Below are 457,414 nucleotides of genomic sequence, written 5' to 3'. Positions count from 1 at the left end.
CGCGGTTGTGCGAGGTGGCCTTGGTCCAGCCGCCGGCCTTGTGCGCCGCTTCCACCGCATTGCGGATGTCCTTGCGATTGCCCTCGCCCACTTCGGCGATGAAGGCACCGTCGGCGCCATGCACGGCGCGGCTGTAGGCGCCGTCAGGGCGGGCTTGCTTGCCGCCGATGTACAGCTTGGCGGTACGGTCGATGGCGAACGAACCACCGGCTGCAGGCGCAGCAGCTTTAGCCTTGGCTTTAGGCTCCACCACCGGCGCCGCAGGACGCGCATCTTCCGACAGCGCGGTCATGTACTCGTACATGCCTTCACGGCCGCCTTCACGGCCGTAGCCGGATTCGCGGTAGCCGCCGAAGCCGCAAGCGGCGTCGAACTGGTTGGCGGTGTTAATCCACACCACGCCGGCCTTGATCTGCGGCGCGACATCCAGCGCCAGCGAGATGTTCTCGGTCCACACGCATGCGGCCAGGCCATACACGGTGTTGTTCGCCAGCTGTACCGCTTCAGGCGGGGTGCGGAAGCTCATCGCCACCAGCACCGGTCCAAAGATTTCAGCCTGCGCCACGGCGGCTGCGGTCGAAGCGCCGGTGATCAGGGTCGGTGGGAACCACGAGCCGTCGGCCGGCAGTTCGCAGGCCGGCTGGTACACGGTGCAACCTTCGTCGCGTGCCGATTGCACCAGGCCTTCGATGCGCTGCTTCTGCACCGGATCGACCAGCGCGCCGATGTCCATCGACTTGTCCAGCGGTGAACCGAGGGTCAGTTTGTCCATACGGGCGCGCAGCTTGGCCAGGAATTTTTCCTGCACCGACTCCTGCACCAGCAGGCGCGAACCCGCGCAGCACACCTGGCCCTGGTTGAACCAGATCGAATCGACCAGGCCTTCGACGGCGGCGTCCAGGTCCGCATCTTCGAACACCACGAACGGCGATTTGCCGCCCAGTTCCAGCGACAGCTTCTTGCCGCTGCCTGCGGTGGCCTGGCGGATCAAGCGGCCTACTTCGGTCGAACCGGTGAAGGCGATCTTGTCGATGCCTTCGTGCTTGACGATGGCTTCGCCCACGCGGCCGTCGCCGGTGATGATGTTGACCACGCCGGCCGGCACGCCGGCCTGCACGCAGATGTCGGCGAACAGCAGCGCGGTCAGCGAGGTGAATTCGGCCGGCTTGAACACCACGGTGTTACCGGCGGCCAGCGCCGGTGCGATTTTCCACGCCAGCATCAGCAGCGGGAAGTTCCACGGCACGATCTGGCCCACCACGCCCACGGCGCGGTAGTCGGCGAATTCTTCGGCCTGCAGTTGCGCCCAGCCTGCGTGGTAGTAGAAGTGACGCGCCACCAGCGGCAGATCGACGTCGCGCGTTTCGCGGATGGTCTTGCCGTTGTCCAGCGTTTCCAGCACGGCGAACAGGCGCGCGTGCTTTTGCATCAGGCGCGCGATCGAGTACATGATCTTGGCGCGGCCATGGCCGCCCAGTGCCTGCCAGCCCGGCTGCGCGGCGCGCGCGGCGGCGACCGCGCGGTCGACGTCGGCGGCGGTGCCCTGGGTCAGGTTGGCCAGCTTGGCGCCGTCGGCCGGATTGGTCGAAGCGAACAGCTCACCGGCTTCGCTCCATTCATTGTTGATGAACAGGCCGAATTGGCGGCTACGCTGTTCCAGCCACGCTTGCGCTTCTTTGGTGCTTTCCGGTGCTGGGCCGTATTCCATGGTGTTCAGGATCTCTTTGATGGTTGGCATGACGTGTCCGTAATTAAGGTTGCGCGTGGCGATGTGCGGCCGAGTAGTTGCCGGTCACATAGTGCTCCAGCTGGCGTTCGATGTCGGTCAGCAGGCTCGATGCGCCGATGCGGAACAGGTGCGGCTCCAGCCACTCGTTGCCCAGTTCTTCCTTCATCAGGGTCAGGTACTGCAGCGCGGCCTTGGCCGTGCCGACGCCGCCCGCAGGCTTGTAGCCGATCTTGAAGCCGGTCTGCTCGTGGTACTCGCGGATCGCGCGCACCATCGTCAGCGATACCGGGATCGTGGCGTTCACCGGCTCTTTGCCGGTCGAGGTCTTGATGAAGTCCGCGCCGGCCATCATGCACACCCACGATGCCTTGGCCACGTTTTCCAGCGTGACCAGTTCACCGGTCGCCAGAATCGCTTTCACGTGCGCTTCGCCGCAGGCTTTGCGGTAAGCCAGCATTTCGTCGTACAGCGCTTGCCAGTTGCCCGTCAAAACGTGCTGGCGGGTGATGACGATGTCGATCTCGGAAGCACCGGCGGCGACCGATAGTTCGATCTCGCGCACCTTGGTTTCCATGCTGGTCAAGCCGGCCGGGAAGCCGGTCGACACCGCAGCGATAGGCAGGCGGCCTCGCAGCACTTCCACCGCCGGCTTGATCATCTCGTGGTACACGCAGACGGCGCCGGTGGCCAGGTTCATGTCCTGCAGGCCCAGTGCTTCCACCAGGTCGGTGCGCAGCGGGCGGATCGCCTTGCGGCACAGGCGCTCGACGCGGCCCGGCGTATCGTCGCCCGACAGCGTGGTCAGGTCGATCAGGCCGATGGCCTTGACCAGCCAGGCGGCCTGGTATTCCTTCTTCACCGTGCGGCGGTTCGCCAGGCTGGCGGCGCGGCGGTCGGCGGCGCTCTTGTTCACGTGGATGTGGTTGATCCAGCCCAGGTCCAAGGGGACGGCTTCGTTGCGCTTAAATTCGCTCATAACAGATTGGTTCCGTTCGAAAGTGGTTTGACGCCGAGGTGATGGGCCAGCGTCTGGCCGATGTCGGAGAAGGTTTCGGAAATGCCCAGCGACTGCGCTTTCACGCCCGGACCGAAGAAGATCATCGGAATGTGTTCACGGGTGTGGTCGGAGCCCGGCCAGGTCGGGTCGCAGCCATGGTCGGCGGTGATCACCACCAGGTCGTCCGGTTGCAGCTTGGCGATGAACTCCGGCAGGCGCGCATCCATTTCGTGCAGCGCATTGGAGTAGCCCTTGACGTCGCGGCGGTGGCCGAAGGCCTGGTCGAAGTCGACGAAGTTGACGAAGGTCAGCGACTTGTCGCCCGCTTCGTCGGCCACTTTCAGCAGCGCGTCGAACAGCGCCATATTGTCCTTGCCCTTCACCACGCGCGATACGCCTTGCGTCGCGAAGATGTCGCTGATCTTACCCAGCGCGATGACTTCGCCGCCATCGTTCTTCACGTGGTCGAGCAGCGTCGGCGCCGGTGGCGCCACGGCGTAGTCGTGACGGTTGCTGGTGCGGGTGTAGTCGCCGTTGGCACCGGTGAACGGACGCGCGATCACGCGGCCGATGTTGTACGGCTCCACCAGTTTGAAGGCGATCTCGCACACTTCATACAGGCGCTCAAGGCCGAACGATTCTTCGTGCGCGGCGATCTGCAGCACCGAGTCGGCCGAGGTGTAGATGATAGGCTTGCCGGTGGCGACATGCTCGTCACCGTGCTTGTTGATGATCTCCGTGCCCGATGCGTGGCAGTCGCCCAGGAAGCCCGGCACGCCGGTCAGCTCCTGCAGCTTGGCGGTCAGCTCGGCCGGGAACGACGGCACGGTTTTCGGGAAGTAGCCCCAGTCGAATTCCACCGGCACGCCGGCGATTTCCCAGTGGCCGGACTGCGTGTCCTTGCCGGTCGAACGCTCGCGCGCCGCGCCGTAGGCGGCGGTGAAGCCTTCGCGCTGGGTGAAGCCGGTGGCCCACTCGCCGCTGGCCAGATGAGCGGCGGCGGTCAGGCCCAGTTTTTCCATGGTCGGCAGCGACATCGGCGCGCCGCTTTTGGCGACGGTGGCGGCAATGTGGCCGAAGGTGTTGGCGCCGACGTCGTTGTACTTCGCCGCGTCGGGCGTGGCGCCCAGACCGAACGAATCGAGCAGCAGGATAAATGCGCGTTTCATAACGTACTCCTAAAATGCAAAAGGGGCGGACCAGCCGCCCCTTGGGTATCTTACGCCTGCGGCGTTTTAGCCACGTTGGCCAGGAAGCCCAGGATGACTTCGATCAGCGAAGTCGCTGCGATGGCGGCGTACTTCAAGGTCTGGTCATGCGACAGCGGGAACGGCGACAGGCCTTCTGCCAGGTTGGTGATGGCCGACACGCCCACCACTTTCAAACCGCAGTGACGCGCCGACACCACTTCCGGCACCACCGACATACCCACCACGTCCGCGCCCAAGGTCTTGAACGCGCGGATTTCCGCAGGCGTTTCAAAGTTAGGACCGGCGTAGGCGATGTACACGCCTTCGTGCAGGGGCACGTTTTTCTCTTTGGCCGACGCATGCAGCAGTGCGCGCAGGTCGGCATCGTAGGCGTTGGCCATGCTGAAGAAGCGCGGACCGAAACGCTCATCGTTCGGGCCCATCATCGGGGTGCCCGGCAGGTAGTTGATATGATCGGTCAGCGCCACCAGCGCGCCGGCGTCGACTTCGGTGCGCAGCGAACCGGCCGCGTTGGTCACGAACAGCATTTCGCAGCCCAGCAGCTTCATGGTGCGCACGGCGCTGGTCATCACGCCCAGGCCGTAACCTTCGTAGACGTGGCCGCGGCCCTTCATGCACACCACCTGCACGCCCGACAGGGTGCCGATCACCAGTTCGCCGGCGTGGCCGTGCACGGTGGAGATCGGGAAGCCCGGCAGTTGGTCGTAGCCGATGGTGACGGCGTCAGTCATTTGTTCCGCCAGCACGCCCAGGCCCGAACCGAGGATCATCGCCACGCGCGGCTTGAAGCCTTCTGGAAGACGGGCGCGAATGATGTCAGCTGCCTGGAATGGGGAATTGTTAGACATGGAAATCCTCTGTTTTTTTGATGTGGCTGGGGAAGCTGACACTATGCATCATCGTCCATATGTATGGCAAATACCATTTTTCTTAGCCATTTATATAAAAGTGATATAAATGAAGGGTATTATAAATCGAGGCAAACTTAGCCGCCGCCGTGTCGTTGACTTGATTCGGACAAAAGTTTATCATGCAGGACAATTGTTTATGAGGTCACTACCGTGTCCGATTCGTCCAAAAAAGAACAGCTCTACCAGCTGATCCGCGCCAACCCCTTCATCTCCCAGCAGGATCTGGCGGTCGAGCTGCGCCTGTCGCGCTCCGCCGTGGCCGGCCACATCGCCGGCCTGATCCGTGAACGCCGCCTGCTGGGCCGCGCCTACGTGCTGCCGGACAAGCGCCCAGTGCTGTGCATCGGCGCCGCCAACCTGGACCGCAAGCTGCGCACTATCGCGCCGATGGCGCTCGGCACCTCCAATCCCGCCACCGCCGAGGAAGTCTACGGCGGCGTGGCGCGCAACATCGCCGAGAACCTGGCCCGCCTGAACCTGCCCACCGCCCTGCTCACCGCCGTCGGCGACGACGCCGCCGGCCGCAGCCTGCAGGACCACGCCGAAGCGGCCGGCATCGACACGCGCGGCAGCCTCAAACTGCAGGACGCGGCCACCGGCACCTATACCGCCATCCTCGACGACAAGGGCGAACTGGTGGTGGCGCTGGCCGACATGGCGCTGTACGACCGCATCACGCCGGAATTCCTGGCCAGCCGCCAGCCGCAGCGCGCGGCCGCCGCCATGACCGTGGCCGACCTCAACCTGCCGGCCGCCAGCATCGCCATCTTGCTGGAGAGCGCGCGCAGCGACAATCTGCCTTTGGTGATCGTGGCGGTCTCGCAACCGAAGATGGCGCGCCTGCCGCAAGACCTGAGCGGCCTGCGCCTGCTGATCCTGAATCGCGGCGAGCTGGAAACCCGCGCCGGCCGCGCCCTGCCGACCGAAGCCGACGTGCGCGCCGCCTGCCGCGAGGTGCAGGCCCAAGGCGCCCAGGACCTCATCGTCACCTGCGGCAGCCAGGGCGTGTACCACACGCGTGACGGCGAACTGGCCTGGCTGGCCGCGCATCAGGTGGACGTGGTGGACGTCACCGGCGCCGGCGACGCCTTTTCAGCCGCCGTCTGCTGGTCGCTCTACCAGGGCAGCGCCGACCTGACGCTGGCCTGCCGCCGCGGCCTGAAGGTGGCCGCGATGACGCTGGAAAGCCAGGAGACCGTCTCGCCGGTGCTGGCCGCCGACATCCTCGACGAAATACACGACTTTGATATGAACGCTCCGCTGTTCCCGAATAAAGGATAAAACCATGCACCAATACCTATTGTTCTCGCCGGAAGTGGCCGCCGCCCGCGCCGCCGGCAAAGCCATCGTCGCGCTGGAATCAACCATCATCTCGCACGGCATGCCGTATCCGCAGAACGTGCAGATGGCGCGAGAAGTGGAACAGATCATCCGCGACGGCGGCGCCGTGCCGGCCACCATCGCCATCATCGGCGGCAAGATCTGCATCGGCCTGTCGGACGAGCAGCTGGAACTGCTGGGCACTTCGCCGGACGCCATGAAGGTCAGCCGCCGCGACCTGCCGTTCGTGCTGTCGCAGAACAAGCTGGGCGCGACCACCGTGGCCGCCACCATGATCTGCGCCGAGCTGGCCGGCATCCAGGTGTTTGTCACCGGCGGCATCGGCGGCGTGCATCGCGGCGCCGAAACCAGCTTCGACATCTCGGCCGACTTGCAGGAACTGGCGCACACCTCGGTGGCGGTGGTCTGCGCCGGCGTCAAATCCATCCTCGACATCGGCCTGACGCTGGAATACCTGGAAACCTACGGCGTGCCGGTGGTGAGCGTGGGCCAGCGCGGCTTCCCGGCCTTCTTCACCACGGAAAGCGGTTTCGACGCCGACTTCCAGCTCGATACCCCGGCCGAGCAGGCCGCCTTCATCCACACCAAGTGGCAGCTGGGCCTGAAGGGCGGCGTGGTGGTCAGCAACCCGGTGCCGGCCGCCGAGGCCATGCCGAAGGACGAGATCGACCGCATCACCGCGCAGGCCTTGCAGGAAGCCGATGCGCAGGACATCACCGGCAAGCGCGTCACGCCTTTCCTGCTCGGCCGCATCAAGGCGCTGACCGAGGGCCGCAGCCTGGCGACCAATATCGCGCTGGTGAAGAACAACGCCCGCTGCGGCGCCGCGCTGGCGGTGGCCATGCAGACCACGCACTAACCAACCACAGCCGCCGCCATGTCCATCGATCTGAAACAACTGAAGTACTTCCTCGCCGTGGCTGAAGAAAAAAGTTTCAGCCGCGCCGCCGAACGGCTGCACATCTCGCAGCCGCCGCTGAGCCAGCAGATCATGAAACTCGAAAGCGAGCTGGGCGTTAAACTGTTCGCCCGCACCACCCGCACCTTCGAGCTGACCGTGGCCGGCAAGGCGCTGATGGCGGAAGCCTCCGAGCTGCTGGCAAAAATGCGCATGACCATCGACACCATCCGCCAGATCGATCGCGGCGAGGTGGGCCGGCTGCGCGTGGGCATCGTCGGTTCCGCCATGTGGGGACCGATACCCAGCCTGCTGGAGGAATTCCAGACCAAGTTCCCGCGCGTGACCTGGACCCTGCACGAGCTCGGCCCGACGCTGCAATACGAAGCGCTGCGCGCCAAGCAGATCGACGTCGGCTTCTGGCGCGAGCCCAGGCTGGACGAGGACGACCTGAAGAACGACAACCTGCGCCAGGAATTGTGCTTCCGCGAAGACGTGTGCGTGGCGCTCAACGAGCACCACCCGCTGGCCAAGCAGGAAGCCATCGAGCTGATCGACATCGCCGACGAACCGATGCTGACGCTGGCGCTCGACAAGTCCTCGTTCCCGCGCTACCTGATCCAGTGCTGCGTGAAGGCCGGCTTCCAGCCGACGATTTTCCAGGAAGCGTCCGAACCGCAGACCCTGCTGGCCATGGTCGGCGCCGGACTGGGCGTGACCCTGATCCCGGAAACCACCAGCCGCATCGGCTGGCCCGGCGTGGTGTTCGTACCGATCCGCACCAACCCGCCCTCGGCCAATCTGTACATCACCTACACCACCACCGACGATGCGCCGGTGGTGCGGGCATTCCTCAACATCCTGAACCCGCCGGCGCGCAGCGACTAGCAAGAGTGTAGCCTTATTTACAATTTCCTTGGTGCAATTTATCATGAGGTGGGTTAATATCTTCCAAAGATGTTAACTTTTCCGATTTAATAACCGCACCCAGGAGCCCACATGCCTATCCCCAGCACGCCGACGCTCGCCCTGTCGCCGGATTCCGACACCGGCCTGTCCAATTCGGACCAGGTGACCAAGCTTTCGCACCTGAGCTTCGACGGCACCGGCGAGCCCGGCTCCACCATCTACGTCAAGGACGGCAAATATGTGCTGGGCCAGACGCAGGTCGGCGAGGATGGCAACTGGTCGCTCACCAGCGACCTGCTCGACAAGGGCGCGCTGCACATGGTGTATGCCTATGCGCTCAAGGATGGCGAGTATTCGGCCACCTCCGACCCGCTCGGCATCGTCTACGACACCAAGGTCGCCACGCCGGACAAGCCGGGCAACGGCATGTACACGGCGGAGCGCAACGGCGTGCTGTTGATTAACGACGGCTACATCTGGTTTACCGGCGAGGCCGAGCAGAACTCCACCATCACCCTGTACGACGGCGACCACGCCGTGGCCAGCATCGTAAGCGAACTGGGCAACTGGCAAATCGAGGTCAACCTCGACGGCGAAGGCATGCACAACCTGACCCTGGTGGTCACCGACGCTGCCGGCAACGTTTCGCCGCATTCGGCGGTGCAGCAGGTGGAGGTCGTCAGCCATATCGACACGCCGGTGATCGGCCTGCCGGCGCACACCGACACCGGCGTCGTCGGCGACGGCATCGTCAACATGGCGCGCCCGCAACTGAGCGGCACGGCCACGCCCGGCGCCCTGGTCAGCCTGTTTGTCGACGGCGTCAAGGATACGACCTGGGCCTGGGCCGGCGACGACGGCGCCTGGCTCATCAATCCCATGTTCCCGCTGAGCGACGGCGCGCACAGCTTCGTGGTGCAGATCGAAGACCGCTACGGCAATATCTCGGCGCCGTCCGCTGCGGTGGTACTGACCATCGACACCGTCAAGCCGGACCAGCCGGCGGCGCCGCAACTGGCGGCCGAGAGCGACAACGGCGTGCGCGGCGACGCCCTGCTGACCAGCGACGCCACGCCCGCCTTCAGCGGCACCAGCGAAGCCGGCGCCATCATCGAGCTGTGGACCTACGACCCGTTCTACGCGAATAAACTGCTGGGTACGGCGGTGGCCGACGCCGACGGCCACTGGACCGTGACCACCCGCGAACTCAACGACGGTAACTACCAGGTCTACCTGCATATCGCCGACGTGGCCGGCAACACCAACAACTCGCCGGTGCAGGCCTTCATCGTCGATACCGGTGCGCCGCGCCTGGCCAGCGACTCCTGGATCCGGGACGACCAGATCACCAACATCGCCACGCCCACCATCATCGGCAACGCCGCAGCCGGCGCCAGCGTGGTGCTGTACGACGGCGCCACCGTCATCGGCACGGCCGTGGCCGATAAGCTGGGCAACTGGCACGTGGACGCCGGCAAACTGGGCGACGGCATCCACAAGATCACCAGCGTCGTCACCGACGCCAAGGGCAATCCGCTGCCGGCCTCCGGCACGCTGACCATCACCATCGACACCGTCGCCGCCGCCGCGCCCGCGCCGCAGCTGCTGGCCTACAGCGACACGGGCCGCTCGGACAACGACGGCATCACCGGCCAGAACGAAAACCTGCACTTCTACGGCAAGGCCGAGGCCTACGCCACCATCAGCGTGACCATCGACGGCGTGCTGCAGGACACCCAGGCCCAGACCGACGCCAACGGCATGTGGGACTACGGCATCGTGCGCACCTACGCCGACGGCAAGCACAGCGTGACGGTGGCGGTCACCGACGTGGCCGGAAACGTCTCGACCGCCTCGCCGGCCCTGAGCTTCACCGTCGACACCAAGGCGCCCGCCGTCGCCAGCGGCCTGGCTCTGGCCGCCGGCTCCGACAGCGGCAGCTCGGCCACCGACCGCGTGACCAGCGTCACCACGCCCACCATCACCGGCAAAACCGAGGCCGGCGCCAGCGTCACCCTGTACGACGGCGAGCTGGCCGTCGGCAGCGCCATCGCCGACGCCAAGGGTGCCTGGAGCATCACGACCAGCAAGCTGGCCGACGGCGTCCACGCCTTGACGGCGGTGGCGACCGATGTGGCCGGCAACACGGCGGCCGCCTCCGGCGCGCTGGACGTGACGGTGCGCACCGTCAGCGACAGCGCCGCGCCGACCGCGCTGACGCTGTATTCCGATTCCGGCGCGCCGTTCGACAACCTGACCAACAAAACCACGCCGGTCATCAACGGCAAGGCCGCCGCCGGCGCCACCGTGATCCTGTACGACGGCGAGGTCCAGGTCGGCAAGGGCGTGGCCAATGTCAGCGGCGCCTGGTCGATCACCAGCAGCAAGCTGGCCGAAGGCGCCCACTACCTGACCGCCGTCACCACCGATGCCGCCGGCAATCCGTCGGCCCCGTCCAGCGGCCTGGTGCTGACCATCGACACCGAGGCGCTGCCGGCGCCGGCAGCGCCGGTGCTGCAGGCCGCCGTGGACAGCGGCGCCTCCGATGGCGACCACGTCACCAACATTGCCCAACTGAGCTTCAGCGGCAAGGCGCTCGGCGCGTGGGAGCTGTCGGTCTACGACGCCGGCGTCTACCTCGGCACCGTCTACCCGGACGAGCACAGCGACTGGAGCTTCACCACGTCCAAGCTGAGCCACGGCGTGCACACGCTGACCGTGGTGGCGCAGGACCAGGCCGGCAACAGGTCACCGGTGTCGGCGCCGTTGACGGTGACGGTGGACTTGAACGCGGCGCCGGCGCCAACCGGCCTGGACCTGCTGGCGGCCGCCGACAACGGCGCGTCGGCCACCGACAACATCACGTCCAACACCCATCCGGTCGTCGGCGGCAAGGCGGAGGCAGGCGCCACCGTCGAACTGTATGACGGCGGCGCGCTGCTGGGCACGGCCGTCGCCGACAGCAAGGGCGCATGGCAAATCACCGCCGGCGCGGCGCTGGCCGACGGCGTGCACGCGCTGACCGCCCGCGCCACCGACCTGGCCGGCAATGTGTCGGCCGCATCGGCCGCGCTGAGCGTGACCATCGCCACCACGGCGGCCGCACCCAGCGCGCTGGATCTGGCGGCCGCCTCCGACAAGGGCGGCTCCGCCAGCGACGACCTGACCAACCTGGCCACACCGGTCATCAGCGGCAAGGCGGCGGCCGGCGCCAGCGTGATCCTGTACGACGGCGCAACCGAGATCGGCAAGGCCGTGGCCAATGCCGCCGGCGTGTGGAGCATCACCAGCAGCAAGCTGGCCGACGGCGTGCACCAGTTGAGCGCCATCGCCGCCGACCTGGCGGGCAATGTCTCGCCGGCTTCGGCCGCGCTGGCGGTCACCGTCGACACCGGCGCGCCGGTGGCGGCGGCGCCGCTACTCGCCGCCGGGTCGGACAGCGGTGACTCCAGCAGCGACAATATCACCAACATCGTCACCCCCACCGTGGGCGGCGCCACCGAAGCCGGCGCCACCGTTGCGCTGTACGATGGCACGGCGCTGGTCGGCAGCACCGTGGCCGACGGCAAGGGCGACTGGAGCATCACCAGCAAGGCCCTGTCGGCCGCCGCGCACAAGCTGACCATCAAGGTGACGGACCTGGCGGGCAACGTCTCGGCATCCTCGGCCGCGCTGGCGCTGACCATCGACAACAAAGGACCGAACGCCCCCACCGCGCTCGACCTGCCGGCCGGCAGCGACAGCGGCGTCAAAACGGACAACCTCACCAATGCCAACCAGCCCGTCATCGCCGGCAAGGCCGAGGCCAACGCCAGCGTGACGCTGTATGACGGCGCGACCGCACTCGGCACGGTCAAGGCCGACGCCGGCGGCAACTGGCAGATCACCGCCGGCGCGACGCTGGCGGACGGCGTACACAGCCTGACCGCCAAGGCCACCGACGCGGCGGGCAATGTCTCGCTGGCGGCGGCCGCGCTCAAGATCACCATCGACACCACGGTGGCGGCGCAGACCACGCTGGACCTCGCGGCGGCATCCGACAAGGGCGCGTCCGCGAGCGACAACATCACCAACGCGACGACGCCGGTCGTCACGGGCAAGGCCGAAGCCGGCGCCACGGTCACGCTGTACGAAGGCGCTACCGTGCTCGGCAAAGCCACCGCCAACAACAGCGGCGTGTGGAGCATCACCAGCAGCAAGCTGGCCGATGCCGAGCACCACCTGAGCGCCAAGGCCACCGATGCGGCCGGCAATGTCTCGTCGGCGTCGGATGAACTGGTGCTCACCATCGACACCAAGGCGGTGCTGGTGGCGAGCGCGCCGTTGCTGGACGCGCAGTCCGACAGCGGCCGCTCGGCAAGCGACGGTGTCACCAACATCACCACGCCGAAAGTGAGCGGCGTGACCGAAGCCGGCGCCGGCGTGGCGCTGTACGACGGCGCCACCCTGGTCGGCCGCGCCACGGCCGACAACGACGGCAACTGGAGCATCACCTCCACCGCCTTGTCGGCGGCCGCGCACAAGCTGACGGTGAAGGTGACCGATATCGCCGGCAATGTCTCCAACGCATCGCCGGCCCTGGCGCTGACGGTCGACAACAAGGCGCCAGGCGCGCCCACCGCGCTCGACCTGCTGGCCATTTACGATAGCGGCGCCGTCAACACCGACAACAAGACCGCCATCACCACGCCGACCATCAGCGGCAAGGCCGAAGCCAACGCCGGCGTTGCGCTGTACGACGGCGCTACGCTGCTCGGCAGCGCCATCGCCGACAGCAGCGGCGCGTGGAAGATTGCATCGACGATATCACTGGGCAGCGGCACGCACAGCCTGACGGCCAAGGCCACCGATGTGGCGGGCAATCTGTCGGCCGCTTCGAGCGTGCTGAGCCTGACCATCGATCCGGCCGCCACCGGCCTGGCGCTGGCCGGCACCGGCGCGGCCGACAGTTTTGTGCTGAACAGCCAGGCGGGCGCCATCAAGGTGAGCGGTTTCTCGGTGAGCGGAGGCGACCACCTGCTGCTTGCGCACGACTACAACGGCCTGGCGCTGAACAGCGCAGCCGACGTGCTGGCGCTGGGCCATGTGGATGGGAAAAACTTCGTGATCGATCTTGGCGCCGGCCACGAAGTGACGCTGGTTGGCGTCACCACGCTGGCCGAGGCGGCGATTACCTTGCTGTAATCAGTGGGTGAGCCCGCCCGCTTCGCGCATATCGACGGTATGCGCGAGCGTGGTGCGCAGCGCGATGCGCAAGCCTTCCACCACGTCCTCCAGCTTCATGCTGGCGGTGCCGGGATGGGCCGCCGCCTGTTCCGGCAGATACGGAATGTGAATGAAGCCGGCGCGCATGGTGGTGCCCCACTCGTGCGCCTGGTGCATCAGGCCGTAGAACACATGGTTGCACACGAAGGTGCCGGCCGTTTGCGACACCGACGCCGGCAAGCCCGCTTCGCGCAACTCGTGCACGATGGCCTTGATCGGCAAGGTGGAGAAGTACGCCGCCGGGCCGCCGTTCACAATCGGCTGATCCACCAGCTGGCGTTGCTGGTTGTCCGGTATCGGCGCATCGTCGATGTTGATGGCGATGCGCTCGACCGACATGTCCACGCGGCCGCCCGCCTGGCCCACCGCGATCACAATACTCGGCTGCAGTTCCTCCACCGCCTGGTGCATGACCTTGAGCGCGTGACCGAACACGCAAGGCAGCTGGCGCGCGTGCACTACGAATTCGCCCTCGTGCCAGCCGTCCAGCTGGCGTACCGCTTCCCACGAGGGATTGACCGTCTCCTTGTTAAACGGTTCGAAGCCCGTTAACAATATTATCTTTTTCATCTTGCCTTACTCCGTGATGCTGTGCTAGCAAAGCGAGAGCGTCTCACATATTCATCAAAAAATAAAGCAAAGCAATATTTGCTAACAATATCGGCAACGCCGTGGGCACCTGAATTTTCACCACGGCGTTCTTGTCGGGCAGTTCGAGTAGTGCCGCCGGAACAATGTTGAAGTTGGCCGCCATCGGCGTCATCAAGGTGCCGCAGTAGGCGCTGAACATGCCGATCGCCGCCATCACCGCCGGGTTGGCGTGGTACACACCGACCAGCACCGGAATGCCGACGCCGCCGGCCATCACCGGGAATGCCGCAAAGCCGTTGCCCATGATGATGGTGAACAGCGCCATGCCGACGCAGTACACCGCCACCGCCACCAGCCGGATATCCATATTGATGTACGAGGTCACCACGTGCGCCACCGCCTTGCCCATGCCGGCCTCGGTGAACAACAGGCCCAGCACCGCCAGCATGTGCGGCAGCACCACCGCCCAGCCCAGATGGTCGATCAGGCGGCGCGATTCGCGCATGGCTTGCACCGGCGTCGAGCGCGTCAGCCAGCAGGCCGTGGCGACGGCGAACAGCGAGCCGATGCCCAGGCTCACCAGCGTCAGATTTTTCGGGTCGAGCAGGAACAGGCCGTCCCATTTGACGTCCTTGAACAGCGTGGAGCCGATCACGGTGGTGAGGGGAATCAGCAGCGCCGGGATAAGCAGTTTATTGCCGAGCCGCTGCGCGCTGCTGCGGCGCTCCTGCTCGCTGCGGTCGCCGTAGCGGCCCAGCGCCACGCCGCCGAAGCCGGCGATCAGCGCCATCACCACCATCAGCACGCCGGCCGCCACCGGCGGCAACTGCTCGCCGGCCAGGTAGATCACGGCGTACAGGCCCCAGAACAAGGCGCTGCTGTAGCGCTTGGGATTGTGCTGGTCGCGCAGCGCCATGTAAGCGACCACCAGCAGCATCGCCCCCAGCACATAGTAGAAATAATCGAGCGTGACGATCATGCCGCGCTCCGGGCAATCTGTGCGTCGAGCCGGTACAGCCGCCACGAGTGGATGACGAAGGCGCAGATGGCCGTCGGTATGCCCCACAGCGCCATGTGCAGCGGATCGACATCGATGCCCTCGCCGTGCAGGATGGTTTGCATCAGCACGATGGCGCCGAAGGCGACGAAGATATCTTCGCCGAAGAACAGGCCGACGTTGTCGGTGGCGGCGGCCATGGCGCGGATGCGGTGGCGCATCTCCAGCGGCACATTCGGATAGCGCACCTCGGCCGCGCCTTCGGCCATCGGTGCGATCAGCGGCCGCACCATGCTGGCGTGGCCGCCGATGCTGGTCAGCCCGAAGGCGGCGCTGAGCTCACGGATCGCCAGGTAGACGATCAACAGGCGGCCGGTGGTGGCGGAACGGATGCGCGCGATGGACGCCTGCGCATGCTCCTTCAGGCCGTGACGCTCCAGCAAGCCGATGGCGGCGATCGGCAGCAGCAGGATCAGCGGCAGGTTGCGGGTCTTGATGAAGGCTGTGCCCAGCGTGGCCAGCAACTGCTCCATCGGCATGGCGGCAGTGATGCCGGTGACCACGCAGGCGGCAATCACCACCAGCACCGGGTGCGCGCGCAGCGCGAAGCCAAGAATGATAACGGCCACGCCCAGCAGCGGCCACAGGTTGACGACGGTGTGTTCCAAATCCGGCTCCCCAATAAAAAAATCCCCGCCCACCTTGCGGCGTGCGGGGATTCTAAAGCAAAGTCCGGATTAGAAGTTGACCTTGAAGGTTGCGCCGTAGGTGCGTGGCTCGTTCAGCATGCCGGTCATGTTGTTGAAATCGATCGCGCTCAGCAGAACGATTTCGTTGGTGATGTTGCGGCCGAAGGCTGCCACTTCATACTTGCCGTTGCCCCACTTGTAGCCGACGCGCACGCCGCCTTCGGTCAGCGGCTTGGCGGTGTACTCGGTGGCGGTGTACAGGAAGAAGTTGTACTTGCTGCGGTAGCTCCAGTCGGTCAGCGCGTACAGTTCGCCGTTGGCCACTTCGGTGCTGTACTTCAGCGTGAAGTTGGCCTGGTGACGCGGTGCGCGCGGCAGGTCGTTGCCATCGATCAGCGAGTAGCCAGGGTAGCCGACCGCCGGCGCGCCGGTCGGCGTGCAGCCCAGGCCGGCGTTGTTGGCGATGTTGCCGCAGTAGGCGATACGGACATTCTTGTCCTTGATCTCGGTATCGTTGAAGCTGTAACCGACGCTGCCGCTGAAGCCGGAGCCGAGGTTGGCCTGCAGGTCCAGTTCGATACCTTGGCCGGTGACCTTGTCGGCATTCAGCAGCTTGTTCAGGTTGATCGTGCCGCTACCGGCGGTCAACTGCTTGTCCTTGACGCGGTACTGGAACACTGCCGCGCTCAGGCGCGCGCGGCGGTCGAACAGATCCTGCTTGACGCCGGCTTCAAACGACAAGGCCCGTTCCGCACCGGCCTGCGACGGCAGGTTGTCCAGGCTGTCCAGGCGGCCCTGCATCGACGGCGCGCGGTAACCGGTCGCCGCGCGGGCGAACAGGTTGGTGGCCTTGCTCAGCTCATAGGTGCCGCTGGCATCCCAGCTGACGTTGGTCGATTTGCTGTTCAGGGAGTGCGGCAGAGTGACCAGCACGTTGCTGGCGTTGAAGTCGGTGCGCGCAGCCAGGAAGTCCTTCTTGTCGTCGGTGTAACGGATGCCGCCGCGCAGCTTCAGCTTGTCGGACACGGCATAGTTCACCGAGCCGAACGCCGCCCAGGATTTCGATTTCTGGTATTGCTGGGCGTACGGTATTTTTTGCGGATTGCCCGGCGCCAGCGAGTCGAACTGGATACTGTCGATCTGGATCGCTTCATTGAAGTAGTACAGGCCGCCGATCCATTGCAGCGGGCCGCTGTAGTTCGACTCGGCGCGGAACTCCTGCGAGAACTGCTTGTGGTTCGGCAGCAGGTCGGCGGTCTCCAGCGAGAACGGAATCCGGCCCGGACCATACGGCGGCGCGTACACGGCGCCATAGCCGCCGTCGACGTCGGCGCGGCTGTTGAACTTCAGTTTTTCGTAGCCGGTGATCGAGTGCAGCGTGATGTCGGCCAGGTTGTACTTCAGGCGGACGCTGCCGCCCTGGGTCTTGAGCTTCTGGTAGTTGATGCCGTCGCTGGCGTAGGAGTCGTAGTCGAAACCATCGGCCAGGCCGTTGCTGCCAGGCTTCATGATATTGGCGCGGAACAGCGTGGCGCTGCCGTGGTAGTTGCGCTGGTGGTAGTTGAACAGCGCGTCGAAGTCCTTGTTCGGCTTGACCAGCGCCTGCAGGCGGAAGGCGTTGTCGCCGTAGCCTTCGAAGTCCTGGGTGCCCTTGTTCGGGGTCGGATTGGTGTTGTGCACGCGGTTGTCGCGGTGCTGGCTGGTGCCGGCGAAGCGCAGCGCCACGGTGTCGCTGACCGGGATGTTGAACGCGCCTTCCGCCGTCTTGGCCGAGTAGTTGCCCACGCCCAGTTGCAGATAGCCTTCCTGCTTGAAGACCGGCTTGGCCGAGTCGAACTTGATCACGCCGGCCGGCGAGTTGCGGCCGAACAGCGTGCCCTGCGGGCCGCGCAGCACCTCGACCTGGTCGACGTCGAACACGGGGAAGCCCTTGAGCATGGCGTTTTCCATGACGATGTCGTCCATCACGTAGCCGACCGGCTGCGAGGCGTTCAGGTCGAAGTCGGTGTTGCCCAGGCCGCGAATGTAGAAGCGCGGGAAGGCACGGCCGTAGTCGGATTCGATGTTCAGCGACGGCGAACGGCCGGACAGCACGCGGATGTCGCCGGCGCCGGAAGTCAGCGCGTCCAGCTTGTCGCCCTTGATGGTGGCGATCGACATCGGCACGTCCTTGATGTTTTCCGCGCGGCGCTGCGCCGTCACGATCACGGTTTCCAGCTGGTCTTTGCCAGTGGTTTCGGTGTCCTGCGCGTATGCCAGCGGCAAAGTGCTGGCGACAGCCAGTGCGATCAGCGACCGCACTGCGAAACTGCGTTGCTTGCTCATATGTCCTGCTCCCGTCATTGTGTAGTTGGATTTTTCTTGTTAAATGTGTATCGAAACTGAACGATAAAGCATATCGATATACAAATTATCAACCATGCTAGCACGGAAAAAATGACTGCAAACCCAGCTTTGGAAGGATCTTGATTCATATCTATTTTGAATAAATAGCCAAGAAAAAACGAATTTGTCCTACATATCGGCGCTAGGGCATAGTAGTGGACTGCCCTGAACCCTAGGGCGGAAGCCACTTTCCCTATGGGAGAGGGCACAAGCAGCGGCCCGCCACTGCGTGTATTTTTTTCCAAACGGACAAAAAAGCAACAAGATAAAAAAATTTAATTCGGCGGGCCGTGTTGTTGCAGTGCGACATACATTCTTGGAACGGTAGATGAACAACATGCTCGAACACAGCCGGCTGCAGGCAGTCGGCGCCCTGGGACAACAAATCTGGCTCGACAACATGAGCCGCGACCTGTTCGCCTCCGGCCGGCTGGCCGCGCTGATCGCCAACGACGGCATCCAGGGCCTGACGTCCAACCCGGCCATCTTTTACCAGGCGATCCAGCACGATGCCGCCTACCGAGCCGCCCTGCCGCTGCTGCGCACCGCGCACGCCACGCCGGAAGCGCGCTTCGAAGCGCTGGTGATTCCCGACGTCCAGCGCGCCTGCGACCTGTTCGCGCCGCTGTACGATCACAGCGACGGCCGCGCCGGCTTTGTCAGCTTTGAGGTGTCGCCGCGCCCGGCGCATGACGTCAGCGCCACCGTGACCGAGGCCCGCCGCCTGTGGAAGCTGATCGCCCGCCCCAACGCCATGATCAAGATTCCGGCCACGCCGGCCGGCATCGCCGCGCTGGAGGAAGTGACCTACGCCGGCATCAACGTCAACATGACCCTGATTTTCAGCGCCAGCCAGGTGCAGGCGGTGCGCGCCGCCCACCGCCGGGGCCTGGCACGCCGCTTGCAAGACACTTTGTCGGTGCAGCGCATCGCCAGCGTCGCCAGCGTGTTCATCAGCCGCATCGACGTCGCCGTGGACGCCCTGCTGGCGCCGGCCGATCCGCTGCGCGGCCAGGCCGCCATCGCCGCCGCCCGCATCGCCTATGCGGACTGGAAGAACGACAGCGGCTTCGGCGTGTTCGCCGCCTTCGGCGCCACGCCGCAGTGGCTGCTGTGGGCCAGCACCGCCACCAAGACCGCCGCCGAGCGCGATGTGCGCTACGTCGAGGGCCTGATCGGGTCGGACACCATCAACACGGTGCCGGACGCCACCCTGGCCGCCTTCCGCGACCACGGCGTGGCCGAGGTCGCGCTCGGCACGAATGTGGACGCCGAACGCGCCGTGCTGGCGCAACTGGCGCACCAAGGTATCGATCTGGAAACAATCGGGCAGCAATTGCTGGCCGCCGGCCTGCAGCAATTCGAGCAAGCTTTTAGCAAGTTGCTAGCACTTACCGAGTGAAATCAGGGATTTAGAGGAATTAAACGAGGCGGGATTATATGTTTCGGCCAATAAAAATATACAATATCGATCTTCCAGGAGCCTATTCATGAAACTTTCACAACTTAGTTTGACGGTTGCAGCACTGTTTATCGCTGCCAGCGCGTCCGCGGCTGACCCAAAGCTGGGCATCGTGTATGACGCAGGCGGCAAGTTCGACAAGTCGTTCAACCAGTCCGCTTTTGAAGGCGCCACGCGCTTCAAGAAGGAAACCAATATCAGTTTCATCGAGGTGCAAGCCTCCAGCGACACCCAGGCTGAACAGGTGATGCGCGGCCTCGCCCGCAAAAACCTCGACCTGATCGCCGCCATCGGCTTTGCCCAGCAGGCCGCCGTGCAAAAGGTCGCCAAGGAATTCCCGAAAGTCCATTTCGTGCTGATCGACGGCGTGGCGCAAGGCGCCAACGTCAACTCCATCACCTTCAAGGAAGAAGAAGGCTCCTACCTGGCCGGCGTGGCTGCGGCCATGGCCTCCAAGTCCAAGAAGCTGGGCTTCATCGGCGGCGTCGACATTCCGCTGATCCGCACCTTCGCCTGCGGCTACACCCAGGGCGCCAAGGCCGTCAACCCGAAGGTGGAAGTGACCTCGAACATGGTCGGCACCTCCTCGGATTCGTGGAACAACCCGGCCAAGGGCGGCGAACTGGCGCGCTCGCAGTTCGATCGCGGCGTCGACGTGGTGTTTGCCGTGGCCGGTGGTTCGGGCCTGGGCACGCTGCAGACCGCCAAGGAAAAAGGCAAGCTGGCCATCGGCGTGGATTCCAACCAAAACCACCTGTACCCGGGCAGCATCCTGACCTCGATGGTCAAGCGCGTCGACAACGCCGTCTACGACTCCTTCATGCAAATGAAGAACGGCACCTGGAAGGCCGGCGTCACCGCCAAGGGCCTGAAGGAAGGCGGCGTGGACTGGGTGCTGGACGAGCACAACCGCAAGCTGATCACGCCTGAAATCGAGAAGCGCGTGCTGGGCGCACGCAAAGACATTATCGACGGCACGGTCAAGGTCATCGATATTCGTTCGGGCGCAGCCTGCCCGGTCTAAAACCTGTTTGAACACGAAGCGCGCCGCCGGGGATAGCCCCGCGCGGCGCGTTTTACTTAAATAAAAAACGATCCTATGCAGCCAGCAGTAGAATTTCGCGGCATCTCCAAGCATTTCGGAGCTGTAAAAGCGAACACGGACGTCAACTTCACCATCGCCAAGGGGTCCATCCACGGCCTGGTGGGCGAGAACGGCGCCGGCAAATCGACCCTGATGAGCATCCTGTACGGATACTACCGCGCCGACGGCGGGGAGATCCTGCTCGATGGCCAGGCGCGTCGCATCCACAACAGCCAGGAGGCGATCGCCCTCGGCATCGGCATGGTGCACCAGCACTTCATGCTGGTCGAGAACATGACCGTGCTCGACAACGTGATGCTGGGCAGCGAAGGCGGCTTCAAGCTCAAGTCCAAACGCGCCAAGGTGGAAGCGGAGTTGCGCGAGATCTGCACCCGCTACCGCCTCGACGTCGATCCGCTGGCCACCATCCACGATTTGTCGGTGGGCGCGCAGCAGCGCGTGGAGATCCTCAAGCAGATCTACCGCAGCGCCAACATCCTGATCCTGGACGAGCCGACCGCCGTGCTGACCGCACAGGAGACCGAGTCGCTGTTCGAAATCCTGCGCCTGTTCAAGGAACAGGGCAAGACCATCATCCTGATCACGCACAAGCTGCAGGAGATCCTCGACATCACCGACACCGTGACGGTGATGCGCGGCGGTCGCGTGATCGGCGCCGTGCCGACCGCCGGCACCACCAAGGAAGACCTGGCCAACATGATGGTCGGCCGTCCGATCGAAAACAACCTGCCGCGCGCGCCCTACAACCCGGGCGCGCCGGTGCTGCACGTCGAGCAGCTGCAGCTGCTCGACGACCAGGGCGTCAAGCTGCTGGCCGACATCGGCTTCACGCTGCGCGCCGGCGAGATCGTGGCGATTGCCGGCGTCTCCGGCAACGGCCAGAGCGAGTTGATGGAAATCCTGTCGGGCATGCGCCTGCCGTCGTCCGGCAAGCTCGAATTCCTCGGCAAGGAACTGCCGTTCAAGAACCGCTCGGATGCCGACGGCCTGCCGCGCACCTTCCGCGACCTGGGCATCGCCCATATCCCGGAAGACCGCCTGCGCGACGGCGTGGTGAAGGCCTTCTCGGTCATGCACAACACCATCCTCGGCTACCAGGACAAGCTGAAAGGCCGCTGGGGCCTGTTCGACTTCAAGGCCATCGCCGCGCGCTGCGACGCGTTGATGAAGAGCTTCGACGTCCGTCCCAACAACCACGACCTGCGTATCGGCCTGCTCTCGGGCGGCAACCAGCAGAAGGTGGTGATCGCGCGCGAAGTGCTGGCGCAGCCGAAGCTGATGCTGGTCGGCCAGCCGACGCGCGGCGTCGACATCGGCACCATCGAGAGCATCCACACCCAGCTGCTCAAGCTGCGCGACGAAGGCGTGGCCATCCTGCTGGTCTCCGTGGAGCTGGAAGAAGTGCGCGCGCTGGCGGACCGTATCCTGGTCATGTGCGGCGGCCGTATCACCGGCGAACTGAAAATTGAGGAATTCGACACCACCCGTATCGGCTTGCTGATGGGGGGCATGCATAAATCATGAACAACCAAGACCTGCCACGCTGGGCTACAGCGTTTGTAATGCCCATCCTGAACCTGCTGTCGGCGCTGCTGGTGACCGCGCTGGTGATCCACCTGCTGGGCGAAAGCCCGATCGAATCGCTGCAGATCCTGGTCAACAGCGCCGTGATCAATCCGGAAGGCCTGAGCTACACGCTGTTCTACGCCTCGACCTTCATCTTCACCGGCCTGGCGGTATCGATCGCCATGCAGGCGGGCCTGTTCAACATCGGCGCCGAAGGCCAGATGTACTTCGCCGGTTTGGGCCTGACCTTGGCCATGCTAACCTTCGACAGCACGCTGCCGTTCTGGCTCCTGATCCCGCTCGCCATGCTGGGCGCGGCCCTGTTCGGCGCGCTATGGGCCTTCCTGCCCGGCTACCTGCAGGCGAAGCGCGGCAGCCACGTGGTGGTGACCACCATCATGTTCAACTACATCGCCGGTTCGCTGATGAACACCGTGATCGTGAAATACCTGGTGCCGCCGGGCGAGCAAAATCCGGCCAGCCGCGTGTTCTCGGCCGCCGCTGAAATGCCGCGCCTGAACCAGTGGTTCCCGATCCTGGGCGAGACGCCGCTCAACGTCAGCTTCTTCCTGGCGATCCTCGCGCTGGCGATTTACGGCGTGGTGGTGGCGCGTTCCTCGTGGGGCTTCAAGCTGCGCGCCACGGGCTTGAACAAGCATGCCGCGCACTATGCCGGCATCCGCATCAGCAAGATGATCATCACCGTGATGCTGATCTCGGGCGCGCTGGCCGGCCTGGGTTCGGTCAACTCGATCATGGGTTCGACCCACTACCTGTCGCTGAACTTCGTCGGCGGCGCGGGCTTCATCGGTATCGCGATTGCGCTGATGGGCCGCCAGCATCCGGTCGGCATCTTCCTGTCGGCGGTGCTGTTCGGCGCGCTGACGCAAGGTGGCTTCGACCTGTCGCTGGAAAAGCAGAACATCCCGCCGGAGATGGTGGTACTGGTGCAGGGTGTGATCATCCTGTTCTGCGGCGCGATGGAAAACCTGTACGGCCCGGCGATCGCCAAGCTGCTCAAATTGAAGAAGTGAGGACGATATGACTTTTGACGACCTGCATATCGGCAGTATCCTGGTGTCCACCGTGCGCAATGCGCCGGTGCTGATTTTCGCCGGCATGGCCGGCCTGTTCGCCGAACGTTCGGGCGTGATCGACATCGGCCTGGAAGGCAAGATCCTGGCCTCGGCGTTCGTCTCGGCCGCCGTTGCGTTCACCACGCAGAACCCGTGGTACGGCGTGATGGCCGGCATTCTGGTATCGGTGCTGCTGGCGACCCTGCAAGCCTACGTGGCGATCACCCAGAAGGGCAACCAGCTGGTGGCCGGCATCGCCATCAACATCGCCATGAGCGGCCTGACCTTCGTGGTGGCGCAGTACATCTTCCAGCAGGGCGGCCGCACGCCTGACCTGGGCGCGGCGCGCCTGTTCGACGTGGTGCTGCCCGGCTCCGCCGCGCTGGAAGGCATTCCCTTCATCGGCTGGGTGTATGCGCACCTGATCGGCGGCCACTCGGTGCTGGTGTACCTGGCGTTCGCGCTGGTGCCGCTGGTGCACTGGGTGGTCTACCACAGCCGCTTCGGCCTGCGCCTGCGCGCCTGCGGCGAGAATCCGCACGCGGCCGATGCGGCCGGTATCAGCGTCGAGCGCCAGCGCTACATGGCGATGCTGATCGCCGGCGTACTGTGCTCGTTCTCGGGCGCCTACCTGGCGATCGTGCAGAGCGGCTTCTTCCTGCGCGACATGTCGGCCGGCGCCGGCTACCTGGCGCTGACCGCCATGGTGTTCGGTAACTGGCGTCCGCTGCACACCTTCCTCGGTTGCCTGATGTTCGGCTTCTTCGCGGCGGTGCAGATCCAGATCGAAGGCGTCGAACTGCCGGTGGTGGGCCGCCTGCCTGGTTCGCTGATCCAGATGGTGCCGTACGTGCTGACGGTGATCGTGCTGGCCGGCCTGATGGCCAAATCGGTGGCGCCGAAAGCACTCGGCACGCCGTTCGTGAAGTCCCGTTAAAAAGTCTTCAAATAGGACAGCAGGTCGGCGACCTGCTGTTCATCCTTGATCCCCCAGAACCGCATGCTCGTCCCCGGCACCACGTCGTGCGGCGCGCGCAGATAAGCGGCCAGCGTCTTCTCATCCCACGTCAGTCCCGACTTCCTCATCGCCTCGGAATATTTAAAGTCCCTGGTGACCGCCGCGCGCCGCCCGAGGATGCCGTTCAACTGCGGCCCATAACCGGCGCTGGCATACGGCCCCACCGCATGGCAGGAAGCGCAGCGCTGGAACAGCACCGCACCCCGCTTGGCATCGCCGGCCGCACCGGCCTGCCCCGCCACCAACAATGCGAGCAGCATCCATCGTCTACAGTTCTTCATCACGCGCAGAAAAATATCTCCGGAAAAGTTCAGTCAGTTGAATTCGGTCGATGGATGGCCTGTATACACTGCGCCAGCCGCGCAATTCCGCTCCGCTAGTTGACCCACCCGCCATGATATATCCATCTTCCGCTTTTCAAGCCGCCGACGCCAGGCCTTTCCCGCCCTGGGCTGGCGCCACCGCGCTGGTGGTCGAGGACAGCCTGACGCAGCGCGCCCACCTGGCCTCGCTGCTGCAACAGCTGGGCTTTGGCCTGGTGCTGGGCGCGCGCGACGGCTACGAGGCGCTGCGCTTGCTGGAGCAGCCGGAACACGATGTGTTCCTGGTGGTGAGCGACCTGGCGATGCCGGGCATGGACGGCATCGAACTGAGTTGCCAGTTGATCGACCGCCAGCTGGTGCCCAAGCTGGTGGTGGTCAGCGCGCAAGACACGCGCCTTCTGGATCTGGTTGAAAACATGCGCCGCACCGATGCCGGCGGCGTCCTGCTCGGCGCGCTGTCCAAGCCGGTGCAACTGGCGCCACTGGAAGCGCTGCTGAAACAGCGCCCCGCCCCGCCCGGCGTGCTGGCGCCGCCCGACATCCCGCAGGTGACGGAGGCGGAACTGGGCGCGGCCCTGAAGCAAGGACAGTTTGTACCGTGGTTCCATCCCAGGATCGGCATGCGCGACGGCGAACTGAAAGGCGTGGAGGCGTTGGCGCGCTGGCGGCACCCGACGCGCGGCCTGCTGGAACCGCAGCACTTCATCGCGGCGCTGGAAGGCTCGTCGCTGCTGGCCGAGTTTACCCTGGCCATCGTCCGCCAGGTGCTGGTGCAGCTGGCCCAGTGGCAGCGGACGGTGCTGCCCGGCTTGACGGCGTCGATCAACCTGCCGGCCGGCATCCTGGGCGAACGCCGCTTCGTCGATCGCCTGGCTGCGCTGACGGCGTCCACCGGCATCGCCCCCGCCACGCTGGTGTGGGAGGTGTCGGAAACCATGGTGATGCGCCAGCCGCTGCCCACGCTCATCAACTTGGGACGCCTGCGATTGATGGGTTTCGGGCTGGCGATGGACGATTTCGGCATCGGCTATTCGTCGGTGCGGCAACTGGCCCGCTGCCCGTTTACGGAATTGAAAATCGACCGCGTTTTCGTCGACGGCGCCACGCGCTGGCCGCACCGGCGCGCGGTGCTGTGCTCGGCCATCGAACTGGGACAGCGCTTCAAAGCCACCACCGTGGCCGAAGGCGTGGAGACCGAGTCGGACTGGCTGCTGCTGCGCCAGCTCGGCTGCGAACAGGCGCAGGGCTATCTGCTGGCGCTGCCGATGCCGCCGGAAGAACTGATCGACTGGCAGCAGGACGCACGCGAACGCCTGCACGCGCTGGCCGCCATGACATAGCATCGGATTGCGCTTGGGAGTGGAGGTAGTCAAAGCGTAGCCCCCATGCGTCGGGGTCGCGGAGGAAAGCGTGCGGGCAGACGGCTCGCCTGCCTCGACGAGCCGCTGGAACGCTTGCTTTACCCCGCACGGCCAAGCGGGGTCTGACCCGCAGGGTCAGACTCCAATACGCTTGGGGGTCAAGGCCAGATCGCCTTCAGCACAGCCGCCAGCTGATAGCCGCCCTGAATCAGCTGCGACCTGGCCGCCGCCGACGATGGCACGGGATAACTGTCCGGCACCATCAGCGTCCAGGTGTTGTACACCTCACCCGTGGTCTTGCTGGTCTGCTGCGACATCGCACCCGGCGTGACGTCGGTGTAGGCCAGCTTGGCCACCACCAGCGTCTTGTCGGCCCACTGATACGGCCACGTCACCGGATCGCCGCTGTTCGGCGCCACCATAGGATTTTCCGCAATGACCATCTGCGCGAACTGCTCCGGCGAGCGCGCGCCGATACGGCGGAAGGCGTAGTTCACCACCGTGGTATCCCAGTACGAGTGGAACGCGCGCGTGGCCTGCGGCGTGCGCGGCGGCGTGGCCGGCTTTTCCTCCACCGGCGCCGCCGGAATCAGCTGCGTGCTATTGGCCGTCAGCTTGATGTCGTCCAGCTGCAGATTATTCCCGCCCGAAGTACCAAACGCTTCCTTGTCATCCAGCTGCTTCTGCGTCGCCACCACGAAGCCGCCGTTCTTGCCGACATAGCCTTCACCCACATGCAGCGGCTGCGCAATGTCACCACTCAGGTGCGTCAAAATCAGCAGCGCCTGGCGCGGCGTGAAGTTGTGCGGGTTGGTGGTGGCATCGCCCTTCCCCTGCAACACCGCGATGCACTGCTTCGAAGTCTGCACGATGTCGTGGCCGTGCGTGCCGACGCCGTTGTCTTCATAGTGCGACAGCTGGAACGGCACGTCGGTGTAGTGGTACTCGCTATGCTTCGGATTGGCGGCGGTGTAAGCCACCATCTCCTCCGTTTGCGGGCCGCAGTATGTGCCCTTCACGCAGTCCGCCCAGGAGGCGACTTTCGCCAGGCTTTCGCCCGGCAGCAGCAAGGCCTGCACCTGCTTCTCGGCGTTGCTGCCCTTGATCAGCTGATCGGCGATCGCACCGACCGCGCGGTGGCCGTCGTTACCCCATGCATGGGCGTTAAAGGAGACAAACGCGCTGCTCAGCGCGAGGATGCATGCAAGCTTTTTCATTCAGGGCTGCCTTTCGATGGCTTGGGATATTGTTTGTTGATGTCCAGCGCTTGTGCGTAGGACGAGTTCCAGATCTGTTCCTGCATGGCCGTCAGCCGCTGCGCCATTTTCTCGTTGCGCATCACCACTTCCAGATTACGCGACAGGTCGAAGTAACCGCCGGACCAGTTGCTGGTGCCTACCCAAGCCACCTGGCCGTCGATCACCATGGTCTTGCTGTGGATGACGCGCGCGAACGGAATGAAACCGGTCGACGCCACCGGCAGCGTCACCACGCGGATCTCCACATTGGGCAACATGGCCAGGCTTTTCAGATACGCCTGCGCCGGTTGTTCCAGGTTCCAGTTGGAGACCATCAGCTTGATCTTGACGCCACGCGTGGCGGCCGCGCGCACCGCGTTGTCGACCACCGCGTAATACGGGCGCGTGCCTTTCGGGCCATAGCTCAGCGGTGCGTAGTCCAGCAGCTGGACGCGCACTTCGCTCTTCGCTTCCGCCAGCAGCGCCGGCAGGCCGGTCTCGGAATCACCCACGCCCGCCGGGTTGTACTGGTTGGGACTAGCCAGAAGGAAGGCGCCCTGGCGGGTATCGGCCATCGCCGTGCGCACGTTCAGCACCGGCGCGATCTGGCCGGCCGAAGTCAGCGCCTGCGCGCGCCAGTCCTGGTTGAAGATGGCCAGCACCTGCGCCACCACTTTCGGATCGCTGATGCGCAAGCCGGTTTCGTGGATGTGCTCAAACGAGCGCCAATCGAAGTTCTGGCTGCCGATGAAGGCGGTCGCGCCGTCCACCACCAGGTACTTGGCGTGGATGATGCCGTTGCCGGTCAGCTTGTTGAAATCCAGGACGCGGAAGTCCAGGTTGGGAATCGCCTTCAGGCGATCGATGGTCGGCTGCTCGGACAGGCCGACGCCTTTCTGGTCGAGCAGGAAGCGGATCTTCACACCGCGCTTGCCGGCCGCCTCCAGCCGCTCCACCACTTTCTCGAACGCGCTGCCCGGCTTGACCACTGCGTAGAACTGGCCGATGACGATTTCGCTTTTGGCGTTGTCGAACAATTCGCTCCACACCTGCACGGCGCTGCGCAGGTCGTCGCTGTGCAGCGAGGTTTCCACCGGTGCGGTCTGCACCAGCTCGTAGCCGGGAATGGAAAATTCGGCCCGCGCCGGCGCCGCCAGAACGGCAGCCGACACCAGCACGGAAAGTAGTATGCGACGCATGATCACTCCTGTAATTCGCTTGTTTGGTCGATTATTTATTGCGCGCTCTTGTAGCGCACGGCCGGCGCGGCGGCGCCGGCGGGTTTCTTATCCTGCTCGCGCTTGATCAGATAGCTGGTCAGCGCGTCGATGTCGCGGATGCTGGTCGGCGCGCGGTTGCTGCCCTTGGTGAAGCCCGGGAAGCCGTCGCCGCCTTCGGCCAGGAAGTTGTTGGTCACCACGCGGTAGCTGCTGTCCATCTGCAGCGGCACGCCGTTCAGCTTCACGCTGCCCGGCAGCACCCGGCTGCCCTCCGGCAGCGCCGGGTCCCACTCGTACCAGAATCCTTCCGACACCTGCAGCAGGCCGCGCTTGGCCTCGCGGCCGCCGATCCACTGCTGCTCCAGCAAATCGACGATCTGCGCGCCGCGCAAATTCATCGCCACCATGGTGTTCCCGAACGGCAGGACCGCCATCGCGTGGCCGAGCGTAACACGGTTGCCTTCCGCCGTTTCCAGATCCTGGCGGATGCCGCCCGGGTTCTGCAGCGCGATCTGCGCGCCGAACGGCCGCCCCGCGTGCAGCATGGAATCGGCCACCAGATCGCCCAGCGCCGATTCGCGCGCGCTTTCCTTTTCGCGCTTCACGCTAGCCACGGCCAGCGTGGCGATCGGCTGCGCCAGCGCGGTGGTGCTGCGTTCGCGGCTTTTCTTCAGGTAGGCTGTCAGCGCGGGATCGGCCGGCCAGGTGCCCGGCACCATCACCTCCTGCGCGGCGCTGAGGTCACGCACCGTGTTGGTCTCGGTGTCCACCGTCAGCTTGATGCGCGACAGGACGTGGCCGCCCATGTCGGCCTGCGTCACCAGGCGGCCATCCACCTTGCACAGATAGCCCTGGTGCGAGTGGCCGTTGATCACCAGGCGGATCGCCGGGTCCAGGCGCTTGACCACGTTGGTGATCGGGCCTGTGAGATTGGCGCATTCCTGCTGGTCGAATTTGTCGGTGGTGCGGCCGCCTTGATGCAGCAGCACGACGAACACGCCCACGCCCTGCTTGCGCAGTTCCGGCAGTTGGCGGTTGATGGCGTCCGCTTCGTCGACGAACTCCAGGCCGGCGATACCGGAGGCCAGCGCCGATTCGGCCGCCTCGCGCAGCACGGTGCCGATGAAGCCGACCTTCACACCGTGCGCGGTCTCGATTTTGTAGGCCGGCAGCACCGGCTTGCGCGTCACCATGTCGATGACGTTGGCGGCCAGGTACTGGAACTGCGCGCCTTGATAAGTGCCTTCGAATTTGCAGGCCCTGTCGGCGCGCGGCGATACGCAGCCGCCCTTCTGCTGACGCAGCAACTCGATGCGGCCCTGGTCGAATTCGTGATTGCCGACCGAGGTCGCGCGCAAGCCCAATAAGTTCATGGCGCCGATGGTCGGTTCGTCCGCCCACATCGAGGAGATGGCGGGACTGGCGCCGATCAAGTCGCCGGCGCCGACCAGCAGCAGCTCGGGATCTTGTTTGCGCCACGCCTGCAGCGCCGCGCCCAGCGTGTCGATGCCGCCGGCCTGGATCACGCGCTCACCGCCGCCGGCGGCGCTGTCCCAGGTGTACTTGCTCGCTTCGAGATTGCCGTGGAAATCGTTCAGCGTCACCAGCTGGATCTCGGTCAGATTCGAATTTTGCGGCAGCGGCTGGCGCCATGCGCAGCCCGCCAATACAGTCGCCAACGAAGCGGCCAGCGCGATGCCGGCAACTGAACTCGGATGTTTAATCATTGCGGTAGTGCCTGTGTTGAATCGGCCATTGTAACGTCCAAACCGCCGCTCGCAGCGCGGTAAATAGTACGTTACAAAAGGCGCTTTCCATGAAAAACACCCTATAAGCCTTGCAACTTATAGGGTGTGTTACGTCCATCCATGAACGGGCCGTCAGGCCCGTCCGGGAAGGTCGATTAGATGTCTACCGACAGGGTCACCGACGCGAAGCGTGGTGCGCCCAGGTAGTAGCGGGTGGCGCCGGAAGCGGCCACGCCCTGGTACGGCAGCGAGTTGACCACGGTGGTCGACGACGGGTTGCGGTACTGCTTGTCGGTCAGGTTGCTGACGTTGACGGTCAGCTTAGGACGCTTCAGCCAGCCGAAGTTGGCGAAGGTGTAGCCGCCGTCCAGACCGTAGGTGGTGTAGCCAGGCGCGACTTCGTCGTTCAGCAGCGAAGCGTACTGCTTGCTGGTTGCACGGGCCTTCACGCGGACCCAGAATGGACCATCCTGGTATTCCACCGACAGACCGGCCTTGCGGGCTGGTGCGTTTGGTGCTTCCTTGCCGGCGGTCGGCAGGATCACGGTGGCGCTGCCACGCAGGTTGTCTTTCAGTTCCGACTTCAGGAAGCCCAGCGAACCGTAGAATGCCCAGCCGTTGATCGGGGTGTTACCCAGTTCGATCTCCAGACCGCTATGCTTCTCACGGCCGATGTTGCGGTAGAAGCTGCGACCGGTGTCAGGATCGAACGCGGTGGCTTGCTTGTTCTTGAAGTCCGTGTAGAACGCGGTCACGGTGGCGATGAACTTGTTGTCCTGGTGACGGTAGCCCAGGTCGCTGCTCCACGAGGTTTCCGGGGTCACGTCAACGAAGGTCGTCGGATTCAGGGTGGCAGGATCCACGACCACGCTGGTGCCGATATTGCCGAACACGAAGTTAGGCGGCGCCTTCATGTTCTTGGCCACCGAGGTGAAGACCTGGTCGTCGTTGGTGATGCGGTAGCGCGCGCCGAACTGCGGCAGCACTTCGCTGTAGTTCAGCTTGTAGCTGTAAGGCTTGACGTTGTTGGCTTCGTCGCCGAAGTTGGTGAAGTCACGCTCGATGTGCGGAGTGCGCACGCCGACGTTGATCTTTACTTTGTCGTCCATCAGGCTGATGGTGTCTTGCAGGAAGGCCTGGTAGGCGGTCGAGATCGAGATCCAGTCGCGGCTGTTGGCGGCATGGCCGTCCGGACGCAGGATTTGGCCGTCTTGCAGCCAAACGTCGGCGCGGTTACCGTCGTTGCCCAGGGCCAGCATCGGACCGGTCTGCTCGTGACGAGCGCGTTCCCACCATACGCCGGTCTTGATTTCGTGGTTTTCCAGGTTGTAGATGAACGCCAGGTTGGCGCCAGGACGCACGGTGCGGGTCACGCTGGCGTTGGCTACCAAGACCGTGTCCAGGGTGTCGCCGTCGCCGTTCAGGTCGACAGCCTGGTCACGCTTGCCGGTGGCCGGGTTGTAGAAACCTTTTTCCGACTGGGCGCGCTGCTGCACGCCGCCGTTGCCGAAGCCGTACCACATGTATGGGGTGAAGGCCACGTCCAGGTTCTCGGTCAGGCGGAACTTGCTGACTGCCGAAGCGACGATGTTCTTGAACGGGTTAACGCCCAGGCCGTAGTACGCCGGCGACTGGGTGGTTTCCACTTGCGCGGTGCCCTTGACCGGGGTCAGGTGACCCTTGAAGGTGTCGGCGTAGTCGAAGTAGTAACCGTTGGCGTTGATCTCGGCCAGGGTCAGGTTGTTGATGTTGTTGTTGACGGCCTTGTTGTACAGGATGGTCGCGTGGATGTAGTTGAAGCGGTCCCAGTCGTAGTTCGCACCGAAGTCGATGTGGTTACGATTGGCTTCGCCCTTGCCCTTCCACTTGTCGGCTTCAGCGTGCGAAGCGGAGATGAAGGCCGTGAATTTGCCGTCCAGGATCGCGCCGGTGTCGTAGCGCAGGAAGGTCTTGTTCATGTTCAACTGACCGAAGGTCTGCATGGCGCGCACGCGCTGGATCTTCTCCGGTGCACAGGTGCTGATGCCGAAGTTACCGCCGGTGGCGCCAACTTGCGGCGAGTCGACGTCGGTCGAACCCTGGGTCACGAACTGCGAGCAGGTGTTTTCCTGGTCAACGTATTCTTGTGGGTAGATGGCGAAGTTACCCGAGTCATTCACTGGCACGCCGTTGATGGTGGCGCCGATCTGGTCGGAGTTGAAGCCGCGCAGGGTCATGCCGCCGCCGAACAGGCCGGTCGCATCGTAGTTGTAGCTGTTGACCGCTGGCAGCATCTCCAGGGCTTCATAAGCATTGCCGGTTGGACGCTGCTTTTCCAATTCTTCCGAGGTGATGGTCGAACGTGCTTTTGGCGCGTCTTCCGTCACCATCAGGCCCATACCGAGTTTTTTACCGGTAATGACCACTTCGGACTTGGCTGGCGCTGCGGCCGGTGCTTCGGCCTCTTGTGCAAAAGCGGAACCGGCCGCCAGAGCAGTCAGATGGGCCGCCACGGCGATTACGCTCAAGCGCAAGACCGGAGATTGTTTGGATTGCATTGAAAACCCCTTAAGAGTGTTATGTGAAAACTGTGAATAACTAACGAAATCTGATGTGAAGAGCTGTTTTACCTCTGCACCAACGTGAGAGTTTATCTGAGCTAAATGACCGCAGTATGACAATAAAAGTTGTCAATTTACTCTAACTGACTATAACTATTGCATGGTCATACACCCGCGACAAATACGTTTTTACTAAGCAATTAAGTGGAAAAAGATATAAATGAACGTGGAATGCTGACTATTTAACAAGTTCAGACAACAGCAGAGGCGAGAATGGGCGGAATTATAAAAGCTTACGCGGTCAATGAATTTTGTTCATGACAACATTTAGAATGATTTCTCAGAAATGTAGTAAAACCGCGACAGAAAAAGCAACACAACTTTATCAAAAAGAAAAGCCGGCGGGGGAAAGCGCCGGCTTTGCTGAAGGTGAGATAAAGATTAACGTTTGTTCTGGACCGGCGCGCCAGCGATATCCGCCTCAAATTTGGCGAATTTTCCATCCAGGGCTTTTAAAAGTCGTTGTTTATCCACATCAGCCAGGAAAGAATAACGAATACTGTCGTACGACAGCTTCTTCACTTCCGCGTAGTCGGGCTGATAACGCGCGGCGTACAGCACGTACTCGCCCGACAGGTTATTGCGCGACACGCCGGCATCGTCGGTCGACAACACATACGGCACGCCGTATTTGCGGAACAAGGTGACCGGGTGCGCCTGGTCCTTGATGCCCAGGATGAAGTCGTTGCTGCTCAGGTTCACCTCGACCGCGATCTTCTGATCACGCATTTTTTTCATGATGGCCAGCGGATTGCTCTCATGGGCGATATCCATGCCGTGGCCGATGCGGCTGGCGCCGGCGACGTCGATCGCATCCTTGATATGGAAGGTCAGGCCTTCCGGCGGCACCATGCCCAGCGCCAGCTCGCCGGCGTGCAGCGCCAGTTTCACCTGTGGGTATTTGGACTTGAGGTATTTAAACATCTGCATGTGCAGCGCGTAGTCGCGCATCGACACGTTGACGCTTTCCTGGCCGACGATGTTGACGCCGACGATCTGCGGGCTGCTGGTGGCCAGCTTGAAGCTGGACACGATCTGCGAGTACACCTGAGACGGCGACAGGAAGCGCAGCGCGAACGGCTGGTAGCGCAGCGTGAAGTTGGCGTCGTCGATGCCGGCGCCGGCGGTTTTCACGTTTTGCAGGTAGGCGCCGATCCAGCCCTGGAAGGCCTGGTCGTGATCCAGCTTGGCGCTCAAGGCGGCGAAGTCGGCTTCGGTCACGCCGCCGCTGCTGGCTTTCTTGTCGAAGTCCAGGTCCTGGCCGATCGGCGCGATCTCGAAGATGGTTTCGATGTAGCTCAGGTTTTCCTGGATGGCGCGCTGCTTCAGGCGTTGCAGGCCGTCGGCGGTATTGGTCGACGACACCGGGCCGAAATAGGCGAAGGTGTCGAAGAACTGACGGTCCGGCGGCGACTGGATGGCGCTGTGGTTGTAGAAGTCCTTGTCCGACCAGCGCTGCAGAAGGTTGGCCAGCAGGGTATTGTCGTTCATGACGTCCTGGCCGGACACACAGGTGCCGGCCGGCTTGGCCTTCTCGATGGTGTAGCTGCCCTTGTTGACGCAGTAGCCTTCCTTGTCCACCCATTCCAGGTACTGCTCGGCGTAGATCGCGCCGGAGTAGTGATGATGGAGATCGCCGCCCTTGGGCATCAGCGTGAAGAACATCGTCAGCTCGGCCAGTTTCGGATCTTTGCCCGGCGCCAGCAGCGCGGCGAGGTGGCGCTTGGTGGCCTCCTCGTTGGCGTTGGCGGCCTGCGCGTGCGGCATGGCGCAGAACACGGCGGCGGCCAGGGCAACGGCTTTGATGTTGTTCTTCATCTAAGTGATTCCTTAATTAAGTCGTTTCACGCGCATGTACCTGCTTGCCGGCGGCATAGGTGGCGGCGATGGCGCGGTCGTCGCCCAGCAGCGCCAGTGCGAACAGCAGTTCTTCCAGGCTGCCGCTGCGCGAGGTCCGGCGCTGCAGCAGCGGCGTGGCCTGCGGATCGATGACGATAAAATCCGCCTCCGCACCCTGGCTGAAATTGCCGATCGTGCCTTCCAGCTGCATGCTGCGCGCGGCGCCCAGCGTGGCCAGGTAAAACATGCGCAAGGCCGGCAGGTAACTGCCCTTCAAGCGCGCTACTTTATAGGCTTCATTCATCGTTTGCAACATGGAGAAGGAAGTGCCGCCGCCGACGTCGGTCGCCAGCGAGAGTAGCACGCCCGCTTGGTCGGCGCGCTCGAAGTCGAACAGGCCGCTGCCGAGGAACAGGTTGGAGGTCGGGCAGATGGCGGCGGCGGACTGCGTTTCGGCCATGCGCTGGCGGTCGCGTTCATTGAGCCAGATGCAGTGGCCGTACATGGCGCGCGGACGCATCATGCCGTAGCTGTCGTAGACGTCGATGTAGCTGCGCGAGTTGGGGAACAGCTCACGCACCCACGAACATTCGGCTTCGTTCTCCGACACGTGGGTCTGGATGAAGGTGTCCGGATAAGCGCGCGCCAGTTCGCCGGCCAGGTGCAGCTGTTCTTCCGTGGACGTGGGCGCGAAGCGCGGCGTGATGGCGTACAGCGAGCGGCCGCGCTTGTGCCAGCGCTGGATCAGGGCTTCGGTGTCGCGCGCGCTCGATTCGGCGGTGTCGCGCAGGAAGTCGGGGCAGTTCCGGTCCATCATCACCTTGCCAGCGACCATGCGCAGGCCGCGCTGTTCGCTGGCGGCGAAGAAGGCGTCCACCGATTGCGGGTGCACGGTGCAGTAGACCATGGCGGTGGTGGTGCCGCAACGTAGCAGCTCGTCGAGGAAGAAGTCCGCCACCTCGGCAGCGTGCCGGCCGTCCTCGAACTGGCGCTCGGAGGGGAAGGTGTAGGTCTCCAGCCAAGGCAGCAGGCCTTCCGACGGCGAGGCGATGATGTCGGTCTGAGGGTAGTGGATGTGGGTGTCGACAAAGCCGGGCATCAGCAGCTTGCCGCTGTAGTCGTGCACCACGGTCCCCGGCGGCAGCGTGGCGTGCAGCGCGGCGTAGTCGCCTGCGGCGCGTACTTTGCCATCTTCGACGATCAGCAGGCCGTCTTCATGCCAGTCGTGGGATTGGTCGCTGAAGGCCGGATCGGCGAGGAAGTGCAGCAAGCTGCCACGGTAGGCTTGCAGGTTGGAGGTCATAAGGTCTTTCTTAAGCTTGAATTCGAATATTAGCGGACGGCGACCAGCCGCTCAGGTGCGGCTGCGGCATCGACGCTAAGCGCGGCGATCTGCTGCGCTTCCCACACCATCAGCAGTTGCGCGCACACGGAGGCGGCGATGGCGGCGGGCAGTTTACTGGAGATGCCCGGCAGGCCGATGGGGCAGACCATGTTGTCGATGCGGTCCTGCGGCAGGCCGCGCGTGGCCATGCGGCGTTCGAACTGCACGCGCTTGGTGTGGGAGCCGATCAGGCCAAACCAGCCAGCGTCCTCACGGGCGAGGATGGCTTCGCACAGTCGCTGATCGAGGGCGTGGCTGTGGGTCATGACGAGGTAGCTGGCGCCGGCGGGTGCGTCGGCCACTGCGGCTTCCGGCATGTCGGTGGCTTCCATGGTGACGTTGGCCGGGAGGCTGGCAGGGAACATGTCTTCACGCTCATCGACCCAGGTGACGGTGCACGGCAGCTCGCCCAACATGCGCACGATGGCCGCGCCCACGTGGCCGGCGCCAAACAGCACCAGATGCGCACGCGGCGCCAGGCAAGGATCGACAAGCCAGCGACGGCCAGCCGTGTCGCGCAGGATGTGCGTGCCGCGCGCGCGGTCCACCTGTGGGAATGCCGGGCCGAAAGCATCGCCGACGCTGCGCGCGCCATTGCGCGCACAGCCTGCGTTAGCGACGGCCACGCCATGCCCGGAGCCAGCGACCACCGCGCCGCATGCGTCCAGCAGCAACGATATCGGCTCGCCATCGATGGCGCTGAGCCGCCAACTGTCGTCACGGCGGCGCGCGCGGAGGCTCACCAGCACGGCGGCCAGCGCCGCGTCGACTACTTCGAACGCCAGGTGCACAACGCCGCCGCAACACTGCCCCAGCGTCGGCCCGAGCGCGTATCGCTCCAGCCGGGCGCGCGTAACGCCGATCGCAGGCGCGGCGTCCGCAGCCACGCGCTCGCTGGCCGCGCTCTCCAGCATTTCGCGCGCCAGGTCGATGGCGCACATTTCCAGATGTCCGCCACCGATCGTATCGTGCTGGCCGCGCGCCGTCACCAGCATCCTGGCGCCGGGCTCGCGCGGGCCGGAGCCCTCCACGATCGCCACGGTCACAAGCACCGCCGGTTCCGACACCTGCGCTGTCAGCCACTCATTCATCACGCCGCCATTTCCACTGCGGACACCGCCCGCAAAATCTCTTCACTGGTGGCCGGCGCATTCAACGGCGGATTCACACGATGCCCGCCCACCGCCGAAATCGCATCGCGAATCGCAAAGAACACCGAGAACGGCAACAGCAACGGCGGCTCGCCCACAGCCTTGGAACGATGAATGCTGTCCTCCACATTGCCGTTGTCGAACAGCTGCACGCGGAAGTCCTCGGGACAATCCGAGATCCCCGGAATCTTGTAAGTGGACGGCGCATGCGTCATCAACTTGCCCGCCGCATTCCACCACAACTGCTCCGTCGTCAACCAGCCCATGCCCTGGATGAAAGCGCCCTCCACCTGACCAATATCGATGGCAGGATTCAGCGAACGCCCCGCGTCATACAAGGCATCCGCGCGCAACAGCTTCCACTCGCCGGTCAAGGTATCGACCACCACCTCGGACACCGCCGCGCCATAGGCATAGTAGGAGAACGGATGACCATTCATGGTCTTCGGATCCCAATGCAAGCCCGGCGTGGCATAGAAACCGTCGGACCACAACTGCACCCGCGCCAGATAAGCCTTCTGCACCAGCTCCGGGAACGCCACCTTGTGGCCGTTGACGTGCACATGGTTGTCGAAGAAGCGCACCGGCTGGCCATCCTCATCGCCGTACAGCTTGACCGCATACGCAGCGAGACGCTCGCGTATCTGCCGCGCCGCATCCTGTGCCGCCTTGCCGTTCAAGTCCGCGCCGGTGGATGCTGCCGTCGCCGAGGTATTCGACACCTTGCTGGTATCGGTCGCTGTCGCGCGCACATGGGTCATGTCCACGCCCAGTTCATGCGCCACCACCTGCATCACCTTGGTGTTGATGCCCTGCCCCATCTCCGTGCCGCCGTGATTGACCAGCACCGAACCATCCACATACACATGCACCAGCGCGCCCGCCTGGTTCAAGTGCGTCACATTGAAGGCGATGCCAAACTTCAGCGGCGTCAGCGCCAGGCCTTTCTTCAACACCGGGCTGGATGCGTTATACGCAGCGATAGCAGAGCGGCGCGCACGGTATTCGCTGGTCTGCTCCAGCTCCGCCGTCAACGCCTCAATCACATTGTCGACCACCTCTTGACCGTAAGGCGTGACATTGCGCTCCGTGGTGCCATAGAAATTCAGACGACGGATATCCAGCGCATCACGCCCCAGATTGCGCGCGATCTCATCGATCACGTACTCGATCGCAATCGCCCCCTGCGGGCCGCCGAAGCCACGGAAAGCCGTATTCGACTGCGTATTGGTCTTGCCGCAGCTGGCGCGGATATCCACGTCCGACAGATAGTAGGTATTATCGAAGTGGCACACCGCGCGCGTCGCCACGGGACCGGACAAATCCGCCGAATAGCCGGCGCGCAAAGTCATGTCGACCTTGGCCGCAAGGATCTTGCCGTTGTCGTCGTAACCGACTTCATACTCATAGAAGAAGCAGTGACGCTTGCCGGTGACCAGCATGTCGTCATCGCGATCAGCGCGCAGCTTGACCGGACGGCGCAACTTGGCCGCAGCAATACCCGCCGCCGCCGCCCACAAGGCCGACTGCGACTCCTTGCCGCCGAAGCCACCACCCATGCGGCGGCACTCCACCTGCACCTTGTGCGAATGCACCCCGATGGCATGCGCCACCACGTGCTGCATCTCGCTCGGGTGCTGCGTTGAGCACTGCACCAGCATGCCGTTGTCTTCCTTCGGAATCGCGCAGGCGATCTGGCCTTCAAGGTAGAACTGCTCCTGGCCGCCGACAAACAGCTGGCCCTTCACCACGCGCGGCGCCATGTCGAAGGCTGCCTGGTAATCGCCGCGCTTCAGCTGCATTGGCGGCAGCACGTAGGAATTGGCGGCCTTGGCTTCCTGCGGCGTGAAGATGGCAGGCAGCTCCTCATACGTCACCGCCGCCTTGCGCGCGGCGCGGCGTGCATTGTCATGCGTATCCGCCACCACGATGAAGACCGGCTGGCCGACATACATCACCTCACCCTCGCACAGGATAGGATCATCGTGGATGATCGGGCCGCAGTCATTGGTGCCGACGATATCGGCGGCGGTGTACACCGCCACCACGCCCGGCGCGCTGCGCACTTCTTCCAGATCCATCGCGGTGATGCGCGCATGCGCTTTCGACGACAGGCCCAGCGCCGCATGCAGCGTGCCTTGCAGTTCGGGGATATCGTCGGTGTAAGTGGCCTGGCCCAGCACATGCAGCTCGGCCGATTCATGCGGACGCGCGACGCCGACGGCTTTCCACGCCGATTCCGCAATCGCGGTGGGAGCAACGGGTTGATTCATGATGCCTCCTTTCAAGCGCGGCAAGCGAAAGCGTTGACGGCATCGGCCGCAAGCGGCGCATCGGCGCGCGTCTCCAGCCAGAAGCGGCGCAACAGGTTCTGCGCCGTCTGCATGCGGTAAGTGCTCGACGCGCGCATGTCCGACAACGGTGCAAAGTCCTGCGCCAGCAAGTCCATCGCCACGCGCAGATTGGTTTCGTTCCAGCCCAAGCCGGTCAACACCGCTTCGGCGCGTGGCGCGCGGCGCGGCGTCGCCGCCATGCCACCGAACGCGATGCGTGCATCGACCACCTTGTCGCCATCCAGCGTGAAGGCGAACGCCGCGCACACGGCCGAGATGTCCTGGTCAAAGCGCTTGGCCAGTTTATAGGTACGGAACTGCACGTCCGCGCGCGGCAGCGGCACGCGCACGGCGGCCACGAATTCATCGGCCTGCAGATCCTTTTTCTGATAATCGAGATAGAAGGCCTCCAGCGCCAGCACGCGCTGACCGGACGGGGCTTGCAGCACCACTTCGCTGCCCAGCGCGATCATCCACGGCATCGAATCGCCAATCGGCGAACCGTTGGCGACGTTGCCGCCCAGCGTGCCGGCGTTACGGATCGGCAGCGAAGCAAACCGCTGCCACATCTCGCCCAGCTGCGCCGGATACAGCTCGCACAGCGCGGCGTACGCATCGTTCAGCGATACGCCTGCGCCGATTTCCAGCATGCCGCCCTTCTGCTGCACGGACTGCAGCGCGGTGACGTGGCCGAGGTAGATGATGTCGCCCAGCTCGCGCATCTGCTTGGTGACCCACAGGCCGATGTCGGTGGAGCCGGCCAACAGCGTCGCCTGCGGATGGGCTGCGCGCAGCGCCACCAATTCATCCAGCGTGCGCGGCGCGTGGAAGGAGCGGCCGCGCGCCGTGTAGGTTGCGCCGGCATCACGCTGCAAGGCTTGCAGCTGGCGCGTGAGTTCCTCGCGGTCGAAGTCTACTTTCGGCAGTTCGGTCATGCGGTGAGCCGCATCGATGATCGGGCGGTAGCCGGTGCAGCGACACAGGTTACCGGACAGGCAGTCGTCGATCTCCTTGCGCTGCGCCGGCTTGCCGTCTTTATCCAGATACATGCCCCACAGGGACATCACGAAACCGGGCGTGCAGAAACCGCATTGCGAACCGTGGCATTCCACCATCGCCTGCTGCACCGGATGCAGCGCGCCGTCCGGCTGCTGCATGTCCTCGACCGTGAACAGCGCCTTGCCGTCCAGCGTGGGCGCGAACTGGATACAGGAGTTCACCGCCTTCATCTCCAGCTGGCCGCTGGCATTCAGGCTGCCCACCACCACCGTGCAGGCGCCGCAATCGCCTTCGGCGCAGCCTTCCTTGGTGCCGGTGCAATGCAGATCCTCGCGCAGGTGCTGGAGCACGGTGCGGGTAGGTGCGGCGTCGTGGATCTCTTGTACCGCGCCACGGAAGTAAAAACGAATCGGTTCGGACATCACAATCTCAATCTGCAAATGGGTGAACTTTGCGCCAGTGTTCGGCGATATCGATGCGGCGCGTGATCCAGACGTTGTCGTGCTGCTGCACGTAGTCGAGGAAGCGCGCCAGCGACGCCGCGCGCGCCGGACGGCCGACGATGCGGCAGTGCAGGCCGATGTTCAGCATCTTCGGCTGGTTCAAGCCGTTCGGATCGCCCTCGGCATACAGCGTGTCGAAGGCATCCTTCAGGTAATCGAAGAACTGCGTGCCGGAGTTGAAGCCCTGGGCGGCGGCGAAACGCATGTCGTTGGTATCCAGCGTGTACGGCAGGATCAGTTGCGGCGCGCTGGTGGCGCGGCCTTCCTTGTCCGTGTAATCGACCTTCTGCCAGAACGGCAGGTCGTCGCCGTAGTGATCGGAGTCGTAACGGAAGCCGCCGTGTTCCATCACCAGCTTGCGGGTCTGCGGCGAATCGCGGCCGGTGTACCAGCCTTGCGGCGCGCTGCCGGTCAGCTCGCGGATGATGTCGACCGCCTCCTTCATGTGGGCGCGCTCGGTGGCTTCGTCCATGTTTTGATAGGTGATCCAGCGCAGGCCGTGGCAGGCGATTTCGTGACCCAGATCCTTGAATGCGGCCACCGCCTCCGGATGCCGCTTCAGCGCCATCGACACGCCAAAGATGGTCAGCGGCAGCTTGCGCTCCTCGAACATGCGCAGCAAACGCCATAAACCGGCGCGCGAACCATATTCGTACAGCGACTCCATGCTCATGTGGCGGTTGCTGAACGAGGCCGCGCCGATGATCTCGGACAGGAAGGTCTCGGAACCGGCGTCGCCGTGCAGCACGTTGTTTTCGCCACCCTCTTCGTAATTCAGCACGAATTGCAGGGCTATGCGGGCCTGGTTGGGCCACTGGGCGTGCGGCGGCTTCGGGCCGTAGCCGATCATGTCGCGCGGATAATTGTCGTAAGTGGTCATGGCGCTGGCAAGTCTATGGGGAATATATCTCTAATCATATATGCCTGCGTGCGTGGCAGTATATGATTTAGACAATAGATACCTGTTACAAGCAAATATAGGACCAATCATGGGCAAACTCAGTACGCACGTTCTCGACATCACGCAGGGCAAGCCGGGCGCCGGCGTCAAAGTGGCTCTCTATGCGGTGCACGCGCAGGGCCGGCAACTGCTGAAGAGCGACGTCACCAACGCCGACGGCCGCTGCTCCACGCCGCTGCTGGAGGGCGACGCACTGAAACAGGGCAAATATGAACTGGTGTTCAGCGCCGGCGAATATTTCGCCGCCCAGGGCGTGGCACTGCCGGAACCGCGCTTTATCGATGAGGTAACGCTGGCCTTTGGCGTCGCCCATGCGGACCAGAATTACCACGTGCCGCTGGTGGTGTCGCCCTGGGCCTACTCCACTTATCGGGGTAGTTGATCTGATAAGATGCGGGCACTATGACTGAATCCTTGGCCGCATCCTTACTTCAACAAGCCGTCGGACTGCATCAGCAAGGACGGCTGGAACCGGCGCAGGCGCTGTACCGGCAGGTTCTGGAACTAGACCCGCATCGATTCGACGCGCTGCACCTGCTGGGCGTGATCGCGCGCCAGCAGGGTGACGCGGCCGGCGCCATCGGCCTGATTTCGCGCGCGCTGGCGGTCGACAGCACGCAGGCGCCGCCCCACTGCAACCTCGGCGTGGCCCTGCTCGACGCCGGCCGCGCCGAAGAGGCGCTGGCCAGCCATGAACGCGCGCTGGCGATTAACCCTTCTTATGCGCTGGCCTGGAGCAATCGCGGCAACGCCCTGCGTCGGCTGGCGCGGCTGGATGAAGCGCTGGACAGCTACCAGCGCGCGCTGCAGATCCAGCCGCAATATGCCGAAGCCCACTGCAACCGCGCCATCGTCCTGCAGGACATGGGCCGCTATCTGGACGCGCTGGGAGCGGCCGAGGATGCGCTCCATCTCAAGGACCGCTACGCCGACGCCTGGCTGGCGCGCGGCAACGCCCTGCATTGTCTGCGCTATCTGCCGGAAGCGGTGGAGAGCTTCGACCGAGCCATCCACTTGCGTCCCGACTGGGCCGAGGCTTATGTCGCGCAAGGCATGGCGCTGCACCGACTGGGCGAGTTTGGCGCGGCCGTGGACAGCTATAATCAGGCGCTGAAGCACCGGCCCGACTACGCGCTGGCCCACTACCATCGCGGCAACGCCCTGCGTTCGCTGGACTTGCGCGAGGAAGCCATCGCCGCCTACCGCGCCGCGCTGGCGCATGGCGACAATCCGGAAACCATCGCCTTCGCACTGGCCTCGGTGGGCGAAGGCGAAACACCGGCCGCGCTGCCGAACGACTACGTGCGCTCGCTGTTCGACCAATACGCCAACCACTTCGACCAGCATCTGACCGAAGTGCTGGGCTACAGAACGCCGGCCGTGCTGGACGCGCTGATCCGCCACGTGGCGCCATCAAGCGAGCTGGCGACGGTGGACCTGGGCTGCGGCACCGGCTTGTGCGGTCCCTATTTGCGCGCCTACTCGCAACGGCTGCACGGCGTCGACCTGTCGCAGCAGATGCTGGACAAGGCGGCCGAGCGCGCCGTGTACGACAGCCTGGCCTGCGCCGATTTGCTCACCTATCTGAACCAACGTCCGACGGCATGGGACTTGGCGGTAGCCGCCGACGTCTTCGTCTACATCGGCGACCTCGCACCGGTATTCAGCGCAGTGCACTCTGCGCTGCGTCCGGGCGGCCGCTTCTGCTTCTCGGTCGAAGCGGGCGATGGCGCCGACTACGTGCTGCGCCCCACCAACCGCTACGCCCACTCGCTGGAGTACCTGCGACGGCTGGCCGCCGACCACGGCTTCCGGATCCTCGCCACGCAAGCGATGGAAGCGAGGCAGGAAAACGGTGCCCCGATCGCGGCGCACGCGCTGCTGCTATGCAAATAGACCACATCCCATGCAAGGCCCGATCAAAAATTTTATTGCAGACGCAGCCCTGCAGCGCGATGAAATCGGCGAATCGCCGTGCGAAGTGCACAGCTTCCGGCGCGCGAACGAACTTTATTTTTTGAAAACGTCGCCGGCGATCTACGCCGACACAACCTACAGCGTGTTGCGCGAAGCAAGCGTGGTGCAATGGCTCTCCGGCAAGCTGCGCGTGCCCGAGTTGATCCTCACCGCGCAGGACGAGGAACGCGAATACATGATCACGCGCGCCGTACCCGGCGTGCCGCTGTCCACGTTAGTCGAAGCCAAGCGCCCAGTCCTGGAACTCTGCCGCGAAGCGCTACGGCAAATACAGTCGGTCTCCATCGCCGACTGCCCATTCGACTCCGGCGCCGCCGTCCGCCTGCGCGAGCTGGAATACCTGGTCAGCCACGGCCTGATCGACGAAGACTACGACTTCGACGAATGGCCAGGCCTGAGCACACCGCAAGACCTGCTGGCCCGCCTGCACGCCACCATTCCGCCAGAAGACCTGGTCTTCTCGCACGGCGACCTCGGCGACAGCAACATCTTCGTCGATGCCAAAGACGAACTCCACTTCATCGACCTCGGCCGCGCCGGCAAAGCCGACCGCTGGCTGGACATCGCCTTCCTCCACCGCAACCTGCGCGAAGACATCTCCACCAAAGCCGCTAACGCTTTCCTGGCCAACCTGGACCGACAAGACGATTCCGCCAAGCGCACCTTTTTCGAGCAACTGGACGAACTGTTCTAGCAGCAATTCAGGGTCAGCTCTGTCATTTGGACATTTGGGAACTTTTTGCTGAAGCCTCAATACAATCAAATGCACACACAGACAAAGGCGTAAAAACAGGCGTATTGATTTATCTCAAAGGAGAGTGCTGCGTGTCCAAATGACAGAGCTGACCCCGACTTAAGGTAGGGCAACACCGCTAAACTTGCGTGCAACTCATCATTGCCTTAGAATTCAAAGCTGTTGCCCCAACATCTATCCCCATGCAAGTTTCTTTACGGTGACCCTTGGATACCGTGCCCTTTTGGGTGCAATTTCTTGCACTCTTTATCCTGATCCTCTGCTCGGCCTTCTTCGCGATGGCGGAAACCGCTTTGATGGCGGCCAATCGCTATCGCCTGCGCCATGAAGCCAAACGCGGCAACCGCCGCGCGATCACTACCCTGTGGCTGCTCGAACGCACCGATAAATTGCTGTCGCTGGTGCTGATCGCCAATACCCTGTTCAACGCCGCCGCCACCGCCCTGGTGACCTCGATCGCCATCCAGGCCTTCGGCCACGACGATAACGTGATTACCTTGTCCACCGGCGGCGTCGCCTTCCTGCTGATCGTGTTCGCCGAAATTTCGCCCAAGGTGATCGGCGCCACCTTCCCCGAGAAAATCGCCAAGCCGACCAGCATGGTGCTCAAGCCACTGATGTCGCTGGCCAAGCCGATCATCTGGTTCGTCAACTTGTTCGTGTCGTTGCTGCTCAAGGTGTTTGGCATCACGGCCGGCTCGCACGCCCACGATCCGCGCGTGTCGCCGGAAGAGCTGCGCTCCATCGTGCTAGAAGGCGGCAACTTCATTCCGCAGAAGCACAAGACCATCCTGCTCAACCTGCTGGACCTGGAAACCATTTCGGTCGAAGACATCATGACGCCGCGCTCCCAGATCGAGGCGCTGAACCTGGAAACGCCAGTCGAGGAAATCAAGCGCGAGCTGACCACCTGCTACCACAACAAGCTGCCCGTCTACGAGGGCGAGATCAACCGCATCGTCGGCATCCTGCACGTGCGCAAGGCGGTGGCGCTGCTGAACCAGGAAGAGGAACTGACCACAGAGCACTTCCGCGCGCTCCTGACCGAGCCCTATTTCATCCCGCAGGAAACCCGCCTGTTCACCCAGCTCCAGTACTTCCAGGAGAACAAGGAACGCCTGGGCATCATCGTCGACGAATACGGCGAAGTGCAGGGCCTGGTCACGCTGGACGACATCATCGAAGAGATGATCGGTGAGTTCACCACCTCCACCCCCGGCGCCTCCAAGGCCGAAAGCTTCGGCTGGGACACCCACGGCGAATGCATCCTCGACGGCACCACGCCCCTGCGCGACGTCAACAAGCGCCTCGGCCTGAACTTCCCGCTCGACGGTCCCAAAACCCTGAACGGCATGTTGCTGGAATTGTTGCAAGAAATTCCAGACGCACCGATCAGCCTCAAGGTCGACCAGTGCATCATCGAAGTGGTCCAGGTCCACGACCAGGCGATTAAAGTTGTCAAACTGCGTCGCCCGAGCGGCAGCCAGGCCTGAATCGCGTGGGCGCACGCAACAGAGCGGAGTACAATCGTTTCTTGTCGGCGACAAAGGCTTTACAAAAGTAATGCCTGAGAGCATCATTCCCTGATCGCCCTCCTCCAACCTGACAGACGCGACTATGGCAGCAGTCCTTCCTAACGCAGCGCCAGGCGCCCCAATGCCGGGGTTGGCGAGGGCATTGATGCAAGCCGGACGCCTGTCCGCCACGCAGGCCGAGAGCCTGCAAAAAAAATCCGTCGCCGAGAAGCTGGCTTTCATCGACGTGTTGCTGTCGAGCGGCGTAATCGAATCGAAAGCCCTGGCCGTCTTCTGCGCCGAAACCTTCGCCTATCCCCTGATCGATGTCAGCGCCCTCAGCATTGAAGCGCTGCCGGCCAAGATCATCGACAACAAGCTGATGCAGGCGCAGCGCGTGATCGCCTTGGCCAAGCGCGGCAACAAGATGTCGGTGGCCATTTCCGACCCCACCAATATCCAGGCGCTGGACCAGATCAAGTTCCAGACCGAATCCACCGTCGAACCGGTGATCGTGGCGCACGACGCGCTGCTGCAACTGCTGGCCCGCCTCAACAAGAGCAGCGAACAGAGCATCGCCGACCTGGCCGGCGACGAGGCCGACATCCAGTTCGCCGAGGACGAAGAACCGTCCGCCGCCAGCGCGGCCGCCGCCGATGCCGCCGCCAACGAAGTCGAAGACGCGCCGGTGGTGCGCTTCCTCAACAAGATGCTGATGGACGCCGTCAACATGGGCGCCTCGGACTTGCACTTCGAACCGTTTGAAAAGTTCTACCGCATCCGCTTCCGCGTCGACGGCGTGCTGATCGAGCATGCCCAGCCGCCCATCTCGATCAAGGAAAAACTGGTCTCGCGCATCAAGGTGCTGGCCAAGCTGGACATCTCGGAAAAGCGCGTGCCGCAGGACGGCCGCATGCGCCTGATCGTTTCGCCGACCAAGACCATCGACCTGCGCATCTCGACCCTGCCCACCCTGTTCGGCGAGAAGACGGTGATGCGGATTCTCGACGCCACCCAGGCACAGATGGGCATCGACAGCCTCGGCTACGATCCCGACCAGAAGGAAATGCTGCTCGACGCCATTCAGCGCCCCTACGGCATGGTGCTGGTGACCGGCCCGACCGGTTCCGGCAAGACGGTCTCGCTGTACACCTGCCTCAACATTCTGAACAAGCCCGGCATCAACATCTCCACCGCCGAAGACCCGGCCGAGATCAACCTGCCGGGCGTGAACCAGGTCAACGTCAACGACCGCGCCGGCCTGACCTTCCCGGTGGCGCTGAAGTCCTTCCTGCGCCAGGACCCGGACATCATCATGGTCGGCGAGATCCGCGACCTGGAAACGGCCGACATCGCCATCAAGGCGGCGCAAACCGGCCACATGGTGTTCTCCACGCTGCACACCAACGATGCGCCGTCCACGCTGACGCGCCTGATGAACATGGGCGTGGCGCCGTTCAACATCGCCTCGTCGGTGATCCTGATTACCGCCCAGCGCCTGGCACGCCGCCTGTGCAGCTGCAAGCAGCCGGTCGAGATCGCTCCCGAACTTTTGATCAAGGCCGGCTATAAGCCCGAGGAACTGGACGGCAGCTGGAAACCCTACGGCCCGGTCGGCTGTGAGCGCTGCAACGGCGGCGGCTACAAGGGCCGGGTCGGCATCTACCAGATCATGCCGATCACGCCCGCCATCGAGTCCCTGATCCTGGCCCACGGCAACGCCATGGATATCGCCGCCAAGTCGGAGGAAGAAGGCGTGAAGTCGCTGCGCCAGTCCGGCCTGGTCAAGGTCAAGGCCGGCATGACCAGCCTGGAAGAAGTGCTCGGCTGTACCAACGAATAGGATAACGATCATGGCAACATCGGGCAATCAGGTCAAGGAATCGGTCTTCGCCTGGGAAGGCAAGGATAAAACCGGCAAGACCGTGCGCGGCGAGCTGCGCGCCGGCGGCGAGGCGGTGGTCAACGTCACCCTGCGCCGCCAGGGCATCATGGTCACCAAGGTCAAGAAGAAAGCCTACCGCTCGGGCAAGAAGGTGTCCGACAAGGACATCACCCTGTTCACCCGCCAGCTGGCCACCATGATGAAGGCCGGCGTGCCGCTGCTGCAATCGTTCGACATCGTCGGCAAGGGCCACGCCAATCCCTCCGTCTCCAAGCTGGTGATGGACCTGCGCGCCGATATCGAGACCGGCACCAGCCTGAACCAGGCGTTCCGCAAGTTCCCGCTCTATTTCGATCCGCTGTTCTGCAACCTGGTCGGCGCCGGCGAACAGGCCGGTATCCTGGAAGACCTGCTGACCCGGCTGGCGATCTACAAAGAGAAAACGCTGGCCATGAAGGCCAAGATCAAGTCGGCGCTGATGTATCCGGTGTCGATCCTGGCGGTGGCCTTCATCGTCACGGCCGTGATCATGATCTGGGTGGTGCCGGCCTTCAAGGAAGTGTTCACCAGCTTCGGCGCCAACCTGCCGGCGCCCACCCTGTTCGTGATGGCGGTGTCGGAATTCTTCGTGACTTGGTGGTGGCTGATTTTCGGCGGCCTGTTCGCGGCCATCTACTTCTTCTTCCGCGCCTGGCAGCGCTCCTTGCAGATGCAGCGCTTCATGGACAAGCTGCTGCTGCGCTTGCCGATCTTCGGCGACGTGATCCGCAAAGCCACGGTGGCGCGCTGGACCCGCACGCTGTCGACCATGTTCGCGGCCGGCGTGCCGCTGGTGGAGTCGCTCGACTCGGTGGGCGGCGCCGCCGGCAACGCCGTCTATCTCGATGCCACGCGCAAGATCCAGACCGAAGTCAGCACCGGCACCAGCCTGACGGTGGCGATGCAGAACGCCGACGTGTTCCCCAACATGGTCACGCAGATGGTCTCCATCGGCGAGGAATCCGGCTCGCTCGACGCCATGCTGGCCAAGGTGGCCGACTTCTATGAAGAGGAAGTCGACGACGCCGTGGCCTCGCTGTCGAGCCTGATGGAACCGGCCATCATGGTCATCCTGGGCGTGCTGATCGGCGGGCTGGTGGTGGCCATGTACCTGCCGATCTTCAAGCTGGGCTCTGTCGTCTAGGCGCGTTCCAGCACCGCGCGCTGGTTCGACAAATAAATGTTGTCGCGCGCCGCCGGCTTGCCGGTGGCGAGGCTGGCGATCCATTCGTCGGTGCTGATCACGGCCGCGAACGACGACTCCAGGACGATGCATTCGACGCGGTGGATTTCCGCCGCCGTCGCCATGCCCATGCGGTTGCGGTACGGCAGTGAGCCGGCCGCGTCGTGCAGGAACTCCACCGCGTAGCCCTCGTGCATGGCCTGGCGTATGGTCGAGTCGTTGCAGTTGTGCGTCATGTAGCCGACGATCACCACGGTATCGATATGCTTTTCCTTGAGCCACTGGCCGAAGTCGGTGCCGGCGAAGGTCGATGGCAAGTCCTTGGTGATCAGCTTGTCGTACGGCCGTTCGCCCACCACCGGGTGCAGGGCCACGCCGAAGCCGCCCTTGGCGAAGATCGGCGCGTCGGGCGGCAGCACGTGCTGCACCATGGCGATCGGGATGTCGTGGGCGCGCGCCGCGTCCATCGCCTTGCCGATCTGCGCCAGCGACGATTGCGGGTCTGGATATTCAATCTTGAAGTTGCCGCTGATGTATTCGTTCTGCACATCGATAACGACCAGGGCGCGGCGGGGAGCGGAGGTGGACATGGACTTTCCTTTGCGGTGGGAGGAGCGAACCCGCAGCTTAATAGCCAGCTTCCCACCTGCCATCCCTGTACGATGGTAATTGCCTATACCCCCACGGAGTTATAGCAAAAGCGCCCCTGCTGTGGCACTGTAATGCTTTCCATTCCACCGCAACGCTACCTTATGGAGCAGGCCCCGATCACCGTCATGACGGCGGACGACCACCCGGTGTTCCGCCAGGGCATCGCCAGCGTGTTGGCCAGCGATCCCGCGTTCCGGCTGGTGGCCGAGGCCCCCGGCGGACGCGAGGCCGTGTCGCTGTACCGCAGCCTGCGGCCACAGCTGGTGCTGATGGATATCCAGATGCCGGACCTGGACGGCGTGGAAGCCACCCAGATCATCCGCAACGAATTCCCGCACGCCGCCATCATCGTGCTGACCACCTACGAAGGCGATGCGCTGGTGATGCGCGCGATCAAGGCCGGCGCCGCCGGCTACCTGCTGAAGAGCGCGGCGCGGCTGGAAATGCTCGACACCATGCGCGCCGTCCACGCCGGCCGCCGCCACGTGCCGCCGCTGCTGGTGCAGGCGGTGGCACGCCAACAGCCCGGCGATACGCTGACGCCACGCGAGATTCAGGTGCTGGAGCTGGCCTCGCTGGGCAAGAGCAACCGCCTGATCGGCCGCCAGCTGTGCATCGCCGAGGAAACCGTGAAAGTCCACATGAAGAACCTGATGGCCAAACTACGGGCCAACGACCGCACCCACGCCGTGCTGATCGCGCTCGGTCGCGGCATCATCGGCGTGCGCAGCCGGTCGCGGCCGCTGGCCAGCTAGCCCTGGGTTTCGGTGCGGCCCAGCCAGGCCAGCAGCCGGTGCCGCAGGCTCGGCCTGCACGGCGCCTGGTAACAGATCTGGCCCGGCACCTTGAGGATCACTTCCGTGCCCTGCTCCGGCAGACTCAGCACATCCACCGTGCCGGCCAGCCGCCCGGCGCGCTCGCGCATGCCGGCCAAGCCGCGCGGCGGCTGCTCCATGCCCTTGCCGTCGTCGCGCACATAGACCACGAAAAACTCGCAGCCATACGCCAGCTCCAGCTCGACGTTGCCGGCCTGGGCGTGCTGGAAGGCGTTGTACAGCGCCTCGCGCACGATGGCGTAAATCTCTTCGCCCCGATCGCCTTTGATGGCGGCCTGCTCGCCGCTCACCACCATGCGAAAGCGGGTGTCGAAGTTTTCCTGCAGCGACTGCCCGATGGCGGCCAGCGCCTGGCTCAGGTTGTCGCCGTAGACCACCGGCATGCGCAGCGCCAGGATCTGGTGACGGCCCTCGGCCAGCACCTCGTCGGCCTGGTCCAGAATGTGCTCGATGGTGGCGCGCTCCGGGCTGTCGGCCGCCAGCCGGTGGCTCACACCCTGGAAGCGCAGGATCATGCCCTGCATGCTTTGCAGCAGGGTGTCGTGCAGGCCGGTGGCCACTCGCTCGCGCTCGGCCAGCAGCCGCAGCCGGGCGCCATAGGCGCGCCGCACGCGGCGCAGGCACAGCACAAACGTGGCCGTCAGTGCCACGCATGCCAGGCATGCCAGCAACAGCCCGAGCATCAACAACAACGGTGTCTGGGGAAACGACGACAAGGACGGGCTCCGGGCAAGATTTCGAGTACTCACCTTGCCATTGTCATCACGCTTTTGCTATCCCCCCGACGGGATAGTGCAATTGGAAAAAGCAGCCGCGATGTTGCTGTAATGCTTTAATATGAGTCCGTGACTATTTAAGATTATCGACGCCCATGCTGCAATCGACCCTGTTGTTCGCCCCCGCCGGCGACCTCGCCATCAGCCTGATCGCCGGATTGTTCGGCCTGCTGTTCGGCAGTTTCCTGAACGTGGTGATCCACCGCCTGCCCATCATGATGCAGCGCGAGTCGGACAACTACGTGGCCGCCGAAAGCGGCAAGCCGGAGCCGCACACGGAGCGCTACAACCTGGTGGTGCCGCGCTCGGCCTGTCCGCATTGCCAGCACCAGATCACGGCGGCGGAAAACATCCCGGTGGTCAGCTGGCTGGTATTGCGCGGCAAGTGCAGCAACTGCAAGGCGCCGATCTCGCCGCGCTATCCGGCGGTGGAGCTGCTGACCGGCGTGCTGTCGGCGCTGGTGGTGTGGAAACTGGGCAGCGGCTACGCCGGACTGGCCGGGCTGTTCTTCCTGTACTCCCTGGTCGCCATGACCTTCATCGACGCCGATACCCAATTGCTGCCCGACGACCTGACCTTCCCCCTGCTGTGGGCCGGCCTGCTGCTGAACGTGAACGGCACCTTCGTGCCGCTGCAGGATGCGGTGATCGGCGCCGCCGCCGGCTACCTGGTGCTGTGGGCGGTCTACTGGCTGTTCAAGCTGGCCACCGGCAAGGAAGGCATGGGCTACGGCGACTTCAAGCTGCTGGCGGCGCTGGGCGCGTGGATGGGCTGGGCCATGCTGCCGACCATCATTCTGCTGTCCTCGGTGGTGGGCGCGGTGGTCGGCATTTGCCTGATTGTGTTCGCCAAGCGCGGCCGCAACAACCCGATTCCTTTCGGCCCCTACCTGGCGGCGGCCGGCCTGATCGCCCTGCTGTACGGCGGCCCGTTGTCCTCCTTCACCAACAGCATCATGCATCCATGACCGCAGCCGGCAAGCAGCCCTTTGCCATCGGCCTGACCGGCGGTATCGGCAGCGGCAAGAGCACCGTGGCCGACATGTTTGCCGCGCGCGGCGCCAGCATCATCGATACCGACGTGATCGCCCACGGCATGACGGCGCCGCACGGTCCCGCCATGCCGGCCATCGTGGCCGAATTCGGCCCCGAGTTCGCAGACGCCAGCGGCGCCATGGACCGCGCGCGCATGCGCCAGCTGGTGTTCAGCGACGCCGGCGCCAAGGCCAGGCTGGAAGCCATCCTACATCCGCGCATCCGCGACGCCGCGCTTGCCGCCGGGGCGGCCGCCACCGGCAGCTACGTCATCTATGCCGTGCCGCTGCTGATCGAATCGGGCACCTGGCGTGCACGCGTGGCGCGCCTGTTGGCAGTAGACTGTCCAGAAGACGTGCAAATCGCCCGCGTGATGGCGCGCAGCCATCTGCCCGAGGCCCAGGTGCGCGCCATCATGGCGACCCAGGTCAGCCGGGCCGAGCGTCTGGCGGCGGCCGATGACGTCATTGTCAATAATGCAGGAATCGATGCGCTGGAAGCCCAAGTGGATCGATTGCACGCCATTTATCTGCAAATTCGCTGGTAATTTGGCGTAGAAAGGCAATAATGCCTTCGCAACGTTTGTAATTTTGCTTCGCTTGCTTCAAAATCACGAGAATTCTTTGCAAGTCCATCTATAGAGGGATGTTATTTTGATCGTCTACGAATATCCTTTCAACGAGCGCATCCGCACGTTGCTGCGCCTGGAGGATTTGTACGAGAAATTCAAGTTCTTTGTGCATCAAGAACATTCGATGCAACACCACGTTGCGCTGGCCACTATTTTCGACATGCTCGAAGTTGCCGGCCGCGCCGACTTAAAATCCGATCTGCTGCAAGAACTGGAGCGCCAGCGCCAAACGCTACTGGGCTACCGCATGAATCCCAACGTCCAGGCCGAAACGCTGGACGCCATCCTCAATGAGTTGGACGGCGTCAGCGGCGCGCTGGTCGCGGCCCAGGGCAAGACCGGCCAGAACGTGCGCGACAACGAATGGCTGATGAGCATACGCGGCCGCACCATCATTCCGGGCGGCGCCTGCGAATTCGACCTGCCGTCCTACTACGCCTGGCAGCAGCGTCCCGCCGAGCAGCGCTTCAACGACATCGTCACCTGGTTCGCGCCGCTGGCGCCGCTGTTCGACGCGCTGGCCCTGGTGCTGCGCCTGCTGCGCGATTCGGGCGGCCCGGTCAAGATGATCGCCGTGGCCGGCAGCTATCAGCAGATGTTGCAGGGGAAGGTGTATCAGATGCTGCGCCTGACGCTGGATGAATCGATGGGCGCGATCCCCGAGATTTCGGCCAACAAGTACATGCTGTGGGTGCGTTTCACCTCGCAGGGCGGCGACCTGAAACCCAAGCCTTTGGAAGATGATGTACCATTCGAGCTCACGCTTTGTAACTTCTGACCAATCATCATGACCACTGTAGTTGAATGCCCTACCTGCTCCGCCAAAGTCGAGTGGAAGCCGGAAAACAAGTTTCGCCCGTTCTGCTCGGATCGCTGCAAGAAGATCGACCTCGGCGCCTGGGCCGAGGAAAAGTATGTGATTCCGGTCGCTCCGCCGAAAGATCCTCTCGACGAGGAATAATCCGCCTTACATCACCTTCACGGCCTTGCCGATGTACAGCACCGGCCCGGTCGGCTTGCCGGTTGGCGAGCCGGTTGCCGGTTCCAGCGTGATTTCGAACAGCTGATCCTCTTCCACCGGCGGCAAGGTATCCAGCGCCAGCTTGAGCGAGCGGTTGGATTCCACCAGTCCCAGCGATACCGGCCCGCTCCATCCTGGCGCCTTGGTCCAGAACTGCAATGCCTTGCGGTCGGGCACCACCGTGCCGCGCAGCGGCGTCAATGTCAGTTGGCGATTCATGCTGGCTTGCACCACCCAGCCGGCGCCGCGATCCTGCGGCGCGGCCAGCACCACCATATACGCCGCCTGCGGTGCGGGCGGCCGCATCAGCAAAGTCACGCCCAGCGCCAGGCTGGCAGCAACCGCGCCACCGGCCAGCCCGCGCCACAGACGCAGATCGTCCCACCAGCGACGCCAGCCTGCCGCAAGCATGGACGTCGGGGCTGCGGGGGCGGCTGCAGCACTCACGCTGCCGGCGATGCGCGGCCACAGGCGTGCTGACGGCTCCACTTCCGGCGCCAGCGCCGTCAGCGGCAGCAGGCGACTTTCCCACGCATCGACCTCTGCACGCAACTGCGGCTCGCGCACCAGCCGCTGCTCGACCTCGCGCCGCGCGCTGGCCGGCAGCGTGCCGAGCACGTACTCGCCGGCCAACTGCTGTAATTGTTCGGGCGTTTCGTTCATCCCATGCACTCCCGCAATGCGACCAGGCCCCGCTTGAGCCAGGCCTTGACCGAGCCCAGTGGCGCGTTCAGGCGCGCCGCGATTTCGCTGTGGCTGCAGCCGTCGACATACGCGCAGACGATGCTGTTGCGCTTGGCGCTATCGAGATGTTCGAGGCAATCCTGCAAGCGTCCCATGCTGGCCTGCAGTTCGAATTGTTCCATCACCGGATCGGCGTGCTCCTCCTGCAAGGCATCCAGCATGTCGGCATCGGCCTGCACCTCGCGCTCGCTGCCGCGCAAGGCGTTCAGCGCCTGATGCCGCACCACGCTGTAGATCCAGCCACGGCCGGCGCCGCGCGCCGAGTCGAAGCTTGCGGCCTTGTGCCAGATGCTGACGAACGCATCGTGCAGCACATCCTCCGCCACATCGCGCCGGCGCACGATGCGCAGCGCCACGCCGAGCAGATGTCGCCCGTCCTGTTGATACAGGCGGTGCAAGGCCTGCTGGTCGCCCAAGGCACAGGCGGCCAGCACAGCGTTGTAGTCGAACAGCTCGGGCGCGTTGGGCATCGGCCGATTATAGCGACAGTTATGCTGCCTTCCAGAAAATATAATCAGCCTGGTACTGTACCTTCTGCTTGCTGCCGGCATTGGCTGCGGCGCACGGTGCGGCCGGCGCCACGCCGCCCTTGGTGGCGACGCGCTGAATGTGGCTGATGCCGAACATCTCGCCGCTGCCCACCGACGGATTGGCTTTCACCAGTTGATACGGAATATTGCCGGCGCCAGCAGGCGCAACGGCCAACTGGGTGGCGGTCAGCTTGGAGCCGTCGTTGCTCTGCCAGGTGGCCGGTGGACCGAAGTATTTGCCGACGGCCTTGCCGCTGCGGTCGCTCAGCACGGCATCCGGGCCGATGAAGGTCCACTCGAACTGGTCGGCAACATCCTTCTTGGCTTTGCATTCATAGGTGATGTCGCCGGCGCCAACGGTTTCCATGGCAACGCGATGGCCGGTCGGCACCTGCACGGCGGCAGGCAAGCCTTGCTGGTCGAACTTCGACATGCCGGCGCAAGCGGACAGCATCAGCGCGGTGGCAATGGCTGCGGCAACAACAGTGGTTTGGGATGTTTGCATGACGGACTCCTGGTCGGGTGTAAGGGATCAGCACGCGACATCGCGGCTGATACCTGTACTACCCGCCAGCGCGCCGTTTGGATGCAGCGCGATGCAAATATTTTTTCAGGCCTGGTAACGCACCTGTTCCAGCCATTCCAGTAGGGGAATGGTGGCCGGCAGCAGCGGCTCGACGCCGACCGTGCCCTGCCAGGCGAAGGCCTGCCCTTCCAGGCTCTGCGGCTCGCCCGACCAGTCGCGGCTGATGTAGAAATGCAGCCGCACATGCGCGTGTGGATAAACGTACTCCACGCCGCACCACTCCTCGGCGCTATGGATGGTCAGGCCCAGCTCCTCGACAAACTCGCGCTTCAAGGCTTGCAGGATGGTCTCGCCCGGATCGACTTTGCCACCGGGGAATTCCCAGTAGCCGTCATACGGTTTGCCTGCTGGACGTTGGCCCAGCAACACATCCCCATTCGGCTTAACCAGGATGCCTACTGCTACATCGACAGGCTTGGTCATGCCAGCTTCCCTGCGTAGTCCTTGGCGAACTGCCACGCCACGCGGCCCGAACGCGAGCCGCGCTGCAAGGCCCAGCGCAAGGCGTCGGCGCGCGCCGCCTCGATCTGCGTTTCGGTGCAGCCGAGCGAAGACAGCCAGTGGCCGACGATGGCCAGGTAGTCGTCCTGCTTGAACGGATAGAAGGTCAGCCACAGGCCGAAGCGCTCCGACAGCGAGATCTTCTCTTCCACCGTTTCGCCCGGATGCAGGTCGCCGTCTTCGTCATGCTTGTAGCTCATGTTGTCGGACATGCGTTCCGGCAGCAGGTGGCGGCGGTTGGAGGTGGCGTAGATCAGCACATTGTCCGACTGCGCCGAGATGCTGCCGTCCAGCGCCACCTTCAGCGCCTTGTAGCCGCTCTCGCCTTCCTCGAACGACAGGTCGTCGCAGAAGATGATGAAGCGCTCGGGCCGGCCGGCCACGATGTCGACGATGTCCGGCAGCTCGGCCAGGTCGGCCTTGTCCACCTCGATCAGGCGCAGGCCGTCCTTGCCGAACTGGTTCAGGCAAGCCTTGATCAGCGAAGACTTGCCGGTGCCGCGCGCGCCGGTCAGCAGCACGTTGTTGGCCGGCTTGCCCTGCACGAACTGGCGCGTGTTCTGCTCGATCTGCTCCTTCTGCGGGCCGATGTGCTGCAAGTCGTCCAGCGCGATCTGCGACACGTGCGTCACCGCCTGCAAATAGCTCGCGCCATTGCTGCGTTGACGCCAGCGGAAGGCGAAGCCCAGTTTCCAGTCCGGTTCGCGCGGGGCTTGCGGCAGCACCGCCTCCACGCGCGCCAGCAAGGCCTCGGCGCGCACCAGGAATTGTTCAAGAGGCGTCGCCATCTTACGAACGGTAGTCGGCGTTGATCGAAACGTAGTCGTGCGACAGGTCGCAGGTGTACACGGTAGCCGCCGCCGCGCCGCGCGCCAGCTTCACGCGCACGGTGATCTCGCTCTGCTTCATCACGCGCTGGCCGTCTTCTTCCTTGTAGTCGGGATTGCGGCCGCCGTTCTTGGCTACCCACACGTCGTCCAGGTACAGGTTCAGCTTCGACACGTCGAGGTCGTCCACGTCGGCATAACCGATCGCTGCCAGGATGCGGCCCAGGTTAGGGTCGGAAGCGAAGAAGGCGGTCTTCACCAGCGGCGAGTGGCCGATCGAGTAAGCGATCTTGCGGCACTCATCCACGTTGGCGCCCTCTTCCACGATGATGCTCATGAACTTGGTGGCGCCTTCGCCGTCGCGCACGATGGCTTGTGCCAGGAACAGCGACAGTTCGGTCACGGCGTCGCGCAGGGCGGCGTATTCAGGCTGGTCGACCGAGGTGATCTCCAACGAACCGGCGCCGGTGGCGATCAGCATGAAGGAATCGTTGGTCGAGGTGTCGCCGTCGATGGTGATGCAGTTGAACGACTGGTTGGCGGCGTGCTTGACCAGCTGGTCCAGCACCGGTTGCGCCACCTTGGCGTCCAGCGCCAGGTAGCCCAGCATGGTGGCCATGTTCGGCTTGATCATGCCGGCACCCTTGGAGATGCCGGTCATGGTGACCGTGTGGCCGCCGATGGTCACCGTGCGCGAGCCGGCTTTCGGCTGCGTGTCGGTGGTCATGATGGCTTCGGCCGCGTTGTACCAGTTGTCGGCTTTCAGGCCGGCGATGGCTTGCGGCAGGCCGGCGATGACTTTGGCGGCCGGCAGCGGCTCCAGGATCACGCCGGTCGAGAACGGCAAAATCTGCGCCGCATCCACGCCCAGCTGCGCGGCCAGCGCGGCGCAGGTTTCATTCGCCAGCGACAGGCCCAGCTCGCCGGTGCCGGCGTTGGCGTTGCCGGTGTTGACCAGCAGCGCGGCGATCGGCTTGCCGCTGGTTTGCGCGGCGGCCAGGTGCGCCTTGGCGATTTGCACCGGCGCGGCGCAGAAGCGGTTGAGCGTGAACACGCCGGACACGGTGGCGGTCGGCGCCAGTTTCATCACCAGCACATCCTTGCGGTTCGGCTTCTTGACGCCGGCTTCGGCAAAGCCGATTTCGACGCCGGAGACCGGCTTCAGTTCGGAGGCAATGGGCAGGGGGGAATTGACGGCCATATTCGTGATCTCGTGGGTGGAAAGAGGAGCCGCTATTGTAATCCCTGATACCGCCGGTTGCAGCCATGACAGAACAGTAAATTTATTAAAAATTCACTGGAGGGATATCGTACAACCCCCTGTTTATGCACGGTTTTTTGCATAAAAACCACAATAATTAGCACTACCGTACGGTTTAACGTTTTTCTATTTCATGCTCTGGGGAAATTCGTCTATGTTAATAAATGAATGCCCCATCCCTGCATTGCAAGAGCCGCAAAGACGGCAAAACTTCAGACAAACGATAACTCCCCTAGGACTGAACACATGAAAAAGCAACTTTTAGTAGCTGCCGTACTGGCTGCGACCGCGTCCCTGCAGGCGCAAGCCGGCGCCATGGACGACGGCAACCTGAGCATCAGCGGCTTCGGCACGCTGGGCGCGGCCAAGAGCAACCTCGACGAAGGCCAGTTCGCGCGCTACAACCAGGCCGAAGGCGTGGGCGACAAGGCCCGCATCGGCCTCGATAGCAACCTCGGTTTGCAAGCAACGTACAAAATCAACGACTGGCTGTCCGGCACCGCGCAGGTGCTGACCCGCAAGAACACCAGCCCGACCTTCACCACCGACCTGACCTGGGCCTTCCTGAAAGCCCGCATCAACGACGAGACCAGCGTGCGCGTCGGCCGCGTCGTCATGCCGATCTTCCTGATCTCGGACTACCAGAACGTCGGCTACGCCAACACCATGATGCGTCCGCCGATCGAGATGTACGCCCAGGCTCCGATTGAAAACGTCGACGGCGCCGACATCAACTACCAGCACGCCTTCGGCGATTTCAACTTCACCACCCAGGCCTTCATCGGCACTAGCCGCGGCAAGCTGTTCGTGGCCAACGGCAACACCGTCGCCACCTATCGCGCGCCGGCCGCCGGCATCAGCTTCAGCGGCGAATACGGCCCGTTCACGGCCCGCATCAGCCATGCCCGCGCCGACCTCAAGACCAACGACCTGACGCCGATCAACAACCTGACCAACACCCTGCGCGGCATCGGCTTCACGCAACTGGCCAGCGACATCAGCCTGGTGCAGGGCAAGAAGATCGCCTTCACCTCGTTCGGCGCCACCATGGACTGGCACAACATCGTGGTGCAGGCCGAGTACGCCCAGCGCCGCGCCAAGGAAGCCGTCTACATCCCGGACACCAACGCCTGGTACGCCATGGCCGGCTACCGCATCGGCAAAGTGCTGCCGTACTACTCGCACGCCGCCTACAGCGATGCCGGCCACTCGGTCGCGCTGCCGGCCACCTTCCCGAAAGCCGGCGTACTGGCGGCCACCGTCAACAACGTGCTGGCTTCGGCCGAGCAGAAGTCGGACCTGATCGGCGTGCGCTGGGACTTCGCCAAGTCGATGGCGCTGAAAGTGCAGGTCGACCGCATCAAGCCGGGCACCAAATCGGGTGCGCTGATCTTCGCGCCGGCCGCCGGCATCAAGAAAAATGTCACCGTCGTCGGCGCTGCGCTCGACTTCGTATTCTGATTAGGGAGGCGCTATGAAAAATCTGATGTCCACCCTGCTGCTGGCCGCGTTTGCTGTTGCCGCCCTGCCCGCTTCGGCGGCCGAAATCGTCGTCATCGTCAGCCAGAAGAATCCAGCGACCCGCATGTTCTCGGAACAGGCTTCGCAATTCTTCCTCGGTAAATCGAACCTGTTCACGCCGGTCGACCAGGCCGACGGCTCGGCCATCCGCAACGAGTTCTATCACAAGGTAGCGGACAAGGACGCGGCCCAGGTCAAAGCGCTGTGGTCCAAGCTGGTGTTCACCGGCAAAGCCACGCCGCCGAAAGAGTACGCCAGCAGCGCCGAGGTGAAGAAAGCAGTTGCTGCCGATCCGAAAGCAATCGGGTATATTGACAAGTCGGCAGTTGACGATACCGTCAAAGTAATCTTGACCCTGCCTTAATCCAGGTCGTCCTGCCAGCCTGCCGCGCCAGCCGCGCGGCAGGCGCGTGTGCTCCTGGCTTCGCCAACAAGGAGTGAACGTTTTGAGTCTTTCGTTACGCGCGCAGTTCCTGCTGCTCAGCGCCATTATTCAAGCGCTGGTGGTCGGCCTGCTGGTCTGGAACAGCCTGCGCCTGATGAACCACGCCGTCGGCACCAACGCCGAGCGGGTGGCGCAAGAATACGCGGTCACGCTCAATCTCTCCCTCAGTCCCTACGCCACACGCGGCCGCCTGCCCGAGCTGAACAGCTACCTGGCCGAAATGCTGTCCGACCCAGACGACAGCTTCCTGCGCTACCTCACCATTCTCGACGAAAACGACCAGCCCATCATCGCCGTGGGCAAGCGCGACATGGCGCTGCCGGCCCTCCTCAAGCAAGGCGGCGGCACCAGCTTCAAGGGCGTGCGCACCATCATCAGCGACGCCACCCTGCACGCGCGCTCGCCGCTGCTGCTGGCCGACAACCGCATCGGCAGCATCAACTTCGGCCTCACCACCACCGACCTGAAGCGCGCGCGCGACGAAGTGCTGCTGCAGGCCGGCATCATCTCGCTGATCGGCTTCGGCGCCGCCATGGCCATGTTCTACGTCTTCACGCGCGGCATCGGCCGCCGGCTGGAGGCGCTCACCGAAGAATCCGAGCAGATCGCGCTAGGCGACTACAGCAAGGCGCTGCCGGTGCACGGCGACGACGAACTGGCGGTCTTCACGCGCGCGCTCAACGCCATGAGCGCGGCGCTGCGCGAACGCATCGCCGCGCTGGAGCAATCGCAGCAGCGCCTGTCGGAATCGGAGGCGCGCTTCAAGACCCTGTTCGACATGGCGCCGTTGCCGCTGACGGTATCGGACCGCGACGGCCGCATCGTCGCCGCCAACCGCGCGCTGACGCACACCTTCGGTCAGGGCGCCGACCGCCTGATCGGCAAGCGCAGCGACGAAGTGCCGTTCTGGGCCAGCACCCAGGAGCGCGAGCGCATCTGGGCCATCTACCGCGACGAGGGCGCGGTGCACGGCGCCATCGCCGGCGTGCTGCTGCCGGACGGCAGCGTCGGCAGCGTGGCGATCTGGTCGTCCTCGCTGACGTTGGACGGCAACGGCGCCATCATCTGGGCCCTGCTCGACCTGACCGAAGAACTGAACGCCAAGCGCGAACTGAAAGACCTCAACGTCTCGCTGGAAAGCCGGGTGCGTGAACGCTCGGCGGCGCTGGAGCGCGCCAACGCCGACCTCAGCACGGCGCTGCAAACGCTGCAGCACACCCAGGATGAATTGCTGGCATCGGAGAAAATGGCCTCGCTTGGATCGCTGGTGGCCGGCATCGCGCACGAACTGAACACGCCGATCGGCAACAGCCTGCTGGCCTCGACCGCGCTGCGCGACCGCGTGCAGGAGTTCGACCGTCATGTGGTCGCCGGCGCGCTGCGCCGCTCCGAGCTGACGGCGCACCTGGAGGAAGTACGCATGGCCAGCGAACTGATCTCCGGATCGCTGCACAAGGCGGCCGAGCTGATCTCCTCGTTCAAGCAGATCGCGGTGGACCAGACCAACGACCAGCGGCGCGTGTTCAACCTGCTGTCGGCGGTGCACGACACCATCGCCACCTACATGCCGCGCCTGCGCCGCGTGCCATGCGAAGTGGTGCTGCAGATCCCGGCCGAGATGAGCCTGGACTCGTATCCGGGCGGCCTGTACCAGGTGCTCAACAACCTCATCAACAACACCCTGAGCCACGCCTTCGAACAGCAGGCCGGCGGCGCCATCACGGTGCGCGCGGACGCGGTGGACGGCGACACCATCGAGCTGGTCTTCAGCGACGACGGCTGCGGCATGAGCGAGGATGTGCTCAAGCGCGTATTCGATCCCTTCTTCACCACCAAGATGGGCCAGGGCGGCACCGGGCTGGGGATGAACATCGTCTACAACATCGTCACCGGCATCATGGGCGGCCGCATCACCATCGACTCCACGCCCGGCGCCGGCGCCACGGTGCGCATGCTGCTGCCGCGCACCGCGCCCCAACGTTAGCTTTTCTTCTTCAGGTAGCCGTGCATGTCGAGCCAGCGGGCGTAGGCGTCGAACCAACCGGTGCTGGTGGTGGTCTTGGGATACATACCGAAGCCGTGCCCGCCCTGCTCGTACAGGTGGAACTCCACCGGCCGCTTGGCCTTGCGCCAGCTGTCGACCAGGCCGTATTCGATGTTGCCGAACAGCGGATCGTCGGCGGCCAGCGCCACGAACAGCGGCGGCGCATCGGCCTCCACCTTGACCGGCGCCAGCGGGCCGTAGATGTTGGCGATGAAGGCAGGCCTGGCGTCCTGCCCGTGCAGCGCGGTCGCCATGGTCAGCATGGCGCCGGCGGAAAAGCCGATCATGCCGACGCGGTCGCTGTCCACCTTCCATTCAGCGGCACGCGCACGCACCAACGCGAAGGCGGCACGGGCGTCGGCGATCTGCGGCGCGAACGTCACCGCCGGGCTTTCCTTCGACGGCTCGCGCGCGGCGCGCGCACCGCCGGAAAACATCTCGGCCATGGCGCGGTTGAAGGCGTCCATGTCCTTCGGCGTCTGCACCAGGCGGTACTTGAGCACGAAGGCGGCCACGCCACGGTCGGCCAGCGCCTTGGCGACATCCCAGCCTTCGTTGTTCATCGACAGTGTGCGGAAGCCGCCGCCCGGCGCCACGATCACCGCCGCGCCGGTGGCCTTGGCCGGATCGGGCAGGAACGGCGTCAGCGTGGCCTCCGTGACGTTGCGCGCGAACACGCTGCCGTATTGGCTGTGCCAGCTTTCCTGCACCGTGGCGCCGGGCAGCGCGCCGGTGTTCAGCTTGATGGCGTTGGGCTGGGCCGGCGCCACGATCGGCGTCATCTTGTCGTTCTGCGCCATGGCGGGCGTGCCGATCAGGGCACACACTGCCAGCGCGATGGCTAGTTTATTTTGCATGGTCTCCTCCTGTTATTGTTCAAGCGCCACACTACGATTGAGCACCAGCACGGCGTCCTGCCCTGCCACGCCCGCACCCGGTTGACCCGAGCCCACGCTCAGCTTGTACTGCCCGGGGATCAGTTGCCGAGCGCCGTCGCGGGTGACAAAGCTCAGGTCGCGCGGCAGCAGACGGAAGCTGATCTGCCGACGTTCGCCAGGCTTGAGCGACACGCGCTGGAAGCCGCGCAGCGCCAGCCTTGGCGCACCTTCAAAGCCGGGCGGCGTCAGGTAGAGCTGGGCCACTTCGTCGCCGGCGCGCTTGCCGGTGTTGCTGATCTCGGTGGTGACCACCACGCCGTTTTCGGCCGCGCCATCCACCGGCGCCACCTGCAGCGGCGCGTAGCTGAAGGTCGTGTAGCTGAGGCCGGCGCCGAAGGCGTACACCGGCGTGCCGCTGTAGTAGCGGTAGGTGCGGCCCTTCATCGTGTAATCGTCGAACGGCGGCAGGTCGTCCAGGCTGCGGTAGAAGGTCAGCGGCAGGCGGCCGCCGGGATCGGCGCGGCCGGTCAGCACATTGGCCACCGCCAGCCCGCCGGACTGGCCCGGATACCACGCTTCCACGATGGCCGAGGCGTTGTTCTTGGCCCACGACAGGTCGAGCGCGCTGCCGTTCATCAGCACCACCACCAGCGGCTTGCCCAGCGCCTTGGCGCGCTCCAGCAGGCGGCGCTGGTCGGCCGGCAGGTCGAGCGAGGTCTTGTCGCCGCCGGAAAAGCCTTCCACCTTGATCGCCATTTCCTCGCCTTCAAGCTCGGAGGTCAGGCCCACCACGGCGACGATCACATCGGCATCGGCGGCGCCTGCCTTCAGGTCGGCTTCCTCATTGGTGGACACACGCTTCCAGAACAGGCCCGGCACGCCGGTGCCGCCGGTTTCCACATAAAACTCCAGCGGATAACGCTGGCCTTTCTCCAGCCGCACGTCACTCAACTGCAGCGGCTCGGCCCATTGCGAATAGTTGAGTGCCTCCACCACCGGCTTGCCGCCCACGGACAGCTTGCCTTTGACACCCGATACGCCGAGCCGGTACATGCCGCTCTCCGGCGCCATCAGGTAACCGCTCCAGACGACCTTGTGCTTGTCCTCCACCGCCTTCAGCTCAAGCGCATGCGACTCCAGGCCACGCTCGATGCTGGTGACCACTGGCTTGCTGTCGTACTTGCCATCCTTGCTGTTGAAGTATTCGGTGCGCAGGCCGGGCTTGCCGTCCGGCGTGCGCAGGGCTGTGGCGGGCACCGGGTCGCCGTCGGTGATCGACGGCGCCGCCGCCACCAGCCGCACCTGCGCCTGCGGCAGCACGCGGCGCAGGCCATCCACTACCGACACCGGCGGCGCCGATTGCGTCGATGAGTAATTGCCGCGCAGGACGCGGGTGGCGTCGGCCAGCGGGCCGATCACCGCCAGCTTCAGGCCCGGCTTGAGCGGCAGCACGCCGTCGTTCTTCAGCAGCACCAGGCTCTTGATGGCCGCCTCCAGCGCCAACTCCTGGTGCTTGGCGTTGCCGATGGCGCTGACCGGCACCGGCTTGCCGTCACGTTGCGGCAAACCGGCCAGGTCGCCGTTGCGGTAGCGCGCCGAGAATAGCCGAACCAGCGCCTGGTCGATATCGCCCATGCCGATCAGGCCGCGCTGCCACGCTTCGCGATAGCGCGCGCTCAGGTTGGGCACGTCGCCCAGGGTCTTGGTGTTGCACTCGTTGTCGGTGCCGGCCTTGAGCGCGACGGCCACGGCGGCGGCCGGATCGGGCGCGTACTTGTGCTGTTCCGAGATGTCGGTGACGGCGTCGCAGTCGGATACCACGTAGCCCTTGAAGCCCCAGGCGCCGCGCAGGTACTGCTTCATCAGCAGCTCGCTGCCGCAGGCCGGCTGGCCGTTGATGCGGTTGTAGGCGCACATGATGGAACCGGCCTTGGCGTCGACGATGGCGGCGCGGAAGGCCGGCAGATAAGTGTCTTCCAGGTCATGCGGGGTGACGAACACGTCGGCATAGTGCCGCGTCGATTCCGGGCCGCTGTGCACGGCGAAGTGCTTGGGTGTTGCCACCACGTGCGGCAGGTCGGGATTCGGCCCCTGCATGCCCTGGATGAAGGCCACGCCCAGCGCGGCCGTCAGTTTCGGATCTTCACCGTAGGTTTCCTGGCCGCGTCCCCAGCGCGGGTCGCGGAAGATGTTGATATTCGGCGACCAGGTGTTGAGACCGGTGCCGATCTTGCCCAGATGCCCGGTGGCGCGGCCCAGCGTATGCAGCGCGCGCACCTCGACGCCGATGGCCGAGGCCACCTGCTGCACCAGCGGCGCGTCGAAGCTGGCGGCCAGGCCTATCGGTTCCGGGAAATTGGTGGTCGGCACCGGCCCGAGCGCGCCGTGCAGCGATTCGGTCCACCAGTTGTAGGCCGGAATGCCGAGACGCGGCACGGCCGGCGCCACGTTGAGCAACTGCTCGATTTTTTCGTCGAACGTCAGCTTGCCCACCAGCGCCCGGGCCTCGGTTTCGGCCTGCTGCGGCGCCTCGGCGGCGCCGGCAGAAACCGGCAAAACCGCCGCCAGCATCAACGCGCAATATTTTCCAGCACGACCTGTCCGGCCGGTCTTTTCATCTCGCATGTTAGTCTCCATGTTATAGCGGCTAAAAATGTTTGCGATAACATTTAGCCAGTGCAGAGACTGTAGTGCGGTAATTAGCTAGAAACCAATAACTTTTTCAGCTTCATCGATATCGAAAAGGATATCAGCGCGCCAGCGCGCGGCGTTCGATGAAGTCGCCGGTGCGGGCGCGGTAGCTAAAGGTGGTGGCGCTGTCGGACGACACCACTTCCAGCATGCCGCCGTGGGAGATGGCGATTTCGGAAGCGATGTACAGCCCCAGCCCCAAACCCTGGCCGCCGCTGCTGTCCGAACGCCAGAACGGCTTGAACAGCTGGGCCTGGACCTCGTCCGGAATCGGCTGCCCGGTATTGGTGACGGACAGTTCGACAATGCCGTTCGACACGCTCAGCTTGACGACCACGGGCGACGACGCACTGCCGTGCACGATGGCGTTCTTGAGCAGGTTGGACAGCAACTGCACCATGCGCGGCGCATCGCACAGCAGCGCCACGCCGGTCGGCATGTCGGCGATGATCTCGCGCTGCGGGTGCACGTTGCGCAGCTCATCGATGGCCTGCTGCAGCGGCCGTTCGAGACGGTTTTCATGACGCAGGTCGAGCGCGATGCCGCCGCCCATGCGGCCGCGCGTGAAGTCGGTGACATCGTCGATCAGCGCGGCGATGCGCTGGCTGCTGCGCTGCATGGTGTCGAGCAGCGGCGTGAGCGATGCCGGCGCGTGGTGGCGCAGGATCTGGGTGCCGTTCATGAGCGTGCTCAGCGGCGTTCGGATATCGTGGCCCAGCACGGCGATGAATTGCTCGCGCATCCTGGACGTCCTCATCTCATCGCTGAGCGCCGCCTGGGCTTCATCCAGCACCACCTCCCTCGCCAACTGGCGGCTGATGAGTTCCGCGAACAGCACCAGCGTGTTGCTCGTGGCCGAACGCGTCAGTTCGGCCTTTTCCGGATCGAGTCCGCACAGCGTGCCGAAGTACTCGCCGCCGGGACGGTGCAAGGGAATCGAGAAATAACTTTGAAAGCCGTAGATCCTCGGCGTGTGATGGTCGCGATAGCGTTCGCTGTCGCACACCGAATCGATGATGATGGCGGCGTCCGTGTCGCGCACCTCCTCGCACAGCGTGGTGGTCACATCGAGCGCGTCGCCGATCTTCAGCCCGAAGCCGAGCTTGTCGAGCACGGCGCAGGTATGCCAGGTGTCGGCCGTCACCCGCGCGATGCAGACAAAGCGCAGCCCGGTCAGTTCGGACACCGCCTGCAATATCGTCGGCACCGCGCTGATCTGTTCTATCGTCGCAATGTCCACATCCAACGTCTGTAGCATAGTCGCTCCCGCTCCACCATAAAAAACCCCGCAAGGCCTACATCTTACGGGTTTTCATCTGCCGACATCGCGACTTACGCCAAGCGGCATTTTTTATGGCAAAAAATCGAGGAGCAGGACCACCCGACGCGCCGGAGTGCGGTTCCAGGCTGCGTGTTCGAGCCGGTCGTCGAACACCAGCGCGCGGCCGGCATCCCAGGCGCGGATTTCGCCGCCCACCGTCAGGGCGCAATCGCCGTCCGGCACTTCGAGTCCAAGGTGGCAGCGCAAGAACTGTCCCGGCGCACCGGTGTGCGGCTTAATCACCGTGCCGGGCTGTAATACGGAAAACGCCACCGCACCATGCGAAGGAATCAGTGATTCAATCAAGGCATAGGTGAAGGGGCAGCGACTCTGCATACCTTGCAGCGGCTCGCGGTGCGGCAGGTTCCACAGCCCGAACACTTGCCAACCCTCATCGTAAAGCTTGCGCTCGACATAGTCGCTCAGCTGGTGCTCAACCGCCAGGAATTCCGCGTAGATGCGCTCCCAATGGTGCTCCAGCGCGGCCGTGAAGGCAAATTCTCCAGGGGAATAAAAAGCGGTAGTGGACATGGCCGGTGCTCAGGCGCCACTGCGGGCAGACCACGCGTCGTAGATCGCATCGGCCATCGAACTGCCTCCCGTCTTGGCGGCGACATCGAGCAGGGCAAATGCTTGTTTGACACGCAGCGCAAGCTGGGCCAAGCCGACCGCATCGTGCAGCAGCCGCACGGCCGTGTCGCGGTAGTCCGCATGACTGGTGGTGCACAACTCCGCCAGGCCCGCCGTTTCCAGCAGCAACGGATCGACCAGCGCCGACAGGTCGCGGCCCTTGTAGCAAAGCAGGGGCACGCCGAGACTCAAGGCATCCATGGCGGTGTTGGTGCCGCCAAACGGAAAGCTCTGCAACACCAGGCTGCACTCGCCCAGCTCGCGCATATAGTCGGCGTAGCTCGTCGTTTCGAACACCAGCGCATCGGGGAACTTTTGCTTCAGGCGCGATTCGAACGCAACTTTCGCGCCGCCACGCAGATTGGGGAAGAAGCGCAGCGTCGTGCCCGCCGGTGCGGCCGCTTGGATCTGCCCAACCATGTCGAGGAAATCCGCATTCAGCTTCATGAAGGCGGCATTGACGCCAATCACGGGCGCCGTGCCCACGTCCTGTGCATCCTGCACGCGGCTGCCGGCAGGCGGCACCGGCAGCGGCTGGCGGCCATAGGTGATCAGCGTACCGTAACCTTCCGATGGATCGGGCAATAGTTTGTCGAACACCACGGTGCCGTCGATGGTGTCGCTGCAGACTGGCGATGGATGTCCGACCGAGGCCAGTTGCAACGGCGCCAGCCGCAACAGCGACAGCGAGAACGTCCACAAGCACATGCCCACACTCGGGTAGAGGATGACGTCCGGACGCGACGCCTGCACCAGCTGCGCCAGCACGGCGACGTCGCGCTCTTCGGGCGGGAAATAGCTGACTTCATCGGCAATCGTCGCATGTTCCGGGCACCTGGTAGGCAGGTCGGCCAACAGGGTTACGTGGAAGCGCGTTTGCAGCTCGGCGATCGCTTCCGCATAGCAGCGGTACATCGCATGCTGCGGAAAGAATAATTCGGATACCACGGTCAGGCGTGGTTTGACGGCAGCGGGCACGATGGCCGCCGGCCGTGGGACAATCTGGCGCAGCATGTGCGAGGCCTGCGCCACGATCGCACGCTTGGCGCGGTGCTTGGCGTCCGTGTTCAGATAGCTGACGGCGAACGCCGACATTTGCAGCTGCTGCAACATGCCTGGAAAGAAATCGACTGGGGGCAAGTGGACGACCCACTCCGCCAGATGGTTCAGGCTGGCGGCGCGCTCGGCCTCCATCGGCTCGTCATCCAGCGCGACGATGCCAAACAGCGCGGCCGTTTGCATGTCCTTGTCGGCCCACTGTTGCAACGCTGCCGGCGTGACGCAGGTAGCATCGGCCAGCAAAGCCAGCTTGCGCTGTTTCCAGTAAGGTAAAGCCGTGACCGATGTGTAAGGCGCCGGCCCGGCGAGCTTGAGCGCGCCGGCGATAAATACTACCGGGTCGCAATGCAGGCAACTGGCAATGGAGCGGATGGCGCGGCGAACCGCGAGCAAGCGCAATTGACTGAGAGGGTCGCTGATCGATGCTTGCGCAACCCAGTTGCGCAATTGAAGAAGGAGCTCTGCGGACTCGGCCTCGGAGAGGCGCGGCGCATCCCGCAACCACCTACCGCTGATCAGGCCCTCAAAAACGAAACGGTGAAAGCGATCGCTGCTGCTGCGACTCGCCTCCACAATGGCCCGCACATCATCACTTGTCACGCTTGCTCCCCTGCACGCCAAGGACCAGTGCCAGCCTTGGCATGGTCCACTGGAACATCACGCCGACTTGCGGCGGCGTGCAACGTAGCCGAGCATCCCGAGCCCGCCCAGCATCATCAGCAGGCTATCGGGTTCAGGCACCGACGATACCGGGGTGACGTCGAGTTCCAATTGCGCCGAGTTCAACAGCAGATCTCCCCCTACGTTCAGCGAAAAGCCGAGTGCGCCGGAGCCGGTCAATTGCTGCAGCAAGTCTGCATCGGTGATCATGCCCGACACCACGAACGAGCCATTGGAATGAACGACCGTGGTAGTAATGTTGTCGAAGTTGTTTGCGTAATACGTTTGTTCGTAGGCGGGTTGGTAGCCGGTACAGCGATTGCCGCAGCTATAGTAATAGCCTGAGGTAACATAATGACTGTCCAGGCTTTGGCCTTTGTTGATTTCAGTGCTGACGTAACTTGTGGAGGCCGACGTCGAACCTTGTCCGCCAGCAGCATTGTTTGCACCGAGCGTCACCTGAACGCTTTCGCCAGCCTCTACCATCTGTTGAGTGTAATACTGATGAACCGTGCGCTCGTACACATACGCAGTGCCACCAATGCTGCTGTTGTAAGAAGACGAGACAAAGTTATAAGCTGAACTATCACCGCCGACATTCAAATAAGACTGCTGGACCAAGCCGTCCACATCGTCGCTGAAGGAGAACGAGAAACTGGCGCTGTTGATCTGAAATTGTGCCGGCAACACGGAACTGCCATTGAACTGGCCGCTATACACGCCATCTGCCAGATAGCTGCTGGACAAGCCGGTAGCGTTCAAGGACACGGTATTGGCATTTGCACTGGCGCAAGTGCCGAGGGCAAGAGCGGCAGCCAGGACCGACAAACGGAATTTCGTAGTTTTCACAGTAGTCTTTCAGGGGAGATAAAAGTTGCCTTGATGAAATAATTAAGGCCGATTTAATAATTCTACAGTGAGATTACATTTTTGAAAATAAAAATGTTCTATATTCACATTAGCCGATGCCATGAGCCAACATTATCCAACCGTGGCTATCCCAGAATTTGCAAGCTGTCGCGCGCCGCCGCAGCGTGACGCACATAAGCCGGCACCCGGCGCACGACGTCGCGCGGCGTGCGAAAACACGCCTCGTGCGGCTTGTCGGATTCCCCTTCCACCAAGCCCATGCCACGGTTGAGGCGCAACGCCCGTGCGTGGCTTCGGTTCGCATACGTTACCAGCACCTTGCCACCAAACACCTCCAGCGCAAGATAAGCCGCCCCCACGCAAGCCAGCGCCGGAACGATGGTTCGTTGCTGAAGGTCGATAAATATGACGCCCACCTCGATTTCGCCTGCCGCAGGCAGGTTTTTCAGCACGATAAAACCGAGCGGCTGCTGCTGCCGACGGACGATAAACAGCAAAGTCTCGCCCCCGACCAGATTGGCGTCGGCCCACGCAAGGTGACGCTCCAGATCGAGCGGACTGGGGTCCGGCATGAAAGTGCGGACACTGGGATGGTTGCGCACGGCAAACAGATCCAGTCCATCGCCTTTGGCGTATTGGGTGAACTCCACGCCTCCCATCGAAAAACGCAGGCGGCGCCCGCCGGCAAGCCAGGCATGCAAGCCGGCTTCCAGTCGCATCGATTCACCCATGTCCGGTCAACTCCTGTTCCAGCACTGCGGCCAGCACACTGCAGGCGCGATCCAGATTGGCAGTATCTATCGTCATTGCCGGCAGCAAGCGTAAAAAACGGCCATAGTAACCAATGCAAACACCGCGCTGATAGCTTTGGCGCACGATTTCAGCCGCCATGCCGGCGTCGGGAAGTTCGACAAACCATAAGGCGCCACATCCACGCAGCACCACGTCGCGGCGTCCGCGCAGCCAGCCCAGATGGGCCTCGAAGCGTTCCGCGATGGCGGCCACCATCGCCTTGCAGTCCAGGGTGCCAAGCACGCCGAGCGTGCTTTCCACGGCGACACAGGCAAGCGGGTTGCCGGAGAAGGTGCTTCCCTGCAGCATCTTGGGGGTGATGGCGATATCGGTCCGGACGAACAGTCCGGCGACCGGAAAACCATTGCCGCAGGCTTTACCAAACAGCACAATATCTGGCACCAAGCCATGCGCTTCGAAGCGGAAACAAGGGCCGGTTCTGTAGAACCCGGTCAGGATTTCGTCGCAGATCAGCAAGGCCCCATACCGTTGCACCAACAATGCGAGGCCGGCGTAGAAAGCACTGGAAGCTTCCCAACCGCCATTTGATCCTTGCAACACCTCCAGGTAGACCGCTCCGACCGTGCCATCCCGCAGCCGTTGTTCCACCTCGGCCAGAATCGCATCCTCGGCATGGGTGTCGACGAACGGCAAGCGATGCAGGTGAGGCAGCACCAGGCCATCCGCGTTATCCCAGCTCAAGCCGGCAGTGGCGGTGGACTTGCCATGCATGCTGCGCGCAAAACCGATCAGGCCGTTGCGGCCGGTGTGCGCACGGGCGATCCGCATCGCGAACTCGGCCACTTCCATGCCGGTCGAATACAGGCCGGCGCTGCGTAGATGCGGTGCGCAGAAAGGCTGCAATGCGGCTTCGGCACTTGCGCCGGCCGCGTGACGCAAACCGCCAAGCGACCACGGCTCGGTCACACGAGCGCTCATGGCGGCCACCACTTCGGGCCGGCAATGCCCCAGCCAGTTGGTGCCGTAGGCGGAAAAGAGATCGATCAGCTCATGGCCGCTGTCTGTCCAGAGCAGATCGTTGCGCGCGCGCGTTATCAGAGGAATAGTCATATCGCTAGTTCCGACATAAAAAAACGGAGCCGAGGCTCCGTTCTTGTTTTACGCCAGCTTGCCGTGGCAAGCCTTGTATTTCTTGCCGCTGCCGCATGGGCATGGATCGTTGCGGCCGACTTTCAGGCCCAGTTCCATCAGCTGCTCGCCGCTCAGGTTCTGCAGCTCCGGTGGCAGGCCGCCGAACTGCGATGGCGCCAGCAGTTCTTCCGGCGCCGCGTTCGGGTTGAAGTCGGCGTGCTGGTAGCTGACGTTTTCCACGTGCGACTTCTGCATCTCCGCTTCCGCCGCGTCGATTTCTTCACGCGACTGGATGCGCACGGTCATGATCAGCTTGACGACTTCGTTCTTGATCATGTCCAGCATCTGGCCGAACAGTTCGAACGCTTCGCGCTTGTATTCCTGCTTCGGATTCTTCTGGGCGTAGCCGCGCAGGTGGATACCCTGACGCAGGTGGTCCAGCGCCGCCAGGTGTTCGCGCCAGTGGCTGTCCACGCTTTGCAGCATGACATTGCGCTCGAAACCAGCGAACGATTCCTTGCCGACGATCTCCACTTTCGACTGATACAGCGCATCGGCCGCAGCCAGCACGCGCTCGACGATTTCTTCATCGTTCAGGTCCGGCTCTTTCTCGATCATGGCCGCCAGCGGCAGGTCGATCTGCCATTCGGCGGCCAGCGCCGCTTCCAGGCCTTTGATGTTCCACTGCTCTTCCACCGATTCGGCCGGCACGTATTCACGCACCAGGTCGGTGAAGGCGCCGTGGCGCAGCGACTGGATCAGTTCCGAAATGTCGGTCGCTTCCAGCAGCTCGTTACGCTGCTGGTAGATGACTTTACGCTGGTCGTTGGCGACGTCGTCGTATTCCAGCAATTGCTTGCGGATGTCGAAGTTGCGCGCCTCAACCTTGCGCTGGGCCGATTCGATCGAGCGCGAAACGATGCCCGCCTCGATCGGTTCGCCTTCCGGCATTTTCAGGCGGTCCATCACGGCGCGCACGCGGTCGCCGGCGAAGATGCGCAGCAACGGGTCGTCCAGCGACAGGAAGAAGCGCGACATGCCCGGGTCACCCTGGCGCGCGGCACGGCCACGCAGCTGGTTGTCGACGCGGCGCGATTCGTGGCGTTCGGTGCCGACGATGTGCAAGCCGCCAGCGGCCACCACTTGTTCGTGCAGCGCTTGCCAGCCGTCGCGCAGGGCCTTGGCTTGGGCGGCCTTGTCGGCGTCGCTCAGGTCAGGGTTGGCTTCGACGAACTGGATCTGCTTTTCAACGTTACCGCCCAACACGATGTCGGTACCGCGACCGGCCATGTTGGTGGCGATGGTGATGGCTTTCGGCGAACCGGCCTGGGCGATGATCTCCGCTTCACGGGCGTGCTGTTTCGCGTTCAGCACGTTGTGCGGCAGGTTGCCCTTGGTCAGGATGCCCGACAGCAGCTCGGAGTTTTCAATCGAGGTGGTGCCGACCAGCACTGGTTGGCCGCGGTCGTAGCATTCGCGGATTTCCAGCATCATGGCGTTGTATTTCTCGATCGCCGATTTGTACACCTGGTCCTGGCGGTCTTTACGCGCCGACGGACGGTTCGGCGGAATCACCACGGTTTCGAGGCCGTAGATTTCCTGGAATTCGTAGGCTTCGGTATCGGCCGTGCCGGTCATGCCGGACAGCTTGGCGTACATGCGGAAGTAGTTCTGGAAGGTGATCGAGGCCAGGGTCTGGTTCTCGTTCTGGATCTTCACGCCCTCTTTCGCTTCCACCGCCTGGTGCAGGCCGTCGGACCAGCGGCGACCCGTCATCAGGCGGCCGGTGAATTCATCGACGATCACTACTTCATTGTTCTGCACCACGTAGTGCTGATCCTTGAAGTACAGCGCGTGCGCGCGCAGCGCCGCGTACAGGTGGTGCACCAGCGTGATGTTGGCCGAGTCGTACAGCGAGGCGCCTTCCGGCAGCAGGCCCATCTTGGTCAGGATGGCTTCGGCTTTTTCGTGGCCGGCTTCGGTCAGCAACACCTGGTGCGATTTCTCGTCCTTGGTGTAGTCGCCCGGCACTTCGATCTTGCCCTTGCCGTCCGAGGTTTCCTCGCCGATTTGCAGGGTCAGCAGGCCCGGCACTTCATTGATCTTGTAGTACAGGTCGGTGTGGTTCTCGGCCTGGCCGGAAATGATCAGCGGGGTGCGGGCTTCGTCGATCAGGATCGAGTCGACTTCATCGACGATGCCGAAGTTCAGCACGCGCTGCACGCGGTCCTTGGCGTCGAACACCATGTTGTCGCGCAGGTAGTCGAAACCGAATTCGTTGTTGGTGCCGTAGGTGATGTCCGAGGCGTAGGCCGACTGCTTGGCCGAGTGCTCCATCTGCGACAGGTTGATACCGGTGCTCAGGCCCAGCCAGCCGTACAGCTTGGCCATGGTTTCCGCATCGCGCTGCGCCAGGTAATCATTGACGGTGACGATGTGCACGCCCTTGCCCGACAAGGCATTCAGATAGGCCGGCAGGGTCGCGGTCAGGGTCTTGCCCTCGCCCGTGCCCATTTCGGCGATCTTGCCGTAGTGCAGAACCATGCCGCCGATCAGCTGGACGTCGAAGTGACGCATCTTGAACACGCGTTTGGACGCTTCGCGGCAAACGGCGAAGGCTTCAGGCAACAGGGCGTCCAGCGATTCGCCATTGGCGATACGTTCTTTAAAGGCGAGCGTCTTGGCTTGCAGCTCGGCGTCGGACAGTTTTTCCATCGCCGGCTCGAGCGCATTGATCTCGCGTACCGTTTTTTGGTATTGCTTGAGCAGTCGCTGGTTGCGGCTGCCGAAAATCTTGGTCAGTAAAGACATGCTTGAATTCTTGAAAAAACGCCGTTAAAAAAAGCCTGTTTAGGGGAAAAACGCCTTACTGCACGGAATTCGACTATGGCAAAAGACGGTGATTTTATCACGCGTCCGGAGCTACATTGGGTTATTGGCCTATATAACAATAGCCCGACTGTGAACAATGTCACAAAATCAAGCAATTTTAACCGGTGGTGACGATTTTTGGGTGCTGTGATAAGGTTCGCCGCATGCGATTCAACTCCTCCAACCTCTCGCTCAAGCGCCCCACAGCGGTGGAAGCCACCGATTTCCTGCGCCGCAATGACAAAATGGCCACGCTTTTGCCGGCCATTCAGCGCATGGCGCGCCTACAAAAGGACTGCGCGGCGATTTTGCCGCCCATGTTCAAGTTTTGCGAGATTTTGGCGTTTGAGGAGGGTCAACTGACCTTGTCGCTGCCGAACACCTCGCTGGCGGCCAAGCTCAAGCAGCAAATCCCCAAGCTGCAGGAGACGTTGGCCGTGCGCGGCTGGCAAGTGCAGCACGTCAAGCTGAAGGTGCAGATGACCAAACCGGCCGAGATCAAGGAGAAGATGCGTTCGCTGGAGCTGCCGCCGGCCGCCGTCGAGGCCTTCGACCAGCTCAGCGCCTCGCTGGAGGACAGCAAGCAGAACAGCGCGCTGATCGACGCGGTGAAGGCCATGGTGGCCCGCCGCCGCGCCGGTGGCGGCTAGATCAAGTTAGCGCCCACTCGCGCGCCATCTGGCGCACGTACGATTGCGGCGCCGCATCGAGGCTGTCGAAGGTGACGATTTCATAGGCGTCCGGATGCTTGAGCAGTTCCAGCAGCAGCTGGTTGTTCAGCGCATGGCCGGATTTGTGGGCTTCGTACGAAGCCAGCAGAGGGTGGCCGACCAGGTACAGGTCGCCGATCGCGTCGAGGATCTTATGGCGCACGAATTCATCGTCGTAACGCAGGCCGTCCGAATTCAGGATGCGGTATTCATCCATCACGATGGCGTTTTCCAGCGAGCCGCCACGCGCCAAGCCGATACCGCGCAACATTTCCACATCCTGCATGAAGCCGAAGGTACGGGCGCGCGCGACGTCGTGCACGTAGGAGACGTCGCCGAAATCCACGTGAGCGCGCTGTTGCGTGCCATCCACCGCCGGGTGGTTGAATTCAATGAAGAAGTCGAGCTTGAAGCCGTCGTGCGGCAGCAGGCGAGCCCATTTTTCCTTGTCGCCCTTGCCTTCGCGGATCTCGACCGGCTTCAGCACGCGGATGAACTTCTTGGCCGCCGGCTGCTCCTGCACGCCCGACTGCTGCAGCAGGAACACGAACGACGAGGCCGAGCCATCCATGATCGGGATTTCCTCGGCGCTGACTTCGATATACAGATTATCAATGCCGAGGCCGGCGCAGGCCGACATCAGGTGCTCGACGGTGGAGACGCGCGCGCCATCCTTGACCAGCACCGACGCCATGCGGGTGTCGCCCACCGCCATGGCGCTGGACGGGAACTCCACCATCGGCGACAGGTCGACGCGGCGGAACACGATGCCGGTGTCCGGCGGGGCCGGGCGCAAAGTCAGCTCGACCTTGGTGCCGGAGTGCAAGCCGACACCTGTGGTGCGGACCAGTTCTTTGATAGTGCGTTGTTTTAACATCCGTCGATTATAACGAACTGTGGTTAAGGATGCTCGGCTTCCACATGGACCGCCTCGCGCCGCACCAGATAGATGCCGCTGGCGATGATGATGCCGGCCCCCAGCAGCGTATAGCCGTCCGGCAGGGTTTGCCACAGCAGCCAGTCGATCGCCACGCCCCAGGCCAGCGCCGTGTACTCGAACGGCGCCACGATCGACGCCTTGCCGGTGCTGAAGGCCTTGGTGATGGCCAACTGGCCGAAGAAACCGGACAGCGCCAGCGCCACCAATATCCAGCCGTGTTCGGCCCGCACCGGCACCCAGATATGCCAGGACAGCGTCACCGCGCCGGCTGCCATCATGGTCAGCAGCCAGAACATCATCGATTCGGTGCTGTCGGTGCGCGCCAGGATGCGTGCGCTGATGGCCGACACCGCGTAGCAGGCGGCAGCGGCCAGGATGGCCAGCCCGCCCAGCGACAGGAAGCCCGTGCCTTCGGGACGCAACACCACCAGCACGCCCAGCAGGCCGACCGCGATCGCCACCCACTGCCCGGCCACCACGTGTTCCTTCAGCAGCCACACGGACAGTGCCGTGATCAGCGCCGGCGCGATGAAGAAGATCGAATACGCCTCGGCCAGCGAAAGCGACTTCAGGCCGAAGGCAAAGGTGGTCAGCATGGTGATGCCGAGCACGGCGCGGAAAATCTGCATGCCCCAGCGCACCCGCAGCACGCCCTTGAACGCGCCGCGATACAGCATGTAGCCGCACAGCAGCGGCAACGAACTGAGCGAGCGCATGGCGGTCACCTGCATCGCCGGATAATGGGCGGACAGCAGCTTCATGGTGGTGTCCATGAAGGAGAACATGGCGACGGCGGTCAGCATCGCGTAGATGCTGTGCAGGTTTTCGGTGCGGGAAGAGAGGGAGGGCATCGCTGCGATTATAGCAAGCCGGAAGTACCGGTGAAATTGGCGATAGATTACAATACTGCAATTAAATATTTTTCAGGATTTAACGATGCGTAAAATTACCCTGGCAGCAATGCTCACCGTTAGTGCCGCCCTGCTGGCCGGCTGCGGCAAGGAACAAGCCCCTGTAGAAAAACCGGCGGCCTCCGCACCGGCCCCTGCGCCGAAACCGGACACCACCAACCTGACCCTGCCTGAAGCGCGCGAAAACTACACCGTAGAGAAAACCGCTGACGGTTACGCCATCAAGAACACCAAGACCGGCGTGGTCACCAAAGGCGCGGCCGATCTCAAGCGCGTGCACTTCACCGACCAGTCGCTGGCACTGGATATCGAATCGTCGGGCCGCATCTACCGCCTGTACCAGGCAACCTTCAACCGCACACCTGATCTGGCCGGCCTCGGCTTCTGGCTGCACTCGGTGGAACGCGGCGCACCGCTGGAAGAAGTCGCCACCCAGTTCATGCAAAGCAAGGAATTCCAGGACCTGTACGGCAAGAATCCGTCGGACAAGGAATTCATGACCAAGCTGTACAAGAACGTGCTGCACCGCGCACCGGACAAGGCCGGCCTGGACTACTGGCTCAAGGCCCTGAAAGAAGGCACCTCGCGCGCGCAAGCCATCGTCAACATGTCCGAAGGCGCGGAGAACGTGGCCCAGGTCGCACCGACCATCGCCAACGGCATTCCTTACGCCAAGCAGTAATCGCCCGGCAACAGCATCACCAGCTTGAGGTCGTGCCGCTGAGCCAGGTGCAGAGTCACCTGGTTGAAGCCGAGCTCGCCCATGCTGGGATGCTGGAACAGGCGCAGGCCGCCTTCCCTGCTGACCACGTCCTGCAGGGTCCATAGCGCGCGGAACTCGGCGCTGGTACGCGACAGTTCATCGATCAGCCCGGCCAGCGGCTGCTGGGCGGCGTGCTTGCCAACATCGGCGCGGAACTCCGCCACCAGGCGGCGCGCGCGGTTTTCCCAATCGACGATCAGGCCGCGCGCAGCGGCGCTGCGGAACATGAAGCGCAGCAGGTTGGGCCGCACCGGCGCCGCCTCCTCCACATCGAGCCAACCGCCGAACAAGGCCAGCGCGTGGTCGTTCCACGCCACCGCGTCCCATTGCCGGTCCAGCATATAGGCCGGCGCATTGATGGCGTCGACCATCGCTTGCAGCGCTTCGCCGCCGCCTTCCTCTTCCACCCCGTGCTGCGGGTCGAGCCGTTCGGCCAGGCTGAACAGATAGGCACGCTCGGCCACCGTCAAGTGCAGCACTTCGGCCATGCGCGCCAGCAGTTTGCCGGAGGCCGACACGTCCCTGCCCTGCTCCAGCCAGGTTAGCCAGGTCGGGCTGACGTCGCACAGCTGCGCCAATTCCTCGCGCCGCAGGCCGGGCGTGCGGCGCCGTCCGGCGGCGGGCAAGCCGAGACTGGCCGGCGTGGTGCGCTCGCGATGGGCGCGGATGAATTCTCCGAGTTTGCTGTGCATGGTAGTTCCCGATACCAGGATAAATCCTTGTCTTGTTACAGGATAAAAACACGCCTATTCTGCCCTGACTGATCCCACTTTTGGAGAAAACATCATGCAACAGCAAGCCGTCGTCGCCCAGCAATTCGGCAATACCGCCAGCGCCTACCTCACCAGCAGTGTCCACGCGCAGGGCGCGGACCTGGCCATGCTGCGCGAGATGGCCGCCGCGCTGCCCAAGCGGCCGGTAGTGCTGGACCTGGGCTGCGGCGCCGGTCACGCCGGGTTCGCGGTGGCGCCGGTGGCGGAATCGGTGACGGCCTATGATTTGTCGCCCGAGATGCTGGCGGTGGTGGCGGGCGCGGCGCGCGAGCGCGGACTGGACAATCTCGTTACGCGGCAAGGGGACGTAGCCGAGCTGCCGTTCGCGGACGCCTCGTTCTGCATGGTGGTCACGCGCTTCTCGGCGCACCACTGGCTCGACGTGCCGGCCGCGCTGCGCGAAATCAAGCGCGTGCTGAAGCCGCGCGGCGTGGTGGTCATCATCGACATCACGGCGCCGGAAACGCCGCTGCACGACACTACCTTGCAAGCAGTGGAACTGCTGCGCGACGGCTCACACGTGCGCGACTACCGGCCGTCGGAATGGCTGCGCATGCTGGACGATGCGGGCTTGAAGGCCGAGCGCGTCAACGACTGGAAACTGCAAATGAAATTCGACGAATGGACCGCACGCATGCGCACGCCGGCCGAGCGCGTGACCGCCATCCGCAGCCTGCTGCACAGCGCCCCGCAAGAAACGCGCGACTACTTCGCCGTGCAGTCCGACGACTCGCTCACCATCGACTCGACCCTGTTCAAAGCCAAGCACGACTTCGGCGACATCTACTGATGCGCGCTGCAGCCGACCATTAGGCCTGAAAGTGAAGGCGCATTCGTCTAGCGTCACCCCACATGAGATTTAGGTCGATGGCCGACGGAAAACCAACGTTGATAGCATCTCTAAAAATATCTATTTGGAAACAAATGCAGTATCATGTTTTCAATTAAATAAGAGACCATGCTATGCGCCATCGAGCAATCAACCTACTTGCCATCATACTTTTCGCGGCTATCAGCGGCTGCGGCGGGGGCGATCAGCTTGAATCATCCAATCGCATTGCGTCTGGATCCAGGATTCAGGGAGGCGCCCCCATCGCAGAGGAAGATGATGACCTCGCATTGCCGAATGACCGCGCTCAGTACTTAATAACTAGTACCGAAGGCGGATATATCATCACCGCAATTCCGAATGATGGTAACAGCCGTAATGTAAAGGTTCTTAGACGAATTCAATTCGCAGACACATCACTCGCACTAGACCTGGAACACAGCGGCAAGATATATCGCTTATACCAAGCGGCCTTCGACAGAAAACCCGATCTGGCAGGCTTGGGCTACTGGTTGGAAGTAATGGATGGGCAAGTAGAGCTCGAAACAATCGCAGAAAATTTTGTCGCCAGTACTGAATTTCAACAGCTTTATGGAGTGAATCCCAGCGACACGCAGTTTCTTACCAAGCTGTACAACAATGTTCTCCACCGCGCACCAGATTCTGCTGGACTGGCTTATTGGTTAAATGCGATGCAGCAGGGGCTCTCAAAGGCACGCGCGCTCATTGAGTTTTCGGAAAGCACAGAAAATAAAACTGCACTGGCTCCAGCCATAGAAAACGGCATCGCCTATGCACAAAATGGTGTCAACTATAGGCCAGTTGCTAGTGCTGGAACCGACATCCAAACAACTACAAAATTAACGATAACATTAGATGGCGGCGCAAGCAAAGATGCAAATGGCGATTTGCTGAATTTTTCCTGGCAGCTAAGTGAAAAGCCGAGCACAAGCAGTGCCTCACTTTCATCAGCATCGACCAGTAGACCTTACTTCGTGCCTGACGTCGCGGGAACATATAAGCTCTCACTTGAGGTAAAAGACAGGCTGCTGACCAGTCGCCCTTCAACAGTCACCGTGACTGTATCAGCAGCGCAGGTAGTGCCAATTCCCGACACAGGGATCTATAAATGTTCCTTGCTATCTAAATCCCAAGCCGAAGCTCTCTATCTTTCCGGTCATACCTATCTAGATCGTGATCGTGACGGCAAGCCATGTGAGGCAAACGATATTGTCCTAGAAACGCCAATTGTCATTCCGCCCGTAGTCGTAAAGCAATGCTGGGTCAATGGGTATACCCGAAAAAATGGCACCTACGTTAAAGGGTACTGGCGGCGATGCTAACGATCGCCGAATGAAGGAAAAACGGCGGTCGTCAAGGATAGTTGCGACTGGTGTGAACGACATTTAAGGCGGTGACTGTCGTCGCATTCTCAAGGAAAATCACAATGTAGTGCTTATGCTCTATAAGTTCATACGTGTCCTTAACGCGTCCGGGCCGGCGGGGAAAATTTGGATCGGCGAGTTGGCTGACTTGGTCATCAATGCGCTCAAAAAGACTCGCAGCGGCCAGCGGATTGCTGCGAGCGATGTAGCGTTCTATATCGTCCAGATCAGCGAGATATCCCGCGCTCCGGACCACTCGTTTCATGGGATAGTGTGGCTGGCTTTTTTGGCGGCGCGGATTGCCATCCACTCTTCCTCTGAAAATACGCGGTTCGAGCCGTCCTGCAGTCCGGCCATCGACGCCTCGACTTTTCGAGTCAGCCATTCGTCGCGCGTTGGCGATTTCAGATTCGGATGCCATGCTCCAGTATCGACATTGACTTCCGTAATCCCAGCCTCGCTCAGCACGAGCAGTGCTTCACCTGGATCGCGAAAACCAGCTGCCACTCCCTGCTCCAACGCGAGTCGAAGCATACCTTTCGCAGTGACGATTCGAATCTCAAATATATCAACGTCAGCAAATAGCGTGACGGACGAAATTTCACCCAACGCATAGGCTGCCCGCAGCTCGGCGATATTTAAAAATTTCATGACGTCTCCAAATTCACTTTCGCTATTCGCATGCTAATGCTGTGCCAGACCTCCATATTACGCCTGCCACAATCCTTAGCGGATGTGCTTTTCGAAGAACTGCCAGATGACTTCATTGGCGTCCATGTCGCGGGTGGTTTTGCCGATGGGAAGGCCGACGTTGAAGGCGTCGGCGCCGGGCCAGGTGTGGCCGCCTTCGCGCACCGTTGCCAGCGCCACGGTTTGTTGGCCGTTGCTTTGTTCGATCCAGCTTACGTCCGTGCCGTCGCCGGTGTCCGGGTTGATGGTGCGGCGGCTGGCGGCCACGCTGATGTCGTTGCGCTTCAGCCAGTAGGCGTAGCTGTCCTGTGCCGACAGGTAGCCGCCCTGCTTGCCGTCGTAAGTCACGACCTTGTCCGCCGTGCCGTGGATGAGGAGCACGCCAACCTTGCCGGGCTTGGCGTGGTGCTGCACCACCGGCTCCGGCATCGGCCCGCCGACCGACGCCACCGCCGCGAACAGTTGCGGCAATTCGGCGGCGATGCGCAGCGTGAAGAAGCCGCCGCGCGACAGTCCGGTGGCATACACCCGCTGGCCGTCTACGCGATAGTCCTGTTTGAGCTTGGCGAGCAGCGCTTCGGTGAAGCCGATGTCGTCGCTGCCTTCGAGGTAGGACATGCCGAAGCCGACGTTCCAATCATTCTTGATGCCCAGCGGGTAGACGACGATGAACTGGTGGCGGTCCGCCGCGCGGTTCATCTGCGTGTACAGCATTTGCTCGGCCATGGTCATGCCGCTGCCGTGAAAGTTGAAGACGACCGGGAAGGCCTTCTGCGGCTGGCTGTCGTAAGACGGCGGCGTGTACACCAGATAGCGCCGCTTTTCTTCCTTGTGAACCAGGGACTTCACCTGCGCGAACGCCGGCAAGGAAGTGCATGCCAACAGGATGAGAGTGATCAGGATTTTCATAACGCGTACCGTTCAAAGTTGAAGAGTACACAGCATAGAAAACCGCCGGTGAAATCCAGGTGAAATCCGTCGTCTTTCAGCGCGGGCGCAGCGGCACGATGTCGACGCGATAGGTCACCGCGCCGGCATGGAAGCTGATCTTCCATTGCATGGCATCGGCGATGCGCAACAAAAGGTGCTGGCCGTGCTGGAAGCCCTGCATGGCTCCCGCGTGATCGGGGTCGACGGAGTTGCCGACGACAAGCACACCATCCGCGAACGTCAATCGCAGCCGCGCGACCGGCCCGCCATGGAACACCGCATTGGCCACGCAGTTATTGATCAGCAGCGTGCACAGATGGCGGTTGCCCGTCACCTCCAGCCGCTCCGGCAATTGCAGCAGCAGCCGGTCCTCGCCGGCGCTTTCCTCGTCCAAGTGACGCAGCAGGCTGTCCTCGATGCAGCCGCGCAGGTCGAACGTTTCGGCGGCGATGTGCTCAGCACGTGCAAGCGCGAACAGCAGATCAACCGTGTTGCCCATCTCCGCCAAGCCTGCCTGCAGCTGCGCCACTTCCTGAGCATCCAAAGGACGTGATGCGGCTTGCCGCAGCGTGTTATTCATCACCGTCAGCGGCGTGCGCAGCTCATGGCCGACATCGCGCGTGAAGGCATGCTCGCGGTTCAACGCCGCGTGGAGTTCGGTGAGCGTGGCGCCTAACTTCTGCGCGAGATAGCCGATTTCGTCCTGCCGCGCCATGGCGCTGAACGCGACCGGGCCGGGGGATGCATTGCGGCGCACTTCGTCCGCCAGCACCTGCAACGGCGACACCAGGCGCCGCGACAGCAAGTAAGCCAGCAACAGTGCCAACGCGATCAGTCCCAACGCAACGGCGGTCAGGAATCCGCCGACCTCCTGGAACAGTTTGGACACCACCAGCAGCGGACGCACATCGGCCAGCAGGTAGATGCTCTGTGGACCGGGCAAGTCCAGCGCACGCAAGTGATAGTGCGGCCCCGTGTCGGTGGAGATCTCGGCGCGTTCGCGGCCGGCGGCCGCCTGCTCTCTCGCCGGCGCAGGCAGCGCGTCCACACTGCGGTAGATGCGGATCAGTTCATCGCGCGGCGCCGGCACCTCGCCATGCCGGCTAAAGTGTGCACTGACGGCGGCCGCTTCCCGCTCCAGCAGCCGGTCCACCAGCATGTCTTCCGTCACATAGGAAATGACCAATGCAAGCGCGGTATAGCCGAGACAAATCAGCACCGTGAATCCTGCCAGTGCGGCAAACAGGCCATGCCGGATCGATTTAAACATCGAGCGCCAGCCGGTAGCCCAGTTGCGGAATGGTGACGATCATCTTCAGCGCGCCAACCTGCTCCAGCTGCTTGCGCAGCGCATAGACATGCGACTTGAGCGCATCACTGTCCGGCGGCTCCGCGCCCCACAAGGCATGCAACAACGCCGAGCGCGACACCGCCTGCGGATACGCGCCGCACATGGCCAGCAGGATCTTGAAGCCGGCCTGCGTCAACGCCACCGGCACATCGTTGTAGACGGCGCGCTTTTCGCGCAACAGCAGCGTCAAAGGACCGATGCGCATTTCCTGGTCCAGGTGCAGCTGCCCGCGCCGCGCCAGTGCTTCACAGCGCAGCGCCAGTTCGCGCAGGTCGAAAGGCTTGGTCAGGTAATCATCCGCACCCTCGCTGAAGCCGCGCGCCTTGTCTTCGAAGGCATCGCGCGCGGTAAGCATCAGCACCGGCAGATTGCGCGGGGCGCGCGCCTTGATGGCGCGACATACTTCCAGCCCATCCATATCGGGCAGGTTCAGGTCCAGCAGCACCACGTCGTAGACCTCGCGCGTGGCCAGTTCGATCGCCAGCGCGCCGTTGGCCGCATGGTCGGCCTGCCAATTGAGCCCATCGAAGAACTCGACGATCTGACGGGCGATCGTCGCATGGTCTTCCACCACCAGTATGGACAGGGAGCTGCGGTTCATAGTGCGCGCAAAAAGAAACGGCGCCGAAGCGCCGTTAATGTATTACAGCTGGCCCAGCAGGGTTTCAGCATTGGAGACTTCGAACTTGCCGCCCTGCTCGATGTTCAGCTGGGTGACCACGCCGTTGTCGACCAGCAGCGAGTAGCGCTGCGAGCGGGTGCCCATGCCGAACTTGCTGAAGTCGGCGTCCAGGCCCAGTGCTTTCGAGTAAGCAGCGTTACCGTCGGCCATCATGCGCACGATGCCGGTGGCTTTCTGGTCGCGGCCCCACGCGCCCATCACGAAGGCGTCGTTGACCGAGATGCACCAGATCTCATCCACGCCCTTGGCTTTCAGCTCATCGGCGTGCTTGACGTAACCCGGCACGTGCTGCGCCGAGCAGGTTGGGGTGTAGGCGCCCGGCAGGCCGAAGATGGCGATCTTCTTGCCCTTGACCAGATCCTGCACGTTGAACGTGTTAGGGCCCAGCGAGCAGCCTTCGGTTTCGGTTTCGATGAATTCAGACAGGGTGCCTTCTGGCAGTTGGTCGCCGATTTTGATGGTCATGGATGACTCCTAATAAAAATAAATAAAAAGCCGCGCCCCAAGGCGCGGCTTTTGCCCGGATAGAACCGGCAGTATGCCTTAATCGGCTTGCTTGCGCAGGAAAGCAGGAATGTCGTAGGTTTCCATGCCGTTCTTCTCCATCGCACGCACCTGCTCCGAGGCCGACTCGCGACGCCATACCGCCGGCGCCTTCATGCCGTCGAAGGCTGGCGATGCGCCGCCGCCCATGCCGCCGGCAGCGCCCATCGACAAACCTTGCGTAGCAGCCGCGCCGCCCATGGCAGCCGATGGCATCATCGGGCTGTTGTGGGTGCCGGTGCGCAGCATCTGCTGCGGCACCAATTGCACGTGCTTCTTGGCTTTACCCAGGCCGGTGGCAACCACGGTCACGCGGATGTTGTCGCCCATGTCGTCGTCGTAGGCGATACCTTGAGCGATCGAAGCGTCCGGCGCCGCGAAGGCGCGCACGGCGGCCATGACTTCCTTGATCTCTTTACCTTTCAGGCCGCGCGACGCGGTGACGTTCACCAGCACGCCGCGTGCACCCGACAGGTCCACGCCGTCCAGCAGCGGCGAAGCCACGGCTTGTTCGGCGGCGATGCGCGCACGGTCCACGCCCGAAGCGGTGGCGGTGCCCATCATGGCCTTGCCCTGCTCGCCCATGATGGTCTTCACGTCGTTGAAGTCGACGTTGATGTGGCCCGGCACGTTGATGATCTCGGCGATACCGGCAACGGCGTTGTTCAGCACATCGTCGGCGTGTTGCAGCCATTCGATCAGCGATTCGTCTTCGTAGATCTCTTCCAGCTTCTCGTTCAGGATCACGATCAGCGAGTCGACGTTGGCCGACAACTGTTCCAGGCCTTCATCGGCGATGTCCATGCACTTCTGGCCTTCGTGCGAGAACGGCTTCGATACCACGGCCACGGTCAGCGCGCCCAGCGACTTCGCCACTTCAGCGACGATCGGTGCGGCGCCGGTGCCGGTGCCGCCGCCCATGCCGGCGGCGATGAAGACCATGTGCGCGCCGCGCAGCGAGTCTTCGATGCGCTGGCGCGATTCTTCGGCCAGCTTGCGGCCGACGTCAGGCTTCATGCCCGCACCCAGGCCGGTCTCGCCGATCTGGATGACGTTGTGCGCCTTGGAAGTGGACAGTGCCTGGGCATCGGTATTGGCGGCGATGAACTCGACGCCCGACATGCCTTTATTGATCATGTGTTGTACCGCGTTGCCACCCGCACCGCCGACGCCGACGACCTTGATGACGGTACCCAAAGCTGCGTTATCGACCATATCGAACTCCATGATGTAACTCCCTATCAGAATGCGGTTTTCAAGCGCCAGTCCTCATAATTGTAGGAGAACTGGGGATTGAAAACTGCGGTTTAATATAAAAAAATTTGTACCTGCCCTGCCTCAGAAATTCCCGAGGAACCATTCCTTCATGCGCTGCCAAACTGCCTTAACCGATCCATCCTGCCGCGTGACGATGTGGCCACGCAGGTACTGCTTTTTCGCTTCCAACAACAGGCCAAGCACGGTCGCGTAGCGCGGGCTGCGCACCACGTCGGCCAACTGGCCACGGTAATCCGGCGTGCCCAGACGCGCCGGCTTGAGGAATATGTCTTCCGCCATTTCGACCATGCCCGGCATGATCGCGGTGCCGCCGGTGAGCACGATGCCCGACGACAGCACGCCTTCGTAGCCCGACTCGCGCACCACCTGGTGCACCATCGCGAACAGCTCTTCCACGCGCGGCTCGATCACGGCGGCCAGCGCCTGGCGCGACAGATTGCGCGGACCACGATCGCCCAGTCCCGGCACTTCCAGCGATTCGCCCGGATCGGCCAGCACCTGCTTGGCCACGCCGTAGCGGATCTTGATCTCTTCCGCTTCGGTGGTCGGCGTGCGCAAGGCCATGGCGATGTCGTTGGTGATCTGGTCGCCGGCGATCGGGATCACGGCGGTGTGGCGGATCGCGCCGTCCGAGAACACGGCAACGTCGGTGGTGCCGCCGCCGATGTCGATCAGGACCACGCCGAGTTCTTTTTCATCCACCGTCAGCACCGCGTCGGCGGAAGCCATCGGCTGCAGGATCAGGTCCGATACTTCCAGGCCGCAGCGGCGCACGCACTTGACGATGTTCTGCACCGCCGACACCGCGCCGGTCACGATGTGCACTTTCACTTCGAGGCGGATGCCGCTCATGCCGATCGGCTCGCGCACATCTTCCTGGCTGTCGACGATGAATTCCTGCGGTACCGTATGCAGCAATTGCTGGTCGGTCGGAATGTTAACCGCCTTTGCCGTTTCGATGACGCGCGCCACGTCGGTGGCCGTCACTTCCTTGTCCTTGATGGCCACCATGCCGCTCGAATTGAAGCTGCGGATATGGCTGCCCGCGATGCCGGCGTAGACATTGCGGATCTTGCAGTCGGCCATCAGCTCCGCTTCTTCCAGCGCGCGCTGGATCGATTCCACGGTCGCTTCGATGTTGACCACCACGCCCTTCTTCAAGCCTCGCGACTCATGCTGGCCCAGGCCGATCACTTCGTGGCGTCCATCGCCCATCACCTCGGCCACCACGGCCACCACCTTGGAGGTGCCGATATCGAGGCCGACGATCAGGTTTTTCGCGTCTTTTGTCATTTCTTCTCTGCCTGCTAGTTATGCTTTGGGGCCGTTTTCTTTGCCGTTGGTTTTGGTTTCGCGCCTTCCGCCGGAATCTTCAATCCCGATGCGCTCAACGCCAAACCGTTCTGGTACCGCATGTCTATCGTCTCTATATTCGGCAGGTGTTCCACCAGTTGCGGATAAATCCCCACCAACCGGTCCACCCGCTCCTTCAACGTGGTGCTGGTCTGTTCCCGCCCCAGCGCCACGCTCGTTCCGTTATCCAGCTTCACCGTCCACGCGTAGCGGCTGGACAGCGACAACGCCTGCGGCGCCAGCTTGAGCGGCGCAAACCATGTGCGCAGCTCGGCGTAACGCGACAACACTTCCTTCTCGCTGCCGTCCGGCCCGTCGAACTCCGGCAGCGCGTGATCCTCTTCCGCCTCGGCCAGGTTGGCGGTGAACACATCGCCCTTGGTCGATAGCAGCCTGCCGTCCTCGCCCCACGTGCCCAGCGCCTCGTGTTCTTCCAGCGCCACGATCAGCTGGTCCGGCCATTCGCGCCGCACCGTTGCGCGGCGTACCCAGGGCACCGATTCAAACGCCAGCCTGACCGCATCCAGGTTGGTGGTGAAGAAGTTGCCCTTGATCCGGCCCAGCGCATTGTTCCGCAGCGTCAGATGGTTCACATGCTTCAGGTCTTCGTCAGCGATATTCTCGATTCGGATCGTGCGCAGGTTGAACATCGGCCGTTGCGACACCCACCACACCCCGGAAGCTATGCATGCCAACAACGTCAGCGCAAACAGCCCGCTGGCGGTTGCATTCAAAGCCTTCGCGTCATGCCACATCTACCACTCAGCCCTTCATCTTCAAGCGCGCGGTGCGCAGGATTTCCACGCACAACGCTTCATAACTGATGCCTTCCGCGCGCGCCGCCATCGGCACCAGCGAGTGGCTGGTCATGCCCGGCGAGGTGTTCACTTCCAGCAGGAAGGGCTTCTGGTCGCGTTCGCGCAGCAGCACGTCGACGCGTCCCCAGCCCTCGCAACCGAGTGCGCGGTAGGCTTCCACGGCGATGCGCTGCATTTCCGCCGCCAGTGCATCAGGCAGCACGGCCGGGCAGAAGTACTTGGTGTCGTCCGTGAAGTACTTGTTCTGATAATCGTAATTGCCTTCCGGTGCCACGATCTCCACGATAGGCAACGCGCGCGTAGTGGCGCCGCCGCCCAGGATGGCGACCGTGAACTCGCGGCCGGTGACAAATTCTTCCGCCAGCACCGAGTCGTCCAGCGCGGCGGCGGTGTCGTAGGCGGCCTGGAAGGCGCCCGCTTCGCTCACCTTGGTGATGCCGATGGTCGAGCCTTCGTGCGGCGGCTTGACGATCAGCGGCAGGCCCAGATCGGCGGCGGTCGCCGCCAGATCGGACTGCGCATTCAGCACAGCATAGCGCGGGGTCGGCAGGCCGGCATTCAACCAGACGATCTTGGTGGTGATCTTGTCCATGCCGACCGAGCTGGCCATCACGCCGCTGCCGGTGTATGGAATGCCCAGCAGTTCCAGCGCGCCCTGCAGGCTGCCGTCTTCGCCGAAGCGGCCGTGCAGCGCAATGAACACGCGGTCGAATTTTTCCGCCGCCAGTTCTGCCAGCGAGCGCATGCCCGGATCGAACGGATGGGCGTCGATGCCTTGGCTTTGCAGCGCGGCCAGCACGCCGGCGCCGGACATATTGGACACTTCACGTTCCGCCGAACGGCCGCCGAACAGCACGCCGACCTTGCCGAACGCCTTGGCGTCTTGTGCGTTTTGTGGATGAATGATGGTACTCACGATTCAGACCTTTGGATAATTAGTCAGTTTGGCCGGGACGCCGCTGATCGAGCCTGCGCCCATGGTCATGACGACATCGCCGTCACGCACCACGCCCATGATGGTTTCCGGCATATCGCCGATTGCCTCAACAAAAATCGGTTCCGTCTTGCCGCGTGCGCGCAGCGCGTGCGACAGCGCGCGGCCGTCGGCCGCCACGATCGGCGCTTCGCCTGCGGCATACACTTCGCCCAACACCAGCACGTCAGGTGCGCCCAGCACCTTGACGAAATCTTCAAACAGATCGCGCGTGCGGCTGTAACGGTGCGGCTGGAAGGCCAGCACCAGACGGCGGCCCGGGTAGGCGGCGCGCGCTGCGGCCATGGTCACGTCCATTTCCAGCGGATGGTGGCCGAAGTCGTCCACCAGCGTGAACGTGCCGCCGCCAGGAATGGCGACGTCGCCATACTTGGTGAAGCGGCGGCCCACGCCGGCAAAGCCAGCCAGGCCGGCTTGCGTTGCGCTGTCTTCGATGCCAATCTCGCGGGCGATGGCCACGGCGGAGCAGGCGTTCTGCACGTTGTGCAGGCCCGGTTGGTTCAGCACCACGTCCAGGTCGGGATAGCCTTCCTGCTGGACGGTGAAGTGCATTTCCACGCCGACGGCGCGCGCGTTCACGGCGCGCACTTCGGCGTCTTCGGCAAAGCCGTAGGTGGTGACCGGCTTGGTCACCTGCGGGATGATCGAGCGCACGTGCGGATCGTCGATGCACAGCATGGCGCGGCCGTAGAACGGCAGGCGGTGCGTGAAGTGGACGAAGGCCTGCTTGAGCTTTTCGAAATCGTGCTCGTAGGTTTCCATGTGGTCGGCGTCGATGTTCGTAATGACTTCGATCATCGGCGTCAGGTTCAGGAACGATGCATCCGATTCATCGGCTTCGGCCACCAGGTATTCGCCGGTGCCCAGCTTGGCGTTGGCGCCGGCGGCGGTCAGGCGGCCGCCGATGACGAAGGTCGGATCGAGGCCGCCCTGCGCCAGCACGGACGCCACCAGGCTGGTGGTGGTGGTCTTGCCGTGGGTGCCGGCGATGGCGATGCCGCGCTTCAGGCGCATCAACTCACCCAGCATCACCGCGCGCGGGACGATAGGGATCTTGCGGCTGCGCGCCGCCACGACTTCAGGATTGTCCTGCTGTACAGCGGTCGAGGTCACGACCGCATCGGCCTTGCCGATGTGGATTTCCGCGTGGCCCTGGTACACGGTCGCGCCCATGTCGACCAGGCGCTGGGTGACGGCGTTGCTGCCCAGGTCCGAGCCGGACACGTTGTAGCCCAGCGTCAGCAGCACTTCCGCGATGCCGCTCATGCCGCTGCCGCCGATGCCGACGAAGTGTATGTTCTGTACTTTATGTTTCACGGCTTATCCAATGCTAATGCTTCCAATACCTGCGCGATCGCGTCGTTCGCGTCGCGTTTTCCTACTTCGCGCGCCGCGCCGGCCATGGCCAGGCAAGCCGCGCGGGTCAGCGTTTCCAGCAGCGTCGCCACACTCTGCGCGCTCAATTCCGATTGCGGCATGTGGATCGCCGCCTTCTGCTTCGCCATCCACTGGGCGTTGTCGCGCTGATGGCTGGTGGTCGAGGCCACGAACGGCACCAGCACGCTGGCCACGCCCGCCGCCGTCAGTTCTGACACGGTGATGGCGCCGGCGCGGCAAATCACCACGTCCGCCACGCTGTAGGCGCTGGCCATGTCGTCGATGAAGTCGACCACATTGGCGGATACGCCGGCTTGCTGATACGCCGCGCGCAACGCATCGATGTTCTTCTTGCCCGACTGGTGGGTCACCAATGGACGCTGTGCTTCCGGGATCAGCGCCAGCGCTGCCGGCAGCGCGTCGTTCAGCGCTTTGGCGCCCAGGCTGCCGCCCACCACCAGGATGCGCAGCGGCCCCTCGCGGCCGGCGAAACGCTGGGCCGGCGACGCCATGTCCAAAATCTCCTTGCGCACCGGGTTACCGGTGACCACGGCCTTGTCTGCGGCTTTGCCGAAATCGGCCGGGAAACCGAAGCACACGCGGTCGGCGAACGGCACCAGCGTTTTATTCGACAGCAGCAGCGCGGCGTCGGCGTTCACCAGCACCAACGGCGTGCCGCGCATGCGCGCCATCAGGCCGCCCGGCACGGTCACGTAGCCGCCCATGCCCATCACCACGTCCGGCTTGCGGCTGCCGATAAAGCCGAAGCAATCCTTGAATGCCTTGACCATCTTCAGGGCGCCGTCCAGCGAGTGCTTCAAGCCCTTGCCGCGCATGCCGGTGAAATTGATGCTGTCCATCGCGATGCCGCTCTTCGGCACCAGGTCCTGCTCCATGCCGGTGGAAGTGCCCAGCCAGCTCACTTCCCAGCCGCGTGCGCGCATGGTTTGCGCGATCGCCAGGCCGGGGAAGATATGACCGCCCGTACCGGCCGCCATAATCATTAGTCGTTTCATAGTCTGCCACCACGCATCAGAACCCGGTTCTCGTAATCGATCCGGAGCAGGATCGCGAGTCCGATGCAGTTAATTACAACGCCCGTGCCGCCATAGCTCATCAGCGGCAGGGTCAAGCCCTTGGTAGGCAGCAAGCCAAGGTTTACGCCCATATTGATAAAGGTCTGCACGCCGATCCAGATGCCGATGCCTTTGGCGGTGAGGCCGGCGAAGGTCTGGTCGATGGCGATGGCCTGGCGGCCGATATCGAAGGCGCGCTTGATGATCCAGTAGAACAGCGCGATCACCACCAGCACGCCGGCCAGGCCCAGTTCTTCGCCGATCACGGCCAGCAGGAAGTCGGTGTGCGCTTCCGGCAGGTAGTGCAGCTTTTCCACGCTGCCGCCCAGGCCCACGCCGAAGATCTCGCCGCGACCGAAAGCGATCAGCGAGTGGGTCAGCTGGTAAGCCTTGTTCAGCGCGTTGTCCTCTTCCCACGGATTGAGGTAGGCGAAGTAACGCTCGCGGCGGAATTTGGACAAAGCGATGATGGTGCCGAAGATCGCCACCAGCACCACGCCGATACCGCCGAACCAGATGGCGTTGATCCCGCCCAGGAACAGGATGCCCATGGCGATGCAGACGATCACGCCGAAGGCGCCGAGGTCCGGCTCCAGCAGCAGCAACAGGCCGACGAAGCCGACCGCCGCCGCCATCGGCATGAAGCCCTTGGTCAGCTTGTGCATGTATTCCTGCTTGCGCACGGTGTAGTCGGCGGCGTACAGCACGGCCACCACCTTCATCAGTTCCGACGGCTGGATGTTGAATACCTTGAGCGACAGCCAGCGGCGGCCGCCGTTGACCACCACGCCGACGCCGGGAATCAGCACCAGCACCAGCAGCACCAGCGTGCCGATGAACAGATACGGCGCGGCCTTTTGCAGGTCGGCGATGCGGGTGCGGAACACGAACAGGCCGGCGACCAGCGAAACGATGATGAACATCGCCTGGCGCTGCAGGAAGTAGGTGTTCTGCCAGCGCACGTAGTTGGCGAATTTCGGCGAGTCCGGCAGCGAGATCGAGGCCGAGTAAACCATCACCATCCCGAGCAGCATCAGCAACAGCGTGACCCAGACGAGCGGCTGGTCGTATTCCATCATCTTCGACTGCCGCGCGCGACTTTCCATCGGCGTTTCAACCGAGTTGGAACCAAAGCGGAACGGCAGCTGGAGCGGCATCAGATCTCCTGTCCGGCGTCGAGGGCGATTTCGCGCACGGTGTCGATGAACACCTGGGCGCGATGCGCGTAGTTCTTGAACATGTCCATGCTGGCGCAGGCCGGCGAGAGCAGCACGGCGTCGCCGGCTTGCGCCAGTTCGCTGGCGCGCTTGACCGCTTGTGGCAGGTCGGTGCCGCAGTCTTCCAGCGTGATTCCTGTCGCGGACAATGCGGCGCGGATCTGCGGCGCGTCGCGGCCGATCAGCAGCACGGCGCGCGCGTAGCGGCCGGTTGGCTCGGCCAGCGGTGCGAAGTCCTGGCCTTTGCCGTCACCGCCCATGATGACCAGCAGGCGCTGGTTGGCGCCGGTGAAAGCTTTGCCCAGGCCATTCAGTGCGGCCACGGTGGCGCCGACGTTGGTGCCTTTGCTGTCGTCGTAGTATTCGACTTCGTTGATGGCGCTGACCAGTTCCACGCGGTGCGGCTGGCCGCGATAGTCGCGCAGGCCGTGCAGCAACGGTGCCAGCGGCAGGTCGATGGCGCGGCACAGCGCCAGCGCGGCCAGCGCGTTGGCGGCGTTGTGCACGCCACGGATTTGCAGGGCGTCAGCGGGCATCAGATTCTTGACCATGCATTCGACCGGCGGTGGCGGCGGATCGTTCTTCTTGCGTTTCTTCGGCTCGCCCTCTTCTTCGGCCGGGACGGAGGTGGCCAGCCACAGCACGCCGCGTTCGTTGTTCAGGCCAAGGTCGTCGCGCAGGGTTGGCGCGTCGGTGCCGAAGGTGACGTTGTGGCCGGTGGCGCTGGCCATGCGCATGGTGGTGGCGTCGTCGCGGTTCAGGACGCGCACGGTGTTGGCGGCGAAGATGCGGTGCTTGGCGGCGGCGTAGGATGGCATGTCGCCGTGCCAGTCCAGGTGGTCTTGCGTCACGTTCAATACAGTGGCGGCGTCGGCTTCCAGCGTAAAGGTGGTCTGCAGTTGGAAGGACGAGAGTTCGAGTACCCAGACTTCCGGCAGCGATGCGGCTGGCGCGGCGGCGGCGGGCGCTTCGGCGGCGGGCGCGATGGCCGGGGCGGCGTCGAGCACTTCGCGCAGGACGTCCAGCGCGGCTGGGCTGATGTTGCCGGCCACGCGCATGGTCTTGCCGGCGCGTTCGCACAGCTGGCCGACTAGCGTGGTCACCGTCGTCTTGCCGTTGGTGCCGGTGATGGCGATGATCTTCGGATGGTAATCTCGCTCGGTCTTCAACGACTCCAGCGCCTGCGCGAACAACTCGATCTCGCCCCACACCTCGATGCCGGCGGCAGCGGCGGCCGGCGCAATCTCGGCCAGCTCGCGGTTCGGCGCCAGACCAGGGCTGACGGCCACAAAGTCCACGCCCCCCAGCAACGATGCGCCAAACGCACCAGCGACAAACTCCGCATCCGGCACGGCCGCGCGCAATGCCGGCAAACGCTCCGGCGACTCACGCGTATCGGCAACGCGCACGCGCGCGCCGCTGCGGGCGAGCCACAGCGCCATCGCCAGGCCGGATTCTCCCAGCCCCAATACCAGTGCGTTTTTGCCTTCGTAAATCATCAGCGCAGCTTCAACGTCGAAAGTCCAACCAGTACCAGAATCATCGTGATAATCCAGAAGCGCACGACGACCTGGGTCTCTTTCCAGCCTTTTTGTTCAAAATGGTGGTGCAGCGGCGCCATCAAGAACACGCGACGGCCGGTGCCGTAGCGCTTCTTGGTGTACTTGAACCAGCTCACCTGAATCATCACCGACACCGTCTCCGCAACGAAGATGCCGCCCATGATGAACAACACAATCTCCTGACGCACGATCACGGCAATGGTGCCCAACGCGCCGCCCAAGGCCAACGCGCCCACGTCGCCCATGAACACCTGAGCCGGATGCGTGTTAAACCACAGGAAGGCCAGGCCCGCGCCAGCCAGCGCGCCGCAGAAGATGATCAACTCGCCCGCGCCAGGAATATGCGGAATGAACAGATACTTCGAATACGTGGCGCTACCGGTGAGGTAAGCGAACAGGCCAAGCGCCGAGCCGACCATAATCGTCGGCATGATCGCCAGGCCATCCAGACCATCCGTGAAGTTAACGGCGTTGGACGATCCCACGATGACACAGTAGGTCAAAGCAATGAAGCCCCACACGCCCAGCGGATAGCTAATGGTCTTGAAGAACGGGACTATCAAGTCGGCCTTCGGCGGCAGATCCATCTCGAAGCCCGAACGCACCCAGGCGAAGAACAGCTCAAACACCTGGCCGGTGCTCGGCGCCGACACCGAGAACGCCAGATACAGCGCGGCGGCGATGCCGACCAGCGACTGCCAGAAATACTTCTCGCGCGAGCGCATGCCTTCCGGGTCCTGGTACACCACCTTGCGGTAGTCATCCACCCAGCCCACCGCGCCGAAGCCCAGCGTCACGATCAGCACCGGCCAGATCAGGCGGTTCGACAGGTCGCACCACAGCAGCGTGGAAATCGCGATCGACAGCAGAATCAGCACGCCGCCCATGGTTGGCGTGCCGTGTTTTTTCAGGTGGGTCTGCGGACCGTCGGTGCGCACGGCCTGGCCGTACTTCATGGCGGTCAGCTTGCGGATCACGAACGGGCCGGCGGCCAGGCCGATGAACAACGCCGTCGCGGTGGCGAACACCGCGCGGAAGGTGATGAAGTTGAAGACCCGGAGTATCCCGACGTCCTGTTGAAAAAATTGTGCGAGCCAGAGCAGCATGATTAGTGACCTTCCTTGTTAGCTTGTTGCGACCCAATCAAATGCTGCACGACCCGCTCCATCTTCATGAAACGGGAGCCCTTGATTAATACAGTTGCATCAGGCGATACCGCCGCTTCGACAGCAGACAGCAAATCGCCAAAGTTTTCAAAATGACGAACGTTCGCACCTTGGATATGCGCAGCCAGTTCGCCCGTTACCAGCACCGTATCGATGCCCTTGTTTTGCGCATACGCGCCTATCTCTTCATGGAACTCGCGGCCCTGGGTGCCGACTTCGCCCATATCGCCGAGCACCAGCACGCGCGGTGCGGCGGCTTTCGCCAGCACGTCGATGGCGGCGCGCACCGAATCCGGATTGGCGTTGTAGGTATCGTCGATGACGACCGCGCCATTGACCGCCTGCTTCTTCTGCAAACGGCCGCTGACCGGCGCAAACGTGTCCAGGCCCAGCTTGATCTGGTCCAGCGCGATACCGGCGGCGTAGGTGCATGCCACCGCAGCCAGCGCATTGCGCACATTGTGTTCACCGGCCGCCTGCAGGCGCACGAAGAACTGCTGCGTATCGGCCTCGCTCTCGCAGATGGTGATGAACATCTCGCTTTCGAAATCGCTGGCGCGGTAGGTGCAGCTCACTTCCGCATCCTTGGTCAGGCCGAAGCGCAGCTTGCGGCGGCCTGCCGACAGTTCTTCCCATACCGGCGTGAACTCGTCGCCATGCGGGAACACGGCCACGCCGTTGGTCGGCAGCGCCGACAACACGGAGCCGTTCTCGCGCGCCACCGCTTCCACGGTGTGCATGAATTCCTGGTGCTCGCGCTGGGCGTTGTTGACCATGGCGATATCGGCAGCGGCGATCAACGCCAGGCGGCCGATTTCTCCCGGATGGTTCATGCCCATCTCGATCACGGCCGCTTGCTGCTTGTCTTCCATGCGGAACAGCGTCAGCGGCACGCCGATCTCGTTATTCAGATTGCCGCGCGTGGCCAGGCGGCCTTCTTCGCCGTGGGCCGCCACCAGGATCGCGGAGATCATCTCTTTGACAGTGGTCTTGCCGTTACTGCCGGTGACGCCAATCACCGGCATGGTGAACTGCTTGCGCCACCAGTTGGCGATCTGGCCCAGGGCCACCAGCGTGTCCGGTACAACGATGGCCGGCAGCGTAAAGCCGGCCGGCAGTTCTTCAACAACGACAGCGGCAACGCCCTTCTCCGCCACTTGCGGCAGGAAGTTGTGGGCGTCGAACACCTCGCCGCGCAAGGCGACGAACAAGGCGCCTGCGGCTACGCTACGGCTGTCGGTCGACACGCCGTCAAATACGACATCGCCGGCGTTCACTAAGCGTGCGCCGGTCAGGGAAGGCAGAATTTGTGCGACAGCTGCACGCATTAATTCGTCCTCATCATGGTTAAACGTGCCGACAGCGCCAGTTGCGCGTGATCGGCGTCCGAGAATGGCAGTTTCTTACCTTTGATTTCCTGGTACGGCTCATGGCCTTTGCCGGCCAGCAGAATCACGTCCGGCTTGGCGGCGTGCTTCACCGCCGACAAGATGGCGGCGGCGCGGTCGTCCAGCGCCTGCACCGTCGATGCCGGATTGTTCTGGTCCATGCCGGCCAAAATCTGCTCGATGATCGAATGCGGATCTTCGCTGCGCGGATTGTCGCTGGTGACCAGCACATGGTCGGCCACCTGCGCCAGCTTGCCCATTTGCGGACGCTTGCCCGGATCGCGGTCGCCGCCGCAGCCGAACACGCACCACAGCTGGCCGCCACGGTCGCTGGCCACCGGACGCAGCGCGGCCAGGGTTTTTTCCAGCGCGTCCGGCGTGTGCGCGTAATCGATCACGATCAGCGGTGCGTCGTGGCCGCCCACTTGCTGCATGCGGCCCGGTGCGGACTCCAGCGCCTCCACCGCGTCGATGGCGGCGCGCAGACCCAGGCCCTTGGCCAGCATCGCGCCCATCACGCCCAGCGCGTTGCTGATATTGAAGCCGCCCACCAGGTGCGTTTTCACCAGCGCCACGCCCAGCGGGCAATCGAGATGGAATTCGGTGCCGCCGCTGCGGCCGGCGCGCAACTGGCTGGCGCGCAGCATCAGCACGCCGGCGATGTCCGGTTGCGCAGCGGAGTCGCGCAGCGTGTAGCCGATCAGCGGGATGTTGCCGGCCAGTGGCGCCTTCGCCTGCAGATGCGCGATCAGGCGCAAGCCTGCCGGATCGTCCAGGTTGACGACCGCCGTTTTCAGGCCCGGCCAGTTGAACAGCTTGACCTTGGCCGCCTCGTAGGCTTCCATGGTGCCGTGATAGTCCAGATGGTCGCGCGTCAGGTTGGTGAACAGCGCCACGTCGAAATGCATGCCCGACACGCGGCCCTGCGCCAGGCCGATGGACGACACTTCGATCGCCAGCGAGGCCACGCCTTTGTCGCGCAGTTCGGCCAGCGAGCGTGCCAGCAGCACCGCATCCGGCGTGGTGTAGCCGGTGACGTCGTATTCCACTTCGCCGCGCGGACGGAACACGCCCACGCCCAGCGTGCCGATCACCGCCGCCGGTTCGCCGGCGCGCGACAGCGCGTGGCCCAGCCACACGGCGCTGGAGGTCTTGCCGTTGGTGCCGGTGACGCCGACGGTGAACATGGCGGCATCCGGCTGCTGATAGAAGGCATGCGCGATGGCGCCGGCGTTCTGCTTCAGCTGATCAACCGTCAGGTAAGGCACGGCCCACTTGTCGTTCCAGGTAAAGCCGGCGGGATCGAGCACCACCAGCGCCGCGCCCTGCTCGATGGCGCCATCGATAAAGCTGCGTCCATCGGCCGCATTGCCTGCATCCGGAGCGAAAGCAAAGAACACATCGCCCAGCTTGATGCGGCGCGAGTCCGAAGCCAGGTTCGCCGTAGGCGCCAGCTTGCGGATCGCGTCGGCGACAGCCGATGGGTCGAAAGTAGAAGTCGTCACATGTTCCCCTGTGCTGCAGATTCAGGAATGATGATATGGGTCAGGTCCGAGTCCGGCGCCACGTTCTTGGCGCGCAGCGCCTGCGCCGCCAGGGCCGAGAACACAGGGCCGGCCACGTCGCCGCCGTATTTCAGCGGGCCGCCCGGTTCGTCGATCATGACGGCGATGATGAAGCGCGGGTCCGACATCGGCGCCATGCCGACGAAGTTGCCGATATATTTGGTGTGCGAGTAGCGGCCGCCGATGAACTTCTGCGCGGTGCCGGTCTTGCCGCCGACGCGATAGCCCGGTACCTGCGCCTTGACGGCGGAACCGCCCGGCAGCGTGACCATTTCCAGCATCTCGCGCATTTCGGCGGCGGTCTTGGCGCTGATGACCTGGGTGCCGTGCGGCGCTTCGTGCACCTTCTGGAACGACAGTGGAATGATGTCGCCGCCGCGCGCCAGCACCATGTAGGCGCGCGCCAGCTGGATCAGCGATACCGAGATACCCTGGCCGAAGCTCATGTTGGCGTGTTCCACCGGACGCCACGATTTATACGGACGCACGCGGCCGGCCACGGCGCCGGGGAAGCCCCACTTGGGCTGCTGGCCGAAACCGAGCTTGGTGAACATCTCCCACAGATCCTGCGCCGGCATGCCCATGGCGATCTTGGTGGTGCCGATGTTGGACGATTTCTGGATGATGCCCTGCACGTCGATCATGAAGTGCGGATGCGTATCGTGGATCACGCGGTCGCCGATGACCATCGAACCGTTGCCGGTGTCGAACATGGTGTGCGGCGTGATCTTCTTGGCGTCCAGCGCCATCGCGACAGGGAACGGCTTCATCGTCGATCCCGGCTCGAAGGTGTCGGTCATGACGCGGTTGCGCAGCTGTTCGCCGGTCAGCTTGGAGCGGTCGTTCGGGTTGTAGGTCGGCCAGTTGGCCAGCGCCAGCACTTCGCCGGTGTGTACGTCCAGCACCACGGCGGCGCCGGCCTTGGCCTGGAATTTCTCGACCGCGTCCTTCACCTGCGTGAAGGCGATGTACTGGATCTTGCTGTCGATCGACAGGGTCAGGTCCTTGCCGTCGTGCGGCTCGCGCACCGACTCGATATCTTCAACGATGTGGCCCAGGCGGTCCTTGATCACGCGGCGGCTGCCGGTGATGCCCTGCAGCGTCTTCTGCTGCGCCAGTTCCATCGACTCCTGGCCCATGTCTTCGACGTTGGTGAAACCGACGACGTGGGTCGTCACTTCGCCCTGCGGGTAGAAGCGCTTGTATTCCTTGCGGGTCTGGATGCCTTCGATGCCAAGCTTGGTGATCTGGTCGGACACGTCCTGCTCCACCTGGCGTTTAAGGTAGACGAAGCTGCGGTCGGAATCGAGTTTCTTTTGCAGCTCGGCGTCGCTCATGTCGAGCAGTTTGGCCAGCTGTTTCAGCTTGGCCGGCGGCGCTTCCTGCACATCGTCCGGGATCGCCCAGATGGCTTTCACCGGCACCGAGGAGGCCAACACCTGGCCGTCACGGTCGGTGATCTTGCCGCGCGTGGCCGGCAGTTCCAGCGTGCGCGCGTAGCGGATCTCGCCCTGCTTCTGCAGGAACTGGGTCGACAGGCCTTGCAGCCACAGGGCGCGCGCGGCCAACGCCGCGAAGGCGGCAAACAATACGAACAGCACCACGCGCGAGCGCCAGGTTGGCAGACGCACCGCCAATACTGGGCTCTTGGAGAAGGCCACGCCTTTGGCGGCGGCCACGCGAGAGGTGTTCACATTGCTGCCGCGGCTCATTTTGTCGGCTCCGGCGTCAGGTACTGCGTGCGCGCTGCGGTCAGCGGCGTCATGTTCAGGTCACGGCGCGCGATGTCCTCGATGCGGGCGTGCTTGCCCAGCGTCGATTGGTCCAGCTGCAGCTGCGCCCATTCGATATCGAGCTGGCGCGCCTGCGACTGCGTGCGTTCCAGTTCGATGAACAGGTGGCGCGCCTGGTACTGGGCGTTAACCAGCGACAGGCCGCAAGCGACCAGCAACATCGTCAGGAACGCGTTGATCTTACCGCTCATGCATCCTCCGGCGTTGCGGGGATGGGCAGGCGGCGCGCCACGCGCATCACCGCCGAGCGGGAACGCGGGTTCTCATCGACTTCGCGGTCGGATGGCTTCATCTTGGACAGCAGCTTGATCTCCGGCTGCGGCAAGTCGATCGCGCGGATCGGCAGGCGGCGGTCCGGCTGCTCGACGTTGGCCTTGGACGCGAAGAAGCGCTTCACCATGCGGTCTTCCAGCGAGTGGAAGCTGATGATGGCGATGATCGCGCCCGGCGCCAGGCTGGCGTAGGCCTGCGTCAGACCGACTTCAAGGTCTTCAAGCTCTTTATTGATGAAAATCCGGATAGCCTGAAAGGTGCGGGTGGCCGGATCCTTGCCCTTTTCCCGAGTCTTGACCGCGCCTGCCACGAGGCTGGCAAGCTGTCGTGTGGTTGAAATTGGCTCGACTGCCCGGCGAGCAACAATCGCCTTTGCAATCTGAAAAGCAAACCGTTCTTCCCCATATTCCTTTATCACCTTTTCCAGTGTCTGTTCGGTTTCAGTGGCGAGCCACTGCGCCGCCGACATGCCGCGCGTGGTGTCCATGCGCATGTCGAGCGGGCCGTCGTTACGGAAGCTGAAGCCGCGCGCGGCGTCGTCCACCTGTGGCGACGAGATGCCCAGGTCGAGCAGGATGCCGTCGACCTGGTCGACGCCGTTGGCCGCCAGCGCCTCGCGCATGGTGGCGAAGCTGTCGTGCACGATGGTGAAGCGCGGGTCGTCGATTTGTTCGGCGGTGGCGATGGCTTGCGGGTCCTTGTCGAACGCGATCAGGCGGGCCTTCGGACCCAGCTTGGACAGGATCAGACGCGAGTGGCCGCCGCGGCCGAAGGTGCCGTCGACGTAGACGCCGTTGGCGCGCGCGCCGTCCAGCGCCAGCGCATCGACCGCTTCGTCTAGCAGCACCGTACGATGCTGGAATTCAGGCACCGCTGTTGTTGTCATGGCGGAACCTTAGAAGGAGAAATTGGCGAGTACATCGGGGGTGCCGGCTTCCAAAGCCTGCTGCTCTTTTTCCGCCATCTTGGCGGCGTCCCAGATCTCGAAGTGGGAACCCATGCCCATCATCATCACCTCTTTGTCCAGGCCGACGGCGGCGCGGAGTTCGGGCGAAATGAGGATGCGGCCGGCGGTGTCCATTTCCACGTCGGTGGCGTAACCGAGGAAAATGCGTTGCCAGGCGCGCGCTTGCATGGGCCAGGCGGAGATCTGTTGACGGTGTTGTTCCCACACAGGACGGGGGAACAGCATGACGCAGCCGTCGGGATGGCGCGTCAGGGTGAGGCGGCCTTCGCATTGGATCGAAAGCGCGTCACGGTGCTTGGCAGGGATGGACATCCTGCCTTTGGCATCGAGATTGATTGCGGACGCGCCTTGAAACACGTGATTACCTTTTTACCTCAGTATGGTTAGCGGAGCATGAAGCCATGGCGATTCGTTTTTCATCTCCCCTGTCCGCTAAGTCAGGCAAAACTTCCCACAAAAAGACACTTTTTCACACAGATGCCCACTTTAGAGGATGCAAGATTGGTGGTCAAGCGGTTTCAGCCAATCGAAACAGGGATTTTAGTAATGAAATTAAGGACTTAGCGCGATTCCTTGAAGCCAGCTAGAAATAAAATAACTCAATAAATTAAGTACTTATGAAAGGTTGTGAAGGTGTCACCTCACTTGTACCCATGTGTTTAATACTGAAAATGCTTATATAAAAAAATTGAAATAAAAGCATAAAGTTGCAAGGAGCCAACATTGCGGTATCAAATGGACAACAGGAAAATGGGGATAAAAAACGAGGTAATCAGGAGGAAAACGCCGGCATAGCGCATCAGAAGCGCGCTCAAGCGGAATGAGGAACCTTCACAAAGCAATCACAACGAACTTCAATATTACTTCAAAGCAAGCAAGTCAAGCCAACTTGTCTATACAAATTAAACGGTGCATCGACGCCATTATACGCCCTCCCACGCTTTCGAACGCTCTACGGCACGGGCCCATTTGGCCAATAATTCGGTGCGGCGGTCGGTGGACATGGTGGGTTCGAAGCGGCGTTCGCAGGTCCATTGGGCGGCGATTTCTTCCTGCGTCTCCCAGAAGCCGACCGCCAGGCCGGCCAGGTAGGCGGCGCCCAGGGCGGTGGTTTCGGTGACCTTGGGACGGACCACCGGCACGCCCAGCAAGTCGGCCTGGAATTGCATCAGCAGGTCGTTGCGGGCGGCGCCGCCGTCGGCGCGCACTTCGATCAGCGGCGTCGACGCATCCTTCTGCATGGCCGCCATCAGCTCGGCGCTCTGGTAGGCGATGGCCTCCAGCGCGGCGCGGGCGATGTGGGCGCGGTTGCTGCCCCGGCTCAGGCCGAACAGCGAGCCGCGCGCGTAGGCGTCCCAGTGCGGCGCACCGAGGCCGACGAAGGCCGGCACCATGAACACGCCGTCGCTGTCGGGCACGCTAGCCGCCAGCGCTTCCACTTCGGCCGAGGATTGGATGATGCCCAGCCCGTCCCGCAGCCACTGCACGGTGGCGCCGCCCATGAAGACGCTGCCCTCCAGCAGATAGTCGGTCTCGCCGTCGATACGCCAGCCCACGGTGGTCAGCAGCCGGTTGTGCGAGGCCACCGGGTGGCGCCCGAGATGCATCAGCATGAAACAGCCGGTGCCGTAGGTATTCTTGACCATGCCGGGCTGGTGGCAAGCCTGGCCGAAAGTGGCTGCCTGCTGGTCGCCGGCGATGCCGGCCACCGGAATGGCCGCGCCGAACAGGCTGTGGTGCGTGGCGCCCACCTCCTCGCTCGACGACACGATCTGCGGCAGCACCGCCTCCGGTATGCCGAACAGGTGCAGCAGGTCGTAGTCCCAGCGCATCAGGTGGATATTGAACAGCATGGTGCGCGACGCGTTGCTGACGTCGGTCACGTGCTGCCCGGTCAACTTATAGACCAGCCAGCTGTCGACGGTGCCAAACGCCAGCCCGCCCTGCTCGGCCTTCGCGCGTGCGCCGGGCACGTTATCGAGCAGCCATTTGAGCTTGGTGGCGGAAAAATAGGCGTCCAGTTCCAGACCGGAGATGTCGGTGATTTTCTTGGCCTTGCCGTCGGCGCGCAGGGCGTCGCACAGGTCGGCGGTGCGGCGGTCCTGCCAGACGATCGCCGGGGCGATCGGCTCGCCGGTCTTGCGGTCCCACACCACGGTGGTCTCGCGCTGGTTGGTCACGCCGATGGCCAGGATCTGCTGCGGATCGATGTGATGATCGGCCAGCACCTTGCGGGCGACGTTGAGCTGGCTGTGCCAGATGTCCATCGGGTCGTGCTCGACCCAGCCGGGATGGGGGAAATGCTGAGGGAATTCCTGCGCCGCGCAGCCGCAGATCTGGCCTTGATGATCGAACAGGATGGCGCGCGAACTGGTCGTGCCCTGGTCCAGGGACAGTATGTATTTTTTCATCGCGTCCGCAGCGAAAAAACGGTTGTTAGTTGAAGCAAGCCGATAGGCCGGATTTTGTTACGGCACAGGCGAACCTGCGCTATGACAGCCATTCCTCTAGGCGCTGGATTACTCCAGCGCTCAAGCTTCCTACCCGCACGCTCCGCGAGCAGCATCATCGCGTGCCTATTTGGAATTGCACCAGGTGGAGGTTACCGCGTTTCACCGTAACTTAATACGCTCGTCTCTGTGGCCCTATTCCTCGCCTTATACCCCGAAAGGCTTTCGGCGGACGGCCGTTAACCGTCACCCCGCTCTATGGAGTCCGGACCTTCCTCCCGTCAGGCATTACGCGCTGACCAGCGGCTGTCTGGCTTGCTTCAGGCGGTATTGTACCAGTCCATGCCGACAAATCTGAAATTTGGTGTCGCCATTCCAAAAGCCGCCCTCCCGCCGCCGCCGTAGAATACCGGGATACCGACACCGTATAAGGCTCACAACAATGACGCATCCATCCCGCACCGGCGGCCAGATCCTGGTCGACGCCCTGAAGATCCACGGCGTAGACACCGCTTTCGGCGTACCCGGCGAAAGCTACCTGGACGTACTCGACGCCCTGCACGATTCCGATATCCGCTTCATCATCAACCGCCAGGAAGGCGGCGCCGCCTTCATGGCCGACGCCTACGGCAAGATGACGGGCAAGCCGGGCATCTGCTTCGTCACGCGCGGCCCGGGCGCCACCAATGCGTCGATCGGCGTACACACGGCCTTCCAGGATTCGACCCCGATGATCCTGTTCATCGGCCAGGTCGGCAGCGACTTCATCGACCGCGAAGCGTTCCAGGAAATCGACTACCGCCGCATGTACGGCCAGATGGCCAAGTGGGTCACCCAGATCGACCGCGCCGACCGCATTCCGGAATACATCGCGCGCGCCTTCCAGATCGCCACCAGCGGCCGTCCCGGCCCGGTGGTGCTGGCGCTGCCCGAGGATATGCTGATCACCAAGGCCGCCGTGGCCGACACCCGCAGCTACCAGCCGGTGCAGGCCGCACCGTCGGCCGCGCAGATCGACACCGTGCGCGCCATGCTGGCGTCGGCGAAAAAGCCGCTGGTCCTGATCGGCGGCGGCGGATGGAACGAGCAAGCCTGCGCCGATGTGCAGCGCTTCGCCGAAGCCAACCAGCTGCCGGTGTCGTGCGCCTTCCGCTTCCAGGATCTGCTCGACAACGAACACCCGAACTACGTCGGCGACGTCGGCATCGGCATCAACCCCAAGCTGGCGGCGCGCGTGCGCGAGGCCGACGTCATCCTGGCCATCGGTCCGCGCCTGGGCGAGATGACCACCAGCGGCTACGCCATCATCGCCGCGCCGGTGCCGGCGCAGCGCCTGATCCACGTCCATGCCGATACCGAGGAACTGGGCAGCGTCTATCAGGCCGAGTTGATGATCAATAGCGGCATGCCGCAAGTGGCGGCCATGCTGGCGGCCATGGAGCCGGTCGATGCCTCGGCCTGGCAAAGCACGGCGGCCGAAGCGCGCGCGGACTACGCGGCGTGGAAGGAACAGCCGGCCATCTTCAAGGACGGCAAGGCCCCGCTCGACCTGTGGCAGGTGGTGCAGCAGATTGAAAAGCTGGCGCCGCACGACACCATCATCACCAACGGCGCCGGCAACTACGCCACCTGGGCGCACCGCTTCCACAGCTACGGCGCCATGCGCACCCAGTTGGCGCCGACCAGCGGCGCCATGGGCTACAGCGTGCCGGCCGGCGTGGCCGCCAAGATCATCGATCCCGAGCGCACCGTGATCACCTTCGCCGGCGACGGCGAATTCATGATGAACGGCCAGGAACTGGCGACCGCCGTGCAGTACCAGGCCGGCGTGGTCATCATCGTGTTCAACAACGCCATGTTCGGCACCATCCGCATGCACCAGGAGCGCGAGTATCCGGGCCGCGTGTCCGGCACCACCTTGCACAATCCTGATTTCGCCGCGCTGTCGGCGGCCTATGGCGGCATCGGTGAAGTGGTGACGCGCACCGAGGAATTCGCGCCGGCGCTGGAACGCGCGCTGGCCCACACGCGCGAGAAAAACCTGCCGGCCCTGATCGAACTGCGCTACGACGGCAACCTGATCACGCCGGGCGCCACGCTGGAAACCATCCGCGCCACGGCGGCGGCGGCCAAGGCCGCCAAGTAGGCAACGTAAAAAGCGAGGAAGAGCCGGCCTACAGGCCGGCGGTGCGCGAGGAGCCGGTGTCGATCACCGGCTCTTCTTCTTTCTCAGGCTTGGTTTTCGGCGGCGGACAGGCGCGGCAGACGCCGGCCTTGCGGCTGAAATCGGTCACCAGCGGCAACCGCATCGGCACCGACTGGTCTTCGCAATAGCCGCCTTCAAGCACCAGCGTCTTGCCGTTGTCGGCCAGCTTGCCGTTGATGATGCGCTCTTCTTCATCGGGCGGACGCACCGTGAAGTAAAACTGTTGGCCGCGCGGATCGACGGTCACGTCGCTGGCCACCACCGGCCAGCTCAAGCCGCCGGCCGTGTATTCGTACAGCACGGTATCGACTTCATCGAAGCGCTGCAGCGTGATGCGCTGGCCGCCGAATTCGCCGCTGCCGGGATGGATGCATAAATCGGAAAACACCAGCATGCCGTGGCGCGGCAACGCGCCCGGCTTCTTGCCGCCCTTGGGCGCGGCCAGCACGGCGCAGGAGGCCAGCAGGATGGCGCCGGCAAACAGCGCGCGTCGTGTCGTCGTCATACTCAATACGCTTTCAGAAAAGAACAACGGCTGCACCAGGCAGCCGTTGTGGATTCTAAACCTGAATAATCAGATTAGAACGAGTGCTTCAGGCCCAGGTTGAAGGCTTTGTCGCCCGAACCAGCTTCGGTGTTGTTACCAACGGTGTAGCCTGCGCCGTTTTTGTTTTTGATTTTAGCGTAAGCGATGTAGGTGCTGGTGCGCTTCGACAGAGCGTAGCTGTAGCCGATTGCCCACTGATCTGCATCACGGTCAGCCGATTGCTTGTCGTTTTTGCGGATGAACGAAGCCATCACGGTGCCGGCGGTCGATACTGGCGCTTGCAGGCCGATCAGTGCATCGCTGCTGTCTTGCGAAGCAGCGAAGGTTGGGCCGTAGGCGGTTGCCGAACCGTTCAGAGGCGCGCTGTTCAGGCCTTTGTCTTGCGAGTAAGCAGCGAACACTTTAACTACTTTGAAGTCGTAGTTGGCAGCGATCAGACCGTTGTGGCCGATGCCGGCGGTCTTCAGGGTTGCGGTGTCGTTGTTCTTGTGGTTGTAAGCAACAGCAACGTTCAGAGGACCGTTGTTGTAACCCAGCGATGCGCCGATCTGACGAGCAGCCGATGCGTCGCCTGCGGTTTCGCCCAGGCTGTACGATACAGCAGCGGTCACGCCCGACAGGTTAGGCGATTTGTAGACCACGGCGTTCGAGTTGCGGGTCATGAAGCTGGCAACTGGGAACAGGTTTTTAGCGGTACCAGCGTAGCCCATTGCGAACGGGTCACCTACGTCACGCAGGGTTTCGTAGTAAGGGGTGTACTGACGACCCAGGGTCAGGGTACCAGCGGTCTTCGAAGAAACGCCAACATAGGCTTCGCGGTTGAACAGGGTGCTGGTGGTGTTGTCCAGGGTGCCGTCATCGACGCGCACGCCGGTTTCCAGCTTGAAGATTGCGCTCAGACCGCCACCCAGATCTTCGGTGCCTTTGAAGCCGATGCGCGATGCCGAAGCTGCGCCGCTGGTGACTTTGCTGACGTTGCCAGCTGCGCCGCCGCGTTCCGCGACGATACCTGCGTCCACGATACCGTAGATGGTGACGCTCGATTGGGCGAATGCTGCGGAGCTGGTTGCTGCCAGTACGGCGATAGCGATAAGGGATTTTTTCATTACGTGTTTCCTTCAGTTGTGTTGCTGTAAAAATGAGCCAGTAGTACGACGGCGTGTTCGGTGCTTCTCGGCTGAACCATTTGTGCGTGAGGGCAAACTCCCCAGCTGCCACTGTGCATCCCTGGGGATGCGTTCACTATGTTGCGGCCGATAAATCGACGCCGGCTTTGTCGCAGCGCTCTCATGGAGCGCCGGAGGCGGCACTATACTGATGCCAAGAAACTTCAACAAGTGTAAAACCATTCATAGTGAACAGTCTGCATGCTTGTGATTTTCTAAAGCACCGGCATTTTACCGCATCGCAATATTTCCTGCCGATCAAGCGAACCGGGCCGGGTTTCCGCACGAGGAACACGGTTGATGTACCACTGCTCTTCGGACCAAGTAAAAATAGCCAGATTGCTATTTCTGACGCTATTTTATACTGAACCCTCCACGCGACCACCTCTACCAAATGGTAATAAGCTAACAACCCCAGACTTTGTTCGGCAGTTTTATCCAGCAAAATAGCCCGTAAACCAACTTTGCACCCCGTATTACAGCTTTAGTTGTGTAGTAAATTTTGTCAAAAGAGCAGTCGCTTGCATGCCGTTACCGATTTGTAAGAAATTGCTACCTGTTGCATTTACGAGACAAAATAGTGCATTTTCTTGCACAAGCGCACTGGTTTAGTGCAGCTAATGCACGGGCGCGATCGCCTGATCGTATGAAATTGTTTCAATCAGGCACCACGAAACCCCGCAGCATGCGCGATCATTCGCCCAGGGGAGCGCGCCACAGCAAGGCGGCGGCCAGCAATTTAAGGGCGCAAGGTAGCAAGGCGTAGGCCAACGACAGCGCCGCCAGCCCCTGCTGCATGCCGGGCCGGTAGCCCAGCCACTCCAGCGCCGGCAGCGCCACGCCGGCGGCCAGGGCCAGCGTCATCTGCACGCCCCAGTTCCAGGCGCCGACATAGGCCGCTTCGCGCTTGCCGCTGTCGCCGGCATAGGCGATGGTGGCCGCCAGCAGCGCCGGCGGCAGTGCCAGGTCGGCACCCAGCGCCAAGCCGGACAAGGCGCAGATCACACCGTAGGAAACGACGTCGCCCGCGCCCAGGCCGTAGGCCCAGATGAAGACGGCGGCCGTCAGCAACATGCTGCCCATCCAGGCGCGCGCCTCGCCCACACGCGCGGCGATGGCCGGCCAGGCCGCCATGGAGGCGGCGGCGCTGGCGAAGTACAGCAGCAGAAACAAGCCGGCATTGGCGCCCAGCCGCAGGCGGTCTTCGGCAAAGAACAGGAACAGCGTGGCCGGTATCGACGCCGCGACGCCGTTCACCAGCAGCACCGCGAACAGCCAGCGGAAGCGCCGCTGGCGGAATGGCGCGAGCATCTCGGACAGGCCCGGCGCAACCGGCATCGCGGTGGACGTGGTGACGGCGATGGTTACCGCCTTATTGGCGGCGTTGGCGGCTGCGGCCGTGCTGGCGACGCCGCCGGCGCCGGCGATGGCGCTTGCCGGGCGAGGCGCCTTGAATAGCAGGATGGCGGCGGCGATTAGCAGGATGGCGGCAAAAGTGATGCTCAGCGCGTTGTAGCCGGCCAGGGCCGGCACGGCGGCGGCGGTCATCACGCCGAGCAGGCCGCAGCCCTCGCGCACCGCCGCCAGCCGCGCCCGCTCGCCCGGCCGCTGCGTCAGCGCCGCGCCCCAGCTCTGGTGGGCGATGGTGGCCATGCCGAAGCCCAGATACACCAGCATCAACGCGCCTAGAAACCACGCCAGTTCGGCAGCTTCAGCCAGCGCCGGCGGATGGAACAGCGCGCCATAACCGAGCAGCAGCAACGGCAGCGCCATTGCCACGAAGCGCGGATAAGCACCGCCCGAGCGCGTAATCCACCAGCCGAGCAAGGGATCGACAAACGCCGCCGCAGTGCGCGCCGCCAACAGCGCGGCGCCGATCAGCGCTAGCGTCAGGCCGCCGCGCTGCGCATAAAACTGCGGCACGTATACATAGATGGGCAAGGCCAGCATCGCCAGCGGCATGCCGAACAGGCCGTATGCCGTCATGGCCGCCAGCGGCAGCGGCAGCGGCGCGACTGCGGCCGAGGGGACGGACCGGCCGGGAGAGGCGGAATCGCCCGTCACGGCCGCGCCGCTGCGTCGCGCAACAAGGCCTCGCGCAGCTTGGGCGCGCTGGTGGCCGGGTCGAGCCAGATACCGAAGAAAGCCCGCGCGAAGGCTGGATCGGGCACCGTCGCCAGCAACTGGCCGTCGCGATAAAACCGCATGCCCTGCCCCGGCAGCAACACGCCGGCCAGCCGCGTGCCATCCTGCACATCCGGGAAAATCGCCTTCATCTGCGCCAACCAGGCGCTGCGCTGCGCCGGACTGCCGGCGCCGATATGCGCCATCTGCTCCACGCTGGCGTCCGCGATCCTGGCACCGTTCAGCGCGCGCGCGTAACGCAGCTCCAGCACCAGCGGCACGCCGTCGGCCGCATAGCCCTGCGGGCCGAGCCACAACTCAGCCGCGTAGATCTTCAGGCCGAACCAGGTATAGTTGCCCTGCCCGCTCAAGCGCGCCGCGCCCAGCTCCTGGCCGACATATGTCGGCGCAACAGGTGCAGCAACTAGCGGCCCGCACAACAAGCATAAAGCGATCAACCAGGCGCGCATGCCATTCCATCCTTTAATTACCGCTGCCAAATGACTAATATGTCCTTACAACACTATTTTTGCAACCAAATGAAATAATTTTGTCCTGGACAATCATAGATCAAAACCAATATTTAGTTAATTAGTTCCGGATGTCAACTGTGTGTCGTGGACAAGCTGTTTTCGTTAAGTTAGCGCCGCTGAACGAGAGTTCAGTCGCTGTGTGTTCACGCGGAAAACGAAGGTAGAATGCAGGTCGCGCTTGCCCAAACCCGCAATCGCCGAAGACTCCAGATGACAAATACAGCGCTCTCACAACCCGTTTCCAGCACGATCAGCGACGTCGAACGCGATACTGGCGTGGCCAAGGAAACCCTGCGTGTGTGGGAGCGACGGTACGCCTTCCCCCAGCCTATGCGCGATCCGAACGGCGAACGCGTCTATCCCGTCGAACAGGTGCACAAGCTGCGCCTGGTGAAGCGGCTGATCGACCTCGGCTTCCGTCCCGGCAAAGTGATCCAGTACAGCACCGACGAACTGCAAGCCCTGACCAGCACGGCCAGCGGCCGTGGCAGCCGCGTCGGCGCGCCGGGACCGGAACTGCAAAGCTATCTGGATTTGTGCACCAGCCATCAGATGGAGGCGCTGCGCCGCAAGCTGTCGCAGGCGCTGATGATGATGGGCCTGAAAAGCTTCGTGATCGATCTGGTGGCGCCGCTGACCACGCTCATCGGCGAAGCCTGGGCCAGCGGCCAGCTGGCGACCTTTGAAGAACATCTATATACCGAATCGCTCACCGTGATGATGCGCGGCGCCATCTTCGGCATGCCGCAGGCCAGCGCCAGCAACATCGGCGCACCGCGCATCCTGCTGACCACCCTGCCGCAGGAGCGCCACGGCCTGGGCCTGCTGATGGCCGAAGCCATGTGCGTGGCCGAAGGCGCGCAATGCATCTCGCTGGGCGTGCAGACGCCGTTGCCCGATATCGTCGAGGCGGCGCGCGTGCAGCATGTCGACATCATCGCCCTGTCGTTCTCGGTGGCGATGAATCCGCGCCAAGCAGTCGACGGCCTGGCGGAACTGCACACCCGCCTCAACGGCGCCGCCGAACTGTGGGCCGGCGGCAGCAACGCCGCCCTGAAACGCCGGCGGCCGTCGTATGTGCGGGTGTTTGAACTGGCCGAGATTACGGCCGCCATCGCCGCCTGGCGCGCGCGCCATGCCGGGGCTCGCGCGGCCGGCTAAGCACCCCGCACGTCGGTCCGCCGCGGGGTCTGACCCTTGGGTCAGACCCCGCGTTCGTAGTGCGGGGTAGCGCTCTGGTAAAATAGGCAAACTTTGTGCTGGCCAGCACCCCAACTACATACCCATGTTCAGTTTCTTCAAGAAAAAACCTGTCGCTCCCGAAGCGCCTGCGGCGTCTGTCGTCGCCCCTGCTCCCGTCGCCCCCGTCACGCCCGATCTTCCCGACTTGCCCGACCTGCTGCCGATCGAAGAGCCGGCGCAGAAGCAATCGTGGATGACGCGCCTGAAGGCCGGCCTGTCGAAAACCTCGTCCAACCTGTCGGTGCTGTTCGTCGGCGCCAAGATCGACGACGACCTCTATGAAGAGCTGGAATCGGCCCTGCTGATGGCCGACGCCGGCGTCGACGCCACCACCTACCTGCTCGACGCCCTCAAGCGCAAGGTCAAGGACGACAAGCTGCTGGACGCGGCCGCCGTCAAGGCCGCGCTGAAACAGCTGCTGCTCGACCTGCTGTCGCCGCTGGAGCGTCCGTTCGAACTGGGCCGCCACACCCCGACCGTAATGATGATCGCCGGCGTCAACGGCGCCGGCAAGACCACCACCATCGGCAAGCTGGCCAAGCACATGCAGACCCACGGCCAGTCGGTGCTGCTGGCCGCCGGCGACACCTTCCGCGCCGCCGCCCGCGAGCAGCTGATGGTCTGGGGCCAGCGCAACAACATCACCGTGGTTTCGCAAGCCTCGGGCGACCCGGCCGCCGTCTCGTTTGACGCCGTGCAGTCGGGCAAGGCCAAAGGCATGGACGTGGTCATGATCGACACCGCCGGGCGCCTGCCGACCCAGCTGCACCTGATGGAAGAGCTGAAAAAGATCCAGCGCGTGCTCGGCAAGGGCCTGGAGGGCGCACCGCACGAAACGCTGCTGGTTATCGACGGCAATACCGGGCAAAATGCGCTGGCGCAGGTGAAAGCCTTCGACGACGCCCTCAAGCTGACCGGCCTGGTGATCACCAAGCTGGACGGCACGGCCAAGGGCGGCGTGCTGGCGGCCATCGCGCGCGCGCGTCCGGTGCCGGTGTACTTCATCGGCGTTGGTGAAAAAATTGAAGACCTGCAGCCCTTCGTGGCTGCCGAGTTTGTCGAAGCACTGCTAGGCTAATCAGACCTCTATGATCGAATTCCGGAACGTCTCCAAACAATATTCTTCCGATGTGATGGCGCTGCGCGACATCTCCCTGACCGTAGAAAAAGGCGAACTGGTCTTTCTGGCCGGCCCATCCGGCGCCGGCAAATCCACCCTGATGAAAATGATCGCGGCCATGGAGCGCCCCAGCGCCGGGCAGGTGATCGTCAACGGCCAGGACATCGCCCGCATCAAACCGTCGGCCGTGCCCTTCCTGCGGCGCAACCTCGGCCTGATCTTCCAGCAGCAACGCCTGTTGACCGACCGCACGGTGCTGGCCAACGTCATGCTGCCGCTGCTGGTGACCGGCGCCTCGCATCAACAAGCAGAGCAACGCGCCCGCGCCGCGCTCGACAAGGTCGGCCTGGGCGACCGCGCCAATGCCCAGCCGCTGGCCCTGTCCGGCGGCGAGCAGCAGCGCGTCTCGATCGCGCGCGCCATCGTCAACCGGCCGCAGGTGATCCTGGCCGACGAACCGACCGCCAACCTGGACCGCGCCAGCGCCAACAAGGTGCTGGACGCCCTGAAAGCGTTCAACTCCGTCGGCGTGACCTGTTTGATTTCCAGCCACGACGAGCAGATGCTCGATTCGGCCGCGCGCGTCATCCATCTCAACCAAGGCCAGGTGGAGGTGCCGGAATGACTTACTGGTTGCGTCAACACCGTTACGCCCTGGCCGCCGCGCTGGTGCACCTGCGCCGCTCGCCGGGCGGTTTCCTGTTCAATATATTAGTGGTAGCGATCGCGCTGGCCCTGCCCTTCATGGGCGTGACCCTGCTCGACAACGTGCGGCCGATGTCGGAAACCCTGTCGGTCGATCCGGAAATCAGCATTTTCCTGAAACAGGACACGCCGCGCGAGCAGGCCGAAGGGCTGGCCGTGCTGCTGCGCCAGACCGTGCACGACAAGCAAGCCAAGATCATCTTCACGCCGCGCGAAAAGGCGCTGGACAACCTGAAAGACAAGAACGGCCTGGCCGACGTGCTGGCCACACTGGGCGACAACCCGCTGCCCGACAGCTACGTGCTCAAGCTGGACGCCTTCCGCAACGCCCAGGCCGGCGGCGACGTCGACGCCTTGGCCGAGCAGATCCGCGCGCTGCCGGGCGTAGACACGGTGCAGGTCGATTCGGCCTGGGTCAAGCGCCTGGCCGCGCTGCTGAACGTGCTGCGACTGGCCCTGCTGCTGCTCGCGGCCACGCTGGGCACGGTGGTGGTGGCGGTCATCTTCAACACTATCCGCCTGCAGGTGCTGACGCAGCGGGAGGAAATCCTGGTTTCCAAGCTGATCGGCGCCACCGACAGCTTCATCCACCGTCCCTTCTATTACACGGGCGCGGTGCTGGGCCTGTGCGCGGGCGGCGTCGCCCTGGGCGCGGTCACGCTGGCGCTGAATCCGCTCAACACCGCGATTGCCGAATTCGCAAGACTGTACGCCTCGGAATTCCAGCTGGCTCCGCTGGCGCCGCCGGCCATGGCCAGCCTGCTGGCCCTCTCGGCCGGCCTCGGCCTAATCGGCGCCCGCCTCTCAGTCAAGCGCCACACCGCCCGCCTCAACTGACCCCGATGTTGGGACTCTGCCGTTCCGTGCGTCCGCGCACGGAACGCGCTTCCGCACAGGCCTAGCATCTTTTGATAGTTAAGCCCTCCCTAAGATCCATCAAGCATTCTAAATACAACGGAAGTCCTGATAGCGATTTGCTATCAGGCCCATAAAATTTGGAAGATTGGCACTCATCGACAGAGAGTGCTAATATATGTTCCAAAGGGTACACAAGTGCTCAAAAGCAATCTCAAGCGAAGGAAACGAAAATGACGACGATGTCCGTGATACCTGCAAAAAACAGTGCTCTGGAACTCGGGTTTACTGGCACCCTGGGTAACCTGGATGCCTACATTTCGGCCGTCAATCGCCTGCCGATGCTGACGCACGACGAAGAAATCTCGCTGGCCAAGCGCCTCAAGGAACAAAGCGACCTGGGCGCCGCCCAGCAACTCGTGATGTCGCACCTGCGCCTGGTGGTGTCGATCGCGCGCGGCTATCTGGGCTACGGCCTGCCGCACGGCGACCTGATCCAGGAAGGCAATATCGGCCTGATGAAGGCGGTCAAGCGCTTCGACCCCGATCAAGGCGTGCGCCTGGTGTCCTATGCCATGCACTGGATCAAGGCCGAGATGCACGAATACATCCTGAAGAACTGGCGCCTGGTCAAAGTGGCCACCACCAAGGCCCAGCGCAAGCTGTTCTTCAACCTGCGCAGCCACAAGACCGGCCTGGACGCCATGACCCCGGCCCAGATCGACCAACTGGCGAAAACGCTGGACGTGAAGCGCGAAGAAGTGATCGAGATGGAAACGCGCCTGAGCGGCCGCGACATCGCCCTGGAATCGCCGACCGATGACGAAGACGACAAGTTCGCGCCTATCGCCTACCTGTCGTCCGAAGCCAGCGAGCCGACCCGCGTGCTGGAAGCCGAACAGGTGACCCGCATGCAGTCCGAAGGCCTGGAAGAAGCCCTCGGCAAGCTGGACGCCCGCTCGCGCCGCATCATCGAATCGCGCTGGCTGGCCAACGACGACGGCTCCGGCGCCACGCTGCACACGCTGGCCGCAGAGTTCGGCGTGTCGGCCGAGCGCATCCGTCAGATCGAGGTTGCCGCACTGAAGAAAATGAAGGGTGCGTTGGCCGCTTACGTGTAAGCCGTCACCGCCCTTCCCGAAATGCCGCGCGGCGTCCACGCCGCGCGGCATTTTTTTTCGTCCCTCCTTTGACGTGGCGCTGACTGCGTGCCGTTCGTGCGCCACTATCGTGGTCTTTTTGTTAAGCTTGCCGACAAAAGATGCAGGAGAGTCCGATGAAAACAACAATATTGCGCCAGCTCATAGTGTTGCCATTGCTGGCCGCCATCATGGCCGGGCTATACGCCTGCGGCAACATCAACCATTCCAACGGTGCGCAGCGCGCGGCCGCGCCGGCGCCGTTCTCCAACACCTATGTGCTGCGCCAAGGCGGCAGCGCGGTCATCACCCCGGCCGCCACCATGGCCATGGCTGCGGCGGGCACGGCCGCGACCGCGCCGGTGGTGCGCCTCGAACGCGTCAACGACAGCCGCTGCCGCGCCGGCGCCGTGTGCGTCTGGGCCGGCTACATCAGCTTCAGCTTCGCGCTGCGCCACCCAGACGGCACAGCCACCAGCTTCGTCCTCTCGGACAATATGCCCAACGGCACGCCAAGCGTGACGCGCAACGGCCTGAACTTTACGCTGGCCGGATTCGAGCCCCAGCAGTTGCCGGCAAAAGATGAAACCGCACCCGATTATCAGGTAAGCTTAAAGGTGAGCAACATTAACTCACCTTGAAGCTTGCCCACATGACCATCGTCCTCCGCTCTTCCCCCATCCGCACCGTTCTCGTTTCCTCCATCATCCTCACCCTGGCCCTGCCGGCCGCCGCCAAGACTCCGGTCGCCACCGGCTCCGGCGGCGCCGTGGCCACCATCAGCGAGCCGGCTTCACAAGCGGCGATCACCATCCTCAACCAGGGCGGCAACGCCATCGACGCGGCCGTCGCCGCAGCGGCAACGCTGGGCGTGACCGATCCGTTCAGCTGCGGCATCGGCGGCGGCGGGCTGATGGTGATTTACCTGGCCAAGGACAAGCGCGTCATCACGCTCGACCACCGCGAAACGGCGCCCGCCAGTTTCACGCCGACCGTGTTCCAGAAGGATGGCAAGGAGCTTGATTTTGAAACAGTGGTCGCCAGCGGCCGCTCGGTCGGCGTGCCCGGCACGGTGCGCGGATGGCATGAAGCGCTGGACCGCTATGGTTCGATGTCGTTCAAGCAGGTGCTGGCGCCAGCCATTGGCTTGGCCACGCAGGGCTTCAAGGTCAACGAAAACTTCTCGCACCTGGTGCGCGAGAACGAAGGCAAGTTCGCGAAATTCCCCGCCACCGCCGCGCTGTACCTGAAGAACGGCAAGGCCATCGCGGCCGGTGCCACGCTGCGCAATCCCGATCTGGCCAGGGCCTACCGAGAACTCGGAGCGGGTGGCGTCAAGGCGTTCTACAGTGGGAAAATGGCGCGCGCGCTGGTCGACGAGACCAACAAGCAAGGCGGCAGCATGACCCTGGCCGACCTGGCCAACTACGAGGCGCGCCTGCGCCAGCCGGTGCGCAGCACCTATCGCGGCTATGAGTTGTACGGCATGCCGCTGCCGAGCAGCGGCGGCGTGGCGGTGGCCGAGGCGCTCAACATCCTGGAGGGCTACGACCTCAAATCCATGCCGCGCGCCAAAGCCGAACACCTGTATCTGGAAGCAAGCCGCCTGGCCTTCGCCGACCGCAACGCCTACCTGGCCGATCCGGAATTCGTCGAAGCGCCGGTGGCCGGCCTGCTGAGCAAGGACTACGCCGCGCGCCGTCGTGAGCTGATCAATCCCGAGCAAGCCAGCGTCCACGCTGCGGCCGGCGATCCGTACCCGTTCCAGAACGACCAGAGCGTGCCGCTGCGCCCCAACGCCAACAAGCTGATTGCCGAAGGTGCGCACACCACCCACCTCACCGTGTCGGACAAGGACGGCAACATCGTCTCCTACACCTACACCATCGAGTCATGGGGCGGCAGCGGCATCGTGGTGCCGGGCTACGGCTTCCTGCTGAATAACGAGATGACCGACTTCGACTTCTCCGGCCCTGCACCAAACGTGCCGGAAGCGGGCAAGCGGCCACGCAGCAGCATGTCGCCCACGATCGTGTTCAAGGACGGCAAGCCGGCGTTCACCATCGGTAGTCCGGGCGGCGCCACCATCATCACCACGGTGTTGCAAACCATCTTCAATCACGTCGATCTCGGTATGCCGATGCCGGACGCGCTGAACGCGCCGCGCCTGTCCGAACGCAACGGCATGGCGACCGATGTGGAGCCGGGCTTCACCGGCAGCGCGCAGGCGCTGGCGTTGGAAAAAACCGGCCAGCACTGGAGCAAGACGCCGGAGGAAATCGGCGCGGCCAATGCGCTGGTGTTCAATCCCGACGGCACGGTGACGGCCGTCAGCGAAGGCCAGCGCCACGGCGTCGGCAGCGCGATGGTACAGAAGCGCGGGCACTAGATTGATTACGGGATGCGCAGGCGGGACGCTGCGCGGCAGCTGACGGCGCTCAGCATGCCGCGCACGGCGCCAACCGCCAGGGCGCAGGCCAGCGCATGGTGCGAACATGCGCTGGCCTCGCAATCGCACGTGATCAGGCTGCGCCCATTCCGCAGTGGAGGATCGCATCGGATGACGGCGCACATCAAGGTCTCGATATCGTCCTTGCCGCTACGTGCCTCTTCCGGCTCACGCGATAGCGCCAGCAGCGTATTGGCGATCAAGCCCACCGCTTCCTCGCAGACCAGCGCCGACAGGTGCGCCGCGCCGGCGGCGGCCAGCGCCAGCTCCGGCACACACTTCATCCAACGCTCCAGCTGATCGCCGCGCCACAGGCGGCGGCCAATGCGCTCAGCACAATCGCGCGCCGTACACGCATCAACTCCAGGTGCGGCAAGGGGTACAAGCGGGAACGGCAGATCGTTGAGTTTCATGATCGCTCCGGCAGCTAAGCCATGATTAAGAATCTGGAAACAATAATACTGCTCGCCACACGGCCCCGCCATCAACCACTTGGGAGAAGACATGAAGAACTGGATGCGCGCCAACAAAGGATTCCTGATGTTCCTGATGCTGTTCGGGATCTTCCGTACCGCCGTCGCCGACTGGAATCCGATCCCCTCGGCCTCCATGCACCCCAACCTGCTGGAAGGCGACGTGGTGTTCGTCAACCGCCTGGCCTACAACGTCAAGGTGCCGCTGACCGACATCGTCATCCATCCCACCGGCGAACCGCAGCGCGGCGACATCGTCACCTTCTCTTCGCCGGTGAACGGCACGCGCCTCATCAAGCGCGTGATCGCCCTGCCCGGCGACCGCGTCGAGATGCGCAATGAACAGCTCATCATCAACGGCCAGCCGGCCGGCTATGGGCCCATCAGCCACGGCGTGGAAAACATCCACGGTGTCGGCGACCTGGCCTCGGTGCGCGTCGACGAATCGCTCGGCCCGCGCAGCCACGCCATCCAGTTTCTCCCGCAGATAAAGGCGCGCCGCGATTTTTCCACGGTCGTGGTGCCGGCCGGCCAGTACATGATGCTGGGCGATAACCGCGACAACAGCGAAGATTCGCGCTACATCGGCCTGGTGCCGCGCGCGCTGCTGATCGGCCGCGCCGAGCGCGTGCTGGCCTCGGCCGACATCACCGGCAACTGGATGCCGCGCACCGAACGCTTCGGCATGAGCCTCTATCCAAAGGAATAAACAAAGGGTGAAGGCAGGCGCCGGCGGTGATATGATCGCGTAGTAAATTCATAACATTGCCGGTGCCTTCATGATCGAGTTTCAAAGCCTTTCCAAAGTCTACGGCGACTTCAACGCCGTCAAGCCGCTCACGCTGACCGTGCGGCGCGGCGAAGTGTTCGGCTTCCTCGGCCCCAACGGCGCCGGCAAGACCACCACCATCCGCATGATGATGGGCATCCTGGTACCCAGCGGCGGCAAGGTCATCATCGATGGCTTCGACTGCCACAGCGACTCGGCCGAAGTGAAGCGCCGCGTCGGCTACCTGCCCGACACACCGATCTTCTACGACTACCTGCGCGGCCGCGAGATCCTGCAATTCGTCGGCGAGATGCACGGCTACGCGCGCGCCGAAGCGGCCGAGCGCAGCGCGCGCCTGCTGACGGAATTCGGCCTGCAGGAAGCGGGCGAAGACTACGCCGTCAACTATTCGCTCGGCATGAAGAAGCGCCTCGGCCTGGCCTGCGCGCTGATCCACGATCCGGCGGTGCTGATCCTTGATGAACCGATCAACGGCCTCGATCCGCGCGCCTCGCGCGATGTGCAGGAACGCCTGCTGGCGGCGGCCGCGCGCGGCGTCACCATCTTCGTCTCCACCCACCTGCTGGACATGGCGGAAAAGCTGTGTGACCGCGTCGGCATCATCCATCGCGGCGAGCTGGTTGCCACCGGCACGCTCGATGAAATCCGCGCCGAGTCCTCGGCCAGCGGCTCGCTGGAAGACGTGTTCCTGAAGATCACCGACGAAGCGGCGGAAGAGACGGCGCAATGACCGAGCTGCAAACCATCTGGCTGATGACCAGGATGCGCCTGACGCGCCAGCGCAATATGCTGTTCAATAACCTGTTCCGCCGCAAAAAGAAAAAGCCGCGCGATGGCATCGCCACGAAGCGCAGCAACCTGTGGATCCTGACCACGCTGATGGTGTTGCTGATGTCCTTCTCGTTTACCAGCATGTCGCACAATGTGCTGGTCAACATGCAGTGCCACCTCGACCCGGCCAGCGCCTGCCGCTACGTCGACAAGGAAGGCGATGCCCACGTCAACCAGCAAATGGCGGTCGAGGAACTGGCGACAGCGCCGTTCTCGGCACCGCTGGTGCGCGGGCTGACGACGGAGCTCGCGGTCTTGTTCACGATCGCCGTGCTGATGCCGCTGGGGACCAAGGAATTGGCGCAGCCGGACTGGGACCTGGAGTGGCTGGTCACCATGCCAGTCAAGCGCAGCACGCTGCTGTGGGGGCGCGTGCTGGAACGCAGCGCCAGCAATTTCGCCGGCTGGTTTGCGTTTGTACCGGTGTACGGCGTGATCGCCTGGCATTCCGGCCATGCCTGGACGGCGCTGCCGATCGCGCTGCTGGCCGCACTGGTGCTGCTGCCGCTGGCATCGATGCTGCACACGCTGGCCGACACAGGCCTGCGCATGTGGCTCCCGGCTTCCCAACTGCGCAACCTGCAGGCGGTGACGGGCTTATTCAGCCTGCCGCTGATCTACTTCGTCATGGCGCTCGGCATGCCGCAGGCCAGCGGCTTCGCCATGGACTGGGCGCGTAATTTCCCTGCCTGGGTAAGCTGGACTCCGCCCGCCCTGGTGATGCAAGCGATACAGGCGCGCGAGTTCACGCAGTTCGTCGCGCACGCCGCGCTGCTGCTGGCGGAAATCGCGCTGCTGATGTGGGCCGGCATGGCGCTGCTGCGCCACCAGCTGCGCCATGGCGTGGTCAATTCCGGCTCGCGTGAAAGCGTGCGACGTGCGCCTGCCGCTGTTTCAACACCAACCGGCGGCCTGGCCGGCTGGCTGTCGCCCATCAAGCGCCGCGAACTGCGCCTGCTGAGCCGCGACCGAAATTTCCTGTTCCAGACCTTGCTGCTGCCGATCATCATCATCGGCAGCCAGATGGTCTTCAACGGCAAACTGAATAGCATGGCGGAGCTGGGCGAACACCACACGCTGGCCGCCGCCATCGCCTTCGGCCTTGGCGTCTACGTGCTGATGCTATCCGCCTTCCAGACACTGAACAACGAAGGCCAGGTCCTGTGGCTGTTGTACACGGTGCCGCGCTCGATCGAAAGCGTGTTGAAGGAAAAGGCGCAGCTATGGGGCATGCTGACCATGGCCTATCCCGTCGTGGTGCTGAGCCTCACCGCTTACTACACCACGCAGTTCGACTGGAACACGCTGGTGCTGGCGCTGACCGTAGTGGCCGGCATTCCGATCTATTCCATGATCGCTGTGTCGCTGGGTGTATTCGCCTGTGATCCGCAAGCGGTGGACGTTCGCACCCGCGTGCGGCCGACCTACGTCTACCTGTACATGCTGCTCGCCAGCTTCTACACCTGGTCGATTTACAGCAGCGTGTGGTCACAAAAGCTGGTGGTGCTGGTGCTCACCGCCTCGCTGGCGTTGGCCTTGTGGCAAAAGGCGCGCGACTCGCTGCCCTACCTGCTCGACCCGGCCGCCGCGCCGCCGGCGCGCGTCTCCACGTCCGACGGCCTGATCGCCGCCACCGCCTTCTTCATCCTGCAAGGCATCGCGCTGCTGTTTTTCGAGAAGGTGAACATGCAGGCCATCACCATCGCCTTCGGCATCGCGGGACTGACCGTGTATTGCCTGATGCGGCTAGTGTACTGGCGCAGCAAGGCGGCCGGCGTGCCGGCCATCCTGCGCGGTGCTAACTTCGGCGTCTCGCTGCGCAGCGCTGCCATCGCCGCCGTCGTTGCATGCGCGGTGGGATTAGTCTACACGATGGCCATCCAGCACACGGCGGCGTGGATGGAGATACAGAAAGCGGCAGCGGCGACGATCCGTTCACGCGGCTGGATACTGGCGCTGACCGTGGTGGCCGCACCGCTGTGCGAGGAATTCATTTTCCGTGGCTTGATCTACGGCGGCTTGCGCCGCTCGATGAAAGCCATGCCGGCCATGGTGATGAGCGCTGCGGTATTCGCGGTGGTGCACCCGCCGCTGTCGATGCTGCCGGTGTTCGTGCTGGGCCTGTGCACCGCGTGGGCCTATGAGCGCAGCAAAACCCTGCTGGCGCCGATGCTGGTCCACGCGGCCTACAACGCCGCTATTCTGGGTTTCCAGTTTTCGCAATCACCTTGATCTCGAAGTCGAAACCATAGAGCCAGGTGACGCCGACGGCGGTCACGGTGGGATGTGGCGCACCGCCCCAGAACTCGCCAACCACGGACCAGATCCGCTCGAACCTGCTGGCCGGATCGACGATGAAGACGGTAACGTCGATCACGTCGTCAAAGCTGCTGCCCGCTGCGGCGAGAATGGCGTTCAGGTTCTGGAACGCCAGCCGCACTTGCGCTTCCAGTTCCGGCTCCGGCGAACCGTCCGGCAGGCTGCCGACCTGGCCCGAAACGAACAGGAAGCCGTTGGAACGGATGGCGGGCGAATAGCGGTTGCGCTCATACAGCTCCTGGCGGCCGGCGGGAAAGACTACGTCGCGTACTGACATGACAAACTCCTACAGTGATGGAAGTAGACACTGTAGAAAAATCCGGGCCGGCGATAAACAGGCAAGACGTACAATGACTGTTTGGCGATCACAAACAATCAACGCCCATGGACAGATTCGATACGCTACAAGCCTTTGCCCGCGTGGTGGAAGCCGGCAGCTTCACCAAGGCGGCGCAAACGCTCAACATGAGCAAGACCACGGTGTCGCAACTGGTGCAGCAGTTGGAAGCGCGCCTGCGCGTCAAGCTGCTGAACCGCACCACCCGGCAGGTGAAGGTAACGCCCGAAGGCGCTGCCTACTATGAGCGCGTGGTGCGCCTGCTGGCGGATCTGGAAGATGCCGACAATGTGCTGGCCGACGACCTGGCCGCGCCGCGCGGACGCCTGCGCATCGATGTCCCCAGCCCGTTCGCGCGCCTGGTGCTGATGCCGGCGCTGCCGGACTTCCACCGCCGCTATCCGGACATACAAGTCATCATGGGTGTGAGCGACCGCCACGTGGACGTCATCGGCGAGAACGTCGACTGCGTGCTGCGCGGTGGCGAGATCACCGTGCCGTCGCTGGTCGCGCGCCGCGTCGCCGACTTGCGCCTTGGCGCCTACGCGGCGCCGGCCTACCTGCACGGCACGGGCACGCCGGCGCATCCGCGCGAGCTGGATGAAGCGCCCTATCACATCGTAGGCTTCCTGCGCTCAAGCAGCGGCAGCATCGCTTCGATACCCATGCGGCGCGGTGCTGAATCGGTGGAATTGAAAGGCCGCTACGTCGTCGCGGCGGACGACGGCAACGCCTACCTGGCGGCAGGCCTGGCCGGCATGGGCGTGTTGTGGCTGCCCACTTACATGGCCGAACCGCATGTCGCAGCCGGCGAGCTGACACGCCTGTTTGAAGACTGGCAGCTCGCTCCCATGCCTTTATACCTCGCCTATCCGCAGAACCGTCACCTCAGCGCCAAGCTGCGGGTGTTCATCGCGTGGATAGACGAGTTGGTGGCTGCAACTCAGTCCTTGTAGCGGATCTCGGCCAACGCGAAGCCGCCGCCGTGGTAGGTGACGGAGGCATTGCGGTCAGGGTATTCGCCGCTGTCCGGGAACTTGCCGTCGAACTGGCTGGAGCTGTCCTTCGGCTTGTAGCCCAGGTGCGAGGCCTTGCTGTTGTCCCACCAAGCCACGTCGTTGTTCGACATGCCGAACAGGATGGTGAAGCCCACGCGCGTGGCGAACAACGAACGGTGCAGCGCTTCCACCAGATCGTCGTAACTCAGCCACGTCACCATCATGCGACGGTCCACCGGTTCCGGGAACGAGGAGCCGATGCGCAGGCACACCGTCTCCAGGCCGACGCGGTCGTAGTAGTAGCTAGCCAGCTGCTCGCCGAAGCATTTGCTCACGCCGTAGAACGAATCGGGACGGGTCGGCGCGGTGGCGTCGATGTAGTCGGTGTTGCGGTAGAAGCCCACCGTGTGGTTGGAACTGGCGAAGATGATGCGCTTGACGCCCTTCTTGTGCGCGGCCTCGTACAAATTGGCCGTGCCCAGGATATTCGCCTGCATGATGTTCTCGAAGGTGTTCTCGGTGGAGATGCCGCCGAAGTGCAGCACCGCCTCCACGCCTTCCATCAGCTTCATCACCGCAGCCTTGTCGGCCAGGTCGCATTGCACGATCTCTTCGCCCTCGCCGGCTTCGCCCATGTCGGCGATGTCGGACAGGACCACCACATCGGCCCACGGCTTGATGCGCTCGCGCAGAATTTTACCCAGGCCGCCGGCGGCGCCGGTCAGCAGCAATCGTTTGAATGGTTTTGCCATGTTTGTCTCACTTATTTATTTTCAGGTCACCGGGGCCGGGTTGAACAGCACCAGTGCGTTATGCAGTTTCCATTTTTCGGCGTAGGTCTGCTTGCCGCTGGCGACATCCAGCAGCATCTGGAACATCTCCCAGCCGACATCGGCGATGGTGGCTTCGCCGCTGGCGATGCGCCCGGCGTTGATGTCCATCAGATCGTGCCAGCGCCGCGCCAGGTCGTTGCGCGTGGCGACTTTAATCACCGGTACTTCGGCCAGGCCGTAAGGCGTACCGCGACCGGTGGTGAAGATGTGCAGGTTCATGCCGGCCGCCACCTGCAGCGTGCCGCAAATGAAATCGCTGGCCGGCGTGGCGGCGTAGATCAGGCCTTTCTGCGTCAGCTTTTCGCCCGGCGACAGCACGCCCGAAATCGGCGAGCTGCCCGACTTGACGATCGAGCCCATGGCCTTTTCCACGATGTTGGACAGGCCGCCCTTCTTGTTGCCCGGCGTGGTGTTGGCGCTGCGGTCTACGCCGCCGCGCGTCAGGTAGGCGTCGTACCAGGCCATCTCGCGGATCATGGCTTCCGCCACTTCCGGCGTGGTGGCGCGCGAGGTCAGTTGATCGATGCCGTCGCGGACTTCGGTCACTTCCGAGAACATCACGGTGGCGCCGGCGCGCACCAGCAGGTCGGTGGCGAAGCCCACGGCCGGATTGGCGGTCACGCCGGAGAAGGCATCGCTGCCGCCGCACTGCACGCCGACCACCAGCTCCGAGGCCGGCACGGTTTCGCGCTGGCGCTTGTTCAGTTCCGCCAGATTGGTCTCGGCCTGTTTCATGATCGAATCGATCATCGACATAAAGCCGACGTGCTGCGCATCCTGCAGACACACCAGGCCCGGATCGGCGCCGCCGGCGTTCTGGATCGGGATCGAGCCTTTCGGGAACAGGCGCGTAGGTTGCAGCTTCTCGCAACCGAGGCTGACCACCATGGCCTGCCCGCCGAAATTCGGATTGAGCGCGATATTGCGGATGGTGCGGATCGGGATATTGGCGCCCGGCGCATCGATCGCCACGCCGCAGCCGTAGGTGTGCTCCAGCCCCACCACGTCGTCGACGTTGGGGTATTTCGGCAGCAGTTCCTGCTTGATGCGCTCCACCGCAAACTCCACCACGCCCGATACGCACTGCACAGTGGTGGTGATGGCCAGGATGTTGCGCGTGCCGACGCTGCCGTCGGGATTGCGGTAGCCCTGGAAGGTGTAGCCCTCCAGCGGCTCCATCGGCGGCGGCTTGACGGTGGCGATCGGCAGGCCTTCGAGCTCGCGCGCGGCCGGCATCTCCACGTTGTGCTCCGCCAGCCAGCTGCCGGCTTTCAGGTCCGACACCGCGAAGCCGATGGTGACGTTGTAGCGGATCACGCGGTCGCCCTTGGCCAGGTCGCGCAGCGCCACCTTGTGGCCTTGCGGGACCGCTTCCAGCAGCGTTAAGCCATTCGGGAAAACGGCGCCTGCCGGCAGGCCGCCGTCGTTGACGACAATCGCGACGTTATCGTTGTCGTGCATGAGGATGTAGCGCGGGGTATTTGCGCTCGGCGGTGTGGTCATCTGGCGTTCCTACGTTGTTTTTTGGTCTCGTGAAGTGGCCTGACCACTTCTGTTGTCGGCCGGCCAGTGCTGCATTGTGGCCTGCGCGCCACAGTCTGAAAACCGCATGTTTCCTAGGGAAGAGCCCTTGTAAACATAGGGTGCAGACGGCTGCTCAATGAATTCAGTATGCCATTTAAAAATTAATTTGGCTAGTCCACATTGCGCATTTGGTCTGACCACCTTAGAATGGCCTGACCAGATGGCAATAAAATAAGCCACACGAAATACTGACGAGACACCAATGCTGAAAAAGACCACCACTCCTGCCGACAGCAACGCCCACGAACCGCGCCTCTACCGCGTCGTGGCCGACCGCATCCAGGAACTGATCCGCAGCGAAAACATCGGCGCCGGCGAACGCCTGCCGTCCGAGCGCGACCTGGCCACCAAGTTGAGCGTCAGCCGCGCCTCGCTGCGTGAAGCGCTGATCGCCCTGGAACTGGGCGGCGTGATCGAAGTGCGCGGCGGCTCCGGCGTTTATGTGAGCGAACTGCCGGAACCGGCCGAAGCCGACCTGCCGGAAGTCGGTCCAGGCCCGTTCGAAGTGCTGTCCGCGCGCCGCCTGATCGAATCCGAGATCGCCGCCATCGCCGCACGTGTCGCCACCGACGGCGCGATCGACGCCATCCTGCAGGCGGTGATCGAGATGGAAAAGAACCACGCCAATTATTCAAGCAACGAGCAGGCCGACCGCAACTTCCACCTGGCCATCGCGCGCGCCACCGGCAACAGCGCCCTGGTGGGATCGCTGAACTACCTGTGGGACCAGCGCGGACGTCTGTGGCACAAGCTCAAGGAACACTTCCAGACCGAGGAACTGCGCCAGGAAACGCTGAAGGACCATCGCCGCATCCTGGAGGCGATCGCCGCCCACGATCCGGCGGCGGCGCGCAAAGCCATGCGCGCCCACCTGGAACGCGTGACCCGCACCTTCTCGCGCGGATGAAGCAAGGCAGTACCCGATTTCAGTAGCACCGCAGGACCGGCCTCGAAGCCGGCCGCGAAAATAAAGTAATCAAGTTATTGACCGTCTCGACCTCGGCCGCCCTCTGCACCATGCACGGCGTGCGGCCCTCGTCCCAGCGGCACGGAGTACGCGAGGTGCTCCACTCACGCAGGCGCTTTCCAGCGTTGCGTATAACTTTATTCAAGAGACGAAGGAGACAACACCATGAAGTCCGAGCACCCGGTCCAGAAACGTTCCGCACAACCCCGCCTGCTGCTGTCCGCCATCAGCCTGGCCGTGCTGACGCTGACCAACCAGGCATACGCCCAAAGCGACGATGCCACCATGACCCGCGTCGAAGTGACCGGTTCGAGCATCAAGCGCGTCGCCAACGAAGCATCGCTGCCTGTCACCACCGTGAAGGCGGAAGACCTGGTCAAGCAGGGCATGACCACCCTGGCCGACTTCATGATGGCGCTGCCGCAATCGGCGTCGCTGGCGCCGTCGAACGCCGGCTCCGGCACCAACATCAATCTGCGCGGCCTGGGCGTGAACCGCACCCTGGTGCTGCTGAACGGCCGCCGCCTGGCCAACGAGGCGATCGCCGACGGCTACGCCAACCTGGACACCATTCCAATGAGCGCCGTGGCGCGCGTTGAAGTGCTGCGCGATGGCGCCTCCTCGATCTACGGCTCCGACGCCATCGGCGGCGTGGTCAACTTCATCACCAAGACCCAGTTCGAAGGCACCCAGCTGACCGCGCAAGCCGTGCAGCCGGAAGCCAACGGCGGCGGCGACGAACAGCGCCTGACCGCCACCTGGGGCAAGGGCAACCTGGAACGCGACGGCTGGAGCTTCTACGCCACCGTCGACGCGCACCAGCGCACCCGTCTGTCGTCGCGCGACCGCGCCTATCTGAGCAGCGCCGACAAGCTGACCGAGCTCGGTCGTCCTCCTACGCTGGGCACCGGCGGCAACGCCACCCCGGCCAACTTCACCACGCCGACCAACAAGAACGCGCAGAACCCGTACGCCGCCAGCGGCTGCCTGGCCCCCTACTCCATCGTCGGCCAGAAGGGCACCTGCGTACTGGACGCCAATGAATACGGCACCGCGCTGCACGCCAACCAGCAGGTCACCTTCTACGCCCGTGGCGCCATGAAGCTGAGCGAAGACCACGTGGTCAACATCGACTACGCACGCGGCGAGGAATTCATCAAGGGCGCACGCAACCCGACCAACGCGCTGGCAGTCAAAGGCGTGCCGGTCACCCTGCCGTCGACCAGCAAGTGGTATCCGGGCGGTAGCGGCGGCGTGCCTGCCGTGGCGGGCCTGAACAACGCACCGTTGACCCTGACCTGGGCCGTGGCCGATCTGGGCCTGGCCGTCACCAAGGACGTGCAGGTCAACCAGCGCCTGGCCATCAGCGATGAAGGCACGATGGCGGGCTGGGACTACAAGGCCGGCCTGGTGGTCGGCATCTCGGAACGCGACAACTACTACGACCAGGGCTACGCCACCGGCCAGGGCCTGCTCGACGGCCTGAAAAACGGCAAGCTCAATCCGTTCGGCCTGCAGGACGCCGACGGCAAGGCCTACCTGGCCTCGATCAGCGTGGACGGCGCCAAGAACCGCACGTCGAAGTCGACCTACACCGGCATCGACGTTACCGCCAGCCGCGCGCTGATGGAACTGCCGGGCGGCTCGTTGGCCGTCGCCCTTGGCGCCGACCTGCACCGCGACACCACCGAAGACACCAAGCTGGCCATCGTCAGCGATGTCACCTACGCCAACACCAGCCCATCGCACGGCGAAGGTGGCCGCAACGTCGCCGCGCTGTTCGCCGAGGTGAACGCACCGGTCACCAAGACCCTGGAACTGAACGGCGCCGTTCGCGCCGACCGTTTCAGCGACTTCGGCACCACCATCAATCCGAAGATCAGCTTCCGCTGGGAGCCTAGCAAGCAGTTGATGTTCCGCGGTTCGGCCAACACCGGCTTCCGCGCACCGACCCTGTTCGACGCCTACGGCTACCGCCTGCCAGGCGCCACCGGCCTGACCGCCGCCAAGTGGGACGATCCGGTACTGTGCCCTGGCGGCACGCCAGGCGTGGCCGGCACCGGCACCGCGCTGCCAGGCTTCGTCGCATCGACCGTCTGCAACACCACCCTGCCGAAGCAGACCGGCTCCAACGCCGGCCTGAAACCGGAAAAGTCGAAGGGCTACACCCTGGGCGTGGTGATGGAACCAGTCAAGAACGGCATGATCTCGTTCGACTACTGGAACATCCGCATGACCGACATGCTGGCCAACCTGCCGGAGCAGGTGTACTTCCTGGACCCGGTCGGCTACGCATCGTACTTCGTGCGTAATCCTGACCGTACCATCAACTACATCGTCAACACCACGATGAATCTGGGTGGACAGAAAGCGGCCGGTATCGACGTCTCGGGTTCGTATGCCTTCCCGAAAACCAGCTACGGCGATTTCAAAGTCTCGCTGGACGGCACCTACCTGACCCAGTTCGACAACCAGCTGTATGACGGCAGCCCGTTCGTGTCGAACATCGGCCGCTTCGGCCTGGCCAGCAACGGCACCACGTCGAGCTTCCCGATCATCACCTATCGCTGGAAGCACACGCTGCGCCTGAACTGGGCATCGGGTAACTGGAACAGCACGCTGACCCAGAACTACAACTCGAAGTACACCGACCAGAACCTGGTGGCGTCGCAATACTGGCGCGACATCAACTCGATGAAGATGTGGAACCTGACCACCACCTACAGTGGTTTCAAGAACATCCAGGTCACCGCCGGCATCACCAATCTGTTCAACGCCGAACCGCCGGCAACCAACAGCAGCCTGTATAGCTTTGGTTACCTGAGCAGCGCAGCCAGCCCGATCGGCCGCGCCTACAACGTACGTGCTACCTACACCTTCTAAATGAAGGCTTGAGTATGGGGCGCCGGACCGACACCTCGGCCGGCGCCCTTTTTTTGCCCGGAACTCGCCATGAAACACCTGATTACCTGCATCGCCGCCGCAACGATCTTGCTGGCCGGCGGCGCTCACGCGGCCGAAGCGTCACCTCCTCCACCTGCAAAGCCGATCCGCTTCATCCTGGTCGGCGACTCCACCATGGCCAATACCAGCGGCTATGGCGACGCCTTCTGCGCGCGCGTCAATCGCGCCAACACCTGCATCAACCTGGCCAAGGGCGGCCGCAGCTCCGGCAGCTTCCGCGCCGAAGGCCGTTGGGATGAAGTGGAAGGCCTGCTGCGCGGCGCCGCCGCTTATCGCGCCACCTATGTGCTGATCCAGTTCGGCCACAACGACCAGCCGGGCAAGCCTGGCCGCTCCACCGATTTGAAAACCGAATTCCCCGTCAACATGGCGCGCTATGCGCAGCAGGTGAAAGCGCTGGGCGGCGTGCCCGTGCTGCTGACGCCACTCACGCGCCGCACTTTCAAGGACGGCGTCCTTGAGAACAACCTGGCGCCGTGGGCGGACGTGATCCGCGCCACCGCCGCCGCGCAACAGGCGCCGCTGCTGGACCTGAACGCCGAGAGCTACGCAGCCGTGCAAGCCATGGGCCAGGACGAAGCCGACACGCTAGCCATGGTGCCGCGTCCGGCCGATTTCGGCGCCGCGCCGGCGGCCGGCAAGGTGGAGGTGGCGGGCGCCGCGAAGTCCGCCTTCGACCGCACCCACGTTGGCGCCAAAGGAGCGGCCTACTTCTCACGCATGGTGATGGACGAAATCAAGCGCGCCATTCCGGATCTGGCCGGCCAGTTCAAGCCGGAGAGCGAGCAGTGACGGCGCCGCGCACTCCGCGCGCCGCCGCACCGGGCACGCCGCCGATTGCCGCGCGGGGTGCATCGGCCGCATCGGTCGCGTTGTTCACGCTGGTCGCGCTGGCGACCGCCGGCGGCGTACAGGCACAGGACACGCGCAAGGTCACCGAGCCGGCGCCACCGCCCTCGTGCACCGTGCTGACTGCAGGTGCAGCCAACACCTCCTCTGCCAGCAGCGATGACAGCGCGCGCATCCAGGCCGCCATCGACCAATGCCCTGCCGGCCGCGCCGTGCGCCTGACGGCGGGCGTGGACAAGCAGCGCTTCGTCTCCGGCCCACTCAAGCTGCGCAGCGGCGTCAGCCTGCTGATCGACCAAGGCGCCACGCTGGCCGCCAGCAGCAATCCAAAACTGTATGATCGCGGCGCAGGCACCTGCGGCAGCATCGACAGCCAGGGGCGCGGCTGCAAGCCCTTCATCACCATCGACAACGCCAAAGCCAGCGGCATCTACGGCGAAGGCGTGATCGACGGCCAGGGCGGCCGCGTCATCGACGGCGGCACGGAATCGTGGTGGCAGCTGGCACGCCGCGCGCAGAAGGAAGACGCACGCCAGAACGTGCCGCGCCTGATCGAGATCACCAATGCGCAGAACATCACGCTGCACAAGATCACGCTGCGCAACTCGCCCAACTTCCACGTCACGCTGAACAGGGTGGACGGCTTCACCGCCTGGGGCGTCAACATCGACACGCCGGCCACCGCGCGCAACACGGACGGCATCGATCCCATCTCCTCGCGCAACGTCACCATCGCCTACAGCCATATCCGCACCGGCGACGACAACGTCGCCATCAAAGCCGGCAACAACGGCATCACCGAAAACATCTCCATCCTGCACAACCGCTTCTACAGCGGCCATGGCATGTCCATCGGCAGCGAGACCAATGGCGGCGTGCGCCGCGTGCTGGTGGAAGACTTGAGCATCGACGGCGCCACCTCGGGCCTGCGCATCAAGAGCGACGTCTCGCGCGGCGGCGCAGTGGACCAGGTGCGCTACCGGAACGTCTGCCTGCGCAACGTGAAAACGCCGATCGACATCGGTGCCCGCTACGACAGCCGCGCCGAAGGCACGCAGGTGCCGGTCTACACCAACATCGCCTTCGAGGATGTGCACAGCGTCACGCCGGCGCGCGTGATCATCCAGGGCTACGACGAACAGCGTCCGGCGCAGGTCGGCCTGCAAGACGTCAGCATCGCCGGCAAGCCCGATCGCAAGATCGAATTCGCCCGCTTGTCCGGCGACGCCATCTCCCGCAAGGACAACAGCACCTGCGCCATCCGCTTCGCGCCCTTCCCCGCCATCGCTGGCAGCAGCGCGCGACCGCAGCTCACGCTGGAACAGGCCAAACAGTTTTCGTACAGCGAAGTGCTGAAGTACGTCGGCGAGGCTGGCAATGAAAAAGTCGATCCGTGGGACCCGCTGGCCGATCCGCTGGCAAAGGGCGCAGCTTTCACGCCCGACTACATCGTCGACAAGACCATCAAGGCCGACGGCGCCCGCACCTTCAACACGGTGCAGGAAGCCGTCAGCCGCGCCACGCTCGATAGCGCCGCGCGGCCGGCCAAACGCCTGTACATGCTGGTCAAACCTGGCGTGTACCAGGAACTCGTCTACATCCCCGCCAGCGCCGCACCGATCACCCTGTACAGCGACGGCAAGGACGCAACGGCCACGCGCATCACGGCCCGGTTGGACGCATCCGTCAGCGGCGCCGCCTACGACGCGCAATACGGCTCGCAATTCGCCAGGGCCGCGCTGGCGGTGCAAGCCATGTACGCCACCATCAAGGACCGCGCGCAGATCGGCACCTTCGGCACGCAAACCGTCTGGGCGCAGAACAACGGCTTCCAGGCCCGCAACCTGACCTTTGAAAACGGCTACAACAAGGACACCGGCAACGCCCGCGCCGAGGAACTCCCCAACGTCAATAACGTCCACCACCAGGCGATCGCGCTCAGCGTGGACAGCGCAGACAAGGCGCAGTTCGAGAACATCCGCCTGATCGGCTTCCAGGACACGCTGTACCTCAAGTCGCCGCAGCCCGGCAGCACGGTGCGCAGCTTCTTCAACAAGTCCTACATCGAAGGCGATGTCGATTTCATCTTCGGCGACAGCACCGCCTACTTCCACCAGACCGAAATCCGCACGCTGGGCGACCGTGGCGTGTCCTACGTCGCCGCACCGGACACGCACGTCAAAACCAGATACGGCTTCGTCTTCGACAACGCCCGCTTCACGCATGAAGGCGCGAAGACCGGCAGCTTCCATCTGCTGCGCCAATGGTTCCACAGCTCGCGCTGCACGCCGTACGCGCCGCTGGCGATCGAGGGCTACAGCTGCACCTACGGCCCGCTCAACGGCTACAAGGCGCCCACCGGCACCGTGGCGCGTGTGTCGCTGGAAGCGGTCGGCAAGATGGTGGTGCTCAATTCGCGCATCGGTGCGCACATCAACCAGCAGCAACCGTGGATGGACTGGAACAAGAAGGGCACCATCTCTTATCGCCCGGTGCAATACAACTCGGACGACCACTGGAACAACCTGCTCAAAGCCGGCATCGATCCCGTCAAGGATCTCGGCTACGCCCAGGCACCATCGCCGGCCGATATTTTTATCGGCGAGTTCAACAATTCAGATGAATAGGGACACCAGCATGACCATCAATACCCACCGCCGCACCCTGATGAAAGCCCTGCCAGCCGCCGGCCTGTCGATCGGCCTGCCGGCCGCCGCCGCCACAGCACCGGATCCATGGCTGCAGGCGCAGGCCATCGTCGATCATGTGTCCAAGCCACTGAAGTTCCGCAAGCAGGACTTCAACATCACCGCCTACGGCGCCAAGACCTGCAAGCTGACCAAGGTGAAGGCCTGGGTCTCGCACGAGGGCATGGAGGAACTGGGCACGCCGGCGCCTCGCGCGCACGACTGCTACGCCGCCATCAAGGCCGCCATCAAAGCCTGCAACGCTGCCGGCGGTGGCCGTGTGCTGATCCCGGCCGGCGACTGGTTCGTGGCCGGCCCCATCGTGCTGCTATCGAACGTGAACGTCCACCTGAGCAAAGGCGCGCACGTCTACTTCAGCCACAACCCGGCGGACTACGCCAAGTACGGCGACATTGACTGCGGCAAGCACGGCAAGCTGACCATCTCACGCTGGCAGAGCAACGACTGCCTGAACTACTCGCCGATGGTGTACGCCTACGGCCAGGACAACATCGCCCTCACCGGTGACGACTGGACCGCGATCCTGGACGGCCAGGGCGGCGTGCCGTTCAACGACGCCGGCGATTGCTGGTGGACCTGGAAAGGCAAGCAGAAAACCATCAACTCCATCGGCCAGGGCACCACACCCAACTTCAAGGCCGGCACCATGTCGGAGAACACCGTCAATCCGCTCAACGCGCAGTCGCTGGCCACCGTGGCGCCGGCCCTGACGGAAGCGGAACGCCTGCTGATCCAGGGCGAAGGCGACAAGTGGCGCTGGGATGCGCAATACCTGCCGGCACTGTCGGAAGCCGGCGTGCCGCTGTCCAAGCGCATCTTCGGCATCGGCCACTACCTGCGCGCGCCGATGATCCAGATCATCGGCTGCACCAACGTGCTGCTGCAGGGTTACCGCGTGCAGAACACGCCGTTCTGGCAGCACCACCCGGTCCATTGCCGCAACCTGGTGATCCGTGGTGTCGAGATGCACAGCCACGGCCCGAACAGCGACGGCTTCGATCCTGAAGCCTGCGACCACGTGCTGGTGGAGAACTGCACCTTCGACACCGGCGACGACTGCATCGCCATCAAGGCCGGCAAGGACCAGGACACGCAATATGGCCCATCGCAGAACATCGTCATCCAGAACTGCATCATGCACAGCGGCCATGGCGGCGTGACGCTGGGCAGCGAGATGGCCGGCGGCATCCAGAACGTGTTTGCGCAAAAGCTGGTGTTTGAAAACGCCAACTGGAAAACCAATCCGCTCAACACGGCCATCCGCATGAAGACCAACCTGAATCGCGGCGGCTTCCTGCGCAATTTCTACGTGCGCGATTGCACGGTGCCGAACGGCGTGCAGATCTCGCCGTCGTTCTACGCCTCGCTGCCAGGTTCGCCGATCCAGTCGAAGACCGTGGCCACGGCGGCCGGCGCCATCGTCACCTTCGACTGCGACTACGCGCCGATCAGCGACAACGTGCGCATTCGTCCGCCGATCGTGGAGAACATCCACATCTCCAACGTCAAGGCCAGCAACGTCAACAAAGACGGCAAGACCGCATCGTGCTTCCAGGCGATCGTGATCCTCGGCCCGGTGGCATCGGACTACAACGGCCCGGGCCCGATGCCGCCGGTGTTCCCGGTCACGGGCGTGACCATCACCGACTGCGATTTCGGCACGCCAGTCAACGCCGAAGCACCATGGTATCTGTACAACGTCAAGGGGCTGACGCTGAAGAACGTCACCATTGGCGACAAGGTGCACAACACCACGCTGTCGGCCTGATGGCGTAGTATCGGCGCAACCGCATGGCGTGGGCCTTGGCATATACTGGCCGGACTTTCATACGGAGATACGCCATGCGCCCACTGCCGATGCTGTTGCTGTTGTCCTCCGTCTTCACTGGCGCCGTCGTGCAGGCGGCGCCCGCCGAGGCACTCAAGCCGATGGCGTTCCTGGCGGGGCACTGCTGGAAAGGCGAGTTCCCGGGCGGGAAGCAGACCGACGAGCATTGCTTCCAATGGACGCTGGACGGCCACGCGCTGCGCGACGTCCACACCGTGCGCACGCCGGGCAAGCCGGACTACGTGGGCGAGACCATCTACTACTACGACGCGGCGGCCAAGCTGGTGTCCTACCTATACGTGGAAAACAGCGGCGGATTCAGTCGCGGCACCATGAAGCCCACCGCCAACGGCCTGGAGTTCCCCGAGACGCAATACATCAACGGCAACATGGTCCTGCCCTACCGCGTGCAATGGACCGTGAACGCCGACTCCTACGAAGCCTTCAGCGAAATGTACGTCAAAGACAAATGGGTCACGCAATTCAAGATGATTTTGAAGAAGCAGTAGTCACTTCTTCGTGCCGCTGGTGAAATAGAACGAGATCACCAGCGTTGCCATCGGCAGCATGCCGATTTTGATAATTTCAATCAACGCCGCAAGCGCGCGATTCTCGGGGTAGCAGGCATACCCGGCCATGATTGCCGAACTGATAAGCGCCAGCCCGAGCGTGACCTGCTTGGCAAAGATTAGACGATCCCGCTCGTTGACCGAAGGGTCTGGACTACGCGGAAAGGCGTCATCCAAAAGATCGACGCCATGATCCTTGGGCTCACTCATCGTATTCCTGTCACCACACCTACCGCACGCAAGGAGTTATCTGGCATACGCTGAACCAGACCTAGCGATGAGCCATCGCCTTTTTGTTTCTGATCGTATGCGATTTTCAGAAGGCTCAACGCGCCTTTTAGCGCACGTCCCCTGCTGACTCCCTGCGAGTAAGCAAAAGCCGTTAGAAAGTCATCTATTTCCGCGGGTAAGCTCAAAGTCATCGTTCTCATGGCACACCTCCGCATGGTGAATAACCATTGTACTGCGCGGATTCAGTGCATTCCCTTGATATTAGCCAAACGGATCAAGGGGTAACGCGGAAGTAGTCGATGTCGGCGTGGCCTGCATTGCCGGCGCTGAAGAGGCCCATTTGCGCGCCTACCCAGCGCCCCATCTTGGCGGTGAACTGGGCGCCGATGGGCGTGTATTTCGCGCCATCGAGGCTGTACGAGAATTGCGTCACGCCGCCGGCCAGCACCTGCATGCGCAGCCATATTTGCGGCGACGGCAAATCGACGCCGGCCTCCTGCTGCTCGTGGCATTTCACGTCGGCTTTGTAGCAGCTCACCAGCGCCAGCCTGGTCACGCCGTCGCTGCGGCGCGTGCCTAGCCAGGCGTAGTCGGAGCCGTACATCACCAGGCCTGCAACGCCGGCTTCCGCAAGGCCTGCGGCGTCCACCTTGGCGGTGACGGTGAAGGTTTCCGCCGGCAGTTTTTGCAGCAGCAACGACGGCACGTCCCACAGATTGCTGTCGCGCGGCTGGCCGAACAGGCGCAGCTTGCCGTCGCCCAGCGCGTACCACGACGGCTGCCAATTGGCGTTCCATTGCCATTGCAGGCCGAGTGCGGCGCCATTGAATTCATCGCTGGTCGGTGGTGCTGCGGTGGCCTTGCCGACCACCGGCATGCGGTAGCTCGCCACGGGCTGGCCGGCCGCGCCGCCGACATCCTCGCCGATCAAAGGCCAGCCGTCGCGCCACTTCATCGGCTGCAAGTGCACCACGCGGCCGTAGGCCCGCTTGTCCTGGAAGTGGATGAACCAGTCCTCGCCTTGCGGCGTCTGCACCCATCCGCCTTGATGCGGACCGTTCACCGCAGAACCGCCCTGCGCCATGACGATGCGCTCTTCGTACGGCCCGCCGATACTGCGCGAGCGGAACACCGACTGCCAGCCGTATTCCACACCGCCGGCCGGCGCAAACACATAGTAGTAGCCATCGCGCTTGTAAAGCTTCGGACCTTCCAGCGTGGTGTACTTGGGCAGCTTGTTCCCGTCGATGACGATCTTGCCCGCGTCGTCCAGCAGGCGGCTGGCGTCCGGCGCCATGCGGCGCAAGGTCAGCACATTGTTGAAACCGGCGCGGCTCTTGGCCCATGCGTGCAGCAGCCAGGCCTGGCCGTCGTCGTCCCACAGCGGGGTGGGATCGATCAGGCCTTTGCCCGCAGCCAGCCGGCGCGGCGCGCTCCATGGCCCGGCGAAGTCCTTGGCGGTGATGACGTAGATGCCGAAGTCCGGGTCTGGATAGAAGATCCAGAATTTTCCGTCGTGGTAGCGCAGGCACGGCGCCCACACGCCCTTGCCGTGCTGCGGCTTGGCGAAGACATCGAGCGGCACCTGCTGCGGCAAGGCGTGGCCGACCAGCGTCCAGTTGACCAGGTCGGGCGACTGCAGCAGCGGCAATCCCGGCGCGCTGTTGAAACTTGAGGAAACCAGGTAATAGGTCTCGCCGACGCGGATCACATCGGGGTCCGAATAGTCGGCATGAAGAATCGGGTTCTGGTACTGCGCAACAGGCGCGGTGCCACACGCGGCGAGCCAGGCCGCAAACAAAAAAGGCAGACACCGCAAAAGTATCCGCCTCATCGTCACGCTCCGAACGGGGTTTCAGCCACGCCCTTGACACCGGGCCGCAGCATGATCACGGAACCGCCCCACTCCGCATCTTCCGGCTTGCCGGAGACGATGGAAGTGACCAGCAGCGTATCCAGATCCTTGCCGCCGAAGGCGCACATGGATGGCTTGAGCATCGGCACCTCGACCCGGCGATCCACCTTGCCGTCCGGCGTATAGCGCAGCAGGTAGCCGCCGTCGTTACCGCAGATCCAGTAGCAGCCGTCGGCATCGACCGCAGCGCCGTCGGGACGGCCGGCCTGGCCCGTCATGTCGGCGAACACGCGGCGATTGCTCGGCACACCATCGGCGATGTCGTAGTCGTACGCCCACACCATGCGCCGCTGCGGATGCGAATCCGACAGGTACATGATGCGGCCGTCCGGCGAAAACGCCGTGCCGTTCTGCGTCAGCAGCTCGGACACCAGCGGCGCCGAAATGCCGCGCGCCGCATCGTAGCGATACAGCTGCCCAACCGCCTTGGCGGCGCCCATGTCCATGAACATAGTGCCGGCCAGGAAGCGCCCCTGACGGTCGCAGCGACCGTCGTTGAAGCGCATGCCCTCGCCCAGTCCGGAAGCCGGCGTCGCCAGCTTGAGCGCCGACGCGGTTTGACCCGCGCCCAGCTCCAGGCTGAAGATACCGGTCTCCATGCCGGCGATCAGGCCACCGCCGGCCTTGGCCGCCACGCAGGCGACCATCTCGGCGTTGTCCCAATAGCGGCTGGTGCCGCTGGCGGCGTCCAGGCGCCAAACGCGCTTGGCCGGGATATCCACCCAGTACCAGGCGCCTTCGGCCGCGCTCCACGTTGGGCTTTCGCCCACCGTGCAGCTCACATCATTTACGCGTTCCATACCAGATCGCCATTCACTACGCGCGGGATCTTCTGTGGATTGGCATCGGCCAGCGACTCAGGCAGCAGGTACGCAGGCACGTCCTGGTACGACACTGGACGCAGGAAGCGGTCGATCGCCGACGCGCCTACCGAAGTCGAACGGCTGTCCGACGTCGATGGGTACGGGCCGCCGTGAACCATGGCGTGCGCCACTTCAACGCCGGTGCCGAAGCCGTTGAACAGGATGCGGCCAACCTTGCGTTCCAGGATAGGCAGCAGCTTGGTGGCCAGCGCCTTGTCGTCGGCGGTGGCGTGCACGGCGCCGGTCAGCTGGCCTTCCAGGTGCTCGGCCACGGCCAGCAGCTCTTCTTCGGTTTCAGCGACGACCAGCAGCGAGGTTGGGCCAAAGATTTCGCCTTCCAGCGCGGTGTCGGTCAGGAAGCGCTTGGCGTCGACCTGGTACAGGAACGCTTGCGCCGCGCATGGCAGATCGTTGGTCTGGCCAACGGCAACCTGCTGCACGCCGTCCACGCCAGCCAGGCCTTTGACGCCGCTGTTGTAGGCTTTGTGGATGCCTGGGGTCAGCATGGTCAGCGCAGGCTTGGCGCCGATGGTGCCGGCGGCGGCGTCGACGAAGGCTTGCAGCTTGTCCGACTTCAGTGCGATCAGCAGGCCAGGGTTGGTGCAGAACTGGCCTGCGCCCAGGGTCAGCGAATCGGCAAACGCTTGCGGCAGCTTAGGATTGTCCAGCGCGCCCGGCAGCAGGAACACCGGATTGATCGAGCTCATTTCGGCGTACACAGGAATTGGCTCTTTACGGGCAGCGGCGGTGTGCATCAGCGCCACGCCACCAGCGCGCGAGCCGGTGAAGCCGACGGCCTTGATGAACGGATGCGCCACCAGGTTCTGACCGATGGTCTGGCCCGAGCCGATCAGCATCGAGAACACGCCTTCAGGCATGTTGCACTCTTCAGCGGCTTTGGCGACAGCCTTGCCGACCAGTTCCGAGGTACCCAGGTGAGCCGAGTGGGCTTTCACGATGACCGGGCAACCAGCTGCCAGCGCCGAGGCGGTATCGCCACCAGCCACCGAGAACGCCAGCGGGAAGTTCGAAGCGCCGAACACGGCAACCGGGCCCAGGCCGATTTTGCGCAGGCGCAGGTCAGGACGTGGCGCAGGTGCGCGGTCCGGCAGCGCGCTGTCCAGGGTGGCGGATTGGAAGCGGCCATCGCGCACCACTTTCGCGAACAGGCGCAGCTGGCCGACGGTACGACCGCGCTCGCCTTCCAGGCGTGCTTGCGGCAGGCCGGTTTCCTGCATGGCGCGTTCGATCAGGGTCGGGCCCAGGTCCAGGATGCGGTCAGCGATGGTTTCCAGGAACTTGGCGCGCACTTCCAGGCTGGTTTCGCGGTACACGTCGAAGGCCGCGTTGGCCAGTTCGACGGCGCGTTGCAGGTCGGCGGCGCCGGCCAGGCCGAATGCCGGCTCGATTTCAGCGTTGCGGGATGGGTCGATGGCCTTGATAACGCCTTCTTTGCCCAGGACAGCGCTGCGGCCGATGATCATTTCTCCAACTACTTGCATTTTATGGCTCCGATGTGTGAAAAGCGCGGACAAAGCCGCGCTTGGTTTTATGTTAGCGGTAGCTTAACGCATTACTGCGCGCCTTGCTTGAGCATGAGTTTGTGCAGCATGTCCATTTCTTCCGCGTTCAGGTCGGTCAGCGGTGCGCGCACCGGACCGGCGTCGTAGCCGGCCAGCTTGGCGCCTGCCTTGACGATCGACACGGCGTAACCGGCCTTGCGGTTGCGGATGTCCAGGTATGGCAGGAAGAACTCGTCGATCATGCGGTTCTGTTCGGCGTGGTTGTCGGCGGCCACGGCGTGGTAGAAGTCCATCGCCAGTTTCGGCATGAAGTTGAACACGGCCGACGAGTACACCGGGGTGCCCAGCGCCTTGTAGGCGGCGGCGTAGACTTCAGCGGTCGGCAGGCCGCCCAGGTAGCTGAAGCGGTCGCCCATCTTGCGCCAGATCGAGACCATCAGTTCGATGTCGCCGATGCCGTCCTTGAAGCCGATCAGGTTAGGGCAACGGTCGGCCAGGATCGCCAGCGAGTTCGGGCTCAGGCGGCAGTTGGCGCGGTTGTAGACCACGACGCCCAAGTTGGTGGCTTTGCAGACTTCGGCCACGTGTTCGATCAGGCCGTCTTGCGACGCTTCGGTCAGGTAGTGCGGCAGCAGCAGCAGGCCTTGCGCGCCGGCCTTCTCGGCTTCCTTGGCGTAGGCTGCGGCAACGCGGGTCGGACCACCGACGCCGGCCAGAATCGGCACCTGGCCACGGCAGGTGTCGACGGCGGTCTTGATGATCTCTGGATATTCCTGCGGGGTCAGCGAGAAGAACTCGCCTGTGCCGCCAGCGGCGAACAGCGCGGTCGCGCCGTAAGGAGCCAGCCATTCCAGACGCTGGATGTAGGTCGACTTGCGGAAATTGCCTTCCGCATCGAAGTCGGTGATAGGGAACGACAGCAGGCCGGAGGAAAGGATTTTTTTCAGGTCATTCGGATGCATTACAGTCTCCAATATTAACGTCTGTGGGGTGAGGGATGACGCCCTGGCGCCGTGTTGTATGACATCGTACAACTAGATCTGTTTGGACGCAAGCGATTTAACGCAAAGCGTCAAATCGCCGTCCTAGGCGTTGCTTATTTGGTCACCTATTGGCTCACCTCTTGCTGCGCGCGGCGCAGGCGCTCGCGGCTGTTGCTCAGGTGGGTGCGCATGGCGGCGCGCGCCGCTTCCGCATCCTTGCGCAGGATGGCGTTGTAAATATCGTCGTGCTCGCGGTTGACGCGTTCCTGGTAGGCCACCGGATCGTCGTGGGCCAGTTGCTCGGCGTCGAGGCGCGCGCGCGGAATGATGGTGTTGCCGAGATCGCTCAGGATATCGACGAAATAGCGGTTGCCGGTGGACTGCGCGATCAGCAGGTGGAAAGCCTTGTCCGACTCCACCGCGCCGGAGCGGTTCTGCGAGGCGACGATGCGCTTGAGCGACGCGTCCATCAGGGCCACCTGCTCTTCCGTGCGGCGGGTGGCGGCCAGCCAGGCAGCCTCGGTCTCCAGGCTGATGCGCAGCTCCAGGATGGCCAGCACATCGCCGATGGTGCGGATGGTGTCGGATGAAAAGATATTGGCCGGCTGCGGCTCCAGCACGAAGGTGCCGATGCCGTGGCGCGTCTGCACCAGCCCGGCCGCCTGCAGGTGCGAAATCGCTTCGCGCACCACCGTGCGGCTGACGCCGTGCATTTCCATGATGACGGACTCGGTCGGCAGCTTTTCGCCCGGCTTCAGCGTGCCTGCCTGGATACTGGTGGTGAAGCCCTCCACCACGCCCTGGGCGAGGTTGCGGTGCTTTTTCTTGGGCGCAGGCGCCGATACGGTCTGATTCATGGTTTTGGACTGTTGTATGACGACGTCAGGATACACGCATAGACAAAATCACACCAGCAGGGCGGCGCTCATCGATGCGGCTTCGTCGGCGGATTCGAGCAGGATCTGGTCCAGCAGGGCGTTGTCGTCGATGAAGCCGGCCAGCGAGGGGCTGTCCTGCCCTGCCGCCAGCGGCGAGCGCACCGGCGCCAGGCGCTTGGCGATCAGCAGCGTGTCGCGCAGGCCCAACGGCGGCGGCGTCAGCGTGGCGCCGGGCAGCGAGACGATGGCTTGGCTCACCGGCTCGGGAATGCACATCTTCTTCATCAACTCGCGCGAGATGATTTCCTGCGCCGGGCCCATCAGCCCGCCCACATCTTCCAGCAGCCCCGGCATGTCGTCGGCGCGCGACAACAGGTAGAAACCGGCGGCCTCGTGCACGATGCCGGCGAATAGCGCGGTATCGGGATCGGTGGAGGTCAGCTTGCGGCCGACCACGTGGGCCAGCGCCGCCACGTGCGCGGTGTGGCGCCACAGCTGGTCGGCCTGGCGGCGCAGGCGCTCATCGCGGATGCGGGCGCCGAACTGGCGCACCACCATGGCGGCGGCCATGCTGTACAAATTGCGGTAACCCACGCGCTGCACCGCCGCGCGCACGCTGGTGACCGGCACGCCGCTGCGGTTGAACACGGCCGCGTTGGCCAGCGCCACGGTGCGCGCCGCCAGCAACGGCTCGCCCAGCACCTTGCGGATCACATCGTCCATCTCGCAGTCGGGATCGGCCAGCGCCAGTTGCAGGCGCAAGGCCGCGTTCACGCTGGTGGGGAACACCAGTTCGCCACGGCTGGCCTGCGCGACGATCTCCGAGAGGTCTCTTAGTTTTTCCATAGAAACATTATAGCCTTACTGGGCCGCGCCCCTTGCAACTTGCTCGCCAGCTTTGCTGTCAAGACGCAACGCATCGGCCAATCCGAGCAGGCTGACCAGGGCCACCAGCAGGAAGGCCAACCGGTAGTCGATGGCCGCCCAGTGCGAGATGCCCAGCTGCTGCGCGCCCCACTGCCCCAGCCGCACGCCGCTCGCGCCCAGCGCCACGCCGAGGCCGAGCGCCACCTGGAAGGCGGTGCTGAACAAGGTGTTGGCCGCCGCCATGCGCTGCTGCGGCACGTCGGCAAAGGCGATGGTGTTGAGCGCGCTGAACTGCATGGAGCGCGTCAGGCCGCCGACGAACAGCACGGCCGCGATCAGCCACACCGGCGTGGCCGGCGTCAGCAGCGCGCAGGCGGCCAGCGCCGCCACGTTGGCGATGCCGTTCACCAGGATCACCGGCTTGAAGCCGAAGCGGCGCAGGATGGGCGTGGTGGCCGGCTTCATCATCAGGTTGCCGGCGAATACGGCGATCACCAGCAGCCCGGAATGGAAGGCGTCCAGCCCGAAGCCGAGCTGGAACATCAGCGGCAGCAGGAAGGGCACGGCGCCGATGGCCATGCGGAACAGCGAACCGCCGACGATGGTGATGGCAAACGTTGGAATGGCAAACGACGACAGGTCGATCAGCGGCGCCGCCGCGCGCCGCAAATGCCGGCGCAGCGCCACCAGCAGCAAGGCGCCGGCGACCAGGCAGGCGCCCGCCTCACGCCAGTCGGGCTGCGCACCGCCGATGGTTTCCGCGCCCCAGGTCAGCAGGAACACGGCGCTGCCGCTCAGCAGGAAGCCGGGCCAGTCGAAGCGGCGCGGCGTGGCGGCGCGCTGGTCGGGCACCAGCCACCAGGCCAGCGCCAGCGCGATCACGCCCAGCGGCAGGTTCAGATAGAAGATCCAGCGCCACGAGGCATGGCTGGCGATGAAGCCGCCCACCGGCGGTCCCAGCACCGGCGCCACCAGCGCCGGCCAGGTCAGCGTGGCGATCACCGCGATCAGCTTTTCCTTGGGCGTGTTGTTCAGCACCAGCAGGCGGCCGACCGGCACCATCATGGCGCCACCCGCGCCCTGCAGCACGCGCAGCCCGACGAACTCGGCCACGCTGTCGGCCATCCCGCACAGCACCGAGGCCAGCGTGAAGATCGCCAGCGCCGCCGCAAACACGCGGCGCGTGCCGTAACGCTCGGCCACCCAGCCGCTGATCGGAATGAACACGCCCAGCGTCAGCAGATAGGCGCTGACGCCGATGTTCAGCGCCAGCGGCGCCACGCCGAACGAGTGAGCGATGTCCGGCAGCGCCGTGGTGATCACCGTGCCGTCCAGGTTCTCCATGAAAAAAGCGCCCGCCACCAGCAGGGCGAGCCACTTGCTGTTGACCGGCGACTGTGCGCTGCCCTGCATACATCATCCTTGCCGCGTTGAACTGTCGCGCCATTCTGCCCCAAGGGCCGGATTTCCGCACGCTGACTATTTATTCGCGTGCGTTGCTGCAAGATTGCAAGTGTGTATTTCCTGCCACGGAATATGCGAACACTCGTGCCAATTTCTTCACTCTGCTATAGAGTCGTACTAGAAATTAAAAACTACAACAACCACAACATTAACGGAGACACCAATATGAAGAGAACTGCCGCCTACGCAGCCTGCCTGTCCGCGCTCGCCATGCTTTCGGGCCACGCCGCCGCCCAATCCTCGGTCACCATTTACGGCACCCTGGACGTCGGCGTCGACCGCGTCGATAAAAGCGAGGGCAATGTGCAAGGCACCGTGTTCGGCGTCAGTGGTGCTACTCCGGTGCCGAACCGCTTGGCCGCGCCGGCGACCGTGACCACCCGCCTCAGCCCTTCGCACACCCGCCAGAGCAATATCGGCTTCCGTGGCGTGGAAGACCTGGGCGGCGGCTATCGCGGCCTGTTCGTGCTGGAAGGCGGCATCACTCTCGACAACGGCGGCCTCGCCAACGACGGCCGCCTGTTCGGCCGCCAGGCTTACGTCGGCCTGACCACGCCGGTGGGCGAAGTCAAACTGGGCCGTCAAGCCAGCCCGATGCTGATCTCCTACTACCTGGTGACGCCGGAAGCCCTGGGCAGCACCGACCTGTTCGGCGCCGGCCTGGTGGTCAACACCGTGCAAACCTGGCAGGACAACCAGATCAGCTACGCCATCAAGCAAGGTCCATGGACCGCGATCGCGTCCTACGCCACCAACTCCGGCATCGGCAGCGGCATCAGCGCGGCGCGCTCGGTGGCCACCTCGTCGACCCCGGTGGCGACCGGCAGCACCGGCCAGATCGTCGGCGGCCTGACCGCCGGCGCCGAAACCGCCAGCGGCCGCGGCAAGACCACCGGCGCCATGGTTGCCTACCGCACCGATTCGCTGGTCGCGCTGGCGTCCTACCACCGCAACAACTTCGACAACGTGCCGATCGGCGTGGTGTCTGGCACCACCCTGGTGCCACTGTTCTTCGGCGAGCGCTTCACCTCCTTCATGGCGGCGGTCAAGTACACCATCCCAGGCGTCGGCACTTCGCTGGCGGTGGCCGGCCACAACGCCCAGTTCTCGCTGCGCGGCAATACCGATCCTGAAGTGCGCACCTGGACCGCGACCCTCAAGCATCCGATCGGCGCCGTCGACCTGACCGCAGTGTTTCTCAACACCCGCTTCACCAACTACACGCGCGGCAAGGACAATGGCCTGATGCTGGGCCTGGACTACAACTTCTCCAAGCGCACCGCGTTCTACACGCGCTTCGGCGGCATCAAGGACAAGCGCGGCAACGTCGTCGTCAGCAGCGCCACCCCGCTGCCGCTGGCTGGCGGTCCTGGCGCCATCCTGATCCCGCTGGGTACGCAGGAAGTGCCGCTGTTCTCGGGCGCAGGCCAGAACATCGACGCCCGCACCACCATGTTCAGCCTCGGTCTGCGTCACGCCTTCTGACCAAAAAAAGCGGAGCACTGCCGGTACAGTGCTCCGCTAAAAGACTACAGCTAAAAAATATTACAGGTGCGTGGCGATCTGCGGCAGCAGGTCGTCGAAGGTACGGCCATTGCCGTTCTCGCCGATCGCATGCATCTTCCACTCGCCGTTATGGCGATACAGCTTGGCCATGATCTGCGCCGAGTGCGGGCCTTGAACCGACAGGTTGAAACGCGCCACTTCCTTGCCATTGCTGGCGTCCAGCAAACGGCAATACGCATTCTCCACCTGCGCGAAAGTCTGGCCGGTGAAGCTGTTCACCGTGAACACCAAACTCTTGATAGTCGACGGCACGGCGTTCAGATCGACGTTGATCTGTTCATCGTCGCCATCGCCGGCGCCGGTGCGGTTGTCGCCGCTGTGGACCACGCTGCCGTCCTTGCTTTTCAGCTGACGGAAGAAGATCACGTCCACCGGACGGTGGCCTTCGTCGAACATCACGCACGAGGCGTCCAGGTCGACCGCTTCCGACTTGGAACCGAAGCCGAGGAAGCCCTTGCTCTTGATGGCGTCCCAACCGAGGCCCATGGTCACGCGCCCAAGCGCGCCGCCGGCTTCCTTCTCCAGAGAGATCTTCTGGCCCTTGCTTAAATTGACTGACATAGTTGCTCCTAAAATTTATTGTGCGGGCTGACGCATCAGCCACGATTGCAGCGAGGCGCTGTTGCGCGAGCAGATCAAAATCTTGCCCTTGCCCGAAAAGCGCAGCACCATGCCCTCGCCGCTGGTCTGGCTGTTCACCAGATTGCTGAGGAACCCGCCGCTGCCGCCCGTGGTGACCGAGATTTCATAGCGCAAACCGCTATCCCAAGCCACCACGTGCGCGTTGTCGATAATGACGTCGCGGCCCGGCTCCACCTCCAGTTCATGGACTCCGCCGAAGCCGGAGACCGCGACCTGGCCCACACCGTTGGTTTCGGTGATGAAGAAGCCGCCGCTCTGGGCGAACAGCGCATTGCCGACGCTCTGCGTGCGCACCTTGAGCTCGACGCCGGACGTGGCGGCCACGAAGCAGCCGTCGCTCAGCATGTACTGGCGCTGGCCGACGTCGAGGATCTGCAGCGCACCGGGCAGGGTTGGCGCCAGCAGGCAATCGCCGTCGCCGCGCACCGCCTCGATGTGCTGCTGGAACAAGGACTCGCCGTTGGCAAAGCGCCGCATCAGCGCCGCGCCGATGCCGCCGGTCATCTTGCCCTTGAGGTCGAGCGCCGCTTCCATCATCACCATCGCGTTCGATTCGCAGTAGATTTTTTCACCCTGCCGCATCGAGACATGCAGGAATGGGTCGAAGTCACCGGTGATCGTAAATACAGGCATGATGTCGAGTCCTTTCCGTGTGAATTAAACGCCTACGCCGAACGAGCCGGCCAGTGGACCGAGGCCGCCCTTGAAGCCCTGGCCGACGGCCTTGAACTTCCAATCGCCGCCGTTGCGATACACCTCGCCGAAGATCATGGCCGACTCGGTCGAGCTGTCTTCCGACAGGTCGTAGCGGGCGATCTCGGTGTTGCTGCCGGCGTTGACGGTGCGGATGTAAGCCTTCTGCACCATGCCGAAGTTCTGGCGGCGGGCGTCGCCCTCGTGGATGGTGGCGCAGATGGCGATGCGCTCGACATCGGCCGGCACCTTGGTCAGGTCGATGGTGACGGTTTCGTCGTCGCCGGCGCCGTCGCCGGTGCGGTTGTCACCCGAGTGGACCACCGACTGGTCGGTCGATTTCAGGTTGTTGTAGAAGATGAAGTCGCTGTCGTTGCGCACTTTGCCGTCCACTTTCAACAGGAAGCCGGAGCCGTCCAGATCGAACGGGGTGCCGTCGGTGGTGCGGGCGTCCCAGCCCAGGCCGACCACGATCTTGGTCAGGCCGGGTGCTTCTTTGCTCAGGTTGACGTTGCCGCCTTTTTGCAGACTGATTGCCATTTTGATGCTCCTTAAATGAAAACCGGACTTGGGGTACTACCAGGCGGCGGGCCGTGTCCGTATAAAACGGCCCGCCGAATTCTTGAAACCTTTATGCAGGCACGGCCAGTGCTGCCTGCTGGCGGCGGTGCCGCACCGAGGACCACACCGAGGCGCCGATGAAGGCCACGCCGATCAGGCCGGTGAAGATCTCGGGCACATGGAACTTCATGCTCGCCAACATGATCGCGGCCAGGATACCGATCGCGTAGTGGGCGCCGTGCTCCAGGTACAGGAACTGATCCAGCGTGCCTTTCTTCACCAGGTAAATCGTCATCGAACGCACGAACATCGCGCCGATCGCCAGGCCCAGCATGATGATCACGACGTCGGTGGTGATCGCGAACGCGCCGATCACGCCGTCGAAGCTGAACGAAGCGTCGAGCACTTCCAGGTACAGGAAACCGCCGATACCGCCCTTCTTGACCATGTCGCCGACGTTGCCGCCGCCTTCTTCTTCCTTCTCCAGCAGGCTGCTGATGCCGTCGACACCGACGTAGATCAGGATGCCCCACAGGCCGGAAATCAGCACCACCAGCTTCTGGCCTTCTTGCACCAGGCCCATACAGCCGAGCAACACGGCGATCGAAATCATCACCGAGACCGAGGACATCTTGCCCAGCGAGCCCAGTTTCTTCTCGAAGTTACCGAGCCAGTGCGTTTCCTTCTCCGCATCCAGCAGGAAGTTCAGGAACACCAGCAGCAGGAACATGCCGCCGAATGCCGCCACTTCCGCGTGGTGGTTGGTCAGGTGGGTCGAATACGTCTTCGGATCGTTCAGCGCCAGCGTCCACACCTCGGCGATGCTCAGATCGGCGGCCACGGCCACGATCACCAGCGGGAACACCAGGCGCATGCCGAACACCGCGATGATGATGCCGACGCCGAGGAACAGCTTCTGCCAGTACTCGTCCCAGGTCTTCAGCACGGAGGCGTTCACCACCGCGTTATCGAAGGACAGCGACACTTCCATGGCGGCCAGAATCAGCGCCACACCAAAGGCCGACAGCGCGCCGCCCCATCCCCCCAACTCGTATCCCCACCAGCCTGCCAAGCCCAGGCAGATAAAACTGATGAGGAATGAAATCCTGAAGTGTTTCATTTTTTTCTCTCGTGGTTATCAATCGATGGAACGCAGTGTAAAGAATTTCGACACTTTGAAAAATAGAAGATAATTGAAGTATTACTTCGATAAAACAGAACAATGAAAAACAGCGGATTGAATTTCAGGCACTTGTATTTCTTCTGGATGGTGGCCAAGGAAGGCGGCGTCACGCGCGCGGCCGAGCGTCTCGGCCTGGCGGTGCAGACCATCAGCATGCAGCTGGCGTCGCTGGAACAATCGATCGGCAAGCAGCTGCTGGAGCCGCAGGGACGGCGCCTGGTGCCGACCGAAGCGGGCAAGTTGGCGCTCAGCTATTGCGAGCAGATCTTCCTGCTGGGCGACCAGTTGCAGGACGCGCTGGAGGAAGCGGAGACCGACAAGATGCGCCTGGCGGTCGGCATTTCGGACTCGCTGCCCAAGCTGATCGCGTTCCGACTGCTGCAGGCGACGCAGCAGATGGCAACGCGGGTGCGACTGGTCTGCATGGAGGACGAATTTGAAAACCTGTTGGCCGACTTGGCGCTGGGCAAGCTGGACGTGGTGCTGACCGACCGCACGGTGCGCGCCGGTGGCAGCCTCAAGGTATTCAGCCACCTGCTGGGTGAAAGCGACATGAAACTGTTCGGCGTGCCGCGCCTGGCGCGCAAATACAAGCGCAACTTCCCGCAAAGCCTGCACGGCGCCCCCCTGCTGGTGCCCACCCGCAACAATGCCCTACGCGGCCGCATCGACGCCTGGCTGGTGCAACACAAGGTGCGGCCGGAGATCGTCGGCGAATTCGAGGACAACGCCATGCTCAACACCTTCGGCCGCAACGGGCTGGGACTGTTTTTCGCGCCATCCGCGCTGGAACAGGACATCCACGATCAACTAAGCGCCGTCCTGGTGGGCCATGCGCCCGAGCTGCGCGAGCAATTCTATGCGATTTCGAACGAGCGAAAAATCAGGCACCCGGCAATTGAAGCCATCTTCGCAGCCGTCCACAGCGGCCCCTTCTCCGCGACAACGCACGATTAATCGCCGCTTACTCTGCGCTAGCGCAACGCCAGGAGAAACAGCTCGCCTAGAATGAACTTACCTTGCTTTAAGTTCAATTATCTCCTGCGAGACTCCCTTGAAAGCAGCGCACACCCAGCCTACTGCGGGACGTCAGCCCGCACGGTTCGCCCTCAAGTTCTTGACGGTGGCCGTGTGCACCGCGTTCATAGGTGCTTGCGCCACCGACCCGCGCAGCGGCCAGCCCTCGTTCAAGCAAACGTTCGCCAGCCAAGATCCGTGCTCCGACAACGCCCGCAACATCGGCATCGTTACCGGCGCGATCGCCGGCGCCATCCTGGCCAATCAAGTCAAGCATTCGGACCGCGCCCGCATTGTGGGGGCAATGGCGGGCGCCACCATCGGCGGACTGATCGGCAAAGACATGGACGACCGCCGCTGCGCCTTGTGGAAGATCGCCAGGCAATACGATCTGCATTTACAAACCTCGACAGTCAGCGCGACCGGCGAAGTGATTGCCGACAGCAGCTTGAAAAATAACCCGAAGGCTGTCGAGATCCAGAAAACCGCAGTAGGCATGGTGGTGGAAATTCGCGACCGGCCCGGACGCGGCGGCCATTTCGAAAGCAATTCGGATCGATTGACAGAACAGGCTCAGCACTATTTCGCCGCAATTGCCGATTCGTACAATTCGCGAGTCCAGGCGAACAATATCAATGATGCCAAAGCCAAGGCCGAATACATTGCCCAGATCAGCAAACGCAAAATCCTCCTGATTGGTCATACCGACGACACCGGCCCTTCCCGCTTCAATGCCGACCTGGCGGAACGCCGTGCCCGTGCTGTTGCCGACTACATGAAAAACCGCGGCATCCCGCAAGAGTCCCTTTATTTCCAGGGCGCAGGCGAGGCTTATCCGATCGCGGACAACAGCACTGAAGAAGGCCGCACGCAGAATCGTCGGGTGGAAATTGTCGAAGTGGCCAATGCCGATGCCTTCAACCGGTTCCTGGCCGACCGCAAGCCTCGCTACGAGTTCTATCGTCCCGGCGAAGCGCAGGCGCCCACTCCCAGGCCATCGGCGCCGGCAAGCGCCCCGTCCCCGGCGAACGGCATCGACTTCGGCGGCAGTCCCCTGCTTGTCGCAGGCACTGCCGATATCGGTCCACTGGTGGCGAAGAAGCGCTCTGTCTTCTCTCTGATCAACAGCGCGTATGCCGACGAGCCGCCGATCGTCGCCGATTGTTCGCGCGACCGTCCGCGCGCGGCACATGGGGTCAAGGCGCTGGCGGACGGCAAAACCTACCGCACTAGCGAACACCTGCCCGGCCTGTACGGCAAGACCTGGGCCGACCAGGTCAACGGCCACCTGGTCGTGCTCAACAAGGTCGCGGTACTGGCCGGCGAAGGCGCCGCCGCCAACCTCCCGGAATTCAAGGTCTACACCAGCTACGACCCGGCGCGCGGCGCCACCGCCATGCCGGCGCTGTCCGTCACGCCGGAAGTCAACACCTACCTCGGCAACAAAGGCTTGCTGTACCGCTTGTTCCTGAACGGCAGAGGCGGCCTGTCCTGCGTCGATGTGGTGTTCAGTACCGATGGCGGCACTGTCGCCAAGAAAGGCAGCCTGGTGTACTGGCGCAACGCGCGGCTGATGTCGGCCGACTTCAAACCCGGCATCCATCAAAAATAACGAGGTGTGCACATGAAGGAATTCATTTCCACTTCTCCGGCGCTGGCCTGGAGTATCGTCAGCGTCATGCTTGCGCTGCTCGTTGTTGCGGCCTTGTGGCAACAACTGAAGTGGTGGTGGTTCAACACCTGGGTCAACTTCCCGCTGATCGGGCGCATCGCCAGCCTGTCGCGCGACGCCAGCGAAGATATCGCCCATCCCGGCTGGTTCAACGGCGAGCGCACCCTATGCCAGGAATACAAGAACTTCGTCCACCTTCAGGACGAGCATGACTTCAACGAAAAGATCACCTACCTGACCAAAGCCGGCGACAATGGCCGCCGCAACACGCCGGGCTGGATCTGGCTGCTGACGGTGTCGATGGTGTTTGTCGAGGCGCTGGGCTTTTCCTATGTGCTGGCGGGCTACACGATTCCCGGCGCCAGCGAAAATCTGCAACAGATGGGCGCCTACGGCATCGCCTTCCTGATTTCGGTGATCCTGGTTGCGTTCACCCATTTTGCCGGCCATGAGCTGTACAAGTCCGGCCGCATCAGGAACGCGCGCCGCGAATGGATCCCCGAAAAACACGAGCACAAGCTAACTACCGGTACCATCCCGCTGGCGCGTCCGCAGAACAGCGACGATGGCGAGCGGCCTTACACCCAGCTGTGCAATCGCGTCGGCGCGCATGCGACCTATGTGGTGTCGATTTCCACCCTGATTATCGTGCTACTGATCGCCGGCGCCGCAACGTATGTGCGCGGCCAGGTGCTGGAAAAAGAACTGGTGGCGCGCGTGACACTGGCCAGTCAGCAGATCGACAGCGGCAGCCGGAACGCCGCCGACAGCATGGACATGAGCAAGCCCAGCCTGCGCCTGCCCGATGCCGATGTGGCCTCGGACCACAGCGCCGACAAAAAAGTTCTGGCCGACGAGGCGGATATCGACCGTCACGGCGGCTGGGCTACCTTCATTATCCTTGCCTTCGTTTTCGTCGTCCTGCAGTTGCTGGGCGTGATCTTCGGCTACCGTTGGGGCTTTGCCGGCGAGAACAGCGCGGAAGCCTACCGCGACATCGGTAGCGGCCGCTATTCCAGCTACGCCGCCGTGCGCGAAGCCTATCGGCGGGTGGCCGATACGGCGCAATCGCGGCTGGCCGTGCTCCAGCAGCGCATCATGCAGAACAACAGCAACGTTGGCACCGCCGGCAAGCACCTGAGCAAAACATTCCGCGACTATGTGCAGGAGACCCGCATTGCCGACCTGGCCGAACGCCAGCAGGAACGCCAGCACGCCGCCGCCATCATGGCGCAACTGCGGGCCATGGGAGACGACAGGCAGGCCAAGCTGGAGGACTCGCTGTGAAGTGGAGTCCCCTGCTGCTGCAACTATGTTGCGCCTGCACTGCGCTGGCAGCCAATACGGCGGCCGTCACCGGCTGCCAGGACAAGCAACTGCCGGCGTTCCAACCGACAGCGCGCGAACTGCTGATCATCATCGACCAGACCACTCCGCTTAACCCCGCGCTCCAACAGGCGGTGGCCAACAACATCAAACCATTCCTGGTGGCCGGCAACCGCTTCAATATCGCCGTGTTCTCCGCTTACACACAGGGGCACTACACCGATATTCTTTCCTCCGGAAAACTTGATGCACGATTGCCCGACGAACTGCGCAACGATATCGCCAAGCCTGTGCTGGCCAAGCTGGACTTGTGCCAGAAGCGCCAGCCGCAGCAAGCCGCGCAAGCGGCCGACCAAGCACTGCGCGCAGCCTATCAAGGCACCAGCAGCCATATCGCCAAGTCTGACATCTATGCCAGCCTGAAAGCGGTTTCCAGCATTATCAGACAGTCGGCGGCGCCCGATAAAGTGGTGCTGGTGGTGTCGGACATGCTGGAGAATTCTTCAGTAGCAAATTTTTACGCCCAGCAAGGCAGGACCGTACGCAACATCTCAGCGGCCAGAGAACTGCGCGTTGTCCAAGACAATCACCTGCTGGCCGATTTCGGCGGCGCGCGTGTCTATGTCATCGGCGCCGGCCTGCTGCCGAATGAAAGCAAAGGCAACAACTATCGCGATCCTAAAACGATGCAGTCGCTTCAGGCGTTCTGGGCCGAATATTTCCATCAATCCAATGCGCGACTGGTGGAATTCGGCCAGCCGGCACTCCTCAATCCAATGCGCTGATTCGGCGCATAAACGCCCCTGGGGCGAGACACATAACGCTGCCGTTTCGACACATTTGCAGTGCAGCAGCGCCGACTCGTTTAAGATGGAGGTTTCAACTACGTAAATTGCCGCTCGGCCCCTATGCAAAACTTCCTGCTTGTCGTGCTCGCCCTGTTCCTGGTCGCGCTTAACGGTTTCTTCGTGGCGGCCGAATTCGGCATCGTCACACTGCGAAAAACGCGGGTCCGCGCAATCGCCAAGACGCAGGGACTCAAGGGCCGCATCCTCGGCAAAGTGCACGGCGAACTCGACGCTTATCTGTCGGCTTGCCAATTAGGCATCACCCTCGCCTCGCTCGGTTTGGGCTGGGTCGGCGAGCCGGCTTTCGCCAGCCTGCTGGAACCGGTGCTGACCTTCGTCGGCATCACCTCGCCCGAACTGGTGCACGGCATCGCCTTCGTGTTCGCCTTCGGCGTGATTTCTTTCCTGCACATCGTGGTCGGCGAGCTGGCGCCGAAGTCGCTGGCGATCCGCATGCCCGAGGCCGTCGGCCTGTGGGCGGCCCTGCCCCTGTATGGCTTTTACTGGGCCATGTTCCCCTTCATCTATGTGCTCAACGCCAGCGCCAACATGGTGCTGGGCCTGGCGGGCTTGACCGGCAAAGGCGGCCACGACAGCCACTATTCGGTCGATGAACTGAAGCTGATCCTGCGCACCAGCCAGCCCGGCGAGAAATTCAACGAGGACGAGCGCAACATCCTGGCCCACTCGCTGGATTTCAGCGACCTGTCGGTGTCGGACCTGATGCGCCCGATCAACGAAGTGATCAGCCTGCACGCGGCGCGCTCGCTCAGCGACAACCTCGACACCATGCTGCGCAACCGCTTCAGCCGCTATCCGTATTACGACAAGGACGGCGAAACCGTGCTCGGCGTGGTGCACCTGAAGGATTTGTTCTTCGCCATGCAATCCGGCAAGCCGATCAACGACCTGGCGCCCTTCCTGCGCCCGGTGGAGACGATTTCCTCGCGCACCGCCGCGCTGGACCAGTTCCGCCGCTTCCGCGACGGCGCCCCGCACTTCGCGCTGATCGGCGAAAAAGGCAAGCGTCCGGTCGGCTTCATCACGCTCGACAACCTGCTCGGCGCCATGGTCGGCGAAATCCACGACGAATTCCGCCTCAACGAGAACGACTGGCTCAAGCAGCCGGACGGCACCCTGATCGGCAAGGCCAGCCTGCCCATCTTCTCGCTCGAACGCACGCTGGGCATCGATATAGAAAACGAAGAACTCGGCCTGGAAGAGGTAGAATCGGTAGGCGGCCTGATTATGCTGAAACTCGGCGATATCCCGAAACAGGGACAACGCATCAGTTTCCGCGGATTCGATATCGTCGCCAAGAAAATGAACGGTCCGCGCATCCTGCTGGTCAAGGTGATCCCGAGGGACGACACCGAGGACAACGCCGACCAGGACTGACCGGCGCCAGCGCGCCAGGGGGGAGACATGTTAGCCCGGCTTATCGTGTGCGGCGTCCTGCTCGGCCTGAACGGCCTGGCAGTCGCCCAACCCCAGCGCGCCTGCGGCCACCTGCGCAGCGCCTTCTATGAATACGGCGCACTTTACTACAAGGCCGCCGACGGCAGCTGGACCGGCATCGACAAGGACGTGGTGGACGAGGTGGCGCGCCGCCTCGGCTGCACCATCGAAGCCATCACCGATTCGCGCGTGCGCATCTGGGCCGGCCTGCATGGCGGCACCGTCGACATGTCGGTCTCGTCCCTGTCGACGCCGGAGCGCGAGAAGTTCGCCCGCATGGTGCCCTACCTTGCCGAGCGCAATTATGTGTTGCTGCACAAGGACGTCAGCACCAGCATCCGCAGCATGGACGACTTCCTGGCCGATCCCAACATCAAGATCGGCGTCATCAAATCCTTCCGCCACGGCAAAGCCTACGACGTCTGGCTCGATCGCCTGCGCGCCCAGGGCCGCGTCTACGAGGCGCCCGACTACGAAGCCATGCTGCGCTTGTTCAAGGTGGGACGGGTGCAGGCCGTGATGGCCATCAGTAGCGGCTGGTATCCGCTGCTCAAGCAGGACCAGATGAGCGGCAACTACCGCATCATGGACTGGGCGCCGCCCAAGGACGTGCTGGTGGGCGGCCTGATCCTGTCGCGCCAGCGCGTCGATGAAGCGCTGGCGACGCGCATCAGCCACACCATCCGCGCCATGCGCGAGGATGGCACGCTGCGGCGCATCTTCGAGCGCCACCTGGACGCCGAACTGGCCTCACGGCTGCTGCATTTCTAAACCTTGTCGGCGGTCCAGTTGCGCAACAGGCCCAGAGCCACCGCCAGCAGGGTCGGGCCGATGAACAGGCCGACGAAGCCGAACGCCAGCACGCCGCCCATCACGCCGAGCAGCACCAGGATGAACGGCAGGCTGCTGCCGCGCGAGATCAGCATCGGCTTGACCACGTTGTCGACGCCGCTGATCACCAGCAGTCCCCAGATCAGCATGAAGACGGCCCAGCCGGTGCTGCCCTGGTTGAACAGCCAGATGGTGGCGCCGCCCCAGATCAGGGGCGGGCCGACCGGAATCAGCGAGAACAGGAAGGTGGCCACCGACAACAGCGCCACGGCCGGCACGCCGGCGATCAGGAAACCGACCGCCGCCACCACCGCCTGCGCCAGCGCGGTGCCGAGGATGCCGTACATCACGCCGCGCACGGTGCGGCTAACGGTGTCGGCCACGCTCACGCTTTGTTCACCGATCAGCTTGTCCATGCCGTTGGCGAGCGCCTGCAGCATGGTCTGGCCGTCGCGGTACAGGAAGAAGCTGACAAACACGGCCAGGCTGACCTGCGCCACGCCGCTGCCCAGCACCAGGCCGCCGCCGAGCAGGACGCGGCGGGCCGGTTCCAGCAGGTTGCGGGCGGCGAGCAGCAGTTCCTCGCGGCTGTGCAGCAGATTGCCGAGATAGGTGTAGACGGCGTCGCCCACCAGCGGCAGGTCCTTCAACCACAGCGGCGGATCGAGCGTGCCGCTGCCGAGGCCGGCCTTGATCTGGTCATAGAAATCGGAGGCGTTGTCGGCGATGTTCCAGGTCACCAGCGTCAGCGGCACGATGATGAGCAGCGTCAGGCCGATGCTCATCACCAGCGCGGCGATGGTGCGGCGCTGTTTCAAGCGCGCCAGCAGGCGCAGGTACAGAGGCCAGCTGGAAATGGTGATGGCTGCCGCGAACAGGATGGCGGCCACGAACGGCCGCAGCACGACCAGGCAGCCGATCACCAGCAGGATGATGGCGGCGAGGCGGGTAAAAGGCTGGAAGCGCTGCTGCATGGCGCCCCCGCTCACGACAACAACAGTTTGATGTCATGCACGGCGGCGGCGGCCGGCTGGCCGGAGCGGATCAGCAGGCGCAGTTTGCCCTGCTTGTCGAACACATAGCTGGCGGCGGTGTGGTCCATGGTGTAGCTGCCCTTGGTGCTGCCCGGCACCTTGGCGAACATCACCTTGAACTCCTTGCCGACGGCGGCGGTCTGCTCGGACGTGCCGTACAGGCCGATGAAGCGCTTGTCGAAGGCCGGCACGTACTCGGCCAGCAATTGCTGCGTATCGCGCTCGGGATCGACGGTGACGAACAGCACCTGCACCTGATCGGCCTGCGGGCCGAGCTGCTTGAGCACCTCGGTCATTTCCGCCATGGTGGTCGGGCAGACGTCGGGGCATTGGGTATAGCCGAAGAACATCACCACCACCTTGCCCTTGAAATCGGCCATGGTGCGCGGCTTGCCGGTATGGTCGGTCAGCGCGAAGTCCTTGGCGAACGAGGCGCCGGTCAGATCGGTATTCTGGAACGCCGCCTTGGGCGCCTCCACCGCCGGCTTCTCGCCGCAGCCGGCCAACAAGGAAACAGCGATCATTGCAAAGGCGAGAACTTTTTTCATCAGCGTTGGTCTTTCGGTTGAACTTGTTTGAGCTAAAACGGGTCTAAGCAGCATGATACCGCTCAGGAGGCAATCGTGAACGAAAGCGACGTGAAAGAAAAAATCCGTGCCGCGATCCGCGAATCCAGCGACGTATGGCGCACGGTGCGAGGCATCTCAGCTGACACCGGGATAGCAGAAGAAGCCGTTTTGCAAATTCTCGACACGGCGGATGGCTTTCTGCGCGCATACAGACCGAATCCAACGGGCGAAAGACTCTACACAACAGCAGAAAAATATCGCACCGACGCGCCCTGGACACAGAAATTGCTCGATGCAGTCACCAATAAAGTCGGAGTTTAGTATGACTTCTCTCGAACCCGTCACAACCATGCAACTCGTCATGATTGCTGGCGCGGGAGGTTTCGTCTTGGATATGATGAATCTATGGGAAGACAGTAAAAAGCCAAAGACCGATCGCACGCAGAAGAATTTTGCATTCTGGGCTTTCTTCATCTTCTGGCCGCTGGCAGGAGCTGGCTTAGCCTGGCTATATATCGTAGACGGATCTACGCTACGCCCACTTTTGGCTTTCTCAATTGGCCTCAGCGCCCCAACAACGTTACAGGCGATGATCTCAAAGTCAGCTACCGTCCCAAGTCCGCAACCCAAGTCGATGTCAGAATGAGTCGCCTGTTACGACATGAGGTGCGTTAAGGCGATGTAAGGCGGATAGGACTTAATATCAGGATAGGCGTCGCGGTAGTAGCACGACCAGTAGCTTCTGATCCTGCGCTCCGTCGTGGCGATATAGCTAGCGTTCTCTGCGATGAAGCGCTGATAGGGTGCCTGATCCAAAAGCGGCAGCGCGTCGTTGATGACTTGGGCAATTTCAACCACGTACTCGCCCAGTAGTTGCACAATGTACGGGATGGCCCAGTCGTCGCTCCGCTGCAGCAGTTGCATCACACATTCTTGTCGAACAAACCCATCATGATGGCGGGTGCCGAGACACAGCAGCATGGTGTCATCGCACCACGGCGTCCGCAAAATCACCTTAGGAAAATATAATCTGACCGGTATTTCCAGCGTTTCACCATTGAGCAGTACGTCGTAACCCCGCAAGCGATGTGAATGATCTGGAACTAACTTCGCGATGCTGGCAGCTTGCGACGACAAGGCAGAGGGAAAGGCTTTCGGGACGTACCCTCCAGCGGAGGAGCCGATCTCATAAGAAAGCATGCCGGTCCACTCCGCAAATTAGAGTTTGATGTAGTGGTCCACCAGCAGGGCCAGGAATAGCAGGCCGAGGTAAATGATCGACCAGGTGAAGGCTTTGCGGGCGATCAGGTCGGTGTAGTGACGGTAGATCTTCCAGGCGTGGCGCAGGAAGACGGCGTTCAGGATGATGGCGCTGAGGAGGTAGATCAGGCCGCTCATCTGCACCGCGAACGGCAGCAGCGTCGTGGCCGCCAGCGCGATCGAGTACAGCCAGACGTGGAATTGGGTGAACTTCATGCCGTGCGTGACCGGCAGCATCGGCAGGCCGGAACGGGCGTAGTCGTCGCGGCGGTACAGCGCCAGCGCCCAGAAATGCGGCGGCGTCCAGACAAAGATGATCAGCACCAGCAGCCATGCCTCCATCGGCACGTCGTTGGCCACGGCGGCCCAGCCCAGCGCCGGCGGCATCGCGCCCGACAGCCCGCCGATGACGATGTTTTGGGGCGTCGACGGCTTCAGAATCATGGTGTAGATGATGGCGTAGCCGAGGAAGGTGACAAAGGTCAGCCACATGGTCAGCGGATTGACCAGGGTGTACAGCACCCACATGCCGGCGCCGCCGATCACCAGCGCGAACACCACCGTTTCCGGCACCGAAATGTCGCCCAGCGCCATCGGACGGCGCGCGGTGCGCGCCATGCGCGCGTCGATCTCGCGCTCGGCCAGGCAGTTGACGGCAAACGCCGCGCCCGTCAGCAGCCAGATGCCCACGGTCGCATACAGCACCAGCCGCCAGTCCGGCAGCCCGTAAGGGACGGCCAGGAACATGCCGATGATGGCACAAAACACCGCCAGCATGGTGACGCGCGGTTTGGTCAGCGCCCAGAATTGCGAGGCGCGGCTTGAGGATTTGCTGCTTGCGGTTTGCGTGGTCATGAGAGGTACTTAATCAATGCCGTACCGTCGACGTCGGGGGATGCGAAGCGCTATATGCTGCTTTCTTTGCAATGTCGTACTGGTACTTAGCCTTGTAGTTTAACATGGTCAGCAAAAGGACCAGCAGTGCCGCGCCGGCGTTGTGCAGCACGGCGATGGTCAGCGGGAAGCTCAGATAGATGGTGGCCACCCCGGTGAGGATCTGCGCCGCCAAGGTCAACGCGATGCCGCGCGCGGTTTTGTGCAGCACGTCGTGGCCCCATGCGCGCCACGCCACGTAGCCGGCCGCCAGCGCCACGATGAAGCCGAAATTGCGGTGTACCCAGTGGATCGCCGTCAGCGCCGCGAACGGCAGGTAGTGGCCGGCGGCGGTCTTGCCCAGCTCGCGCCACAGCGTGTAGCCGTGTTCGAAATCCATCTCCGGCACCAGCTTGCCGCCGCACAGCGGGAAATCGGTGCAGGCCAGGGTCGCGTAGTTGGTGCTGACCCAGCCGCCCAGCGCCAGCTGCACCAGCAACAGCCCGGCCGCCAGCGCCGCCAGGATGCGGATGTTGCGCATGGCCGGCGGCGAGGCGCTGACCAGCGTGCGCGGCGCGCTCAAATGATTCTGGCGGCCGCCGTACCACACCAGCAGCGCCAGCAGGCCCATGCCCAGCAGCAGGTGGATGGTGACGATCACCGGCTGCAGCTTGAGCGTCACGGTCCACGCGCCGAACGCGCCCTGCAGGCAGACGAAGAAGAACAGCGCCGTCGGCAGCCACGGCCGGTACTCGGGCCGCGTGCCTTTCGACTTGCGCCATTGATACCAGGACTGCGCCAGCATCGCCGTGATCAGCACGCCGATGCACATGGCCAGGTAGCGGTGGATCATTTCGATCCAGGCCTTGACCACGGTCACCGGCCCGGTCGGCATCAGCGTTTCGGCGGCAACGATCTGCTCGTGCGCCAGGAAGGGATTGGCGGCGCCGTAGCAGCCCGGCCAGTCCGGGCAGCCGAGGCCGGAATCGGTCAGGCGCGTGAAGGCGCCGAACACGATCAGGTCGAACGTGAGGAACACACTGACCCACACCAGCTTGCGGTATTTATTGGCGTCCGACGAGGTCCAGACGATGGCGGCCGGCAGCAGCGCGATCAACAGCGCCGTGATGGCCATTTGCGCGAGTGTGAGATGCATGACTACCCTATCGCCGAAGCTTTCAACAATTTTGCGATGTCCTTATTGACCCGCTTGACCTTCTCGATGTCGCTCGACACCGCGCCTTTCGGGAAGCGCATCATCAGGTTGCCCAGCGGGTCGATCAAATAGACGTGGTCGGAGGCGCGGTCGGGCGCGCCGGCTTCCAGCGGCAGCCACTTCTCCACCACCGCCGCCGGCGCGCGCAGCATGTGGGTGCCGTCGTTCACCCGCAGCAGCATGGTATCGAGCGGCTGGTCGTCGGTAATCATCCACACCCGCTCGACCCGCTCCATGCCCTTGCCCTGCATGGTGCGCAGCTGGCGCATGGCGAACAGCTGGTCCTGGCATTCCTGCGCGCAGTCGGACGGGCCGACCTTGAGCATGATCCACTTGCCCTTGTAATCCTCCAGCTTGGCCGGCTTGCCGTCCAGCGTGGTGCTGGCCATGGCCGGAATCGGATGCAGGCGCGGATCGATCAGCGTGCCGTAATTGGTTACACCGCCCTTGGGCTTGACCACGTAATAGGTGAAGTATGACGCAATCAGCGGCGCGGCGCACACGGCCAGCACGGCGATCAGCTTCCAGCGGCCGCGCCCTGGGTTATTTGGTTTTTCCACGTCTGAATCCGTTCACTACAAAAAAGATAACCGCCATGGCCGACAGTGCATACCACTGGAAGGCATAGCCCTGATGTTTTTCCACGCCCAGCGCCGGCGCCGGCCAGTCGCGCACCAGCTGCGTATCGTCGCCGGGGGCCGGCGCGGCCTGCTCCAGCACGAAAGGCTGCATGGTCAGGCCGCTGTCCTTGGCCAGTTGCAGCGGATCGGCGTTCTGCACGATGGCGTTGGGCGCCAGCGGCGCCGCCGTCCCCAGCTGCATCACATGGCCCGCGTTCAGCCGCGCCACGCCCTGCAGCGTCACCGTGCCCTCGGGCGTGGCGTAGGCCGGCAGGCGCTCGCGCACCGCCGGGTCGCGCGGCAGCCAGCCGCGCGCCACCAGCACGTGCATGTTCGAACCCGATATTTTAAACGGCATCAGCAGATAGAAGCCGGCCCGCCCCTGATACGGGCGGTTGTCGAGATACACCGGCCAGTTGCGCACGAATTCGCCGCTGACAGTGACGCGGCGCCATGCCACGGCGTCCGCCGCGAGAGGAGCGCCATCGAGCGCCACGGGGACGGCCTGGGCGCCCTGCGCCAGCTTCTCCTGCACGGCGATTTTCTGCTCGGCGCGGCGCGTCTGCCAGTTCCCCAGTTGGATGCCCAAGGCCACCACCAGCACCGTGGCCACGAAAGGAATCAATTTAAAGCGGAACGCCATTACAATGGAACCTCGATCAAATCGCCACTCCTCAATGCCATGAAAATTGCCGTCGCCATCGCGTTCATCCTGATCATCGGCAGCCTCGGTGCGGCATTTTTCTTCCTGATGCGCGACAAGGGCCGCAGCAACAACACCGTGCATGCGCTGGCGCTGCGCGTGGCCCTGTCGATCACCCTGTTCCTGCTGATCCTGCTGGCCTACCGGCTCGGCTACATCCACCCTACCGGCATCCGCGCGGGATAAAAAAAAGCCGCACCGGAGTGCGGCTTTGGTGTCTCTGGATATTATAACCAGTAGACCACGATGTACAGGCCCAGCCAAACCACGTCGACGAAGTGCCAGTACCAGGCCGCGCCCTCGAAGGCGAAGTGGTTCTCCGCCGTGAAGTGCCCGCGCAACACGCGGTACAGCACCACCGACAGCATGATCGCGCCCATCGTCACGTGGAAGCCGTGGAAGCCGGTCAGCATGAAGAAGGTGGAACCGTAGATGCCCGAGGTCAGCTTCAGGTTCAGTTCGGTGTACGCATGGATGTACTCATACGCCTGGAAGCCCATGAACACGGCGCCCAGCAGGATGGTCGCGAACAGCCAGATGGCCGTCTGCGCGCGGTGGCCGGCGCGCAATGCGTGGTGCGACAGGGTCAAGGTCACGCCCGAGGTCAGCAGCAGCGCGGTGTTGATGGTCGGGATAGGGAACGGGCCCATGGTGCGGAACTCTTCCACCGTGCCGGCCGGGCTGGCGCCGCCCCAATGCGCGGCGAAGTCCGGCCAGATGAATTTGTGGTCCAGGTCGCCCAGCCACGGCATCGAGATGGTGCGCGCGTAGAACAGCGCGCCGAAGAAGGCGCCGAAGAACATCACCTCCGAGAAGATGAACCAGCCCATCGACCAGCGGTAGGAGTGATCGATGCGCTGGCTGTACAAGCCGCCTTCCGATTCCTTGATGGCCTGGCCGAACCAGAAGTACAGCACCACCAGCGTGGCGACGATGCCGGCCAGGTTGGCGACCGGGCCCCACGGCGCGTCGTTGACCCAGCCCGATGCACCGGCCATGGTCACCAGCATCGACATGCCAGCCAGCAATGGCCAGCGCGAAGGCCCCGGCACGAAGTAGTACGGCGCTGCGGCATTATGTGAACTCATCTTCATCTCCCTAACTTTAATCAACTTTTATTGAGCTACCACGAGCTTGACGATCGATATCAGTATTGCAATGAACACGGCCACCGCCAACACAGCCGCGATGATGATGTGGAACGGGTTCAAACCCTCCTGGTCCTCATCGAAATCGCGCTTGCGGCGCAGGCCTACAAACGACCACAGCACGGCCTTCACGGTGTACAGAAAGCCGCGTTTCTTATTCATGCTTGGCCACCAGGCCGCCGCCGACTTCAAAGAAGGTGTACGACAGCGTAATGGTCTTCACTTCGCGCGGCAGCTTGGGGTCGATGTAGAACACCACCGGCATCTGCCGCGCCTCGTTGGCCTTCAAGGTCTGCTGCTTGAAACAGAAGCATTCCACTTTCAGGAAATACGGCGTCGCGCTTTGCGGCGCGTAGCTTGGTATCGCCTGCGCATTCATCTCGCGCTTTTGCGTGTTGACCACTTCATACATCACCGTGGTCAGCTCGCCCGGATGCACGGTCACGCTGCTGGTCGTCGGCCGGAAGCGCCATGGACCCTGGGCGTTGCCGTCCAGCTCCACGGTGATGCTGCGGCTGGCGTCGACCTGCGTGTTCTTGTCGTACTCGACCGTGCCATCCTTCTGCGTCAGCACGTTCAAGCCGAGCGCCTCGCAGATCTGGCGGTAGAACGGGTTGAGCGCATACGCAAAGCCGAACATCACCACCGCGATGATGAGCAGCTTGCGCAGCAGGACGCGGTTGCTGCCCATCTCAGCTCAACCAGATGCGTTTGACGAACACCGAGGCGAAAAAGAACAGCACCAGCCCGCCCAGGATCAGGGCGGTGCGCAGGTTGTTCGGCTTGTTCTGTCCGGCCATGATTACTTGAACTGCGGTGGCGTTTCGAAGGTGTGGAACGGCGCCGGCGACGGCACGGTCCACTCCAGGCCTTCCGCACCGTCCCATGGCTTGGCAGGCGCCTGCTTGCCGCCACGGATGGTCGGGATGATCACGCCGAACAGGAAGAACACCTGCGACAGGCCGAAACCGAAGGCGCCGATGGTGGCGATCATGTTGAAGTCCGTGAACTGCGCCGAGTAGTCGGCGTAGCGGCGCGGCATGCCGGCCAGGCCCAGGAAGTGCATCGGGAAGAAGGTGATGTTAAACGTGATCAGCGAGGCCCAGAAGTGGGTCTTGCCCATGAACTCGTTGTACATGTGGCCGGTCCATTTCGGCGACCAGTAGTAGAAACCGGCGAACAGGGCGAACAGCGAACCGGCCACCAGCACGTAGTGGAAGTGCGCCACCACGTAGTAGGTGTCCTGCAGCTGGATGTCGATCGGGGTGACCGCCAGGATCAGACCGGTGAAGCCGCCGATGGTGAACACGAAGATGAAGCCGACCGCGAACAGCATCGGGGTTTCAAACGTCATCGAACCGCGCCACATGGTGGCGATCCAGTTAAACACTTTCACGCCGGTCGGCACCGCGATCAGCATCGTGGCGTACATGAAGAACAGCTGCGAGGTCACCGGCATGCCGGTGGTGAACATGTGGTGGGCCCAGACGATGAACGACAGGATCGCGATCGACGCGGTGGCGTACACCATCGAGGCGTAGCCGAACAGCTGCTTGCGGGCGAAGGCCGGCAGGATCTGCGAGACGATGCCGAACGCCGGCAGAATCATGATGTACACCTCCGGGTGGCCGAAGAACCAGAAGATGTGCTGGTACATGACCGGGTCGCCGCCGGCGGCCGCGTTGAAGAAGGTGGTGCCGAAGTGGCGGTCGGTCAGCGTCATGGTGATGGCGCCGGCCAGAACCGGCATCACGGCGATCAGCAGGTAGGCGGTGATCAGCCAAGTCCAGCAGAACATCGGCATTTTCATCAAGGTCATGCCAGGGGCGCGCATGTTGAGGATGGTGACGATGATGTTGATCGAACCCATGATCGACGAAGCGCCCATCAAGTGCATGGCGAAGATACCCATGTCCATGCCGGCGCCCATCTGGGTCGACAGCGGCGCGTACAGGGTCCAGCCGGCGGCGGTGGCGCCGCCCGGTACCAGGAACGAGGTCGCCAGCAGCAGCGCCGCAGGCGGCAGCAGCCAGAACGAGAAGTTGTTCATGCGGGCGAACGCCATGTCCGAGGCGCCGATCTGCAGCGGGATCATCCAGTTGGCGAAGCCGACGAAGGCCGGCATGATGGCGCCGAACACCATCACCAGGCCGTGCATAGTGGTCAGCTGGTTGAAGAACTCAGGCTGGAAGAACTGCAGGCCGGGCTGGAACAGCTCGGTGCGGATGCCCAGCGCCAGCACGCCGCCGGACAGCAGCATGACGAAGGAGAACCACAGGTACAGCGTGCCGATATCCTTGTGGTTGGTAGCGAACAGCCAGCGCGACAGGCCATGCGGATGGTCGTGCGCATGGTCGTGGTCGTGTGCGTGATCCAAAGTGCTTGTGCTCATGTTGTAACGCTCCTGATTACTTGCGTGCAGCCAGGACTTCGGCTGGTTGAACGATGTTTTCGGCGGCCTTGTTCGACCAGCTGTTGCGGGTGTAGGTAATCACAGCCGCGATATCCGTGTCCGACAGTTGCTTCCAGGCTGGCATCTCGGCAGGATATTTCCCGCTCTTCTTACCGTGCAGCAGCACGTTGATCTGTTCCGCTTTCGGACCATTCACCACTTCCGAGCCGTCCAGCGGGGCGAACGCGCCCGGCGTGCCCTTGCCGTTGGCCTGGTGGCAGACCACGCAGTTGGTGTTGTAGACTTTTTCGCCCTTGGTCTTCAGCTCGTCGATGGTCCAGGTCTTGGTCGGATCATCGGCCAGCGCGGCCATTTCCTTCTTCTTGCCGCCCACCCAGGCCGAGTACTCGGCGTCGGTGACCACGCGCACCACGATCGGCATGAAGGCGTGCTCCTTGCCGCACAGTTCCGAGCAGTAGCCGCGGAAGGTGCCGGTGTGCTCGGCCTTGAACCAGGCGTCGCGCACGAAGCCGGGAATCGCATCCTGCTTGACGGCGAAGGCCGGGATCGACCACGAGTGGATCACGTCGTTGGCGGTGGTGATCATGCGGATCTTGCGGTGCACCGGCACCACGACTTCATTGTCGACTTCCATCAGGTAGTTGTCGCCGCGCTTTTCGGTCGGTTCGAAGCCCGGTGCGCCCACTTGGGCGCGCGGGGTGGACAGGTTGGACAGGAAGGAAATCCCCTCGCCCTCGCCTTTCAGGTAATCGTAGCCCCACTTCCACTGCATGCCGGTGACCTTGATGGTGATGTCGGCGTTGGAAGTGTCCTTCATGCCGACCACGGTGCGGGTGGCTGGCAGCGCCATGCCGATGACGATCAGGAACGGCACGATGGTCCAGGCGATTTCGACGGCGGTGGATTCGTGGAAGGTGGCCGGTTTGTGGCCGAGTGACTTGCGGTGTTTAAAGATGGAGTAGAACATCACGCCGAAGACTGCGACGAAGATGACCAGGCAGACGCCCATCATCCAGTTGTGCAGGCTGTAGACTTCGGCAGCGATCTGGGTGGCGGGTGGTTGCAGATTCAATTCCCCGGCGATCGGTCCGCCGGTGCCGCCAGTCGCGGCGGTGTAGGTCCCGACTGCGGTACCTGCCGCTGTGCCTGCTGCGGTCTCAGCTGCCCACGCTGGCATACCGGCTGCCAGCATCGACAGTCCGAGCATCAACGCTTGAAGTCGCTTCACATGTTTCATGTTTTCCCCAACTGCCCAAGAAATTAAAATATTTTTTTAACGTCTGACCGGCTGATCGGTGAAAAGAACCGGCGACGCTCCTTAAACAACTGACGCCAGCATGACCCCGCAACCTGCCGCGAAACAACGCCGACGCTCGATTCTGCTTAATTCAACTGCTCGATCGTGCTCGTATTAACCTGCTTTTGCCTTGGGTCGCTGATTTATAGCTGGCGACGTGACTGGCTGGCAAAATTAGTGAATGATTATATAGAACAAAATCCGGCAGCATCAAGAAATAATCGATTTCACAACTATGCTGTGCCACAGGGCGACACGCCGCATGGCAACATGGACGCCGCCCCTAGCGTGGCTTGCGCGGCGGATCGAAGCGGATAATGGCTTCGCCCTTGGAAGTGACCTTGGGTGCAGGGCGGAAGGCGTGACCGTAGATAACTTCAAAGGTCAGGCCGAGTTTCCCGTCGGAACGACGACCGCGTTCGAGGGTGTCGAGCATGCGTTGCCATGCCTGCTTGCCCATCATGCTGCGGCGCAACGTTGTGAGCGGATTCCCGCCCAAAGCGCGCACGTCGGACAACAACGCTTGTGTCGTTTCGTAGGTCACGGTGATGGTTTCCATGTCCAGCACGGGGGTGGAAAAGCCCGCTTCGACCAGCTGATCGCCGAAATCGTGCATGTCGACGAAGGGTAAAACGTGCGGCGCCAGGTCGGCTTCGGCGAAGGCGGTGCGCAGTTCGCGCAGCGAATCGGGGCCGAAGGTGGAAAACATCAGCAGGCTGTTCACGCGCAGCACGCGGCGCCACTCGGCAAACACGCGGTCCGGCTGCGGATGCCAGTGCAGGGCCAGGTTGGACCAGACCAGATCCAGGGTGTTCGGTCCCAGCGGCAGCTCGGCGAAATCGCCGCACAGCAGGTCGACGCCGCTCTTGGACGGCAGCAGCTTGCTCAGCAGCTGGTTCAGCGACGAGGACTTGGCGCCCGGCGCCTGGGCCGAGCGCAGCATGGCGTCGGCGGCATCGATGCCGAGGATCTGGGCAGCGGGATATGATTTTTGCAACAAAGGCAGATCGGCGCCGGCGCCGCAACCGGCGTCCAAAACGCGCTGCGGTGCAATTTTGATCAATTCCAGCCGGTCGAACATGCGCGAAGATACTTCACGACGCAGGAAATCGGCGGTCGCGATGCGTTCAGGGCGGGAAAACAGTTTGCGGACGCGCTCCAGGTCGATCGGGGCGCTGAGTTTGGGTGGATTAGCAGGGACTTGCATGGTGATGAGTCGATGTAATGCGATAATGTCGGCAGTGTACATGGTTGCACGCCATCGCGACGACGACCGGGCAGGTTTTCAGCGCGGGAGCGTGGCATGAATGGCAAGATAGAACAGACGACAACGCCGAAGCGGCGCGACGCGGCCGGAGCTTCGCCGGAACGCAGCGCGGCGGCCGGCACCCCGCCGCTGGGCGCGCTGTTGCAGCGCTGGGGTAGCGCGCTGCTGCGGCACCTGCTGCCCAACGCCTGCGCCCTGTGCGGCGGCGACAGCGACGCCGCGCTCTGTCGCGGCTGCGCGGCCCAGTTCTTCGGCCCGTCCGCCGCCATCGCCCGTTGCCACTGCTGCGCCAACCCGGTGTCGGCGGCCGGCCTGCTGTGCGGCGCCTGCCTGACGCACCGGCCGGCCTTCGACCACACCTTGGTCGCTGCCGACTACGCCTTGCCGGTCGACCAGCTGGTGCTGCAACTGAAATTCGGCCACCGCCTGGCGCTGGCCCCGCTGTGCGCCGGCCTGCTGCGCGACGCCGTGCGGTCGCAAGCGGAATACCAGCGGCCCGCCCTGCTCTGCGCGGTGCCCCTGGGACCGCGCCGCCTGGCAGGACGTGGCTACAACCAGGCGCTGGAAATCGCCCGGCCGCTGGCGCGCGGCCTCGGCATCGCGCTGGAAGCGCAGCTGCTCGTCCGCGTCCACGACACCGCCGCCCAGAGCAGCGTCGCGCCAGAGCAGCGCCGGCAAAACATCGCCGGTGCCTTCGCGGTGCCGGACGCCGCCCTGGTGGCAGGCCGCCACATCGGCGTCGTCGACGACGTCATGACCAGCGGCTGCACCCTGAACGAAGTGGCGGCCACATTGAAGCGCCACGGCGCCGCGCGCGTGAGCAACCTGGTGTTTGCCCGCACGCCGCCACACTAATTAGAAAAGGAAAAAAACGCATGTTCCACGTCGTCCTGGTCCACCCGGAAATCCCGCCCAACACGGGCAACGTCATCCGCCTGTGCGCCAACACCGGTGCGCAGCTGCACCTGATCGAACCGCTGGGCTTCCCGCTGGAAGACTCCAAGCTCAAGCGCGCCGGCCTCGACTACCACGAATACGCGCGCATGAAAGTGCACAAGGACTGGGACGCCTTCCTGGCCGACACCCAGCCGGACCCGGCGCGCATGTACGCCATGACCACGCACGGCAGCTCGCCGTTCGCGCAAGCCAGCTTCCAGCCGGGCGACGTCTTCGTATTCGGCTCCGAAACGGCCGGCCTGCCACCGGCGCTGCGCGAAACCTTCCCGCCGGCCCAGCGCATCCGCCTGCCGATGCGTCCCGACAACCGCAGCATGAACCTGTCGAACACGGTCGCCGTAGTCGTCTTCGAAGCCTGGCGCCAAAACGGCTACGCCGGCGGCGCCTGAAATCCGGGGTCAGGTCCTCCATTGCTACACGGGCTCTGCCCTAGCGATCGCTAGGGCAGAGCCCGTGTAGCAATGGAGGACCTGACCCCGGATTTGGGGATGGCATGCAGCCACACCGAGCCGGCCACGCCGGCGATCAGCAGGGCAATGGCGACGATCTCCAGCGGGCGTGGTGCCTGGTGCTGGTGGATGAAGCCGTACAGCAGGCCGAACAAGGTTTCGAACAGCAGCAGTTGCCCCGACAAGGTGACCGGCACGCGCCGGCTGGCGATGTTCCATAACTGGTTGCCGATCACCGAGGCGCCCAGCGCCACCATCGAGATCACGCTCCAGAAATACAGCCAGTCGCGCAGCGCGCCGTCCTGACCCGCGCTACCGGCCCAGCCGCCGCCATAGGCGACCACGCCCATCACCAGCGCCACCACGCCGGTGCTCAGTCCATACAGCCCCGACCACTCCGCACCGCTGTACTGTGGATTACGCTTGAGGAAGCGCGCGTTGTCCACCGCGTACCAGGTCCAGCACAGCAGCGCACCAAACGCGCACAGCATGCCCAGCGCCACCGCGCCCCACGCCTGCCGCCGCGCCGCCGCGTGCTGGAATACATCGACGTTGATGCAGACGATGCCGGCCACCACCGCCGCCAGCGGCCACGCCAGCTGCGCCAACGGCAGCGCACCGTCGTCGCGCCGGCCCAGCAAAGTCACGCTCAGCGGCAGCAGGCCGATGATCAGCGAGGCCGCCGCCACCCCGGCCAGTTGCACGCCCGTCGACAACAGCAGGTAGTAGACAATATTGCCGGCCAGCGCATGCCGCAGCAGCACCCGGCAATCGCTGCGCGTCAGGCGGCGCAGCAGTCCGCTCAAGCGCGGCAGCAATAGCAGCAAGGTGATCAGTCCATACGCCAGGTAGCGCCCCAACGCCAGCTCCACCGGCGAGAACGCCGCCAGCCAGCGCGGCATTACGAATATCATGCCCCAGAAGGCTCCGGCCGCCAGGCCGCACATCACTCCATACCACATAGCACTCTCCTTTTGAGCGACAGTGTGGCGGCGCGCGCGGCGCAAGGATTGTGTGGGACTAGCGGATTTTTGTCTGGTTCTGCTTACGATACGCCAGCGGCGTGATGTCCATGGCGCGGCGCATGGCGTGGGTCAGCGCGCTCTGGTCGGCGTAGCCGGCCAGCGTGGCCAGCTGCGCGATCGGCAGCGAGGACTGCGCCAGTTGACGGCAGACGAAACGCAGGCGCATGGCGTTCAGCCAGGCCCGCGGCGTGGTGTCGAGCTCCTCGCGGAACACGCGGTGCAGCCGGCTCACGCTCAGGCAGGCCGACTTGGCCATGCTGGTGGTATCCCATGGCTGGCCGGGCGCTGCCTCGAACTGCGTCAAGGCCGCCTGCAGGCGCGAGGCGGGACGCACCGGCTGGCGCGTGAGCGACTCCAGCAGCAGCGGCGTCCAGTTGGCCAGCACGCCCGCGCTGGCCGCGCCCTGTTCCTGCATCATGCCCATGAAGTCGATCAGCTTGGCGGTGGCCGCGCCCACCGGCGCGAACGGACGCTCGGCCAGCAGGACGGCGGTTTCCGGCGCCACGGCTGCGAGGTCGAAGTCGAGAATCAGCGATTGATTCGGTTCGTGGGAAAACTGCGTGTGCACCAAGCCCGGTGCGATGAAGGCGGCGCGCAGCGGATGCAGCAACGCGCCGCTGCCATTGATGTCCAGCGTCAGCCGGCCCTTGAGCGGCAGCACCATCTGGGCGTGATCATGCGTGTCCGAGAACGGAGCGTCGTAGCTGCGCAGGTCGATTTCGGTTGAGCCCATGCCAGCCAGTGTAATCGATCAGCGCCGCGCCGCCCACACCGCGAGCAGCGCCAGCAGGCCCGAACCCAGCAGGCCGACCAGGAGGGTGGTGCCGGCCATGATGGCGGCCGGATTGCGCCAGCCGGAGAATTCGGCCGCGAAGGCCAGCGTGACCGCCGCCACCAGCTGCGCCGGTAGCACGAAGCGTAAATTGCGGAAGGCCCACGGATTCCCGCGCAGCCAGTATTTGCGCGCCACCATCAGCGGCGGCCCCCACAGCGCCAGCAGAAACGCCAGCACCGCCACCAGGATCAGGATGATCCTCATTTGAAGGATCGCACCTTGGCCAGCAGCTTGCTGGTCGACCGGTCGTGCTCGAAGTCGATCGCCACCGCTTCGCCACCGTAGGCGATCACCGCCTTGCCTTCGGGGATGGCGTCCATCTGGTAGTCGCCGCCCTTGGCGTAGATTTCCGGACGCGCTTCCTGCACCACTTCCAGCGCCGTGGCCTCGTCGAAGTCGACCACCAGGCTGACCGACTCCAGCGCCGCCAGCACCGCCATGCGGTCGCCGCAATTATTCAGGGGGCGGTCGTCGCCCTTGCCCAGGCGCTTGACCGAGGCGTCGGTGTTGGCCGCCACCACCAGCGAGGCGCCCAGCGCGCGCGCCTGCGCCAGGTAGGTCACGTGGCCGCGATGCAGGATGTCGAATACGCCGTTGGTCAGCACTACCGGTTTCGGCAATGCGGCCACGCGTGCGGCCAGTTGTGCGCGGGTGCAGATCTTGTCTTCAAATTGCGGCATGCGATGTTTTCTCGATTCTTTCTAGGTTTTCGGTTCGTCGTCTTCGGGTGTTTCTTCTTCGATGCTCAGCGCGCCGAACGCGCCGCCGCCCTCGCCCGGCTCCGGCCGGCCGCCGTGCAGCTTGATCTGCAGGCGCAGGCCGTTGGCCGAGTCGGCGTTGCGCAGCGCCTCTTCGTAGGCGATGTAGCCCTTATTATAAAGTTCGTACAGCGCCTGGTCGAAGGTGCACATGCCCAGCTCGCGCGACTTGTGCATGATTTCCTTGATCGCCTGGAAGTTCCCCTTGAAGATCATCTCGGCGATGGTCGGCGTATTCAGCAGGATTTCGATGGCAGCCTTGCGTCCCTTGCCGTCTTCGGTGCGGATCAGCCGCTGCGAGACGATGGCGCGCAGGTTGGACGACAGATCCATCAGCAACTGGTTGCGGCGCTCCTCCGGAAAGAAGTTGATGATGCGGTCCATGGTCTGGTTGGCGTTGTTCGCGTGCAGCGTACCCAGGCACAGGTGGCCGGTCTCGGCGAACGCGATCGCGTGCTCCATGGTTTCGGTGTCGCGGATCTCGCCGATCAAAATCACGTCCGGCGCCTGGCGCAGCGTGTTCTTCAGCGCGTTGTGCCAGGAGCGCGTGTCCACGCCCACTTCGCGGTGCGTAATCAGGCAGCCCTTGTTCTTGTGCACGTACTCGACCGGGTCTTCCACCGTGATGATGTGGCCGGCCGTGTTGGCGTTGCGGTAGTCGATCATCGCCGCCAGCGTGGTCGACTTGCCCGAGCCGGTGCCGCCCACCACCAGCACCAGCCCACGCTTGGTCATGATGATGTCCTTGAGTACCTCCGGCAGCTCCAGTTTTTCCAGCGTTGGAATCTCGGAGGCGATGGTGCGGATCACCATCGCCACGTTCTGCTGCTGCACGAAGACGTTGACGCGGAAGCGGCACACGTCCGGTAGCGAAATGGCAAAGTTGCATTCCAGCTCGGCCTCGAACTCGGCCTGCTGCTTCTCGTTCATGATCGACAGCGCCAGCGCGCGCGTCACGCCGCCGGTCAGCTTCTGCTGGCTCAGCGGCTTCATCGCACCTTGCGACTTCATGCTTGGAGGGAAGTCGGCCGAGATGAACAAGTCGGAGCCGCCGGTGTGATGCATCACCTTGAGCAACTTGTGCAGATAGGCCTGCGCTTCTTCCGGGCCAAATGTGGAGGACATACATCTCCTTTCGAGATTACGCTGCATTATATCGACACCATTCCGCTACAATAGCGCAACTTGGCCTTCCTTATTGCATCCCAGCATCGCCTGTGTTCAAATACATTTATGACACTGACCGAACTGAAATACATCGTGGCCGTCGCCCGCGCAAAGCACTTCGGACATGCGGCCGAGGCGTGCTACGTCGCCCAGCCGACGCTGTCGGTCGCCATCAAGAAACTGGAAGATGAATTGGGCGTGGTCCTGTTCGAACGGGGCGGCGCCGAGATTTCGGTCACCCCGCTGGGTGCGCAGATCGTCGCCCAGGCCGAGCGCGTGCTGGAACAAACCGCCGCCATCAAGGAACTCGCCAAACAGAACAAGGACCCGCTGGCCGGTCCGCTGCGCTTGGGCGTGATCTACACCATCGGCCCTTACCTGCTGCCGCCGCTGGTCAAAGGCATGATCGACAAGGTGCCGCAGATGCCCTTGATCCTGCAGGAGAACTTCACCGTCAAGCTGCTGGAGATGCTGCGCCAGGGCGAACTCGACGCCGCCATCATGGCGCTGCCGCTGCCCGAGCACGGCATGGCCATGCAGGTGCTGTACGACGAACCGTTCGTGGTCGCCATGCCGTCCCAGCATCCGTGGAACAAGCGCAAGTCGATTCCGTCCGAAGACCTCAAGACCGAGAACATGCTCCTGCTCGGCAACGGCCACTGCTTCCGCGACCAGGTGCTGGAAGTCTGTCCCGAGATGGCGCGCTTCTCCACGCCGGGCAATGGCATGCAACGGACTTTCGAGGGCTCATCGCTGGAAACCATCCGCCACATGGTGGCCAGCGGCATCGGCCTGACCGTGCTGCCGCGCGCCTCGGTGCCGGACATGGACACCAAGGAAGGCATGCTGCAATACCGTCCCTTCGACGAGCCGGCGCCGTCGCGCCGCGTGGTCATCGTGTGGCGTAAAAGCTTCACCCGCAAGGCCGCCATCGACGCCGTGTGCGAAGTGGTTTCCGCCTGCAACCTGCCCGGCATCACCACCCTCTGCGACGCTGCCTGACAGACGCCTGAGTGCCTTCCCGCCCGGGATTTGCGATAATCACCGCTTTCCCGTTACCCGAAGTCGCATATGTCGCACATGACGAACAAGCTGGCGCTCTACTTCCGCCTGATCAGGCTCGACAAACCCATCGGCACCGTGCTGCTGCTGTGGCCCACGCTGTACGCGATGTGGCTGGCGGCCGACGGCGTGCCGGACTGGCGCCTGCTGCTCATCTTCACGCTCGGAACCTTCCTGATGCGCTCAGCCGGCTGCGCAATCAACGACTACGCCGATCAGGACATTGACAAGCACGTCAAGCGCACCGCGCAGCGCCCGCTCACCAGCGGCCGCATCAGCGGCAAGGAAGCGCTGGCGATCGCCGCCATCCTGGCCATCATCGCCTTCTGCCTGATCCTGCCGCTCAACGCGCTGACCAAGCAGCTGTCGGTGGCGGCCGTCATCATTGCCGGCACCTATCCCTACTTCAAGCGCTTCTTCGCCATTCCGCAAGCCTACCTCGGCATTGCCTTCGGCTTCGGCATTCCGATGGCCTTCGCGGCGATCCAGAACCAGGTGCCGCCGTTGGCCTGGCTGCTGTTGATCGGCAACGTGTTCTGGACCCTGGCCTACGACACCGAATACGCCATGGTCGACCGCGACGACGACCTAAAGATCGGCATCAAGACCTCGGCCATCACCTTCGGCCGCTACGACGTTGCCATCATCATGCTGTGCTACGCGCTGCACTTGGCCATCCTGCTGGTGTGCGGCTGGCAGCAGGGACTGCGCTTCTGGTTCGTGGCCGGACTGGCCGTCGCGGCCGGCATCGCCTGCTACCACTACACCCTGATCCGCCACCGCGAGCGCGACGCCTGCTTCTACGCCTTCCGCCACAACAACTGGCTGGGCGGCGTGATTTTCGCTGGCGTGGCGCTCGACTACGCGCTGCGATAATGGCCGCACACAATTGAGCAGACGCAAGATGGCGACTTCGCCGATACTTACACTGGCATTCTTTCCCCTATCCAGATAAGCGAGGTCACCATGGAATCAACTCCGGCAAATGGCAACAGCCCCATCGCCGACGCCAAGGCCGCCAGCGGCAAGGTGCGCGAGCGGCTGATGGACGACATGCAGCACGTCATCGATGAAGCGGAGCAGTGGCTGGCCGACAGCGTCGGCGACGAACCCGGCATCAGCAGCGAAGCGCGCGCCCGCTTCGACGACAGCCTGCGCACCGCCAAGAGCGACCTGCACAAGCTCGAAGACAGCTTCCTGGCCTACAGCCGCGACACCGCCGCCAGCGTCGACACCTATGTGCGCGACAATCCATGGCGCGCGGCCAGCATCGGCGCCGCCGTGGGCGTGCTGCTCGGCGTGCTGATCGCGCGGAAATAAGCGGCGGCGCTGTTCCAGCGCATTGCCAATATGCTATCCTCGTCCGCACCACCACGACGAGGATGTTCGCATGCAATCGATACAAGGCCGGATGAAATACCTGCGCACGGCCGAGGCCTTCTGCGCGTTTTTCCTGCCCCTGATCTTCTGGCTGGACTGGCGCAAAACCGAAGGCCCGGTGGCGTGGGACCTGCGCATCGCCACCACCGCGATGATGAGCTTCATCCTGCTGCAAGGCGCACTGTACTGGCATCTGAAGCTGCGCAGCTTCACGCTGCACCAGCCTTTGCCCGACTACTTCCGACATCTTTACAACGCTTTCAAGTACATCAACGTGATGCTCATCGCCGCGCTGATGCTGCTGGTCGCCACCCGCTACGCGGCCGTCACCACGGAAGATTTGTGGTGGTCGGGCTGCGTTCTCGCTCTGGTGGTGGCCGAGCAGATCAACTATTTCCACTACCAGCTAATGTATGACACGCGCGGCGCCTTCAGCTACCTGCGCCGCCACCGCCGCCTGCGCGAAGCGGCCCTCGCGCTCGACCTCAAACGCAGCCGGATGAACACCATGTAGTTGAAGAATTCAGAGAAAACATGCTGCTATACTAAATCGTACAATGTGTACTATAAAAATATCCTTATAAAACAAAAATCGGGAGACAGCAGATGAACAGAGCGTTACGGGTCATTGCATTGTGCGGTTCCATGGGCGTGCTGTTGAACGCCTGCACCAAGACCGACGGTCCGGCGCCGTCGGCGGAGAAAGTCAGCTCCGACGCCGCCTTCCAGAAGAAGCTGCAGGAGCAGCTGCTGGACGCCAAGCCCGGCAGCGTGATCGAGATTCCCGCCGGCACCTACCACCTCACCTCCGGCCTGACCCTGCGCGGCGACGGCGTTACCGTGCGCGGCGCGGGCATGGAAAAAACCATCCTCTCCTTCAAGAGCCAGGTCACCGGACCGGAAGGCATGCTGGTCTACGGCAACGGCTTCACCATCGAAAACCTCACCATCGAAGATTCCAAGGGCGACGGCCTGAAGATAAACGACGGCGACACCATCACCGTGCGCAAGGTCAAGGTGCAGTGGACCGGCGGCCCGAAAGTGACCAACGGCGCCTACGGCATCTACCCGGTTAAAACCAAGAACGTGCTGATCGAGGACAGCGTGGCGATCGGCGCTTCCGACGCCGGCATCTACGTCGGCCAGTCCAATGGCGTGATCGTGCGCCGCTCGCGCGCCGAAGGCAATGTGGCCGGCATCGAGATCGAGAACACCGTCAACGCCGACGTCTACGACAACGTCGCCACCAACAACACCGGCGGCATCCTGGTGTTCAACATGCCCAACTTGTCGCAGCCCGGCCACAGCACCCGCGTGTACAAGAACAAGGTCGAGAAGAACAACCTGGGCAACTTCGCCGCCAAGGGCACGGCCGTGGCCAGCGTGCCGGCCGGCTCCGGCATCGTCATCAACTCCAACTCCAAGGTGGAGATCTTCGACAACGACGTGAGCGACAACCAGACCGCCAACGTCATCATCTCCAGCTACCACTCGACCGGCTACTTCACGGAAAAAGGCGTGGCCGCCGGCTACGATCCCTACCCGAAAGCCATCTACGTCTACGGCAACCGCTTCAAGGGCGGCGGCGATTCGCCGGACGGCTTCGACCTGAAAGCACTGAAGATCGCCATGTACGGCCTGACCGGCCACTTGCCGGACGTGCTGTGGGACGGCTACGTCGACACCAAGCTGATGGTCAAGGGCGTGCTGCCGCCTGAGCACCGCATCTGCATCCAGAAGGATGCGGCCGTGCTCAACGCCGACGGTCCGAACAAGTACAAGAACCCGAGCAAGGAAGACGCACCGTTCCGCTGCGAACTGGCCAAACTGCCACCTGTCACCATCGCCCAACTCGCCGCCCAGTCATGATGCTTAAACTCGCAACTCGTCCGCTGCTGGCGGCGGCGTGCGCGCTCGTCCTCGCGGCGTGCACGCAAAATCAGCCGCCGGTCAGCTTTATCGCCGAAGGCAACCCGGAAAAACTCAGCGACTGGCATTTGATGGCGGTCGCTGGCGGCAAGCTCAACCTCAACAAGGACGTGGTGCCGTACGACCTGAACACGCCGCTGTTCACCGACTACGCTCACAAGCTGCGCACGGTGTGGATGCCGAAAGGCCAAAGCGCGGCCTACAAGGCCGACACCACCTTCGACTTCCCGGTCGGCACCATCATCAGCAAGACCTTCTACTATCCCAAGGGCGGCGACGGCAAGACCGTGCTGGCCACCACGGGCAACGGAAATAACATTGACGGCGGCGCCAAGGACGGCGACCGCCTCGACCTGGCCAGCATGCGCCTGATCGAAACGCGCTTGCTGGTGAAGCGCGCCGGCGGCTGGATCGCCCTGCCCTATGTGTGGAACGCCGACCAGACCGAAGCCGTGCTGTCGCGCACCGGCGACCAGATTCCGCTGGACGTGGTGCACGAAGACAAGAGCAGCAGCAAGCTGACCTACGTGGTGCCCAATGTGAACCAGTGCGCGTCGTGCCACGTGGCCGACGTCAAGTCGCGCCAGTTCGAGCCCATCGGCCCGAAAGCGCGCCACCTGAACCGCGACTACACGTATGAAGGCGTCAGTACCAACCAGCTGGAACACCTGGCGAAGATAGGCTACTTGAGCGGCCTGCCGGCCAACGCCGCCACGGCCGCGCCGCGCAACGCCGACTGGAGCGACAGCAAGCTGGCGATCGATGCGCGGGCGCGCGCCTACCTCGACATCAACTGCGCCCACTGCCACAACGACAAGGGCGCGGCCAACACCACGGCACTGCACCTGAACATGGGCGCACCGGCCAATCTGCACCTGGGTCTGTGCAAGCCGCCAGTGGCGGCGGGCGCCGGCACCGGCGGGCGCAACTACGACATCGCCCCCGGCAAGCCGGACGACTCCATCATGCTGTACCGCCTGGCCTCGGCCGAAACCGGCATCATGATGCCGGAACTGGGTCGCGGCTCGGCCCACAAGGAAGGCGTGGCCCTGATCCGCGAATGGATCGCCGCTATGAAGGAAGGCTGCGACACCAAGTGATACGCCGTTACGGCAAGCGCTTGTCCTTGAAGAAGGACCAGCTCTCGTCGGCGAATTCGAGGTCGGCGTTTTGTTTGCCCAGCAGCGCGCGCAGCCACCACGGCAGTGTGTGGCTGATGCTGGGCTGGACGTGGCCGGCGTTTTCCATCTTCAGGAATTCGACCTGCACCTGCTTCGGATCGCCGCCCCAGACGTAGCGCACCAGCGAGGTCGGGGCCGACGGGTCGCGTTGCGGCACCTTGCTCATCACCGGCGCGGCGGGCAGCTTCGCCAGTTCGCGCCAGAACTTCACCGTGTCGTCCGCGCTCAGCACCGAGCCGCGTCCCTTCAGCAGCCAGCCGCCGACTTCACCGCCGGCATACGGCACGATCTTGTCGGCCGTGCCCTGCGCCACCAGCATCGGCAACGCGCGCTTCGGCGCGGTGCAGATGGAGCGCACCGGCATCAACATGCTGGTGACCGCCACCGCCGCCAGGCGCGGCCCCAACTCGACCGCCGCGCGGTAGGCCATGCCGCCGCCGTTGGACATGCCGGAAACATAAATACGGGAAGGATCGGCGTCGTAGCGCGCCACCGCCTGGTCGATCACGGCGGCGAGAAAGCCGATATCGTCGGTCTTGGGACTGGTGGACGCATCGGCGCGGCAATCGTTCCAGCCTTGCTTGTCGTCGCTGCCCTTCCAGCCATCCGGGGCGATGACCAGCAGTCCCTCGCGGTCGGCAACGTCCAGCCAGGCGGAAGCCGGATCGTCAATCTTGCCGCGTCCCAGCGTCAGCTCGGCGGACGATGAATGGCCGTGCAGCAGAATCACCAGCGGCCGCTTGCCGGCCGTTGCCTGCGCAGGCTTGGCCAGCAGATAGTGGCGCATGCCTTCGGGGCGCTGCAGCGTTTCGTCGACGATGGCCACAGCACCGGCCTGGGAAACGGCGAAGGCTGCAATCAAGGGTAAGTATCGGGTTACCGGCATCATGCAGCCTTTCGGTCTATCTAGTTGGTGGCGCCCAGTTCGTCGCCCAGTTCCTTGCCGCGCGCGGCGGCCGCTTTCAAGGCGGTCACGATGGAGGCCTTGACGCCGCTGCTTTCCATGCTCGTCAGCGCGGCGTAGGTGGTGCCGCCCTTGGACGTGACGCGCTCGCGCAGCAGCGACACCGGCTCCGACGAACGATTGGCCAACTGCGCTGCGCCGGCGAAGGTAGCCAGCGCCAGCTGCGTGCCCTGCTCCGTGCTCAGTCCCATTTCCAACGCCGCCTGCTGCATCGCCTCGATGAAGTAGAACACATAGGCCGGCCCGCTGCCGGAAACCGCCGTCACCGCATCGATCTTGCTCTCGTCGTCCAGCCACACGGTCGGGCCGACCGCGCGCAGGATATCGTCGGCCGCCTTGATGTGCTGCGGGCTCACGCCCCGCATCGCCACCATGCCGGTGATGCCCATGCCGATCAGTGCCGGCGTGTTCGGCATGCAGCGCACGATGGCGCCGTAGCCGCCCAGCCAGCGCGACAGGTCGACGCTACGAATGCCGGCGGCGATCGACACCACCAACGGCTGCCGCGCCGGGTCGATAAACGGCAGCAGCTGCGCCGCCACCTCGCGCATATTCTGCGGCTTCACCGCCAGCACGATCACGTCGGCCGCCGACAGCGCCGCGTCGCTGGTCGGCGCCGTGGTCACGCCGTACAGCTGGTGCAGGCGCGCGAGCGGCTCCGCGTTGGGATCAATGACGTGGATGTTGGCGCCGGCGGTCAGCTTGTTGGCCAATCCGGCGATCAGGGCTGCAGCCATATTGCCGCCGCCGATAAATGCGATTTTCATGTATTAAGCCTTGGTGTAGTTGCGTGCGCCAAAAATGGCGCTGCCGACGCGGACGATGGTTGCGCCTTCGAAGATCGCCGCCCGCATGTCGGCCGACATGCCCATCGACAGCGTATCGAGCGCCAGCCCATCGGCCCGCAGTTGTTCATACAATACGCGCAGGCGGGCGAAGGCCGCGCGCTGCTGCTCGAATTCCACGGCCGGCTCGGGGATCGCCATCAGGCCGCGCAAGCTCAGATTGGGCAGCGCCGCGACCTTGTGGGCCAGCGCCGCCAGTTCTTCCGGGGCGACGCCGCTCTTGCTGGCCTCGCCGCTGATATTCACCTGCAGGCAGATCTGCAGCGGCGGCAACCCGGCCGGACGCTGCTCGGACAGCCGCTGCGCGATCTTCTCGCGCTCGACCGTGTGCACCCAGGCGAAGTTTTCCGCGATCGGACGCGTCTTGTTGCTCTGGATCGGGCCGATGAAATGCCATTCCAGCGCCGGCGCGCCCGCCGCTTGTACCGCCTGGATCTTGTCCAGTCCCTCCTGCAGATAGTTCTCGCCGAAGGCGCGCTGGCCGGCCTCCACCGCCTCCAGCACCGCCTCCGGGCCGAAGGTCTTGGACACGGCCAACAACCGCGCGGCGTCCGCCGGCCGCCCGGATTCTTGGGCCGAGGCAACAATTGTCGCGGTGATTGCTTGCAAGTTCTGGCGGATCAGGGACATAATCATCTAGTAATAGGGCGTTAAAACCGGCCATAGCGAACACTAAGGCAACATTCAGCAGGGATTATAAATGGACATCTCCGAACTACTCGCATTCTCTGTCAAGAACAAGGCCTCGGACCTGCACCTCTCGGCCGGCCTGCCGCCGATGATCCGGGTGCACGGCGACGTGCGGCGCATCAACCTGCCGCCGCTGGAGCACAAGGACGTGCACGGCATGATCTATGACATCATGAACGACGGCCAGCGCAAGGCCTACGAAGAGATGCTGGAGGTCGACTTCTCATTTGCCATCCCCGGCCTGGCGCGCTTCCGCGTCAACGCCTACAACCAGGAGCGCGGCGCCTCGGCGGTGCTGCGGACGATTCCGTCCAAGATCCTGTCGCTGGAAGACCTGAACGCGCCCAAGATCTTCGCCGACTTCGCACTCAAGCCGCGCGGGCTGGTGCTGGTGACGGGCCCGACCGGCTCCGGCAAATCGACCACGCTGGCGGCCATGGTCAACCACCTCAACGAAAACGAATACGGCCACATCCTGACAATTGAAGACCCGATCGAATTCGTGCACGAATCCAAGAAATGCCTGATCAACCAGCGCGAAGTGGGACCGCACACGCTGTCGTTCAACAACGCGCTGCGTTCGGCGTTGCGCGAAGACCCGGACTGCATCCTGGTCGGCGAGCTGCGCGACCTGGAAACCATCCGCCTGGCGCTGTCGGCGGCGGAGACCGGCCACCTGGTGTTCGGCACGCTGCACACCTCGTCGGCGGCCAAGACCATCGACCGCATCGTCGACGTCTTCCCGGCCGATGAAAAGGAAATGGTCCGCGCCATGCTGTCGGAATCGCTGCAGGCGGTCATCTCGCAAACGCTGCTGAAGACCAAGGACGGCGCCGGCCGCGTGGCCGCGCACGAAATCATGGTCGCCACCCCTGCGATCCGCAACCTGATCCGCGAAGCCAAGATCGCCCAGATGTACTCGGCGATCCAGACCGGCAGCGGCGTCGGCATGCAGACGCTGGACCAGAACCTGACGGACCTGGTCCGCCGCAACATCATCAGCAGCGCCGCCGCCCGCAACGCCGCCAAAACCCCCGAAAACTTTCCGGGCTAAAACCAGGGTCAGCTCTGTCAAATGGACAAAATGTCCATTTGACAGAGCTGACCCTGAATTCAAGGATTCATTATGGAACGCGATCAGGCCTCTAAATTCATGTTCGACCTGCTGCGCCTGATGTTGGCCAAGAAGGGCTCGGATTTGTTCATCACCGCCGGCTTCCCGCCTGCCGTCAAGATCGACGGCAAGATGACGCCGGTGTCCTCGCAGATGCTGACCTCCGCCCATACGCTCGACCTGGCCCGTTCCATCATGAACGATAAGCAGGCCGCCAACTTCGAGCTGACCAAGGAGGCCAACTTCGCCATCAGCCCTGGTGATATCGGCCGCTTCCGCGTCTCTGCCTTTGTGCAGATGAGCTCGGTCGGCATGGTGCTGCGGACCATCACCTCCGAGATCCCCAAGCTGGAAGACCTCGGCCTGCCCGAAGTGCTCAAGGATGTCGTGATGTCCAAGCGCGGCCTGGTGATCATGGTCGGCGCCACCGGCTCCGGCAAGTCGACCACGCTGGCCGCCATGCTCGGCTACCGCAACGAGAACAGCTACGGCCACATCATCACCATCGAAGATCCGGTCGAGTACGTCCACCCGCACAAGAACTGCATCGTCACCCAGCGCGAGGTCGGCGTCGATACCGACGACTGGGAAGTAGCGCTGAAGAACACCCTGCGCCAGGCGCCCGACGTGATCCAGATCGGCGAGATCCGCGACCGCGAAACCATGGACCACGCCATCGCCTTCGCCGAAACCGGCCACCTGTGCCTGGCCACGCTGCACGCCAACAGCGCCAACCAGGCGCTGGACCGCATCATCAACTTCTTCCCGGAAGAGCGCCGCCAGCAGTTGCTGATGGATTTGTCGCTCAACCTGAAAGGCATGATTTCACAGCGCCTGATTCCAAAGAAGGAATCCAAGGGCCGCGCGGTGGCGATCGAGATCATGCTCAATTCGCCGCTGATTTCCGACCTGATCTTCAAGGGCCAGGTGCACGAAATCAAGGAGCTGATGAAGAAATCGCGCGAGCTCGGCATGCAGACCTTCGACCAGTCGCTGTTCGAATTGCATGAAGCCGACTTGATCACCTACGAAGACGCCCTGCGCAACGCCGACTCCGTCAACGACCTGCGCCTGGCCATCAAGCTGGAAGGCAAGGCCGCCAAGAACCGCGATTTGTCGGCCGGCACCGAACATTTGGGAATCATCTGATGAGCACTATTTTCGACCTCTCCGCCGACAGCCTGTCCGGCCAGCCCGTCAACCTGGCCCAGTACCAGGGCAAGGTTCTATTGATCGTCAACACCGCCAGCAAATGCGGCTTCACGCCGCAGTACAAGGGGCTGGAGGCGGTCTACCAGCAGTTCAAGGACAAGGGCGTGGAAGTGCTGGGCTTCCCCTGCAACCAGTTCGGTGCGCAGGAACCCGGCCAGGCCGAGGAAATCGGCGCCTTCTGCGAAAAGAACTACGGCGTGACCTTCCCGCTGTTCGCCAAGATCGACGTCAACGGCGACCATGCCCACCCGCTGTTCCAGAAGCTGAAGAAGGACGCACCGGGCATCCTGGGCACCGAGAGCATCAAATGGAACTTCACCAAATTCCTGATCCGCAAAGACGGTACCGTCTTCAACCGCTACGCTCCGGCCACCAAGCCGGAAGAGCTGATCGCGGACATTGAAAAGCTGCTGGCCGAATAAGTGATGCCGTTGCTGGGAAAACTACTCTCGCCGTGGCTGCGCATGGGGACCTACTCGCGGTTGTTCCTGCCGATCTTCGTGATCATCGCGCTGGTGGTCGGCGTGCGCTATCACCTGATGCTGAAGTCGGAAACCAGCTATGCCCAGACCCGCTACGAGAAAGACGCCGGCGAGCTGGCGGCTTACGTGCTCAAGGCCTTGCGGCCGGCATTGGCCCTGCCCGACCGCGGCAGCCTGGATGCGGCGCTGTCCTCCGCCCTGCTGCTCAACGCCGACCTGATGGCCGCGCGGCTGGACTATCCGGGCGGCCACCTGGAAGCCCTGCGCAGCAACCGCGCGGAATCGGCCTATCCGGACTGGTTCCCGCGCCTGAATCCCATTGCGCCGATCGACCAGAACATCGTCGTCGGCGACGCCACGCTGTCGCTCAGCTTTGAACCGACGGCGCCGCTCACGCAGGTCTGGCGCAGCGTCAAGCAGCAGGCCGTGATTTCGCTGGTGAACATCGTCGTCATCTACACGCTGCTGGCGATGCTCATCTTCGCCAACAAGCGCATGCTGCACCGCCTGAACGATGCGACCAACCGTTTCCAGAACGGTGAGCACGATGCGCGCCTGCCGGTCAGGGGCACGCTGGAAGCGCGCATGCTGGCGTCCACCTTCAACAACATGGCGCAGCGCGTGCAGGCGCTGGTGCACAAGCTGCAGCAAAGCCAGAACGACCTGAGCGCCCAACTGGCGCGCACCCTGCTGGCGCAGCAGCAGCTGCAGGTGGAGAAGGATCGCATCGAGGTGACGCTGGCGTCCATCGGCGACGCCGTCATCACCACCGACCTGACCGGACGCATCGAAACCATCAACGAAGTGGCACAGCAGCTCACCGGCTGGTCCGAGTCGCGCGCGCGTGGCATGGAGCTGCATCAGGTGTTCATCCTGGCGAATAATTTCGGCCAGCATTCGCTGCTTAAATCAATGAAGGCCATTTATGCCGGCGGCGAAGTGGTCAAGGTCGGCAACCAGAGCCTGCGCAATCGCCTGGGCGAAACCTGCACCGTGGAGTACACGGCCAACGCCATCCGCACCCGGCGCGGCACGGTGCAAGGCTCGGTGCTGGTGTTCCGCGACGTGACCGAACGCCGTCAGCTGATGCAGCAGATCTCGTGGCAGAGCCATCACGATCTCCTCACCGGCCTGCCCAACCGCAGCGCGCTGGCGCAGCGCTTCGAGCAGGAGGTGACGCGCGCGCGTGAGCACAATCACTTGCTGGCCGTTTGCCTGTTCGATCTCGATCACTTCCAGCACGTGAACCAGTCGCTGGGCCAGGCCGTGGGCGACGAGATCCTGAAGCAGGCCGCCAGCCGCCTGCACGATTTCGCCGGACAGCGCCACTACGTCGCGCGCCTGGGCGGCGATGAATTCGTACTGCTGCTGCCGGAACTGAACGACCGCGCCGCCATCGACGATGCCATGGGCAAGCTGATGGCGGCCCTGTCGCGCGACTATATTTGCGATGGCGATGCGGTGAGCATGTCGGCCAGCGCCGGCATCGCGGTCTACACCGGCACCGACATCAGCGCCGACAGCCTGCTGCGCCATGCGGACCAGGCGCTGTACCAGGCCAAGATCATGGGCCGCAACCGCTATCATTTCTTCGACGCCGATCTGGATGAGCAGGTGCGCACGCATCACAACCGCCGCACCGAAGTGCGCGCGGCGGTGCGCGCCAATGAGCTGGTGCTGTACTACCAGCCCAAGCTCGACATGCGCAACGGCCGCATCGTCGGCATGGAGGCGCTGGTGCGCTGGGAGCATCCACTGCGCGGCATCATCGGGCCGGGAGATTTCCTGCCCATCGTGGAGCATAGCGATGTGATCATCGATATCGGCGAGTGGGTGCTGCGCGAGGCCTTGCGCCAGTTGCAGACCTGGCGCGCGTTCGATGCCAATTGGGTCATCAGTGTGAACATCGCGGCACGGCATTTCCAGCGCCACGATTTCGTCGAGCGGCTGAAGGCGATCCTGGCCGAGTTCCCCGATGTTCCGCCACATATGCTGGAGCTGGAGATACTGGAGTCGTCGGCGTTGAGCGATATCGCGCATGTGCGCGGCATCATGCTGGACTGCCAGGCGCTGGGCATCAGCTTCGCGCTTGATGATTTCGGCACCGGCTATTCGTCCATGTCCTATTTGAAGCGGTTGCCGGCGGATATCCTCAAGATCGACCAGAGCTTTGTGCGCAATATGCTGGTGGACCGGGACGACCTTCACCTGGTGAGCGCGGTGATCGGACTGGCGCGCTCGTTCGGCCTGGGCGTGATTGCGGAAGGCGTGGAGACCATCGAGCATGGCGCCATGCTGATGCGGCTTGGTTGCGATCTGGTGCAGGGCTATGGCATCGCGCGGCCGATGCCGGCCGACGATGTGCTGTCGTGGGTCGCCAGCTTCGATACGGCCTCGGTGTGGCAGGCCGCCGCCAGCCTGCCGTTGATCGTCAACCTGCACAGCGAGCCGGCTGCCGGCACGGCGCAGATGGCTTTACTTTAAGGCTTTGTCGATCAGTTCTATCCAGTGCATGACCGGCGTTTGCGTTCCGGATTGCAGATGGGCGCTGCAGCCGACATTGGCCGATACGATGGTCGTTGCGCCGGTGTCTTCCAGGTTGGCGAGTTTGCGGTCACGCAGTTGCAGCGACAGTTCCGGTTGCAGCAGGGAGTAGCTGCCGGCCGATCCGCAGCACAAGTGGCTGTCGGCGCACAACACCACGTCCACGCCGACCGCGCGCAACACACCTTCGACCTTGCCGCGTATCTGCTGGCCGTGTTGCAGCGTGCAGGGAGGATGGTAGGCGACGCGGCCCGTCGCCGGCGCGCCAGCACGTACCAGTTGCGCAAGCTGCACCTCGAATTGCGGCATGATTTCACTCAGGTCGCGCGTCAACTCAGAGATGCGTCGCGCCTTTTCCGCATAGGCGCTGTCGTGCGCCAGCAGGTGGCCGTATTCCTTCACCGTGACTCCGCAGCCCGACGCAGTCATGACGATAGCCTCGACGGCGCCGCCCGGCTGCACGTATGGCCACCACGCATCGATATTGCGGCGCATATCATCCAGCGCCGCCTCCTGCTCGTTCATATGGTGGCGCAGCGCACCGCAGCAGCCAGCCTTCGGCGCGACGATCAGTTGCACGCCCAACGCATCGAGCACGCGCGCCGTGGCGGTGTTGATGTTGGGCGCCATGCCCGGCTGCGCGCAGCCCTCCAGCACCAGCATCTTGCGCGCATGTTCGCGCGCAGGCCACACGCCGGCACGCTGCCGCTGCGGCACCTTGTCCTGCAAAGCCGGCGACAGCAACGGACGGAATAACTGGCCCGCCCGCAGCGCCGTCTTGAACACCATTGGACGCGTCAGCCCTTCCACCAGCAGCTTGCGCTTGATACGCTCCCCCAGCGGCCGCTCCACGCGCTGTTCCACCACCTGCCGGCCGATATCGACCAGCCGTCCATACTTCACACCGGACGGACAGGTGGTCTCGCAATTGCGGCAGGTGAGACAGCGATCCAGATGCGTCTGAGTCTTGGTGGTCACCGGCGCACCTTCCAGCACCTGCTTAATCAGATAAATGCGGCCACGCGGCCCATCCAGCTCATCGCCCAGCAGTTGATAGGTGGGACAGGTGGCGGTGCAAAAACCGCAATGCACGCAGGCGCGCAGGATCGCCTCGGCCTCGTCGCCTTCGCGCGTGTTCTTGATGAAATCAGCGAGATTGGTTTGCATGGTTCAGTACATCCGCCCAGGGTTGAAGATCCCGGCGGGATCGAAAGACTGCTTGAGACGCTCATGAATCTTCGCCACGGCCGGCGCCAGCGGATGAAACACGCCCACGCTCTTGTCCCCGCCGCGATACAGCGTAGCGTGACCGCCGGCCGCCGCCACAGTGCGCCGGATGCTGTCCGCCTGCGCAGCGGAATCCACCTTGAGCCAGCGCTGCGCGCCGCCCCACTCGATCAACTGCTCGCCGCGCAAAATAATCGCACTGGCATGCGACGGCACCGACATGCGCCACAAGCTGTCGGCGTTGAAGTAGTCATGCGTCTGATCGCGCAAGGACGTCCAGAACGCATCGGTTTCGCCCTCTTCCAACACCTGCCCGCCCAAGCGCTGCTGGGCCGCCATCACCGCCGCGCCGGCGCCGGACAAACGCAAGGTCAGCACGCCGCTATGCCAGCAGCTGGCCGAAATCGGCAACGGCTGCCCGGCCCACTCGTTCAGGCGCGTGAGCGCATCGATCTCGCTCAACTCGAACCGCAGACTGGCAGTGCGTAACGGCACCGGCAGCACCTTGAGCGACACCTCAAGTATCAATCCAAGCGTCCCCAGCGAGCCCGCCAGCAAACGCGACACATCGTAGCCGGCCACATTCTTCATCACCTGCCCGCCGAAGCGAAGCTGCTCGCCACGACCATCCATCAGCACCGCGCCAAGCACGAAGTCGCGCACCGCACCGGCACTGGCGCGACGAGGACCGGACAATGCGCTGGCGACCACGCCGCCGATAGTCGAAACAGCACCGAAGCGCGGCGGCTCGAACGCCAGCATCTGCCCATGCTGCGCCAGCAGCGCCTCAATCTCCGCCAGCGGCGTGCCGCAACGCGCGGTAATCACCAGCTCCGTCGGCTCATAGGCAATAACGCCGCTGTTGACGCGCGTGTCCAGCAGCTCGCCATCGAACGCCCGGCCGTACCAGTCCTTGGTGCCGCCGCCGCGTATGCGTAACGGCGTGCTGTTTGCGCTGGCGGCGCGGATGCGGGCGGCGAAATCGTCGTAGACAGTCATCTTTAAAACCGCGGAAGGTTGGAGAACGGCAGCACGCCGCCGCTGACGCGCATCTTGCCGAATTCGGCGCAGCGGTTCAGCGTGGGAATGGCCTTGTCGGGATTGAGCAGGCCGGCCGGATCGAAGCTGCGCTTGACCGAGAAGAAGGCCTCCAGCTCGGCGGGCTTGAACTGCACGCACATGGAATCGATCTTCTCGATGCCCACGCCATGCTCGCCGGTGATGGTGCCGCCGACTTCCACGCACAGCGCCAGGATCTCCGCGCCAAAGGCTTCGGCGCGGTGGAACTCGTCCGGGATATTGGCGTTGAACAGGATCAGCGGATGCAGATTGCCGTCGCCGGCATGGAACACATTGGCGCAGCGCAGGCCGTACTTGACCTCCATCGCCGCGATGCCGGACAAGACCTCGCCCAAACGCTTGCGCGGAATGGTGCCGTCCATGCAGTAGTAGTCCGGCGAAATGCGGCCGGCGGCCGGAAACGCGTTCTTGCGGCCGGACCAGAACTTCAGGCGCTCGGCCTCGGTCTGCGACACGGCTATCGCGATCGCGCCGGCCGTGTTCAGCACCGCCGACATGCGTGCGATCTCCTCTTCCACCTCTTCGATGGTGCCGTCGGCCTCGCACAGCAGGATGGCGGCGGCATCGATGTCGTAGCCGGCCTTCACGAACGGCTCCACCATGCGCGAAGACGTCTGGTCCATCATCTCCAGTCCCGCCGGAATGATGCCCGCCGCGATCAGCGCCGCCACGGCGTGACAACCCTTCACCACCTCATCGAACGACGCCATGATGACGCGCGCGATGGCAGGCTTGGGCACCAGCTTGACCGTCACTTCCGTCACGATGCCCAGCATGCCTTCCGAACCAATAAATACCGACAGCAGATCGAGCCCCGGAGCATCGAGCGCCTCGCCGCCCAGCTCCACCAGATCGCCATCGATGGTCACCATGCGCACGCGCAGCACGTTGTGCACGGTCAGGCCGTATTTCAGGCAATGCACGCCGCCCGAATTCTCGGCCACGTTGCCGCCGATGGTGCAGGCGATCTGCGACGACGGATCGGGCGCATAGTACAAGCCATACTGCGCCGCCGCTTCCGAGATGGCGAGATTGCGCACACCGGGCTGCACGACCGCCGTGCGCGAATACGCATCCATGCGCACGATGCGGTTGAGGCGCGCGGTCGACAGCACCACGCCATCGGCGATCGGCATCGCGCCGCCGGACAGGCCGGTGCCGGCGCCGCGCGGCACCACCGGCACGACCAGCTCGCGGCACACCTTCAGCACGGCCACCACCTGCGCCTCGCTATCGGGCAGCACCACGATCATCGGCAACTGGCGGTACGCGGCCAGGCCGTCGCATTCATATGGACGCGTGTCCTCCACGGCAGAAAGCACTGCCCGCGCCGGCAGTACCTGCTGCAAAGCAGCAGCAACCTGCGCCCGGCGGGCGTTAAGATCGGTGACAGTGTTCATGGGTTAAGCGCCTGAAAACACAGATTGAGCCACGATTGTAAGCACAAACGTCGATTTGTTGTATTCTTTCGGGCGCAGCTACTACAACTACTGGAATAGAGTATGGAACACAATTTCGAACAAACTTGGCTCCTGGCGCTGGAAGAACGGTTCGGCGTGCAGGCCAGGATCGGTCAGGTGGCGCTGGATAACCGTCCGCGCATGCTGATCTACTATTTTGAGAACTTCCCGGCAGAGGGCATGCTCACCGCAGTGACGGCCGGCCTGTCCAACGCCAACCATCCGAACTGGGTCCACGGCAAGCCGGAACTGAGCTTCACGCTGCACACCAAGGACACCGGCTGGGGCAGCGCCGCCGCCTACATCGCGCAGTCCTTCTTTAACGACAGCTCATTCCACTACCAGGCCTCGTTCAAGATCGACCAGCCGATGTCCAAGGACAGCGCCATGAACGCCTGCTTCGTCTATCGTCCGCAATACATGAACGAAGAGCAGATCAAGTTCGAACTGCCCGACCGCACCATATTCCTGGCCGGCCTGTTCCCGATGTACGACGAAGAAGTGCCGCTGTACGAATCCAAGGGCCTGCAGGAATTCTGGAACACGCCCGGCTTCGATCCCTACAATCCGCGCCGCGCCAGCATCGCCACCAAGGGCTGAACATCATGGGCAACCGACTCTCTAAAATCGCCACCCGCACCGGCGACGGCGGCACCACCGGCCTCGGTGACGGCAGCCGCACCGACAAGGATAGCGTGCGCATCGATTCCATCGGCGAGGTGGACGAACTGAATTCGCATATCGGCCTGCTGCTGTGCGAAGACATGCCGACCGATCTGCGCGAGGAACTGATCACCATCCAGCACGACTTGTTCGACCTGGGCGGCGAGTTGTGCATCCCCGGCTACCAGATGATCAAGGAAGCGCACGTCGAGCGCCTGGATCAGCTGCTGGCCAAATACAACGCCACCCTGCCGCCGCTGACGGAATTCATCCTGCCGGCCGGCTCGCGCGCGGCGTCGCAAGCGCACGTCTGCCGCACCGTGTGCCGCCGCGCCGAACGCGCCATCGTCACGCTGGGCAAGGCGGAAACCATCCACGAGCATCCACGCCAGTATGTAAATCGTTTGTCGGATTTGCTGTTTGTGCTGTCGCGCGTGTTGAACCGCTACGCCGGCGGCAGCGACGTGCTGTGGCAGCACGAGCGCAAGCGCGGCTAAGCGGGACTTAATCGTCGAACAAGCGCGCCATGCCCTTGGCCATGCTGAGGCGCGACGCGGTGGCGGGATAGGCGCTGGAGATCAGCGCCACCTGTTCGCCATCCGCCAGCTTGCGGTAGAACCCCACCATATCGGCCGCCGCCCATCCGGCGCGGTGCGCCAGCAACATCCCCAACTGATCGGCCTCGGATTCCTGCAGGCTCGATAACTTCGACAAGCGGATTTGCAGCGACAGGTCGCTGTCCAGCCGCGCCATCACCACGTCGAGCGGCACGGCGGGCAGGCGATTCAGCAGCAAAGCTTCGGAAAAGGTTTCGCGCGCATGTTCGGCGACGACGTGCGCCACCTCGTGCGCCAGCAGCACGGCCAGTTCACCGTCCGTCAACGACAGCCGGCGCACGAAGGCGCTGCCGACCAGGATCTTCCCGCCGGCCATGCAGATGGCGTCCACTTCCGGATCGCTGGTGGTGTGGACTTCCCACGACCATTGCGCCGCCTCGGGCCTGAGCTCGACGGCGACACGCACCAGTTCCTCGCTGATGTAACGCAGCCGCGTCAGCAGACGGCGATCCTCATCGAGCTTGCCGACCGCCGCCAGATCCACCGTGCGGTCGATATAGCGGTCGGCCATGCTGGCATCCACCTCCTCGGCGCTGAAGCGAAGCTCCTGCGTCCGGCCGGACTCCGGCACCTGCGCCGTGGCGCTTGCCGCCAGGACCAACATGATCAGACTTGCAATCAGCTTCATCTCGGCCTCTGATATAAACTGTTTATATCAATATAGGCCAACCAGCGGCAGAGGCAAGGAAAATCAGGCGGCGTTGTATCCCGGCAGCAGCGGTATTTGCTGCGATAGGTAATCCAGTAACAGGCGTGCGCGCACCGGCTGGTAGCGGCGCGATGGCGACAACAGGTGCAGAGGTTGCGGCTGGCCGTGCCAGCGTGACAACACCCGCACCAATTCGCCACTGTCGAGCAAATCCTGCACCAGCCACAAGGGGCAAAGGCCGATGCCGCCGCCTGCCGCCAGGCTTTCGCGGATCGCCAGCGCATTGTTGACGCGATAGCGGCCTTGGGTCTGCACGGTTTCAGTGTGCTCGCCGTTATGCAGCGTCAGCAGATCGCCGTCGGCCAGCCAGGCGAAGCGGATGTAGTCGAAGCGCGCCAGATCCTGTGGCTGTTTCGGCTTGCCATGCGCGCGCAGGTAGTCCGGAGCCGCCACCAGTTGACGCGGCGACACGCCGGCCAGTCGCGCCACGGCATCCGGAGGCAGCTCGCGGCCCTGGCGCAGGGCGATGTCGACGCCTTCCTTCACCAGGTCGACCATGCGGTCGTCGAGTATCAGTTCGATATCCACTTGCGGGTGTAGCACGAGGAATGGCGCCAGCAAGGCGTTCAGACGGAACTGGCCGAAGGCGGCGGGCGCGTTCAGGCGGATCAGTCCAGCCGGCGTTTCGGTCTGGCCGCGCGCCTCGGCGACGGCCTCCTGATACTCGGCCAGCACGCCAAGCGCACGTTGATAGAAGCGGCTGCCCTGAGGCGTCGGCTGCAGGCTGGTGGTGCTGCGTTCCAGCAGCCGCACGCCGAGTTCGTGCTCCAGCGCCGCCATCAATTTACTGACCGTAGGTTGTGTTGTGCCCTCTTCGCGCGCGACGGCGGACAGGCTGCCCAATTCCACAGCGCGCACGAAACAGCGTAAAGATCGGATAGTGTCCATCTGTCCTTCATTCCATATTCGAATTAAGTATAGTCAATTCAGGCTACTTCCGCGCACCGAACGAATAACTTATCGTGGGCTTTTCTGAGCAAGGAGAGCATCATGAAACGTTATATTGCAGCTGCCGCATTGGCAGCCATCGTCGCCACGCCGCTAAAGGCGGCGGACAACTGGGTAGCGACCTGGCAGGCCAGCCCGCACGCGGCTTGGGCGGCACAGGAGTTTGCGTTGCCGACCGGCGTGCCGGCAGCACTGGAACGCCAGACCGTGCGCGAGACGGCGCGCATCAGCGTCGGCGGGCGACGCGTGCGCGTAGTGCTGTCGAACCGCTACGGCACGCAACCGATGCAGATCGGCGAGGCCAGCGTGGCTCGCAACGGCGGCGCGCCGCTCATGTTGACATTTGGCGGCCAGCGCAGCGTTGCCATTCCACCCGGCGCGCCAATGGTGAGCGACGCCATCGACATGCCCGTGGCGGCGCTTGAAAAGCTGGCGGTCAGTATCTACCTGCCGCAGCACACACCACTGGCGACTTTCCACTGGGGCGCGCAGCAAACCGGCACCATCGCCAGCGGCAATGTCACCGCCTCGGCCGCGCTGCCCAACACACAGCGGCTCCACGGCCGCGCCCTGCTGAGCGGAATCTGGGTCGACGCGACCGCGCCCACGCCGGCGGTGGTTGCGTTTGGCGATTCCATCACCGACGGCAATGGCTCCACGCCGGATACCGATCGGCGCTGGCCGGACTATCTGGCGGCGCGGCTGGCGGCCAGTGGCGTGGCGGTGGTCAACGCCGGCATCTCCGGCGCGCGTCTGCTGGGCGACCGCATGGGCGCCAACGCCGCCGCGCGCTTCGAACAAGACGTGCTGGCGCAACCGGGCGTGCACACGGCCATCGTGCTGATGGGGATAAACGATATCGGCTGGCCGCAATCCATCTTCGCACCGCAGGAAGCGCCGATGACGGCCGAACGCATGATCGCCGTCTACCGCCAGCTGATAGCGCAAGCACACGCGCGCAAGGTGCGCATCATCGGCGCGACGCTGCTGCCGTTCGAAGGCGCCGGCATCGAAGGCTACTACACGCCGGCCAAGGACGCGGTGCGCAGGCAGGTCAACCAATGGATCAGGGAAAGCGGAGAGTTCGACGCAGTGGCCGATACGGAAGCGCTGCTGCGCGACCCGGCGAGGCCGGCGCGCATGCAGCCGCGCTACGACAGCGGCGACCATCTGCATCCCGGCGATGCCGGATACGAAGCGATGGCCGCCGGACTGGCGGGCCTGATCAGCCGTTATTAACGACCAGGCGCGGTTCGTCGCTTAGGTAGCGTTGTTTGATGGAGGCGGTGATGCCGGCGGCGTCCAGGCCGACGCTGGCCAGCAGCTTGGCCGGGTCGCCGTGGTCGATGAATTTGTCCGGCAGGCCAAGCATCAGCATCGGCTTGGACAAGCCCGCCGCCGCCAGCGCTTCCGCTACCGCCGCACCGGCGCCGCCCATAATGCAGCCCTCTTCCACCGTCACGAAGTAATCGTGATCGGCGGCCAGCTGCTTCACTAGTTCCACATCCAGCGGTTTGACGAAGCGCATATTGGCCACCGTGGCGTTCAGCGTTTCGCCGGCCGCCAGCGACGGCGCCACCATCGAGCCGAAGGCCAGGATGGCGATCTTCTGGCCCGCGCGCTTGATCTCGCCCTTGCCGATCTCGATCGAGGTCAGCTCCGGCTTGATGACGGCACCGATGCCGGCGCCGCGCGGATAGCGGATCGCCGCCGGACCGTTGTACTGGTAGCCGGTGGTCAGCATCTGGCGGCATTCGTTTTCGTCCGATGCCGCCATCACCACCATGTTCGGGATGCAGCGCAGGTAGGCCAGGTCATAATTACCGGCGTGGGTAGCGCCGTCGGCGCCGACCAGGCCTGCGCGGTCCAGCGCAAACGTCACGTCCAGGTTTTGCAGCGCCACGTCGTGGATCAGTTGATCGTAGCCGCGCTGCAGGAAGGTCGAATAGATCGCCACCACCGGCTTCAGACCTTCGCACGCCAGGCCGGCGCCGAAGGTCACCGAGTGCTGCTCGGCGATGCCGACGTCGAAGTAACGATCAGGATATTCCTGGTCGAAGCGCACCATGCCCGAGCCTTCGCGCATGGCTGGCGTGATGCCGACCAGCTTCTTGTCGGCGGCGGCCATGTCGCACAGCCAGTCGCCGAACACTTCGGTGTAGGTCTTCTTCGACGGCGCGACGGACGGCTTGATGCCTTCGGCCGGATCGAATTTCGGCGTGCCGTGGTACAGCACAGGTTCCGCCTCGGCCAGCTTGTAGCCCTGGCCCTTCTTGGTCACCACGTGCAGAAACTGCGGGCCCTTGAGCTGCTTGATGTTCTGCAGCGTCGGAATCAGCGAGTCCAGGTCATGGCCGTCGATCGGGCCAATGTAGTTGAAGCCGAATTCCTCGAACATGGTGGCCGGAACCACCATGCCTTTCGCATGTTCTTCCAGGCGCTTGGCCAGTTCCAGCACGGGACCAGGCAGCACCGACTTGCCGACATTCTTGGCGGCCGCGTAGAACTGGCCCGACATCAAACGCGCCAGGTAGCGGTTCAACGCGCCCACCGGCGGCGAGATCGACATGTCGTTGTCGTTCAGGATCACCAGCAGGTTGACGTCTTCCTGCACGCCGGCGTTGTTCAGCGCCTCGAACGCCATACCGGCCGTCATCGAGCCGTCGCCGATCACGGCGATCGCGTGGCGATGCTCGCCCTTGATCTTGGCCGCCTGCGCCATGCCCAGCGCCGCCGAAATGGAGGTCGACGAGTGCGCGGTGCCGAAGGTGTCGTATTCGCTTTCATCGCGCTTAGGGAAGCCCGAGATGCCGTTCAGCTGACGCAGCGTGTGCATGCGATCGCGGCGACCGGTGAGGATCTTGTGCGAGTAGGTCTGATGGCCGACGTCCCAGACGATGCGGTCGTGCGGCGTGTTGAACACGTAGTGCAGCGCCACCGTCAGTTCGACCGTACCGAGATTCGACGACAAATGGCCGCCCGTCTTGGAGACGGAATCGAGCAGGTAGGCACGCAGTTCGTGCGCCAGCGGCGTCAGTTGGGTGTACGCCAGTTTGCGCACATCGGCCGGGGATTGTATTTTTTCGAGCAAGTTCATTTAAGCCTTCCGCTGCACGATCAGATCCGCGAGTTCGCGTAATCGCAGAGCTTTTTCTCCAAACGGTGCGAGCGCTGCGTGCGCATCGAGCCGCAATTTTTCCGCCAGCGCGCGCGACGGCGCAAGACCCAGTATTGATACATAGGTCGGCTTGTTGTCGGCGGCGTCCTTGCCGGCGGTCTTGCCCAGCGTGGCCGAATCGGCCGTCGCGTCGAGCACATCGTCCACCACCTGGAACGCCAGGCCGATGGCGCGCGCATACACATTCAGCGCGTTCAATTCATTCTCGTCCAGATCCTTGCCGGCCAATGCGCCCAGCACCACGGACGCGCGCAGCAAGGCGCCGGTTTTCAGCTGGTGCATCTGCTCCAGCTGTTCCAGCGTCAGGCTGATGCCGACGCTATCGAGATCGATGGCCTGGCCGCCGCACATGCCGGCCGAGCCGGAGGCGTGCGCCAGCAAACGCAGCATCGCCACCTGGCGCGCCGGCGGTATCGTGGTCGCTTCCGACAGCACCAGGAAAGCCTGCGATTGCAGCGCGTCGCCGACCAGCAGCGCGGTCGCTTCGTCGTAGGCCACGTGGACGGTCGGTTTGCCGCGACGCAGTGCATCGTCGTCCATGCACGGCATATCGTCGTGCACCAGCGAGTAAGCGTGGATCATTTCCACCGCCGCCGCCGCGCGGCTCAGGGTGGCCGCGTCGGCCCCGAACAGCGCGCCGGCCGCATACACCAGCAGCGGGCGCACGCGCTTGCCGCCGCCCAGCAGCGCGTAGCGCATGGCGGCGTGCAGCTTGGTCGGGATCGCGTCTGCCGACGGCAGGAAACCGGATAAATCGTTTTCCGATCCGGCCTGCACGGTTTTCATCCAATCGTCGAAGGCGGCGCTCATTGCTCCGCCTCGCCGGATTCCACGAACGGCTTGAGCATCTCGCCTTCCAGCACCTTGACTTGGGATTCGACTTTTTCCAGCTGGGCGGCGCAGAACTTCACCAGCTCCGAGCCGCGCGCATAGGCGGCCACCGAAGCTTCCAGCGGCAGTTGGCCTGCCTCCATTTGCGCAACCAGTTGCGCCAGTTCGGCCATCGCTTCTTCAAATGAAGCGGGAGCGGGAACAGCGTCGGTCGCGTCGGCAGTTAATTTCTTAGGCATAGTCATTCAGTTTTCAAGGCAAAGCTCGTGCCAGCGCAGTGTAGCCCGTTATTTTAGAACAAACCACCTTATCCCGTGGGACATTAGCGGCGGACCATGGATTTTATCGCAATCGCCCCCATTTGCCGTACAACCATGCATGAAACGCAAGTTTTTGCACGAAAAACGAGCACAGCAGGCTGTCGGTCGAGCATAAAAGACGGTATAATCGCCGGTTCTGTCCTAAATACCACCTCAACGCATAAGAATGCGGGTCGTCTTTACGGATTCTGTCTCTTCTTGGTTTGAATCATTGATTAAGGGGGGTTTGGATGTCCGATCTGGGTACCCACGCCAAGCTAGCGCGACCAACTGCGCAACTTCCGGTTAACGTCTATTTTGACGAAGCGCTGTTACAGCGCGAAATGCAGCAATTATTTAAGGCCGGTCCGCGTTATGTCGGACACGAGCTGATGGTGCCGAACGTCGGCGATTACGCAACCCTCGCCGCCGAGAACGAAGGCCGCATGTTGGTGCGTAACGCCAATGGGCTGGAGCTGTTGTCCAACGTCTGCCGTCACCGCCAGGCGCTGATGTTCAATGGCCGTGGCAATGCGAATAACATTGTCTGTCCGCTGCACCGCTGGACCTATGACCTCAAGGGTGAGTTGCTCGGTGCGCCGCACTTCCCCGAAACGCCATGCCTAAACCTGCCGAAGACCCAGCTGCAAAGCTGGAACGGCCTGCTGTTCGAGCAAAACGGCTACAACGTCATGGAAACGCTGAACCAGCTGTCGGTGACCAAGGACCTCGATTTCAGCGGCTACATGCTGGACCACGTGGAAGTGCACCATTGCGACTACAACTGGAAGACCTTCATCGAGGTCTATCTGGAGGATTATCACGTCGAGCCCTTCCACCCCGGCCTGGGCAGCTTTGTCGCCTGCGACGACCTGCGATGGGAATTCGGCCGCGACTACAGCGTGCAGACCGTGGGCGTGCACAAGGGCCTGCAGAAATCCGGCTCGGAAGTCTACAAGCACTGGCAGGAGCAGGTGCTCAAGTTCCGTGGCGGCGAACCGCCGCCGTACGGCGCGATCTGGCTGACGCTCTACCCGAACATCATGGTCGAGTGGTATCCGCACGTGCTGGTGGTGTCGACCCTGTGGCCGGAAGGCCCGCAGCGCACCAAGAACGTGGTGGAGTTCTACTATCCCGAGGAAATCGTGCTGTTCGAGCGCGAATTCGTCGAAGCCGAACGCGCCGCCTATATGGAAACCTGTGTCGAGGACGACGAGATCGCCCTGCGCATGGACGCCGGCCGCAAGGTGCTGATGCAACGCGGCGAGACCGACGGCGGACCATATCAGTCACCGATGGAAGACGGCATGCAGCACTTCCACGAGTGGTACAGTCGCAAGATGGCTTTATAAGGTTTAACGATGCAGTCACTGTGGATGTTGTTTGCGAGTTTTATGTTTGCCGTGATGGGTGTCTGCGTCAAGCTGGCCTCGGTGGAATTCTCGACATCCGAACTGGTGCTGTATCGCGGGGTGGTCGGCGTGATTACGCTGGCCACCCTGATCAAAATGCAGGGCGGCAGCTTCCGCACCAGCATGCCGGGCGCCCACCTGTGGCGCGGCGTCATCGGCGTGATCTCCCTCTGGCTGTGGTACTACTCCATCGGCGAACTGCCGCTGGCCACCGCCATGACCCTCAACTACATGTCGCCGATCTGGATCGCCGCCTGGCTGTTCGCCATGGGTTGGTGGCACGCCAAGGGCGACGTCAAGTGGCCGCTGATACTGGCCGTCGGCTGCAGCTTCATCGGCGTCACCCTGCTGTTGCGCCCCGCCTTCGACGCCAACCTGCTGACGCCGGCGCTGATCGCGCTCGGTTCCAGCATGATCACCGCCATGGCGTATATGCAGGTGCGCAAGCTGGGCCTGGCCGGCGAGCCCGAAAACCGCGTGGTGTTCTACTTCACCGTGATGAATCTGCTGGCCGGCATCGTCGGCGTGTTCCTCACCGGCGGCAGCGACGGCCCGGCGTGGCATCCGATCACCAACTGGCGCAGCGGCCTGCTGTTGCTGGCCATCGGCGTGTGCGCCACCAGCGCGCAGATCGCCATGACGCGCGCCTACCGCCTGGGCAATACGCTGGTGGTGGCCAACCTGCAGTACACCGGCATCGTGTTCTCCAGCGTGTGGGGCGTGCTGGTGTTCGGCGACGTGTTCGATTGGCACAGCTGGGCCGGCATCGCCATCATTCTTGCGTCGGGCATGGCCGCGACGTTCTACAATACGCGCAATACCGAACGCGGTAAGGCCATCGCCAATACCGATCCCATCGCCAGCGAAGTATAAGGAGCATCATGCACACCACCCTGATCGACGCCGCCACCCTGTCCCAGCATCTGCAAGACCCGAACTGGGTCATCCTCGATTGCCGTCATGACTTGATGAATCCGAACGCGGGCCGTGACGGCTTCGCCATCGGCCACATCGCCGGCGCGCAGTTCGCCAATGTGGATACGGACCTGTCGGGCGCCAAGATGGGTGCGGACGGCGCGTTTCGCGGCCGTCACCCGCTGCCGGAACGGGCGGCCTTGATCGCCACCCTGCGCAGCTGGGGCATCAACGACGACACGCAAGTGGTGGCTTACGATGCGCACGGTGGCATGTTCGCGGCGCGTCTGTGGTGGCTGCTGCGCTGGGTGGGACATCCAACGGTGGCCGTGCTTGATGGCGGCCTGGCCGCGTGGCAGTCGGCCGGACTGGCCATGGTGACGTCGAACGAAGCACGCGCGCCGGGGGCGATCGGCGACCAGCCATCGCTGGTGGCGACGGTATCGGTGGACGAAGTGGTCGCCAACCTGTCGACGCAGGCGCGCACCGTGGTCGACGCCCGCGCGGCCGACCGCTATCGCGGCGAAAACGAAACCATCGATCCGGTGGGCGGCCATATCCCCGGCGCCAAAAACCGCTTCTTCAAGGACAACCTGACGGCCGAAGGCCGCTTCAAGGACGCCGCGCAGCTGAAGGCCGACTTCGCGCCGCTGTTCGACAGCGCGCCGCAAGCCATCATGCAATGCGGCTCCGGCGTCACCGCCTGCCACAACCTGCTGGCCCTGGAAATCGCCGGCCTGCCCGGCGCCGCCCTGTATCCGGGCTCGTGGAGCGAATGGTGCGCCGACACCGCCCGCCCCGTCGCTACCGGCCCCAACTAAAATCCCCATGCGAGAGCCCATCATGCGATGGGACTCCCGCTGCAAGATCACGCGCGCAGTTGACGGCGGCGGGTGGCGCCGAGTAGCGCCAGCCCGCCCAGCAGCATGACGTAGGTGGATGGTTCCGGCACCGGCGTCACGCCGTCCCACACGGCGGAATAGCCTTCGCTCATCGCATAGGCCTGCAGCCAGACATCGGTTGCAGTCGATCCGAAATTGTAGAACGTCACCGACATGGTGCCGGACCAGCTGTCGCTGACGCCGGACACGGTGTTGTCGTCATTGACGTAATACTGGGCGATGACGCTGCGCTCCTGAAAATCGAACTGATCCATGCCATTCACCTTGCCGCCCACATTCAGCAGCGTGCGCGCATAGGCGAACTCGTCCATGTCGCCGTCGAGGTTATAGCCCATGCTGGTGAAGGCCTTCAGATCCGCCGTCACGCTGAAGGTGATACTGGTGTTGGCCGACAGCAGGAAGTTGGTGCCGCCGCCGCCGTTCGCGACGATGTTGAAATACTTGCCGAACTCATCCAGCCCACTGTCCGCCCTGCCCTGCGACGACATCGCGGTGTAGCCGGCGGCGTTGGCGGCGGTGGTCAGGCTGCCTTCGGCGCTCGACCACTCGGTCGCGCGCAGGCGCGACAACACGCCATCCTGTTTCGCCGAAGCCACGTAGTCGTCGGTGGTGTAGTGCTCATACTCATCGCCCCAACCTTTTACTTCGTTATGCACGGTGGCCGGGTTGCTCGGCGTGAACGACAGCCACGGCGTAGCGCTATCGGTCGGATTCAAGTCGCCCAAGGTGATGGTCATATTGCCGATGAGCGCACTGCTGGTGGCGGTGGCAAACGCCGGGCCGACCGCAGCGGCCAGACAGGCGGCGGCCAGCGCCTTGCGGCGACGGCGCGCTACAGCACCCAGCAGCCCCAGGCCGCCGAGCAGCATGCCATAGGTCGACGGCTCCGGCACTGCCGAGATCAGCGAGGCGCCCTCGATCGTGCCGCCGGCCCAGAAGCCGCCCTCGGCCGATACACTACCGAGATTGCTGAAACTGGACGAGAGTATGCCGCTCCAGCTGTCGGAACTGCCGCTCGGGAGCGCATCACCGGGATAGCCGACGCTCAAAATGTGCTGCTGCTGGTCTACCAGTGGAGTGAAGCCATCGACATCCAGCCCCATCACCAGCAACGACGCCCGTGCAAACGCCATTTCGTTGCGCAGCTCACCGGAAACGGCTGTAAAACCAGTACTGACACTCATGGTCGTATCGACCGAAAACACCACCTGTGTATTGGCCGTCAAACTGAAATAGCGTAAATCGCTGCCCGGCACACCAAAGTCACCGTTGAAATAACTGAGATGACCCGCCGAGGCCTGCGCCGTCCCCGCCAGGTTGGCGGCATTGAAGCCACGGCCATCCGCAGCCGCCTTCACGCTGGCGGACATCGTTGCCAACGCAGTATTCGCGCTCCCGCTGATGTTAGCGCTACCTCTAGCGGCCGTCTTTTCCATCTTTTCGTCATGCAGGTCGTCGTATCCGCCGGGTTGGGTCCAAGTTTCCGCTTCGCCCCTGACATACGCGCCGTCGTAGTACTTTCGCGGATCCGGCATGAACGTGATGCCGGCGGAGATGCCGTCATTTAGGTCAAGATCGATGATGGTTATCTTCAGATTGCCGAACGTTGCGGTGCTGTGGGCATCCGCGAAAACCGGGCCGGCGGCCACCGCCAGACAAGCGGCAGCCAATGCTGTGCGTACGAGTTTCATTGTTCCTCCCTTGGGTTAACAAGTAGCCAAGTATGCACAGCCCGACTGGGGTCGTCTATACAGTCAAAATTTTTTTAATTTTGACAAGTGGTAAAAAATTCGCCATTTCAAACCCTGCGACGAAGCATACTTTCCCTATGAAACTCGCCAATTCTCACGCGTATTTTGTTGACTTAAATATATTGTTCATCCGTTGTATTAATGTGACTACGTAATGACTTTAATTAAATTTATGATCACACAGTTGACGACGTTGCTATAGTTTAAACCTCTACTATTTTTAAAAAGTCACATCCACCTCTTCCCCGGGAGCGTTCCATGGCATCGAACTCAGCACGGCAGTATCGACTTACTCCACTTGTGTTAGCGATAACATTTGCATTCACCGCCCACGCGCACGCCGACGATGGCCGCCGGTCCTACATCGTTCAGTTGACCGACCAGCCGCTGGCCGCCTATGCCGGCAATGTCAGCGGCATGCGCGCCACCAAGGCCGCTCCCGGCCAGCGTTTCGATCCCAACAGCGCCGCCGCGCGCTCCTACCGCAGCTACCTCGAAACCCGGCAAGCACAAGCCAAAGCGCTGCTGCCGGCCGCCAACGTCACCCACCAGTACCAGCTGGTGCTCAACGGCTTTGCCGCACGCCTCAGCGAAACCGAAGTGCGCCTGCTCAAGTCCAGCGGCAAAGTCGCCAGCATCACGCCGGACGAACGCCACGAAGTGGTCACCAACTACACCCCGACCTTCCTCGGCCTGGATCAGCCGGGCGGCCTGTGGGAACAACTGGGCGGCAAGGACAAGGCCGGCGAAGACATCATCGTCGGCGTGATCGACACCGGCGTGTGGCCGGAAAACCTGTCCTATGGCGACCGCGTCAACGGCGACGATCAGCCGACCTTCGACAGCAGCGGCACCCTCGCCTACGGCGCCCCGCCGGCACGCTGGAAAGGCGTGTGCCAGGCCGGCGAAGGCTTCAACGCCGATGACTGCAACAACAAGCTGATCGGCGCGCGCTACTTCGACCAGGGCTTCCGTTCCAGCGGTTTGCCGATCCACTGGAGCGAATTCCGCTCGCCGCGCGATTCGCTGAGCTGGCCGGCCGGCGAAGGCGGCCACGGCACGCACACCTCCAGCACCGCTGTCGGCAACGCCAAAGTGCCGGCGGTGGGCGGCAATGGCGACAAGCTCGGCGTGCGCACCGGTATGGCGCCGCGCGCGCGGCTGGCCGTCTACAAGGTGTGCTGGAGCTTCAATCCGGGCGACAACGGCGTCAAGAACACCTGCTTCAACAGCGACAGCGTGGCCGCCATCGAAGCTGCCGTGGCGGACGGCGTCGATGTCCTGAACTTCTCGATCAGCGGCGGCGAAAGCCCGCTGGAACCGGTCGAACTGGCCTTCCGCCACGCGGTGGAAGCGGGCGTGTTCGTGGCTGCCGCCGGCGGCAACGACGGCCCGTCCAACCAGGTCAACCACATCGCACCCTGGCTGACCACGGTAGCCGCAGCAGCCCACGACAAGACTCAGCGCGCCACCGTCACACTGGGCAACGGCCAGAATTACAGCGGCATTTCGATCAACTCGAAACCGCTGCCGGCCAGCGCCCTGATCTACGGCGGCGCGGCAGTGACGGCGGGTGGTAGCACCGGTTTCGCCGAACTATGCCTGAGCAAGGCCTACTCCGGCACCACCCATCTCGACCCGGCCAAGGTCGCCGGCAAGATCGTCGCCTGCCAGCGCGGCAACAACCCGCGCGCCGACAAGGCCGACGCCGTCAAGGCCGCCGGCGGCATCGGCATGATCATGCTGGACGACGGCAACGGCCCGCTGATCGACATGTACAGCGTGCCGACCATCCACGTCGACCAGGCCGATGGCCAGGCCATCCTCGCCTATGCCACCAACAGCGGCGCCACCGCCGCCCTGTCGGCCAGCGAACAAGTGCCGACCTACGGCCCGACCCTGGCGGCGTTCTCGTCGCGCGGCCCGAACCGCTTCGATCCGGGCGTGCTCAAGCCGGACATGGCGGCGCCCGGCGTCGACATCCTGGCCGGCATTGCGCCGAGCCTGAGCGCGGCCCAGCGCAGCGCCGTAATCGCCGGCAGCGCCCCGGCCTACAGCCAGTCCGCCTATATGTCGGGCACCTCGATGGCGACGCCGCACGTGGCCGGCCTGGCCGCGCTGCTCAAGCAGCGCCATCCAGGCTGGTCGCCGGCCGCCATCAAATCGGCGCTGATGACCGCCACCCGCAGCGTGCTGCCGACCGACCTCAGCGGCGACCAGGACGGCACCCTACCGTGGGGCCAGGGCGCAGGACTGGTACTGCCCAACGGCGCCGCCGATCCCGGCCTGGTGTACGACATGACGGGCGCCGACTATCAGAAATACCTGTGCGGCGTGACCAACGACACCAGCTTCTGCGGACAAGGCGCGCTCAATGGCTATGCGCTGAACCTGGCCTCGATCACTGTGCCGGGCGTGGTGGGCGTCAAGACCGTCAGCCGCAGCGTCACCAACGTCGGCGACAAGCCGGCCATCTACACGGCCAGCAGCCGCATCGACGGTTTCGATATCGCCGTCACGCCTTCCACCCTGCAACTGGCGCCGGGTGAAACGCAAAGCTACAGCGTCAGCCTGACCCGCACCAGCGCCATGCCGGGCATCTGGCAAATGGGCGAAGTGGTGTGGAATGACAGCGAGCACAATGTGCGCAGCCCATTGCAGGCGCGCTACAACAACGGCGTGGAAGGACCGGAGGTGGTTTCCGCCACCAGCACCAGCGGCACCCGCCAGTTCGAGGTGCAGACCGGCTTCGACGGCACGCTGGCGGTCGACCGTGGCGGCTTGCGCGAGTACACCCGCCTGGCGCAGACCGTGACGCAAGCGGCCAAGGGTTCGGTGGACGCGACGGAAGATGTGGTGAACGCCTGCATCGCGCGCGGTCCCGGCGTCAAGGCGACCACGCTGGCCATCCCCAACAAGACCGTGGTGGCGCGCTTTGAACTGACCAACCACGAAACCTCGGGCGGCGCCGACGACGACCTGGACCTGATCCTGCTCGACCAATGGAACCGCCTGCTGGCCGCCAGCGCGCACACCGACTCGAACGAAAGCGTGACCCTGATCTCGCCGCCGATGGGCGTGATCAAGGCCTGCGTGGTGGGCTACAAGCTGAAGAACGGCGCCAGCGCCAACTTCACGCTGTCGTACGCCACCGCGATTCCCAACGACACCAAGGGCAATGTAAAACTGTCCCTGCCGTCGACGGTGAAGGTCGGCGGCACCTCGACGGTGGGCGTCACCTGGAGCGGCCTGGAGCAAGGCAAGCACTACCTGGGCGGCGTGAAGCTGGCCAATCCGGAAGGCGGCATGACGTCGGTCACCGAGATCAACATCGACACGCGTGACGTCACGCCTGCCACCGGCGTCGCCTACGCCAAACGCATCAACACGGAGAAGTAAGCAGCTTAGTGATTGTGCTCGCCGCCGGTGAGGAACAGTACGATCGCCACGCCGGCGGCGATCAGCAGGACTTGGGGAATCGACTCGCGCAGGGTGGCCCGGCGCTGCATCTGCGGCATCAGGTCGCTCACGGCGATGTAGATGAAGCCGGATGAGGCGAACACCAGCACATACGGAATCAGGCTGCTGGCGCGGTCCAGCGTGTAATAACCGAGCAGGCCGCCGGCAATCGCCAGCAGGCTGCACAGCAGGTTGTAGACATAGGCGCGGGTGCGCGAGAAGCCGGCGTTGAGCAGCACGATGAAGTCGCCGATTTCCTGCGGAATTTCGTGGGCGATGATGGCCAGGCCGGTGATCAGGCCCAGTTGCGGATCGGCCATGAATGCGGCTGCGATCAAAATGCCGTCGGTGAAATTGTGCATGCCGTCGCCGACCAGGATCATCCAGCCGGCCTTGCCCGCCTCGCGCTTGTCGTGGCCGTGGTGATGGTGGTGACCGTCATGCTCGTGATGGTGCGAATGGCGCAGGATGGCCAATTTCTCAAGCAGGAAGAACGCCAGCAGGCCGCCCAGCAGGGTGGCGAACAGGCTGCGCGCGCTGGCCGACGATTCGAAGGCTTCCGGCAAGGCGTGCAGGAGCGAGGTCGACAACATGATGCCGACCGACAGGCTGACCATGCGCTCGACCAGCTTGGACAGCAGCGTAAACGAGAACACGGCCGCCGCAGTGATGCTCACTACGCCAGCTAGTGTTGTTGCCAGTATGATTGAAACGAGTACGGGATCGATGTTATAGCCTCTGGTACCTGGAGCCGCGCGCGCTGCCGCGCACGCCGGGGCGTTATTTTACTCCCCGGCATGCTTTTCTGCTTAAAAACCGCTCAAATCACGCCGTTTTGCTTGAACCAGGCCAGCGTGCGGCCCCAGCCGTCCTTGGCGTCGGCCTCGTTGTAGCTCGGGCGATAGTCGGCGTGGAAGGCGTGGCCGGAGTTCGGATAGATCACGAAAGTGGACTTGTTCGGCCCCTGCGCCAGCGATGCCTTCATGATGTCCACCGTTTCCAGCGGGATGCCGGTGTCCTTGGCGCCGTACAGGCCGAGGACGGGCACGGTCAGAGTGCCAGCAACATCGATTGGGTGCCTGGGAAAGTTGGCGTTCAGGTCCCCCTTCAAGCGCCCATACCAGGCCACGCCGGCTTTGATGGAAGGATTGTGCGCGGCGTACAGCCAGGTGATGCGGCCGCCCCAGCAGAAGCCGGTGATGGCCAGCTTGTCGCCATTGCCGTTGTTGGCCTTGGCCCAGGCCACCACGGCGTCCAGGTCGGTGAACACTTGCGCGTCCGGGGTTTTGGCGATGATGTCGCGCTGCAGGTCGGCGATCGAGGCCACCTTGGTCGGGTCGCCCTGGCGGATAAACAGGTCCGGCGCCAACGCCAGGTAGCCTTGCTTGGCGAAGCGGCGCGCGACGTCGGCGATGTGCTCGTGCACGCCGAAGATTTCCGAGATCACCAGCACCACCGGCAGGTTGGTCTTGCCTTCCGGCTGGGCGCGGTACACCGGCACGTTCTGGCCGGCGACGTTGATGGTGATGGTGCCGGCGGTGAGGCCGGCGGTGTCGGTCTTGATGACGTTCTGCGCCGACACCGGCAGGGTGGCGGCGGCGAAGCCGGTGCCCAGCGCCACCTTCAGGAAGTCGCGGCGGTCGACGCCGTCCGACAAACTCGTTTTGCCCAGCAAACTCTCTGCGTCCCGCGTCAAATCATCCATCCATATCCTCCGTCAGAAGAACCGTCATTGCCGCGCACGCGGCAATCCATGCTCAGCATGGATCCCCGCTTGCGCGGGGACGACGGGGGGTTAATGTGCCTGATCCCAGTTATTACCGACGCCGACTTCGGCAATCAACGGCACTTTCAGTTGCGCCACGCCGGCCATCAGTTCCGGCAGCTTGCGCTTGATCAGCTCCAGCTCGGCGTCCGGCACTTCCAGCACCAGTTCATCGTGCACTTGCATGATCATGCGCGTGCCCAGCTTTTCCGCTTCCAGCCAGTCCTGCACCGCCACCATGGCCAGCTTGATCAGGTCGGCGGCCGTGCCCTGCATCGGCGCATTGATCGCCGCGCGTTCCGCACCCTGGCGGCGCGGGCCGTTCGGCGAATTGATCTCCGGCAGCCACAGGCGGCGGCCGAACACCGTTTCCACGTAGCCGCGCGCCTTGGCCTGCAGGCGCGTGTCGTCCATGTACTGCTTCACGCCCGAGAAGCGCGCGAAGTAGCGCTCGATATAGCTTTGCGCCGCGCCGCGCTCGATGCCCAGGTTGACGGCCAGGCCGAAGGCGCTCATGCCGTAGATCAGACCGAAGTTGATGACCTTGGCGTAACGGCGTTGCTCGTTCTCGACCGACTCCGGCGCCACGCCGAAGATCTCGGCGGCGGTGGCGCGGTGGATGTCGACGCCTTCGGCAAACGCGCGCAGCATGTTCGCGTCTTCCGAAATGTGCGCCATGATGCGCAGTTCGATCTGCGAATAGTCGGCCGACACGATGTGCGAACCGGCCGGCGCCACGAAGGCTTCGCGGATGCGGCGGCCTTCCTTGGTGCGGATCGGAATGTTCTGCAGATTGGGGTCGTTGGACGCCAGACGGCCCGTCACCGCCACCGCCTGCGCGTAGTTGGTGTGCACGCGGCCGGTCTGCTTGTTGATACCTTTCGGCAGCTTGTCGGTGTAGGTCGACTTCAGCTTGGACAGGCTGCGGTACTCCAGCAGCACTTTCGGCAGCGGATAGTCTTCGGCCAGCTTTTGCAGCACTTCCTCATCGGTCGATGGCGCACCGCTCGGCGTTTTCTTCACCACCGGCAGCTTCAGCTTCTCAAAGAAGATTTCGCCGATCTGCTTCGGCGAACCGAGGTTGAACGGCTGCTCGGCCAGCTCGTGCGCCTTGGCTTCCAGCTCCACGATGCGCGCGCCCAGCTCGGACGATTGCTGCTCCAGCAGCGCGGCGTCGATCTGCACGCCGTTGCGCTCGATCTTCTGCAGCACCACGGCGGTCGGCAGCTCGATATTGCGGTAGATGAAGTTGAGCTTCTCGTCCTTCTCCACTTCGCCGATCATGTTCTGGTGCAGGCGCAGCGTGATGTCGGCGTCTTCCGCCGCGTAATTGGTGGCGCACTGGATTTCCACCTTGTCGAAGGTGATCATGCTGGCGCCCTTGCCGCACACGTCCGAGAATGGAATCGTGGTGTGGTTCAGGTGGCGCAGCGCCAGGCTGTCCATGTCGTGGGTGCGGTGCGATTCAAACACATACGATTCCAGCAGCGTGTCGTGATGAATGCCCTGCAGCGACACGCCGTGGTTGGCGAAGATGTGGCTGTCGTATTTCAGGTTCTGGCCGACCTTGAGCTTGGTGGCGTCTTCCAGCCACGGCTTGAGCTTGGCCAGCACGTGCTCGCGCTCCAGCTGCTGCGGCACGCCCTGGTAGGAGTGCGCGACCGGGATGTAGCAGGCCTCGCCCGCCTTCACCGCCAGCGAAATGCCGACCAGCTGCGCCGTCATCGGCTCCAGCGAAGTGGTTTCGGTATCGACGGCGGTCAGTTCGGCGGCGTCGATCAGCGCGATCCACTTGTCCAGCTGTTCGTCGGTGAACACGGTTTCGTAGTTGGTGGCGACCGCTTCGGCGAACAGGTCGCCGTTGGCGGAGGCAGCGCCGCCCACCGGCGCGTCCATCGACGGCTTGGCTACGGCGGCAGGCGCGGAACCGGCAACGCTCAAATCGCGCAGCAGGGTCTTGAAGCCGTACTTGGCAAAGAAGGCCAGCAGCGCTTCCTTGTCCTCTTCACGCGCGGTCAGCGATTCGTTGATCGACACCATGTGGGCGGACAGGTCGCAGTCCAATTTGACGGTAATCAGCTCCCGGCCCCTCGGCAGCCATTCCAGCGCATCGCGCAGGTTCTGGCCGACGGCGCCGCTGATATTGGCGGCATTGGCGATCACGCCGTCCAGCGAGTCGTAGGCGCTCAGCCACTTGAGCGCGGTCTTCGGGCCGCACTTGGACACGCCCGGCACGTTGTCGACGGTGTCGCCGATCAGGGTCAGGTAATCGATGATGCGGTTCGGCGGCACGCCGAACTTGGCCAGCACGCCGGCCTCGTCCATCTTTTCGTTGGTCATGGTGTTGATCAGCATGACCTTGTCGTTGACCAGCTGCGCCAGATCCTTGTCGCCGGTGGACACCACCACGTTCATGCCGGCCTTGGCTGCGTCCAGCGACAGCGTACCGATCACGTCGTCAGCCTCGACGCCTTCAACCATCAGGATCGGCCAGCCCATGGCCTTGACCGCCTCGTGAATAGGCTCGATCTGCAAACGCAGGTCGTCCGGCATCGAAGCGCGGGTGGCCTTGTATTCCGGATACATGTCATCACGGAAAGTTTTCCCCTTGGCGTCGAACACGCAGGCGATGTAAGCGGCAGGGTAATCCGCGCGCAGGCGGCGCAGCATGTTGACCATGCCGTGCATGGCGCCGGTCGGATGGCCGTCCGGGCTGCGCAGGTCGGGCAGCGCGTGGAAGGCGCGGTAAAGATAGCTGGAGCCGTCTACTAACAACAGGGTATTTTGCATAGGTACGAAGATGGAGGCGCATGGCGACGAATGCAACATTATCGCAGGTTTTGGCGACGGCCCAACCGCAATACAGGGCGGAAAGCACAGGAAGCGTGTCGGTTTGTTACAATGGATCATACATAAAAATTCTGCGGCTTTTACACTGCTATAGGCGATCCATCATGAAGCGCATTTCCCTCCTCCTCCTGACGTTGCTCGCCCACACGGCATTTGCGCAGTCGACGCCTAGCCAGGCGCCGCCCAAACTGGAAAAAATCGAGGAAATCGCCGAAGACCCGATCACGGTCACCGCCAAGCCGAGCACAGAAGGCAAGATTACCGAAAAACGCGACAACAGCGGCAATGTCACCGAGGCGACCGTCAAAAGCGGTCCAAGCACCTACACCCTGCGTCCCAACCACCCGGTCGGCACCGCCCAGCCGGGCGACGCAATGAGCGGCAACAATCGCGGCCCGCAGTGGACAGTGCTGGAGTTCGACATTGGTAAGAAGAAAAAGAAAACCACGGACGAGGAAGCAGCGCAGGACAACACCCCGCCGCCACCTCCGCCCGCCGTTAAATAACCAGACACCCCTGCCGGCCCGCCGGCAGCGTCACCGAACTCATCTAACTTCTCATGGCAGTCTTTACCCCGGTATCGCTGGAAGATGTCACCCAGTGGATCACCCAATTCCCGCTCGGCAAAGTGCTTGAGCTCAAAGGCATCAGTTCCGGCATCGAGAACAGCAACTTCTTCCTGACGACCGAGCGCGGCGAGTACGTGCTCACCATCTTCGAGAACCTGTCGTTTGAACAACTGCCGTTTTACCTCAACCTGATGCGCCACCTGGCCGACCGTGGCGTGCTGGTGCCGGCGCCGGTGGCCAACGACCAGGGCGGCCTGATCACCGCGCTGCACGGCAAGCCGGCCTCGATCGTCACCAAACTCGAAGGCCGCTCGCAGATGGAACCGCAGCCCGTGCATTGCGCCCAGGTGGGCGGCATGCTGGCGCAAATGCACCTGGCCGGTCTCGATTACGAACTGAAGCAGCCGAACCTGCGCGGTCTGGAATGGTGGCATGAAACCACGCCGCTGGTGCTGCCCTACATTCCCGAAGACAAGGCACATTTGCTCAAGTCCGAGGTGCACTACCAGGAAACCTTTGCCGCCTGCGATCACTACAAGCAGTTGCAGGTGGGGCCGGTGCACGCCGACCTGTTCCGCAACAACGTGATGTTCAAGGGCGAGCAAGTCACCGGCTTCTTCGACTTCTACTTCGCCGGCTGCGACACCTGGCTGTTCGACGTGGCGGTCACCGTCAACGACTGGTGCATCGACCTGGAAACGGGCGTGCTGGACGAAGCGCGCGTGCGCGCCATGCTGGACGCCTACCACGCCGTGCGCCCGTTCACGGAAGCCGAAACGCACGCTTGGCAAACCATGCTGCGCGCCGGCGCCCTGCGCTTCTGGCTGTCGCGCCTATATGATTACTACTGCCCGCGCGAGGCGGAGATGTTGACGCCTCACGACCCCACCCACTTTGAGCGCATTCTGCGCGAACGCATCGCCACGCCGGCGCCTGGACTGTACTGATGGAAAAATTACCCGCACGCGTAGGTTGGCATTGGATCAAGCAAGGCTGGACGCTGTTCCGCAAACAGCCCGGCGGCATGATGGCGCTCCTGTTCGTCTGCATGTTCGCCTCGTTGATCATCATGCTGCTGCCCGTGCTGGGGCAAATCCTGTGGGCCTTGCTGATGCCGATGTTCACCATCGCCCTGCTGCAAGGCTGCGCCGAAATCGACCAGGGCCGTCGCGCCCTGCCGCAATTCCTGCTGGCCGGCGTCCAGTCGCCGATGCGCAAGCATCTGCTGGGCATGGGCCTGCTGAACCTGCTGCTGATGTTGCTGGCCATGTTGGCCATCTACGGCATCTCGGGCGAGGCCATGGAAGGCTTGCGCACGGCGCAGGCGCGCGGCAGCCTCAAGCCGGAGGACGTGGAAGGCCTGTTCGGCGGCATGCTGACGGGTTCGGCCATCTACATGGTGGGCTGGCTGCTGACGTCGATGACGGCGCCGTTGATTTTCTGGCAGAAAATGGCGTTCAGCAAGGCGCTGTTCTTCAGCGTGGTGTCGGTGCTGCGGGCCATCCGGCCGCTGGTCAGCGCGGTGCTGATCCTGCACCTGTTCTACTTCTTCGGCATCCAGATCATTGTGCTGGTGCTGGGCGTGTCGCAGCTGAGCGTGGCCGGCATCTTCACGCTGTTCCTGATTTCGCTGGTGCTGGTGCATTGCATGCTGTACGCGGCCTACGCGCAAATCTTCGGCCCGCCGCAAACGCCGCCTTCGGCGCCTGCTACGGTCGATCTCGACAAGCCTTAAATCTTCTCCAGCTTGGCGATACTCAAGTCGAGCACCTTCATGCCGGCGCTGCCGAAGTTGATCTGGGCGCGGGCATTGTTGCCGCTGCCCTCGATGTTGACGATCACGCCTTCGCCGAACTTGGCGTGCACCACCGACTGCCCCAAACGCCAGCCTGAACCGGCTTCGATCGACTTGCTGGCCATCTTCTGCGCCAGCGCCTTGTCCGAGCCGACCAGCGGCGCCTCATCCCAGGCCGACTTCTTGGCCGCGAACCAGCCGCCGCCCTGCACCTTGGGCGTCAGCCACTTCAGTGCGTCTTCCGGCAACTCTTCGAAGAAACGCGACTTCAGGTTGTAGCGGGTCTGGCCGTGCAGCATGCGGGTCTGGGCAAAGCTCAGGTACAGGCGTTCGCGCGCGCGGGTGATCGCCACGTACATCAGGCGCCGTTCCTCTTCCACGCCGTCGTGTTCGCGCGAGCTGCTCTCATGCGGGAACAAGCCCTCTTCCAGCCCGGTGATGAAGACGTTGTTGAACTCCAGGCCCTTGGCCGAGTGCACCGTCATCATCTGCACCGCTTGCTGGCCGACGGTGGCCTGGTTGTCGCCGGCCTCCAGCGAGGCATGCGACAAGAAGGCCGACAGCGGCGACATCACGGTCGACAGCGGCGCATCGGCGTCGAGGATCTCGAAGCCATCCTGGTTCACCACCGCCGCGCCGGACTGCGCCTGCGACTGCGGGCCGAGATGCGCGGGCGCGCCCTGGCCGTAGCCCTCTTCCGACACGAACTGGGTGGCCGCGCTGACCATCTGCTCCAAGTTCTCGATGCGGTCGGCGCCTTCTTTTTCGGTGGCGTAGTGATTCAGCAGGGTCGATTGCTCCAGCACCACGCGCACCAGTTCCGGCAACGCCATCTGCTGCGTTTCAAAACGCGTACCCTCGATCAGCTTGACGAAGCCGGACAGCAGGGTGCCGGCCTTGCCGGTCACATACGGCACGGCCGCGTACAGCGAAATGCCGTACTGGTCGGCGGCCGCCTGCAGGGTCTCGATCGACCGCACGCCGATGCCGCGCGCCGGGAAATTGACCACGCGCAGGAAGGCGGAATCGTTGTGCGGATTGTCCATCAGTTGCAAATAGGCGATGGCATGCTTGACCTCGGCGCGCTGGAAGTAGCGCAGGCCGCCGTACACGTGGTACGGAATGCCGGCCGAGAACAGCGCATGCTCGATCACGCGCGACTGCGCGTTGGAGCGGTACAGCACGGCGATCTCGCTGCGCGAGGCGCCGTCGTGGATCAGGTTCTTGGTTTCCTCGATAATCCACGACGCTTCGGACAGGTCCGAGTTGGCTTCGTAGACGCGCACCTGTTCGCCATGGCCGGCATCGGTGCGCAGATTCTTGCCCAGGCGCTTGCTGTTATTGGCGATCAGCACGTTGGCGGCGTCCAGGATGTGACCGTGCGAGCGGTAGTTCTGCTCCAGCTTGATCAGATTCTTGACGTGGTATTCGCGCTCGAAGGCGCTCATATTGCCGACGTTGGCGCCACGGAAGGCATAAATACTCTGGTCATCGTCGCCAACGGCGAACAGCGCGCCGCCCTGCTGGGTGCCGTGGCCGGACATCAGCTTCAGCCATTTGTATTGCAGGTCATTGGTGTCCTGGAACTCGTCGACCAGGATGTGCTGGAAGCGCTGCTGGTAATGCTCGCGCAGCGGCTGGTTGCGGCTCAGCAGCTCGTAGGTGCGCAGCAGCAGCTCGGCGAAATCGACCACGCCTTCGCGCTGGCACTGGTCGTCGTAAAGCTGGTACAGCTCGACCTTTTTGCGCTCATCGGCGTTGTACGGGTCGATCTTGTCGGCGCGCAGGCCCTGGTCCTTGGCGCCGTTGATGAAGTACATGATGTCCTTGGGCGGGAACTTCTCGTCGTCGACGTTGTTCGCCTTCAGCAGGCGCTTGATGGCCGACAGCTGATCCTGGGAATCGAGAATCTGGAACGTCTGCGGCAGCGCGGCGTCGCGGTGATGGGTGCGCAGCAGGCGGTTGCACAGGCCGTGGAAGGTACCGATCCACATGCCGCGCGTATTAATCGGCAACATGGCGGAGAGGCGGGTCAGCATCTCCTTGGCGGCCTTGTTGGTAAAGGTCACGGCCAGGATGCCGGAAGGCGACACCTGGCCGGTTTGCACCAGCCAGGCGATACGGGTAGTCAGAACGCGGGTTTTACCAGAACCGGCCCCCGCCAGAATCAGTGCGCTCTGCGCGGGCAAGGTAACAGCGGCAAGCTGTTCGTCGTTGAGGTTATGGAGAAGATTTTGCATCCCGTGATTATACCGGCTCATACTCCGGGGTCAGGTCCTCCATTGCTACACGGGCTGTACCGTAGCGATCGCTACGGTACAGCCCGTGTAGCAATGGAGGACCTGACCCCGGATTTTAGACGGATGGTGCAGGGACGGCTTTGCCGTTCTGTAAGCTTTCTTGCATCAGCGATTTGATCACGCGCTCGGCTTCACGCACGGCCTCGCTGTGTTTCAGGTTGAGTTCGCCCATGCGCACGTTCAGGTCGCCCATCGGACGGCTGGCTTCCGCCATTTTCTGTTGCAACGCTTTCATCGGCGCATTCTGCTCGTGCAGCTTGGCGAGCTTGGGCGCCAGTTCGCGCTGGTACTCGGCCATCTGTTTTTGCAGCGGCGCCATTTCGGCTTGCAGGCCGCTCATCTTTTCCTGGAATGCGCGCACTTTTTCCTGGCTGTTGTCCTGCTGCAGTTCACGCGCAGCCAGGTCCATGCGGCGGGCGACTTTTTCCTGGGCGCGCGCCACCAGTTCCATCTGGCGTTGTTGCACATCCATGTCGCGCTCGATCTGACGGCCGTAGTCGTGGCCCACGGTGTTCATCTGTTCGCCGATGGCGTTCATGATCTTGCCCTGCGCTTCCATCTTCTTGCCTTGGGCTTCCATCTGGCCGCCGATGCTGTCGACCGGCGCCCAAGCGCTGTCGATACGGGCGATGACCGCCGGGTCTTGCACCAGGTAGGTCTTGTCGCCGTCGCGGAACCAGAGGAAGTCACCCTTCACAGCGCCACGCAGTTCGGAAACCTTGCGGATGTCCTTGGTGGAGGCAGAGACCGTGATCGCTTCTTTGTTGCCGTGGACGATGGCATAGGCGCTGCGCTGGTTCGGGCCTTCGTTGACGGTCATGTGGTCGAACTTGACGCGGGCCGGCTGCGCCGGCATGGCCGGCGTGGCTGGCACAGCTTGCACGGCTGGAATGGCTGGCACCGCAGGCAAGGCTGGCACCGGGGCTGGAGCCTTCGGCGCAACGGGAGCGGCAGGAGCAATTGGTGCGATCGGCGCCACCGGCGCGGCTTGCGCAACGCGCGCCGGCGCTGCCGGTATCGCCGGCGGCGGCACCGGCTCGGCCGGTTCGATCAGGGCCGGTGGTTCCGGCGGTGCGGGCGGTTCGGGCAGCTGCGGCGCAGCGTGGGCATACAAGACCGCGCCGGCCGCCAGCAGGCCGGCCAGCGGCACCGCCATCTTCCAGCTGACAGGTTCAACATCGGGACGCAGCAGGCGTTTGATACGAGACATGAGATTTCCTCCGTGAGCCGCATGGGCTAGTTGTGTAGTGTCGAACTGAAAGCGATCCAGTTGCGACAGGGCTTGCGCCAGCTTTTGTGGCTGGCCGAGCATACCCACTGCCAGGTCGTCGGCGATTTGTTCCCGCTCGATCCGTATCCTGCGCGATATAGCCCAAACACTAGGGTGATAGAACAGCACGATCTCGATCGCGCTTTGTATGAGGTTGACCAGATAGTCGTTGCGCTTGATGTGCGCCAGTTCGTGCGCCAGCAGCGCTTCCAGCAAATCGGCCGGCATGCCGGTGACCAGCGCGGCCGGCACCAGCACGATCGGCTTCCAGCAGCCGGCGGTGATCGGACTATCGAGTTTGTCGGCCACGCCGAGACGCACATGCATCTCGATGCCGAAACGGCGCGCCAGCTCGGACAAGCGGCGCTGCCAGTAAGGATTGCTGGTGTATTCGTCCGCCCGCGTGTGGTCCGCCACCCATTTCAGGCCGATCGCCAGCCGCAGCGCCATCAGCGCGGCGCCCAGCAGCCACAGGCCGACGATCCACGGCAGTTGCCGGCGCAGCAGGTCGCGCAGCGCGGTCAGGTTGGGGTTTTCGGTGCGGCTTTCGGTGAGAACGGAGGTCCAGGTGGCGCCATCGCCGACGCTGAACACGTTGATGATCGGGCCGGCAACAATGCGCGACTCGGCCAGCTGCAGCAGGATGCCCGACAGCGGCAACACCGCGCACAACAGCAAGCCGCCGCAAGCGACCGCATAACGCGTTTGCGGACGCGCCTTGCGCAGCAGATACATCGCCAAGGTCACCGCCCAGCCGACCAGCAGACCTTGCCAGACGAAGTGCAGCAGCGCCCAACCGATGGCGGGCACCAGTGCCGACAACATAGTAGTAAGTTGTGATTCCATTGCCGCGCTCCCGATTGTTGGATGTAGAATAAATTATCTAGATCGCCATGTCTAGAACTTTTTTTCTACATCCAACGGGGCAGGCTTTTAGTACAGCACGACCGAGCGGATCGATTCGCCGCTCTTCATCAGGTCGAAGCCCTGATTGATGTCTTCCAGCTTGAGGCGGTGGGTGATCAGGTCATCGATGTTGAGCTTGCCATCCATGTACCAGTCGACGATCTTCGGCACGTCGGTGCGGCCGCGTGCGCCGCCGAAGGCCGAACCCTTCCACTCGCGTCCCGTCACCAGCTGGAACGGACGGGTGGAGATCTCCTGCCCCGCCGCCGCCACGCCGATGATGATCGACTTGCCCCAACCCTTGTGGCAGCACTCCAGCGCCTGGCGCATCAGGGTGGTGTTGCCGACGCACTCGAAGCTGTAGTCGGCGCCGCCGTCAGTCAGCTGGATGATGTGGTCAACCACATTTTCCACCTCGTTCGGATTGACGAAGTGCGTCATGCCGAACTTGCGCGCCATCGCTTCACGGCCCGGATTGATGTCGACGCCAATGATCTTGTCCGCGCCAACCATCTTGGCCGCCTGGATCACGTTCAGGCCGATGCCGCCCAGGCCGAACACCACCACGTTGGCGCCCGCTTCCACCTTGGCGGTGAACAGCACGGCGCCCACGCCGGTGGTGACGCCGCAACCGATGTAGCAAACTTTATCGAACGGCGCGTCTTCGCGGATTTTGGCCAGCGCAATCTCCGGCACCACGATGTAGTTGGAGAAGGTGGACGTGCCCATGTAGTGGTAGATCGGCTTGCCGTCGATGGAGAAACGGCTGGTCGCATCCGGCATCAGGCCACGGCCCTGGGTCGAGCGGATCGACTGGCACAGATTGGTCTTTTGGGACAGGCAGAATTTGCACTGGCGGCATTCCGGCGTGTACAGCGGAATGACGTGGTCGTCCTTCTTCAGCGATTTGACGCCGGGGCCGACATCGACCACGATGCCTGCGCCTTCGTGGCCCAGGATGGCCGGGAAAATCCCTTCCGGATCGGCGCCGGACAGGGTGTAGTAATCGGTGTGGCAGATGCCGGTGGCCTTGATTTCGACCAGCACTTCGCCTTCGCGCGGGCCGCCCAATTCGACTTCTTCAATCGTCAGGGGCTTGCCCGCTTGCCAGGCAACGGCTGCTTTGGTTTTCATGATGTTCCTTTCGCGTTGGAACATCATGATAACAAAATCAATCGTGGAACGCGTCCACCACTTTACGTTTCCCCAGCATGAAAGCATCGGCCACATGGCGCAGCGGCGCCACGTCGACGTCGGACTTGCCGGCGCGGACGATCTCGGCGAAACGCTGGTACAGCGACGGGTACTCGGCCTCTTTCTCCAGCGCCTGCTCGGCGCCGTCGATCCACAGGCGCGCGCCGCCATCGGCCAGGCGCAGCTCGCCCTTGGCGGTGGTGACGATGATGTCCCAGCTTTGCTTGCCGGTCTGGCGCCAGTCGAATTCCGCGTGCACCTTGACGCCGTCGGCGTTCTGGAAATGCAGGTCGGCGCCGATCGGCGCGTCGCGGTTTTCAGGGAACTCCAGCGCGGCCTGGGTCAGGAACACCGCCGACGGCAGGATCTCGGTGACGATCGACAGCGCGTTGATGCCCGGATCGAACACGCCCAGGCCGCCGGCCTGCCAGATCCAGTCCTGGTTCGGGTGCCACTGGCGCACGTCTTCCTTCCAGATCACGTGCATCGCGGTCGGCGCGTTGGCGGCCAGGTGGGCCTTGGCCGGCTGCACGCCCGGCGCATAGCGCGAGTGCCAGCTGGCGAACAGGCTCACGCCCTGTTCGGCGGCGTAGGATTCCAGGTCGGCCACTTCCGACAGGGTGGCGCCGGGCGGCTTTTCCATGAACACGTGCTTGCCGGCGGCCAGCGCCTTGCGCGCGGCGGCGTAGCGGTACTGCGGCGGCATGCACAGCGAAACGGCTTCGATGGACGGATCGGCCGCCAGCATCGCCTCGATGGTCGGGAAGCTGGGGACGTTGTCGATGGTGTTGTTGCGGCTGGCCGTGGCGACCAGCGCGTAATCGGCATTGGCGCGGATCGCCGGCAAGTGTTGGTCGTAAACGATTTTGCCCACGCCGACGATGGCGAGTTTGATAGGTGACGTCATTCCGTTCTTTCCTGATTGAGTTGATTCTGGCGAATCATGCAGCCTATCACCTCAGCCAAGCGCGCAACAAGCGCGGACCGGCGTCACCGAGTATTTATTATCAATATTGCGATTATTGGGGTTCAACCGGCATCGCAGTACCGACGCCCAGCAGGTCCGACACCGTGCGCCACAGCTGGCGCGGCGAAGTCCACGGCTTGGGCAGAAAGGCGTTGCCGGCCTGGTGGTGTTCCGGATGGCGGGCCGAGTACATCAGCACGCGCGCGTCGGCTTGCTCGCGGCGCAGCTCGGCCAGCAGGTCGAGGCCATCGCCGTCCGGCAGATCCGGGTCCAGCACCACCAGCGCGAATTTCTCTTTTTGCAGCAGCTCCTGCGCTGCGGCCAAGGTCGGCACATGGGTCACCTGGGTTTCCGGCACCAGCAGCGCCGCCAGCACCAGCGCCGCATCGTGGTCGCTATCGACATGCAGCACGCGCGGGGCGGATGCAAAAATCGAAAAGCCGATGGCGCCACCGCTGTCTTCGGTGAATGGACGATAGGTACTGGTAGGCAAATCATTGGTCATATCGGTCTCCGCTGGAAGCTAAGTGCAAGCTCGGCGGAGTTGGGCCGAAATGTAGGGCGTGGCGCAGGGTGCAGGCGGCCAATGACGCGGCAGATGCAGTTTTAGGTCCTGCCGCTGGTGAGGCGGACGGATAAGCTTTATCCGCCGCTCAGACGATAGTGTATATCAGAAATGATTTAGAGCAAGGAAAATTGCCCCTTCCGTTTACTTTTTCAGACGGTTGCTGAACGCGGTATGCAAGCTGTTCAATGTTTCCTCGGCGGCCAGCAACTGGTCGGCCACCTCGTTGACCTTGCGCCGGTTCGAGCGGGCGTGGTCGCGCAGCACCTCGAAGGCGGTGTTGCGGTCGGTCTGGAATTTGCACATTAGCAAGCCCACGGCCAGGCTGGTTTCGCGACCGGCGGCCAGGGCCGCGTTCAAATTCAGCTCGGTGCGGCGCAGCTGACGGATTTCATCGGCGCGCGCCAGACCGGCGGCAAACGCCGGCATCAGGTGTTTTTCATCGACCGGCTTGACCAGGAAGCCGACCGCGCCGTAGGAGGCGGCCTGCTTGCCGGCGTCGGCGTCGCCACGGCCGGACAGGAACATGAACGGCACCGAACTGGTGGCGTGCAGTTGCTTGGCCAGCTCCAGGCCGTTCATGCCGGGCATGTGGATGTCCAGCAGGGCCAGGTCCGGCTCGCGCTGGGCGATGGCTTGCAGGGCTTGTTCGGCGGAAGACGCCTTGACGACTTCGTAACCGGCATGGCCCAGCACTTCCCCGAGGAAGTCGAGCAGCAGAGGATCGTCGTCGACGATGAGAATCGAGCGCTTCGGAGTGGGAGTAGATGCAGTCATGAGCGGAAACCTTAGGCTAATACTAACGCCTCATTATATGACCGAAATCCCCCCACACTCCAAGCGATTTTATTGCTGTGCGAAAAGCGATTGGAATTCCCCCACCGCCTGGGCCACACTTTCAGCTTGGTAGACGCTGCTGATGGCCGCCACCATGCTGGCGCCGCGCGCCACCAGCGGTGCGGCGTTTTCCGGCGTCATGCCGCCGATCACCACGGTCGGCACGCGGATCACGTCGCGCGCCTGGTCGAGGATGGCCGGCTGCGTGGTGACCGCGTACTTTTTCACGCGCGACGGGTAGAAACCGCCGAAGGCGACGTAGCTGGCGCCGGCCTCCTGCGCGCTCAGCGCGCGCGGCATGTCGCCGTAGCAGGAGGCGCCGATGATCTTGTTCTTGCCGAGGCGGGCGCGCACCTGCGCCACTTCGGCGTCGGTGCCGCCGAGATGGACGCCGTCGGCATCGAGCTCAATGCACAGGTCGACGTGGTCGTTTACGATGAAGGGCACGCGGTGGCGGCGGCACAGGGCCAGCAGCGCGGTGGCCTGCTCACGGCGCAGCACCGGGCCGACTTCCTTGTGGCGGTATTGCAGCAGCGCGATGGGCGCGGCCAGCATGGCCTGTTCGCTCAATTGCAGCAGGCGGCTGGTGTCGTCCCAGTTGGGGGTGACGAGGTAGAGTCCTTGCATGATTTTTCCTTGGTTAGCGCAGCGGAATGCGCTGGCCGGCGGCGATGGCGTAAGCATCGCGCAGCGCGTGATAGGTGTATTGCTGGGCGTGCTCCAGCGCGACGGCGGTCGGCAGGCCCAGCGCCAGTTGGCCGGCGATGGCGGAAGCCAGCGTGCAACCGCTGCCATGAAACTCGCCCGCCAGCCGCGTCCAGCGCCAGGCGCGCGACGGCTGCTCCGCGCCCGGGCCGTACCAGCGGTTGACGACTTCATCGCCGTCGCCGTGGCCGCCCGTGATGAGAACATGGCGGCCGCCGCGCGCGCGCAGCAGCTGCGCTTGCGCGTTCGGCAGCGTGGCGTCGGTCAGCGACTGCGCCTCTGGGCCGTTGGGCGTGATGACGGTCGCCAGCGGCAGCAACGGCGCCAGCGCCTGCACCGCGTCATCGCGCGACAACAGGTCGCCATGACCGCTGGCCAGTACCGGATCAAGCACCACCGGCAGCTCCGGCTGACGCTCGCGCAGGCACGCAATGACCTGCGCAATCGCCAGCGCATTGGCAGCACTGCCGGTGATCCCGATCTTCACCGCGCTGATGGCGATCTTGTCGATCAAGGCCTGCGCCTGACGCAGCACCAACTCCGCCTCCGCCGGCTGCACGCCGTAGACGCGGTCGTTGTCCTGCACCGTCAGCGCCGTGCAGACCGTGAGCGCATGCACGCCCTGCCCTGCCAGCGCCTGCAGATCGGCCGACAGCCCGGCGCCGCCGGACGGATCGAGTCCGGCGAACACCAGTACGCATGGCCGCGTGCTGCCGGCTGTGGCCAAGCCACCCCTCATGCCAGCCGGCCCGCCATCGGCGACGACGGCGACGCCGCGAACTTGCGCGGAATGCGCCCGGCCAGATAAGCCTCACGCCCAGCCTGCACGCCCAGCTTCATGGCGCGCGCCATGCGCACCGGATCCTGCGCACCGGCGATGGCGGTGTTCATCAGCACACCGTCGCAACCAAGCTCCATGGCGATGGCCGCATCGGACGCCGTACCCACGCCGGCATCGACCAGCACCGGCACCTTGGCCTGCTCGATAATCAGCGACAGGTTCCAGGGATTCAGGATACCCATGCCGGAGCCGATCAGGGAAGCCAGCGGCATCACCGCCACACAACCGATATCCTCCAGCATGCGTGCCTGGATCGGATCGTCGCTGCAGTAGACCATCACATCGAAACCATCCTTGACCAGTTCACGGGCCGCGACCAGCGTCTCCGGCATATTCGGGAACAAGGTCTTCTCATCGCCCAGCACCTCCAGCTTCACCAGCTTGTGGCCATTGAGCAGCTCGCGCGCCATCTGCAAAGTGTAGACCGCATCCTTCGCCGTATAGCAGCCGGCGGTATTCGGCAGTATCGTGTACTGCGAAGGCGGCAACACATCGAGCAAACTGGGCGCCTTCGGATCCTGGCCGATATTCACGCGGCGGATCGCCACCGTAATAATCTCCGCCTCCGCTGCATCGGTCGCTTCGCGCGTCTGCTGCAGATCTTTATACTTCCCACTACCGACCAGCAGGCGCGAACGATATTCCTTGCCTGCGATTTTTAATACATCACTCATTTCCGTCTCCGATTTAACCGCCGCCGATGGCGCGCACGATATCCACTTTGTCCTGCGCCTGCAGGACGTGCTCCCGCCACTGCTGGCGCGGCACCACATTGCGGTTGACCGCCAGCGCCAGCGCCTGCCCGGTCAACTCCAGCGCATCGATCAACTGATCCAGCGTCTGCTGCGACGGCACCTGGCGCCGCGCCCCATTCAACTCAATCTCGATCATGATCGATCACGCCTTGGAATACAGCTCGGCGCCGTTCTTCATGAACTCCACCGCCTTCACCTGCATGCCGTTCTCAGCATACGCGCGCACCTCCTGCGTAATCTTCATCGAACAGAAATGCGGCCCGCACATGGAGCAGAAATGCGCCACCTTGGCCGAATCCTTGGGCAGGGTCTCGTCGTGGAACTCGCGCGCCTTGTCCGGATCCAGGCCGATATTGAACTGGTCATCCCAACGGAACTCAAAGCGCGCCTTGGACAGCGCGTTGTCGCGGATCTGTGCACCTGGATGGCCCTTCGCCAGATCGGCCGCATGCGCCGCGATCTTGTACGTGATGATGCCGTCCTTGACGTCGTTCTTGTCCGGCAAGCCCAGATGTTCCTTCGGCGTCACATAGCACAGCATCGCCGTGCCATACCAGCCTATCTGCGCCGCGCCGATGCCGGAGGTGATGTGGTCATAGCCCGGCGCGATATCGGTGGTCAGTGGTCCCAGCGTGTAGAACGGCGCCTCATGGCACTGCTCCAGCTGCAGATCCATATTCTCCTTGATCAGCTGCATCGGCACGTGGCCCGGGCCTTCGATCATCACCTGCACGTCGTGCTTCCAGGCGATCTGCGTCAGCTCGCCCAGCGTTTTCAGTTCTCCCAGCTGTGCCTCATCGTTGGCGTCATAAATCGAGCCTGGACGCAAACCGTCGCCCAGCGAGAACGACACGTCATACGCCTTCATGATCTGGCAGATCTCCTCGAAGTGCGTGTACAGGAACGACTCCTTGTGATGCGCCAGGCACCACTTGGCCATGATCGAACCGCCGCGCGAAACGATGCCGGTCAGGCGCTTGGCCGTCAGCGGCACATAGCGCAGCAGCACACCGGCATGGATGGTGAAGTAATCGACACCCTGCTCCGCCTGTTCGATCAGCGTATCGCGATAAATCTCCCAGGTCAGATCTTCGGCCTTGCCGTTGACCTTCTCCAGCGCCTGGTAAATCGGCACGGTGCCGATAGGTACGGGGCTGTTACGGATGATCCACTCGCGCGTTTCGTGTATATGCTTGCCGGTGGAGAGATCCATGACGTTGTCGCCGCCCCAGCGGATGGCCCAGGTCATCTTCTCGACTTCCTCGCCGATGGACGACGTCACCGCCGAGTTGCCGATGTTGGCGTTGATCTTGACCAGGAAATTGCGGCCGATGATCATCGGCTCGATTTCCGGGTGATTGATATTGGCCGGAATGATGGCGCGTCCACGGGCGATTTCCTCGCGCACGAATTCCGGCGTGATCTCGGCCGGGATGCTGGCGCCGAACGATTGTCCCGGATGCTGGCGGCCCATCAAATCGGCCAGGCGCTGACCCATCGGCCCAGAATTCTTCAGGTTTTCCAGATACTCCCGGCGGCGCAGGTTCTCGCGGATGGCGACGAACTCCATCTCCGGCGTGATGATGCCCTGCCGCGCGTAGTGCATCTGCGTCACGTTGCGGCCTTCGCGCGCGCGGCGCGGTTTGCGGTGCAGGTTGAAGCGCAGTTCGGCCAGTTGCGGATCGGCCAGACGCTGCTGGCCATACTCGGAGGTCGGGCCGTCCAGCTCCTCGGTATCGCCGCGCTCCAGTATCCACGGCAGGCGCGGCGTCGCGGCCAGGCCGGAGCGGATATCGATCGCTGCTTCCGGATCGGTGTACGGGCCGGAGGTGTCGTAGACGTAGATCGGCGGATTGGCTTCGAAGCCGAACGATGCGGGCGTGTCGGACTGGGTGATCTCGCGCATCGGCACGCGAATGTCGGGGCGGCTGCCCTGGACGTAGACTTTGCGTGAATTGGGTAAAGGCTTGATGGCTGCCTCGTCCACCGTGGCGGTGGCGGAGAGGAATTTGGCGTTGGCGTTCATTTGGCTCCTTTGTTCGGCTACAGGAGCCAGCAAAGGAGGTTGGACGACAGCCCGCGTACATGAATCAGGAGTAGCGGCGGCATCCTAAGCTTCCCTTCGCTGGCATTATCCAGATCAGGTTCGGAGGGTATTTCTCACCCGCGCCGCAGAATGCGACGCAGGACCCCTAGCGTGTGCCACCTTGCGGCAGCGGATGGAATTATAGGCCCAACCTTTCAATTTCACCAACCGGTTTCGTAGTACCCTAGCCGGAAATCCGCACAGGGGACAAATCATGTCGGCTCATCGCATTTTCACGACCGCGTTTGCGAAGGTATATCCGCTGTACGTACAGAAGGCCGAGCGCAAGGGACGCACGCAGGCAGAAGTCGATCAGATCATCTGCTGGTTGACGGGCTACGACGATGCCGGGCTGCGCCGGCAAATCGAACTGGGGATTGATTTTCAGGCTTTCTTCGACGAGGCGCCGGCCATGCATCCAAACAGTGCGCTCATCACAGGCCTGGTCTGCGGCGTCCGCGTCGAAGATGTTGAAGATCCGCTCATGCACAAGATCCGCCAACTGGACAAGCTAATCGACGAACTCGCCAAAGGAAAGGCGATGGAAAAAATCCTGCGCCATTAGCGCCCCGTGCCCCCGTGCATGCGCTAGTCCTTGAACTGCGGGGTGGATTTGCTCATGCCGGCCATCATGGCCGCTTGCAGGTCGGCCGACATCAGCATGGCGGCGTTCCAGGTGGCGACGTAGTTCAGGCCATCGGCCACGGAATGATCGCGGGCGTAGGTGATCATCTCCTTCACGCCGCGCACCGACAGTGGCGACTTGGCGGCGATCTGCGCGGCGATCTCGCGCACGCCGGCGCGCAAGGCTTCCAGCGATTCGAACACGCGGTTCACCAGGCGCATGTCTTTCGCCTCGGCGGCATCGAACTTGCGGGCGGTGTAGGCCAGTTCGCGCGCCATGCCTTCGCCGATCAGGCGCGGCAGGCGTTGCAGCGTGCCCACGTCCGCCACCATGCCGATATCGATTTCCTTGATGGTGAACCACGCGTCGGACGAGCAGTAGCGCATGTCGGCGCAAGCGATCAGGTCTATGCCGCCGCCGACGCAAGCGCCGTGCACTGCGGCCAGCACCGGCTTGCGGCAGCGTTCCAGGCTGGTCAGCGTATCCTGCAGATCGAGAATCACCCGGCGCAAGTTTTCGCGCGTGCGGCCGTCGCAATCATCGCGCACCTGGGCGCCGACGCCCAACATCATCTGCAGATCGATGCCGGCGGTGAAAGCCTTACCCTCGCCTTCCAGAACCGCCACCCGTATCTCCGGCGTCTCATCGACATAGCGAAACGCGCTGCGAATCTCATTCCACATCGCCGCATTCATCGCATTCAACTTCTCCGGCCGGTTCAGCCGCACCGTCGCGATGTGGTCTTCGACACTCACAGTCAAGGTCTCAAAATCGGGCATGCAGGTCTCCATATTATTAACGATGCTCTTTGGTGTGCCAGATACGTAGAACATCGATGGTTGAGTTTTTAATTTCGTAGCGTATTTCATAGCGGCGCACAAGTATCCTGCGCACATCGCGCGGCAAGAACTGGCCTAGCGGCTCGCCTATTCTGGGATTGGCCAGCAATACCTCGGGCGCTTCAATCAGGGCGCGAATCGTCCTGGCAGCCGCGTTCGCATCTCCGCGTTCCAAAAATTCGTGCAGGCGTTGCAGGTCGGAGAGCGCTTTTTTGCTCCAATGCAGTTTCATTTTTTTGCCGGCACCGGCAAGGGAAGCGGTGACGCGGTCCCGAGGCTCTCTGCCCACACCTTGACATCCTGATGGTCAACAAAATGACCGTTATCGATATCATCCATAGCTTCGAGCGTCAGCAAGTCTCGCAAGTCGGATGCCGTATCAGCAACTTCCCGTAGCAAGGACTGCAGCACCTGCCTTTTCTCCTGCAGACTTAGCAATTTAATACCAGCCTCTATCTCCGACAAGGTCATGGCCATAGCATTCTCCTCTCAGTTGATGCCCTATTCTAGCTGCCACAATAATGCGCAGCAGGGGCCGCGTCATCTATAATGGCTGTTTCCGCAAACGCATTTATAGAATACTCAACCAAATCATGGAATTAGCCAAGTCTTTCGAGCCTGCCGACATTGAACAGTTCTGGCGCAACGAGTGGGAATCGCGCGGTTACTACACCGCCTCCATCGACGCCGGTAAGCCTTCTTTCAGCATCCAGCTGCCGCCGCCGAACGTCACCGGCACCCTGCACATGGGCCATGCCTTCAACCAGACCATCATGGATGGCCTGACCCGCTACCATCGCATGCTGGGCCACAACACCGCCTGGATTCCGGGCACCGACCACGCCGGCATCGCCACCCAGATCGTGGTGGAGCGCCAGCTCGACGCGCAGAAAATCTCGCGCCACGACCTCGGCCGCGAAGAATTCATCAAGAAGGTGTGGGAGTGGAAAGAGAAATCCGGCTCCATCATCACCGGCCAGATGCGCCGCCTGGGCGCCTCGCCGGACTGGAAACGCGAATACTTCACCATGGACGAGCCGCGCTCGAAAGTGGTGACCGACGTCTTCGTGCGCCTGCACGAGCAAGGCCTGATCTACCGCGGCAAGCGCCTGGTCAACTGGGACCCGGTGCTGGGCACCGCCGTCTCCGACCTGGAAGTGGTGTCGGAAGAGGAAGACGGCTCGATGTGGTACATCAAGTACCCGCTGGCCGATGGCAGCGGCTTCCTGACTGTGGCCACCACCCGGCCTGAAACCATGCTGGGCGACGTCGCCGTGGCCGTGGACCCGACCGACGAACGCTACACCGCCCTGGTCGGCAAGATGCTGACACTGCCGCTGGTCGGCCGCGAAATCCCGATCATCGCCGACGAATACGTCGACAAAGCTTTCGGCACCGGCTGCGTGAAGATCACCCCTGCGCACGACCTGAACGACTACGCCGTCGGCCAGCGCCACAAGCTTCCGCTGCTAACCATCATGACGCTGGAAGCGAAGATCATCGACGACGCACCGGAAGCCTATCGCGGCCTGGACCGCTTCGTGGCCCGCAAACAAATCGTCGCCGACCTGGAAGCGCAAGGCCTGCTGGAACAGGTCAAGCCGCACAAGCTGATGGTGCCGCGCGGCGACCGTACCGGCGTCATCATCGAGCCGATGCTGACCGACCAATGGTTCGTCGCCATGAGCAAGCCGGCACCGGAAGGCACTTTCTTCCCAGGCAAATCGATCGCCGAAACCGCGCTGGAAAAAGTCGCCAACGGCGAAATCAAGTTCGTGCCGGAAAACTGGACCACCACCTACAACCAGTGGCTGAACAACATCCAGGACTGGTGCATTTCGCGTCAACTGTGGTGGGGCCACCAGATCCCGGCATGGTACGACGACGCCGGCAACATCTTCGTCGCCAAAACCGAAGCCGAAGCCGTCGCGCAAGCGGCCGCCAAGGGCATCACCACGCCGCTGCGCCGCGACAACGACGTGCTCGACACCTGGTTCTCGTCCGCGCTGGTGCCGTTCTCGACCCTGGGCTGGCCGGAAGAAACGCCGGACATCAAGGCCTTCCTGCCATCGTCGGTGCTGGTGACCGGCTTCGACATCATCTTCTTCTGGGTGGCGCGCATGGTCATGATGACCGCGCACTTCACCGGCAAGGTGCCGTTCGAAACCGTGTACGTGCACGGCCTGGTGCGCGACTCGCAGGGCCAGAAGATGTCCAAGTCCAAGGGCAACACGCTGGACCCGATCGACCTGATCGACGGCATCGGCATCGATGCGCTGGTGGAGAAACGCACCACCGGCCTGATGAACCCGAAAGCGGCCGAGAAGATCGCCAAGGCCACCCGCAAGGAATTCCCGGAAGGCATCGCCGCCTACGGCACCGACGCCGTGCGCTTCACCATGGCGTCGTACGCCTCGCTGGGCCGCAACATCAACTTCGACCTGGGCCGCGCCGAAGGCTACCGCAACTTCTGCAACAAGCTGTGGAACGCCACCCGTTTCGTGATGATGAACACGGAAGAGAAGGACTGCTCCGCTTCCGAAGCCGACCTGTCGAACGCCGACAAGTGGATCATCTCGCTGCTGCAAAAAGCCGAGCTGGACGTGGCCAAGGGCTTCGAAGACTTCCGCTTCGACAACATCGCCTCGACCATCTACAAATTCGTATGGGATGAGTATTGCGACTGGTATCTGGAAGTCGCCAAGGTGCAGGTCCAGCACGGCACCGAAGGCCAGCAACGCGCCACCCGTCACACGCTGCTGCGCGTACTGGAAGTGGTGCTGCGCCTGGCGCATCCAGTGATTCCGTTCGTGACCGAAGCGCTGTGGCAAGCGATTGCCCCGCTGGCCGGCAAGACTGGTGATTCGATCATGATGCAGCCGTACCCGATCGCCAACACCGCCAACATCGATGAAGCGGCCGAAGCCTGGATGCAGCAGCTGAAGGCGCTGACCGATGCGACGCGTAACCTGCGCGGTGAGATGCAACTGGCGCCATCGCTGCGCGTGCCGCTGATCGTCGAGCCGGGCAATGCGGCCGAGAAGGCAGCAATGGAAGGCTTCGCAGCCTACGTGCAGTCGCTGGGCAAGCTGTCGGAAGTGCAGATTGTGGATGCGTTGCCGGAATCGCCGGCGGCCGTGTCCATCGTTGGCACCACCAAGCTGATGCTGAAGGTCGAGATCGACGTCAAGGCCGAGCGCGAGCGTTTGTCGAAAGAGATCACCCGCCTGGAAGGCGAGATCAACAAGGCCAATGGCAAGCTGTCGAACGAAAGCTTCGTGGCGCGCGCGCCGGCTGAGGTGGTGGCGCAGGAGAAGGAACGCGTTGCCAACTTCAGTGCGACGCTGGACAAGATGCGCGAGCAATTCACCAAGCTGCCAGCCGCCTGATAGCATCAGTCGTCAATCAAAAAGCCGCCCGGTGCAAACCGCGCGGCTTTTTTCACTTCTGGACACCCGGCGCACCGCACGAACTACTGCACATGGATTGCCCTGACAGAGATTGTTTCCACACCAGCCGAAAACGACTGCGACACCATAAACTCATCATAGTCGGGATGGGCATATTCAAACGTCACTTCGCCGGCTTCGCGCGTGATGGCAATCGGCTTGCGCGACAAAATCGCTCCGGCTTCACTTCCGTATGGCTTAGGCCAACCCACAAGGGCGAGACGCTTGGCCACCGCCAAAATGACATCGCGCGATGAAGGCTGTGCGACGCTTCGCTCGGAGATGGTCTGCAGTAGAAAATGCTCACATCCGCCAACGGTGACTGAGATTTTGCCGAGGTCCTTGGAATGCCAGCGGACCGCGAGCTCCTCGCTGAGGTATTCGGCGCCGGCATGACGACTTGCCAGGGCCTTGGCCTCACGCTCAAAATGTTCTGGGTCAAGCAGGCACTCTGCAAACGCCGAGTGAGCATGCAGGACGATGAGAGAGAGAAAACAGATGCGCAAGCGATTCATGAGCTCCTCGATTGAATTAGGTTGCGGGTCTCAGGCCAGCAATTCGGCGTAGCGGGGAATGTCGATATTTCCCCCGCTGATGATGATGCCTACACGCTTGCCTTGCAGTTGGGTTTTCATCGCCCGCGCAGCCGCCAGGCCCAGGCAGCCCGTGGGTTCCACCACCATCTTCATGCGCTCCGCAAAGAACCGCATTTCGGCGCGCAATTGTTCGTCGCTGGCGGTGAGGATGTCGTCCACATCGCGCTGGATAATCGGGAAGGTCAGATTGCCCAGATGCTGGGTTTGCGCACCGTCCGCAATCGTCTTCGGCGTCTCGATATGCACGATGCTGCCGCTGCGGAACGATTGCTGGCCGTCGTTGCCCGCTTCCGGCTCCACGCCGTACAGCTTGGCGCTAGGCGACAAGGCACGCGTCGCCAGCGCCGTGCCGCTCAGCAGCCCGCCGCCGCCCAAGGGGGCGAATACATAGTCCAGCAATCCCACCTCTTCGAACAACTCCTTGGCCGCCGTGCCCTGTCCTGCGATCACATCTTCATGGTCGTATGGCGGAATCAGGGTCAGGCCGTGCTTGGCTGCCAGGTCGCGGCCGATCTGTTCGCGGTCTTCCTTGTAGCGGTCGTAGATCACCACCTGCGCGCCGTAGCCGCGCGTGGCCGCCACCTTGGCCGCCGGCGCATCGTGCGGCATGACGATGGTGGCCGGAATGCCCAGCAGCTTGGCCGACAAGGCGATGCCCTGCGCGTGGTTCCCTGACGAAAACGCCACCACGCCCGCCTTGCGCTGCGCCGGCGAAAACTTCATCAGCGCGTTGTAGCTGCCACGGAACTTGAACGCGCCCATGCGCTGGAAGTTCTCACACTTGAAATACACTTCCGCACCCAGCTCCGCATTGGCGGTGCTGGACGTCAGCACCGGCGCGCGATGCGCTACGCCGGCAATGCGCTCCGACGCGGCAACCACGTCGGCAAAGGTAGGGAGTTTCAGTTCGCTCATGATGATTCCTGTAGTGGATTAGCGCGCGTCGTTGTAGACGGTGGCGCGGGAGACGTTGAGATAGGCGGCGACGATGTCCATGGCCCGGCGCACATCGCTCAGGCCGGCTTCCTTCAGCTCGCGCATCAAGGCCTTGCGCTCGTCGGCCTTCAGCGCGCGCGGCGTGCTGCCCAAGCGGGCGGCGAATTGATCGATGCGCAGGCGGATGGCATCGGCGCCGGCCGGCGCCATGGTTTCGCTGACGGCGGCGGCCGTGTCCACGCTGCCGAACTGGGTCAGCATGGTATTCAGGCTGCGGAACACGGTCAGGTCCACGTTCATGCACAGCGCCGCCACATAACGGCCCTCGCTGTCCTTGATGCCGATGGACGTGCTCTTGGCCAGACGGCCGTCGGGGAAGGTGTTGGGATAGTTGGCGATCACCTGCTCGAACGCCGGATCGGCCGCGCGCGCCAGCCCCAGCTCGGTGGCCGGGGCGCCGACGCTGCGGCCGGACAGGTTGTTGTGGATCGCCAGGATGGCGTGCTCCGGCTCGGTCAGGTCGTGCAGCACCACTTCGCAAAACGGCGCCAACGTCCTGCCGAGACCTTCGGCCACTTGCTGCATCTGTGCAAGCAAGTTGTGGTGTTCAGATGTTTTTTCCATCTGAACATATTATCTTATTTTAGAATTTTTGTGTAATCAGCCCGGTTTTGACTTGCTGTCGACGGGATTTTGCACGCGTGAGCCCTGGCGTTGCCGGGATTCATCCTTTTGCGGTTCGCCCTTGCCCTTGTCCACGCCGGCGCCGCTGGTGGCCCCTTCCGTGCCGGAGCGGGTGCCGGCGATACCGTCCACGGTGCCGGGGCCGCCGATCGATTGGTCATGTTGTGTCATGATGTTTCTCCTTGATGAGCCACCATGCTAGCGATCTCCGGCCCCGGCCGCCATCAGCGCCAAGCGCGCGCCCGTGTAGGAATTTTGGACGATAGCCTCTAATTTGCGGTGCGCATGATATGCGATCATCGCTGCACTAAAACAAAGGAGACGCATATGAAATTCCTCGCATTGATCGCAGCCGTCGCGCTGTCCATCGCCCCGGCCTTCGCCGACACCACCTCGCCGACCGGCCTGTGGAAAAACATCGACGACGAGACCGGCAAGCCGAAAGCGCTGATCCGCATCACCGAGAGCAACGGCGTGCTGACCGGCCAGATCGAGAAGATCTTCCGCGACGCCAATGAAGACCAGAATCCCAAGTGCGACAAGTGCGAAGGCGCGCGCAAGGACCAGCCTATCATTGGCATGACCATCCTGTCCGGCCTGAAGAAGGACGGCGAGGAATACGCCGGCGGCGAGATCCTCGATCCGAACAACGGCAAGGTCTACAAGAGCAAGCTGCGCCTGGCCGACGGCGGCAAGAAGCTCAACGTGCGCGGCTACATCGGCGTACCGATGCTGGGCCGCTCGCAGACCTGGGTGCGCCAGGACTAAGCCGCTATCGCGGCGTCTGACGTTTAATCTCCACAAAGTTTCCTAGTTTCAATGTGCTGTGCGCGCTGGCGCACATACCGGCCCGCCTGGGCGTGACATGGTGATCTGCTGGCTTGCGCAAAAATGCGCGAGCCACTAGAAGTTCCACCGGTTTGAGCACAAAGGAAACACCATGAATGCTTTGCAGAGATATACCAAGACGTTGTCTTGTTCCATCGGCTTCCTCGCCGCCACCTTGCTGGCCGGCTGCGGCGGCGGCGACCAGGGCCGCGATGCCATTCTTGGCGTGCCAGCCGCGACGCTCGTGGCGTTGGCGGTCACACCGGCCACAGCCAGCGTCGCTGCGGGCACCACCCAACAGTTCACCGCGACCGCCACTTATAGCGACAATTCCACTCAAACGGTGGCCGCCGCCTGGACTTCGGCCACGCCGGCCGTCGCCACCGTTGCTTCGGCCACCGGCCTGGCCAGCGGCGTCAGCGTCGGCAATAGCGTGATCAGCGCAGCCTACAACGGCAAGACCGCCTCGGCCACGCTGACCGTCACCCCGGCCGTGCTGCTGTCGATTGCCGTCACGCCGCAAGCGCCCACCGTACTGATCGCCGCCACGCGCCAGCTCGCCGTGATCGGCACCTACTCGGACGCGACCACCCAGGACCTGACGGCCAGCTCGACCTTCGTGTCGGCCACCCCGGCCAGCGCCATCGTCAACAGCGACGGCCTGGTCACCGGCATGGCACTGGGCACCTCCGTGGTCACGGCCAGCAACGGCGGCAAGAACGCCAGCACCACTGTCACGGTGCCAGCCGCAACGCTGAGCAGCATCAGCGTCACGCCATCCACCTCGACGGTGTTGATCGACGGCCAGCAGCAATACATCGCCACCGCTACCTATTCGGATAACACCACCGCGTTTGTCACCAACACCGCTGTGTGGAGCTCCACCAGCCCGACCATCGGCACCGTGGCCGCCACCGGCCTCGCGACCGGCCGTGCCGCAGGCAGCACCACCATCAGCGCCACGGTCGGCGCCCGATCGGGCAGCGCCGCGCTCACCGTTGTCGCCGTCGAGCCACCAACCACCACGCCAACGCCGACGCCACCGCAGCTGCAGCCGGTGCCACTGGGCAGCGCCGCCAACTTCGCGGTACTGGCCGGCACCGCGCTGACCAACAATGCCGGCGGCACTACGCTGATCCGGGGCGATGTCGGTTCGCCATCGCAAACCACCGATCCGACGCTGGCCGCCGGCTTCACCAACTATAAATCCGGCGCCATCCTGGCCGGCGCGCTGGCCGACCTGCAAACCGCCATCAGCAACGCCAACGGCCGCAGCTGCGACGTCAGCTTTGCCGGCGATATCGACCTCGGCGGCCAGACCCTGGCGCCGGGCGTGTATTGCTACGCCGGAGCGATCAGCATCACCGGCACCCTGAAGCTGAGCGGCCCAGGCGTGTACATCTTCCGCACCGCGCTCACGCTCAACTCGGCGGCCAACTCGATCGTCGCGCTGACCAATGGCGCCACTGCGGCCAACGTCAGCTGGCTGCCGGTCGGTCCGACCACGCTCGGCGCCAACAGCGTCTTCAAGGGCAGCATCCTCGGCCAATCGGCCGCGATCACGGTGGGCGACAACACGACGCTGTTGAACGGCCGCGTGCTGACTGCTGCGGCGGTCACGCTGCGCAACAACCAGATCACCAAATAAACGCTCACCTTTCAAGGACCAGATCATGACTATCGCCAAGACACTCGGAACACTGAGCGCGCTCACCTGCGCCATGCTCGCCATACAACTGGCGCACGCGGAAGAACCCTTCATCAATCCGGACTGGGCCAACAGCGCCTGGTACGTCGGCGCCGGCGTCGGCCGCGCGCGCGCCACCATCGACGAGCAGCGCCTGCGCAGCAGCCTGAGCGCCAACGGCGCCACCGTCAGCGCCTTCGGCAAGGACGAACGCGACACCGGCTACAAGCTGTTCGTCGGCAAACAACTGAACCGCTATCTGGCGCTGGAGTTCGGCTACTTCGACCTCGGCAAATTCAATTTCAACGCCACCACCTCGGGCAACGGCGCCTTCAACGGCGAGGCCGGTTTCCGTGGGGCCAACCTCGACCTGCTGGCGCAGTTGCCACTGAGCGAGCGGCTGTCGGTATTGGGCCGGGTAGGCGCCAACTACGCCAAGGCCAGCACCCATTTCAGCGGCAATCGCCTGCTGGCGGTGACCGGTCCCAACCATAGCGAGCGGAAGCTCAACGCCAAGGCCGGCCTGGGGCTGGAATACAAACTGACCGAAGCCCTGGCGCTGCGCGGCGAGGTCGAGCGCTATCGCGTCAACGACGCCATCGGCAATCGCGGCGACGTCGATCTGCTGTCGGTCGGCCTGGTGTATAAACTTGGTCGACCTGCCCACAGCGCACCGGTCTATGTGCCGCCGCCGGTGGCGCAGCCCGCACCGCCGCCGGTAGCGGCGCCGATGCCACCGCCACCGCCGCCGAAAGCGCCGGAGCCGACTTCGGAAAAGATCTCGTTCGCCGCTGAAACGCTGTTCGATTTCGACAAGTCGGCCGTCAAGCCGGATGGCAAGGCGGCGCTGGATGAGCTGCTGCTCAAACTGCAAGGCATGAACACCGAGGTGATGGTGACGGTCGGCCATACCGACTCGGTCGGCTCCAACGACTACAACCAGAAACTGTCGCTGCGCCGTGCCGAAGCGGTCAAGGCCTATCTGGTGAGCAAAGGGGTGGACACCTCGCGCGTCTACACCGAAGGCAAGGGTGAGACCCAGCCGTTGGCCGACAACACCACAGCCGAGGGCCGCGCCAGGAATCGCCGCGTGACCGTCGAAGTGGTCGGCACACGCGACGTCCGGAAATAAGCCGCTACTGTTTCATGCCTTTGCCGGTGGCAGTCCAGTAGATGCCACCCATCAAATGCGCCATGTACTGCGGGTCCTTGTACATATTCCCATCGTGACCGAGAGCCGTAACGAATACGCGGCCCTTCTCCACGTAGTGATACCAGCTCACCGGATGCTCCTTGCCCATGCCGTAAGACACCTGCCCCGGCCAGATCTTGGTCGGGTCGTAGCTGCTCTCATCGACGTTCAGCACCGGGTTGATCTTGATCTTGTACGGATCGTCGAACACATACCATTCATCGCTCCAGATCCAGTGGTCAGGCAAGCCGAACGTGGCCGGGTGTTTTTTGTCGACCACGTCGGCCACGCCCGTTTGCAGCATGGGATGGACGCCGGTGTGGCGGCCGATCAGCTTTTCATACCAGACCCACGTGTTGGCCGGAATAATCAGCGAGCGGTGCACCAGCATGGCGTTGCCGCCGCCCTTCATGTAGTCCTCGAACTTCTTGCGGCGCGCTTCGTTCAGCTCCTCTGGCGGCGTGTTCAGGAACATCACGGCGGCGTACTGCTTGAGGTCGCCGTCGAACACTTCCGGCTTGTTGGTGTACGTCATCTCGAACGCGTGCAGCTTGCCCAGACGCTCGAAGCTTTCGCGCGCAATCGGAATGTATTCGTAGTGGTATTTGCTCGGCATGGCCAGCACCAGGATCTTGTACTGCGTATCGGCCCAGGCGTTGGACGCCATCACTAAGCCGGCCACGGCGGCCAGCATGATTTTTTTCATTGTCTCCTCCATTTAAGTTAGCGCTAACATTTCGTCATAGTCTAACCCAAGGTGATACGATTTGGCTAAATGAAAATAATTCTCAACTTCATCGGTTTGCTGTCGGTATTCCTGGGCGTGCTGGGCATCTTTTTGCCGTTGCTGCCGACCACGCCGTTCCTGCTGCTGGCCTCGGCCTGCTTTGCCCGCGCCTCGCCGCGCCTGCACAATATGCTGCGCACCAACCGTGTGTTCGGCAAATACCTGCGCGACTACGAAAACGGCAGCGGCATCCCGCTGCGCGGCAAGGTGTGGATTCTGATCTTCATGTGGGGTTCGATGAGCTATTCGATCTGGCGCACCGACCACCTGTGGGCGCGCCTGCTGATCGTGACGGTCGGCTGCTGCGTCACCATTTACCTGACGCGCTTCGTTCCCACGATGCCTATCCAGCCGAAATCGCTACCGAAGCCGGGCGAGTGACTGCTGGGTGCGGATGATGTTCATCAGCGTGCGCAACGCGGGATGATTGTGGCGCCGGCTGCTGTAGTACATGTGGAAGGGCTCGCCCTTGGCGGCGTACTCCGGCAGCACGATGCGCAGGCTACCCTCCTCCAATTCGGCGGCAATGCGCTGCTCCAGCAGATACGCCAGCCCCATGCCGGCCTTGGCGGCGGCAATCGTGGTGGCGGTGTCGTTGATGGTGATGGCGCCGGGCACGCGGATGCGCGTTTTCGCCCGGCCACGGCCCAGCTCCCATTTGTAGCTTGAATTATCCCCGAGCAGCAACTGCAAACAAGTGTGACTGGCCAAGTCGTCCGTATGCGTGAGCGGCGGATGCTGCTTCAGGTAGGAAGGCGCGGCGGCGATCACCCAGCGCAGCGCGCCGCTCAGCGGCACGGCGATCATGTCTTCCGGCACGTAGTGGCCGTAGCGGATGCCGGCATCGTAGCCCTCGGCCACGATGTCGATCGGCCGGTCCTCGACCACCACCGTCAGCCGCACCTCCGGGCACGCGCGCGCGAACTCCGGCATGGCCGGCGCGATCAGCAGGTGGGCCGCATCGGAAAACACATTGATGCGCAGTTCGCCGTAGCGGCCGCTGCCCGGCGCATCAAGTTCGGCCAGGGCGTCGCCGATCTTGTCAAAGCCGAGCTCCAGGCGCTGCGCCAGGTCGCGGCCGACATCGGTCGCCGAGACGGCCCGGCTGGAACGGTTCAACAGCTTGACGGCAAGCCGCTCCTCCAGCCGGCGCATGGCATGGCTTACCGCCGACGGCGTCAAACCGAGCTGGATCGCCGCGCCCTTGAAACTGCCGGTACGCATGATGGTGAGGAACACCCGCAAGTCGGTCAGGTCGACCCGGTCGAATATGGACATGATGAATGCGACTCAATCTAACGATGAATATGAATCATCTTTAAATCCTACCACGCGCGCGCGAAGCTTGTTATAACTGCTGACTTTATACACACGCAAGGCGAGACTAAGATGAAGCAGAGAACATTCGGCCGCACCGGCAAAACCGTATCGGAAATCGGCTTCGGTGCCTGGGCCATCGGCGGCGCCTGGGGCGACGTCTCCAAGGACGACGCCAAGGCCGCGCTGCACGCGTCGCTGGACGCTGGCACCACCTTCATCGATACCGCCGATGTCTACGGCGACGGCCGCTCGGAACAGTTGATCGCCGAGGTGCTGAAGGAACGCGGCGGCGAGAAGCCCTACGTTGCAACCAAGCTGGGCCGCCGCGTGTCGCCACACGTGGCCGAAGGCTTCACCCGCGAGACCCTGACGGCTTTCGTCGAACGCTCGCTGGTCAACCTTCAGACCGACTGCCTGGACCTGATTCAATTGCACTGCCCGCCGCCGGCCGTCTACTACCAGCAGGAAGTGTTCGGCTTCATGGACGACCTGGTCACCGCCGGCAAGATCCGTCACTACGGCGTGTCGGTTGAAAAAGTCGAGGAAGCGCTGAAGGCCATCGAATTCCCCAACGTGCAGTCGATCCAGATCATCTACAACATCTTCCGCCAGCGTCCTGCCGACCTGTTTTTCGCGGAGGCGAAAAAGCGCCAGGTCGGCGTCATCGCGCGCGTGCCGCTGGCGTCGGGCCTGCTGACCGGGAAGATGAATGCCGGCACCGCCTTCGCGGCCGACGACCACCGCGCCTTCAACCGCAACGGCGAAGCGTTCGACAAGGGCGAGACCTTCTCCGGCGTGCCATACGACGTGGCGCTGGAAGTGGTGGAGGAAATCCGTCGCCTGGTGCCGGAACAGCAGTCCATGGCCGAATTCGCGCTGCGCTGGATTTTGATGGAAGACGCCGTCAGCACCGTGATTCCCGGCGCGCGCAACGCCCAGCAGGCCCAGTCCAACAGCCGCGCCAGCGATGCACCGGCGCTGTCGGAAGAGACCATGGCCGCACTGCGCGATATCTACGCCAAGCGCATCGCGCAGTACGTCCATCACAGCTGGTGATTAGCTAGCCTGCTTGGTCGGCATCACCACCACCTGCTGCAGGTTCACGTGCTTGGGCTGGTCGGCCAGGAAGCCGACCACTTCGGCCACGTCCTGCGGCTGCAGGAACTCCATGCTCTGGGCCGCGCCGGCGATCCACTCCTTGGCGCCCTGGAAGGTCCAGTGGCCTTGCAGCTCGGTCTCGGTGATGCCCGGTTCGATCAGTGACACGCGGATGTTCTTCGGGCCCAGCTCGGCGCGCAGGTGGCGGCTCAGGTGGCTGACGTAAGCCTTGGTGCCGCTGTAGACCGCGAAGTAGGGATAAATATTCTGCGCGGCGATCGACGAGGTATTGATCAAGTCCACCGTATCGCCCTGCTCCGCGCGCTTGACCAGCTGCGGCACGAAGGCCGAAATCACGCGCATCACGCCGGTGACGTTGAGGTCGATCTGGTGTTCCCAGGCGGCGGTCTCGCGCGCTTCGATGGCGCCCGGCAGCATCACGCCGGCGTTGTTGAAGACCAGATTGGCCGGGCCGTAGGCCGCTTCCACCGCAGCGGCGGCCGCATCGACCGAGGCTTGGTCGGTCACATCCACTTCCAGCGCCAAGGCTTCGCCGCCGGCAGCGCGGATTTCTTCCACGGCCCGGTCCAGCACCTCTTTACGACGCGCCAGCAGCGCGACTTTGGCGCCACGTGCAGCCAGCAGTTTTGCAGTGGAAAGGCCGATGCCGCTCGAAGCACCGGTAATAACAGCAACGCGATTGTTCATGGTAGTTCTCCTGTTTGGTTAATGCCGGAAGTGCCGGCGACAGGTGAACTATAGGCTCGCAACCACAACCAAAGTAGTGGCAATAAGCCGTTACAGTGACAACTTAAAGTTGATACAGAACTCCTCGCTATCGAGCAGGCGCTCGACGATGAAGTCGATGAAGTGCCGCACGCGCCCCGGCATGTCGGTCCGCTGCGGGAAGTACAGGTAAAAGCCCATGCGCTCGCTGACGTAATCGGTCAGCAGCGGTTTCAGCAGCCCGGCACGGATGGCGGCGGTGGCGTTGATGCTGTCGATCTGGCCGATGCCGATACCGGCCAGCACGGCGTGCATCTCCGTATCCGGATCGTTGCTGAGCAGGACAGGCGTGACGTGGTGGAACACGGTGTCGCCATCGATCTCGAATTCCCACGCCATCGGCCGCCCGCTGCCGGGCTGGCGATAGGCGGTGCAGCGGTGCAACTGCAGATCCTGTAAGGTGAGCGGCGCACCGTGGCGTTCCAGGTAGGACGGCGCGGCGCAAACGATCTGCTGCACCGGGAACAAGCGGCGGCTGACGATCTGCGCGTCGGGCGCGTTACCGCCCCGGAAGCCGACGTCGATGCGGTCATGCACCAGGTCGCTGAAGCCGTCTTCCTGGATCAGGTCGATCTGGATGTTGGGATATTTCAGCTGGAACTCGGCCAACAAAGGCATCAGGATGCGGCGGCCCATGGAGCCTGAGGCGGCGACGCGTATCGTGCCCTCATCTTCGCGCGCGGCGCTGCGGGCGCGGGCCAGTGCACCGATCACGCCGTCCATGCTGGGCTTGATGGACTCCAGCAGGCGCTGGCCTTCCTCGGTCAGCGAGCTGTTGCGTGTGGTGCGGTGGAACAGGCGCACGCCGAGGTGTTGTTCAAACTGGCGGATGGTCTTGCTGACGGCTTGCGGTGTAGTGCCCTGCGCCTCCGCGACCTTGTTGAAGCTGCCTAGTTCGGCGGCCTTGATAAAGGTCGAGATGGCGCGCAGTTCATCCATTGTTGGCGCGTTTGTGCTTGGCCAGATGCCGGTCCAGGCTGTTGGCGAAGCTCTGGCGGTCGGACTGGCTGAAGGCGGCCGGGCCGCCGGTGTCGACGCCGCTGCCGCGCAGCTCGTCCATGAAGGCGCGCATGGTCAGCATTTGCGCGATGTTATCGTTGGTGTAGAACTCGCCGCGCGGGTTGAGGGCGAAGCCGCCCTTCTTCAACACGTCGGAGGCCAGCGGAATGTCGCCGGTGATCACCAGATCGCCCGGCTCCAGCAGGCGCACGATTTCCTGGTCCGCCACGTCGGCGCCGGACGGCACTTGCACCGAGCGTATAAAGCGCGACGGCGGCACGCGCAGCAGCTGGTTGGCCACCAGCGTCACCTGCATCTGCACACGGTCCGCCACGCGGTAGAGGATTTCTTTAACGACCGCAGGACAAGCGTCGGCATCGACCCAGATCTGCATCACAGATCCCACAGTTCGCCGTTGGGATTGGTGCGCGGCGGCGTCACGCCGAAGTGCTTGTACGCGGCCGGCGTAGCGACGCGGCCACGCGGCGTGCGTTGCAGGAAGCCTTGCTGGATAAGGTACGGTTCCAGCACGTCTTCAATGGTGTCGGCCGCTTCGCCGATGGCCGCCGCCAAATTGCCGATGCCGACCGGGCCGCCGCCGAATTTGTACAGCACCGCTTCCAGCAGCTTGCGGTCCATGACGTCGAAGCCCACGGTGTCGACGTCCAGCATGACCAGCGCCGCATCGGCCGTGGCCTTGGTGATTTCGCCGTTGCTCTTCACTTCGGCGTAATCGCGCACGCGGCGCAGCAGGCGGTTGGCGATACGCGGCGTGCCGCGCGCTCGGCGGGCGATTTCGTGTGCGCCTTCCGGATCGATGACGGCTTTCAGCAGCGCAGCGCTGCGGGTGACGATCTGCGTCAACTCGGAGGTATTGTAGAACTCCAGGCGGGCGACAATGCCGAAGCGGTCGCGCAGCGGATTGGTCAACATGCCGGCGCGGGTGGTGGCGCCGACCAGCGTGAATGGTTGCAGGTCCAGTTTGACCGAGCGCGCGGCCGGACCTTCACCGATCATGATGTCGATCTGGTAATCCTCCAGCGCCGGGTACAAAATCTCTTCCACGACTGGAGACAGGCGATGGATTTCGTCGATGAACAGGACGTCGTTGGCTTCCAGGTTGGTCAGGATGGCGGCCAGGTCGCCCGGACGCTCCAGCACCGGGCCGGAAGTTTGGCGCAGGTTGACGCCCATTTCGCGCGCGATGATGTTGGCCAGCGTGGTTTTACCGAGACCGGGAGGACCGAACAGCAAGGTATGATCCAGCGCTTCCTTGCGGTTGCGGGCGGCGGCAATGAAGATTTCCAGCTGGTCGCGGATCTTGGACTGCCCGACATATTCATCGAGATGCTTGGGGCGCAAGGCGCGCTCGATCGCCTCTTCATTCGGAGAGGACGGCGCGGCATCGATGATGCGTTGTTCGGTAAAGTTGTCGGTCTGGATGCTCATAGCGCCATTTTACCCTGCCTGACCCGCCCCGTCGCTCCCGCGCACGCGGGAGCCCATGCGGAGCAGGAGCCGCCAACTCAGTATGGATGCCCGCCTGCGCGGGCACGACGCGCTATTGCATGATAGCGCGCAGATCGCTCATGAAAGCCTCGATGATGTCGCTGCGGCGGCTGGCGCGGCGCGTGCAGGTGTGGATGGTCACGCGGTAGGACAGCTCCTCCTCATTCAACGCCTGCAACAGCCCTTGCCGCACATACGGCTCGGCAAAGTGCGACGGCAGGAAGCCGCAATAGCGCCCGGACATCAGCAGGATGGCCACAGCCTCCATATTGTCCGCCCGCGCGCCATAGTTCTTCTGCCCGAAGCGCGACTCAAACTCCGGCACCGGATAGCTGCGCCCTATCCACTCGTAGTTGCCCACATCGGGCGCGCTGATCTGGTCGGCCGTGCCGAACAGCGAGTGGCCCTGGCCGCAATACGCAATCTGCTTCTCCACATACAGCGGCACATACTCCAACTCCGGCAGTTGATGCCAGAAATAGCCGATGCCCAGATCCAGCTCGCCGGCCAGCATCTGCTCTTCCAGCTCGTTCGGTGCGCGGTTGAAGATATGGAAGCGCACCGCCTCGTCACGCTTGCGGAAAGCGGAAATCGCCTGTCCCAGCTTGGCGTTCTGTTCCGGGTCGGTATGGCCGATCAAGCCGACGCGCAGCGAGCCGCTGAGCTTTTTCTCGATATTGCGCGCTTCCTCGCAAAAGTCATTGACCACGTCCAGCATACGCCGCGCCGCCTGGGCGAAGCGTTCGCCCTTGGGCGTGAGACGGAAGCCGCTGCGTCCCCGCTCGCACAACCGGAAGCCCAGCCGGGCCTCCAGGGTGGAGAGCTGGGTGCTGATGGTGGACTGGTTCACATTCAGCACCGCCTGCGCCAGCGACAGGCCGCCCGCGTCCACCACGGCGAGGAACACACGGATCAACCTGAGGTCGAGATCGGATAGATTGGTCAGCATGGACTGCATTGTCATTCAGCGGCGTCGCGGGCGTCAATTCTTATGCTTAGAAGGTTGCAACTAATGACGTCGCAAACAACGAATTGCCTTTCCGATACTGGTCGGTGTCCGGTTTCAGGAACACGTTCTGGTTCGCGCGGTCATAGCGGGCTTCGAACTTGAACACCACGTTCTCGTTCCAGGCGTAGTTGCCGCCCAGCGTCAGCGCCGAGCGGTTGGCGCCGCGCAGCGTGTCCGCCGCCGCCAAGGCTTCCGGCGATGGACCCAGGCCGTTGCGGTAATCGCCCGCATCCTCGCTGAACACGGTGGCAATGGTGCCGCCGCCGTTCTTGTCGTTCTTCAGATAATCGCCGCGCGCCACCAGTTCAAGACGCGGCGTGACTTTGTATGCCGATTGCAGCGACACACCGGCCCAGCGCGCATCGCCGCCGTTGAAAGCCATATTGCGCCACTGGCCGACGTTGACCTGGCCGTTCAGCGACCAGGCGCCGCGCGTGTAGTAAGCGTCGCTCGACAGCATGCTCAGGCGCTGGCCGAAGTACTTGCCGAACTGGCCGGTGATGCCGAAGCCGCTGAATTCCGAATTCAGGTAGTCCGTGCGGAACACCAGCATCGGATCGTGCGCGCGGTCGGCATGGCTGGATTTGTTCATATTCGCCACCAGCACCTTGGTGGTCCAGGCATCGACCACCGTTTCCACGCCGGCGCCCACGTAGTAGCTCGGCTGCGTGAAGTCGAACAGCAGGTTGTGCGTCACTAGCTTGGTCTGGTGCGACAGGAAGTACTCATAGCCGGTGAAGTCGGCAAACTGGCCGGCCAGCACACGCACATTCTTGTCTTCCAATGGAATGGTGACCGTCGCTTCGTGAATGATGGAGTTCAGGTTCATGGCCGAACTGGCGCTCTTGTGCGGCACCAGTTGCAGCTTGAACTTGGTGCCGTTCTCCATCTCCTTGTCGAACTGCAGCAGCGCCATGCCGAAGAAGGAATTGTCGAAGGCGTAGGTCGAATCCTGCCCGGCCGCGCTGCGGTCGGCGCCATCGAAATTATTCAGGAAATTGAAACCGGCGCTGCGGCGGTTGCCGCTGGCGATGAAGGTCGGATCGATCATGCCGCTGATCTTCAGGCCCGAGAAACCGGAGTCGGTGTGCGCCGTTTCCATGGCGTCCAGCTTCACTTGCAGACGGGCGATGTCGGCGCGCAGTTGTTCGACGTCGCTCTTGTCCTGAGCCGCGGCCAGCAACGGCAGTGCGCAGACGATGGCCATAGCCAGATGATTGCGTTTCATGACTCCTCCTTGATGGTATGTTTTTGTTCGACAGATGGGGTAATTGGTTTGACGGGCGGCTTGATGGCCTCCGCCGCAGGCTGCACATCACGCTGGCGCGATTCGCGCAGGCGGCGACGGCGCAGCCGTGCTTCGTAAAAGGCGGACAGGATCACGCAGGCAGTCACCACGAAGATGGTGGCGGCTGCGGCGGCGTTGACGTTCGGATTCAGGCCGAACTTGGCGCGCGAGAAAATCACCACCGGCAAAGTGGTCGCACCGGGACCGGCCAGGAAGGCGGAAATCACCACATCGTCAAACGACAGCGTAAAGGTCAGCAGGAAGGCCGAAATCAGCGACGGCACGATCAGCGGCAAGGTCACATGCCAGAACACCGCCAGCGGACGCGCGCCCAGATCCTGCGCTGCCTCTTCCAGCGAGATGTCCAGCTCGCGCAGCCGCGACATGATCACCACCGCCGCATACGCCATACCCAACTGGGTATGACCGAGCAGGATGGTCTTCATGTCGCGCCCGCCCAGGCCGGTCAGATCTTGCACCATCACCAGCAGCAGCATCACGGACAGCGCCATGATTACTTCCGGCATCACCAACGGCATGTTCAACATGCTCTCGAACAGCATGCGGCCACGGAACTTCTTGTAGCGCACCACCACCATCGCCGCCATCGTGCCCAACACCACCGACGACAGCGCGCACAGGAAGGCGATGCGCAGCGACAGCAGCAGGCCGTCGATCAGCTCCTGGTCGTGCACCAGCGCCTGATACCACTTGAACGAGAACTGCGACCACACCGTCACCAGCGTGGATTCGTTAAAGGAAAACACCACCAGTGACACGATGGGCAGGTAGAGGAAGATGTAGACCGCGCTCATCCAGCCACGGGAAAACCATTTCGTCATCATTTCGCCCTCTGGTATTTATTGAAGATCGCCATTGGGCCAAGGATCAGCAGGATCATCACGGCGGCAACGGCCGAGGCCATGGCCCAGTCGTTATTACCGAAAAATTCATCCCACAGCACGCGGCCGATCATCAGCGTTTCCGGGCCACCCAGCAGCTCGGGAATCACGTACTCGCCGATCGATGGAATGAACACCAGCATCGAACCGGCCACAATGCCGTTGACCGACAACGGCACGGTGATGCGCCAGAACGCTTGCCACGGCGTGGCGCCGAGGTCGAGCGCCGCTTCCAGCAAACGGCCATCCAGCTTGGCCAGCGTGGTGTACAGCGGCAGAATCATGAACGGCAAATAGGTGTAGACCATGCCCAGCGTCAGCGAGAACGGCGTGTTCAGCAGATGCAGCGGTTCATGAATCACGCCCACACTGATCAAGACATTGTTGAACACGCCGTTGGCGGCCAGCAGCCCTTTCCAGGAATAGATGCGCACCAGGAAGGACGTCCAGAACGGCAGCATCACCGCCATCAACAGCGACGGCCGCACCGATTCCGGCGAGCGCGCCATGAAGTAGGCGAAGGGATAGGCGATGCCCAGGCACAGCACCGTGTTGAGCAGCGCGTACTTGAGCGAAGACAGATAGGCGGCGATGTACAGCGAATCGGTGAACAAGAACAAATACTTGTTCAGGTCGATGCGGATATTCAGCACGCCCTCCACCATCGACCATGGCCGCGTCAGCGTGGCCACATCGAGCTGCGAAATGCTGAACTGCAGGATGATCAGGGCCGGAATGGCCGTCATCAGCAGCAGCCAGGAATACGGCACGCCGAGCACCAGCCGGCGGCCGGCCTCGCTTCGGAGGCGTTGCAAACGTTGAGTGAGCATAGAGCCTCCTTAGCGCGTCACGACGACCATGGCGTCGTCGCTCCAGTGCAGATACACCTGGTCACCCGCGTTGAAGCCGAGGTCGTCATGGCGGTAATGGTTCAGGTGTGTGACCTTGATGCGCTGGCCGTCGTTCAGGCGCACATGGAACACGGTCAGGTTGCCGTAGTAGGACAGCTCCTCGACCGCGCCGGCCATGGTGTTGTAGTCCTTGGCGACCGGCTGGCGCGAGATGGAAATCTTCTCGGGCCGCAGCGCCACGCCGGCTTGCGTGCCGCGCGGCGCCGCCACGCCGCGACCGACGTAGATCGGGCCGCTCTGGGTATCGATCACCGTGTGGTCGGCATGGTCTTCCACCACCGTGCCTTCCAGCAGGTTGACGCTGCCGATGAAGTCGGCCACGAAACGGCAGTTCGGCGATTCGTAGATGTCTTCCGGCGTGCCCACTTGCAGGAACTGGCCTTCGCTCATGATGGCGATGCGCGAGGCCATGGTCATGGCTTCTTCCTGGTCGTGGGTGACCATCACACAGGTGACGCCGACGCGCTGGATGATGTTCACCAGTTCCAGTTGGGTTTGCTCCCGCAGCTTCTTGTCGAGCGCACCGAGCGGTTCGTCCAGCAACAGCAGTTGAGGACGCTTGGCCAGCGAACGGGCCAGCGCCACGCGCTGCTGCTGGCCGCCGGACAATTGGTGCGGCTTGCGGGTGGCGAATTTTTCCAGCTGCACCAGACGCAAGTTCTGCTCGACCAGCTCGGCGATCTGCTTGGCCGGCATGCCGTCGCGGCGCAGGCCGAAGGCCACGTTGTCCCACACCGTCATGTGCGGGAACAGCGCGTAGGACTGGAACATCATGTTGATCGGCCGCTCGTACGGCGGCAGCGCGGTGATGTCCTTGCCGGCCAGGCGGATGCTGCCGGAGCTTGGCGATTCGAAGCCGGCCAACATGCGCAGCAAGGTCGACTTGCCGCAGCCGGAGCTGCCCAGCAGGGCGAAGATCTCGCCCTTTTTTACCTTCAGGCTGATGTTGTTCACCGCCGTCGTGCCGTTGTCGAAGACCTTGGAAATGCCTTTGATCGACAGGAATTGTTCATCGTTGGGCAAAGCACTGCCCTGGCTTATTGCAGCCATAAAAATTCTCCTCATGGATCCCCGCTTGCGCGGGGACGACGGTGGCGTTTAAATGCCGGTCTTGAACTTGGTGTACAGGCGGGTGACGGTGCGACGAACGTCGGCGCCGACGGCGTCGGGCGCGATCATGCGTTTGGTGTCTTCAGCATCGAGGAACACGGTCTTGTTCTGCACCAGCTGCGGCTTGACGAACTTCAGCGATTCCTTGTTGGCGTTGGCGTACAACACCTTGTTGGTGATGGCCGCATGCACTTCCGGACGCAGGATGTAGTTCATCCACAAGTGGGCATTTTGTGGATGCGGCGCGTCGGCCGGAATCGCCATCGATTCGAAGGTCAGGATGCCGCCGTTGCGCGGGATCAGTGCTTCGATGCGCTGGCCGGTCTTGTTGTCGATGGCGCGTTGGCGGGCTACGTTGAAGTCGCCGGACCACCCCACCGCCACGCAGATCGAACCGTTGGCCATGTCGTTGATGTAGCCGGTGGTGGAGAACAGCGTCACGTAAGGACGGATCTGTTGCAGGTGGGTGTAGGCTTCCTGATAGTCGGCCGGACTTTTGCTGTAAGGATTCTTGCCCATGGCATGCAGGGCGGCGGGGAACAGTTCGGAAGCGGAATCGAGAATCGAGACACCGCAGGATTTCAGCTTGGATACATACTCCGGCTTGAACACCAGATCCCAAGCATTCTCCGGCATCGGCGTATTGCCCAGCGCAGCCTTGACCTTGTCGACGTTGATGCCAACCGTGGTGAAGCCCCACAGCCAGCTCACCAGGTAGTTGTTACCCGGATCGACCTGCGCCATCTGCGCCTGGATCACCGGGTCCAGGTTCTTCAGGTTGGGCAGCAGGCCCTTCTCGACCTTCTGCATCAGGCCGCCGGCGATCTGCATCTTGGCCCAGGTGGAGGACGGCACCACGATGTCATAACCGGTCTTGCCGCCGACCAGCTTGGCGTGCAGTACTTCGTTGGTATCGAAGATGTCGTAACGCACCTTGATACCGGTTTCCTTCTCGAAGTTGGTGATGACTTCCGGCGCGATGTACTCGGCCCAGTTGTAGATATTGAGGACTTTTTCTTCATCCGCCCGCGCAACGCCGGTCAGCGCCAGCGCCGTCGTTGCGGCCAGCATGACGGTGCGCCATGCGTTACGTCGGGGGGTGTTCGATTGCTTCGCTTCCATTGGGTGTCTCCTGGTGGGTATTTCGAGCAAACAGCGTTAGGCGACGGCGTTATTCCAGCGTCACGTAGAACTTCTTCGCTTCCGACAGCGTGATCCAGCGGCCGGCGAAACCCTTGGGCAAGATGTAGCCCTGGCCGGCGCCGAATTCCTTGCGGCCGCCCTGCTCGTCGATCAATGCCACCTGGCCTTCGATGATCCAGCATGCCTCGTCATACGGCATGGCCGGAAATTCCACTTCGCCCGGTTTGCCTTCCCACAGGCCGACGCCGTAGGCGCTGTTGCTGCCGCTGCTGGCGCGCCAGTCGGCTTCGTCCATGCCGTAGTCCAGTTTCTGGAATTGTGCGATGCCGCCGTTGATGGCGATGATGTCTGCTACCGTTTTAGTCATGATGCTCTCCCGATTTGTTTAGGCGTTTTTTAAAATTTGTTTCATTTCTTGGTAGGCGCGCACACCGGCGACGCCCAGCTCGCGGCCGATGCCGCTGCGCTTGAATCCTCCCCAGGACGTGCCGGGGAAAATGATTTGCGGCGTGTTGATCCACACCAGTCCCGTTTGCAGCGCGTCCGACATGGCGGCGGCCGCCGCGCTGTCTTCGGTCACCACGGTGGCGACCAGGCCGTACTCGCTCTGGTTGGCGATTTGCACGGCCTGTTCGTTGGTGCTGAAGCGGCGCACGCACGCCACCGGGCCGAAGATTTCCTCGTTCCATAGCGGATGGCTGAGCGGCACGTCGGCATACAGGTGCGGCGCCACGAAGTAGCCGTGGCTGGCGTCATCCGGCAGGCTGCCGACGGCGGCAGGCTTCAAGCCATCCTCGCGCGCTTGTTGGATGAAGGACTGCACCTTCTCCTGCTGGCGCGCGCTGATGATCGGTCCCATGTTGGCGCCGGCATGCTGCGGGCCGCCGACCTTGATGGCCGCCACCGCTTCCTGCATGCGCTGCATGAAGGCCGCGTACACGCTGTCGTGCACCAGAATGCGCGAGGTGGCGGAGCACATCTGGCCGGCGTTGCAGAACGCGCCGCCGATGGCCAGGTCCACCGCCAGTTGCAAATTGGCGTCGGAACACACGATCAACGCCGACTTGCCGCCCAGCTCCAGACTGACGCGAGCAATGCGCTGGGCGCAGTCGCGCATCACGGCGCTGCCGGTTTCGGTGCTGCCGGTGAACGACACTTTCGCCACGCCCGGATGTTGCACCAGCGCGCGGCCGGTGTCGGCGGCGCCGAACACCAGGTTCAGCACGCCCGGCGGCAAGCCGGCTTCGTGGATCAGGCTGGCCAGCGCCAGCTCCGCCACCGGCGTCAGCTCGCTCGGCTTGAGCACGATGGTGCAGCCGGCCGCCAATGCCGCCGCCACTTTCCAGGCAGTGGTAACCATGGGGAAGTTCCACGGCACGATCAGGCCGGCCACGCCGCAGGCTTCGTAATGCATTTGCGCGCTGTAGCTGGTGACGCCGATGTCCAGTTCGTCCGCTTGCAGGTTCTTCATGGTGGCGCACAGGTCGCCGTAGTAACGGAAGGTGTTGATCACGTCCAGCACATCGAGATCCGCCTCGCCGGACGGCTTGCCGTTGTTGACCACTTGCAGCGCGGCCAGCGTGTCGTGCGCTTCCTCGATACGGTCGGCGATGGCGCGCAGCACGCGGGCGCGCTCCAGGCGGTTGCGCGTCTTCCAGCCCGGCAGCGCTTGATGCGCGGCCTGCACGGCGCGTTCTACCTGCGTGGTGGTGGCGGCATTGAACTCGCAGATCGCGCCGCCGGTGGCCGGGTTCAGGACGATGTGTTGCTCGCCACGGCCGGACTCGAACGAGCCGGCGATCAGCGCGCCGGGCAGCACCAGCGCGGCGCCGCTGGCCAGTGCGGCGGCCAAGTCGGCGGGCGCGGTTGGGTAGTCGTAGGTTTTCATCGGTATTTCACTCCAGGCAGCACGCACAGCATTTCGAACGCCAGGTTGGCCGCCAGCAACGATGTCACGCCGGCGTTGTCGTAGGGCGGCGCCACTTCCACCACATCGGCGCCGACGACGTTCAGGCCGCGCAGGCCGCGTATCAGTTCCAGGCCCTGCGACACGCTCAGGCCGCCGATTTCCGGCGTGCCGGTGCCCGGTGCGAAGGCCGGATCGATGCCATCGACGTCGAAGGTCAGGTAGACCGGACGGTCACCCACGCGCGCCGCGATCTGCTCCGCCAGCGGCGCCAGCGAGCGGTTCCAACATTCCTCAACCTGCACCACGTGGAAGCCCTGCTCGCGGCACCAGTCGAAGTCCTCGGCCGCGTAGCCGGTGCCGCGCAGGCCGATCTGGGTCACGTATTCGCATTGCAGCAGGCCCTCTTCCACCGCGCGGCGGAACGGCGTGCCGTGAGCGATCTTTTCGCCGAACATGGTGTCGTTGACGTCGGCGTGCGCATCGACGTGCACCAGCGCCACCGGGCCGTGCTTCTTGGCGATGGCGCGCAGGATCGGCAAGGTGATCGTGTGGTCGCCGCCCAGCGAGATCGGGATGCAATCGTGTTCGAGTATGGCGTCATAGGCCTGCTCGATGCGGACTATGGAATCGGCCAGGTTGTACGGATTGATGGCGACGTCGCCGATGTCCGCCACTTGCAGCGAATCGAACGGCGCGGCGCGGGTCGCCATGTTGTACGGACGCAGCAGCGACGATTCGCTGCGCACCTGGCGCGGGCCGAAGCGCGCGCCGCTGCGGTTGGAAGTGCCCAGATCGAACGGCACGCCGACGAAACAAACGTCCAGTCCTTTGGCCGTTTCCGCGTGCGGCAGGCGCATCATGGTGGCGATACCGCCGCTGCGGGGCATGACGTTGCCACCCAACGGCTGATTGTTGGTGAATTGTTCTTGCATGTCTCTACTTTCTAATTGGTTACATCGGGAAGCCGAGCTTCTTGATGCCGTTGATCCAGGCGCGTTTCCAGCCGCCCTGATCGTCCGCGCCGTCGAAAGCGTGGAAGGTGATCTTGGCGCCGGCCCAGCGCAGCGGCTCGGGAGGAATCCAGTTGGGGCCTTGCGTGGAGATGTCGAGCTTGCGCTCAGGCGTGTTGCGGTCGAACAGGATGTTCAGGCCCATCAGCGCGCCGAAACGGCTGCCCGCCACGCCGAAGCCGGTGTAGCCGGCCACGTACACCACTTTCTCGTTGAAGTAGCGACGTGCGAACACGGCGCCGCGCGAGCAGTAGTCGATCGGACCGCCCCAGGCGTGTGAGAAGCCGACGTCGCGCAGTTGCGGGAAGGTTTTGTAGAACACCTCGCCCAGCTTGTAGTAGGTGGCTTCGTCGTGGTCGGCGGCGGGGTTGTTGTCGCCCTTGAAGTGATAGCTGACCAGGCCGCCGAAGATGATGCGGTTGTCCTTGGTAAGGCGGTAGTAATTGAGCTGGGTGCGCGTGTCGTAGATGCCCTGGCGGTTCTTCCAGCCGATGCGGGCCAGTTGTTCGTCGGTCAGCGGCTGCGTGGCCAGCACGTGGTCGCGCACCTGCATCACGCGGCGGTTGATGTCGGGGATGCCGACAGAGGCGGTGCCGGTGCCCAGCAGCACGCGCGGCGTGGTGATGCGGCCGGCTTGCGTGTGCACGATCATGTGGTCGCCGCAGTCTTCCCATTTGGTGAGCGGCGTCATTTCGTACAGGCGCACGCCGAGCTTGAGCGCGGCGGCCTTCAGGCCCCAGGCCATCTTGGCCGGATGGACGATGCCGCTGCGGTCGCGCGACCACATGGCGCCGGCGTACAACGGCGAGCCCAGTTGTTCCTGCGCCTGTTCATGGGTGAGCATCACCACGTTGTGGCCGTGCTGCTTGTGCAGCTCGAAGTCTTCCTGCAGGTGCGGCACATGGCGGTCTTCCACGGCCACCGTCATTTCGCCGTTCCATTCGAGATCGGCGTCGATGCCGTAGCGCGCCACGGTTGCCTTGAAGCCGTCCAGGTTCTCGTGGCCGAATTGTTCCAGGACGTCCAGGTCTTTCGGGAATACGCGGGTGGCGTTCGGCAGGCCGTGCATGACCGAGGTGGAGATGATGCCGCCGGCGCGGCCGGAAGCGCCGTAGGCCACCTTGCCGGCTTCGATCACGACCACATCGAGGTGAGGCATCAATTCCTTGGCCTGCACCGCAGCCCACAGGCCGGTGAAGCCGCCGCCGACGATCAGCAGGTCGGCAGTGGTGGAACCGATCAGTTCGCGTTCCACTGCGGGGGCGGCTGCGTTGTCCAGCCAGTAGGGAAACAGTTTTACGTCTTTAAAACTTTTTTTAATATGATCCGACATCACGGCGTCCTTCTTTGTCTCCAGTGAATCCAGTCTATCCGGGCCGCCACCAGCGAAAAATAACGCCGTGACTATCTAAACATTGATGGCGGCCAAGGTATTACTGGATGCCGAGACAGATGTACTTCACCACCAGGTAATCTTCGATGCCGTACTTCGATCCTTCTCGTCCCAGGCCGGACTGCTTGACCCCGCCAAACGGCGCCACTTCATTCGAGATAATGCCGGTATTGACGCCTACCATGCCACATTCCAGCGCCTCGGCAACGCGCCACACGCGGCCGATATCACGCGAGTAGAAGTAGCTGGCCAGGCCGAATTCGGTGGCGTTGGCATGCTGAATAACTTCAGCCTCGGTGTGGAAACGGAACAACGGTGCCAGCGGGCCGAAGGTTTCTTCGCTTGCCACCTGCATCTCCTGCGTCACATCGGCCAGCACGGTCGGCTGGAAGAAGGAGCCGCCCAGCGCGTGACGCGCGCCGCCGGTGACCAGGCGCGCGCCCTTGGCCAGCGCGTCGGCCACGTGCTCTTCCACCTTGCGCACGGCCTTCTGATCGATCAGCGGTCCCTGCGTAACGTCCTTCTCCATGCCATTGCCGACCTTGAGCGCTTCCACGGCGGCCGCCAGCTTGGCGGCGAACGCATCGTACACGCCGTCCTGCACGTATAGGCGGTTGGCGCAGACGCAGGTCTGGCCGGCGTTGCGGAACTTGGAGGCCAGCGCGCCCTGCACCGCCGCGTCCAGATCGGCATCGTCGAACACGATGAAAGGCGCGTTGCCGCCCAGTTCGAGTGAAACTTTCTTGACTGTGGGCGCGCACTGCTGCATCAGCAGCTTGCCGACGGCGGTGGAGCCGGTGAAGCTCAGCTTGCGCACCAGCGGATTGGCGCACAGCTCGCCGCCGATGGCGCGGGCGTCGCCGGTGACGATGTTCAGCAAACCTTGCGGCAGGCCGGCGCGCTGCGCCAATTCCGCCAGCGCCAGCGCGGTGAACGGCGTCGCTTCCGACGGCTTGACCACGATCGGGCAGCCGGCCGCCAGCGCCGGGCCGACTTTGCGAGTGATCATCGCCGCCGGGAAGTTCCACGGCGTGATGGCGGCGCACACGCCGATCGCTTCCTTGGTCACCACGATGCGGCGGTCTTCCCATGGCGACGGCAAGGTGTCGCCGGACACGCGCTTGGCTTCTTCCGCAAACCATTCGATGAACGATGCGGCGTAAGCGATTTCGCCGGTGGCTTCGGCCAGCGGCTTGCCCTGCTCGGCCGTCATGATCGCGGCCAGGTCGTCGGTGTTGGCCATGATCAGGTTGTACCAGGTGCGCAGCAGATTGGCGCGCTGCTTGGCGGTCTTGGCTTTCCAGCCGGCCCAGGCGCGGTCGGCGGCGGCGATGGCGCGCTGGGTATCGGCCACACCCATCTTCGGCACCGTGCCGAGGAATTCGCCGGTGGCGGGATTGTGCACTTCCACAATGGCGCCGTCCTGCGCATCGCAAAAGGCGCCGTCGATAAAGGCTTGCTGCTTGAGCAGGCTGCTGTCTTTCAGTTGTAGCATGGTGAACTCCTTGAGGTTATGCGCGCAGGGCGGCGTCCAGGATCGCCAGCGCTTCGGTCATGACGTTGTCTTCAATGGTGAGCGGGAACAGGACGCGCACCACGTTGCCGTGCACGCCGCAGGTCAGCAGCAGCAGGCCTTTTTCCAGCGCCACGCGCTGGACCTTCTTGGTGAAGTCCTGGTCCGGCTTGCCGGTGGACGGATCGTTGAATTCAACTGCGACCATCGAGCCGAGGCCGCGCACGTCGGCGATGTGCGGCACGCTGGTTTTCATCTCGCCCAGCATGGCTTGCAGCTGGTCGCCGAGACGGTTGGAGCGCTCCAGCAACTTCTCGTCGTGAATCACATCCAACACGGCGTGCGCCGAGGCCACCGCCAGCGGATTGCCGGCATAAGTGCCGCCCAGGCCGCCCGGCGCCGGCGCATCCATCACCTCTGCGCGGCCGCAGACGGCTGCCAGCGGCATGCCGCCGGCCAGGCTCTTGGCCATGGTGGTCAAGTCCGGCGCCACGTCGTAGTGCTGCATGGCGAACATCTTGCCGGTGCGGGCGAAGCCGGTTTGCACTTCGTCCGCGATCAGCAGGATGCCGTGCTCGTCGCAGATCTTGCGCAGCGCGCGCATCAGCTCCGGCGGCGCGATGTAGAAACCGCCCTCGCCTTGCACCGGCTCGATGATGATGGCGGCGACGCGCTTGGGATCGATATCGGCGCGGAACAGCTGGGCGATGCCGTCCAGCGCATCCTGCACGGTCACGCCGTGCGCTTCGATCGGGAACGGCACGTGGTAGGTCTCACCAGGGAAGGGACCGAAGCCGACTTTATACGGGACCACCTTGCCGGTCAGCGCCATGCCCATCATGGTGCGGCCGTGGAAGCCGCCGCTGAAAGCGATCACGCCGCTGCGGCCGGTGTGGGCGCGGGCGATCTTGATGGCGTTTTCCACCGCTTCGGCGCCGGTCGAGAACAGCGCGGTTTTCTTGGCGAAGTCGCCGGCCGCCAGCGCGTTGATACGCTCGGCCAGGCTGACATAGCTTTCGTACGGCACGATCTGGTAGGCGGTGTGGGTGAAGTGCTGCAATTGCTCCTGGATGGCGGCGACCAGGCGCGGATGGCAGTGGCCGGTGTTCAGCACGGCGATGCCGCTGCCGAAATCGATGAAGCGGCGGCCTTCGACGTCCCACAGCTCGGCGTTTTTGGCGCGCTGGGCGTAAAAGTCGCACATCACTCCCACGCCGCGTGGGGTAGCGGCGTTTTTACGGACTTGCAGGTCGGCGTTCTTCATTTGGGTCTCCCGTAGGTGTTTTGAGTGTGACCACTGTAAAATACGGCGGACTCATGACATAGATCCATTCCCGTTTATTTGATAGAGCCAATTCCATGAGCGAAGTCTCGATTTCCGACTATCTGCAAACCCACCTGGAGCGCGGCGGCGCCGTGCCGATGAACCGTCAGCTCTACAGCCTGCTGCGCGACGGCATCCTGGGCGGAGCGATTTTGCCGGGCTTGCAGGTGCCGCCATCGCGCGCACTGGCGGCGGATCTGGCGGTGTCGCGCAATACCGTGACGTACGCCTACGATCAGCTTATCGCGGAAGGCTATCTGGAGGCGCGCACTGGAGACGGCACCTATGTGGCCGACACCGAGCCGGACATGGCGCGCCTGGCCGCCGCGCCGCCAGTCGTTGCCGCCGCTGCGGCCGGCGCGGCCTCGCCGCTGAGCGGACGCGGCGAACGGCTACTATCGGGCACCGGCGCCAGTTCGGCGCAATGGGGCGCGTTCATGCCGGGCATTCCAGACATCACGCTGTTTCCAAACGCGGTGTGGAGCAAATTGCAGGCGCGGCACTGGCGGCGCGTGGCGCCTGGGTTGCTGACCTATGGCGACGGCGCCGGCTACCAGCCGCTGCGCGAAGCCATCGCCAGCCATCTGCGCACGGCGCGTGCGGTCAACTGTACGGCCGAGCAGGTGATCGTGACATCGGGCACGCACCAGTCGATTCAACTGGCTTCGACCTTGCTGGGCGAGATGGGCGACACGGCATGGGTGGAAGATCCGTGCTACTGGGGCACGCGCAACGTGATCCGCTCCAGCGGCCTGACGCCGCTGCCGTTGCCGGTGGACGAGGAAGGGATGCAGATGCCGGAGGAAGCGCTACGCACGCCGCCGCGTTTCATCTTCGTCACGCCCTCGCACCAGTACCCGCTGGGGCCGGTGATGAGCCTGGCGCGCCGGCGCCTCCTGCTGGAATACGCGGCGCGGCACAATGTGTGGGTGGTGGAGGATGATTACGACTCCGAGTTCCGCTACAGCGGTCCGCCGCTGGCGTCGCTGCAGGGCTTGGATAACCACCAGCGCGTGATCTACCTGGGCACATTCAGCAAGACTTTATTTCCTGGCTTGCGCATCGGCTTCATGGTGGTGCCGCCGGCGCTGGCCTCCCGCTTCGCGCGCGCCAACGCAGAACTGTTCCGCGACGGCCAGAGCTTCCTGCATGCGGTGCTGGCGGACTTCATGAACGAAGGCCACTTCTCCTCGCACGTGCGCAAGATGCGGCAGTTGTACGCGAAGCGGCTGGCCTGCCTGCAAGCGGCGATCCGCATCGAGCTGGGTGACGCGGCGGTAATCTCAGGCAGCGACGCCGGCCTGCACCTGGCGCTGAGCCTGCCGGCCGGAACCGACGACGTCGCCATCAGTCTAGCCGCAAAAGCACGCGGCATCCTGACACGCCCGCTCTCCGCCTACTACGCAGAGCCAGCAACAGCCCGCCCCGGCCTAATGCTAGGCTACGCCGCCGTCCCCACCGAGCGCATCCAGCCCCTGTTCGCCGAACTAGCCCGAGTCATCCGTAAATTCGGGGTCAGCTCTGTCATTCGGACAAGCGCGCATGATCTTTGAGCAATCTCAATACTTCAAGCACCTTCTTCAGTGATAGGCGGCATCGCACGTCTTGAGCCATATCAAGCTTGTGCGCTGCTTGTCCAAATGACAGAGCTGACCCTGACTTTAGCCTTTGGAGAGGGCTTTGAGGGCTTGCTTGATGCCGTCGGAGACGGTGGCGCCGGCGGGGACGGTTTTCAGGGCCAGCAGGGCTTCCTTGTCGGAGTAGCCCAGCGCCAGCAGGGCGTTGAGGATGTCCGATTGCGCGTCCGGCACGGCGTGTGCGCCGCTGGCGCCGATGTCCGCGCCCAGCTTGCCCTTCAGTTCCAGCAGCAGGCGTTCGGCGGTTTTCTTGCCGATGCCCGGCACTTTGACCAGGCGGCCAGCCTCTTGCAGCGTGACCGCCTGCGCCAGGTCGGGAATCGACATGCCCGACAGAATCGACAGCGCGGTGCGCGCACCCACGCCGGTGATTTTGATCAGCTGGCGGAACACCGCCCGCTCTTCGGCATTGCCGAAGCCGAACAGCAGATGCGCGTCTTCGCGGATGGCCTGGTGGGTGAACAGCACCACTTTCTCGCCCACGCCTGGCAGGTTGTAGAAGGTGCTCATCGGCACGTCGACTTCGTAGCCGACGCCAGCAACGTCCACCAGTAGTTGCGGTGGATTTTTTTCAAGCAGAGTACCGGAAAGACGTCCGATCATTTTTTACCTTTAAAAGTTTAGCCGACCAAACGGCCACGGCGCATGCGCAAGCCGGCCAGTGGTCCGTTCGCGGTTGAATTGGTGCCGCCGGCGATGATCGCCAGCGTTTCGCGGCTGTGCGCGTGGCAGATGGCGATGCCCAGCGCATCGGCCGCATCGGTGCCCGGCAGGCCCGGCAGCGATAAGAGGCGCGCGACCATGTCCTGCATCTGCGATTTCACTGCGCGTCCGGTGCCCACCACGGCTTGCTTGATTTGCGTCGGCGAATACTCGGCCACGCTCAGGTCGGCCGACACCAGCGCGCAGATCGCCGCGCCACGGGCCTGGCCCAGCAGCAAAGTCGATTGGGGATTGACGTTGACGAAGACTTGTTCGATGGCGGAACAATCCGGGCTGTAGGTGCGGGCCACTTCGCCCACGCCGTCCAGGATCACCTTGAGCCGCGTCGGCAGATCGCCCTCGCCACTCTTGATGGTGCCGGAGGCGATGTAGCGCAGCTTGCTGCCCTGCTTGTGGATGACGCCAAAGCCGGTAGTCCGCAAGCCGGGGTCGATGCCGAGAATAATCATTGATGGATTGTATGCAGTAAAGAAAAAGCCCGCAAGCTTGCGGGCTTTTTAGCTTTCAATGAGGTTGCTGAAACGTGGTCGCAGCGAGGCGCGGCGCCGAAGACAGTGCGAATGCACGGCGAGGCGCTGCAACGAAGCTGCGACCGCGTTTCAGCGACCGATTAGTGACGGAAGTGACGGGTGCCGGTGTAGACCATCACCACGCCGCGCTCATCCGCTGCATCGATCACTTCCTGGTCGCGCATCGAGCCACCTGGATGGATCACGCAGGTCGCGCCGGCATCCACCACCACGTCCAGGCCATCACGGAACGGGAAGAAGGCGTCCGACGCCACGACCGAGTTCGCCAGCGACAGGCCGGCATTCTGCGCCTTGATCGAAGCGATGCGGGCCGAATCGATACGGCTCATCTGGCCTGCGCCAACGCCCAGCGTCATGTTATTGCCGCAGAAGACGATGGCGTTCGACTTGACGTACTTGGCAACGCGCCACGCAAACATCATGTCCTGCAGTTCCTGCTGCGTAGGCTGTTTCTTGCTGACGACGCGCACGTCGGCCAGCAACACGTTTTTGGAGTCGGCCGATTGCACCAGCAGGCCACCGCCCACGCGCTTGAAGTCCATGCCGTTCACGCCATTGCCCAGCGGGATTTCCAGCAGGCGCACGTTTTGTTTCGCCGACAGGATCTGCTTGGCTTCAGCGCTGAAGGTAGGCGCGATCAGCACTTCGACGAACAGCTTGGCCAGTTCGGTCGCAGCGGCGGCGTCCACTTCCACGTTGAAGGCGATGATGCCGCCGAACGCCGAGGTCGGATCGGTCTGCAGCGCGCGCTTGTACGCATCGGCAGCATCGGCGCCCAGCGCCACGCCGCACGGATTGGCGTGCTTGACGATCACGCAGGCGGCCGACTGGTCGAAACCACCCATGCTCTTCACGCATTCCCAGGCCGCATCGGCGTCGGCGATGTTGTTGAACGACAGTTCCTTGCCTTGCAGCTGCTTGTAGTTGGCCAGTGCGCCTTCGGTGGCGGCTACGTCGCGGTAGAACGCCGCCGACTGGTGCGGGTTCTCGCCGTAGCGCATGTCCTGCACTTTTTCGAAGGCCACGTTCAGGGTCTTCGGATAGGCGCTGCGGCTGGCGTGGGCGCGGGTGGCGTCCAGGCTGGTCAGGTAGTTGGCGATGGCGCCGTCGTACTGCGCGGTGTGCGCGTAGACCTTGGTGGCCAGCGTGAAGCGGGTGTCGTAGCTGACGTAGCCAGGAGCGTTGTCGGTGGTCTTCATTTCCGCCAGCACCACGCCGTAGTCCGACGGATCGCAGATCACCACCACGTCCTTGTGGTTCTTGGCCGCCGAACGCAGCATGGCCGGGCCGCCGATGTCGATGTTCTCGATGGCGTCGTCCAGCGTGCAGTCATCCTTGGCGACAGTAGCCTGGAACGGGTATAGGTTGACCACCACCATGTCGATGGTCGGAATGTTGTGCTCTTCCAACTTGACCACGTGCTCAGGGAAATCGCGACGGGCCAGGATGCCGCCGTGCACTTTCGGGTGCAGCGTCTTGACGCGGCCGTCCAGCATCTCCGGGAAACCGGTGTAGTCGGCAACTTCGGTCACGGCGACGCCGTTGTCGGCCAGCAGTTTGGCGGTGCCGCCGGTCGACAGGATGTTGACGCCCATGGCGGACAGCGCGCGCGCGAAGTCCAGCACACCGGTTTTGTCGGATACGGAGATGAGAGCTTGTTTAATCATGGCGATGAATAGACTAGTGGTTGAGTATGGGGGATTGCGGCCGGCAACAGCGGCCGTCCCCAGCCACTTTCATTGCCGGATGGATCGGGCGCTTTACAGCAGGCCGTGCTCTTGTAACTTCTTGCGCAAGGTATTGCGGTTGATGCCCAGCATCTGCGCCGCGTGCGACTGGTTGCCGTCGGCGCGCGTCATGACCACTTCCAGTATCGGTTTTTCAACGGTCAGCACGACCATGTCGTAGATGTTCGATGCCTGTTGCTCGCCCAGGTCTGCGAAGTACTCTTCTAGACTCTTCTGGACTACTTCCTGGATACTTTCTTTGCTCATTTTGTCATTCGCTTATTAATCTGTTGACGCTGGCAAATCGCTTCGGCTCGTGGCTGGAAACGTTTACCCTTCTGATATTGTGACTTTTTTAGTACGCTCTTCGCGCTGCTCAAACGGTCTGCAATTCCTCGGCGAGGCGGTATTGTAACCGCTCGCCGTAACTCCACTGGGATTCGAAGAATTGGTCTACAGCAAGGAGTTGTTCTTCAACGGACTCCAGCAGGTTCATCCGTTGCCGGAATTCCTCGCCGCCCTGCAAGTCGCGCACATACCAGCCGATGTGCTTGCGTGCGGTGCGCACGCCCAGGTAGTCGCCGTAGAAGGCGTAGTGGGCGCGCAAATGTTCATCCATCAGCGCGCGTACTTCGTCCACGTACGGCGCCGGCATGTGCTTGCCGGTGCGCAGGTAATGGTCGATCTCGCGGAAGATCCACGGACGGCCTTGCGCGGCGCGGCCCACCATGACGGCGTCGGCGCCGGTGTAGTCGAGCACGAAGCGGGCCTTTTCCGGCGTGGTGATGTCGCCATTGGCGACCACCGGAATGGAAACCGATTTCTTGACGGCGGCAATCATGTCGTACTCGGCGTCGCCCTTGTAGCCGTCGGCACGGGTGCGGCCGTGCAGCGTCAGCATGGCGATGCCGGCGTCTTCCGCAATGCGCGCGATGTTCAGGGCGTTTTTATTCTCGCGGTCCCAGCCGGTGCGGAACTTCAGGGTGACCGGCACGTCCACCGCGCCCACCACCGCATCGACGATGCGCTTGACCAGTTCCTCGTCCTGCAGCAGCGCCGAACCGCACCAGGCGTTGCATACTTTCTTGACCGGACAACCCATGTTGATGTCGATGATCTGGGCGCCGCGCTCGACGTTGAAACGGGCGCAATCGGCCAGGTCCTGCGGGTCGGCGCCGGCGATCTGCACCGCTTTCGGCTCCATTTCCCCCGTGTGGTCGGTACGGCGCGAGCTCTTTTCCGTGGCCCACAGGCGCGGATTGGAGGCGGCCATTTCAGACACCGCGTACCCCGCCCCGAGCTCTTTGCAAAGCTGGCGGAATGGACGATCCGTAACCCCGGCCATGGGGGCAACGAAAACGTTGTTACGCAGTAAGTGAGGGCCGATTTGCACTGGCAATACCTGAAAGGGGGAGAAGGAACCTTCTATTTTAACCGAAGGACTGCTCAAATAATAAGCACTATTTTTTATGAATTCGGCAAATGTGCAGCTTGCCCGTTATGAGAGGGTATTTCCGTGCGTAAATTTTAAGCACGGTCGTAAGGTTGGGCTACACCACATCGTCCATGGCGGCCAGCGCCAGGTGCTCGACTTCGCCCCAGCTGTCCAGCACAAGTTTGCCGTCCACCATGGTAAAACGGTTAATACTGGCATTCTTGACCTGGAAGTCGCGTGGACTGTCCAGCTGGATGCCGCGCGCGGCGCGGTAGGCGCACTCCAGCACGCCGCCGTGGGCGACCACGGCCACGGTTTGGCCGGCATGGCTGGCGGCCACGGCAAGGAGACCGCCGATGGCGCGGTCGTAGAATTGATGGAAACTTTCCGCCACGCGGCCGCCGGCCGGCATCACGGCCTCCACATCGCGCGCCTGCCAGCGGGTGAAGTCGTCCGGGTATTGCTGCTGGATATCCTGGTACAACATGCCCTCGAACACGCCGTAGGCGCGCTCGCGCAGCCGGGCGTCGGTCTGCAGACTCAGGCGGGCGTGCAGGCCGGCCACGGCCTGGGCGGTCTGCATGGCGCGCTGCAGGTCGCTGGAGACGATGGCGTCCAGCTTCTCGGCGGCCAGCGCGCGCGCCAGCGCAGCGGCCTGGCGCTCGCCTTCCGGATTCAGCGGAATATCGATGTGGCCCTGCAGGCGGCGCACGGCATTCCAGGCCGTCTCGCCGTGGCGGATCAGCAAAATAGTGGTGTTGTTCATTACCAAGTTCTTGTGTAGGTGCCGATCAGTTGCGCTTCGTCGACGATATGGCCGTAAATCGCATTCAGCACATCGGCGCCGGTAAAGCGCTGCGGCAAGGCCAGTTGCTGCACGTCCAGCGCGTAGATGCGAAAAATATAATGATGCGTGCCGTTTGGCGGCGGCAAGGGGCCATGATACCCGACCGCGTGAAAATCGTTCAGGCCCTGGCGCAGCGGCATGCGGTGGTCGGCGGAGATGGCCGACATCGCCGGTGGAATATCGACCACGCTCCACAGGAAGAAGTCAGCCGAGGCGTCGGCATCCATGCACAGCAGCGCCAGCGAACCGACACCGGCCGGCACCTCGCTCCAGCTCAGCTGCGGGTTGCCGGACGCCGGGAGGGCGCCGCCGTCAAGGAAACTGTCGCTGAAGAGCTTCATCTGAATTTCAACTTACTTCGCGTTCGTCTGCAGCCAGAACGTCACCGGCCCGTCGTTGGTCAATGACACCTTCATATCGGCGCCGAATTGCCCCGTCTGCACGGTCGGGTGCTTCAGGCGTGCCTGTTCGACAAAGTAATTGAACAGGCGCAGCCCGTCGGCCGGTGCGGCCGCCGGCGTGAACGATGGACGGGTGCCGGACTTGGTGTCGGCCGCCAGCGTGAATTGCGGCACCAGCAACAGGCCGCCGTTGGTGTCGGTCACGCTGCGGTTCATCTTGCCGGCATCGTCGGCGAACACGCGGTAACCAAGCAGCTTGGTCAGCAGCGCATCCGCGTCCTTTTCCGTATCGTTGCGCTCGGCGCACACCAGCACCATCAAGCCAGCGTCGATAGTGCCTATCATAGCGCCATCCACCACCACACTGGCGCTGCTGACGCGTTGCAGCAGCCCTATCATGCGGACAGGGTCACGCGCGCAAATTTGCGCTTGCCGACCTGCAGCACGAAGGTGCCGGCTTCGACCTGCAAGCCCTTGTCGCTGATCACCGTGCCGTCCAGGCGCACGCCGCCCTGCTCGACCATGCGCATCGCTTCCGAGGTGGAAGCGCACAGGCCCGCCGCCTTCAGCAGTTGCGCCACGCCCAGCGGTGCGCCGCCCAGCGTCACTTCCGGAATGTCGTCCGGAATGCCGCCCTTCGAGCGGTTGACGAAGTCGGCCAATGCATCTTCCGCCGCCTGCTGCGAGTGGAAGCGCGCCACGATTTCCTGGGCGATGGCGACCTTGGCGTCGCGCGGGTTGCGGCCGCCGGCGATCTCGGCCTTCAAGGCGGCCACGTCGGCCAGCGAGCGGAACGACAGCAGGTCGAAGTACTTCCACATCATCTCGTCCGAGATGCTCATGATCTTGGCGAACATGCTGTTGCCCGGCTCGGTGATGCCGATGTAGTTGTTCTTCGACTTGGACATTTTTTCAACACCGTCCAAACCTTCCAGCAGCGGCATGGTCAAAATGCACTGAGGCTCCTGGTTGTAGTCCTTTTGCAGTTCGCGGCCCACCAGCAGGTTGAATTTCTGGTCGGTGCCGCCAAGTTCCAGGTCGGCCTTCAGGGCCACCGAGTCGTAACCTTGCATTAATGGATACAGGAATTCGTGCACTGCGATCGGCGTGCCGTTTTTAAAGCGCTTGGTGAAGTCGTCGCGTTCCATCATGCGGGCGACGGTGTAACGCGAGGCCAGCTGGATCAGGCCGCGCGCCCCCAGCGGATCACACCACTCGGAGTTGTAGCGGATTTCAGTTTTGGCCGGGTCCAGCACCAGCGAGGCCTGCTTGAAATAGGTCATCGCGTTCTGCTCGACCTGCTCCTTGGTCAGCGGCGGACGGGTGGCGTTGCGGCCAGACGGGTCGCCGATCATGGAAGTGAAGTCGCCGATCAAGAAGATCACCTGGTGGCCGAGGTCCTGCAGCTGGCGCATCTTGTTCAGCACCACGGTGTGGCCGAGATGCAGGTCGGGCGCGGTCGGATCCAGGCCCAGCTTGATGCGCAGCGGCACGCCGCTTTGTTCCGAGCGCGCCAGCTTTTGGGCGAACTCGCTTTCAATCAGCAACTCGTCGACACCGCGTTTGGTGATGGCGAGCGCCTCTTGTACGTTGTCGGATAAGGGCAACGCTGCTTTAGAGGGAGCCTGCGGTATCGAAGAAGAAGTAGTCATGATTTTTTAGCGTATTTTTCAGAAAAAGGTAAGCAGCTTCAGGAGTTTGATATAATCCTCGATCGATCAATCTTGCCGCACGAAAACTATCCAAACACATAATTAGAAGAAATAAAACGTTCCTGAATAGTTCAAGCGGCAAATTTTAACTGATTGCATGAACCAAATACATAAATTCACAAGCTCACGCTTGTTCAGTCTGCTAGGTTCTACGCGCAAATCGCGCATCATCAGCGCGTCTGCATTGTTTCTTGCAGTATGTGCTTTTGGTGCGGCCGGCGTAGCGCCGCTTGCCCCTGATGCGTCCGATCTGCCGGTGAAAACTGTCCAGGAAACCGTGGCCGCGCCCGACCTGAGCGCACAGATCAATGTGCTGGAACAACAGTCCTCCAGCGAGCATTTCGTCCACGAAGAGAAGATCCGCGCCGGCGACACCCTGGCCACCTTGTTGACCCGCCTCGGCGTGGATGACGATGCGGCCGAGAACTTTATCAAAAAAGATAAAGTTGCGAAAGGCGTGATGCAGCTCAAGACCGGCAAGCGTGTGCAAGCGCAAACCGACGACGACGGCAATCTGCAGTGGCTGCGCGCCACCGTGGTCGACGGCAAGGACGATCCAGTCACCAACATCAAGGTCACCCGCAAGGGCGACGGTTTCATCGCCACCGCCGAGCCAGCCAAGCTGGAACGCCGCGTCGAAATGCATGCCCGCACCATCTCCTCGACGCTGTACGCGGCCACCGACTCCAGCGAAGACGGCGCCAAGCTGCCGGACACCATCGTCAAGCAAATCATCGAGATGTTCTCGACCAACATCGACTTCCGCGGCGACGTCAAGCGCGGCGACAGCTTCAACGTGGTGTACGAAACCTTCTGGCAGGACGGCGAGTTCGTGCGCGCCGGCCGCGTGCTGGCGGGCGAGTTCACCAACAAGGGCACCACCTTCCAGTCCGTGTGGTTTGAAGATCCACAGACCAAGCAAGGCGGCGGCTACTACAGCTTCGACGGCAAATCGCTGAAAAAAGCCTTCCTGAAATCGCCGGTGGAGTTCTCGCGTATTTCGTCCGGCTTCTCGATGCGCGTGCACCCGATCTCGGGCCAGTGGAAAGCCCACAAGGGCATCGACTTCCCGGCGCCGACCGGCACCCCGATCCGCGCCGCCGGCGATGGCACCATCGATTTCGCCGGCACCATGAACGGCTACGGCAACTTCATCCTGATCAAGCACTGGAACAACTACACCACCGCCTATGCCCACATGAGCCGCTTCGGTACGGGCATGAAAAAAGGCGCCAAGGTCCGCCAGGGTGATGTGATCGGCTACGTCGGCAGCACCGGCTGGTCGACCGGCGCCCACCTGCACTACGAATTCCGCGTCGGCGGCGAAGCCAAGGATCCAGGCAAGCTGAACGTGCAACCGCAAGCGCCGCTGACGGCCGCGGAGATGTCGCGCTTCAAGGTCTACGCCACCGACATGACCCACCGTTTCGCGCTGTTGCGCCCGGCGGGCGGTGGCGGCGCGGCGACCCGCGTAGCCGCGAAATAAGCACCACAGGCCAGCTCAGACTGGCCTGTTTTTTTCCAGCCCATGAGCTTACGCGCACGCACCGCCCTTCTACTGCTGTTCCTGAACTGCTGCCTCTCCGCCTGGGCCGCGCCTGCGCGCCCGTTGTTGACCGACTACACCCACACCGCCTGGACCGAACGCGACGGCGCACCGGCCGGCGCCACCAAATTCGCCCAGGGCCGTGACGGCTGGCTGTGGATCGCCTCGCCCACCGGCCTGTACCGCTTCGACGGCGTGCGTTTCCAGCGCAGCGACACCGTCTACGGTCACCCGCTCGGCTCCAGCAATCTGACGGCTGTGAGCACCACGCCGGACGGCGCGGTCTGGGTCGGCTACCGCGTCGGCGGCGTGGCCGTCTTCAGCAAGGACGGCAGCCACAGCTATGCCGAAGCCGAAGGCCTGCAACCGGTGGGCGCCATGCACATCGAAATAGCACAGGACGGCGCGGTCTGGGTCGCCATGCGCGACGGCGTGGCCGTGCTGCCGCCCGGCGCCAAGCGCTTCGTGCGGCTCGGCGAAGAAGTCGGCCTGCCGACGCTGGGCGTGTTCCAGATCCTGTTCGCGCGCGACGGCACCACCTGGATCGGCACCAACCAGGGCGCCTGGTTCCGCCGGCCGGGCGAAGCACGCTTCACCCAAGCCTGGCCGCACGGCGCACTGGTGGCGCTGGCCGAAGCGCCGGACGGCACGCTCTGGGCCAACGACTTCAACGGCGGCAACCACAAGATCCGCACCACGCCGCCCGCCGGCGGCCAGCCGCCGGTTTCGGAATTCGAAGGCAACGCCGTCCGCTTCGACCGGCGCGGCACGATGTGGGTCACCCACGCCTACAGTTTGGAACGCAAGCTGCAGCCCGGCCCCGCCGTCGCCGAGCAGCAGGTGGCCAAGACCGACGGCCTCAGCGGCCCGATGCTGGGCGCGCACTTCGAAGACCGCGAAGGCAATCTGTGGATCGGCACCTCGCGCGGCGTCGACCGTTTGCGTCCGAACCGCCTGCGCACCGCACCGGTGCCCAAGGAACTCGCCTACCCGGCGCTGGTGGCCGGCCCGGACGGTGAGATGTGGGTGGGCGACTACGGCGACGCCGATGTCTGGCGCTACGGCCCCGACGGCCGCATCAGCCTGGAGGCCAGGGGTCAGGTCACGGCCAGCCACACCACGGCGGACGGCGTGCTGTGGCTGGGCGGCACGCAAAACCTGCTGCGGCGCGACCGCAACGGCGCCATCACCACGATCAGTTATCCGGCGGAAGTCAAAAGCCTGCGCGTCCACGCCCTGCAGCAGGACCGCCAAGGCGGCCTGTGGGCCTCGTTCTCCACCGGCAAAGGTGTGTACCGGTTCAGCGACGGCGCCTGGACCAAATCCGGCGGCCTGCGAGGCGTGCCCGACATGCTGACCACCACCATGACGCTCGATCGCCAGGACCAGCTGTGGCTGGCGCACATGCGCAGCCAGATCACCCTGATCAAGGATGGCGCGGTGCGCACGCTCGGCGCGGCACAGGGCCTGCAGCTGGGCACCGTGCTGTCCCTGCTGGAAGACCAGGCCGGCATGTGGACCGGCGGCGAAGACGGCGTGGCGCTGTACCGCAACGGCCGCTTCACCGCCCTGCGCGGCGAACGCAACGAACGTTTTCGCGGCGTCTCCGGCCTGGTGCGGCTGCCCGGCGGCGACCTGTGGCTGCATGGCGCCGACGGCCTGTACCGCATCGCCGCCGCCGAACTGGACAAATGGCTGAACGACGCCCGCACCGGCGTCGCCTTCGAACGCTTCGATGCGCAGGACGGCATGCAGGGCCACGCCGCCCAGCTGCGCCCGCTGCCCTCGCTGCGGCGCGACGGCGACGGCCTGCTGTGGTACGCCACCACCGGCTCGGTCGGCGCCATCGACCCGGCCAACATCCTGCGCAACCGACTGCCGCCACCGGTCGAAATCACCGGCCTGCTGGCCGACGGCGAACGCCACGCCATCCCGCGCGGCGCGGAACTCGGCCTGCCGCAAGGCACGCGCGACATCCAGATCGACTACACGGCCTTGAGCCTGTCGCTGCCCGAGCGCGTGCGCCTGCGCTACCGCCTGCTGGGCATGGACCGTGCATGGCAGGAGCCGGTGGGCCGGCGGCAAGCCTATTACACCAACCTGGCGCCCGGCAAATACCGCTTCGAAGTGATCGCCTCCAACGAGGACAACATCTGGAACCAGCAAGGCGCCGTGCTGGAGTTCGATATTCCGCCGACCTTTGTGCAAAGCATCTGGTTCAAGCTGCTGCTGGCGGCGCTGGGCATCTTGCTGCTGTACGCCGCCTACGCGCTGCGCATCCGCTACCTCACCCGGCGCATGCATGAACGCCTGCAGGAGCGCCTGGACGAGCGCACCCGCATCGCCCGCACCCTGCACGACACCTTGCTGCAAAGCGTGCAGGCGCTGCTGCTGTCCTTCGACGCCCACCGCCGGCATTTGCAGGAAGGCACGCGCGAACGCGAGCGGCTCGACCAGACGCTCAACCTGGCGGAGCAACTGCTGGTGGAAGGCCGCGACCAGATCATGGACCTGCGCGCCACCGCCACGCCGGAAGCGCTGCCGCTGACCTTGGAGCAGTTCGGCAAGGGCCTGGCCGAACACCGCGCCCATCTGTTCGAGGCCAGGACCAGCGGCATGATGCGGCAGCTACAGCCGAAGGTGCACGTGGAAGCCTACGCCGTGGCGCGCGAAGCCCTGTTCAACGCCTCGCGCTACGCCGGCGCCACCCGCATCCAACTGGAGATGGTGTACGGCCGCAGCGCCTTCAGCGTGCGCGTCATCGACAACGGCCGGGGACTGGACGAGGCGGTCCTCGCCGCCGGAGAACGCCCCGGCCACTGGGGCCTGTCGGGCATGCGCGAGCGCGCCAACGGCATCGGCGCCAGCCTGGACATCGACAGTGCGCCGGGCAAGGGCACCACGGTCACGCTAACCGTGCCCGGCAAGCTGGCCTACTGAACTATAATTTCGCCCACAACAAGGGGAATGCTATGGCTTTGTACATCGGTTTAATGTCGGGCACCAGCCTGGATGGCGTGGACGGCGCGCTGGCGCAATGCGATGGCGACGCCATCACCACCATCGCCGCGTCCTACGTCGCCTTCCCGCCGTCGCTACGCGCCGAGCTGATGGCGCTACAAGCCAGCGGCGCCAACGAGATCGAACGCGAAGCGCTGGCGGCCAACCAGCTGGCGCAGCACTACGCGCAATGCGTGGCCGCCCTGTTGCGTGAATCGGCCACGCCGGCGCAGGACGTGCGTGCCGTCGCCGTGCATGGACAAACCATCCGCCACCGCCCGGAACTGGGCTTCACGCGCCAGACCAACAACCCCGCCCTGCTGGCCGAGCTGTGCGGCATCGACGTGGTCGCCGATTTCCGCAGCCGCGACATCGCCGCCGGCGGCCAGGGCGCACCGCTGGTGCCGGCCTTCCACCAGGCCCTGTTCGGCAAGGAAGGACAGGCCCGCGTGGTGGCCAATATCGGCGGCATCTCCAACATCAGCGTCTTGAGCGGCGACGGCCGCGTGATCGGTTTCGACACCGGCCCCGGCAACGTGCTGATGGACGGCTGGATCCACCGCCACCGCCAGCAGGAATACGACGCCGACGGCGCCTGGGCGGCCGGCGGCAAAGTCATCCCCGAATTGCTGGCCGAACTGCTGAAGGAACCCTACCTGGCCCTGCCGGCGCCGAAAAGCACGGGCCGCGATCTGTTCCACATGGATTGGCTCGATGCGCGCCTGGCCGTGCACCAGCCGGCCACGCCGGAAGACGTGCAGCGCACGCTGACGGCATACACGGCCGTGACGCTGGCCGACGCCATCCGCGCGCACGGCGGCGGCGCGGACGCGGTCTACATCTGCGGCGGCGGCGCCTACAACAGCGTGTTGATGGAAGCGCTGGGACAAGCGCTGGGCAATCAAGTCCTGCTGGCTTCCACGCAAGCACTGGGCGTCGCGCCCAACCGCGTGGAAGCGCTGGCATTTGCCTGGCTGGGCCATCGCTTCAGCGAACGGCTGGCTGGCAATCTGCCCTCGGTCACCGGCGCGCGAGGCGACCGCGTGCTGGGTGCCCTCTACCCGCGTTAATTCCCACCCACTGCGCTACGACCTGCGGGCGGCGATGCGGAACTGGCTCGGCGTCTGCCCCACTTCCTTGCGGAAGAAGCGCGTGAAGTAGGCGGCGTCGGTGAAACCCAGCCAGTAGGCGATCTGCTCCATCGTCATGTCGCCGAAGATCAGGTTGCGCTTGGCCTCGGTGATCACGCGGGCGTGGATCATCTTGGTCGGGCTCTGTCCCACCGCCGCGGCGCACGCCGCGCGCAACTGCACCAGCGACACGCCCATCATCGAGGCGTAATTCTGCAGTTGCAGATTCTCGCGGTAATGCTGGTCGATCAATTCGCGGAAGCGGTCGGCCAGGCGCACCTCGCTGCCGCTGGCGACCTTGCTTTCCAGTTCATCCATATGCGCGCCGCGCACCAGCATCAACAGCAATGAAGTGAGCAAGGCTTCCGTGCCCACCACGTGGCCGATGGTCTTGGCCGACACTTCCTGCGCCAGCTTGCCGATCACGCTGAAGAACTCCTCCGCCGACTCGGCCGCGTACGACAGCGGAATCACGCGCGGCGACGCCCACAGCTTGATGAAGTCCTGCAGCTTGCCGTTGATCTGCTGCAGATACGCTACCTCGATGGTGACCACCCAACGGTCCACGTCCACTTCGTAATCGAGTCCGTGCACCGATTCATTCGGCAGCAGCAGCGCGCACGGCGCTTCGAACGGTACGCTGTGCCCTTCCAGATTCATCACGCCGCGGCCGTTGCGCACGAAGATCACCTGCCCATAATGCGGGTGCGCGTGCGGCGCAGTGCGCCAGCGCCCGCGTTCCGTCACGTGGCCGATGTTCACGAACCAGTTTTCCTGCTCCTCCGGATTTTCCACATACAGACGCACCTTGGGAACGGTGGTCAGCTGGGGTTTGCCGTTGGCATCGCGTTGATACTTTGTCATCGCATTTGAAGTCATTGTCGCCTCCTGTCAAACACTATAGCCCTGCCTACAGACAGTAGCAATACGCGAAAACAAAAGTGCCAGCGAATGTAATTTTTGTGTAGAGACTCCCATAGGCCCAACTCCTATTCTTGCAACATCAAATCAAAGGAGAATGAAGTTGGCCACCAAAGTAAAACTCAAAATCGCCATTGCCGATCACCCGCACACCATCGCGATCAAGAACGGCTCCATCCCCATCGAAGGCGTGGATGCGGAATTCGTCACCGTCAAGCCACAGATCGGCGCCTTCCGCCGCATGGTGCGCGACGTCGAGTTCGATGTCTGCGAACTGGCCCCGACCACCTATATCATCGCCCGCGCCTACGGTGCGCCGTTCGTCGCGCTGCCGATCTTCGTGGTGCGCCGCTTCCACCACGGCGGCTTGCTGGTGCGCCCGGACGCCAACATCAAGCATCCGAAAGACCTGGAAGGCAAGAAGGTCGGCGTGCGCGCCTACTCGGTCACCACCGGCGTGTGGAACCGCCAGGTGCTGATCGACGAATTCGGCCTCGATGCATCGAAGGTCACCTGGGTGGTCGACGATGAAGAACACGTGACGCAACTGAAACTGCCGGCCAACGTGATCCACGCCGCCGCCGACACCTCGCTGGCCGACATGATGGCCAAGGGCGAACTGGTGGCCGGCAACGAAGGCGCGGCAGGCATCGGCCGCACCGGTGCGCCGACCGGCGGCTGGCAGGAAGTGGAAGCCGACTATCCGGACCTGCTGCCGAACGCCGCCGAAATCGAAAAGGAATACTACGCCCGCACCGGCGTGTATCCGATGCACGGCACCATCGTGGTCAAGGACGCCATCCTGGCCGAGCACCCATGGATCGCCAAGTCGCTCTACAACGCCTTCGACCAGGCCAAGAAGGAATGGCTGGCCAAGCTGGACTCGGGCGAAATCACCGACAAGAAATACCAGGCCCTGCAAGAAATCGTCGGCCACGACCCGCTGCCATACGGCATCGCCGAAAACCTGAAGACCATCGAAACGCTGGAAGCCACCGCCTTCAAGCAAGGCCTGACGCCACGCCGCATGACGCTGAACGAACTGTTCGTTGATCCAAACGCAAACCAATAAGAGAGACACCATGATTATCGATTGCCACGGCCACTTCACGACCGTCCCCAAATCCTTCCGCGACTTCCGCGCCAAGCAGGTTGAATTCGCCAACGATCCGGCAAACGGCCCGTCGCGCGACGAAGCCTTCGTCTCCGACGACCAGATCCGCGAAGCGGTCGGCGGCGGCCAGCTCAAGCTGCAACAGGAACGCGGCGGCGACCTGACCCTGTTCTCGCCGATCGCCGGCCTGATGAGCCACCATCTGGGCAACGAACGCACCAGCCTGGAGTGGGCCGAGATTTCGAACGACCTGGTCTACCGCGTCACCGAAATGTATCCGGAGAATTTCGCGCCGGTGTGCCAGCTGCCGCAATCGCCGCTGGCGCCACCGAAGAACAGCGTGCCCGAACTGCGCCGCTGCGTGGAAGAGCTGGGCTTCGTCGGCGCCAACCTGAATCCCGATCCGACCGGCGGCTACTGGACCGGCACGCCGATCACCGACCGCGAGTGGTATCCGATTTTCGAAGCGCTGTGCGACCTCGACGTGCCGGCCATGATCCACGTGGCCGCCTCGTGCAACCCATGCTTCCACGGCACCGGCGCCCACTACCTGAACGCCGACACCACGGCCTTCATGCAGATCCTGCAATCGGACCTGTTCAAGGACTTCCCTACCCTGCGCCTGATCATTCCGCATGGCGGCGGCGCCGTGCCTTACCACTGGGGCCGTTACCGTGGCATGTCGCTGGAGATGATGGACCGTCCGCTGGAAGGCCTGCTCAACAACATCTTCTTCGACACCTGCGTCTACCACCAGCCGGGCGTGGAACTGCTGACCAAGGTCATCCCCGCCGACAACGTGCTGTTCGGCTCCGAAATGATCGGTGCGGTGCGCGGCAAAGATCCTTGCACCGGCCACTACTTCGACGACACCAAGCGCTACGTCGACGGCATCGCCTCGCTGACCGCCGAAGACCGCCAGAAAATCTTTGAAGGCAATGCCCGCCGCGTGTTCCCACGCCTGGACAAACGCCTGAAAGCACAAGGTAAATAATCATGACCTCCATCGTAGATATCCACCCGCACATCATCTCGGACGACGAACAGGCGTACCCACCGGCGCCGCTGTTCGGCAAGCGCTCGGACTGGTCGCAGGAACGCCCCAGCACCGTGGAAGCGCTGATCGCCGCCATGGACGCCGCCGGTGTGGCGAAAGCCGCCGTGGTGCACTCCTCCACCACCTACGGCTTCGACAACAGCTATGTGGTCGACGGCTGCAACCAATACAAGGACCGCCTGGTGGCGGTCGGCTCGGTCGACGTGCTGCAGCCGGATGCGCCGAAAACCATCCTCGAATGGAAGGAGCGTGGCCTAGCCGGCCTGCGCCTGTTCACCGGCGGCAGCACCAAGGAATTCGATCCAAGCGAACTGGAAGATCCGCGCTCGTATCCGGCCTGGGAACTGTGCAGCGAACTGGGCATCACCATGTGCATCCAGACCGGCCCGATCGGCCTGCCGCAGGTGACCGCGCTGGCCAAGCGCTTCCCGAAAGTGAAGATCATCCTCGACCACCTGGGCCGTCCGGACGTGCTCGACGGTCCTCCCTACGCCAACGCCAAATCGATGTTCGATCTGGCGCCGCTGGAGAACATCTACTTCAAGCTGACCCCGCGCATTTTCGGCGACGTGAAGAAGGAGAAAGCCAGCGCCGCCACCTTCTTCCCGGCGGTGGTCAAAGAGTTCGGTGCGCAGCGCCTGGCGTGGGGCTCGAACTTCCCCACCTCGCCCGGCTCGCTGTCGGAAATCCTGGCCACCGCGCAAGCCGGCCTGGCTTCGCTGAGCGATGAGGACCGCGCCTGGATCTTCGAGAAGACCGCCAAACAGCTGTACCCAGGCCTCGCCTGAGCGCCAAGAAAGATAAAAATATGGAGACGAACAAACACGGCAACGCCAGCCGCTGGACCATCCTCGGGCTGCTGGCGCTCGGCGTCCTGATTTCCTTCATCGACCGCACCAGCATTTCGTCGGCGCTGGCGGACCACAACTTCGTGCGCGAGTTCAACCTGTCGAGCGTGGACCGGGGCTGGGTCAACGCGGCCTTCTTCTGGTCCTACGGCCTGTTCCAGATTCCGATGGGCGTGGTGGCGGACCGTTACGGCGTCAAGTGGCCCTACGCCATCTGCTTCGCGGCGTGGTGCCTGGCGACGGCGGCCATGGGCGCTGTCACGGCCCTGTCCGCCCTGGTAGTGATGCGCCTGATCATCGGCGCCACCGAGGCCATCGTGATTCCGGCCAGCTACCGCTGGATCCGCAACAACTTCGACGAGAGCCAGAACGGTCTCGCGGTCGGCATCCTGGCGATGGGCAACAAGTTCGGTCCGGCCATCGGCGCGCCGGTCGGCGCCTGGTTGATCGTCAACTACTCGTGGAACGTGATGTTCATCGCCACCGGCATCGCCGGCCTGCTGTGGCTGGCGCCGTGGCTGGGCCTGGTGCGCAACGACTTCCCCAACAAGGAACAGCTGGCCACGGCCAAGCGCAAGGCCTCGTCGGTGACGTTCGGCGCCATCCTGTCCAGCCCGGTCGTGTGGGGCGGCATGATCACCAACTTCTGCTACGGCTACTTCACCTTTTACTGCATGAGCTGGATGCCGGCCTACCTGGTCGAGCAGCGCGGTTTGTCGCTGGCCAAGTCGGGGCTGTACACCTTCTTCAGCTTTGCCGGCATCGCCATCGTCGCCGCCATCGCCGGCTGGGCGGCGGACCGGGTGATCGCCCGTGGCGGCAACGCTGTGTTCGTACGCAAGGCCTTCATCATCGCCGGCTTCATCGGCGGCTGCACCGTGCTGCTGGGCGCCTACGCCGAAACGCTGGAGATGGCGCTGTTCTGGAACGTGCTGTCGCTGTCGCTGCTGGGCCTGGCCACGGCCAACAACCTGGCCTTGTCACGCCTGACGCTGATTCCGAAACAAGCCATCGGCGCCGTCACCGGCGTGCAGCAAGTCGCTACGTCGCTGGCCGGCGGCGTGGCGGCCAGCCTGTCCGGATGGCTGCTGCACATCAGCGGCAGCTATGACCTGCCGATGATGGTGATTTTCGTCTTCCTGATCATTGGCGCTGTCGCCACCGCGATCCTGTTCCGCCCCGAATGGGCGCCCAAGGTGACCGAACCGACCGCACCAGCCAACGCACCCAAAGAAGGCGCGCACAAGAGCGCCGCCTGACACTAAAAAAACGAAAGAGGAAACCTCCATGGCAAAAATCGTATTCGGCATGGCCGTACCGCACAGCGGCATGCTGGGCCAGAAGCCGGAAGACTGGCTGACCAACGGTGAGCGCGACCGCAACAATCCCGAACTGTGGTTCCAGAACCGCACCTGGACTTATCCGGAACTGGAAGCGCATCGCGGCGCGGCGTTTGAAAAATACCTGACCATCGAAGAACGCACCGTACGCGCAGCCCGCTGCCGCGCCGCGCTCGACAAGATGGCCGAGGCCTACCGCGAAGCCAAGATCGATGTCGCCATCATCCTCGGCAAGGACCAGAAGGAAATCTTCCTCGACTTCTCGCCGTCGATCGCCATCTACACCGGTGAAGAAGTGCACAACGGCCCGCCGCAGCGCTCGGTGTATGCGCCGGACCACCACGTCACCCACCCATGCCATCCAGGCCTGGCCAAGCACCTGATCGACGCCTTCCAGAAAGAAGGCTTCGACCTGACCGACCTGTTCAAGTGGCCGGACAACGTGTGGATGAAACCGCTGCCCGAGTATCCGGTCGCGCCGCACGCCTACAGCTTCGTCTACCACCAGATCATGGACGACAACCCGCCACCGCACGTGCCGGTCATCATGAACTGCTTCTACCCGCCGACCCAACCGTCGATGGCGCGCTGCATCGAGTTCGGCCGCGTGCTGCGCGATGCGGTCAAGGCCTGGCCTGAAGACGTCCGCGTCGGCATCTTCGCCTCCGGCGGCCTGTCGCACTTCGTCAACGACGAAGAATTCGACATGAAGGTCATGAAGATGCTGGGCGAGTACGACTACGACGGCCTGGCCGAAGTCCCGGACGGCTACTACCAGTCCGGCACTTCCGAAATCAAGCTCTACGTCAGCGTGATGAAGGCCGTCGAAGAAACCGGCGCCGAGATGACCCTGGTCGATTACGTCCCCTGCTGGCGCACCGCCGCCGGCACCGGCGAGGGCATGGGTTTCATGTACTGGAACGCCGAGAAACCAGCAAGCAAATAAACGAGGAATATCATGAGCAATACACGTCTGAACGGCATCATCCGCGCCTGGGAACAGGGCAAAGTCGCATTCACCGCTTTCTCCAAGATCGACAAGCAATCCGCCATCGACATGAGCGACGCGCCGTATGACGGCATCGTCTTCGAGATGGAGCACAATCCCTACGACGTATCGGCGCTGGGCGATTCGCTGCAGTACCTGTTGAACCGCAAGCAGATCGTCACTTCCGGTTCGCTGGCGCCGCAAGTGACGCCGCTGGCGCGCATTCCCGCCAACGGCGTGGAGATGAATCAATCGTTCGCCAAGCAGGTGCTGGATCGCGGCGTGTACGGCGTGATCACGCCGCACGTGGCGACCGTGGAGCAGGCCTACAACGCGGTGGCTTCGTGCCGCTATGCGCGTCCGAAGAATGCGCCGCTGTACGAACCGAAAGGCGTGCGCGGCGACGGGCCGATGAACGCTTCGCGCTACTGGGGCCTGACCCAGCAGGAATACTATGCCAAGGCCGACGTCTGGCCGCTGGCGCCGCAAGGCGAAATCCTGTGTGGCCTGATGATCGAATCGACCCAGGCGATCGAGAACCTGGACGACATGCTGGCCAACGTGCCGGGCATCGGCTTCGTGCTGATCGGCGAAGGCGACCTGTCGCAGGAACTGGGCCTGGCGCGTCAATACGACCACCCGGAAGTGCTGGCCGCCATGGGCCAGATCGTGGCGACCTGCCACAAGCACGGCGTCAAGGTCGGCAACCCGCACGTCACCGCCGCCAACTACGAGCGCCTGCTCAAGGAAGGCTACAGCTTCCTGATGTCGGCGCCGCAGCGCAGCTACGGCGTGATCGGCAAGGCGCGCGAAATGGCGGGGTACTAAGATGAACGGCGCCGAAAGCCTGGTCAAGACCCTGACCGACCAGGGTGTCGATATCTGCTTCGCCAATCCCGGCACCTCGGAAATGCACTTCCTGAAGGCGCTGGAGAATCCGCGCATGAAGAGTGTGCTGTGCCTGTTCGAGGGCGTGTGCACCGGCGCGGCGGACGGCTACTACCGCATGAAGGGCACGCCCGCCTCCACCCTGCTGCATCTGGGACCGGGACTGGCCAACGGCCTGGCGAATATCCACAACGCCAAGCGCGCTTCGTCGGGCATGGTCAACATCGTGGGCGAGCATTCGGCGTCGCATTTGAAGTATGACCCGCCTCTGATGTCGGACATCGAAGGCCTGGCGCGTCCCCTGAGCCATTGGGTGCGCCGTTCGGAAAGCTCGGCCGCCGTGGCGTGGGACGTCTCCACCGCCATCGCCAAGGCCAGCGAGCATCCGGGCCAGATCGCCACCCTGCTGCTGCCGGGCGACACTTCGTGGCAGGAAGCCGGCGAGCCGGTCATCCCGCCACTGGCCGCGCCGCAAATCAAACTGCCGGAACCGTCGCGCGTCGAAGCCATCGCCAAGGTTCTGCGCTCGGGCGAGCCGACACTGGTGATCCTGGCCAACCGCGCCACCCGTGGCCGCGCCGTGGAACTGGCCGGCAAGTTGAAGGCCGCCACCGGTTGCCGACTGGCGACGCAGTTCTTCACCTCGCGCATCGAACGCGGCGCCGGCCGCGTGACCATGGAACGCATTCCCTACGCCGTGCCGCAGGCGCTGGAATTCCTCAAGGGCTTCAAGCACATCATCACGTTGGAAACCAAGGAGCCGATCGCCTTCTTCAGCTATCCGGACAAACCGAGCCTGCTGAAAGCACCCGGCACGGTGGTCCACACGCTGAGCGAGAACGATGAAGACAGCGCCGCCGCGCTGGAAATGCTGTTGTTCGCGCTGGAAGCAGGCGGCTCCAAGGCGGTGCTGCAAGCCCGCGCGGAAGCCGTGATTCCGCAAGGCGCGCTGACGCCGGCCAGCATCGCCGCCGCGCTGGCCGCCGCGCTGCCGGAGAACTGCATCCTGGTCGACGAATCGCTGACCACCGGCCGCGAAACCATGGGCCTCACCGTCGGCGCAGCGCCGCACGATTTGATCAACAACATGGGCGGCTCGATCGGCTATGGCACGCCGGTCGCCACCGGCGCCGCACTGGCCTGCCCGGACCGCCGCGTGTTCTGCATGGTGGGCGACGGCAGCGCCATGTACACCATCCAGTCGCTGTGGACCCAGGCGCGCGAAGGCCTGAACGTCACCACCATCATCTTCGCCAACAACAGCTACGCCATCCTGAAAGCCGAATACGCCAACATGGGCGCCGGCGCACCAGGCCCGCAGGCGCTGGCCATGATCGACATCGACAAGCCACGCATCGACTGGCTGGCGATGGCCAGAAGCATGGGTGTGCCGGCGGTATCGGTCGACAGCGCCGAAGGCTTCCACAAGGCCATGGTGAATTCCGCACGCGAGCAGGGCCCGACGCTGATCGAGGTCCGCCTGTATTAATCAACAAGGAACCGTTATGACTACCGTACTGCGTACCAATCTGTCCGAATACAAAGTAACCAAGGCTCTGCTGGATGGCCGCGTTTCGTCCGACATCGTCAAGCTGGACTTCTGCGGCCCGACGCCCGCGCACAACGGCTTCAAGGCCATGGTGCGCGAGAATAAATTCGACGCCGGCGAACTGGCCATCGTCACCTTCCTGCAGGCCAAGGCCTACGGCAAGCCTTACGTGCTGCTGCCGGCGCCGATCTCGGGCCGCTTCCAGCACCACTGCGCCGGTTTCAATATCGACTTCGGCCACCTCGATCCGAAAGACATCGAAGGCAAGGAAGTCGGCGTGCGTACCTATACGCAAACCACCGCGCTGTGGATACGCGGCATCCTGCGCCACGAATACGGCGTCGACCTGGACAAGGTGATCTGGCGCACGCTGAACGACGGCCACCTGGCCGAGTACAGCGATCCATCGAACTGCGTGCGCCTGCCGGCCGGCTCCTCGATTCCCGACATGATGATGAAAGGCGAACTGGCCGCCGCCCTGCTGGGCGAGGACATGCCGAAGGACGACCGCGTGCGCACCCTGGTGCCGGACGCGCACAACGCCGCATTGAAATGGTTCGAGCGCGAAAACGTGGTACCGGTCAATCACTTCTTCGTGGTGCACGCGGACGTATCGAAGAACAACCCGGACGTGGTGCGCGAAATCTATCGCATGCTGATCGCCGGCCGCCAGCAGGCCGAGGGCGGCGTGCCGGCCATCTACCCGCCGATAGGCCTGGAAGCCAACCGCAAGGGCATCCAGCTGGCGATCGACTGGGCGATCGACCAAAAGATTATCCCGCGACGTTTGTCTGTCGATGAACTGTTCGACGACATCACCGGCAGTCTCGGATAAACGTCATTCCCGCAAAAGCGGGAATCCATAGAACGCCTGCATGGACGCTCAGCATGGATTCCCGCCTACGCGGGAATGACGAGTTCAAAATTACAACAACGGAGACAAAATGAAAAAACTAGCAATCGCATCGGCCATCGCCCTGATGGCCGGCGGTACGGCCTGCGCGGCGGATCTCAATCCCGGCGGCGACTGGCAAATCCGCTGGGACAATACGCTGAAATACAGCGCCGGCGCGCGCGTGGAATCGGCGCTGCCGGCGTTGACCACCGGCGCGGCCAAGGTCAACAACGACGACGGCGACCGCAACTTCAGCACCGGCCTGATCTCCAGCCGCTATGACCTGCTGACAGAGTTCGACATCCAGAAGGACGGCTTCGGCCTGCGCCTGAGCGGCGCCGCCTGGTACGACTCGGTGTACAACCAGACCACCTCCAACGGCTCGGCCGCCACCACCAACAACATCAGCCGGCCGTCCAACTGGTTCTCGCCGGAGACCGCGCGCATCGCCGGCCGCAACGCCGAGATGCTGGACTGGTTCGTATTCGGCCGCAACCAGATCGGCGACGCCACCCTGTCCTACCGCCTGGGCCAGCACTCGCTGATCTGGGGCACCACGCTGTTCTTCGGCATGAACGGCATCGCCAAGGGCATGGCGCCGATCGACCTGTACAAGCTGTCGATCCCCGGCACCCAGGCCAAGGAAACCACGATTCCCGTGCCGCAGTTGTCCAGCACACTGCAGCTGACCAATGACACCAGCGTGGAAGCCTATGTGCAGTTCAAATACCGCCCGACCCGCCTGCATCCGGCCGGCAGCTACCTGAGCGCCACCGACATGCTGGGCGACGGTGCCGAGTCGATCTGGGCCGGCCCGCTGAAGCTGCAGAACGCCGGCCTGGTGAAAGGCGACCTGCCGAACAACTTCGGCTTCGCCGTCAACACCCGCAGCGAAACGCTGGACGCCGACCTTGGCTTCTACGCCAGCCGCTACAACGACACCTCGACGCAAGTGGTCACGCAGGCCGCCACGCGGCGCTACTACATGGCCGTGCCGAACGGCGTGAAAGCCTTCGGCGCCAGCATCTCACGCCTGGTGGGCAGCGCCAACGTCGGCCTGGAAGCGTCGGTGCGCGACGGCCAGCCGTTGATCGCCAAGCAGGGCACGGTGGTGCTGCCGGTCGGCCAGACCGCCGCCTGGCTGAACGACAACACGCCATATCCAACCGGCCGCACCTCGCACCTGAACCTGTCGACCACCCTGATCAGCGGCGCCACCGGCGCATGGGATGGGTTGGCCGTGGTCGGCGAACTGTCGGCCAACCATTTGAACAGCGTGAAGGAGAACGCCGCCAAGGTTGATACGGCTTACAACAAGACCAGCTACGGCGGCCGCATCGTGGTCACGCCGACCTGGTACCAGGTAACGTCCGGCCTCGACCTGAGCGTGCCGCTAAATATCGGCTGGTCGTTCAAGGGCCGCTCGATCATCGACACCGCCTTCCCCTTCTCCGGCAGCCCGGACAAGGGCGGCGAGATCGCGGCCGGCGTCACCGGCACCTACCTGACCCGCTACATCGCCAACCTGACCTTCATCAACTATCGCGGCAAGGCCACCAGCCAGCCGCTGCTGGATCGCGACTACGTGCGTTTCAGCCTGCAAACCAGCTTCTGATCTAGGAGACATACAGATGAAAAAACATACCAACACCTGGCTGGCGCTCGGCCTGGCCTCCATCGTCGCCACCGCTTCGGCGCAGGCGCCCAACCTGAAATCCGGCGCACTGACGCCGATGGGCGCGGAACGCGCGGCCAACAAGGACGGCACCATCCCCGCGTGGGACGGCAAGGCGGTCGACACCAAGCCCGGCGCCGACAACAAGCGTCCAGACCCGTACGCCGCTGAAAAGCCGCTGCTGTCGATCACCGCCGCCAACGTGGCGCAACACGCCGACAAGCTGAGCGACGGCACCAAGGCCTTGCTGGCGAAGGCGCCGGGCATGCGCATCGATGTTTATCCATCGCACCGCAGCGCGGTGTTCTCGCAGGCGATCTACGATGCCGTGGCCGCCAACGCTACGCGCGCCAAGCTGACCAACGGCGGCCTGACGGTGGAAGGCGCTTACGGCGGCATTCCTTTCCCGGTGCCGAAGAACGGTCATGAAGCGCTGTGGAACCACATGCTGAGCTATCGCGGCCAGCTGACCACCTTCACCGCCGACAAATACGTGATGACCGCCAACGGCGACCGCGTGCTGACCAACCGCCAGCGCACCAACCTGGCCTATCCCTACTACGATCCGAAAGGCAAGCCGGAAGGCTTCAGCGGCGAATGGGCGCGTGCGCGTCTGGACGTGACCGAGCCACCGGCCAACGCCGGACAGGCGCTGATGACCATCGACTATGTCGACAACTTCAGCAAGCCTAAGGATGGCTGGCAGTATGTGCCGGGCCAGCGTCGCGTGCGCAAGTCGCCGTCGCTGGTGTACGACACGCCGGATGCCTCGGCTGCGGGCCTGGCCAACTTCGACGATGTAAACCTGTTCATCGGTGCGCAGGATCGTTACGAGGTGAAGCTGATCGGCAAGAAGGAGATCTACATCCCGTACAACAACAACGGTTTGTTCCGCAAGCCGGTGAATGCGGTGATCGGCAAGGGCACGCTGAATGCGGACGCCGTGCGCTGGGAGCTGCATCGCGTGTGGGTGCTGGAAGCGTCGCTGGCCAAGGACAAGCGCAACGTGGCCGCCAAGCGTCGTCTGTATCTGGATGAAGATACCTGGCAGGCCGTGCTGGCCGATACCTGGGATGCGCAGGGCAAGCTGTGGAAGACCGGCCAGGCCTTCACCTTGCTGGCGGGCGATGAGCCTTCGGCGAGCACCCTGAGCTACACCTGGTACGACCTGCTGTCGGGCGGCTGGGTGTATGCGGCGGCGATCAACGAAACCGGCGGCGTGTCGTATCAGGACTACGACGCCAAGCAGCTGACCAAGTTCACCTCCAGCGCGCTGGCCAGCGGCGGCGTGCGTTGATATGAAGCCGTTCAGCATCCAACAGCGGCTGCTAGCAGCCGCCGGGCTGGCGGCTTGCACCGCCGGCTGTTGCGGCGCGGTCTACGCTGCCGCGCCAGCGCCGGCTGCGTCCGCGCTCCCGGCCGCCCTGCTGCGTCCCGCGCTGAAGGCGGCGCGGCCGGAGCAGGCCAATCTGATGGCCGTGGTCCGCGCAGGCAAACGCCTGGTCGCCGCCGGCGAGCGCGGCCTCATCATCTACTCCGACGACTCCGGCCAACACTGGACTCAAGCGCAGGTTCCCGTCAGCATCACGCTGACCGCCCTGCGCTTCGCCAATGAACACGACGGCTGGGCGGTCGGCAACATGGGCGCAGTCCTGCGCAGCACCGATGGCGGCGCCAGCTGGCAACGTGTGTTCGACGGCAAGCAAGCCGCCGCCCTCGCCGAGCAAGCGGCCCAAGCCGCATGGGACGCCGCCAAGCCCGATCCAAACGACGCCGATCACCCGCTCAATCTGCTGCTGGAAGATGCCCACCGCCTGGTGGACGAAGGCGCGGACAAGCCCTTCCTCGACCTGCGCCTGCAAGCCAACGGTTCGGTGCTGGTGGTCGGCGCCTACGGCCTGGCCTACACCACCACCGACGGCGGCAAGACCTGGCAAGCCCAGATGAAGAATCTGCCGAATCCAAACGGTGCCACCTACTACGGCATCGCCGAACGCCAGCAGGAGCAATACCTGTTCGGCGAACAAGGCGTGCTGTTGCGCGCTGGCGCGACCGCAACCGGCGCCTCGTCGGCGTCGGCAGTGCCGTCCGCGCCAGCCGCTCCGGCCCTCGCCGCCACCTTCACCGCGCAAGCCTCGCCCGCCAGCGGCAGTCTTTTTGGCGGCCTCACCACGCGGCAAGGCGCGCTGATGCTGTACGGCCTGCGCGGCAAGGTCTACCGCAGCGCCCAAGCCAGCGCGCCCTGGACCGAAGTGCAAACACCGGTCGACGCCTCGCTCATCACCGGGCTGCAACTGCCGGACAACACGGTGCTGCTGCTCGGCTCCGCCGGCCAGATCGTCGCCAGCCGCGACGACGGGCAAAGCTTTACCGCGCTGCCGCTGAAGAACCGCTTCCCGTTCACCGGCGCCACCGTCGCCCCGGACGGCACGCTCATCGTCACCGGCACGCGCGGCCTGCTGCGCCTGCCCGCCGCCAGCCTGAACGCCGAAGCGGGAAGCGCACCGCCAGCCAACAATCCCAAAGCAGCCAAGCCATGATCTCCTCGCATCAAAACCAAGCCCCCTTCGATCCCAACTCCGGCAACCGGCTGGAACGCTTCGTGTTCGGCTACCGCCGCGCACTGCTGGCGTTCTGCCTGCTGGTGACGGTGCTGCTCGGCTGGCAGGCCAGCCGCATCGTGCCCAACGCCAGCTTCGACGGCATGCTGCCGATGAACCACCCCTACCTGCAAAACTATCTTGCGGAGCGCAAGAAGCTGGTATCGCAAGCCAACAGCCTGCGCATCGTGGTCGAGCACAAGGGCAACGGCAGCATCCTCGACAAGGAATACCTCGATACCCTGCGTCACTTCAACGACGACGTATTCCTGCTGCCCGGCGTGGTGCGCGGCCAGCTCAAATCGCTGTGGACGCCATCGACCCGCTGGACCGCCGTCACCGAGCGCGGCTTCGAAGGCGGCACCGTCATCCCCGACGACTACGACGGCACGCCGGCCTCGCTGGCCCGCGTGCGCCTCAACATCGAACGCTCCGGCGAAGTCGGCCAACTGGTGGCGCGCGACTTCCAGTCCAGCGCCCTGATCGTGCCGCTGGCGGAACGCGACGAAAACGGTAAGGAACTCGACTACGCCGCCCTCTCGCAGGCGCTGGAAAAACTGCGCGCCAAATACCACTCCGACAGCATCGACATCCGCATCACCGGCTTCGCCAAAGTGGCCGGCGACCTGCTCGAAGGCCTGGTGCAAGTGCTGGCCTTCTTCGCGCTGGCCGCCGCCATCGTCACCGCCATCGTCTACTGGTACACCCGCTGCCTGCGCAGCACGCTGCTGGTGGTGACGTGCTCGCTGGTGGCCGTGGTCTGGCAACTTGGCCTGCTGCCCCTGCTCGGCTACGCGCTCGACCCGTATGCTGTGCTGGTGCCGTTCCTGGTGTTCGCCATCGGTATGAGCCACGGCGCGCAGAAGATGAACGGCATCATGCAGGACATCGGACGCGGCATGCATCGCCTGGTGGCCGCGCGCTTCACCTTCCGCCGCCTGTTCATGGCCGGCTTCACTGCGCTCGCCTGCGACGCCGTCGGCTTCGCCGTGCTGATGATGCTGGACATCCAGTCCATCCGCCGCCTTGCCATCACCGCCAGCCTTGGCGTGGCGATCCTGGTCATCACCAACCTGATCCTGCTGCCGGTGCTGCTCAGCTACACCGGCGTCAGCGTCAAGGCGGCCAAGCGCGCCGCGCTCGCTGACAACGAAGCCGACGAACGCCGCACACTGTGGACCTGGCTGTGCAAATTCACCGAACCGCGCTGGGCGCTCGGCACCATCGTGATCGCCGTCCTGCTGGGCGCATACGGCCTGCACGCCAGCCGCTCGTTGCAGGTGGGCGACCTGGATGCCGGCGCACCGGAATTGCGGCCGCAATCGCGCTACAACCTCGACAACAGCTATCTCACCCAGCACTACAGCACCAGCAGCGACGTGCTGGTGGTGATGGTGCGCACGCCGGTGCAAGGCGCCATGAAGCTGCCGGTGCTGGAACGCGTGGACGACCTGGAATGGCGGCTGCGGCAGGTGGAAGGCGTGGAAACCACGCAATCGGTCGCTTCGCTGGCGCGGCAAACGGCGGTTGGCATGAACGAAGGCAATCCGCGCTGGTACGAACTACAACCGAACCAGGCCGCGCTCAACACCGCCAGCTCGCGTGCCCCGCGCAGCCTGGTCAACTCGGACTTTTCGCTGCTGCAGTTGCAGGTCTATCTGACCGACCACAAGGCCGCCACCCTGCGCCGCGTGGCCGCCGAAGTAGAAGCCTTCGCCAGCGAGAACAATAGCGACGACGCACAGTTCCTGCTGGCCGCCGGCAATGCCGGTTTCGAAGCGGCCACCAACGCCGTGGTCGAGAAAGCCAATCACGAAATGCTGTTGCTGGTGTATGCGGCCGTGCTGATCCTGGCCTACGTGACTTTCCGCTCCTGGCGCGCGGTGGCCTGCGCCATCCTCCCGCTGATGCTGACCTCGGTGCTGGCGGAAGCCCTGATGGTGTGGCTGAACATCGGCCTGAAAGTGGCGACGCTGCCGGTGGTGGCGCTGGGCGTGGGCATCGGCATCGACTACGCGCTGTATGTGCTCAGTATCATGCTGCAGCAGATGCGCATGGGCTTGTCGCTGGCGCAGGCTTATCACCGCGCGCTGCTTTTCACCGGCCGCGTGGTGATGCTGACCGGCGTGACGCTGGCGCTCGGCGTGGCGACGTGGGCGCTGTCGCCGATCAAGTTCCAAGCAGATATGGGTGTGTTGCTGGCGTTCATGTTCATCGTGAATATGATCGGCGCGCTGGTATTGCTGCCGGCGCTGGCGCACTTCCTGCTCAAGCCGTCGGCGCAAGTGCCGGCGGCGCAGAAGCTGCCGGAAGCCGAGCTGAAACGCGCCTCCTGATCATGACGCTCGTACCACGGCTGCGCCTGTACGTGGAACACCAGCTGGACGAAAGCTGGTTCGTCCACGTCGGCCACGTCGCCAATCGCGGCCGCTGGCGCATCGAGCCGCACACGCATCCGGAATATGGGCAGCTGATTTTCGTGCGCGAAGGGCGCGGCGTGATCGAACTGGAAGGCACCCAGGTGCCGTTCGCCGGTCCCTGCGCCCTGCTGCTGCCGACCGACTGCGTGCATGGCCTCGACTACGAGGTCGACCTGGACCGCTGGGTGGTCACCATTGAAGTCAGTTACCTGGCGCAGATCAATCGCAAGCTGCCGGAGTTCACGCAGCTGTGGTCGGGCTCACGCATCATTCCCCTGTCGTACACACCGGAAGTGGAACGCGAGTCGTATCAGCTGATACGCCGGTTGGAGCAGGAAATGCTGGCCGGCGCGGTGGCCCGTTCGGCGGCGCTGGAGGCGTTGCTGACCTTGCTGCTGATTACGCTGATCCGCGCCGTGCCCAACGGGCAGCTGGAACATGAGGGCGCAAATCCGGTCTCTGTGCGCCAAGCGGAGCGTTTCCGCGATCTGGTCAATCAACACTATGGGAAGAATTTACGGCTGCAGGAATATGCGTCGATGATGGCGGTATCGGTATCGCAGTTGCGCTCGGTGTGTTCCTCCGCGCTGGGCCAGAGCCCGACCAAGCTGATTCACTCGCGCATCGTGACCGAGGCCAAGCGCAGCCTGATCTTCAGCGACCTGCCGGTGGAGCAGATCGCCTTCCGGCTGGGCTTCGACGACGCGGCGTATTTCACCCGCTTCTTCCGCCGCGAAGTCGGGCAAACGCCCAGCCAGTTTCGGACTACCGCAAAGAATTAATTTGACGGCAGGTACAGCGGCATCGAGTCTTCCCATTTGCTGTCGGTGAGCAGGCGCTTGTTGCTGCCGTCGGCGTTCATCACGTAGATCTGGCCGTATTGCTGGAAGGTTTGCTCGTACAGCGCCGCTTCGTCGCGGAAGCCGTGCTGCGAGCCGCTCCACATGATGCGGCCATCGGCCGACCATACCGCATGGCCATCGCTCGACTCATGATCGGTGGCGCGGAACAAGTCGCTTCCGTCCGGACGGATGGTGTAGACGTCGTAGTTGCCATCCTCACGCCGGCGGGTGAACACGATGCGCTTGCCATCCGGCGACCAGCCCGGCAGATTGTCGATGCCTTCGGTCAGCACGCGGATCTGACGCGTTTCCAGGTTGAGGATGCGCAGGCCCTTTTCCTTCTCGCTCCACACGCGGTACACCAGTTCCTTGCCATCCGCCGAGTAGCTCGGGAAGCCCGAGTGCAGCGTGCCGTCCGTCAACTGCTCGGCGCCGCTGCCATCGCGACGCACGCGCCACAGTGCGGCGGTCATGGTGTTGCGCTCGGCGAACCAGTAGCCAAGGCCGAAGGCGATCCATTCGCCATCCGGCGACCAGCCTGGCTGGAAGGCGCCGGCCAGGCCCATGCGCACCTTGGTTTCATCCAGGCCGCGACCGCTCGATTCGAATACCTTGCGCTTTTCCGAGCCATCCGGACGCATGACCCAGATCGAGCTGTTGCCGGTCTGCTTGGCGGTGTAGACGATCCAGCCGTCGCGCGACATCAGCGGGTAGACGTCGGTGTGGAGGTAGTCATATTCCGGGTCCCAGCTGAACAGCGGCTTGAGCACCGGACGCACCGGCTTGAACGATACTTTTTCGTAGATGACCGACTTGCCGTCCGCCGTCCAGCTCGGCGAGCGGATGAAGGCTTGCTTGACCGGCGCGCGGCCCGAGGTGTAGGCCAGGCCTTCATTCGGGCCATACTTGATCAGGTAGCCGATTTCCGTCGCGCCGAGGTACTGCGGTTGCAACTTGAGGTCGGTGCCGGTGGTGTGCTCGGTGCGGTCCTTGCCGGTCGCCACGTCCACCGAGACGATCTGCGAATAGGCCTTGCCGATGTAGTTGGGACGGCGCGCCCCCCAGGTCGCTTCCACCGTCATTTCATAGAACACGATGCGCTTGCCGTCGGGCGACCATTGCGGCGAGCCGAGGCAGTAGCCCTGCTTGGAGACGACCTTGCGGAAGCCCGTGCCGTCCGGACGGATGATGTAGATGCTCAGTTCCTGCGTGTGCTCCCAGCCTTGGCCGTGGTCGTGGCCGGTCCATTCGGTATCGCGGTCGCTGGAGAAGGCGATCCATTTGCCGTCCGGCGACCAGGTCGGGCGGAAGTAGCAATCCGGCTTGCCGTCCTTGCCTTTGAGCTTGCCGAGGCCGGTGATCTGCTTGCTCTTGCCGGTGGCCATGTCGCGCACCCAGATGTTGGCGCGGTAGCCGTTGGCGGTGGAGACGTAGGCCAGGGTTTTGCCGTCCGGCGACAGCACGGCGGCGTCCTCCATAGAATCGCTGTTGACCAGCGCCTCGATGCCGCTGCCGTCGGCACGGGCGCGGTAGATGTCGGATTGGCCATCGGCGCGGCGCTCGGAGGTGAACGTGATCCAGCCCTTGTTCAGCGTGGCGTTGTAATCGAAGGCGCCGGCCTCGCCCAGCAGCTTGCGTTCCGAGCTGCCGTCCAGGTTGGCGATATAGAGTTCCGATACCGAAGGGGCGATGCGGTTCATCAGCATCACGCCTTTCTTCTTCACTTCCGCCGCCCGGGCAATGGCGGCCAGCGGCAACTGCGCCGCCACGGCCGCCGTACCGAACAAGCGAAGGACTTTTCTGCGATCCATGTGTGCTCCTGATATTGTTATGTGGTCGGTCACATTTGCCGACCATGCCAGACAGTATGGTGGGCGCAATCCCCCCTGTCCTTAAACAAAAGTGAACTTCGCTGGTACTTTTTGCTTGCCGCAGGCGATAAAAGTGCCGGTGAATGTCATTTTTGTACAGAGACGACCGCCCGGCCATCCACTATTCTCGGCGCATGAGACATCCATCCTATAAAGGCATCGGCATTGCACGACGCCTGCACCTGGTCTGCGGCGGGCTGTCGCTGGCGTTTGCCGGCGTTGCCGTGTTCGCGTATTTCAACCTGACCCACGTCACCCAGTTGGCGCAGCAGACCGAAAGCTTGCGGGTGCCGCAGTTGCAGCGCGTGTCGACCACCGAGCTGGAGGTGACGCGTGTGCTGCTGTTGCTGCGCCAGTCCATCCTGGCGCGCAACGAGAAAGAGCTCAAGCGCCAGCTCGACGGCATCGGCGACAAGCGCCAGCAGATCAGTGCCACCATGCAAGCCTACCAGCAAAGCCTGCTCAACGACGAGGAACGCGCGCGCTTCGCCAAGGTGCCGGCCTTGCTCGATACCTTCTGGGCCGTTGCCGCCGAAGATACCCGGTTGATCCTGGCCGGCCAGAAGGAGGATGCGCTGGCCTTCCTGATCGACAAGACCGTACCGGCCCGCACCGAGCTGCTGGCGGCCCTGCGCGGCGCCGTCAAGTCGCAGGAAGGCGCGCTGCGCGACGAGCTGAGCGAGGTGGTGGCCGAGGCGCAGCGCACCTTGACCGTGCTGGTGGTGCTGGCTGGCGTATCGATCGCCGGGCTGGGCTTGCTGTCGTGGTATGTCACTACCGCGCTCAGGCGCCGCGTGGCGATCTCGTGCGCCGTGGCCGAACGCGTGCGCGACGGTGATCTGTCCGTTGTCGTGCACGACACCGCGCACGATGAGTTTTCGCCGTTGCTGGCCGCGCTCAACGACATGCAGGGTGCGTTGACGAAAGTGGTGTCGAACGTGCGCAGCAATTCGGTAAGCGTGGCGACCGCCAGCGCCGATATCGCCAACGGCAGCCAGGCGCTGAGCCTGCGCACCGAGGAACAAGCAAGCGCCCTGCAGCAAACCGCCGCCACCATGGAGCAACTGGGCGCGACGGTGCGCACCAATGCCGACAGCGCGGTGCAGGCCAAGCAGCTTGCGCTGGGCGCCTCGGCCGTGGCGGCGCGCGGCGGCGCGGTGGTTGCGCAAGTCGTCGAGACCATGAAGGGCATACAGGATAGCGCGGCGCGCATCGCCGAGATCATCGGCGTCATCGATGGCATCGCCTTCCAGACCAACATCCTGGCGCTGAACGCGGCGGTGGAAGCAGCGCGCGCCGGCGAACAGGGACGCGGCTTTGCCGTGGTCGCGTCCGAAGTGCGCAACCTGGCCCAGCGCAGCGCCACGGCGGCGCACGAGATCAAGAGCCTGATCGGCGCCAGCGTGGCGCAGTCCGAACAAGGCAGCGCGCTGGTGAGCGCGGCCGGCGCCACCATGGACGAGATCGTCGCCGCCATCGGCCGCGTAACGGCCATTGTGGCCGACATCAGTTCGGCCAGCGCCGAGCAAAGCAGCAGCGTCGGCCAGATCGGTCAGGCGGTGGCGCAGATGGACCGCGTGACCCAGCAGAACGCGGTGCTGGTCGATGAAAGCGCGGAAGCCGCCGCCAGCCTGAAAGGCCAGGCCGCGCGGCTGGTGATGGCGGTGACAGTGTTCAAGCAAGGGGCGGAGATTCTGTGAGACGCTACCTGGCCGCACGCTTTCTGGGCGTGATGGGCAATAACATCATCGCCGTGGCGCTGGGCTGGCAAATCTACGACCTGACCGGCAGCGCCTGGTACCTGGGACTGGTGGGGCTGGTGCAATTCATACCGGCGCTGCTGCTGACGGTGCCGGCCGGGCTGCTGGTCGATTCGGTCGACCGCCGCGTGGTGTTTGCCATCAGCCTGGCCCTGCAGTTCGCCGCCTCGGCGGTGCTGGCCTGGGGCAGTCACGCTGGCTGGGCCGGGCCACAGGCGATTCTCGCCGTGTGCGTGCTGATCGGCGTGGCGCGCTCGCTGCAACTGCCGGCGCAGCAAGCCTTGATACCGGCACTGGTGCCGGCTGCGGGCTTGCCGCATGCGCTGGCGGTGAACGCCACGATCAACAAGCTGGCGATGGTGAGCGGCCCGGCGCTCGGCGGTTTCCTGTACACGGGCGGGCCGGTGCTGGTGTACGGCGTGTGCGCTGCGGCCTTCCTCGCCGGCGCCGTGCTGGCGCTGATGATTACCGCGCCGGCCGTGGTCCGCGCGCGCGAAGCCGTCACTTGGGGGGCGATGTTTGCCGGCATCGGCTTCATCCGCAACAGCCCGGTGCTACTAGGTGCCATGTCGCTCGACATGTTCGCCACCTTGCTCGGCGGCGGCATGCCGTTGCTGCCGATGGTGGCCAAGGATATCCTGCATACCGGGCCATGGGGCTTGGGCCTGCTGCGGGCGGCGCCGGCGGTCGGCGGCCTGGTCATGACGGCGCTGATGACGCGCTGGCCGCTGCAGCACCACATCGGCAGGCGCATGTTCGGCGCGGTATTCGCCTATGGGCTGATAACCATCGGCTTTGCCTTCTGCACCACCTTGCTGACGGCCTTGCTGGTGTTGGCGTTGATGGGCGCGGCCGACATCGTCAGCACGGTGTTGCGCCATTCGGTGGTGCAGATCGATACCGAGGACTCCTTGCGCGGACGGGTGGGCGCGGTGCACGCCACCAGCATCGCCGCCAGCAACCAGCTGGGCCAGTTCCGCGCCGGTGCAGCGGCGGAGTGGCTGGGACCGGCCGGCGCGCTGCTGGCCGGCGGCGTGGCGACGGTGCTGATAGCCGCATGGTGGGCGCGGCTGTTTCCCGATCTGCTGCACCGTGACCGGCTGATCGGTTCTACAATCCCTGTTCACCCTGGAGCGAAACAATGAAGCATTTACTGGTGGCTGTTCTCATGATCTTGACCGCAGGAGTGGCGCGGGCGGATTGGGTGTATGTGGGCTCGCAGGGCAACCAGCTCCATGCGCTGAGTTTTGATGCGGACAGCGGCAAGCTGGCCGTTATCGGCCCTGCGGCGGAAGGACTGCGGCCGACGTGGACCGTCGCACATCCACGCTTGCCGGTGCTGTATGCGGTGGATGATCAGCCTGGCAAGGAAGGAGCGATCACCGCGTTTGCCATCAACCGCGCGACTGGCGCGCTGAGCAAATTGAACGACGCGCCCAGCGGCGGCGCGGGCGCAACCTATCTGTGGTTGGATGCGCCATCGAATACGCTGTTGGTAGCTAACTTTGGCGGCGGCTCGGCGTCGAGTATCGCGCTGCGCGCGGATGGCGGCCTGGGTGCGCTGGTGTCCACCATCAAGGCCACTGGCTCAGGGCCACATCGTCGGCAAACCAGTCCGCATGCACACAGCGCGGCGGTCGATCCATCGGGCCGCTATGCGCTGGTGCCGGATCTTGGCGCCGACCGCGTATTCGTTTACCCGCTGGACCGCGCCGCGCACACGCTTTCTCCAGACGAGGCTGGCCGCTCATACATTGCGCCACCGGGCAGCGGGCCGCGCCATCTGGTCTTTAGCGCCGATGGCCGCTTTGTCTGGCTGCTCAACGAGTTGACGGCCGAGGTGACCACGCTGCGCTGGAACGCGCAGCAAGGTCGCCTGACGCCGGTACAAACGCTGCAGACCAGCAGCGCGGAATTTACTGGCGCGCGCAGCGGCGCGGAGATCGTCCTCAGCCCTGACGGCCGTTTCATCTACGTGGAGGATCGCGGCGAGCGCAGCCTGGTGGTCTATCGCGTCAACGCCGCCAGCGGCGAGCTGACCTTCGTGCAGCGCATCGCCTCGGGCGGTGAGGTGCCGTGGAGCATGGCGATCCACGCTTCCGGCAAATGGCTGCTGGTGGCGCACCAGCGCAGCAACAGCGTCAACGTGTTCAGCGTCGATCGCGCCAGCGGCCTGCTGGCGAACACCGGCGAGTCGGCTGCGGCGCCGGCGGCGGTCAGCCTGACGTTTGTATCCCGCGAAGAATAAGGTCTATCCCCGCCAGGAAATCGGCGCGGTCGTCATGCTCGCGCAAGACCACCGCCATGCTGCGCGTGAACGGATACTCGGCCTCATCAAGCTGCGACCAGGCGCTGGCAACTTCCGCCAGGATCGCGCTGCGGTCGCCACCAAGCGCGCGGCCCAGTTGCGCATTGGCCGCGTTCTGCCCGCTCACGCCAAGAATGTAGCTCAGCAGCGCGGACGCTGTCGCAAACTGCGCTGCCTGCGGCACGCCCATCGCGCAGACCTGCCTGCCCAACGCTTCCAACAGGCGCATCATCGGCTGCTGCCACGGCCCGCGCGTGAGCGCCGAACCTACCCATGGATGTTCATCGATGGCGTCGAACATGCCGAGCGCCAGTGCCCGGATGGCGTCCTGCGGCAGTGCCGCCTGCGCCGCAGGCATGCCCAACGTGCGAGCGACGATCGCATCACATGCGGCGGTCATCAAATCGCTCTTGTTGGCGACGTGCCAGTAGATAGCGCCAGCGCCCGTCGCCAGACGCTCGGCCAGGGCGCGGAACGTCAAACCACTCTCGCCGCTGCAGTCCAACAACGCAATCGACTCTTCAATAATGCGCTCGCGGGACAGGCCCTCTTCACGGCGCGGTGTGTTTTTCATCATGGCCGCTATCTTGACATACCTCCCGGCTTGCCGCAAAATCCCTATGGAACAGTGTTCCATTATCGAAAAATCATGAAAAATACTTCAATTGCCATCATCGGCGCAGGGCTGGGTGGGCTGATGCTGGCCCGCGTTCTCCATGTGCACGGCATCGCCGCGACCGTCTACGAAGGCGAAGCCTCGGCCGCCGCGCGCGCTCAAGGCGGCCTGCTGGACATCCACGATTTCAACGGCCAACTGGCGCTCAAGGATGCCGGCTTGTTCGAGGAATTTACCGCGTTGATCCATCACGGCGGCCAAGCCACGCGTGTGCTGGACAAGCACGGCAATACGCTGTTCGAACAAACCGACGACGGCAGCGGCGGCCGGCCCGAAGTCCAGCGTGGCGAACTGCGCCGCATCCTGCTGGAATCGCTGCCGGAAAGCGCCGTGCAGTGGGGCCGCAAGCTGACGCTGGTGGCTGCGCTGGGCGGCGGCAGGCATCAGCTGCACTTTGCCGACGGCTCGACCACTATCTGCACCCTGCTGGTGGGCGCGGACGGCGCGTGGTCGCGCGTGCGTCCCCTACTGTCCGATGCCAAGCCAGAGTACGTCGGCACGGCGCTGATCGAGACCTGGCTGTACGATTGCGAGCATCGTCAGCCGGCCAGCGCGGCGGCAGCGGGCGGCGGCTCCATGTTTGCGCTGGCGCCGGGACGAGGCATTCTGTCGCACCGCGAGCCGGGCGGCACGGTGCATGCCTATGTGGCGCTGAATAAGTCCGAGGAATGGCTGGCGGAGAACGATCCCGCTGATCCAGCCCGCATCGTCGCAGAATTTGATGGCTGGTCGCCTGCACTGACCGCGCTCATCACCGAAAGCGACACCACACCGGCGCTGCGCGCCATCCACTCCCTGCCGAAGGAACACCGCTGGAAGCGCGTGCCGGGCGTGACATTGGTGGGCGACGCGGCGCACCTGATGGCGCCCTCGGGCGAAGGCGCCAACCTCGCCATGTACGACGGCGCCGAACTCGCCAAGGCCATCGTCGCTCATCCGGATGATCCGGAAGCCGCCCTGACGGCATATGAGACCGAACTATTCCCGCGCAGCGCCAAGGCCGCCGCCGAGGCGGAGGAGCTGCACGACATCCTCTACGGCGAGCAATCCCCGCTCAGCCTGGTGAACATGTTCAGCCAATGACGTGAAGTGGCTGTCGAGCGGCAGGCCTTCTAGCCAAGTATTTGTTTCAGGGATTGTGCCTCCTGGAGCGCATCGCTCCAGATTTCCAGCTGCTCCACACTGGCCTTGGTCAGCTTGTTGCGCGCAGTCTTCGAAAGCGGCCCGAAGCGACGCTCAAGCAAGCGTTCAAGTAAGGTTACCGCGCCTTCCTTCCGCCCTTGTTCCAAGCCTTGCTCCAAACCTTTTTTCATACCGTTATCGAAAAACATCTGCTCCAATGGATTAAGTAATTCCATTTTATGCTCCTTGTCCAATTGGAGGGTGGCCTGCCAGTAACGTTCCTGATGGGATCGCGGTAAGGCCATCATCCAGTTAATCACCTTGAACAAAACAATTATGCGCTCCTTGCGCCAGCCATGTTGATACAGTTGCCGCGTCATCTGCCACTTGGCCGCATAGAGTTCATCCGGGTCATGCCGGGCCTGTTGCGTTCGCAGGTGCGCCAACGTCAACCAGGCAAATGGATTGTGCGAGGCAAGCAAGGCATCACTCTGGGCGGCGTAATCAAGCAACTTCGCGATTGGGAAAGAGAAGTGCAGCACCGTCCCCAGCGCTTCGCTTTGAAAAGAGTTTGGACGCCAGTACGGGTCTTCATCGGCGAGCAGCGCCAGGCTGGCCACTGGCCGTTCGCACTCTTTAAAAATACGATAGTTGTAGTCGAGCATGCGTCGCCCGAGCGCGCCAAAACCGATGCCCGCCAACTCCTTATCCAGAAAGCGCGGGCGTTTCGACCAGTCGATCTGGATGCACAGTTCGCTGAAAAAGAACGACATGAAGTCGCGGAATGCATGCGCTAGCGTAGCCTTCCAGGGGATATCGTAACGGGCGGGATAGACAGGTGTCGACATCCCTCCAGTCTACGATCGCGCCCTGCGCGGCCAGGTGATCGGGCGCAAAGACACCTAAAAAAAACGGCGGCCCGTAGGCCGCCGCTTCTTGCGAAGATCAGGTGCTTATACCGAGAACGACGAACCGCAGCCGCAGGTCGAGGTTGCGCTCGGGTTCTTGATCACGAACTGGGCGCCTTCGAGGTCATCCTTGTAGTCGATTTCCGCGCCGACCAGGTACTGGTAGCTCATCGAATCGATCAACAGCTGGACGCCGTTCTTGACCATGGTGGTGTCGTCTTCATTGACGATTTCGTCGAAGGTGAAACCATACTGGAAGCCGGAGCAGCCGCCGCCCTGCACGAATACGCGCAGTTTCAAGTCCGGATTGCCTTCCTCTTCGATCAGTTGGGCGACCTTATCAGCAGCGCTATCGGTAAAAACGATAGGTGCTGGCATTTCGGCAACAGCATTCATTTCATACTCCTACGAGAAAACAATTAGGGTCCATTATAGACCCTTGGTGTAATTTATGCTCCGGACCCCGCAAAAACAGCGGGTTTTACGGCAACAAGGCGATTTGGGTCAAGCCGGTCGTCTCTTCCAGGCCAAACATCAGGTTCATACACTGCACGGCCTGGCCCGATGCGCCCTTGACCAGGTTGTCCTGCACCACCAGCACGATCACGGTGTTGCCGTTGTCCGGACGGTGCAGCGCCAGGCGCAGCATGTTCGAACCACGGGTCGAGCGGGTTTCAGGATGCGAGCCGAACGGCATCACGTCGACGAAGGCGCTGTCCTTATATTGGTCCTCGAACAGTTTCTGCAAGTCTTCGTTGCTGATCTCTTTGGTCAGGCGCGCGTACAGGGTCGAATGCATGCCGCGAATCATCGGCACCAGGTGCGGCGTGAAGATCAGGCCGACCTTGTCGGCGGTGAACTTCTGCAGCTGGGCCGAGGTTTCCGGCGTGTGGCGGTGACCGGCCACGCCATAGGCCTTGAAGTTGTCCGACGATTCCGAGAACAGGGTGCCGATTTCCGCCTTGCGGCCGGCGCCCGACACGCCCGACTTGCAATCGGCGATCAGCGAGCCGGCGTCAACCAGGCCATTCTTCAGCAACGGGTAGTAGCCCAGCTGCATGGTGGTCGGATAGCAACCCGGATTGGCCACCAGGCGGGCGTTCTTGATGTTGTCGCGGTTCAGTTCGGCCAGGCCGTAGGCTGCTTCTTCCAGCAGGTCCGGGCAGGTGTGGTCGATCTTGTACCATTTTTCAAAGACGGCCTTGTCCTTGATGCGGAAATCGGCCGCCAGGTCGATGACCTTGACGCCGGCTTTCAGCAGCTCGGGCGCTTGCGCCATGGCCACGCCGTGCGGGGTGGCGAAGAAAACGACGTCGCACTTGCTCAGGTCGGCCTTGTCCGGCGACGAGAAAGCGATGTTCACGCGGCCGCGCAACGAAGGGAACATATCAGCGACTGGCAAGCCGTCCTCTTTGCGCGAGGTGATTGCCGTCAGTTCCACATCCGGGTGGACTGCCAACAAACGCAGCAGTTCTACCCCGGTGTATCCGGTGCCGCCGACGATGCCAACTTTGATCATTGTTCTTCCTTGAAAATTAAAGTGAGGTGCCATTTTATCAGGCAACGGCTACAGGCGTATTACGTCTGTAAGAAGCGCAGCCCAATAGTAAAAAAGCCGCCCGACACAAGGCCGGCGGCTTTTTCTGCAGTGCGCCGCAAGCAGCGCACCAGAGCGTAAAAATTAACGCTTCGAGAATTGTTTTGCGCGACGTGCTTTGCGCAGACCAACTTTTTTACGTTCAACTTCACGTGCATCGCGGGTTACGAAGCCAGCGCGTGCCAGGTCACCTTTCAGGCCCGAATCGTAATCGATCAGAGCGCGGGTGATGCCGTGACGAACTGCACCTGCCTGGCCGGACTCGCCGCCGCCGTGGACGTTGACTTTGATGTCAAAACGTTCAACGTTGCCGGTCAGTTCCAGAGGTTGACGAATCACCATCAGGCCGGTTTCGCGCGAGAAGTATTCCGACGCTGGCTTGCCATTTACGATGATCTGGCCGGTGCCAGCTTTGATGAACACACGAGCTACTGCACTCTTGCGACGGCCGGTGCCGTAATTGTAGTTACCGATCATGTCAGTTCCTTAGATTTCGAGTGCTTTAGGTTGCTGGGCAGCGTGCGGGTGCGAACCTTCGGCGTACACTTTCAGCTTCTTGATCATTGCGTAGCCCAGTGGGCCTTTTGGCAGCATGCCCTTGACGGCTTTTTCCAGAGCGCGACCTGGGAAACGCTGTTGCATTTTCAGGAAGTTGGTCTCGTAGATGCCACCTGGGTAGCCCGAGTGACGGTAGTAGGTCTTCTCGGTTGCTTTGGTGCCGGTCACGCGCAGTTTGCCTGCGTTGATGATGACGATGAAATCGCCGGTATCGACGTGAGGGGTGAACTCAGGTTTGTGCTTGCCGCGCAGTCGGAGTGCCACTTCGCTGGCAACACGTCCGAGGACTTTGTCCGTCGCGTCAATCACGAACCAGTCGCGCTGGACTTCATGTCCTTTAGCGGAAAAAGTTTTCATGTGATGACTTTCTGTAGATAGAAATTACCGCTCATATGGTGGTTCCGCTATTGTTTCAGCGGACTCGGCCTTTTTATTTACTTTCCTGAGCGAATGGAAAGCCGACAAGTATAAGCGGTCAAGCCTGCTGGCGTCAAGTACGGATTGGCTTGCGGGCCTTGAAAACACAGGGTTTGCGCGGTCCATTACAATATGGACAAAGTTTTTTACACGGAGAATGCAATGGAATGCAAAGTGAGCTGGAACGGCCCGTCGGGCATGAGTTTCCTGGCCCAGACCGGCTCCGGCCATCTGGTCAACATGGACGGCGCGCCCGAGGGCGGCGGCCACAACCTGGCGGCGCGGCCGATGGAAATGGTCCTGCTCGGCACCGGCGGCTGCACCGCCTATGACGTGGTGCTGATCCTGAAAAAAGGCCGGGCCGACATCCGTGGCTGCGAATGCACACTCAAGGCCGAGCGCGCTGAGACCGAACCGAAGGTCTTCACCAAGATCAACTTCCACTTCGTCGTCACCGGCAAGGGCCTGAAGCCGGAAGCGGTGGAACGCGCGATCACCCTGTCGCACGACAAATACTGCTCGGCCTCCATCATGCTGGGCAAGACCGCCGAAATCACCCACTCCTTCGAAATCGTCGAAGCTTAAATGTAGTAGGCGGTGCTGGTCATGACTTTGCCCATGGCCGACATCACCTGCTGTACCGGCGCCGGCACCTGCACCGCGCCCAGCTTGGCGGCGGCGGCGCCGTGTTCGATCTCGTCGATGCGCATCTGGTCGACGATGGCGCGCGATTTGGCGTCCTGCGGCGGCAGGCGGTCCAGATGGCTTTCCAGGTGCGCTTCCACCTGGCGCTCCGTTTCCACCACAAAGCCCAGGCTGCGCGCGTCGCCCAGCACGGCGGCCACCGTGCCCAGCGCATACGCACCGGCGTAGAACAAGGGATTCAGCACGCTGATGTGCGAGTTCAGCTCGCCCAAGCGCTGCGCGGTCCACGCCAGGTGATCTTCCTCTTCCCGGCTCGAATGCTCGAACTGTTCGCGAATCGCTTCGGTGCGGGCAAAGCGCGCCTGGGCGTTGTACAGCGCTTGCGCGCACACTTCGCCGACGTGGTTCACGCGCATCAGCCCGGCCGCGTGGCGGCATTCTTCCTCACTCATCTCCGCATCCGGCGCATGGACCGCAGGGCTCGGTCGCGAGGCCGAGGCGACGCCTGTGACCACGCGCAGCGCCTTGTCGGCGCCGGCGATGAAGCGGTCCAGGGGGTTGTGGTGATGATGTGCGGCCATGAGCAAACCCGTGTGTTCAAATGGAAAGTCCCATTATAAGGGACCATCCATCAAGGGGCGTCGGCCGCTTCGCGCAACTGGCGCTGGCGCTCGATGTAGTCGGCCACCGGGCCGCGCACGTCGATCTTGGAGATGTCTTTCGCCACGCCCAGGTTCAGGCCCAGCAGGAAGGGGATGTTTTCCAGTGGCACCTCGGTGCAGCATTCGCCGAAGGCTTTCAGGAAGCGCTTCGACTCCACCACTTTCACCACCTTCTCGCCGCTCATGTACTGCAGGATGCTGGTGATGCTGTGGCCCTTGCCGATCGAGTGATAGATGAAGCGGTTGAACTCGCGGTCCAGCTGCGTGAAGTCGAGGGTTTCCTTGGTCATCAGGCCCGCCAGGTAATACAGTCCCAGCGCCACGCGGAAGAAACCGGTGGCCTCGTCGCGGTCGACGCCGCTCTGCATCACGAACAGTATTTTTTCCTTGAGTTGCGGATTCATCTTTTCGCCAGCCTCCCTTGTGCGACTATAGCAAGATTATCACCAGAGCTTCACCATCTAGTAGCTTGCGTGCAAGAATTTTCACATGCTACTCTTGAAACATTTAAATTTAAGGCAAGCACAATGATCGAGGTAAGGAGCCTGGCCAAACGCTTTCGGCTGCCCACGCGCGGCGCCAAAGCCACCTCCAAGCGCGATCCGCGCGACCACGACGGCTGGTTCCACGCGGTGCGCGACGTCAGTTTCCGCTGCGCGCCCGGCGAGGTGCTGGGTCTGCTCGGCCCCAACGGCGCCGGCAAGACCACCACCCTGCGCCTGCTCTCGACCGCCCTCGCCCCCGACGCCGGCAGCATCAACGCCAGCGGCATCGACCTGCTGGAAAATCCCCTGGCCGCGCGCCAGCACATCGGCTTTTTATCCGGCTCGACCGGCCTGTACGGCCGCCTGACGGCGCGCGAAAACATCGAATACTTCGGCCGCCTGCACGGCATGAGCCCGGCACACCTGAAGCGCCGTTGCGACGAATTGTTCGAACTGTTGCAAATGCAAGAGTTCGGTAACAAGCGCGCCGACCAGCTGTCGACCGGCATGAAGCAGAAATGCGCCATCGCCCGCACCGTGGTGCACGAACCGCAGATCGTGATTCTCGACGAGCCCACCACCGGCCTCGATGTGATGGCGGCCAAGATTTTGCTGGACTTCATCGCCAGCTACAAGGCGCTGCGCGTGCCGCTGATCTTCTCCACCCACCACCTGCACGAGGTGGAGAAACTATGCGACCGCGTCTGCATCATCAACCACGGCCGAACCGCCTTCCACGGCACGGTGGACGAACTGCGCCACCTCGGCGGCAGCGCCGATCTGTACGACGCCTTCGTCGGCGTCATCAACCGGGACGCCTGAGCCATGTGGACCATCTACTTCAAGGAATTGCTGGAACTGGCGCGCGACCGCCGCACCTTTTTCTTCACCGTGTTCATCCCGGTATTCGCCATGCCGCTGATTTTCGCCGGCTTCGGTTTTCTGTCGTCCAGCATGTTCAAACAGGCCAGCACGGCCGACATGGCCTACGCCATCTTCGGCCAGGAACACGCGCCGCAGCTGGCCGCGCGCTTCGCCAGGGAAAAAGGCTTCAAGGCCATCGCGCTGGCCAGCCCGGATGACATCCGCAGCGCCATCGCCGCCGACCGCATCAAGTTCGCGCTGGTGATTCCGGCCGGCCTCAACGAGCAGCTGGGCGCTCAGCGCCAAGGCGTGATCCAGCTGCACTACAACAGCGCCGCCGCCATCGACCTGACCCGCAAGCGCGTGATGTCGGTGATCGGCAGCGAGAACAGCGAGCGCCGCGAACATGCCCTTTCGGCCCTGAAGCTGAGCAAGCAGCAGCTGGCGTTCGCGCTCGATCCGATCGCGCTGGAAGACCACTCCACCGCCGACAAGCGCGAACAGATGGGCGCGGTGATCGGCGGCATGCTGCCCTATATCTTGCTGATGGTGTGCCTGATGGCGGCCATGTATCCGGCCATCGACACCGGCGCCGGCGAGAAGGAACGCGGCACGCTGGAAACCCTGCTGCTGGCGCCGGTGTCGCGCAGCGCCATCGTGCTGGCCAAGTTCCTGATGCTGTTCACGGTCGGCCTGACCTCGGCGCTGTTGATGATCGTCAGCGTCGGCGTGCTGCTGCATTTCTTCGGGCCCGCCATCGGCGGCGACATGGTGCAGATGGTGCGCGCCATCGGCCTGCTGGACCTGGCCATGGTGGCGCTGATGTTGGTGCCGACCGCCGCCATCTTCGCCGCCATCCTGCTGTCGATCTCGGTCTACGCAAAAAGCTACAAGGAGGCGGCCGGCCTGATCTCGCCGTTGATGATCGTCACCATCCTGCCGACCTTGGCCGCGCTGCTGCCGGGCGTGGAGCTGAACTGGAAATGGGCCATGGTGCCGCTCACCAACGTTTCGCTGGCGATGAAGGAACTGGTCAAAGGCACGATGGACTATCGCATGTTTTCAGTGATATTACTGTCCACCACGCTAACCGCCGGCCTGCTGTTGCTGGTGTGCCGCTGGTGGTTCAACCGCGAGCAGGTTTTGTTCAGGAATTGATTAAGTTGTCTATTCAACCACGGCTGAGTGCCGGCGGCCTGTTCCGCCATTTTTGCACTCTGGCGCGTCATTTTGCCGCCCGTCGCAATGGCGCCCCTGGTGTGGATCAAATTCAATACAATGCCATCATGTGAAAAGTGTGTGGTCGTACAGAATCAGGAGTTAGCATGGAATTAAGCATCAGCAACTTGTCCAAGACTTACGGCAACGGTGTCGTGGCGCTGGACAATATTTCGCTCACAATCCCCACCGGGATGTTCGGCTTGCTCGGCCCGAACGGCGCCGGCAAATCGACGCTGATGCGCACCCTCGCCACCTTGCAGGAATGCGATTCCGGCTCGGTCTTCTTCGGCGACCTGGACGTGCTGGACGAAAAAGATGAGCTGCGACGCCTGCTCGGCTACCTGCCGCAGGATTTCGGCGTCTATCCGAAGGTGACCGCTTACGAACTGCTCGACCACTTTGCCGTGTTGAAAGGCCTGAGCAACCGCCACCGCCGCCGCGAGGTGGTCGACGGCCTGTTGCAGCAAACCAATCTGTTCGAGGTGCGCCACCAGCGCCTGGGCGGTTTCTCGGGCGGCATGCGCCAGCGCTTCGGCATCGCCCAGGCGCTGCTCGGCGATCCCAAGCTGATCATCGTCGACGAGCCGACCGCCGGCCTCGACCCGCAGGAGCGCGTGCGCTTCCACAACCTGCTGTCCGACATCGGCGAGGACAAGACCGTGATCCTGTCCACCCACATCGTCTCCGACGTGGCCGACCTGTGCGCCAACATGGCCATCATCAACAAGGGCCATTTGCTGCTGTGCGGGCCGACCCAGGAACTGATCCACGAAGTGAGCGACAAGATCTGGGCCCGCTTCATCGACAAGCGCGACCTGCAATCGTTCCAGCTGCGCCATCCGGTGATCTCGTCGCGCCTGCTGTCGGGCCGCACGCTGATCCACGTCTACAGCGACACCGATCCCGGCGACGGCTTCGAGGAAGCCATCGGCGATCTCGAAGATGTCTATTTCGCCACCATCGCCGGCCGCCATCGCGCCGCGAACACCTGCGATTAAGGGCGCATCATGTTAGCCATCGCCCTCTTTGAAGCGCGCCAGCGCCTCAAGCTGCTGTCGACCTGGGTGTACTTCTTCGGCTTCCTGGCCCTGACCGTGCTGTGGATGGCCGCCGCCGGCGGCTTCTTCAAAGGCGCCTCGGTCACCTTCGGCAGCCAGTTGATCGACTCGCCGCGCTCGCTCATGTTCACCACCAGCTTCCTCGGCTCGATCGGCGTGATCGTAATCGCCGCCATGATGGGGCGCTCGGTGCAGCAGGACTTCGAGTACGACATGCAGCACTTCTTCTTCAGCGCGCCGATCAAGAAGCACCAGTACATGTTCGGCCGCTTCCTCGGCGCCTACCTGACGCTGGCGGTGATCTTCACCAGCATCCTGCTGGGCGCATGGCTGGGCAGCTTCGTCCCCGGCATCGATCCCGAGCGGCTGGCGCACGCGGGCGTGATGGCCTACCTGATTCCCTACCTGATCGTCATCCTGCCCAACATCTTCATCTTCGGCGCCGTGTTCTTCATCCTGGCCGCGCTGACGCGGCGCATGCTGCCGGTCTACATCTCCAGCGTGGTGATGCTGATCGGCTACATGGTGGCGCCGGGCCTGGCGCGCGACCTCGACTACAAAAATTTCGCCGCCCTGATCGACCCGTTCGGCACCACCGCCGTGATCCGCCTGACCGAATACTGGCCCATCATCGAGCGCAACAGCCGCATGTTCCTGCCCGAAGGCGTGTACCTGCTGAACCGCGTGATCTGGGCCTCGGCGGCGCTGGCCGGCCTGATGGTCGGCTACTGGCGCTTCCACTTCATCGCCACCGCCGACAGCGGCCACGGCAAGCGCACCAGCACCGGCGAAGGCGAGATTCCGCAACACCTGTCGCACACCTCGACCAACACGCAAGAGAAGCCGGACTTCCAGGCGCGCAGCCTGGGCTGGCTGCTGCTCAAATCCAGCTGGCTGAACCTGCGCGAGACCACCAAGAACATCTACTTCCTGGTGATCGTGCTGGCCGGCGTGCTGATGATGGGCGCCGCCTCGCTCGACCTCGGCTCGCTGTACGGCACCAACACCTATCCGGTCACCTACCAGGTGCTGGAAGTGGTCAGCAGCACCTTTGCGCTGTTCATGATGGTGATCACCACCTTCTACGCGGGCGAACTGATCTGGCGTGAGCGCGAAGCGCGCATGAACCAGATGCTCGACGCGCTGCCGGTGCCGAGCTGGCTGCCGTTGCTGGCCAAGCTGTTCGCGCTGATTGGACTGCAAGTGCTGCTGATGGTGGTCATCATGCTGACCGGCATGGCGGTGCAGATCTTCCAGGGCTACTTCCTGCTCGAACCGGGGCTCTACCTGCACCACCTGTTCCTGGTGCAGATGCCGGGCTATGCGCTGACGGCGGTGCTGGCGATCACGCTGCAGGTGCTGATCAACCAGCGCTACATCGCTTACTTCGCGATGATCGTGTACTACATCATCAGCATCACGGCCGAGAGCATCGGCATCGACAACCCCATGCTCATCTACGGTAACCTGCCGTCCATCACTTATTCGGCCATGAACGGCTACGGCCACTTCCTGGTGCGCGAGCGCTGGTATGAAGCCTACTGGGGCGGCGCGGCGCTGCTGCTGATCGTGCTGTCGCTGCTGTTCTGGGCGCGCGGCACCAACGACGACTGGCGCCAGCGCCTGCAACTGGCGCGCCACGCGCTGACCATGCCGGTGCTGACCACCATCGCGGTGGGTGTGCTGATCTTCGCCTCCACCGGCGGCGTGCTGTTCTACAACCAATACGTGGCGAACTGCTTCAAGTCGGCCTACCACAAGGAATCGGAAAAGGCCGACTACGAGCGCAAGTACAAGCAATACGCCGTGCTGCCGCAGCCGCGCATCACCGACGTCAAGATGAACGTCGAGATCATGCCGGACCAGCGCGCGCTGATGGTCAAGGGCCGCTACCTGCTGCAAAACAAGAGCACGCTGCCGGTCAGCGACATCATCGTCTCGCAGGACAACAACGTCGCGCAATTCAAGGTGCGCTTCAGCCAGGCGGTGCGCAACGGCGTGCAGGACGGCGAGCTCGGCTTCTACAGCTACAAGCTGGCGCAGCCGCTGGCGCCGGGCGCGCAGCTGGCGATGGAGTTTGACATCAGCTACACGCCGCAAGGCATCCTGGGGCTGGGACGCGACACGCCGGTGGTCGGCAACGGCACCTTCTTCAACAACGGCGTGATGCCGCACATCGGCTACCAGCAGGACTGGGAACTGAGCGACGCACGCGACCGCAAGAAACACCAGTTGGTGGCGCGCGAACGCATGCTGCCGCGCGACGACCCGGCCGGCCTGGCCAACAACATCACCGGCAACGACGCCGACTGGATCACCTTCGACGCCACCGTCGGCACCAGCGCCGACCAGACCGCGATCGCGCCGGGCATGCTGGTCAAGGACTGGGTCAGCAAGGGCCGCCGCTACTTCCACTACAAGGTGGACCAGCCGATGCTGAACATGTACGCTTTCCAGTCGGCGCGCTACCTGGTCAAGCGCGACTGGTGGCAGGACGTCGGCATCGAGCTGTACTACCATCCGGGCCACGAATACAACCTCGATCGCATGAACAAGGGCATCAAGGAATCGCTGGACTACTACACCAAGAACTTCGGGCCGTACCAGCACAAGCTGGTGCGGATCGTCGAATTCCCGCGCTACGCGCAGTTTGCGCAATCGTATCCGAACACCATTCCGTATTCGGAATCGGTGGGCTTCATCGCCAAGGTCAACGACAAGAATCCGAAGGACATCGACTACCCGTTCTACATCACGGCGCACGAAGTGGCGCACCAGTGGTGGGGCCACCAGCTGGTGGGCGGCAATACGCGCGGCGGCACGGTGCTGAGCGAAACGCTGGCCGAATACTCGGCGCTGATGGTGATGAAGAAAAGCTTCGGTCCCAACAAGATGCGGCGCTTCCTGCACTACGACCTGGACCAGTACCTGATGGGCCGCGCGCTGGAGCGCAAGAAGGAACTGCCGCTGGCCGACAATGAAAACCAGAACTACATCCAGTACCGCAAGGGCAGCCTGGCGATGTACCAGCTGCAGGACATGCTGGGCGAGGACAAGGTCAACGCCGCGCTGAAGGAAATCCTGAACCAGTACGGCCGCAAGTCGGGGCCGTATCCGAGCGTGACGGTGTTGGTGGACGCGCTGCGCAAGGTCACGCCGGCAGACCAGGCTTACCTGATCGACGACCTGTTCAACCACATCGTACTGTACGAAAACCACGCCATCTCGGCGACGGCGCGCAAGCTCAACGACGGCCGCTACGAAGTCAGCTTCGCGGTCAGCGCCGCCAAGGTGCGGGCCGGCGAGCAAGGCGAGGAAAAGGATGCGCCGTTAAAAGACTGGATCGACATCGGCATCGACGACAAGGAAGGCAACAGCCTGTTCCGCGAGCGCAAGCTGATCGAGCAAAAAGAAAACCGCTACACGGTCATCATCAACGGCCGTCCGGCGAAAGCGGGCATCGATCCGGACAACAAACTCATCGACCGCAAGCCCGACGACAACCTGATCAACGTCGAGCTGCAGGCGCAATAAAATCCGGGGTCAGGTCCTCCATTGCTACACGGGCTCTGCCGTAGCGACTGCTACGGCAGAGCCCGTGTAGCAATGGAGGACCTGACCCCGGATTGTTAGCGGAGCTTGAAGACCGAGACGATGGCGGTCAGCGTGTCGGCCTGATCGTGCAGCGACGACGCGGCTGCGGCCGCTTCTTCCACCAGCGCGGCGTTTTGCTGCGTGACCTGGTCCATCTGGCCGATGGCCTGGTTCACCTGCTCGATGCCGCTGCTCTGCTCCAGCGAGGCCGTGGTGATTTCGCCCACGATGTCTGTCACGCGTTGGATGCTGATCACGACTTCGCTCATGGTGCTGCCGGCCTGCGTCACCAACGTGCTGCCGGCGTTGACCTTCTCCAGCGAGTCGTCGATCAGCGTCTTGATTTCCTTGGCCGCCGCCGCGCTGCGCTGCGCCAGGTTGCGCACCTCCGACGCCACCACCGCGAAACCACGGCCCTGCTCGCCCGCACGCGCCGCTTCCACCGCAGCGTTCAGCGCCAGAATATTGGTCTGGAAGGCGATGCCGTCGATCACGCTGATGATGTCGGCAATCTTGCGCGACGAGCCCGTGATCGCTTCCATGGTGCTCACCACTTCCGACACCACGCCGCCGCCGCGCTGCGCGACTTCCGACGCTTTCACCGCCAGCTGGTTGGCCTGGCGCGCATTGTCGGCGTTCTGCTTGACGGTGGAGGTCAGCTCCTCCATCGACGAGGCGGTTTCCTCCAGGCTGGAAGCCTGCTCTTCGGTACGGCCCGACAGGTCCAGGTTGCCCGCCGCGATCTGGCTCGATGCGGTCGAGATGCTTTCGGTGCCGTTGCGCACTTCGGTGACGATGCCGATCAGGCCGTCGTTCATGGTCTGCAAGGCTTGCAGCAGGCGACCGGTTTCATCCTTGCTGGTGACTTCGATATGCGAGGTCAGGTCTTTGCGCGCCACGGCCACGGCGATCTCCACCGCCTGGTTCAGCGGCACGGTGATGCCGCGCGTCAGGCGCCATGCGCACACCACGCCCAGCGTCAGCACCATCAGGCCCAAGCCCACCATGAAGCTGCGATTGCTTTCGTATAGGGTTTCAATGCGCTCGGCGTTGGCGTCTATGCTCTTGCGCTGCAGGTCCAGCAGGCTGCTCAGCGAGGTCAGGTAAGCCTTGCCGTCCGGCGTGAAGCGCTGGTCCAGCACCTGCGCCGCTTCTTCGAACTTGCCTTCCTTTTTCAACGCGACGATGGCGTCGCGCGAGGACAGATAGCGTTTGCGGTTTTCCATCATACCCTTGAACAGGGCTTTTTCCTCATCGCTTTCCAGCAGCGGCTCGACCTTCTTCTGCAAGCCGTTGACTTCGGCCGTGGAGGACGCCGTCTCTTCGGCAAAGAACGGTCCCAGCGACGGGTCCGAACTCTTGGAAATGGCCGAAGTACGGCGCACGCTGGTGTGGATCAGGCGATACCAGTCCGAAATCATGCGTTCCTTTGCCAGCGGTTGCTGCATCATGTCGCGCGTGGCCGTGGCCACCGTGCTCATGTGACCGATGCCGATGACGGTCATCAGGATCATCAACGCCAATACCAAGCCAAAGCCCGCCGCAAGGCGCGTGCCGATAGTCAAATTTTTCATGTTGAGTGTGCCCGCGAAGGCAGCTGGAATTAAAGAAGTGTTACCACTATTGAAACTGCGATTCGGATAGATGAAATTACATTACCCTAAAGAACTATAAGTTTATCACAGTAAATTATTTGATGCTCATGCCGGCCGCCAAAGCCGCCGCCAGTTGGCACTGCCAAGTGCTCGCCTGCGCCCGGTTCCAGACCAGCGCCACCTGTTCCACGCACTCGAAGGCGCAGTCGGCGACTTCGATTCGGCGCAGCTCGGTATCGGCCAGCGCGAAGTCCGGCAGATAGGCCAGCGCCTGCCCTGCTTTCACCAGCGTCAGTAGCAGTTGCAGGTCGTCGGTCCAGTAGCGGATCTTGCGCGGCAGCTGGTCGTCGCGCCAGCCGTCGGAATGGGCGCCGCGCTGCGCGCCGCAGAACAGCGAGCGCGATGGGCAGGCGAAGTCGTGCTGCAGCACTTCGGCCGTGTTCACCGTCAGCTTGCGCGCCTGGACCAGCGGATGCTGCTTGCCGGCCATCAGGTGCAGCGTGACGCTGCCCAGCGGCGTGACTTGCCACTCCTCGCTCCAGTGCTCGCCCCGGCCGTCGATCACATCGCCGGTGACGATGGCGGCGTTGATGTCGCCGCGCGCCAGCGCCGCCAGCGCCTCGTCCTCGAACATGGCCTGCATGCGCAGGCTGGCCTCGGGATAGGCCTGCAGCGTCTGCGACAGCATCCCGCCGTGCCGCCACAGCAGGATCGCCGGGCCGCCGATGCGGCTGTCGATGGCGGCCTGCTCGCCCATCAGGTCGGCCTTGGCCTGGTCGGCCAGCGCCAGCAGGGTCTGGGCGCGGCTCAGCAGCAACTGGCCGCTGTCGTTGAGCACCAGCTGCTTGCTGCTGCGGTCGAACAGCGGCTTGCCCAGCACGTCCTCAAGCCGCCGCAGCGCCTTGGACACCGCCGACGGTGTCAAATGCATCTCCTGCGCCGCCGCACCCAGCGAGGGGCGGCGCGCGGCGCTGACGAAGATGCGCAAGTCGCTGAGGTTCATGATGTCCTGACGGGATACAAAAAGTGAATTTAAGTTGCTTTACTAGATACGACCGGCATCATACCATTCCCGACCATGAAGACCATCCCACAAAAACAATGGATCTACCGCCGCCAGCCGACGGGCCAGATCACGACCGACCATTACGAATTGTTCGAGCAGGCACTCGACACCACGCTGAGCGACGGCGAAGTGCTGATCGCCGCGCGCTATTTCAGCGTCGATCCCTACATGCGCATCGGCCAGTCGAGCAAGCCGACCTACGATGCCGATCCGCATCCGCTCGACACCGTGCAGCAAGGCGCGGTGGTGGCGCAGGTGCTGGCCTCGAACGCGGCCGGCTTTGCCGAAGGCGACTGGGTGCAAAGCTACACCGGCTGGCAGACCCATGCACGCGTGCACGCCAGCGCCTTGAAACGCATCGATCCCGACCTGGCGCCGGTCACCACTGCGCTGGGGGTGCTCGGCATGCCGGGCCGCACCGCGTGGTTCGGCCTGACGGAATCGGGCAAGCCGCACGCGGGTGAGGTGGTGGTGGTGTCCGGCGCGGCCGGCGCGGTGGGATCGCTGGTCGTGCAGTTCGCCAAGCGCCATGGCGCGCGCGTGCTCGGCATCGCCGGCGGCGCGGCCAAATGCGACTGGCTGCGCGACACGCTGCACGCCGATTGGGCCATCGACTACAAGGCCTTCGACAGCGCCGATGCCTTGAGCGCGGAAATCAAACGCCTGACCGGCGGCGTGGACGTCTACTTCGACAACGTCGGCGGCATGGTGACCGACGCCGTTATTCCCTTGATCAACCGCCGCGCGCGTATCGTGATTTGCGGCCAGATCAGCCAATACAGCGGCGGCCTGGAGACGCCGGAACTGGGGCCGCGCCTGCTGCACCACATGCTGTACCAGCGCGCCACCATCCAGGGCATGCTGGCGCGCGACTATCTGCATCGCATGGACGAGATGATCCGCATCGTCGCGCCGTGGGCGAAGGCGGGCGAGATCGTGTTTGAAGAAACCGTGATCGACGGCTTCGAGCAACTGCCCTCCGCGCTGAATTCGCTGTTCACCGGCGACCATCGCGGCAAACTGCTGGTGCGCGCATGATAGGCCTGATCGCAGCCCTGGCGCTGGGTGCCACCGACGTCACCTACGGCGAACATGGCATGGCGCTGTTCGGCGGCAAGGATGGCTTGTACGCATCGCACCTGCCGATGTTCCATGCACCGCACGACTATCAGGTGATCCTTCAGGTGCACGTGGCCGATGCGGCGACCGACGCCGCACTGCGCCAGCGCCTCGACGGTAAGACCGCCTTGTGGACCATCGCGCCGGAAAAGTTCGAACTCTCGCGCCTGGCGCCACAAGCTGCGTCGCCACTCAAGCAGTTCAAGGCAGATCTGGTGCTGGGCCATTTCGAGCAAGGCGGCAAGACGCAGTACGCAGCTTCCACTATCGTGGTCGACAAAGTGCTCATGTTCCGCAAACTCTCGCCGAACACCAGCACCAGCGGCACCGCGACGTACGCACAAATCGGCAGCGGCCGGCACCGCTATCTGGTGAAACAAATCGACAGCCGCCCAGACTACGATCACATCCTCGCCTACCGCACGGTCCCCGGCGCATCGACCGATCCCATCACTGTCATCAAACAAGCCCTGCGCCAGCCCAGCCCCGCCGAACTGGCCACCGCCCTCCACACCAAGCCCGACTCCATCAACGGCACCATCTACTTCTATACCGACGACTTGAAATAGCGATATATAGGCAAACACCATATTTTTTGACAACTAAATGATTTTCTGCAATATTGTGGTTGCTATTAAAAAAAATTCAATATTATTAGGGGATTCATATGGATTGGAAAAAAATCGCCGGTATCGCAGGTTTGGGCTTGCTCGCCACTGCAGCCATGTCGGCAAGTCATGCTCAAGGTACTGCCTCCGCTACGCTGTCCAGCTTCACTTATACCCTGATTGATCTTGACCTCAATGATGGCATCACGCCGAGCCTAACACTGACCAATTCCCACTATTGGATCGCTACCGCAGCATACCCGGATGGGTCCGGTTATCCAGATCCTGTCGACATTATCAATTACGCGGGAACCGCCCATGTCGGGAATGCCACCGGTAACGCGACTTCCGGTTACGATGGCAAGACGGCGTCGGCAGTGACCAACGTCAGTGGCCTGTCGCCACGCTTTTCCTCTGACGCGATTGTTCAATGGAACTTCGCACTGACGCCAAACACAGCCGCAGTCATCATGGGCTACGGCAGCATCAATGCAGAAGACAAACCTGGTGTGGCGATGGACGCCTACGCTCAGCTCTTTGCCGCGTACAAAACCAACCCTGGCGACCTGTATGAGACTTATCTCGACGATAGCATTTTCGCCTACTACGACCGCAATCAAAGCAAAGTGCTCAACGTAACATTTAGCTCTGGCGATTCCCAACTGGATGGCCGACTCGGTCTCTTCGTCAGCGCCGCAGGCCAAAGCTTCGCAGCGCCGGTGCCTGAGCCTGAAACTTACGCCATGCTCATTTGCGGTCTGGTAATCCTCGCTTCAGCAAGACGTCGATCGAAGTCATAATAAAAAACGGGACCCGAAGGTCCCGTTTTTTACTCTGCCGTGGCGGCAGCCTTTTTAGGGGCTGCTTTCTTGGCCGCCGGCTTCTTCGCTGCGGCTTTTTTGGCCGCCGGCTTTTTCACCGCTGCGGCTTTTTTCACCGGGGCTTTTTTCTCTTCCGCGCCGTCGTCGGCATCCGCCGCTGCAGCCTTGCCTTTGGCCGGCGCTTTGGCTTTGCGTTCTTCGAACTCGAAGCTGATCTTGCCGTCCTTGCCCTTCACCAGGAAGGCCTTGAACGGACGACGGGTGCGCTGTGAGACGAAGCCCGGCAGCAGGTCGGTCTTGCCGTCGTTGAGCAGCTTGGCCATCTGCTCAGGCAAAATCTCCTGTTGCAGGATGATGCGGCCGCTGCGGAAATCGCACGTCTTCGGCTTGGCCATGCTGTGCTCGCAAACATACGCCAGACCCATTTCGTACACGCCCGCGGCGCACTTGGGGCAAGGCCCCAAGGCCGTCTGGCCGGTGAAGTCGACCGGTTCCGAATCTTCCGAATCATCGTTCTGGCCGAAGTCGAACTCCAGCTTGAAGTTCTTGATGTCCTCGTCACGCACGATGCGCAGGATCGCCGCGAATGGACGGCCCATCTTCGAGCGGAAGCCTTGCAGCGGGCCGATGGTGCGGTCCTTCAGCAACTGTTCCACTTCCTCGATTTCGAACTGGCGGCCACCCGGCGTTTTGCTCATCGAGAATTCGCACTTGGTGCAGGCGAAGCGGCGATAGTTTTCCTTGACCACGCCGCCGCAATTCGGGCACGGAGTGACCATGGTGTGGTAGTCACCGGGAATCGTATCGTTGTTGTATTCCTTGGCGCGCTTGACGATGATCTGCGTCATTTGCGCGATCTCGCGCATGAATTCCTCACGCGAGATCTTGCCCTTCTCCATCTGCGACAGCTTGTATTCCCACTCGCCGGTCAGCTCGGGCGCGGTCAGTTCGTTCACGCCCAGGCCGCGCAGCAGCGTCATCAGCTGGAACGCTTTGGCGGTCGGCATCAGCTCGCGGCCTTCGCGCAGCAGATACTTCTCGCTCAGCAGGCCCTCGATGGTGGCGGCGCGCGTTGCCGGCGTGCCCAGGCCCTTGCCGGCCATGGCGTCGCGCAGCTCGTCGTCTTCCACCAGCTTGCCCGCGCCTTCCATGGCGGACAGCAGCGTCGCCTCGGTGTAGCGTGCAGGCGGCTTGGTGACCAGGCCGTTCGGGTTGACGGTATCGGTCAAGACCTTCTCGCCCTTGGCGACCGGCACCAGGTTGCCGTTGGCATTGCCTTCCTTGTCGTCGTCGGTCGAAGCTTCCTTGCCGTAGATCGCCAGCCAGCCCGGATTGGTCATGACCTTGCCTTCAGTCTTGAACTGATGGCCGGACACTTCCGTGTAACGGGTGGTGACCTGGAATTCCGCCGGCGGGAAGAACACCGCCATGAAGCGGCGCGTCACCAGGTCGTACAGTTTCTGTTCCGGCTCGGACAGGTTCTTCGGCGCGATGGTGGTCGGAATAATCGCAAAGTGATCCGAGATCTTGCTGTTGTCGAAGATGCGCTTGTTCGGCTTGACCCACTTCTTGTCGATGATCTGCTTGGCGAACTGGTGGTAGTTCGGATTTTCCTTGACCACTTCCAGCGCCTGCAGCACGGTCGGGATGTAATCTTCCGGCAGGTGGCGCGAATCGGTACGCGGGTAGGTCAGCACTTTGTGCTTTTCGTACAGCGCCTGGGCCAGGCCCAGCGTGTTCTTGGCCGAGAAGCCGAAGCGCGAGTTGGCTTCGCGCTGCAGGCTGGTCAGGTCGAACAGGCCCGGCGCCATCGAGGTGGTCGGCTTCGCTTCTTCGGTGACCACGCCCTGCTTGCCGCGCACGGCCAGCGCGATGGAGTCGGCCGCAGCCTTGCTCCACAGGCGCTCGGCGCGTTTTTCAGGGTCGGTCTCGTCCTTCTTGAACTTGGTGTCGAGCCAGCGGCCTTCGTACACGCCGGCGGCGCAGACGAATTCGGCGCGCACTTCCCAGAAGTCGCGCGAGACGAATTTCTTGATCTTTTCTTCGCGCTCGACCACGATCGACAGGGTCGGCGTTTGCACGCGGCCCACGGTGGTCAGGTAGAAGCCGCCCTCTTTCGAGTTGAAGGCGGTCATGGCGCGGGTGCCGTTGATGCCGATCAGCCAGTCCGCTTCCGAGCGGCAGCGCGCGGCGTCGGCCAGCGGCATCATGTCTTCGTCGCTGCGCAGGTGGGTGAAGCCGTCGCGGATCGCGGCCGGCGTCATCGACTGCAGCCACAGGCGCTGGACCGGTTGCTTGGCCTTGGCGTTCTGGGCGATCAGGCGGAAGATCAGTTCTCCTTCGCGGCCCGCGTCACATGCGTTGATCAGGCCGGTGACGTCCTTGCGCTTGATCAGCTTGTTCAGCACCTTGAGGCGCGCTTCGGTCTTGGCGATCGGGTTCAGCGCGAAGTACGGCGGGATCATCGGCAGGTGCGCGAAACTCCATTTGCCGCGCTTGACGTCGTGTTCTTCGGGGACGGCGATTTCCAGCAGGTGACCGACGGCGGAGGACAACACGTACTCGTCGGATTCAAAGTACTCATCGTGCTTGGTGAAGCCGCCCAGCGTCTTCGCGATGTCATTCGCGACAGACGGTTTTTCGGCGATGATGAGGGTTTTGCTCATATTTTAGTATCTCGTTTTTAACACTTGGTGGGGATTAGCATGCGCATCATACATGGATCGCGCCGCAATCTACATGTTTGCGTCACAGTCTTGTCAAAGCGCCAATAATAAGCGGATTGTTTGGCCGACTGCAAGCGCCATGCGGCATAGGGCCGATTATGGCCCGATAAATTGCTTATAGGGAAGTCCAGTCGGACATTAATGCAACAGGCGGGGCGCCTGGTCTTCGTCCGAACCGAACAGGTCGTCGAACATGAGCGCGTCGGGCTCCTTGCCCTGGCTCCACAGCAACATCAGGACGATCACCTTGAGTTTGCCCAGCGAGACCGGCATCTCTTCCAGCGCCAGCGCGCGTTCGATGACGATTTCGCGTTGCAGCGGCGACAGCACCTTGGCCGATTCCAGGAACTGGATGAAACCGATGGCGGCCGAGCCGAGGGCGTCGGTTTCCTCTTCGACATAAAAGCGCGTGCCGGTGGAAGACGCCGTCAGCGCCTGCTCCTCGCCGGCGATGGCCGTCAGGTCGGTCAACCACACCAGCGCCTCGGAGATCTCGACGTCGTCAAAACCGACGGCCGACAGCTTCTTGGCCAATGCGGCCGGTTCAGGACAGGCATCGGGGCGGTAATAGGTCTCGTAGAGATAAACAAGGACGTCGAACATGGCTCTACTCTATCAGTTAAAACGAATCGGAGACAAGTACTGTTCATGCCCGCAGGCGTTGAAACATTCCCCCTGGCAAACGTTCCAGCAGCCCGGCCAGTTCCAGCGCCAGCAACTGGCCTTGCAACTCACCGGCCGTTTCGTTCAGATGCACGGCCAGCACGTCGGCTTGCACCGGATCGGCGCCCATGGCCTCCAGCACGCGATCGACGAAACTGTCGTCCAGCGCGGCGCGCGCGCCGGCCTGGCCATCGGCCAGCATCTGCAACTCGGCCAGCACGTCGGCGCCGGATTCCACCAGCCTGGCGCCTTCCCTGATCAATTGGTGACAACCTTTGGCTAGTGTCGCATGAATCGATCCGGGGACGGCGTACACATCGCGGCCCTGAGCCACCGCCAGCCGCGCGGTGATCAGGGAACCGGATTTGGCGGCCGCCTCCACCACCAGCACGCCGCGCGCCAGGCCGCTGATGATGCGGTTGCGGCGCGGGAAGTTGTCGCGCGTGGGCGGCGTGCCCAGCGCGTATTCGCTGACCACGCAGCCCTCCTCGGCGATGCGGCGCGCCAGCGCGCCGTTGCGGGCCGGGTAGATGCGGTCAATGCCGGTGCCCAGCACGGCGATGGTGCCGCCGGGGCCGCCGAGCGCGCCTTCGTGGGCCGCCGCATCGATGCCCAGCGCCAGCCCGGAGACGATCACCAGGCCGGCGTCGGACAGGGTTTGCGCCATGTGCTGGGCGTTCAGCACGCCCTGGCGGCTGGCGTTGCGCGAACCGACCACCGCCACCGAGCGGCGCGGCAGCAGTTCGGCCCGGCCCTTGAGGTACAGCATCAGCGGCGCGGCGACGATCTCGCGCAGTTCGTTGGGATAATCGGGATGGTCGAGCGGCAACAGGCGGTTGCCGGGTAGCGCCTGCCAGGCCTGCACGGCGTCCAGTTGCGCCTCGAGCGCCGCTGCCGGCGGCGCCAGCAAGGCGTCGGCCTGGCGCGGCGTGACGATGTCCAGCAGGCGGGTGCGGCTGGCTTCGAAGATGGCTTGCGGGGTGCCGAGCGCGTCCAGCAGCTTGTGCGCGGTCAACAGGCCGACGCCGCCGGTCTGTTGCAGACGCAGCCAGCCCGCCAGCGCTGGCCTGGTCAATTCGGCAATGGATTCCGTGGCTTGCACGGCACGGTTTACTCCGGCGACTTGGCGACGTCGCCCACCTCAACCGGCGCCGTCACCTGCATGATCAAGCCGTAGGAAATATGGTTGAACACGCGGAAGATAAACAAGCTGCCCACTTCCTCATCCGGCAGCTTGACCTGCTGCTCGCGCCCCAACCAGCTTTTCTGGCCGGTGGAATCGCTCACAGTTCTTCCCGCATGGTACAGCTGCAGCACGGAGCCGATATCGAGTCCGTCAAGCTTTCCGCGATTAATGCTCACCACCTGGTTCTGGCCGGCGTGCGTGACGCCGCCGTAGACCGCCACCACCCGTGCATCGACCGCCTTGCCGGGCGGATGCGGCGCGTAGTTCTGCATCGGTGTCGGCGGCACGGCGCGCAGCTGGTCGCCCTTGCCCATTTCCTGGTTGGCGGTGGAGACGCTGAAGGTGTGCACGTCGCTGCCCACGCCGGGCTTGGCCTCAGCCTGCAATTTCAGCGTGCCTAAATAGAAGGCTTCGTAGCCGATCACCTGTTTGGTGACGGGGTCCTTGAGCGGCGCGCCAGGACGGAACACCTGGAAGGAACTGTTGCCTTTCAGGTCGCCGCGCACATAGGCCTTGTCGCCCTTGCCCAGGAACACGCGGCCCTCCTGCGTGGCGATGATGCGCGGGGCGCTCTTCAGTTCGTCATCCTCGATAATCAAAGGCTGGGTCAGGAAGGGTTCGATCACGCCGGGCGGGATCGACGGCACGGCGTCCTTGCCCAGGCCTTCGGTGCGCACGCGCGGTTCCAGCTTTTGCGTGGTCGACGGATCGTTGAGGCCGTCGTTCAACTGCGTGCCCAGCCGCAGGCGGCCAGCGGCGCGGTCGAACCAGATCACCTGGCCCGGATAAATCCAGTGCGGGTTGGCGATTTCGTCGCGGTTCATGCCCCACACGGTCGGCCAGCACCAGGGCTGGCGCAGAAAGGCGCCGGAAATGTCCCACAGGGTGTCGCCCTTGACCACCACGTGTTTGTCCGGCGCGTCGGGCCGGAATTCGCATTTCAGTGGCGCGGCCGAGGCCGCCGCAGCGACGCTAAACAAGGCGGCCAATGCTAAGCGGGTACTGACTGTGCTAAAATTTTTCATTAATAGATCCAGTAAGTGCGCCGCAAGCACACGGCAGCGAAGCAGGAAAGCTTGCCAAATTGAATCAAATTCTGCCCATAAAACCCTGAACTAGCAAGCGAAACCGCGTACCGTCACTGGCGCCGTTGTCGCTTTAATTAGCAGGGCAATCACATAGTTTTCACTTAGTTATCATGGCTATCTTAAATATTTTGCGTTACCCCGATCCGCGCCTGCACAAGGTTGCGGCGCCAGTCACCGTGTTCGACGAGCGTCTGGAGAAGCTGGTCGCCGACATGGCCGAGACCATGTACGAAGCGCCGGGCATCGGCCTGGCCGCGTCGCAGGTCGATGTGCACGAGCAAGTGGTGGTGATCGACATCACCGAAGAAAAGAACGCGCTGGTCGCCTACATCAATCCGGAAATTCTCTGGAGCAGCGACGACAAGCAAGTCTACGACGAAGGCTGCCTGTCGGTGCCGGGCGTGTACGATGGCGTCGAGCGTCCATCCAAAGTAAAAGTGCGCGCCTTTGACGTCAAGGGCCAGCCGTTCGAAGTGGACGCCGACGGCCTGCTGGCCGTGTGCATCCAGCACGAGATGGACCACCTGAAGGGCAAGGTCTTCGTTGAATACCTGTCGCCGCTGAAGCGCAACCGCATCAAGACCAAGCTGCAGAAGGAAGAACGCGGCATGGAACGCGAAGCCCAGCTGCGCGCCCAGGGTCGTCGTTTCTAAGTCATGAAAGTCATCTTCGCCGGCACGCCGGAATTTGCCGCCACGGCCCTGCAAGCACTGCATGAGGCCGGCTTCGAGATCCCGCTGGTGCTGACCCAGCCGGATCGCCCTGCCGGTCGCGGCATGCAACTGCAGCCTTCCGCAGTGAAGCAATACGCGCTGTCGAAAGGCATTGAAGTGCTGCAGCCGCTGTCGCTGCGCATGGACAGCAAAGACCCGCAGCGCGCCGAGGAAGCCCTGGCCGCGCACCAGCGCCTGCTGTCGACGCCTTACGATGTGATGGTGGTGGCGGCCTACGGCCTGATCCTGCCGCGCAGCACGCTCGACATCAAGCCTTGCCTGAACATCCACGGTTCGCTGTTGCCGCGCTGGCGCGGCGCCGCGCCGATCCACCGCGCCATCGAAGCGGGCGATACCGAGACCGGCATCACCATCATGGAGATGGAAGAAGGCCTGGACACCGGCCCGATGCTGCTGATCGAGCGCGTCGCCATTGAAGACGGCGACACCACCGGCAGCCTGCACGACAAGCTGGCCGCGCTGGGCGGCAAGATGATCGTCGACGCGCTGAACAAGCTGCAGCACAACCAGCTGGAAGCCGTGGTGCAGCCGGAAGAAGGCGTCAACTACGCGGCCAAGATCAGCAAGGAAGAAGCGGCGCTGGACTTCACGCAATCGGCGGTGGATATCGGCCGCAAGATCCGCGCCTTCAATCCCTTCCCCGGCGCCTACGGCACCGTCAACGGCGTGCACGTCAAGCTGTGGGGCGCGGAAGTGCTCGACGGCGGCAACGCGCCGGCCGGCACAGTGCTGTCGGCCGATGCGCAGCACGGCATCGTGGTCGCCTGCGGCACCGGCGCGCTGCGCCTGACCCAGTTGCAAAAACCGGGTGGCAAGCGCCTGCCTGCGGCCGAGTTCATCAAGGGCTTCCCGCTCGAAGGCCTGAACTTCTCCTGAAAATCGGCCGTCGCCTGCACGTTTCCGGCAGATTCGCTATGATGGTTTGCTGCCCCGCCCGCCTGGTGCGGGGCCCAAACCAACCGGAGCGAATATGACCGCAGTAATCGACAAGCTGAACTGGCGCTACGCCACCAAGAAATACAATCCCGCCAAAAAAGTGGACGAAGCGACGCTGGAGCGCATCCTGGAAGCGGTGCGCCTGGCGCCGACCTCCAGCGGTCTGCAGCCGTTTGAAGTGTTCGTGGTGAAAAATCCCGAACTGCGCGCCAAGATCCGCGAAGTGGCGTGGGGCCAGTCGCAAGTGACCGACGCTTCGCACCTGCTGGTGTTCGCGGCATGGGACAACATCACGCCGGAACGCATCAACATGATGTTCGACCTGACCAACGAAGTGCGCGGCTTCATCAACGAAGGCTGGGAAGCCTACCGCAAGCAGCTGATCGGCATCGTCGCCGCGCGCGGCGACGCCGCCAACTTCGATGCCGCTGCACGTCAGGCTTACATCGCCCTGGGCGTGGGCATGGTGGCGGCGGCGTTTGAAGGCGTGGACGCGACGCCGATGGAAGGCTTCGACCCAGCCGCCGTCGACCAGATCCTGTCGCTGCAGGAGCGCAATCTGCGCAGCGTGGTGATCCTGCCGATCGGCTATCGCGAAGAAGAAGGCGACTGGCTGGTCAACCTGAAAAAAGTGCGCCGTCCACGCGACAAGTTCGTGACCGAACTGGCTTGATGCCGACACGGCCGCCGGAGCACCGCGCGGCCGTTTTCTCCCGCTTGCCACGCGCACGCTTGGGATAGATCAAACTCACTCAACATTCAAAGATCCAGAATTGATCCTCCATCAATATCGTTGAGGAGGCATCATGATTGCCAACATTACTGGCTCAAGGAAACAGCTGGCGTTGCAGCGGCGCCTCGATGCCTTGTTCCGCGCGCTCGCGTCGGACTTCCTGCTGCGCGAGCAATTCATCACCGACCCGGCGCAGATCACTTCGGAATACATCAACGGCAAGCGCATCGCGCCCGACGAAGCGGCGGCGATGAACTACCTGATCTACTCCTGCCTGGCCAACAACTACCTGATCTCCTGGTTCCGGGACTATTCCATGCGCCGTGGCGACAAGCCGATTACGCGGGAATCGTTCGTCAAGGATTTTTCCATCGCCGTCATCGAGCAGCGGGCCCACCACGTCGTCTCCGCGCTGTCGCACTTCGCCTTGAACGACGGCGTGCGCGTCCGTCTCGACAACGACTGGCTGCAAGCGATCTTCGGCCACTGGCACCACATCGGCGAAGACGGCACCGATGACGCAACCGATAGCACCGGCACCGACGACGCCACTGACGATAGCACCGATGACGCCACTGATAGCACCGGCACCGACGCCACCGACAGCACCGGCACAGATTCCACAGGCACGGACTCCACCGGAACCGATAGCACCGGCACCGACACGACCGGGACGGACGCCACCGATGCCACGGATGCGACCGACGCCACCGATCTCAGCGGCACGCTGACTGCCGTCACCTGGAAAACCTACATCACCCAAAGCACCTCCCAAACGCAATCCAGCACCACGCCGTTCACGCACACCGGCATGACACGCTCGCCAATCACCACGGCCACCACGCTCAACACCGAACGTTTCCTGGGCACCAGTCACGTGGTGATCACCCTCGAAGCATTGACCGCCTACGCGCGGCAATTGATCCGCGCCGGCGCCCTGGACGCGTTCTGGTCCGAAATCGGCGGCGAACGGCCATGAACCTTGCCGACCTGCTTCCAGAAAACGGCGCCGGCACGCAAGACCAGCGCAGCCGCATCCTGGAGCTGCTGAACGCCGGACACATCGACCTCGCCCACGAAGCCTGGCGCCGCGAACTGGCGACCGGCCAGCCCGCCTTCCGCTGGGCGCAGCAGGAGCTGGAACGCGCGATGGAGCGCAGCAACTTCAAGCTGATGGAACAACTGGGCAAGCTGATGGCCTACCGCTGGCACAGCCGGTTCTACCCGCATCGCATCGACGAAGATGCGGCCTTGCCGCGTGTGCCGCGCGATATCCTGACCGTCAGCAAGCTGCGCCACGACGCCGGCCAATTCGGCTACCTGCGCAGCATCGGCGTGCTGGATGCGCGCTTTGACGCGACCATCGCCGCCTACACCGCGCTCGCCGAACGGCTCTGCGCCAGCGGCCAGGCCGACGCGCGCAAACCATTGCGCGGCGCCGAACGCGCCCTGATCGGCAATGTCTACAACCGCATCATCCACTTGCCCGAGGCCGGCTGTGTGTCACGCGCACTGTCGCCCGAATGGCGTCCACGCGAAATCGAGGAACGCTTCCTCGACCGTGGCGAAGGACTGGTAGTCATCGACAACTTCCTGACGCCGGAAGCGCTGACGGCCCTGCACAGCTTCGCCATGCAGGCCACCGTCTGGACCGGCATCCGCTACGCCTACGATCGCTTCGGCGCCTTCTTCCAGGACGGCTTCAACTGCGCGCTGCTGCTACAGATCGCCGAAGAGCTGCGCGCAGCGCTGCCGCGCGTGATCACGCCGCGCTATCCGCTGCGCCAGATCTGGGGCTTCAAGAATGCCGGCGACCTGCCGGCGGACGTCAACCTGCACGCCGACTTTGCCGCCGTCAACGTCAATTTCTGGCTGACACCCGAGGCCAGCAACCTTGATCCCGCCACCGGCGGCATGAAGATCTACGACGTCGATGCGCCGCAGTCATGGGACTTCCACACCTACAACGGCCGGACCGACATCATCAAAGCCTTTCTGCGCGAGAACCGCGCGCAGGAAACCTATATCCCCTACCGGCAGAACCGCTGCGTGATGTTCAACTCCGACCTGTTCCATGGCACGCACGCCGTGCATTTCAAGCCGGGATTCGAACACCACCGCATCAACGTCACCATGCTGTACGGCCACCGCGAGCACGACGATCTTCATCGCTCGCTGTCCAGCCGGCCGGACCTTGCATCGCGCTGGAGCAGGCAGGCCAGCGCGTGGCGCTCGCACGCCTTCAGCCGCCACCTGGCCTGAGGTACGACATGCCCTCGCAATTCGGCCAGGACCGCCTGGTGCTGCAGCTGTTGAACGGCAAGCGCGATGGCTTCTTTCTCGACACCGGCGCGGCCGACGGCATTCGAAGCAGCAATACGCAACTACTGGAGCGCGACTTCGGTTGGCGCGGCCTGTGCGTCGAGCCCAACACGCGCTTCTATCAAAAGCTGATCCGCGCGCGCAACTGCGCTTGCCTGAACGCCTGCCTGTTCGACCGCGTGGCCGACCTGCCGTTCCTGGAGGCGGCCGGCACGCTCGGCGGCCTGATCGACGCCTTCAGCCGCGAGCAGCTGGCCCATGCCGTCAACAACCAGCGCCTGCCGCTCGATGCCGATGGCATGCCGCCCCTGGTCACCAAGCGCACCATGACGCTGGAGACCGCACTCTCGTTATCGAAGGCGCCGCCGGTCATCGATTACTGGAGCCTCGACACCGAAGGCAGCGAACTGCGGCTGTTGAAAAGTTTTCCGTTCGCGCGACATACCTTCAACGTCATCACCGTCGAACACAACCATCAGCCGGCGCGGCTGGCCATCCGGCGCTTCCTGGAAGCGCGTGGCTACATCTTCGTAACAGCGGTGTTCATCGACGATTGCTATGTCCGCTCAGCGGCGTTTCCCGGCCTGCATGCACGCAGCTCGGCGTGGCGGGCAGGGCTTAATCGGCCAGGGATATGACGCGGTCGCCCTCGGTGGGCTTGCAGCCCTCGGCAATCGGCGTCCAGCCGCGATGGATGACGACCTGCTGATCGTCGTGGCACAGCTCAACACGCTCGCTTTGCGGAAAGCGGGCGCGAACAAATTCTTCGATGGTGGCTGGCAGACTGACGTGCAGCTTGAGCGCGGCACGGTCTTCATCAGGATGGTCGTTAAGGTGCAGCAGCGGCACAAAATAGGACGCCAGCATCCAGAAACGCGAGCCGACCTGCACCGGCGGCGGCGCATAGCCGGCATCGCGCAACCAGGCTTGCGCGCGCTGCCGCAAATCCTCGCCATCGGCCAGGTCGCCCCAGCCGGCGGCCAGCATCTCCATCAGCCATTGATTGCAGTTCTGGTAGCGCAGGCTGTACGCATAGGCGTTGGCGCTGTATTGCGCCGCCAGCAGATGCAGCGCACGCGGCGTGTCGAGCAGCGCCGGCCGCAGCGCCAGCACCGCCTGCGGCGGCAGCCGCACGATGCTCAGGTAGCCAAGCGCCGGATCGTCGGTGCCCATGGCGAAACCGGCCAAGCCCTGGTCGTAGATGCGCGGGCGGCCTTCATCGCAGGCGTAGTACAGCTGGCGTGCCGACCACAGGCCCTGCTCCGAACGCCAGGCCAGGGCGGCGTGCGAATAGCGGATGTTGAAGCGCGACAGGTCCAGTCCGGAGCGGCTGACCAGCGCCACGCTGTCGTCGCTGGCGGCCAGCTCGTCGCGCAGCACGGCGGCAAAGCGCAGCAGGCGGCTCTGCTCGGCGGCGCTCAGTTCCTGCGAGCGGTCGCAAAAGCGCGCCGACGATGCGCTGGCCTCGCCCGCCGTCACCAGCAGCAACGGCAGCAGCAGGGCCAGGCACAAGGCCGGCGCGCCGAATCGCTTCAAAGGCTCAGCGGACGGGAAGCCAGTTCGCCGTACCACTCATCGGCCAGCACCAGGTAGAACGGCTGGCGATTGTCGACGCGGGCGAACTCCAGCCCGTAGACGCGGTTGCGCGCATGAATCGCGTCGCCTACGGCCAGTTGCTGCTGCTCGAAGGTCGCGTGCGGCAGGTCGAGCACGACGCGCTGTTCCGCGCCCTGCTCCTGGGTCGCCAGGGTGAGGCGGGTGCGGCCGGCGCGCTCCGGCGTGGCGGCGATCTGGATGATGCGGTAGTCGCCGTCGGCCACCTTGCGGTCGTTTTTCGAGCTGTTGCTGGAGCCCGACAAGGAATCGGACACGCTACCGCTGGACGCGGAGCCGGCGCTCGACGCCGACGAGGCAAAGCTTTCCGCCTGCGCGCCCAAGGCCAGACCCAGGGCGGCGACGCCGACGATCAAACGTAATTGGAATTTCATCAACACTTCCTCAGCTCGGTAAATGAGGAATTTTACGCCACAAAAAGGTGGCGCATAGAAAGAAATCTCTCCGATTCTCACCGGTTCAGGCATATGATGAATCCAGCTTGCCGCTCTTCAGGAGATTCGCAATGAACAGCTATTCCTTTCTCAGCCAGCTGCGTCTGGCGCACAAGTTTCTGATCCTCAGCGTCATCGCCCTGCTGCTGGCCAGCATCCCGACCTTCTTCTACGTGCGGGAGGCCGCCAAAGGCCTGGACGCCTACGAAAGCGAGCAACAAGGATTGCCCCAGGTTGCCGAGGTCTTGAAAACCATTCAGTTGACCCAGCAGCATCGCGGCCTGTCGGCACTGACGCTGGGCGGCGTGGCCGGCAGCGACGACAAGCGGCAAACCAAGCAGGCCGAGGCCGACCAGGCCTACGCCAAGGTCGATGCGCTGGTGAAGGCCATGCAGAATCCGGCCGTCGATGAAATCTGGAGCAAGGCCCGGCGCGACTGGGAAAGCTTGCGCGCCGGCGTCAGCGGCAAGAGCCTGACGGCGGCGCAAAGCTTCACCGCGCACAGCGCGCTGGTGCCGCAACTGCTCAAGCTGAACGACCGGGTGGGCGACCACTTCGGCCTCAGCCTCGACCCCGACCGCGACAGCTACCAGCTGATCCAATCCATGTACTACCAGCTGCCCTATCTGACGGAAGAGCTGGGCCGCACGCGCGCGCTCGGCGCCGGCTTGCTGGCGCGCAAGGCCGCCACCTCGGAGGAGCGCATCGCCCTGTCGTCCACGCTCGGCCGCATCAACGACCGGTTGGACCAAACCCGCACCGCCTTCGACAAGGCCGGCAACTACAATCCCGCCATCACCAAGCTGCTCGGGCCGCTGATGGTGGAAGCAAACGCGGCGGCCTCGGCGTTGACACGGCTGGCCGGCGAGCAAATCCTGGCCAAGGAAACGCTGGACTATCCGGCGCCCGACTACGTCACGCTGGCGACCCAGACCATCGACCTGCAATTCAAGCTCAACAGCGCAGCCAACGCTGAACTGATGGTCATGATGAGCGACAAGATCGCCGCCTTCCACCGCACGCGTTGGCTGATGCTGGGCTGCATGGCCGCGTTGCTGGCGCTGGCCGGGCTGGTGGCGCGCATGATTTCGCGCTCGGTCACGGTGCCGCTGCAAAACGCCATCACGGTGGCGCAAAGCGTGGCGCGCGGCGACCTGGTGTCGGACTTCGACGTCGGCGCGCCGAACGAGGTCGGGCAAATGCTGCGCGCGCTGCGCGAGATGAACGACAGCCTGCGCACCATCGTGCGCGACGTGCGCAGCAGCATCGACAACATCGACGCCGCCACCCGCGACATCGCCAGCGGCAACGCCGACGTCTCCAGCCGGTTGGAGTCGCAGGCGTCCAACCTGGAAGAAACCGCCTCCTCGATGGAGGAGCTGACCTCCACCGTCAAGCAGAACGCCGAGAATGCGCGCCAGGCCAATCTGCTGGTGGGCGACGCCTCGACCGTGGCGACCAAGGGCGGCGACGTGGTGGCGCAGGTGGTGCGGACCATGGGCGAGATCAACGCCAGCTCGCACCGCATCGTCGACATCATCGGGGTCATCGACGGCATCGCCTTCCAGACCAACATCCTGGCCCTGAACGCGGCGGTGGAAGCGGCGCGCGCCGGCGAACAGGGCCGTGGCTTCGCGGTGGTGGCCAGCGAAGTGCGCAACCTGGCGCAACGCTCGGCGGCGGCGGCCAAGGAGATCAAGGACCTGATCGGCGCCAGCGTGGAAAAGGTAGATGCCGGCAACCTGCTGGCCGAGCAGGCCGGCAAGGCCATCGGCGAAGTGGTCGCCAGCGTCGAGCGCATCACCCACATCATGAGCGACATCGCCACCGCCTCGGCCGAACAGGGCGCCGGCATCGAGCAGGTCAACCAGGCCGTCACGCAGATGGACGACATGACGCAGCAGAACGCCGCGCTGGTGGAGCAGACTGCGGCGGCTTCGGCCAGCCTGCAGGAACAGGCGCAGGCGCTGGTGGCGTCGATGAGCATCTTCAAGCTGGACGACAACAGCGGTCCGCGACTGTCTGCGCCGCCGAAGTTGCGCGGCAAACCGCTGCAACTGAGCCAGGCGCGCTGATGTCGCGGCCGGAACTCACCTGCTGGTTCGACTTCGCCAGCAATTACAGCTACCTGAGCGTGCTGCGGCTGGCGCGGCAGCACGAGGTGGCGGTGCAGTGGAAACCGTTTCTGCTAGGACCTATCTTCAAGGAACAGGGCTGGGACAACTCGCCGTTCGTGCTGCAAAAGAACAAGGGCGACTATGTGTGGCTGGACATGCCACGCGAATGCGCCAAATACGATTTGCCGTGGCGCCAGCCGTCCGAGTTCCCGCGCCGTTCGCTGCTGGCGGCGCGCGTGGCGCTGCTGGGCGAGCACCAGCCGTGGATGGCGGAGTTTTGCGCGCGCGTCATGCTGGCCAACTTCGAGCATGACGAGGACATCGGCAACGAAGACTGCATCGCCGCCATCCTCACCGGCATCGGGCTGGAGGCGCACGCCATCCTGAGGGCGGCGCAGTCGGCCGACAACAAGGAACGCCTGCGCGCCCGCACCGACGAAGCCCGCACCCTCCACATCTTCGGCGCCCCCACCTTCTTCGTCGGCCCCGAAATGTACTGGGGCAACGACCGCCTGACTGACGCCCTCGCCCTCGCCGCCCGCACCTGAGCGGTGCAAAGGGCAGATTGTTGCGGCGATGCAGCGCTTGGCTGAAGCTTATTCAGGGATGCCGTATAATCTTAGACCGCCCTCTGCTACGGGGCGCGCCTCTCCACGACCTTAGAGATAACAAATGAATAACACCGTGTCCCATACCGTCATGTCCAAGACCGATGCGCAGCTGCGCGAGATCCTCGCGCGCCGCATCATGATCCTCGACGGCGCCATGGGCACCATTATTCAACAGTACAAACTCGATGAAACCGCGTATCGCGGCGGCCCGTCCGGCCGCTTCATCGACTTCGCCGCCCCCGCCAACAGCGGCGCGCGCGAGCTGTTCGTCAAAGGGAACAACGAGCTGCTGACGCTGACCCAGCCGCACGTGATCCAGGAGATCCATGAGCGCTACCTGGCCGGCGGCGCCGACATCATCGAGACCAACACCTTCGGCGCCACCTCGATCGCCCAGGACGATTACTACATGGGCGAGCTGGCCTATGAGATGAACGTGCAGGCGGCCAAGCTGGCGCGCGCCGCCACCGCCAAGTACAGCACGCCGGACAAGCCGCGCTTCGTCGCCGGCGCCCTCGGCCCGACGCCGAAGACCGCCTCGATCTCGCCCGACGTCAACGACCCGGCCGCCCGCAATGTCACCTTCGACCAACTGGTGGACGCCTACTTTGAACAAACCAAGGGCCTGATCGCAGGCGGCGTCGACCTGCTGCTGGTGGAAACCATCTTCGACACGCTGAACTGCAAGGCCGCGCTGTTCGCCATCGACAAGTTCTACGCCGAGCACCCGCAACAGGAACGCCTGCCGCTGATGATCTCCGGCACCGTGACCGACGCCTCCGGCCGCATCCTGTCCGGCCAGACCGTGCCGGCCTTCTGGAATTCGGTGCGCCACGCCAAGCCGCTGACCATCGGCCTGAACTGCGCGCTCGGCGCGGCGCTGATGCGCCCCTACGCCGAAGAGCTGTCGCAGATCGCCGACACCTACGTCTGCATCTACCCCAACGCCGGCCTGCCCAACCCGATGAGCGACACCGGCTTCGACGAACTGCCGGCCGACACCTCGGCGCTGCTGAAGGAGTTCGCCGAAGCGGGCTTCATCAACGTCGCCGGCGGCTGCTGCGGCACCACGCCCGACCACATCCAGGCCATCGGCGAGATCCTGTCGCCGGTGACGCCGCGCGCCGTGCCGCACGTGCCGGTGGCGCAGCGCCTGTCGGGCCTGGAGCCGTTCACCATCGACGACGACTCGCTGTTCGTCAACGTCGGCGAGCGCACCAACGTCACCGGCTCCAAGGCCTTCGCCCGCATGATCCTGAACGAGCAGTACGACGAAGCCCTGAGCGTGGCGCGTCAGCAGGTGGAAAACGGCGCCCAGGTCATCGACATCAACATGGACGAGGCCATGCTGGACTCGCAAGCGGCGATGACCCGCTTCCTCAACCTGATCGCCTCGGAACCGGACATCTCGCGCGTGCCGATCATGATCGACTCGTCGAAATGGTCGGTGATCGAAGCGGGCCTGAAATGCGTGCAGGGCAAGTCCATCGTCAACTCCATTTCGATGAAGGAAGGCGAAGAAGAATTCATCCGCCAGGCCAAGCTGTGCCTGAGCTACGGCGCCGCCGTGATCGTCATGGCCTTCGATGAAAAAGGCCAGGCCGACACCTTCGAGCGCAAGATCGAAATCTGCGAACGCGCCTACAAGCTGCTCGTGAACAGCGTCGGCTTCCCGCCGGAAGACATCATCTTCGACCCGAACATCTTCGCCATCGCCACCGGCATCGAAGAGCACAACAACTACGCGGTCGACTTCATCAACGCCACCCGCTGGATCAAGGACAACCTGCCGCACGCGAAGATTTCCGGCGGCGTGTCCAACGTCTCGTTCTCGTTCCGCGGCAACGACCCGGCGCGCGAAGCGATCCACACCGTGTTCCTGTACCACGCCATCAAAGCCGGCATGACCATGGGCATCGTCAACGCCGGCATGGTCGGCGTCTACGACGACCTGCCGGCCGAACTGCGCGAACGCGTGGAAGACGTGGTGCTGAACCGCCGCGACGACGCCACCGAACGCATGATCGAAATCGCCGGCACGCTGAAAGCCGGCGCCGGCAAGCAGGACGCCGCCAACCTCGAATGGCGCAACGCCCCGGTCGAGAAGCGCCTGGCGCACGCGCTGGTGCACGGCATCACCCAGTTCATCACCGACGACACCGAAGAGATGCGCGCGCAGGTCGCCGCCGCCAACGGCCGTCCTATCCACGTGATCGAAGGCCCGCTGATGGATGGCATGAACATCGTCGGCGACCTGTTCGGCCAGGGCAAGATGTTCCTGCCGCAGGTGGTCAAATCGGCGCGCGTGATGAAGCAGGCCGTGGCCCACCTGATCCCCTACATCGAGGAAGAGAAGAAAGCCGAGGAAGCGCGCACCGGCATCGTCGCCAAGCCGAAGGGCAAGATCGTCATCGCCACCGTCAAGGGCGACGTGCACGACATCGGCAAGAACATCGTGTCGGTGGTCCTGCAATGTAATAACTTTGAAGTGGTCAACATGGGCGTGATGGTGCCGGCCTCCGAGATCCTGGCGCGCGCCAAGGTGGAGAACGCCGACATCATCGGCCTGTCCGGCCTGATCACGCCGTCGCTGGAAGAGATGGCCCACGTGGCCAAGGAAATGCAGCGCGACGAACACTTCCGCATGCTCAAGATCCCGCTGCTGATCGGCGGCGCCACCACCAGCCGCGCCCACACGGCGGTGAAGATCGCCCACAACTACGACGGCCCGGTGGTCTACGTGCCGGATGCGTCGCGCTCGGTATCGGTGGCGCAATCGCTGCTGACGCCCGAATCGCGCGACCAGTACATCACCGACCTGGCGCAGGACTACGAACGCATCCGCGAGCAGCACGCCAACAAGAAGGCGCTGCCGATCCTGTCGCTGGCCGACGCCCGCGCCAACAAGATGAAGCTGGAATTTGCCCCGGTCAAGCCGAAGTTCATCGGCCGCCGCGAGTTCAAGAACGTCGACCTCGCCACTATCGCCAAGTACATCGACTGGGGTCCGTTCTTCCAGACCTGGGACCTGGCCGGCCCCTTCCCCGCCATCCTCACCGATGAAGTGGTGGGCGAAGCCGCCAGCAAGGTGTACGAAGAAGGCCAGGCCATGCTGAAGAAGCTGATCGACGGCCGCTGGCTGACCGCCAACGGCGTCATTTCGCTGCTGCCGGCCAACACCGTCAACGACGACGACATCGAGATCTACACCGACGACACCCGCAGCACCGTGGACTTCACCTATTACGGCCTGCGCCAGCAAGGCGTCAAGCCGGTGGTGGACGGCGTGCAGCGTCCGAACCAGTGCCTGTCCGACTTCATCGCCCCGAAGGAATCCGGCATCAAGGATTACATCGGCATGTTTGCCGTCACCGCCGGTCTCGGCATCGAGAAGCACGAACAACGCTTTGAAGACGCGCACGACGACTACTCGTCCATCATGCTCAAGTCGCTGGCCGACCGCCTGGCCGAAGCCTTCGCCGAATACCTGCACGAGCGCGTGCGCACCGACCTGTGGGGCTACGTCGCCAACGAGACGCTGAGCAACGAAGAGCTGATCGGCGAGAAATACGTCGGCATCCGTCCGGCGCCCGGCTACCCTGCCTGCCCGGAGCACACCGTCAAGCGCGAGATGTTCAACACCATGCAGGCCGAACACATCGGCATGGTGCTGACCGACTCCTTCGCCATGTATCCAGGCGCGGCGGTGTCCGGCTTCTACTTCGCGCACCCGGAGTCGAAGTACTTCGTGGTCGGCAAGATCGGCGACGACCAGTTGAACGACATGGTCAAGCGCCGTGGCGCCGACAAGGCCGACATGGAGCGCTGGCTCGCCCCCAACCTCTCCTGAGGCCGTGAACTTTCACCGGTCTGGCCTGACTAAGTAGGAACGCCGCCAGTCGGCGGCGTCACTATTTGGGAGGCAATATGGCAAACAATCCGTCCGTCAAACGCTGGCAAGACCAGCTGATCTTGCTGCTGGGCCTGTGGTTCTTCATCACGCCGTGGGTCTTCGGCTATCCGATCCCTTCCCTCCAGGCCTGGACCGCGTTCATCTCGGGCGCGGTGATGGTCGTGCTGGCCGCCTGCGACCTGTACAAGACCTACTTCTGGGCCGTGGTGCTCAACCTGCTGGTGGGGATCTGGGTGGCGGTGTCGCCGTGGGTGCTGCGCATGGCCGACAACACCGAACTGCTATGGAACTCGCTGGTGGTCGGCATTGCCGTGGCGGTGCTGGCGCTGTGGGAAATGCGCACCGATCCGGAACTGGTCAAGCATTGGCCGGGCGCAGGCCATGCAACCTGAAACCGCTGGCGTGGTGCGTTACAGGGCGTAGCGCACCACGTTGTCGCTCCATTCGAAGGCGGCCATTTCCAGCTCCACCAGGTCATCGGTGGACATGGCGAGGTCGCGCAGCGTCGGCACGATGTGGTCGTCCATTTCCTCGATGCGCTCGATGCACTCGACCAGCTTGAGCAGGTCGCCGAAGAAGCCGTCGCGCAGCAGCAGCGCCTGGCGCACCTCGTCGCCGACCGGCACCTGTTCCAGGATTTCCGGCATCGTAATGCCGAACAGCGTATCCATCAGCGACATGATGCCGACCGTGAAGGCGATATCGGCCGATTCGCGCTGGCTGGGCCGCAGCTTGCCGGCCAGCAGTTCCATCAAGCGGCCGCGCGTGGTGGCCAGCATCAGCAGCGGCGTCATGCTGTGACCGCGCTTGCTCGGCTCGGCGTACAGCATGATCTGCAGCCAGCGCTGCAGTTGGCGGCGGCCGAGGATGGTGACGGCCTGGCTCAGCGAATCGATGCGCTGGCGCGCGCCCACCGCCGGCGTGTTCACCAGACGCAGCAGGTTCAGCGCCAGCGACACGTCGCGCTTGATGGCGCGCTCGATTTCCTGGTTGTCGGCATCCGAGGTGACCAGGGTCATCAACTCCATCACGGCCAGCTGCGACGGCGACAGCTTCTTGCCGCTCATGATGACCGGCTTGGAGAAGTAATAGCCCTGGAAGTAGTCGAAACCCAGATCCAGGCAGTTCTTGAATTCTTCGCGCGTTTCGACCTTCTCGGCCACCAGCTTTTTCTTGTCCTGGCGGAAGCGCGGCGCCAGCTTCATCAGCGTCGACAGCGGCGTGTTGCGCATGTCCATCTTGACGTAGTCGACCAGCGGCAGCAACTCCAGCACGTCGGCATTTTCGCCGGTGATATCGTCCAGCGCAAAGCTGAAGCCGTGGCCGACCAGCTCCTGGATGCGGGCCAGCAGCTGCGGCGTGGCCTTGGTGGTGTTGATAATCTCCAGCACCACCTTCTCGCGCGGCAGGAAGGGGAAGATGTCGCTCATGATGACGTCGGCGTCGACGTTGACGAAGCCCAAGGCGTCGCCGATGGTTTTTTCCATGCCCAGCTGGGAGGCGTGGGCGATCACCGCCGCCGTGGCCGTCAAATCGTTGCTGATCAGCGCAGGCCCCACCGGAGCGTTGCGGAACAGCAACTCATAGCCGAACAAAGCCTGGTTGCGGTCCAAAATGGGCTGGCGGCCCAGATAGAACTCACGCACGCGCAAGCTGCGGGGACTAATGTCATGTAGGCTTAGATCGATCATTTGACTATTTTGACAGCAATGCGCGGCCATGTCTTGCGAATTTAGCTCAATCTCCCGCTTGCGGGATCCCGTCTATGAATAGTTTCAGTTCGCCCGGCAGGAAGGCCGTCCACTGTTCGTTGGTGGTGAGGGGCTGGGTGACGATGATGGCGACCCGGTCGTTGGGCGTGGTGACTTGGGCGAAATCGACACTGACATCCTCATCGGACAGTTTTGCCGTATCAAACGGGTGCTGGCGCACCAGATAGAACAGATTGGTTGAACAATGGGCGAACAATTCGCCGCCCGAAGACAACATCATATTGAAGGTGCCGTGGGTGGCGATCTCGTGCACGAGCGAGGCCAGCACGGAGCGCAGCTGGTCCAGCGGCGGGCGCTGTTCGCCGAAGCGGGCGCGCAACTGTTGCAGGATGTAACAGAACGCCAACTCGCTGTCGGTGGTGCCGACCGGCCGGAAAGCACCGTTGAGCAGCGGATTGAATTCCTTGAGGTCGCCGTTATGGGCGAACACCCAATACTGCCCCCATAGCTCGCGCACGAAGGGATGGCAGTTCTCCAGCGCAACCTTGCCCTGCGTGGCCTTGCGGATATGGGCGATGACGTTGGTGGATTTGATTGGATAGCGCTTGATCAGCTCGGCGATCGGCGAGGCGATGGCGGCCTGGTGATCGACGAAGTGACGCACGCCGGCGCCTTCGAAAAAGGCGATGCCCCAGCCGTCGTGGTGGGTGTCGGTGTGGCCGCCGCGCATGGCGAAGCCGGTAAAGCTGAACACAATGTCGGTCGGGACATTGCAGTTCATTCCTAGAAGTTGGCACATGGCGTGATTATAACCACCACGCGCCAACCGCCGTGAAGTTTAATGCAGCAGCACCGGCTGACTCATCAGCGCATCGTAGCTGCCCAGGAACTCGTCGATTTCCGCCATCGTGGGTTCGCCGGCGATCAGTTCGTTGACGTCGCGCCGGAAATGCTGGGCCAGTATGCCGGCGATAAAGATTTCCCGCTTACCGCCTTTGTCGACGATTTCGTAGCCACCGAAGCGCAATGCGTCCAGGCTGCGGTCGGCGCCGAATTCGACAACACTGTATTGCTCGCTGTTGTAGATCAGGTTCATTTTGCTTCCTTTCACAAGGGGCGAAACACCTTTCGTTTCCGCCTCCAGACCCACTTGGGGCCGAAAGCGGGCCATTTCAAGGCCAATCAGCGGGCTGGGGCTAGGCCGCGATGTCGTCTTGCAAATCCAGCAAGGCCCCGTAGGGCGCCTCGGACAGCCAGGAACGCAGCTGCTCCAGGTGCTCGGCGGAGGCCAAGCTGATGTAGAGCTGCGCGGGGGGACGGCGCAGCACACGGTTTAATGTTACTCGCAAAATGAGATTACCGCTGCAATGAAGGCAGCCTGGTGCGATCCGTAACACAACAGGAACAATTTCGTAGGGGAAAGGGCCATCTGCTTCGTAAAAGGATAAGGCCGAACCGCCGTCCGACAAACCCTCCAGAATGATGACGCTGCCCCCCTCTTTCGGCAGATGGGCCGCGATGGCCGCCTCGCGCGCGCCGGCGCGGGGGCCTGTGACCAGCCAGGTGGGCACCGGCGGCCGGTGATGGACGGCGCCGGTGTCTGGACTGCCCATGGGGATTACGCGTTCTTCTTGGCCAGCTTGCCCGGCTCCACGCCTAGCTGCTTGAGCTTGCGATACAAGTGGGTGCGCTCCAGGCCGGTCTTTTCGGCCACGCGCGTCATGCTGCCGCCTTCGCGGCCCAGATGGTGCTCGAAGTACATGCGCTCGAACGCATCGCGTGCTTCGCGCAGCGGCAGGTCGAACGACAGGTTGAACATGTGGTTGTCGGCGCCTGCCACGGTGGCGCCGCCGCGCACGGCGATTGCCGCCGAGGCGGTCGGCTGCGCGAAGCCTTGCGAGATCGATTCTTCCGGCTGTGCCGTGGTGATCGGACGCGGCGCCAGCGCCGGTGCGCGCACGCTTTCCTGCGCACGGGTCAGGCCGGCCTGCACGGCTTTCAACAGCTTTTGCAGGGCGATCGGTTTTTCCAGGAAATTCAAGGCGCCGATGCGGGTGGCTTCGACCGCCGTGTCGATTGTCGCGTGGCCAGACATCATGATCACCGGCATGGTGAGCAGGCCGTCGCGCTGCCATTCCTTGAGCAGGGTCACGCCGTCCGTATCCGGCATCCAGATATCGAGCAGCACCAGGTCCGGCGCACCCTGGGCGCGTGCTTCCCGCGCCTGTTGGGCATTTTCCGCCAGTTGTATTGCATGTCCCTCGTCGCTCAAGATTTCCGAGAGCAACTCGCGGATACCCATTTCATCGTCAACCACCAGAATGTTTGCCATCTTCCCTTGTCCTCATTTCACCACCTGTAGGCGGCAATGATTTTTGTAGTCATAGCATTTTAGCTATTTTGCGACGCCGGAGCTAACTTTAACAGCAAAATCAACACCGACGCGCCACTTCTATCGACATGGTTCTGGATATCGATCCGTCCCCCATGTTCCTCGATAATTTTTTTCACCATCGCCAGTCCCAGACCGGTGCCGCGCGCCTTCGACGTGACGTAGGGTTCGAAGGCCTTGGCCAATATTTTTGGTGCAAATCCTGGTCCATTATCGGAGATCGCCAGGCGCACCGCTGTGCGCTGGTTACCATCCGCGCCCTGATAATGAATGGCTTCGGTGATCACGTCAATGCGCGCCTGCGGTGCGCCGTCCGCCAGCTCGGCCATGGCGTCCTGCGCGTTCTGCAGCAGGTTGTGGATGACCTGGCGCAACTGGGTCGGATCGCCCATCACCAGCGGCAAACCGGCGCCCAGCTGAAGATGAATAATGTCGTTACCTTCGCCGCTGATGTACAGGTGCAGGATCTCGTCCAGCAGTGCGTTCAGGTCCAGCGGCTCCAGCACGGCCGGCGGCGTTTTGGCGTAGTCGCGGAAGTCGTCGACCATGCGCTTCATGGCCGCCACCTGGTTGACGATGGTGGCCGTGCCACGGTTGAGCAGCTCGGCGTCGGACGGCATCAGCTTGTCTTCGAGCTTCATCTGCATGCGCTCGGCCGACAGCTGGATCGGCGTCAGCGGATTCTTGATCTCGTGCGCCAGGCGCCGCGCCACCTCGCCCCAGGCGATCGAGCGCTGGGCCGAGATCACGTCCGAGATATCGTCGAACACCACCAGGTAGCCGCTGCCGCCCTCGATCGGCAGGCGCGAGCCGCGCGTCAGCAGGGTCAGGTCGCCGCCTTCGATGCTGGCGGCGCGGCGCGGCACTTCCAGCTGGCGCTGCCAGTGCAGGCGCGCGATATTGCGGCCGGCCGCCGACTGCGCGCTCTGCGCCGCAAACGCGGTCACGATGGCGCCGCCGAATTCCTGCAAGCCTTCGATCTCGTCGAGCTTCTGGCCGATCATGGTCACGCCGGCCTGCTGCAGGATGCGTTCGACCGAGTCGTTGCAGCTGATCAGGTGGAATTCATGGTCCAGCACCATCACCCCGGCCGACATATTGGCCAGCACCGATTCCAGGTGGGCCTTGGCGTTTTGCAGCGCCGCGCGGTTGCGCTCGACGGCGCTGCGGGCGTCCGACAGCTGGCGCGTCATGGTGTTGAACGATTGCGTCAGCGTGCCCAGCTCGTCCGAGGTGGCGACGATCGGGCGCGGCGACAGGTCGCCCTCGGCCACCGCGCGCGTGCCCTCGGCCAGCAGCAGCAGCGGCTGGGCCAGATCGCTGGCGATCAGGAAAGCGCTGGCGATGGCGCCGAACACGGCCAGCAGCAGGGTCAGCGTCAAGGTCACGATGTACATCTTGCGCAGGCCTTCGCGGGCGTCGAAGCGCTCCTTGTAGTCGGCGTAGGCGGCGCGGATGGTTTCGCCGTCGGCCGCCAGCTGCGACGGCGCCAGTTGCAGCAATTGCAGGTAGCGCGGCGCCAGGTGGGTGCCGTTGGGCTGCACATGGTCGGGAATGGCGATCAGCACGCGCAGGCGCAGCTTGTTGACGGCTTCGGCCGGCAGCGGTGCATTGACCAGGTCGCTGTGCAGCTCGTTGCCGCCCTCGGGCGCTCCGTACACCTCGCCCTTGCGCACCTTGGCCATCATGTCGCGGGTCGGCAGGTCGGCGCTGAGGTTGCCGCTGCGGCTGGCCCGGGCACTGACCACCAGCCCGCCTTCGCCGTCGACGATGATGGCGTTCTGCATGCCGTTCTGGTTCTTGACCAGATTGGCCAAGGTGGCGCGCTCGGTGCCGAACGGGCGATCGGCCAGCTCCTGCACGGTCTGGGTGGCGGTGACGGTCAGCTCGCCGACCGCGCGGTCCAGGCCGGCACGGCTGAGGTTGATACCCGATTCCAGCGCCTCTTCCACCGGCACGTTGAACCACGATTCAATCGAATGGGAAACGAACTGCACGGAGACCAGGAAGATCACCAGCCCCGGCAGCACGCCGATGGCGGCAAACAGCATCACCAGCCGCGACATCAGCTTGGAGCCGAACTTGCCGGCCTTGAAGCGCGCATACAGGCGGAACAGGGACACCGCGACCAGCAGCAGCAGCGCCACCGCCACCGCCGCGTTCAGGCCCAGCAGCCAGCCGTAGTAGCGGTCGAAGAAGCCGGAATTGTCGGAGGCCGAAGCCAGCATGAACAACAGAATACTGACGATGCCGCCGCCAACGACCGAAAAATACCGCAAGGCCGTCTTCACTTACTCGGCCCTGTACTGGAAGGATTTCTTGTCGGACGCCAGGCGCCACTCGTTGTTGTTGAGGGCGTTGACCTTGAGCGGCTTGGGCACGTAGTTGGGGTCGAGGCCCATGCTCAGGCGCACGGTGTAGGTCTCGCCCACCTTGAGCGCGCCGCGCGGCGCCACCAGCCAGCGGTTGGGGCGGCGGATCAGGAACAGCGCATCGTCGAGCGAGGAGAAACTCTGGTGCACATTGCCGCTGATGGCCACGTTGTATTGGCGGGTCAGGACGTTGTACGACAGGCTGATGGTCTGGCGCGCGGTGATGGCTTTTTCATCGAACCAGTACCAGCGCGGGCGGGTGAATTCGATTTCGGTGTAGAAATACAGGGTCTTGCCGTACTGCAGGGCGTCTTCCATCTCGCGGCTCAGTTCGAAGCCGTAGGTGGCCGAGAGGCGGTAGCCGTCTTCGGTCGCCTCCACCAGCGAACGACGGATTTCGACGCCCTCGGACGCTTGCGACGGCTGCGGCAGCAGCGCCAGCATCAGCAGCAATGGTGCGATCAGGAGTCGAAAAAATCGTAGCGTCACGGGTGGGCAAGTACTCAAGTGGTTACGCATTTTTCTGGAACAGCGCGTAAAACAAACCATCGTGATCCTGCCCGGAGCCGCCGGCGGGGAGCAATTGACCGGGCGCATCCAGTCGGACAGCCTGATTGCGTACTGCAAAAGCGGCCGCCTGCGCCTCGGATTCCTGCGGCCACAAGGAACATGTCACGAACAGCAATTTACCACCCGGCGCTAGCATCTGCCAAAGGTTGTCGAGGATTTTGCCCGAAAGTGTTGCAAGTTGGAGCGTGTCGCCCTTGCGGCGCAGCCAGCGGATATCCGGGTGGCGGCGCACGATGCCGGAGGCGGTGCACGGCACGTCGGCCAGGATGCGATCGAAGGGCTGGCCATCCCACCAGCCGCTGGCCTGAGCTTCGGCCGGCTTGAGCGTGGCTTGCAGTTGCAGGCGTTCCAGATTCTCGCCGACGCGGGTCAGGCGCTTGGCGTCGGCGTCCAGCGCAGTCACCTGGGCGTCGGCCAGTTCCAGGATGTGGCAGGTCTTGCCGCCGGGCGCGGCGCAGGCGTCCAGCACGCGCATGCCGTCGTGCACGTCCAGCAGCGGCGCCGCCAGTTGGGCGCCGGCGTCCTGCACCGATACCAAGCCCTGGTCGAAGCCGGGGATCAGGTGCACGCCCAGCGGTTTCTCCAGGCGCACGGCGTAGGGGCCGATCTGCTCGGCGACCATGCCGGCCTCGGCCAACGTGGCCAGGTATTGTTCCATGCTGGTTTTGCGGGCGTTGATGCGCAGGGTCAGCGGCGGCGGTTTGTTGCCGGTGGCCAGCACGTCTTGCCATTCCTGTGGCCAGGCGGCCTTGACGGCGTCGATCCACCATTGCGGATAATTCCATTTTGCTACCGGTTGCAGCAGCACCGCGTCCAGCAGGGCCTTGCGTTCACGCAGGAAGCGGCGCAGCACGGCGTTGACCATGCCCTTGGCGCGGGCGGTGTCCGGGTGGGCGTCGGCCGCCGTCACGGTCTGGTCGACCACGGTGAATTCTTCGTAGGGCGGGGTGTCGTCCGGCGCGGTCATCAGCGCCAGCGCGCACGACAGCAGGGCCGCCACCAGCGGCTCGGGCGCCTTGGGCGCCATCAGGGCGATCAGCGCCTCGCTCTGGCCGAGCTGGCGCATGGCGCGGTAGGCGATGTCCTGCATGGCGCCGCGCGCCTGCGGCGTGGTTTCCTGGCGGCTCCAGACCTGGGCCAGCGCCTGCGGCAGGTTGGTGCCGGTTTTGACCTGGGCGATGGCGCCGGCGGCGCCGATCAGGCTGAATGCCAGCGAATCGGACTTGAGGCCGGTCTGGAAACTGGTCTGCAACGCTGGTTTGAGGTCGCGCGCATGGCTGGAGCGCAGTTTCGGCGCTGCCGGCTTGGACTTGACGGGCGACTTTAAAGAGAGCGTTGGACGCTTGTTCATATGATAATTCCAGAGTGGGTGACGGCCGTGATCGCGCAGTATACAGCAGCGCTTATGACAAGGCGATTACGAGAGATGTAAACACTTGTATCCGCCGCCATGATTCGCCTCAAACATCGCGGCGTTTTTGGGCGTACCATTGGCGCATGGCTATCCCGGCACAATCCGAGTCCGTTATCGATCAGGTGGTTGAGGAACTCAACGACCTTGGCACCCAGTTGCGCGCTGTGGACACCCGGCTGCGCGCCGTGGAGGTCGATGTCGCCATCATCAAATCGAACTACGCGACCAAGGAAGACATCGCCAAGACGCACATTTCCATCGCCGAGACGCACATATCTATCGCCGAAACGCATAAATTGATCATGCAAATGGAGAGCCGGCTCATCAAATGGTTTATCGGCACGGCTGTTACCTTGGTGAGCCTCTCCACCAGCCTGGCCTTCCTCGCCGCCAAGTTTGTTCATTAAGCAAGTAGCTGCGCGCCCCTACTGTCGCCCCTCACCGCCGGCAACACAGTATAATTACCGCTGTTTGGCCGGCGCCCGCGCGCCCGCCGTTTCCACTATCTGATGAATTTTTAAGCGCATGCTAGCCCAACAAAAACAAGATATCACCGCCCTGTTCCAGGACGCCCTCGCCCCTATCCTCGCCGGCACCGAAGTGGTTGCCAACGTCGTGCTGGAGCGCCCGCGCGACCCGTCGCACGGCGATGTCGCTTGTAATATCGCCATGCAGCTGGCCAAGCAGCTGAAAATGAACCCGCGCGAACTGGCCACCAAACTGGTCGACGCGCTGCTGGCCAACCCGGCCGGCAAGGGCCTGGTGGAGTCGGCCGACATCGCCGGCCCGGGCTTCATCAACCTGCGCGTGAGCGCGGCCGCCAAGCAGGCCGTGGTCAAGGCCGTGCTGGCGCAAGGCGCCGCCTTCGGCACCGCCAGCGCCGGCAACGGCAAGAAAGTCATCATCGAATTCGTCTCCGCCAACCCGACCGGCCCGCTGCACGTGGGCCACGGCCGCCAGGCGGCGCTGGGCGACGCGCTGTCGTCGCTGTTCGTCTCGCAAGGCTACGACGTCACCCGCGAGTTCTACTACAACGACGCCGGCGTGCAGATCCAGACCCTGGCCAACTCGGTGCAGGCACGCCTGCAAGGCCATAAGCCGGGCGACGCCGCCTGGCCGGAATCGGCCTACAACGGCGACTATATCGCCGACATCGCCGCCGACTTCACGCAGAAGAAAACCGTGTCGGCCTCGGACGGCTCGCCGGCCACCGCCTCCGGCGACGTCGAAGACATCGAATCGATCCGCGCCTTCGCCGTAACCTACCTGCGCAACGAGCAGGACATCGACCTGCAGGCCTTCGGCGTCAAGTTCGACAACTACTACCTCGAATCGTCGCTGTACGCCGACGGCAAGGTGGACGCCGCCGTCGACATGCTGAACAAATCCGGCAAGACCTACGAAGAAGAAGGCGCGCTGTGGCTGCGCACCGAAGACTACGGCGACGACAAGAACCGCGTCATGCGCAAGAAGGACGGCACCTACACCTACTTCGTGCCGGACGTGGCCTACCACATCGTCAAGTTCCAGCGCGGCTTCCAGCAGGCCATCAACGTCCAGGGCTCCGATCACCACGGCACCATCGCGCGCGTGCGCGCCGGCCTGCAGGCGGTCAACGTCGGCGTGCCGCAAGGCTTCCCGGACTACGTGCTGCACAAGATGGTCACCGTCATGAAAGGCGGCGAAGAGGTCAAGATCTCCAAGCGCGCCGGCTCCTACGTTACCGTGCGCGACCTGATCGAATGGTCGGGCGGCGGCGACATCACCAAGGGCCGCGACGCCGTGCGCTTCTTCCTCATCTCGCGCAAGGCCGACACCGAATTCGTGTTCGACGTCGACGTCGCGCTGAAAACCTCGGACGAGAACCCGGTCTATTACGTGCAGTACGCCCACGCGCGCATCTGCCGCATGCTGGAACAGTGGACCGGCAACGAAGCCGACCTGGCCAACGTCGACCTGTCGCCGCTGACCGCGCCGACCGAAGCGACCCTGCTGGCCACGCTGGCCGCGTATCCGGAAACGCTGGCGCGCGCGCAAGCGGAACTGGGCCCGCACCAGATCGCGTTCTACCTGCGCGACCTGGCCGCCAACCTGCACAGCTTCTACTTTGCCGAACGCGTGCTGGTCGACGACGAAGCGCTCAAGGCCGCGCGTATCGCACTGATGGTGGCCACCCGCCAGGTGCTGCGCAACGGCCTGGCGCTGATCGGCGTCTCGGCTCCCAACAAAATGTAATTGCGAAGGACATCCCGCACAATGAATTTCCGTTCCAGCCGCTCCAGCTTCATTCCTCGTACGCGACAACAAGGCAACACCTTCGTCGGCATCATCATCGGTCTGGTCATCGGCCTGAGTATCGCAGTGGTCGTGGCGCTGATGATCACCAAGGGCGCGACGCCGTTCACGGACAAGGGCCATGCAGGCAAGACAGCGGAACCGACGGCGGGACAGATCGCCGATCCGAACAAGCCAATGTACGGCAACAAGGAAGCGGCGCGCGAAGCGGCCAAGGACTTCGCCCGCGACCAGCAGCAGGCTGCTCCCGCCAGCCCTGCTGCTGCCGCTCCGGCGGCGCCGGCCAAGCCTGCGGCCGACCAGCTGCAAGCGGTGGTGGACAAGATCCAGGGCACGCCAACCACGCCTGCTCCTGCCAAGCCAACCACGCCGCCAGCAGCGGCGGCAGCGCCGAACGCCGCCAACATCGCGCCGCAACCGGCGGCCGCCGGCGACGAGAAATTCATCTACTACCTGCAGGCCGGCGCCTTCCGCGAAGTGGGCGACGCCGAAAGCGCGCGCGCCAAGCTGGCGTTGCTGGGCTTTGAAGCCAACATCTCGGACCGTTCGACCGACACCGGCGTGCTGCACCGCGTGCGCCTCGGCCCATACAACCAGGTCGAAGCGATGAACAAGGTCCGTAGCAAACTGTCCGAAAACGGCATCGACGTCGCCGTTGTACGTAACCAAAAATAAGGAGCATCGATGCGTATTCTGAAGTTCATCCTGACCGCCACGCTGGCCGGCGCCATTGCGCTGAGCGCCACGGCATCGCCCGCCGATCCGAAAAACGGTGTCGAATACAAAACGCTGGCCGCGCCGCAGCCTGTGGACACCGGTAAGAAAGTGGAGATCATCGAGTTCTTCGACTACGCCTGCCCGCACTGCGCGCACTACGACGAATCGCTGAACGCCTGGGTCAAGAAACAGGGCGACAACATCGTCTTCAAGCGCATGCACATCTCGCGCTCCGGCACCGACCTGCCGCAGCAGAAAATGTACTTCACGCTGGAAGCCATGGGTTTGCTGACGCAAGACCTGCACACCAAGGCCTTCAACGAAATCCACGTCAACCGCAACCCGATGCGCCGCGATGAACAAGTGTTCGAATTCATCGCCAAACAAGGCATCGACAAGCAGAAATTCATCGATACCTATCGCGGCTTCGGCGTGGCCGGCCGCGTGCGCAAATCGGTCTCCATGATGGACGCCTACACCGTCGATTCGTGGCCGATGCTGGCGGTGGACGGCAAGTACATGACCTCCCCGACCATGGCCGACGCTGAAAAGCAATCGTCCACCACCGAAGCGCAGCTGCACGAGAAAGTCGCGCAAGTGCTGGACGTGCTGGTCGCCAAAGCCAAAGCAGAGAAGAAATAAGCATGACGCCTTTGCGCGTCTTCATCACCGGCGCCTCCAGCGGCTTGGGCGCCGCCCTGGCCCGCCGCTATGCGGCGCAGGGCGCCACGCTGGGCCTCCTGGCCCGGCGCGGTGAAACCCTCGCCGCCCTGATCGCCACGCTCCCCAATCCGCCACAGCACCGCGCCTACGCGGTGGACGTGCTCGATCACGCCGCCATCGCCAACGCCGCGCAGCAGTTCCTCGCACATGCGGGCGGCGTCGACGTGGTGATCGCCAACGCCGGCGTCTCGGCCGGCACGCTCACCGAATTCGCCGAAGACCTGGCGGTCTTCTCCGACATCATCGCCACCAACGTGGTCGCCACCGCCGCCACCTTCGCGCCCTTCATCGCCGCCATGCGCGCACAGCGCACGCCGGGCCGGCTGGTGGGCATCGGCAGCGTGGCCGGCATACGCGGCCTGCCCGGCGCGGAAGCCTACAGTGCATCCAAGGCCGCCGTCATCAGCTACTGCGAATCGCTGCGGCTGGAGATGCAGCCCTACGGCATCCGCGTGGTCACCATCTGCCCCGGCTACATCGACACGCCCATGACGCAGGCCAATCCCTATCCGATGCCGTTCCTGATGGCGCCGGAAAAATTCGCCAACAGCGCGGTGCAGGTGATCGCGGCCGGCCGCAGCTACGCCGTCATCCCCTGGCAGATGGGCATCGTCGCCAAGGTGCTGCGCCTGTTGCCGAACACCGTCTACGACTGGGCCTTCAGCAAGGCTCCGCACAAGCCACGAAAACAAGCATCATGAACCATTTGTCCGCGCCCGCCATCAGCGCGTATTGCGCCACCTCGGCCAGCCACGTCGCCATTGAAGTGGTGGCCGAAACCGGCTCCACCAACGCCGACCTGCTGGCCCGCATCGACAGCCTGACAGGCCCGCTGCTGCGCATCGCCGAAAACCAGACGGCGGGACGCGGCCGCGCCGGCCGTTCCTGGCTGTCCGCGCCCGGCGCCGCGCTGATGTTCTCGCTGGCGTGGCGCTTCAAGGGTCCGCTGCACAATATGAGCGGCCTGCCGATGGCGGTCGGCGTGGCGCTGGCTGAAACCATCTGCTCGCTCGGCGTGCCGGTGCAGATCAAGTGGCCCAACGATTTGCTGCGCGACGGCGCCAAGCTGGCCGGCATCCTGGTCGAGACGCAGACCGATAAAAACGACGGCGCCATCTGGGCCGTGATCGGCGCCGGCATCAACCTCCTCATGCCGGACGAACTGGAAGCGCAGATCGGCCGCGAGGTCGCCGCCGCGCCGTGGCTGGCGCAGATGGACCGCAACCAGCTGATGGCCGCGCTGCTCAGCCGCCTGGCCGCCGTGCTGGCGGAATTCGACGACACCGGCTTCGCGCCCTTCGTCGAGCGCTGGAATGCATTGCACGCCTGGCAGGGCAAGGACGTGGTCCTGCTCGACGACGGCGCCGTGCTGCAGCAGGGCCGCGCCGCCGGCGTGGACGCCATCGGCCGCCTGCTGCTCGACACACCGCAGGGGCGGGTGGAAGTTTTGTCCGGCGATATCTCGCTACGCTTATCCGGAGACCAAGCATGATTCTACTGATCGACGCCGGCAACACGCGCGTCAAATGGGCGCTGGTGGATGCAGTGAACGCACCTGGCGAATGGACCGCTTACGGCGCCGTCGCCCACGCCGACATGCCGCAACTGGAACTGGCGTGGTGCGAGGCGGCGGCCAGCCACGGCGTGGACCGCGTGCTGATCGCCAACGTCGCCGGCAACGCACTGCGCGTGCAGCTGGAGTATGTGCTGCAGCGCTGCATGCCGGAGATGCAGGCCGAATGGTTTGCTTCGCTGCCGGTGCTGGCCGGCCTGACCAACGGCTACCGCAATCCGGCGCAACTGGGCTGCGACCGTTTCGCCGCCGCAATCGCCGGCCATACGCTGGCGCCGGACGTGCCTATCATCGTGGTCAACTGCGGCACCGCCACCACCATCGATGCCGTCACGCCGGACGGCGTCTTCCTCGGCGGGATGATCCTGCCGGGCCTGGGCCTGATGGCCAGTTCGCTGGCGCGCAACACCGCGCAGTTGCCGCAGATCGCCCAAGACGGTAAGCTGGCGGATGGATTCGCGGACAACACCGACGACGCGATCCTGAGCGGCATACTGGCCGCGCAGAGCGGCGCCATCGAACACGCCTGCGCCCAGCATCAAGCCGCCGAATGCATCATCTCCGGCGGCGCCGCGCCCTACATCGCGCCGATGCTCAAGGTGCCGTACCGGATCGTCGAGAACATTGTGCTGGTCGGCCTGCAAGCGGTCGTGCGCAGCGCAGAACAAGGATAGCCCGTGCTGAAGTTTATTTTCTGGTCCCTGCTTGCCGTGAACGCCGCGCTGTTCGCGTATGGACGCGGCTACCTGGGCCACTTCAGCGGCAACGAGCACGAACCGGAGCGCCTGCTCAAGCAGCTCAACGCCGACAAGCTGACCATCATCCCGGCCGAGAAGGCCAACGCCGTCAATACAGCCGGTGCAGCCAGCGCAACCGCCACCGAGGCCGCGCCGGAAGTACAGGCCTGCCTGGAAATCGGCAGCTTCGCACTGGCCGACGGCCGCCGCTTTGAAAACCAGCTCGAAGCACTGAAGCTGGGCGACCGCCAGTCGCGCCACAACCTGCCGGGCAACGAAGTGTCGGGCTACATCGTCCACATTCCGCCACAGGGCAGCAAGGAAGGCGCCGACAAGAAAGCCGGCGAACTGCGCGCGCTGGGCGTGACCAACTACTTCGTCATGTCCGACAATTCACCGCTGCGCTGGGGGATTTCGCTGGGCGTGTTCAAGACCGAAGGCGCGGCGCAAAACCAGCTGGCCGCATTGATGAAGCAAGGTGTGCGCAGCGCGCGCATCACGCCGCGCATGAGCGGCAGCAAACTGCTGGCCTACCAGTTCCGCGACGTCGACGCCGCGCTCAAAACCAAACTGGAAAAAATCCGCGCCGGCTTCCCGAACGCCGACATCCGTAACTGCAAATAAGCGCAGTTCAGCGCTGCACGACGATGGGCTTGAGGCCCAGCGCCGGCGGCAGCCCTTGCGCCGCTTGCTGCGCTTCCTGGCGCGTGGCGAACGGACCGCCGAACAGGCGGAACACCGCACCGCCCTGCACCACTTCCATCGCATCGAATTTTCCGGTCAGCCGCGCACGCACGGTTTCCGCATTCTCCGCGCGCGAATAGGCGCCCAGCTGCAAATAGAAACCGCCCGCCGCTGCCGACGCCGGCGTGGGCGCGGCGTAGCCGGCCGGTGCGCGGTCGGCCAGCATCAGCGCTTCGATCTCCTTCGACGGGCCGGCCGGCGCTGACGGTGTCAGCACCAGCGGCTGATCGATCATGGTGGCGGTAACCTTCGCGGTCGGTGCATTCGATGCCTGCACCAGACGGTCCTTCAGTTGCGGCGTCAAGCGCGCCTTGGTGGTGCCGGAGACGCCCTCGCGGGTCGCCAGAATGCGGTCCACTTCATCGGGCAGGATGCGTTCGATCTTCAGTTCGTGGCTGCCCTTGCCCAACAGGCCCAGTTTCAGCGCCGCCGTATAAGAAACGTCGATCACGCGGTTGGCGTGGAACGGCCCGCGATCGTTGATGCGCACGATCACCGTGGCACCACTCAGCAAATTGCTCAGCCGCGCATAGGATGGAATCGGCAGCGTGGGATGGGCGGCGGTCATCTTGTACATGTCGTACAGCTCACCGGACGAGGTGCGCTGGCCGTGGAATTTTTTGCCGTACCAGCTGCCGACGCCGATCTGCGTAAACGGCTGCTCGTCGGTGATCGGCGTGTAGGTCTTGCCGAAGACGACGTAGGGCCGATTGGAGCGTGGCAGCAGCGGATCGTTGCGCACGTCGGCGTCCGGCGTATCGGCCAGGTTGGGCGGCGGCGCGTCGCCCGGACCGTCGTCCTGGTAGTAGCCGCCGCGTCCGGAATTCGCCGGCGGCAGCACCGGCAGCGAAGGATCGGCCTTGTGGCCGGACGGCGATTTGATCACCGGGCCGGTGGTCTGCACCGGGCGCGGCGCCGGCTGGGTATCTACCGGCGCAGTGCCGCAGCCGGCCAGCGCCAGCGCTGTGGCAATTATGGAAAGCTTGTAGTAATGATGACTGTGTAAACGCATAGGCCGAGATAGTATCATCGATGCCGCTGAATACTCATCAAGATACCGCCAGCGAGACCGAGGGTCATCAGCGCCGTTCCGCCGTAACTCATGAACGGCAGCGGCACGCCCACCACCGGCACGATGCCGCTCACCATGCCCATGTTGACGAAGGCGTAGGTGAAGAAAATCATGGTGATGGCGCCGGCCAGCAGGCGTGTAAACAGCGTCGGCGCGTTCTGCGCGATGGCCATGCCGCGCCAGATCAGCAGCAGGTACAAGACCATCAGCACCAGGTTGCCGGCCAGGCCGAACTCCTCGGAGAACACGGCAAAGATAAAGTCGGTGGTGCGTTCCGGGATGAATTCAAGGTGGGCCTGCGTGCCGTGGGTCCAGCCCTTGCCGGTCACGCCGCCGGAGCCGATGGCGATCATCGACTGGATGATGTGGAAGCCCTTGCCCAGCGGGTCGTGATAGGGATCGATCAGCGTCAGCACGCGGTCGCGCTGGTAGTCGTGCATCACGGCCCACAGCAGCGGCAGGCCGGCGGCGCCGGCGGCGCCCAATGCCGCCACGGCTTTCCACGACAAGCCGCCGAGGAAAATCACACAGGCGCCGGCCGCCGTCACCAGCATGGCCGTGCCCAGGTCCGGCTGGCGCGCGATCAGGCCGGCCGGTATCGCCAGCAGCAGCGCCGCCACCGCGTAGGACTGCCAACGCAAATGTCCCTGCTCGCGCTGGAAGAACCAGGCCAGCATCAGCGGCATGGCGATCTTCATCAATTCGGAAGGCTGGATCTGCACGCCGACATACAGCCAGCGGCGCGAGCCGCCCTTGATGATGCCGAACAGCGCCACCGCCACCAGCAGCGCCACGCCCAGCACGTACATCGGCACCGCCAGCCGCATCATGGTCTGCGGCGGAATATTCGCCACCAGCCACATCACCAGCACCGCCGCCGCAATATTGCGCAGCTGATCCCATACCTTGCCGGGAATCGCCATGCCGGCCGAATGCAGCGTAATCAGGCCGACCGACAGCAGCGCCGCAATGATCAGCGCCAGCGGCGCATCGAACACCATCACATAGGGACGCAAGCGCCGCCACCAGGAGCGCCGCTCGGCGAAGGCCATCAGGTCTGCACCAGTTTGCGGTGCCGCTGAATGCTCATCAGGATGCCGGCGCCGATGCCCAGCGTCAGCAGCGCGGTGCCGCCGTAGCTCATGAACGGCAGCGGCACACCCACCACCGGCAGGATGCCGCTCACCATGCCCATGTTGACGAAAGCGTAGGTGAAGTAAATCATGGTAACGGCGCCGGCCAGCAGGCGCGTGAAGAAGTTGGGCGCGTTCCCGGCGATCATCAGGCCACGGCCGATCAGCATCAGGTACAGCACCATCAGCACCAGGTTGCCGACCAGGCCGAACTCCTCGGAATACACGGCGAAGATAAAGTCGGTGGTGCGTTCGGGGATGAATTCAAGGTGGGCCTGCGTACCGTGGGTCCAGCCCTTGCCGGTGACGCCGCCCGAGCCTACCGCGATGGTCGACTGGATGATGTGGAAGCCCTTGCCCAGCGGGTCCGAGGTCGGATCGATCAGCGTCATCACGCGCTGCCGCTGGTAGTCGTGCAGCACCGACCAGATCACCGGCAAGGCGGCCGCTCCGGCCACCAGCAATCCCGCCAGGGCTTTCCACGACAGGCCGGCCAGGAAGATCACGCAGAAACCGGCGGCCACCACCAGCAGCGCCGTGCCCAAATCGGGCTGGCGCACGATCAATCCCATCGGCACCGCCAGCAGCAGCGCCGCCACCGCATACGATTTCCAGGTCAGCTGGCCGGCGCGGCTCTGGAAGTACCACGCCAGCATCAGGGGCGTGACGATCTTCATGAATTCGGACGGCTGGATGTCGACCACGCCGATGTGCAGCCAGCGCCGCGCGCCCAGCTTGATGGTGCCGAACAGCGCCACGCACACCAGCAGGAACACGCCAAAGGCGTAGGCCGGCACGGCGATCCGCATCATCATTTGCGGCGAGATGTTAGCCACCAGCCACATCACGAAGAAGCACAGGCAGATGTTGCGCACTTGGTCTTCGATCTTGCCCGGAATGCCGATGCTGGCCGAGTACAGCGTGATCATGCTGACCGTCAGCAGCATGATGATGATGGCCGTCAGCGGGCCGTCGAATACGGTGAAGTATGGCCGCATGCGACGCCACAGCGAACGTCTTTCATGTATGCGCATGTTGGGTAGTCCTTATTGTTTCTTCCGCACCGGCGCCGTTGGCTGCGGCGCCTGCGTGGCGGGTACCGGTGCCGCCGGCGTTGGCGTCGGCGCAGGCGTCGGGCCGGGAGCTTGTGCCGGCGCGTTGGCGCGCAGCGCTTCGGCTGCGGCGGCTGCGGCTTCGGCGGCTTCCGGATCTTCGATCGGCACGAAGCTTTCGGCGTCTTCCTTCGGCACCTTGGTGGTTTCCTTGTCGACCGGGCGTTTGCCCAGCAGGTAGAAGTCGAGCGCCTTGCGCGCGATCGGCGCGGCGATCTCGGCGCCCCAGCCGGCGTTTTCCACCACCATAGCGACCACGATCTTCGGCTTGTCGGCCGGCGCGAAGGCGGTGTACAGCGCGTTGTCGCGCAGGCGTTCGGCCAGCGCCGAGGCGTTGTACTTCTCGTTGGCCTTGATGCCCACCACCTGCGCCGTGCCGGTCTTGCCGCCGGAGGTGTAGCCGGCGTTGGCGAAGGCGCGGAACGCTGTGCCACCCTGCTCGCTGTTCACGCCCACCATGGCGCTCTTGATGATGTCGATGTTTTCCTGCTTGAGCGCGATGCGATAGCTTTCGCTCGGCACGGTGAGCTTGCGCGCGCGGGTGCCGCCGTCTTCGACGATCTTGACCAGGTGCGGCTTCATCACGATGCCGTTGTTGGCCAGGTTGGCCATGGCGTGCGCGATCTGCAGCGGCGTGTAGGAGTTGTAGCCCGAGCCGTTGCTGACCGAGATGGTGTCGCCGCCCACCCACTTGCCGGCATTGCCCTTGAAGCGCTTGCGCTTCCATTCCTTGGACGGCAGCACGCCGGTCTTTTCGTTATCGAGGTCGATGCCGGTCTTCTGGCCGAAGCCGAACGGCTGCATGAACTGGGTGATCGCGTCGATGCCCATGTCGTTGCCGAGCTGGTAGTAGTAGGTATTGCAGGAGACGATGACGGAACGGCGCAGGTCGACGTTGCCGTGGCCGCCCACTTTATCGTCGCGGAACTTGTGGCCGCCGAGGTAGAAGAAGCCGGGATCGGGATAGGCTTGCGCCGCGTTGCGCTTGCCCAGTTCCAGCGCGGCCAGCGCCATGAAGGGCTTGAAGGTGGAACCGGGCGCGTAGGTGCCGGACAGCGGACGGTTCACCATCGGCCGGTCCAGCGAGGTATTCAGTTCATTCCAGCTTTGCGAATCGATGCCGTCGACGAACAGGTTGGGATCGTAGCCGGGCCGCGAGACGTAGGCCAGGATGTCGCCGGTTTCCGGCTCGATGGCGACGAAGGCGCCGCGCCATTCGCCGAAGGCTTCTTCCACCACCTTCTGCAGTTCGATGTCGATCGACAGGATCAGGTTATTGCCCGGCGTGGCGGCCGTGCGCGACAAGGTGCGGATGGCGCGGCCGCCGGCCGACACTTCCACTTCCTCGTAGCCGGTCTGGCCGTGCAGCTGCTTCTCGTAGCTCTTCTCCAGGCCTTCCTTGCCGATATGGTCGGTGCCCTTGTAATTCGGGCCGTCGTCGGTGGCCTCGATGGCCTTGACCTCGGACTGGTTGATGCGGCCGATGAAGCCGATCACGTGCGACGCCGTCTCGCCCAGCGGATACTGGCGGAACAGGCGCGCCTGCACCTCGACGCCGGGAAAGCGGAAGCGCTGCGCGGTGAAGCGCGCCACTTCCTCGTCGGTGAGGCGGGTGCGCAGCGGCACGCTGGAGAAGCCCTTGGACTCATCGAGCAGCTTCTTGAAGCGCTTGCGGTCCTTGACGTCCACCGTCACCAGCTTCGCCAGCTCGTCGATGGCTTCATCGAGCGTGGTGTGCAGCTTGGACGGCGTGATCTCCAGCGTGAAGGCCGAGTAGTTGCGCGCCAGGACCACGCCGTTGCGGTCCAGGATCAGGCCCCGGTTCGGCACGATGGGCACGACGGCGATGCGGTTCTCTTCGGCCTTGACGGCGAAGTCGCTGTACTTGACCACCTGCAGCCAGATGAAGCGCAGCAGCAGCAAGGCGAAGCAAAAAAACACCATCCCGCCCAGCACCGTCAGGCGCATGCGGAACTGCTGCAGTTCGCGCTGGTTGTCCTTAATTTCAGTCATGCTTGAATCGCGGCGTCAGATCGGGCGGGTGTGGTCGCGGTCCACCGCGCGGCGCTGGGGTGCCAGCAGCAGCCAGGTCGTCAGCGGCCACAGGACCGATGCCACCACACTTTCGATAAAGTAGAACCAGCCGGGGAATTTACCGGACACGAAGAAGCGCACCACCAGCTGCACCGACTGCGCCATCAGCAGCAGCGGGAACACGTGCATGGCCTGGGTCCAGATCGGGAACCACAGCATCCGGCGGTGCATCATGATGGCGAAGTAGGACAGCAGCGTGTACGACAGCGCATTCTCGCCCAGCAGGGTGGAGTCATGCACGTCCATCAGCAGGCCGAGGAAGAAGGCGGTGCCGATGCCGACCTTGCGCGGCTGGTGCACGCCCCAGAACACCAGCACCAGCGCCACGCAATCAGGCACGCCAACGAAGTTCCCCCAAGGGAGCAGGTTCAGGAGAAACGCGCAGAACAGGCTGAAGGCGATGAACAGCGGGCTGACCGGCAGCAGGATGTAGTGCGGACGATTCATCGTGCCGGCTCCTTGGGTGGTGTGACGGCGGCCGGCGCCGGGCGCGGCGCCGCAGGCGCGGTCGCGGCAGGCGGTGTGACGGCTGGCGTAGTGGTCGCAGGCGCGGCGTTGGCGGCGGCAGCGTTGGCGCCGGTAGTGGCGGCAGCGCCGGTGGCGGCCGGCTTGGGCGCTGGTGGCGGCATCACGGGAATCAGGCCGGGGGCGCCGGCGGCAGGCGCGACGCCCGCCGCAGCCGTGCCGGCGGCAGCGGCGGCAGGTTGCCCTTCCGCGCCGTCCTTCGGCGCGTCCTTGATCGGCGCCATCTTGTTATTGTGCTTGCGCAGCGCACGCGGCTCCTCGTCGGCCGGACGCGCAGGCATCTCCGGCGTCGACATCAGGATCAGCAGCTGCGTATTGTTCATGATGCCGGCCAGCGGCTGGCAGATCACGCCGCCGAAGGAACCGCCGGCGCTGTTTTCCACCTGCGACACGCGCGCCACCGCCAGCCCCGCCGGATACACGCCGTCCAGGCCCGAGGTGACCACGATATCGCCGACCTGGATATCCGCATTGGGCGCCGTGAAGCGCAGTTCCAGGTTGCCCGACTTGCCGCGGCCATAAGCCACGCTGCGTAAGCCGTTGCGCAGCAGTTGCACCGGAATCGCCTGCTCCTTATCGGACAACAGCGTCACTTCGGAGGTGAACGGGAACACCCGCGTCACCTGGCCGACCACGCCCTGGTTGTCGATCACCGGCAAACCGAGCGTGACGTCGTGACGGGTGCCGCGATCGAGAATGATCTTGCGGCTGTTGACATCGCGGGCGTCATACAGCACGTCGGCCAGCATCGACTTCACCGGCAGGCGCTCGCGCGCATCGAGCAGGCGGCGCAGCTGGGCGTTCTCGGTGGCCTGGAGCTGCGCCTGCTGCAAAGCCTGCGAGCTGAGGATCTGCTGGCGGCGCAATTCGCGCACCTGCTTTTCCATGGACGACAAAGTGGAGAAATAATCGCCGACGCCGTAGATGGCGTCGCGCGGCATCAAGGCCGCCATTTGCAGGGGGTACAGCACGGTGCCCGCAGCGGTGCGCACCATCGCCAGCACCCGCATATGCGAATCGGCCAGCAGCAGCGCAATCGATATGCACGCGAACACCATCATCTTGACCCGGGCCGAGGCGCCTTGCTTGAAGAGTGGCGGAGGACTGTATTCCATGACTTCCAATAAGCATCGGGGCCGCTGTGTGGCGGCCCCGTTTAGTCAGATCATTCGTAGGAGAAGATCGAACCCAGTTGGTCCATCCGCTCCAGCGCCATGCCGGAGCCGCGCACCACGCAGGTCAGCGGATCTTCCGCCACCAGCACCGGCAAGCCGGTTTCTTCCATCAGGAGGCGATCCAGATCGCGCAGCAGCGCGCCGCCGCCGGTCAGCATCATACCTTTTTCGGCGATGTCCGCGCCCAATTCCGGCGGGGTTTGTTCCAGCGCGTTCTTCACGGCGGAGACGATGTTGTTCAGCGGGTCGGTCAGCGCTTCCAGGATCTCGTTGGACGAAATCGTGAACGAGCGTGGAATACCTTCGGACAGGTTGCGGCCCTTGACTTCCATTTCCTTGACTTCGGAGCCAGGGAAAGCCGAACCGATGGCCTTCTTGATCGCCTCGGCGGTCTGTTCGCCGATCAGCATGCCGTAGTTGCGGCGGATGTAGTTGACAATGGCTTCATCGAACTTGTCGCCGCCCACGCGCACCGAACCTTTGTACACCATGCCGCCCAGCGAGATGATGCCCACCTCAGTGGTGCCGCCGCCGATGTCGACCACCATCGAACCGGTCGCATCCGACACCGGCAGGCCGGCGCCGATGGCCGCTGCCATTGGTTCTTCGATCAGGTACACCTGCGAGGCGCCGGCGCCGAGCGCCGATTCGCGGATCGCGCGGCGCTCAACCTGGGTCGAGCCGCACGGTACGCAAATGATGATGCGTGGCGAAGGGCGGAAGAATTTGGAGTCGTGCACCATGCGGATGAACTGCTTCAGCATCTGTTCGGTGACGGTGAAGTCGGCGATCACGCCGTCTTTCATCGGGCGGATCGCCTCGATATTGCCAGGTACTTTACCCAGCATCTGCTTTGCTTCCTTACCCACTGCCTGGATGGTCTTCTTACCATTCGGGCCGCCTTCCTGGCGGATTGCTACGACCGATGGTTCATCCAGTACGATGCCCTGGCCGCGAACGTAGATCAGGGTGTTGGCCGTGCCCAAGTCAATGGCCAGGTCAGAGGAAATATAACGACGTAAAAAACCAAACATGTGTGTCCTGTGGCGCCACCAGCGTGCGCGTAATCCGTTAGAGAGAAATCCGTGTCCTGTAAAATGCGGCGGCAGCAATGATTCAGCGCCGACAACGCATCAACCCGCCATTCTACCTTATAATTTGACTGTGATTTATCGAAAATCCACGCAAAAGTGTGGGGCCTGAGACCGCGATTTAGGCGGCATTCCTTGATGTTTGAGGGCGAATAGGCAGAAATTCAAGTTTTTTATCAATATTACAATTAACCTCCCCGCCATGTCCCTGACCTTATCCGACGTAACCCGCATTGCCAAACTGGCCCAACTTGAGATGAGCGAGCAGCAGAGCGCTACCGCTTTGGAGCAATTGAATGGCATTTTCGCGCTGGCCGGGCAGATGCAGGCGGTTGATACCGACGGCGTCGCCCCGCTGAGCCACCCGCTGGCCGCGCACATGAACAACATCGCCCTGCGCCTGCGCGAAGACGTGGCCAGCGAACCGAATCGCCGCGACGACTATCAAACGGTAGCGCCCAAGACCCAGGACGGCCTGTACCTGGTGCCGAAGGTGATCGAGTAACAGCCCCGTCGCTCCCGCGCAAGCGGGAGCCCATGCTGAGCCGATCGGGCCAGCGTCCTATGGGTCCCCGCCTGCGCGGGGACGACGTAACGAATAATTGAAACGCCATGCACACCAAAACCATTAAAGAGCTGTCCGCCCTCCTGCAAAGCAAAGCGATTACCGCCACCGAACTGGCCACGCAATACCTCGACCGCATCGAGAAAAGCGACCTGAACGCCTTCCTGCACGTGGACCGCGCGCTGACCCTGGCGCAGGCCGCCGAGGCCGACGCCCGCATCGCCGCCGGCACCGCCACGCCGCTGACCGGCGTGCCGATCGCCCACAAGGACATCTTCGTCACCAAGGGCTGGCGCTCGACCGCCGGCTCGAAAATGCTGGCCAACTACGTCAGCCCATTCGACGCCACCGTGGTCGAGAAGTTCCAGAAGGCCGGCATGGTCACGCTGGGCAAACTGAACTGCGACGAATTCGCCATGGGCTCGGCCAACGAGAACTCGGCCTTCGGCGCGGTGAAAAACCCGTGGGATAAAACCGCCGTGCCGGGCGGCTCGTCGGGCGGCTCGGCCGCCGCAGTGGCCGCGCGCCTGGCGCCGGCCGTCACCGGCACCGACACCGGCGGCTCGATCCGCCAGCCGGCCGCCTTCTGCGGCATCACCGGCATCAAGCCAACCTACGGCCGCGTATCGCGCTACGGCATGATCGCCTTCGCCTCGTCGCTGGACCAGGGCGGCCCGATGGCGCAAACCGCCGAAGACTGCGCCCTGCTGCTGAACGCCATGGCCGGCTTCGACGAACGCGACTCGACCTCGCTGACGCCGGAACTGGGCGGCGTGGACGAAGACTACACCCGCGAGCTGGGCCAGCCGCTGACCGGCCTGCGCATCGGCGTGCCGAAGGAATACTTCGGCGAAGGCTTGTCGAAAGACGTGGAAGACGCCGTGCGCGCCGCGCTGGCCAAGTACGTGGAACTGGGCGCGACCCTGGTCGACATCTCGCTGCCGAATACCGCGCTGTCGATCCCGGCCTACTACATGATCGCCCCGGCGGAAGCCTCGTCCAACCTGTCGCGCTTCGACGGCGTGCGCTTCGGCCACCGCGCCGACGGCTACAAGGACCTGCAAGACATGTACCGCAAGACCCGCGCCGAAGGCTTCGGCGCCGAAGTCAAGCGCCGCATCATGGTCGGCACCTATGTGCTGTGCCACGGCTACTACGACGCCTACTACCTCAAGGCGCAGAAGATCCGCCGCCTGATCGCGCAGGATTTCGAAAAAGTGCTGAACGGCCCGGACGCCGTCTGCGACGTCATCATGGGACCGGTGGCACCAACCGTGGCCTGGGACCTGGGCGACAAGTCGGACGATCCAGTGGCCGCCTACCTGGCCGACATCTACACCCTGTCGACCAGCCTCGCCGGTTTGCCCGGCATGTCGATCCCGGTGGGTTTCGGCGCCAAGAATCGCCCCGTGGGCCTGCAGATCATCGGCAAGCACTTCGGTGAAGCCAAGCTGCTGAACGTCGCCCACGCTTATCAGCAAGCGACCGACTGGCACACCCGCGCTCCGGCCGGCATCTAACAGAACAACCGCCGTCATTCCCGCGCAAGCGGGAATCCATGCTGAGTATGGGTTCCCGCCTACGCGGGAACGACGGGTCACTAAGCGAGAATCATATGGAATGGGAAGTCGTCATCGGTATTGAGAACCACGTGCAGCTCACTACCGCATCAAAAATCTTCAGCGGCTCGCCGACCACCTTCGGCGCCGAAGCCAACACCCAAGCCAGCCCGGTCGACCTGGCGCTGCCTGGCGTGCTGCCGGTCATGAACAAGCAGGCGGTGGATCGCGCGATCCGCTTCGGCCTGGCCGTGGGCGCGAAGATCGCGCCGGCCTCGATCTTCGCCCGCAAAAACTACTTCTATCCAGACCTGCCGAAAGGCTATCAGATCAGCCAATTCGAAGACCCCGTGGTCATCGGCGGCGCGGTCACTTTCGGCTACGAGAAGGACGGCGAATTCGTCACCAAAACCGTCAACCTGACGCGCGCCCACCTGGAAGAAGACGCCGGCAAATCGCTGCATGAAGACTATGCTGGCATGTCGGGCATCGACCTGAATCGCGCCGGCACGCCGCTGCTGGAAATCGTCTCCGAGCCGGAACTGCGCAGCGCCGCCGAAGCGGTGGCCTACTGCAAGGCCCTGCACTCGCTGGTGATGTGGCTGGGCGTCTGCGACGGCAATATGCAGGAAGGCTCGTTCCGCTGCGACATCAACGTCTCCGTGCGTCCGAAAGGCCAGACCGAATTCGGCACCCGCTGCGAAATCAAGAACCTGAACTCCTTCCGCTTCATCGAGGAAGCCGTGCACGTGGAAGTACGCCGCCAGATCGAACTGATCGAAGACGGCGGCAAGGTAGTGCAAGCGACCCGCCTGTACGATCCGGACCGCAAGGAAACGCGCGAAATGCGCAGCAAGGAAGACGCGCAGGACTACCGCTACTTCCCGGACCCGGACCTGCCGCCGCTGATGATCTCCAACGCCTGGATCGACCAGGTGAAAGCGGCCATGCCGGAACTGCCGGCCGCCATGCGCGCGCGCTTCGTCAGCGAATACGCCCTGCCGGAATATGACTCGCTGGTGCTGACCGCATCGAAAGCCATGGCCAACTACTTCGTGTCCGTGGTGGATGCCGCCGGCAAGGAAAACGCCAAGGCCGCCGCCAACTGGCTGATGGGCGACGTCTCGTCGACCCTGAACCGCGAAGGCGTGGACATCGCCGACGCGCCGGTCAAGCCTGCGCAACTGGCGCTGATGCTGAAGCGTATCGCCGACGGCACCATCAACAACAAGACCGCCAAGGAACTGTTCGGCGACATGTGGGCCGCCAAGTCGGATGACGACAATCTGGTCGACGCGCTGATCGAATCGAAAGGCCTGAAACAGATCTCCGACACCGGCGCGCTGGAAGCCATCGTCAACGAGGTCATTGCCAACAACGAGAAATCGGTGGAGCAGTACCGCGCCGGCAAGGAAGCGGCCATCAATGCGCTGATCGGCCAGGCCATGAAAGCCTCGCGCGGCAAAGCCAACCCGGCGCAGCTGACCGAGCTGCTGAAAGCCAAGCTAGCCGGCTAATCACCGCCGTCTTGAAAAACGCCTCGCCGGCTTATGCCTGCGAGGCGTTTTTTTCGGCCACGCGGCGGCCGGATCGCGGCTCAGCTCCGCGCGAAAGTCGGACCACAGCAGCGACAGCGGCCGGCCATACGCCGCCTGCACCGACGCGCCGAGCGCCTTGCCTGCAGCGACGTCCTTGATCATGCGTTCGAAGGCGGCGCCATCGCGCTGCTTCATGTAATCCACCATCATGGACGTCTGGCGGTAGTACATCGGCCAGGACAGCTGATACTCAGCGGCGCGCTTGGGGAACCACAGCGAGCCTTCGTCCTCCGCCTCGAAGTGCAGGCCGTGCACCAGCGCGAACACCGCCTGATCGCGCGAAATCTTCTCGGCACCGCCGCCGTTCGACACGGCGGTCGGCAGCCCTTCCATGAACCAGTTTGGCAAGCGCGCCACTGCCAGGTTGCCGGCCTGCTGCTGCAAATGCAGGTGCGACAATTCGTGCGCGAGGATGGATCCGCGCAGCGCCTCAGGCCCTTGCGCGACACGCGGCGACAGGTGCACCGTACCCATGCCGGTGGCGCCGTAAGCCTGGGGCGACACCGCCGAATGCAGGGCGAAGCTCTCGCGCGAGCGATACACCTGTATCCGCACCAACTGCGGGAACGGCCCGTAATGCGCGCGCTCCACCACGACCATCGCGGCTGCGACAAACTGCGCCATCGCCCGCGCGTACTCCTCCGCGCCCGGCTCGCACCAGATGCGCGGGTCGGCCGCACACTGCGTGAAGTCCCTGGTCGACTGCGCCCAGGCCAGCACGATGCGTCCTGTCTGTCCTGCTGCCAGAAATCCGCTCAGCGCAATGACCACACCGGCCACGCCAAACGCTATCAATCGTTTACTCACACACTGTTCCCTTTCTGCGCCTTATCATATGGTTAATTTTAACCGCCTCGAAAAGGATGACGATGGAGTTGCAATTCAACGCCGACCCGGCCCTGTTGCCACACGCAGTCGCAGGCGGCGTGCGCTTTATTTTCGATGCCGCGCCAGACACGCACAGTGTCGCACTGGCCGGCACCTTCAACTGCTGGGCGGGCGACGTCTGCATGCTCGAACGCATGTCATCCACACGCTGGCAAACCACGCTGCCAGTACCGGCCGGACGGCATCTCTACAAGTTCGTCATCGACGACAGGGACTGGATACCCGATCCCGCCAATCCCTGGATTTCGGAAGACGGCCAAAACAACTCCTGCCTGACGGTCGATGAAACCGGCGCAGTACTGATGCGCCAACAAAGCCTGAGCGCCGCCGCTCCCGGCCCGCTGCACGCCCGCTCCGCGCTGGCCAGCCCGGACTGGCTGCGCGACGGCGTGATCTACCAGCTGTCGGTGCCCGCCTTCGGCGGCGACTTCGACGGCATCCGCGCCAAACTCTCCTACCTCAGCGAACTGGGTGCGGACGTGCTGTGGATCATGCCCTTCCATCCTGTCGGCATCGAAGGACGGCGCGGCACGCTGGGCGATCCTTACGCCGTGCGCGACTTCGACGCCATCGATCCCGCACTGGGCGACGCCGCCGCGCTGCGCACGCTGGTGGACGCGGCGCACGCGCGCGGCATGCGCGTCATCATGGATTGGACGCTGAACCGCAGCAGCGCCGACCATCCCTTCACGCGCACGCATCCGCACTGGTACACACAACGTGCCGATGGCAGCATCTACTACGCCGTTCCCAACCGCGACTACTTTGCCGGCTTCGACTTCGGCGATCGCGATCTGCGGCGCTACCTGATCGCCAGCATGCGCGAGTGGATCACACGCTTCGACTTCGACGGCCTGCGCTTCGACGATTCCGACATCACGCCCCGCGATTTCCTCGACGAGATCCGCGCCGACCTGGCCACGCTGCGTCCCGACATCGCCCTCATCTCGCAGTCCTACGACGAGTTCCACCACCTGGCCGCCTGCGACCTCACCTACGAAGGCGGCACGCGCGAAATGCTTCATCGCTGCGTGAACGGAAAAGCGGACAACGCAGCCTTCGCCCGCTACTGGAACGAGTCCACCTACAGCTTCCCGCGCGGCGCGCTGCGAATGCGCTGGCTGGAAGACAAGGAGCAGGGACGCATCTCCACCTTCCTCGGCCAGGCCGTCCACCGCGCAGCGGCCGCCGTGCTGTTGGCCATGGACGGCGTGCCGCACATCCTGATGGGGCAGGAATTCGGCGAACCGACATGGACCGGCTGGCCGGTGCTGTTCGAGCCGTATCACCTAGAATGGAACAGCTTCGACGCCGACCTGTACGCGCACTATCAGTCCCTGATCGCCCTGCGCCGTCGTCACCCAGCCTTGCGCACCGGCGCCACCACGTTCCTGGACGGCCTGCCGCCCGGCGCCATCGGCTTCACCCGCAGCGACGCCAGCGAACACCTCGTGGTGCTGGCCAACCTGTCGCCAGCCACGCTGACGCTGCCCGCCGAACTGGCGCAGATCGAGCCGCTCCACGCCTCCGGCTGGCACGCCGAAGACGTCACAATGGCGCCGCACAGCTGGATCATAGGCCGGCAAAAATTAGGATCAAATTAAAGTATACACTTTTGTCTAGATAGAATATTCTACGTCTACCGCATTCACGGAGACGTCCATGAGTATTCCAAAACCGACCGCCGCAGAACTCGAACTTCTGCAAGCCCTGTGGCCTCTTGGCCCGGCCACCGCCAAGCAGGTGCACGAGGCCATGCTGTCCGATAAACCGGAGCTGGCCTACGGCACCGTGCTGCGCCTGATGCAGATCATGCACACCAAGGGCATCCTGCTGCGCGACGAAAGCCAGCGCTCGCACATCTACGCGCCGGCGGAGGCGCAAGCCACGCTGCAATCGAGCCTGCTCAAGGACTTGATGCAGAAAGCCTTCGCCGGCTCGGCCAAGGCGCTGGTGCTGGCCGCGCTACGCAGCGGCATCTCCAAAAAAGAGCGCGAGGAAATCGAAAAGCTGCTCAAGGAAGACAAGGATGGCAAGAAATGAGCGCCTTCGTCTTCGCCCTCGGCATGACCTTGATGCACTTCCTGTGGCAAGGCCTGCTGCTCGGTTGCGCCACCGCCGCCGCCCTCACCCTGCTGCGTAACAGCCGCGCCGAGTACCGCTACCTGGTCGCCTGCAGCGCCATGCTGGCCTGCCTGTGCTGGCCGGCGCTGGAACTGTGGCAGCGCCTCGCCAGCGATGCTTCGGCCGCCGGCGCCAGCTTCAACGGCCTGCCTTGGGCGCCGTCCAGCTTCGATGAAGAAGACGGCTGGTTCAACCTGCGCGATTCGCTGCGCGGCATCGTCGGCCTGTGGGCGCTGTGCGCCGCCGCGCTGGCGCTGCGCATGGTGGCCGGCCTGCTGTGGATAGACCGCTTCAGCCGCGAGCACAGTACCTGCGAGCGCCACGACCAGCTGCGCTGGCAGGCGGACCTGGGGAGCGACCTGACCCGACTGGCGCAACGCTTCGGCATCACCCGTGAAGTGCGCCTGCGCGTGGTCGACACGCTCAAGAGTCCCATCACCGCCGGCTGGTGGCGTCCCGTGGTGCTGGTACCGGCCTCGCTGGTGGGCGGCATGCCGCCGCAGCTGCTGGAAGCCTTGCTGGCGCACGAAATGGCGCACATCAAGCGCCACGATTACCTGATTAACCTGCTGCAGAACGTGATCGAAACGCTGCTGTTCTACCACCCTGCCGTCTGGTGGATCTCGAACCGCATCCGTATCGAGCGCGAACTGATTGCAGACGATGTCGCAGCAAGACAGCTCGGCGAACCGCGGCGCCTGGCCCTTGCACTATCCGAACTGGAAAGACTCCAGTTCTCCAATCACCAACTGGTCCAAGCGGCCAACGGAGGAAACCTGATGATGCGTATTCAACACCTGCTGCGCCCTGCCCCGCAGGCCATGAACTGGAAGGCCGCAGTCGCCATGCTGGGCATGGCGCTGGCCTGCCTGTCGATCTACACCGAAGCCACGGCCGCCGACAAAAGCGCGTCCGGCAAGAGGCCGGCGGTAGCTGACTTCACCAGCTGCGCCAAGCCTCATTACCCGGAGGCGGCGATCAAGGAATCGCGCACCGGCACGGTCCATCTGGGTTTCCTGGTCTCCGCCAGCGGCAAGGTAAAGAACTCGAAGGTGGAGAAAACCAGCGGCCACGCCGACCTGGACGAAGCCTCGCGCACCGCCATCGAGAAGTGCACCTTCAAGCCGGCGACCAAGGCCGGCAAGGCAGTCGAATCCTGGACCCAAATGCAGTACGCCTGGATCCTGGAATAAAGTCCCGCCCTACTCCAGCAGCGCCGCTATCGCCAGCGGCGTGCTGCTGGTGACGATCTGTCCCGCTTCCGGCAGCGCCGCGAAGCGATAGGCGAACACCCGAAAGCCCTGCACCACATCGCCCTCGAACGCCGGCCCTTCTTTCGCCGCCAGCGCGCTCACGGCGCCGCCTGCGGCCTGGAACTGCAGCTGCGCCGCATCGTTCTTCAGATAGCTAAATTGCACGCCCACGCAGCGCTTGCCACTGGCCTCGCCGCCGTGGCGTAGATAGGCCAATAGCTGCTCGCAGGCGGCGCGCAAGTCCGCCGCCGCATACACGCCGTCCGGCCGCGTGACGATCGAGACCCAGGGGCCCGCCTTGAACTGGCCGGCCTTGCGGTTGATGACCAGCTCCGCGTTGTCGTCATACGCGGCCTTGGAAAACGGCAGCACCGCGCGGCCCAGCGCATCGAGCGCCAAGGACACTTGCGCGGTCCTGCTGTTCAGCGCCAGCCGCAGCCCGTCCATCGACACGCTCTTGTCGCGCGGCCGCAGGCGGAAGTGATTTTGCAAAAACTGTTTCGGCTTGCCGTATTTTTCAAACCAGATCATCTGGCGATAGGCGTCGCGATAGGCGATCCAGTCCGTCTCCTCCTGAGCGTCGGCGCAGGCCGGGAGCAAGGCTAAACTGAGCAGGAACGCAGCGCGCAGCATGTCAGAACCGGTACGCCAGGCCGCTGGAGATGGTGAAGAAATTGCGGCGCTCCACGACGGGGCTGGCCGCCGCCTCGCCGCCGAGACGCGTCGCCGATGCGGAACTGGACAGCAGCCACTTGCTGCTCAAGGCGTAATTCCAATGCAGGCCAACACCGGCCGAAGCCAGCCCGCCGGAAGGCGTGTAATCGCGCGCGCCGCCTGCGGCACGCGACACCTCGTAGCGCTCGCGCATCACCGCATCGTCGGCCAGCGACACGCCGGCCGACACCGACAACGTATGATGCGGCGCCAGGTCATTCCAGCTTTTCTGCACACCGAACTCGCCGCGCCAGCCGCGCGCGCTGCGGTCGTACATGATGCTGGAACCGAGCCGCGTGTTGTAACCGAGGTAGTAGTCGAAGTAGCCGCCCGCGTCCACCGAGCCATCAATTGCGTGCGAGCCGCGCAGGCGCCGGCTTTCGTTGGGATCGCGGGAATTGCTGGCCGCCAGCAGCGGCCCATAAGCCACCGGGCCTCCGTTCGACAGGTGCATGCCGACCACGCCGTTGGCCGACACAAAGATCCCGTTGCTCCACTCCACTTGCAACAAAGGCCGCAGCGATAGCCGGTGCGGTTCTCCCGCCTCGGCCGCACTGCGGCTGGTCAAGGCCATCCCCACATACATGTCGCGGCTACCGTCCGGCATCATCGCAATGTCGTTGTCTTCGGCGAGAGCCAATCCGCACAGCGGCAGCAGCAAGAGTGGGAATAGCTTGTTCATGTGTTCCTTAAAAACCGACGCGGACGCCGAGCGAGAATTTATCCATCGAGGCGTTCAGCCCGTCCAGCTTTAGTTTGTGCGTGTGTTCCAACTCGACCTGCAGCGATACGTTCTGATTGATCGCATAGGCCGCGCCGAGGCCAAGATACGCGCCGTTCTTTTTCACCGTCTCTTCCTGCGGCGCGTCCTTGCCGGAGACGCCAGCCTTCAAGCGCCCCTGCGCCACACCCAGCTTGCCGTACAGCGCCCAGTCCTCGCTCAGCCGCCAGGTATTGCGCACCGCCAGATAGCTCACGCTGGTGCGCACCTCCATCTGGTAGCCGCGATCGAGATCGAACTTCTGCGTGTTGCTGATGCCGCGATAACCCACCTCCAACGCCCACGACGGCGACAGCACATAGCCCACGAAGACGCCCGCCGCGACGCCGCTGCGTTTGGCCTCGCTGTCATGCTCCACGCCGCCGCTGCCGGTATAGCGGATGTGGCCTTTGTCGGCGGAGCTGAAGCCGGCGCCGATGTAGAGATCTTCAGCATGCGCCAGCGGGCTTGCGGCAAGGGCGATCAGGGTGCTGCACAAGAATTTGTTCATGTCGGATATCCGGTTGAAGTAGGAGCCTCCATGTTAGGGATGCGCCCGGCCGCAATCCGCCGCGAACTGTCGTTGAATTGTCCTCAATTTGTAGGCCGCATTTGTATAAAAAGTGTACGCGGTTGTACCTGATTGTCGAAATCGCCACTTTCGCCGCGCGCTCCACTACAATGGCGCTCAAACAGGAGAAGCGATGCAGCGTGTAATGCTGGTGGAAGACGATGCGCGGCTGGCCGCGCTGGTCAAGGAATACCTCGACGGCTACGACTACCGGGTCGATGTCGTGAGCCGGGGCGACCTGGCGCTGGACCGCTTCCGCGACACGCAGCCCGACATCGTCATCCTCGACCTGACCCTGCCCGGCATCGATGGCCTGGTGGTGTGCCGCCAGCTGCGCCAGCTATCCGCCGTGCCGATCCTGATCCTGACCGCGCGCGAAGACAGCTTCGACGAAGTCTCGGGCCTGGAGCAAGGCGCCGACGACTACGTCAACAAACCGGTGCAGCCGCGCGTGCTGCTGGCCCGCCTGCGCGCCCTGCAACGGCGCGGCGCCAGCATCGCCGGCAGCGACATCGTCATCGGCCAGCTGCGCATCTCGCGCGAGAACCGCGCCGTCTACTGGCGCGCGCAGGAAGTGCCGATGAACAGCGCCGAATTCAAGCTGTTCCTGATCCTGGCCGATGCCTCCGGCAAGGTCATGTCGCGCAACGATATCCTGGTGAAAATGCGCGGCATCGAATTCGACGGACTCGATCGCAGCATCGACAACTGCATCTCGCGCCTGCGCCGCAAGTTCGGAGACGGCGGCGCGGAGCGCATCAAGACCGTCTGGGGCGAAGGCTATCTGTTCAGCCCATCGGCGTGGGAATGAATCGTCTCTTCCGGCGCTTTGCGGTGCTGGTGCTGCTGGCGATCACGCTGGCCAGCTGCGCCATCTACGCCACCTTCCTGCTGCTGTTCGGCGATCCGCTGGAGCAGATCGCGCGCCGCCAGGCCGCCGGCCAGATTTTCCTGCTGGAGCAGTATATCGACCAGGCGCCCGCCGATGAATGGCTGCCGCGCCTGAACAAGGTGCGCGAAGTATCCGACGTCACGCTGGAACTGCAACCGCTGCAAGCCGCGCTGGCCGCACTGCCGGCCCGCCGGCGCGACGCGCTGCTGCGCGGCGAGGTGGTGATGGACGTTGCGGGCAAGGCCTACTACCGCCGCGTCGACACCAGCGGCGCGCGCTACATCGGCAGCGAGGACGACGTGATCCACGCCCAGCACCTGCCGGTCGATATCGGCGAGGCGCTGGGCATGGAGGCGATACGCTTTGCCGTGATCGCCCTGTTCCTGCTGGTGCCGATCGGCTGGTGGTCGCGCGCGCACTGGCGCGGCCTGCAGGCGCTATCCAAGGTGGCCGATGATTTCGGACGTGGCGACCTGGCGGCGCGCGCCGACATCGCCCCAAGCGCCAGCATCGCGCCGCTGGCGGCACGCATCAACGACATGGCCGGCCGCATCGGCGCGCTGCTGGAGGCGCGCAAGCATTTGCTGCACTCGGTATCGCACGAACTGCGCACGCCCATCGCGCGGCTGGAGTTCGGCATGGAGCTGCTGCGCGAGCGCCATGCCACAAACGATCCGGCGCTGCTCAAGCGCCTGGCCGCCATGGAGACCGATGTCGATGAACTCAAGGCGCTGGTCAACGAGCTGCTTAGCCTGACGCAGCTCGATCACGCACAAGCCATGCCGATGCAGCCGTTCGACGTAGCGCCGCTGCTGCGCGGCTGCCACCCGCCGGGCGCGCAGGAGTTCAGCGCCAGCATCGCCGACGACCTGGGACAGTTGCAAGGCGACGCGCGCCTGCTAGCGCGCGCCATCAACAACCTGCTCGGCAACGCCGCCAAGTACGCGCGCAGCCGCATCGCGCTGACGGCGACGCGCGGCGAGCGCCTGCATATCGTGGTGGAAGACGATGGTCCCGGCATTCCTGAGGAAGCACGTGAACAGGTGTTCGAACCGTTCTACCGGCTCGCGCGCGACGAGGATCACGCGGCCGGCGGCTACGGCCTGGGACTGGCCATCAGCGCCAAGGCGATCCGCCTGCACGGCGGCGCCATTGCGGTGGACAGCTCGCCGCTGGGCGGCGCGCGCTTCACGGTGGTGTTATAGCCTCCATCCACGCCAGGATATCGGCGAAGATCTGCTCGCGATTGAGTTCGTTGAAGTTTTCGTGGAAGTTCTGCGGATAGCGGCGGTAAGTCAGCAGCGGCGCCGGCACGGACTTCAGCATGGCTTCGGCCGCATCGGCGTCGGCCAGTTGGTCGGCGCCGGCCACCACCGCAAACAGCGGCTGGCTCCACGCCGGCATGCGCGCGGCCAGCCCTTGCTGCGCCTTGGTCAGCGCGTTGCCGAAGCGGACCGTGATTTCGGTGGCGCGGATGCCGTCGCGCTCATCGGCGTGATGGCGCGCAGTGATGGCGCTGTCGTGGGTGAGCTGGTCGGTCAGCGACGCCAGCGGCACTTTCATGCGCGGCGCCAGCGCACCGAGCACGCCGGCCAGCGCCAGCAGCACCGGCGACACCTTGATCGCATTCACGTAATACGGCGAGGACAGGATGTAGCCGCGCACCGCAGCGTCGCCGGCAAAGCGGCCGAGCGCCAGATGGGTGGCGATCAACGCGCCCATCGAGTGGCCCATCACGTACACCGGCAGGCCCGGATACTGCTGCTTCACCCATTGCAGGAACAGCAGGCTGTCGTCGAGGAAGATATCGAAAGCGGGAATGTCGACGCGGCGCGCGTCCTGGTGGCCGCACAAGTCGTAGGCCACGGTGGCGATGCCGTGCTGGCGGCAATACAGCGCCGGGGTGACGTAGTCGCCGCCGTGCGCCATGCCGCCGTGGATGGCAAGGATCACCGCGCGCGGCGCGTCCGGCGCCCACACGTGGACCCGGCGCTGCGCGCCGTTGGCGGCGGCGAAGTCCGTGAGCCGGTCCTCGGAAAAACGCATCAGGCGGTGATGCTGAGGTTGATCCCCATCTCGACCAGGGTGGTCATGTCGGCCAGCGAGAAGTCCAGCGCCGGCGTGGCCGCGCCCTGCTCGCAGGGGAAGGACACGCGCAGCTCGGCTTCGACGTCGGAACGCTCGAAGTGGATGCCGCGCGCCTTGCATTCGCCCAGGTAGAAGCGGATCTGCTTGAGCAGCTCGGTCGGGCTCTGCTCCGTGCCGATGGCGACGTAAAAGCCGGAGTCGATGCGCACCCGGCCATCGGGCTTGACGTCGCCCTTTTCCCAGTCGCCATGCGGCTCGGTGGGCAGGCCGTCGCGGATGTCCGCCAGGCCGACGGAATCGCCGTGCACCTTCAGTGTTGCAATATTCATGGTCTACCTTTATTGGTCTCCAACCGCAAGAAGGTTACACCATAGAAATATCAATGTCTAGCAATATAGCCTATTAAACAATGCCATAGCGGCTGCGGTAGGCAGCCACGGCGTCCTTGTACTGGGCCAGTTGCGGATCGGCGCCGGCGCCGTTCAGGAAGCCGAACAGGTCGTCCAGATTGCCGATCGAGATCACCGGTATGCCATATTTCTCTGTCACTTCCTGCACTGCCGACAAGTCTGACAGTTGTCCGTCTTTTCCGGCGCGCTCCATGCGGTCGAGCGCGATCAGCACGGCGCACGGCTCGGCGCCGGCGGCGCGGATCATCTCCACCGATTCGCGCACCGAGGTGCCGGCAGAGATCACGTCGTCGATGATGACGACCTTGCCCTGCAGCTTGGCGCCGACGATGGTGCCGCCTTCGCCGTGGTCCTTGGCTTCCTTGCGGTTGAAGGCGAACGAGGTATTGCGGCCCTTGGCCGACAGCGCCACGGCGGTGGCCGAGGCCAGCGTGATGCCCTTGTAGGCCGGGCCGAACAGCATGTCGAACTCGACGCCGGAATCGAGCAGCGTTTGCGCGTAGAAGTGCGCGGTCTGCGCCAGCGTGGCGCCGTCATGGAACAGGCCGGCGTTGAAGAAGTACGGCGACTGGCGGCCGGCCTTGGTGGTGAACTCGCCGAAGCGCAGCACGCCCGCTTGGACCGAAAACGCGATAAATTCCTGACGTAAGTTGTTCATAGTGCCTCATTTCTTTAAAGTGCCGGTATTTTACCGCTACACTAGCGCATTCCGAATTTTTTGCCCTCGATCCCTATGCCAAAAATCATTTCCGCCAACCTCAACGGCATCCGCTCCGCCTCCTCCAAAGGCTTCTTCACCTGGCTGGCCAAGCAGGACGCCGACTTCGTCTGCGTGCAGGAACTAAAGGCGCAGGCGCCCGACATGACGCTCGAATTCCTCAATCCGGGCGGCTACCACGGCCACTTCCACTACGCCGAGAAAAAAGGCTATTCCGGCACCGGCGTCTACAGCAAAATCGAGCCGGACCGCGTGGTGATCGGCTTCGGCTCGCCCGAGTTCGACGCGGAAGGCCGCTACGTGCAGTGCGACTTCGGCAACCTGACCGTGATTTCCGTGTACTGCCCGTCCGGCTCGTCCGGCCCGGAACGCCAGGAAGCCAAGTTCCGCTTCATGGACCTGTTCCTGCCGCACCTGCAGCAACTGCACGCGCAGGGCCGCGAAGTGGTCATCTGCGGCGACTGGAACATCGCCCACAAGGAAATCGACCTGAAGAACTGGAAGGGCAACAAGAAAAACTCCGGCTTCCTGCCCGAGGAGCGCGAGTGGATGACCCGCATCTTCGACGAAGTCGGCTACGTCGACGTGCACCGCGGCCTCGACCCGCGCGAAGAGCAGTACACCTGGTGGAGCAACCGCGGCCAGGCCTACGCCAAGAACGTCGGCTGGCGCATCGATTACCACGTGGCAACCCCCGGCATCGCCGCCAAAGCCACCGCCGTGGCCATCTACAAGGATGAAAAATTCTCGGACCACGCGCCGCTGACCATTGAGTATGGCGCAATGTAAGCGCCCACTTCGCCGCCCCCGGTCAAAACGGGGGTGGTGGAGCGTTGTTTCGCTGCACAAATTGTGCTTCATGAAATTTACTAATTAGAAATGGGTGTGTTTCATTGTTATGATTAGCGCTTGACTAAAGATAAGCTGGAACCGCCATGACCGCCCCCGTACTGAAGACCGTCTCCGTCTCGTCCAATACCACCATCGTGCTGCACTTCGACCGCGCGGTGGTGGCCGGCGACGCCAATATCGTGATCAGCGACGGCTACGGCCAGACCTATAGCGGCAGCAATGGCCTGAGCACCCGCATCGTCGGCGCCACCGACAAGCATGTGATCGCTGCGGACGACAGCCACGTCAGCTACAACGGCATGGACGTCACCATCACTCTGACCAGCCCGCTCAAGAGCGGCCTGAGCTACAGCGTGACCATGGAAAGCGACGCGGTGACCGACAGCAACAACGAGAGCGCCGGCAACGACGCGATCAGCTCGCCGAAATTCTTCAATTTCGTGGCCTCCGGCAGCGCCCCCACCATCGCCACGCCGAGCGCGGTGGTCGGCGCCACCCTGCACTTCACCGATACCGGCACCAACGCCAGCGACTACATCACCGCCACGCTGGACCAGACCATCACTGGCACCTACACCGGCACCCTGGGCACGAACGACTTCGTCCAGGTATCGCTGGACAACGGCGCCAGCTGGCACAAGGCCAGCGTGAACACCGGCAGCAAGACCTGGAGCTACAGCGAGCATGTCGATGAAGACAACCTGCTCGAAGGCGAAGGCGGCACGTATGGCGTGCTGCTGGCGCGCGTCAGCAACAACGCCGGCGGCAGCAGCGCCAGCGCCAGCCACGAATACACCTATAGCAATCAGCCGATCGAAATCTTCATCAGCGGCGAGGGCATCCGGTTTTCCGCCGACACCGGCAGCAGTGACTTCGACCTGATCACCAAGACCGCCGCCCAGACCGTTCGCGGCGGCTACAGCGGCTTCCTGGCCAGCGGCCAGACCGTGCAGGTATCGGTCAACGGCGGCACCACCTGGGTCGATGCGACCGCCAGCGATGGCCTGTGGCACACCACCGGGACCGTCACCCTGCTTAGCGGCAGCCACAGCGTCATGGCCCGGGTGGTCGACGCAGCGGGCAACACCAGCCCGACGGCATCCGCCAGCTACCTACTCGACACCACCGTGCCAGTGTCTTTGAGCGGCCGCGCGCTGACGCTGCAGGAAGGCAGCGACAACGGCGTTTCGTCCACCGACGGCGTCACCTCGAGCGCCTCCGGCATGACGCTGAACGTGGCCGGCCTGCACGGCGTGCACGCCGGCGATACGATCCAGATCGTCGACACCAGCAACAATTCGGCGGTGGTGGGCAGCTATGTGATCCAGGCGGCCGACCTGTATTACGGCGACGACTATTTCAGCAACCACCCGTTTTTGTCGCAGCCAACCGACTTGAAGAACATCTCCCTCGATTCGCTGACCCAGGGCACCCACGTGCTGGCCGCGCGCGTCGTCGACGTGGCCGGCAACTTCGGCGTCGCCAGCGCCACCACCACCGTCAAGTACGACTCGCTGGCGCCGACGGTCTCCAGCTCGTCCCCGGCGGCAGACGCCACTGCGGTCGATGCCGACTCACTGACCACGCTGACCTTCACTTTCAACGAAAACATTTTGATCGAAGACGGCAGCTATATCTATATCACCGACGATCACAATCCTGACAACGTCCAGATGCTGCAGTTATCGAGCAGCGCAGTGAGCGGCAAGGTCTTGACCATCACCCTGGAAGACGCGCTTACCCACGGCACCGAATATACCGTGTCGGGCTTGAACGTGTTCGACCTGGCCGGCAACGATGCCTTCACCGGCGACGACGACATGCTGTACTTCACCACCGACGGCACCTACGATGGCGGCGGCAGCTGGAGCGGTGGTGGCGGTGGCGACGTTCCGGCCACACCGTCCCTCTCCATCGTCGATACGACGCCGGCCACGGACAGCTCGCTGGATAGCGATCACGTCACCAAGGACAATCAGGTGCGTATCGAAGGGCTGGACCAAACCGGCACCTGGGAATATCGGCTGAACGGCTCCGGCGACTGGCTGCCGGGCGACACCGCCCTGACGCTGCCCGATGGCGTCTACCAGGCAGGCCACATCGAGGTCCGGCAAACGGTGAACGGCGTCACCAGCGATGTCGGCACCATCAGCCACGACGTTACTGTCGACACCGAGGCCTTCAACGATGACACCTTGGCCGGCGGCGGTTTCACCGAGAACAGTACCAGCATCACGGGCTCCTTGAGCGCCGACGCCGCGCTGTCGGACCAGATCGTCGAAGTGACGCTCGACCACGGAGCGAGCTGGCAGGCTGCCACGCTGACCCCGACCAGCGCCACGAACGCCACCTTCAGCCTCAGCGCCGACATGAGCGCGGAGGAGGCATACGGCCTGCGCCTGTCCGACAGCGCCGGCAACGTGACCAAGACCATCTACTACCTGAGTTCGCGCGACAGCAGCTACATCCACCCGGAATACGACGACATCATCGTGGTGGACACCGGCGGCCTCGACTCCATCACGCTCGGCGATCGCGCCGTGGTCAGCGGCGGCGGCGGTTACGGTGACATAATCACCACCGGAGACGACGCCGTGATCATCGTCGGCAACGATTCATACATCACCACCGGCAACGGCAGCAATATCGTCACCACCGGCTTCGGCGCCACCGTTCACACCGGCAGCGGCGACGACGTCATCTCCTGCACCAATATCGAGGGAGGCCATATCCAGGCCGGCGGCGGCGACGACCTCTTGACCGTGACGCAATCCGGCACGCCGATGCTCATGAGCAGCCTGGACATCACCGGCGTCGAGAAACTGCTTTTCGCCGGCAGCGGCAGCAACGCCATGAGCATCACCACCGGCGCCGTGGTGCAGGGATTCGCCGGCGGCAACCAGCTGACCATCATCAGCAGCGGCAGCGGCACCAGCATCACGCTGGACAACAATGTGTGGGGCACGGGCGTCAGCCAGGGCAGCTACATGGCCTACCACGACGGTCTGGGCAGCGGCTCGGTGGTGCTGCTGATCGGTACGAACATCACCGTCAACCTGGTCGACCTGACTGCCTGACCGCCCTCACAGCGCGCGGCGCGAGCGGAACTCGCGCCAGTCGCCGTTGAGCGGATCGATGAAGCTGACGGCGCGCGCCAGCAGCTGCAGGGGCTGCGAGACGTCGTCCTGCTTGCACGGCAGCGCCACCGGATAGAAGGCGTCGTTGACGATCGGGATGCCGAGCGCGGACAGGTGCACGCGCAGCTGGTGCTGGCGCCCCGTGTGCGGATACAGGCGGTACAAGGCCAGCGCGCCGCGCTGCTCGATGACGTCGATCAGCGTTTCCGAATTCGGCTCGCCCGGCTCTTCCTTCATGACGAAGAATTTGTCGCCCTCGACCATGCGGCTGCGGTAGGTGAACGGGAAGGTCACGCCTTCCAGGCGCGGCGCCAGCGCTTCGTATTCCTTGTCGATCACGCGTTTCTGGAACATCGACTGGTAGACGCCACGGCTGGCGGCATTGCGCGAGAAAATCACCACGCCGGCGGTCTCCCGGTCCAGCCGGTGGATCGGCACCAGGTCTTCTTCGCCCAGCGCTTTGCGCAGGCGCACCAGCAGCGTCTCGTGCAGGAAGCGGCCGGTCGGAATCACCGGCAGGAAGTGCGGCTTGTCGACCACCACCAGGTGCTGGTCCATGTACAGGATCTCCTCCTGGAACGGGATCGGCGTCTCGGCCTCCAGCTCGCGGTAGTAGAAGATGCGCAGGCCGCGCTTGAACGCGCTGTGCGGCGCCAGCACCTTGCCGTCGCCGTCCACCACTTCATTGCGCGCCATGCGCTGGCGCCACGACGCTTCCGCCACATCGGGAAAGCGCGCCACCAGAAAGGTGATCAGGTCCGGCCACTGCCCTTCCGGCAGATACAGATAGCTGGGCGCGACACCGTCGCGCATCGGCAGCGGAGCACGGGGCGTTGCAGGCTGCATGTCAGGAGCGTGGCAGCGCCAGCGAATGGTAGGGCGGCAGCCTGTTGGCGTCCAGGCCCTTGGCGCGGGCGAACACCGGCAGCACCAGGTGCATATTCTTGTTCATTTCGTTGATGCGGTTCTTGCCGGTCGGGTGGGTCGACAGGAAGGGCATCGGTTGCGCGGTATTGACGGCGCCCATCTTCTCCCACAGCGCGATGCCGGCGCGCGGGTCGAAGCCGGCGCGCGCGGCCAGGTCCATGCCGACCAGGTCGGCCTCGGTTTCGTCGCTGCGCGAGTAGCTGAGCGAGGCCACCTTGGCGGCGCCGCCGCCGACCGCGTCGCCCAGGCGCGGATCGAGCCCGAAGTAGGCCGCGCCGGCGGCGCCGGCGAGGCGCGCCACCAGCGAGGTGGCGGTGTTCTTGCCGGCCTGCTCGCGCGCGTGCTCGCGCAGCGCGTGGGCGATTTCGTGGCCCATCACCATCGCCACTTCGTCGTCGGTCAGATTCAGCTTGGTCAGGATGCCGTTGTAGAAGGCGATGCGACCACCCGGCATGCAGAAGGCGTTGACGGTCGGCGAATTGAGCAGGTTGACTTCCCACTGCCATTTGGCGGCGTCCGGATTCCAGCGCGCGGTGTAGGGGATCAGGCGCTTGGCGATGGCGCGCAGGCGGATCAGCTGCGGATTGCGCTCGGTGGCGACGGCGTCCTTTTTGTGCGCCTCGCTCAGCATCTGGTTGTATTGCAGCTTCGATTGCTGGTCGAACTGTGCCGCGTCGCCGCCCAGGCCGCGCAGGCGCGACATGCTGGTGACGGGAATGCCGTCGTTCTGGGCGTGCAGCGACAGCGCGCTGGTGCACAGCACCACCGCCAACAGAACACTCTTCAATTTAAGCTTTTTCATTTCTACTATTCCATGGTGCGATTTTCGGCAGCATCATCATGGCCGGAAACGCCAGGATAAAGCACACGATAAAGAACCAGAACCATCCAGTTTCAGCAACAATATACCCCACCGAAGAATTAATGAATGTGCGCGGCACCGCAGCCAGGCTGGAAAACAGCGCATATTGGGTGGCGGTGTAACGCGGATCGGTGGCGCGCGACATGAAGGCCACCAGCGCCGCCGAGCCCAGCCCCAGGCTGGCGAAGGCTTCGAAGCCGAACACGGCGCTCAGCAGCAGCCGGTCCGGCCCCACCTGCGCCAGCCAGGCGAAGCCCAGGATGGCGATCGCCTGCAGCACGCCGAACACCCACAGCGCGCGGTTGATGCCCAGCTTGATCATCCAGATGCCGCCGACGGCGCCGCCGGCCAGGCTGGCCCACCAGCCGGTGGCGTTGGCCGCCAGGCCGATGTCCTTGGTGGAAAAGCCGATGTCGAGGAAGAACTTGGTCGACAACGCGGTGGTCATGGTGTCGCCGATTTTGTACAGCAGCACGAAGGCGATGATGAACAGCGCCTGCTTCATACCGTCGCGCCGCACGAATTCCTGGAACGGCAGCACCACCGCCTCCTGCAGGTTCTTCGGCGGCTCGCCGTACACCACCGGTTCTTTCGCCAGCAGCGTGCAGATGAAGCCCGGCAGCATGAAGGCGGCCACGGTCCAGAACACGATTTGCCACGGCTGGCTGTCGGCCATCACCAGGCCCAGCGCGCTGGGGATCAGGCTGGCCGCCTTGTAGGCGTTGACGACGATGGCCGCGCCCAGGCCCTGCTCTTCCTCGGCCAGGATCTCGCGGCGGTAGGCGTCGATCACCACGTCCTGGCTGGCCGACAGGAAGGCGATCACGAACACCGTGACCGCGATCAGCGACAGCTCCAGCTTCGGGTCGAGCATGCCCAGGCCGCCGATGAAGACGAACAGCGCCAGCTGCGTCAACGCCATCCAGCCACGGCGCCGGCCCAGCGGGCCGATGCTGTAGCGGTCCATCAGCGGCGCCCACAGGAACTTGAAGGTGTAGGGGAACATCGCCAGCCCGAACAGGCCCAGCGCCTTGACGTCCAGCCCCGACTTGGCCAGCCAGGCCTGCATCAGGTAGATCAGCGTGTAGAGCGGCAGCCCGGAACTGAAGCCCAGGAACAGGATGGAAACGGTGCGTCCGTTGATGTAGCTATGCCAGGGCCGGGTGTCGCTCATTGAGGTTTATTTTTTTCGTAGTCGGAACACGGCGAGATCGCCGCGCAGGTTAGGCAGGAAGGATACACGCTTGCCCTCGGCCAGCGCTACACATTCCATCACTTCCAGCCCGCATTCGACCGCCAGGTCGCGGAAATCGGTGATGGTGGCGCAGCGCACGTTGGGCGTGTCGTACCACTCGTAGGGCAGCGATTCCGACACCGGCATGCGGCCCTTGAGCAAGGCCACGCGGTGCGGCCAGTAGGCGAAGTTGGGGAAGGAGACGATGGCTTCCTTGCCGACGCGGACGATGTCGCGCAGCAGCGCTTCCACGTGCTGCATCATCTGCAGCGAGGACAGGCACAGCACCGTGTCGAAGCTGTTGTCGCCGAACAGGCCGAGGCCCTTCTCCATGTCCTGCTGCACCACCTGCACGCCGCGCTGGGTGCTGGCCAGGACCTTGTCGTCGGCGATTTCGATGCCGTAGCCGCTGCATTGCTTGTCGCTTTGCAGATAGTCCATCATCACGCCGTCGCCGCAGCCGACGTCCAGCACATGGGCCTGGTTGCCGATCCAGTGGGCGATGAAGGCCAGGTCCGGCCGCGCCGCGCTCAATTCGTTGAAGTTCATGCTGTCTCTCCGATCTCTTTCCACACCTGGCCATAGTAGGCGCGCACCATGTTCATGTAGCGCGGGTCTTCCAGCAGGAAGGCGTCGTGGCCGTGCGGCGCGTCGATCTCGGCGTAGGTGACCTGGCGGCGGTTGCTGATCAACGCCTGCACGATCTCCTGGCTGCGCTCCGGCGAGAAGCGCCAGTCGGTGGTGAAGGAGGCCAGGAAGAACTTGGCCCGGGTGCCGGCCAGCGTTTTGGCCAGGTCGCCGTTGTGCAGGCGGGCCGGGTCGAAGTAGTCCAATGCCTTGGTGATCAACAGGTAGGTGTTGGCGTCGAAGTATTCGCTGAACTTGTCGCCCTGGTAGCGCAGGTAGGATTCGATCTCGAAGTCGACGCCGAAGCCGAACTTGTACTCACCATTGGCGGCCTGCCCGTCGGCGCCGTCCACAGCGGCGCGCAGCTTGCGGCCGAACTTCTCGGCCATGTCGTCGTCCGACAGGTAGGTGATGTGGCCGACCATGCGCGCCACGCGCAGGCCGTTCTTCGGTACCACGCCGTGGGCGTAGAAGTCGCCGCCGTGGTAGTCGGGATCGGACAGGATGGCCTGGCGGGCGACGTCGTTGAAGGCGATGTTCTGCGCCGACAGCTTGGCGGTCGAGGCGATCACCACGCAGTGGCGCAGGCGGTCCGGGTAGTTGATGGACCACGACAGCGCCTGCATGCCGCCCAGCGAACCGCCCATGATGGCGGCGAACTGCCGGATGCCCAAGGCGTCGGCCAGGCGCGCCTGGGCGCTGACCCAGTCTTCCACCGTCACCACCGGGAAGGCCGCGCCATAGGGCTTGCCGGTGGCCGGATTGGTGTGCATCGGGCCGGTCGAGCCGAAGCAGGAGCCGAGGTTGTTGACGCCGATGACGAAGAACTTGTCGGTGTCGAGCGGCTTGCCCGGACCGACCATATTGTCCCACCAGCCGGTGCTTTTCGGCTGGCCTTCGTATTCGCCGGCCACGTGGTGCGAGGCGTTCAGTGCGTGGCAGACCAGCACCGCGTTGGATTTGTCGGCGTTCAGGGTGCCGTAGGTTTCGTACATCAGCATATAGTCGCGCAGCGACGCGCCGCTTTGCAGAACCAGCGGCTCGGCAAAATGCATGGTTTGCGGCTTAACGTATCCCAGGGATGACATCGTTGATTTAGTTTTTATTGGGGCGGCCCCACGGGCCATCTATCAAGGCGGGACCGCGAATGGTGGGTCCCGCCAGTTCACATCAACTGTAATTGTTCGACCGCGTCTGCAATTACGTTGGGTTCCATCGAGCGCATGATCTTGCGCGTCTGCGGCATGATGCGCGCCAGGTCGCTGTTCAGGATTTCCTGCTTGACCGAGAGCAGTTGGGCCGGATGCATGGAGAATTCCCGCAGCCCCATGCCCAGCAGCAGGCGCGTCAGCTTGACGTCGCCGGCCATTTCGCCGCACACGGCGACGTCGATCCCGGCTTTATGCCCGGCCGCAATCGTCATCGAGATCAATTGCAGCACAGCCGGATGCAGCGGATTGTAAAGGTGTGCGACCTCATAATCAACCCGGTCGATCGCCAGCGTGTACTGGATCAGGTCATTGGTGCCGATCGACAGGAAGTCCATGCGCTTGACGAACATGGGCAGGGCCAGCGCCGCCGCCGGGATTTCGATCATGGCGCCGACGTCGACGCTGTCGTCGAACTTGATGTTTTTCTCGCGCAGTTCGGCCTTGGCCTGCGCCACCATGGCCAGCGACTGGTCGATCTCGAAGGCGTGCGCCAGCATCGGGATCAGGATGCGCACCTTGCCGAAGGCCGAGGCACGCAGGATGGCGCGCAGCTGGGTCAGGAAGATCTGCGGCTCGGCCAGGCAGTAGCGGATCGCGCGCAGGCCCAGCGCCGGATTGAGCGCGGTCTGCTCGCTCTGGTCGAGCGGCTTGTCGGCGCCGATGTCGAGCGTGCGGATGGTGACCGGGCGGCCCTTCATCGCCACCACGGCTTTCTTGTACTGCTCGAACTGCTCGTCCTCGGACGGGATCTTGCTGTTGCGGCCCATGAACAGGAATTCGGAGCGGAACAGGCCGACGCCGTTGGCGCCGGCCTCCATCGCGGCCGGGCAGTCGTCCGGCAGTTCGATGTTGGCCAGCAGCGTGATCTGGGTGCCGTCCTTGGTGATGGCCGGGGTCTTTTTCAGCTTCTGCAGCTTCTTGCGGGCGCGCGCGGCGGCGTTCTGGCGTTCGCGGTACTGCTCCAGCACCAGCGCGCTCGGATTGGCGATCACCACGCCGGCGTCGCCGTCGATGATCAGCCAGTCGTCCTGCTCGATCAGGGTGGAGGCGCCGGACATGCCGACCGCCGCCGGGATGTCGAGCGAACGGGCGACGATGGCGGTGTGCGAGTTCTGGCCGCCGACGTCGGTGACGAAGCCGATGAAGGAGCGGTCGCGGAACTGCAGCATGTCGGCCGGCGAGATGTCGTGGGCGACGATGATCATCTGCGGCTGCGCTTCATCCTCGCCGCCGCTGGCCTTGGGCAGGATTTGCTCGGTGCCCAGCAGGACCTTGAGCACGCGCTCGGCCACCTGCTGGATGTCGGCCTTGCGCTCGCGCAGGTACAGGTCTTCGATTTCGTCGAACTGCGCCGACAGCTCGTCGATCTGGGTCAGCAGCGCCCATTCGGCGTTGTAGTGGCGGGTGCGGATGATGTCGAGCGGCGCTTCCGAGATCATCGGGTCGGACAGGATCAGGGCGTGGACGTCGATGAAGGCGCCCAGCTCGGTCGGCGCGTCCTTCGGCAGCTCGTTCCACAGGGTTTGCAGCTCCTTGTGGACCTGGGCCAGCGCCTGCTGCAGGCGCGCCACTTCGGCCTCGACCTGCTCTTCGGCCACCAGGTAGTGCTTGACGTCGAGCGCGGCCGGCGCCAGCAGGTGGGCGCGGCCGATGGCGATGCCGCGCGAGACCGGGATGCCATGCAGGGTGAACGAGGCCATGGGCTGGCCTGCGGGGAAGCGGGGGCGGTTGCGTTCCGCAGGCATTACTCGCCTTCGCCGAACTTGTCGTTGACCAGGGCGCTCAGGGCGGCGATGCAATCGCCTTCGTCGTCGCCGTCGGCCTCCAGCAGGACTTTGGCGCCCTTGCCGGCGGCCAGCATCATCACGCCCATGATGGATTTGGCGTTGATGCGGCGCGCGTTGCGCGTCAGCCAGACATCGCTTTTGTATTTTGCTGCCAGTTGGGTGAATTTGGCGGAGGCACGCGCATGCAGTCCAAGCTTGTTGATAATTTCAAGTTCTTGCTGAATCATTTTTCTTTTTTCTCAATCAGTGTGCGCATCGCAAAAAAGGCGTCAGGCTTCCCCGACGCGGATCCGGTTGTCGACGCGCACTGCTCCACTTTGCGCGCCGGCCAGGGCCATCTCGACCACCACATCCAACGTGTCGCGGCGGTAGGTGATGGCGCGCAGCAGCATCGGCAAACTGATGCCCGCGATGACCTCCACCCGGCCCGCGTCGGCCAGCCGGTTGCAGCAATTGGCGGGCGTGCCGCCCTTGACGTCGGTGATGACCAGCACACCGTCGCCGCTGTCGAGACGCTTGATCGCCGCCGCCGCCAGCTCCTGGACCTGGCCGAGGTCCTGGTCGGCGATCACGTCGATCGCTTCCAAGTGCTCGGTCGGGCCACGGAACACGTGGGCGCAGGCGGCCAGAAAGGCCGCGCCCAGCGGGGCGTGCGTCATAAGCAGTATGCCTACCATATGGTTAAACCGCCAGTGAGTAATGAATAAATTCTTGTCATCGTCCCAGGGCCACCGCCGCCTCGACCGCATCGATGAAAGTCGCCGCCACCGGGAAGCCGGCTTGCTGCGTGATCTCCTGGAAGCAGGTCGGGCTGGTGACGTTTACCTCCGTTAAAAAATCACCAATCACGTCTAATCCTACCAGCAACAGGCCGCGTGCGGCCAATATCGGGCCGAGGGCGTTGGCGATTTCATAGTCGCGCTCGGTGAGCGGCTGGGCCACGCCGATGCCGCCGGCCGCCAGGTTGCCGCGCACTTCGCCGTTCTGCGGGATGCGCGCCAGCGCGTACGGCACCGGCTTGCCGCCGATCACCAGGATGCGCTTGTCGCCCTTGACGATGTCCGGGATGTAGCGCTGGACCATGATGGTTTCCTGGCCGTGGCGGGTCAGGGTTTCGATGATGGAGCCGAGGTTCATGCCGTCCGGCGTAACGCGGAAGATGCCGGCGCCGCCCATGCCGTCCAGCGGCTTGAGGATGATGTCGCCGTGCTGCTGCTGGAAGGCGCGGATGCGCGCTTCGTCGGCCGTCACCAGGGTCGGCGAGGTGAACTGGCTGAACTGGGTGATGGCCAGTTTTTCATTGTGGTCGCGGATCGCGGACGGCTTGTTGAACACCATGGCGCCCTGCTTTTCGGCCAGTTCCAGCAGGTAGGTGCCGTACACGTACTCCATGTCGAACGGCGGATCCTTGCGCTGGATGATGGCGTCGAATTCGCCGAGGTTGGTTTCGGCCGGCGCGCCGGCGCGGTACCAGTCGTTGCTGTCGCCGGTGAGGGTGACTGCGGCCACCTTGGCCGTCACCACGCCCTGCTCGACCGCCATGTCCTTCTGTTCGAAGGCGTAGACGGTGTGACCGCGCCGGCCGGCTTCCACCATCATGGCGTAGGTGGAGTCCTTGTAGGTCTTGAAGCTCGACAGCGGGTCGGCGAGGAAGGCGATTTTCATGAAGCGTCCAGTAGAGGTAATGATGGATTTTAGTACACTTCCGGATTCGGATCAGTGCGTTCCATTTCCAGCGAGGCCGCCAGCAGCGCCAGTCGCGCCACCACGCCATAGACGTAGAAGCGGTTCGGCGCCGCCGTGCCCGGCTTGGCCTTGAGGTCCGGCACCGCGTGCTGCTGGGCGAACGCCAGCGGCACGTACTGCGAGCCGGGTGCGTTGAGGTTCTGGTCGACGCCCTTTTCGGCGTGCACGCGGTAGAAGCCGCCCACCACGTAGCGGTCGATCATGTACACCACCGGCTCGGCCACCGCGCTGTCGATGCTCTCGAAGGTCGGCACGCCTTCCTGGATGATGAAGTCGGTCACTTCCTTGCCATCCTTGATGACAATCATCTTGTCGCGCTGGGCCTGGGTCAGGTCCTTGATCTCGCTGGAATCCTTGATGGTCAGGATGCTGGTGCCGTAGGTGCCGGCGTCGGGCTTGACGATCACGAACGGCTTGTGGTCCTTGATGCCGTATTCCTTGTACTTTTTCTTGATCTTGGCCAGCAGCGTGTCGACGTTGGCGGCCAGGCATTCGTAGCCTTCGCCGGTGCGGAAGTTGACGGCGTCGCACTTGGCGTGGAAGGGGTTGAGCATCCACGGGTCGACGCCGATCAGCTTGCCGAACTTTTTCACCACTTCATCGTAGGCGTTCAGGTGGTTGCTCTTGCGGCGCAGCGCCCAGCCGGCGTGCAGCGGCGGCAGCAGGCTTTGCTCGTGGATGTTTTGCAGGATGTCGGGGATGCCGGCCGACAGGTCGTTGTTGAGCAAAATCGTGCACGGATCGAAGTCCTTGAGGCCGACGCGGCGGCCGTTGGGCGAGCGCACCAGCGGTTCGACCACCAGCATATTGCCGTCCGGCAGAGGCAGCGGGGTCGGCTGGGTGACTTCCGGCGACAGCGAGCCGAGACGCACGTGCAGGCCGGTCTGGCGGAAGATCTGCATCAGGCGGGCGACGTTTTGCCAGTAGGTCGGGTGGCGCTGGGTGATTTCCGGGATCAGCAGCAGGTTGCGGGCGTCAGGACAATACTTGTCGATCGCGGCCATGGCGGCCTGCACCGACAGCGGCAGCATTTCGGTGGCCAGCATGTTGAAGCCGCCGGGGAACAGATTGGTGTCCACCGGCGCCAGCTTGTAGCCGGCGTTCCGCATATCGACCGAGCAATAAAACGGCGGGGTGTGTTCCTGCCATTCGAGGCGGAACCAGCGCTCGATGGCGGGGGTGGCGGCCAGGATTTTTTCTTCCAGGTCGAGCAGGGGTCCGCTCAGGGCCGTGACGAGGTGGGGAACCATGTGTACATCCTTATTACCGTGCGGACTATGCCAAATGAGGGCGAATCCCCTATTTTAAAGGCAGGCAATAAAAAAAGCGCCCCGGGGGGCGCTTTTCGGATGCAACGTTGTTAATTAGGAATTAGATTAAGCGTGGTAGGCCGACTCGCCGTGGGTGGTGATGTCCAGGCCTTCGCGCTCTTCTTCTTCCGGTACGCGCAGGCCGATGACGATGTCGACCAGCTTGTAGGCGATGACCGAGACCACGGCCGACCACAGGATGGTGACGCCGACGCCGGTCGCCTGCACCATCACTTGCGCAGCGATCGAGTAGTCAGGCGATGCCTTGTTGGCAACGTAGTCGAAGATGCCCTGGCCGCCCAGCGACGGTGCAGCGAACACACCGGTCAGGATCGCGCCCAGGATGCCGCCGACGCCGTGCACGCCGAATACGTCCAGCGAGTCGTCCGCGCCCAGCAGGCGTTTCAGACCGTTCACGCCCCACAGGCAGATTACGCCGGCCAGCAGGCCGATGATCAGGGCGCCCATCGGGCCGACGAAGCCGCAGGCCGGGGTGATGGCCACCAGGCCAGCCACTGCGCCCGAAGCGCCGCCCAGCATCGATGGTTTGCCTTTGAAGATCCATTCAGCGAAGACCCAGGCCACGGTCGCGGCAGCGGTCGCCAGCAGGGTGTTGATGAAGGCCAGGCCAGCGATGTCGCCCGCTTCCAGCGACGAACCGGCGTTGAAACCGAACCAGCCGACCCACAGCAGCGACGCGCCGATCATGGTCATGGTCACCGAGTGCGGCGCCATCGATTCGCGGCCGTAGCCGACGCGTTTGCCGATCATGAAGGCGCCCACCAGGCCGGCCACTGCGGCGTTGATGTGCACCACGGTGCCGCCGGCGAAGTCCAGCGCGCCTTTTTGGAACAGGAAGCCGGCTTTGGCGGTTTCGGTGGCCAGGGTGGCGGCATCCTTGATCGCGTCAGGGCCGGTCCAGAACCAGACCATGTGGGCCATCGGCAGGTAGGCGAAGGTGAACCAGATCACGATGAAGGCCAGCACGGCGGTGAACTTGGCGCGCTCGGCGAAGGCGCCGATGATCAGGCCGCAGGTGATCGCCGCGAACGTGCCCTGGAAGGCCACGAACACGAACTCCGGAATCACCACGCCCTTGCTGAAGGTGGCGGCGTAGGCGAACGCGCCCTTGGCCGGATCCCAGATGTTGTTCAGGAAGGTGCGGTCATGCAGGTTGCCGAAGAAGGCATTGCCTTCGGTGAAAGCCAGCGAGTAACCGTAGATGCACCACAGCACGATGATCAGGGCGAACACCATGAACACTTGCATCAGGATCGACAGCATGTTCTTGGAGCGGACCAGGCCGCCGTAGAACAGCGCCAGGCCGGGTATCGTCATCAGGATTACCAGCAGGGTCGAGACCATCATCCAGGCGGTGTCGCCCTTTTGCGGTGTCGGCGCAGGCGCGGCGGGCGCGGCTTCGGCTGGCGCGGCGGCAGCTGGAGCGGCGGCGGCCGGGGCGGCGGCAGGCGCTTCAGGAGCAGCGGCGGCTGGCGCGGTGGCAGCAGCGGCTGGGGCTTCCGCCGGCTTGGCGTCTTGGGCGTACACAGGTGCGGCCAGCGCAAACAGGATGGATACCCCAGCTAGCAAGCTTGTTATAGTTTTCTTCATTCTCATCGTCCTCTTAGAGAGCTTCGTTGCCGGTTTCACCGGTACGAATGCGGATCACTTGTTCCAGGTTGTACACGAAGATCTTGCCGTCGCCGATCTTGCCGGTGCGGGCGGCGCCTTCGATCGCTTCGATCGCCTGCTCGACGATGGAGTCGTCCACGGCCGCTTCGATCTTGGTCTTGGGCAGGAAGTCGACGACATACTCGGCACCGCGATACAGCTCGGTGTGGCCCTTCTGACGGCCGAAGCCTTTGACTTCGGTCACGGTGATGCCCTGCACGTTAATCGCCGAGAGCGCTTCACGCACCTCGTCAAGCTTGAACGGCTTGATAATGGCGGTAATCATTTTCATACTGGCCTCGCTTAGAAGATTTTGGAAATGGTCAGGACGGCGCCGGTTTTACCCAGGTCTTTCCCTTTTCCGGTGTAGGCATTCGTGTTTGCAGAGACCGCCGCCAAGGAAACACTCACTACGCCGAAATCTTTGGTGACGCCGATCTTGTAATCGTTGTAGCTGGCGGCGTCGTTGTTCTTCACGTTCTGGCGACCCAGGTGCAGGTTGATGACGTAGCCATCGGCCACTTCCTGGTTGATCTGGGCGTCGATATAGCCCGAGTTCTTGCTGTCGGCGAAGCCGAACAGGTTGGTGGTCGAGCGCGAGTATTTGAGCGAGAACGGGCCGGCGCTGAGCTGGCCGTACAATTCGAAGGTGTTGGCGCTTGGGCTCAGCTTGTTCGACGGGTAGTAGTAGTACAGGCCGCCGACGTCGTAGCTGATGACATCGCTGATGGCGCCGCGCTTGCCGGCGTAGATGTCCCATTCGACCGAGCCGTCGCCGCCGCCGTCCTTGACCCACTTGATGTTGGTCAGCCAGGTGCCGGCGTAGAAGCCGGTCGGGTTGTTCACGTAATCCGCGCCGCCTTGCAGGGCTGGCTTCAGGCGAGTTTGCGAGATACCGCGGTAACGGTAATCGCTGACGAAGGCAACGTTGTAGCTGACTTCGTTATCGGGTTTGGCTTCAGGAGCGGGTGCCGCTTCCTGGGCCTGCGCCATGGACGCGAATGCTAAGGTCAACGCAGCGATCAGGGTAAGGTTCTTGGCCATTTTCATAATTGTTTTCCTAGAGTTGAACTTCATTAGCAGTTGCGGTTTAAAATTCTGTCATAGCCTTCTTTAGCAGAATGTGTGCCAGCTAATGTTGTCCGGCCGTCAGGTGCCGTATCATGGTTGACAACGGGCGGCATCGCCCCAAAGTGAGAATCGTCACGAGCGTGAAGAGGGATTTCGGCGGTTTCGCACCAGATTAACGCCGACTCGCACCGTAATGGTGCAATGATGGACTAACCAGATCAAGGAATATTATGGATAAGAACAATTTTTTCAACGATTTGCAAAACAAGATCAGCCAAGCCATCGAAAACTCACCAGCAAAGGACATTGAGAAGAACGTCAAGTCCATGATGACGCAGGGTTTCGCCAAACTGGACCTGGTGACGCGCGAGGAATTCGACATCCAGACCCAGGTTCTGGCCAAGACCCGCGCCAAGCTGGAAGCGCTGGAAACCCGCCTGGCCGAGCTGGAAGGCAAGATTAACCAATAAGCAAATCAGTCGAGGCGGCGGCGGGCACGCTGCCTGCGTTCCAGCGCCGGACGGCGCGGATTAGCCTGGTCGCCAGTACGCCAGTCACTGGCGCGCATCCACAGTTCGGTATAGTGGCGCTTGATCCAGACATCACGCCAGGCGTTGCGCACGCCGCCGCAAACCTCGTTGGCCCAGCCTCGCGGCGTGACGATTTTCCCTTCGGCGATCAGCAGGTCGCCTTCCACCTGGGCGTAGCGGCAAACGCGCGCGTGGGTGATGCGCAGGCGGGTGCCGTGCGGCAAGAATAGCTGTTTCCATTGATAGCCACGTTCGACTGGTCGGCCAGTATTGCGGGCCAGCCATTCCTTGATGGCGATGGTGGCAATATCGCCCGGCGCGCGCAAGTCGCGCTGCGTCCATAGCGCATCGCACAGTTCCATATATACCCTTGGGTGCACCTCCACGGCAAATGCCTCGTTTGTACTCATTTTGCCTCCCCGAATGCCTCGTTTGTTACATTTAGACCGCTGCCTCAGAGGGAAGTTCGAGACACGCCTTATAAAACGAGGCTTTTTGCGAGGCAAAACGAGACAAAACGAGGCATTTACTCTGAAGGAGCACCGCTACCCCCTACGCCAATCAAGATGCGGGAATTCATACGCCGCGTTTGACCTGCCGCAAAGGGGCGCGGCCGCACAGGGGCTACGCTGGCGACTGGTCCCTCCTCCATCTGTTCCTTTGTCCAGCCATGTCACTCGCCGTACTCAAAAGCCGCGCCCTGGCCGGCATGGAGGCGCAGGAAGTCAGCGTCGAAGTGCACTTGGCGAACGGCTTGCCGGCCTTCACCATCGTCGGCCTGGCCGATACGGAAGTGAAGGAAGCCAAGGACCGCGTGCGCGCCGCCATCCAGAACGGCGGCTTCGAATTCCCCGCCCAACGCATCACCGTCAACCTGGCGCCGGCCGACCTGCCCAAGGAGTCCGGCCGCTTCGACCTGCCGATCGCGCTCGGCATCCTGGCCGCCTCAAAACAAATCCCCTCGCGCCGCCTGCATCAATACGAGTTTGCCGGCGAGCTGTCCCTGTCCGGCGAACTGCGGCCGATACGCGGCGCGCTGGCGATGTCGCTGGCGACGCGGCGCGACGGCGGCTGCCTGGCCTTCATCCTGCCGCTGGCCAATGCCGACGAAGCGGCGCTGGTCTCCAGCGCCGCCATCTACCCGGCCCACTCGCTGCTGCAGGTGTGCCACCACTTCTCCGGCAAGTCGGTCGAGACCATGCTGTCGCGCCACGAAGCGGCGCCGCTGGCTGCAGCCCCCGAGTATCCAGACTTCGCCGACGTCAAGGGACAGGTGATGGTCAAGCGCGCGCTGGAGGTGGCGGCGGCCGGCACCCATTCGATCCTGCTGGTCGGCCCGCCCGGCTCGGGCAAGACCATGCTGGCCTCGCGCTTTGCCGGCCTGCTGCCGGAAATGAGCGATGAAGAGGCGCTGGAAGCGGCGGCCGTGCAGTCGCTGACCGGCAGTTTCCGCATCGAGCACTGGAAGCAGCGGCCGTTCCGCGCGCCGCACCACACCTCCTCCGGCGCCGCGCTGGTCGGCGGCGGCAGCGTGCCGCGTCCCGGCGAGATTTCCCTGGCCCATCGCGGCGTGCTGTTCCTGGATGAATTGCCGGAGTTCGACCGGCGCGTGCTCGACGTGCTGCGCGAGCCGATGGAGTCGGGCCGCATCACCATCTCGCGCGCGGCGCGCCAAGCCGACTTTCCCGCGCACTTCCAATTGATCGCCGCCATGAACCCCTGCCCTTGCGGCTACTTCGGCCACCAGAGCGTCGGCTGCCGCTGCTCGCCGGACGTGCGGCTGCGCTACGTCAACCGCATCTCCGGCCCGCTGCTGGACCGGATCGACATTCAGATGGAAGTCGGCTCGATGCATCCCGACATCCTGGCCGCCGGGGCCGACGGCGAGCCGTCCGCCGTGATCGCCGCCCGCGTGCAAGCGGCGGCCAACCGGCAACTCCTACGCCAGGGCAAGCGCAACCAATACCTGACCCCGCGCGAAATCGACCACCACTGCAAGCTCGACCGGCCGAGCAAGGCCAAGCTCAAACACAGCATGGAACAGTTCAAATGGTCGGGCCGCGCCTACCACCGCATCCTGCGCGTGGCCCGCACCATCGCCGACCTGGCCGGCGCCACCAGCATCGCGCTGCCGCACATCAAGGAAGCGATCCAGTACCGCCGCGCGCTCGCCGAATAAACTGCACCAATATAAAGTCATCAACATACCAAGTCCGGTGCGCTTGCTGATATATTGCTTTGAGTTATAGACGCCAGGACCACCATGACCCGCTTGCCCCTCCACCTCGCCGCCGCAGCCGCCATTGCGCTGGCCGGCTGTGCTTCGACACCGCCTGCGCCCACCGATTTCACCATCAACTCCGGCGCCCCGCGCGCGCCCGAGCAACTGGCCGTGACGTTTGAAAAAGTCGACCTCGCGCTGCGCGTCGATCCGGCCACCAAAAGCATCCGCGGCGACGCCGCCCTCATCTTCCTGCTGAAAGAGCCGCTGACCCGCATCGCCGTCGAACTGGACCGCAACCTGCCGGTCGACGGCGCCAGCGTGGACGGCGTCGCGCTCGCCCCCTCGGCCATCAGCAACCCGGAAGGCCGCCTCTACCTGACGCTGCCAACGCCGCTGCAGGCCGGCGCCCGCACCACCGTGCGCATCCAGTACCACGGCCAGCCGACCATCGCCAAGCGCGCCCCATGGGACGGCGGCTTCACCTGGAGCCAGACCGCCGACGGCCAGCCCTGGATCGCCACCACCGTCGAAGGCGAAGGCTGCGACCTGTTCTGGCCCTGCATCGACCATCCCACAGGCAAGCCGCAGCTGATCGACCTGCACATCACGGTGCCGGCGCCGCTGGTGGTGGCCGGCAACGGCGTCGCCACCGGCATGGAAGAAAAGGACGGCTGGCGCACCTACCACTGGCGCGCCAAACATCCCAGCACCTACGGCGTCGCCCTCAACATCGGCCCCTATGAAATGCTGTCGGCCGACTACGCCAGCCGCTACGGCAACACCATCCCCCTGCGCCTGTGGTACCTGAAAGGCCACGACAAGGACGCGCAAGGCCTGTTCAGCGAATTCAAACCCATGCTCGATTTCTTCGAGAGCCGCATCGGCCCCTATCCGTTCGGCGACGAAAAAATGGGCGTGGTCGAAACCCCGCACCTCGGCATGGAGCACCAGACCATCAACGCCTACGGCAACGGCTATGTCAAGGCCGCCCTCGGCTACGACTGGCTGCTGCACCACGAGCTGTCGCACGAATGGTTCGGCAACCAGCTCACCAACGCCGACTGGGACGACATGTGGCTGCACGAGGGCTTCGGCTCCTACATGCAGCCGCTGTACATGGAAGCGCTGCGCGGCGAAATGGAATTCCAGTGGCTGCTGTTCGATTTCCGCAAGCAGCTGAGCAACAAGGCGCCGGTGGTCAGCGGCAAGAGCATGCGCATCCAGGACGTCTACGAAGCCGAGCGCGGCGGCCCCGCGCTGGACATCTACGTCAAGGGCGCGCTGATCCTGCACACCTTGCGCGAGCTGATCGGCGACGACGCCTTCTTCACCGCCACGCGCCGCATGGTTTACGGCACCGCCACGCCGGCGCCGGGCAACTTCCAGCCGCGCTGGGGCAGCACCAAGGAATTCATCCAGTTCGCCAACGAAGCCAGCGGCCGCGACCTGAACTGGTTCTTCGACGCCTACCTGTACCACGCCGCCCTGCCGGAGCTGGTGGCCGAGCGCAGCGCCGACAAACTCACGCTGCGCTGGCAACTGAAGGACGGCGGCGCCTTCCCCATGCCGGTCGAGGTGCGCATCAACGGCCGCACCGAGCGCCTGGCCATGGGCGACGGCCACGGCGAACTGCCGCTGCCGCCGAACGCCACGGTCACCATCGATCCGCAATCGCGCGTGCTGCGCCAGCAACACCACATCGATGAATGGAAAGCCATCGAAGACCAGAAAAAGAAGGCCAAGAAATGATGCGCAAACTACCGCCGGCTATCCTGCTGGCACTGAGCCTGTCCGCCTGCAGCCCCAAATACGACTGGCGCGACTTCCGCAGCAGCGACGCGCCCTACGCCGTCCTGTTCCCCGGCAAGCCGGACACGCAGACGCGCAGCATCAAGCTCGACCAGCTGGACGTGAACATGACCATGAGCGCCGCCGACATCGACGGCGTGGTGTTCGCCGTCGGCAGCGTGCAGCTGGCCGACGCCGCGCAGGCCCCGGCCGCCGTCGAAGCCATGAAAACCGCGATGGTGAAAAACATCAACGCCACCATCAACAGCATCAAAACGCTGCCCAACGGCGCCCAGGAAGTCGACGCCAGCGGCAGCGGCGGCGGCAACGGTCAGGCCATGCGCATGGTGGGCCGCTTCCTCGCCAAGGACAAGCGCGTCTACCAGGTGGTGGTGGTCGGCCCGGCACAGGAAATCAGTGCCGAACCGGTCGACACCTTCCTGACTTCCTTTAAATTGAATTAAAAACGCTGGCGACGCTTAGGCGCGACTTAATTGGTGTGCGTCACCGCTCAGACAGGCTGTCCAGAGGCTTGTAAAGTGCATGGCATAGGCATAGAGTTTTAGAAACAGACCATTCATCAATAAAACCAAGAAAGAACGCTTATGTTAATCGCCTTCAAATCCAAATCCAGCCCTGAAGTCCTGATGTATCAGGAGCACGCACAGCGCATCCTGGACCTGCTGCACAAAAATCCCACCCGTGGCGTCATCACCGCCACCGAAGCGGCGCAAGCGTTGTCCATCCTGGAGAACGAAGTCGCCGAGAGCAAGCTGCATCCGGAAGCCACCATCGAGCACGACATCCACGCGCACGAACAGGAAGAAGGCGAAACCAAGGAGCACGCCGAAGCCCAGCGCGTCGACTTCTCAGCGCGCGCCTTCCCGCTGCTGGAAATGCTGCGCACCGCCAAAGCCGAAAACCAGCCCATCATGTGGGGCGTCTGAGGGGAAGCTGATCGCGCGCCGGCGCTAGTCGCCGGCCAGCGAGGCCTTCAACGGCAAGTCGATGGTGAAGCGCGTGCCGACGCCGACCGCGCTATCGACACGTATGCTGCCGTCCAGCAGTGACGTCACGATATTGTAGGTGATGCTCAAGCCCAGGCCATTGCCGCCCTGCCCCAGCTTGGTGGTGAAGAAGGGATCGAAGATGCGCGCCTGATGTTCGATCTGGATGCCCTTGCCGTCATCCTGGAACACGATGCGCACCCGCTCCGATCCCAGCAGCACCGCCCACATGCGGATCTCGCCGCCGGTGCGGTCTTCAAACGCATGCAGCAACGCGTTGTTGATTAGATTGATGATGACCTGGCTATACGGCCCGGGGAAGCTATCCATCTCGATATCGTCCGGCATCTCCACCACGATCTGATGCCCGGCCTTGCGCACCTGGTTCTTCATCGTCATCACGATTTCCTGGCTGGCCTGCGACAGATTGAAGCGGCGCCGCTTGGCGCTGGCCTGGTCCACCGCCACCTGCTTGAAGCTGTTCACCAGCTCCGCCGCGTTGCGCAGGCTGCGCATCAGCAAGGTCGACGCCTCGCGCGCGGCATCGATAAAGCTCTGCAGATCCGAGCGGCGCAAGGTGCTGGCCTTGTTCAGGCCTTCGATCTCGGTGGTCTTGTCCTCCAGCGTGCTGGCGATCACCAGGCTGTTGCCGATCGGCGTATTCAATTCATGCGCGACGCCGGCCACCAGCGATCCCAGCGCCGCCAGCTTCTCGCGCTCCACCAGTTGCTGCTGGGTGTCCTGCAACTGGCGATACGAATCGGCATTGGCGAACGCCACCGCCACGTACGACGCCAGCGTGGTCAGCATGTCGAGGTCGATGCGGTGATAGGCGTTGGCGCGGTAACTGTGCACGGTGATCACGCCGCGCACCTGGCCGCTCACCGAGATCGGCACATAGATCAGCGAACGCGGCTCGGTCGGCAGCGTGCCATCCTCCAGCGTGCCCATGTCCTCGGCGCCGGACACCAGGTCCAGGCTGGCGATGTAGCGGTGATACTCCTGCTCCAGATCGTTGATGAACACTTCCTGCGCATGGTTGATACACCACACGGCCAGCTGGTTCGGCTCGCGCATGCTGCGCGTGTACGGCGTATAGCGCTTGCCGCGCTCCATCGCGAACGGGTACTCGATCAGCTCCTGCTCGGCGCGGTAGATGCCGATGCCGAACACGCTGGCGTCCATCAGCGCATGCACCTGCTGGTACAGCAAGGACATGATGGCCTCGCTGTCGAGGTTGGCCGTGATGCGCCGCCCGATGTCGGACAGCAGCGAAATATTCCGATGGGCCGCCTCGACGTTTTCCTTCTCGCGCTCGATCGATTCCTTCTGCTGCACCAGCTCGCGCGTGCGGGTGCCGACTTCCTGCTCCAGCTCCTGCTTCTGGCGCATCAGCAAGCGCACGCGGATGCGGAACAGCAGATAGGCGCCGCCCACCACCAGCGCCACCATCAACAGGCGGAACCACCACGTCTTCCACACCGGCGGCGCAATCGTCAGCTCCAGCGACACCGGCTCGCTGCTCCACACGCCGTCCTTGTTGGCCGCCTTCACGCGGAACACATAACGGCCCGGATCGAGATTGGTGTAGGTGGCGAAGCGCTTGCCGGCATCGGCCGTCACCCAGCTCGGATCGAAGCCCTCCAGCTGGTAGGCATAGCGGTTGCGCTGCGGATCGGCGTAATGCATGCCGGCGAACTCGAACGAAAACACCGCATCGCGATACGACAGCGCCAGCGCCTTGGCCTGATCGACCGGCCCTTGCGCCAACACATCCGGCCGCGCCGCGCCGTCCAGAATCGATTGGTTGAAAATGGAAAAATCGGTGATCGACACCGGCGGCGCATACGGATTGTCATGGATGGCGGCCGGCTTGAACGCCGTCACGCCCTCCAGGCCGCCGAAGTACAACGTGCCGTCCTGCGCGCGGTAGCCCGAGCCGATGAAGTAGGAACCATCGATCAGGCCATCCTTGGAAGTGTAGTTCTTGAAGCTGCCGTTGGCCGGATTGAACAGCGAAACGCCGGCCGTGCTGCTGATCCACAAGCGCCCCTGCTCATCGCCCAGGATCGCTCCGACGGGATCCGGCGAACGACCGTTGGCCGGCGGATAAAAGCGGAAATGCAGCTTGCCATCCTTGCCCATGGTCGCCATGCACAGGCCGGCCGCCGTGCCGATCCAGATGCGCTCCTGCTCATCCTGATACAGATAGTGCACGCGGTTGTGGCTCAGGCTATCGGACTGCTGGGGATCGTGACGGTAATGCTGGAACTTGCCGGTGGCCGGATCGAAACGATCCAGGCCGTTCTCAGTGCCGGCCCACAGATTGCCGCGCCGGTCTTCCAGCAGCGCGTAGACGCGGCCGGCCAGGCGCTCGGGATCGGCCGTATCGACGCGGTAGGTCTGCATGGCCAGCGTGTGCGGATCGATGCGATGCAGGCCCTGGCGCGTCCCGACCCAGATCGTGCCGTCGCGTCCCACCATCATGCGCTGCACCGAGCGCGCCGCCGGCTCGTCGCCCAGCCACATCGGCGTATAGCGCCCGCTCGCCGGATCGCGCCACGACAAGCCGCTGATGGTGCCCACCCACAGGCGGCCTTGCAGATCCGGCGCCAGCGCCATCAGCTGGTCGGCCGGCAGCGAACCGGGATGCGGCTCTTCGTTGGACTCGAACTCGACCTTGCCCTGCGCCGGATCGAGCAGCGCCAGGCCGGTGCCGGTGCCCAGCCAGATCTTGCCGCCGGGTGCGCCGGCAATCGCCCGCACCTTGCTGCTGCCGATGCTCGGCAGCACGCCGGCGCGCTCGGTGTAACGCTCGAAACCACCGCTGTTCAGGTCGACGCGATCGACGCCCGCGTACCAGTTGCCGATCCACAGCGTGCCGGTACGGTCCTGGTACAGCGCGGTGATCTGGTTGTCGCTGATGCCATAGCGGTTCAGCGTATCGCGTTCATAGTGGTAAAAGCGCCCGCTGACCGGATCGCGCCGCCGCAGGCCATCCGTAAACGTGCCCAGCCACAGCGTGCCATCGCGGTCATGCAATAGCTTGTTCACGCGCAGCCCGGCCAGTTCGGCCGGCACGGCAACCGCCATCGGCTCGGCCGACAGGCCATTCAAGCGCCACGCCTGCAGACCGCGTATGGCGCCGCTCCACAGCACGCCATCCTCGCCGATCGACAGCGCCATGATGTGATTTTCCAGCCGGCGATTCTGGTTGCCGAAATGACGGAACTCCTTGCCGCCGGCAGGCAGCAACTCCAGCCCGCGCCCCGTGCCCAGCCAAAGATTACCGTGCTTGTCGAGCGCGAGCGCGTTGACGTGATCGTCGTTGAGGCTGTTGGCGTCGGCATCGGTGTGACGCAGGATCTGCACACGGCCGCTGGCGGTATCCAGATGCTGCAAGCCTTCGCTGGTGGCCAACCACAAGCCCTGCTTGCCGTCGCCGACGATGGCCAGCACGGAAATCTTGGACAGCACATGGGCAAAACCCTGGCTCACCGGATCGTAGCGATCAAGCCCGCCCTTGTTGCCGACCCACAGCCGGCCGGCGTCATCCTCGTACAAAGCCTGCACATAATTATCTTGCAGGCTGAGGGGGCTGGCGGGATCGTTCTTGAAGGTGGTGACGCGATAACCGTCGTAGCGGTTCAGGCCGGCCTGGGTGCCGAGCCACATATAGCCGTGTTTGTCCTGGATGACGCTGGCGACCGACTCCTGCGTCAGTCCCTGTTCCACACCAAGGCGCTCAAAGCGCAACGACAGCGGCGCCGCCTGTGCCGGTGAGCACAACGCCATCAACAGCAGAGCACAAACAAGAACAACACGCATAAGGTCGCATCTCCGATATGCAAGCCATTTTAATGCACAAAAGCAAAAAAGCCCCAACCGGATTTCTCCTGGAAGGGGCTTTTTCTAATAACTAGCTTGACGATAACCTACTTTCACACTGGTTGCAGCACTATCATCGGCGTAGAGTCGTTTCACGGTCCTGTTCGGGATGGGAAGGGGTGGGACCGACTTACTATGGTCATCAAGCTTTGACTTGTATGCTGTGGCGCCGACGGCGCCACAGCGAATCTGGGAGAAGTAAAGTTTTGGTTGGGGTAGCACACTCATCATCAGAGTAAATGCGTATAACCGTCAAGGTTATAGGGACAAGCCGTACGGGCAATTAGTATCAGTTAGCTTAATGCATTACTGCACTTCCACACCTGACCTATCAACGTCCTGGTCTCGAACGACCCTTCAAAGAGCTCAAGGCTCTGGGAAATCTCATCTCAAGGCAAGTTTCCCGCTTAGATGCTTTCAGCGGTTATCTCTTCCGAACTTAGCTACCCGGCAATGCCACTGGCGTGACAACCGGTACACCAGAGGTTCGTCCACTCCGGTCCTCTCGTACTAGGAGCAGCCCCCTTCAAATTTCCAACGCCCACGGCAGATAGGGACCAAACTGTCTCACGACGTTTTAAACCCAGCTCACGTACCACTTTAAATGGCGAACAGCCATACCCTTGGGACCGGCTACAGCCCCAGGATGTGATGAGCCGACATCGAGGTGCCAAACTCCCCCGTCGATATGAACTCTTGGGAGGAATCAGCCTGTTATCCCCAGAGTACCTTTTATCCGTTGAGCGATGGCCCTTCCATACAGAACCACCGGATCACTATGTCCTACTTTCGTACCTGCTCGACTTGTCGGTCTCGCAGTTAAGCACGCTTATGCCATTGCACTATCATCACGATGTCCGACCGTAATTAGCGTACCTTCGAACTCCTCCGTTACACTTTAGGAGGAGACCGCCCCAGTCAAACTGCCTACCATGCACTGTCCCCGATCCGGATAACGGACCAAGGTTAGAACCTCAAACAAACCAGGGTGGTATTTCAAGGTTGGCTCCACGCAGACTGGCGTCCACGCTTCAAAGCCTCCCACCTATCCTACACAGATTGGTTCAAAGTCCAATGCAAAGCTACAGTAAAGGTTCATGGGGTCTTTCCGTCTAGCCGCGGGTAGATTGCATCATCACAAACATTTCAACTTCGCTGAGTCTCGGGAGGAGACAGTGTGGCCATCGTTACGCCATTCGTGCAGGTCGGAACTTACCCGACAAGGAATTTCGCTACCTTAGGACCGTTATAGTTACGGCCGCCGTTTACTGGGACTTCAATCAAGAGCTTGCACCCCATCATTTAATCTTCCAGCACCGGGCAGGCGTCACACCCTATACGTCCACTTTCGTGTTTGCAGAGTGCTGTGTTTTTATTAAACAGTCGCAGCCACCATTTTATTGCAACCTTTTCGCCCTATCACAGTAAAGTGACCAAGCTACCGAGGCGTACCTTTTCCCGAAGTTACGGTACCAATTTGCCGAGTTCCTTCTCCCGAGTTCTCTCAAGCGCCTTAGAATACTCATCTCGCCCACCTGTGTCGGTTTGCGGTACGGTCTCGTATGACTGAAGCTTAGAGGCTTTTCTTGGAACCACTTCCGATTGCTACGTGCACAAGTGCACTCGTCCCACTCCCTTGAATTACGCGCCCGGATTTGCCTAAGCGCCTTCTATGAAGCAGAAACTGACTATTCCAACAGTCAGACAACCTTCCGCGATCCGTCCCCCCATCGCATCATACGACGGTGCAGGAATATTAACCTGCTTCCCATCAGCTACGCATCTCTGCCTCGCCTTAGGGGCCGACTCACCCTGCTCCGATGAACGTTGAACAGGAAACCTTGGGCTTACGGCGTGGGGGCTTTTCACCCCCATTATCGCTACTCATGTCAGCATTCGCACTTCTGATACCTCCAGCATCCTTTACAAGACACCTTCGCAGGCTTACAGAACGCTCTCCTACCATATCCTTACGGATATCCGCAGCTTCGGTGACTGGCTTAGCCCCGTTACATCTTCCGCGCAGGACGACTCGATCAGTGAGCTATTACGCTTTCTTTAAATGATGGCTGCTTCTAAGCCAACATCCTGACTGTTTTAGCCTTCCCACTTCGTTTTCCACTTAGCCAATCTTTGGGACCTTAGCTGGCGGTCTGGGTTGTTTCCCTCTTGACGCCGGACGTTAGCACCCGACGTCTGTCTCCCAAGCTCGCACTCATCGGTATTCGGAGTTTGCAATGGTTTGGTAAGTCGCGATGACCCCCTAGCCATAACAGTGCTCTACCCCCGATGGTGATACTTGAGGCACTACCTAAATAGTTTTCGGAGAGAACCAGCTATTTCCAAGTTTGTTTAGCCTTTCACCCCTACCCACAGCTCATCCCCTAATTTTTCAACATTAGTGGGTTCGGACCTCCAGTGCGTGTTACCGCACCTTCATCCTGGCCATGAGTAGATCACTTGGTTTCGGGTCTACACCCAGCGACTATCGCCCTGTTCGGACTCGATTTCTCTACGGCTTCCCTATTCGGTTAACCTTGCCACTGAATGTAAGTCGCTGACCCATTATACAAAAGGTACGCAGTCACCCCACAAGGAGGCTCCTACTGTTTGTATGCACACGGTTTCAGGATCTATTTCACTCCCCTCCCGGGGTTCTTTTCGCCTTTCCCTCACGGTACTGGTTCACTATCGGTCGATTACGAGTATTTAGCCTTGGAGGATGGTCCCCCCATATTCAGACAGGATTTCTCGTGTCCCGCCCTACTTGTCGCACGCTTAGTACCACCGGTCTGATTTCATGTACGGGGCTATCACCCGCTATGGCTGCCATTTCCAGAGCATTCCATTATCAGTCCGACTATCACGTGCAGGCTCTTCCCATTTCGCTCGCCACTACTTTGGGAATCTCGGTTGATTTCTTTTCCTGCAGCTACTTAGATGTTTCAGTTCGCCGCGTTCGCTTCGTACACCTATGTATTCAGTGTACGATGACCTAAAAGGCCGGGTTTCCCCATTCGGAAATCTGCGGATCAAAGCTTGTTTGCTAGCTCCCCGCAGCTTATCGCAAGCTACTACGTCCTTCATCGCCTGTAATCGCCAAGGCATCCACCATGTGCACTTATTCACTTGTCCCTATAACCTTGACGGCTATAAGTCTAAGCATTTACTACTTTGTGATGATGAGTTTTACTACCCAAGCATGTATCTGTCGATACACGCTTAATAAAACTTTACTTCTTCCAGATTGTTAAAGAACGATACTACTTTTACCTAAACCCGAGCACTAGGCTGGCTTACGTAAAAGCAGGTATTGGTGGAGGATGACGGGATCGAACCGACGACCCCCTGCTTGCAAAGCAGGTGCTCTCCCAGCTGAGCTAATCCCCCAATATGGTGCAACTGGTAGGGCTGGTTGGACTCGAACCAACGACCCCCGCGTTATCAACACGGTGCTCTAACCAGCTGAGCTACAGCCCCAATATTTGCTGTTCTCTATTCATTACAGTCGATAAGTGTGAGCGCTTGAAAGTGGTTCCGAAGAACCCTGCAAACTCTAGAAAGGAGGTGATCCAGCCGCACCTTCCGATACGGCTACCTTGTTACGACTTCACCCCAGTCACGAATCCTACCGTGGTAAGCGCCCTCCTTGCGGTTAAGCTACCTACTTCTGGTAAAACCCGCTCCCATGGTGTGACGGGCGGTGTGTACAAGACCCGGGAACGTATTCACCGCGACATGCTGATCCGCGATTACTAGCGATTCCAACTTCATGCAGTCGAGTTGCAGACTACAATCCGGACTACGATACACTTTCTGGGATTAGCTCCCCCTCGCGGGTTGGCGGCCCTCTGTATGTACCATTGTATGACGTGTGAAGCCCTACCCATAAGGGCCATGAGGACTTGACGTCATCCCCACCTTCCTCCGGTTTGTCACCGGCAGTCTCATTAGAGTGCTCTTTCGTAGCAACTAATGACAAGGGTTGCGCTCGTTGCGGGACTTAACCCAACATCTCACGACACGAGCTGACGACAGCCATGCAGCACCTGTGTAATGGTTCCCTTTCGGGCACTTCCAAATCTCTCCGGAATTCCATCCATGTCAAGGGTAGGTAAGGTTTTTCGCGTTGCATCGAATTAATCCACATCATCCACCGCTTGTGCGGGTCCCCGTCAATTCCTTTGAGTTTTAATCTTGCGACCGTACTCCCCAGGCGGTCTACTTCACGCGTTAGCTGCGTTACCAAGTCAATTAAGACCCGACAACTAGTAGACATCGTTTAGGGCGTGGACTACCAGGGTATCTAATCCTGTTTGCTCCCCACGCTTTCGTGCATGAGCGTCAGTTTTGACCCAGGGGGCTGCCTTCGCCATCGGTGTTCCTCCACATATCTACGCATTTCACTGCTACACGTGGAATTCTACCCCCCTCTGCCAAACTCTAGCCTTGCAGTCTCCATTGCCATTCCCAGGTTGAGCCCGGGGATTTCACAACAGACTTACAAAACCGCCTGCGCACGCTTTACGCCCAGTAATTCCGATTAACGCTTGCACCCTACGTATTACCGCGGCTGCTGGCACGTAGTTAGCCGGTGCTTATTCTTCAGGTACCGTCATGAGCCACGAGTATTATTCGTAACCTTTTCTTCCCTGACAAAAGAGCTTTACAACCCGAAGGCCTTCTTCACTCACGCGGCATTGCTGGATCAGGCTTGCGCCCATTGTCCAAAATTCCCCACTGCTGCCTCCCGTAGGAGTCTGGACCGTGTCTCAGTTCCAGTGTGGCTGGTCGTCCTCTCAGACCAGCTACTGATCGATGCCTTGGTAGGCTTTTACCCTACCAACTAGCTAATCAGATATCGGCCGCTCCAGGAGCACAAGGCCTTGCGGTCCCCTGCTTTCATCCTTGGATCGTATGCGGTATTAGCGTAACTTTCGCTACGTTATCCCCCACTCTTGGGTACGTTCCGATATATTACTCACCCGTTCGCCACTCGCCACCAGGTTGCCCCGTGCTGCCGTTCGACTTGCATGTGTAAGGCATGCCGCCAGCGTTCAATCTGAGCCAGGATCAAACTCTTTAGTTTAATCTCTGTTTTATGACCATTTCTGGCCATGGTTCGCTCACTCAAAATACTGACAGTATTTCTACTGAATATTTCTTTGTTGAGCATTTAATGCTTTTTGTTGCAGCATCAAACGCCCACATTTATCGACTGTAAATTTTTAAAGATCTGTACTGCATGCTGAGAAGCGTTTTGTTCTTCAGCGAAGAGGCAAGATTATGAGGCGTTTCGCACATCTCGTCAAGCTCTTCTTTTTCTCGCTAACTTCACACTTACATGTGTTGTCTTGCGAGGGACAGAATCATAACAAGGGCCGCCGCGTCTGGCAAGGGTAGAATATTAAATTCTTCGATTCACCACACTGCCCATGTCCATCTCCCCTACTCATAACGCTGCGCTGGCCGCCGAACTCGACCGCGCTATTAATAACAAGACCAAGCCGCTGGGCAGCCTGGGCGTGCTGGAGACGCTGGCCCGCCAGATCGGCCTGATCCAGAACACCCGCGACATCGCGCTGCGTCAACCTTCTATATTAGTGTTCGCCGCCGACCATGGCATCGTCGCCGAAGGCGTCTCCGCCTATCCGCAGGACGTGACCTGGCAGATGGTGGAAAACTTCCTCGCCGGCGGCGCCGCCATCAATGTGTTCGCGGCGCAGAACAACTGCGCGCTGCGCGTCATCGACGCCGGCGTCAATCACGACTTCGGCCCGCGCGACGGCCTGACCGACCGCAAGCTGGCCCACGGCACCCGCAACTTCTCACAGGAACCGGCCATGAGCCACGATCTGTGCCAGACCGCCCTGGCCGCCGGCATGGCGCTGGCCGCCGAGCTGGAAGGCAATGTCGTCGGCTTCGGCGAAATGGGCATCGGCAATACCACCGCCGCCGCCGCGCTGATGCACAAGCTCACCGGCATTCCGGTGGCGCAATGCGTAGGCGCCGGCACCGGCTTGTCGGCAGAAGGCGTGCTCCACAAGCAGCGCGTGATCGAGGCGGCCGTCGCCAAACACGCTGACGCCACCGAGCCGTTGGACGTGCTGGCCACCTTCGGCGGCCTGGAAATCGCCATGATGGCCGGCGCCATGCTGAAAGCCGCCGAACTGCGCAAAGTCTTGCTGATCGACGGCTTCATCGTCACCAGCGCCCTGCTGGTGGCGGCGCGCATGCAGCCCGCCATTCTCGACTACTGCGTGTTCGCCCACTGCTCCAATGAAAGCGGCCACCAGCAAATGCTGCCCGCACTGGGCGCGACGCCGCTGCTGAATCTCGGCCTGCGCCTGGGCGAAGGCACCGGCTGCGCGCTGGCGCTGCCGCTGCTGCATGCGGCCGTCAACTTCCTGAACCAGATGGCGACCTTCGAATCGGCGCAGGTCAGCGAAAAGTCGGAATGATGCATCAGCTCCGCCTGTTCTTCACCGCGCTGCAGTTCTTCACCCGCCTGCCGATACCCGGCTGGGTGGGCTTTGATCCGGCGTGGCTGAACCAGGCGTCGCGCTACTTCCCGCTGGTGGGCGTGGTGGTGGCGCTGATCACCGCCGCCGCCTACGCGCTGGCGGTGCAAGTGCTGCCGCCGCCGGTCGCCGCCATCATCTCCACCGCCATCGGCATCTACGCCACCGGCGCGTTTCATGAAGACGGCTTTGCCGACATGTGCGACGGCTTCGGCGGCGGCATGACGCCGGAGCGCGTGCTGGAGATCATGAAGGATTCACGCATCGGTGCTTACGGTGCGATCGGCACCATCTGCATGCTGGCGCTGAAGCTGACCGCGCTGGCGATGCTGCCGCCGCTGGCCGCCATCGGCGCGCTGCTGGTGGCGCATCCACTATCGCGCCTGATGGCTACTTCGCTGATCTGGCGCCTCGACTACGCGCGCGCCGAAGGCAAGGCCAAGCCGCTGGCGCACAAGATGAGCGGCACCGAGTTCCTGCTCGCCGCCATTTGCGCCGCCCTGCCCGTGCCGCTGGTGCTTGCGCTGAATTGGCTGCCGCCCGCCGCGCTGCTTGCCGGCGTGCCGGCCGCCGTCATCGCCACCTTCTGGCTGGCGCGCAAATGCGTGCGCCGCATCGGCGGCTATACCGGCGATTGCCTGGGCGCCGTGCAGCAGGTGGCCGAAGTCATGTTCTACCTGTGCGCGCTGGCCAGCCTGACGTACTGAGGCCGATGATGAAGCTGATACTGGTCCGCCATCCGCAGCCCCTGGTCGCGCCGGGCATCTGCTACGGCAGCACCGACCTGGCGGTGGCGCCCGACCAGCTGGAACAGACCTTGGCCGCGCTGCGCCTGCCCGCCGGCCTACCCGTCTATTCCAGCCCATTGCGCCGCTGCGCCGAACTGGCGGCACGCATTTCGCCCTCGCCCCGCTACGACGCGCGCCTGGCCGAGATGCACTTCGGCGACTGGGAGATGCAGCCGTGGGACGCCATCTCCCGCGCCGCCATTGATGCCTGGGCCGCCGACATGGTCCACTACCGTCCCGGCAACGGCGAGAACGTGCTGCAGATGGCCGAACGCATCAGCGCCTTCTACCAGCAGTTGGACGGCGACGCCATCATCATCTGCCACGCCGGCGCCATGCGTCTGCTGGCCGCCCGCCACGCCGGACTGACGCCCGCCGACATGGCTCTGCAGGCCGCGCAAACCGCCCATCAAATCCCCTACGGCTCCACCTTGACCCTTTAAACCCGTATAATGTGCGGGTTTTGGTGCTCGCGCGCCTGTCCAGGCGCGTAGTTAAACGGGAAACACGAAGCCGCTCGCCGGCCAACGTGTGCTGCCCCCGCAACGGTAAGCAAGTGTCGCAGCGAAGCGCGACAAATCGCCTCTGACAACCACTGTGCCTGGGCATGGGAAGGTTAGGCGGTTCCACTTGTAAGCCCGGATACCGGCCAAATCAGGTGGAAGCGGGTACGCCCCGCTTCTGTTCACAATTGGCCTACGGGGACGTCGGCCGGTTGCTACTAACAGAAAAACTATCATGACCCTCCGTATCTCCCGTCCTGCGGCAATGACGTCGCTGGCGCTCGCCATGGCATCCTGCTATGCGTATGCCGAATCCGCACCTGCTGCTGCGCCAGCCGACACCGTGGTCGTCACCGCCACCCGCACACCGCAGCCGCTGGCCAACGTCATCAGCGACACCGTCACCATCGCCGCCGAACAGATTTCGGAATCCGGCGCCGTCTCCATCGTCGACCTGCTGCAGCGCCAGCGCGGCATCGAGATCGCCCGCAACGGCGGCGCCGGCACCTCGTCCAGCGTCTACCTGCGCGGCTCCAACAGCAACCAGACCCTGGTGCTGGTCGACGGCGCCCGTATCGGCTCCTCGACCACCGGCGCGGCCAGCTGGAGCGCCATTCCGCTGACCGCCATCGACCATATCGAAATCGTCTACGGCCCACTGAGCTCCCTGTACGGCGCCGACGCCATCGGCGGCGTGATCCAGATCTTCACCAAAAAAGGTAAAGGCGCACCGTCGGTCAGCGCCTTCGTCGGCTACGGCAGCGACAAAACGCGCGAAGCCGATGCCACCGTGTCCGGCGCCACCGGCGGTGAGCACAGCTTCAGCTACGCCGTCAGCGCCGGCAAGGAAAAATCGGACGGCTTCTCGGCCACCCGCCCAGGCAGCGCTTCGTACAACGCCGACCGCGACGGCTACGACAAGGACAACGCCTCCGGCCAATTCAGCCTGCAACTGGCGCCAGGCTACGAAGCCGGCGCCCTGTTCTTGTATAGCAAACTCGATTCGCAGTACGACGGCGGCGCATCGGCGTTCGATGTCCGCAGCACCAACAAGCTGCAGACCGCAGCCGTCTACGGCAAGGCCAGGTTCGTGCAAGGCGTCGACACCCTGCTGCAGTACTCGCAGAGCAAGGACAACAGCCAAAACTGGAGCAGCGCCTCCAGCTACTCGCGCATCGACTCCAAACAGACCGACATCACCCTGCAGAACGACGTGCGCATCGGCGAAGATGTGCTACAGGTGCTGTACGACCACCGCGAAGAAGAAGTGGACACCAACGGCTTCAAGCTGGATGACCCTACCCGCACCACCAATTCCTGGGCTGCTTCGTATAATGCCCGCCGTGGCGCCAGCCTGTTGAACGCCGCCGTGCGTCGCGACAAATCGGTCTACGGCGGTAAGACCACCGGCTCGGTAGGCCTGGGCTATGACTTCACCTCGCAGCTGCGCGCTACCGCCAGCTACGGCACCAGCTTCCGCGCGCCGACCTACAACGAGTTGTACTACCCAGGCTACGGCAACGCGGCCAACAAACCGGAAGTGGGCAAGAACGCGGAGATCGGCGTGCGCTGGGATGACGGTGTCAATGCCCTCAGCGCCAGCTACTATCACAACAAGCTGACCGACCTGCTGGTCAACACCACGCCATGCCCATACCCCGGCTACTCCTTCGGCTGCGCGTACAACGTCAGCAAGGCGCTGCTGGAAGGCGTGACCATCGCCGGCGCCACCAAACTGGCCGGCGTTAACCTGACCGCCAGCATCGACCTGCAAGACCCGCAGGACGAAACTGCCAACAAGCGTCTCGCGCGCCGCTCCAAAAAGCACGGCAACGTGACGGCGGACTACAGCATCCGCTCGTTCAAGCTGGGTGCGGAACTGACCTTCTCCGGCGACCGCTTCGACGATGCGGCCAACAAGAACCGCCTGGGCGGCTATGGCCTGGTGAACCTGTACGCGACCTACGCCATCAGCTCCGACTGGTCGGCGCTGGTCCGCTGGAACAACATCGCCGACAAGCAGTACGACCTGGCCCGCAACTATGCGACGCCTGGCTCGAACGTGTTTGCCGGCATCCGTTACGGCTACAAATAATGGTGTAACCTGCCGGGGACTAGCTTCCGTCCCCGGCAGTTTTTTTGAAAGCAGTGCATGCATTCTTTCTCCCGCAATCTGCGACAACGCGCCGCCATCACCCTGGCCGGCCTGCTGCTGTTCGCGTTTGCCAGCCTGGTTTTCTCGGGCATGACCGGTTCGGTCGCCATTCCTCTTTCCGATATTCCTCCGGCGCTCAACGAGCTGCTGCACGGCCAGGCCTCGACGCTGGCCGCCACCCTGCTTGACTTGCGTGTCAGCCGCGCGGTCTCCGCCTTCGTCACCGGCGCCGCGCTGTCGCTGGCCGGCGTGATGATGCAGGCGCTGTTGCGCAATCCCCTGGCCGATCCTTATGTGCTTGGCCTGTCGGCCGGCGCCTCCGTCGGCGCGCTGGCCGCGCTGCTGTTCATGTGCGCCGCCTGGATGGTCGATGCCGCCGCTTTCGGCGGCGCGGTCGCCGTCTCCATGATGTTGTATGTGCTGGCCCGGCGCGACCTGCGCGGAGGCACGGCGGCCGAAGGCGGCACCTCGCTGTTGCTGCTGACCGGCGCCATCCTGTCCTCCGCCTGCATGGCGCTGGTGACGCTGATGCTGTCCATCGCCCCCGAGAGCCGCCTGCGCAGCATGGTGTTCTGGATGATCGGCGACCTGTCCGGCACCCAGGTGCGCTGGCTGCCGTGGATCGTGCTGTTCGCCGCGCTGGCCTTCGCGCTGCGCAGCGCCCGCGCCATGAACGTGATGGCGCTGCACGCGGAAGCCGCCGCCACGCTGGGCATCCGCGTCGGCGCGCTGCGCAAGGGCCTGTTCTTCGTCTCCGGCCTGCTGACCGCCAGCGCCGTCACCAGCGCCGGCAGCATCGGCTTCGTTGGCCTGATCGTGCCGCATGCCTGCCGCTTCGCGGTCGGTCCCGACCACCGCATCCTGATTCCGGCCGCCACACTGGCCGGCGGCACCTTCCTGCTGCTGGCCGACACGCTGGCCCGCACCGCCATCGCGCCGCAACAGCTGCCGGTGGGCGTGGTGACCGCGCTGATCGGCGCGCCTGTCTTCCTGTATCAACTGCACCGCCTGCGCAAATGACGATGATCGGCACACACAAACTGTATCTGAGCGTCGGCCAGCGCCAGCTGGTGTCGGACCTCGACTGGCAAGTGAACGCCGGCGAATGCTGGAGCATCATCGGCCGCAACGGCGCCGGCAAGAGCACGCTGATGCGCGCACTGGCCGGACTGCGCGAGCCGGAAGCCGGGCACGTGACGCTGAACGGCCGCGCGCTGCCCGAATGGCCGCTGGCCGAACTGGCACGCCAGCGCGCCTTCCTGGCGCAAAGCCGCAGCGACGCCTTCGCCTACAGCGTGATCGAAACCGTGCTGTCGGCACGCCATCCCTATCACGACAACCGCTACTGGGAAGACAGCGACGACCACGCGATCGCCGTCAAATCGCTGGAAGCGATGGAAGTGGCCGACCTGTCCGCGCGCGACGTGCGCACCTTGTCCGGCGGCGAGCGCCAGCGCGTGGCCATTGCCGCCATGCTGGCACAGGACACCCCGTTGCTGCTGCTCGACGAGCCGGCCAACGCCCTGGACCTGGCGCACCAGGTCAGCGTGATGAGCATCCTGGCGCGGCTATGCCGCGAGCAGGGCAAGACCGCCGTCATGATCGGCCACGACCTGACGCTGGCGCACAGCGTCTCCACCCATGCGCTGCTGCTGAAGGGCGACGGCCGCTGGCTGGCCGGCGCCACGGCCGACGTGATGCAGGCCGATATCCTCAGCGATTATCTCGGCCACCCGATTGAAGTCATCCAGCACGGCAAGCGCAGCATCTTTATCCCCAACCAGGAAACCTAATGAGCGACGATATCAACGAACGTCACCGCGTGCGCATGGAGCGCAAGAAGGCCATCATCGACGCCAAGATCGCCGCTGCCGACAAGCAGATCGGCATCATCATCGTCAACACCGGCAACGGCAAGGGCAAGAGCTCCAGCGGTTTCGGCATGGCGATCCGCGCCATGGGGCACGGCATGAAGGTGGGCGTGGTGCAGTTCATCAAGGGCGCGATGCAAACCGGCGAGGAACGCTTCCTGCGCCGCTTCCCGGAAGAGATCAGCTTCCACGCCATGGGCGAGGGCTACACCTGGGAGACCCAGAACCGCGAGCGCGATATCGCCAAGGCGCAGCTGGCGTGGGAACAGGCCAAGCTGTTTTTAGCCGATCCGGAAATCGGGCTGGTGGTGTTCGATGAGCTGAACATCGCCCTGAAATACAAATATCTGGACGTGGAAACCGTCATCAACGACCTGCTGGCGCGTCCGCCCATGCAGCACGTGGTGATCACCGGCCGTGGCGCCCCGCCTGAGCTGATCGAGATCGCCGACACCGTGACGGAGATGGAAGTGGTCAAGCACGCCTTCAAGGCCGGCATCGGCGCGCAAGCGGGGACCGAATGGTAAAGGCGCTGCTGGTTGCCGCCGTCTCCTCCGGACAGGGCAAGACCACCGTCACCGCCGCGCTGGCGCGCAAGCTGGTCCGCCTGGGCAAGCGCGTTCGCGTGTTCAAGTGCGGTCCTGACTTCATCGACCCGATGCTGCTGGAACGCGCCAGCGGTGCGTCGGTGCGCTCGCTCGATCTGTGGATGGTCGGCAAAGAGCTGTGCAGCCAACAGCTGGCGCAGGCGGCGGCCGAAGCGGATGTGATCCTGATCGAAGGCGTGATGGGACTGTACGACGGTACGCCCTCCTCGGCCGACCTGGCGCGCGAATTCGGCGTGCCGGTGATGGCGGTGATCGACGCCTCCGCCATGGCGCAAACCGCCGGCGCGCTGGTGCACGGCCTGCGCGACTACGGCCCGGTGGAGATGGCCGGCGTGATCGCCAACCGGGTCGCCAGCGAAGGCCATGCGAAGATGGTGGCCTCCTCGCTGCGCGACATTCCGCTGTTCGCGACCTTGCCGCGCCAGGCCAGGTCACTGCCGGAACGTCATCTCGGGCTAGTGCTGCCGGATGAAGTGCAGGATATCGATGCGCTGCTGGACCAATTGGCCGACCAGCTGGCGTTCGACCAGGAAGCCTGGGATCATCTGCGCGACGTGCACATCGAGACACCGCCGGCCGCCCCTGCGCAGGAAGCGCTGCTGGCCGGGAAAACCATCGCCATCGCGCGCGACCCGGCCTTCATGTTCCTCTACCCGGCCAACCTGGATACGCTGCGCGCACTCGGCGCGACGCTGAAGTTCTTCTCGCCGCTGGCCGATGAAGCCGTGCCGACCGACGCCGACGCGGTGTACCTGCCCGGCGGTTATCCCGAGCTGCACGCAGAAGCGCTGTCGCAAGCCGCCAACTGGAACGCCTCGATCCGCGCCGCCCACGCCGGAGGCACGCCCATCGTGGCCGAATGCGGCGGCATGATGGCGCTGGCCGATACCCTGGCCGACAAAGCTGGTGCGGTGTGGCAGATGGCCGGGCTGCTGCCGGGGGCCGTCTCCATGCAGGCGCGCCTGGCCGGTCTCGGTTCGCAGGGTCTGCCGACGGCGCAGGGCGTCCTGCGCGGCCACACCTTCCACTACTCCAAACTGGCGACCACGCTGGAACCTGCCGCGTACACCATCAAGCATCCCTCCGCTATACAGGGCGAGGCCTGGTATCGCGCGGGGTCGTTATCGGCGTCGTATTTCCACGCCTACTTTGCATCCAATCCGGCGGCAAGCGCCGCCCTGTTCTTGAGGAGTGCGACATGACACGAACACTGGTGCTGGGCGGAGCGCGTTCCGGCAAAAGCGCCTACGCCGAACGCCTGGCCGCCGACTCGGGCAAGGAAGTGGTCTACATCGCCACCGCCACGCCGGGCGACGAGGAAATGGCGGCGCGCATCGCGCATCACCGCGCCGGCCGTCCCCATGAATGGATTACGGTCGAAGAGCCGCTGGCACTGGGCAACCAGCTGCTGCGCTGGTCCTCGCCGGAACGCCTGATCATGGTCGACTGCCTGACGCTCTGGCTCAGCAACCTGCTGTTCAGCGGTGGCCAGGAATATCCGGACGTCGGCGAGATCGTGTTGCCGGCGCTGTTCCATGAGCAGCAGGACATGCTGGCCAGCGCATTGACCAAATGCACCAGCGACGTGGTGCTGGTGTCGAACGAAGTCGGCCTGGGCATCATGCCGATGGGCGCCGTCTCGCGCTGCTTCATGGATGAACAGGGACGCCTGAACCAGTCGGTCGCCGCCATCTGCGACCGCGCGGTGTTTGTCGCCGCCGGCCTGCCGCTGGTGTTAAAAGGCGCGCCGTGCTAAGTGGTCTAAGCTTCCCCGCCATCGCCCTGCTGATGGCGGCCGGCGTGCTGCTGGACCTGTGGTGGGGCGAGGTGCGCCGCTGGCATCCGCTGGTCGGCTTTGGCAATCTGGCGATTGCGCTGGAGCGCCGCTTCAACCAAGGCAGTCTGCGTTTCGCGCGCGGCGTGCTGGCGTGGGTGCTGGCCGTGCTGCCGCTGACCGCCATTGCCGCGCTGCTGATCTGGGCCATGACGCTGCTGATCCCCGCAGCAGCGGCAGCAACGACGGCGGCACTGCATGCGCTCATGCTGTACTTCTGCCTCGGCCTGCGCAGCCTGCGCGACCACAACCTGCCCATCGCCGACGCGCTGGCGCAAAACGATTTGCCGAATGCCCGCCTGCTGACCTCCCGCATCGTCAGCCGCGATACCACCAGCGCCAGCGAAATAGAACTGACCAAGGCCAGCGCAGAATCGCTGCTGGAAAACGGCAACGACGCCGTCTTCGGCACACTATTCTGGTTCATGATCGCCGGCGGTCCCGGCGCGGTGTTGTTCCGCATGGCGAACACGCTGGATGCGATGTGGGGCTACCGCACCCCGCGCCTGCTGCAATTCGGCTGCGCGGCTGCGCGCATCGACGATGCCCTGAACTACCTGCCGGCCCGCCTGACCGCGCTGTCCTACGTCCTGCTGGCGCCCGGCCTTGAAGGCAAGCGCCGCGCGTGGCAATGCTGGCGCGCGCAAGCGCCGGCATGGGACAGCCCGAACGCCGGCCCCGTGATGTCCAGCGGCGCCGGCGCGCTCGGCGTGCAGCTGGGCGGCGCCGCCATCTACCACGGCGAACTTGAACAACGCCCGACGCTGGGTGCGGGCCGGCCGGCCACCGGTGCGGATATCAACCGCGCGTGGCGGCTGGTGATGCGCACCACCGCGCTCTGGATCGCGGTCGCCTGCACCGTCGCGGCATTCATGGAGATAGCACATGCTTGAACACGGCGGTAATCTGCGCGACGCCGCAAAGCGCTTCGGCCGCGACGACTGGATCGACCTTTCGACCGGCATCAACCCGCGCTGGTATCCAGCGCCCGCGCTGGACGGCAACGCGTGGCACCGTCTGCCGGAACCCGATCCCGCGTTGCTGGCGGCGGCCGAAGCTTTCTACGACGCGCCCCACATGCTGCCGGTGGCCGGCACGCAGGCCGCCATACAAGCCTTGCCTCGCTTGCGCAAGCCGTCACGCGTGGCGGTAAGCGCGCCCTCGTATGCGGAACACGCACACCACTGGGCCGGCCACGGCCACACCTTGACGCTCACGCCATACGACCAGCTGGACCACGCCGTCGAACACAACGACGTGGTGGTGGTGGTCAATCCTAACAATCCCACCGGCGCGGTAGTGCCGGCGGCGCAGTTGCTGCAATGGGCGGCTCAGTTGGCCGCGCGCGGCGGCTGGCTGGTGGTGGACGAAGCCTTCGGCGACACCGAACAGCACAACAGCGTGGCGGCGCACACGGCGCATCCCGGCCTGATCGTTCTGCGCTCGGTCGGCAAGTTCTTCGGCCTGGCCGGCATCCGGCTCGGCTTTGTCGCCGCGCACGCGGACCTGCTGCGCGAACTGGCCGACCAGCTCGGACCTTGGACCATCAGCGGCCCGGCGCAGCAGATCGCCCTGTCCGCGCTGAACGACCAGGCGTGGCAGGCCAGCACCCGCACGCAATTGCAAGCAAGCGGCGAACGCCTGCACGCCCTGCTTGCCGCGCACGGCATCAACTCCAGCGGCACGCCGCTGTTCCAGTGGTGGGCCGAGCCGCAGGCGGAACAATTCTGGCAGCACATGGCGGAACGCGGCATCTGGGTACGACTCTTTACGCAAGCCGCACGCGGCATCCGCCTTGGCCTGCCGCCGGACGAAGCAAGCTGGCAGCGCCTGCACACAGCACTCACGGAATGGACCAACAAATGAAAAATACCATCATCGCCGCAGCATTGCTGGCTTCAGTCACCTCCGTCACCGCAGCCGGCGCCGCCCCCATCACCGTGCGCGACGACGACGGCAATGTCGTCACGCTGCAAAAGCCTGCCCAGCGCGTCATCGCCATGGCTCCGCATGTCACTGAGCTGCTGTTCACGGCCGGCGCGGGCGACAAGATCGTCGGCGCGGTCACCTACAGCGACTACCCGGAAGCCGCAAAGAAAATCCCGCGTGTCGGCGACAACCGCCTGATCGACCTGGAACGTGTGGCCGCCATGAAGCCCGACCTGATCGTGATCTGGCTGCACGGCGGCTTCGAACGCCAGATCGAAGCCCTGCGCAAGCTTGGCATCCCGCTCTACCACAGCGAACCGACCAAGCTTGAAGGCATCGCCGAAAACGTCGAACGCCTGGGCCAGTTGATGGGCACCGACACCGTCGCCAACGCCGCCGCCGCCGACATCCGCCAGCAATTCGCCAGCATGGCGAAACAGTATTCCGCCCGCCCACCGGTGCGCCTGTTCTACCAGGTGTGGGACAAGCCGCTCTACACCCTGAACGGCAAATCCATTGTCAGCGACGCCATCCGCCTGTGCGGCGGCGTCAACATCTTCGCCGACCAGAAAGTCACCGCGCCGATCATCAGCATGGAAGCGGTGCTGCAGGCGAATCCCGAAGCCATCTTCGGCACCAGCGAAAAAGACTACGGCAGCGTCGACCTGTGGAAGCCTTACGCCACGCTGCTGGCGGTGAAGAACGAGAACCTGTTCCGCCTGCAGGGCGACCTGCTCAACCGCGCCGGCCCGCGCATGGTGGTCGGCACCAAGGCCCTGTGCGAAAAAATCGAAGAAGCCCGCCAGCACCGCAAGAACTGATATGTCATTCCCCTACACTACCCTCATGGTGCAAGGCACCACTTCGGACGCAGGCAAGAGCACCATCGTTGCCGCCCTGTGCCGCCTCCTCAAGCGGCAGGGCGTGCGCGTGGTCCCGTTCAAGCCGCAGAACATGGCGCTCAACAGCGCCGTCACGGCGGACGGCGGCGAGATCGGCCGCGCCCAGGCGCTGCAAGCCATCGCCGCCGGCGTGCCGCCGCACACCGACATGAACCCGGTCCTGCTCAAGCCATCGAGCGACATCGGCGCGCAAGTCATCATCCACGGCAAGGTGCGCGCCGAAATGAACGCGCGCGACTACCACCAGTACAAGACCATCGCCATGCAGGCGGTGCTGGAATCGCACGAACGACTGCTGAACCAATACGAATGCGTGGTGGTGGAAGGCGCCGGCAGCCCTGCCGAAATCAACCTGCGCGACCGCGACATCGCCAACATGGGCTTCGCCGAAAAAGTCGATTGCCCGGTGGTGCTGGTGGCTGACATCGACCGTGGCGGCGTGTTCGCCCACATCGTCGGCACGCTGTCATGCCTGTCGGAGAGCGAACGCGCGCGCACCATCGGCTTCGTCATCAACCGCTTTCGGGGCGACATCAAGCTGCTGGAGCCGGGCCTGGAATGGCTGGAGCAGCAAACCGGCAAGCCGGTGCTGGCGGTGCTACCCTACCTGCACGGCCTGTTCCTCGACGCCGAGGATGCGGTACAACCGGTGCAAGCCTCGCGCGGCGCCTTCCGCGTGGTGGTTCCCAGTCTGCCGCGCATGAGCAACCACACCGACTTCGATGCGCTGCGCGCGCATCCCGACGTCGACCTGCACTTCGTGCGCCAGGGCGAACCGATACCTGCGGCCGACCTGATCATCCTCCCCGGCAGCAAGAACACGCGCGGCGACCTGGAATGGCTGCGCGCCCAAGGCTGGCCGGAACAGATCGCGCGCCACCTGCGCTACGGCGGCAAGGTGATTGGCGTATGCGGCGGCTTCCAGATGCTGGGACAAAGCGTGACCGACCCGCTGGGCATGGAAGGCAAGGCCGGCGCATCGCCAGCCCTCGGCCTGCTCGACATGTGCACCGAAATGAGCCCGGACAAACGCCTGATGCAGGTGCAGGGCGTATGTGCCTTCGATCCGGACCAGGCGCCGGTGATCGGCTACGAAATCCATATGGGCGTATCCACCGGCGGCGCGCTCGCCAACCCAGCCTTCATCATCGACGGCCGTCCCGAAGGCGCCATGTCGGCGGACGGCCAGATCCTCGGCACCTACCTGCATGGCCTGTTCGATACGCCGCAAGCCATCAGCGCCCTGCTGCGCTGGGCCGACCTGAACTCGGACAACACGGTGGACACCTCCGCCCTGCGCGAAGCCAGCCTGGATCGCATCGCCGACGCCACCCAGCCGCTGCTGGACGCGCTGATCGCACTCAAACCGCAGCAAGCATCAGCATGAACCAGCACGCCTACACGGACGCCGAAATCGCCGGCGTCTACCGCGCCATCCGCGAACGCCGCGACGTGCGCCACTTCAAGCGCGGCCCGCTCGAACCGGGCCAGCTGGAACGCTTCCTCGGCGCCGCCCACAACGGTCCGAGCGTCGGCTACATGCAGCCGTGGCGCTTCGTCCGCATCACCGACGTCTCACTGCGCGCCAGCATCCACCAGCACGTGAATGAAGAACGCATCAAGACCGCCGAAGCGCTGGGCCAGCGCGCGGAAGAGTTCATGAAGCTCAAGGTGGAAGGCATACTGCAATGCGCGGAAGTGCTGGTGGTAGGCCTGACCGACAAGCGCGACCAATACGTCTTCGGCCGCCGCACCATGCCGGAGATGGACTTGGCCTCCGCCGCCTGCGCGCTGCAGAACTTCTGGCTGGCCGCGCGCGCCGAAGGCATAGGCGCAGGCTGGGTATCGATGTTCGATCCGCAGTGCCTGCGCGACATCGTCGGCATGCCGGAAGGCAGCCAGCCTATCGCCGTGCTATGCGTGGGCCAGGTCCACGAGTTCTATACCGCGCCCATGCTGGAACTGGAAAAGTGGGACCAGCGCCGCCCGCTCGACGAAATCCTGTTCGAAAACCGCTGGGACCAGCCGCCCCAGGCCAAGGCAGGCTAACTGCCCTGGCATTCCTCGATGCGCCGATTGCCCGGCCCCGGCAGCACACGCAGGCTGCGCTCCGTGGCCGCCGTGAACTCGTGCTTGAACACCGTATCGACAAAGCGCCAGTCGCAACGCACCTGCTCATGGCTGGCGGTGACGATCATGTATCCACGCTTGCTGGTCTGCGCGTAGTACAGCGGCTCGATCAGGTCCACCATCATGCCCGCCACGTCCTCCGGATCACGGTCTGGATACTTCCCTTCCATGCCGGGCGACGACACCGACGCCGTCGCAAACTCCACGCCGGCCTGCCGGCCCTGCGCATCGCGCAGATCGCTGGCCCAGGCGTTGTGCGTATCACCAGCCAGCACCACCAGGTTCTTGCGGTGCTTCTGCATCATCTCGAACACCTGCTCGCGGTCGGCCTGATAGCCGTCCCACGAATCCAGGTAGCACGGCAAGGTCTGCGCCGACAGCCAGCCCTGCTCCTTCGGCGTAACGCACGACGGATCGGCGGCGGCGCGCTTCTTCAGCGCGGAATAAGCGGTACTGCTGCATTCGCCCATCACCACGGCGGTGGGAAACTCCATGCGCGCCATCAGCACCTGCTGGCCCAGCATCTGCCAACGCGCGGTCGAGCGGCTCACCTGCCCCTCCAGCCACGCCATCTGCTCGCGGCCCAGCATCTGCCGGCGCGACGAGCACACATCCTGTTTGTACTTCTCCGCGTCGAAGTGCCGGTGTTCGTCGTAATAAGAGGACAGCATCAACTGCTGGTCGCGGCCGATCAGGCGCGTATCCAGCATATGCAGCGAGACGATGCCGCCGAAATCGAAGGAGCGATAGATCTTGTCCGGCGACGCCATATCCGGCACGCGGATCGGCATCCACTCGTGATAGGCGGCCAACGCCGCCAGCTTGCGCAGCTCGAATGGACCATCCCTGCCCGGCTTGTGATCGACGGAGCCGTCGCGCCAGGTGTCGTCGGCGATTTCGTGGTCGTCCCACACGGCGATGAAGGGCATGGCCGCATGCACGGCCTGCAGATCGGGATCGGAGCGGTACTGCGCGTAGCGGCGGCGATAGTCCTCGAGGTGCAGCAGCACGCCGCGCGGTTCCGACACGCGGCCCAAAGCCTCCGCGTTGCCGCTGGCGTAGCCGGTACTTTCGTATTCGTAGAGGTAGTCGCCGATATGCAGCGCGGCGTCGATGCCATCCTGGCGCGCGGCGTCGGCGTAGACGTTGAAGTACCCGGCCGGATAATTCGAGCAGGAGAACACCGCCAGCCGCACTTGCCTGGCATCGCCACGCGCCAGCGTCTTGGTGCGACCGACCACCGACTTCTCGCCGTCCACCGCAAACTGGTAATAGTAGACATGCCCCGGCAGCAGCCCGGCGGGATCGACCTTGACGGTGTAGTCCTGCCGCGCCGAAGTGGCCACGCTGCCGTGCGCGATCACCTGCCGCATGGCCGGATCGGTCGCCAACTGCCAGCGCACCATGATGTCGCCGGCGTCGCCGCTGCCCTGCGGCGGCGTCACCCGCGTCCACAGGATCACGCGGTCGGCGAGCGGATCACCGCTGGCCACGCCGTGGCGGAAACCTGCCGTCGTCGCAACTGTGCTGTCGCCCATGCCGCCAGCGGTACTGGTGCAACCGGCCACGCCCAGCAGCGCGGTCGACGCGGCCATGTGGCGAATAAAAGTGCGGCGTCCTTCCATGATGTTCTCCCTCCTGGCATGGCGATGACCGGACCTTACGCCCGGTAAGTGACACGCCTATGACCGTTCGGTTTGTTTTGTGTGACAATCTCTCTATGAATGCCGACGCCGCCAAACGCTACCTGCCCTGGGTAGTCGCCACCACCCTGTTCATGGAACAGCTGGATTCCACCGTGGTCAACACCGCCATCCCCGCGATGGCGGCCAGCCTGCAAGTCACGCCACTGAGCCTGAAGGCGGTGGTCACCAGCTACATCCTCAGCCTCGCCGTCTCGATTCCGATCAGCGGCTGGATGGCGGACCGCTTCGGCACGCGCCGCGTGTTCATGACGGCCATCGCCATCTTTACCATCGCCTCGGTGCTGTGTGGGCTGGCGATCAATTCGCCGATGCTGGTGGCGGCGCGGCTGCTGCAGGGATTCGGCGCGGCGATGATGATGCCGGTCGGGCGCATCGCCATCATCCGCACCTTCCCCAAGCACGAACTGCTGGCGGCCATGAACTTCGTCATCATCCCGGCGCTGATCGGCCCTTTGCTCGGCCCCACCGTGGGCGGCCTGATCGTGCACTGGCTGACCTGGCGCGACATCTTCTTCATCAACGTGCCGGTGGGACTGGCGGCCATCTTCCTCGCCCACCGCTACATGCCGGACTACCACGGCGACGCGCCCCGGCCGCTGGACCTGATCGGCTTTGTGCTGTTCGGTACCGGCGTGGCGCTGCTCTCATGGCTGCTGGAGGTATTCGGTGAACACAAGCTCGACGTGACCTCGGCCTCGGTGCTGCTGTTTATTTCGATCGCGCTGCTGACGGCGTATGTGTGGCACGCCAAGGATGCGCGTTTCCCGCTGCTGCGGCTGTCGCTGTTCAAGATCCGCACCTTTCGCGTCTCGGTGCTGGGCGGCTTCGTCACGCGCATCGGCGTCGGCGGTCTGCCCTTCCTGCTGCCGCTGCTGTACCAGCTGGGCCTCGGCCTGCCTGCCTGGCAATCGGGCCTGCTGATGATGCCGTCCGCCGCTGCGGCCATGGGCATGAAAGTGATTTCGTCGCGGGTGCTGGCGCGCTTCGGCTATCGCCAGGTGCTGACCGTGAACACGCTGCTGATCGGCGCCACCATCAGCATGTTCGCATTCGTAAGGGAAGGCACGCCGCTGTACGTGATCGTGGCGATCAGCCTGTGCCTGGGCTTTTTCAATTCGCTGCAGTTCTCCAGCATGAACAGCATCGCCTACGCGGACGTGGACAGCAGCAATTCCAGCATGGCCAGCACCATGGCCAGCTCGATGCAGCAGTTGTCGATGAGTTTCGGCCTGGCCGCCGGCTCGCTAGTGACCGGCTGGTTCCTCGGCGACCTGCCGCAGTCGAACCGCGTGGCGCTGACCTCCGCGCTGCACTACGCCTTCATCACGCTGGCGGTCCTCACCGTGCTATCGGCGTTCACCTTCCGCACCCTGCGCAAGACCGACGGCGAAACCATCAGCCAGGCTAAACGTCCGGACGAATCAGTAGCCGATTGACGTAGGGATCGAGCTCCAGCGGCCCGTCGTAGCGCTCCGGCGTGTAGCGATAGGCATAGCTGGGCAGCAGCGAATACTGGATCTGCAACATCAGGCGCGGATACAGGGACGGCGCGGTGCCCTTGTGAATACCGGCCGTATCGACCGCAAAGCAGAAGCCGCGCGTGCCGATGGCGGTCAGCAGCATGTCGGCGCTGTGCGCACCGGTGATTTCGCTGTCGCTATAGAAGCGCAGACGCACCGGCGCCCGCGTCAGATGGCTGCCGTGCAGATACACATGCGGCCCGGCGCCATCATCCACGTCGGTCAGGTAGACCAGCACCTTCAGGTAGCGCCAGTCTTCGGAATCGCGGTGGAAGGCCTGCAAGGCGCTGCTGTCCCCCGCCACCGGAAACGACCAGCGCAGGCCCAACGCGGAGATGGTCGGCTTGCAATCCATGTAGCGCGCCGCCAAACCCAGCAATTCCGGACTGTTGGCCAGCGCCAGAATGTGCGGACAGGAAATCACGTCGCGCAGATGATAATCGGCCACGCGCACCGCGTCCTTGCGCTGCGCCAGCGTAAAGCCGGGCCGGTCCTGATCGCGGTCGATCAGCAATTTATCGCTGAGCCAGTCGCGGATGTCGTCGCATTGCGCACTGTTCAGCAAGTTGCCGAGCGGCGCATAGCCGCTGAGGCGTAAATCGAGCAAAGCTGCTTCTTCGGCGGGGGTGGCCGCAGTCAGCTCCCGGCCCGAGCCCTGGCGCAGCCGCAACGCCGCGCTCAGCGCGCGCACCACGAGCCGCCGCAGCGACGGGCGCGTCACCAGGCGCTGGCTGTAATACAACAGGCTGTGGAGCGGGGCAAAACTGCGGCCGGGTTTCAGCTGCGCATATTCCATCGGGCTTTCCTCCCAGAGTCACCTCTGAGAAGGTAACAATCCGGGAGTCGGTCCGCTTTGATGTAGCCTAAACCTTGGTGCGACGGCGTGCGATTGCGCCGACCAGCGCCAAGCCGGCAAACAGCATGGCGTAGGTCGACGGCTCCGGCACGGCGGCCAACACCTTGGTGTAGGTGCCGTCGAAAGCGTAGCTCGCGCCCTGGCCGTTGATGTGGGTTGCGCCCAACAACACCAGGAAGCCGGCGTCGGCCGAATAGTCGCCGAGCAGGCGGAAGGCGTAGGCGCCGGCCCCGGCTTCAGTGAAGGTCAGCGTTTTACCGTCAGTCACGGCGCCGAGGGCGCCAAAGGTCAGCGCCGAGCCGCCCAGTAGCACCGACGAATCGCCGCTCAGCGTCAGGCTGGCGAAGGTCTGGCCATCGGCACCGGCGTTGGTCAGGCGCAGGGTGCCGCCGTTGAGGATCAGCGCACTGTCGGCGGACAGGCGTTGCGCGCCGTCCAGCGTCAGCATGCCGCCGCTCAGTTGGGTGGCGCCGCCGTAGCTGCTCACTCCGGAAAAGCGCACGTCGCCGCTCTGCACTTCCACCTTGCTGAAGTTGGAGATCGCGCCGGCGTAGCTGAAGCCGTTGCCTGCGCCGGGCGCAAACACCAGGGTATTCTGACTGCCGCTGCCGCCGTTGATGCTGCCGCTGATCGTGCCGCCGGTGACGGTCACGCTGTTGACGCCGCTGCCCAGTTCGATCGCCTTGCCGCTGCTGGAACCATTGATGGTGCCGCCGGTCACGATCACCGTATTGTCGACAACCGTCTTGATGGCGGCGTTGACGCTGCCGCCGCCGATGATGCTGGCGCCGGCGTTGTTGTAGATGGTCACCACATGGCCGCTGGCCGCGCCCACGGTAACGATGGCCGAATCGCTCTGGCCGTAGATCAAGCCGCCGCTCTGGTTGGTGATGGTGGCGTCGGCGTACAAGCCTTGACGGGTGCCGGCCAGCGGGCCGCTTTCGATGTCGATGCCGGCCAGCGTGATGCCACGTCCGACGGCGGTGGTATTGCCCGCGCTGACCAGGCCTTCAATCGTGCCGGAGTTGGTGATGGAGCCGCCGCCCACGCTGATGCCTTCGCTGAAAGCCAGGCTACTGGCAGTGCCGACCGCATTCAGCGAACGGATGAAGCCGGTATTGGTAATATTGGCGATGCCGTCCGCATCGATGCCGTCGCCGTCGCCGGTGCCGCCAAAGCCACTGATTAGACCGTGATTGATGATGGTGGCGGTCTGCTTGGCGTTGACGCCGTCCAGATTGATGCCGGAACCGTTCAGGCCGCGAATCTCGCCGCCGGCGCTATTGGTTACGCTGATCTTGAAGTTGGTCGCCGCATCGGCCTACTCGCCGGTGATGCCGTGGCGGCCGCCTTCGATCCAGCCGCCGGCCAGGTTGAAAATCTGTACGCCGGTATTCTTTTGCGCATCGACGCCGTCGCTGCCGCTGCCATTGATCTTGTCGACGATATTCGAGCGGATCTTGCCGCTGTTGTTCACCACGCCATTGAGGCCGGGACGCACCGCATCGGCATCGGTGGCTTTCAGCAGGCCGGTGCTGAAATTGTTGACGACGTTGGCGCCGGTCACGGCGTTGAAATCCACCGCCTGGGCGCCGCCCGCGCTGGCGTTCAGCGAAATCAGGGAACCGTAGTTGTTCAGCTCGACGGTGGCGTCGGCTTTGTTCATCTGGATCACATCGGCATCGGCGGCCTGCAGCAGCGCGGTGCTGTTGCTTGCGCTGCCGTTGTTGATGACCAGCTTCTTCGCGCCGACATTGTCGCGGATCACGCGGCCGGCGCCGGTTTGCTGGATCGTGCCCAGATTGTTCAGCGTGGTGTTGCTGCCGCCGATGGTCACGGCGATGGCGCTGGCCCCGCTCACGCTCAGGCTGCCGGTGGCGGTGACATTGCCGGTCTGGCTAGCGTTCAGCGTTTGCGCGGCGCTGCTGTTGCCGGTGATGGTGAAATCCGCTGCACTGGCAGCGCCCATGGACGCTGCCAGCAGCAGGAATTGAATGGCGGAAGATGATTTCGGCAGTGCGATCGGCATGGTGGTGTCCCCTTGTCGTTATGAGCAAACGATTAATATCCCATAACCGTATGACAAGCTTATGACACCACCATGACGCTACATCACATCAGAACGCGGTCAACGCTTTGCCGAACTTGATCAGCCACAAGCGGCTTGGACGCTCCGAATCCGCGCCGCGTGCCACGCGGATGCTGTTGGCGGCGTTGCAGCCGGCCGCAGTACTGGTGATGATCACACCGTTGGCGTCGATATTGCACTTGGTGACATCGGCATCCTCGATCGCCTTGCCGTTGGCGTCGTACACCTTGGTCTTCATGCCGAAGTCGTTGTCATTGGCCAGCGCCAGGGTGTTGGCGTCAACGATGGTCAAGCCTTCCGCCTTCTCGGCCAGCCAGCCGATGGCGTTCAGGTCCAGCAGCAAGGTTTTCTTCAGCGTGGTGACCGTTTTCCAGTCGGCGCCGTTGACCGCCACGCCGCCCATGCTGCTCTTTTCCAGGTCGGAAGTCGTGGCGTTGAAGGCGGTTGCCGAAATATCGGTGGCCGTGCCGATCTCGATCAGCATCAGCTTGTTGAATACCTTGCCGTTTGGCGCGGCGCCCTGCTCGATCACGATGAACTTACCGTTGCCCAGCGCGACCACATCGCCGAGCTTGGCATTGCCGGTACGGCCATCCTGGTAATCGGCGCCGTCCAGCGGGTACGCGTACATCTTGCCGGCCTTGCCGGTGGTTGGATCGAACTCGGTCCAGCGGGTGAAGCGCGCAAAGCGTTCGATCTGCTCGCTCTTGCCGGTGACAGAGTACGGCGCGCTGCCATCGGTCAGCGGGCTTTGCAGGAAACCGTGCAGCTTGTCGGTGGTGGTATCCAGCGCCAGGCCTTCCATTCCGCGATTGGCGCGACGTTTCAGGAAGATGTCCGGCAGGCCGGTGCCCGGCGCGTACTTGTTCAAAATGATGCCGGTGGCGGGATCGATCTTCATGATGAACGGACCGTACTCGTCCGAGACCCACAGCACGTTACGCTTCTTATCGACGACGATGGCTTCAGTATCGATGCCGTTGGCGTCAAACGTGGCTTTACTGTTGGCGTCGTACTTCATCGCATCCATCACCGGCACTTCAGCCGAATTGCCCACCGCGCCAGGAGGCACGGCCAGGCCGCTGGTCTTCACCGTGGCCGACGCCTTGATCGGCGTGGACGAGGACAGCACCGCGCCGGACTTGCCGACGGTGATCACGCCGAACGCCGGCGCGAAGCTCGGCGACGGGAAAATCTTGGCGCCGATCACACCGGCGCCGGTCAGCGCCGGCAGGTTGGGACCGTCGCCGTTCGGGCCGCGATCGGTCAGGCCGTAGAACTCCAGCTCGCCATTGGCATTGGTGCCCTTGAAGGCGATCGAGGAACCGTAGGATGGCAGGAAACCTTGCGGGAAGTCTTCCTTCACTTTGGCATTCGCGCCTTCGTAAGGGATGTAATAGCTGGCGGCGGCCTGCACCTGATAGCGGGTTACCGTCACAGACACTGCGCCCAGCGGCGTGGTCTGGTTGAAGGTTTCGTTGACCGGTGTGCCGACCTTGGAAGCCAGCGTGTCTTCGAAGTGTTCGCGCACCAGCGCGCGGCGGCTGTCGTCGACGCTGCGGGCGGCGTACTTGGCGCCGGCGGCGGTCAGGTTGGCGCCGAGGGCGGTGTTGAAGACGTCGGCGGCGGTGTTGAAGTCGGCGGTTTTGGTGGCCAGCGCGGTTTTGACATCGGCGTTGAGCTTGATGCCGTTCGAAGGATCGCTGTCGTCATCCAGCAGTTGCAGGGCCAGCAGGCGGTTAACCACTTTGGCATCCTTGACGTCGGTGACGCCGGCCAGTTGCAGCGGCGTGATGGTGGCGGCGCAAGCGGCGCTGCCCAGCGCGATGCCGCCAATGCTGAAGCTGACGGTATCGCCGGCGTAGCAGGTGAATTCGCCCTTGGCGCTGGTGCTGGCTTTGGCGGCGGTACCGGCCACGTAGTCCAGGTTTTCCACCGCGCCGTCCAGGAAGACGCCGCTCATCGGCGTCTTGACCACTTCGGGCGCGCTATCGCTACCGCCGCAACCGGCCAAGACGGAAAATACGGCGAGCGACACCAAGGAGAATTTTTTCATGTTGACTTGTCCCTAATATTTGAAAAGGGACAAGCTTAACGAGGCGGCGTTACATGTTGATGACAGAACGCAAAAAGGCCCGTTCACATTGAACGGGCCTTCTCACTTAATAACTAGCTTGACGATAACCTACTTTCACACTGGTTGCAGCACTATCATCGGCGTAGAGTCGTTTCACGGTCCTGTTCGGGATGGGAAGGGGTGGGACCGACTTACTATGGTCATCAAGCTTTGACTTGTATGCTCTGGCGCCAACGGCGCCACAGCGAATCTGGAAGAAGTAAAGTTGGGGTAGCACACTCATCATCAGAGTAAATGCGTATAACCGTCAAGGTTATAGGGACAAGCCTTACGGGCAATTAGTATCAGTTAGCTTAATGCATTACTGCACTTCCACACCTGACCTATCAACGTCCTGGTCTCGAACGACCCTTCAAAGAGCTCAAGGCTCTGGGAAATCTCATCTCAAGGCAAGTTTCCCGCTTAGATGCTTTCAGCGGTTATCTCTTCCGAACTTAGCTACCCGGCAATGCCACTGGCGTGACAACCGGTACACCAGAGGTTCGTCCACTCCGGTCCTCTCGTACTAGGAGCAGCCCCCTTCAAATTTCCAACGCCCACGGCAGATAGGGACCAAACTGTCTCACGACGTTTTAAACCCAGCTCACGTACCACTTTAAATGGCGAACAGCCATACCCTTGGGACCGGCTACAGCCCCAGGATGTGATGAGCCGACATCGAGGTGCCAAACTCCCCCGTCGATATGAACTCTTGGGAGGAATCAGCCTGTTATCCCCAGAGTACCTTTTATCCGTTGAGCGATGGCCCTTCCATACAGAACCACCGGATCACTATGTCCTACTTTCGTACCTGCTCGACTTGTCGGTCTCGCAGTTAAGCACGCTTATGCCATTGCACTATCATCACGATGTCCGACCGTAATTAGCGTACCTTCGAACTCCTCCGTTACACTTTAGGAGGAGACCGCCCCAGTCAAACTGCCTACCATGCACTGTCCCCGATCCGGATAACGGACCAAGGTTAGAACCTCAAACAAACCAGGGTGGTATTTCAAGGTTGGCTCCACAGAAACTGGCGTTCCTGCTTCAAAGCCTCCCACCTATCCTACACAGATTGGTTCAAAGTCCAATGCAAAGCTACAGTAAAGGTTCATGGGGTCTTTCCGTCTAGCCGCGGGTAGATTGCATCATCACAAACATTTCAACTTCGCTGAGTCTCGGGAGGAGACAGTGTGGCCATCGTTACGCCATTCGTGCAGGTCGGAACTTACCCGACAAGGAATTTCGCTACCTTAGGACCGTTATAGTTACGGCCGCCGTTTACTGGGACTTCAATCAAGAGCTTGCACCCCATCATTTAATCTTCCAGCACCGGGCAGGCGTCACACCCTATACGTCCACTTTCGTGTTTGCAGAGTGCTGTGTTTTTATTAAACAGTCGCAGCCACCATTTTATTGCAACCTTTTCGCCCTATCACAGTAAAGTGACCAAGCTACCGAGGCGTACCTTTTCCCGAAGTTACGGTACCAATTTGCCGAGTTCCTTCTCCCGAGTTCTCTCAAGCGCCTTAGAATACTCATCTCGCCCACCTGTGTCGGTTTGCGGTACGGTCTCGTATGACTGAAGCTTAGAGGCTTTTCTTGGAACCACTTCCGATTGCTACGTGCACAAGTGCACTCGTCCCACTCCCTTGAATTACGCGCCCGGATTTGCCTAAGCGCCTTCTATGAAGCAGAAACTGACTATTCCAACAGTCAGACAACCTTCCGCGATCCGTCCCCCCATCGCATCATACGACGGTGCAGGAATATTAACCTGCTTCCCATCAGCTACGCATCTCTGCCTCGCCTTAGGGGCCGACTCACCCTGCTCCGATGAACGTTGAACAGGAAACCTTGGGCTTACGGCGTGGGGGCTTTTCACCCCCATTATCGCTACTCATGTCAGCATTCGCACTTCTGATACCTCCAGCATCCTTTACAAGACACCTTCGCAGGCTTACAGAACGCTCTCCTACCATATGCTTACGCATATCCGCAGCTTCGGTGACTGGCTTAGCCCCGTTACATCTTCCGCGCAGGACGACTCGATCAGTGAGCTATTACGCTTTCTTTAAATGATGGCTGCTTCTAAGCCAACATCCTGACTGTTTTAGCCTTCCCACTTCGTTTTCCACTTAGCCAATCTTTGGGACCTTAGCTGGCGGTCTGGGTTGTTTCCCTCTTGACGCCGGACGTTAGCACCCGACGTCTGTCTCCCAAGCTCGCACTCATCGGTATTCGGAGTTTGCAATGGTTTGGTAAGTCGCGATGACCCCCTAGCCATAACAGTGCTCTACCCCCGATGGTGATACTTGAGGCACTACCTAAATAGTTTTCGGAGAGAACCAGCTATTTCCAAGTTTGTTTAGCCTTTCACCCCTACCCACAGCTCATCCCCTAATTTTTCAACATTAGTGGGTTCGGACCTCCAGTGCGTGTTACCGCACCTTCATCCTGGCCATGAGTAGATCACTTGGTTTCGGGTCTACACCCAGCGACTATCGCCCTGTTCGGACTCGATTTCTCTACGGCTTCCCTATTCGGTTAACCTTGCCACTGAATGTAAGTCGCTGACCCATTATACAAAAGGTACGCAGTCACCCCACGAAGAGGCTCCTACTGTTTGTATGCACACGGTTTCAGGATCTATTTCACTCCCCTCCCGGGGTTCTTTTCGCCTTTCCCTCACGGTACTGGTTCACTATCGGTCGATTACGAGTATTTAGCCTTGGAGGATGGTCCCCCCATATTCAGACAGGATTTCTCGTGTCCCGCCCTACTTGTCGCACGCTTAGTACCACCGGTCTGATTTCATGTACGGGGCTATCACCCGCTATGGCTGCCATTTCCAGAGCATTCCATTATCAGTCCGACTATCACGTGCAGGCTCTTCCCATTTCGCTCGCCACTACTTTGGGAATCTCGGTTGATTTCTTTTCCTGCAGCTACTTAGATGTTTCAGTTCGCCGCGTTCGCTTCGTACACCTATGTATTCAGTGTACGATGACCTAAAAGGCCGGGTTTCCCCATTCGGAAATCTGCGGATCAAAGCTTGTTTGCTAGCTCCCCGCAGCTTATCGCAAGCTACTACGTCCTTCATCGCCTGTAATCGCCAAGGCATCCACCATGTGCACTTATTCACTTGTCCCTATAACCTTGACGGCTATAGTCTAAGCATTTACTACTTTGTGATGATGAGTTTTACTACCCAAGCATGTATCTGTCGATACACGCTTAATAAAACTTTACTTCTTCCAGATTGTTAAAGAACGTTACAGCAGATAAGTGTGAGCGCTTAGTAGTGATTCCGAAGAATCCTGCAAACTCTAGAAAGGAGGTGATCCAGCCGCACCTTCCGATACGGCTACCTTGTTACGACTTCACCCCAGTCACGAATCCTACCGTGGTAAGCGCCCTCCTTGCGGTTAAGCTACCTACTTCTGGTAAAACCCGCTCCCATGGTGTGACGGGCGGTGTGTACAAGACCCGGGAACGTATTCACCGCGACATGCTGATCCGCGATTACTAGCGATTCCAACTTCATGCAGTCGAGTTGCAGACTACAATCCGGACTACGATACACTTTCTGGGATTAGCTCCCCCTCGCGGGTTGGCGGCCCTCTGTATGTACCATTGTATGACGTGTGAAGCCCTACCCATAAGGGCCATGAGGACTTGACGTCATCCCCACCTTCCTCCGGTTTGTCACCGGCAGTCTCATTAGAGTGCTCTTTCGTAGCAACTAATGACAAGGGTTGCGCTCGTTGCGGGACTTAACCCAACATCTCACGACACGAGCTGACGACAGCCATGCAGCACCTGTGTAATGGTTCCCTTTCGGGCACTTCCAAATCTCTCCGGAATTCCATCCATGTCAAGGGTAGGTAAGGTTTTTCGCGTTGCATCGAATTAATCCACATCATCCACCGCTTGTGCGGGTCCCCGTCAATTCCTTTGAGTTTTAATCTTGCGACCGTACTCCCCAGGCGGTCTACTTCACGCGTTAGCTGCGTTACCAAGTCAATTAAGACCCGACAACTAGTAGACATCGTTTAGGGCGTGGACTACCAGGGTATCTAATCCTGTTTGCTCCCCACGCTTTCGTGCATGAGCGTCAGTTTTGACCCAGGGGGCTGCCTTCGCCATCGGTGTTCCTCCACATATCTACGCATTTCACTGCTACACGTGGAATTCTACCCCCCTCTGCCAAACTCTAGCCTTGCAGTCTCCATTGCCATTCCCAGGTTGAGCCCGGGGATTTCACAACAGACTTACAAAACCGCCTGCGCACGCTTTACGCCCAGTAATTCCGATTAACGCTTGCACCCTACGTATTACCGCGGCTGCTGGCACGTAGTTAGCCGGTGCTTATTCTTCAGGTACCGTCATGAGCCACGGGTATTATCCGTAACCTTTTCTTCCCTGACAAAAGAGCTTTACAACCCGAAGGCCTTCTTCACTCACGCGGCATTGCTGGATCAGGCTTGCGCCCATTGTCCAAAATTCCCCACTGCTGCCTCCCGTAGGAGTCTGGACCGTGTCTCAGTTCCAGTGTGGCTGGTCGTCCTCTCAGACCAGCTACTGATCGATGCCTTGGTAGGCTTTTACCCTACCAACTAGCTAATCAGATATCGGCCGCTCCAGGAGCACAAGGCCTTGCGGTCCCCTGCTTTCATCCTTGGATCGTATGCGGTATTAGCGTAACTTTCGCTACGTTATCCCCCACTCTTGGGTACGTTCCGATATATTACTCACCCGTTCGCCACTCGCCACCAGGTTGCCCCGTGCTGCCGTTCGACTTGCATGTGTAAGGCATGCCGCCAGCGTTCAATCTGAGCCAGGATCAAACTCTTTAGTTTAATCTCTGTTTTATGACCATTTCTGGCCATGGTTCGCTCACTCAAAATACTGACAGTATTTCTACTGAATATTTCTTTGTTGAGCATTTAATGCTTTTTGTTGCAGCACTAAACGCCCACACTTATCAACTGTATATTTTTAAAGATCATCTTGTGTTGCTAGCTGAAGAAGCGTTTTGTTCATCAGCGAAGAGGCAAGATTATGAAGTGTTTCAAACATTTCGTCAAGCTCTTCTTTTTCTCGCTAACTTCACATTTACATGTGTTGTCTTGCGAGGGACAGAATCATACCAAGGGGAATCTGGTTTGGCAAGGCCTGAATTTCAGGCGTTGTTGATCACCACATCGACGCGCTTGTGCACATCTTCTGCGAAGGCCAGGAACTCGCGCATTTCCTCGGGCTGGTTCACGTCCAGCGCATACCATTCGGCCGAGCCGCCGGCCTTGCGGATTTCGGTCACCAGCGCATGCAACTTGCTGGAGCGGCGCGCGCCCAGCACCACATGGTGTCCCTCGCCGGCCAGCTGGCGCGCGGTCGCCGGACCGCTACCCCGGCTGGCGCCGGCAATCAGAATAACTTTGCGATGGGTTTGATTCATGATGCCGTCCTTTCAAAGCCATTAACACGAGGCTGCATCTTACGGAATTAGCGCTATGCTGCGAATGCACATGCCTATGTAGTTCTTGCCTAATCCTATGGATCGCAGCAGCAAGCATAGCGAAGCAGGCGGGAATCATGGATCATTCCTATTCCTCACCACAATCAACAAGGAGTGAAGCGTGGAACGCATGATTGCCCTGCACAACCAGCTGGCACGTACCGACGGCTATACCGAAACGCTGGTCGACGACGTGCGCCTGACACGCTCGACGCAAAGCGCCACCAAGTCGCCCGCCATGTACGATCCGTGCATCGCCATAGCCCTGCAGGGCCGCAAGCGCACCTACTTCGGCAACGACATTCTGCAGTTCGACGCCGACCACTATCTGGTGGTCGCCGTGCCGATGCCGTTCACCGCCACCACGGAGGCGTCGGAAGAAAATCCTTTCCTGGGTATTTCGATCCGCGTCGACCGCACCACACTGGCCGACCTGATGTTCGCCATCGATCAAACCGACAACGAAGTGCCGGCCATGCCCAAGGGGATGATGACCACGCGCATGGATGAACGCCTGCGCAACACCGTGCAGCGCCTGCTGGAAACACTGAACTCACCACTGGAGGCGCGCGTGCTGGGACCGGGCATCGTGAGGGAGATCTGCTATCGCGTGCTGATGGGCGAACAAGGCGCGGCCATGCGCGCGGCGCTGACCAGCCAGGGCCAGTTCGGTCGCATCGCCAAGGCCTTGCGCCGCATCCACGCAGATTATGCGGCCGACATCGACGTCGGCATGCTGGCTGCGGAAGCCAATATGAGCGTGCCGGCCTTCCACGTCCACTTCAAATCGGTGACGCACTGCTCGCCGATTCAATACCTGAAATCGGCGCGGCTGCACCAGGCGCGGTTGCTGATGGCGCGCAGCGACATCACGGCGCAATCGGCCTCGGCGCAGGTGGGCTATGAAAGCCCGTCGCAGTTCAGCCGCGAGTTCAAGCGCTACTTCGGCCGCAGCCCGAGCGAGGAAGTGCACGCCATGCGCCGCTTCCTGACCGTGCAGCCGGCCGAGCCATCAAGATTGCTGTAGCGCGCCGTCGTTTTCAAATTTCAAATTTCAGCAAACGCGTACTCGTGCTGTCCATCGCGGATGGTCAGGGTGCGCTTGCCCGCCTTGTCGCCGACGAGAAACTCCAAGCCCCATAACGCCGCGTTGGTGGTCACGAATGAAGTCGTACCGTCTTCGTTCTTGCGCACGCCCATCGGCGAGCGCCACTCGCCAAAATCAAACGTCAGTTGTCGGCCCTGGCGACGCACCGTCAGCTCGCCCAGTTCGGTGCTGCGATAGCGCGGCGCCAGCTTGGCTGCGGCCGCCGCATCCGGTTTGGAGCGATGCAGCTCCGCCTTCAGTTCGGCAGCATCGCGCTGCGCCGCCTGGCGCACGCCGTCGGCCGCTTCCGGCTTGCCGTCATAAACGATCTCCATCAAGCGACGCAGCATCGGCCGCAGCAACATGCCGCCCTGGTCGGAATTGGTCAACAGCACAGCGCCGATGCCGCTGTCGGGCAGCAGGTAGATATTGCTCTTGTAACCGAACATGCTGCCGCCGTGATACACAGCCGGCACGCCCCACGCGGTTTCCACCGTCAAGCCCATGCCGTAGTTGCGGTTCTCGCCTTCCGACACCTGCGGTACGCGGCGGGCCAGCAAGGCCTGGGCCGAGACCATCTGACGGCCATCGGGCAGCTTGCCCTCGTTGGCTTCCAGCTGAACGTAACGGATCAAATCGTGCGCCGAGGTCCAGATGCCGCCGGCAGGCCGGTGCGGCACCACCGAGTAATTGAATCCCATCGGCAGCACCTCGACTTTGCCGTTGAGCGCGGTCGCATGCGGGCTGGCATGGTTCGAGCGCAGCGCTCGCGCCATGTCGAAGGTGCTGGCATTCATGCCCAGCGGCGTGAGGATGCGTTTTTGCATGGCCTCGTCATACGCGGGGCCGAGCGGCTTGTCCGGGTAGGCGATGTGGCCACCGATATAACCGGCGGCCGACGCCATCAGATTATTGTATTGGAAGACCTCGCCGAAGCCGCTGGTCGGGCTATTGGTGGCCAGCAGTTTCAGGGAATCTTCGGGCGTGGCGTTCTTGAATTCAAAAATCCATTCCAGATCCTGCCGCGGCAAGCCGGTGCAGGCACACACCAGGTGCTTGACCAATACCTTGGCCGTCGTCTCGGCGCTGCCGAGCTTGAATTCCGGATAGACCTGCACCACCGGCTGATCCCACTGCAGCTTGCCTTCGTCGACCAGGGTCGACAGCATCAGCGTGCTCATGCCCTTGGTGTTGGAGGCCGCCATGAACAACGTGTTGCCATCGACCGGCGCCGGCTTGCCCACCTCACGCACGCCGAGGCCGCCTTCAAACACAATCTTGCCGTGATCCATCAGCGCGTAAGAGAGGCCGGGGATGCCCAGCGTTTTCATGGCGTCGAGCAGGAAGGTGCGCATCTCCTGCTGGCGCGCCGCATCCAGTGGCCGTGGCGTGCGGCCGGCGAACGATTCACGCACATAGTCCTTCGGCTGCACGCTTTGCAAGGCCAGCCGGTAAGCGGCCTCGCGCTTGCTCAGTGTTTGCTCGCTGCCGTCCACCAGCAGCACCGTCCACTTCTTACCGTTGAGCAGTGCGCGCGCCTCGATCCAGCGCTTTTCAGCAGGCGTAGTCTCGTAGTCAGTGCCGGTATGTTCCTGCCAGCCGTTGCTAGCCTCCCGCTTGGTCGACAGCCGGATGGTGCGCTTGAAGCCGGGCTGATATCTTTGCCATGCCGCCGCCGTCGCCGCTTCCGCGTTGTCCGCGCCAACCTCCACCAGCACCAACCGTGAATCGCCTTCCGGCGCGGTCAGGATCAGCATGCCCTGCTCGCGCTGGACCAGCCAGTCACGGGCGCCGTTGATGCTGTTGGCACCGGCGATCAGCGGCGTGTCGGCGTCGAGCTTGCCGCTTTGATCCTGCCCGAGCGCGGAGCTGGCCAGCACAAGCCCGAAGGCGAAAGGAAGAAACGAGCGAGCATGCATGATGAAACCCCTCATGGTTGAAATGATAATTATCATATTATCACCTCATGGCCGCATCAAGATTGCTTTAAAGATAATGAAGAGGTACTATGCGCGCAGGGCAGCATTGCAAAATAAACAAATGCTGCGTTTCGTCGTACCACTTTAATCCGGAGTTTCCATGCGATTCAAGCTCAGCGCTGTCGTACTCGGCCTGCTGGCCGCCGTCCCTGCTTTTGCCCAGTCCAACTTCCAACCTGGCGTCTACCTGTCGACCGATATCGGCCGCGCCTCGATCTCATCCAAATACGTCGACAACAGCGGCGACGCCACCTTGAGCGCCGCCATCGGCTATCAATACACGCCCGCGCTCGGCTTTGAAATCTATACGCGCGGACTGAGCCTCAATCCCTTCCGTGGCGCCTTCGCCGAGGCGGGCTACTATCCCGACTCCCACTACGGCATCGCCGTGCTGGGCACCGCCCACCTGGACCAGCATTTTTCCTTGTACGGCCGCGCCGGCATCGGCCGCACCAGTATGCGCGCCAACCGCAGCTCGCTGGGTGGCCGCGACGAGACCGATCCTATCGTCGGCGTCGGCGCCGGTTATAACTTCAACCGCAACTGGTCGCTCAATCTCGAAGGCAGCTACCTGACCAAGACCGAAGTCACGCTGCTCACCTTTGGCGTGCGCTATCAGTTCTGATCGGCTGCGACACTTGGATAAAGCTGCGCCAGCGTAGCGCTGCTCATCCGCTGCATCAACGCTTGCAACGCCGGCGCCGCTTCACCACGGCGCGCGGCTTGCCACAGGGCGGGCAACGCGGCCTCTTCCCGCGCCACCGCCTGCTCCACCGCGCTTTGCCAGAATGCCGGCGCCTCGCTTTCAACAAAGCCGCCGCGCCCGCGTCCGAAATGCGCCACCGTCAGATAACGCAGAATCCCGGCCACCACCAACGAGCGCATGAAGGCATCGGTGAACTGCATGGTGGGCTGTTTGCGGTCGGTGCCGGCATTGAAGCCCCAGGCCGCACCGGCGAACGTTAGCGCGCCCACCACACCGCCCAGCAACGCGCCGCCGCCGAGGGTCAAGCCGCCCGCCATCAGGTCTGCCGACAAGCCGGTGGCCGCGCCGGAAATCATTGCCCCCAACAGCCCGGCCTGTGCCTTGTCGATGGGCGCACGCACGGCAAAATAATCGCGCACTTGCGCATTGATGGTGGCGGCCTGCGCAGGATCGAGCTGATGCAGAATCAATAGCTCGCGCGTCAGTTCCGTTACGCCCTGGTTGAGACGAGCGACCAACTCGCTCATCGCCTGATCCTGGCGCTGCTGCGCTGCGCTCTTGCCGATGCCCACCGCTTTCAACGCCGTCTTCAACAGGCCGCCATCCGACTCCGGCATGGCGACGCTGTCGCGCGCGGCGCTATGCAGCTGCGTTGCCAGCAACTGCATCGCTTGTTCGTAGCGCGCGGCGTTGCGCGCTTCCCATGCCGCGAACAAACGCGCATAGGCCGGCCGCAACGCGGCGTCGAGCTGCTTGCCGATGGCGTCATAAAACACGCGCTCATGCACCCAGCAACGGCCGAACGCATCCAGTGCCAGCACCTCGCGCACCACGGCATATTGGCGCAGATGATCGCGCCAACGCGCTTGCTCGGCCAGGTCCGCCTGCGGCCGCGCCGGCCCGGTCTGGTTGAGCAGCACGATCACCGGTTTGCCCAGCCATTCCAGGATTTTCATCTCGGCCGGGACATAGCCTGTGTCCTGCGGATCTTCGGCCGCGTTCACCAGATACAGCACCACATCGGCGTCATCGCGCGCGGCGCGCAAGGCTTGCTGGCTCAGCCAAAACGGCCGGTCGCGATAGCGGTCCAGCACTTCGCGCAGGAACCAGCCGATCGGGTTACCGGCCTGCGCCAAGCGCCGTTGCAAACGCACGGAATCGCCAAAGCCCGGCGTATCCCACAGTAGCAGGCGATCGCCTTCCGGCGTGGTCAGCAGCGTGTGCGATTCGGAACGGATGGTCACGTGCGCGGCGTCGCGTACTTCACCGACATCGATGCCGGTCAGCGTGCGCGCCAGCGTGGTCTTGCCGTTGTTGGTGTGCGAGATCAGCGCCAGTTGGATCGTGCTGCTCATTGCGGCTCCAGCAGATTCACCACGCTGGCGGTGGCGTGATGGAAGCGGCAGAACTCCTGCCACAAGGCCACGCGTTCAGCCAGGCGCTCGGCGCCCATGCGTTCCAGATAGGCCGACTCGTCAAGCAGCACCATGAAGCCGGGCGGCGCCGCCTTCACCAGTTGATCGAGAAGCGCGCCATGATTTTCCTGTTCCGGCGTGGCGGTCAGATTGAACAGCGCGGCCGTGATGGCGGCCTCGCCCTGCAAATCCTGCGGCGTCTCGCCATACGCTATCGAAGGCCGCAACATCAGCCGGCCTTGCTCGCCCAACAGCTTGATGGCCACCGCTTCCATGCCCCGATGACGTCGTTCATCGACGGTAAAACTATACGGCAGCACGCGCAGCGTTCCGCCTTTCGCCATGCCCATGGTGTCGTTAAGCTTGCGGAAATACGGCTGCTCCAGATCGAGCGCAAAATGGCGCGACAAGCGCGCAGCACGCCAATGCGCGAAGGCAGCCAGCAGCAGGCGCGGCGCCACCACCAGCAAGAGAATAGTGGCCGCATACAAATGTACCCAGCGCGCGCCGGCGGCAGGTGTGATGGTGGGGAAGCGCAGCACTTCGATTTCCGCCAGCGTAAATTCTTGAAGATGGAACAGCGCCACGGCCGGTGCGAACAAAGCCGACAACAAGCCATGGACTTGCGCGGCATTCAGGAAAGTGCTCTCCCATCCGGCCGCGTATTGCGACAGCAGGCCGCGCGCATACAGCGAAGCCAGCGCGCCGACGGCAAATGCGGCGGCGCTTAGATGCACCGCGCGGCCCAGTCGCGCGGCATTCAGTTTGGCGCTGAGCTCGGACCATTCACGCAGGAAGTTCAGCACCGCTGCCGACAGCACGGACGGCAGTTTGCGCGGCGCCTTCAAACGGTGCGGCACGCGCGGTTTCGATGGAAGGAACAGCCAGACCAGCAAGCCCAGATAAACCAGCAGGTTCCAGCCGATGATGAGCAGCAGCGGTGCCGACAGCAAATCGACGCGGTGCGGATCGGTAATGCGATCCAGCCCGGCGCCAAGCAGCAGTGCTATCAACGGCAAAGCCCACGCCAATGGCTGCAAGGGCGAGCGCTGCTTCAGAAAAGAGGCAAAGGAGGAATGGCGTTCAGCCAGGCGCTTCAGCAGTTGTTCGGCGCGTTGGTGCAGAAAATCGTCGCCGGTGACTTCGGTCTTGCGGTCGGCGGCGCGCCATTGGGCCAGCTCGCGCGCGCTGCGGCTGGCATATTTGCGATCGTCGTCGCTGAGGATTTCTTTTTGTTGGTCGGCGGTCTCGATGGCACGGACCAGGACGACGTCTCTCGCAGTAGATTCATTCATGCGCAGAGTATAAAGCACAACGCAAAAAGGCCCGGTCATAGACCGGGCCCTCTCACTTAATAACTAGCTTGACGATAACCTACTTTCACACTGGTTGCAGCACTATCATCGGCGTAGAGTCGTTTCACGGTCCTGTTCGGGATGGGAAGGGGTGGGACCGACTTACTATGGTCATCAAGCTTTGACTTGTATGCTGTGGCGCCGACGGCGCCACAGCGAATCTGGGAGAAGTAAAGTTTTGGTTGGGGTAGCACACTCATCATCAGAGTAAATGCGTATAACCGTCAAGGTTATAGGGACAAGCCGTACGGGCAATTAGTATCAGTTAGCTTAATGCATTACTGCACTTCCACACCTGACCTATCAACGTCCTGGTCTCGAACGACCCTTCAAAGAGCTCAAGGCTCTGGGAAATCTCATCTCAAGGCAAGTTTCCCGCTTAGATGCTTTCAGCGGTTATCTCTTCCGAACTTAGCTACCCGGCAATGCCACTGGCGTGACAACCGGTACACCAGAGGTTCGTCCACTCCGGTCCTCTCGTACTAGGAGCAGCCCCCTTCAAATTTCCAACGCCCACGGCAGATAGGGACCAAACTGTCTCACGACGTTTTAAACCCAGCTCACGTACCACTTTAAATGGCGAACAGCCATACCCTTGGGACCGGCTACAGCCCCAGGATGTGATGAGCCGACATCGAGGTGCCAAACTCCCCCGTCGATATGAACTCTTGGGAGGAATCAGCCTGTTATCCCCAGAGTACCTTTTATCCGTTGAGCGATGGCCCTTCCATACAGAACCACCGGATCACTATGTCCTACTTTCGTACCTGCTCGACTTGTCGGTCTCGCAGTTAAGCACGCTTATGCCATTGCACTATCATCACGATGTCCGACCGTAATTAGCGTACCTTCGAACTCCTCCGTTACACTTTAGGAGGAGACCGCCCCAGTCAAACTGCCTACCATGCACTGTCCCCGATCCGGATAACGGACCAAGGTTAGAACCTCAAACAAACCAGGGTGGTATTTCAAGGTTGGCTCCACGCAGACTGGCGTCCACGCTTCAAAGCCTCCCACCTATCCTACACAGATTGGTTCAAAGTCCAATGCAAAGCTACAGTAAAGGTTCATGGGGTCTTTCCGTCTAGCCGCGGGTAGATTGCATCATCACAAACATTTCAACTTCGCTGAGTCTCGGGAGGAGACAGTGTGGCCATCGTTACGCCATTCGTGCAGGTCGGAACTTACCCGACAAGGAATTTCGCTACCTTAGGACCGTTATAGTTACGGCCGCCGTTTACTGGGACTTCAATCAAGAGCTTGCACCCCATCATTTAATCTTCCAGCACCGGGCAGGCGTCACACCCTATACGTCCACTTTCGTGTTTGCAGAGTGCTGTGTTTTTATTAAACAGTCGCAGCCACCATTTTATTGCAACCTTTTCGCCCTATCACAGTAAAGTGACCAAGCTACCGAGGCGTACCTTTTCCCGAAGTTACGGTACCAATTTGCCGAGTTCCTTCTCCCGAGTTCTCTCAAGCGCCTTAGAATACTCATCTCGCCCACCTGTGTCGGTTTGCGGTACGGTCTCGTATGACTGAAGCTTAGAGGCTTTTCTTGGAACCACTTCCGATTGCTACGTGTACAAGTACACTCGTCCCACTCCCTTGAATTACGTGCCCGGATTTGCCTAAGCACCTTCTATGAAGCAGAAACTGACTATTCCAACAGTCAGACAACCTTCCGCGATCCGTCCCCCCATCGCATCATACGACGGTGCAGGAATATTAACCTGCTTCCCATCAGCTACGCATCTCTGCCTCGCCTTAGGGGCCGACTCACCCTGCTCCGATGAACGTTGAACAGGAAACCTTGGGCTTACGGCGTGGGGGCTTTTCACCCCCATTATCGCTACTCATGTCAGCATTCGCACTTCTGATACCTCCAGCATCCTTTACAAGACACCTTCGCAGGCTTACAGAACGCTCTCCTACCATATGCTTACGCATATCCGCAGCTTCGGTGACTGGCTTAGCCCCGTTACATCTTCCGCGCAGGACGACTCGATCAGTGAGCTATTACGCTTTCTTTAAATGATGGCTGCTTCTAAGCCAACATCCTGACTGTTTTAGCCTTCCCACTTCGTTTTCCACTTAGCCAATCTTTGGGACCTTAGCTGGCGGTCTGGGTTGTTTCCCTCTTGACGCCGGACGTTAGCACCCGACGTCTGTCTCCCAAGCTCGCACTCATCGGTATTCGGAGTTTGCAATGGTTTGGTAAGTCGCGATGACCCCCTAGCCATAACAGTGCTCTACCCCCGATGGTGATACTTGAGGCACTACCTAAATAGTTTTCGGAGAGAACCAGCTATTTCCAAGTTTGTTTAGCCTTTCACCCCTACCCACAGCTCATCCCCTAATTTTTCAACATTAGTGGGTTCGGACCTCCAGTGCGTGTTACCGCACCTTCATCCTGGCCATGAGTAGATCACTTGGTTTCGGGTCTACACCCAGCGACTATCGCCCTGTTCGGACTCGATTTCTCTACGGCTTCCCTATTCGGTTAACCTTGCCACTGAATGTAAGTCGCTGACCCATTATACAAAAGGTACGCAGTCACCCCACAAGGAGGCTCCTACTGTTTGTATGCACACGGTTTCAGGATCTATTTCACTCCCCTCCCGGGGTTCTTTTCGCCTTTCCCTCACGGTACTGGTTCACTATCGGTCGATTACGAGTATTTAGCCTTGGAGGATGGTCCCCCCATATTCAGACAGGATTTCTCGTGTCCCGCCCTACTTGTCGCACGCTTAGTACCACCGGTCTGATTTCATGTACGGGGCTATCACCCGCTATGGCTGCCATTTCCAGAGCATTCCATTATCAGTCCGACTATCACGTGCAGGCTCTTCCCATTTCGCTCGCCACTACTTTGGGAATCTCGGTTGATTTCTTTTCCTGCAGCTACTTAGATGTTTCAGTTCGCCGCGTTCGCTTCGTACACCTATGTATTCAGTGTACGATGACCTAAAAGGCCGGGTTTCCCCATTCGGAAATCTGCGGATCAAAGCTTGTTTGCTAGCTCCCCGCAGCTTATCGCAAGCTACTACGTCCTTCATCGCCTGTAATCGCCAAGGCATCCACCATGTGCACTTATTCACTTGTCCCTATAACCTTGACGGCTATAGTCTAAGCATTTACTACTTTGTGATGATGAGTTTTACTACCCAAGCATGTATCTGTCGATACACGCTTAATAAAACTTTACTTCTTCCAGATTGTTAAAGAACGTTACAGCAGATAAGTGTGAGCGCTTAGTAGTGATTCCGAAGAATCCTGCAAACTCTAGAAAGGAGGTGATCCAGCCGCACCTTCCGATACGGCTACCTTGTTACGACTTCACCCCAGTCACGAATCCTACCGTGGTAAGCGCCCTCCTTGCGGTTAAGCTACCTACTTCTGGTAAAACCCGCTCCCATGGTGTGACGGGCGGTGTGTACAAGACCCGGGAACGTATTCACCGCGACATGCTGATCCGCGATTACTAGCGATTCCAACTTCATGCAGTCGAGTTGCAGACTACAATCCGGACTACGATACACTTTCTGGGATTAGCTCCCCCTCGCGGGTTGGCGGCCCTCTGTATGTACCATTGTATGACGTGTGAAGCCCTACCCATAAGGGCCATGAGGACTTGACGTCATCCCCACCTTCCTCCGGTTTGTCACCGGCAGTCTCATTAGAGTGCTCTTTCGTAGCAACTAATGACAAGGGTTGCGCTCGTTGCGGGACTTAACCCAACATCTCACGACACGAGCTGACGACAGCCATGCAGCACCTGTGTAATGGTTCCCTTTCGGGCACTTCCAAATCTCTCCGGAATTCCATCCATGTCAAGGGTAGGTAAGGTTTTTCGCGTTGCATCGAATTAATCCACATCATCCACCGCTTGTGCGGGTCCCCGTCAATTCCTTTGAGTTTTAATCTTGCGACCGTACTCCCCAGGCGGTCTACTTCACGCGTTAGCTGCGTTACCAAGTCAATTAAGACCCGACAACTAGTAGACATCGTTTAGGGCGTGGACTACCAGGGTATCTAATCCTGTTTGCTCCCCACGCTTTCGTGCATGAGCGTCAGTTTTGACCCAGGGGGCTGCCTTCGCCATCGGTGTTCCTCCACATATCTACGCATTTCACTGCTACACGTGGAATTCTACCCCCCTCTGCCAAACTCTAGCCTTGCAGTCTCCATTGCCATTCCCAGGTTGAGCCCGGGGATTTCACAACAGACTTACAAAACCGCCTGCGCACGCTTTACGCCCAGTAATTCCGATTAACGCTTGCACCCTACGTATTACCGCGGCTGCTGGCACGTAGTTAGCCGGTGCTTATTCTTCAGGTACCGTCATGAGCCACGGGTATTATCCGTAACCTTTTCTTCCCTGACAAAAGAGCTTTACAACCCGAAGGCCTTCTTCACTCACGCGGCATTGCTGGATCAGGCTTGCGCCCATTGTCCAAAATTCCCCACTGCTGCCTCCCGTAGGAGTCTGGACCGTGTCTCAGTTCCAGTGTGGCTGGTCGTCCTCTCAGACCAGCTACTGATCGATGCCTTGGTAGGCTTTTACCCTACCAACTAGCTAATCAGATATCGGCCGCTCCAGGAGCACAAGGCCTTGCGGTCCCCTGCTTTCATCCTTGGATCGTATGCGGTATTAGCGTAACTTTCGCTACGTTATCCCCCACTCTTGGGTACGTTCCGATATATTACTCACCCGTTCGCCACTCGCCACCAGGTTGCCCCGTGCTGCCGTTCGACTTGCATGTGTAAGGCATGCCGCCAGCGTTCAATCTGAGCCAGGATCAAACTCTTTAGTTTAATCTCTGTTTTATGGCCATTTCTGGCCATGGTTCGCTCACTCAAAATACTGACAGTATTTCTACTGAATATTTCTTTGTTGAGCATTTAATGCTTTTTGTTGCAGCACTAAACGCCCACACTTATCAACTGTATATTTTTAAAGATCATCTTGTGTTGCTAGCTGAAGAAGCGTTTTGTTCTCAGCGAAGAAGGAAGAGTATGAAGCGTTTTCAGCATTTCGTCAACCTTCTTTTTCACCCCGCTTAACGCTGCATTTGCATGCTGTGTCTTGCGAGGGACAGAATCATATCAAAGACCCTCGAAGTTTGGCAAGCGCTTTTCGAGGAAAGCCTTCATGCCCTCTTTCTGGGCTGGCGTACCGAAGGCAGCCTGGAACAAACGGCGCTCATAAGTAACGCCTTCCGACAGCGTGGTTTCAAAGGCGCGATTGACGGAATCCTTGATCTGCATGGCTACCGAAGTCGACATCGAGGCGATCTGCGTGGCGATGGCCAGCACTTCTTCGATCAGCTTGTCCGCCGGGATCACGCGCGACACCAGGCCGATGCGTTCCGCCTCGGCGGCGTCGATCATGCGCGCGGTCAGCAGCATGTCCATGGCCTTGGCCTTGCCGATGGCGCGCGGCAGGCGCTGGGTGCCGCCGGCGCCCGGCACCACGCCGACCTTGATCTCAGGCTGGCCGAACTTGGCGTTGTCCGCCGCCACCAGGAAGTCGCACATCATGGCCAGCTCGCAGCCACCGCCCAGCGCGAAGCCGGCGACGGCGCCGATCACCGGCTTGCGCACGCGCAGCACGTGCTCCCAGTTGCGTCCGATGTAGTTGTCGCGATAAGTATCCGGGTAGGTGTAGTCCACCATGGCGGCAATGTCGGCGCCGGCGGCAAAGGCTTTCTCGCTGCCGGTCAGCACGATGCAGCCGATGGCCGGATCGGCGTCGTACATATATAACGCTTCGCCAAGCTCATTCATCATGCGGTCGTTCAGTGCATTCAGGGCTTTTGGGCGGTTCAGGCGGATCAGTGCGACTTTGCCGTGCACTTCGACGATCAGGTCTTCGTATTGCATGTGTTCCTCCAAGTGGAATATTTTACCGGGCGATTGTAGCGCCTAACCTCGGCACTGGTATTATTGAAATTCGGCAATTAGCATTCAGAGCATCCCATTCTTACCTCTTTCCGCAAGGCGCTGGCCGGTGACGAGCTGCTGCGCAACGGCGATTTCCGCCGCTATTGGTCCAGCGCCATCCTCAACGGTTTCGGCAGCTATGTCAGCGCGCTGGCGCTTCCACTGTGCTCGGTGCTGCTGTTGAAAGCCTCGCCCGCGCAGATGGGCATGATGGGCGCCATGGCCGCGCTGCCGTTCGCCCTGCTGGCCCTGCCGGCCGGCGTGATCCTCGACCGCAACCGCAAGCTGCCCATCCTGCTGGCGAGCAAAGCCATCCAGGCGGTGACGCTGGCCAGCATTCCGCTGGCGTGGTGGCTGGGCCTGCTGACGATACCTTGGATGTATGCGGTCTCCTTCATCACCGGCGCCTGCGGCGTGATCGGCGGCGGCGCCGAGGTGGTGTTCCTCACCAACCTGATCGGCCGCGACAGGCTGACCGACGCCCAGTCCAAGTTTGCCGCCACTGACTCCGGCTCGCGCCTGCTGGCGCCCGGCCTGGCCGGCCTGCTGGTTCAGTGGCTGAGCGCGCCCTATGCGATCCTCCTCAACGCCTGCAGCTTCGTGGTCTCGATTGCCCTGCTGCGCAAGATGAAGGCCAACGATCCCAAGCCGCCGCCCTCGGCCAAGCATCCCTTACGAGATATCCAGGACGGCTTCCGTTTTATCTGGAGCCAGCCGCTGCTGCGCACGCTGGCCTGGACTTCAGCCCTGTGGCACCTGCTGTTCTATGGTTTCGCCGCCCTGCAGATGATTTTCTGCACCCGCGAACTCGGCATGAGCCCCGGCATGCTGGGCGTGGCGCAGATGATAGGCGGCATCGGCGTGCTGGTCAGTTCCATGCTGCTGAAACCGCTGTCCCAGCGCTTCGGCTCGGCCGGCACCATGTTGATCGGCGTCGGCCTGTGCACCTTCGCGTACACCGTCAATGCGCTGATCCCGGCCAACCTGTTTGGCTACCCGCTGGCCAGCGCGATCGCCTGCGCCGCCCTGTCGCTGTTCCTCGATTGCGGCGTGATGCTGTTCCTGATGCCCTACACCACCATGCGCCAGAAGGTCACGCCGGACGAATACCTGGGCCGCATGATTTCCACCATGCGCTTCCTGACGGTGGCGATTGCGCCGCTCGGCGCGCTGACGGCCGGCTACCTGGGCGAGCACTTCGGCGTGCGTACCGGCCTGGCTTGCGTAGCGGCCGGCAGCATCGCGCTGATGCTGTTGCTGGCCTGGTCCCCATCCGTGCGCCAGAAAAACTAGGTAGACAGTAGGCTGGTTCCAGTCCATTACCGGGAGCCCGCCATGTTCAAATCCATTCTGTTACCCACCGACGGTTCCGACCTGTCGGACAAAGCCACCGCCATCGCCGTCGAATTCGCCCGCCTGCACCAGGCGCGCATCACCGCTGTCGCCGTGATCCAGCCCATGCTGCTGCCCACGCTAGGCGACGGCGGCGCCGTGCTGGAAGCCGGCGAGTACGAAACGCAGATGCAGGACGCCGCGCGCGCCCACATCGCCAAGGTGGCGGCGGCCGCCGCTGCGGGCGGCATTCCGTTCGAGGGAGTGATTGCGATGTCGGCCAAGCCGTCCGATGAAATCGTCAGCGCGGCCGAGAAATACGGGGCCGACCTGATCATGATGGCCTCGCACGGCCGCACCGGCCTGAGCAAGCTGTTAATGGGCAGCGAAACCCAAAGCGTGCTGGCGCACACCACGCTGCCCGTGCTGGTATTGCGTTAAAACTTTTTAGGCAGCAGCACCCAGACGCTGCCGCGCTGCTTCATGCGGCCGGCGTTTTCCGCCGCTTCCGCACCAAAGCCGAAGAAGTAGTCGACGCGGATGGCGCCACGGATGGCGCCGCCCGTGTCCTGCGCCATCACCAGCCGCTGCATGGGAATGTCGCTGTTCGGCTGGGTGGTGGCCAGGAACACCGGCGCGCCCTGCGGCAACTGGGTGGCGTCGATGGCGACCGAACGCTGCGGCGTCAACGGCACGCCCAGCGAGCCTTTCGGACCGACTTTCGGGTCCGGCAGGCGCTCTTCGCGGAAGAACACATAGCTCGGGTTCACATTGAACAGCTCCTGCATGCGCGTCGGATGACCGGAGATCCATGCCTTGATGCCCTGCGCGGACGCCTGCTCCAGCGTCAGCTCACCCTTCTCCACCAGGTATTTGCCGATCGATTTGTAGGGATGTCCATTCTGGTCGGCATAGGCCACGCGCACGGTTTCACCGGTTTCGCTCAGTTGCACGCGGCCCGAACCCTGCACCTGCAGGAAGAACGACTCCACCGGATCATCCACCCACAGCAGCTCCTTGCCGCTGAAGTTGGCCGCTTCGATATCGGCGCGGGTGGAGTAAGGCACCACCTTCTTGCCCACCAGCTTGCCGCGCAGGCGCATGTTCTTCAGTTCGGGATAGACGCTGCCTAAGTCGATGGTCAGCATGTCGTCCGGTACTTTATAGAGCGGCGTCTGGTACGCGCCACCCTTTTTGCGCGAGCCGTGCAGCAACGGCTCGTAATAGCCGGTGACCAGGCCTTCGGCGGCGCCGTCCGGTGCGATGACCTGCTGCGGCTCGAAGAAGGTCTCAAAGAAGGTGCGGATGGCGCCCTCGTCGCTGGCGTTGACGCTGCGGCCGATGGTGCAGACCTCTTTCCAAGTCGGCTGCTTGACCAGCACCGAGCACGAGGAGGTGAACGCCGGCCAGGCCGCACGCAGGTCGTCCTTGTCCCAGCCCGGCAGCGCGGCAAAGGTGGCCGGCACCATTTGCAGGGCGGCCGGCTTGGGCGGCTGGGCTGGCGAAGTCGGCGGCGTGGCCGGCGTCGGCGGCGCGGGAGGCTGTGACGGCGCCGGTGGCGCAGGCGCCTTGTCCGGCGGCAGCGGCGTGGTGGTGCAGGCGGCCAGCGCAAGCGCGAACGCAACGGCGCCCGTCGGAACGAGTAGACTACGGCGTGGAGATAACATAAAGGCTGAGTATGTGGATATTAATGGTGGAAGCGGGTGTGGCGTTCTTTTTGCTGGTCTTCATCGTCTGGTGGACCATGAAGGGCAAGAAATAATAAGAACAGCGAATTAGTGCAACGTGCGCGGCAGCGACAGCACGAATTCCGGGATCTTGACCTCGAACTGGTGGCCGTCCTCGGCCACGCAGAAGTATTCGCCCACCATCGAGCCCTGCTGGGTTTGCAGCGCGGCGCCGCTGGTGTACTCGAACTGCTCGCCCGGCTGCAGCAGCGGCTGGTGGCCGACCACGCCCAGCCCGCGCACTTGTTCGACGTGATTGTTGGCGTCCGTGATGACCCAATGGCGTGAAATCAGCTGCGCGGCCACCGCGCCGGTATTTTTGATCGTGATCGAGTACGTAAACACGAAATTCGTGCGCTCCGGGTCCGACTGTTCCGGCAGGTACTGGGTTCTGACCGACACGGTAAATTCATAATTCGACATCAACATTCCTCTAAAATGCAAGCTTGGCGATTGTATATCGCCAAACGCCCATTGCACCGCAAATCGGCCCCGTATGCAAGGACGACGCGCCTGAAAACGGGCGCAAGCATGCGGACCAGCGTAAAATAGCGCATCTTTTTCTACGCTAGCCCTACGCCATGACCACCTACCGCATCGCTCCCAGCATCCTCTCCGCCGACTTCGCCCGCCTGGGTGAAGAGGTCCGCAACGTCGTTACCGCCGGCGCGGACATCATCCACTTTGACGTGATGGACAACCATTATGTTCCCAACCTGACCATCGGCCCGCTGGTGTGCCAGGCGATCCGTCCGCACGTGGATGTGCCGATCGATGTGCACCTGATGGTCAAGCCGGTGGACCGCATCATCCCCGACTTCGCCAAGGCCGGCGCCAACATCATCACCTTCCACCCGGAAGCATCGGACCACATCGACCGCTCGCTGCAACTGATCCGCGACCACGGCTGCAAGGCCGGCCTGGTGTTCAACCCGGCCACTCCGCTGAGCTACCTGGAACACGTGATGGACAAGATCGACATGATCCTGATCATGTCGGTCAATCCGGGCTTCGGCGGCCAGTCCTTCATTCCGCAAGCGCTGAAGAAAATCGCCGAGGCGCGCCGCCTGATCGACGACTCCGGCCGCGACATCCTGCTGGAAGTGGACGGCGGCATCAAGATCGACAACATCGCCGCCGCCGCAGCCGCCGGCGCCGACACCTTTGTCGCCGGTTCGGCCATCTTCGGCCAGCCGGACTACAAGGCCGTGATCGACGCCATGCGCGCCAACCTGGCCAAGGTATAAGCCGATGAGCGTACTGGCAGGCGTGCGCGCCGCGATCATCGACCTTGACGGCACCATGCTGGACACGATTCCCGACTTCCACGTCGCGATCAACGGCATGCGCGCGGAACTGGGCCTGGGCCCGATCACGCAGGAGCAAATCGCCCTGATGGTCGGCAAAGGTTCGGAAAACCTGATCCGCTCCGTCCTGGCGCTGGATTGGGACGCGGACCGCATCGAGGCCGCGTTCGCGCAAGCGATGGACGCCTACCAGCGCCACTACCTGAGCATCAACGGCCAGCACAGCGCCCTCTACCCGGACGTGATCGCCGGCCTGACCGCGCTCAAGGCGCAAGGCCTGCGCCTGGCCTGCGTGACCAACAAGCCGATCGCCTTCACCACGCCGCTGCTCAAGCTCAAAGGCCTGGACGGTTTCTTCGAGGTGGTCTACGGCGGCGACTCGCTGCCGCGCAAGAAACCGGACCCTCTGCCGCTGCAAACCGTGTGCGCCGATTTCGGCCTGCAGCCGGCGCAGGTGGTGGCCATCGGCGACTCCTCGAACGACGCGCAAGCGGCGCGCGCGGCCGGTTGTCCGGTGCTGACGGTGCCATATGGTTATAACCACGGAGAGTCTATACACGAAACCGATTCCGATGGTATAGTAGCCACGCTGCTAGAAGCGGCTAGCCTGATCCGTTCGCGTAATTAACCATTAGCTGAACTAACCTGACCGAAATGTCTCTCACCAAAAAACACACCGTCAACCAAACAGGCTCGATTGAGGCCTGGCTTTGGCGACGCTGGCAATCCTGGCATAACTAAGCCGAATTGATTGCTGTCGTCCGCATTTTCATGCGCGACAGGTTTTTTGAACACACCACCGCCGGCACTCCCTCATTCCGGCGGCATGGAGAGAAGACATGACCGAACTCGAATTCAAATCGTTGGCCAACGACGGCTACAACCGCATCCCACTGATCGCGGAAGCCTTCGCCGACCTCGAAACCCCGCTGACCCTCTACCTGAAACTGGCGCAAACCCAGAATGCCGGCAAGAACACCTTCCTGCTGGAGTCGGTGGTGGGCGGCGAGCGTTTCGGCCGCTTCTCCTTCATCGGCCTGCCGGCCACCACGCTGCTGCGCACCTTCGGCAACCGCACGGAAATCGTCAAGAACGGCGCCGTGATCGAAACGCACGAAGGCAATCCGCTCGACTTCATCGAGACTTACCAGAAGCGTTTCAAGGTTGCCGTGCGTCCCGGCATGCCGCGCTTCTGCGGCGGCCTGGCCGGCTACTTCGGCTACGACACCGTGCGCCACATCGAGAAAACGCTGGCCCACACGCAGCCGAAGGATGACCTGAACCTGCCCGACATCCAGCTGATGGTGACCGAGGAACTGGCCGTCATCGATAACCTGAGCGGCAAGCTGTATCTGATCGTCTACGCCGACACCACGCAACCGGAATCGTATTCCAAAGCGCGCCAGCGCCTGAAAGACCTGCGCGTGATGCTGCGCCGTGGCGTTGAAGCGCCGGTCACCAGCGCCTCGGTGCGCACGGAAGCGGTGCGCGAATTCCCGAAAGAAGAGTACCTGAAGGCGGTCGCCAAGGCGCACGAATACGTGATGGCCGGCGACTTGATGCAGGTGCAGATCGGCCAGCGCATCCGCAAGCCTTACGTCGATTCGCCTTTGAGCCTGTACCGCGCGCTGCGTTCGCTGAACCCGTCGCCGTATATGTACTTCTACAATTTCGGCGACATGCAGATCGTCGGCGCTTCGCCGGAAATTTTGGTGCGCAACGAGACCCTGCCGGACGGCGAGAAGAAAGTCACGCTGCGCCCGATCGCCGGCACCCGTCCGCGCGGCGCCACGCCGGAACGTGACGTGGAACTGGCCAAGGAACTGCTAGCCGACCAGAAGGAAATCGCCGAACACGTGATGCTGATCGACCTGGCGCGCAATGACCTGGGCCGCATCTCCGAGATCGGCAGCGTCAAAGTGACCGACCGCCTGGTCATCGAAAAATACTCGCATGTGCAGCACATCGTCTCCAACGTCGAGGGCAAGCTGAAAGACGGCCTGTCCAACCTGGACGTGCTGCGCGCCACCTTCCCGGCCGGCACGCTGACCGGTGCACCGAAAGTGCGCGCCATGGAAGTCATCGACGAACTGGAAATCTCCAAGCGCGGCATCTACGGCGGCGCCTGCGGCTACCTGTCGTTCGGCGGCGAGATGGACGTGGCGATTGCGATCCGCACCGGCGTGATCAAGGACGGCAATCTGTACGTGCAGGCCGCCGCCGGCATCGTCGCCGACTCCATCGCCGAGATGGAATGGCAGGAAACTGAACACAAGGCGCGCGCCGTGCTGCGCGCCGCCGAGCAAGTGCAAGATGGCCTGGATGGGGAGTACTAATATGCTGCTAATGATCGACAACTACGACTCCTTCACCTACAACATCGTGCAGTACTTCGGCGAGCTGGGTGAAGACGTGCGCGTTTTCCGCAACGATGAAATCACCATCGCGGAGATCGAGGCGCTCAATCCGGACCACATCTGCATTTCGCCGGGACCGAAAGACCCGTCGCAGGCAGGCATTTCGATCGCGGTGCTCAAGCACTTCGCCGGCAAGAAGCCGATCCTGGGCGTGTGCCTTGGCCACCAGGCCATCGGCGAAGCGTTCGGCGGCAAGGTCATACGCGCCAAGCAGGTCATGCATGGCAAAACTTCTTTAATCGCGCATACGGGCGTGGGCGTCTTCAAAGACCTCCCGTCTCCCTTCACGGTGATCCGATATCACTCGTTGGCCATCGAGCGCAGCTCGCTGCCGTCCTGCCTGGAAGTGACGGCATGGACCGACGACGGTGAAATCATGGGCGTGCGGCACAAGGACTACGACATCGAGGGCGTGCAGTTCCACCCCGAGTCCATCCTGTCCGAACACGGCCATCAACTGTTGAAGAACTTTCTCGTCCGCTGATTAAAGAAGGAATAGCCATGCCTATCACCCATCAAGAAGCACTGCTGCGCTGCATCGAACACCGCGAAATCTTCCACGACGAGATGCTGCACCTGTTCCGCCAGATCATGTCGGGCGAAATGTCGCCGACCATGGTCGCGGCCCTGACCATGGGCCTGCGCGTGAAAAAAGAAACCATCGGCGAAATCGCCGCCGCCGCCACCGTGATGCGCGAGTTCTCCACCAAGGTGCCGATGGCCGACACCACCGGCCTGCTGGACATCGTCGGCACCGGCGGCGACGGCGCCCACACCTTCAACATCTCCACCACCGCGATGTTCGTGGCCGCAGCGGCGGGCGCGCGCGTGGCCAAGCACGGCGGCCGCAGTGTGTCGTCGTCGTCGGGCAGCGCGGACGTGATCGAATCGCTGGGCGCCAACATCAACCTGAAGCCGGAACAAATCGCGCAATCGATCGCGCAGACCGGCATCGGCTTCATGTTCGCACCGAACCACCACGCGGCCATGAAACACGTGGCGCCGGTGCGCCGCGAGCTGGGAGTGCGTTCCATCTTCAACATCCTGGGACCGCTGACCAATCCGGCCGGTGCGCCGAATATCCTGATGGGCGTGTTCCATGCGGACTTGGTCGGTATCCAGGTGCGCGTGCTGCAGCGCCTCGGTGCGCAGCACGCCATCGTGGTGTACGGCAAAGACAATATGGATGAAGTGTCGCTGGGCGCCTCCACCATGGTCGGTGAACTGATAGACGGCGAAATCCGCGAGTATGAAATCCACCCGGAGGATTTCGGCATGCAGATGATCGCCAGCCGCAACCTGCGCGTGGCCGATTCCACCGAATCGAAAGCGCGCATGATGGAAGCGCTGCGCGGCGAGCCGGGTGCGGCCTACGACATCGTCTCGCTGAATGCCGGCACGGCGCTGTACGCGGCCGGCGTGGCCAGCTCGATCGAGGATGGCCTGAAGCGCGCACGCGCCGCGATCCATTCCGGCGACGCGCTGCGCAAGATCGAGCAGTTCGTCGAAGTCACGCAAGTCCTCGGCCGGGGGAACTGAGCATGTTCGGCATTCACGACCTGACGCTGTTCATCATCTCGGGCCTGCTGTTGAATGTCATGCCCGGTCCCGACAATCTGCTCATCATGACGCGCAGCGCCACGCAAGGCTGGCGTGCCGGTTCGGCCGCCGCGCTGGGCATCGGCGCCGGCACCATGGTGCACGTGCTGGCGGCGGCATTGGGCCTGTCGGCCCTGCTGTCGACTTCCGCCACCGCCTTCACGGTGGTGAAGTGGGTGGGCGCCGCCTATATCGTCTACATGGGTATCGGCATGCTGCGCGCGAAGCTGCGCGAGGAAGACGACGCTTGCGCGGCGACACTCGTCGCGCAAGCGGCCAAGCCGCTGGCATGGCGCAAGATCTTCTTCCAGGGCTTCCTGACCAATGTACTGAATCCCAAGGTGGCGCTGTTCTTCCTGGCGTTTGTGCCGCAGTTTATTGCAGCCGATGCCGGCAGCAAGCCGCTGGCATTCATCATCCTGGGCACGATTTTTAATTTCAATGGCATGCTGTATTGCCACGGCCTGGCCATCTTCACCGCCTTTGCCAGCGCGCGCTTGAACATCAAGCCGCTGGTGTCGCTGTGGCTGAACCGCACCATGGGCGGCCTGTTCCTGGCCCTCGGCGTGCGCCTCGCCCTTTCGGAGCAACGTTAATGTCTGACATCCTGAACAAAATCCTGGCGGTGAAAGCCGACGAAGTGGCCGCCGCCAAGAAGTACCGCAGCTTGACCAGCCTGCGCGACGAGGTGGAGTCCAACGCCGAACTGCGCGCCGGCCTGCGCGGCTTTGAAGCCAGCCTGCGCGCCAAGATCGCCGCCGGCAAGGCTGGCGTCATCACCGAAATCAAAAAGGCCTCGCCGTCCAAAGGTGTGCTGCGCGCGGACTTCCGCCCTGCCGATATCGCCGCCAGCTACGAATCCAACGGCTCCGCGTGCCTGTCGGTGTTGACCGACGAGCAGTTCTTCCAGGGCTCCGTGGCCTACCTGCAGCAGGCGCGCGGCGCCTGCGCGCTGCCGGTGCTGCGCAAGGACTTCATGGTCGACATCTATCAGATCTACGAGGCACGCGCGATGGGAGCGGATGCGATCCTGCTTATCGTCTCGGCGCTCGATCACGGCCTGATGGCGGAAATGGAAGCCGTTGCCCAGGAATTGGGCATGGACGTGCTGGTGGAAACCCACGACGGCGACGAGCTGACCGCCGCCCTCAAGCTGAATACCAAACTGGTGGGCGTCAACAACCGCAATCTGCGGACCTTCGAAGTGTCGCTGGAAAATACGCTGGCCCTGCTGGACCGCATGCCGCCGGAGAAAATGGTTATCACCGAATCCGGCATCCTGACCCCGGCCGACGTCAAACGCATGCGCGACGCCAATGTGCACGCTTTCCTGGTCGGCGAGGCTTTCATGCGCGCCCAGGACCCGGGCGCCGAACTGGCCCGACTGTTCGACTAAGCCATCAATCCCGTACGCGCCGGCAGCGTCAGGCCGGCGTCCGGCGCGATCTCGTAACGGTCGCGCCCTCTTTCCTTAGCGCAATACAATGCCTTGTCCGCGCGGATCAGAACGCCTTCCAGGCTTTCGTCCGCGCTGGTTTGGCACGCCACGCCGAAACTGACGGTGTACGGCGGCACCTCGGTACGCGACGCGCGCAAGGCAGCCTGAATGCGTTCGGTAACATGCAGCGCCCGGTCCAATCCGGTGGCCGGCAGCAGCACGACAAATTCCTCGCCACCGAAACGGGCCACGTGATCCGACGCGCGCAGCGCTTTGGAAATAACCTGGGCCACATCGATTAATACCCGGTCGCCAACGGCGTGGCCGTGGCCGTCGTTAATCTTTTTAAAGTAATCGATATCGATACTCAGCATCGTCATGCAGGTGCATTCGCGGCGCATCAATGCGTGCTCCTTGGCGTAAATATCGGCAAAGCCGCGACGATTTAGAACTTCGGTCAGGGGATCGAGCGTGGAGCGGCGCTCCAGGGTGGTTTGCAGACGACGCGTGCACACCGTCATAAAGCCTACGGTCATCAGCAATATCATGAAATGGCCGACGGCCAGGTAAATACTGGGGAATGGGCCGGCGATCATCAGATTAACTTTAGCGCTGCCATATATGACGGCCAATAATCCGCGCGTTAAAACGACTGCGGATTGAATAATCATTAAAACGCCGAAAAACTGGGAGCTGGAATGGGTATCGCCGTATTTCCAGATAAGGAAAACCTGCCTGGAATAAAACACGAATGCAAGAAATGAGAAAGTGGCTACCCGTGCGCTGAAACTCGGCATCACCAGCAGCCAGAATATAATTCCCGCCACCGCCATGCCCCACACCAGATTGAATATCCACCAAGAGGGGCGCACGGCATAAAACCGCTCGGTGCCGATCATGGTTAATCCCACGCCCCAAATCAACAAGGAATTAGCGCAAATCGGCATGATCGGCGATAGATCACGCAGGCCGAATAATCCCGCACCAAGCACCAGCAATACCAGGCCCATCGCCCAATCGCGCAAGCCTTGAATCTCCTTGGGGAAATTCAGATGGGCGGAATACAGGACCACGCTCATCGCGGCGGCCATCAGCGTGCCCATCACTACAACGGTAAGAGGATCGAGCAAAGTCACTATATACGCCAGAATTGAGCTTTTACGTGCTAAAAATTAGCATAAGTGTAGCTTAAAAAAAAGCCGCGCCATAGGGGCGCGGCTGAATTATTGATAATTAATTATCTGCTGGCACTTGGTCGCAGCGGACCAGCCGGCTTTTTGGCCGAGGAATCGAGCGCCAAAGTAATTCCCGGAACACGGTCGCCTTGCAAGGTCAGATGAACGGTCATCAGTTCGTCACGGCGGAATGCGTGGACTTCCACCGTATCGCCCACCGCATAACGCGACAGCAGATTATCCAGATTGGTGGCGGTGACGCGCAGGCCATCGACGGCAATCAGAATATCGCCGGCCGATAATCCAGCCTGATGGGCAGCGCCATTTTCATGCACCGCCGACAGCTTGCAATCATTGCCATCCCGGCCGAGATTGGCATCGAAACTCGGTTTGGCCGATTTACGTTCGTCGCTATATTTAACGCCGAATGGGGCCAGCAATTTAGCCAACGGCAGATCTTCCGTGTCACGGATATATTTATCGAAGAATGCCTTGAATCGGCCACCGCTGATTTCATCAAATAATGCCTCGGCTTCGGCCGGCGTTACGCCACGGCCGCCACCATTATAAAAATCGCTGCCATAACGCTGCCACAATGCACGCATCACGTCATCCAGCGATTTCTTGCCGCCGGTTTTGGCGCGGATGCTTAAATCCAACGCCAGACCGATTAAAGAACCCTTGGTGTAATAGCTGATAATCGCATTCGGCGCATTTTCATCCTGGCGATAATATTTACCCCAGGCGTCGAAACTTGAATCGGCGACGCTTTGCTTGGTGCGACCACTGCCGCGCAATACGCTGCCGACGGTTTTACCCAGCAATTTGAAATACGCCGGTTCGGCGATCAGTCCCGCACGTACCAGCATTAAGTCGTCGTAATAACTGGTGAAACCTTCGAATAACCACAGCAGCGGCGAATAATTCTCGACCTGCAGGTTATATGGCGCAAAGGCGGCCGGCTTGATGCGCTTCACATTCCAGCTGTGGAAGTATTCATGGCTGCACAGGCCGAGGTATTGCAGGTAGCCGTCGCTGATCTCGGTGCTCTTGGCGGAGGTGGTCGGCAGGTCGCCACGGTTGCAGATCAGCGCGGTCGAGGCGCGGTGCTCCAGGCCACCGTAGCCGTCGCCCACCGCCATGGTCATGAACACATATCGGTCCATCGGCGCTTTTTTGGTCTTCGGTTCGAAGAAGGCTATCTGGGTTTCGCAGATTTTTTTCAGGTCGGCGCTCAGGCGGGCCAGGTCCAGGTTCGGCACGCGGCCGGTGATGACGATGTCGTGCGGCACACCGTGGGCCTTGAAGGTGGCCAGCGCAAAGTCGCCCTGCTCCACAGGGTGGTCGATCAGCTCATCGTAATTCGACGCGATGTAGGTGCCAAAACCATAACGTTTCGCTTTCAGCTCCGGCAGCGAGGTGGCCACGCGCCAGTTCTGCGCCGCTTCGTCGGCCGGCCGCTGGATGTCCACCACGTGCGGCCGTTCTTCCTGCCCGAGCACGCGCAGGAATACGCTGGTGCCGTTGAAAAAGCCGTGATGCTGGTCCAGGTGGGCGGCGCGTACCGACAGATCCCAGGCGTACACCTCGTAGTGGACGGTCAGCGGCGCACTGCGGTCGGCCAGCGGCGCGGCCTGCCACGAGTGCTTATCGAGCTTGGTCAGTTCGACCGGCTCGCTCCGGGATTCGGCGCGGATGCGCACAATATTGCGGGAAAACTCACGAATCATGTAACTGCCCGGGATCCACGCCGGCAACGCGAAAATCTGGCCGCCTTCGGCCGGTGCGGCCACCGTGACCGAAACATGGAACAAGTGCGCGGCCAGATCATGGCCGGCGATGGTGTAGGCGATAGAAGGGAGAGTTTTGCTCGGTTTTTTCATCATAAATCCTGTTATAGATCGCTCGGCGTGTCGATGTCGCGCACCACGCCTTCATCGTCGACCGCCACTTCGCTGACAGCGTGGCTTTTTAAAATCGCGCGCGCTCCCTGGTCTCCTTCCAGCGCCAGCAGCAACGGCAGGTGATAGAAACTGAAGGCGACCGGATTGCCGCGCCGCCCTGCAAACACCGGTGCGGCGATGCGGGCGCCACGCTCTATTGTAGCGACCAGGGCGCGCATGGTGTCGGGCCGCACGCGCGGCATGTCGCCCAGGCCGATCAGCCACCCTTCGGCGCCCCTGGTGTGTTCGATGGCGGTGATCAGCGATTCGGCCATGCCCAGGTCCGCATCGACGCAGACGCGCACTTCGCAACCGAGACGGCCCAGCAGCGCGGCGACCTTGTCGTCGCCCTCGCGCACCACAGCCACCACGCGGGGCAGCACGGCCAGCATATTCCTGGCGCTGGCGGCAACGACGATCTCGCCGTCCGCCATGGTTTGAAGCAGTTTGTTTTGTACGCCGGACGGGTCGAAGCGTCGACCGCGTCCGGCTGCGAGCAGGATGCCGGTTAAAGCCATCCGCTTGATTACGCCTTGGCGCTGGCCAGGTCGAACGGCAGTTTGCGCAGGCGCTTGCCGGTCAACTTGAACAGGGCATTGGCGAAGGCCGGCGCCAGCGGCGGCAGGCCCGGTTCGCCCATGCCGGTAGGCGGATCGTTCGACGGCACGATGTGAACGTCGATCTTCGGCATGTCGGTCATGCGCGCCACGGTGTAGTCGCTGAAGTTCTGCTGCTCCACCACGCCGTCCTTCAGCGTGATGGCGGCGCCCGGCAAGGTCATGCCGAGGCCCATCAGCGCCGCGCCCTGGATCTGCGCTTCGATGGTCAAGGGATTGACAGCCGTGTTGCAGTGGACGCCGGCCGTGACCTTGTGCAGCTTGGGCTGGCCATTCTTCACCGAGGCCACCACCACATAGGCGATCACGGTATTGAATGATTCATGCACCGCCACGCCGTAGGCCTGGCCTTTCGGCAGCGCCTTCTTGCCGTAGCCGGATTTGGCCACGGCCAGGTCCAGCGCGGCCATGTGGCGCTTGCCCTTCTCG

404 protein-coding genes, 2 tRNA genes, 9 rRNA genes, 1 other RNA gene and 2 riboswitches (2 of these 418 running past the window's edge) are annotated in these 457,414 nt (G+C 63.1%); of the genes, 173 read left to right on the top strand and 243 right to left on the bottom strand.

The window, feature by feature from the left end:
* The 4 genes in view from ACXZ1M_RS19100 to xapA are tightly spaced (at most 50 nt apart) and all read right to left on the bottom strand, a layout consistent with a single transcriptional unit that may run on beyond the window.
* Positions 1-1,738, bottom strand: the 5' portion of a protein-coding gene (locus tag ACXZ1M_RS19100; RefSeq protein WP_459049222.1) for an aldehyde dehydrogenase family protein. 647 nt of this gene lie to the left of the window's left edge; only the first 1,738 of its 2,385 coding nucleotides appear in the window; the start codon lies at positions 1,736-1,738; its stop codon lies off the left edge, out of view.
* A gap of 13 nt (positions 1,739-1,751) precedes the next feature.
* Positions 1,752-2,705, bottom strand: a complete 954-nt coding sequence (deoC, locus tag ACXZ1M_RS19095; protein WP_459049221.1) for a deoxyribose-phosphate aldolase — start codon at positions 2,703-2,705, stop codon at positions 1,752-1,754.
* Entirely contained in the window at positions 2,702-3,895 is a 1,194-nt protein-coding gene (locus ACXZ1M_RS19090) for a phosphopentomutase (RefSeq protein WP_459049220.1), read from the bottom strand. Before ACXZ1M_RS19090 ends, deoC begins: the two co-directional genes overlap by 4 nt.
* Before the next feature lie 50 nt (positions 3,896-3,945).
* On the bottom strand, positions 3,946-4,785 hold the full coding sequence (gene xapA, locus ACXZ1M_RS19085; protein WP_373990736.1) for a xanthosine phosphorylase: 840 nt from the start codon (positions 4,783-4,785) through the stop codon (positions 3,946-3,948).
* Between the two features lie 213 nt (positions 4,786-4,998).
* Here xapA and ACXZ1M_RS19080 point away from each other — a divergent pair, with 213 nt between their 5' ends.
* The 4 genes from ACXZ1M_RS19080 to ACXZ1M_RS19065 all read left to right on the top strand — a co-directional run bounded on the left by ACXZ1M_RS19080 (position 4,999) and on the right by ACXZ1M_RS19065 (position 13,180).
* A complete protein-coding gene (locus ACXZ1M_RS19080) occupies positions 4,999-6,129 on the top strand; it encodes a carbohydrate kinase (RefSeq protein ID WP_459049219.1) in 1,131 nt (376 codons plus the stop codon).
* A 4-nt stretch (positions 6,130-6,133) separates the two neighbouring features.
* The gene (locus ACXZ1M_RS19075) at positions 6,134-7,048 is read left to right on the top strand and encodes a pseudouridine-5'-phosphate glycosidase (RefSeq protein ID WP_459049218.1); all 915 of its coding nucleotides are present in this window, start codon (positions 6,134-6,136) and stop codon (positions 7,046-7,048) included.
* A gap of 18 nt (positions 7,049-7,066) precedes the next feature.
* Positions 7,067-7,975 carry a LysR family transcriptional regulator gene (locus tag ACXZ1M_RS19070; protein WP_459049217.1) on the top strand — a complete coding sequence of 303 codons (909 nt, stop codon included), beginning with the start codon at positions 7,067-7,069 and terminating at the stop codon, positions 7,973-7,975.
* 111 nt (positions 7,976-8,086) lie between these two features.
* The gene (locus ACXZ1M_RS19065; protein ID WP_459049216.1) at positions 8,087-13,180 is read left to right on the top strand and encodes an Ig-like domain-containing protein; all 5,094 of its coding nucleotides are present in this window, start codon (positions 8,087-8,089) and stop codon (positions 13,178-13,180) included.
* On the opposite strand, the gene pcp is transcribed toward ACXZ1M_RS19065, so the two are convergent.
* The 4 genes from pcp to ACXZ1M_RS19045 form a co-directional block, all read right to left on the bottom strand.
* Entirely contained in the window at positions 13,181-13,831 is a 651-nt protein-coding gene (gene pcp / locus ACXZ1M_RS19060; protein WP_459049215.1) for a pyroglutamyl-peptidase I, read from the bottom strand. It lies immediately after the preceding gene.
* 43 nt (positions 13,832-13,874) lie between these two features.
* Entirely contained in the window at positions 13,875-14,831 is a 957-nt protein-coding gene (locus ACXZ1M_RS19055) for a DUF979 domain-containing protein (RefSeq protein WP_459049214.1), read from the bottom strand.
* Positions 14,828-15,517, bottom strand: a complete 690-nt coding sequence (locus tag ACXZ1M_RS19050; RefSeq protein WP_459049213.1) for a DUF969 domain-containing protein — start codon at positions 15,515-15,517, stop codon at positions 14,828-14,830. Before ACXZ1M_RS19050 ends, ACXZ1M_RS19055 begins: the two co-directional genes overlap by 4 nt.
* A 69-nt stretch (positions 15,518-15,586) precedes the next feature.
* Positions 15,587-17,863: a TonB-dependent receptor gene (locus ACXZ1M_RS19045; protein WP_459049212.1), complete on the bottom strand. Its 2,277-nt coding sequence runs from the start codon at positions 17,861-17,863 to the stop codon at positions 15,587-15,589.
* Positions 17,864-18,251: 388 nt separating this feature from the next.
* Here ACXZ1M_RS19045 and tal point away from each other — a divergent pair, with 388 nt between their 5' ends.
* From tal to ACXZ1M_RS19020, 5 genes are all read left to right on the top strand, one after another.
* Complete coding sequence (gene tal / locus ACXZ1M_RS19040; RefSeq protein WP_459049211.1) at positions 18,252-19,325, top strand: transaldolase; 1,074 nt, start codon at positions 18,252-18,254, stop codon at positions 19,323-19,325.
* A gap of 88 nt (positions 19,326-19,413) precedes the next feature.
* The gene (locus tag ACXZ1M_RS19035; RefSeq protein WP_459049210.1) at positions 19,414-20,409 is read left to right on the top strand and encodes a BMP family lipoprotein; all 996 of its coding nucleotides are present in this window, start codon (positions 19,414-19,416) and stop codon (positions 20,407-20,409) included.
* A 75-nt stretch (positions 20,410-20,484) separates the two neighbouring features.
* Entirely contained in the window at positions 20,485-22,014 is a 1,530-nt protein-coding gene (locus ACXZ1M_RS19030) for an ABC transporter ATP-binding protein (protein ID WP_459049209.1), read from the top strand.
* Positions 22,011-23,090 carry an ABC transporter permease gene (locus ACXZ1M_RS19025; protein ID WP_459049208.1) on the top strand — a complete coding sequence of 360 codons (1,080 nt, stop codon included), beginning with the start codon at positions 22,011-22,013 and terminating at the stop codon, positions 23,088-23,090. Before ACXZ1M_RS19030 ends, ACXZ1M_RS19025 begins: the two co-directional genes overlap by 4 nt.
* Before the next feature lie 7 nt (positions 23,091-23,097).
* Positions 23,098-24,069, top strand: a complete 972-nt coding sequence (locus ACXZ1M_RS19020; RefSeq protein WP_373990723.1) for an ABC transporter permease — start codon at positions 23,098-23,100, stop codon at positions 24,067-24,069.
* On the opposite strand, the gene ACXZ1M_RS19015 is transcribed toward ACXZ1M_RS19020, so the two are convergent.
* The gene (locus ACXZ1M_RS19015; RefSeq protein WP_459049207.1) at positions 24,066-24,410 is read right to left on the bottom strand and encodes a c-type cytochrome; all 345 of its coding nucleotides are present in this window, start codon (positions 24,408-24,410) and stop codon (positions 24,066-24,068) included. The genes ACXZ1M_RS19020 and ACXZ1M_RS19015 overlap by 4 nt on opposite strands.
* Before the next feature lie 134 nt (positions 24,411-24,544).
* Between ACXZ1M_RS19015 and ACXZ1M_RS19010 the strand changes: the two genes are divergently transcribed.
* Positions 24,545-25,813 carry an EAL domain-containing response regulator gene (locus tag ACXZ1M_RS19010; protein ID WP_459049206.1) on the top strand — a complete coding sequence of 423 codons (1,269 nt, stop codon included), beginning with the start codon at positions 24,545-24,547 and terminating at the stop codon, positions 25,811-25,813.
* Positions 25,814-25,992: 179 nt separating this feature from the next.
* On the opposite strand, the gene ACXZ1M_RS19005 is transcribed toward ACXZ1M_RS19010, so the two are convergent.
* The 10 genes from ACXZ1M_RS19005 to puuE all read right to left on the bottom strand — a co-directional run bounded on the left by ACXZ1M_RS19005 (position 25,993) and on the right by puuE (position 41,729).
* Complete coding sequence (locus ACXZ1M_RS19005) at positions 25,993-27,051, bottom strand: S1/P1 nuclease (RefSeq protein ID WP_459049205.1); 1,059 nt, start codon at positions 27,049-27,051, stop codon at positions 25,993-25,995.
* Positions 27,048-28,271 (bottom strand): phospholipase D-like domain-containing protein, encoded by a 1,224-nt coding sequence (locus tag ACXZ1M_RS19000; RefSeq protein WP_459049204.1) that lies wholly within the window; start codon positions 28,269-28,271, stop codon positions 27,048-27,050. The genes ACXZ1M_RS19005 and ACXZ1M_RS19000 overlap by 4 nt, the downstream gene beginning before the upstream one ends.
* Positions 28,272-28,306: 35 nt before the next feature.
* Complete coding sequence (locus tag ACXZ1M_RS18995; protein WP_459049203.1) at positions 28,307-30,019, bottom strand: bifunctional metallophosphatase/5'-nucleotidase; 1,713 nt, start codon at positions 30,017-30,019, stop codon at positions 28,307-28,309.
* A gap of 176 nt (positions 30,020-30,195) precedes the next feature.
* Positions 30,196-32,577, bottom strand: coding sequence for a TonB-dependent receptor (locus ACXZ1M_RS18990; protein ID WP_459049202.1), 2,382 nt, complete (start codon positions 32,575-32,577; stop codon positions 30,196-30,198).
* A gap of 444 nt (positions 32,578-33,021) precedes the next feature.
* Positions 33,022-34,458 (bottom strand): adenosine deaminase, encoded by a 1,437-nt coding sequence (locus ACXZ1M_RS18985; protein ID WP_459049201.1) that lies wholly within the window; start codon positions 34,456-34,458, stop codon positions 33,022-33,024.
* Between the two features lie 16 nt (positions 34,459-34,474).
* The gene (gene guaD, locus ACXZ1M_RS18980) at positions 34,475-35,782 is read right to left on the bottom strand and encodes a guanine deaminase (protein ID WP_459049200.1); all 1,308 of its coding nucleotides are present in this window, start codon (positions 35,780-35,782) and stop codon (positions 34,475-34,477) included.
* A gap of 29 nt (positions 35,783-35,811) precedes the next feature.
* A complete protein-coding gene (gene xdhC / locus ACXZ1M_RS18975) occupies positions 35,812-36,954 on the bottom strand; it encodes a xanthine dehydrogenase accessory protein XdhC (protein ID WP_459049199.1) in 1,143 nt (380 codons plus the stop codon).
* Positions 36,954-39,287, bottom strand: a complete 2,334-nt coding sequence (gene xdhB, locus ACXZ1M_RS18970; protein WP_459049198.1) for a xanthine dehydrogenase molybdopterin binding subunit — start codon at positions 39,285-39,287, stop codon at positions 36,954-36,956. Before xdhB ends, xdhC begins: the two co-directional genes overlap by 1 nt.
* 11 nt (positions 39,288-39,298) lie before the next feature.
* Complete coding sequence (gene xdhA / locus ACXZ1M_RS18965) at positions 39,299-40,768, bottom strand: xanthine dehydrogenase small subunit (protein ID WP_459049197.1); 1,470 nt, start codon at positions 40,766-40,768, stop codon at positions 39,299-39,301.
* A 7-nt stretch (positions 40,769-40,775) separates the two neighbouring features.
* Complete coding sequence (gene puuE, locus ACXZ1M_RS18960) at positions 40,776-41,729, bottom strand: allantoinase PuuE (protein WP_459049196.1); 954 nt, start codon at positions 41,727-41,729, stop codon at positions 40,776-40,778.
* Positions 41,730-41,838: 109 nt separating this feature from the next.
* On the opposite strand from puuE, the gene uraH reads away from it, so the two are divergent.
* The 6 genes from uraH to ACXZ1M_RS18930 all read left to right on the top strand — a co-directional run bounded on the left by uraH (position 41,839) and on the right by ACXZ1M_RS18930 (position 49,123).
* Complete coding sequence (gene uraH, locus ACXZ1M_RS18955) at positions 41,839-42,192, top strand: hydroxyisourate hydrolase (RefSeq protein ID WP_459049195.1); 354 nt, start codon at positions 41,839-41,841, stop codon at positions 42,190-42,192.
* Positions 42,193-42,212: 20 nt separating this feature from the next.
* Entirely contained in the window at positions 42,213-43,706 is a 1,494-nt protein-coding gene (locus ACXZ1M_RS18950; RefSeq protein WP_459049194.1) for a tetratricopeptide repeat protein, read from the top strand.
* Between the two features lie 10 nt (positions 43,707-43,716).
* Positions 43,717-44,481, top strand: a complete 765-nt coding sequence (locus ACXZ1M_RS18945; protein WP_459049193.1) for an APH(3') family aminoglycoside O-phosphotransferase — start codon at positions 43,717-43,719, stop codon at positions 44,479-44,481.
* 266 nt (positions 44,482-44,747) lie between these two features.
* Positions 44,748-46,034, top strand: a complete 1,287-nt coding sequence (locus tag ACXZ1M_RS18940) for an HlyC/CorC family transporter (protein ID WP_459049192.1) — start codon at positions 44,748-44,750, stop codon at positions 46,032-46,034.
* A gap of 124 nt (positions 46,035-46,158) precedes the next feature.
* A complete protein-coding gene (pilB, locus tag ACXZ1M_RS18935; protein WP_459049191.1) occupies positions 46,159-47,898 on the top strand; it encodes a type IV-A pilus assembly ATPase PilB in 1,740 nt (579 codons plus the stop codon).
* A 10-nt stretch (positions 47,899-47,908) separates the two neighbouring features.
* Entirely contained in the window at positions 47,909-49,123 is a 1,215-nt protein-coding gene (locus ACXZ1M_RS18930; protein ID WP_459049190.1) for a type II secretion system F family protein, read from the top strand.
* Here the strand turns inward: ACXZ1M_RS18930 and ACXZ1M_RS18925 are convergent.
* The gene (locus ACXZ1M_RS18925; RefSeq protein WP_459049189.1) at positions 49,120-49,752 is read right to left on the bottom strand and encodes a cysteine hydrolase family protein; all 633 of its coding nucleotides are present in this window, start codon (positions 49,750-49,752) and stop codon (positions 49,120-49,122) included. The two genes, ACXZ1M_RS18930 and ACXZ1M_RS18925, sit on opposite strands and share 4 nt — an antisense overlap.
* A 132-nt stretch (positions 49,753-49,884) precedes the next feature.
* Between ACXZ1M_RS18925 and ACXZ1M_RS18920 the strand changes: the two genes are divergently transcribed.
* A complete protein-coding gene (locus ACXZ1M_RS18920) occupies positions 49,885-50,568 on the top strand; it encodes a response regulator (protein WP_459049188.1) in 684 nt (227 codons plus the stop codon).
* Here the strand turns inward: ACXZ1M_RS18920 and ACXZ1M_RS18915 are convergent.
* Entirely contained in the window at positions 50,565-51,365 is an 801-nt protein-coding gene (locus ACXZ1M_RS18915) for a sensor histidine kinase (protein WP_459049187.1), read from the bottom strand. The genes ACXZ1M_RS18920 and ACXZ1M_RS18915 overlap by 4 nt on opposite strands.
* Positions 51,366-51,520: 155 nt before the next feature.
* On the opposite strand from ACXZ1M_RS18915, the gene ACXZ1M_RS18910 reads away from it, so the two are divergent.
* The 4 genes from ACXZ1M_RS18910 to ACXZ1M_RS18895 all read left to right on the top strand — a co-directional run bounded on the left by ACXZ1M_RS18910 (position 51,521) and on the right by ACXZ1M_RS18895 (position 54,052).
* The gene (locus ACXZ1M_RS18910; RefSeq protein WP_459049186.1) at positions 51,521-52,393 is read left to right on the top strand and encodes a prepilin peptidase; all 873 of its coding nucleotides are present in this window, start codon (positions 51,521-51,523) and stop codon (positions 52,391-52,393) included.
* Entirely contained in the window at positions 52,390-53,007 is a 618-nt protein-coding gene (coaE, locus tag ACXZ1M_RS18905; protein ID WP_459049185.1) for a dephospho-CoA kinase, read from the top strand. The genes ACXZ1M_RS18910 and coaE overlap by 4 nt, the downstream gene beginning before the upstream one ends.
* Positions 53,008-53,113: 106 nt before the next feature.
* Positions 53,114-53,869 carry a cell division protein ZapD gene (zapD, locus tag ACXZ1M_RS18900; protein ID WP_373990699.1) on the top strand — a complete coding sequence of 252 codons (756 nt, stop codon included), beginning with the start codon at positions 53,114-53,116 and terminating at the stop codon, positions 53,867-53,869.
* 9 nt (positions 53,870-53,878) lie between these two features.
* Positions 53,879-54,052 (top strand): DNA gyrase inhibitor YacG, encoded by a 174-nt coding sequence (locus ACXZ1M_RS18895; RefSeq protein ID WP_459049184.1) that lies wholly within the window; start codon positions 53,879-53,881, stop codon positions 54,050-54,052.
* 6 nt (positions 54,053-54,058) lie between these two features.
* Here ACXZ1M_RS18895 and ACXZ1M_RS18890 read toward each other — a convergent pair whose 3' ends face one another.
* The 6 genes from ACXZ1M_RS18890 to argJ all read right to left on the bottom strand — a co-directional run bounded on the left by ACXZ1M_RS18890 (position 54,059) and on the right by argJ (position 58,501).
* Complete coding sequence (locus ACXZ1M_RS18890) at positions 54,059-54,775, bottom strand: anti-sigma factor (protein ID WP_459049183.1); 717 nt, start codon at positions 54,773-54,775, stop codon at positions 54,059-54,061.
* Positions 54,772-55,326, bottom strand: coding sequence for a sigma-70 family RNA polymerase sigma factor (locus tag ACXZ1M_RS18885; protein ID WP_459049182.1), 555 nt, complete (start codon positions 55,324-55,326; stop codon positions 54,772-54,774). The genes ACXZ1M_RS18890 and ACXZ1M_RS18885 overlap by 4 nt, the downstream gene beginning before the upstream one ends.
* A 19-nt stretch (positions 55,327-55,345) precedes the next feature.
* The gene (locus ACXZ1M_RS18880; RefSeq protein WP_459049181.1) at positions 55,346-55,891 is read right to left on the bottom strand and encodes a DUF3455 domain-containing protein; all 546 of its coding nucleotides are present in this window, start codon (positions 55,889-55,891) and stop codon (positions 55,346-55,348) included.
* Positions 55,892-55,996: 105 nt separating this feature from the next.
* Entirely contained in the window at positions 55,997-56,395 is a 399-nt protein-coding gene (gene mutT, locus ACXZ1M_RS18875; protein WP_459049180.1) for an 8-oxo-dGTP diphosphatase MutT, read from the bottom strand.
* Positions 56,392-57,261, bottom strand: a complete 870-nt coding sequence (locus tag ACXZ1M_RS18870; protein WP_459049179.1) for an ATP-binding protein — start codon at positions 57,259-57,261, stop codon at positions 56,392-56,394. Before ACXZ1M_RS18870 ends, mutT begins: the two co-directional genes overlap by 4 nt.
* Before the next feature lies 1 nt (position 57,262).
* Positions 57,263-58,501: a bifunctional glutamate N-acetyltransferase/amino-acid acetyltransferase ArgJ gene (gene argJ / locus ACXZ1M_RS18865; protein WP_459049178.1), complete on the bottom strand. Its 1,239-nt coding sequence runs from the start codon at positions 58,499-58,501 to the stop codon at positions 57,263-57,265.
* 306 nt (positions 58,502-58,807) lie between these two features.
* On the opposite strand from argJ, the gene ACXZ1M_RS18860 reads away from it, so the two are divergent.
* The 3 genes from ACXZ1M_RS18860 to ACXZ1M_RS18850 all read left to right on the top strand — a co-directional run bounded on the left by ACXZ1M_RS18860 (position 58,808) and on the right by ACXZ1M_RS18850 (position 62,511).
* Complete coding sequence (locus tag ACXZ1M_RS18860; RefSeq protein ID WP_459049177.1) at positions 58,808-60,022, top strand: porin; 1,215 nt, start codon at positions 58,808-58,810, stop codon at positions 60,020-60,022.
* A 13-nt stretch (positions 60,023-60,035) separates the two neighbouring features.
* Positions 60,036-60,446 (top strand): type 2 periplasmic-binding domain-containing protein, encoded by a 411-nt coding sequence (locus ACXZ1M_RS18855; protein WP_459049176.1) that lies wholly within the window; start codon positions 60,036-60,038, stop codon positions 60,444-60,446.
* 73 nt (positions 60,447-60,519) lie between these two features.
* The gene (locus tag ACXZ1M_RS18850) at positions 60,520-62,511 is read left to right on the top strand and encodes a sensor histidine kinase (RefSeq protein WP_459049175.1); all 1,992 of its coding nucleotides are present in this window, start codon (positions 60,520-60,522) and stop codon (positions 62,509-62,511) included.
* Here ACXZ1M_RS18850 and ACXZ1M_RS18845 read toward each other — a convergent pair.
* The 9 genes from ACXZ1M_RS18845 to secA all read right to left on the bottom strand — a co-directional run bounded on the left by ACXZ1M_RS18845 (position 62,508) and on the right by secA (position 75,375).
* Positions 62,508-63,428, bottom strand: coding sequence for an alpha/beta hydrolase (locus ACXZ1M_RS18845; protein WP_459049174.1), 921 nt, complete (start codon positions 63,426-63,428; stop codon positions 62,508-62,510). The two genes, ACXZ1M_RS18850 and ACXZ1M_RS18845, sit on opposite strands and share 4 nt — an antisense overlap.
* A 12-nt stretch (positions 63,429-63,440) precedes the next feature.
* The gene (locus tag ACXZ1M_RS18840; RefSeq protein WP_459049173.1) at positions 63,441-66,074 is read right to left on the bottom strand and encodes a glycoside hydrolase family 3 C-terminal domain-containing protein; all 2,634 of its coding nucleotides are present in this window, start codon (positions 66,072-66,074) and stop codon (positions 63,441-63,443) included.
* Positions 66,075-66,198: 124 nt separating this feature from the next.
* Complete coding sequence (locus ACXZ1M_RS18835; RefSeq protein ID WP_459049172.1) at positions 66,199-67,398, bottom strand: GAF domain-containing sensor histidine kinase; 1,200 nt, start codon at positions 67,396-67,398, stop codon at positions 66,199-66,201.
* Between the two features lie 93 nt (positions 67,399-67,491).
* Positions 67,492-67,992 (bottom strand): aspartyl/asparaginyl beta-hydroxylase domain-containing protein, encoded by a 501-nt coding sequence (locus ACXZ1M_RS18830; RefSeq protein WP_459049171.1) that lies wholly within the window; start codon positions 67,990-67,992, stop codon positions 67,492-67,494.
* Between the two features lie 9 nt (positions 67,993-68,001).
* The gene (locus ACXZ1M_RS18825) at positions 68,002-69,543 is read right to left on the bottom strand and encodes a tetratricopeptide repeat protein (RefSeq protein WP_459049170.1); all 1,542 of its coding nucleotides are present in this window, start codon (positions 69,541-69,543) and stop codon (positions 68,002-68,004) included.
* Positions 69,544-69,807: 264 nt separating this feature from the next.
* On the bottom strand, positions 69,808-70,659 hold the full coding sequence (locus ACXZ1M_RS18820) for a PEP-CTERM sorting domain-containing protein (protein WP_459049169.1): 852 nt from the start codon (positions 70,657-70,659) through the stop codon (positions 69,808-69,810).
* A 146-nt stretch (positions 70,660-70,805) separates the two neighbouring features.
* Positions 70,806-71,411, bottom strand: coding sequence for a hypothetical protein (locus ACXZ1M_RS18815; protein WP_459049168.1), 606 nt, complete (start codon positions 71,409-71,411; stop codon positions 70,806-70,808).
* Positions 71,404-72,543 carry an aminotransferase class III-fold pyridoxal phosphate-dependent enzyme gene (locus ACXZ1M_RS18810; protein WP_459049167.1) on the bottom strand — a complete coding sequence of 380 codons (1,140 nt, stop codon included), beginning with the start codon at positions 72,541-72,543 and terminating at the stop codon, positions 71,404-71,406. The genes ACXZ1M_RS18815 and ACXZ1M_RS18810 overlap by 8 nt, the downstream gene beginning before the upstream one ends.
* A 48-nt stretch (positions 72,544-72,591) precedes the next feature.
* Entirely contained in the window at positions 72,592-75,375 is a 2,784-nt protein-coding gene (gene secA, locus ACXZ1M_RS18805; RefSeq protein ID WP_459049166.1) for a preprotein translocase subunit SecA, read from the bottom strand.
* Positions 75,376-75,599: 224 nt separating this feature from the next.
* Here secA and ACXZ1M_RS18800 point away from each other — a divergent pair, with 224 nt between their 5' ends.
* Positions 75,600-76,085: a DciA family protein gene (locus ACXZ1M_RS18800; RefSeq protein ID WP_459049165.1), complete on the top strand. Its 486-nt coding sequence runs from the start codon at positions 75,600-75,602 to the stop codon at positions 76,083-76,085.
* Position 76,086: 1 nt separating this feature from the next.
* Here ACXZ1M_RS18800 and lpxC read toward each other — a convergent pair whose 3' ends face one another.
* Positions 76,087-77,022, bottom strand: coding sequence for a UDP-3-O-acyl-N-acetylglucosamine deacetylase (lpxC, locus tag ACXZ1M_RS18795; protein WP_459049164.1), 936 nt, complete (start codon positions 77,020-77,022; stop codon positions 76,087-76,089).
* A gap of 23 nt (positions 77,023-77,045) precedes the next feature.
* Complete coding sequence (locus ACXZ1M_RS18790) at positions 77,046-77,888, bottom strand: DMT family transporter (protein WP_459054042.1); 843 nt, start codon at positions 77,886-77,888, stop codon at positions 77,046-77,048.
* Between the two features lie 133 nt (positions 77,889-78,021).
* Here ACXZ1M_RS18790 and ACXZ1M_RS18785 point away from each other — a divergent pair, with 133 nt between their 5' ends.
* Positions 78,022-78,678, top strand: a complete 657-nt coding sequence (locus tag ACXZ1M_RS18785; RefSeq protein WP_459049163.1) for a DUF4214 domain-containing protein — start codon at positions 78,022-78,024, stop codon at positions 78,676-78,678.
* On the opposite strand, the gene ACXZ1M_RS18780 is transcribed toward ACXZ1M_RS18785, so the two are convergent.
* The gene (locus ACXZ1M_RS18780) at positions 78,663-79,451 is read right to left on the bottom strand and encodes a helix-turn-helix transcriptional regulator (protein WP_459049162.1); all 789 of its coding nucleotides are present in this window, start codon (positions 79,449-79,451) and stop codon (positions 78,663-78,665) included. The genes ACXZ1M_RS18785 and ACXZ1M_RS18780 overlap by 16 nt on opposite strands.
* 94 nt (positions 79,452-79,545) lie before the next feature.
* Here ACXZ1M_RS18780 and ACXZ1M_RS18775 point away from each other — a divergent pair, with 94 nt between their 5' ends.
* Positions 79,546-80,322: a class I SAM-dependent methyltransferase gene (locus tag ACXZ1M_RS18775; RefSeq protein WP_459049161.1), complete on the top strand. Its 777-nt coding sequence runs from the start codon at positions 79,546-79,548 to the stop codon at positions 80,320-80,322.
* Between the two features lie 173 nt (positions 80,323-80,495).
* Positions 80,496-81,704 (top strand): DUF4214 domain-containing protein, encoded by a 1,209-nt coding sequence (locus tag ACXZ1M_RS18770; RefSeq protein WP_459049160.1) that lies wholly within the window; start codon positions 80,496-80,498, stop codon positions 81,702-81,704.
* Positions 81,705-81,735: 31 nt separating this feature from the next.
* Here ACXZ1M_RS18770 and ACXZ1M_RS18765 read toward each other — a convergent pair whose 3' ends face one another.
* From ACXZ1M_RS18765 to rnpB, 23 genes are all read right to left on the bottom strand, one after another.
* A complete protein-coding gene (locus ACXZ1M_RS18765) occupies positions 81,736-82,011 on the bottom strand; it encodes a type II toxin-antitoxin system RelE/ParE family toxin (RefSeq protein ID WP_459049159.1) in 276 nt (91 codons plus the stop codon).
* The gene (locus tag ACXZ1M_RS18760; protein WP_459049158.1) at positions 82,008-82,397 is read right to left on the bottom strand and encodes a hypothetical protein; all 390 of its coding nucleotides are present in this window, start codon (positions 82,395-82,397) and stop codon (positions 82,008-82,010) included. Before ACXZ1M_RS18760 ends, ACXZ1M_RS18765 begins: the two co-directional genes overlap by 4 nt.
* A 75-nt stretch (positions 82,398-82,472) precedes the next feature.
* On the bottom strand, positions 82,473-83,345 hold the full coding sequence (locus tag ACXZ1M_RS18755; protein ID WP_459049157.1) for an extracellular catalytic domain type 1 short-chain-length polyhydroxyalkanoate depolymerase: 873 nt from the start codon (positions 83,343-83,345) through the stop codon (positions 82,473-82,475).
* Positions 83,346-83,421: 76 nt separating this feature from the next.
* Positions 83,422-84,636 carry a sensor histidine kinase gene (locus ACXZ1M_RS18750; protein WP_459049156.1) on the bottom strand — a complete coding sequence of 405 codons (1,215 nt, stop codon included), beginning with the start codon at positions 84,634-84,636 and terminating at the stop codon, positions 83,422-83,424.
* A complete protein-coding gene (locus ACXZ1M_RS18745; protein WP_459049155.1) occupies positions 84,629-85,318 on the bottom strand; it encodes a response regulator transcription factor in 690 nt (229 codons plus the stop codon). The genes ACXZ1M_RS18750 and ACXZ1M_RS18745 overlap by 8 nt, the downstream gene beginning before the upstream one ends.
* A gap of 42 nt (positions 85,319-85,360) precedes the next feature.
* Positions 85,361-85,864, bottom strand: coding sequence for a redoxin family protein (locus ACXZ1M_RS18740; protein WP_459049154.1), 504 nt, complete (start codon positions 85,862-85,864; stop codon positions 85,361-85,363).
* A 78-nt stretch (positions 85,865-85,942) separates the two neighbouring features.
* The gene (ftsZ, locus tag ACXZ1M_RS18735; protein WP_459049153.1) at positions 85,943-87,169 is read right to left on the bottom strand and encodes a cell division protein FtsZ; all 1,227 of its coding nucleotides are present in this window, start codon (positions 87,167-87,169) and stop codon (positions 85,943-85,945) included.
* Between the two features lie 111 nt (positions 87,170-87,280).
* The gene (gene ftsA / locus ACXZ1M_RS18730; protein ID WP_373990675.1) at positions 87,281-88,513 is read right to left on the bottom strand and encodes a cell division protein FtsA; all 1,233 of its coding nucleotides are present in this window, start codon (positions 88,511-88,513) and stop codon (positions 87,281-87,283) included.
* A 14-nt stretch (positions 88,514-88,527) separates the two neighbouring features.
* Positions 88,528-89,328 (bottom strand): cell division protein FtsQ/DivIB, encoded by an 801-nt coding sequence (locus ACXZ1M_RS18725; protein ID WP_373990674.1) that lies wholly within the window; start codon positions 89,326-89,328, stop codon positions 88,528-88,530.
* A gap of 7 nt (positions 89,329-89,335) precedes the next feature.
* The gene (locus ACXZ1M_RS18720) at positions 89,336-90,307 is read right to left on the bottom strand and encodes a D-alanine--D-alanine ligase (RefSeq protein WP_459049152.1); all 972 of its coding nucleotides are present in this window, start codon (positions 90,305-90,307) and stop codon (positions 89,336-89,338) included.
* Positions 90,308-90,310: 3 nt separating this feature from the next.
* Positions 90,311-91,702, bottom strand: coding sequence for a UDP-N-acetylmuramate--L-alanine ligase (gene murC / locus ACXZ1M_RS18715; RefSeq protein ID WP_459049151.1), 1,392 nt, complete (start codon positions 91,700-91,702; stop codon positions 90,311-90,313).
* Entirely contained in the window at positions 91,699-92,778 is a 1,080-nt protein-coding gene (murG, locus tag ACXZ1M_RS18710; RefSeq protein ID WP_459049150.1) for an undecaprenyldiphospho-muramoylpentapeptide beta-N-acetylglucosaminyltransferase, read from the bottom strand. The genes murC and murG overlap by 4 nt, the downstream gene beginning before the upstream one ends.
* Positions 92,775-93,995, bottom strand: a complete 1,221-nt coding sequence (gene ftsW / locus ACXZ1M_RS18705; RefSeq protein ID WP_459049149.1) for a putative lipid II flippase FtsW — start codon at positions 93,993-93,995, stop codon at positions 92,775-92,777. The genes murG and ftsW overlap by 4 nt, the downstream gene beginning before the upstream one ends.
* Positions 93,995-95,554 (bottom strand): UDP-N-acetylmuramoyl-L-alanine--D-glutamate ligase, encoded by a 1,560-nt coding sequence (murD, locus tag ACXZ1M_RS18700; RefSeq protein ID WP_459049148.1) that lies wholly within the window; start codon positions 95,552-95,554, stop codon positions 93,995-93,997. The genes ftsW and murD overlap by 1 nt, the downstream gene beginning before the upstream one ends.
* On the bottom strand, positions 95,554-96,723 hold the full coding sequence (gene mraY / locus ACXZ1M_RS18695) for a phospho-N-acetylmuramoyl-pentapeptide-transferase (RefSeq protein ID WP_459049147.1): 1,170 nt from the start codon (positions 96,721-96,723) through the stop codon (positions 95,554-95,556). The genes murD and mraY overlap by 1 nt, the downstream gene beginning before the upstream one ends.
* Positions 96,724-96,725: 2 nt before the next feature.
* A complete protein-coding gene (locus tag ACXZ1M_RS18690) occupies positions 96,726-98,111 on the bottom strand; it encodes a UDP-N-acetylmuramoyl-tripeptide--D-alanyl-D-alanine ligase (RefSeq protein WP_459049146.1) in 1,386 nt (461 codons plus the stop codon).
* On the bottom strand, positions 98,111-99,676 hold the full coding sequence (locus ACXZ1M_RS18685; RefSeq protein ID WP_459049145.1) for a UDP-N-acetylmuramoyl-L-alanyl-D-glutamate--2,6-diaminopimelate ligase: 1,566 nt from the start codon (positions 99,674-99,676) through the stop codon (positions 98,111-98,113). The genes ACXZ1M_RS18690 and ACXZ1M_RS18685 overlap by 1 nt, the downstream gene beginning before the upstream one ends.
* Positions 99,673-101,448 carry a peptidoglycan D,D-transpeptidase FtsI family protein gene (locus tag ACXZ1M_RS18680; RefSeq protein WP_373990665.1) on the bottom strand — a complete coding sequence of 592 codons (1,776 nt, stop codon included), beginning with the start codon at positions 101,446-101,448 and terminating at the stop codon, positions 99,673-99,675. Before ACXZ1M_RS18680 ends, ACXZ1M_RS18685 begins: the two co-directional genes overlap by 4 nt.
* Complete coding sequence (gene ftsL / locus ACXZ1M_RS18675) at positions 101,445-101,720, bottom strand: cell division protein FtsL (protein ID WP_459049144.1); 276 nt, start codon at positions 101,718-101,720, stop codon at positions 101,445-101,447. The genes ACXZ1M_RS18680 and ftsL overlap by 4 nt, the downstream gene beginning before the upstream one ends.
* Complete coding sequence (rsmH, locus tag ACXZ1M_RS18670) at positions 101,717-102,688, bottom strand: 16S rRNA (cytosine(1402)-N(4))-methyltransferase RsmH (RefSeq protein WP_459049143.1); 972 nt, start codon at positions 102,686-102,688, stop codon at positions 101,717-101,719. Before rsmH ends, ftsL begins: the two co-directional genes overlap by 4 nt.
* A 9-nt stretch (positions 102,689-102,697) precedes the next feature.
* Entirely contained in the window at positions 102,698-103,126 is a 429-nt protein-coding gene (gene mraZ, locus ACXZ1M_RS18665; RefSeq protein WP_373990662.1) for a division/cell wall cluster transcriptional repressor MraZ, read from the bottom strand.
* A gap of 566 nt (positions 103,127-103,692) precedes the next feature.
* A complete protein-coding gene (glpK, locus tag ACXZ1M_RS18660) occupies positions 103,693-105,180 on the bottom strand; it encodes a glycerol kinase GlpK (RefSeq protein WP_459049142.1) in 1,488 nt (495 codons plus the stop codon).
* A 27-nt stretch (positions 105,181-105,207) separates the two neighbouring features.
* Positions 105,208-105,541, bottom strand: an RNA gene (gene rnpB / locus ACXZ1M_RS18655) — RNase P RNA component class A.
* Positions 105,542-105,661: 120 nt separating this feature from the next.
* Between rnpB and ACXZ1M_RS18650 the strand changes: the two genes are divergently transcribed.
* Positions 105,662-107,365 (top strand): thiamine pyrophosphate-binding protein, encoded by a 1,704-nt coding sequence (locus ACXZ1M_RS18650; protein ID WP_459049141.1) that lies wholly within the window; start codon positions 105,662-105,664, stop codon positions 107,363-107,365.
* Positions 107,366-107,393: 28 nt separating this feature from the next.
* On the opposite strand, the gene ACXZ1M_RS18645 is transcribed toward ACXZ1M_RS18650, so the two are convergent.
* From ACXZ1M_RS18645 to ACXZ1M_RS18630, 4 genes are all read right to left on the bottom strand, one after another.
* Positions 107,394-107,930, bottom strand: coding sequence for a hypothetical protein (locus ACXZ1M_RS18645; RefSeq protein ID WP_459049140.1), 537 nt, complete (start codon positions 107,928-107,930; stop codon positions 107,394-107,396).
* Positions 107,931-108,004: 74 nt separating this feature from the next.
* Positions 108,005-109,078: a porin gene (locus tag ACXZ1M_RS18640; RefSeq protein WP_459049139.1), complete on the bottom strand. Its 1,074-nt coding sequence runs from the start codon at positions 109,076-109,078 to the stop codon at positions 108,005-108,007.
* Between the two features lie 753 nt (positions 109,079-109,831).
* Entirely contained in the window at positions 109,832-111,202 is a 1,371-nt protein-coding gene (locus ACXZ1M_RS18635) for an MFS transporter (protein WP_459049138.1), read from the bottom strand.
* Positions 111,199-111,732, bottom strand: coding sequence for a chalcone isomerase family protein (locus ACXZ1M_RS18630; protein ID WP_459049137.1), 534 nt, complete (start codon positions 111,730-111,732; stop codon positions 111,199-111,201). Before ACXZ1M_RS18630 ends, ACXZ1M_RS18635 begins: the two co-directional genes overlap by 4 nt.
* Positions 111,733-112,005: 273 nt before the next feature.
* Here ACXZ1M_RS18630 and ACXZ1M_RS18625 point away from each other — a divergent pair, with 273 nt between their 5' ends.
* From ACXZ1M_RS18625 to ggt, 7 genes are all read left to right on the top strand, one after another.
* Positions 112,006-112,956 carry a MerR family transcriptional regulator gene (locus ACXZ1M_RS18625; RefSeq protein ID WP_459049136.1) on the top strand — a complete coding sequence of 317 codons (951 nt, stop codon included), beginning with the start codon at positions 112,006-112,008 and terminating at the stop codon, positions 112,954-112,956.
* Positions 112,957-113,080: 124 nt separating this feature from the next.
* Positions 113,081-114,115: a signal recognition particle-docking protein FtsY gene (gene ftsY / locus ACXZ1M_RS18620; protein WP_459049135.1), complete on the top strand. Its 1,035-nt coding sequence runs from the start codon at positions 113,081-113,083 to the stop codon at positions 114,113-114,115.
* Between the two features lie 10 nt (positions 114,116-114,125).
* On the top strand, positions 114,126-114,782 hold the full coding sequence (gene ftsE / locus ACXZ1M_RS18615) for a cell division ATP-binding protein FtsE (protein WP_459049134.1): 657 nt from the start codon (positions 114,126-114,128) through the stop codon (positions 114,780-114,782).
* Positions 114,779-115,699 carry a permease-like cell division protein FtsX gene (gene ftsX / locus ACXZ1M_RS18610; protein WP_459049133.1) on the top strand — a complete coding sequence of 307 codons (921 nt, stop codon included), beginning with the start codon at positions 114,779-114,781 and terminating at the stop codon, positions 115,697-115,699. The genes ftsE and ftsX overlap by 4 nt, the downstream gene beginning before the upstream one ends.
* Before the next feature lie 251 nt (positions 115,700-115,950).
* Positions 115,951-116,838 (top strand): RNA polymerase sigma factor RpoH, encoded by an 888-nt coding sequence (rpoH, locus tag ACXZ1M_RS18605; protein ID WP_459049132.1) that lies wholly within the window; start codon positions 115,951-115,953, stop codon positions 116,836-116,838.
* A 155-nt stretch (positions 116,839-116,993) separates the two neighbouring features.
* Positions 116,994-117,497 (top strand): hypothetical protein, encoded by a 504-nt coding sequence (locus tag ACXZ1M_RS18600; protein ID WP_459049131.1) that lies wholly within the window; start codon positions 116,994-116,996, stop codon positions 117,495-117,497.
* Between the two features lie 11 nt (positions 117,498-117,508).
* The gene (gene ggt / locus ACXZ1M_RS18595; protein WP_459049130.1) at positions 117,509-119,245 is read left to right on the top strand and encodes a gamma-glutamyltransferase; all 1,737 of its coding nucleotides are present in this window, start codon (positions 117,509-117,511) and stop codon (positions 119,243-119,245) included.
* Positions 119,246-119,250: 5 nt separating this feature from the next.
* Here the strand turns inward: ggt and ACXZ1M_RS18590 are convergent, their stop codons facing one another.
* On the bottom strand, positions 119,251-119,718 hold the full coding sequence (locus tag ACXZ1M_RS18590; RefSeq protein ID WP_459049129.1) for a hypothetical protein: 468 nt from the start codon (positions 119,716-119,718) through the stop codon (positions 119,251-119,253).
* A 91-nt stretch (positions 119,719-119,809) separates the two neighbouring features.
* Here ACXZ1M_RS18590 and lepB point away from each other — a divergent pair, with 91 nt between their 5' ends.
* The 3 genes from lepB (at position 119,810) to ACXZ1M_RS18575 (ending at position 123,631) form a co-directional block, all read left to right on the top strand.
* Positions 119,810-120,487, top strand: a complete 678-nt coding sequence (gene lepB / locus ACXZ1M_RS18585; protein WP_459049128.1) for a signal peptidase I — start codon at positions 119,810-119,812, stop codon at positions 120,485-120,487.
* A 70-nt stretch (positions 120,488-120,557) separates the two neighbouring features.
* Positions 120,558-121,298, top strand: coding sequence for an ABC transporter ATP-binding protein (locus ACXZ1M_RS18580; RefSeq protein WP_459049127.1), 741 nt, complete (start codon positions 120,558-120,560; stop codon positions 121,296-121,298).
* Positions 121,295-123,631, top strand: a complete 2,337-nt coding sequence (locus ACXZ1M_RS18575) for a CPBP family intramembrane glutamic endopeptidase (protein WP_459049126.1) — start codon at positions 121,295-121,297, stop codon at positions 123,629-123,631. The genes ACXZ1M_RS18580 and ACXZ1M_RS18575 overlap by 4 nt, the downstream gene beginning before the upstream one ends.
* On the opposite strand, the gene ACXZ1M_RS18570 is transcribed toward ACXZ1M_RS18575, so the two are convergent.
* Complete coding sequence (locus tag ACXZ1M_RS18570) at positions 123,597-123,995, bottom strand: RidA family protein (protein ID WP_459049125.1); 399 nt, start codon at positions 123,993-123,995, stop codon at positions 123,597-123,599. The two genes, ACXZ1M_RS18575 and ACXZ1M_RS18570, sit on opposite strands and share 35 nt — an antisense overlap.
* A 107-nt stretch (positions 123,996-124,102) precedes the next feature.
* Here ACXZ1M_RS18570 and ACXZ1M_RS18565 point away from each other — a divergent pair, with 107 nt between their 5' ends.
* Entirely contained in the window at positions 124,103-125,011 is a 909-nt protein-coding gene (locus ACXZ1M_RS18565; protein WP_459049124.1) for a LysR family transcriptional regulator, read from the top strand.
* Here the strand turns inward: ACXZ1M_RS18565 and ACXZ1M_RS18560 are convergent.
* On the bottom strand, positions 124,999-125,805 hold the full coding sequence (locus ACXZ1M_RS18560) for an NAD-dependent epimerase/dehydratase family protein (RefSeq protein WP_459049123.1): 807 nt from the start codon (positions 125,803-125,805) through the stop codon (positions 124,999-125,001). The genes ACXZ1M_RS18565 and ACXZ1M_RS18560 overlap by 13 nt on opposite strands.
* 21 nt (positions 125,806-125,826) lie before the next feature.
* Positions 125,827-127,389, bottom strand: a complete 1,563-nt coding sequence (gene garD / locus ACXZ1M_RS18555) for a galactarate dehydratase (RefSeq protein ID WP_459049122.1) — start codon at positions 127,387-127,389, stop codon at positions 125,827-125,829.
* Between the two features lie 283 nt (positions 127,390-127,672).
* Here garD and ACXZ1M_RS18550 point away from each other — a divergent pair, with 283 nt between their 5' ends.
* From ACXZ1M_RS18550 to ACXZ1M_RS18525, 6 genes are all read left to right on the top strand, one after another.
* Complete coding sequence (locus tag ACXZ1M_RS18550) at positions 127,673-128,377, top strand: FadR/GntR family transcriptional regulator (protein ID WP_459049121.1); 705 nt, start codon at positions 127,673-127,675, stop codon at positions 128,375-128,377.
* Positions 128,378-128,602: 225 nt separating this feature from the next.
* Positions 128,603-131,320: a TonB-dependent receptor plug domain-containing protein gene (locus ACXZ1M_RS18545; RefSeq protein WP_459049120.1), complete on the top strand. Its 2,718-nt coding sequence runs from the start codon at positions 128,603-128,605 to the stop codon at positions 131,318-131,320.
* Between the two features lie 69 nt (positions 131,321-131,389).
* Complete coding sequence (locus tag ACXZ1M_RS18540) at positions 131,390-132,193, top strand: rhamnogalacturonan acetylesterase (RefSeq protein WP_459049119.1); 804 nt, start codon at positions 131,390-131,392, stop codon at positions 132,191-132,193.
* Positions 132,190-134,877 (top strand): pectinesterase family protein, encoded by a 2,688-nt coding sequence (locus tag ACXZ1M_RS18535; RefSeq protein ID WP_459049118.1) that lies wholly within the window; start codon positions 132,190-132,192, stop codon positions 134,875-134,877. Before ACXZ1M_RS18540 ends, ACXZ1M_RS18535 begins: the two co-directional genes overlap by 4 nt.
* Before the next feature lie 10 nt (positions 134,878-134,887).
* A complete protein-coding gene (locus ACXZ1M_RS18530; RefSeq protein WP_459049117.1) occupies positions 134,888-136,726 on the top strand; it encodes a glycoside hydrolase family 28 protein in 1,839 nt (612 codons plus the stop codon).
* Positions 136,727-136,800: 74 nt separating this feature from the next.
* Positions 136,801-137,295, top strand: a complete 495-nt coding sequence (locus tag ACXZ1M_RS18525; RefSeq protein ID WP_459049116.1) for a hypothetical protein — start codon at positions 136,801-136,803, stop codon at positions 137,293-137,295.
* Here ACXZ1M_RS18525 and ACXZ1M_RS18520 read toward each other — a convergent pair whose 3' ends face one another.
* The 8 genes from ACXZ1M_RS18520 to ACXZ1M_RS18485 all read right to left on the bottom strand — a co-directional run bounded on the left by ACXZ1M_RS18520 (position 137,296) and on the right by ACXZ1M_RS18485 (position 146,028).
* Complete coding sequence (locus tag ACXZ1M_RS18520; RefSeq protein ID WP_459049115.1) at positions 137,296-137,565, bottom strand: hypothetical protein; 270 nt, start codon at positions 137,563-137,565, stop codon at positions 137,296-137,298.
* 295 nt (positions 137,566-137,860) lie between these two features.
* On the bottom strand, positions 137,861-139,405 hold the full coding sequence (locus ACXZ1M_RS18515) for a glycoside hydrolase family 43 protein (RefSeq protein WP_459049114.1): 1,545 nt from the start codon (positions 139,403-139,405) through the stop codon (positions 137,861-137,863).
* A gap of 17 nt (positions 139,406-139,422) precedes the next feature.
* Positions 139,423-140,301: an SMP-30/gluconolactonase/LRE family protein gene (locus tag ACXZ1M_RS18510; protein ID WP_459049113.1), complete on the bottom strand. Its 879-nt coding sequence runs from the start codon at positions 140,299-140,301 to the stop codon at positions 139,423-139,425.
* Positions 140,289-141,866 (bottom strand): aldehyde dehydrogenase (NADP(+)), encoded by a 1,578-nt coding sequence (locus ACXZ1M_RS18505; protein WP_459049112.1) that lies wholly within the window; start codon positions 141,864-141,866, stop codon positions 140,289-140,291. The genes ACXZ1M_RS18510 and ACXZ1M_RS18505 overlap by 13 nt, the downstream gene beginning before the upstream one ends.
* 71 nt (positions 141,867-141,937) lie before the next feature.
* Entirely contained in the window at positions 141,938-142,849 is a 912-nt protein-coding gene (kdgD, locus tag ACXZ1M_RS18500; RefSeq protein ID WP_459049111.1) for a 5-dehydro-4-deoxyglucarate dehydratase, read from the bottom strand.
* A gap of 146 nt (positions 142,850-142,995) precedes the next feature.
* Positions 142,996-143,727 carry a FadR/GntR family transcriptional regulator gene (locus ACXZ1M_RS18495; protein ID WP_459049110.1) on the bottom strand — a complete coding sequence of 244 codons (732 nt, stop codon included), beginning with the start codon at positions 143,725-143,727 and terminating at the stop codon, positions 142,996-142,998.
* 48 nt (positions 143,728-143,775) lie between these two features.
* The gene (locus ACXZ1M_RS18490; RefSeq protein WP_459049109.1) at positions 143,776-144,594 is read right to left on the bottom strand and encodes an HDOD domain-containing protein; all 819 of its coding nucleotides are present in this window, start codon (positions 144,592-144,594) and stop codon (positions 143,776-143,778) included.
* 15 nt (positions 144,595-144,609) lie between these two features.
* Complete coding sequence (locus tag ACXZ1M_RS18485) at positions 144,610-146,028, bottom strand: MFS transporter (RefSeq protein WP_459049108.1); 1,419 nt, start codon at positions 146,026-146,028, stop codon at positions 144,610-144,612.
* Positions 146,029-146,244: 216 nt separating this feature from the next.
* Between ACXZ1M_RS18485 and ACXZ1M_RS18480 the strand changes: the two genes are divergently transcribed.
* Positions 146,245-147,564: a porin gene (locus tag ACXZ1M_RS18480; protein WP_459049107.1), complete on the top strand. Its 1,320-nt coding sequence runs from the start codon at positions 146,245-146,247 to the stop codon at positions 147,562-147,564.
* Between the two features lie 60 nt (positions 147,565-147,624).
* Here ACXZ1M_RS18480 and ACXZ1M_RS18475 read toward each other — a convergent pair whose 3' ends face one another.
* The 4 genes from ACXZ1M_RS18475 to ACXZ1M_RS18460 form a co-directional block, all read right to left on the bottom strand.
* Positions 147,625-148,206 (bottom strand): TerD family protein, encoded by a 582-nt coding sequence (locus tag ACXZ1M_RS18475; protein ID WP_459049106.1) that lies wholly within the window; start codon positions 148,204-148,206, stop codon positions 147,625-147,627.
* Between the two features lie 15 nt (positions 148,207-148,221).
* Positions 148,222-148,920, bottom strand: a complete 699-nt coding sequence (locus ACXZ1M_RS18470) for a TIGR00266 family protein (RefSeq protein WP_459049105.1) — start codon at positions 148,918-148,920, stop codon at positions 148,222-148,224.
* Between the two features lie 24 nt (positions 148,921-148,944).
* Positions 148,945-149,520 carry a TerD family protein gene (locus ACXZ1M_RS18465; RefSeq protein ID WP_459049104.1) on the bottom strand — a complete coding sequence of 192 codons (576 nt, stop codon included), beginning with the start codon at positions 149,518-149,520 and terminating at the stop codon, positions 148,945-148,947.
* A 91-nt stretch (positions 149,521-149,611) separates the two neighbouring features.
* Positions 149,612-150,661 carry a DUF475 domain-containing protein gene (locus tag ACXZ1M_RS18460; protein ID WP_459049103.1) on the bottom strand — a complete coding sequence of 350 codons (1,050 nt, stop codon included), beginning with the start codon at positions 150,659-150,661 and terminating at the stop codon, positions 149,612-149,614.
* A 102-nt stretch (positions 150,662-150,763) separates the two neighbouring features.
* On the opposite strand from ACXZ1M_RS18460, the gene nhaR reads away from it, so the two are divergent.
* The 6 genes from nhaR to ACXZ1M_RS18430 all read left to right on the top strand — a co-directional run bounded on the left by nhaR (position 150,764) and on the right by ACXZ1M_RS18430 (position 157,816).
* Positions 150,764-151,681, top strand: coding sequence for a transcriptional activator NhaR (gene nhaR, locus ACXZ1M_RS18455; protein ID WP_459049102.1), 918 nt, complete (start codon positions 150,764-150,766; stop codon positions 151,679-151,681).
* A gap of 97 nt (positions 151,682-151,778) precedes the next feature.
* Positions 151,779-153,353 (top strand): OmpA family protein, encoded by a 1,575-nt coding sequence (locus tag ACXZ1M_RS18450; RefSeq protein WP_459049101.1) that lies wholly within the window; start codon positions 151,779-151,781, stop codon positions 153,351-153,353.
* A 12-nt stretch (positions 153,354-153,365) separates the two neighbouring features.
* On the top strand, positions 153,366-154,700 hold the full coding sequence (locus ACXZ1M_RS18445; protein ID WP_459049100.1) for a hypothetical protein: 1,335 nt from the start codon (positions 153,366-153,368) through the stop codon (positions 154,698-154,700).
* Entirely contained in the window at positions 154,697-155,524 is an 828-nt protein-coding gene (locus ACXZ1M_RS18440) for a hypothetical protein (protein WP_459049099.1), read from the top strand. The genes ACXZ1M_RS18445 and ACXZ1M_RS18440 overlap by 4 nt, the downstream gene beginning before the upstream one ends.
* A 123-nt stretch (positions 155,525-155,647) precedes the next feature.
* Positions 155,648-156,985 (top strand): hemolysin family protein, encoded by a 1,338-nt coding sequence (locus ACXZ1M_RS18435; protein WP_459049098.1) that lies wholly within the window; start codon positions 155,648-155,650, stop codon positions 156,983-156,985.
* Positions 156,986-157,012: 27 nt separating this feature from the next.
* Entirely contained in the window at positions 157,013-157,816 is an 804-nt protein-coding gene (locus tag ACXZ1M_RS18430) for a substrate-binding periplasmic protein (RefSeq protein ID WP_459049097.1), read from the top strand.
* Here the strand turns inward: ACXZ1M_RS18430 and ACXZ1M_RS18425 are convergent.
* On the bottom strand, positions 157,813-158,850 hold the full coding sequence (locus ACXZ1M_RS18425) for an AI-2E family transporter (protein ID WP_459049096.1): 1,038 nt from the start codon (positions 158,848-158,850) through the stop codon (positions 157,813-157,815). The genes ACXZ1M_RS18430 and ACXZ1M_RS18425 overlap by 4 nt on opposite strands.
* Before the next feature lie 11 nt (positions 158,851-158,861).
* Positions 158,862-159,458 (bottom strand): SCO family protein, encoded by a 597-nt coding sequence (locus ACXZ1M_RS18420; protein WP_459049095.1) that lies wholly within the window; start codon positions 159,456-159,458, stop codon positions 158,862-158,864.
* Between the two features lie 75 nt (positions 159,459-159,533).
* Here ACXZ1M_RS18420 and ACXZ1M_RS18415 point away from each other — a divergent pair, with 75 nt between their 5' ends.
* Positions 159,534-159,800 (top strand): hypothetical protein, encoded by a 267-nt coding sequence (locus ACXZ1M_RS18415; RefSeq protein WP_459049094.1) that lies wholly within the window; start codon positions 159,534-159,536, stop codon positions 159,798-159,800.
* A 1-nt stretch (position 159,801) separates the two neighbouring features.
* Entirely contained in the window at positions 159,802-160,125 is a 324-nt protein-coding gene (locus ACXZ1M_RS18410; protein ID WP_459049093.1) for a hypothetical protein, read from the top strand.
* An 8-nt stretch (positions 160,126-160,133) separates the two neighbouring features.
* On the opposite strand, the gene ACXZ1M_RS18405 is transcribed toward ACXZ1M_RS18410, so the two are convergent.
* The 5 genes from ACXZ1M_RS18405 to ACXZ1M_RS18385 are packed head-to-tail and all read right to left on the bottom strand — an operon-like array spanning position 160,134 to position 164,097.
* On the bottom strand, positions 160,134-160,679 hold the full coding sequence (locus tag ACXZ1M_RS18405; RefSeq protein WP_459049092.1) for a hypothetical protein: 546 nt from the start codon (positions 160,677-160,679) through the stop codon (positions 160,134-160,136).
* 18 nt (positions 160,680-160,697) lie between these two features.
* Positions 160,698-161,594 (bottom strand): heme o synthase, encoded by an 897-nt coding sequence (gene cyoE / locus ACXZ1M_RS18400; protein ID WP_459049091.1) that lies wholly within the window; start codon positions 161,592-161,594, stop codon positions 160,698-160,700.
* Positions 161,595-161,607: 13 nt separating this feature from the next.
* A complete protein-coding gene (locus ACXZ1M_RS18395) occupies positions 161,608-162,768 on the bottom strand; it encodes a COX15/CtaA family protein (RefSeq protein WP_459049090.1) in 1,161 nt (386 codons plus the stop codon).
* Between the two features lie 2 nt (positions 162,769-162,770).
* Positions 162,771-163,388, bottom strand: coding sequence for an SCO family protein (locus ACXZ1M_RS18390; RefSeq protein ID WP_459049089.1), 618 nt, complete (start codon positions 163,386-163,388; stop codon positions 162,771-162,773).
* Positions 163,372-164,097, bottom strand: a complete 726-nt coding sequence (locus ACXZ1M_RS18385; protein WP_459054041.1) for an SURF1 family protein — start codon at positions 164,095-164,097, stop codon at positions 163,372-163,374. The genes ACXZ1M_RS18390 and ACXZ1M_RS18385 overlap by 17 nt, the downstream gene beginning before the upstream one ends.
* A 33-nt stretch (positions 164,098-164,130) precedes the next feature.
* On the opposite strand from ACXZ1M_RS18385, the gene ACXZ1M_RS18380 reads away from it, so the two are divergent.
* On the top strand, positions 164,131-164,337 hold the full coding sequence (locus tag ACXZ1M_RS18380; protein WP_459049088.1) for a twin transmembrane helix small protein: 207 nt from the start codon (positions 164,131-164,133) through the stop codon (positions 164,335-164,337).
* Between the two features lie 41 nt (positions 164,338-164,378).
* Here ACXZ1M_RS18380 and ACXZ1M_RS18375 read toward each other — a convergent pair whose 3' ends face one another.
* From ACXZ1M_RS18375 to ACXZ1M_RS18345, 7 genes are all read right to left on the bottom strand, one after another.
* Complete coding sequence (locus ACXZ1M_RS18375) at positions 164,379-165,239, bottom strand: cytochrome c oxidase subunit 3 (protein ID WP_459049087.1); 861 nt, start codon at positions 165,237-165,239, stop codon at positions 164,379-164,381.
* 27 nt (positions 165,240-165,266) lie between these two features.
* Positions 165,267-165,461 carry a DUF2970 domain-containing protein gene (locus tag ACXZ1M_RS18370; protein ID WP_459049086.1) on the bottom strand — a complete coding sequence of 65 codons (195 nt, stop codon included), beginning with the start codon at positions 165,459-165,461 and terminating at the stop codon, positions 165,267-165,269.
* A complete protein-coding gene (locus ACXZ1M_RS18365) occupies positions 165,454-165,990 on the bottom strand; it encodes a cytochrome c oxidase assembly protein (RefSeq protein ID WP_459049085.1) in 537 nt (178 codons plus the stop codon). Before ACXZ1M_RS18365 ends, ACXZ1M_RS18370 begins: the two co-directional genes overlap by 8 nt.
* Position 165,991: 1 nt before the next feature.
* Positions 165,992-166,099, bottom strand: a complete 108-nt coding sequence (locus ACXZ1M_RS18360; protein WP_459049084.1) for a cytochrome oxidase small assembly protein — start codon at positions 166,097-166,099, stop codon at positions 165,992-165,994.
* A 2-nt stretch (positions 166,100-166,101) separates the two neighbouring features.
* Positions 166,102-167,691, bottom strand: a complete 1,590-nt coding sequence (gene ctaD, locus ACXZ1M_RS18355; protein ID WP_459049083.1) for a cytochrome c oxidase subunit I — start codon at positions 167,689-167,691, stop codon at positions 166,102-166,104.
* Between the two features lie 16 nt (positions 167,692-167,707).
* The gene (gene coxB / locus ACXZ1M_RS18350; protein ID WP_459049082.1) at positions 167,708-168,949 is read right to left on the bottom strand and encodes a cytochrome c oxidase subunit II; all 1,242 of its coding nucleotides are present in this window, start codon (positions 168,947-168,949) and stop codon (positions 167,708-167,710) included.
* Between the two features lie 343 nt (positions 168,950-169,292).
* Positions 169,293-170,216: a methyltransferase domain-containing protein gene (locus tag ACXZ1M_RS18345; RefSeq protein WP_459049081.1), complete on the bottom strand. Its 924-nt coding sequence runs from the start codon at positions 170,214-170,216 to the stop codon at positions 169,293-169,295.
* Between the two features lie 96 nt (positions 170,217-170,312).
* On the opposite strand from ACXZ1M_RS18345, the gene ACXZ1M_RS18340 reads away from it, so the two are divergent.
* Together ACXZ1M_RS18340 and trmL are read left to right on the top strand one after the other, a co-directional pair.
* The gene (locus ACXZ1M_RS18340; RefSeq protein WP_459049080.1) at positions 170,313-171,131 is read left to right on the top strand and encodes a ComF family protein; all 819 of its coding nucleotides are present in this window, start codon (positions 170,313-170,315) and stop codon (positions 171,129-171,131) included.
* Positions 171,132-171,151: 20 nt separating this feature from the next.
* A complete protein-coding gene (gene trmL, locus ACXZ1M_RS18335; protein ID WP_459049079.1) occupies positions 171,152-171,622 on the top strand; it encodes a tRNA (uridine(34)/cytosine(34)/5-carboxymethylaminomethyluridine(34)-2'-O)-methyltransferase TrmL in 471 nt (156 codons plus the stop codon).
* 50 nt (positions 171,623-171,672) lie between these two features.
* Here the strand turns inward: trmL and ACXZ1M_RS18330 are convergent, their stop codons facing one another.
* From ACXZ1M_RS18330 to ACXZ1M_RS18310, 5 genes are read right to left on the bottom strand one after another with little or no spacing between them, the layout of a single operon-like run.
* Positions 171,673-172,644, bottom strand: coding sequence for a DMT family transporter (locus tag ACXZ1M_RS18330; protein ID WP_459049078.1), 972 nt, complete (start codon positions 172,642-172,644; stop codon positions 171,673-171,675).
* Between the two features lie 58 nt (positions 172,645-172,702).
* On the bottom strand, positions 172,703-173,440 hold the full coding sequence (locus ACXZ1M_RS18325) for a helix-turn-helix domain-containing protein (RefSeq protein WP_459049077.1): 738 nt from the start codon (positions 173,438-173,440) through the stop codon (positions 172,703-172,705).
* An 18-nt stretch (positions 173,441-173,458) separates the two neighbouring features.
* Positions 173,459-173,746 (bottom strand): hypothetical protein, encoded by a 288-nt coding sequence (locus tag ACXZ1M_RS18320; protein WP_459049076.1) that lies wholly within the window; start codon positions 173,744-173,746, stop codon positions 173,459-173,461.
* A complete protein-coding gene (locus ACXZ1M_RS18315) occupies positions 173,743-174,222 on the bottom strand; it encodes an adenylyltransferase/cytidyltransferase family protein (RefSeq protein WP_459049075.1) in 480 nt (159 codons plus the stop codon). Before ACXZ1M_RS18315 ends, ACXZ1M_RS18320 begins: the two co-directional genes overlap by 4 nt.
* Positions 174,223-174,243: 21 nt before the next feature.
* Positions 174,244-175,425: a PilT/PilU family type 4a pilus ATPase gene (locus ACXZ1M_RS18310; RefSeq protein WP_459049074.1), complete on the bottom strand. Its 1,182-nt coding sequence runs from the start codon at positions 175,423-175,425 to the stop codon at positions 174,244-174,246.
* Positions 175,426-175,533: 108 nt separating this feature from the next.
* Between ACXZ1M_RS18310 and ACXZ1M_RS18305 the strand changes: the two genes are divergently transcribed.
* The 6 genes from ACXZ1M_RS18305 (at position 175,534) to ACXZ1M_RS18280 (ending at position 180,938) form a co-directional block, all read left to right on the top strand.
* Positions 175,534-176,469 carry a hydrogen peroxide-inducible genes activator gene (locus ACXZ1M_RS18305; protein WP_459049073.1) on the top strand — a complete coding sequence of 312 codons (936 nt, stop codon included), beginning with the start codon at positions 175,534-175,536 and terminating at the stop codon, positions 176,467-176,469.
* A gap of 69 nt (positions 176,470-176,538) precedes the next feature.
* The gene (gene ubiA / locus ACXZ1M_RS18300) at positions 176,539-177,405 is read left to right on the top strand and encodes a 4-hydroxybenzoate octaprenyltransferase (protein WP_459049072.1); all 867 of its coding nucleotides are present in this window, start codon (positions 176,539-176,541) and stop codon (positions 177,403-177,405) included.
* Between the two features lie 90 nt (positions 177,406-177,495).
* A complete protein-coding gene (locus ACXZ1M_RS18295) occupies positions 177,496-177,849 on the top strand; it encodes a DUF883 family protein (protein ID WP_459049071.1) in 354 nt (117 codons plus the stop codon).
* A 70-nt stretch (positions 177,850-177,919) separates the two neighbouring features.
* On the top strand, positions 177,920-178,423 hold the full coding sequence (locus ACXZ1M_RS18290; protein ID WP_459049070.1) for a hypothetical protein: 504 nt from the start codon (positions 177,920-177,922) through the stop codon (positions 178,421-178,423).
* A gap of 92 nt (positions 178,424-178,515) precedes the next feature.
* Positions 178,516-179,778, top strand: a complete 1,263-nt coding sequence (locus tag ACXZ1M_RS18285) for a parallel beta-helix domain-containing protein (protein WP_459049069.1) — start codon at positions 178,516-178,518, stop codon at positions 179,776-179,778.
* Positions 179,775-180,938, top strand: coding sequence for an SO2930 family diheme c-type cytochrome (locus ACXZ1M_RS18280; protein ID WP_459049068.1), 1,164 nt, complete (start codon positions 179,775-179,777; stop codon positions 180,936-180,938). The genes ACXZ1M_RS18285 and ACXZ1M_RS18280 overlap by 4 nt, the downstream gene beginning before the upstream one ends.
* 7 nt (positions 180,939-180,945) lie before the next feature.
* Here ACXZ1M_RS18280 and ACXZ1M_RS18275 read toward each other — a convergent pair whose 3' ends face one another.
* From ACXZ1M_RS18275 to ACXZ1M_RS18265, 3 genes are read right to left on the bottom strand one after another with little or no spacing between them, the layout of a single operon-like run.
* Positions 180,946-181,881 carry a CE1 family esterase gene (locus ACXZ1M_RS18275; protein WP_459049067.1) on the bottom strand — a complete coding sequence of 312 codons (936 nt, stop codon included), beginning with the start codon at positions 181,879-181,881 and terminating at the stop codon, positions 180,946-180,948.
* A 44-nt stretch (positions 181,882-181,925) separates the two neighbouring features.
* Positions 181,926-182,750, bottom strand: a complete 825-nt coding sequence (gene proC / locus ACXZ1M_RS18270) for a pyrroline-5-carboxylate reductase (RefSeq protein ID WP_459049066.1) — start codon at positions 182,748-182,750, stop codon at positions 181,926-181,928.
* A 3-nt stretch (positions 182,751-182,753) separates the two neighbouring features.
* Complete coding sequence (locus tag ACXZ1M_RS18265) at positions 182,754-183,458, bottom strand: YggS family pyridoxal phosphate-dependent enzyme (protein WP_459049065.1); 705 nt, start codon at positions 183,456-183,458, stop codon at positions 182,754-182,756.
* Between the two features lie 70 nt (positions 183,459-183,528).
* On the opposite strand from ACXZ1M_RS18265, the gene ACXZ1M_RS18260 reads away from it, so the two are divergent.
* The 4 genes from ACXZ1M_RS18260 (at position 183,529) to ACXZ1M_RS18245 (ending at position 188,810) form a co-directional block, all read left to right on the top strand.
* Positions 183,529-184,572, top strand: coding sequence for a type IV pilus twitching motility protein PilT (locus tag ACXZ1M_RS18260; RefSeq protein WP_459049064.1), 1,044 nt, complete (start codon positions 183,529-183,531; stop codon positions 184,570-184,572).
* A 72-nt stretch (positions 184,573-184,644) separates the two neighbouring features.
* The gene (locus ACXZ1M_RS18255; protein WP_459049063.1) at positions 184,645-185,781 is read left to right on the top strand and encodes a PilT/PilU family type 4a pilus ATPase; all 1,137 of its coding nucleotides are present in this window, start codon (positions 184,645-184,647) and stop codon (positions 185,779-185,781) included.
* Positions 185,781-186,266, top strand: coding sequence for a glutathione peroxidase (locus ACXZ1M_RS18250; RefSeq protein ID WP_459049062.1), 486 nt, complete (start codon positions 185,781-185,783; stop codon positions 186,264-186,266). The genes ACXZ1M_RS18255 and ACXZ1M_RS18250 overlap by 1 nt, the downstream gene beginning before the upstream one ends.
* Positions 186,267-186,269: 3 nt before the next feature.
* Entirely contained in the window at positions 186,270-188,810 is a 2,541-nt protein-coding gene (locus tag ACXZ1M_RS18245; protein ID WP_459049061.1) for an EAL domain-containing protein, read from the top strand.
* Here ACXZ1M_RS18245 and glcF read toward each other — a convergent pair.
* The 3 genes from glcF to ACXZ1M_RS18230 are packed head-to-tail and all read right to left on the bottom strand — an operon-like array spanning position 188,802 to position 192,577.
* Positions 188,802-190,037, bottom strand: coding sequence for a glycolate oxidase subunit GlcF (glcF, locus tag ACXZ1M_RS18240; protein WP_459049060.1), 1,236 nt, complete (start codon positions 190,035-190,037; stop codon positions 188,802-188,804). The two genes, ACXZ1M_RS18245 and glcF, sit on opposite strands and share 9 nt — an antisense overlap.
* Before the next feature lie 3 nt (positions 190,038-190,040).
* Positions 190,041-191,096, bottom strand: a complete 1,056-nt coding sequence (gene glcE / locus ACXZ1M_RS18235) for a glycolate oxidase subunit GlcE (protein WP_459049059.1) — start codon at positions 191,094-191,096, stop codon at positions 190,041-190,043.
* 2 nt (positions 191,097-191,098) lie between these two features.
* Entirely contained in the window at positions 191,099-192,577 is a 1,479-nt protein-coding gene (locus ACXZ1M_RS18230; RefSeq protein WP_459049058.1) for an FAD-linked oxidase C-terminal domain-containing protein, read from the bottom strand.
* A 102-nt stretch (positions 192,578-192,679) separates the two neighbouring features.
* Here ACXZ1M_RS18230 and ACXZ1M_RS18225 point away from each other — a divergent pair, with 102 nt between their 5' ends.
* Positions 192,680-193,237, top strand: a complete 558-nt coding sequence (locus ACXZ1M_RS18225; RefSeq protein ID WP_459049057.1) for a suppressor of fused domain protein — start codon at positions 192,680-192,682, stop codon at positions 193,235-193,237.
* Positions 193,238-193,242: 5 nt separating this feature from the next.
* A complete protein-coding gene (locus tag ACXZ1M_RS18220; protein ID WP_459049056.1) occupies positions 193,243-193,797 on the top strand; it encodes a cob(I)yrinic acid a,c-diamide adenosyltransferase in 555 nt (184 codons plus the stop codon).
* Positions 193,798-193,804: 7 nt separating this feature from the next.
* On the opposite strand, the gene ACXZ1M_RS18215 is transcribed toward ACXZ1M_RS18220, so the two are convergent.
* Both ACXZ1M_RS18215 and ACXZ1M_RS18210 read right to left on the bottom strand, forming a co-directional pair.
* Positions 193,805-194,545, bottom strand: a complete 741-nt coding sequence (locus ACXZ1M_RS18215) for a M48 family metalloprotease (protein ID WP_459049055.1) — start codon at positions 194,543-194,545, stop codon at positions 193,805-193,807.
* Positions 194,546-194,608: 63 nt separating this feature from the next.
* Entirely contained in the window at positions 194,609-195,514 is a 906-nt protein-coding gene (locus ACXZ1M_RS18210) for a LysR family transcriptional regulator (protein WP_459049054.1), read from the bottom strand.
* Between the two features lie 102 nt (positions 195,515-195,616).
* On the opposite strand from ACXZ1M_RS18210, the gene ACXZ1M_RS18205 reads away from it, so the two are divergent.
* A complete protein-coding gene (locus ACXZ1M_RS18205; protein ID WP_459049053.1) occupies positions 195,617-196,813 on the top strand; it encodes an SGNH/GDSL hydrolase family protein in 1,197 nt (398 codons plus the stop codon).
* Here the strand turns inward: ACXZ1M_RS18205 and dxs are convergent.
* The 3 genes from dxs to ACXZ1M_RS18190 are packed head-to-tail and all read right to left on the bottom strand — an operon-like array spanning position 196,800 to position 199,822.
* Positions 196,800-198,671 carry a 1-deoxy-D-xylulose-5-phosphate synthase gene (dxs, locus tag ACXZ1M_RS18200; RefSeq protein ID WP_459049052.1) on the bottom strand — a complete coding sequence of 624 codons (1,872 nt, stop codon included), beginning with the start codon at positions 198,669-198,671 and terminating at the stop codon, positions 196,800-196,802. The genes ACXZ1M_RS18205 and dxs overlap by 14 nt on opposite strands.
* Complete coding sequence (locus tag ACXZ1M_RS18195; RefSeq protein WP_459049051.1) at positions 198,672-199,562, bottom strand: polyprenyl synthetase family protein; 891 nt, start codon at positions 199,560-199,562, stop codon at positions 198,672-198,674.
* Positions 199,559-199,822, bottom strand: a complete 264-nt coding sequence (locus tag ACXZ1M_RS18190) for an exodeoxyribonuclease VII small subunit (RefSeq protein ID WP_459049050.1) — start codon at positions 199,820-199,822, stop codon at positions 199,559-199,561. Before ACXZ1M_RS18190 ends, ACXZ1M_RS18195 begins: the two co-directional genes overlap by 4 nt.
* A 311-nt stretch (positions 199,823-200,133) precedes the next feature.
* On the opposite strand from ACXZ1M_RS18190, the gene ACXZ1M_RS18185 reads away from it, so the two are divergent.
* The 3 genes from ACXZ1M_RS18185 to ACXZ1M_RS18175 are packed head-to-tail and all read left to right on the top strand — an operon-like array spanning position 200,134 to position 203,030.
* Positions 200,134-201,234 (top strand): aromatic ring-hydroxylating oxygenase subunit alpha, encoded by a 1,101-nt coding sequence (locus ACXZ1M_RS18185; protein ID WP_459049049.1) that lies wholly within the window; start codon positions 200,134-200,136, stop codon positions 201,232-201,234.
* Between the two features lie 9 nt (positions 201,235-201,243).
* Positions 201,244-202,167 (top strand): DMT family transporter, encoded by a 924-nt coding sequence (locus ACXZ1M_RS18180; protein ID WP_459049048.1) that lies wholly within the window; start codon positions 201,244-201,246, stop codon positions 202,165-202,167.
* An 8-nt stretch (positions 202,168-202,175) separates the two neighbouring features.
* The gene (locus ACXZ1M_RS18175; RefSeq protein ID WP_459049047.1) at positions 202,176-203,030 is read left to right on the top strand and encodes a sulfurtransferase; all 855 of its coding nucleotides are present in this window, start codon (positions 202,176-202,178) and stop codon (positions 203,028-203,030) included.
* A 47-nt stretch (positions 203,031-203,077) separates the two neighbouring features.
* Here ACXZ1M_RS18175 and ACXZ1M_RS18170 read toward each other — a convergent pair whose 3' ends face one another.
* Positions 203,078-204,802 carry a PEP-CTERM sorting domain-containing protein gene (locus ACXZ1M_RS18170; RefSeq protein WP_459049046.1) on the bottom strand — a complete coding sequence of 575 codons (1,725 nt, stop codon included), beginning with the start codon at positions 204,800-204,802 and terminating at the stop codon, positions 203,078-203,080.
* Positions 204,803-205,162: 360 nt separating this feature from the next.
* On the opposite strand from ACXZ1M_RS18170, the gene ACXZ1M_RS18165 reads away from it, so the two are divergent.
* Positions 205,163-208,261 (top strand): S8 family serine peptidase, encoded by a 3,099-nt coding sequence (locus ACXZ1M_RS18165; RefSeq protein ID WP_459049045.1) that lies wholly within the window; start codon positions 205,163-205,165, stop codon positions 208,259-208,261.
* A 5-nt stretch (positions 208,262-208,266) separates the two neighbouring features.
* Here the strand turns inward: ACXZ1M_RS18165 and ACXZ1M_RS18160 are convergent, their stop codons facing one another.
* From ACXZ1M_RS18160 to polA, 3 genes are all read right to left on the bottom strand, one after another.
* Complete coding sequence (locus ACXZ1M_RS18160) at positions 208,267-208,977, bottom strand: ZIP family metal transporter (RefSeq protein ID WP_459054040.1); 711 nt, start codon at positions 208,975-208,977, stop codon at positions 208,267-208,269.
* A gap of 164 nt (positions 208,978-209,141) precedes the next feature.
* Positions 209,142-210,026: a dienelactone hydrolase family protein gene (locus tag ACXZ1M_RS18155; RefSeq protein ID WP_459049044.1), complete on the bottom strand. Its 885-nt coding sequence runs from the start codon at positions 210,024-210,026 to the stop codon at positions 209,142-209,144.
* 90 nt (positions 210,027-210,116) lie between these two features.
* Positions 210,117-212,876 (bottom strand): DNA polymerase I, encoded by a 2,760-nt coding sequence (gene polA, locus ACXZ1M_RS18150; protein ID WP_459049043.1) that lies wholly within the window; start codon positions 212,874-212,876, stop codon positions 210,117-210,119.
* 164 nt (positions 212,877-213,040) lie between these two features.
* On the opposite strand from polA, the gene ACXZ1M_RS18145 reads away from it, so the two are divergent.
* From ACXZ1M_RS18145 to ACXZ1M_RS18135, 3 genes are read left to right on the top strand one after another with little or no spacing between them, the layout of a single operon-like run.
* Positions 213,041-213,442, top strand: coding sequence for a hypothetical protein (locus tag ACXZ1M_RS18145; protein WP_459049042.1), 402 nt, complete (start codon positions 213,041-213,043; stop codon positions 213,440-213,442).
* Positions 213,443-213,495: 53 nt separating this feature from the next.
* Positions 213,496-214,452 carry a homoserine kinase gene (locus ACXZ1M_RS18140; RefSeq protein WP_459049041.1) on the top strand — a complete coding sequence of 319 codons (957 nt, stop codon included), beginning with the start codon at positions 213,496-213,498 and terminating at the stop codon, positions 214,450-214,452.
* Positions 214,452-215,240: a BPSS1780 family membrane protein gene (locus ACXZ1M_RS18135; protein ID WP_459049040.1), complete on the top strand. Its 789-nt coding sequence runs from the start codon at positions 214,452-214,454 to the stop codon at positions 215,238-215,240. The genes ACXZ1M_RS18140 and ACXZ1M_RS18135 overlap by 1 nt, the downstream gene beginning before the upstream one ends.
* Here the strand turns inward: ACXZ1M_RS18135 and ACXZ1M_RS18130 are convergent.
* The 11 genes from ACXZ1M_RS18130 to thiC all read right to left on the bottom strand — a co-directional run bounded on the left by ACXZ1M_RS18130 (position 215,237) and on the right by thiC (position 227,666).
* On the bottom strand, positions 215,237-217,540 hold the full coding sequence (locus ACXZ1M_RS18130) for a UvrD-helicase domain-containing protein (protein ID WP_459049039.1): 2,304 nt from the start codon (positions 217,538-217,540) through the stop codon (positions 215,237-215,239). The genes ACXZ1M_RS18135 and ACXZ1M_RS18130 overlap by 4 nt on opposite strands.
* A gap of 115 nt (positions 217,541-217,655) precedes the next feature.
* Positions 217,656-219,716, bottom strand: a complete 2,061-nt coding sequence (locus tag ACXZ1M_RS18125; RefSeq protein ID WP_459049038.1) for a M56 family metallopeptidase — start codon at positions 219,714-219,716, stop codon at positions 217,656-217,658.
* Between the two features lie 87 nt (positions 219,717-219,803).
* Positions 219,804-220,910 carry an S-(hydroxymethyl)glutathione dehydrogenase/class III alcohol dehydrogenase gene (locus tag ACXZ1M_RS18120; protein ID WP_373990560.1) on the bottom strand — a complete coding sequence of 369 codons (1,107 nt, stop codon included), beginning with the start codon at positions 220,908-220,910 and terminating at the stop codon, positions 219,804-219,806.
* A 37-nt stretch (positions 220,911-220,947) separates the two neighbouring features.
* A complete protein-coding gene (locus ACXZ1M_RS18115) occupies positions 220,948-221,877 on the bottom strand; it encodes a Gfo/Idh/MocA family protein (protein WP_459049037.1) in 930 nt (309 codons plus the stop codon).
* A 112-nt stretch (positions 221,878-221,989) separates the two neighbouring features.
* Positions 221,990-222,442 carry a response regulator gene (locus tag ACXZ1M_RS18110; protein ID WP_459049036.1) on the bottom strand — a complete coding sequence of 151 codons (453 nt, stop codon included), beginning with the start codon at positions 222,440-222,442 and terminating at the stop codon, positions 221,990-221,992.
* Between the two features lie 204 nt (positions 222,443-222,646).
* Positions 222,647-223,279 carry an ANTAR domain-containing response regulator gene (locus ACXZ1M_RS18105; protein WP_459049035.1) on the bottom strand — a complete coding sequence of 211 codons (633 nt, stop codon included), beginning with the start codon at positions 223,277-223,279 and terminating at the stop codon, positions 222,647-222,649.
* A gap of 69 nt (positions 223,280-223,348) precedes the next feature.
* Positions 223,349-223,966 carry a thiamine phosphate synthase gene (gene thiE / locus ACXZ1M_RS18100; protein ID WP_459049034.1) on the bottom strand — a complete coding sequence of 206 codons (618 nt, stop codon included), beginning with the start codon at positions 223,964-223,966 and terminating at the stop codon, positions 223,349-223,351.
* Positions 223,967-223,979: 13 nt separating this feature from the next.
* Positions 223,980-224,771: a bifunctional hydroxymethylpyrimidine kinase/phosphomethylpyrimidine kinase gene (gene thiD, locus ACXZ1M_RS18095; protein ID WP_459049033.1), complete on the bottom strand. Its 792-nt coding sequence runs from the start codon at positions 224,769-224,771 to the stop codon at positions 223,980-223,982.
* 8 nt (positions 224,772-224,779) lie between these two features.
* On the bottom strand, positions 224,780-225,559 hold the full coding sequence (locus ACXZ1M_RS18090) for a thiazole synthase (RefSeq protein WP_459049032.1): 780 nt from the start codon (positions 225,557-225,559) through the stop codon (positions 224,780-224,782).
* 13 nt (positions 225,560-225,572) lie between these two features.
* Positions 225,573-225,776, bottom strand: coding sequence for a sulfur carrier protein ThiS (gene thiS, locus ACXZ1M_RS18085; protein ID WP_459049031.1), 204 nt, complete (start codon positions 225,774-225,776; stop codon positions 225,573-225,575).
* 6 nt (positions 225,777-225,782) lie between these two features.
* The gene (gene thiC, locus ACXZ1M_RS18080; protein ID WP_459049030.1) at positions 225,783-227,666 is read right to left on the bottom strand and encodes a phosphomethylpyrimidine synthase ThiC; all 1,884 of its coding nucleotides are present in this window, start codon (positions 227,664-227,666) and stop codon (positions 225,783-225,785) included.
* Between the two features lie 74 nt (positions 227,667-227,740).
* Positions 227,741-227,844, bottom strand: a riboswitch (TPP riboswitch).
* A gap of 96 nt (positions 227,845-227,940) precedes the next feature.
* On the opposite strand from thiC, the gene ACXZ1M_RS18075 reads away from it, so the two are divergent.
* Positions 227,941-228,291 carry a DUF2200 domain-containing protein gene (locus ACXZ1M_RS18075; protein WP_459049029.1) on the top strand — a complete coding sequence of 117 codons (351 nt, stop codon included), beginning with the start codon at positions 227,941-227,943 and terminating at the stop codon, positions 228,289-228,291.
* Positions 228,292-228,314: 23 nt separating this feature from the next.
* Here ACXZ1M_RS18075 and ACXZ1M_RS18070 read toward each other — a convergent pair whose 3' ends face one another.
* From ACXZ1M_RS18070 to ACXZ1M_RS18060, 3 genes are read right to left on the bottom strand one after another with little or no spacing between them, the layout of a single operon-like run.
* The gene (locus tag ACXZ1M_RS18070) at positions 228,315-229,130 is read right to left on the bottom strand and encodes a crotonase/enoyl-CoA hydratase family protein (protein WP_459049028.1); all 816 of its coding nucleotides are present in this window, start codon (positions 229,128-229,130) and stop codon (positions 228,315-228,317) included.
* Positions 229,131-229,146: 16 nt separating this feature from the next.
* A complete protein-coding gene (locus tag ACXZ1M_RS18065; protein WP_459049027.1) occupies positions 229,147-229,422 on the bottom strand; it encodes a type II toxin-antitoxin system RelE/ParE family toxin in 276 nt (91 codons plus the stop codon).
* A complete protein-coding gene (locus tag ACXZ1M_RS18060) occupies positions 229,419-229,667 on the bottom strand; it encodes a hypothetical protein (RefSeq protein WP_459049026.1) in 249 nt (82 codons plus the stop codon). Before ACXZ1M_RS18060 ends, ACXZ1M_RS18065 begins: the two co-directional genes overlap by 4 nt.
* 116 nt (positions 229,668-229,783) lie before the next feature.
* On the opposite strand from ACXZ1M_RS18060, the gene ACXZ1M_RS18055 reads away from it, so the two are divergent.
* Entirely contained in the window at positions 229,784-232,579 is a 2,796-nt protein-coding gene (locus ACXZ1M_RS18055; protein WP_459049025.1) for a valine--tRNA ligase, read from the top strand.
* Between the two features lie 83 nt (positions 232,580-232,662).
* On the opposite strand, the gene ACXZ1M_RS18050 is transcribed toward ACXZ1M_RS18055, so the two are convergent.
* The 4 genes from ACXZ1M_RS18050 to ACXZ1M_RS18035 are packed head-to-tail and all read right to left on the bottom strand — an operon-like array spanning position 232,663 to position 235,026.
* Positions 232,663-233,154, bottom strand: a complete 492-nt coding sequence (locus ACXZ1M_RS18050; protein WP_459049024.1) for a hypothetical protein — start codon at positions 233,152-233,154, stop codon at positions 232,663-232,665.
* Positions 233,155-233,184: 30 nt separating this feature from the next.
* Positions 233,185-234,150 carry a threo-3-hydroxy-L-aspartate ammonia-lyase gene (locus tag ACXZ1M_RS18045; RefSeq protein WP_459049023.1) on the bottom strand — a complete coding sequence of 322 codons (966 nt, stop codon included), beginning with the start codon at positions 234,148-234,150 and terminating at the stop codon, positions 233,185-233,187.
* An 18-nt stretch (positions 234,151-234,168) separates the two neighbouring features.
* On the bottom strand, positions 234,169-234,795 hold the full coding sequence (locus ACXZ1M_RS18040; RefSeq protein WP_459049022.1) for a helix-turn-helix transcriptional regulator: 627 nt from the start codon (positions 234,793-234,795) through the stop codon (positions 234,169-234,171).
* A 36-nt stretch (positions 234,796-234,831) separates the two neighbouring features.
* Positions 234,832-235,026 (bottom strand): hypothetical protein, encoded by a 195-nt coding sequence (locus ACXZ1M_RS18035; RefSeq protein ID WP_459049021.1) that lies wholly within the window; start codon positions 235,024-235,026, stop codon positions 234,832-234,834.
* Positions 235,027-235,182: 156 nt separating this feature from the next.
* Here ACXZ1M_RS18035 and ACXZ1M_RS18030 point away from each other — a divergent pair, with 156 nt between their 5' ends.
* From ACXZ1M_RS18030 to ACXZ1M_RS18020, 3 genes are all read left to right on the top strand, one after another.
* Complete coding sequence (locus ACXZ1M_RS18030; protein ID WP_459049020.1) at positions 235,183-235,623, top strand: DUF2147 domain-containing protein; 441 nt, start codon at positions 235,183-235,185, stop codon at positions 235,621-235,623.
* A gap of 172 nt (positions 235,624-235,795) precedes the next feature.
* Entirely contained in the window at positions 235,796-237,331 is a 1,536-nt protein-coding gene (locus tag ACXZ1M_RS18025; RefSeq protein ID WP_459049019.1) for an ice-binding family protein, read from the top strand.
* Between the two features lie 25 nt (positions 237,332-237,356).
* Complete coding sequence (locus tag ACXZ1M_RS18020) at positions 237,357-238,502, top strand: OmpA family protein (RefSeq protein WP_459049018.1); 1,146 nt, start codon at positions 237,357-237,359, stop codon at positions 238,500-238,502.
* A gap of 4 nt (positions 238,503-238,506) precedes the next feature.
* On the opposite strand, the gene ACXZ1M_RS18015 is transcribed toward ACXZ1M_RS18020, so the two are convergent.
* A complete protein-coding gene (locus tag ACXZ1M_RS18015) occupies positions 238,507-239,268 on the bottom strand; it encodes a ThuA domain-containing protein (RefSeq protein WP_459049017.1) in 762 nt (253 codons plus the stop codon).
* Positions 239,269-239,337: 69 nt separating this feature from the next.
* Here ACXZ1M_RS18015 and ACXZ1M_RS18010 point away from each other — a divergent pair, with 69 nt between their 5' ends.
* Positions 239,338-239,730: a YbaN family protein gene (locus ACXZ1M_RS18010; protein WP_459049016.1), complete on the top strand. Its 393-nt coding sequence runs from the start codon at positions 239,338-239,340 to the stop codon at positions 239,728-239,730.
* Here the strand turns inward: ACXZ1M_RS18010 and ACXZ1M_RS18005 are convergent.
* Entirely contained in the window at positions 239,710-240,627 is a 918-nt protein-coding gene (locus tag ACXZ1M_RS18005) for a LysR family transcriptional regulator (RefSeq protein ID WP_459049015.1), read from the bottom strand. The genes ACXZ1M_RS18010 and ACXZ1M_RS18005 overlap by 21 nt on opposite strands.
* A 111-nt stretch (positions 240,628-240,738) precedes the next feature.
* Here ACXZ1M_RS18005 and ACXZ1M_RS18000 point away from each other — a divergent pair, with 111 nt between their 5' ends.
* Positions 240,739-241,725, top strand: coding sequence for an aldo/keto reductase (locus tag ACXZ1M_RS18000; RefSeq protein ID WP_459049014.1), 987 nt, complete (start codon positions 240,739-240,741; stop codon positions 241,723-241,725).
* On the opposite strand, the gene ACXZ1M_RS17995 is transcribed toward ACXZ1M_RS18000, so the two are convergent.
* The 16 genes from ACXZ1M_RS17995 to ACXZ1M_RS17920 form a co-directional block, all read right to left on the bottom strand.
* Positions 241,726-242,475, bottom strand: a complete 750-nt coding sequence (locus ACXZ1M_RS17995) for an SDR family oxidoreductase (protein ID WP_459049013.1) — start codon at positions 242,473-242,475, stop codon at positions 241,726-241,728.
* Between the two features lie 90 nt (positions 242,476-242,565).
* Positions 242,566-243,492 (bottom strand): LysR family transcriptional regulator, encoded by a 927-nt coding sequence (locus tag ACXZ1M_RS17990; protein ID WP_459049012.1) that lies wholly within the window; start codon positions 243,490-243,492, stop codon positions 242,566-242,568.
* On the bottom strand, positions 243,485-243,946 hold the full coding sequence (locus tag ACXZ1M_RS17985) for a YaiI/YqxD family protein (RefSeq protein WP_459049011.1): 462 nt from the start codon (positions 243,944-243,946) through the stop codon (positions 243,485-243,487). Before ACXZ1M_RS17985 ends, ACXZ1M_RS17990 begins: the two co-directional genes overlap by 8 nt.
* Positions 243,946-245,001: a Holliday junction branch migration DNA helicase RuvB gene (ruvB, locus tag ACXZ1M_RS17980; protein ID WP_459049010.1), complete on the bottom strand. Its 1,056-nt coding sequence runs from the start codon at positions 244,999-245,001 to the stop codon at positions 243,946-243,948. The genes ACXZ1M_RS17985 and ruvB overlap by 1 nt, the downstream gene beginning before the upstream one ends.
* A 112-nt stretch (positions 245,002-245,113) precedes the next feature.
* Positions 245,114-246,010: a LysR family transcriptional regulator gene (locus ACXZ1M_RS17975; protein ID WP_459049009.1), complete on the bottom strand. Its 897-nt coding sequence runs from the start codon at positions 246,008-246,010 to the stop codon at positions 245,114-245,116.
* A gap of 46 nt (positions 246,011-246,056) precedes the next feature.
* On the bottom strand, positions 246,057-247,298 hold the full coding sequence (locus ACXZ1M_RS17970; RefSeq protein WP_459049008.1) for a DUF3138 family protein: 1,242 nt from the start codon (positions 247,296-247,298) through the stop codon (positions 246,057-246,059).
* Entirely contained in the window at positions 247,295-248,203 is a 909-nt protein-coding gene (locus ACXZ1M_RS17965) for an ABC transporter permease (protein WP_459049007.1), read from the bottom strand. Before ACXZ1M_RS17965 ends, ACXZ1M_RS17970 begins: the two co-directional genes overlap by 4 nt.
* The gene (locus ACXZ1M_RS17960; protein WP_459049006.1) at positions 248,200-249,090 is read right to left on the bottom strand and encodes an ABC transporter permease; all 891 of its coding nucleotides are present in this window, start codon (positions 249,088-249,090) and stop codon (positions 248,200-248,202) included. The genes ACXZ1M_RS17965 and ACXZ1M_RS17960 overlap by 4 nt, the downstream gene beginning before the upstream one ends.
* 9 nt (positions 249,091-249,099) lie before the next feature.
* Entirely contained in the window at positions 249,100-250,221 is a 1,122-nt protein-coding gene (locus tag ACXZ1M_RS17955) for an ABC transporter ATP-binding protein (protein ID WP_459049005.1), read from the bottom strand.
* Positions 250,222-250,269: 48 nt separating this feature from the next.
* Positions 250,270-251,403, bottom strand: coding sequence for a polyamine ABC transporter substrate-binding protein (locus ACXZ1M_RS17950; protein ID WP_459049004.1), 1,134 nt, complete (start codon positions 251,401-251,403; stop codon positions 250,270-250,272).
* A gap of 49 nt (positions 251,404-251,452) precedes the next feature.
* Positions 251,453-251,791: a cupin domain-containing protein gene (locus ACXZ1M_RS17945; RefSeq protein WP_459049003.1), complete on the bottom strand. Its 339-nt coding sequence runs from the start codon at positions 251,789-251,791 to the stop codon at positions 251,453-251,455.
* A gap of 18 nt (positions 251,792-251,809) precedes the next feature.
* Positions 251,810-253,312, bottom strand: coding sequence for an aldehyde dehydrogenase family protein (locus tag ACXZ1M_RS17940; protein WP_459049002.1), 1,503 nt, complete (start codon positions 253,310-253,312; stop codon positions 251,810-251,812).
* Entirely contained in the window at positions 253,309-254,265 is a 957-nt protein-coding gene (gene speB, locus ACXZ1M_RS17935; protein ID WP_459049001.1) for an agmatinase, read from the bottom strand. Before speB ends, ACXZ1M_RS17940 begins: the two co-directional genes overlap by 4 nt.
* A 19-nt stretch (positions 254,266-254,284) precedes the next feature.
* Positions 254,285-255,676, bottom strand: a complete 1,392-nt coding sequence (locus tag ACXZ1M_RS17930; protein WP_459049000.1) for an NAD(P)/FAD-dependent oxidoreductase — start codon at positions 255,674-255,676, stop codon at positions 254,285-254,287.
* A 100-nt stretch (positions 255,677-255,776) separates the two neighbouring features.
* Entirely contained in the window at positions 255,777-257,231 is a 1,455-nt protein-coding gene (gene gabD, locus ACXZ1M_RS17925) for an NADP-dependent succinate-semialdehyde dehydrogenase (protein ID WP_459048999.1), read from the bottom strand.
* Positions 257,232-257,247: 16 nt separating this feature from the next.
* On the bottom strand, positions 257,248-258,513 hold the full coding sequence (locus tag ACXZ1M_RS17920; protein WP_459048998.1) for a 4-aminobutyrate--2-oxoglutarate transaminase: 1,266 nt from the start codon (positions 258,511-258,513) through the stop codon (positions 257,248-257,250).
* A 95-nt stretch (positions 258,514-258,608) separates the two neighbouring features.
* On the opposite strand from ACXZ1M_RS17920, the gene pdxR reads away from it, so the two are divergent.
* Positions 258,609-260,126 carry a MocR-like pyridoxine biosynthesis transcription factor PdxR gene (gene pdxR / locus ACXZ1M_RS17915; protein ID WP_459048997.1) on the top strand — a complete coding sequence of 506 codons (1,518 nt, stop codon included), beginning with the start codon at positions 258,609-258,611 and terminating at the stop codon, positions 260,124-260,126.
* Between the two features lie 108 nt (positions 260,127-260,234).
* Here pdxR and ruvA read toward each other — a convergent pair whose 3' ends face one another.
* From ruvA to tyrS, 9 genes are all read right to left on the bottom strand, one after another.
* Positions 260,235-260,813 carry a Holliday junction branch migration protein RuvA gene (gene ruvA / locus ACXZ1M_RS17910; protein ID WP_459048996.1) on the bottom strand — a complete coding sequence of 193 codons (579 nt, stop codon included), beginning with the start codon at positions 260,811-260,813 and terminating at the stop codon, positions 260,235-260,237.
* Between the two features lie 17 nt (positions 260,814-260,830).
* Positions 260,831-261,382, bottom strand: coding sequence for a crossover junction endodeoxyribonuclease RuvC (ruvC, locus tag ACXZ1M_RS17905; RefSeq protein WP_459048995.1), 552 nt, complete (start codon positions 261,380-261,382; stop codon positions 260,831-260,833).
* Positions 261,383-261,543: 161 nt separating this feature from the next.
* Positions 261,544-263,130, bottom strand: a complete 1,587-nt coding sequence (gene purH, locus ACXZ1M_RS17900; protein WP_459048994.1) for a bifunctional phosphoribosylaminoimidazolecarboxamide formyltransferase/IMP cyclohydrolase — start codon at positions 263,128-263,130, stop codon at positions 261,544-261,546.
* A 93-nt stretch (positions 263,131-263,223) separates the two neighbouring features.
* Entirely contained in the window at positions 263,224-263,457 is a 234-nt protein-coding gene (locus tag ACXZ1M_RS17895; protein WP_072788986.1) for a helix-turn-helix domain-containing protein, read from the bottom strand.
* Positions 263,458-263,566: 109 nt separating this feature from the next.
* Positions 263,567-264,583: a tRNA dihydrouridine synthase DusB gene (gene dusB / locus ACXZ1M_RS17890; RefSeq protein ID WP_459048993.1), complete on the bottom strand. Its 1,017-nt coding sequence runs from the start codon at positions 264,581-264,583 to the stop codon at positions 263,567-263,569.
* 157 nt (positions 264,584-264,740) lie between these two features.
* Positions 264,741-265,391, bottom strand: a complete 651-nt coding sequence (locus tag ACXZ1M_RS17885) for a histidine phosphatase family protein (RefSeq protein ID WP_459048992.1) — start codon at positions 265,389-265,391, stop codon at positions 264,741-264,743.
* A complete protein-coding gene (locus tag ACXZ1M_RS17880) occupies positions 265,391-265,813 on the bottom strand; it encodes a YbhB/YbcL family Raf kinase inhibitor-like protein (RefSeq protein WP_459048991.1) in 423 nt (140 codons plus the stop codon). The genes ACXZ1M_RS17885 and ACXZ1M_RS17880 overlap by 1 nt, the downstream gene beginning before the upstream one ends.
* Positions 265,814-265,825: 12 nt before the next feature.
* Positions 265,826-266,272, bottom strand: a complete 447-nt coding sequence (gene dtd, locus ACXZ1M_RS17875) for a D-aminoacyl-tRNA deacylase (RefSeq protein ID WP_459048990.1) — start codon at positions 266,270-266,272, stop codon at positions 265,826-265,828.
* Entirely contained in the window at positions 266,269-267,525 is a 1,257-nt protein-coding gene (gene tyrS / locus ACXZ1M_RS17870) for a tyrosine--tRNA ligase (protein ID WP_459048989.1), read from the bottom strand. The genes dtd and tyrS overlap by 4 nt, the downstream gene beginning before the upstream one ends.
* Positions 267,526-267,682: 157 nt before the next feature.
* Between tyrS and ACXZ1M_RS17865 the strand changes: the two genes are divergently transcribed.
* Genes ACXZ1M_RS17865 through ACXZ1M_RS17855 form a run of 3 tightly spaced genes read left to right on the top strand, consistent with a single transcriptional unit; the run spans position 267,683 to position 273,201 of the window.
* Positions 267,683-269,071, top strand: a complete 1,389-nt coding sequence (locus ACXZ1M_RS17865) for a peptidoglycan DD-metalloendopeptidase family protein (RefSeq protein ID WP_459048988.1) — start codon at positions 267,683-267,685, stop codon at positions 269,069-269,071.
* A 42-nt stretch (positions 269,072-269,113) separates the two neighbouring features.
* Positions 269,114-272,071 (top strand): sensor histidine kinase, encoded by a 2,958-nt coding sequence (locus ACXZ1M_RS17860; RefSeq protein WP_459048987.1) that lies wholly within the window; start codon positions 269,114-269,116, stop codon positions 272,069-272,071.
* A gap of 32 nt (positions 272,072-272,103) precedes the next feature.
* On the top strand, positions 272,104-273,201 hold the full coding sequence (locus tag ACXZ1M_RS17855; protein WP_459048986.1) for an anhydro-N-acetylmuramic acid kinase: 1,098 nt from the start codon (positions 272,104-272,106) through the stop codon (positions 273,199-273,201).
* Positions 273,202-273,216: 15 nt separating this feature from the next.
* On the opposite strand, the gene ACXZ1M_RS17850 is transcribed toward ACXZ1M_RS17855, so the two are convergent.
* Complete coding sequence (locus tag ACXZ1M_RS17850) at positions 273,217-274,125, bottom strand: helix-turn-helix domain-containing protein (protein ID WP_459048985.1); 909 nt, start codon at positions 274,123-274,125, stop codon at positions 273,217-273,219.
* Between the two features lie 160 nt (positions 274,126-274,285).
* Here ACXZ1M_RS17850 and ACXZ1M_RS17845 point away from each other — a divergent pair, with 160 nt between their 5' ends.
* The 13 genes from ACXZ1M_RS17845 to ACXZ1M_RS17785 all read left to right on the top strand — a co-directional run bounded on the left by ACXZ1M_RS17845 (position 274,286) and on the right by ACXZ1M_RS17785 (position 290,338).
* The gene (locus ACXZ1M_RS17845; protein WP_459048984.1) at positions 274,286-275,254 is read left to right on the top strand and encodes an ABC transporter substrate-binding protein; all 969 of its coding nucleotides are present in this window, start codon (positions 274,286-274,288) and stop codon (positions 275,252-275,254) included.
* Between the two features lie 10 nt (positions 275,255-275,264).
* Entirely contained in the window at positions 275,265-276,290 is a 1,026-nt protein-coding gene (locus tag ACXZ1M_RS17840; protein WP_459048983.1) for an amidohydrolase family protein, read from the top strand.
* A gap of 2 nt (positions 276,291-276,292) precedes the next feature.
* The gene (locus ACXZ1M_RS17835) at positions 276,293-277,141 is read left to right on the top strand and encodes an amidohydrolase family protein (protein WP_459048982.1); all 849 of its coding nucleotides are present in this window, start codon (positions 276,293-276,295) and stop codon (positions 277,139-277,141) included.
* A gap of 20 nt (positions 277,142-277,161) precedes the next feature.
* Complete coding sequence (locus ACXZ1M_RS17830; RefSeq protein ID WP_459048981.1) at positions 277,162-278,460, top strand: MFS transporter; 1,299 nt, start codon at positions 277,162-277,164, stop codon at positions 278,458-278,460.
* Positions 278,461-278,488: 28 nt separating this feature from the next.
* The gene (locus tag ACXZ1M_RS17825; protein ID WP_459048980.1) at positions 278,489-279,487 is read left to right on the top strand and encodes a DODA-type extradiol aromatic ring-opening family dioxygenase; all 999 of its coding nucleotides are present in this window, start codon (positions 278,489-278,491) and stop codon (positions 279,485-279,487) included.
* 12 nt (positions 279,488-279,499) lie between these two features.
* Positions 279,500-280,357, top strand: coding sequence for an HpcH/HpaI aldolase family protein (locus ACXZ1M_RS17820; RefSeq protein WP_459048979.1), 858 nt, complete (start codon positions 279,500-279,502; stop codon positions 280,355-280,357).
* A 1-nt stretch (position 280,358) separates the two neighbouring features.
* Complete coding sequence (locus ACXZ1M_RS17815) at positions 280,359-281,906, top strand: acetolactate synthase large subunit (protein ID WP_459048978.1); 1,548 nt, start codon at positions 280,359-280,361, stop codon at positions 281,904-281,906.
* A gap of 16 nt (positions 281,907-281,922) precedes the next feature.
* Positions 281,923-282,801: a substrate-binding domain-containing protein gene (locus ACXZ1M_RS17810; RefSeq protein ID WP_459048977.1), complete on the top strand. Its 879-nt coding sequence runs from the start codon at positions 281,923-281,925 to the stop codon at positions 282,799-282,801.
* A 109-nt stretch (positions 282,802-282,910) separates the two neighbouring features.
* Positions 282,911-284,476 carry a DUF1302 domain-containing protein gene (locus ACXZ1M_RS17805; RefSeq protein WP_459048976.1) on the top strand — a complete coding sequence of 522 codons (1,566 nt, stop codon included), beginning with the start codon at positions 282,911-282,913 and terminating at the stop codon, positions 284,474-284,476.
* A 16-nt stretch (positions 284,477-284,492) separates the two neighbouring features.
* Positions 284,493-285,833: a DUF1329 domain-containing protein gene (locus ACXZ1M_RS17800; RefSeq protein ID WP_459048975.1), complete on the top strand. Its 1,341-nt coding sequence runs from the start codon at positions 284,493-284,495 to the stop codon at positions 285,831-285,833.
* Position 285,834: 1 nt separating this feature from the next.
* Positions 285,835-287,076 (top strand): WD40/YVTN/BNR-like repeat-containing protein, encoded by a 1,242-nt coding sequence (locus ACXZ1M_RS17795; RefSeq protein WP_459048974.1) that lies wholly within the window; start codon positions 285,835-285,837, stop codon positions 287,074-287,076.
* Entirely contained in the window at positions 287,073-289,472 is a 2,400-nt protein-coding gene (locus tag ACXZ1M_RS17790) for an efflux RND transporter permease subunit (RefSeq protein ID WP_459048973.1), read from the top strand. The genes ACXZ1M_RS17795 and ACXZ1M_RS17790 overlap by 4 nt, the downstream gene beginning before the upstream one ends.
* Positions 289,473-289,474: 2 nt before the next feature.
* Complete coding sequence (locus ACXZ1M_RS17785; protein WP_459048972.1) at positions 289,475-290,338, top strand: helix-turn-helix domain-containing protein; 864 nt, start codon at positions 289,475-289,477, stop codon at positions 290,336-290,338.
* Here ACXZ1M_RS17785 and ACXZ1M_RS17780 read toward each other — a convergent pair.
* Positions 290,335-292,209, bottom strand: coding sequence for a TolB family protein (locus tag ACXZ1M_RS17780; protein ID WP_459048971.1), 1,875 nt, complete (start codon positions 292,207-292,209; stop codon positions 290,335-290,337). The genes ACXZ1M_RS17785 and ACXZ1M_RS17780 overlap by 4 nt on opposite strands.
* 194 nt (positions 292,210-292,403) lie before the next feature.
* Between ACXZ1M_RS17780 and ACXZ1M_RS17775 the strand changes: the two genes are divergently transcribed.
* From ACXZ1M_RS17775 to ACXZ1M_RS17765, 3 genes are read left to right on the top strand one after another with little or no spacing between them, the layout of a single operon-like run.
* Complete coding sequence (locus ACXZ1M_RS17775; protein WP_459048970.1) at positions 292,404-293,969, top strand: methyl-accepting chemotaxis protein; 1,566 nt, start codon at positions 292,404-292,406, stop codon at positions 293,967-293,969.
* A complete protein-coding gene (locus ACXZ1M_RS17770; protein WP_459048969.1) occupies positions 293,966-295,174 on the top strand; it encodes an MFS transporter in 1,209 nt (402 codons plus the stop codon). The genes ACXZ1M_RS17775 and ACXZ1M_RS17770 overlap by 4 nt, the downstream gene beginning before the upstream one ends.
* On the top strand, positions 295,171-296,277 hold the full coding sequence (locus ACXZ1M_RS17765; protein WP_459048968.1) for a lactonase family protein: 1,107 nt from the start codon (positions 295,171-295,173) through the stop codon (positions 296,275-296,277). Before ACXZ1M_RS17770 ends, ACXZ1M_RS17765 begins: the two co-directional genes overlap by 4 nt.
* On the opposite strand, the gene ACXZ1M_RS17760 is transcribed toward ACXZ1M_RS17765, so the two are convergent.
* A complete protein-coding gene (locus ACXZ1M_RS17760; RefSeq protein ID WP_459054039.1) occupies positions 296,246-296,911 on the bottom strand; it encodes a TetR/AcrR family transcriptional regulator in 666 nt (221 codons plus the stop codon). The genes ACXZ1M_RS17765 and ACXZ1M_RS17760 overlap by 32 nt on opposite strands.
* A 75-nt stretch (positions 296,912-296,986) precedes the next feature.
* On the opposite strand from ACXZ1M_RS17760, the gene ACXZ1M_RS17755 reads away from it, so the two are divergent.
* Complete coding sequence (locus ACXZ1M_RS17755; RefSeq protein WP_459048967.1) at positions 296,987-298,096, top strand: FAD-dependent oxidoreductase; 1,110 nt, start codon at positions 296,987-296,989, stop codon at positions 298,094-298,096.
* A 29-nt stretch (positions 298,097-298,125) separates the two neighbouring features.
* Here the strand turns inward: ACXZ1M_RS17755 and ACXZ1M_RS17750 are convergent, their stop codons facing one another.
* From ACXZ1M_RS17750 to rplM, 5 genes are all read right to left on the bottom strand, one after another.
* Positions 298,126-298,983 carry a DUF4351 domain-containing protein gene (locus ACXZ1M_RS17750; protein WP_459048966.1) on the bottom strand — a complete coding sequence of 286 codons (858 nt, stop codon included), beginning with the start codon at positions 298,981-298,983 and terminating at the stop codon, positions 298,126-298,128.
* A gap of 105 nt (positions 298,984-299,088) precedes the next feature.
* Complete coding sequence (gene erpA / locus ACXZ1M_RS17745; protein WP_110847420.1) at positions 299,089-299,439, bottom strand: iron-sulfur cluster insertion protein ErpA; 351 nt, start codon at positions 299,437-299,439, stop codon at positions 299,089-299,091.
* Between the two features lie 85 nt (positions 299,440-299,524).
* Positions 299,525-300,562: an N-acetyl-gamma-glutamyl-phosphate reductase gene (argC, locus tag ACXZ1M_RS17740; RefSeq protein WP_459048965.1), complete on the bottom strand. Its 1,038-nt coding sequence runs from the start codon at positions 300,560-300,562 to the stop codon at positions 299,525-299,527.
* A 162-nt stretch (positions 300,563-300,724) separates the two neighbouring features.
* Entirely contained in the window at positions 300,725-301,117 is a 393-nt protein-coding gene (gene rpsI, locus ACXZ1M_RS17735) for a 30S ribosomal protein S9 (protein ID WP_092279325.1), read from the bottom strand.
* Between the two features lie 9 nt (positions 301,118-301,126).
* Positions 301,127-301,555, bottom strand: coding sequence for a 50S ribosomal protein L13 (gene rplM / locus ACXZ1M_RS17730; RefSeq protein ID WP_056157909.1), 429 nt, complete (start codon positions 301,553-301,555; stop codon positions 301,127-301,129).
* A 222-nt stretch (positions 301,556-301,777) separates the two neighbouring features.
* Between rplM and ACXZ1M_RS17725 the strand changes: the two genes are divergently transcribed.
* Positions 301,778-302,200, top strand: a complete 423-nt coding sequence (locus ACXZ1M_RS17725; protein WP_459048964.1) for an OsmC family protein — start codon at positions 301,778-301,780, stop codon at positions 302,198-302,200.
* Here ACXZ1M_RS17725 and coq7 read toward each other — a convergent pair.
* Together coq7 and ACXZ1M_RS17715 are read right to left on the bottom strand one after the other, a co-directional pair.
* Positions 302,197-302,841 (bottom strand): 2-polyprenyl-3-methyl-6-methoxy-1,4-benzoquinone monooxygenase, encoded by a 645-nt coding sequence (coq7, locus tag ACXZ1M_RS17720; protein WP_459048963.1) that lies wholly within the window; start codon positions 302,839-302,841, stop codon positions 302,197-302,199. The two genes, ACXZ1M_RS17725 and coq7, sit on opposite strands and share 4 nt — an antisense overlap.
* Positions 302,842-302,891: 50 nt before the next feature.
* Positions 302,892-303,326, bottom strand: coding sequence for a hypothetical protein (locus ACXZ1M_RS17715; protein WP_459048962.1), 435 nt, complete (start codon positions 303,324-303,326; stop codon positions 302,892-302,894).
* A gap of 123 nt (positions 303,327-303,449) precedes the next feature.
* Between ACXZ1M_RS17715 and ACXZ1M_RS17710 the strand changes: the two genes are divergently transcribed.
* The 4 genes from ACXZ1M_RS17710 (at position 303,450) to ACXZ1M_RS17695 (ending at position 310,084) form a co-directional block, all read left to right on the top strand.
* Positions 303,450-304,229, top strand: coding sequence for an ABC transporter ATP-binding protein (locus ACXZ1M_RS17710; RefSeq protein ID WP_459048961.1), 780 nt, complete (start codon positions 303,450-303,452; stop codon positions 304,227-304,229).
* Between the two features lie 3 nt (positions 304,230-304,232).
* A complete protein-coding gene (locus ACXZ1M_RS17705) occupies positions 304,233-305,429 on the top strand; it encodes an ABC transporter permease (protein WP_459048960.1) in 1,197 nt (398 codons plus the stop codon).
* A 167-nt stretch (positions 305,430-305,596) separates the two neighbouring features.
* Positions 305,597-306,490 (top strand): ABC transporter ATP-binding protein, encoded by an 894-nt coding sequence (locus ACXZ1M_RS17700; RefSeq protein WP_459048959.1) that lies wholly within the window; start codon positions 305,597-305,599, stop codon positions 306,488-306,490.
* A gap of 9 nt (positions 306,491-306,499) precedes the next feature.
* Positions 306,500-310,084, top strand: a complete 3,585-nt coding sequence (locus tag ACXZ1M_RS17695) for a M1 family aminopeptidase (protein WP_459048958.1) — start codon at positions 306,500-306,502, stop codon at positions 310,082-310,084.
* A 95-nt stretch (positions 310,085-310,179) separates the two neighbouring features.
* Here ACXZ1M_RS17695 and ACXZ1M_RS17690 read toward each other — a convergent pair whose 3' ends face one another.
* Together ACXZ1M_RS17690 and ACXZ1M_RS17685 are read right to left on the bottom strand one after the other, a co-directional pair.
* Positions 310,180-311,718 carry a methyl-accepting chemotaxis protein gene (locus ACXZ1M_RS17690; protein WP_459048957.1) on the bottom strand — a complete coding sequence of 513 codons (1,539 nt, stop codon included), beginning with the start codon at positions 311,716-311,718 and terminating at the stop codon, positions 310,180-310,182.
* A gap of 115 nt (positions 311,719-311,833) precedes the next feature.
* Positions 311,834-312,742, bottom strand: coding sequence for a LysR family transcriptional regulator (locus ACXZ1M_RS17685; RefSeq protein WP_459048956.1), 909 nt, complete (start codon positions 312,740-312,742; stop codon positions 311,834-311,836).
* A 75-nt stretch (positions 312,743-312,817) separates the two neighbouring features.
* On the opposite strand from ACXZ1M_RS17685, the gene ACXZ1M_RS17680 reads away from it, so the two are divergent.
* The 3 genes from ACXZ1M_RS17680 (at position 312,818) to ACXZ1M_RS17670 (ending at position 315,332) form a co-directional block, all read left to right on the top strand.
* Positions 312,818-313,843, top strand: a complete 1,026-nt coding sequence (locus ACXZ1M_RS17680; RefSeq protein ID WP_459048955.1) for an NADP-dependent oxidoreductase — start codon at positions 312,818-312,820, stop codon at positions 313,841-313,843.
* The gene (locus ACXZ1M_RS17675; RefSeq protein WP_459048954.1) at positions 313,840-314,493 is read left to right on the top strand and encodes a hypothetical protein; all 654 of its coding nucleotides are present in this window, start codon (positions 313,840-313,842) and stop codon (positions 314,491-314,493) included. Before ACXZ1M_RS17680 ends, ACXZ1M_RS17675 begins: the two co-directional genes overlap by 4 nt.
* Positions 314,494-314,591: 98 nt before the next feature.
* A complete protein-coding gene (locus ACXZ1M_RS17670; RefSeq protein ID WP_459048953.1) occupies positions 314,592-315,332 on the top strand; it encodes a PEP-CTERM sorting domain-containing protein in 741 nt (246 codons plus the stop codon).
* 29 nt (positions 315,333-315,361) lie between these two features.
* Here the strand turns inward: ACXZ1M_RS17670 and ACXZ1M_RS17665 are convergent, their stop codons facing one another.
* The 4 genes from ACXZ1M_RS17665 to ACXZ1M_RS17650 form a co-directional block, all read right to left on the bottom strand.
* Positions 315,362-318,019 carry a DNA topoisomerase III gene (locus tag ACXZ1M_RS17665; protein WP_459048952.1) on the bottom strand — a complete coding sequence of 886 codons (2,658 nt, stop codon included), beginning with the start codon at positions 318,017-318,019 and terminating at the stop codon, positions 315,362-315,364.
* A 198-nt stretch (positions 318,020-318,217) separates the two neighbouring features.
* The gene (locus ACXZ1M_RS17660; protein ID WP_373990512.1) at positions 318,218-318,682 is read right to left on the bottom strand and encodes a Smg family protein; all 465 of its coding nucleotides are present in this window, start codon (positions 318,680-318,682) and stop codon (positions 318,218-318,220) included.
* 43 nt (positions 318,683-318,725) lie between these two features.
* Positions 318,726-319,844 carry a DNA-processing protein DprA gene (dprA, locus tag ACXZ1M_RS17655; protein WP_459048951.1) on the bottom strand — a complete coding sequence of 373 codons (1,119 nt, stop codon included), beginning with the start codon at positions 319,842-319,844 and terminating at the stop codon, positions 318,726-318,728.
* A gap of 8 nt (positions 319,845-319,852) precedes the next feature.
* The gene (locus ACXZ1M_RS17650) at positions 319,853-320,953 is read right to left on the bottom strand and encodes a LysM peptidoglycan-binding domain-containing protein (protein WP_459048950.1); all 1,101 of its coding nucleotides are present in this window, start codon (positions 320,951-320,953) and stop codon (positions 319,853-319,855) included.
* Positions 320,954-321,126: 173 nt separating this feature from the next.
* Between ACXZ1M_RS17650 and def the strand changes: the two genes are divergently transcribed.
* The 6 genes from def to ACXZ1M_RS17620 all read left to right on the top strand — a co-directional run bounded on the left by def (position 321,127) and on the right by ACXZ1M_RS17620 (position 326,379).
* The gene (gene def, locus ACXZ1M_RS17645) at positions 321,127-321,669 is read left to right on the top strand and encodes a peptide deformylase (RefSeq protein ID WP_459048949.1); all 543 of its coding nucleotides are present in this window, start codon (positions 321,127-321,129) and stop codon (positions 321,667-321,669) included.
* A 3-nt stretch (positions 321,670-321,672) separates the two neighbouring features.
* Entirely contained in the window at positions 321,673-322,626 is a 954-nt protein-coding gene (gene fmt, locus ACXZ1M_RS17640) for a methionyl-tRNA formyltransferase (RefSeq protein ID WP_459048948.1), read from the top strand.
* 94 nt (positions 322,627-322,720) lie between these two features.
* Positions 322,721-323,359: an NAD(P)H-dependent oxidoreductase gene (locus tag ACXZ1M_RS17635; RefSeq protein ID WP_459048947.1), complete on the top strand. Its 639-nt coding sequence runs from the start codon at positions 322,721-322,723 to the stop codon at positions 323,357-323,359.
* A gap of 133 nt (positions 323,360-323,492) precedes the next feature.
* Positions 323,493-324,398, top strand: coding sequence for a hypothetical protein (locus ACXZ1M_RS17630; protein ID WP_459048946.1), 906 nt, complete (start codon positions 323,493-323,495; stop codon positions 324,396-324,398).
* Complete coding sequence (locus tag ACXZ1M_RS17625) at positions 324,395-325,681, top strand: hypothetical protein (protein ID WP_459048945.1); 1,287 nt, start codon at positions 324,395-324,397, stop codon at positions 325,679-325,681. Before ACXZ1M_RS17630 ends, ACXZ1M_RS17625 begins: the two co-directional genes overlap by 4 nt.
* An 8-nt stretch (positions 325,682-325,689) precedes the next feature.
* The gene (locus tag ACXZ1M_RS17620; RefSeq protein ID WP_459048944.1) at positions 325,690-326,379 is read left to right on the top strand and encodes an FkbM family methyltransferase; all 690 of its coding nucleotides are present in this window, start codon (positions 325,690-325,692) and stop codon (positions 326,377-326,379) included.
* Here ACXZ1M_RS17620 and ACXZ1M_RS17615 read toward each other — a convergent pair.
* Positions 326,360-327,277: a DUF2145 domain-containing protein gene (locus tag ACXZ1M_RS17615; RefSeq protein ID WP_459048943.1), complete on the bottom strand. Its 918-nt coding sequence runs from the start codon at positions 327,275-327,277 to the stop codon at positions 326,360-326,362. The genes ACXZ1M_RS17620 and ACXZ1M_RS17615 overlap by 20 nt on opposite strands.
* Positions 327,274-327,729 carry a hypothetical protein gene (locus ACXZ1M_RS17610; RefSeq protein WP_459048942.1) on the bottom strand — a complete coding sequence of 152 codons (456 nt, stop codon included), beginning with the start codon at positions 327,727-327,729 and terminating at the stop codon, positions 327,274-327,276. The genes ACXZ1M_RS17615 and ACXZ1M_RS17610 overlap by 4 nt, the downstream gene beginning before the upstream one ends.
* A gap of 131 nt (positions 327,730-327,860) precedes the next feature.
* Between ACXZ1M_RS17610 and ACXZ1M_RS17605 the strand changes: the two genes are divergently transcribed.
* The 4 genes from ACXZ1M_RS17605 to ACXZ1M_RS17590 all read left to right on the top strand — a co-directional run bounded on the left by ACXZ1M_RS17605 (position 327,861) and on the right by ACXZ1M_RS17590 (position 334,822).
* Positions 327,861-329,864 (top strand): methyl-accepting chemotaxis protein, encoded by a 2,004-nt coding sequence (locus tag ACXZ1M_RS17605; RefSeq protein ID WP_459048941.1) that lies wholly within the window; start codon positions 327,861-327,863, stop codon positions 329,862-329,864.
* Positions 329,864-330,454, top strand: coding sequence for a DsbA family protein (locus ACXZ1M_RS17600; RefSeq protein WP_459048940.1), 591 nt, complete (start codon positions 329,864-329,866; stop codon positions 330,452-330,454). The genes ACXZ1M_RS17605 and ACXZ1M_RS17600 overlap by 1 nt, the downstream gene beginning before the upstream one ends.
* A 151-nt stretch (positions 330,455-330,605) precedes the next feature.
* Positions 330,606-334,367: a methionine synthase gene (gene metH, locus ACXZ1M_RS17595; protein WP_459054038.1), complete on the top strand. Its 3,762-nt coding sequence runs from the start codon at positions 330,606-330,608 to the stop codon at positions 334,365-334,367.
* A 77-nt stretch (positions 334,368-334,444) separates the two neighbouring features.
* A complete protein-coding gene (locus ACXZ1M_RS17590; RefSeq protein ID WP_459048939.1) occupies positions 334,445-334,822 on the top strand; it encodes an SPW repeat protein in 378 nt (125 codons plus the stop codon).
* A gap of 18 nt (positions 334,823-334,840) precedes the next feature.
* Here ACXZ1M_RS17590 and ACXZ1M_RS17585 read toward each other — a convergent pair whose 3' ends face one another.
* The 8 genes from ACXZ1M_RS17585 to rsmB form a co-directional block, all read right to left on the bottom strand.
* On the bottom strand, positions 334,841-336,121 hold the full coding sequence (locus tag ACXZ1M_RS17585) for an EAL and HDOD domain-containing protein (RefSeq protein WP_459048938.1): 1,281 nt from the start codon (positions 336,119-336,121) through the stop codon (positions 334,841-334,843).
* A gap of 46 nt (positions 336,122-336,167) precedes the next feature.
* Positions 336,168-336,941, bottom strand: coding sequence for a class II glutamine amidotransferase (locus tag ACXZ1M_RS17580; RefSeq protein WP_459048937.1), 774 nt, complete (start codon positions 336,939-336,941; stop codon positions 336,168-336,170).
* A 39-nt stretch (positions 336,942-336,980) separates the two neighbouring features.
* Positions 336,981-337,238: a BTH_I0359 family protein gene (locus ACXZ1M_RS17575; RefSeq protein WP_373990501.1), complete on the bottom strand. Its 258-nt coding sequence runs from the start codon at positions 337,236-337,238 to the stop codon at positions 336,981-336,983.
* 100 nt (positions 337,239-337,338) lie between these two features.
* Positions 337,339-337,755, bottom strand: a complete 417-nt coding sequence (locus ACXZ1M_RS17570; RefSeq protein WP_459048936.1) for a GTPase — start codon at positions 337,753-337,755, stop codon at positions 337,339-337,341.
* Positions 337,756-337,760: 5 nt separating this feature from the next.
* Complete coding sequence (locus tag ACXZ1M_RS17565; RefSeq protein WP_459048935.1) at positions 337,761-338,474, bottom strand: response regulator; 714 nt, start codon at positions 338,472-338,474, stop codon at positions 337,761-337,763.
* 59 nt (positions 338,475-338,533) lie between these two features.
* Entirely contained in the window at positions 338,534-340,825 is a 2,292-nt protein-coding gene (locus ACXZ1M_RS17560) for a sensor histidine kinase (protein ID WP_459048934.1), read from the bottom strand.
* Positions 340,826-341,350 (bottom strand): DUF4390 domain-containing protein, encoded by a 525-nt coding sequence (locus ACXZ1M_RS17555; RefSeq protein ID WP_459054037.1) that lies wholly within the window; start codon positions 341,348-341,350, stop codon positions 340,826-340,828. It lies immediately after the preceding gene.
* A gap of 67 nt (positions 341,351-341,417) precedes the next feature.
* A complete protein-coding gene (rsmB, locus tag ACXZ1M_RS17550) occupies positions 341,418-342,827 on the bottom strand; it encodes a 16S rRNA (cytosine(967)-C(5))-methyltransferase RsmB (protein WP_459048933.1) in 1,410 nt (469 codons plus the stop codon).
* Positions 342,828-342,973: 146 nt separating this feature from the next.
* Between rsmB and ACXZ1M_RS17545 the strand changes: the two genes are divergently transcribed.
* The 8 genes from ACXZ1M_RS17545 (at position 342,974) to ACXZ1M_RS17510 (ending at position 349,559) form a co-directional block, all read left to right on the top strand.
* Positions 342,974-343,297: a hypothetical protein gene (locus ACXZ1M_RS17545; protein ID WP_459048932.1), complete on the top strand. Its 324-nt coding sequence runs from the start codon at positions 342,974-342,976 to the stop codon at positions 343,295-343,297.
* Positions 343,298-343,415: 118 nt separating this feature from the next.
* Complete coding sequence (argS, locus tag ACXZ1M_RS17540; RefSeq protein WP_459048931.1) at positions 343,416-345,125, top strand: arginine--tRNA ligase; 1,710 nt, start codon at positions 343,416-343,418, stop codon at positions 345,123-345,125.
* A 21-nt stretch (positions 345,126-345,146) separates the two neighbouring features.
* Entirely contained in the window at positions 345,147-345,860 is a 714-nt protein-coding gene (locus ACXZ1M_RS17535) for an SPOR domain-containing protein (RefSeq protein WP_459048930.1), read from the top strand.
* A 9-nt stretch (positions 345,861-345,869) separates the two neighbouring features.
* Positions 345,870-346,544, top strand: a complete 675-nt coding sequence (locus ACXZ1M_RS17530; protein WP_459048929.1) for a thiol:disulfide interchange protein DsbA/DsbL — start codon at positions 345,870-345,872, stop codon at positions 346,542-346,544.
* Between the two features lie 2 nt (positions 346,545-346,546).
* Complete coding sequence (locus tag ACXZ1M_RS17525; protein WP_459048928.1) at positions 346,547-347,326, top strand: SDR family oxidoreductase; 780 nt, start codon at positions 346,547-346,549, stop codon at positions 347,324-347,326.
* Positions 347,323-348,117 carry a biotin--[acetyl-CoA-carboxylase] ligase gene (locus tag ACXZ1M_RS17520; protein ID WP_459048927.1) on the top strand — a complete coding sequence of 265 codons (795 nt, stop codon included), beginning with the start codon at positions 347,323-347,325 and terminating at the stop codon, positions 348,115-348,117. Before ACXZ1M_RS17525 ends, ACXZ1M_RS17520 begins: the two co-directional genes overlap by 4 nt.
* On the top strand, positions 348,114-348,872 hold the full coding sequence (locus ACXZ1M_RS17515) for a type III pantothenate kinase (RefSeq protein ID WP_459048926.1): 759 nt from the start codon (positions 348,114-348,116) through the stop codon (positions 348,870-348,872). Before ACXZ1M_RS17520 ends, ACXZ1M_RS17515 begins: the two co-directional genes overlap by 4 nt.
* A gap of 3 nt (positions 348,873-348,875) precedes the next feature.
* Entirely contained in the window at positions 348,876-349,559 is a 684-nt protein-coding gene (locus tag ACXZ1M_RS17510; RefSeq protein ID WP_459048925.1) for an SPOR domain-containing protein, read from the top strand.
* Between the two features lie 7 nt (positions 349,560-349,566).
* Here the strand turns inward: ACXZ1M_RS17510 and ACXZ1M_RS17505 are convergent, their stop codons facing one another.
* From ACXZ1M_RS17505 to ACXZ1M_RS17475, 7 genes are read right to left on the bottom strand one after another with little or no spacing between them, the layout of a single operon-like run.
* Complete coding sequence (locus tag ACXZ1M_RS17505; RefSeq protein WP_459048924.1) at positions 349,567-350,691, bottom strand: septal ring lytic transglycosylase RlpA family protein; 1,125 nt, start codon at positions 350,689-350,691, stop codon at positions 349,567-349,569.
* Between the two features lie 14 nt (positions 350,692-350,705).
* A complete protein-coding gene (rodA, locus tag ACXZ1M_RS17500; RefSeq protein ID WP_459048923.1) occupies positions 350,706-351,803 on the bottom strand; it encodes a rod shape-determining protein RodA in 1,098 nt (365 codons plus the stop codon).
* Positions 351,803-352,918 (bottom strand): rod shape-determining protein RodA, encoded by a 1,116-nt coding sequence (rodA, locus tag ACXZ1M_RS17495; protein ID WP_459048922.1) that lies wholly within the window; start codon positions 352,916-352,918, stop codon positions 351,803-351,805. The genes rodA (ACXZ1M_RS17500) and rodA (ACXZ1M_RS17495) overlap by 1 nt, the downstream gene beginning before the upstream one ends.
* A gap of 12 nt (positions 352,919-352,930) precedes the next feature.
* Positions 352,931-355,009: a penicillin-binding protein 2 gene (gene mrdA, locus ACXZ1M_RS17490; RefSeq protein WP_459048921.1), complete on the bottom strand. Its 2,079-nt coding sequence runs from the start codon at positions 355,007-355,009 to the stop codon at positions 352,931-352,933.
* Between the two features lie 15 nt (positions 355,010-355,024).
* Positions 355,025-355,537, bottom strand: coding sequence for a rod shape-determining protein MreD (gene mreD, locus ACXZ1M_RS17485; protein WP_373990483.1), 513 nt, complete (start codon positions 355,535-355,537; stop codon positions 355,025-355,027).
* Complete coding sequence (mreC, locus tag ACXZ1M_RS17480; RefSeq protein ID WP_459048920.1) at positions 355,534-356,730, bottom strand: rod shape-determining protein MreC; 1,197 nt, start codon at positions 356,728-356,730, stop codon at positions 355,534-355,536. Before mreC ends, mreD begins: the two co-directional genes overlap by 4 nt.
* A gap of 50 nt (positions 356,731-356,780) precedes the next feature.
* Entirely contained in the window at positions 356,781-357,824 is a 1,044-nt protein-coding gene (locus ACXZ1M_RS17475; RefSeq protein ID WP_072789105.1) for a rod shape-determining protein, read from the bottom strand.
* A gap of 259 nt (positions 357,825-358,083) precedes the next feature.
* On the opposite strand from ACXZ1M_RS17475, the gene gatC reads away from it, so the two are divergent.
* The 3 genes from gatC to gatB all read left to right on the top strand — a co-directional run bounded on the left by gatC (position 358,084) and on the right by gatB (position 361,522).
* Positions 358,084-358,386, top strand: coding sequence for an Asp-tRNA(Asn)/Glu-tRNA(Gln) amidotransferase subunit GatC (gatC, locus tag ACXZ1M_RS17470; RefSeq protein ID WP_459048919.1), 303 nt, complete (start codon positions 358,084-358,086; stop codon positions 358,384-358,386).
* A gap of 107 nt (positions 358,387-358,493) precedes the next feature.
* Positions 358,494-359,966, top strand: a complete 1,473-nt coding sequence (gatA, locus tag ACXZ1M_RS17465) for an Asp-tRNA(Asn)/Glu-tRNA(Gln) amidotransferase subunit GatA (protein ID WP_459048918.1) — start codon at positions 358,494-358,496, stop codon at positions 359,964-359,966.
* Between the two features lie 47 nt (positions 359,967-360,013).
* Positions 360,014-361,522: an Asp-tRNA(Asn)/Glu-tRNA(Gln) amidotransferase subunit GatB gene (gatB, locus tag ACXZ1M_RS17460; RefSeq protein WP_459048917.1), complete on the top strand. Its 1,509-nt coding sequence runs from the start codon at positions 360,014-360,016 to the stop codon at positions 361,520-361,522.
* Here gatB and ACXZ1M_RS17455 read toward each other — a convergent pair whose 3' ends face one another.
* Positions 361,523-362,410: a hypothetical protein gene (locus ACXZ1M_RS17455; protein ID WP_459048916.1), complete on the bottom strand. Its 888-nt coding sequence runs from the start codon at positions 362,408-362,410 to the stop codon at positions 361,523-361,525.
* Positions 362,411-362,472: 62 nt separating this feature from the next.
* Here ACXZ1M_RS17455 and ACXZ1M_RS17450 point away from each other — a divergent pair, with 62 nt between their 5' ends.
* Genes ACXZ1M_RS17450 through ACXZ1M_RS17440 form a run of 3 tightly spaced genes read left to right on the top strand, consistent with a single transcriptional unit; the run spans position 362,473 to position 365,808 of the window.
* Complete coding sequence (locus ACXZ1M_RS17450) at positions 362,473-364,095, top strand: alpha-amylase family glycosyl hydrolase (protein ID WP_459048915.1); 1,623 nt, start codon at positions 362,473-362,475, stop codon at positions 364,093-364,095.
* 58 nt (positions 364,096-364,153) lie between these two features.
* Positions 364,154-364,534, top strand: coding sequence for a BlaI/MecI/CopY family transcriptional regulator (locus tag ACXZ1M_RS17445; protein ID WP_459048914.1), 381 nt, complete (start codon positions 364,154-364,156; stop codon positions 364,532-364,534).
* Positions 364,531-365,808 (top strand): TonB family protein, encoded by a 1,278-nt coding sequence (locus tag ACXZ1M_RS17440; protein WP_459048913.1) that lies wholly within the window; start codon positions 364,531-364,533, stop codon positions 365,806-365,808. The genes ACXZ1M_RS17445 and ACXZ1M_RS17440 overlap by 4 nt, the downstream gene beginning before the upstream one ends.
* Before the next feature lie 9 nt (positions 365,809-365,817).
* On the opposite strand, the gene ACXZ1M_RS17435 is transcribed toward ACXZ1M_RS17440, so the two are convergent.
* The 3 genes from ACXZ1M_RS17435 to ACXZ1M_RS17425 are packed head-to-tail and all read right to left on the bottom strand — an operon-like array spanning position 365,818 to position 367,853.
* Positions 365,818-366,501 (bottom strand): hypothetical protein, encoded by a 684-nt coding sequence (locus tag ACXZ1M_RS17435; RefSeq protein ID WP_459048912.1) that lies wholly within the window; start codon positions 366,499-366,501, stop codon positions 365,818-365,820.
* Between the two features lies 1 nt (position 366,502).
* Positions 366,503-367,264: a MipA/OmpV family protein gene (locus ACXZ1M_RS17430; protein WP_459048911.1), complete on the bottom strand. Its 762-nt coding sequence runs from the start codon at positions 367,262-367,264 to the stop codon at positions 366,503-366,505.
* Between the two features lie 7 nt (positions 367,265-367,271).
* Positions 367,272-367,853, bottom strand: a complete 582-nt coding sequence (locus ACXZ1M_RS17425; protein ID WP_459048910.1) for a porin family protein — start codon at positions 367,851-367,853, stop codon at positions 367,272-367,274.
* A 193-nt stretch (positions 367,854-368,046) separates the two neighbouring features.
* Between ACXZ1M_RS17425 and ACXZ1M_RS17420 the strand changes: the two genes are divergently transcribed.
* Both ACXZ1M_RS17420 and ACXZ1M_RS17415 read left to right on the top strand, forming a co-directional pair.
* Complete coding sequence (locus tag ACXZ1M_RS17420) at positions 368,047-368,724, top strand: response regulator (protein WP_459048909.1); 678 nt, start codon at positions 368,047-368,049, stop codon at positions 368,722-368,724.
* On the top strand, positions 368,721-370,010 hold the full coding sequence (locus tag ACXZ1M_RS17415) for an ATP-binding protein (RefSeq protein WP_459048908.1): 1,290 nt from the start codon (positions 368,721-368,723) through the stop codon (positions 370,008-370,010). Before ACXZ1M_RS17420 ends, ACXZ1M_RS17415 begins: the two co-directional genes overlap by 4 nt.
* Here the strand turns inward: ACXZ1M_RS17415 and ACXZ1M_RS17410 are convergent.
* The 3 genes from ACXZ1M_RS17410 to pyrE all read right to left on the bottom strand — a co-directional run bounded on the left by ACXZ1M_RS17410 (position 369,994) and on the right by pyrE (position 371,961).
* The gene (locus ACXZ1M_RS17410; protein WP_459048907.1) at positions 369,994-370,851 is read right to left on the bottom strand and encodes an alpha/beta fold hydrolase; all 858 of its coding nucleotides are present in this window, start codon (positions 370,849-370,851) and stop codon (positions 369,994-369,996) included. The two genes, ACXZ1M_RS17415 and ACXZ1M_RS17410, sit on opposite strands and share 17 nt — an antisense overlap.
* A complete protein-coding gene (locus tag ACXZ1M_RS17405; protein WP_459048906.1) occupies positions 370,851-371,222 on the bottom strand; it encodes a hypothetical protein in 372 nt (123 codons plus the stop codon). Before ACXZ1M_RS17405 ends, ACXZ1M_RS17410 begins: the two co-directional genes overlap by 1 nt.
* A gap of 73 nt (positions 371,223-371,295) precedes the next feature.
* Positions 371,296-371,961, bottom strand: coding sequence for an orotate phosphoribosyltransferase (gene pyrE, locus ACXZ1M_RS17400; protein WP_459048905.1), 666 nt, complete (start codon positions 371,959-371,961; stop codon positions 371,296-371,298).
* Positions 371,962-372,036: 75 nt separating this feature from the next.
* On the opposite strand from pyrE, the gene ACXZ1M_RS17395 reads away from it, so the two are divergent.
* Both ACXZ1M_RS17395 and ACXZ1M_RS17390 read left to right on the top strand, forming a co-directional pair.
* The gene (locus ACXZ1M_RS17395; RefSeq protein ID WP_459048904.1) at positions 372,037-372,810 is read left to right on the top strand and encodes an exodeoxyribonuclease III; all 774 of its coding nucleotides are present in this window, start codon (positions 372,037-372,039) and stop codon (positions 372,808-372,810) included.
* A gap of 146 nt (positions 372,811-372,956) precedes the next feature.
* Positions 372,957-375,950 carry an Ig-like domain-containing protein gene (locus ACXZ1M_RS17390; protein ID WP_459048903.1) on the top strand — a complete coding sequence of 998 codons (2,994 nt, stop codon included), beginning with the start codon at positions 372,957-372,959 and terminating at the stop codon, positions 375,948-375,950.
* A gap of 6 nt (positions 375,951-375,956) precedes the next feature.
* Here ACXZ1M_RS17390 and ACXZ1M_RS17385 read toward each other — a convergent pair whose 3' ends face one another.
* The 13 genes from ACXZ1M_RS17385 to ACXZ1M_RS17325 form a co-directional block, all read right to left on the bottom strand.
* Positions 375,957-376,856: a pseudouridine synthase gene (locus ACXZ1M_RS17385; RefSeq protein ID WP_459048902.1), complete on the bottom strand. Its 900-nt coding sequence runs from the start codon at positions 376,854-376,856 to the stop codon at positions 375,957-375,959.
* Between the two features lies 1 nt (position 376,857).
* A complete protein-coding gene (locus tag ACXZ1M_RS17380) occupies positions 376,858-377,739 on the bottom strand; it encodes a M48 family metallopeptidase (protein ID WP_459048901.1) in 882 nt (293 codons plus the stop codon).
* Complete coding sequence (locus tag ACXZ1M_RS17375; protein WP_459048900.1) at positions 377,726-378,973, bottom strand: AmpG family muropeptide MFS transporter; 1,248 nt, start codon at positions 378,971-378,973, stop codon at positions 377,726-377,728. Before ACXZ1M_RS17375 ends, ACXZ1M_RS17380 begins: the two co-directional genes overlap by 14 nt.
* Positions 378,974-378,979: 6 nt before the next feature.
* The gene (gene metW, locus ACXZ1M_RS17370; RefSeq protein WP_373990457.1) at positions 378,980-379,582 is read right to left on the bottom strand and encodes a methionine biosynthesis protein MetW; all 603 of its coding nucleotides are present in this window, start codon (positions 379,580-379,582) and stop codon (positions 378,980-378,982) included.
* Positions 379,579-380,748, bottom strand: a complete 1,170-nt coding sequence (metX, locus tag ACXZ1M_RS17365; RefSeq protein WP_459048899.1) for a homoserine O-succinyltransferase MetX — start codon at positions 380,746-380,748, stop codon at positions 379,579-379,581. The genes metW and metX overlap by 4 nt, the downstream gene beginning before the upstream one ends.
* Positions 380,749-380,825: 77 nt before the next feature.
* The gene (ptsP, locus tag ACXZ1M_RS17360) at positions 380,826-382,571 is read right to left on the bottom strand and encodes a phosphoenolpyruvate--protein phosphotransferase (protein WP_459054036.1); all 1,746 of its coding nucleotides are present in this window, start codon (positions 382,569-382,571) and stop codon (positions 380,826-380,828) included.
* Positions 382,572-382,615: 44 nt separating this feature from the next.
* Positions 382,616-382,885 (bottom strand): HPr family phosphocarrier protein, encoded by a 270-nt coding sequence (locus ACXZ1M_RS17355; RefSeq protein ID WP_092279464.1) that lies wholly within the window; start codon positions 382,883-382,885, stop codon positions 382,616-382,618.
* 42 nt (positions 382,886-382,927) lie between these two features.
* Entirely contained in the window at positions 382,928-383,335 is a 408-nt protein-coding gene (locus tag ACXZ1M_RS17350) for a PTS sugar transporter subunit IIA (RefSeq protein WP_459048898.1), read from the bottom strand.
* Between the two features lie 37 nt (positions 383,336-383,372).
* Positions 383,373-384,323 (bottom strand): glutathione synthase, encoded by a 951-nt coding sequence (gene gshB, locus ACXZ1M_RS17345; RefSeq protein WP_459048897.1) that lies wholly within the window; start codon positions 384,321-384,323, stop codon positions 383,373-383,375.
* 29 nt (positions 384,324-384,352) lie between these two features.
* Positions 384,353-385,654: a glutamate--cysteine ligase gene (gshA, locus tag ACXZ1M_RS17340; RefSeq protein ID WP_459048896.1), complete on the bottom strand. Its 1,302-nt coding sequence runs from the start codon at positions 385,652-385,654 to the stop codon at positions 384,353-384,355.
* 126 nt (positions 385,655-385,780) lie between these two features.
* Positions 385,781-387,325 carry an ammonium transporter gene (locus ACXZ1M_RS17335; RefSeq protein WP_459048895.1) on the bottom strand — a complete coding sequence of 515 codons (1,545 nt, stop codon included), beginning with the start codon at positions 387,323-387,325 and terminating at the stop codon, positions 385,781-385,783.
* Between the two features lie 13 nt (positions 387,326-387,338).
* Positions 387,339-387,677 carry a P-II family nitrogen regulator gene (locus ACXZ1M_RS17330; RefSeq protein WP_008444920.1) on the bottom strand — a complete coding sequence of 113 codons (339 nt, stop codon included), beginning with the start codon at positions 387,675-387,677 and terminating at the stop codon, positions 387,339-387,341.
* Positions 387,678-387,688: 11 nt separating this feature from the next.
* A complete protein-coding gene (locus tag ACXZ1M_RS17325; protein WP_459048894.1) occupies positions 387,689-388,435 on the bottom strand; it encodes a TorF family putative porin in 747 nt (248 codons plus the stop codon).
* Positions 388,436-388,686: 251 nt separating this feature from the next.
* Between ACXZ1M_RS17325 and ACXZ1M_RS17320 the strand changes: the two genes are divergently transcribed.
* Complete coding sequence (locus tag ACXZ1M_RS17320; RefSeq protein ID WP_459048893.1) at positions 388,687-388,926, top strand: accessory factor UbiK family protein; 240 nt, start codon at positions 388,687-388,689, stop codon at positions 388,924-388,926.
* 5 nt (positions 388,927-388,931) lie between these two features.
* On the opposite strand, the gene ACXZ1M_RS17315 is transcribed toward ACXZ1M_RS17320, so the two are convergent.
* Positions 388,932-389,396: a hypothetical protein gene (locus ACXZ1M_RS17315; RefSeq protein ID WP_459048892.1), complete on the bottom strand. Its 465-nt coding sequence runs from the start codon at positions 389,394-389,396 to the stop codon at positions 388,932-388,934.
* A gap of 260 nt (positions 389,397-389,656) precedes the next feature.
* Here ACXZ1M_RS17315 and ACXZ1M_RS17310 point away from each other — a divergent pair, with 260 nt between their 5' ends.
* The 4 genes from ACXZ1M_RS17310 (at position 389,657) to ACXZ1M_RS17295 (ending at position 393,945) form a co-directional block, all read left to right on the top strand.
* Complete coding sequence (locus ACXZ1M_RS17310; protein WP_459048891.1) at positions 389,657-391,165, top strand: YifB family Mg chelatase-like AAA ATPase; 1,509 nt, start codon at positions 389,657-389,659, stop codon at positions 391,163-391,165.
* 84 nt (positions 391,166-391,249) lie between these two features.
* Positions 391,250-392,959 (top strand): M1 family metallopeptidase, encoded by a 1,710-nt coding sequence (locus tag ACXZ1M_RS17305; RefSeq protein ID WP_459048890.1) that lies wholly within the window; start codon positions 391,250-391,252, stop codon positions 392,957-392,959.
* A complete protein-coding gene (locus tag ACXZ1M_RS17300) occupies positions 392,956-393,462 on the top strand; it encodes a hypothetical protein (protein ID WP_459048889.1) in 507 nt (168 codons plus the stop codon). Before ACXZ1M_RS17305 ends, ACXZ1M_RS17300 begins: the two co-directional genes overlap by 4 nt.
* Positions 393,463-393,603: 141 nt before the next feature.
* Positions 393,604-393,945 (top strand): DUF1840 domain-containing protein, encoded by a 342-nt coding sequence (locus tag ACXZ1M_RS17295; RefSeq protein ID WP_459048888.1) that lies wholly within the window; start codon positions 393,604-393,606, stop codon positions 393,943-393,945.
* Between the two features lie 24 nt (positions 393,946-393,969).
* Here the strand turns inward: ACXZ1M_RS17295 and ACXZ1M_RS17290 are convergent, their stop codons facing one another.
* From ACXZ1M_RS17290 to ACXZ1M_RS17265, 6 genes are all read right to left on the bottom strand, one after another.
* Positions 393,970-397,833, bottom strand: a complete 3,864-nt coding sequence (locus ACXZ1M_RS17290) for a two-component regulator propeller domain-containing protein (protein ID WP_459048887.1) — start codon at positions 397,831-397,833, stop codon at positions 393,970-393,972.
* Between the two features lie 94 nt (positions 397,834-397,927).
* A 5S ribosomal RNA gene (rrf, locus tag ACXZ1M_RS17285) occupies positions 397,928-398,040 on the bottom strand.
* Positions 398,041-398,155: 115 nt separating this feature from the next.
* Positions 398,156-401,028: ribosomal RNA gene (locus ACXZ1M_RS17280) — 23S ribosomal RNA — on the bottom strand.
* Between the two features lie 179 nt (positions 401,029-401,207).
* Positions 401,208-401,283: transfer RNA gene (locus tag ACXZ1M_RS17275), tRNA-Ala, on the bottom strand.
* 13 nt (positions 401,284-401,296) lie between these two features.
* Positions 401,297-401,373: transfer RNA gene (locus ACXZ1M_RS17270), tRNA-Ile, on the bottom strand.
* 80 nt (positions 401,374-401,453) lie between these two features.
* Positions 401,454-402,982, bottom strand: a 16S ribosomal RNA gene (locus ACXZ1M_RS17265).
* Together the 16S, 23S and 5S rRNA genes with 2 tRNA genes alongside form the textbook arrangement of a ribosomal RNA operon.
* Positions 402,983-403,328: 346 nt before the next feature.
* Here ACXZ1M_RS17265 and cobT point away from each other — a divergent pair.
* From cobT to bluB, 14 genes are all read left to right on the top strand, one after another.
* Complete coding sequence (gene cobT, locus ACXZ1M_RS17260; protein WP_459048886.1) at positions 403,329-404,354, top strand: nicotinate-nucleotide--dimethylbenzimidazole phosphoribosyltransferase; 1,026 nt, start codon at positions 403,329-403,331, stop codon at positions 404,352-404,354.
* Positions 404,354-405,121, top strand: a complete 768-nt coding sequence (locus tag ACXZ1M_RS17255; RefSeq protein ID WP_459054035.1) for an adenosylcobinamide-GDP ribazoletransferase — start codon at positions 404,354-404,356, stop codon at positions 405,119-405,121. The genes cobT and ACXZ1M_RS17255 overlap by 1 nt, the downstream gene beginning before the upstream one ends.
* An 8-nt stretch (positions 405,122-405,129) precedes the next feature.
* A complete protein-coding gene (locus ACXZ1M_RS17250; RefSeq protein WP_459054034.1) occupies positions 405,130-405,645 on the top strand; it encodes a histidine phosphatase family protein in 516 nt (171 codons plus the stop codon).
* 4 nt (positions 405,646-405,649) lie between these two features.
* Positions 405,650-405,870, top strand: a riboswitch (cobalamin riboswitch).
* Between the two features lie 70 nt (positions 405,871-405,940).
* Positions 405,941-407,800 (top strand): TonB-dependent receptor domain-containing protein, encoded by a 1,860-nt coding sequence (locus ACXZ1M_RS17245; protein WP_459048885.1) that lies wholly within the window; start codon positions 405,941-405,943, stop codon positions 407,798-407,800.
* 57 nt (positions 407,801-407,857) lie between these two features.
* Positions 407,858-408,880, top strand: a complete 1,023-nt coding sequence (locus ACXZ1M_RS17240) for a FecCD family ABC transporter permease (protein WP_459048884.1) — start codon at positions 407,858-407,860, stop codon at positions 408,878-408,880.
* Between the two features lie 2 nt (positions 408,881-408,882).
* Complete coding sequence (locus tag ACXZ1M_RS17235) at positions 408,883-409,653, top strand: ABC transporter ATP-binding protein (RefSeq protein WP_459048883.1); 771 nt, start codon at positions 408,883-408,885, stop codon at positions 409,651-409,653.
* A complete protein-coding gene (gene cobO / locus ACXZ1M_RS17230) occupies positions 409,653-410,258 on the top strand; it encodes a cob(I)yrinic acid a,c-diamide adenosyltransferase (RefSeq protein WP_459048882.1) in 606 nt (201 codons plus the stop codon). The genes ACXZ1M_RS17235 and cobO overlap by 1 nt, the downstream gene beginning before the upstream one ends.
* Entirely contained in the window at positions 410,252-411,541 is a 1,290-nt protein-coding gene (locus tag ACXZ1M_RS17225; RefSeq protein ID WP_459048881.1) for a cobyrinate a,c-diamide synthase, read from the top strand. The genes cobO and ACXZ1M_RS17225 overlap by 7 nt, the downstream gene beginning before the upstream one ends.
* Positions 411,538-412,095: a bifunctional adenosylcobinamide kinase/adenosylcobinamide-phosphate guanylyltransferase gene (gene cobU, locus ACXZ1M_RS17220; protein ID WP_459048880.1), complete on the top strand. Its 558-nt coding sequence runs from the start codon at positions 411,538-411,540 to the stop codon at positions 412,093-412,095. Before ACXZ1M_RS17225 ends, cobU begins: the two co-directional genes overlap by 4 nt.
* Complete coding sequence (locus tag ACXZ1M_RS17215; RefSeq protein ID WP_459048879.1) at positions 412,089-413,066, top strand: CobD/CbiB family cobalamin biosynthesis protein; 978 nt, start codon at positions 412,089-412,091, stop codon at positions 413,064-413,066. The genes cobU and ACXZ1M_RS17215 overlap by 7 nt, the downstream gene beginning before the upstream one ends.
* Entirely contained in the window at positions 413,059-414,039 is a 981-nt protein-coding gene (gene cobD, locus ACXZ1M_RS17210) for a threonine-phosphate decarboxylase CobD (protein WP_459048878.1), read from the top strand. The genes ACXZ1M_RS17215 and cobD overlap by 8 nt, the downstream gene beginning before the upstream one ends.
* The gene (locus ACXZ1M_RS17205; protein ID WP_459048877.1) at positions 414,036-414,923 is read left to right on the top strand and encodes a cobalamin-binding protein; all 888 of its coding nucleotides are present in this window, start codon (positions 414,036-414,038) and stop codon (positions 414,921-414,923) included. Before cobD ends, ACXZ1M_RS17205 begins: the two co-directional genes overlap by 4 nt.
* A gap of 1 nt (position 414,924) precedes the next feature.
* On the top strand, positions 414,925-416,391 hold the full coding sequence (locus ACXZ1M_RS17200; RefSeq protein WP_459048876.1) for a cobyric acid synthase: 1,467 nt from the start codon (positions 414,925-414,927) through the stop codon (positions 416,389-416,391).
* Positions 416,388-417,053: a 5,6-dimethylbenzimidazole synthase gene (gene bluB / locus ACXZ1M_RS17195; protein WP_459048875.1), complete on the top strand. Its 666-nt coding sequence runs from the start codon at positions 416,388-416,390 to the stop codon at positions 417,051-417,053. Before ACXZ1M_RS17200 ends, bluB begins: the two co-directional genes overlap by 4 nt.
* On the opposite strand, the gene ACXZ1M_RS17190 is transcribed toward bluB, so the two are convergent.
* Complete coding sequence (locus ACXZ1M_RS17190) at positions 417,050-418,759, bottom strand: alkaline phosphatase D family protein (protein WP_459048874.1); 1,710 nt, start codon at positions 418,757-418,759, stop codon at positions 417,050-417,052. The two genes, bluB and ACXZ1M_RS17190, sit on opposite strands and share 4 nt — an antisense overlap.
* A 95-nt stretch (positions 418,760-418,854) precedes the next feature.
* On the opposite strand from ACXZ1M_RS17190, the gene ACXZ1M_RS17185 reads away from it, so the two are divergent.
* Complete coding sequence (locus ACXZ1M_RS17185) at positions 418,855-420,276, top strand: DHA2 family efflux MFS transporter permease subunit (protein WP_459048873.1); 1,422 nt, start codon at positions 418,855-418,857, stop codon at positions 420,274-420,276.
* Here ACXZ1M_RS17185 and ACXZ1M_RS17180 read toward each other — a convergent pair.
* From ACXZ1M_RS17180 to ACXZ1M_RS17145, 8 genes are all read right to left on the bottom strand, one after another.
* The gene (locus ACXZ1M_RS17180) at positions 420,245-421,156 is read right to left on the bottom strand and encodes a phytanoyl-CoA dioxygenase family protein (RefSeq protein WP_459048872.1); all 912 of its coding nucleotides are present in this window, start codon (positions 421,154-421,156) and stop codon (positions 420,245-420,247) included. The genes ACXZ1M_RS17185 and ACXZ1M_RS17180 overlap by 32 nt on opposite strands.
* Before the next feature lie 67 nt (positions 421,157-421,223).
* Positions 421,224-422,264 carry an FxDxF family PEP-CTERM protein gene (locus ACXZ1M_RS17175; RefSeq protein WP_459048871.1) on the bottom strand — a complete coding sequence of 347 codons (1,041 nt, stop codon included), beginning with the start codon at positions 422,262-422,264 and terminating at the stop codon, positions 421,224-421,226.
* 273 nt (positions 422,265-422,537) lie between these two features.
* Positions 422,538-423,245: a hypothetical protein gene (locus ACXZ1M_RS17170; RefSeq protein ID WP_459048870.1), complete on the bottom strand. Its 708-nt coding sequence runs from the start codon at positions 423,243-423,245 to the stop codon at positions 422,538-422,540.
* Between the two features lie 88 nt (positions 423,246-423,333).
* Complete coding sequence (locus tag ACXZ1M_RS17165) at positions 423,334-425,361, bottom strand: esterase-like activity of phytase family protein (RefSeq protein WP_459048869.1); 2,028 nt, start codon at positions 425,359-425,361, stop codon at positions 423,334-423,336.
* Positions 425,362-425,477: 116 nt separating this feature from the next.
* Positions 425,478-425,590 (bottom strand): 5S ribosomal RNA (gene rrf / locus ACXZ1M_RS17160).
* 109 nt (positions 425,591-425,699) lie between these two features.
* Positions 425,700-428,572: ribosomal RNA gene (locus tag ACXZ1M_RS17155) — 23S ribosomal RNA — on the bottom strand.
* A gap of 182 nt (positions 428,573-428,754) precedes the next feature.
* Positions 428,755-430,283, bottom strand: a 16S ribosomal RNA gene (locus ACXZ1M_RS17150).
* Between the two features lie 323 nt (positions 430,284-430,606).
* The gene (locus ACXZ1M_RS17145) at positions 430,607-430,882 is read right to left on the bottom strand and encodes an SDR family NAD(P)-dependent oxidoreductase (protein ID WP_459048868.1); all 276 of its coding nucleotides are present in this window, start codon (positions 430,880-430,882) and stop codon (positions 430,607-430,609) included.
* Between the two features lie 190 nt (positions 430,883-431,072).
* On the opposite strand from ACXZ1M_RS17145, the gene ACXZ1M_RS17140 reads away from it, so the two are divergent.
* A complete protein-coding gene (locus ACXZ1M_RS17140) occupies positions 431,073-431,969 on the top strand; it encodes an AraC family transcriptional regulator (protein WP_459054033.1) in 897 nt (298 codons plus the stop codon).
* 20 nt (positions 431,970-431,989) lie between these two features.
* On the opposite strand, the gene ACXZ1M_RS17135 is transcribed toward ACXZ1M_RS17140, so the two are convergent.
* Complete coding sequence (locus ACXZ1M_RS17135) at positions 431,990-433,948, bottom strand: serine hydrolase domain-containing protein (protein ID WP_459048867.1); 1,959 nt, start codon at positions 433,946-433,948, stop codon at positions 431,990-431,992.
* Between the two features lie 160 nt (positions 433,949-434,108).
* Between ACXZ1M_RS17135 and ACXZ1M_RS17130 the strand changes: the two genes are divergently transcribed.
* Entirely contained in the window at positions 434,109-434,633 is a 525-nt protein-coding gene (locus tag ACXZ1M_RS17130) for an outer membrane beta-barrel protein (RefSeq protein WP_459048866.1), read from the top strand.
* Here ACXZ1M_RS17130 and ACXZ1M_RS17125 read toward each other — a convergent pair.
* The 6 genes from ACXZ1M_RS17125 to ACXZ1M_RS17100 all read right to left on the bottom strand — a co-directional run bounded on the left by ACXZ1M_RS17125 (position 434,624) and on the right by ACXZ1M_RS17100 (position 443,370).
* Positions 434,624-436,069, bottom strand: a complete 1,446-nt coding sequence (locus ACXZ1M_RS17125; protein ID WP_459048865.1) for a DUF3482 domain-containing protein — start codon at positions 436,067-436,069, stop codon at positions 434,624-434,626. The genes ACXZ1M_RS17130 and ACXZ1M_RS17125 overlap by 10 nt on opposite strands.
* Complete coding sequence (locus ACXZ1M_RS17120) at positions 436,066-437,424, bottom strand: DUF2868 domain-containing protein (protein WP_459048864.1); 1,359 nt, start codon at positions 437,422-437,424, stop codon at positions 436,066-436,068. The genes ACXZ1M_RS17125 and ACXZ1M_RS17120 overlap by 4 nt, the downstream gene beginning before the upstream one ends.
* Before the next feature lie 66 nt (positions 437,425-437,490).
* A 5S ribosomal RNA gene (gene rrf / locus ACXZ1M_RS17115) occupies positions 437,491-437,603 on the bottom strand.
* A gap of 115 nt (positions 437,604-437,718) precedes the next feature.
* A 23S ribosomal RNA gene (locus ACXZ1M_RS17110) occupies positions 437,719-440,591 on the bottom strand.
* Between the two features lie 182 nt (positions 440,592-440,773).
* A 16S ribosomal RNA gene (locus ACXZ1M_RS17105) occupies positions 440,774-442,302 on the bottom strand.
* Between the two features lie 291 nt (positions 442,303-442,593).
* On the bottom strand, positions 442,594-443,370 hold the full coding sequence (locus ACXZ1M_RS17100; RefSeq protein ID WP_459048863.1) for an enoyl-CoA hydratase: 777 nt from the start codon (positions 443,368-443,370) through the stop codon (positions 442,594-442,596).
* A gap of 96 nt (positions 443,371-443,466) precedes the next feature.
* Between ACXZ1M_RS17100 and ACXZ1M_RS17095 the strand changes: the two genes are divergently transcribed.
* Positions 443,467-444,723, top strand: a complete 1,257-nt coding sequence (locus ACXZ1M_RS17095; RefSeq protein WP_459054032.1) for an MFS transporter — start codon at positions 443,467-443,469, stop codon at positions 444,721-444,723.
* 42 nt (positions 444,724-444,765) lie between these two features.
* On the top strand, positions 444,766-445,203 hold the full coding sequence (locus tag ACXZ1M_RS17090) for a universal stress protein (protein WP_459048862.1): 438 nt from the start codon (positions 444,766-444,768) through the stop codon (positions 445,201-445,203).
* On the opposite strand, the gene mltA is transcribed toward ACXZ1M_RS17090, so the two are convergent.
* Both mltA and apaG read right to left on the bottom strand, forming a co-directional pair.
* Entirely contained in the window at positions 445,200-446,429 is a 1,230-nt protein-coding gene (mltA, locus tag ACXZ1M_RS17085) for a murein transglycosylase A (RefSeq protein WP_459048861.1), read from the bottom strand. The genes ACXZ1M_RS17090 and mltA overlap by 4 nt on opposite strands.
* Positions 446,430-446,537: 108 nt before the next feature.
* Positions 446,538-446,912: a Co2+/Mg2+ efflux protein ApaG gene (gene apaG / locus ACXZ1M_RS17080; RefSeq protein ID WP_459048860.1), complete on the bottom strand. Its 375-nt coding sequence runs from the start codon at positions 446,910-446,912 to the stop codon at positions 446,538-446,540.
* 158 nt (positions 446,913-447,070) lie between these two features.
* Between apaG and rpe the strand changes: the two genes are divergently transcribed.
* From rpe to trpC, 7 genes are all read left to right on the top strand, one after another.
* Positions 447,071-447,736 (top strand): ribulose-phosphate 3-epimerase, encoded by a 666-nt coding sequence (gene rpe, locus ACXZ1M_RS17075; protein WP_459048859.1) that lies wholly within the window; start codon positions 447,071-447,073, stop codon positions 447,734-447,736.
* Positions 447,737-447,740: 4 nt separating this feature from the next.
* The gene (locus ACXZ1M_RS17070; RefSeq protein WP_459048858.1) at positions 447,741-448,424 is read left to right on the top strand and encodes a phosphoglycolate phosphatase; all 684 of its coding nucleotides are present in this window, start codon (positions 447,741-447,743) and stop codon (positions 448,422-448,424) included.
* A 211-nt stretch (positions 448,425-448,635) separates the two neighbouring features.
* Positions 448,636-450,132: an anthranilate synthase component I gene (trpE, locus tag ACXZ1M_RS17065; RefSeq protein WP_459048857.1), complete on the top strand. Its 1,497-nt coding sequence runs from the start codon at positions 448,636-448,638 to the stop codon at positions 450,130-450,132.
* 1 nt (position 450,133) lies between these two features.
* On the top strand, positions 450,134-450,697 hold the full coding sequence (locus tag ACXZ1M_RS17060) for an anthranilate synthase component II (RefSeq protein ID WP_459048856.1): 564 nt from the start codon (positions 450,134-450,136) through the stop codon (positions 450,695-450,697).
* 17 nt (positions 450,698-450,714) lie between these two features.
* Entirely contained in the window at positions 450,715-451,752 is a 1,038-nt protein-coding gene (gene trpD / locus ACXZ1M_RS17055) for an anthranilate phosphoribosyltransferase (protein WP_459048855.1), read from the top strand.
* Between the two features lie 2 nt (positions 451,753-451,754).
* Entirely contained in the window at positions 451,755-452,408 is a 654-nt protein-coding gene (locus ACXZ1M_RS17050) for a LysE family translocator (protein ID WP_459048854.1), read from the top strand.
* A complete protein-coding gene (trpC, locus tag ACXZ1M_RS17045; protein ID WP_459048853.1) occupies positions 452,408-453,208 on the top strand; it encodes an indole-3-glycerol phosphate synthase TrpC in 801 nt (266 codons plus the stop codon). The genes ACXZ1M_RS17050 and trpC overlap by 1 nt, the downstream gene beginning before the upstream one ends.
* Here the strand turns inward: trpC and ACXZ1M_RS17040 are convergent.
* The 4 genes from ACXZ1M_RS17040 to ACXZ1M_RS17025 form a co-directional block, all read right to left on the bottom strand.
* Positions 453,205-454,386: a GGDEF domain-containing protein gene (locus ACXZ1M_RS17040; RefSeq protein WP_459048852.1), complete on the bottom strand. Its 1,182-nt coding sequence runs from the start codon at positions 454,384-454,386 to the stop codon at positions 453,205-453,207. The genes trpC and ACXZ1M_RS17040 overlap by 4 nt on opposite strands.
* A 101-nt stretch (positions 454,387-454,487) precedes the next feature.
* On the bottom strand, positions 454,488-456,308 hold the full coding sequence (locus ACXZ1M_RS17035) for a M61 family metallopeptidase (protein ID WP_459048851.1): 1,821 nt from the start codon (positions 456,306-456,308) through the stop codon (positions 454,488-454,490).
* An 11-nt stretch (positions 456,309-456,319) separates the two neighbouring features.
* A complete protein-coding gene (locus tag ACXZ1M_RS17030; protein WP_459048850.1) occupies positions 456,320-456,886 on the bottom strand; it encodes a nucleotidyltransferase family protein in 567 nt (188 codons plus the stop codon).
* Positions 456,887-456,894: 8 nt separating this feature from the next.
* Positions 456,895-457,414 carry the end of a xanthine dehydrogenase family protein molybdopterin-binding subunit gene (locus tag ACXZ1M_RS17025; RefSeq protein WP_459048849.1) on the bottom strand. The gene runs 1,709 nt beyond the window's last position, so only the last 520 of its 2,229 coding nucleotides appear in the window; the start codon falls outside the window, past its right edge; its stop codon occupies positions 456,895-456,897.

Source organism: Duganella paludis, from assembly GCF_054461335.1.
This window is presented reverse-complemented; position numbering and strand designations above follow the sequence as displayed.

Excerpts from the sequence above, each read along its gene's own strand:
- deoC (WP_459049221.1), bottom strand. The coding sequence starts at position 2,705 with ATGAGCGAATTTAAGCGCAACGAAGCCGTCCCCTTGGACCTGGGCTGG.
- ACXZ1M_RS19090 (WP_459049220.1), bottom strand. The coding sequence starts at position 3,895 with ATGAAACGCGCATTTATCCTGCTGCTCGATTCGTTCGGTCTGGGCGCC.
- xapA (WP_373990736.1), bottom strand. The coding sequence starts at position 4,785 with ATGTCTAACAATTCCCCATTCCAGGCAGCTGACATCATTCGCGCCCGT.
- ACXZ1M_RS19075 (WP_459049218.1), top strand. The coding sequence starts at position 6,134 with ATGCACCAATACCTATTGTTCTCGCCGGAAGTGGCCGCCGCCCGCGCC.
- ACXZ1M_RS19070 (WP_459049217.1), top strand. The coding sequence starts at position 7,067 with ATGTCCATCGATCTGAAACAACTGAAGTACTTCCTCGCCGTGGCTGAA.
- ACXZ1M_RS19065 (WP_459049216.1), top strand. The coding sequence starts at position 8,087 with ATGCCTATCCCCAGCACGCCGACGCTCGCCCTGTCGCCGGATTCCGAC.
- pcp (WP_459049215.1), bottom strand. The coding sequence starts at position 13,831 with ATGAAAAAGATAATATTGTTAACGGGCTTCGAACCGTTTAACAAGGAG.
- ACXZ1M_RS19055 (WP_459049214.1), bottom strand. The coding sequence starts at position 14,831 with ATGATCGTCACGCTCGATTATTTCTACTATGTGCTGGGGGCGATGCTG.
- ACXZ1M_RS19045 (WP_459049212.1), bottom strand. The coding sequence starts at position 17,863 with ATGAGCAAGCAACGCAGTTTCGCAGTGCGGTCGCTGATCGCACTGGCT.
- tal (WP_459049211.1), top strand. The coding sequence starts at position 18,252 with ATGAACAACATGCTCGAACACAGCCGGCTGCAGGCAGTCGGCGCCCTG.
- ACXZ1M_RS19035 (WP_459049210.1), top strand. The coding sequence starts at position 19,414 with ATGAAACTTTCACAACTTAGTTTGACGGTTGCAGCACTGTTTATCGCT.
- ACXZ1M_RS19030 (WP_459049209.1), top strand. The coding sequence starts at position 20,485 with ATGCAGCCAGCAGTAGAATTTCGCGGCATCTCCAAGCATTTCGGAGCT.
- ACXZ1M_RS19025 (WP_459049208.1), top strand. The coding sequence starts at position 22,011 with ATGAACAACCAAGACCTGCCACGCTGGGCTACAGCGTTTGTAATGCCC.
- ACXZ1M_RS19020 (WP_373990723.1), top strand. The coding sequence starts at position 23,098 with ATGACTTTTGACGACCTGCATATCGGCAGTATCCTGGTGTCCACCGTG.
- ACXZ1M_RS19015 (WP_459049207.1), bottom strand. The coding sequence starts at position 24,410 with ATGCTGCTCGCATTGTTGGTGGCGGGGCAGGCCGGTGCGGCCGGCGAT.
- ACXZ1M_RS19010 (WP_459049206.1), top strand. The coding sequence starts at position 24,545 with ATGATATATCCATCTTCCGCTTTTCAAGCCGCCGACGCCAGGCCTTTC.
- ACXZ1M_RS19005 (WP_459049205.1), bottom strand. The coding sequence starts at position 27,051 with ATGAAAAAGCTTGCATGCATCCTCGCGCTGAGCAGCGCGTTTGTCTCC.
- ACXZ1M_RS19000 (WP_459049204.1), bottom strand. The coding sequence starts at position 28,271 with ATGCGTCGCATACTACTTTCCGTGCTGGTGTCGGCTGCCGTTCTGGCG.
- ACXZ1M_RS18995 (WP_459049203.1), bottom strand. The coding sequence starts at position 30,019 with ATGATTAAACATCCGAGTTCAGTTGCCGGCATCGCGCTGGCCGCTTCG.
- ACXZ1M_RS18990 (WP_459049202.1), bottom strand. The coding sequence starts at position 32,577 with ATGCAATCCAAACAATCTCCGGTCTTGCGCTTGAGCGTAATCGCCGTG.
- ACXZ1M_RS18985 (WP_459049201.1), bottom strand. The coding sequence starts at position 34,458 with ATGAAGAACAACATCAAAGCCGTTGCCCTGGCCGCCGCCGTGTTCTGC.
- guaD (WP_459049200.1), bottom strand. The coding sequence starts at position 35,782 with ATGACCTCCAACCTGCAAGCCTACCGTGGCAGCTTGCTGCACTTCCTC.
- xdhC (WP_459049199.1), bottom strand. The coding sequence starts at position 36,954 with ATGAATGAGTGGCTGACAGCGCAGGTGTCGGAACCGGCGGTGCTTGTG.
- xdhB (WP_459049198.1), bottom strand. The coding sequence starts at position 39,287 with ATGAATCAACCCGTTGCTCCCACCGCGATTGCGGAATCGGCGTGGAAA.
- xdhA (WP_459049197.1), bottom strand. The coding sequence starts at position 40,768 with ATGTCCGAACCGATTCGTTTTTACTTCCGTGGCGCGGTACAAGAGATC.
- puuE (WP_459049196.1), bottom strand. The coding sequence starts at position 41,729 with ATGACCACTTACGACAATTATCCGCGCGACATGATCGGCTACGGCCCG.
- uraH (WP_459049195.1), top strand. The coding sequence starts at position 41,839 with ATGGGCAAACTCAGTACGCACGTTCTCGACATCACGCAGGGCAAGCCG.
- ACXZ1M_RS18950 (WP_459049194.1), top strand. The coding sequence starts at position 42,213 with ATGACTGAATCCTTGGCCGCATCCTTACTTCAACAAGCCGTCGGACTG.
- ACXZ1M_RS18945 (WP_459049193.1), top strand. The coding sequence starts at position 43,717 with ATGCAAGGCCCGATCAAAAATTTTATTGCAGACGCAGCCCTGCAGCGC.
- pilB (WP_459049191.1), top strand. The coding sequence starts at position 46,159 with ATGGCAGCAGTCCTTCCTAACGCAGCGCCAGGCGCCCCAATGCCGGGG.
- ACXZ1M_RS18930 (WP_459049190.1), top strand. The coding sequence starts at position 47,909 with ATGGCAACATCGGGCAATCAGGTCAAGGAATCGGTCTTCGCCTGGGAA.
- ACXZ1M_RS18925 (WP_459049189.1), bottom strand. The coding sequence starts at position 49,752 with ATGTCCACCTCCGCTCCCCGCCGCGCCCTGGTCGTTATCGATGTGCAG.
- ACXZ1M_RS18920 (WP_459049188.1), top strand. The coding sequence starts at position 49,885 with ATGCTTTCCATTCCACCGCAACGCTACCTTATGGAGCAGGCCCCGATC.
- ACXZ1M_RS18910 (WP_459049186.1), top strand. The coding sequence starts at position 51,521 with ATGCTGCAATCGACCCTGTTGTTCGCCCCCGCCGGCGACCTCGCCATC.
- coaE (WP_459049185.1), top strand. The coding sequence starts at position 52,390 with ATGACCGCAGCCGGCAAGCAGCCCTTTGCCATCGGCCTGACCGGCGGT.
- ACXZ1M_RS18895 (WP_459049184.1), top strand. The coding sequence starts at position 53,879 with ATGACCACTGTAGTTGAATGCCCTACCTGCTCCGCCAAAGTCGAGTGG.
- ACXZ1M_RS18890 (WP_459049183.1), bottom strand. The coding sequence starts at position 54,775 with ATGAACGAAACGCCCGAACAATTACAGCAGTTGGCCGGCGAGTACGTG.
- ACXZ1M_RS18885 (WP_459049182.1), bottom strand. The coding sequence starts at position 55,326 with ATGCCCAACGCGCCCGAGCTGTTCGACTACAACGCTGTGCTGGCCGCC.
- ACXZ1M_RS18880 (WP_459049181.1), bottom strand. The coding sequence starts at position 55,891 with ATGCAAACATCCCAAACCACTGTTGTTGCCGCAGCCATTGCCACCGCG.
- mutT (WP_459049180.1), bottom strand. The coding sequence starts at position 56,395 with ATGACCAAGCCTGTCGATGTAGCAGTAGGCATCCTGGTTAAGCCGAAT.
- ACXZ1M_RS18870 (WP_459049179.1), bottom strand. The coding sequence starts at position 57,261 with ATGGCGACGCCTCTTGAACAATTCCTGGTGCGCGCCGAGGCCTTGCTG.
- argJ (WP_459049178.1), bottom strand. The coding sequence starts at position 58,501 with ATGGCCGTCAATTCCCCCCTGCCCATTGCCTCCGAACTGAAGCCGGTC.
- ACXZ1M_RS18860 (WP_459049177.1), top strand. The coding sequence starts at position 58,808 with ATGAAAAAGCAACTTTTAGTAGCTGCCGTACTGGCTGCGACCGCGTCC.
- ACXZ1M_RS18855 (WP_459049176.1), top strand. The coding sequence starts at position 60,036 with ATGAAAAATCTGATGTCCACCCTGCTGCTGGCCGCGTTTGCTGTTGCC.
- ACXZ1M_RS18845 (WP_459049174.1), bottom strand. The coding sequence starts at position 63,428 with ATGCAAAATAAACTAGCCATCGCGCTGGCAGTGTGTGCCCTGATCGGC.
- ACXZ1M_RS18840 (WP_459049173.1), bottom strand. The coding sequence starts at position 66,074 with ATGCGAGATGAAAAGACCGGCCGGACAGGTCGTGCTGGAAAATATTGC.
- ACXZ1M_RS18835 (WP_459049172.1), bottom strand. The coding sequence starts at position 67,398 with ATGCTACAGACGTTGGATGTGGACATTGCGACGATAGAACAGATCAGC.
- ACXZ1M_RS18830 (WP_459049171.1), bottom strand. The coding sequence starts at position 67,992 with ATGTCCACTACCGCTTTTTATTCCCCTGGAGAATTTGCCTTCACGGCC.
- ACXZ1M_RS18815 (WP_459049168.1), bottom strand. The coding sequence starts at position 71,411 with ATGGGTGAATCGATGCGACTGGAAGCCGGCTTGCATGCCTGGCTTGCC.
- ACXZ1M_RS18810 (WP_459049167.1), bottom strand. The coding sequence starts at position 72,543 with ATGACTATTCCTCTGATAACGCGCGCGCGCAACGATCTGCTCTGGACA.
- secA (WP_459049166.1), bottom strand. The coding sequence starts at position 75,375 with ATGTCTTTACTGACCAAGATTTTCGGCAGCCGCAACCAGCGACTGCTC.
- ACXZ1M_RS18800 (WP_459049165.1), top strand. The coding sequence starts at position 75,600 with ATGCGATTCAACTCCTCCAACCTCTCGCTCAAGCGCCCCACAGCGGTG.
- lpxC (WP_459049164.1), bottom strand. The coding sequence starts at position 77,022 with ATGTTAAAACAACGCACTATCAAAGAACTGGTCCGCACCACAGGTGTC.
- ACXZ1M_RS18790 (WP_459054042.1), bottom strand. The coding sequence starts at position 77,888 with ATGCTGACCGCCGTCGCCATGTTCTCCTTCATGGACACCACCATGAAG.
- ACXZ1M_RS18785 (WP_459049163.1), top strand. The coding sequence starts at position 78,022 with ATGCGTAAAATTACCCTGGCAGCAATGCTCACCGTTAGTGCCGCCCTG.
- ACXZ1M_RS18780 (WP_459049162.1), bottom strand. The coding sequence starts at position 79,451 with ATGCACAGCAAACTCGGAGAATTCATCCGCGCCCATCGCGAGCGCACC.
- ACXZ1M_RS18775 (WP_459049161.1), top strand. The coding sequence starts at position 79,546 with ATGCAACAGCAAGCCGTCGTCGCCCAGCAATTCGGCAATACCGCCAGC.
- ACXZ1M_RS18770 (WP_459049160.1), top strand. The coding sequence starts at position 80,496 with ATGCGCCATCGAGCAATCAACCTACTTGCCATCATACTTTTCGCGGCT.
- ACXZ1M_RS18765 (WP_459049159.1), bottom strand. The coding sequence starts at position 82,011 with ATGAAACGAGTGGTCCGGAGCGCGGGATATCTCGCTGATCTGGACGAT.
- ACXZ1M_RS18760 (WP_459049158.1), bottom strand. The coding sequence starts at position 82,397 with ATGAAATTTTTAAATATCGCCGAGCTGCGGGCAGCCTATGCGTTGGGT.
- ACXZ1M_RS18755 (WP_459049157.1), bottom strand. The coding sequence starts at position 83,345 with ATGAAAATCCTGATCACTCTCATCCTGTTGGCATGCACTTCCTTGCCG.
- ACXZ1M_RS18750 (WP_459049156.1), bottom strand. The coding sequence starts at position 84,636 with ATGTTTAAATCGATCCGGCATGGCCTGTTTGCCGCACTGGCAGGATTC.
- ACXZ1M_RS18745 (WP_459049155.1), bottom strand. The coding sequence starts at position 85,318 with ATGAACCGCAGCTCCCTGTCCATACTGGTGGTGGAAGACCATGCGACG.
- ACXZ1M_RS18740 (WP_459049154.1), bottom strand. The coding sequence starts at position 85,864 with ATGACCATCAAAATCGGCGACCAACTGCCAGAAGGCACCCTGTCTGAA.
- ftsZ (WP_459049153.1), bottom strand. The coding sequence starts at position 87,169 with ATGGAGTTCGATATGGTCGATAACGCAGCTTTGGGTACCGTCATCAAG.
- ftsA (WP_373990675.1), bottom strand. The coding sequence starts at position 88,513 with ATGACAAAAGACGCGAAAAACCTGATCGTCGGCCTCGATATCGGCACC.
- ACXZ1M_RS18725 (WP_373990674.1), bottom strand. The coding sequence starts at position 89,328 with ATGTGGCATGACGCGAAGGCTTTGAATGCAACCGCCAGCGGGCTGTTT.
- murG (WP_459049150.1), bottom strand. The coding sequence starts at position 92,778 with ATGAAACGACTAATGATTATGGCGGCCGGTACGGGCGGTCATATCTTC.
- ftsW (WP_459049149.1), bottom strand. The coding sequence starts at position 93,995 with ATGCCGCTCCAGCTGCCGTTCCGCTTTGGTTCCAACTCGGTTGAAACG.
- murD (WP_459049148.1), bottom strand. The coding sequence starts at position 95,554 with ATGATTTACGAAGGCAAAAACGCACTGGTATTGGGGCTGGGAGAATCC.
- mraY (WP_459049147.1), bottom strand. The coding sequence starts at position 96,723 with ATGCTGCTCTGGCTCGCACAATTTTTTCAACAGGACGTCGGGATACTC.
- ACXZ1M_RS18690 (WP_459049146.1), bottom strand. The coding sequence starts at position 98,111 with ATGCGTGCAGCTGTCGCACAAATTCTGCCTTCCCTGACCGGCGCACGC.
- ACXZ1M_RS18680 (WP_373990665.1), bottom strand. The coding sequence starts at position 101,448 with ATGAGCCGCGGCAGCAATGTGAACACCTCTCGCGTGGCCGCCGCCAAA.
- ftsL (WP_459049144.1), bottom strand. The coding sequence starts at position 101,720 with ATGAGCGGTAAGATCAACGCGTTCCTGACGATGTTGCTGGTCGCTTGC.
- rsmH (WP_459049143.1), bottom strand. The coding sequence starts at position 102,688 with ATGACAACAACAGCGGTGCCTGAATTCCAGCATCGTACGGTGCTGCTA.
- glpK (WP_459049142.1), bottom strand. The coding sequence starts at position 105,180 with ATGAAAAAATACATACTGTCCCTGGACCAGGGCACGACCAGTTCGCGC.
- ACXZ1M_RS18650 (WP_459049141.1), top strand. The coding sequence starts at position 105,662 with ATGACGCATCCATCCCGCACCGGCGGCCAGATCCTGGTCGACGCCCTG.
- ACXZ1M_RS18645 (WP_459049140.1), bottom strand. The coding sequence starts at position 107,930 with ATGACGACGACACGACGCGCGCTGTTTGCCGGCGCCATCCTGCTGGCC.
- ACXZ1M_RS18640 (WP_459049139.1), bottom strand. The coding sequence starts at position 109,078 with ATGAAAAAATCCCTTATCGCTATCGCCGTACTGGCAGCAACCAGCTCC.
- ACXZ1M_RS18630 (WP_459049137.1), bottom strand. The coding sequence starts at position 111,732 with ATGCGCGCCTGGTTGATCGCTTTATGCTTGTTGTGCGGGCCGCTAGTT.
- ACXZ1M_RS18625 (WP_459049136.1), top strand. The coding sequence starts at position 112,006 with ATGACAAATACAGCGCTCTCACAACCCGTTTCCAGCACGATCAGCGAC.
- ftsY (WP_459049135.1), top strand. The coding sequence starts at position 113,081 with ATGTTCAGTTTCTTCAAGAAAAAACCTGTCGCTCCCGAAGCGCCTGCG.
- ftsE (WP_459049134.1), top strand. The coding sequence starts at position 114,126 with ATGATCGAATTCCGGAACGTCTCCAAACAATATTCTTCCGATGTGATG.
- ftsX (WP_459049133.1), top strand. The coding sequence starts at position 114,779 with ATGACTTACTGGTTGCGTCAACACCGTTACGCCCTGGCCGCCGCGCTG.
- rpoH (WP_459049132.1), top strand. The coding sequence starts at position 115,951 with ATGACGACGATGTCCGTGATACCTGCAAAAAACAGTGCTCTGGAACTC.
- ACXZ1M_RS18600 (WP_459049131.1), top strand. The coding sequence starts at position 116,994 with ATGAAAACAACAATATTGCGCCAGCTCATAGTGTTGCCATTGCTGGCC.
- ggt (WP_459049130.1), top strand. The coding sequence starts at position 117,509 with ATGACCATCGTCCTCCGCTCTTCCCCCATCCGCACCGTTCTCGTTTCC.
- ACXZ1M_RS18590 (WP_459049129.1), bottom strand. The coding sequence starts at position 119,718 with ATGAAACTCAACGATCTGCCGTTCCCGCTTGTACCCCTTGCCGCACCT.
- lepB (WP_459049128.1), top strand. The coding sequence starts at position 119,810 with ATGAAGAACTGGATGCGCGCCAACAAAGGATTCCTGATGTTCCTGATG.
- ACXZ1M_RS18580 (WP_459049127.1), top strand. The coding sequence starts at position 120,558 with ATGATCGAGTTTCAAAGCCTTTCCAAAGTCTACGGCGACTTCAACGCC.
- ACXZ1M_RS18575 (WP_459049126.1), top strand. The coding sequence starts at position 121,295 with ATGACCGAGCTGCAAACCATCTGGCTGATGACCAGGATGCGCCTGACG.
- ACXZ1M_RS18570 (WP_459049125.1), bottom strand. The coding sequence starts at position 123,995 with ATGTCAGTACGCGACGTAGTCTTTCCCGCCGGCCGCCAGGAGCTGTAT.
- ACXZ1M_RS18565 (WP_459049124.1), top strand. The coding sequence starts at position 124,103 with ATGGACAGATTCGATACGCTACAAGCCTTTGCCCGCGTGGTGGAAGCC.
- ACXZ1M_RS18560 (WP_459049123.1), bottom strand. The coding sequence starts at position 125,805 with ATGGCAAAACCATTCAAACGATTGCTGCTGACCGGCGCCGCCGGCGGC.
- garD (WP_459049122.1), bottom strand. The coding sequence starts at position 127,389 with ATGACCACACCGCCGAGCGCAAATACCCCGCGCTACATCCTCATGCAC.
- ACXZ1M_RS18550 (WP_459049121.1), top strand. The coding sequence starts at position 127,673 with ATGCTGAAAAAGACCACCACTCCTGCCGACAGCAACGCCCACGAACCG.
- ACXZ1M_RS18545 (WP_459049120.1), top strand. The coding sequence starts at position 128,603 with ATGAAGTCCGAGCACCCGGTCCAGAAACGTTCCGCACAACCCCGCCTG.
- ACXZ1M_RS18540 (WP_459049119.1), top strand. The coding sequence starts at position 131,390 with ATGAAACACCTGATTACCTGCATCGCCGCCGCAACGATCTTGCTGGCC.
- ACXZ1M_RS18530 (WP_459049117.1), top strand. The coding sequence starts at position 134,888 with ATGACCATCAATACCCACCGCCGCACCCTGATGAAAGCCCTGCCAGCC.
- ACXZ1M_RS18525 (WP_459049116.1), top strand. The coding sequence starts at position 136,801 with ATGCGCCCACTGCCGATGCTGTTGCTGTTGTCCTCCGTCTTCACTGGC.
- ACXZ1M_RS18520 (WP_459049115.1), bottom strand. The coding sequence starts at position 137,565 with ATGAGTGAGCCCAAGGATCATGGCGTCGATCTTTTGGATGACGCCTTT.
- ACXZ1M_RS18510 (WP_459049113.1), bottom strand. The coding sequence starts at position 140,301 with ATGGAACGCGTAAATGATGTGAGCTGCACGGTGGGCGAAAGCCCAACG.
- ACXZ1M_RS18505 (WP_459049112.1), bottom strand. The coding sequence starts at position 141,866 with ATGCAAGTAGTTGGAGAAATGATCATCGGCCGCAGCGCTGTCCTGGGC.
- kdgD (WP_459049111.1), bottom strand. The coding sequence starts at position 142,849 with ATGCATCCGAATGACCTGAAAAAAATCCTTTCCTCCGGCCTGCTGTCG.
- ACXZ1M_RS18495 (WP_459049110.1), bottom strand. The coding sequence starts at position 143,727 with ATGAATCAGACCGTATCGGCGCCTGCGCCCAAGAAAAAGCACCGCAAC.
- ACXZ1M_RS18490 (WP_459049109.1), bottom strand. The coding sequence starts at position 144,594 with ATGGAAAAACTAAGAGACCTCTCGGAGATCGTCGCGCAGGCCAGCCGT.
- ACXZ1M_RS18485 (WP_459049108.1), bottom strand. The coding sequence starts at position 146,028 with ATGCAGGGCAGCGCACAGTCGCCGGTCAACAGCAAGTGGCTCGCCCTG.
- ACXZ1M_RS18480 (WP_459049107.1), top strand. The coding sequence starts at position 146,245 with ATGAAGAGAACTGCCGCCTACGCAGCCTGCCTGTCCGCGCTCGCCATG.
- ACXZ1M_RS18475 (WP_459049106.1), bottom strand. The coding sequence starts at position 148,206 with ATGTCAGTCAATTTAAGCAAGGGCCAGAAGATCTCTCTGGAGAAGGAA.
- ACXZ1M_RS18470 (WP_459049105.1), bottom strand. The coding sequence starts at position 148,920 with ATGCCTGTATTTACGATCACCGGTGACTTCGACCCATTCCTGCATGTC.
- ACXZ1M_RS18465 (WP_459049104.1), bottom strand. The coding sequence starts at position 149,520 with ATGGCAATCAGTCTGCAAAAAGGCGGCAACGTCAACCTGAGCAAAGAA.
- ACXZ1M_RS18460 (WP_459049103.1), bottom strand. The coding sequence starts at position 150,661 with ATGAAACACTTCAGGATTTCATTCCTCATCAGTTTTATCTGCCTGGGC.
- nhaR (WP_459049102.1), top strand. The coding sequence starts at position 150,764 with ATGAAAAACAGCGGATTGAATTTCAGGCACTTGTATTTCTTCTGGATG.
- ACXZ1M_RS18445 (WP_459049100.1), top strand. The coding sequence starts at position 153,366 with ATGAAGGAATTCATTTCCACTTCTCCGGCGCTGGCCTGGAGTATCGTC.
- ACXZ1M_RS18435 (WP_459049098.1), top strand. The coding sequence starts at position 155,648 with ATGCAAAACTTCCTGCTTGTCGTGCTCGCCCTGTTCCTGGTCGCGCTT.
- ACXZ1M_RS18430 (WP_459049097.1), top strand. The coding sequence starts at position 157,013 with ATGTTAGCCCGGCTTATCGTGTGCGGCGTCCTGCTCGGCCTGAACGGC.
- ACXZ1M_RS18425 (WP_459049096.1), bottom strand. The coding sequence starts at position 158,850 with ATGCAGCAGCGCTTCCAGCCTTTTACCCGCCTCGCCGCCATCATCCTG.
- ACXZ1M_RS18420 (WP_459049095.1), bottom strand. The coding sequence starts at position 159,458 with ATGAAAAAAGTTCTCGCCTTTGCAATGATCGCTGTTTCCTTGTTGGCC.
- ACXZ1M_RS18410 (WP_459049093.1), top strand. The coding sequence starts at position 159,802 with ATGACTTCTCTCGAACCCGTCACAACCATGCAACTCGTCATGATTGCT.
- ACXZ1M_RS18405 (WP_459049092.1), bottom strand. The coding sequence starts at position 160,679 with ATGCTTTCTTATGAGATCGGCTCCTCCGCTGGAGGGTACGTCCCGAAA.
- cyoE (WP_459049091.1), bottom strand. The coding sequence starts at position 161,594 with ATGACCACGCAAACCGCAAGCAGCAAATCCTCAAGCCGCGCCTCGCAA.
- ACXZ1M_RS18395 (WP_459049090.1), bottom strand. The coding sequence starts at position 162,768 with ATGCATCTCACACTCGCGCAAATGGCCATCACGGCGCTGTTGATCGCG.
- ACXZ1M_RS18380 (WP_459049088.1), top strand. The coding sequence starts at position 164,131 with ATGAAAATTGCCGTCGCCATCGCGTTCATCCTGATCATCGGCAGCCTC.
- ACXZ1M_RS18375 (WP_459049087.1), bottom strand. The coding sequence starts at position 165,239 with ATGAGTTCACATAATGCCGCAGCGCCGTACTACTTCGTGCCGGGGCCT.
- ACXZ1M_RS18370 (WP_459049086.1), bottom strand. The coding sequence starts at position 165,461 with ATGAATAAGAAACGCGGCTTTCTGTACACCGTGAAGGCCGTGCTGTGG.
- ACXZ1M_RS18365 (WP_459049085.1), bottom strand. The coding sequence starts at position 165,990 with ATGGGCAGCAACCGCGTCCTGCTGCGCAAGCTGCTCATCATCGCGGTG.
- ACXZ1M_RS18360 (WP_459049084.1), bottom strand. The coding sequence starts at position 166,099 with ATGGCCGGACAGAACAAGCCGAACAACCTGCGCACCGCCCTGATCCTG.
- ctaD (WP_459049083.1), bottom strand. The coding sequence starts at position 167,691 with ATGAGCACAAGCACTTTGGATCACGCACACGACCACGACCATGCGCAC.
- coxB (WP_459049082.1), bottom strand. The coding sequence starts at position 168,949 with ATGAAACATGTGAAGCGACTTCAAGCGTTGATGCTCGGACTGTCGATG.
- ACXZ1M_RS18345 (WP_459049081.1), bottom strand. The coding sequence starts at position 170,216 with ATGCAAGTCCCTGCTAATCCACCCAAACTCAGCGCCCCGATCGACCTG.
- ACXZ1M_RS18340 (WP_459049080.1), top strand. The coding sequence starts at position 170,313 with ATGAATGGCAAGATAGAACAGACGACAACGCCGAAGCGGCGCGACGCG.
- trmL (WP_459049079.1), top strand. The coding sequence starts at position 171,152 with ATGTTCCACGTCGTCCTGGTCCACCCGGAAATCCCGCCCAACACGGGC.
- ACXZ1M_RS18330 (WP_459049078.1), bottom strand. The coding sequence starts at position 172,644 with ATGTGGTATGGAGTGATGTGCGGCCTGGCGGCCGGAGCCTTCTGGGGC.
- ACXZ1M_RS18325 (WP_459049077.1), bottom strand. The coding sequence starts at position 173,440 with ATGGGCTCAACCGAAATCGACCTGCGCAGCTACGACGCTCCGTTCTCG.
- ACXZ1M_RS18320 (WP_459049076.1), bottom strand. The coding sequence starts at position 173,746 with ATGAGGATCATCCTGATCCTGGTGGCGGTGCTGGCGTTTCTGCTGGCG.
- ACXZ1M_RS18315 (WP_459049075.1), bottom strand. The coding sequence starts at position 174,222 with ATGCCGCAATTTGAAGACAAGATCTGCACCCGCGCACAACTGGCCGCA.
- ACXZ1M_RS18310 (WP_459049074.1), bottom strand. The coding sequence starts at position 175,425 with ATGTCCTCCACATTTGGCCCGGAAGAAGCGCAGGCCTATCTGCACAAG.
- ACXZ1M_RS18305 (WP_459049073.1), top strand. The coding sequence starts at position 175,534 with ATGACACTGACCGAACTGAAATACATCGTGGCCGTCGCCCGCGCAAAG.
- ubiA (WP_459049072.1), top strand. The coding sequence starts at position 176,539 with ATGTCGCACATGACGAACAAGCTGGCGCTCTACTTCCGCCTGATCAGG.
- ACXZ1M_RS18295 (WP_459049071.1), top strand. The coding sequence starts at position 177,496 with ATGGAATCAACTCCGGCAAATGGCAACAGCCCCATCGCCGACGCCAAG.
- ACXZ1M_RS18290 (WP_459049070.1), top strand. The coding sequence starts at position 177,920 with ATGCAATCGATACAAGGCCGGATGAAATACCTGCGCACGGCCGAGGCC.
- ACXZ1M_RS18285 (WP_459049069.1), top strand. The coding sequence starts at position 178,516 with ATGAACAGAGCGTTACGGGTCATTGCATTGTGCGGTTCCATGGGCGTG.
- ACXZ1M_RS18280 (WP_459049068.1), top strand. The coding sequence starts at position 179,775 with ATGATGCTTAAACTCGCAACTCGTCCGCTGCTGGCGGCGGCGTGCGCG.
- proC (WP_459049066.1), bottom strand. The coding sequence starts at position 182,750 with ATGAAAATCGCATTTATCGGCGGCGGCAATATGGCTGCAGCCCTGATC.
- ACXZ1M_RS18265 (WP_459049065.1), bottom strand. The coding sequence starts at position 183,458 with ATGTCCCTGATCCGCCAGAACTTGCAAGCAATCACCGCGACAATTGTT.
- ACXZ1M_RS18260 (WP_459049064.1), top strand. The coding sequence starts at position 183,529 with ATGGACATCTCCGAACTACTCGCATTCTCTGTCAAGAACAAGGCCTCG.
- ACXZ1M_RS18255 (WP_459049063.1), top strand. The coding sequence starts at position 184,645 with ATGGAACGCGATCAGGCCTCTAAATTCATGTTCGACCTGCTGCGCCTG.
- ACXZ1M_RS18250 (WP_459049062.1), top strand. The coding sequence starts at position 185,781 with ATGAGCACTATTTTCGACCTCTCCGCCGACAGCCTGTCCGGCCAGCCC.
- ACXZ1M_RS18245 (WP_459049061.1), top strand. The coding sequence starts at position 186,270 with ATGCCGTTGCTGGGAAAACTACTCTCGCCGTGGCTGCGCATGGGGACC.
- glcF (WP_459049060.1), bottom strand. The coding sequence starts at position 190,037 with ATGCAAACCAATCTCGCTGATTTCATCAAGAACACGCGCGAAGGCGAC.
- glcE (WP_459049059.1), bottom strand. The coding sequence starts at position 191,096 with ATGACTGTCTACGACGATTTCGCCGCCCGCATCCGCGCCGCCAGCGCA.
- ACXZ1M_RS18230 (WP_459049058.1), bottom strand. The coding sequence starts at position 192,577 with ATGAACACTGTCACCGATCTTAACGCCCGCCGGGCGCAGGTTGCTGCT.
- ACXZ1M_RS18225 (WP_459049057.1), top strand. The coding sequence starts at position 192,680 with ATGGAACACAATTTCGAACAAACTTGGCTCCTGGCGCTGGAAGAACGG.
- ACXZ1M_RS18220 (WP_459049056.1), top strand. The coding sequence starts at position 193,243 with ATGGGCAACCGACTCTCTAAAATCGCCACCCGCACCGGCGACGGCGGC.
- ACXZ1M_RS18215 (WP_459049055.1), bottom strand. The coding sequence starts at position 194,545 with ATGAAGCTGATTGCAAGTCTGATCATGTTGGTCCTGGCGGCAAGCGCC.
- ACXZ1M_RS18210 (WP_459049054.1), bottom strand. The coding sequence starts at position 195,514 with ATGGACACTATCCGATCTTTACGCTGTTTCGTGCGCGCTGTGGAATTG.
- ACXZ1M_RS18205 (WP_459049053.1), top strand. The coding sequence starts at position 195,617 with ATGAAACGTTATATTGCAGCTGCCGCATTGGCAGCCATCGTCGCCACG.
- dxs (WP_459049052.1), bottom strand. The coding sequence starts at position 198,671 with ATGAACTTGCTCGAAAAAATACAATCCCCGGCCGATGTGCGCAAACTG.
- ACXZ1M_RS18195 (WP_459049051.1), bottom strand. The coding sequence starts at position 199,562 with ATGAGCGCCGCCTTCGACGATTGGATGAAAACCGTGCAGGCCGGATCG.
- ACXZ1M_RS18190 (WP_459049050.1), bottom strand. The coding sequence starts at position 199,822 with ATGCCTAAGAAATTAACTGCCGACGCGACCGACGCTGTTCCCGCTCCC.
- ACXZ1M_RS18185 (WP_459049049.1), top strand. The coding sequence starts at position 200,134 with ATGTCCGATCTGGGTACCCACGCCAAGCTAGCGCGACCAACTGCGCAA.
- ACXZ1M_RS18180 (WP_459049048.1), top strand. The coding sequence starts at position 201,244 with ATGCAGTCACTGTGGATGTTGTTTGCGAGTTTTATGTTTGCCGTGATG.
- ACXZ1M_RS18175 (WP_459049047.1), top strand. The coding sequence starts at position 202,176 with ATGCACACCACCCTGATCGACGCCGCCACCCTGTCCCAGCATCTGCAA.
- ACXZ1M_RS18170 (WP_459049046.1), bottom strand. The coding sequence starts at position 204,802 with ATGAAACTCGTACGCACAGCATTGGCTGCCGCTTGTCTGGCGGTGGCC.
- ACXZ1M_RS18155 (WP_459049044.1), bottom strand. The coding sequence starts at position 210,026 with ATGGATGATTTGACGCGGGACGCAGAGAGTTTGCTGGGCAAAACGAGT.
- polA (WP_459049043.1), bottom strand. The coding sequence starts at position 212,876 with ATGCAAAATACCCTGTTGTTAGTAGACGGCTCCAGCTATCTTTACCGC.
- ACXZ1M_RS18145 (WP_459049042.1), top strand. The coding sequence starts at position 213,041 with ATGAAGCGCATTTCCCTCCTCCTCCTGACGTTGCTCGCCCACACGGCA.
- ACXZ1M_RS18140 (WP_459049041.1), top strand. The coding sequence starts at position 213,496 with ATGGCAGTCTTTACCCCGGTATCGCTGGAAGATGTCACCCAGTGGATC.
- ACXZ1M_RS18135 (WP_459049040.1), top strand. The coding sequence starts at position 214,452 with ATGGAAAAATTACCCGCACGCGTAGGTTGGCATTGGATCAAGCAAGGC.
- ACXZ1M_RS18130 (WP_459049039.1), bottom strand. The coding sequence starts at position 217,540 with ATGCAAAATCTTCTCCATAACCTCAACGACGAACAGCTTGCCGCTGTT.
- ACXZ1M_RS18125 (WP_459049038.1), bottom strand. The coding sequence starts at position 219,716 with ATGGAATCACAACTTACTACTATGTTGTCGGCACTGGTGCCCGCCATC.
- ACXZ1M_RS18120 (WP_373990560.1), bottom strand. The coding sequence starts at position 220,910 with ATGAAAACCAAAGCAGCCGTTGCCTGGCAAGCGGGCAAGCCCCTGACG.
- ACXZ1M_RS18115 (WP_459049037.1), bottom strand. The coding sequence starts at position 221,877 with ATGACGTCACCTATCAAACTCGCCATCGTCGGCGTGGGCAAAATCGTT.
- ACXZ1M_RS18110 (WP_459049036.1), bottom strand. The coding sequence starts at position 222,442 with ATGACCAATGATTTGCCTACCAGTACCTATCGTCCATTCACCGAAGAC.
- ACXZ1M_RS18105 (WP_459049035.1), bottom strand. The coding sequence starts at position 223,279 with ATGACTGCATCTACTCCCACTCCGAAGCGCTCGATTCTCATCGTCGAC.
- thiE (WP_459049034.1), bottom strand. The coding sequence starts at position 223,966 with ATGCAAGGACTCTACCTCGTCACCCCCAACTGGGACGACACCAGCCGC.
- ACXZ1M_RS18090 (WP_459049032.1), bottom strand. The coding sequence starts at position 225,559 with ATGAGTGATGTATTAAAAATCGCAGGCAAGGAATATCGTTCGCGCCTG.
- thiS (WP_459049031.1), bottom strand. The coding sequence starts at position 225,776 with ATGATCGAGATTGAGTTGAATGGGGCGCGGCGCCAGGTGCCGTCGCAG.
- thiC (WP_459049030.1), bottom strand. The coding sequence starts at position 227,666 with ATGAACGCCAACGCCAAATTCCTCTCCGCCACCGCCACGGTGGACGAG.
- ACXZ1M_RS18075 (WP_459049029.1), top strand. The coding sequence starts at position 227,941 with ATGTCGGCTCATCGCATTTTCACGACCGCGTTTGCGAAGGTATATCCG.
- ACXZ1M_RS18070 (WP_459049028.1), bottom strand. The coding sequence starts at position 229,130 with ATGCCCGATTTTGAGACCTTGACTGTGAGTGTCGAAGACCACATCGCG.
- ACXZ1M_RS18065 (WP_459049027.1), bottom strand. The coding sequence starts at position 229,422 with ATGAAACTGCATTGGAGCAAAAAAGCGCTCTCCGACCTGCAACGCCTG.
- ACXZ1M_RS18060 (WP_459049026.1), bottom strand. The coding sequence starts at position 229,667 with ATGGCCATGACCTTGTCGGAGATAGAGGCTGGTATTAAATTGCTAAGT.
- ACXZ1M_RS18055 (WP_459049025.1), top strand. The coding sequence starts at position 229,784 with ATGGAATTAGCCAAGTCTTTCGAGCCTGCCGACATTGAACAGTTCTGG.
- ACXZ1M_RS18050 (WP_459049024.1), bottom strand. The coding sequence starts at position 233,154 with ATGAATCGCTTGCGCATCTGTTTTCTCTCTCTCATCGTCCTGCATGCT.
- ACXZ1M_RS18045 (WP_459049023.1), bottom strand. The coding sequence starts at position 234,150 with ATGAGCGAACTGAAACTCCCTACCTTTGCCGACGTGGTTGCCGCGTCG.
- ACXZ1M_RS18040 (WP_459049022.1), bottom strand. The coding sequence starts at position 234,795 with ATGGAAAAAACATCTGAACACCACAACTTGCTTGCACAGATGCAGCAA.
- ACXZ1M_RS18035 (WP_459049021.1), bottom strand. The coding sequence starts at position 235,026 with ATGACACAACATGACCAATCGATCGGCGGCCCCGGCACCGTGGACGGT.
- ACXZ1M_RS18030 (WP_459049020.1), top strand. The coding sequence starts at position 235,183 with ATGAAATTCCTCGCATTGATCGCAGCCGTCGCGCTGTCCATCGCCCCG.
- ACXZ1M_RS18025 (WP_459049019.1), top strand. The coding sequence starts at position 235,796 with ATGAATGCTTTGCAGAGATATACCAAGACGTTGTCTTGTTCCATCGGC.
- ACXZ1M_RS18020 (WP_459049018.1), top strand. The coding sequence starts at position 237,357 with ATGACTATCGCCAAGACACTCGGAACACTGAGCGCGCTCACCTGCGCC.
- ACXZ1M_RS18015 (WP_459049017.1), bottom strand. The coding sequence starts at position 239,268 with ATGAAAAAAATCATGCTGGCCGCCGTGGCCGGCTTAGTGATGGCGTCC.
- ACXZ1M_RS18010 (WP_459049016.1), top strand. The coding sequence starts at position 239,338 with ATGAAAATAATTCTCAACTTCATCGGTTTGCTGTCGGTATTCCTGGGC.
- ACXZ1M_RS18005 (WP_459049015.1), bottom strand. The coding sequence starts at position 240,627 with ATGTCCATATTCGACCGGGTCGACCTGACCGACTTGCGGGTGTTCCTC.
- ACXZ1M_RS18000 (WP_459049014.1), top strand. The coding sequence starts at position 240,739 with ATGAAGCAGAGAACATTCGGCCGCACCGGCAAAACCGTATCGGAAATC.
- ACXZ1M_RS17995 (WP_459049013.1), bottom strand. The coding sequence starts at position 242,475 with ATGAACAATCGCGTTGCTGTTATTACCGGTGCTTCGAGCGGCATCGGC.
- ACXZ1M_RS17990 (WP_459049012.1), bottom strand. The coding sequence starts at position 243,492 with ATGGATGAACTGCGCGCCATCTCGACCTTTATCAAGGCCGCCGAACTA.
- ACXZ1M_RS17985 (WP_459049011.1), bottom strand. The coding sequence starts at position 243,946 with ATGCAGATCTGGGTCGATGCCGACGCTTGTCCTGCGGTCGTTAAAGAA.
- ruvB (WP_459049010.1), bottom strand. The coding sequence starts at position 245,001 with ATGAGCATCCAGACCGACAACTTTACCGAACAACGCATCATCGATGCC.
- ACXZ1M_RS17975 (WP_459049009.1), bottom strand. The coding sequence starts at position 246,010 with ATGCTGACCAATCTATCCGATCTCGACCTCAGGTTGATCCGTGTGTTC.
- ACXZ1M_RS17970 (WP_459049008.1), bottom strand. The coding sequence starts at position 247,298 with ATGAAACGCAATCATCTGGCTATGGCCATCGTCTGCGCACTGCCGTTG.
- ACXZ1M_RS17965 (WP_459049007.1), bottom strand. The coding sequence starts at position 248,203 with ATGATGACGAAATGGTTTTCCCGTGGCTGGATGAGCGCGGTCTACATC.
- ACXZ1M_RS17960 (WP_459049006.1), bottom strand. The coding sequence starts at position 249,090 with ATGCTCACTCAACGTTTGCAACGCCTCCGAAGCGAGGCCGGCCGCCGG.
- ACXZ1M_RS17955 (WP_459049005.1), bottom strand. The coding sequence starts at position 250,221 with ATGGCTGCAATAAGCCAGGGCAGTGCTTTGCCCAACGATGAACAATTC.
- ACXZ1M_RS17950 (WP_459049004.1), bottom strand. The coding sequence starts at position 251,403 with ATGGAAGCGAAGCAATCGAACACCCCCCGACGTAACGCATGGCGCACC.
- ACXZ1M_RS17945 (WP_459049003.1), bottom strand. The coding sequence starts at position 251,791 with ATGACTAAAACGGTAGCAGACATCATCGCCATCAACGGCGGCATCGCA.
- ACXZ1M_RS17940 (WP_459049002.1), bottom strand. The coding sequence starts at position 253,312 with ATGAAAACCTACGACTACCCAACCGCGCCCGCCGACTTGGCCGCCGCA.
- speB (WP_459049001.1), bottom strand. The coding sequence starts at position 254,265 with ATGCAAGAACAATTCACCAACAATCAGCCGTTGGGTGGCAACGTCATG.
- ACXZ1M_RS17930 (WP_459049000.1), bottom strand. The coding sequence starts at position 255,676 with ATGTCGGATCATATTAAAAAAAGTTTTAAAGACGTAAAACTGTTTCCC.
- gabD (WP_459048999.1), bottom strand. The coding sequence starts at position 257,231 with ATGCTACAACTGAAAGACAGCAGCCTGCTCAAGCAGCAAGCCTTTATC.
- ACXZ1M_RS17920 (WP_459048998.1), bottom strand. The coding sequence starts at position 258,513 with ATGAAGAACGCCGACCTGCAAGTCCGTAAAAACGCCGCTACCCCACGC.
- pdxR (WP_459048997.1), top strand. The coding sequence starts at position 258,609 with ATGAGCGAAGTCTCGATTTCCGACTATCTGCAAACCCACCTGGAGCGC.
- ruvA (WP_459048996.1), bottom strand. The coding sequence starts at position 260,813 with ATGATCGGACGTCTTTCCGGTACTCTGCTTGAAAAAAATCCACCGCAA.
- ruvC (WP_459048995.1), bottom strand. The coding sequence starts at position 261,382 with ATGATTATTCTCGGCATCGACCCCGGCTTGCGGACTACCGGCTTTGGC.
- purH (WP_459048994.1), bottom strand. The coding sequence starts at position 263,130 with ATGATTAAACAAGCTCTCATCTCCGTATCCGACAAAACCGGTGTGCTG.
- ACXZ1M_RS17895 (WP_072788986.1), bottom strand. The coding sequence starts at position 263,457 with ATGAGCAAAGAAAGTATCCAGGAAGTAGTCCAGAAGAGTCTAGAAGAG.
- ACXZ1M_RS17885 (WP_459048992.1), bottom strand. The coding sequence starts at position 265,391 with ATGAACAACACCACTATTTTGCTGATCCGCCACGGCGAGACGGCCTGG.
- ACXZ1M_RS17880 (WP_459048991.1), bottom strand. The coding sequence starts at position 265,813 with ATGAAGCTCTTCAGCGACAGTTTCCTTGACGGCGGCGCCCTCCCGGCG.
- dtd (WP_459048990.1), bottom strand. The coding sequence starts at position 266,272 with ATGATAGGGCTGCTGCAACGCGTCAGCAGCGCCAGTGTGGTGGTGGAT.
- tyrS (WP_459048989.1), bottom strand. The coding sequence starts at position 267,525 with ATGACTACTTCTTCTTCGATACCGCAGGCTCCCTCTAAAGCAGCGTTG.
- ACXZ1M_RS17865 (WP_459048988.1), top strand. The coding sequence starts at position 267,683 with ATGAACCAAATACATAAATTCACAAGCTCACGCTTGTTCAGTCTGCTA.
- ACXZ1M_RS17860 (WP_459048987.1), top strand. The coding sequence starts at position 269,114 with ATGAGCTTACGCGCACGCACCGCCCTTCTACTGCTGTTCCTGAACTGC.
- ACXZ1M_RS17855 (WP_459048986.1), top strand. The coding sequence starts at position 272,104 with ATGGCTTTGTACATCGGTTTAATGTCGGGCACCAGCCTGGATGGCGTG.
- ACXZ1M_RS17850 (WP_459048985.1), bottom strand. The coding sequence starts at position 274,125 with ATGACAAAGTATCAACGCGATGCCAACGGCAAACCCCAGCTGACCACC.
- ACXZ1M_RS17840 (WP_459048983.1), top strand. The coding sequence starts at position 275,265 with ATGATTATCGATTGCCACGGCCACTTCACGACCGTCCCCAAATCCTTC.
- ACXZ1M_RS17835 (WP_459048982.1), top strand. The coding sequence starts at position 276,293 with ATGACCTCCATCGTAGATATCCACCCGCACATCATCTCGGACGACGAA.
- ACXZ1M_RS17830 (WP_459048981.1), top strand. The coding sequence starts at position 277,162 with ATGGAGACGAACAAACACGGCAACGCCAGCCGCTGGACCATCCTCGGG.
- ACXZ1M_RS17825 (WP_459048980.1), top strand. The coding sequence starts at position 278,489 with ATGGCAAAAATCGTATTCGGCATGGCCGTACCGCACAGCGGCATGCTG.
- ACXZ1M_RS17820 (WP_459048979.1), top strand. The coding sequence starts at position 279,500 with ATGAGCAATACACGTCTGAACGGCATCATCCGCGCCTGGGAACAGGGC.
- ACXZ1M_RS17815 (WP_459048978.1), top strand. The coding sequence starts at position 280,359 with ATGAACGGCGCCGAAAGCCTGGTCAAGACCCTGACCGACCAGGGTGTC.
- ACXZ1M_RS17810 (WP_459048977.1), top strand. The coding sequence starts at position 281,923 with ATGACTACCGTACTGCGTACCAATCTGTCCGAATACAAAGTAACCAAG.
- ACXZ1M_RS17805 (WP_459048976.1), top strand. The coding sequence starts at position 282,911 with ATGAAAAAACTAGCAATCGCATCGGCCATCGCCCTGATGGCCGGCGGT.
- ACXZ1M_RS17800 (WP_459048975.1), top strand. The coding sequence starts at position 284,493 with ATGAAAAAACATACCAACACCTGGCTGGCGCTCGGCCTGGCCTCCATC.
- ACXZ1M_RS17795 (WP_459048974.1), top strand. The coding sequence starts at position 285,835 with ATGAAGCCGTTCAGCATCCAACAGCGGCTGCTAGCAGCCGCCGGGCTG.
- ACXZ1M_RS17790 (WP_459048973.1), top strand. The coding sequence starts at position 287,073 with ATGATCTCCTCGCATCAAAACCAAGCCCCCTTCGATCCCAACTCCGGC.
- ACXZ1M_RS17785 (WP_459048972.1), top strand. The coding sequence starts at position 289,475 with ATGACGCTCGTACCACGGCTGCGCCTGTACGTGGAACACCAGCTGGAC.
- ACXZ1M_RS17780 (WP_459048971.1), bottom strand. The coding sequence starts at position 292,209 with ATGGATCGCAGAAAAGTCCTTCGCTTGTTCGGTACGGCGGCCGTGGCG.
- ACXZ1M_RS17775 (WP_459048970.1), top strand. The coding sequence starts at position 292,404 with ATGAGACATCCATCCTATAAAGGCATCGGCATTGCACGACGCCTGCAC.
- ACXZ1M_RS17765 (WP_459048968.1), top strand. The coding sequence starts at position 295,171 with ATGAAGCATTTACTGGTGGCTGTTCTCATGATCTTGACCGCAGGAGTG.
- ACXZ1M_RS17760 (WP_459054039.1), bottom strand. The coding sequence starts at position 296,911 with ATGAAAAACACACCGCGCCGTGAAGAGGGCCTGTCCCGCGAGCGCATT.
- ACXZ1M_RS17755 (WP_459048967.1), top strand. The coding sequence starts at position 296,987 with ATGAAAAATACTTCAATTGCCATCATCGGCGCAGGGCTGGGTGGGCTG.
- ACXZ1M_RS17750 (WP_459048966.1), bottom strand. The coding sequence starts at position 298,983 with ATGTCGACACCTGTCTATCCCGCCCGTTACGATATCCCCTGGAAGGCT.
- erpA (WP_110847420.1), bottom strand. The coding sequence starts at position 299,439 with ATGAATGCTGTTGCCGAAATGCCAGCACCTATCGTTTTTACCGATAGC.
- argC (WP_459048965.1), bottom strand. The coding sequence starts at position 300,562 with ATGATCAAAGTTGGCATCGTCGGCGGCACCGGATACACCGGGGTAGAA.
- rpsI (WP_092279325.1), bottom strand. The coding sequence starts at position 301,117 with ATGATCGGTAACTACAATTACGGCACCGGCCGTCGCAAGAGTGCAGTA.
- rplM (WP_056157909.1), bottom strand. The coding sequence starts at position 301,555 with ATGAAAACTTTTTCCGCTAAAGGACATGAAGTCCAGCGCGACTGGTTC.
- ACXZ1M_RS17725 (WP_459048964.1), top strand. The coding sequence starts at position 301,778 with ATGGAATGCAAAGTGAGCTGGAACGGCCCGTCGGGCATGAGTTTCCTG.
- coq7 (WP_459048963.1), bottom strand. The coding sequence starts at position 302,841 with ATGGCCGCACATCATCACCACAACCCCCTGGACCGCTTCATCGCCGGC.
- ACXZ1M_RS17715 (WP_459048962.1), bottom strand. The coding sequence starts at position 303,326 with ATGAATCCGCAACTCAAGGAAAAAATACTGTTCGTGATGCAGAGCGGC.
- ACXZ1M_RS17710 (WP_459048961.1), top strand. The coding sequence starts at position 303,450 with ATGATCGAGGTAAGGAGCCTGGCCAAACGCTTTCGGCTGCCCACGCGC.
- ACXZ1M_RS17705 (WP_459048960.1), top strand. The coding sequence starts at position 304,233 with ATGTGGACCATCTACTTCAAGGAATTGCTGGAACTGGCGCGCGACCGC.
- ACXZ1M_RS17700 (WP_459048959.1), top strand. The coding sequence starts at position 305,597 with ATGGAATTAAGCATCAGCAACTTGTCCAAGACTTACGGCAACGGTGTC.
- ACXZ1M_RS17695 (WP_459048958.1), top strand. The coding sequence starts at position 306,500 with ATGTTAGCCATCGCCCTCTTTGAAGCGCGCCAGCGCCTCAAGCTGCTG.
- ACXZ1M_RS17690 (WP_459048957.1), bottom strand. The coding sequence starts at position 311,718 with ATGAAAAATTTGACTATCGGCACGCGCCTTGCGGCGGGCTTTGGCTTG.
- ACXZ1M_RS17685 (WP_459048956.1), bottom strand. The coding sequence starts at position 312,742 with ATGAACCTCAGCGACTTGCGCATCTTCGTCAGCGCCGCGCGCCGCCCC.
- ACXZ1M_RS17680 (WP_459048955.1), top strand. The coding sequence starts at position 312,818 with ATGAAGACCATCCCACAAAAACAATGGATCTACCGCCGCCAGCCGACG.
- ACXZ1M_RS17675 (WP_459048954.1), top strand. The coding sequence starts at position 313,840 with ATGATAGGCCTGATCGCAGCCCTGGCGCTGGGTGCCACCGACGTCACC.
- ACXZ1M_RS17670 (WP_459048953.1), top strand. The coding sequence starts at position 314,592 with ATGGATTGGAAAAAAATCGCCGGTATCGCAGGTTTGGGCTTGCTCGCC.
- ACXZ1M_RS17665 (WP_459048952.1), bottom strand. The coding sequence starts at position 318,019 with ATGAGCAAAACCCTCATCATCGCCGAAAAACCGTCTGTCGCGAATGAC.
- ACXZ1M_RS17660 (WP_373990512.1), bottom strand. The coding sequence starts at position 318,682 with ATGTTCGACGTCCTTGTTTATCTCTACGAGACCTATTACCGCCCCGAT.
- ACXZ1M_RS17650 (WP_459048950.1), bottom strand. The coding sequence starts at position 320,953 with ATGAAAAATTTTAGCACAGTCAGTACCCGCTTAGCATTGGCCGCCTTG.
- def (WP_459048949.1), top strand. The coding sequence starts at position 321,127 with ATGGCTATCTTAAATATTTTGCGTTACCCCGATCCGCGCCTGCACAAG.
- fmt (WP_459048948.1), top strand. The coding sequence starts at position 321,673 with ATGAAAGTCATCTTCGCCGGCACGCCGGAATTTGCCGCCACGGCCCTG.
- ACXZ1M_RS17635 (WP_459048947.1), top strand. The coding sequence starts at position 322,721 with ATGACCGCAGTAATCGACAAGCTGAACTGGCGCTACGCCACCAAGAAA.
- ACXZ1M_RS17630 (WP_459048946.1), top strand. The coding sequence starts at position 323,493 with ATGATTGCCAACATTACTGGCTCAAGGAAACAGCTGGCGTTGCAGCGG.
- ACXZ1M_RS17625 (WP_459048945.1), top strand. The coding sequence starts at position 324,395 with ATGAACCTTGCCGACCTGCTTCCAGAAAACGGCGCCGGCACGCAAGAC.
- ACXZ1M_RS17620 (WP_459048944.1), top strand. The coding sequence starts at position 325,690 with ATGCCCTCGCAATTCGGCCAGGACCGCCTGGTGCTGCAGCTGTTGAAC.
- ACXZ1M_RS17610 (WP_459048942.1), bottom strand. The coding sequence starts at position 327,729 with ATGAAATTCCAATTACGTTTGATCGTCGGCGTCGCCGCCCTGGGTCTG.
- ACXZ1M_RS17605 (WP_459048941.1), top strand. The coding sequence starts at position 327,861 with ATGAACAGCTATTCCTTTCTCAGCCAGCTGCGTCTGGCGCACAAGTTT.
- ACXZ1M_RS17600 (WP_459048940.1), top strand. The coding sequence starts at position 329,864 with ATGTCGCGGCCGGAACTCACCTGCTGGTTCGACTTCGCCAGCAATTAC.
- metH (WP_459054038.1), top strand. The coding sequence starts at position 330,606 with ATGTCCAAGACCGATGCGCAGCTGCGCGAGATCCTCGCGCGCCGCATC.
- ACXZ1M_RS17590 (WP_459048939.1), top strand. The coding sequence starts at position 334,445 with ATGGCAAACAATCCGTCCGTCAAACGCTGGCAAGACCAGCTGATCTTG.
- ACXZ1M_RS17585 (WP_459048938.1), bottom strand. The coding sequence starts at position 336,121 with ATGATCGATCTAAGCCTACATGACATTAGTCCCCGCAGCTTGCGCGTG.
- ACXZ1M_RS17580 (WP_459048937.1), bottom strand. The coding sequence starts at position 336,941 with ATGTGCCAACTTCTAGGAATGAACTGCAATGTCCCGACCGACATTGTG.
- ACXZ1M_RS17575 (WP_373990501.1), bottom strand. The coding sequence starts at position 337,238 with ATGAACCTGATCTACAACAGCGAGCAATACAGTGTTGTCGAATTCGGC.
- ACXZ1M_RS17570 (WP_459048936.1), bottom strand. The coding sequence starts at position 337,755 with ATGGGCAGTCCAGACACCGGCGCCGTCCATCACCGGCCGCCGGTGCCC.
- ACXZ1M_RS17565 (WP_459048935.1), bottom strand. The coding sequence starts at position 338,474 with ATGGCAAACATTCTGGTGGTTGACGATGAAATGGGTATCCGCGAGTTG.
- ACXZ1M_RS17555 (WP_459054037.1), bottom strand. The coding sequence starts at position 341,350 with ATGCTGGCGCTGCTGCCGCAGCCGTCGCAAGCGTCCGAGGGCGTCGAA.
- rsmB (WP_459048933.1), bottom strand. The coding sequence starts at position 342,827 with ATGAACAAGCGTCCAACGCTCTCTTTAAAGTCGCCCGTCAAGTCCAAG.
- ACXZ1M_RS17545 (WP_459048932.1), top strand. The coding sequence starts at position 342,974 with ATGGCTATCCCGGCACAATCCGAGTCCGTTATCGATCAGGTGGTTGAG.
- argS (WP_459048931.1), top strand. The coding sequence starts at position 343,416 with ATGCTAGCCCAACAAAAACAAGATATCACCGCCCTGTTCCAGGACGCC.
- ACXZ1M_RS17535 (WP_459048930.1), top strand. The coding sequence starts at position 345,147 with ATGAATTTCCGTTCCAGCCGCTCCAGCTTCATTCCTCGTACGCGACAA.
- ACXZ1M_RS17530 (WP_459048929.1), top strand. The coding sequence starts at position 345,870 with ATGCGTATTCTGAAGTTCATCCTGACCGCCACGCTGGCCGGCGCCATT.
- ACXZ1M_RS17525 (WP_459048928.1), top strand. The coding sequence starts at position 346,547 with ATGACGCCTTTGCGCGTCTTCATCACCGGCGCCTCCAGCGGCTTGGGC.
- ACXZ1M_RS17520 (WP_459048927.1), top strand. The coding sequence starts at position 347,323 with ATGAACCATTTGTCCGCGCCCGCCATCAGCGCGTATTGCGCCACCTCG.
- ACXZ1M_RS17515 (WP_459048926.1), top strand. The coding sequence starts at position 348,114 with ATGATTCTACTGATCGACGCCGGCAACACGCGCGTCAAATGGGCGCTG.
- ACXZ1M_RS17505 (WP_459048924.1), bottom strand. The coding sequence starts at position 350,691 with ATGCGTTTACACAGTCATCATTACTACAAGCTTTCCATAATTGCCACA.
- rodA (WP_459048923.1), bottom strand. The coding sequence starts at position 351,803 with ATGGCCTTCGCCGAGCGGCGCTCCTGGTGGCGGCGCTTGCGTCCCTAT.
- rodA (WP_459048922.1), bottom strand. The coding sequence starts at position 352,918 with ATGCGCATACATGAAAGACGTTCGCTGTGGCGTCGCATGCGGCCATAC.
- mrdA (WP_459048921.1), bottom strand. The coding sequence starts at position 355,009 with ATGACTGAAATTAAGGACAACCAGCGCGAACTGCAGCAGTTCCGCATG.
- mreD (WP_373990483.1), bottom strand. The coding sequence starts at position 355,537 with ATGAATCGTCCGCACTACATCCTGCTGCCGGTCAGCCCGCTGTTCATC.
- mreC (WP_459048920.1), bottom strand. The coding sequence starts at position 356,730 with ATGGAATACAGTCCTCCGCCACTCTTCAAGCAAGGCGCCTCGGCCCGG.
- ACXZ1M_RS17475 (WP_072789105.1), bottom strand. The coding sequence starts at position 357,824 with ATGTTTGGTTTTTTACGTCGTTATATTTCCTCTGACCTGGCCATTGAC.
- gatC (WP_459048919.1), top strand. The coding sequence starts at position 358,084 with ATGTCCCTGACCTTATCCGACGTAACCCGCATTGCCAAACTGGCCCAA.
- gatA (WP_459048918.1), top strand. The coding sequence starts at position 358,494 with ATGCACACCAAAACCATTAAAGAGCTGTCCGCCCTCCTGCAAAGCAAA.
- gatB (WP_459048917.1), top strand. The coding sequence starts at position 360,014 with ATGGGTTCCCGCCTACGCGGGAACGACGGGTCACTAAGCGAGAATCAT.
- ACXZ1M_RS17450 (WP_459048915.1), top strand. The coding sequence starts at position 362,473 with ATGGAGTTGCAATTCAACGCCGACCCGGCCCTGTTGCCACACGCAGTC.
- ACXZ1M_RS17445 (WP_459048914.1), top strand. The coding sequence starts at position 364,154 with ATGAGTATTCCAAAACCGACCGCCGCAGAACTCGAACTTCTGCAAGCC.
- ACXZ1M_RS17440 (WP_459048913.1), top strand. The coding sequence starts at position 364,531 with ATGAGCGCCTTCGTCTTCGCCCTCGGCATGACCTTGATGCACTTCCTG.
- ACXZ1M_RS17435 (WP_459048912.1), bottom strand. The coding sequence starts at position 366,501 with ATGCTGCGCGCTGCGTTCCTGCTCAGTTTAGCCTTGCTCCCGGCCTGC.
- ACXZ1M_RS17430 (WP_459048911.1), bottom strand. The coding sequence starts at position 367,264 with ATGAACAAGCTATTCCCACTCTTGCTGCTGCCGCTGTGCGGATTGGCT.
- ACXZ1M_RS17425 (WP_459048910.1), bottom strand. The coding sequence starts at position 367,853 with ATGAACAAATTCTTGTGCAGCACCCTGATCGCCCTTGCCGCAAGCCCG.
- ACXZ1M_RS17420 (WP_459048909.1), top strand. The coding sequence starts at position 368,047 with ATGCAGCGTGTAATGCTGGTGGAAGACGATGCGCGGCTGGCCGCGCTG.
- ACXZ1M_RS17415 (WP_459048908.1), top strand. The coding sequence starts at position 368,721 with ATGAATCGTCTCTTCCGGCGCTTTGCGGTGCTGGTGCTGCTGGCGATC.
- ACXZ1M_RS17410 (WP_459048907.1), bottom strand. The coding sequence starts at position 370,851 with ATGCGTTTTTCCGAGGACCGGCTCACGGACTTCGCCGCCGCCAACGGC.
- ACXZ1M_RS17405 (WP_459048906.1), bottom strand. The coding sequence starts at position 371,222 with ATGAATATTGCAACACTGAAGGTGCACGGCGATTCCGTCGGCCTGGCG.
- pyrE (WP_459048905.1), bottom strand. The coding sequence starts at position 371,961 with ATGAACAACTTACGTCAGGAATTTATCGCGTTTTCGGTCCAAGCGGGC.
- ACXZ1M_RS17395 (WP_459048904.1), top strand. The coding sequence starts at position 372,037 with ATGCCAAAAATCATTTCCGCCAACCTCAACGGCATCCGCTCCGCCTCC.
- ACXZ1M_RS17390 (WP_459048903.1), top strand. The coding sequence starts at position 372,957 with ATGACCGCCCCCGTACTGAAGACCGTCTCCGTCTCGTCCAATACCACC.
- ACXZ1M_RS17385 (WP_459048902.1), bottom strand. The coding sequence starts at position 376,856 with ATGCAGCCTGCAACGCCCCGTGCTCCGCTGCCGATGCGCGACGGTGTC.
- ACXZ1M_RS17380 (WP_459048901.1), bottom strand. The coding sequence starts at position 377,739 with ATGAAAAAGCTTAAATTGAAGAGTGTTCTGTTGGCGGTGGTGCTGTGC.
- ACXZ1M_RS17375 (WP_459048900.1), bottom strand. The coding sequence starts at position 378,973 with ATGAGCGACACCCGGCCCTGGCATAGCTACATCAACGGACGCACCGTT.
- metW (WP_373990457.1), bottom strand. The coding sequence starts at position 379,582 with ATGAACTTCAACGAATTGAGCGCGGCGCGGCCGGACCTGGCCTTCATC.
- metX (WP_459048899.1), bottom strand. The coding sequence starts at position 380,748 with ATGTCATCCCTGGGATACGTTAAGCCGCAAACCATGCATTTTGCCGAG.
- ptsP (WP_459054036.1), bottom strand. The coding sequence starts at position 382,571 with ATGGCCTCGTTCACCCTGCATGGCATCCCGGTCTCGCGCGGCATCGCC.
- ACXZ1M_RS17355 (WP_092279464.1), bottom strand. The coding sequence starts at position 382,885 with ATGATTCAGCAAGAACTTGAAATTATCAACAAGCTTGGACTGCATGCG.
- ACXZ1M_RS17350 (WP_459048898.1), bottom strand. The coding sequence starts at position 383,335 with ATGGTAGGCATACTGCTTATGACGCACGCCCCGCTGGGCGCGGCCTTT.
- gshB (WP_459048897.1), bottom strand. The coding sequence starts at position 384,323 with ATGAAAATCGCCTTCCTCGCCGACCCGCTGTCGAGCTTCAAGACCTAC.
- gshA (WP_459048896.1), bottom strand. The coding sequence starts at position 385,654 with ATGGTTCCCCACCTCGTCACGGCCCTGAGCGGACCCCTGCTCGACCTG.
- ACXZ1M_RS17335 (WP_459048895.1), bottom strand. The coding sequence starts at position 387,325 with ATGAAGAAAACTATAACAAGCTTGCTAGCTGGGGTATCCATCCTGTTT.
- ACXZ1M_RS17330 (WP_008444920.1), bottom strand. The coding sequence starts at position 387,677 with ATGAAAATGATTACCGCCATTATCAAGCCGTTCAAGCTTGACGAGGTG.
- ACXZ1M_RS17325 (WP_459048894.1), bottom strand. The coding sequence starts at position 388,435 with ATGAAAATGGCCAAGAACCTTACCCTGATCGCTGCGTTGACCTTAGCA.
- ACXZ1M_RS17320 (WP_459048893.1), top strand. The coding sequence starts at position 388,687 with ATGGATAAGAACAATTTTTTCAACGATTTGCAAAACAAGATCAGCCAA.
- ACXZ1M_RS17315 (WP_459048892.1), bottom strand. The coding sequence starts at position 389,396 with ATGAGTACAAACGAGGCATTTGCCGTGGAGGTGCACCCAAGGGTATAT.
- ACXZ1M_RS17310 (WP_459048891.1), top strand. The coding sequence starts at position 389,657 with ATGTCACTCGCCGTACTCAAAAGCCGCGCCCTGGCCGGCATGGAGGCG.
- ACXZ1M_RS17305 (WP_459048890.1), top strand. The coding sequence starts at position 391,250 with ATGACCCGCTTGCCCCTCCACCTCGCCGCCGCAGCCGCCATTGCGCTG.
- ACXZ1M_RS17300 (WP_459048889.1), top strand. The coding sequence starts at position 392,956 with ATGATGCGCAAACTACCGCCGGCTATCCTGCTGGCACTGAGCCTGTCC.
- ACXZ1M_RS17295 (WP_459048888.1), top strand. The coding sequence starts at position 393,604 with ATGTTAATCGCCTTCAAATCCAAATCCAGCCCTGAAGTCCTGATGTAT.
- ACXZ1M_RS17290 (WP_459048887.1), bottom strand. The coding sequence starts at position 397,833 with ATGCGTGTTGTTCTTGTTTGTGCTCTGCTGTTGATGGCGTTGTGCTCA.
- cobT (WP_459048886.1), top strand. The coding sequence starts at position 403,329 with ATGTCCATCTCCCCTACTCATAACGCTGCGCTGGCCGCCGAACTCGAC.
- ACXZ1M_RS17255 (WP_459054035.1), top strand. The coding sequence starts at position 404,354 with ATGCATCAGCTCCGCCTGTTCTTCACCGCGCTGCAGTTCTTCACCCGC.
- ACXZ1M_RS17250 (WP_459054034.1), top strand. The coding sequence starts at position 405,130 with ATGAAGCTGATACTGGTCCGCCATCCGCAGCCCCTGGTCGCGCCGGGC.
- ACXZ1M_RS17245 (WP_459048885.1), top strand. The coding sequence starts at position 405,941 with ATGACCCTCCGTATCTCCCGTCCTGCGGCAATGACGTCGCTGGCGCTC.
- ACXZ1M_RS17240 (WP_459048884.1), top strand. The coding sequence starts at position 407,858 with ATGCATTCTTTCTCCCGCAATCTGCGACAACGCGCCGCCATCACCCTG.
- ACXZ1M_RS17235 (WP_459048883.1), top strand. The coding sequence starts at position 408,883 with ATGATCGGCACACACAAACTGTATCTGAGCGTCGGCCAGCGCCAGCTG.
- cobO (WP_459048882.1), top strand. The coding sequence starts at position 409,653 with ATGAGCGACGATATCAACGAACGTCACCGCGTGCGCATGGAGCGCAAG.
- ACXZ1M_RS17225 (WP_459048881.1), top strand. The coding sequence starts at position 410,252 with ATGGTAAAGGCGCTGCTGGTTGCCGCCGTCTCCTCCGGACAGGGCAAG.
- cobU (WP_459048880.1), top strand. The coding sequence starts at position 411,538 with ATGACACGAACACTGGTGCTGGGCGGAGCGCGTTCCGGCAAAAGCGCC.
- cobD (WP_459048878.1), top strand. The coding sequence starts at position 413,059 with ATGCTTGAACACGGCGGTAATCTGCGCGACGCCGCAAAGCGCTTCGGC.
- ACXZ1M_RS17205 (WP_459048877.1), top strand. The coding sequence starts at position 414,036 with ATGAAAAATACCATCATCGCCGCAGCATTGCTGGCTTCAGTCACCTCC.
- ACXZ1M_RS17200 (WP_459048876.1), top strand. The coding sequence starts at position 414,925 with ATGTCATTCCCCTACACTACCCTCATGGTGCAAGGCACCACTTCGGAC.
- bluB (WP_459048875.1), top strand. The coding sequence starts at position 416,388 with ATGAACCAGCACGCCTACACGGACGCCGAAATCGCCGGCGTCTACCGC.
- ACXZ1M_RS17190 (WP_459048874.1), bottom strand. The coding sequence starts at position 418,759 with ATGGAAGGACGCCGCACTTTTATTCGCCACATGGCCGCGTCGACCGCG.
- ACXZ1M_RS17185 (WP_459048873.1), top strand. The coding sequence starts at position 418,855 with ATGAATGCCGACGCCGCCAAACGCTACCTGCCCTGGGTAGTCGCCACC.
- ACXZ1M_RS17180 (WP_459048872.1), bottom strand. The coding sequence starts at position 421,156 with ATGGAATATGCGCAGCTGAAACCCGGCCGCAGTTTTGCCCCGCTCCAC.
- ACXZ1M_RS17170 (WP_459048870.1), bottom strand. The coding sequence starts at position 423,245 with ATGCCGATCGCACTGCCGAAATCATCTTCCGCCATTCAATTCCTGCTG.
- ACXZ1M_RS17165 (WP_459048869.1), bottom strand. The coding sequence starts at position 425,361 with ATGAAAAAATTCTCCTTGGTGTCGCTCGCCGTATTTTCCGTCTTGGCC.
- ACXZ1M_RS17145 (WP_459048868.1), bottom strand. The coding sequence starts at position 430,882 with ATGAATCAAACCCATCGCAAAGTTATTCTGATTGCCGGCGCCAGCCGG.
- ACXZ1M_RS17140 (WP_459054033.1), top strand. The coding sequence starts at position 431,073 with ATGATTGCCCTGCACAACCAGCTGGCACGTACCGACGGCTATACCGAA.
- ACXZ1M_RS17135 (WP_459048867.1), bottom strand. The coding sequence starts at position 433,948 with ATGCATGCTCGCTCGTTTCTTCCTTTCGCCTTCGGGCTTGTGCTGGCC.
- ACXZ1M_RS17130 (WP_459048866.1), top strand. The coding sequence starts at position 434,109 with ATGCGATTCAAGCTCAGCGCTGTCGTACTCGGCCTGCTGGCCGCCGTC.
- ACXZ1M_RS17125 (WP_459048865.1), bottom strand. The coding sequence starts at position 436,069 with ATGAGCAGCACGATCCAACTGGCGCTGATCTCGCACACCAACAACGGC.
- ACXZ1M_RS17120 (WP_459048864.1), bottom strand. The coding sequence starts at position 437,424 with ATGAATGAATCTACTGCGAGAGACGTCGTCCTGGTCCGTGCCATCGAG.
- ACXZ1M_RS17100 (WP_459048863.1), bottom strand. The coding sequence starts at position 443,370 with ATGCAATACGAAGACCTGATCGTCGAAGTGCACGGCAAAGTCGCACTG.
- ACXZ1M_RS17090 (WP_459048862.1), top strand. The coding sequence starts at position 444,766 with ATGTTCAAATCCATTCTGTTACCCACCGACGGTTCCGACCTGTCGGAC.
- mltA (WP_459048861.1), bottom strand. The coding sequence starts at position 446,429 with ATGTTATCTCCACGCCGTAGTCTACTCGTTCCGACGGGCGCCGTTGCG.
- apaG (WP_459048860.1), bottom strand. The coding sequence starts at position 446,912 with ATGTCGAATTATGAATTTACCGTGTCGGTCAGAACCCAGTACCTGCCG.
- rpe (WP_459048859.1), top strand. The coding sequence starts at position 447,071 with ATGACCACCTACCGCATCGCTCCCAGCATCCTCTCCGCCGACTTCGCC.
- ACXZ1M_RS17070 (WP_459048858.1), top strand. The coding sequence starts at position 447,741 with ATGAGCGTACTGGCAGGCGTGCGCGCCGCGATCATCGACCTTGACGGC.
- trpE (WP_459048857.1), top strand. The coding sequence starts at position 448,636 with ATGACCGAACTCGAATTCAAATCGTTGGCCAACGACGGCTACAACCGC.
- ACXZ1M_RS17060 (WP_459048856.1), top strand. The coding sequence starts at position 450,134 with ATGCTGCTAATGATCGACAACTACGACTCCTTCACCTACAACATCGTG.
- trpD (WP_459048855.1), top strand. The coding sequence starts at position 450,715 with ATGCCTATCACCCATCAAGAAGCACTGCTGCGCTGCATCGAACACCGC.
- ACXZ1M_RS17050 (WP_459048854.1), top strand. The coding sequence starts at position 451,755 with ATGTTCGGCATTCACGACCTGACGCTGTTCATCATCTCGGGCCTGCTG.
- trpC (WP_459048853.1), top strand. The coding sequence starts at position 452,408 with ATGTCTGACATCCTGAACAAAATCCTGGCGGTGAAAGCCGACGAAGTG.
- ACXZ1M_RS17035 (WP_459048851.1), bottom strand. The coding sequence starts at position 456,308 with ATGAAAAAACCGAGCAAAACTCTCCCTTCTATCGCCTACACCATCGCC.
- ACXZ1M_RS17030 (WP_459048850.1), bottom strand. The coding sequence starts at position 456,886 with ATGGCTTTAACCGGCATCCTGCTCGCAGCCGGACGCGGTCGACGCTTC.